Source organism: Variovorax sp. OV084 (genome assembly GCF_900111625.1).
Lineage (GTDB): Bacteria > Pseudomonadota > Gammaproteobacteria > Burkholderiales > Burkholderiaceae_C > Variovorax.
Map to the genome: position 1 here is coordinate 610,649 of NZ_FOII01000001.1, position 446,783 is coordinate 1,057,431.

At 66.4% G+C, this 446,783-nt stretch carries 426 protein-coding genes, 3 tRNA genes and 1 pseudogene (2 of these 430 running past the window's edge); 213 read left to right on the forward strand and 217 right to left on the reverse strand.

Features of this window, described 5'->3' with window-relative positions; all coding sequences use genetic code 11:
* The 17 genes from BMW87_RS03010 to BMW87_RS03090 form a co-directional block, all read left to right on the forward strand.
* Positions 1-504: the 3' portion of a branched-chain amino acid ABC transporter permease gene (locus tag BMW87_RS03010; RefSeq protein ID WP_093056896.1), read on the forward strand. 450 nt of this gene lie to the left of the window's left edge; only the last 504 of its 954 coding nucleotides appear in the window; the start codon falls outside the window, past its left edge; its stop codon occupies positions 502-504.
* A 4-nt stretch (positions 505-508) separates the two neighbouring features.
* Positions 509-1,852, forward strand: a complete 1,344-nt coding sequence (locus tag BMW87_RS03015; RefSeq protein WP_093074021.1) for a branched-chain amino acid ABC transporter permease — start codon at positions 509-511, stop codon at positions 1,850-1,852.
* On the forward strand, positions 1,849-2,619 hold the full coding sequence (locus BMW87_RS03020; protein ID WP_093074023.1) for an ABC transporter ATP-binding protein: 771 nt from the start codon (positions 1,849-1,851) through the stop codon (positions 2,617-2,619). The genes BMW87_RS03015 and BMW87_RS03020 overlap by 4 nt, the downstream gene beginning before the upstream one ends.
* Before the next feature lies 1 nt (position 2,620).
* Complete coding sequence (locus BMW87_RS03025; protein ID WP_093056893.1) at positions 2,621-3,316, forward strand: ABC transporter ATP-binding protein; 696 nt, start codon at positions 2,621-2,623, stop codon at positions 3,314-3,316.
* A gap of 148 nt (positions 3,317-3,464) precedes the next feature.
* On the forward strand, positions 3,465-5,570 hold the full coding sequence (locus BMW87_RS03030) for a 3-hydroxyacyl-CoA dehydrogenase NAD-binding domain-containing protein (RefSeq protein WP_093074025.1): 2,106 nt from the start codon (positions 3,465-3,467) through the stop codon (positions 5,568-5,570).
* Between the two features lie 28 nt (positions 5,571-5,598).
* The gene (locus BMW87_RS03035; RefSeq protein ID WP_093074027.1) at positions 5,599-7,074 is read left to right on the forward strand and encodes a M20 family peptidase; all 1,476 of its coding nucleotides are present in this window, start codon (positions 5,599-5,601) and stop codon (positions 7,072-7,074) included.
* Between the two features lie 43 nt (positions 7,075-7,117).
* Complete coding sequence (locus BMW87_RS03040) at positions 7,118-8,293, forward strand: acetyl-CoA C-acyltransferase (RefSeq protein ID WP_093056890.1); 1,176 nt, start codon at positions 7,118-7,120, stop codon at positions 8,291-8,293.
* A gap of 2 nt (positions 8,294-8,295) precedes the next feature.
* Entirely contained in the window at positions 8,296-8,751 is a 456-nt protein-coding gene (locus tag BMW87_RS03045; protein WP_093074029.1) for a PaaI family thioesterase, read from the forward strand.
* 17 nt (positions 8,752-8,768) lie between these two features.
* On the forward strand, positions 8,769-10,622 hold the full coding sequence (locus BMW87_RS03050; RefSeq protein ID WP_093074031.1) for an acyl-CoA dehydrogenase: 1,854 nt from the start codon (positions 8,769-8,771) through the stop codon (positions 10,620-10,622).
* Positions 10,622-10,882 carry a hypothetical protein gene (locus BMW87_RS03055; RefSeq protein WP_093074033.1) on the forward strand — a complete coding sequence of 87 codons (261 nt, stop codon included), beginning with the start codon at positions 10,622-10,624 and terminating at the stop codon, positions 10,880-10,882. The genes BMW87_RS03050 and BMW87_RS03055 overlap by 1 nt, the downstream gene beginning before the upstream one ends.
* Positions 10,883-10,893: 11 nt before the next feature.
* Positions 10,894-11,196 (forward strand): Dabb family protein, encoded by a 303-nt coding sequence (locus tag BMW87_RS03060; RefSeq protein ID WP_093074035.1) that lies wholly within the window; start codon positions 10,894-10,896, stop codon positions 11,194-11,196.
* Between the two features lie 28 nt (positions 11,197-11,224).
* Complete coding sequence (locus tag BMW87_RS03065) at positions 11,225-12,022, forward strand: SDR family oxidoreductase (RefSeq protein WP_093056885.1); 798 nt, start codon at positions 11,225-11,227, stop codon at positions 12,020-12,022.
* Position 12,023: 1 nt separating this feature from the next.
* The gene (locus BMW87_RS03070) at positions 12,024-12,488 is read left to right on the forward strand and encodes a PaaI family thioesterase (protein ID WP_093056884.1); all 465 of its coding nucleotides are present in this window, start codon (positions 12,024-12,026) and stop codon (positions 12,486-12,488) included.
* Positions 12,489-12,523: 35 nt separating this feature from the next.
* Positions 12,524-13,540, forward strand: coding sequence for an NADP-dependent oxidoreductase (locus BMW87_RS03075; RefSeq protein ID WP_093074037.1), 1,017 nt, complete (start codon positions 12,524-12,526; stop codon positions 13,538-13,540).
* Between the two features lie 39 nt (positions 13,541-13,579).
* Positions 13,580-15,220 carry an isovaleryl-CoA dehydrogenase gene (locus BMW87_RS03080; RefSeq protein ID WP_093074039.1) on the forward strand — a complete coding sequence of 547 codons (1,641 nt, stop codon included), beginning with the start codon at positions 13,580-13,582 and terminating at the stop codon, positions 15,218-15,220.
* A gap of 37 nt (positions 15,221-15,257) precedes the next feature.
* Complete coding sequence (locus tag BMW87_RS03085; protein ID WP_093074041.1) at positions 15,258-16,196, forward strand: glutathione S-transferase family protein; 939 nt, start codon at positions 15,258-15,260, stop codon at positions 16,194-16,196.
* A 112-nt stretch (positions 16,197-16,308) separates the two neighbouring features.
* Positions 16,309-17,214, forward strand: a complete 906-nt coding sequence (locus BMW87_RS03090) for an SDR family oxidoreductase (RefSeq protein ID WP_093074043.1) — start codon at positions 16,309-16,311, stop codon at positions 17,212-17,214.
* 18 nt (positions 17,215-17,232) lie between these two features.
* On the opposite strand, the gene BMW87_RS03095 is transcribed toward BMW87_RS03090, so the two are convergent.
* Positions 17,233-17,901: an FMN-dependent NADH-azoreductase gene (locus BMW87_RS03095; RefSeq protein WP_093074045.1), complete on the reverse strand. Its 669-nt coding sequence runs from the start codon at positions 17,899-17,901 to the stop codon at positions 17,233-17,235.
* A 135-nt stretch (positions 17,902-18,036) separates the two neighbouring features.
* Here BMW87_RS03095 and BMW87_RS03100 point away from each other — a divergent pair, with 135 nt between their 5' ends.
* The 4 genes from BMW87_RS03100 (at position 18,037) to BMW87_RS03115 (ending at position 20,014) form a co-directional block, all read left to right on the forward strand.
* Complete coding sequence (locus tag BMW87_RS03100) at positions 18,037-18,933, forward strand: LysR substrate-binding domain-containing protein (protein ID WP_093074047.1); 897 nt, start codon at positions 18,037-18,039, stop codon at positions 18,931-18,933.
* Positions 18,934-19,066: 133 nt separating this feature from the next.
* Positions 19,067-19,234, forward strand: a complete 168-nt coding sequence (locus BMW87_RS35010; protein ID WP_176928836.1) for a hypothetical protein — start codon at positions 19,067-19,069, stop codon at positions 19,232-19,234.
* A 249-nt stretch (positions 19,235-19,483) separates the two neighbouring features.
* Positions 19,484-19,729, forward strand: coding sequence for a hypothetical protein (locus BMW87_RS03110; protein ID WP_093056874.1), 246 nt, complete (start codon positions 19,484-19,486; stop codon positions 19,727-19,729).
* Positions 19,730-20,014, forward strand: a complete 285-nt coding sequence (locus tag BMW87_RS03115; RefSeq protein ID WP_256216631.1) for a general secretion pathway protein GspL — start codon at positions 19,730-19,732, stop codon at positions 20,012-20,014.
* Between the two features lie 7 nt (positions 20,015-20,021).
* On the opposite strand, the gene BMW87_RS03120 is transcribed toward BMW87_RS03115, so the two are convergent.
* On the reverse strand, positions 20,022-20,762 hold the full coding sequence (locus BMW87_RS03120; protein ID WP_093074051.1) for a hypothetical protein: 741 nt from the start codon (positions 20,760-20,762) through the stop codon (positions 20,022-20,024).
* Positions 20,763-20,827: 65 nt separating this feature from the next.
* Between BMW87_RS03120 and BMW87_RS03125 the strand changes: the two genes are divergently transcribed.
* From BMW87_RS03125 to BMW87_RS34660, 3 genes are all read left to right on the forward strand, one after another.
* Complete coding sequence (locus BMW87_RS03125; RefSeq protein WP_093074053.1) at positions 20,828-21,331, forward strand: GNAT family N-acetyltransferase; 504 nt, start codon at positions 20,828-20,830, stop codon at positions 21,329-21,331.
* Positions 21,332-21,407: 76 nt separating this feature from the next.
* On the forward strand, positions 21,408-21,563 hold the full coding sequence (locus tag BMW87_RS35015; RefSeq protein WP_177192710.1) for an alpha/beta fold hydrolase: 156 nt from the start codon (positions 21,408-21,410) through the stop codon (positions 21,561-21,563).
* A 78-nt stretch (positions 21,564-21,641) separates the two neighbouring features.
* Positions 21,642-21,845 (forward strand): hypothetical protein, encoded by a 204-nt coding sequence (locus tag BMW87_RS34660; protein ID WP_143062553.1) that lies wholly within the window; start codon positions 21,642-21,644, stop codon positions 21,843-21,845.
* A gap of 66 nt (positions 21,846-21,911) precedes the next feature.
* Here the strand turns inward: BMW87_RS34660 and BMW87_RS03135 are convergent, their stop codons facing one another.
* Positions 21,912-23,501 (reverse strand): serine hydrolase domain-containing protein, encoded by a 1,590-nt coding sequence (locus BMW87_RS03135; RefSeq protein ID WP_093074057.1) that lies wholly within the window; start codon positions 23,499-23,501, stop codon positions 21,912-21,914.
* 80 nt (positions 23,502-23,581) lie between these two features.
* A complete protein-coding gene (locus BMW87_RS03140; RefSeq protein WP_093074059.1) occupies positions 23,582-24,508 on the reverse strand; it encodes a LysR substrate-binding domain-containing protein in 927 nt (308 codons plus the stop codon).
* Between the two features lie 108 nt (positions 24,509-24,616).
* Here BMW87_RS03140 and BMW87_RS03145 point away from each other — a divergent pair, with 108 nt between their 5' ends.
* Together BMW87_RS03145 and BMW87_RS03150 are read left to right on the forward strand one after the other, a co-directional pair.
* Entirely contained in the window at positions 24,617-25,318 is a 702-nt protein-coding gene (locus BMW87_RS03145; protein WP_093074061.1) for an FMN-dependent NADH-azoreductase, read from the forward strand.
* Positions 25,319-25,348: 30 nt separating this feature from the next.
* Positions 25,349-25,756, forward strand: coding sequence for a PaaI family thioesterase (locus tag BMW87_RS03150; protein ID WP_093074063.1), 408 nt, complete (start codon positions 25,349-25,351; stop codon positions 25,754-25,756).
* A gap of 4 nt (positions 25,757-25,760) precedes the next feature.
* Here the strand turns inward: BMW87_RS03150 and ubiG are convergent, their stop codons facing one another.
* Positions 25,761-26,468, reverse strand: a complete 708-nt coding sequence (gene ubiG, locus BMW87_RS03155) for a bifunctional 2-polyprenyl-6-hydroxyphenol methylase/3-demethylubiquinol 3-O-methyltransferase UbiG (protein WP_093074065.1) — start codon at positions 26,466-26,468, stop codon at positions 25,761-25,763.
* A gap of 16 nt (positions 26,469-26,484) precedes the next feature.
* Positions 26,485-26,868, reverse strand: a complete 384-nt coding sequence (locus BMW87_RS03160; RefSeq protein WP_177192711.1) for a thiol-disulfide oxidoreductase DCC family protein — start codon at positions 26,866-26,868, stop codon at positions 26,485-26,487.
* 96 nt (positions 26,869-26,964) lie between these two features.
* On the opposite strand from BMW87_RS03160, the gene BMW87_RS03165 reads away from it, so the two are divergent.
* Together BMW87_RS03165 and BMW87_RS03170 are read left to right on the forward strand one after the other, a co-directional pair.
* Positions 26,965-27,291 carry a metalloregulator ArsR/SmtB family transcription factor gene (locus BMW87_RS03165; protein WP_093056865.1) on the forward strand — a complete coding sequence of 109 codons (327 nt, stop codon included), beginning with the start codon at positions 26,965-26,967 and terminating at the stop codon, positions 27,289-27,291.
* A gap of 181 nt (positions 27,292-27,472) precedes the next feature.
* Complete coding sequence (locus BMW87_RS03170; protein ID WP_093056864.1) at positions 27,473-30,250, forward strand: sensor domain-containing diguanylate cyclase; 2,778 nt, start codon at positions 27,473-27,475, stop codon at positions 30,248-30,250.
* 16 nt (positions 30,251-30,266) lie between these two features.
* Here the strand turns inward: BMW87_RS03170 and BMW87_RS03175 are convergent, their stop codons facing one another.
* Complete coding sequence (locus tag BMW87_RS03175; RefSeq protein ID WP_256216632.1) at positions 30,267-30,788, reverse strand: GNAT family N-acetyltransferase; 522 nt, start codon at positions 30,786-30,788, stop codon at positions 30,267-30,269.
* Positions 30,789-30,832: 44 nt separating this feature from the next.
* Complete coding sequence (locus BMW87_RS03180; RefSeq protein WP_093056863.1) at positions 30,833-32,023, reverse strand: MFS transporter; 1,191 nt, start codon at positions 32,021-32,023, stop codon at positions 30,833-30,835.
* Between the two features lie 94 nt (positions 32,024-32,117).
* Here BMW87_RS03180 and BMW87_RS03185 point away from each other — a divergent pair, with 94 nt between their 5' ends.
* The gene (locus tag BMW87_RS03185) at positions 32,118-33,080 is read left to right on the forward strand and encodes a LysR family transcriptional regulator (protein WP_093056862.1); all 963 of its coding nucleotides are present in this window, start codon (positions 32,118-32,120) and stop codon (positions 33,078-33,080) included.
* On the opposite strand, the gene BMW87_RS03190 is transcribed toward BMW87_RS03185, so the two are convergent.
* The 3 genes from BMW87_RS03190 to BMW87_RS03200 form a co-directional block, all read right to left on the reverse strand.
* On the reverse strand, positions 33,029-33,799 hold the full coding sequence (locus tag BMW87_RS03190) for a fumarylacetoacetate hydrolase family protein (RefSeq protein ID WP_093074069.1): 771 nt from the start codon (positions 33,797-33,799) through the stop codon (positions 33,029-33,031). The two genes, BMW87_RS03185 and BMW87_RS03190, sit on opposite strands and share 52 nt — an antisense overlap.
* A 151-nt stretch (positions 33,800-33,950) precedes the next feature.
* On the reverse strand, positions 33,951-34,928 hold the full coding sequence (locus BMW87_RS03195) for a Bug family tripartite tricarboxylate transporter substrate binding protein (RefSeq protein WP_093074071.1): 978 nt from the start codon (positions 34,926-34,928) through the stop codon (positions 33,951-33,953).
* Between the two features lie 60 nt (positions 34,929-34,988).
* Positions 34,989-36,230, reverse strand: coding sequence for a pyridoxal-phosphate-dependent aminotransferase family protein (locus BMW87_RS03200; RefSeq protein ID WP_093074073.1), 1,242 nt, complete (start codon positions 36,228-36,230; stop codon positions 34,989-34,991).
* Positions 36,231-36,351: 121 nt separating this feature from the next.
* Here BMW87_RS03200 and BMW87_RS03205 point away from each other — a divergent pair, with 121 nt between their 5' ends.
* From BMW87_RS03205 to BMW87_RS03225, 5 genes are all read left to right on the forward strand, one after another.
* Complete coding sequence (locus BMW87_RS03205) at positions 36,352-37,044, forward strand: GntR family transcriptional regulator (protein WP_093056858.1); 693 nt, start codon at positions 36,352-36,354, stop codon at positions 37,042-37,044.
* Between the two features lie 32 nt (positions 37,045-37,076).
* Complete coding sequence (locus tag BMW87_RS03210; RefSeq protein WP_093074075.1) at positions 37,077-40,154, forward strand: FAD-binding and (Fe-S)-binding domain-containing protein; 3,078 nt, start codon at positions 37,077-37,079, stop codon at positions 40,152-40,154.
* A 58-nt stretch (positions 40,155-40,212) separates the two neighbouring features.
* Positions 40,213-41,439, forward strand: a complete 1,227-nt coding sequence (locus BMW87_RS03215; RefSeq protein ID WP_093074077.1) for a YbfB/YjiJ family MFS transporter — start codon at positions 40,213-40,215, stop codon at positions 41,437-41,439.
* A complete protein-coding gene (locus tag BMW87_RS03220; protein ID WP_093074079.1) occupies positions 41,436-41,972 on the forward strand; it encodes a methylated-DNA--[protein]-cysteine S-methyltransferase in 537 nt (178 codons plus the stop codon). Before BMW87_RS03215 ends, BMW87_RS03220 begins: the two co-directional genes overlap by 4 nt.
* Positions 41,973-42,058: 86 nt before the next feature.
* Entirely contained in the window at positions 42,059-44,281 is a 2,223-nt protein-coding gene (locus BMW87_RS03225) for a DNA/RNA non-specific endonuclease (protein ID WP_093074081.1), read from the forward strand.
* Between the two features lie 7 nt (positions 44,282-44,288).
* Here the strand turns inward: BMW87_RS03225 and BMW87_RS03230 are convergent, their stop codons facing one another.
* Positions 44,289-45,524, reverse strand: a complete 1,236-nt coding sequence (locus BMW87_RS03230) for an MFS transporter (RefSeq protein WP_093074083.1) — start codon at positions 45,522-45,524, stop codon at positions 44,289-44,291.
* Positions 45,525-45,581: 57 nt separating this feature from the next.
* Positions 45,582-46,520 carry a LysR family transcriptional regulator gene (locus BMW87_RS03235; protein WP_093074085.1) on the reverse strand — a complete coding sequence of 313 codons (939 nt, stop codon included), beginning with the start codon at positions 46,518-46,520 and terminating at the stop codon, positions 45,582-45,584.
* A 112-nt stretch (positions 46,521-46,632) separates the two neighbouring features.
* On the opposite strand from BMW87_RS03235, the gene BMW87_RS03240 reads away from it, so the two are divergent.
* Positions 46,633-47,490 carry an NmrA family NAD(P)-binding protein gene (locus tag BMW87_RS03240; protein ID WP_093075187.1) on the forward strand — a complete coding sequence of 286 codons (858 nt, stop codon included), beginning with the start codon at positions 46,633-46,635 and terminating at the stop codon, positions 47,488-47,490.
* A 271-nt stretch (positions 47,491-47,761) separates the two neighbouring features.
* Here BMW87_RS03240 and BMW87_RS03245 read toward each other — a convergent pair whose 3' ends face one another.
* Entirely contained in the window at positions 47,762-48,649 is an 888-nt protein-coding gene (locus BMW87_RS03245; protein ID WP_093074087.1) for a LysR substrate-binding domain-containing protein, read from the reverse strand.
* Positions 48,650-48,727: 78 nt separating this feature from the next.
* Here BMW87_RS03245 and BMW87_RS03250 point away from each other — a divergent pair, with 78 nt between their 5' ends.
* Together BMW87_RS03250 and BMW87_RS03255 are read left to right on the forward strand one after the other, a co-directional pair.
* A complete protein-coding gene (locus BMW87_RS03250) occupies positions 48,728-49,894 on the forward strand; it encodes an MFS transporter (RefSeq protein ID WP_093074089.1) in 1,167 nt (388 codons plus the stop codon).
* Between the two features lie 32 nt (positions 49,895-49,926).
* The gene (locus BMW87_RS03255; protein WP_093074091.1) at positions 49,927-50,550 is read left to right on the forward strand and encodes a pyridoxamine 5'-phosphate oxidase family protein; all 624 of its coding nucleotides are present in this window, start codon (positions 49,927-49,929) and stop codon (positions 50,548-50,550) included.
* Between the two features lie 76 nt (positions 50,551-50,626).
* On the opposite strand, the gene BMW87_RS35020 is transcribed toward BMW87_RS03255, so the two are convergent.
* From BMW87_RS35020 to BMW87_RS03265, 3 genes are all read right to left on the reverse strand, one after another.
* Positions 50,627-50,788, reverse strand: coding sequence for an HHHH-motif protein (locus BMW87_RS35020; protein ID WP_165403270.1), 162 nt, complete (start codon positions 50,786-50,788; stop codon positions 50,627-50,629).
* A 159-nt stretch (positions 50,789-50,947) separates the two neighbouring features.
* A complete protein-coding gene (locus BMW87_RS03260) occupies positions 50,948-52,243 on the reverse strand; it encodes an MFS transporter (RefSeq protein WP_093074093.1) in 1,296 nt (431 codons plus the stop codon).
* 75 nt (positions 52,244-52,318) lie between these two features.
* Positions 52,319-54,181, reverse strand: coding sequence for a M48 family metallopeptidase (locus tag BMW87_RS03265; protein WP_093074095.1), 1,863 nt, complete (start codon positions 54,179-54,181; stop codon positions 52,319-52,321).
* Positions 54,182-54,378: 197 nt separating this feature from the next.
* On the opposite strand from BMW87_RS03265, the gene BMW87_RS03270 reads away from it, so the two are divergent.
* The 11 genes from BMW87_RS03270 (at position 54,379) to BMW87_RS03320 (ending at position 66,530) form a co-directional block, all read left to right on the forward strand.
* On the forward strand, positions 54,379-55,176 hold the full coding sequence (locus BMW87_RS03270) for an SDR family NAD(P)-dependent oxidoreductase (RefSeq protein WP_093074097.1): 798 nt from the start codon (positions 54,379-54,381) through the stop codon (positions 55,174-55,176).
* Positions 55,177-55,189: 13 nt separating this feature from the next.
* Entirely contained in the window at positions 55,190-56,050 is an 861-nt protein-coding gene (locus BMW87_RS03275; RefSeq protein ID WP_093074099.1) for a CmcJ/NvfI family oxidoreductase, read from the forward strand.
* 128 nt (positions 56,051-56,178) lie between these two features.
* Complete coding sequence (locus BMW87_RS03280) at positions 56,179-57,402, forward strand: multidrug effflux MFS transporter (RefSeq protein WP_177192712.1); 1,224 nt, start codon at positions 56,179-56,181, stop codon at positions 57,400-57,402.
* A complete protein-coding gene (locus BMW87_RS03285; RefSeq protein WP_093074101.1) occupies positions 57,402-58,868 on the forward strand; it encodes an MFS transporter in 1,467 nt (488 codons plus the stop codon). The genes BMW87_RS03280 and BMW87_RS03285 overlap by 1 nt, the downstream gene beginning before the upstream one ends.
* A gap of 20 nt (positions 58,869-58,888) precedes the next feature.
* A complete protein-coding gene (locus BMW87_RS03290) occupies positions 58,889-59,533 on the forward strand; it encodes a paraquat-inducible protein A (RefSeq protein WP_093074103.1) in 645 nt (214 codons plus the stop codon).
* The gene (locus BMW87_RS03295; RefSeq protein ID WP_093074105.1) at positions 59,530-60,252 is read left to right on the forward strand and encodes a paraquat-inducible protein A; all 723 of its coding nucleotides are present in this window, start codon (positions 59,530-59,532) and stop codon (positions 60,250-60,252) included. Before BMW87_RS03290 ends, BMW87_RS03295 begins: the two co-directional genes overlap by 4 nt.
* Positions 60,249-61,898 (forward strand): PqiB family protein, encoded by a 1,650-nt coding sequence (locus BMW87_RS03300; protein ID WP_093074107.1) that lies wholly within the window; start codon positions 60,249-60,251, stop codon positions 61,896-61,898. The genes BMW87_RS03295 and BMW87_RS03300 overlap by 4 nt, the downstream gene beginning before the upstream one ends.
* On the forward strand, positions 61,895-62,530 hold the full coding sequence (locus tag BMW87_RS03305) for a PqiC family protein (protein WP_093074109.1): 636 nt from the start codon (positions 61,895-61,897) through the stop codon (positions 62,528-62,530). The genes BMW87_RS03300 and BMW87_RS03305 overlap by 4 nt, the downstream gene beginning before the upstream one ends.
* Positions 62,531-62,587: 57 nt before the next feature.
* The gene (locus tag BMW87_RS03310) at positions 62,588-64,192 is read left to right on the forward strand and encodes an MFS transporter (protein WP_093074111.1); all 1,605 of its coding nucleotides are present in this window, start codon (positions 62,588-62,590) and stop codon (positions 64,190-64,192) included.
* A 12-nt stretch (positions 64,193-64,204) separates the two neighbouring features.
* The gene (locus BMW87_RS03315; protein WP_093074113.1) at positions 64,205-65,689 is read left to right on the forward strand and encodes a flavin-containing monooxygenase; all 1,485 of its coding nucleotides are present in this window, start codon (positions 64,205-64,207) and stop codon (positions 65,687-65,689) included.
* A 91-nt stretch (positions 65,690-65,780) separates the two neighbouring features.
* On the forward strand, positions 65,781-66,530 hold the full coding sequence (locus BMW87_RS03320; protein ID WP_143062554.1) for a hypothetical protein: 750 nt from the start codon (positions 65,781-65,783) through the stop codon (positions 66,528-66,530).
* Between the two features lie 33 nt (positions 66,531-66,563).
* Here the strand turns inward: BMW87_RS03320 and BMW87_RS03325 are convergent, their stop codons facing one another.
* Positions 66,564-67,085 carry an HD domain-containing protein gene (locus BMW87_RS03325; protein ID WP_093074117.1) on the reverse strand — a complete coding sequence of 174 codons (522 nt, stop codon included), beginning with the start codon at positions 67,083-67,085 and terminating at the stop codon, positions 66,564-66,566.
* Positions 67,086-67,250: 165 nt separating this feature from the next.
* Between BMW87_RS03325 and BMW87_RS03330 the strand changes: the two genes are divergently transcribed.
* Genes BMW87_RS03330 through BMW87_RS03350 form a run of 5 tightly spaced genes read left to right on the forward strand, consistent with a single transcriptional unit; the run spans position 67,251 to position 73,158 of the window.
* Positions 67,251-68,285: a TRAP transporter substrate-binding protein gene (locus BMW87_RS03330; protein WP_093056834.1), complete on the forward strand. Its 1,035-nt coding sequence runs from the start codon at positions 67,251-67,253 to the stop codon at positions 68,283-68,285.
* Positions 68,286-68,300: 15 nt separating this feature from the next.
* Complete coding sequence (locus tag BMW87_RS03335) at positions 68,301-70,172, forward strand: TRAP transporter large permease (RefSeq protein WP_371258769.1); 1,872 nt, start codon at positions 68,301-68,303, stop codon at positions 70,170-70,172.
* Positions 70,173-70,217: 45 nt separating this feature from the next.
* Positions 70,218-71,267, forward strand: a complete 1,050-nt coding sequence (locus BMW87_RS03340; protein ID WP_093074121.1) for a LacI family DNA-binding transcriptional regulator — start codon at positions 70,218-70,220, stop codon at positions 71,265-71,267.
* Between the two features lie 33 nt (positions 71,268-71,300).
* Complete coding sequence (locus BMW87_RS03345) at positions 71,301-72,302, forward strand: NAD(P)-dependent oxidoreductase (protein WP_093074123.1); 1,002 nt, start codon at positions 71,301-71,303, stop codon at positions 72,300-72,302.
* A gap of 34 nt (positions 72,303-72,336) precedes the next feature.
* Positions 72,337-73,158: an amidohydrolase family protein gene (locus tag BMW87_RS03350; RefSeq protein ID WP_093074125.1), complete on the forward strand. Its 822-nt coding sequence runs from the start codon at positions 72,337-72,339 to the stop codon at positions 73,156-73,158.
* On the opposite strand, the gene soxR is transcribed toward BMW87_RS03350, so the two are convergent.
* Positions 73,155-73,628 (reverse strand): redox-sensitive transcriptional activator SoxR, encoded by a 474-nt coding sequence (gene soxR, locus BMW87_RS03355; RefSeq protein WP_093074127.1) that lies wholly within the window; start codon positions 73,626-73,628, stop codon positions 73,155-73,157. The genes BMW87_RS03350 and soxR overlap by 4 nt on opposite strands.
* Before the next feature lie 99 nt (positions 73,629-73,727).
* Between soxR and BMW87_RS03360 the strand changes: the two genes are divergently transcribed.
* Together BMW87_RS03360 and BMW87_RS03365 are read left to right on the forward strand one after the other, a co-directional pair.
* Positions 73,728-74,066: an antibiotic biosynthesis monooxygenase family protein gene (locus tag BMW87_RS03360; RefSeq protein WP_093074129.1), complete on the forward strand. Its 339-nt coding sequence runs from the start codon at positions 73,728-73,730 to the stop codon at positions 74,064-74,066.
* A gap of 118 nt (positions 74,067-74,184) precedes the next feature.
* Positions 74,185-74,661, forward strand: a complete 477-nt coding sequence (locus BMW87_RS03365; RefSeq protein WP_093056827.1) for a VOC family protein — start codon at positions 74,185-74,187, stop codon at positions 74,659-74,661.
* Positions 74,662-74,691: 30 nt separating this feature from the next.
* On the opposite strand, the gene BMW87_RS03370 is transcribed toward BMW87_RS03365, so the two are convergent.
* The 7 genes from BMW87_RS03370 to BMW87_RS03400 all read right to left on the reverse strand — a co-directional run bounded on the left by BMW87_RS03370 (position 74,692) and on the right by BMW87_RS03400 (position 79,731).
* Positions 74,692-76,119: an MATE family efflux transporter gene (locus tag BMW87_RS03370; RefSeq protein WP_093056826.1), complete on the reverse strand. Its 1,428-nt coding sequence runs from the start codon at positions 76,117-76,119 to the stop codon at positions 74,692-74,694.
* Positions 76,116-76,685, reverse strand: a complete 570-nt coding sequence (locus BMW87_RS03375; RefSeq protein ID WP_093056825.1) for a DUF2239 family protein — start codon at positions 76,683-76,685, stop codon at positions 76,116-76,118. The genes BMW87_RS03370 and BMW87_RS03375 overlap by 4 nt, the downstream gene beginning before the upstream one ends.
* Positions 76,686-76,789: 104 nt before the next feature.
* Positions 76,790-77,152, reverse strand: a complete 363-nt coding sequence (locus BMW87_RS03380) for a GIY-YIG nuclease family protein (RefSeq protein WP_093074131.1) — start codon at positions 77,150-77,152, stop codon at positions 76,790-76,792.
* A gap of 61 nt (positions 77,153-77,213) precedes the next feature.
* A complete protein-coding gene (locus BMW87_RS03385) occupies positions 77,214-77,738 on the reverse strand; it encodes a hypothetical protein (protein ID WP_093074133.1) in 525 nt (174 codons plus the stop codon).
* 58 nt (positions 77,739-77,796) lie between these two features.
* Positions 77,797-78,126 (reverse strand): hypothetical protein, encoded by a 330-nt coding sequence (locus BMW87_RS03390; RefSeq protein ID WP_093056822.1) that lies wholly within the window; start codon positions 78,124-78,126, stop codon positions 77,797-77,799.
* Between the two features lie 16 nt (positions 78,127-78,142).
* Positions 78,143-78,964, reverse strand: coding sequence for a hypothetical protein (locus tag BMW87_RS03395; protein WP_093074135.1), 822 nt, complete (start codon positions 78,962-78,964; stop codon positions 78,143-78,145).
* A gap of 77 nt (positions 78,965-79,041) precedes the next feature.
* Positions 79,042-79,731, reverse strand: coding sequence for a hypothetical protein (locus tag BMW87_RS03400; RefSeq protein ID WP_093074137.1), 690 nt, complete (start codon positions 79,729-79,731; stop codon positions 79,042-79,044).
* Between the two features lie 381 nt (positions 79,732-80,112).
* On the opposite strand from BMW87_RS03400, the gene BMW87_RS03405 reads away from it, so the two are divergent.
* From BMW87_RS03405 to BMW87_RS03430, 6 genes are all read left to right on the forward strand, one after another.
* Entirely contained in the window at positions 80,113-80,907 is a 795-nt protein-coding gene (locus BMW87_RS03405) for a LuxR C-terminal-related transcriptional regulator (RefSeq protein WP_093074139.1), read from the forward strand.
* Between the two features lie 8 nt (positions 80,908-80,915).
* A complete protein-coding gene (locus BMW87_RS03410; protein WP_093074141.1) occupies positions 80,916-81,890 on the forward strand; it encodes a sensor histidine kinase in 975 nt (324 codons plus the stop codon).
* Between the two features lie 80 nt (positions 81,891-81,970).
* A complete protein-coding gene (locus BMW87_RS03415; protein WP_093056817.1) occupies positions 81,971-84,346 on the forward strand; it encodes a Tex family protein in 2,376 nt (791 codons plus the stop codon).
* Between the two features lie 54 nt (positions 84,347-84,400).
* Positions 84,401-84,658 (forward strand): type II toxin-antitoxin system Phd/YefM family antitoxin, encoded by a 258-nt coding sequence (locus tag BMW87_RS03420; RefSeq protein WP_093056816.1) that lies wholly within the window; start codon positions 84,401-84,403, stop codon positions 84,656-84,658.
* A 7-nt stretch (positions 84,659-84,665) separates the two neighbouring features.
* Positions 84,666-85,079, forward strand: coding sequence for a type II toxin-antitoxin system VapC family toxin (locus BMW87_RS03425; RefSeq protein ID WP_093074143.1), 414 nt, complete (start codon positions 84,666-84,668; stop codon positions 85,077-85,079).
* On the forward strand, positions 85,076-86,149 hold the full coding sequence (locus tag BMW87_RS03430; RefSeq protein WP_093074145.1) for a patatin-like phospholipase domain-containing protein: 1,074 nt from the start codon (positions 85,076-85,078) through the stop codon (positions 86,147-86,149). Before BMW87_RS03425 ends, BMW87_RS03430 begins: the two co-directional genes overlap by 4 nt.
* Here the strand turns inward: BMW87_RS03430 and BMW87_RS03435 are convergent.
* From BMW87_RS03435 to BMW87_RS03455, 5 genes are read right to left on the reverse strand one after another with little or no spacing between them, the layout of a single operon-like run.
* Positions 86,113-86,463 (reverse strand): hypothetical protein, encoded by a 351-nt coding sequence (locus tag BMW87_RS03435; RefSeq protein WP_256216633.1) that lies wholly within the window; start codon positions 86,461-86,463, stop codon positions 86,113-86,115. The genes BMW87_RS03430 and BMW87_RS03435 overlap by 37 nt on opposite strands.
* Before the next feature lie 14 nt (positions 86,464-86,477).
* On the reverse strand, positions 86,478-86,849 hold the full coding sequence (locus BMW87_RS03440) for a RidA family protein (RefSeq protein ID WP_093074149.1): 372 nt from the start codon (positions 86,847-86,849) through the stop codon (positions 86,478-86,480).
* Positions 86,846-88,354 carry an efflux transporter outer membrane subunit gene (locus BMW87_RS03445; RefSeq protein ID WP_093074151.1) on the reverse strand — a complete coding sequence of 503 codons (1,509 nt, stop codon included), beginning with the start codon at positions 88,352-88,354 and terminating at the stop codon, positions 86,846-86,848. Before BMW87_RS03445 ends, BMW87_RS03440 begins: the two co-directional genes overlap by 4 nt.
* 20 nt (positions 88,355-88,374) lie before the next feature.
* Positions 88,375-91,470 (reverse strand): efflux RND transporter permease subunit, encoded by a 3,096-nt coding sequence (locus BMW87_RS03450; RefSeq protein ID WP_093074153.1) that lies wholly within the window; start codon positions 91,468-91,470, stop codon positions 88,375-88,377.
* Positions 91,463-92,617 (reverse strand): efflux RND transporter periplasmic adaptor subunit, encoded by a 1,155-nt coding sequence (locus BMW87_RS03455; RefSeq protein ID WP_093075193.1) that lies wholly within the window; start codon positions 92,615-92,617, stop codon positions 91,463-91,465. Before BMW87_RS03455 ends, BMW87_RS03450 begins: the two co-directional genes overlap by 8 nt.
* 208 nt (positions 92,618-92,825) lie before the next feature.
* On the opposite strand from BMW87_RS03455, the gene BMW87_RS03460 reads away from it, so the two are divergent.
* The 3 genes from BMW87_RS03460 (at position 92,826) to BMW87_RS03470 (ending at position 96,002) form a co-directional block, all read left to right on the forward strand.
* The gene (locus BMW87_RS03460; RefSeq protein WP_093075196.1) at positions 92,826-93,521 is read left to right on the forward strand and encodes a response regulator transcription factor; all 696 of its coding nucleotides are present in this window, start codon (positions 92,826-92,828) and stop codon (positions 93,519-93,521) included.
* A complete protein-coding gene (locus BMW87_RS03465; RefSeq protein WP_093074155.1) occupies positions 93,514-94,929 on the forward strand; it encodes a sensor histidine kinase in 1,416 nt (471 codons plus the stop codon). The genes BMW87_RS03460 and BMW87_RS03465 overlap by 8 nt, the downstream gene beginning before the upstream one ends.
* Positions 94,930-95,018: 89 nt before the next feature.
* Positions 95,019-96,002: a tripartite tricarboxylate transporter substrate binding protein gene (locus BMW87_RS03470; protein WP_093074157.1), complete on the forward strand. Its 984-nt coding sequence runs from the start codon at positions 95,019-95,021 to the stop codon at positions 96,000-96,002.
* Between the two features lie 9 nt (positions 96,003-96,011).
* Here the strand turns inward: BMW87_RS03470 and BMW87_RS03475 are convergent, their stop codons facing one another.
* From BMW87_RS03475 to BMW87_RS03505, 7 genes are all read right to left on the reverse strand, one after another.
* Positions 96,012-96,398, reverse strand: a complete 387-nt coding sequence (locus tag BMW87_RS03475) for a DUF4150 domain-containing protein (RefSeq protein ID WP_093056806.1) — start codon at positions 96,396-96,398, stop codon at positions 96,012-96,014.
* A 26-nt stretch (positions 96,399-96,424) separates the two neighbouring features.
* The gene (locus BMW87_RS03480) at positions 96,425-97,093 is read right to left on the reverse strand and encodes a DUF3540 domain-containing protein (protein ID WP_093074159.1); all 669 of its coding nucleotides are present in this window, start codon (positions 97,091-97,093) and stop codon (positions 96,425-96,427) included.
* The gene (locus tag BMW87_RS03485) at positions 97,090-98,091 is read right to left on the reverse strand and encodes a pentapeptide repeat-containing protein (protein ID WP_177192713.1); all 1,002 of its coding nucleotides are present in this window, start codon (positions 98,089-98,091) and stop codon (positions 97,090-97,092) included. The genes BMW87_RS03480 and BMW87_RS03485 overlap by 4 nt, the downstream gene beginning before the upstream one ends.
* 80 nt (positions 98,092-98,171) lie before the next feature.
* Positions 98,172-100,835: a DUF2169 family type VI secretion system accessory protein gene (locus BMW87_RS03490; RefSeq protein WP_093074163.1), complete on the reverse strand. Its 2,664-nt coding sequence runs from the start codon at positions 100,833-100,835 to the stop codon at positions 98,172-98,174.
* Positions 100,836-100,857: 22 nt separating this feature from the next.
* Positions 100,858-101,247, reverse strand: a complete 390-nt coding sequence (locus BMW87_RS03495) for a hypothetical protein (RefSeq protein WP_093074165.1) — start codon at positions 101,245-101,247, stop codon at positions 100,858-100,860.
* A 5-nt stretch (positions 101,248-101,252) separates the two neighbouring features.
* Complete coding sequence (locus BMW87_RS03500) at positions 101,253-103,589, reverse strand: type VI secretion system Vgr family protein (protein WP_093074167.1); 2,337 nt, start codon at positions 103,587-103,589, stop codon at positions 101,253-101,255.
* Between the two features lie 138 nt (positions 103,590-103,727).
* Positions 103,728-104,864 carry an iron-containing alcohol dehydrogenase gene (locus tag BMW87_RS03505; RefSeq protein ID WP_093074169.1) on the reverse strand — a complete coding sequence of 379 codons (1,137 nt, stop codon included), beginning with the start codon at positions 104,862-104,864 and terminating at the stop codon, positions 103,728-103,730.
* Between the two features lie 141 nt (positions 104,865-105,005).
* Here BMW87_RS03505 and BMW87_RS03510 point away from each other — a divergent pair, with 141 nt between their 5' ends.
* Genes BMW87_RS03510 through BMW87_RS03525 form a run of 4 tightly spaced genes read left to right on the forward strand, consistent with a single transcriptional unit; the run spans position 105,006 to position 110,988 of the window.
* Positions 105,006-105,920 (forward strand): alpha/beta hydrolase, encoded by a 915-nt coding sequence (locus tag BMW87_RS03510; RefSeq protein ID WP_256216634.1) that lies wholly within the window; start codon positions 105,006-105,008, stop codon positions 105,918-105,920.
* On the forward strand, positions 105,917-107,296 hold the full coding sequence (locus BMW87_RS03515) for an SWIM zinc finger family protein (RefSeq protein ID WP_093074173.1): 1,380 nt from the start codon (positions 105,917-105,919) through the stop codon (positions 107,294-107,296). The genes BMW87_RS03510 and BMW87_RS03515 overlap by 4 nt, the downstream gene beginning before the upstream one ends.
* A gap of 20 nt (positions 107,297-107,316) precedes the next feature.
* Positions 107,317-110,070 carry a DUF6493 family protein gene (locus BMW87_RS03520; protein WP_143062555.1) on the forward strand — a complete coding sequence of 918 codons (2,754 nt, stop codon included), beginning with the start codon at positions 107,317-107,319 and terminating at the stop codon, positions 110,068-110,070.
* Between the two features lie 45 nt (positions 110,071-110,115).
* Positions 110,116-110,988 (forward strand): YbgC/FadM family acyl-CoA thioesterase, encoded by an 873-nt coding sequence (locus tag BMW87_RS03525; protein ID WP_093074177.1) that lies wholly within the window; start codon positions 110,116-110,118, stop codon positions 110,986-110,988.
* Positions 110,989-110,990: 2 nt separating this feature from the next.
* Here the strand turns inward: BMW87_RS03525 and BMW87_RS03530 are convergent, their stop codons facing one another.
* Positions 110,991-111,908 (reverse strand): hypothetical protein, encoded by a 918-nt coding sequence (locus tag BMW87_RS03530; RefSeq protein WP_093056797.1) that lies wholly within the window; start codon positions 111,906-111,908, stop codon positions 110,991-110,993.
* Between the two features lie 148 nt (positions 111,909-112,056).
* On the reverse strand, positions 112,057-112,983 hold the full coding sequence (locus BMW87_RS03535) for a CAF17-like 4Fe-4S cluster assembly/insertion protein YgfZ (protein WP_093074178.1): 927 nt from the start codon (positions 112,981-112,983) through the stop codon (positions 112,057-112,059).
* Positions 112,984-113,108: 125 nt separating this feature from the next.
* Here BMW87_RS03535 and mltG point away from each other — a divergent pair, with 125 nt between their 5' ends.
* The 7 genes from mltG (at position 113,109) to BMW87_RS03570 (ending at position 117,934) form a co-directional block, all read left to right on the forward strand.
* Complete coding sequence (mltG, locus tag BMW87_RS03540; RefSeq protein ID WP_093056795.1) at positions 113,109-114,131, forward strand: endolytic transglycosylase MltG; 1,023 nt, start codon at positions 113,109-113,111, stop codon at positions 114,129-114,131.
* Positions 114,128-114,784 (forward strand): dTMP kinase, encoded by a 657-nt coding sequence (tmk, locus tag BMW87_RS03545; protein ID WP_093074180.1) that lies wholly within the window; start codon positions 114,128-114,130, stop codon positions 114,782-114,784. Before mltG ends, tmk begins: the two co-directional genes overlap by 4 nt.
* Positions 114,781-115,794, forward strand: coding sequence for a hypothetical protein (locus BMW87_RS03550; RefSeq protein WP_093074182.1), 1,014 nt, complete (start codon positions 114,781-114,783; stop codon positions 115,792-115,794). The genes tmk and BMW87_RS03550 overlap by 4 nt, the downstream gene beginning before the upstream one ends.
* Positions 115,791-116,168, forward strand: a complete 378-nt coding sequence (locus BMW87_RS03555) for a PilZ domain-containing protein (RefSeq protein ID WP_093056792.1) — start codon at positions 115,791-115,793, stop codon at positions 116,166-116,168. Before BMW87_RS03550 ends, BMW87_RS03555 begins: the two co-directional genes overlap by 4 nt.
* Before the next feature lie 73 nt (positions 116,169-116,241).
* A complete protein-coding gene (locus BMW87_RS03560) occupies positions 116,242-117,048 on the forward strand; it encodes a TatD family hydrolase (RefSeq protein ID WP_093075199.1) in 807 nt (268 codons plus the stop codon).
* On the forward strand, positions 117,045-117,725 hold the full coding sequence (locus tag BMW87_RS03565; protein WP_093074184.1) for an ankyrin repeat domain-containing protein: 681 nt from the start codon (positions 117,045-117,047) through the stop codon (positions 117,723-117,725). Before BMW87_RS03560 ends, BMW87_RS03565 begins: the two co-directional genes overlap by 4 nt.
* A gap of 38 nt (positions 117,726-117,763) precedes the next feature.
* A complete protein-coding gene (locus tag BMW87_RS03570; RefSeq protein WP_256216682.1) occupies positions 117,764-117,934 on the forward strand; it encodes a DUF4124 domain-containing protein in 171 nt (56 codons plus the stop codon).
* Positions 117,935-118,202: 268 nt separating this feature from the next.
* On the opposite strand, the gene BMW87_RS03575 is transcribed toward BMW87_RS03570, so the two are convergent.
* On the reverse strand, positions 118,203-118,940 hold the full coding sequence (locus tag BMW87_RS03575) for an SDR family oxidoreductase (protein ID WP_093074186.1): 738 nt from the start codon (positions 118,938-118,940) through the stop codon (positions 118,203-118,205).
* Between the two features lie 158 nt (positions 118,941-119,098).
* Here BMW87_RS03575 and BMW87_RS03580 point away from each other — a divergent pair, with 158 nt between their 5' ends.
* Positions 119,099-119,539, forward strand: coding sequence for a MarR family winged helix-turn-helix transcriptional regulator (locus BMW87_RS03580; RefSeq protein WP_256216635.1), 441 nt, complete (start codon positions 119,099-119,101; stop codon positions 119,537-119,539).
* 65 nt (positions 119,540-119,604) lie between these two features.
* Here BMW87_RS03580 and BMW87_RS03585 read toward each other — a convergent pair whose 3' ends face one another.
* From BMW87_RS03585 to BMW87_RS03630, 10 genes are all read right to left on the reverse strand, one after another.
* Positions 119,605-120,267: a carboxymuconolactone decarboxylase family protein gene (locus BMW87_RS03585; RefSeq protein WP_093074190.1), complete on the reverse strand. Its 663-nt coding sequence runs from the start codon at positions 120,265-120,267 to the stop codon at positions 119,605-119,607.
* A 124-nt stretch (positions 120,268-120,391) separates the two neighbouring features.
* Positions 120,392-120,694 (reverse strand): hypothetical protein, encoded by a 303-nt coding sequence (locus tag BMW87_RS03590; protein WP_143062556.1) that lies wholly within the window; start codon positions 120,692-120,694, stop codon positions 120,392-120,394.
* A gap of 75 nt (positions 120,695-120,769) precedes the next feature.
* Positions 120,770-121,138 (reverse strand): antibiotic biosynthesis monooxygenase family protein, encoded by a 369-nt coding sequence (locus BMW87_RS03595; RefSeq protein WP_093074194.1) that lies wholly within the window; start codon positions 121,136-121,138, stop codon positions 120,770-120,772.
* A gap of 141 nt (positions 121,139-121,279) precedes the next feature.
* Positions 121,280-122,020 (reverse strand): SDR family oxidoreductase, encoded by a 741-nt coding sequence (locus BMW87_RS03600; RefSeq protein ID WP_093074196.1) that lies wholly within the window; start codon positions 122,018-122,020, stop codon positions 121,280-121,282.
* A 23-nt stretch (positions 122,021-122,043) separates the two neighbouring features.
* Positions 122,044-123,075, reverse strand: a complete 1,032-nt coding sequence (locus BMW87_RS03605; protein ID WP_093074198.1) for an amidohydrolase family protein — start codon at positions 123,073-123,075, stop codon at positions 122,044-122,046.
* Between the two features lie 27 nt (positions 123,076-123,102).
* A complete protein-coding gene (locus BMW87_RS03610; RefSeq protein ID WP_093074200.1) occupies positions 123,103-123,798 on the reverse strand; it encodes a type 1 glutamine amidotransferase domain-containing protein in 696 nt (231 codons plus the stop codon).
* A gap of 26 nt (positions 123,799-123,824) precedes the next feature.
* The gene (locus BMW87_RS03615) at positions 123,825-124,124 is read right to left on the reverse strand and encodes a superoxide dismutase (protein ID WP_093074202.1); all 300 of its coding nucleotides are present in this window, start codon (positions 124,122-124,124) and stop codon (positions 123,825-123,827) included.
* 25 nt (positions 124,125-124,149) lie between these two features.
* Entirely contained in the window at positions 124,150-124,719 is a 570-nt protein-coding gene (locus BMW87_RS03620; RefSeq protein ID WP_093074204.1) for a flavodoxin family protein, read from the reverse strand.
* A gap of 214 nt (positions 124,720-124,933) precedes the next feature.
* Complete coding sequence (locus BMW87_RS03625) at positions 124,934-125,629, reverse strand: helix-turn-helix transcriptional regulator (RefSeq protein WP_093074206.1); 696 nt, start codon at positions 125,627-125,629, stop codon at positions 124,934-124,936.
* Between the two features lies 1 nt (position 125,630).
* Positions 125,631-126,563: an NAD(P)-dependent alcohol dehydrogenase gene (locus BMW87_RS03630; RefSeq protein WP_093074208.1), complete on the reverse strand. Its 933-nt coding sequence runs from the start codon at positions 126,561-126,563 to the stop codon at positions 125,631-125,633.
* Between the two features lie 288 nt (positions 126,564-126,851).
* Between BMW87_RS03630 and BMW87_RS03635 the strand changes: the two genes are divergently transcribed.
* Positions 126,852-127,802, forward strand: coding sequence for a LysR family transcriptional regulator (locus tag BMW87_RS03635; protein WP_256216636.1), 951 nt, complete (start codon positions 126,852-126,854; stop codon positions 127,800-127,802).
* Between the two features lie 45 nt (positions 127,803-127,847).
* Here the strand turns inward: BMW87_RS03635 and BMW87_RS35430 are convergent, their stop codons facing one another.
* On the reverse strand, positions 127,848-128,186 hold the full coding sequence (locus BMW87_RS35430) for a zinc-binding dehydrogenase (RefSeq protein ID WP_093074212.1): 339 nt from the start codon (positions 128,184-128,186) through the stop codon (positions 127,848-127,850).
* Entirely contained in the window at positions 128,140-129,090 is a 951-nt protein-coding gene (locus BMW87_RS03645; protein ID WP_256216637.1) for an AraC family transcriptional regulator, read from the reverse strand. Before BMW87_RS03645 ends, BMW87_RS35430 begins: the two co-directional genes overlap by 47 nt.
* 143 nt (positions 129,091-129,233) lie before the next feature.
* Here BMW87_RS03645 and BMW87_RS03650 point away from each other — a divergent pair, with 143 nt between their 5' ends.
* The 3 genes from BMW87_RS03650 to BMW87_RS03660 all read left to right on the forward strand — a co-directional run bounded on the left by BMW87_RS03650 (position 129,234) and on the right by BMW87_RS03660 (position 131,839).
* The gene (locus BMW87_RS03650) at positions 129,234-129,965 is read left to right on the forward strand and encodes a putative quinol monooxygenase (protein ID WP_093074216.1); all 732 of its coding nucleotides are present in this window, start codon (positions 129,234-129,236) and stop codon (positions 129,963-129,965) included.
* Positions 129,966-129,989: 24 nt separating this feature from the next.
* Positions 129,990-130,409 (forward strand): DUF1330 domain-containing protein, encoded by a 420-nt coding sequence (locus tag BMW87_RS03655; protein ID WP_093074218.1) that lies wholly within the window; start codon positions 129,990-129,992, stop codon positions 130,407-130,409.
* A 290-nt stretch (positions 130,410-130,699) separates the two neighbouring features.
* Complete coding sequence (locus BMW87_RS03660; protein ID WP_093074220.1) at positions 130,700-131,839, forward strand: hypothetical protein; 1,140 nt, start codon at positions 130,700-130,702, stop codon at positions 131,837-131,839.
* Positions 131,840-131,970: 131 nt separating this feature from the next.
* Here the strand turns inward: BMW87_RS03660 and BMW87_RS03665 are convergent, their stop codons facing one another.
* The 6 genes from BMW87_RS03665 to BMW87_RS03690 form a co-directional block, all read right to left on the reverse strand.
* Positions 131,971-132,318: a hypothetical protein gene (locus BMW87_RS03665; protein WP_093074222.1), complete on the reverse strand. Its 348-nt coding sequence runs from the start codon at positions 132,316-132,318 to the stop codon at positions 131,971-131,973.
* 193 nt (positions 132,319-132,511) lie between these two features.
* Positions 132,512-133,417, reverse strand: a complete 906-nt coding sequence (locus BMW87_RS03670; RefSeq protein WP_093074224.1) for a LysR family transcriptional regulator — start codon at positions 133,415-133,417, stop codon at positions 132,512-132,514.
* 38 nt (positions 133,418-133,455) lie between these two features.
* Positions 133,456-134,262, reverse strand: coding sequence for an oxidoreductase (locus BMW87_RS03675; RefSeq protein ID WP_093074226.1), 807 nt, complete (start codon positions 134,260-134,262; stop codon positions 133,456-133,458).
* A gap of 40 nt (positions 134,263-134,302) precedes the next feature.
* Entirely contained in the window at positions 134,303-137,380 is a 3,078-nt protein-coding gene (locus BMW87_RS03680) for an efflux RND transporter permease subunit (protein WP_093074228.1), read from the reverse strand.
* Positions 137,377-138,486, reverse strand: coding sequence for an efflux RND transporter periplasmic adaptor subunit (locus BMW87_RS03685; protein ID WP_093074230.1), 1,110 nt, complete (start codon positions 138,484-138,486; stop codon positions 137,377-137,379). The genes BMW87_RS03680 and BMW87_RS03685 overlap by 4 nt, the downstream gene beginning before the upstream one ends.
* 82 nt (positions 138,487-138,568) lie before the next feature.
* The gene (locus BMW87_RS03690; RefSeq protein WP_093074232.1) at positions 138,569-139,186 is read right to left on the reverse strand and encodes a TetR/AcrR family transcriptional regulator; all 618 of its coding nucleotides are present in this window, start codon (positions 139,184-139,186) and stop codon (positions 138,569-138,571) included.
* A 107-nt stretch (positions 139,187-139,293) separates the two neighbouring features.
* On the opposite strand from BMW87_RS03690, the gene BMW87_RS03695 reads away from it, so the two are divergent.
* Complete coding sequence (locus BMW87_RS03695; RefSeq protein WP_093074234.1) at positions 139,294-140,751, forward strand: efflux transporter outer membrane subunit; 1,458 nt, start codon at positions 139,294-139,296, stop codon at positions 140,749-140,751.
* 50 nt (positions 140,752-140,801) lie between these two features.
* On the forward strand, positions 140,802-141,032 hold the full coding sequence (locus BMW87_RS34665) for a Med9 domain-containing protein (protein WP_143062557.1): 231 nt from the start codon (positions 140,802-140,804) through the stop codon (positions 141,030-141,032).
* 46 nt (positions 141,033-141,078) lie between these two features.
* Here BMW87_RS34665 and BMW87_RS03700 read toward each other — a convergent pair whose 3' ends face one another.
* On the reverse strand, positions 141,079-141,774 hold the full coding sequence (locus tag BMW87_RS03700; RefSeq protein ID WP_093074236.1) for a Crp/Fnr family transcriptional regulator: 696 nt from the start codon (positions 141,772-141,774) through the stop codon (positions 141,079-141,081).
* Positions 141,775-141,875: 101 nt separating this feature from the next.
* Here BMW87_RS03700 and BMW87_RS03705 point away from each other — a divergent pair, with 101 nt between their 5' ends.
* Positions 141,876-143,459, forward strand: coding sequence for a tannase/feruloyl esterase family alpha/beta hydrolase (locus BMW87_RS03705; protein ID WP_177192714.1), 1,584 nt, complete (start codon positions 141,876-141,878; stop codon positions 143,457-143,459).
* A 138-nt stretch (positions 143,460-143,597) separates the two neighbouring features.
* Here BMW87_RS03705 and BMW87_RS03710 read toward each other — a convergent pair whose 3' ends face one another.
* The 4 genes from BMW87_RS03710 to BMW87_RS03720 all read right to left on the reverse strand — a co-directional run bounded on the left by BMW87_RS03710 (position 143,598) and on the right by BMW87_RS03720 (position 146,008).
* Entirely contained in the window at positions 143,598-143,903 is a 306-nt protein-coding gene (locus tag BMW87_RS03710; protein WP_093074240.1) for a high-potential iron-sulfur protein, read from the reverse strand.
* Positions 143,900-144,058: a hypothetical protein gene (locus BMW87_RS35025; protein WP_177192715.1), complete on the reverse strand. Its 159-nt coding sequence runs from the start codon at positions 144,056-144,058 to the stop codon at positions 143,900-143,902. Before BMW87_RS35025 ends, BMW87_RS03710 begins: the two co-directional genes overlap by 4 nt.
* An 84-nt stretch (positions 144,059-144,142) precedes the next feature.
* Complete coding sequence (locus tag BMW87_RS03715) at positions 144,143-145,585, reverse strand: trypsin-like peptidase domain-containing protein (protein WP_093074242.1); 1,443 nt, start codon at positions 145,583-145,585, stop codon at positions 144,143-144,145.
* Positions 145,586-146,008: a universal stress protein gene (locus BMW87_RS03720; protein ID WP_093074244.1), complete on the reverse strand. Its 423-nt coding sequence runs from the start codon at positions 146,006-146,008 to the stop codon at positions 145,586-145,588.
* A 136-nt stretch (positions 146,009-146,144) separates the two neighbouring features.
* Between BMW87_RS03720 and BMW87_RS03725 the strand changes: the two genes are divergently transcribed.
* Positions 146,145-146,672, forward strand: coding sequence for a flavodoxin family protein (locus tag BMW87_RS03725; RefSeq protein ID WP_093074246.1), 528 nt, complete (start codon positions 146,145-146,147; stop codon positions 146,670-146,672).
* 58 nt (positions 146,673-146,730) lie between these two features.
* On the opposite strand, the gene BMW87_RS03730 is transcribed toward BMW87_RS03725, so the two are convergent.
* On the reverse strand, positions 146,731-147,315 hold the full coding sequence (locus tag BMW87_RS03730; protein WP_093074248.1) for a hemerythrin domain-containing protein: 585 nt from the start codon (positions 147,313-147,315) through the stop codon (positions 146,731-146,733).
* Between the two features lie 165 nt (positions 147,316-147,480).
* Between BMW87_RS03730 and BMW87_RS03735 the strand changes: the two genes are divergently transcribed.
* Positions 147,481-147,987, forward strand: coding sequence for a universal stress protein (locus BMW87_RS03735; protein WP_093074250.1), 507 nt, complete (start codon positions 147,481-147,483; stop codon positions 147,985-147,987).
* 4 nt (positions 147,988-147,991) lie between these two features.
* Here BMW87_RS03735 and BMW87_RS03740 read toward each other — a convergent pair whose 3' ends face one another.
* From BMW87_RS03740 to BMW87_RS03760, 5 genes are all read right to left on the reverse strand, one after another.
* The gene (locus tag BMW87_RS03740) at positions 147,992-149,530 is read right to left on the reverse strand and encodes a bifunctional aminoglycoside phosphotransferase/ATP-binding protein (protein WP_093074252.1); all 1,539 of its coding nucleotides are present in this window, start codon (positions 149,528-149,530) and stop codon (positions 147,992-147,994) included.
* A gap of 64 nt (positions 149,531-149,594) precedes the next feature.
* Positions 149,595-150,437, reverse strand: coding sequence for a universal stress protein (locus tag BMW87_RS03745; RefSeq protein WP_093075205.1), 843 nt, complete (start codon positions 150,435-150,437; stop codon positions 149,595-149,597).
* A gap of 63 nt (positions 150,438-150,500) precedes the next feature.
* Positions 150,501-151,538: a zinc-dependent alcohol dehydrogenase family protein gene (locus BMW87_RS03750; RefSeq protein WP_093074254.1), complete on the reverse strand. Its 1,038-nt coding sequence runs from the start codon at positions 151,536-151,538 to the stop codon at positions 150,501-150,503.
* An 81-nt stretch (positions 151,539-151,619) separates the two neighbouring features.
* Entirely contained in the window at positions 151,620-152,576 is a 957-nt protein-coding gene (locus tag BMW87_RS03755) for a hypothetical protein (RefSeq protein WP_093074256.1), read from the reverse strand.
* Between the two features lie 39 nt (positions 152,577-152,615).
* Positions 152,616-153,800: a DesA family fatty acid desaturase gene (locus tag BMW87_RS03760; RefSeq protein ID WP_093074258.1), complete on the reverse strand. Its 1,185-nt coding sequence runs from the start codon at positions 153,798-153,800 to the stop codon at positions 152,616-152,618.
* A 245-nt stretch (positions 153,801-154,045) separates the two neighbouring features.
* Between BMW87_RS03760 and BMW87_RS03765 the strand changes: the two genes are divergently transcribed.
* Complete coding sequence (locus BMW87_RS03765) at positions 154,046-154,972, forward strand: histone deacetylase family protein (RefSeq protein ID WP_093074260.1); 927 nt, start codon at positions 154,046-154,048, stop codon at positions 154,970-154,972.
* A gap of 36 nt (positions 154,973-155,008) precedes the next feature.
* On the opposite strand, the gene BMW87_RS03770 is transcribed toward BMW87_RS03765, so the two are convergent.
* Together BMW87_RS03770 and BMW87_RS03775 are read right to left on the reverse strand one after the other, a co-directional pair.
* The gene (locus BMW87_RS03770) at positions 155,009-156,736 is read right to left on the reverse strand and encodes a cation acetate symporter (RefSeq protein ID WP_371127432.1); all 1,728 of its coding nucleotides are present in this window, start codon (positions 156,734-156,736) and stop codon (positions 155,009-155,011) included.
* Complete coding sequence (locus tag BMW87_RS03775; protein WP_093060066.1) at positions 156,733-157,053, reverse strand: DUF485 domain-containing protein; 321 nt, start codon at positions 157,051-157,053, stop codon at positions 156,733-156,735. Before BMW87_RS03775 ends, BMW87_RS03770 begins: the two co-directional genes overlap by 4 nt.
* Before the next feature lie 126 nt (positions 157,054-157,179).
* On the opposite strand from BMW87_RS03775, the gene acs reads away from it, so the two are divergent.
* The gene (acs, locus tag BMW87_RS03780) at positions 157,180-159,156 is read left to right on the forward strand and encodes an acetate--CoA ligase (protein WP_093074262.1); all 1,977 of its coding nucleotides are present in this window, start codon (positions 157,180-157,182) and stop codon (positions 159,154-159,156) included.
* A gap of 15 nt (positions 159,157-159,171) precedes the next feature.
* On the opposite strand, the gene BMW87_RS03785 is transcribed toward acs, so the two are convergent.
* Positions 159,172-160,065: an MBL fold metallo-hydrolase gene (locus BMW87_RS03785; RefSeq protein WP_093074264.1), complete on the reverse strand. Its 894-nt coding sequence runs from the start codon at positions 160,063-160,065 to the stop codon at positions 159,172-159,174.
* Between the two features lie 88 nt (positions 160,066-160,153).
* Between BMW87_RS03785 and BMW87_RS03790 the strand changes: the two genes are divergently transcribed.
* The 5 genes from BMW87_RS03790 to BMW87_RS03810 all read left to right on the forward strand — a co-directional run bounded on the left by BMW87_RS03790 (position 160,154) and on the right by BMW87_RS03810 (position 162,771).
* Positions 160,154-160,477, forward strand: a complete 324-nt coding sequence (locus BMW87_RS03790) for an ArsR/SmtB family transcription factor (protein ID WP_093060072.1) — start codon at positions 160,154-160,156, stop codon at positions 160,475-160,477.
* On the forward strand, positions 160,477-160,911 hold the full coding sequence (locus tag BMW87_RS03795) for a YeeE/YedE family protein (RefSeq protein WP_093074266.1): 435 nt from the start codon (positions 160,477-160,479) through the stop codon (positions 160,909-160,911). Before BMW87_RS03790 ends, BMW87_RS03795 begins: the two co-directional genes overlap by 1 nt.
* A gap of 9 nt (positions 160,912-160,920) precedes the next feature.
* Complete coding sequence (locus tag BMW87_RS03800) at positions 160,921-161,337, forward strand: DUF6691 family protein (protein WP_093074268.1); 417 nt, start codon at positions 160,921-160,923, stop codon at positions 161,335-161,337.
* Between the two features lie 138 nt (positions 161,338-161,475).
* Entirely contained in the window at positions 161,476-161,925 is a 450-nt protein-coding gene (locus BMW87_RS03805) for a host attachment protein (protein WP_093074270.1), read from the forward strand.
* A gap of 42 nt (positions 161,926-161,967) precedes the next feature.
* Positions 161,968-162,771: a response regulator gene (locus BMW87_RS03810; RefSeq protein ID WP_093074272.1), complete on the forward strand. Its 804-nt coding sequence runs from the start codon at positions 161,968-161,970 to the stop codon at positions 162,769-162,771.
* A gap of 68 nt (positions 162,772-162,839) precedes the next feature.
* On the opposite strand, the gene BMW87_RS03815 is transcribed toward BMW87_RS03810, so the two are convergent.
* Positions 162,840-163,214 (reverse strand): hypothetical protein, encoded by a 375-nt coding sequence (locus tag BMW87_RS03815; protein ID WP_093074274.1) that lies wholly within the window; start codon positions 163,212-163,214, stop codon positions 162,840-162,842.
* A gap of 224 nt (positions 163,215-163,438) precedes the next feature.
* Here BMW87_RS03815 and BMW87_RS03820 point away from each other — a divergent pair, with 224 nt between their 5' ends.
* Both BMW87_RS03820 and BMW87_RS03825 read left to right on the forward strand, forming a co-directional pair.
* Positions 163,439-164,167 carry a winged helix-turn-helix domain-containing protein gene (locus BMW87_RS03820; protein WP_093074276.1) on the forward strand — a complete coding sequence of 243 codons (729 nt, stop codon included), beginning with the start codon at positions 163,439-163,441 and terminating at the stop codon, positions 164,165-164,167.
* On the forward strand, positions 164,160-166,274 hold the full coding sequence (locus BMW87_RS03825) for a PAS domain S-box protein (RefSeq protein ID WP_093074278.1): 2,115 nt from the start codon (positions 164,160-164,162) through the stop codon (positions 166,272-166,274). Before BMW87_RS03820 ends, BMW87_RS03825 begins: the two co-directional genes overlap by 8 nt.
* Before the next feature lie 17 nt (positions 166,275-166,291).
* Here the strand turns inward: BMW87_RS03825 and BMW87_RS03830 are convergent, their stop codons facing one another.
* Positions 166,292-167,044 (reverse strand): Crp/Fnr family transcriptional regulator, encoded by a 753-nt coding sequence (locus BMW87_RS03830; protein WP_093074280.1) that lies wholly within the window; start codon positions 167,042-167,044, stop codon positions 166,292-166,294.
* Positions 167,045-167,280: 236 nt separating this feature from the next.
* Between BMW87_RS03830 and BMW87_RS03835 the strand changes: the two genes are divergently transcribed.
* Entirely contained in the window at positions 167,281-167,784 is a 504-nt protein-coding gene (locus BMW87_RS03835; RefSeq protein ID WP_093060163.1) for a Rossmann-fold NAD(P)-binding domain-containing protein, read from the forward strand.
* A 53-nt stretch (positions 167,785-167,837) separates the two neighbouring features.
* Positions 167,838-168,491, forward strand: coding sequence for a BON domain-containing protein (locus BMW87_RS03840; RefSeq protein WP_093074282.1), 654 nt, complete (start codon positions 167,838-167,840; stop codon positions 168,489-168,491).
* A gap of 193 nt (positions 168,492-168,684) precedes the next feature.
* Here BMW87_RS03840 and BMW87_RS03845 read toward each other — a convergent pair whose 3' ends face one another.
* Positions 168,685-169,509, reverse strand: coding sequence for a universal stress protein (locus BMW87_RS03845; protein ID WP_093074284.1), 825 nt, complete (start codon positions 169,507-169,509; stop codon positions 168,685-168,687).
* Between the two features lie 186 nt (positions 169,510-169,695).
* On the opposite strand from BMW87_RS03845, the gene BMW87_RS03850 reads away from it, so the two are divergent.
* On the forward strand, positions 169,696-171,276 hold the full coding sequence (locus BMW87_RS03850; RefSeq protein WP_093074286.1) for an oleate hydratase: 1,581 nt from the start codon (positions 169,696-169,698) through the stop codon (positions 171,274-171,276).
* 159 nt (positions 171,277-171,435) lie between these two features.
* Positions 171,436-171,687 (forward strand): hypothetical protein, encoded by a 252-nt coding sequence (locus BMW87_RS03855; protein ID WP_093074288.1) that lies wholly within the window; start codon positions 171,436-171,438, stop codon positions 171,685-171,687.
* A 6-nt stretch (positions 171,688-171,693) separates the two neighbouring features.
* On the opposite strand, the gene BMW87_RS35325 is transcribed toward BMW87_RS03855, so the two are convergent.
* From BMW87_RS35325 to BMW87_RS03870, 3 genes are all read right to left on the reverse strand, one after another.
* Entirely contained in the window at positions 171,694-171,867 is a 174-nt protein-coding gene (locus BMW87_RS35325; protein WP_256216638.1) for a hypothetical protein, read from the reverse strand.
* Positions 171,868-171,950: 83 nt separating this feature from the next.
* Complete coding sequence (locus tag BMW87_RS03865) at positions 171,951-172,478, reverse strand: hypothetical protein (protein ID WP_093074292.1); 528 nt, start codon at positions 172,476-172,478, stop codon at positions 171,951-171,953.
* A gap of 5 nt (positions 172,479-172,483) precedes the next feature.
* Entirely contained in the window at positions 172,484-172,816 is a 333-nt protein-coding gene (locus BMW87_RS03870) for a hypothetical protein (protein ID WP_143042647.1), read from the reverse strand.
* Between the two features lie 215 nt (positions 172,817-173,031).
* Between BMW87_RS03870 and BMW87_RS03875 the strand changes: the two genes are divergently transcribed.
* The gene (locus BMW87_RS03875; RefSeq protein ID WP_256216640.1) at positions 173,032-173,649 is read left to right on the forward strand and encodes a LexA family protein; all 618 of its coding nucleotides are present in this window, start codon (positions 173,032-173,034) and stop codon (positions 173,647-173,649) included.
* 126 nt (positions 173,650-173,775) lie between these two features.
* Entirely contained in the window at positions 173,776-174,003 is a 228-nt protein-coding gene (locus tag BMW87_RS03880; RefSeq protein ID WP_093074294.1) for a hypothetical protein, read from the forward strand.
* Between the two features lie 25 nt (positions 174,004-174,028).
* On the opposite strand, the gene BMW87_RS03885 is transcribed toward BMW87_RS03880, so the two are convergent.
* The 11 genes from BMW87_RS03885 to BMW87_RS03935 form a co-directional block, all read right to left on the reverse strand.
* On the reverse strand, positions 174,029-174,730 hold the full coding sequence (locus tag BMW87_RS03885; RefSeq protein WP_093074296.1) for a sulfite exporter TauE/SafE family protein: 702 nt from the start codon (positions 174,728-174,730) through the stop codon (positions 174,029-174,031).
* Between the two features lie 2 nt (positions 174,731-174,732).
* Positions 174,733-176,139, reverse strand: coding sequence for an oxygen-independent coproporphyrinogen III oxidase (hemN, locus tag BMW87_RS03890; protein WP_093074298.1), 1,407 nt, complete (start codon positions 176,137-176,139; stop codon positions 174,733-174,735).
* On the reverse strand, positions 176,136-176,402 hold the full coding sequence (locus BMW87_RS03895; RefSeq protein WP_093058420.1) for a hypothetical protein: 267 nt from the start codon (positions 176,400-176,402) through the stop codon (positions 176,136-176,138). Before BMW87_RS03895 ends, hemN begins: the two co-directional genes overlap by 4 nt.
* A complete protein-coding gene (locus tag BMW87_RS03900; RefSeq protein ID WP_256216641.1) occupies positions 176,399-176,695 on the reverse strand; it encodes a FixH family protein in 297 nt (98 codons plus the stop codon). The genes BMW87_RS03895 and BMW87_RS03900 overlap by 4 nt, the downstream gene beginning before the upstream one ends.
* Before the next feature lie 9 nt (positions 176,696-176,704).
* The gene (ccoG, locus tag BMW87_RS03905; RefSeq protein WP_093074302.1) at positions 176,705-178,117 is read right to left on the reverse strand and encodes a cytochrome c oxidase accessory protein CcoG; all 1,413 of its coding nucleotides are present in this window, start codon (positions 178,115-178,117) and stop codon (positions 176,705-176,707) included.
* A 22-nt stretch (positions 178,118-178,139) separates the two neighbouring features.
* Positions 178,140-179,063 (reverse strand): cytochrome-c oxidase, cbb3-type subunit III, encoded by a 924-nt coding sequence (ccoP, locus tag BMW87_RS03910; protein WP_093074304.1) that lies wholly within the window; start codon positions 179,061-179,063, stop codon positions 178,140-178,142.
* Between the two features lie 13 nt (positions 179,064-179,076).
* Positions 179,077-179,217 (reverse strand): cbb3-type cytochrome oxidase subunit 3, encoded by a 141-nt coding sequence (locus BMW87_RS03915; RefSeq protein ID WP_093074305.1) that lies wholly within the window; start codon positions 179,215-179,217, stop codon positions 179,077-179,079.
* A 24-nt stretch (positions 179,218-179,241) separates the two neighbouring features.
* Entirely contained in the window at positions 179,242-179,871 is a 630-nt protein-coding gene (gene ccoO, locus BMW87_RS03920; protein ID WP_093074307.1) for a cytochrome-c oxidase, cbb3-type subunit II, read from the reverse strand.
* A 9-nt stretch (positions 179,872-179,880) separates the two neighbouring features.
* A complete protein-coding gene (ccoN, locus tag BMW87_RS03925) occupies positions 179,881-181,320 on the reverse strand; it encodes a cytochrome-c oxidase, cbb3-type subunit I (protein WP_093058415.1) in 1,440 nt (479 codons plus the stop codon).
* Between the two features lie 65 nt (positions 181,321-181,385).
* On the reverse strand, positions 181,386-181,523 hold the full coding sequence (ccoS, locus tag BMW87_RS03930; protein ID WP_093058414.1) for a cbb3-type cytochrome oxidase assembly protein CcoS: 138 nt from the start codon (positions 181,521-181,523) through the stop codon (positions 181,386-181,388).
* Positions 181,523-183,841, reverse strand: coding sequence for a heavy metal translocating P-type ATPase (locus BMW87_RS03935; protein WP_093074309.1), 2,319 nt, complete (start codon positions 183,839-183,841; stop codon positions 181,523-181,525). Before BMW87_RS03935 ends, ccoS begins: the two co-directional genes overlap by 1 nt.
* A gap of 105 nt (positions 183,842-183,946) precedes the next feature.
* Between BMW87_RS03935 and BMW87_RS03940 the strand changes: the two genes are divergently transcribed.
* Entirely contained in the window at positions 183,947-184,390 is a 444-nt protein-coding gene (locus BMW87_RS03940) for a universal stress protein (protein WP_093074311.1), read from the forward strand.
* A 36-nt stretch (positions 184,391-184,426) separates the two neighbouring features.
* Here BMW87_RS03940 and fusA read toward each other — a convergent pair whose 3' ends face one another.
* Positions 184,427-186,487 carry an elongation factor G gene (fusA, locus tag BMW87_RS03945; RefSeq protein WP_093074313.1) on the reverse strand — a complete coding sequence of 687 codons (2,061 nt, stop codon included), beginning with the start codon at positions 186,485-186,487 and terminating at the stop codon, positions 184,427-184,429.
* 137 nt (positions 186,488-186,624) lie between these two features.
* A complete protein-coding gene (locus BMW87_RS03950) occupies positions 186,625-187,248 on the reverse strand; it encodes a TetR/AcrR family transcriptional regulator (protein WP_093074315.1) in 624 nt (207 codons plus the stop codon).
* A gap of 142 nt (positions 187,249-187,390) precedes the next feature.
* Between BMW87_RS03950 and BMW87_RS03955 the strand changes: the two genes are divergently transcribed.
* The 4 genes from BMW87_RS03955 to BMW87_RS03970 all read left to right on the forward strand — a co-directional run bounded on the left by BMW87_RS03955 (position 187,391) and on the right by BMW87_RS03970 (position 194,400).
* Entirely contained in the window at positions 187,391-188,608 is a 1,218-nt protein-coding gene (locus BMW87_RS03955; RefSeq protein ID WP_093074317.1) for an efflux RND transporter periplasmic adaptor subunit, read from the forward strand.
* Between the two features lie 15 nt (positions 188,609-188,623).
* Positions 188,624-191,791, forward strand: a complete 3,168-nt coding sequence (locus BMW87_RS03960) for an efflux RND transporter permease subunit (RefSeq protein ID WP_093074319.1) — start codon at positions 188,624-188,626, stop codon at positions 191,789-191,791.
* A gap of 10 nt (positions 191,792-191,801) precedes the next feature.
* Positions 191,802-193,232: an AdeC/AdeK/OprM family multidrug efflux complex outer membrane factor gene (adeC, locus tag BMW87_RS03965; RefSeq protein WP_093074321.1), complete on the forward strand. Its 1,431-nt coding sequence runs from the start codon at positions 191,802-191,804 to the stop codon at positions 193,230-193,232.
* A gap of 88 nt (positions 193,233-193,320) precedes the next feature.
* On the forward strand, positions 193,321-194,400 hold the full coding sequence (locus BMW87_RS03970; protein ID WP_093074323.1) for a hypothetical protein: 1,080 nt from the start codon (positions 193,321-193,323) through the stop codon (positions 194,398-194,400).
* 9 nt (positions 194,401-194,409) lie between these two features.
* Here BMW87_RS03970 and BMW87_RS03975 read toward each other — a convergent pair whose 3' ends face one another.
* From BMW87_RS03975 to ssuD, 10 genes are all read right to left on the reverse strand, one after another.
* Entirely contained in the window at positions 194,410-195,171 is a 762-nt protein-coding gene (locus BMW87_RS03975) for an ABC transporter ATP-binding protein (protein ID WP_093074325.1), read from the reverse strand.
* A 1-nt stretch (position 195,172) separates the two neighbouring features.
* On the reverse strand, positions 195,173-196,432 hold the full coding sequence (locus tag BMW87_RS03980) for an SfnB family sulfur acquisition oxidoreductase (protein ID WP_093074327.1): 1,260 nt from the start codon (positions 196,430-196,432) through the stop codon (positions 195,173-195,175).
* Positions 196,433-196,483: 51 nt separating this feature from the next.
* The gene (locus BMW87_RS03985; RefSeq protein WP_093074329.1) at positions 196,484-197,806 is read right to left on the reverse strand and encodes an ABC transporter substrate-binding protein; all 1,323 of its coding nucleotides are present in this window, start codon (positions 197,804-197,806) and stop codon (positions 196,484-196,486) included.
* Between the two features lie 53 nt (positions 197,807-197,859).
* The gene (locus BMW87_RS03990; protein WP_093074331.1) at positions 197,860-198,873 is read right to left on the reverse strand and encodes a branched-chain amino acid ABC transporter permease; all 1,014 of its coding nucleotides are present in this window, start codon (positions 198,871-198,873) and stop codon (positions 197,860-197,862) included.
* 3 nt (positions 198,874-198,876) lie between these two features.
* Positions 198,877-199,773, reverse strand: a complete 897-nt coding sequence (locus BMW87_RS03995) for a branched-chain amino acid ABC transporter permease (protein ID WP_093074333.1) — start codon at positions 199,771-199,773, stop codon at positions 198,877-198,879.
* Entirely contained in the window at positions 199,773-200,663 is an 891-nt protein-coding gene (locus BMW87_RS04000; protein WP_093075208.1) for an ABC transporter ATP-binding protein, read from the reverse strand. Before BMW87_RS04000 ends, BMW87_RS03995 begins: the two co-directional genes overlap by 1 nt.
* 8 nt (positions 200,664-200,671) lie before the next feature.
* Positions 200,672-201,808, reverse strand: a complete 1,137-nt coding sequence (sfnG, locus tag BMW87_RS04005) for a dimethylsulfone monooxygenase SfnG (protein WP_093074335.1) — start codon at positions 201,806-201,808, stop codon at positions 200,672-200,674.
* A gap of 37 nt (positions 201,809-201,845) precedes the next feature.
* Positions 201,846-202,448, reverse strand: a complete 603-nt coding sequence (msuE, locus tag BMW87_RS04010; protein WP_093074337.1) for an FMN reductase — start codon at positions 202,446-202,448, stop codon at positions 201,846-201,848.
* Between the two features lie 341 nt (positions 202,449-202,789).
* Entirely contained in the window at positions 202,790-203,980 is a 1,191-nt protein-coding gene (locus BMW87_RS04015; RefSeq protein WP_093074339.1) for an acyl-CoA dehydrogenase family protein, read from the reverse strand.
* Positions 203,977-205,140, reverse strand: a complete 1,164-nt coding sequence (gene ssuD, locus BMW87_RS04020) for an FMNH2-dependent alkanesulfonate monooxygenase (protein ID WP_093074341.1) — start codon at positions 205,138-205,140, stop codon at positions 203,977-203,979. The genes BMW87_RS04015 and ssuD overlap by 4 nt, the downstream gene beginning before the upstream one ends.
* Positions 205,141-205,396: 256 nt before the next feature.
* Here ssuD and BMW87_RS04025 point away from each other — a divergent pair, with 256 nt between their 5' ends.
* Together BMW87_RS04025 and BMW87_RS04030 are read left to right on the forward strand one after the other, a co-directional pair.
* A complete protein-coding gene (locus BMW87_RS04025; protein WP_256216643.1) occupies positions 205,397-206,584 on the forward strand; it encodes an acyl-CoA dehydrogenase family protein in 1,188 nt (395 codons plus the stop codon).
* A complete protein-coding gene (locus BMW87_RS04030; protein WP_093074343.1) occupies positions 206,581-207,714 on the forward strand; it encodes a sigma-54 interaction domain-containing protein in 1,134 nt (377 codons plus the stop codon). The genes BMW87_RS04025 and BMW87_RS04030 overlap by 4 nt, the downstream gene beginning before the upstream one ends.
* Positions 207,715-208,204: 490 nt before the next feature.
* On the opposite strand, the gene BMW87_RS04035 is transcribed toward BMW87_RS04030, so the two are convergent.
* The 3 genes from BMW87_RS04035 to BMW87_RS04045 are packed head-to-tail and all read right to left on the reverse strand — an operon-like array spanning position 208,205 to position 211,795.
* Positions 208,205-209,671 (reverse strand): N-acyl-D-amino-acid deacylase family protein, encoded by a 1,467-nt coding sequence (locus BMW87_RS04035; RefSeq protein ID WP_093074345.1) that lies wholly within the window; start codon positions 209,669-209,671, stop codon positions 208,205-208,207.
* Positions 209,672-209,694: 23 nt separating this feature from the next.
* Complete coding sequence (locus tag BMW87_RS04040; protein ID WP_093074347.1) at positions 209,695-210,810, reverse strand: DSD1 family PLP-dependent enzyme; 1,116 nt, start codon at positions 210,808-210,810, stop codon at positions 209,695-209,697.
* Between the two features lie 13 nt (positions 210,811-210,823).
* Positions 210,824-211,795, reverse strand: a complete 972-nt coding sequence (locus BMW87_RS04045; RefSeq protein WP_093074350.1) for a Bug family tripartite tricarboxylate transporter substrate binding protein — start codon at positions 211,793-211,795, stop codon at positions 210,824-210,826.
* Between the two features lie 163 nt (positions 211,796-211,958).
* Here BMW87_RS04045 and BMW87_RS04050 point away from each other — a divergent pair, with 163 nt between their 5' ends.
* The 3 genes from BMW87_RS04050 to BMW87_RS04060 all read left to right on the forward strand — a co-directional run bounded on the left by BMW87_RS04050 (position 211,959) and on the right by BMW87_RS04060 (position 215,323).
* Positions 211,959-212,855 carry a LysR substrate-binding domain-containing protein gene (locus BMW87_RS04050; protein WP_256216644.1) on the forward strand — a complete coding sequence of 299 codons (897 nt, stop codon included), beginning with the start codon at positions 211,959-211,961 and terminating at the stop codon, positions 212,853-212,855.
* 81 nt (positions 212,856-212,936) lie between these two features.
* Positions 212,937-214,610, forward strand: coding sequence for an ATP-binding protein (locus tag BMW87_RS04055; RefSeq protein WP_093074354.1), 1,674 nt, complete (start codon positions 212,937-212,939; stop codon positions 214,608-214,610).
* Positions 214,607-215,323 (forward strand): alpha/beta hydrolase, encoded by a 717-nt coding sequence (locus BMW87_RS04060; RefSeq protein ID WP_093074356.1) that lies wholly within the window; start codon positions 214,607-214,609, stop codon positions 215,321-215,323. Before BMW87_RS04055 ends, BMW87_RS04060 begins: the two co-directional genes overlap by 4 nt.
* A 35-nt stretch (positions 215,324-215,358) precedes the next feature.
* Here the strand turns inward: BMW87_RS04060 and BMW87_RS04065 are convergent, their stop codons facing one another.
* Positions 215,359-215,880 carry a hypothetical protein gene (locus BMW87_RS04065; RefSeq protein ID WP_177192717.1) on the reverse strand — a complete coding sequence of 174 codons (522 nt, stop codon included), beginning with the start codon at positions 215,878-215,880 and terminating at the stop codon, positions 215,359-215,361.
* A 217-nt stretch (positions 215,881-216,097) separates the two neighbouring features.
* On the opposite strand from BMW87_RS04065, the gene BMW87_RS04070 reads away from it, so the two are divergent.
* From BMW87_RS04070 to BMW87_RS04120, 11 genes are all read left to right on the forward strand, one after another.
* The gene (locus BMW87_RS04070; protein WP_093074359.1) at positions 216,098-216,502 is read left to right on the forward strand and encodes a type IV pilin protein; all 405 of its coding nucleotides are present in this window, start codon (positions 216,098-216,100) and stop codon (positions 216,500-216,502) included.
* Positions 216,496-217,056 (forward strand): type IV pilus modification PilV family protein, encoded by a 561-nt coding sequence (locus tag BMW87_RS04075; protein WP_093074361.1) that lies wholly within the window; start codon positions 216,496-216,498, stop codon positions 217,054-217,056. The genes BMW87_RS04070 and BMW87_RS04075 overlap by 7 nt, the downstream gene beginning before the upstream one ends.
* Positions 217,053-218,180 carry a PilW family protein gene (locus BMW87_RS04080; protein WP_093074363.1) on the forward strand — a complete coding sequence of 376 codons (1,128 nt, stop codon included), beginning with the start codon at positions 217,053-217,055 and terminating at the stop codon, positions 218,178-218,180. Before BMW87_RS04075 ends, BMW87_RS04080 begins: the two co-directional genes overlap by 4 nt.
* On the forward strand, positions 218,177-218,749 hold the full coding sequence (locus tag BMW87_RS04085; protein WP_093074365.1) for a hypothetical protein: 573 nt from the start codon (positions 218,177-218,179) through the stop codon (positions 218,747-218,749). The genes BMW87_RS04080 and BMW87_RS04085 overlap by 4 nt, the downstream gene beginning before the upstream one ends.
* Positions 218,746-221,820 (forward strand): pilus assembly protein, encoded by a 3,075-nt coding sequence (locus tag BMW87_RS04090; protein ID WP_256216646.1) that lies wholly within the window; start codon positions 218,746-218,748, stop codon positions 221,818-221,820. Before BMW87_RS04085 ends, BMW87_RS04090 begins: the two co-directional genes overlap by 4 nt.
* Before the next feature lie 8 nt (positions 221,821-221,828).
* Positions 221,829-222,347: a GspH/FimT family pseudopilin gene (locus BMW87_RS04095; RefSeq protein WP_256216647.1), complete on the forward strand. Its 519-nt coding sequence runs from the start codon at positions 221,829-221,831 to the stop codon at positions 222,345-222,347.
* A gap of 130 nt (positions 222,348-222,477) precedes the next feature.
* Positions 222,478-223,311, forward strand: coding sequence for a DUF6502 family protein (locus BMW87_RS04100; protein WP_093074367.1), 834 nt, complete (start codon positions 222,478-222,480; stop codon positions 223,309-223,311).
* 5 nt (positions 223,312-223,316) lie between these two features.
* Positions 223,317-224,663 carry a DUF5666 domain-containing protein gene (locus BMW87_RS04105; RefSeq protein ID WP_256216649.1) on the forward strand — a complete coding sequence of 449 codons (1,347 nt, stop codon included), beginning with the start codon at positions 223,317-223,319 and terminating at the stop codon, positions 224,661-224,663.
* Positions 224,664-224,887: 224 nt separating this feature from the next.
* On the forward strand, positions 224,888-225,367 hold the full coding sequence (locus BMW87_RS04110; protein WP_093058382.1) for a hypothetical protein: 480 nt from the start codon (positions 224,888-224,890) through the stop codon (positions 225,365-225,367).
* Positions 225,368-225,699: 332 nt separating this feature from the next.
* A complete protein-coding gene (locus BMW87_RS04115) occupies positions 225,700-227,379 on the forward strand; it encodes a sensor histidine kinase (protein WP_093074371.1) in 1,680 nt (559 codons plus the stop codon).
* Between the two features lie 27 nt (positions 227,380-227,406).
* A complete protein-coding gene (locus tag BMW87_RS04120; RefSeq protein WP_093074373.1) occupies positions 227,407-228,096 on the forward strand; it encodes a response regulator in 690 nt (229 codons plus the stop codon).
* 45 nt (positions 228,097-228,141) lie between these two features.
* Here the strand turns inward: BMW87_RS04120 and BMW87_RS04125 are convergent, their stop codons facing one another.
* The 18 genes from BMW87_RS04125 to BMW87_RS04205 all read right to left on the reverse strand — a co-directional run bounded on the left by BMW87_RS04125 (position 228,142) and on the right by BMW87_RS04205 (position 242,904).
* A complete protein-coding gene (locus BMW87_RS04125) occupies positions 228,142-229,053 on the reverse strand; it encodes a type II secretion system F family protein (protein WP_093058379.1) in 912 nt (303 codons plus the stop codon).
* A 12-nt stretch (positions 229,054-229,065) separates the two neighbouring features.
* Positions 229,066-230,058, reverse strand: a complete 993-nt coding sequence (locus BMW87_RS04130; RefSeq protein WP_093074375.1) for a type II secretion system F family protein — start codon at positions 230,056-230,058, stop codon at positions 229,066-229,068.
* A gap of 9 nt (positions 230,059-230,067) precedes the next feature.
* The gene (locus BMW87_RS04135; RefSeq protein ID WP_093074377.1) at positions 230,068-231,438 is read right to left on the reverse strand and encodes a TadA family conjugal transfer-associated ATPase; all 1,371 of its coding nucleotides are present in this window, start codon (positions 231,436-231,438) and stop codon (positions 230,068-230,070) included.
* A gap of 39 nt (positions 231,439-231,477) precedes the next feature.
* Positions 231,478-232,629: a CpaE/TadZ family protein gene (locus tag BMW87_RS04140; protein WP_093074379.1), complete on the reverse strand. Its 1,152-nt coding sequence runs from the start codon at positions 232,627-232,629 to the stop codon at positions 231,478-231,480.
* Between the two features lie 19 nt (positions 232,630-232,648).
* Complete coding sequence (locus BMW87_RS04145; RefSeq protein WP_093074381.1) at positions 232,649-233,077, reverse strand: TadE family protein; 429 nt, start codon at positions 233,075-233,077, stop codon at positions 232,649-232,651.
* Entirely contained in the window at positions 233,074-233,532 is a 459-nt protein-coding gene (locus BMW87_RS04150) for a TadE/TadG family type IV pilus assembly protein (protein WP_093058432.1), read from the reverse strand. The genes BMW87_RS04145 and BMW87_RS04150 overlap by 4 nt, the downstream gene beginning before the upstream one ends.
* Positions 233,533-233,537: 5 nt before the next feature.
* Positions 233,538-234,809, reverse strand: coding sequence for a pilus assembly protein TadG-related protein (locus tag BMW87_RS04155; protein ID WP_093058374.1), 1,272 nt, complete (start codon positions 234,807-234,809; stop codon positions 233,538-233,540).
* 45 nt (positions 234,810-234,854) lie between these two features.
* Positions 234,855-235,031, reverse strand: coding sequence for a Flp family type IVb pilin (locus BMW87_RS04160; RefSeq protein ID WP_093058373.1), 177 nt, complete (start codon positions 235,029-235,031; stop codon positions 234,855-234,857).
* Positions 235,032-235,119: 88 nt separating this feature from the next.
* The gene (locus BMW87_RS04165) at positions 235,120-235,305 is read right to left on the reverse strand and encodes a Flp family type IVb pilin (protein WP_093074383.1); all 186 of its coding nucleotides are present in this window, start codon (positions 235,303-235,305) and stop codon (positions 235,120-235,122) included.
* An 88-nt stretch (positions 235,306-235,393) separates the two neighbouring features.
* Positions 235,394-235,609: a Flp family type IVb pilin gene (locus tag BMW87_RS04170; RefSeq protein WP_093058371.1), complete on the reverse strand. Its 216-nt coding sequence runs from the start codon at positions 235,607-235,609 to the stop codon at positions 235,394-235,396.
* A 146-nt stretch (positions 235,610-235,755) separates the two neighbouring features.
* Complete coding sequence (locus BMW87_RS04175; protein WP_093074385.1) at positions 235,756-236,049, reverse strand: hypothetical protein; 294 nt, start codon at positions 236,047-236,049, stop codon at positions 235,756-235,758.
* A gap of 11 nt (positions 236,050-236,060) precedes the next feature.
* On the reverse strand, positions 236,061-237,608 hold the full coding sequence (locus BMW87_RS04180) for a type II and III secretion system protein family protein (protein WP_093074387.1): 1,548 nt from the start codon (positions 237,606-237,608) through the stop codon (positions 236,061-236,063).
* Positions 237,609-237,633: 25 nt separating this feature from the next.
* On the reverse strand, positions 237,634-238,476 hold the full coding sequence (cpaB, locus tag BMW87_RS04185) for a Flp pilus assembly protein CpaB (RefSeq protein ID WP_093074389.1): 843 nt from the start codon (positions 238,474-238,476) through the stop codon (positions 237,634-237,636).
* Positions 238,477-238,509: 33 nt separating this feature from the next.
* Positions 238,510-239,094: an A24 family peptidase gene (locus BMW87_RS04190; RefSeq protein ID WP_093074391.1), complete on the reverse strand. Its 585-nt coding sequence runs from the start codon at positions 239,092-239,094 to the stop codon at positions 238,510-238,512.
* 16 nt (positions 239,095-239,110) lie between these two features.
* Positions 239,111-239,257 carry a hypothetical protein gene (locus BMW87_RS35030; protein WP_177192718.1) on the reverse strand — a complete coding sequence of 49 codons (147 nt, stop codon included), beginning with the start codon at positions 239,255-239,257 and terminating at the stop codon, positions 239,111-239,113.
* 210 nt (positions 239,258-239,467) lie between these two features.
* Positions 239,468-241,210 carry a Mur ligase gene (locus BMW87_RS04195; protein WP_093074393.1) on the reverse strand — a complete coding sequence of 581 codons (1,743 nt, stop codon included), beginning with the start codon at positions 241,208-241,210 and terminating at the stop codon, positions 239,468-239,470.
* Positions 241,207-242,232: a hypothetical protein gene (locus tag BMW87_RS04200; RefSeq protein ID WP_093074395.1), complete on the reverse strand. Its 1,026-nt coding sequence runs from the start codon at positions 242,230-242,232 to the stop codon at positions 241,207-241,209. The genes BMW87_RS04195 and BMW87_RS04200 overlap by 4 nt, the downstream gene beginning before the upstream one ends.
* A 6-nt stretch (positions 242,233-242,238) precedes the next feature.
* Positions 242,239-242,904, reverse strand: coding sequence for an aspartyl/asparaginyl beta-hydroxylase domain-containing protein (locus BMW87_RS04205; protein WP_256216650.1), 666 nt, complete (start codon positions 242,902-242,904; stop codon positions 242,239-242,241).
* 238 nt (positions 242,905-243,142) lie between these two features.
* Here BMW87_RS04205 and BMW87_RS34670 point away from each other — a divergent pair, with 238 nt between their 5' ends.
* A complete protein-coding gene (locus BMW87_RS34670; RefSeq protein WP_143062559.1) occupies positions 243,143-243,334 on the forward strand; it encodes a hypothetical protein in 192 nt (63 codons plus the stop codon).
* Positions 243,335-243,392: 58 nt separating this feature from the next.
* Here the strand turns inward: BMW87_RS34670 and BMW87_RS04215 are convergent, their stop codons facing one another.
* The 5 genes from BMW87_RS04215 to BMW87_RS04235 all read right to left on the reverse strand — a co-directional run bounded on the left by BMW87_RS04215 (position 243,393) and on the right by BMW87_RS04235 (position 249,143).
* The gene (locus BMW87_RS04215) at positions 243,393-246,020 is read right to left on the reverse strand and encodes an AAA family ATPase (RefSeq protein ID WP_093074401.1); all 2,628 of its coding nucleotides are present in this window, start codon (positions 246,018-246,020) and stop codon (positions 243,393-243,395) included.
* Entirely contained in the window at positions 246,017-247,129 is a 1,113-nt protein-coding gene (locus tag BMW87_RS04220) for a metallophosphoesterase family protein (RefSeq protein ID WP_093074403.1), read from the reverse strand. The genes BMW87_RS04215 and BMW87_RS04220 overlap by 4 nt, the downstream gene beginning before the upstream one ends.
* Positions 247,130-247,228: 99 nt before the next feature.
* Positions 247,229-247,411 carry a hypothetical protein gene (locus BMW87_RS04225; RefSeq protein ID WP_093074405.1) on the reverse strand — a complete coding sequence of 61 codons (183 nt, stop codon included), beginning with the start codon at positions 247,409-247,411 and terminating at the stop codon, positions 247,229-247,231.
* A 104-nt stretch (positions 247,412-247,515) separates the two neighbouring features.
* On the reverse strand, positions 247,516-248,244 hold the full coding sequence (locus tag BMW87_RS04230) for a peptidoglycan DD-metalloendopeptidase family protein (protein ID WP_256216651.1): 729 nt from the start codon (positions 248,242-248,244) through the stop codon (positions 247,516-247,518).
* 101 nt (positions 248,245-248,345) lie between these two features.
* The gene (locus BMW87_RS04235) at positions 248,346-249,143 is read right to left on the reverse strand and encodes a class I SAM-dependent methyltransferase (RefSeq protein ID WP_256216652.1); all 798 of its coding nucleotides are present in this window, start codon (positions 249,141-249,143) and stop codon (positions 248,346-248,348) included.
* A gap of 630 nt (positions 249,144-249,773) precedes the next feature.
* Between BMW87_RS04235 and BMW87_RS04240 the strand changes: the two genes are divergently transcribed.
* From BMW87_RS04240 to BMW87_RS04325, 18 genes are all read left to right on the forward strand, one after another.
* Positions 249,774-257,093, forward strand: a complete 7,320-nt coding sequence (locus BMW87_RS04240; protein ID WP_093074410.1) for a type I polyketide synthase — start codon at positions 249,774-249,776, stop codon at positions 257,091-257,093.
* A complete protein-coding gene (locus tag BMW87_RS04245) occupies positions 257,090-262,087 on the forward strand; it encodes a non-ribosomal peptide synthetase (protein WP_093074412.1) in 4,998 nt (1,665 codons plus the stop codon). Before BMW87_RS04240 ends, BMW87_RS04245 begins: the two co-directional genes overlap by 4 nt.
* A gap of 5 nt (positions 262,088-262,092) precedes the next feature.
* Positions 262,093-262,866 (forward strand): 4'-phosphopantetheinyl transferase family protein, encoded by a 774-nt coding sequence (locus tag BMW87_RS04250; RefSeq protein ID WP_143062560.1) that lies wholly within the window; start codon positions 262,093-262,095, stop codon positions 262,864-262,866.
* Entirely contained in the window at positions 262,863-263,684 is an 822-nt protein-coding gene (locus tag BMW87_RS04255; protein WP_093074414.1) for a serine aminopeptidase domain-containing protein, read from the forward strand. Before BMW87_RS04250 ends, BMW87_RS04255 begins: the two co-directional genes overlap by 4 nt.
* A 1-nt stretch (position 263,685) precedes the next feature.
* The gene (locus BMW87_RS04260; RefSeq protein WP_256216654.1) at positions 263,686-264,618 is read left to right on the forward strand and encodes an alpha/beta hydrolase family protein; all 933 of its coding nucleotides are present in this window, start codon (positions 263,686-263,688) and stop codon (positions 264,616-264,618) included.
* Positions 264,619-264,685: 67 nt separating this feature from the next.
* The gene (locus BMW87_RS04265; protein ID WP_093074418.1) at positions 264,686-265,897 is read left to right on the forward strand and encodes a polysaccharide biosynthesis/export family protein; all 1,212 of its coding nucleotides are present in this window, start codon (positions 264,686-264,688) and stop codon (positions 265,895-265,897) included.
* Positions 265,898-265,934: 37 nt separating this feature from the next.
* On the forward strand, positions 265,935-268,268 hold the full coding sequence (locus BMW87_RS04270) for a polysaccharide biosynthesis tyrosine autokinase (protein WP_093074420.1): 2,334 nt from the start codon (positions 265,935-265,937) through the stop codon (positions 268,266-268,268).
* Positions 268,265-268,969 carry a sugar transferase gene (locus BMW87_RS04275; RefSeq protein ID WP_093058351.1) on the forward strand — a complete coding sequence of 235 codons (705 nt, stop codon included), beginning with the start codon at positions 268,265-268,267 and terminating at the stop codon, positions 268,967-268,969. The genes BMW87_RS04270 and BMW87_RS04275 overlap by 4 nt, the downstream gene beginning before the upstream one ends.
* A 79-nt stretch (positions 268,970-269,048) precedes the next feature.
* Positions 269,049-270,047 (forward strand): GDP-L-fucose synthase family protein, encoded by a 999-nt coding sequence (locus BMW87_RS04280; protein ID WP_093058350.1) that lies wholly within the window; start codon positions 269,049-269,051, stop codon positions 270,045-270,047.
* 34 nt (positions 270,048-270,081) lie between these two features.
* On the forward strand, positions 270,082-271,407 hold the full coding sequence (locus tag BMW87_RS04285; protein WP_093074422.1) for a hypothetical protein: 1,326 nt from the start codon (positions 270,082-270,084) through the stop codon (positions 271,405-271,407).
* An 11-nt stretch (positions 271,408-271,418) separates the two neighbouring features.
* On the forward strand, positions 271,419-272,516 hold the full coding sequence (locus BMW87_RS04290) for a glycosyltransferase (protein WP_093074424.1): 1,098 nt from the start codon (positions 271,419-271,421) through the stop codon (positions 272,514-272,516).
* Positions 272,513-273,472 (forward strand): hypothetical protein, encoded by a 960-nt coding sequence (locus BMW87_RS04295; protein ID WP_093058347.1) that lies wholly within the window; start codon positions 272,513-272,515, stop codon positions 273,470-273,472. The genes BMW87_RS04290 and BMW87_RS04295 overlap by 4 nt, the downstream gene beginning before the upstream one ends.
* A gap of 45 nt (positions 273,473-273,517) precedes the next feature.
* Entirely contained in the window at positions 273,518-274,450 is a 933-nt protein-coding gene (locus BMW87_RS04300) for a hypothetical protein (protein ID WP_093074426.1), read from the forward strand.
* A 20-nt stretch (positions 274,451-274,470) separates the two neighbouring features.
* Complete coding sequence (locus tag BMW87_RS04305) at positions 274,471-275,730, forward strand: lipopolysaccharide biosynthesis protein (protein WP_093074428.1); 1,260 nt, start codon at positions 274,471-274,473, stop codon at positions 275,728-275,730.
* On the forward strand, positions 275,727-276,974 hold the full coding sequence (locus BMW87_RS04310) for a glycosyltransferase WbuB (RefSeq protein ID WP_093074430.1): 1,248 nt from the start codon (positions 275,727-275,729) through the stop codon (positions 276,972-276,974). Before BMW87_RS04305 ends, BMW87_RS04310 begins: the two co-directional genes overlap by 4 nt.
* Before the next feature lie 28 nt (positions 276,975-277,002).
* Positions 277,003-278,127, forward strand: a complete 1,125-nt coding sequence (gene galE, locus BMW87_RS04315) for a UDP-glucose 4-epimerase GalE (protein ID WP_093074432.1) — start codon at positions 277,003-277,005, stop codon at positions 278,125-278,127.
* Positions 278,120-278,899 carry a LuxR C-terminal-related transcriptional regulator gene (locus tag BMW87_RS04320; RefSeq protein WP_093058343.1) on the forward strand — a complete coding sequence of 260 codons (780 nt, stop codon included), beginning with the start codon at positions 278,120-278,122 and terminating at the stop codon, positions 278,897-278,899. The genes galE and BMW87_RS04320 overlap by 8 nt, the downstream gene beginning before the upstream one ends.
* A gap of 28 nt (positions 278,900-278,927) precedes the next feature.
* Positions 278,928-280,424 carry a mannose-1-phosphate guanylyltransferase/mannose-6-phosphate isomerase gene (locus BMW87_RS04325; protein ID WP_093074434.1) on the forward strand — a complete coding sequence of 499 codons (1,497 nt, stop codon included), beginning with the start codon at positions 278,928-278,930 and terminating at the stop codon, positions 280,422-280,424.
* Between the two features lie 26 nt (positions 280,425-280,450).
* On the opposite strand, the gene BMW87_RS04330 is transcribed toward BMW87_RS04325, so the two are convergent.
* Positions 280,451-281,053 (reverse strand): DJ-1/PfpI family protein, encoded by a 603-nt coding sequence (locus tag BMW87_RS04330; RefSeq protein ID WP_093074436.1) that lies wholly within the window; start codon positions 281,051-281,053, stop codon positions 280,451-280,453.
* Positions 281,054-281,138: 85 nt separating this feature from the next.
* Between BMW87_RS04330 and BMW87_RS04335 the strand changes: the two genes are divergently transcribed.
* Positions 281,139-282,473, forward strand: coding sequence for an aminotransferase-like domain-containing protein (locus BMW87_RS04335; RefSeq protein WP_093074438.1), 1,335 nt, complete (start codon positions 281,139-281,141; stop codon positions 282,471-282,473).
* Between the two features lie 46 nt (positions 282,474-282,519).
* On the opposite strand, the gene BMW87_RS04340 is transcribed toward BMW87_RS04335, so the two are convergent.
* The 3 genes from BMW87_RS04340 to BMW87_RS04350 form a co-directional block, all read right to left on the reverse strand.
* Positions 282,520-283,176: a dihydrofolate reductase family protein gene (locus BMW87_RS04340; protein ID WP_093058339.1), complete on the reverse strand. Its 657-nt coding sequence runs from the start codon at positions 283,174-283,176 to the stop codon at positions 282,520-282,522.
* Between the two features lie 169 nt (positions 283,177-283,345).
* On the reverse strand, positions 283,346-284,482 hold the full coding sequence (locus BMW87_RS04345) for a DSD1 family PLP-dependent enzyme (protein ID WP_177192720.1): 1,137 nt from the start codon (positions 284,480-284,482) through the stop codon (positions 283,346-283,348).
* An 11-nt stretch (positions 284,483-284,493) separates the two neighbouring features.
* Positions 284,494-285,144, reverse strand: a complete 651-nt coding sequence (locus tag BMW87_RS04350; protein ID WP_093074442.1) for an HAD family hydrolase — start codon at positions 285,142-285,144, stop codon at positions 284,494-284,496.
* Between the two features lie 66 nt (positions 285,145-285,210).
* Between BMW87_RS04350 and BMW87_RS04355 the strand changes: the two genes are divergently transcribed.
* The 6 genes from BMW87_RS04355 to BMW87_RS04380 all read left to right on the forward strand — a co-directional run bounded on the left by BMW87_RS04355 (position 285,211) and on the right by BMW87_RS04380 (position 290,539).
* Entirely contained in the window at positions 285,211-286,122 is a 912-nt protein-coding gene (locus BMW87_RS04355) for a LysR family transcriptional regulator (protein WP_093074444.1), read from the forward strand.
* A 95-nt stretch (positions 286,123-286,217) separates the two neighbouring features.
* The gene (locus BMW87_RS04360) at positions 286,218-287,234 is read left to right on the forward strand and encodes an ABC transporter substrate-binding protein (RefSeq protein WP_093074446.1); all 1,017 of its coding nucleotides are present in this window, start codon (positions 286,218-286,220) and stop codon (positions 287,232-287,234) included.
* Positions 287,231-288,304 carry an ABC transporter permease gene (locus tag BMW87_RS04365; RefSeq protein ID WP_093074448.1) on the forward strand — a complete coding sequence of 358 codons (1,074 nt, stop codon included), beginning with the start codon at positions 287,231-287,233 and terminating at the stop codon, positions 288,302-288,304. Before BMW87_RS04360 ends, BMW87_RS04365 begins: the two co-directional genes overlap by 4 nt.
* A complete protein-coding gene (locus BMW87_RS04370; RefSeq protein ID WP_093074450.1) occupies positions 288,298-289,101 on the forward strand; it encodes an ABC transporter ATP-binding protein in 804 nt (267 codons plus the stop codon). Before BMW87_RS04365 ends, BMW87_RS04370 begins: the two co-directional genes overlap by 7 nt.
* A gap of 1 nt (position 289,102) precedes the next feature.
* On the forward strand, positions 289,103-290,266 hold the full coding sequence (locus BMW87_RS04375; protein ID WP_093074452.1) for a c-type cytochrome: 1,164 nt from the start codon (positions 289,103-289,105) through the stop codon (positions 290,264-290,266).
* A 66-nt stretch (positions 290,267-290,332) separates the two neighbouring features.
* On the forward strand, positions 290,333-290,539 hold the full coding sequence (locus BMW87_RS04380; RefSeq protein WP_093058332.1) for a dodecin: 207 nt from the start codon (positions 290,333-290,335) through the stop codon (positions 290,537-290,539).
* Positions 290,540-290,574: 35 nt separating this feature from the next.
* Here the strand turns inward: BMW87_RS04380 and BMW87_RS04385 are convergent, their stop codons facing one another.
* On the reverse strand, positions 290,575-291,069 hold the full coding sequence (locus BMW87_RS04385; protein ID WP_093074454.1) for an arsenate-mycothiol transferase ArsC: 495 nt from the start codon (positions 291,067-291,069) through the stop codon (positions 290,575-290,577).
* 101 nt (positions 291,070-291,170) lie between these two features.
* Between BMW87_RS04385 and BMW87_RS04390 the strand changes: the two genes are divergently transcribed.
* The 3 genes from BMW87_RS04390 to BMW87_RS04400 are packed head-to-tail and all read left to right on the forward strand — an operon-like array spanning position 291,171 to position 296,910.
* Positions 291,171-293,873, forward strand: a complete 2,703-nt coding sequence (locus BMW87_RS04390; protein WP_093074456.1) for a bifunctional acetate--CoA ligase family protein/GNAT family N-acetyltransferase — start codon at positions 291,171-291,173, stop codon at positions 293,871-293,873.
* A gap of 59 nt (positions 293,874-293,932) precedes the next feature.
* On the forward strand, positions 293,933-294,964 hold the full coding sequence (locus BMW87_RS04395) for an Lnb N-terminal periplasmic domain-containing protein (RefSeq protein ID WP_093058329.1): 1,032 nt from the start codon (positions 293,933-293,935) through the stop codon (positions 294,962-294,964).
* The gene (locus tag BMW87_RS04400) at positions 294,964-296,910 is read left to right on the forward strand and encodes an esterase/lipase family protein (protein WP_093074458.1); all 1,947 of its coding nucleotides are present in this window, start codon (positions 294,964-294,966) and stop codon (positions 296,908-296,910) included. The genes BMW87_RS04395 and BMW87_RS04400 overlap by 1 nt, the downstream gene beginning before the upstream one ends.
* Before the next feature lie 8 nt (positions 296,911-296,918).
* Here the strand turns inward: BMW87_RS04400 and BMW87_RS04405 are convergent, their stop codons facing one another.
* Positions 296,919-297,713 carry a tetratricopeptide repeat protein gene (locus BMW87_RS04405; protein WP_093074460.1) on the reverse strand — a complete coding sequence of 265 codons (795 nt, stop codon included), beginning with the start codon at positions 297,711-297,713 and terminating at the stop codon, positions 296,919-296,921.
* Positions 297,714-297,937: 224 nt separating this feature from the next.
* Between BMW87_RS04405 and BMW87_RS04410 the strand changes: the two genes are divergently transcribed.
* Positions 297,938-299,590: an ankyrin repeat domain-containing protein gene (locus BMW87_RS04410; protein ID WP_093074462.1), complete on the forward strand. Its 1,653-nt coding sequence runs from the start codon at positions 297,938-297,940 to the stop codon at positions 299,588-299,590.
* Here the strand turns inward: BMW87_RS04410 and BMW87_RS04415 are convergent.
* The 13 genes from BMW87_RS04415 to mgrA all read right to left on the reverse strand — a co-directional run bounded on the left by BMW87_RS04415 (position 299,581) and on the right by mgrA (position 312,018).
* A complete protein-coding gene (locus tag BMW87_RS04415) occupies positions 299,581-300,744 on the reverse strand; it encodes a leucine-rich repeat domain-containing protein (RefSeq protein ID WP_177192721.1) in 1,164 nt (387 codons plus the stop codon). The genes BMW87_RS04410 and BMW87_RS04415 overlap by 10 nt on opposite strands.
* On the reverse strand, positions 300,734-302,113 hold the full coding sequence (locus BMW87_RS04420; RefSeq protein WP_218149738.1) for an SDR family NAD(P)-dependent oxidoreductase: 1,380 nt from the start codon (positions 302,111-302,113) through the stop codon (positions 300,734-300,736). Before BMW87_RS04420 ends, BMW87_RS04415 begins: the two co-directional genes overlap by 11 nt.
* A gap of 12 nt (positions 302,114-302,125) precedes the next feature.
* A tRNA-OTHER gene (locus tag BMW87_RS04425) sits at positions 302,126-302,200 on the reverse strand.
* 160 nt (positions 302,201-302,360) lie between these two features.
* Positions 302,361-303,368 carry an LLM class flavin-dependent oxidoreductase gene (locus BMW87_RS04430; RefSeq protein WP_093074466.1) on the reverse strand — a complete coding sequence of 336 codons (1,008 nt, stop codon included), beginning with the start codon at positions 303,366-303,368 and terminating at the stop codon, positions 302,361-302,363.
* A complete protein-coding gene (locus BMW87_RS04435) occupies positions 303,365-304,303 on the reverse strand; it encodes an ABC transporter substrate-binding protein (RefSeq protein WP_093075222.1) in 939 nt (312 codons plus the stop codon). Before BMW87_RS04435 ends, BMW87_RS04430 begins: the two co-directional genes overlap by 4 nt.
* A gap of 8 nt (positions 304,304-304,311) precedes the next feature.
* Positions 304,312-305,232 (reverse strand): ABC transporter substrate-binding protein, encoded by a 921-nt coding sequence (locus BMW87_RS04440; RefSeq protein ID WP_093074468.1) that lies wholly within the window; start codon positions 305,230-305,232, stop codon positions 304,312-304,314.
* A 36-nt stretch (positions 305,233-305,268) separates the two neighbouring features.
* Positions 305,269-307,104, reverse strand: coding sequence for an amino acid ABC transporter permease/ATP-binding protein (locus BMW87_RS35695; protein ID WP_093074470.1), 1,836 nt, complete (start codon positions 307,102-307,104; stop codon positions 305,269-305,271).
* Entirely contained in the window at positions 307,101-307,640 is a 540-nt protein-coding gene (locus BMW87_RS04450) for a GNAT family N-acetyltransferase (protein ID WP_093074472.1), read from the reverse strand. Before BMW87_RS04450 ends, BMW87_RS35695 begins: the two co-directional genes overlap by 4 nt.
* On the reverse strand, positions 307,640-308,980 hold the full coding sequence (locus tag BMW87_RS04455) for an LLM class flavin-dependent oxidoreductase (RefSeq protein WP_093074474.1): 1,341 nt from the start codon (positions 308,978-308,980) through the stop codon (positions 307,640-307,642). The genes BMW87_RS04450 and BMW87_RS04455 overlap by 1 nt, the downstream gene beginning before the upstream one ends.
* A gap of 42 nt (positions 308,981-309,022) precedes the next feature.
* Positions 309,023-310,033 (reverse strand): LLM class flavin-dependent oxidoreductase, encoded by a 1,011-nt coding sequence (locus tag BMW87_RS04460; RefSeq protein WP_093075224.1) that lies wholly within the window; start codon positions 310,031-310,033, stop codon positions 309,023-309,025.
* 101 nt (positions 310,034-310,134) lie between these two features.
* Positions 310,135-310,635, reverse strand: coding sequence for a P-loop nucleotide/nucleoside kinase family protein (locus BMW87_RS04465; protein ID WP_093074476.1), 501 nt, complete (start codon positions 310,633-310,635; stop codon positions 310,135-310,137).
* Between the two features lie 38 nt (positions 310,636-310,673).
* Positions 310,674-310,871 carry a hypothetical protein gene (locus tag BMW87_RS34675; protein WP_143047731.1) on the reverse strand — a complete coding sequence of 66 codons (198 nt, stop codon included), beginning with the start codon at positions 310,869-310,871 and terminating at the stop codon, positions 310,674-310,676.
* A 106-nt stretch (positions 310,872-310,977) separates the two neighbouring features.
* Positions 310,978-312,018: an L-glyceraldehyde 3-phosphate reductase gene (gene mgrA / locus BMW87_RS04470; RefSeq protein WP_093054901.1), complete on the reverse strand. Its 1,041-nt coding sequence runs from the start codon at positions 312,016-312,018 to the stop codon at positions 310,978-310,980.
* A 215-nt stretch (positions 312,019-312,233) separates the two neighbouring features.
* Between mgrA and BMW87_RS04475 the strand changes: the two genes are divergently transcribed.
* The 4 genes from BMW87_RS04475 to BMW87_RS04490 are packed head-to-tail and all read left to right on the forward strand — an operon-like array spanning position 312,234 to position 315,822.
* Positions 312,234-313,298, forward strand: a complete 1,065-nt coding sequence (locus tag BMW87_RS04475) for an ABC transporter substrate-binding protein (protein WP_093074478.1) — start codon at positions 312,234-312,236, stop codon at positions 313,296-313,298.
* A gap of 10 nt (positions 313,299-313,308) precedes the next feature.
* On the forward strand, positions 313,309-314,118 hold the full coding sequence (locus tag BMW87_RS04480) for an ABC transporter ATP-binding protein (protein WP_093054897.1): 810 nt from the start codon (positions 313,309-313,311) through the stop codon (positions 314,116-314,118).
* Entirely contained in the window at positions 314,115-314,945 is an 831-nt protein-coding gene (locus tag BMW87_RS04485) for an ABC transporter permease (RefSeq protein ID WP_093074480.1), read from the forward strand. The genes BMW87_RS04480 and BMW87_RS04485 overlap by 4 nt, the downstream gene beginning before the upstream one ends.
* A gap of 13 nt (positions 314,946-314,958) precedes the next feature.
* On the forward strand, positions 314,959-315,822 hold the full coding sequence (locus BMW87_RS04490; protein WP_256216656.1) for a substrate-binding periplasmic protein: 864 nt from the start codon (positions 314,959-314,961) through the stop codon (positions 315,820-315,822).
* Positions 315,823-315,845: 23 nt separating this feature from the next.
* On the opposite strand, the gene BMW87_RS04495 is transcribed toward BMW87_RS04490, so the two are convergent.
* Complete coding sequence (locus tag BMW87_RS04495; protein ID WP_093074484.1) at positions 315,846-317,333, reverse strand: MFS transporter; 1,488 nt, start codon at positions 317,331-317,333, stop codon at positions 315,846-315,848.
* A 127-nt stretch (positions 317,334-317,460) separates the two neighbouring features.
* Between BMW87_RS04495 and BMW87_RS04500 the strand changes: the two genes are divergently transcribed.
* Together BMW87_RS04500 and BMW87_RS04505 are read left to right on the forward strand one after the other, a co-directional pair.
* Complete coding sequence (locus BMW87_RS04500; protein ID WP_093074486.1) at positions 317,461-318,393, forward strand: LysR substrate-binding domain-containing protein; 933 nt, start codon at positions 317,461-317,463, stop codon at positions 318,391-318,393.
* Positions 318,394-318,529: 136 nt separating this feature from the next.
* Entirely contained in the window at positions 318,530-320,263 is a 1,734-nt protein-coding gene (locus tag BMW87_RS04505; protein WP_093074488.1) for a carboxylesterase/lipase family protein, read from the forward strand.
* A gap of 34 nt (positions 320,264-320,297) precedes the next feature.
* On the opposite strand, the gene BMW87_RS04510 is transcribed toward BMW87_RS04505, so the two are convergent.
* Both BMW87_RS04510 and BMW87_RS04515 read right to left on the reverse strand, forming a co-directional pair.
* Positions 320,298-321,530, reverse strand: coding sequence for an SAM-dependent methyltransferase (locus BMW87_RS04510; protein WP_093074490.1), 1,233 nt, complete (start codon positions 321,528-321,530; stop codon positions 320,298-320,300).
* 159 nt (positions 321,531-321,689) lie between these two features.
* Positions 321,690-322,682 carry an AraC family transcriptional regulator gene (locus BMW87_RS04515; RefSeq protein WP_093054883.1) on the reverse strand — a complete coding sequence of 331 codons (993 nt, stop codon included), beginning with the start codon at positions 322,680-322,682 and terminating at the stop codon, positions 321,690-321,692.
* Between the two features lie 244 nt (positions 322,683-322,926).
* Here BMW87_RS04515 and BMW87_RS04520 point away from each other — a divergent pair, with 244 nt between their 5' ends.
* Positions 322,927-323,979 carry an aldo/keto reductase gene (locus BMW87_RS04520; RefSeq protein WP_093054881.1) on the forward strand — a complete coding sequence of 351 codons (1,053 nt, stop codon included), beginning with the start codon at positions 322,927-322,929 and terminating at the stop codon, positions 323,977-323,979.
* Here the strand turns inward: BMW87_RS04520 and bioD are convergent.
* The 6 genes from bioD to BMW87_RS04550 all read right to left on the reverse strand — a co-directional run bounded on the left by bioD (position 323,962) and on the right by BMW87_RS04550 (position 329,775).
* Entirely contained in the window at positions 323,962-324,705 is a 744-nt protein-coding gene (gene bioD, locus BMW87_RS04525; RefSeq protein ID WP_093074492.1) for a dethiobiotin synthase, read from the reverse strand. The genes BMW87_RS04520 and bioD overlap by 18 nt on opposite strands.
* Positions 324,702-325,934 carry an 8-amino-7-oxononanoate synthase gene (gene bioF / locus BMW87_RS04530; protein ID WP_093074494.1) on the reverse strand — a complete coding sequence of 411 codons (1,233 nt, stop codon included), beginning with the start codon at positions 325,932-325,934 and terminating at the stop codon, positions 324,702-324,704. The genes bioD and bioF overlap by 4 nt, the downstream gene beginning before the upstream one ends.
* Positions 325,918-327,300, reverse strand: coding sequence for an adenosylmethionine--8-amino-7-oxononanoate transaminase (bioA, locus tag BMW87_RS04535; protein ID WP_093074496.1), 1,383 nt, complete (start codon positions 327,298-327,300; stop codon positions 325,918-325,920). Before bioA ends, bioF begins: the two co-directional genes overlap by 17 nt.
* A 283-nt stretch (positions 327,301-327,583) precedes the next feature.
* Positions 327,584-328,453: an NmrA family NAD(P)-binding protein gene (locus BMW87_RS04540; protein ID WP_093074498.1), complete on the reverse strand. Its 870-nt coding sequence runs from the start codon at positions 328,451-328,453 to the stop codon at positions 327,584-327,586.
* A gap of 13 nt (positions 328,454-328,466) precedes the next feature.
* Positions 328,467-328,778 (reverse strand): plasmid stabilization protein, encoded by a 312-nt coding sequence (locus tag BMW87_RS04545; RefSeq protein WP_093074500.1) that lies wholly within the window; start codon positions 328,776-328,778, stop codon positions 328,467-328,469.
* 103 nt (positions 328,779-328,881) lie between these two features.
* Positions 328,882-329,775, reverse strand: a complete 894-nt coding sequence (locus tag BMW87_RS04550) for a LysR substrate-binding domain-containing protein (RefSeq protein ID WP_093074502.1) — start codon at positions 329,773-329,775, stop codon at positions 328,882-328,884.
* Positions 329,776-329,941: 166 nt separating this feature from the next.
* Here BMW87_RS04550 and BMW87_RS04555 point away from each other — a divergent pair, with 166 nt between their 5' ends.
* From BMW87_RS04555 to BMW87_RS04580, 6 genes are read left to right on the forward strand one after another with little or no spacing between them, the layout of a single operon-like run.
* Entirely contained in the window at positions 329,942-331,075 is a 1,134-nt protein-coding gene (locus BMW87_RS04555) for a C45 family autoproteolytic acyltransferase/hydrolase (RefSeq protein ID WP_093074504.1), read from the forward strand.
* Positions 331,076-331,088: 13 nt separating this feature from the next.
* Complete coding sequence (locus BMW87_RS04560; RefSeq protein WP_093074506.1) at positions 331,089-331,970, forward strand: alpha/beta hydrolase family protein; 882 nt, start codon at positions 331,089-331,091, stop codon at positions 331,968-331,970.
* A 15-nt stretch (positions 331,971-331,985) separates the two neighbouring features.
* Complete coding sequence (locus tag BMW87_RS04565; RefSeq protein ID WP_093054864.1) at positions 331,986-332,930, forward strand: ABC transporter permease; 945 nt, start codon at positions 331,986-331,988, stop codon at positions 332,928-332,930.
* 5 nt (positions 332,931-332,935) lie between these two features.
* Complete coding sequence (locus BMW87_RS04570) at positions 332,936-333,763, forward strand: ABC transporter permease (RefSeq protein ID WP_093054950.1); 828 nt, start codon at positions 332,936-332,938, stop codon at positions 333,761-333,763.
* Positions 333,760-335,424, forward strand: coding sequence for an ABC transporter ATP-binding protein (locus tag BMW87_RS04575; RefSeq protein WP_093074508.1), 1,665 nt, complete (start codon positions 333,760-333,762; stop codon positions 335,422-335,424). The genes BMW87_RS04570 and BMW87_RS04575 overlap by 4 nt, the downstream gene beginning before the upstream one ends.
* A gap of 35 nt (positions 335,425-335,459) precedes the next feature.
* Complete coding sequence (locus BMW87_RS04580; RefSeq protein ID WP_093074510.1) at positions 335,460-337,025, forward strand: ABC transporter substrate-binding protein; 1,566 nt, start codon at positions 335,460-335,462, stop codon at positions 337,023-337,025.
* Positions 337,026-337,032: 7 nt separating this feature from the next.
* Here BMW87_RS04580 and BMW87_RS04585 read toward each other — a convergent pair whose 3' ends face one another.
* Genes BMW87_RS04585 through BMW87_RS04595 form a run of 3 tightly spaced genes read right to left on the reverse strand, consistent with a single transcriptional unit; the run spans position 337,033 to position 340,545 of the window.
* Entirely contained in the window at positions 337,033-337,623 is a 591-nt protein-coding gene (locus BMW87_RS04585; RefSeq protein WP_093054858.1) for a DUF4304 domain-containing protein, read from the reverse strand.
* Positions 337,620-338,177 (reverse strand): alpha-ketoglutarate-dependent dioxygenase AlkB, encoded by a 558-nt coding sequence (locus BMW87_RS04590; protein ID WP_256216659.1) that lies wholly within the window; start codon positions 338,175-338,177, stop codon positions 337,620-337,622. Before BMW87_RS04590 ends, BMW87_RS04585 begins: the two co-directional genes overlap by 4 nt.
* A 46-nt stretch (positions 338,178-338,223) precedes the next feature.
* Positions 338,224-340,545, reverse strand: a complete 2,322-nt coding sequence (locus BMW87_RS04595; RefSeq protein WP_093074514.1) for an ATP-dependent DNA helicase — start codon at positions 340,543-340,545, stop codon at positions 338,224-338,226.
* A 151-nt stretch (positions 340,546-340,696) separates the two neighbouring features.
* Here BMW87_RS04595 and BMW87_RS04600 point away from each other — a divergent pair, with 151 nt between their 5' ends.
* Genes BMW87_RS04600 through BMW87_RS04620 form a run of 5 tightly spaced genes read left to right on the forward strand, consistent with a single transcriptional unit; the run spans position 340,697 to position 347,231 of the window.
* Positions 340,697-344,173, forward strand: a complete 3,477-nt coding sequence (locus tag BMW87_RS04600) for a response regulator (RefSeq protein ID WP_093074516.1) — start codon at positions 340,697-340,699, stop codon at positions 344,171-344,173.
* Positions 344,174-344,208: 35 nt separating this feature from the next.
* Entirely contained in the window at positions 344,209-345,045 is an 837-nt protein-coding gene (locus BMW87_RS04605; protein WP_093075227.1) for a CheR family methyltransferase, read from the forward strand.
* Positions 345,042-345,659 (forward strand): chemotaxis protein CheB, encoded by a 618-nt coding sequence (locus BMW87_RS04610; RefSeq protein WP_256216661.1) that lies wholly within the window; start codon positions 345,042-345,044, stop codon positions 345,657-345,659. The genes BMW87_RS04605 and BMW87_RS04610 overlap by 4 nt, the downstream gene beginning before the upstream one ends.
* The gene (locus tag BMW87_RS04615) at positions 345,649-346,878 is read left to right on the forward strand and encodes a hybrid sensor histidine kinase/response regulator (protein WP_093074518.1); all 1,230 of its coding nucleotides are present in this window, start codon (positions 345,649-345,651) and stop codon (positions 346,876-346,878) included. The genes BMW87_RS04610 and BMW87_RS04615 overlap by 11 nt, the downstream gene beginning before the upstream one ends.
* Entirely contained in the window at positions 346,875-347,231 is a 357-nt protein-coding gene (locus tag BMW87_RS04620; RefSeq protein ID WP_093074520.1) for a response regulator, read from the forward strand. Before BMW87_RS04615 ends, BMW87_RS04620 begins: the two co-directional genes overlap by 4 nt.
* A 10-nt stretch (positions 347,232-347,241) precedes the next feature.
* On the opposite strand, the gene BMW87_RS04625 is transcribed toward BMW87_RS04620, so the two are convergent.
* Positions 347,242-348,072 carry an SDR family oxidoreductase gene (locus BMW87_RS04625; RefSeq protein WP_093074522.1) on the reverse strand — a complete coding sequence of 277 codons (831 nt, stop codon included), beginning with the start codon at positions 348,070-348,072 and terminating at the stop codon, positions 347,242-347,244.
* 36 nt (positions 348,073-348,108) lie between these two features.
* Positions 348,109-349,092: an aldo/keto reductase gene (locus tag BMW87_RS04630; protein ID WP_093074524.1), complete on the reverse strand. Its 984-nt coding sequence runs from the start codon at positions 349,090-349,092 to the stop codon at positions 348,109-348,111.
* Between the two features lie 102 nt (positions 349,093-349,194).
* Here BMW87_RS04630 and BMW87_RS04635 point away from each other — a divergent pair, with 102 nt between their 5' ends.
* Entirely contained in the window at positions 349,195-350,106 is a 912-nt protein-coding gene (locus BMW87_RS04635) for a LysR family transcriptional regulator (RefSeq protein ID WP_093074526.1), read from the forward strand.
* Here the strand turns inward: BMW87_RS04635 and BMW87_RS04640 are convergent.
* The 5 genes from BMW87_RS04640 to BMW87_RS04660 all read right to left on the reverse strand — a co-directional run bounded on the left by BMW87_RS04640 (position 350,079) and on the right by BMW87_RS04660 (position 355,413).
* A complete protein-coding gene (locus BMW87_RS04640; RefSeq protein WP_256216662.1) occupies positions 350,079-350,441 on the reverse strand; it encodes a hypothetical protein in 363 nt (120 codons plus the stop codon). The genes BMW87_RS04635 and BMW87_RS04640 overlap by 28 nt on opposite strands.
* A gap of 5 nt (positions 350,442-350,446) precedes the next feature.
* Entirely contained in the window at positions 350,447-351,913 is a 1,467-nt protein-coding gene (locus tag BMW87_RS04645) for a DUF1501 domain-containing protein (RefSeq protein ID WP_093074528.1), read from the reverse strand.
* Positions 351,914-351,940: 27 nt separating this feature from the next.
* Positions 351,941-353,773, reverse strand: coding sequence for a DUF1800 domain-containing protein (locus tag BMW87_RS04650; protein ID WP_093074530.1), 1,833 nt, complete (start codon positions 353,771-353,773; stop codon positions 351,941-351,943).
* A 210-nt stretch (positions 353,774-353,983) separates the two neighbouring features.
* The gene (locus BMW87_RS04655) at positions 353,984-354,334 is read right to left on the reverse strand and encodes a hypothetical protein (RefSeq protein ID WP_093054833.1); all 351 of its coding nucleotides are present in this window, start codon (positions 354,332-354,334) and stop codon (positions 353,984-353,986) included.
* 131 nt (positions 354,335-354,465) lie between these two features.
* Positions 354,466-355,413 carry an adenylate/guanylate cyclase domain-containing protein gene (locus BMW87_RS04660; RefSeq protein WP_093054831.1) on the reverse strand — a complete coding sequence of 316 codons (948 nt, stop codon included), beginning with the start codon at positions 355,411-355,413 and terminating at the stop codon, positions 354,466-354,468.
* A 311-nt stretch (positions 355,414-355,724) separates the two neighbouring features.
* On the opposite strand from BMW87_RS04660, the gene BMW87_RS04665 reads away from it, so the two are divergent.
* On the forward strand, positions 355,725-356,063 hold the full coding sequence (locus tag BMW87_RS04665; RefSeq protein ID WP_093074531.1) for a hypothetical protein: 339 nt from the start codon (positions 355,725-355,727) through the stop codon (positions 356,061-356,063).
* Positions 356,064-356,122: 59 nt separating this feature from the next.
* Here the strand turns inward: BMW87_RS04665 and BMW87_RS04670 are convergent, their stop codons facing one another.
* From BMW87_RS04670 to BMW87_RS04705, 8 genes are all read right to left on the reverse strand, one after another.
* Complete coding sequence (locus tag BMW87_RS04670) at positions 356,123-357,094, reverse strand: LD-carboxypeptidase (RefSeq protein ID WP_093074533.1); 972 nt, start codon at positions 357,092-357,094, stop codon at positions 356,123-356,125.
* Positions 357,091-358,200, reverse strand: coding sequence for a tRNA adenosine(34) deaminase TadA (gene tadA, locus BMW87_RS04675; protein WP_093074535.1), 1,110 nt, complete (start codon positions 358,198-358,200; stop codon positions 357,091-357,093). Before tadA ends, BMW87_RS04670 begins: the two co-directional genes overlap by 4 nt.
* Positions 358,190-358,426 (reverse strand): hypothetical protein, encoded by a 237-nt coding sequence (locus tag BMW87_RS04680; protein ID WP_093074537.1) that lies wholly within the window; start codon positions 358,424-358,426, stop codon positions 358,190-358,192. Before BMW87_RS04680 ends, tadA begins: the two co-directional genes overlap by 11 nt.
* A 1-nt stretch (position 358,427) precedes the next feature.
* Positions 358,428-359,072: an FMN-binding negative transcriptional regulator gene (locus BMW87_RS04685; protein WP_093074539.1), complete on the reverse strand. Its 645-nt coding sequence runs from the start codon at positions 359,070-359,072 to the stop codon at positions 358,428-358,430.
* A 43-nt stretch (positions 359,073-359,115) separates the two neighbouring features.
* On the reverse strand, positions 359,116-359,814 hold the full coding sequence (locus tag BMW87_RS04690) for an ankyrin repeat domain-containing protein (protein WP_093074541.1): 699 nt from the start codon (positions 359,812-359,814) through the stop codon (positions 359,116-359,118).
* Positions 359,814-360,314: a GlcG/HbpS family heme-binding protein gene (locus tag BMW87_RS04695; RefSeq protein WP_093054817.1), complete on the reverse strand. Its 501-nt coding sequence runs from the start codon at positions 360,312-360,314 to the stop codon at positions 359,814-359,816. Before BMW87_RS04695 ends, BMW87_RS04690 begins: the two co-directional genes overlap by 1 nt.
* A 117-nt stretch (positions 360,315-360,431) precedes the next feature.
* Entirely contained in the window at positions 360,432-361,070 is a 639-nt protein-coding gene (locus BMW87_RS04700; RefSeq protein WP_093074543.1) for a response regulator transcription factor, read from the reverse strand.
* Positions 361,067-362,548 carry a sensor histidine kinase gene (locus tag BMW87_RS04705; RefSeq protein ID WP_093074544.1) on the reverse strand — a complete coding sequence of 494 codons (1,482 nt, stop codon included), beginning with the start codon at positions 362,546-362,548 and terminating at the stop codon, positions 361,067-361,069. Before BMW87_RS04705 ends, BMW87_RS04700 begins: the two co-directional genes overlap by 4 nt.
* Before the next feature lie 62 nt (positions 362,549-362,610).
* On the opposite strand from BMW87_RS04705, the gene BMW87_RS04710 reads away from it, so the two are divergent.
* Positions 362,611-363,675, forward strand: a complete 1,065-nt coding sequence (locus BMW87_RS04710; RefSeq protein WP_093074546.1) for a DUF72 domain-containing protein — start codon at positions 362,611-362,613, stop codon at positions 363,673-363,675.
* Here the strand turns inward: BMW87_RS04710 and BMW87_RS04715 are convergent.
* From BMW87_RS04715 to BMW87_RS04735, 5 genes are all read right to left on the reverse strand, one after another.
* Positions 363,672-364,166, reverse strand: coding sequence for a RidA family protein (locus BMW87_RS04715; RefSeq protein ID WP_093074548.1), 495 nt, complete (start codon positions 364,164-364,166; stop codon positions 363,672-363,674). The genes BMW87_RS04710 and BMW87_RS04715 overlap by 4 nt on opposite strands.
* An 86-nt stretch (positions 364,167-364,252) precedes the next feature.
* Entirely contained in the window at positions 364,253-364,573 is a 321-nt protein-coding gene (locus tag BMW87_RS04720; RefSeq protein WP_093074550.1) for a non-heme iron oxygenase ferredoxin subunit, read from the reverse strand.
* 8 nt (positions 364,574-364,581) lie between these two features.
* Positions 364,582-365,064 (reverse strand): aromatic-ring-hydroxylating dioxygenase subunit beta, encoded by a 483-nt coding sequence (locus BMW87_RS04725; protein WP_093054805.1) that lies wholly within the window; start codon positions 365,062-365,064, stop codon positions 364,582-364,584.
* Positions 365,061-366,317, reverse strand: a complete 1,257-nt coding sequence (locus BMW87_RS04730) for an aromatic ring-hydroxylating dioxygenase subunit alpha (RefSeq protein WP_093074552.1) — start codon at positions 366,315-366,317, stop codon at positions 365,061-365,063. Before BMW87_RS04730 ends, BMW87_RS04725 begins: the two co-directional genes overlap by 4 nt.
* Before the next feature lie 36 nt (positions 366,318-366,353).
* A complete protein-coding gene (locus tag BMW87_RS04735) occupies positions 366,354-367,343 on the reverse strand; it encodes a 2Fe-2S iron-sulfur cluster-binding protein (RefSeq protein WP_093074554.1) in 990 nt (329 codons plus the stop codon).
* A gap of 127 nt (positions 367,344-367,470) precedes the next feature.
* On the opposite strand from BMW87_RS04735, the gene BMW87_RS04740 reads away from it, so the two are divergent.
* Positions 367,471-368,385 (forward strand): LysR family transcriptional regulator, encoded by a 915-nt coding sequence (locus tag BMW87_RS04740; protein ID WP_093074556.1) that lies wholly within the window; start codon positions 367,471-367,473, stop codon positions 368,383-368,385.
* A gap of 33 nt (positions 368,386-368,418) precedes the next feature.
* On the opposite strand, the gene BMW87_RS04745 is transcribed toward BMW87_RS04740, so the two are convergent.
* Together BMW87_RS04745 and BMW87_RS35035 are read right to left on the reverse strand one after the other, a co-directional pair.
* Complete coding sequence (locus BMW87_RS04745) at positions 368,419-368,922, reverse strand: 2'-5' RNA ligase family protein (protein WP_256216663.1); 504 nt, start codon at positions 368,920-368,922, stop codon at positions 368,419-368,421.
* A 131-nt stretch (positions 368,923-369,053) separates the two neighbouring features.
* A complete protein-coding gene (locus BMW87_RS35035; protein ID WP_177192722.1) occupies positions 369,054-369,206 on the reverse strand; it encodes a hypothetical protein in 153 nt (50 codons plus the stop codon).
* Position 369,207: 1 nt separating this feature from the next.
* Here BMW87_RS35035 and BMW87_RS04750 point away from each other — a divergent pair, with 1 nt between their 5' ends.
* Positions 369,208-369,816 (forward strand): porin family protein, encoded by a 609-nt coding sequence (locus BMW87_RS04750; protein ID WP_176928782.1) that lies wholly within the window; start codon positions 369,208-369,210, stop codon positions 369,814-369,816.
* 58 nt (positions 369,817-369,874) lie between these two features.
* Here the strand turns inward: BMW87_RS04750 and BMW87_RS04755 are convergent, their stop codons facing one another.
* A complete protein-coding gene (locus BMW87_RS04755; RefSeq protein ID WP_093075231.1) occupies positions 369,875-370,738 on the reverse strand; it encodes an SDR family NAD(P)-dependent oxidoreductase in 864 nt (287 codons plus the stop codon).
* Between the two features lie 56 nt (positions 370,739-370,794).
* Between BMW87_RS04755 and BMW87_RS04760 the strand changes: the two genes are divergently transcribed.
* Positions 370,795-371,859: an AraC family transcriptional regulator gene (locus tag BMW87_RS04760; protein WP_093074562.1), complete on the forward strand. Its 1,065-nt coding sequence runs from the start codon at positions 370,795-370,797 to the stop codon at positions 371,857-371,859.
* Between the two features lie 67 nt (positions 371,860-371,926).
* Here the strand turns inward: BMW87_RS04760 and guaA are convergent, their stop codons facing one another.
* The 4 genes from guaA to guaB all read right to left on the reverse strand — a co-directional run bounded on the left by guaA (position 371,927) and on the right by guaB (position 375,872).
* Positions 371,927-373,546 carry a glutamine-hydrolyzing GMP synthase gene (gene guaA / locus BMW87_RS04765; RefSeq protein ID WP_093074564.1) on the reverse strand — a complete coding sequence of 540 codons (1,620 nt, stop codon included), beginning with the start codon at positions 373,544-373,546 and terminating at the stop codon, positions 371,927-371,929.
* Positions 373,547-373,557: 11 nt separating this feature from the next.
* The gene (locus BMW87_RS04770; protein ID WP_093054789.1) at positions 373,558-373,977 is read right to left on the reverse strand and encodes a type II toxin-antitoxin system VapC family toxin; all 420 of its coding nucleotides are present in this window, start codon (positions 373,975-373,977) and stop codon (positions 373,558-373,560) included.
* Positions 373,978-373,988: 11 nt separating this feature from the next.
* Positions 373,989-374,237, reverse strand: a complete 249-nt coding sequence (locus tag BMW87_RS04775; RefSeq protein WP_093074566.1) for a type II toxin-antitoxin system Phd/YefM family antitoxin — start codon at positions 374,235-374,237, stop codon at positions 373,989-373,991.
* Positions 374,238-374,402: 165 nt separating this feature from the next.
* Complete coding sequence (gene guaB / locus BMW87_RS04780; protein WP_093054786.1) at positions 374,403-375,872, reverse strand: IMP dehydrogenase; 1,470 nt, start codon at positions 375,870-375,872, stop codon at positions 374,403-374,405.
* Between the two features lie 128 nt (positions 375,873-376,000).
* Between guaB and BMW87_RS04785 the strand changes: the two genes are divergently transcribed.
* Positions 376,001-376,531, forward strand: a complete 531-nt coding sequence (locus BMW87_RS04785) for a DUF4124 domain-containing protein (protein ID WP_093074568.1) — start codon at positions 376,001-376,003, stop codon at positions 376,529-376,531.
* A gap of 15 nt (positions 376,532-376,546) precedes the next feature.
* Here the strand turns inward: BMW87_RS04785 and BMW87_RS04790 are convergent, their stop codons facing one another.
* Entirely contained in the window at positions 376,547-376,885 is a 339-nt protein-coding gene (locus BMW87_RS04790) for an RnfH family protein (protein ID WP_093074570.1), read from the reverse strand.
* Positions 376,885-377,331 (reverse strand): type II toxin-antitoxin system RatA family toxin, encoded by a 447-nt coding sequence (locus BMW87_RS04795; RefSeq protein ID WP_093054780.1) that lies wholly within the window; start codon positions 377,329-377,331, stop codon positions 376,885-376,887. The genes BMW87_RS04790 and BMW87_RS04795 overlap by 1 nt, the downstream gene beginning before the upstream one ends.
* A 63-nt stretch (positions 377,332-377,394) precedes the next feature.
* Between BMW87_RS04795 and smpB the strand changes: the two genes are divergently transcribed.
* The 6 genes from smpB (at position 377,395) to BMW87_RS04825 (ending at position 381,727) form a co-directional block, all read left to right on the forward strand.
* The gene (gene smpB / locus BMW87_RS04800; RefSeq protein WP_007832247.1) at positions 377,395-377,871 is read left to right on the forward strand and encodes an SsrA-binding protein SmpB; all 477 of its coding nucleotides are present in this window, start codon (positions 377,395-377,397) and stop codon (positions 377,869-377,871) included.
* Between the two features lie 99 nt (positions 377,872-377,970).
* A complete protein-coding gene (locus tag BMW87_RS04805) occupies positions 377,971-378,339 on the forward strand; it encodes a COG4315 family predicted lipoprotein (RefSeq protein WP_093054778.1) in 369 nt (122 codons plus the stop codon).
* Positions 378,340-378,357: 18 nt separating this feature from the next.
* Positions 378,358-378,873, forward strand: coding sequence for an RNA polymerase sigma factor (locus BMW87_RS04810; protein WP_093074572.1), 516 nt, complete (start codon positions 378,358-378,360; stop codon positions 378,871-378,873).
* Between the two features lie 13 nt (positions 378,874-378,886).
* Positions 378,887-379,705 carry an anti-sigma factor family protein gene (locus BMW87_RS04815; protein ID WP_093074574.1) on the forward strand — a complete coding sequence of 273 codons (819 nt, stop codon included), beginning with the start codon at positions 378,887-378,889 and terminating at the stop codon, positions 379,703-379,705.
* 92 nt (positions 379,706-379,797) lie between these two features.
* Positions 379,798-380,193, forward strand: a complete 396-nt coding sequence (locus BMW87_RS04820; RefSeq protein ID WP_093054772.1) for a COG4315 family predicted lipoprotein — start codon at positions 379,798-379,800, stop codon at positions 380,191-380,193.
* Between the two features lie 112 nt (positions 380,194-380,305).
* Positions 380,306-381,727: a hypothetical protein gene (locus BMW87_RS04825; protein WP_093074576.1), complete on the forward strand. Its 1,422-nt coding sequence runs from the start codon at positions 380,306-380,308 to the stop codon at positions 381,725-381,727.
* 17 nt (positions 381,728-381,744) lie between these two features.
* On the opposite strand, the gene BMW87_RS04830 is transcribed toward BMW87_RS04825, so the two are convergent.
* The 12 genes from BMW87_RS04830 to BMW87_RS04885 form a co-directional block, all read right to left on the reverse strand.
* On the reverse strand, positions 381,745-382,662 hold the full coding sequence (locus tag BMW87_RS04830; RefSeq protein ID WP_093074578.1) for a DMT family transporter: 918 nt from the start codon (positions 382,660-382,662) through the stop codon (positions 381,745-381,747).
* A 19-nt stretch (positions 382,663-382,681) separates the two neighbouring features.
* Positions 382,682-384,520, reverse strand: coding sequence for a translational GTPase TypA (typA, locus tag BMW87_RS04835; RefSeq protein ID WP_093054766.1), 1,839 nt, complete (start codon positions 384,518-384,520; stop codon positions 382,682-382,684).
* The gene (truB, locus tag BMW87_RS04840; RefSeq protein ID WP_093074580.1) at positions 384,517-385,473 is read right to left on the reverse strand and encodes a tRNA pseudouridine(55) synthase TruB; all 957 of its coding nucleotides are present in this window, start codon (positions 385,471-385,473) and stop codon (positions 384,517-384,519) included. Before truB ends, typA begins: the two co-directional genes overlap by 4 nt.
* Before the next feature lie 2 nt (positions 385,474-385,475).
* Positions 385,476-385,847, reverse strand: coding sequence for a 30S ribosome-binding factor RbfA (gene rbfA, locus BMW87_RS04845; RefSeq protein WP_062479819.1), 372 nt, complete (start codon positions 385,845-385,847; stop codon positions 385,476-385,478).
* Between the two features lie 21 nt (positions 385,848-385,868).
* Positions 385,869-388,856 carry a translation initiation factor IF-2 gene (infB, locus tag BMW87_RS04850; RefSeq protein WP_093054762.1) on the reverse strand — a complete coding sequence of 996 codons (2,988 nt, stop codon included), beginning with the start codon at positions 388,854-388,856 and terminating at the stop codon, positions 385,869-385,871.
* Between the two features lie 24 nt (positions 388,857-388,880).
* Positions 388,881-390,374 carry a transcription termination factor NusA gene (nusA, locus tag BMW87_RS04855; protein WP_093054760.1) on the reverse strand — a complete coding sequence of 498 codons (1,494 nt, stop codon included), beginning with the start codon at positions 390,372-390,374 and terminating at the stop codon, positions 388,881-388,883.
* Positions 390,375-390,390: 16 nt separating this feature from the next.
* Positions 390,391-391,038 (reverse strand): ribosome maturation factor RimP, encoded by a 648-nt coding sequence (rimP, locus tag BMW87_RS04860; RefSeq protein WP_093074583.1) that lies wholly within the window; start codon positions 391,036-391,038, stop codon positions 390,391-390,393.
* Positions 391,039-391,215: 177 nt separating this feature from the next.
* Positions 391,216-392,415, reverse strand: a complete 1,200-nt coding sequence (locus BMW87_RS04865; protein ID WP_093074585.1) for a YbfB/YjiJ family MFS transporter — start codon at positions 392,413-392,415, stop codon at positions 391,216-391,218.
* Between the two features lie 16 nt (positions 392,416-392,431).
* Positions 392,432-394,069 (reverse strand): ABC transporter ATP-binding protein, encoded by a 1,638-nt coding sequence (locus BMW87_RS04870; protein WP_093074588.1) that lies wholly within the window; start codon positions 394,067-394,069, stop codon positions 392,432-392,434.
* Positions 394,069-395,112: an ABC transporter permease gene (locus BMW87_RS04875; protein WP_093054752.1), complete on the reverse strand. Its 1,044-nt coding sequence runs from the start codon at positions 395,110-395,112 to the stop codon at positions 394,069-394,071. The genes BMW87_RS04870 and BMW87_RS04875 overlap by 1 nt, the downstream gene beginning before the upstream one ends.
* Positions 395,105-396,118, reverse strand: a complete 1,014-nt coding sequence (locus tag BMW87_RS04880; RefSeq protein ID WP_093054750.1) for a microcin C ABC transporter permease YejB — start codon at positions 396,116-396,118, stop codon at positions 395,105-395,107. Before BMW87_RS04880 ends, BMW87_RS04875 begins: the two co-directional genes overlap by 8 nt.
* A 22-nt stretch (positions 396,119-396,140) precedes the next feature.
* Positions 396,141-397,940, reverse strand: coding sequence for an extracellular solute-binding protein (locus BMW87_RS04885; RefSeq protein WP_256216664.1), 1,800 nt, complete (start codon positions 397,938-397,940; stop codon positions 396,141-396,143).
* A gap of 70 nt (positions 397,941-398,010) precedes the next feature.
* On the opposite strand from BMW87_RS04885, the gene fabI reads away from it, so the two are divergent.
* Both fabI and BMW87_RS04895 read left to right on the forward strand, forming a co-directional pair.
* Positions 398,011-398,793, forward strand: a complete 783-nt coding sequence (fabI, locus tag BMW87_RS04890) for an enoyl-ACP reductase FabI (RefSeq protein WP_007832278.1) — start codon at positions 398,011-398,013, stop codon at positions 398,791-398,793.
* A 64-nt stretch (positions 398,794-398,857) separates the two neighbouring features.
* A complete protein-coding gene (locus tag BMW87_RS04895) occupies positions 398,858-399,700 on the forward strand; it encodes a DNA ligase (RefSeq protein ID WP_093075233.1) in 843 nt (280 codons plus the stop codon).
* Positions 399,701-399,727: 27 nt separating this feature from the next.
* Here the strand turns inward: BMW87_RS04895 and BMW87_RS04900 are convergent, their stop codons facing one another.
* On the reverse strand, positions 399,728-402,025 hold the full coding sequence (locus BMW87_RS04900; protein WP_093054744.1) for an arginine/lysine/ornithine decarboxylase: 2,298 nt from the start codon (positions 402,023-402,025) through the stop codon (positions 399,728-399,730).
* Between the two features lie 216 nt (positions 402,026-402,241).
* Here BMW87_RS04900 and BMW87_RS04905 point away from each other — a divergent pair, with 216 nt between their 5' ends.
* The 5 genes from BMW87_RS04905 (at position 402,242) to BMW87_RS04925 (ending at position 404,790) form a co-directional block, all read left to right on the forward strand.
* Complete coding sequence (locus BMW87_RS04905; protein WP_093054742.1) at positions 402,242-402,667, forward strand: NfeD family protein; 426 nt, start codon at positions 402,242-402,244, stop codon at positions 402,665-402,667.
* Between the two features lie 33 nt (positions 402,668-402,700).
* Positions 402,701-403,630, forward strand: coding sequence for an SPFH domain-containing protein (locus BMW87_RS04910; RefSeq protein ID WP_093054740.1), 930 nt, complete (start codon positions 402,701-402,703; stop codon positions 403,628-403,630).
* Between the two features lie 25 nt (positions 403,631-403,655).
* Positions 403,656-403,746, forward strand: a tRNA-Ser gene (locus BMW87_RS04915).
* A 206-nt stretch (positions 403,747-403,952) separates the two neighbouring features.
* Positions 403,953-404,309: a hypothetical protein gene (locus tag BMW87_RS04920; RefSeq protein WP_093054735.1), complete on the forward strand. Its 357-nt coding sequence runs from the start codon at positions 403,953-403,955 to the stop codon at positions 404,307-404,309.
* A gap of 91 nt (positions 404,310-404,400) precedes the next feature.
* Entirely contained in the window at positions 404,401-404,790 is a 390-nt protein-coding gene (locus BMW87_RS04925; protein WP_093054733.1) for a response regulator, read from the forward strand.
* A 92-nt stretch (positions 404,791-404,882) separates the two neighbouring features.
* On the opposite strand, the gene BMW87_RS04930 is transcribed toward BMW87_RS04925, so the two are convergent.
* From BMW87_RS04930 to BMW87_RS04945, 4 genes are all read right to left on the reverse strand, one after another.
* On the reverse strand, positions 404,883-406,097 hold the full coding sequence (locus tag BMW87_RS04930) for a branched-chain amino acid ABC transporter substrate-binding protein (protein ID WP_093054731.1): 1,215 nt from the start codon (positions 406,095-406,097) through the stop codon (positions 404,883-404,885).
* Between the two features lie 136 nt (positions 406,098-406,233).
* A complete protein-coding gene (locus BMW87_RS04935; RefSeq protein ID WP_093074594.1) occupies positions 406,234-406,629 on the reverse strand; it encodes a hypothetical protein in 396 nt (131 codons plus the stop codon).
* 1 nt (position 406,630) lies between these two features.
* On the reverse strand, positions 406,631-407,071 hold the full coding sequence (locus BMW87_RS04940; RefSeq protein WP_093074597.1) for a DNA polymerase III subunit chi: 441 nt from the start codon (positions 407,069-407,071) through the stop codon (positions 406,631-406,633).
* The gene (locus BMW87_RS04945; RefSeq protein ID WP_093074600.1) at positions 407,068-408,585 is read right to left on the reverse strand and encodes a leucyl aminopeptidase; all 1,518 of its coding nucleotides are present in this window, start codon (positions 408,583-408,585) and stop codon (positions 407,068-407,070) included. The genes BMW87_RS04940 and BMW87_RS04945 overlap by 4 nt, the downstream gene beginning before the upstream one ends.
* Before the next feature lie 21 nt (positions 408,586-408,606).
* On the opposite strand from BMW87_RS04945, the gene lptF reads away from it, so the two are divergent.
* The 7 genes from lptF (at position 408,607) to BMW87_RS04980 (ending at position 414,102) form a co-directional block, all read left to right on the forward strand.
* The gene (gene lptF, locus BMW87_RS04950) at positions 408,607-409,728 is read left to right on the forward strand and encodes an LPS export ABC transporter permease LptF (RefSeq protein WP_093054723.1); all 1,122 of its coding nucleotides are present in this window, start codon (positions 408,607-408,609) and stop codon (positions 409,726-409,728) included.
* Positions 409,725-410,834 carry an LPS export ABC transporter permease LptG gene (lptG, locus tag BMW87_RS04955; protein ID WP_093054722.1) on the forward strand — a complete coding sequence of 370 codons (1,110 nt, stop codon included), beginning with the start codon at positions 409,725-409,727 and terminating at the stop codon, positions 410,832-410,834. The genes lptF and lptG overlap by 4 nt, the downstream gene beginning before the upstream one ends.
* Positions 410,831-411,190 carry a sirohydrochlorin chelatase gene (locus BMW87_RS04960; RefSeq protein WP_093074602.1) on the forward strand — a complete coding sequence of 120 codons (360 nt, stop codon included), beginning with the start codon at positions 410,831-410,833 and terminating at the stop codon, positions 411,188-411,190. Before lptG ends, BMW87_RS04960 begins: the two co-directional genes overlap by 4 nt.
* A 66-nt stretch (positions 411,191-411,256) precedes the next feature.
* On the forward strand, positions 411,257-412,198 hold the full coding sequence (locus tag BMW87_RS04965; protein WP_007832298.1) for a CysB family HTH-type transcriptional regulator: 942 nt from the start codon (positions 411,257-411,259) through the stop codon (positions 412,196-412,198).
* Positions 412,195-413,367, forward strand: a complete 1,173-nt coding sequence (locus BMW87_RS04970; protein WP_093074605.1) for a pyridoxal phosphate-dependent aminotransferase — start codon at positions 412,195-412,197, stop codon at positions 413,365-413,367. Before BMW87_RS04965 ends, BMW87_RS04970 begins: the two co-directional genes overlap by 4 nt.
* Positions 413,368-413,389: 22 nt before the next feature.
* Positions 413,390-413,845 (forward strand): DUF3592 domain-containing protein, encoded by a 456-nt coding sequence (locus BMW87_RS04975; protein ID WP_093074607.1) that lies wholly within the window; start codon positions 413,390-413,392, stop codon positions 413,843-413,845.
* A gap of 98 nt (positions 413,846-413,943) precedes the next feature.
* Complete coding sequence (locus BMW87_RS04980) at positions 413,944-414,102, forward strand: DUF3309 family protein (RefSeq protein WP_093054714.1); 159 nt, start codon at positions 413,944-413,946, stop codon at positions 414,100-414,102.
* A 67-nt stretch (positions 414,103-414,169) separates the two neighbouring features.
* Here the strand turns inward: BMW87_RS04980 and hrpA are convergent, their stop codons facing one another.
* Positions 414,170-417,955: an ATP-dependent RNA helicase HrpA gene (hrpA, locus tag BMW87_RS04985; RefSeq protein ID WP_371258793.1), complete on the reverse strand. Its 3,786-nt coding sequence runs from the start codon at positions 417,953-417,955 to the stop codon at positions 414,170-414,172.
* A gap of 297 nt (positions 417,956-418,252) precedes the next feature.
* Entirely contained in the window at positions 418,253-418,429 is a 177-nt protein-coding gene (locus tag BMW87_RS35040; protein WP_176928781.1) for a hypothetical protein, read from the reverse strand.
* Between BMW87_RS35040 and BMW87_RS04990 the strand changes: the two genes are divergently transcribed.
* The 10 genes from BMW87_RS04990 to BMW87_RS05035 all read left to right on the forward strand — a co-directional run bounded on the left by BMW87_RS04990 (position 418,428) and on the right by BMW87_RS05035 (position 430,608).
* Entirely contained in the window at positions 418,428-420,410 is a 1,983-nt protein-coding gene (locus tag BMW87_RS04990; protein WP_093074613.1) for an AAA family ATPase, read from the forward strand. The genes BMW87_RS35040 and BMW87_RS04990 overlap by 2 nt on opposite strands.
* A 40-nt stretch (positions 420,411-420,450) precedes the next feature.
* Positions 420,451-421,797 carry an amino-acid N-acetyltransferase gene (gene argA, locus BMW87_RS04995; protein WP_093054709.1) on the forward strand — a complete coding sequence of 449 codons (1,347 nt, stop codon included), beginning with the start codon at positions 420,451-420,453 and terminating at the stop codon, positions 421,795-421,797.
* Between the two features lie 35 nt (positions 421,798-421,832).
* Positions 421,833-422,471 (forward strand): LysE family translocator, encoded by a 639-nt coding sequence (locus BMW87_RS05000; RefSeq protein ID WP_093074616.1) that lies wholly within the window; start codon positions 421,833-421,835, stop codon positions 422,469-422,471.
* Between the two features lie 74 nt (positions 422,472-422,545).
* A complete protein-coding gene (gene dapC / locus BMW87_RS05005) occupies positions 422,546-423,757 on the forward strand; it encodes a succinyldiaminopimelate transaminase (RefSeq protein ID WP_093054705.1) in 1,212 nt (403 codons plus the stop codon).
* 40 nt (positions 423,758-423,797) lie between these two features.
* Positions 423,798-424,622, forward strand: coding sequence for a 2,3,4,5-tetrahydropyridine-2,6-dicarboxylate N-succinyltransferase (dapD, locus tag BMW87_RS05010; protein ID WP_093054703.1), 825 nt, complete (start codon positions 423,798-423,800; stop codon positions 424,620-424,622).
* 66 nt (positions 424,623-424,688) lie between these two features.
* Positions 424,689-425,837 carry a PilT/PilU family type 4a pilus ATPase gene (locus BMW87_RS05015; protein ID WP_093054701.1) on the forward strand — a complete coding sequence of 383 codons (1,149 nt, stop codon included), beginning with the start codon at positions 424,689-424,691 and terminating at the stop codon, positions 425,835-425,837.
* 16 nt (positions 425,838-425,853) lie between these two features.
* Positions 425,854-427,032 carry a succinyl-diaminopimelate desuccinylase gene (dapE, locus tag BMW87_RS05020; RefSeq protein ID WP_093074619.1) on the forward strand — a complete coding sequence of 393 codons (1,179 nt, stop codon included), beginning with the start codon at positions 425,854-425,856 and terminating at the stop codon, positions 427,030-427,032.
* Positions 427,029-427,910 carry a 50S ribosomal protein L3 N(5)-glutamine methyltransferase gene (gene prmB / locus BMW87_RS05025; RefSeq protein ID WP_093074622.1) on the forward strand — a complete coding sequence of 294 codons (882 nt, stop codon included), beginning with the start codon at positions 427,029-427,031 and terminating at the stop codon, positions 427,908-427,910. The genes dapE and prmB overlap by 4 nt, the downstream gene beginning before the upstream one ends.
* Before the next feature lie 168 nt (positions 427,911-428,078).
* Positions 428,079-430,073 carry an ABC-F family ATP-binding cassette domain-containing protein gene (locus BMW87_RS05030; protein ID WP_093054695.1) on the forward strand — a complete coding sequence of 665 codons (1,995 nt, stop codon included), beginning with the start codon at positions 428,079-428,081 and terminating at the stop codon, positions 430,071-430,073.
* Between the two features lie 31 nt (positions 430,074-430,104).
* Positions 430,105-430,608, forward strand: a complete 504-nt coding sequence (locus tag BMW87_RS05035) for a hypothetical protein (RefSeq protein ID WP_093054693.1) — start codon at positions 430,105-430,107, stop codon at positions 430,606-430,608.
* Here the strand turns inward: BMW87_RS05035 and BMW87_RS05040 are convergent.
* Together BMW87_RS05040 and BMW87_RS05045 are read right to left on the reverse strand one after the other, a co-directional pair.
* Complete coding sequence (locus BMW87_RS05040) at positions 430,559-430,795, reverse strand: hypothetical protein (protein ID WP_143042582.1); 237 nt, start codon at positions 430,793-430,795, stop codon at positions 430,559-430,561. The genes BMW87_RS05035 and BMW87_RS05040 overlap by 50 nt on opposite strands.
* Before the next feature lie 7 nt (positions 430,796-430,802).
* Positions 430,803-431,036, reverse strand: coding sequence for a helix-turn-helix domain-containing protein (locus BMW87_RS05045; protein ID WP_093074625.1), 234 nt, complete (start codon positions 431,034-431,036; stop codon positions 430,803-430,805).
* Between the two features lie 70 nt (positions 431,037-431,106).
* On the opposite strand from BMW87_RS05045, the gene BMW87_RS05050 reads away from it, so the two are divergent.
* Complete coding sequence (locus BMW87_RS05050; RefSeq protein WP_093054687.1) at positions 431,107-431,823, forward strand: helix-turn-helix domain-containing protein; 717 nt, start codon at positions 431,107-431,109, stop codon at positions 431,821-431,823.
* A gap of 291 nt (positions 431,824-432,114) precedes the next feature.
* On the opposite strand, the gene BMW87_RS05055 is transcribed toward BMW87_RS05050, so the two are convergent.
* Positions 432,115-432,675 (reverse strand): fasciclin domain-containing protein, encoded by a 561-nt coding sequence (locus tag BMW87_RS05055; protein ID WP_093054685.1) that lies wholly within the window; start codon positions 432,673-432,675, stop codon positions 432,115-432,117.
* Positions 432,676-433,044: 369 nt separating this feature from the next.
* Here BMW87_RS05055 and BMW87_RS05060 point away from each other — a divergent pair, with 369 nt between their 5' ends.
* The 4 genes from BMW87_RS05060 (at position 433,045) to BMW87_RS05075 (ending at position 439,999) form a co-directional block, all read left to right on the forward strand.
* Positions 433,045-434,547, forward strand: a complete 1,503-nt coding sequence (locus BMW87_RS05060; protein ID WP_093074628.1) for an efflux transporter outer membrane subunit — start codon at positions 433,045-433,047, stop codon at positions 434,545-434,547.
* 52 nt (positions 434,548-434,599) lie between these two features.
* Positions 434,600-435,760: an efflux RND transporter periplasmic adaptor subunit gene (locus BMW87_RS05065; RefSeq protein ID WP_177192723.1), complete on the forward strand. Its 1,161-nt coding sequence runs from the start codon at positions 434,600-434,602 to the stop codon at positions 435,758-435,760.
* 10 nt (positions 435,761-435,770) lie between these two features.
* Positions 435,771-438,851, forward strand: a complete 3,081-nt coding sequence (locus BMW87_RS05070) for an efflux RND transporter permease subunit (protein WP_093054681.1) — start codon at positions 435,771-435,773, stop codon at positions 438,849-438,851.
* A gap of 122 nt (positions 438,852-438,973) precedes the next feature.
* The gene (locus BMW87_RS05075; RefSeq protein WP_093074634.1) at positions 438,974-439,999 is read left to right on the forward strand and encodes a DMT family transporter; all 1,026 of its coding nucleotides are present in this window, start codon (positions 438,974-438,976) and stop codon (positions 439,997-439,999) included.
* 54 nt (positions 440,000-440,053) lie between these two features.
* Here BMW87_RS05075 and chrA read toward each other — a convergent pair whose 3' ends face one another.
* Entirely contained in the window at positions 440,054-441,424 is a 1,371-nt protein-coding gene (gene chrA / locus BMW87_RS05080; protein ID WP_093074637.1) for a chromate efflux transporter, read from the reverse strand.
* A gap of 98 nt (positions 441,425-441,522) precedes the next feature.
* On the opposite strand from chrA, the pseudogene BMW87_RS05085 reads away from it, so the two are divergent.
* Positions 441,523-441,648: pseudogene (locus BMW87_RS05085) on the forward strand (manganese efflux pump); the annotation flags it as partial.
* A gap of 55 nt (positions 441,649-441,703) precedes the next feature.
* Here the strand turns inward: BMW87_RS05085 and BMW87_RS05090 are convergent.
* The 5 genes from BMW87_RS05090 to tolB all read right to left on the reverse strand — a co-directional run bounded on the left by BMW87_RS05090 (position 441,704) and on the right by tolB (position 445,219).
* Positions 441,704-441,779 (reverse strand) — tRNA-Lys (locus tag BMW87_RS05090).
* A gap of 52 nt (positions 441,780-441,831) precedes the next feature.
* Positions 441,832-442,680, reverse strand: a complete 849-nt coding sequence (locus tag BMW87_RS05095; protein ID WP_093074640.1) for a tRNA threonylcarbamoyladenosine dehydratase — start codon at positions 442,678-442,680, stop codon at positions 441,832-441,834.
* A 19-nt stretch (positions 442,681-442,699) separates the two neighbouring features.
* The gene (gene ybgF / locus BMW87_RS05100; RefSeq protein WP_093054675.1) at positions 442,700-443,449 is read right to left on the reverse strand and encodes a tol-pal system protein YbgF; all 750 of its coding nucleotides are present in this window, start codon (positions 443,447-443,449) and stop codon (positions 442,700-442,702) included.
* The gene (pal, locus tag BMW87_RS05105; protein WP_093074643.1) at positions 443,449-443,964 is read right to left on the reverse strand and encodes a peptidoglycan-associated lipoprotein Pal; all 516 of its coding nucleotides are present in this window, start codon (positions 443,962-443,964) and stop codon (positions 443,449-443,451) included. Before pal ends, ybgF begins: the two co-directional genes overlap by 1 nt.
* Before the next feature lie 28 nt (positions 443,965-443,992).
* On the reverse strand, positions 443,993-445,219 hold the full coding sequence (gene tolB / locus BMW87_RS05110) for a Tol-Pal system beta propeller repeat protein TolB (RefSeq protein WP_218132221.1): 1,227 nt from the start codon (positions 445,217-445,219) through the stop codon (positions 443,993-443,995).
* Positions 445,220-445,473: 254 nt separating this feature from the next.
* Here tolB and msbA point away from each other — a divergent pair, with 254 nt between their 5' ends.
* Positions 445,474-446,783: the 5' portion of a lipid A export permease/ATP-binding protein MsbA gene (msbA, locus tag BMW87_RS05115; protein ID WP_093074645.1), read on the forward strand. It continues 475 nt past the right edge of the window; 1,310 of the gene's 1,785 nt are visible here — the first part of the coding sequence; its start codon is at positions 445,474-445,476; its stop codon lies off the right edge, out of view.

A 446,783-nucleotide genomic window follows, 5' to 3' on the forward strand; every position in this document is an offset into this window, starting at 1 on the left:
GTGCTGATGCTGGTGTCGGTGTGGCTGCTGCTCACGCGCACGCGCATCGGCCTGGTCATCCAGGCGGCGTTGAAGCACCCCGACATGGTCGAGGCGCTGGGCCACAACGTGCCGCGCGTGTTCATGCTGGTGTTCGGCGGCGGCGCAGCGCTGGCTGGCCTCGCGGGCGTGGTCGGCGGCAACACCTACGTCACCGAGCCGGCCATGGCGGGTTCGGTCGGCTCCATCATCTTCGTGGTGGTGGTGGTCGGCGGCATGGGCTCGCTGGCAGGCGCCTTCCTGGCCTCGCTGATCATCGGCGTGGTGCAGACTTTCGCCGTGGCCATGGACCAGTCGCTCGCCACCGGCCTGCAGGCGCTCGGCGTGGCGGTGAGCGACCAGACCTTCGGCTATGAACTGCTGAAGCTCACCATTTCGCAGGTGGCACCGATCCTGCCGTATCTGTTCCTGGTGCTGATTCTCATCTTCAGGCCCAAGGGTCTTCTCGGAACGCGGGAGGACTGACGCCATGAACACTGCAACCACCACAACCACGCCAGCCGCTTCGGCCAACAAGGCGCCGACGCAGTACTACCGCTTCAAGCCGCTGAACATCGGCCGCATCCTGATCTGGTCTTTCTTCGCGCTGTTGCTGATCGTGGCGCCGATGATCTTCACCAGCAGCCTGGCTCTCACCATGCTGTCGCAGATCGGCTACCTCATCATCATCTGCCTGAGCTACAACATGCTGCTGGGGCAGGGCGGCATGCTCAGCTTCGGGCATGCGGTGTACGTGGGCCTGGGCTCGTTCATCGCCATCCACGCGATGAACCTGGCCAGCGCCGGCAAGCTGCCGATTCCGCTGGTGCTCATCCCGCTCGTGGGTGGCCTGGGCGGCATGTTCTTCGCCGTGGTGTTCGGCTACGTGTCGACCAAGAAGTCGGGCACCACCTTCGCGATGATCACGCTCGGCCTCGGCGAGCTGGTGGCCGCCATGGCGCTGATGTTCCCGAGCTTCTTCGGCGGCGAGGGCGGCATCACCACCAACCGCGTGTACGGCGCCTCGGTCTTCGGCATCAACTTCGGGCCGCAGAACCAGGTGTATTACCTGATCGCCGTGTACTGCTTCATCTGCACCGGGCTGATGTTCGCCTTCACCGGCACGCCCCTCGGGCGCATGCTGAACGCGGTGCGCGACAACCCGGAGCGCGTGGAGTTCATCGGCTACAACACGCAGCGCGTGCGCTACTACGCCTTCATCATCGCGGGCTTCTTCGCGGGCATCGGCGGCGGACTGGCGGCCATCAACTTCGAGATCGTGAACGCGGCCGACAGCCTGAACGGGCTGCGCTCGGGCAGCTACCTGCTGTTCACCTTCCTGGGCGGCGCGACCTTCTTCTTCGGGCCGATCATCGGCGCGGCGTTGCTGGTGTTCGCGCTGGTGCTGCTGTCCGAGCTCAGCAAGGCCTGGCTGCTGTACGTGGGCCTGGTGTTCCTGCTGATGGTGATGTTCGCGCCCGGCGGCGTGGCCAGCCTGATCATGATGAACGTGCGCGTGGCGCTGTTCGGCAAGATCAAGCGCTTCTACGCACTCTACGTGGGCCTCTTCATCGGTGCGGCCATCATGCTCGCGGGCGCTGCCGCCATCGTCGAGATGATCTATCACATGCAGCTGAATGCGGCGCTCGGGCCCGTGGTGCCGCTCGCGGGCCTGCAGCTCGATACCTCATCGGCCACTAGCTGGATCATCGCGGTGGCGCTGCTGGCGGTGGGCCTGGGCGTGTTCGAGGTGGTGCGCCGGCGCTTCGCGAAGGTCTGGGGCCATGCACAGGAAGAAATCGAAGCCGAGATCAAGCGGCGGGAGACGGCATGACCTATTCACTTGAACTCAAGAACCTGCGCAAGAGCTTCGGCAAGACCGACATCATCCGCGGCGTCGATCTGGCCGTGACGGCCGGCGAGCGCATCGCCATCATCGGGCCGAACGGCGCGGGCAAGTCCACGCTGTTCAACCTGATCAGCGGGCGGCTCACGCCCACCAGCGGCGAGGTGCTGCTCAACGGCCAGCGCATCGACGGCATGAAGCCGTACGAGATCAACCGCATGGGGCTGTCGCGCAGCTTCCAGATCACCAACATCTTCCCGAAGCTCACCGTCTTCGAGAACCTGCGCTGCGGCGTGCTGTGGAGCCTGGGCTACAAGTACACCTTCCTGCGCTTTCTCTCGAACCTCGACGACGCCAACGAGCGCACCGAAGAGCTCATCAGGCAGATCGGCCTGGAGAAGAAGCGCGACGTGCACGCGGTGAACCTCACTTACGCCGAGCAGCGCGCGCTGGAAATCGGCGTGACCATTGCGGGCGGCGCCAGCGTCATCCTGCTGGATGAGCCCACGGCGGGCATGAGCAAGACCGAAACCTCGCACTTCATCTCGCTCATCAAGCACGTCACGGTCGGCAAGACACTGCTGACGGTGGAGCACGACATGGGCGTGGTCTTCGGGCTGGCCGACAAGATCGCGGTGGTGGTGTATGGCGAAGTCATTGCCTTCGACACGCCTGCTGCCGTTCGTGCGAATGCGCGCGTGCAGGAGGCCTACCTCGGCTCGTCGGTCGCGGATGCACAAGGGGCGGGACACTGACATGCTGAAGCTCAAAGACATCCACGCCTACTACGGCAAGAGCCATGTGCTGCACGGCGTTTCGTTCGACGTGAACCCCGGCGAAATCGTCGCGCTGCTGGGCCGCAACGGCTCCGGCCGCTCGACCACGGCCAAGGCCATCATGGGCCTGGTGCATGCCGAGGGCGGCCTGCACTGGAAGGGGCAGGACATCCTGCGTCGCAAAGCCTACGAGATCGCCCATTTCGGCATCGGCTACGTGCCAGAGAACCGCGACATCTTCCCCAAGCTCACGGTGCACCAGAACCTGCTGCTGGGGCAGAAGGGCTCGGGCAAGGGCAGCCGCTGGTCGTTCGACGACATGTACGGCATGTTCCCGCGCCTGAAGGAGCGGCAGCACACCGAAGCGGGCGTGCTCTCGGGCGGCGAGCAGCAGATGCTCACGCTGTGCCGCACGCTGATGGGCGACCCCGATCTCATCATCATCGATGAGCCCACCGAAGGCCTCGCGCCCAAGATCGTCGAGCTGGTGGGGCAGTACCTGCGCACGCTGAAGGACAAGGGCATCTCGGTGCTGCTGATCGAACAGAAGCTCACCATCGCGATGCAGATTTCAGACCGCGCGCTCGTCATGGGCCACGGCAGCATCGTGTTCGACGGCACGCCGGACAGCCTCCGCGCCGACGCCACCACTCGCAAAGAGTGGTTGGAGGTTTGATACCCCCAGGGGATTCGGGCTACGCCCCGGATCCCCTTGTCTCTCCAGCGACTGCGTGCCATTGTTGGGCCACGCGAAACGCCTAGAATCCCCGAAAAAGAACACTCGTGCTTTTTCTTCTTTTTCTTCACACACCAAGGAACGCAGCATGACGGCTGAATACAAAGTGCTCGGCGATATCGCCGTGATCACACTGACCAACCCTCCGGTCAACGGTCTCGGTTTCTCGACACGCATCGGCATCACCGATGGCCTGTCGAAGGCCAATGCCGACGACGCCGTCAAGGCCATCGTCATCACCGGCGCCGGCAAGGCTTTCTCGGGCGGCGCGGACATCAAGGAGTTCGGCACGCCCAAGGCGCTGCAAGAGCCCAACCTGCTGAGCGTGATCCTCGCGCTCGAAGCCTCTCCCAAGCCCATCGTCGCATCCATCCACTCGGTGTGCATGGGCGGCGGCCTTGAACTGGCCCTGGGCTGCCACTACCGCGTGGCTGCTCCCGGCACCAGCGTGGCACTGCCTGAAGTCAAGCTGGGCCTGCTGCCCGGCGCTGGTGGCACGCAGCGCCTGCCGCGCGTGCTCGGCGTGGAAACCGCACTGAACATGATCGTCAGCGGCGAGCCCGTGAAGAGCGAACTGCTCGCGAGCCTGCCCGGCCAGAAGCTGTTCGACAAGCTGGCTGCCTCGGCCGAATCGGTGTTCGAAGAAGCCGTGGCCTTCGCCAAGAGCGTGGCCGGCAAGACTGGTGAAGCGCTGCCGCTGGTGCGCAACCTGCCGTGCAAGCACCCGCAGGGCGACGCCTACTTCCAGTTCGCCAAGAACATGGTCGGCGGCATGTCGAAGAACTACCCGGCGCCGCTGAAGTGTGTCGACGCCGTGCAGGCCGCAACGAAACTGAAGTTCGACGAAGGCATGGCCGAAGAACGCCGCCTGTTCACGGCGCTGATGTTCACGCCCGAATCGCTGGCCCTGCGCCACCTGTTCATGGCCGAGCGCGCCGCGAGCAAGATTCCCGACGTGCCCGAAGACACGCCCAAGCGCGAGATCAAGGCCGTTGGCGTGATCGGCGCCGGCACCATGGGTGGCGGCATCTCGATGAACTTCCTGAACGCGGGCATCCCCGTCAAGATCCTCGAGATGAAGCAGGAAGCGCTCGACCGCGGCGTTGCCACCATCAAGAAGAACTACGAAGCCCAGGTCAAGAAGGGCAAGCTCAAGCAGGACAAGTACGAGCAGCGCATGGCGCTCCTGAGCACCACGCTGAGCTACGACGACCTGAAGGACGCCGACCTCATCATCGAGGCCGTGTTCGAAGAAATCGGCGTGAAGGAAAAGGTCTTCAAGGAACTCGACCGCGTGGCCAAGAAGGGCGCGATCCTGGCCTCGAACACCTCGACGCTCGACGTCGACAAGATCGCCTCGTTCACCGACCGTCCGCAGGACGTGGTCGGCATGCACTTCTTCAGCCCCGCCAACGTGATGAAGCTGCTCGAAGTGGTGCGCGGCAAGGCCACCGCCAAGGACGTGCTCGCCACGGTCATGGACATCGGCAAGAAGATCAAGAAGACCTCGGTGGTCTCGGGCGTGTGCGACGGCTTCATCGGCAACCGCATGATCGAGCAGTACTCGCGCCAGGCAGGCTTCCTGCTGGACGAAGGCGCCACGCCGCAGCAGGTCGACAAGGCCGTCGAGAAGTTCGGCTTTGCCATGGGCCCGTTCCGCATGGGCGACCTGGCCGGCAACGACATCGGCTGGGCCATTCGCAAGCGCCGCGCCACCGAGCGCGCCGACATGAAGTACAGCCGTACGGCCGACAAGCTCTGCGAACTGGGCCGCTTCGGCCAGAAGACCGGGGCAGGGTGGTACGACTACCAGGCCGGCAAGCGCGATGCGATTCCGTCGGAACTCGTCAACAAGATGATCGAGGACCACCGCAAAGAGCTTGGCATCACGCCGCGCAAGATCTCCGATGAAGAGATCGTGCAGCGCCTGGTGTACGCACTGGTCAATGAAGGTGCGCACATCCTGGAAGACGGCATTGCCTCGAAGTCTGGCGACATCGACATGGTGTACCTCACCGGCTACGGCTTCCCGATCTGGCGCGGCGGCCCGATGCACTACGCGTCGCAGGTCGGCCTGTACAACGTGGCCGAGACGATGAAGCGCTTTGCCAAGAACCCGCGTGATGACGGCGCGTTCTGGCAGCCCGCACCGCTGATCCAGAAGCTCGTGGCCGAAGGCAAGCAGTTCAGCTGATCCACTAAGGCAAAGGGACCGACCGCCAATGTTGAAACGCATCTTCCTCGGGCTGCTGCTGGCAATCGTCTTGCTGGTGGCCGCCGTGGCGGTCAAGACCTGGACCACACCGTCGCAGCAACTGGCGGTGGCGCCCGCGCCGAAGCTGGACATCGATCTGCAGGCAGCAGCCAAGCGGCTCTCTACAGCGATCACGTTCCGCACGGTGTCGGGCATGGACGATCCGGCTGCGAATGCGGCCGAGTTCGACAAGCTGCATGCATTCCTTGCACAGCAGTTCCCGAAGGTGCATGCCACTCTCAAGAAGGAAGTGGTCGGCAACAAGGCGCTGTTCTATACATGGACCGGCACCGATCCCTCTGCCAAGCCCATCGCATTGATGGCGCATCAGGACATGGTGCCCATTGCCCCGGGCACCGAGAAGGCGTGGACGGTCGACCCCTTCGCGGGCGAGATCAAGGACGGCTTCATCTGGGGCCGCGGCACGCTCGACAACAAGAGCAATCTTCTCGCGCAGATGGAAGGCATCGAGCTGCTCATCGGCGCCGGCTTCAAGCCCAGGCAGACCGTCTATCTCGTGATGGGCGACGACGAAGAGGTGAGCGGCCTGCGCGGTGCGCTGCCTATTGCCGAACTGCTCAAGTCGCGCAACGTGCGCCTCGACTGGGTGCTTGACGAAGGCCTGCTGGTGCTCGACGGCGTGCTGCCGGGCCTGAGCAAGCCCGCGGCGCTCATCGGCCTGGCTGAAAAGGGCTATGGCACCTTCTTCCTCTCGCTCGACACCTCCCCCGGCCACTCGTCGATGCCGCCGCAGCACAGCGCCATCGGCAGCATGAGTGCGGCGCTGGCACGGCTCGAAGCCAATCCGATGCCTGGTGGCATCAAGGGCGTGGCCGGCCAGATGTTCGGCGCGCTTGCGCCAGAGATGAGCGGCGTCAACCGCGTGATGCTGTCCAACCTGTGGCTCACCGAGCCGCTGGTGCGCGGCCAGCTCGAGAAGAGCCCGAGCAGCAATGCCATGCTGCGCACGACCACCGCGCTGACCATCGTTCGCGCCGGCAACAAAGACAACGTGCTGCCCGGCCGCGCCGAAGCCGCCGTCAACTTCCGCATCCTGCCGGGTGACACGCTCGCCAGCGTCGAGGCACACTTGCGCAAGACGCTGGCCAACGACGACATCAAGATCAAGCAGTACCCCGGCAACGCCGAGCCGTCGCCCGTGTCGGCGACCGACAGCACCGGCTACCGCGCGATCCAGCAGGCCGTGCGTCAGACCTTCCCCGATGCGGTGGTGGCCCCCGGCCTCATGACCGCCGCTACCGACTCGCGCCACTTCAGCCTCGTGAGCGATGCCGTCTTCCGCTTCTCGCCGTTCCGCGTGAAGGGCGAAGACCTGGCGCGCTTTCACGGCAACAACGAGCGGCTGGCCATCTCGAACTACGGCGAGATGATCGGCTTCTATCACCAGCTCCTGAGCAACACCAACGCTGCTCCGGCGCAATGACGACAACCTCTTTTCCCTTCCATCTGCTTCAAAGGACCTCACCATGACCAGCGCCGTCATTGTTTCCACCGCCCGCACGCCGCTCGCGAAGAGCTGGAAGGGTGCCTTCAACATGACGCACGGCGCCACGCTCGGCGGCCACGCCGTGCAGCACGCGGTGCAGCGCGCCGGCATCGACCCTGCTTCGGTGGACGACGTCATCATGGGCTGCGCCACGCCCGAAGGCGCGACCGGCTCCAACATCGCACGCCAGATCGCGCTGCGCGCCGGCCTGCCGATCACCACTTCGGGCATGACCATCAACCGTTTCTGCTCGTCGGGCCTGCAGACCATCGCCACCGCCGCCCAGCGCATCATCGCGGGCGAGGGCGAGGTGTACGTGGCCGGCGGCGTCGAGAGCATCTCGTGCGTGCAGAACGAAGCCAACAAGCACATGCTGGCCGACCCGTGGCTCGTGAAGCACAAGCCCGAGATCTACTGGAACATGCTGCAGACGGCCGAGCAGGTCGCCAAGCGCTACAACATCGGCCGCGACGCCATGGACGAATACGGCGCCGCCAGCCAGCAGAAGGCCACCGCCGCGCTGGAAGCCGGCCGCTTCAAGGACGAGATCGCCCCCATCACCGTGCTGGCCGGCGTGGCCGACCCCGTGCTGGGCCTGCGCACCAAGGAAGTCACCATCGAGAACGACGAAGGCATCCGCGCCGGCACCACCAAGGAAGGCATCAGCGGCATCCGCTCGGCCATTCCCGGCGGCCTGATCTCGGCCGGCAATGCCAGCCAGTTCTCCGACGGCGGCGGCGCCTGCGTGGTGGTCGACGAGAAGTACGCCGAGCAGAAGGGCCTGAAGCCCCTGGGCCGCTTCCTCGGTTTTGCCGTGGCCGGCTGCGAGCCCGACGAAATGGGCATCGGCCCCGTGTTCGCCATTCCGAAGGTGCTCAAGCGCCTGGGCCTCACGGTCAACGACATCGACCTGTGGGAGCTGAACGAAGCTTTCGCCGTGCAGGTGATCTACTGCCGCGACAAGCTCGGCATTCCGGCCGACCGCCTGAACGTGGACGGCGGCGCCATTGCTGTGGGCCACCCCTACGGCGTGAGCGGCCAGCGCCTCACGGGCCACGCGCTCATCGAAGGCAAGCGCCGCGGTGCCAAGAAAGTCGTGGTCACGATGTGCATCGGCGGCGGCATGGGTGCCGCGGGCGTGTTCGAGGTCTTGTAATCATGTCCGGCTTGGGCCACGACCACGAGGTCTCGCCCGAAGCCGTTCTGGCCTACGGGCGCCGCATGCTTGCATCGCAGCCGTTCAGCGTGCTGATCGGCGCGGAGTTGCACGCGCTGGCGCCGGGCCTTGCCGAGCTTCAGCTGCCGCTCACGGCGCAGCTGAAGCAGCAGAACGGCTTTGCCCACGGCGGCATCGTGAGCTACATGGCCGACAACGCGCTCACCTTTGCCGGTGGCAGCGCGTTGCGTGTGCCGGTGGTGACTTCCGAATTCAAGATCAACTATGTGCGGCCGGCTCTTGGCGACCGCTTGATCGCACGGGCCACCACAGCCCATTGCGGCAGCTCGCAGGCCGTCTGCACCTGCGAAGTGTTCGTGGTGAACGACGGTGCAGAGAAGCTCTGCGCGCTGGCGCAGGGCACCATCGCGAAACTGCCTGACTCTCCGAAAAAGTAGCAAGAAGAGACACCCTCATGAGCCTGCGTTCCACCCTCGACTTCCTGCTCTACGACTGGCTCGACGCCGAGTCGCTCAACCAGCGCGAACGCTTTGCCGACCACTCGCGCGAAACCTTCGACGCGGTGCTCGATACCTGCGAGCGCATCGCGCGCGAAAAGTACGCGCCGTTCAACCGCACGGTCGACACGCAGGAGCCGCATTTCGATGGCGAAAAAGTCATCCTGCCGCAGGCCACGCATGACGCGCACAAGGCTTTCGTCGAGTCGGGAATGATGAGCGCGGCGCAAGACTACGACATCGGCGGTATGCAGCTGCCGTACACGCTCTCTGCCGCGGCCAACAGCTTCTTCGCGATGGCCTCCGTGAGCATCGGCTCCAACATGCTCACGAGCGGCAACGCCAACCTGCTGATGGTGCACGGCACCGAGATGCAGAAAGAGGTGTTCGCCAAGAACGAGTTCTCGGGCCGCTGGGCCGGCACCATGTGCCTGTCGGAGCCGCAGGCCGGTTCGTCGCTGAGCGACGTGGCCACGCGCGCAGTGCCCGACGGCGCCGGCTTTCAAAATGACCCGCTGGGCCCGCGCTATCGCCTCACGGGCAACAAGATGTGGATCTCGTCGGGCGACCACGAGCTGACCGAGAACATCGTGCACATCGTGCTCGCCAAGATCCCCGACGAGAACGGCAAGCTGGTGCCGGGCACGCGCGGCATTTCGCTGTTCATCGTGCCCAAACGCATGGTCGATACCAAGGGCGAGCTGACGGGCCAGCGCAACGACGTTGCGCTCGCGGGCCTGAACCACAAGCTGGGCTGGCGCGGCACCACCAATACGCTGCTGAACTTCGGCGAGGGCAAGTACCCGGTCGATGGCAAGGCCGGTGCCGTGGGCTACTTGGTCGGCGCCCCCGGCAAGGGCCTGCACTGCATGTTCCACATGATGAACGAGGCGCGCATCGGCGTCGGCACGGCCGCCACCATGCTCGGCATGGCCGGCTACCACGCCTCGCTCGAATATGCCAAGAGCCGTCCGCAGGGGCGGCTGGTGAAGAAGCCGGATGCAGCAGGGGCCGCAGTCGCCAAGGACTCGGCCGCGCCGCAGGTGCGCATCATCGAGCACGCCGATGTGCGGCGCATGCTGCTGGCCCAGAAGGCGTACTGCGAAGGCGCGCTGGCGCTGGAGCTGTACTGCGCCCGGCTGGTCGACGAGCAGAAGACCGGCGACGCGCAGGCCGCCGACGACGCGCGCCTGTTGCTCGAAGTGCTCACGCCCATCGCCAAGAGCTGGCCCAGCGAGTGGTGCCTGGAGGCCAATTCGCTGGCCATCCAGGTGCATGGCGGCTACGGCTACACGCGCGACTTTCCGGTGGAGCAGTACTGGCGCGACAACCGCCTGAACATGATTCACGAGGGCACCCACGGCATCCAGGCAGCCGACCTGCTGGGTCGCAAGGTGCTGATGGAAAAGGGCCGCGGCCTGCAGCTGCTGGCTGGGCGCATGACCGACACCATCGGGCGCGCCGCCAAGGTGCCGGCATTGGCCGCTCATGCCAAGGCGCTGGGCGTCGCGCTGCAGCGCATCGGCAGTGCCACCGAGGCCGCATGGTCCACCGGCGACCCGGCCGACGCGCTGGCCAACGCCGTGCCGTACATGCAGGCCTTCGGCCACACGGTGCTGGCCTGGATCTGGCTCGACGTGGCCCAAAGGGCCCTGCAGACCGACGGTGAAAAGGCGAGGGCGGTAACAGCTGGCAAGATCGGCGCCACGGACTATTTCTTCCACTACGAGCTGCCGAAAATCGGCGCATGGCTCAACGTGGTCGAAACCCGTGACCCGACCTGTACAGCTTTGCCCGAGGACGCCTTCTGATGGCCACTACCGATTCGCCGAACGCCAACCCCAACAACAACACCCCCGCCGTCAAACCTCCCAAGCCGCACGCGCGGCTCGAGAAGTGGATCTGGATCCTGATCTACGGCGGCCTGTTCGTCGTGATCCTGGGCATTGCCACCGGCCGCACCGACGCCGCGCTGGGCTGGTCCCTCGCCGTGCCCGGCGGCATCGTGGCGCTGGTCGGCTTCGTGCTGATCTACGTGCGCTCGCGGCTGCCCAACACCCCTACCAAGTAAAGAGGCCCGCCATGCTCAAGCACATCGTGATGTGGAAGTTCAAGGAACACGCCGAGGGCACCGACAAGGCGACCAACCTGCTGAAAGCCAAGGCATTGCTCGACGCCTGCGCCAAGCTGTCGCCCGGCACGCTGCGCTTCGAGGTGGCCATTGCCCAGCCCGGGCTGGAAGCCACCTACGACCTGGTCCTGTACTCGGAATTCACCGACTCCGCCGCGCTCGCGGCCTATTCGGACCATCCGCAGCACGTGGCCCTGAAGCCTTTCATCGGCGCCGTGCGTGAAGCCCGCCAGTGCATGGACTACGAGATCTGAGCCTGACATTCAAAACCGGAGACACCTCATGACGCCCCGCAACATCAAGCAGCTGTTCGACCTCACCGGCAAGACCGCACTCATCACCGGCGGCTCGCGCGGCCTGGGCCTGCAGATGGCCCATGCGCTCGGCGAAGCCGGCGCGAAGATCATGCTGAGCTCGCGCAAGGCCGACGACCTGGAGCAGGCCGCCGCCGAGCTGCAAGCCGCCGGCATCGACGCGCGCTGGATCGCCGCCGACTGCTCGAAGGAAGAAGACACCCGCCGCCTGGCCGACGAGACGCTGCAGCGCATGGGCGCAGTCGACATCCTCATCAACAACGCGGGTGCCAGCTGGGGTTCGCCGGCCGAGAGCCACCCGGTCGAGGCCTGGGACAAGGTGATGAACCTCAACGTGCGCGGCTATTTCATCTTGTCGCAGCAGATCGCCAACGGCTACATGATTCCGAAGAAGACCGGCCGCATCATCAACATCGCCTCGATCGCCGGGCTGAACGGCAACCCGCCTGAAATGCAGACGCTGGCCTACAACACCTCCAAGACCGCGGTCATCGGCTTCACCCGCACGCTGGCCGCCGAATGGGGCCGCTACGGCATCAATGTGAACGCGATCTGCCCCGGCTTCTTCATGACGAAGATGGCCGCCGGTCTCATCAAGTCGCTGGGCGAGGAAAAGATGGCCGCGCAGGCCCCGCTCGGCCGCCTGGGCGACGAGGAAGACCTGAAGGGCCTGACGCTGCTCTTCGCGAGCGATGCAGGCAAGCACATCACCGGCCAGTGGCTGGCTGTGGACGGCGGCGTCAGCGTGGTGCTGGGTGCGGCCTGACATGTCTTCTTCAGATTCCAGCGACATCAACATCCGCTCGTACACGAGCCAGATCCCGTTCGCGCGCCACCTGGGCTTCGAGCTGACGAAGTTCGAGGGCGGCGAGTCGGAGATCATCTACACGGCGAAGCCCGAGCACCTGAACACCTTCGACGTGACGCACGGCGGCGCCTGCATGACGCTGCTCGACATCACCATGGCAGCAGCCGCGCGCAGCGTGGCGCCCGAGACGGGTGTGGTCACCATCGAGATGAAGACCAGCTTCATGCAGCCTTCGGTCGGCCCGTTGCACGCACGCGGCACGCTCATTCACAGGACGGCGACGCTGGCTTTCACTGAGGCCAAAATCTACGACGAACAGGAACGCGTGTGCGCCCACGCCACCGGCACCTTCAAGTACGTGAAGCGCCGGCTGCCGACCGGCCCCGCCAGCGCCAACGAGATGCGGCCGCCGTCGACCGACTGACTGACTGACTGACTGACACTTTCCCGGAGACATTCATGCCGATCAACAAGCAGATCCACCTCGACAACCGCCCCGACGGCGAGGCCGTGGCCAGCAACTTCAAGCTCGTGTCCGCCGAGACCCCCGCGCTCAAGGACAACCAGGTGCTCGTGCGCCACCACTACATGAGCCTCGACCCGTACATGCGCGGCCGCATGAACGACGCCAAGAGCTACGCGCAGCCCCAGCCGCTGGGCCAGACGATGCAGGGCGGCACGGTCGGCGAAGTGGTCGAGAGCAAGCACCCCAAGTACGCCGTGGGCGACAAGGTGGTCGGCTTCGGCGGCTGGCAGGAATACAGCGTGGTCGATGCCTCCCAGCCCGGAGCGCTGAAGAAGGTCGACACCACGCATGTGCCGCTGTCGCACTACCTCGGCGCGGTCGGCATGCCCGGCGTCACGGCCTGGTACGGGCTGGTGAAGATCATTGCGCCCAAGGCCGGTGAAACGGTGGTCATCACCGCCGCCAGCGGCGCCGTGGGCAGCGCCTTCGGTGCGCTGGCCAAGGCGCGCGGCTGCCGTGTGGTCGGCATTGCCGGTGGCCCCGACAAGTGCAAGTACGTGACCGACGAGCTGGGCTTCGATGCCTGCATCGACTATCGCGTGCACGCCGACGTCAAGTCGATGAGCGCGGCGCTCAAGGAAGCCTGCCCGAACGGCATCGACGGCTACTTCGAGAACGTCGGCGGCTACATCTTCGACGCGGTGCTGCTGCGCGCCAACGCCTTCGCCCGCGTGGCGCTGTGCGGAATGATCGCGGGCTACGACGGCCAGCCGCTGCCGCTGGCCAACCCGGCGCTGATCCTCATCAACCGCATGAAGATCGAAGGCTTCATCGTCAGCGAGCACATGGAAGTGTGGCCCGAGGCGCTGACCGAGCTGGGCACGCTGGTGGCCACGGGCAAGCTGAAGCCGCGCGAGTCGATTGCGCAAGGCATCGAAGCGGCGCCTGAAGCCTTCCTGGGCCTGCTCAAGGGCAGGAACTTCGGCAAGCAACTCGTCAAGCTGATCTGATGCACTGGATGAACTGAACGCACGGCAAGGAGGCCGGTCATGGAAACCACGCACGAGGTGTTCAACCAGCCCACGCCGCTGGTGGACTACAACCTCTTCGACACCAACCGGCCCTTGCGCGATGCGCTGAAGTTCAACGCGCCCGCGTTGCAGACGACGCAGCTGCACGAGCTTGGCGCCACCCTCGGCACGGCCGGCATGCAGGCGCATGCGCGGCTCGCCAACATCCACACGCCCGAGCTGCATACGCACGACCGCTTCGGGCGGCGCATCGACGAGGTGGAGTTCCATCCGAGCTACCACGCGCTGATGACCGCCGCCGTGGGTGCCGGGCTGCACGGCACGCCCTGGACGGGCACTTCGGCCTCGCCGCATGTGCTGCGCGCAGCGGGCTTCATGCTCTTCACCGAGCTGGAGCCATCGATTCTTTGCCCCATCTCCATGACCTACGCGGTCACGCCCGCGTTGCGCGGCAATGCGGCCGTATACGCCGACTGGGGCCCGAAGCTCGGCAGCCTCTGGTACGACCCGGCCCTGAAGCTTTTCAGCGACAAGCCCGGCGTGACTATGGGCATGGGCATGACCGAGAAGCAGGGCGGTTCCGACGTGCGGGCCAACACCACGCAAGCCGTGCGCGACGGCAGCGATGCCTGGGGCGAGCGCTATGCCATCACCGGCCACAAGTGGTTCTTCTCGGCGCCGATGTGCGATGCCTTCCTGGTGCTGGCGCAGGCGCCCGCGGGGCTTTCGTGCTTCTTCCTGCCGCGCGTGCTGCCCGACGGCTCGCGCAACGCCATCCAGATCCAGCGGCTGAAGGACAAGCTCGGCAACAAGGCCAACGCAAGTTCCGAGGTCGAGTTCCAGGGCGCCAGCGCGTGGCTCGTGGGAGAAGAGGGCCGCGGCATCCCGCAGATCCTCGAGATGGGCACGATGACGCGGCTCGACTGCGCGCTGGGCACCAGCGGGCTGATGCGCCAGTCGCTGGGCATCGCGCTCAATCATGCGATGCAGCGCAAGGCCTTCGGCAAGCCGCTGATCGAACAGCCCTTGATGAAGAACGTGCTGGCCGATCTCGCGCTAGAAAGTGAAGCCGCCACCGCGCTCGCCATTCGCCTGGCCCGTGCCTTCGACAATCAGGCCGACGAGCACGAGCGCCTGATGGCCCGCCTGCTCACGCCGGTCGCCAAGTTCTGGATCTGCAAGCGCGGCAGCGCCTTCGCGCAGGAGGCCATGGAATGCCTCGGCGGCAACGGCTACGTGGAAGAGGGTGGCGAGGGCGTCATGGCCCGCATCTACCGCGAGATGCCGCTCAACTCCATCTGGGAAGGCGCGGGCAACATCATGGCGCTCGACCTGCTGCGCGGCCTGCGCAAGGGCGACGCGGTGGCCGCGCTGACGAAGGAGCTGGCGCCTGCGCGTGGTCAGCACGCAGCGCTCGACCGGCTGGCCGACGCGCTGCCGGCTCGCATCGAGGCGATGGCCTCCGAAGCTGAGGCCCGTCGCCTCGCGCAAGACGTTGCGCTCGCCGTGCAGGCTGCACTGCTCGTACAGACCGCGCCACCTGCCATTGCTGGCGCGTTCTGCGCCTCGCGCCTGGGTGGCGACTGGGGCAATGCCTTTGGCACGCTGGCCGCGGGCACCGATTTCGATTCGATCATCCAGCGCGCGCAACCCCGTTGAAACGCGCCGAACCCACCACAGAAGAAAGACCCCACCCATGGCCGACCTGATCCTTCACCACTACCTGACCTCCCCATTCTCGGAGAAGGTGCGCCTGATCCTCGGTGCCAAGAAGCTGCCGTGGAAGTCGGTCTTCATCCCGCCGATCATGCCCAAGCCCGACGTGGAGGTGCTCACCGGCGGCTACCGCAAGACGCCGTTCCTGCAGATCGGCGCCGACATGTATTGCGACAGCGCACTCATCGCCGACGTGCTCGAACACCTGCAGCCCGAACCCACGCTCTACCCCGAGCCTGAAAAGGGCATGTCGCGCATCCTCGCCCAGTGGGCCGACACCACGCTCTTCTGGGCTGCCATGGCCTGGAACCTGCAGCCCAGGGGCGCGGCCGAGGTGTTCGCCAAGGCCCCGCCAGAAGCCGCAAAAGCCTTCGGCGAAGACCGCGGCAAGATGAGCGCCGGCAACATGACCCGCCTGCGCCCCGCCGACGCCACCAGCGCCTACAAGTCGTACCTGCGCCGCCTGTCGGACATGCTCGACGAGAAACCCTTCCTGCTCGGCGAGGTGCCCAGCATTGCCGACTTCTCGGCCTACCACCCGCTCTGGTACACGCGGCGCATCGAGTCGGTTCGCACCATCCTCGACCTGACGCCCGCGGTGATCGACTGGCTCGACCGCATGGCCGCCATCGGCCACGGCGTTCCCGAGAAGTTCACGAGCGACGAGGCCATTGCAGTAGCCAAGGCCGCGACGCCGCACACGCTGCTGACCGACAGCACCTTCCAGGACGACCACGGCATTCCGCTGGGTAGCGCCGTCACCGTGCGCGCCGAGAGCTTCGGCCTCGAAGAGACGCCCGGCACGCTGGTCGCGGCTACGCGCACGCACTACACGCTGGAGCGCAGCAGCGAGCGGACTGGCACGGTGCATGTGCACTTTCCGCGGATCGGGTATGTGCTGAAGAAGGCTGAGGCCTGAAACCTGCCGAGACAAGCAGACGGGCACCTTCGTGACTGCGCCGGCGCGCTTTCCGTATTTCAATAGCGTCTCCACCCCAGAGACATTCAACAAAGCAGAAGGACACCGGCAAATGATTCAGGACTTCAAGGGCAAGACCGCCGTACTCACCGGCGCGGGCTCGGGCTTCGGCCTGGAGTGCGCGCGCATCGGCGCCGCCCGTGGCATGAACCTCGTGCTGGTCGACGTGCAGCAGGACGCGCTCGACAAGGCCCAGGCAGAAATGGAAGCAGCCGGTGCTCAGGTGCTGGCGCGCAAGGTCGACGTGTCGAACGCGGCGCAGATGGAAGCGCTGGCCGCTGCCGTGAAGGAACGCTTCGGCGCGCCGCACTTCGTGTTCAACAACGCGGGCGTGGGCGCTGGTGGCCTAGTGTGGGAGAACACCGTGGCTGACTGGGAGTGGGTGCTGGGCGTAGACCTGTGGGGCGTGATTCACGGCGTGCGCCTGTTCACGCCGATGATGCTCGAGGCCGCCGCGAAAGACCCGGGCTATCGCGGCCACATCACCAACACCGCCAGCATGGCGGGCCTGCTCACGCCGCCCAACATGGGCATCTACAACGCCGCGAAGGCAGCGGTCGTGAGCCTCACCGAGACGATGTACCAGGACCTGAACCTCGTCACCGACCAGATCGGTGCGAGCCTGCTGTGCCCGTACTTCGTGCCCACCGGCATCACCAGCAGCGAGCGCAACCGACCGAATGCGCCGAAGGAAACCGAGCTCACCAGGAGCCAGCTCATCGGCCAGGCCATGAGCAACAAGGCTGTGAGCAGCGGCAAGATCACGGCCGCAGAAGTCGCGGCCAAGGTGTTCGACGCCATCACCGCCAACCAGTTCTACGTGTTCAGCCACCCGAAGGCGCTGGGCAACGTGCGCAGCCGCATGGAGAACATCGCCTCCATCACCAACCCGGCCGACCCCTTCCTGGAGCGACCAGAGATCGGGCAGAAGCTGCGCGAGCAGCTGCGCTCGGCCTGAGCAGTTTTTTCCCAGTCATCAGGAGGCCTGCAGCTCGCCTACCAGCGCCTCGGCGCGGGCGAGCGCACTAGCGATGGAGCGGTCCAGCAGGTCCCCATGGTCTTCGGCGTGCTCGATGGCCACGCTGTGCACTTCGTTGAGACCGAGCAGGGCCAGCGGGCTCGTGATGCCGGGCGTGAGCAGGTCCAGATGCGCCTGGAACCCGCCCGGCCCGTAGCCGCTGCTGCCGCACGAGGTCAGCAGCACCGTGCGGCGGTTGCGCTCGGCCAGCAGCGGCACATACGGGTTCTCGCGGCTGCGGTCGAAGTCGAAGGTGGCTCCGACGCGCACGATGTTGTCGATCCATGACTTGAGCGGTGCCGGCATGCTGAAGTTGTACATCGGCACGCCGATCACCAGCACGTCGGCGCGGTGGATCTCGGCAATCAGCGCATCGCTTTCGGCCAGTACGGCGTGCATCCACGGTTCGCGTTCCGCGGCGGGCGTATAGCCCGACGCAATCCATTCGCCAGTGACGTTGCTCGGCGGCGCGGCGCCGATGTCGCGATAGATCACCTCGGTGCCCGGCTGCGTCGCGAGCCAGCTCGACACGAAGTGATGGCTCAGCCGGCGCGAATGCGAGCCGTGAACGTGGGTGCCGGAACGGCCGGGGCGGGCGCTGGCGTCGATGTGGAGCAGTGTGGTCATGGCGTGGTCCTCGTTGACGTGAAGGGTGGGATGAAGAGAATTCAGCTGTCTGCTTGACATGGTTCTCAATTTATCCAGGCATTCCCAGCGCGACAAACGACGATTTCTTTGCATTACTGAAAAATTAATTCATCCATGGCCAACCTTCGCCAACTCCCTCCGCTGGCGGCGCTGCGCGCCTTCGAAGCGGCCGCGCGGCACTGCAGCGCCAAGCTCGCGGCCAATGAGCTTTCGGTCACGCCTACCGCCATCAGCCATCAGGTGCGGCAGCTCGAAGACTCACTCGGCGTGCCGCTGTTCATCCGCCAGCCGCGGCAACTGGTGCTCACGCCGCAGGGCAGGGAACTGCAGGCGGTGCTGAGCGAATCGTTCAATGCCATGGCGAATGCGGTGGCGCGGCTGCGTGCACCGCCCGAGCGCAGCGCCATCACCTTGTCGGCCACGCCGGCCGTCGCGGCGCGCTGGCTGCTGCCGCGCGTGAGCACTTTGCGCGCGCTGCACCCGAGGCTCGACCTGCGCATTCATGCGTCGCACGAAGCGGTTGCGCTCGACGGTGTCACGGCTGACATCGCCATCCGCTACGGCAAGGGACAGTGGCCGGGCATGGTGGCCGAGAAGCTGTTCGACAACGTCTTCGCGCCGGCCTGCAGCCCCGCGCTCAAGCTGCGCCGGCGCAGTGACCTGACGCGGCACACGCTGCTGCACTTCGCGGTCCCCGGCAACAAGAGCCAGCCCGGCACCTGGGCCGAGTGGCAGCAGCAGGCGCAGGTGCCCGGCCTCGACGTATCGGCCGGGCCGGTGTTCTCGGACGAAACGCACACCGTGTCTGCCGCGCTGCAGGGGCAAGGCGTGGCGTTGATGGGCCTTGCGCTGATTGCCGACGAATTGCGCGCGGGCAATCTGGTGCAGCCCTTCGGTCCGGAGTTGCCTGGGCTGCCGTTCTATCTGGTGTGCCTCGAGTCGCGGCGTTCGGAGCCGGCCGTCGCTGCGGTGTTCGAGTGGGTGAGGGGGCTTCAGCCGCTGGGTGCCTGAGCGCGTGACTTTCGACACTGGTGGTCGCTCGTTCGCAGTCCTAGAGTCCGACCGTGAGTCGCTTGCGCGGCTCATCTCGGGTTGCAGGAGCGAGATGTCCTGCGTTCAGAAGTACCAATGGAGGGAAGAAATCATGAAACGTGCAACCGCAATCAAGGCTGGCGCCGTGGCCGCGATCTTGTCGTCGCTGGCTCTGGCTGCCCCGGCTGTCGCAGGGCCGTTCACCCAGTGCAGCGACCACTGGCTGTTCTGGAGTGGCTATCAGCTGATCATGGAAGCGATCTTCGACCTCTGCGGCTGAGAGGTGCCCGCGCTGCGCAATGTTTGACATTTGTCAAATATTGCGCAGGTTCACTGGCTTTCTGCACCGAACCTGCTCTCATGTGCGGTGCGCGCGAATTAATCCCTTAGCCCGATCGGCTGTTCTTCTTAACCTTCCTGTACTTTTTTGACGAAGGTCAGGAAAGGTTGCGCGCAGTCCATGCTGCCTCGCACCTGCCTGCACCGGCTACCGAATTACACGCGACATCTGCGAAGAGGGAGGCTATTCATGCGCACACCGTTCCAACCCGAAACCAGCCCGGACGAGCCTTTGGCGGCCGGGCGCGGGCCAGCGTACATGGCATGGTTGTCCGTGCTCCTGTGCATCGTGGCAGCCGTGGCCTTTGTGGTCGTGGCCATCCTTGTTCCGAACATCATTGCGGCATCGATGTTCACGACGGCAGCCATCATGTTCCTGGGTGCTGGCCTGATCCTCGGCTTGAGCATGTGGGTCTTTCCGGACCTTCCCCGCTAGATGGCTTCGCAGGAACCCATGGCGGGAAAATCCGCGGCATCCATCTTTCGCGTTCAGGGCTGGCGGGTGACCCTGGTCGCAGCCTTGATCGGCTTGCTGATCGTGCTGGCTGGGCTCATGAAGTGGATCGTCGAATTCCAGGTCGAGGCCGCGCGGGAGCGGCGCTTGAGCGAAGCCGTTGCGCGCGAGGCGGTAGCGCGTTGCCACGAGAAGGCACCGCTCCAGGCGGTCAACGCCTGTCTGGGCGAACTGGCTGCTGCCAGGGCTCTTCCATCCAATCGCTGACGATCAGTCAGTCGGCACTGCGCCATCGTCCGGACTCCGGGCACACGATGGCCCGTGCGCCGTTCAGCCAGACTTGCTCTTCATCCAGCTGCGGTGGGGTCGAAAGATCGATGTCGAAGGCGACTCCCAGTGCGTGCCCGACATGGACATCCTCGATGGGCAGTTCCCAGGTCAGGAACACTTGGCTGCAATCCCGCTCGGGCGCGAAGTCGGCCGCATCGAAGCCGCCGCTGCCGCGTTGAATGACGGCGTGAGGCTGGCCGGTATCGAAGATCACCACCGTGCCCCGGGTCAGCGGGATCCTGTGATCTGCAAAGGGAAAGTGCAGGTCCAGCCCCTTGTCCTCGCTCATGAAGAGATTGCAGAAGGCCGCGCCGCCGTACTGCGCACCGTCGTGGTGGTACTTCGCGCCGCGGCAGGCCATGAGGGCCACGTCGCTGGAGGCAAGCACATCGGACAGCCCAAGCGTGCGCATCCAGTCGGACACCGCCTGCACGCAGTGTTTGTAGTCAGGCCAGCGCGTACGCGCCCGGGCCAGGGGCAATGGTTCGACGTCTCCGGGTTCCAGGAACAGGCGCGAAGAAATCTCACTCTCCCAATCTGCAAGCAGGCGCGCAGGGGGCACAGGCACGTCGACCGTGGCAGACAACACGACATTGCTCACGCTTCGGCTGCGGATGACGTCGCCGCTCCAGAAGTAGGAAGTCAGGATGTCTCGCGCGCGTTGCGGTCGAGGAGGGTGGTTCATCGGAGGGCAGTGTAGTGAGCTTGGTAGCATCGCCGCGTTTAGCCGGGAGCCTCCAAGGACACCGTATGCACGTTGAACTTGTCTCTGAAGCCCAGCATGAGTCGCTGACAGACCTGCTGTGCGAGTTGCATGCCTTCTACAACGATGGCGCCACAGTCTCTCGGGAGGCCGTGAGAGAGCACCTCCTCGGCAACCTCCTGGCGGCTGGGTCGCCCCATCGTCTGGTCGTGGCTTCAGGCGATGACGGCGCGGTGGTTGGTCTGGCGGCCATCTCGCTGGTGTATTCGCTCGTCGAATTTGCTCCTGACAGGTGCAAGCACTGCCAGCTCAAGGAACTGTATGTGAAGGCTTCTGGCAGGAGCAATGGAGCCGGCAGGGCGCTCATGGCCTGGGTGGCTCGGTACGCTGTCGAGAACGGCTGCTGTCGCATCGACTGGCCCGTCAAGGCATCGAACGACAGGGGCATCTCGTTCTACGAAGGCCTTGGTGCCGGGAGGGTTCTCGACAGGCTCAGCTACCGGCTGTCCGAACCCCAGTTGAGTCAGCTCGCCCAAGGCCTTGGCGCATGACAGGGCCGCCCGAGTTCAGGAGCGAGGAAGCCAGGGCGCGGTACAAGACGCGGAAAAGCTTTACGAACCCCAGGCGATGCTGAAGCTGGCGCAGCGCCGGATGCCGGGCTTGGAGGCTGCGATCGTGCCGGGCGCAGACCACATCGCGGCCATGTCGCAGCCTGAGGATGTCAATGGCCAGATCATCCGATTCCTGCAAAAGGGAGGGGCGGACAAGAATGGCGACCGTTGACGCTCAGAAAATACCCTGAGGCATATTTGAGTACCAAAGAGTTAACATTTGGGCTGTCAGGCAGACAAGGAGGATCCCATGGAAACGTACCCAACCCTAAGACAGGCCACCGGCGTGGCCCGCACCCTCAGCAAGCACTCGTCGTGCACCATGGTGGTCTACCGCGTGACAGAGGAAAAATTCGTGGCTGCGCATGCCGCTGACCGCGTGCAGGGAAGCATCGAGGCCGTGTACCGCGACGGTTATGTCGTGCCGACTCTCCTGAGCAAGCGCGTCGAATGAAGAGAAAGTCCGGGCCCCGCCCGGAACCCGGTCGGCGCAGGCCTCCTTCGGGAGGCCTTTTCACGTTCACGACGAGCTGGGCACAGCCTGCATCAGCAGCGTCAGCGCCTTTCGCAGGCTCGTGGCCGAGGCGCGTTCTCCCTTGTCATAGCCAAGCCGCACCACCACCAGGTCGTGCGAAGGAACGATCAGCACCGTCTGCCCGCCCGCACCCAGCATGTAGTACGCCGTGGTCGGCACCGGCCAGGTGCTCGCACCGTTGATCGCGCCGTTGAGCCAGAAGAAGCCGCCGTAGATCGGGCGCTTGTCGGCCGCCCAGGCCGGCGCCAGGGTGCTCACGAACTTGACGAACCCTTCGGGCAGGATGCGCTCGCCGTTCCAGACGCCGTCCTGCAGATACAGGTTGGCCAGACGCGCCCAGTCGCGCCCCGACATGAAGTCGTAGCCCTGTGCCAGGAAGTTGCCGTACGGGTCGGTCTCCAGCGTCATCGTGCGGATACCGATCTTGTCGAACAGGTTTCTCTGCGGGAACGACAGGTACTCCTCACCGCGCTTTTCCACGGCAAGGCGGATCAGGTAGTTTGCGAGCACCGGGTCGGTGTTGCGATAGCGGCCGATGGTGTTGGGCGGCCATTGCTGCGGACGCGTGGCTGCGTAGTTGAACGAGTTTATGCGGCCGGTGTAGAGATAGATGTGGTCGGGGTAAGTGCCGTTGGGGTCGAAGTCCGGATCGTCCGGCGCCTTGATGCGCAGCCCGCTCGACATATGCAGGATGTCCTGGATCTTGATTTCCTTGCGCTTGTCGTCCGCTCCCTGCCATTCCGGAATGGGCGCCGGCTGGTCGAGCCGGTACTCGCCCTGTTTCATCAGCACGCCCAGCATCGTCGCGGTCACGCTCTTGCCCATCGACCACGATTCGAGCGGCGTGTTCGCCGTGATGCCGTTCATGTAGCGCTCGCCAACGATGCGCCCCTTGTGCGTGACGACGAAGGCGGCGGTGTAGGCCTCCGGCAACTCGAAGGCTGCATCGACTGCCTGGCTTACCTTTGCCGTATCGATGCCGGGCGCGGGGCCGGCGGGCATCACGTCGCCCATGGGCCATGCCTGCGTAGAGGGATCGGGGAGGGTGCTTGTCACGGCCACAGGCGTGAAGAACACATCGTCCCTGCCGGGTGGCAGCGTGATGCAGCCCTGCGAGCCGTAGTAGCGCGCCACCAGCGTCGGACCGTTCGGGATGGCGATGCGGACTTCCTTCTTGACGCGGTCGACCACCGGCTTGCCCACTTTCTTGCGCTGGTCGTAAGGGCCGGTGAAGTAGCCGACGCTCTCGGCGGCAACGTCGGGGTCAAGGCCGGTGATGAACGCGGCGGAGCACATCGTCTTGGCGTAGCCCGAGGTGTTGTGCTCCAGGGGATCGCCGGGCGGCGGGACGTAGGGCGTGTCGAGTTCGTAGCTTCTGGCGCGGGCGATGAGGGCTTCGCGTGCCGGCAGCTCGGGGGTGTTTGTGGTCGGCGTGGTTCCGCCCGCGCTGGGGAGTATGCCGATGCCCCCGCCTCCACCACCTCCACCTCCACCGCCGCCTCCACATGAAGTCAAAGCTACTACAAGAAGCGCGCCTGTTGCGATGGCAAGAGGGGCGCGGGCAAACCTCGTCATGAACTCTCCTCACTTTATTGTTGGTGCCGGAGTCTCCATGAGAAACGTAACGACCTGCAAGCCTGGCGTTCAGCTTTTTCTCAGCCTGTGGTGGCCTGCGACGCGATCCACTCCCACACGGCGCGGATGGCCGGCTCGTTCTCCCTCCCGTTCGCAGCCGCAAGAAAGTAGCTGCCGGTTTCGAGCGCGGGCCCGAAGGGCTGCACCAGCGCGCCGCTGCGAAGCTCTTCAGCCGACAGCGTGAGGCTCAGCAACGCCACGCCATGGCCGGCGAGGGCGGCCAGCATCGCGTGCGTCTCGTCGGAAAACGACAGGCCCGAGGCCTTCATCGCACGCCCCCTCGGCGGTGCGATGCCGGCTTCACGAAACCAGCGCGGCCACACGGCGGGTGCGAGCGCCTGTGGCTGCCAGTCGCAATGGATCAGCTGATGCTTCGGCAGGTCTGCCGCGCGCTTGAGACCCAGCATCGGGCTGCACAACGGCGCATAGCGCTCGGGCATCAGTTCGCGCGACACCAGCCCCGGCCAGTTGCCACGGCCTGAGCGCACAGCGATGTCGGCATCGCCGCGCGCCAGATCGACCACGGTATCGCTTGCATGCAGCCGCAGCTCCACCCCGGGGCTGGCCTTGCGGAACGCCTCCATGCGCGGCAGCACCCAGCGCGCGGCGAAGGCGGTGTTGGTGGTGAGGGTGACGGCCTGCGATGCGGCCGGCCGGCGCAGCTTGTCCACACCGGCTTCGAGCACGTCGAAGCCCATGCGCAGGTCGTCGAACAGTCGCTGGCCCGCAGGCGTCAACGCGAGCTGTCGCGTGAGCCTGCGGAACAGTGGCAGGCCGAGCGTGTCTTCGAGCGCACGCACCTGGTGGCTGATGGCCGAGGGCGTAACCGAGAGTTCGAGCGCCGCGCGCTGAAAGCTCAGGTGTGCGGCCGCTGCCTCGAAGGCACGCAGCGACAGCAGCGGAGGCAGCCGGCGGGGATATCTGATAGATGAGCCAATCTCGTTCATAGGCAGAGAAATCGTCGTTTGTGATGGCAGGCCTGCATCCATAGATTCAAGGCCTGCGCGCCATTCTGGCAGCGCGAAATGAAAGACATCAATTCATCCATAAAGGCCATGACCATGAACCTCCTTCACATCGACGCCAGCGCCCGTCCGGGCCGTTCCGACACCGATCTCCACGGCTCGCACACGCGCCGTCTCTCCGCGCGTTTTGTCGAGCGCTGGCGCAAGGCGCGGCCCGACGACCGCATCGACTACCTCGACGTGGGACAGCGGCCGCCCGCGCACGTCGACGGCCGCTGGATCCATGCGGCCTTCACACCGCCGGCCGCGCGCGAGCCGTGGATGGCCGACGTGCTTGCCGAGAGCGACCGGCTGGTCGATCAGCTCATTGCGGCCGACGTGGTCGTGATCGGCCTGCCGATGTACAACTTCAGCGTGCCCGCGCAGTTCAAGGCCTGGATCGACAACATCGTGCGCGTGGGCCGCACCTTCGGCTTCGACCGTTCGCGCGGCGCGGTGCCGTACTGGCCGCTGCTGGCGGAAGCGGGCAAGCGCGTGGTGCTGCTCGGCGCGCGCGGCGACCACGGCTACGACGCGGGCGGGCGCATCGCGCATCTCAACCACACCGAGGGCAGCGTACGTTCGGTGCTCGGCTACATCGGCATCACCGATGTGTTCGAGGCCGCAGTGGAGTCCGACGAGTTCGGCGGGGAGCAGCTCGCGCAGTCGATGCGGCGTGCGGAGCAGCGCGTGGACGAGCTCGTCGATGTGTTGACAGCTACTGACACTACGCTGTCAGTAGCTGCGGCATAGGATTTTTCGCTCCACTTCCTGAGCGAAAAAATGAAGCCCGACGTTTTGCTTGAGCGCTTTCCCCGCCCGCCCACCGCCGAGCTTTTCAATCAGCGCGTGCTCGATTTCGACAAGGCCAAAGGATCGATCCGCCTGAGCTTCGTGGCCACCGATGCGTTTCTCAACCCCGCGGGCGCGGTGCAGGGCGGCATCCTCGTCGCGATGCTCGACGACACGATGGGGCCGGCGTTGTGGGTCATGAATGGCGAAGAGACCTACTCCGTCACCATCGACCTCAGCGTGTCTTTTCTGGCGGCCGCGAAGCCCGGCCTGTTGTATGGCGAAGGCAGGGTCGTGCAGCGCGGCAAGACCATCGCTTTTCTCGAGGCGCAACTGAGCGATCCGGACGGCCGCGTCGTGGCGCGCTCCACGGCCAGCGCGCGGGTCGTGAAGGCCTGACGGCTCAATCCTTCTTCTGCATGGCAAGCAGGTAGCCCACGCGCAGCGAACGGTGGAGCCTGAAGTTGCGGGTGAGCAGGTTGTAGCCCAGGCCGCGCTGGTCCCGCAGCACGAGGCCGGCATTGGCGGCCGCGCTCTTGAGTTCGTCAGGGCGGATGAGCTTGCGGTAGTCGTGCGTGCCGCGCGGCAGGATGCGCAGCACCTGCTCCGCGCCGAAGATCGCGATCAGCCATGCCCACGGCGTGCGGTTGATGGTGGAGAAAAAGACCCAGCCTCCGGGCTTCGCCATGCGGGCGCAGGCGTCGATCACGGCTGCTGGCGACGGCACGTGCTCGAGCATCTCCATGCATGTGACGACATCGAACTTCGCCTCGTTGTCAGCGGCCAGGTCTTCGGCGGAAATGGCCTGGTAGGTCACGCTTGCCGCGCTGCTGCGTGCATGAAGCGTTGCGACCTTCAGCGGCTTGTCGGCGAGGTCGATGCCGAGCACGTCCGCGCCGCGGTGCGCCATCGACTCGGCCAGGATGCCGCCGCCGCAACCGACGTCGAGCACCTTGCGGCCGTTCAGCGCGGCGAGCTTGTCGATCCAGTCCAGCCGCAGCGGATTGATTTCGTGCAGGGGGCGGAATTCAGACTGCGGGTCCCACCAGCGGTCGGCCAGGGCCTGGAATCTGGCCAGTTCGGCGGGGTCGAAGTTGGATGCTGCGCTCATGGTTCTTCTCCTTGGTTTACCAATGACCCCGCGACCGGTTCCAGCGGTAGAGCTGATGCGCGAAGAGGTTGTAGAGCCAGGCGCCGAGCGTTCGCAGCCCGGGCCACTGAAGCGGCCTTGCCAGCCAGCGCCATCGCGGAGCAAGGGCCAGCACGCTGGCGATGGCGTCGGCGCCGATGTGCGTGGCGCCCGAGGTGTCGACGAGGTGCAGGCGTTCGCGCACGTCCTCCAGTTGCAGGCCCAGCGGTTCGAGCACTTCCGGGCGAGTGTGCACGTCGATCCACTCGACGCTTGCGTCCGGTGTTTTCTCGCGCATGGCGCAAACGCCGGCATCACAGACGGGACAGGCGCTGTTGTAGTAGACAACCGTGCGCGGGGAAGGGGCGGTGGGTGCTTGCATGTCATCGGCTCCTGTTCGGGCCATTGTGCCATTCATTTAGCTAAATGGCTAAATAACTAATTAGAGAATTGCCTACTCGCGAGCTAAACTGAACCGATGGAAAAAGTTTTCGAAGCGCTTGCCTCCACGCCGCGGCGCAAGATCCTGGCGTACCTGTCGGAGACCGAACTGTCGGCCGGCGACATCGCCTCGCGCTTCGACATGACCAAGCCTTCGCTCTCCAAGCACCTGAAGATCCTCGAAGGCGCGGGGCTGGTAAAGGCCGAGAAGCGCGGCCAGTTCGTGTTCTACAGCCTGCAGCGCGAGAGCCTGGCCAACACGCTGACCGGCTTCGTACAGGCGGTCTGCCCGGTGTCGAAGGCGCTGAAGAAAGAAAGCCGCGCCCTGGCCAGCAAGCGCTCGGCGGATTCCTCGGGCACCTGACGCAGCGCCCCGCGCTTTTTCCTTCCCGGAAGGCGAAAAGTACGGCAAAGGAATTCATTTTTCCGCCGTGCCACGCGGTTCACCGGAGCCTGTGTCCCTGAGTCTTTCTCCGCACGCGGAACGCACCGATACTCTGCCCGGAAACTCCCCGCCGGCAACGTACCGGCTCCGAACAAGTTCAATGACTCCAACAGGCTTCTCGAAAATCCGCTTCGGTTTGCACACGCGCCTGAGCCTCGGTGTGGCAGCAGTGGTTCTGCTGACCACTTTCGCAATCGCCACCTTCGCCCTGCATCTGGTCAAGAGCAACATGCGCGCCTCGATCGCGACCGAGGAGGTCGCCCGCGTGGGTGCCATCGCGGATGCGATCGACCAGAAATTCGGCAGCCGCCGGATCCTGCTGCAAACCTTTGGCGGCAGCGTGGAAGCGCAGGACCTCCAGGGCGCCGCGCTGCAGGCCTTTCTAGAGAAGCATGGCTCGCTGCGCAAGGCTTTCGACAACGTTGCGTTCGTCGACATGGACGGCAACCTGGTCGCCAACCTGAACGGCGTGCAGGCGATCGGCAAGGTGAACGTGAAGGATCGCCCCTACTTCCAGCAGACGGTCGCTTCCAAGGCCGGCCTCGTGTCCGAGCCTTACCGCAACCGCCTCAACGGACTGGCGCAGGTGGCCATCACCGAGCCGGTGCTCGACAACGCGGGGCAGGTGAGGTTCGTGATCTCCGGCGCCATCAACCTGAAGGACCGGAACATCCTGGGCACGCTCGGCGACGTCAGGTTCGGCAAGACCGGCTACCTGTTCGTGACGACCGTGGACGGCATCGTGGTCGACCATCCGCAGACTTCGCGCATCCTGAACCAGGTCCAGGCGGATGGCCGCGGCAATGCCGAAATCCTGCGCGCGATGGCCGGTTTCCAGGGCTCGAGCGAGGGCATCAACGATGCCGGCGTGCCTGCCCTCTATGCCTTCGACCGCACCGAGCAGACCAACTGGATCGTCGGCGCCATGTATCCGCGCAGCGAGGCCTTCGCGAGCATCGACGCCATCGAGCGCGGTGCATTGTTCGGGGCGATGGCGCTCGCGCTGTTCGCGGGCGCACTGGCCCTGGGCGTGGCGCGCCGGCAGCTGAAGCCGCTGTCGGAGCTGCATCGGCACATGCAGTCCACGAAGGAGGCACCCGCAGCCGCCGCCGAGCCGCGCAGCAGTTACGCCCCCGACGAGATCGGCGACCTTTCGCGCACCTTCGACGAGCTGATGGCGCAGCGGCGTGCCATCGAGCTCAGCCTCGCGCGCAGCGAGGCGCAGGTGCGCACCATTGCCGACAACATCCCGGCGATGGTTTCGCATGTAGACGCATCGCTGCGCTACACCTTCGTCAACGCGCACGTGCGGGCCCTGCACAACAACTCAGCGCTGGTGGGGCGCCTGATGCCCGAGGTGCGCGGCGCCGCAGACTTTGCGCTCGTGGAGCCGCACTTCATGCGCGCGCTGGCCGGCGAGACGGTGATCCTCGAGAAGTCGGGCGACCCGGCCCTGGGCATCGGCAACCGCACTTTCAAGGCCCACTACATTCCCGACGTCGATGCCGACGGCGTGGTGTGCGGCGTGTTCTCGATGACCTTCGACATCACCGAAGAAGTGAACATCCGCCGGGCCCTGACCGAGCAGGAAAAGCTGCTGCGCGACGTGACCGACAGCATTCCGGCGCTGGTCGGCTATTTCGACCGCGAGCAGAACTGCCTGTTCGCCAACATCCGGGCGCGGCAGATGGCGGGCCTGAGCGAAGGTGCACCGCTGCAGGGCACGACCATGCGCTCTGCCCTCGGCAGGGCGGTGTACGCGCAGCACAAGCCCTACCTTCCCGTGCTGTTCTCCGGCAAGAAAGTGCGCTTTCCGGTACGTGCACCCATCCACGGCAGGGAGGGGTACTTCCAGGTCAACCTGATACCGGACAAGAACCTGCGCGGCGAGGTCGTGGGCTTCTACCTGATGTCCTTCAACATCACGGCGCTGAAAGAGGCGGAGCTGCGCCAGGCCGAGAGCGAACTGCGCCTGCGCGCCATCACCGACAACATGCCGGCGCTGATCACCTACATCGACCGCGAGGAGAAGATCACCTTCGCCAACGCCACCAGCCGCGAGTGGCTCGGGCTCGATCCGGTCCAGGTGCTGGGGCGCCACGTGCAGGAGGTGTCGGGCCGCGATGTGTACCTGTCGCGCCAGCCGATGCTCGCCCGGGCGCTGTCCGGCGAGCGTGTGGAGTTCGAGACCAGCACGCAGCGCGCGGGGTTCGACCGCGTCACGCAGGTGATCTACGTGCCCGACGTGCGCGCCGACGGGGCGACGCACGGCATCTTCTCGCTGGCGCTCGACATCACGGCGCTGAAGGTGGTGGAGCACAAGCTCATCGAGCTGGCGCGGCTCGACACGCTCACCGGCCTGCCCAACCGGCTGGCTTTCAACGAGTACCTGCCCGAAGCCGTGTTGCGCGGGCGGCTCACCGGCCATGCAATGGCGCTGATGTTCCTGGACATCGACCACTTCAAGGCCATCAACGACACCATGGGCCACGCGGTGGGCGATGCGGTGCTGGCCGAATACGCGCGGCGGCTGCTGGGTTGCGTGCGCGGCACCGACATGGTGGCCCGGCTGGCCGGCGACGAGTTCGTGCTGGTGCTCGAAGGCCTGAACGCGCCGGGCACTGCGGCCACGGTAGCGGCCAAGGTTGTGGAAAGCATCCGCACGCCGCCCTTCGTGGTGGACGGCCAGCGCATCGAGGTGACGACCAGCATCGGCATCGCGTATCACCGCGCAGCCGATTCCTCCGTTACCGCCGAAGAACTGCTGGCGCGGGCCGACGTCGCGCTCTACAACGCCAAGGCGGCGGGGCGCAACCGGTTCGAGTTCTTCATGCCGATGGAAGAGGCGCGCAGCGATTCGCCTACGCGGCAGCACTGATCATTCCGGCGGCCGCTCATGGCCGGCCCAGCACGTGGTTCTCGTGGCGGCCTTCGCCCAGTGCGAACCAGGTCGTGCCTTTTCTGGCGAACCCGTGCTTCTCGTAGAAGCGGCACGCCCGCTGGTTCTGGACGTTGACCGTCAGCCACAGCGCATCGTTGCCTGTCCGGTCGCGGACCGTGGCGCGAGCCTTGTCGAGTAGCGCGGAGCCCACGCCCGATCGGGTGAACGGCTCCTGCACGTAGAGCGTGCAGAGCTCGGTGCTGGCTGAGGGAACGAGGGCCTGCCGCGCACCGAAGCGCAGGCGCGCGTAGCCGACGAGATGGGCATCGGCCTCGGCGACGATCAAGGCGGTGTCTGCGTCGTTCGTCCACGCGATGAACGCGGCCGGCGTGAACTGGTCGAGCACGTAGCGCGCGAGCAGGTCGTTCACGCCCGCGGTCGCGTAGGTGGCGAGCCAGACCTGGATCGACAACGCCGCCAGCGCAGGAGCGTCGGCGGCGTTGGCGGGGCGGGTGATGAGGGGAGCGTTGCGCATGCGGGATTCTGCAATCCCCAATCCCTTCACTCCCTGGAAGAGGATCAGACCCGCGCCGAAGCGCAATCCCCCAGCGCATTGCGCGGTTCGCGCCGGTCGAGCGAGCGGCTCCACAGCGCGATGGCCAGCCCCACCAGCGTGAGCAGCGCCGCCACCCAACCCAGTGCGCGCAGCCCCGGGCCATGGTCGATCACCACACCGCCAACCCAGGCGCCGAGCGCGTTGCCAAGGTTGAAGGCTGCGATGTTCAGGCTCGACGCGAGGTTCTGGCCCGCGCCCGAGGCCTTCTCCAGCACCCGCAACTGCATGGGCGCCACCGTGGCGAACGAGGCCACGCCGAGCAGGCCGACGAAGACCACCGCGGTGAACGGCGTGCCGATGGTGAACTGCATCGCGCCGAGCACCACCGCCAGAGCCACCAGCGTGCCGAGCACGGCTGCCATCGGCGCACGGTCGGCCAGCTTGCCGCCGAGGATGTTGCCGACCGCAAGGCCGCCGCCGAACACCAGCAGGATCGGCGACACAGCCGACTCCGAAAGACCGGTGACCTGCGTGAGCAGCGGCTGGATGTAGGTGAACACCACGAACACGCCGGCAAAGCCGAGCACCGTCATCGCCAGGCCGAGCAGCACCTGCGGGCGCGCCAGCACAGCCAGTTCTTCGCGCAGCGGCGCAGGTTTTGCCTCGCCCTTGACGCGCGGCACGAACACCGCGAGCACCGTGAAGGCCAGCACGCCGATCAGCGTTACGGCCCAGAAGGCCGAGCGCCAGCCGAACTGCAGGCCCAGCCACGCGCCGGCCGGCACGCCGAGCAGCGTTGCGGCGGTCAGGCCGGTGAACATGATCGCGATGGCCGAGGCGCGGCGTTCGGGCGCCACCAGGCCGGTGGCCACCACCGAGCCGACGCCGAAGAAAGTGCCGTGCGCCAGCGAGGTGATGACGCGCGCGGCCATCAGCATTTCGTAGTTGGGCGCCACGGCACAGGCGAGGTTGCCGAGCGTGAAGATCGCCATGAGCGCCAGCAGCACGGTCTTGCGCGGCAGCTTGCGGGTGGCGATGGTGAGCACCGGCGCGCCGACCGCGACCCCGAGCGCATAGCCCGAGATCAGCAGGCCGGCGGCCGTGATGGAGACATGAAGATCCGTCGATACCTGCAGCAGCAGGCCCATGATGACGAACTCGGTGGTGCCTATACCGAAGGCACCGGCGGTGAGGGCGAGTAGAGCGATTGGCATGATGCCCTGTACTGTGCGGACGAAAGCCTTCGATGACTAGAATGCCGCCGGTACACATACTTGTGAGTTGAACTCACAGATTGGAAGAAGAGCCATGCCGCGCATCGACGTCAACCGCTCCGGCGAAATGGAGGCCTTCGTGCAGGTGGTCGAGTCAGGCGGCTTCTCGGCGGCCGCGCGTCTGCTGGGCATGACGCCCTCGGCTGTGAGCAAGCTGGTGGCGCGGCTCGAATTGCGCCTGGGCATCCAGCTGGTGCACCGCTCCACGCGCAAGCTGCAGCTCACGCCCGAAGGCACGGAGTTCTACGAACGCAGCCTGCGCGTGCTGGCCGACATGGACGAGGCCGAGCGTTGCGCCGCAGCCGGCGCGGCGCCACGTGGGCGGGTGAGCATCAACGCCAGCGTCTCGTTCGGCCACCACAAGCTGGTGCCTCTGGTGCCGCGCCTGCTCGAACTGCATCCGCAGATCACGCTCGACATTGCACTGACCGACCGGATCGTCGACCTGATGGACGAACGCGCCGACATCGCGATCCGCTGGGGCCAGCTGCCATCGTCCGACCTCGTGGCGCGGCGGCTGGGCGAAACCAGCCAGGCCATCGTCGCCGCGCCGGACTACCTTGCGAAGTACGGTACGCCGCGCACGCCGCAGGAACTGGAGGCGCACAACCGCCTTGGCTGGAGTTACCGGCGCAATTCGCCCGACTGGCCGCTGCGTGTGGACGGCCGCATGGTGTGGCTGCCCGTGGCCGGCCCGGTGCGCGCGGGCGATGGCGAAACGCTGCGGCAGTTGGCCATCGCGGGGGCGGGGGTGGCGCGGCTGTCGCTGTATCACATACAGCATGACATCGACGCTGGCCGGCTGGTGCCGCTGCTCGATGAATTCAACGCCGGTGAGATCGAGCCGATTCACGCGGTGTACATCGGCAAGGCCGGCACGCTGCCCGCGCGGGTGCGGGCGGTGCTCGACTTTCTGGTGGCTTGCTCGGGCGTGGGCGGCGGGCGCTACACGCTCAAGCGGACAGCGCCGATGCCGGGGAATTCCGCCGTCACCTGATCTCCGCGCCGGCAGGGCAGGATGCCGACCCACGAACCGGTGGTGACCACCGTGCCGGCGGGCACGGTCTGCCCGTGGCGCGTGAGGTGGCGCAGCCAGATCGGCAGCAGCCAGGTGGGGTCGGCCAGCGGATGCGTGCCTTCGCGCACCACCGTCTCAGCGTCGCCGATCTTCGCTTCGCAGTGCTGCGAGGCCCAGTCGATGGCGGCGTAGGGCTTCCACTCGCCGAGCACCAGCGCGCCGTGCACTTGCGAATCGGCCAGGCGGAGCAGGGCAGGTGTCAAGGCGAGGTCTTGCCAGCGCGTGTCGACTACCTCGACGGAGACGGTCATGGCATCGACGAGTGAGACGGCGCTTGCGTGATCGAGCTTCGCTGCCTGCGCGGGCGTGACGTCCTGGCCGAGACGCAAGGCGATTTCGGCCTCGATGCCGGGCGTGTTGAACACGAGGTCGCTGAAGTTCGCGGGGCTCTGGCGCACGCCGGAAGGCGGCAGCGGCGCATGCGTGAGCGTCGCGCTGCGGGAGCCGCCACCGGACTTCCACGCGCCCGGTACTGGGCGACCGTCGAACCAGCCGAGTGCAGCCGCGACGGCGTCTTGCACCTCATAGGCTTGCGTGTCGGTTTCGAGCGTGCCGAGCCAGGGCGTGGCGTCGAGGGTGCGATTGCCGCGGCGTGCGGCTACGAGTGCATCGGTGAGGGCGGTTTGGGATGGGGTCATTTTTCGGATCTTCTCAGCAAAACCTGGCTGGTGTCGGCGTCCTTTCGTGGAACACCGAGGAACCGGCTTTGCCGGGCCTCCGGTGTTGCCCCCGGAAGGGGGTTGGCGCAGCGACACGAAGTGCGCGAAGCCTGGGGGTGAGACTGGTTCTTCAGCTTTCGACGTGAACGTTGCCGTCCTTCACCACCTTCGCCCACTTCGCAATCTCGGTGCTGATGAACTGCCTGAACTTGTCCTGCGAACCACCGCCGTCTTCCGCGCCATAGGTGTCCATCCGCTCCTGCACATCAGGCATTGCCAGCACCGTATTCACGTCGCGATTCACCTTCTGCGCAATCGACGCCGGCAGCTTGCCCGGCCCGGCGAGCCCGTACCACGTGGTTGCCTCGAAGCCGGCAAAGCCTTGCTCCTGCATCGTTGGCACGCTGGGATGGCCCTTGGCGCGCTTGGTGCGCGTCTGCGCCACGGCGATGACGCGGCCGTTCTTCACGTGCGGCGTGGCGGCCGTCATGGTCTCGAAGCTGTACTGGATCTGCCCGCCCATGAGGTCGGCCAGCAGCGGGCCGCTGCCCTTGTAGGGCACGTGCAGCGCATCGACGCCGCCCTGCAACTTGAACATCTCCAGCGCCAGGTGCTGCGCCGAGCCCGCGCCGGCCGAGCCGAAGCTGATGGTGCCGGGAGCGGCCTTGCAGGCGGACACGATGTCTTTCACCGTGAGCGCCTTCTGGCCCGGGTTGGCGATCAGCAGGTTGGGCGTGACGCCCACCAGCACGATCGGCACGAAGTCGCGCTCCACGTTGTAGCGCAGCTTGGGCTGCAGGCTGGGCGCGAGCGCATGGCTGTTGATGTGGGCCATCAGCAGCGTGCTGCCGTCGCTCGGCTGCTGCGCCACGTAGTCGGCCGCGAGCACGCCGGCCACGCCGCCCTTGTTCTCGACGATGACCTGCTGGCCCCACATGATGGTGAGCTTCTGCGCGACCACGCGGGCCAGCGCATCGGTGCCGCCGCCCGGCGGAAAGCCGACCACGATGCGCACCGGCCCCGATGGCCATTCCTGCGCGAAGAGCCGGGGCACGCCCAGTGTGGCGGCCGCGGCGCCCGCGGCCTGGATCAACGAACGTCTCTGCATCTTCTTGGTCTCCGTCGTGGGTGGGAATGGTCCGATGCGCGCCGGGGCGGCCCCGCGTGCCTATGAGGCTTTTTGCAGCGCGGCCGGTGCCGTGTGGTTCGCGAAATGGTCCATCGCCGCATGCACGCCGCTGCCGGCCAGCTTGATGCCCGAGAGCTTCATGCCCATCTCGACGCCCGCGACCATCGCTACCAGCGTCAGGTCATTGCTGTCGCCCAGATGGCCCATGCGGAACATGCGGCCCTTGAGCTTGCCCAGGCCGGTGCCCAGCGAAAGATCGAAGCGCTGGTGGATCAGGCGGCGCAGCGCGTCGGCATCGATGCCCTCGGGCGTGATCACGCCGGTGAGCACGGGCGAATACACGGCCGGGTCTGCGCACTGGATCGGCAGGCCCCACGCATTGACCGCTGCACGCACGCCGGCGGCCCAGCGCTGGTGGCGCGCGAACACGTTGTCGAGCCCTTCGCCGAGCAGCATGTCCAGCGATTCCGAGAGGCCATAAAGCAGGTTGGTGTTGGGCGTATAGGGCCAATAGCCGTCCCTGTTCATCTCGACGATCTCGTCCCAGGCCCAGAAGGCGCGCGGCAGCTTCGCGCTCTTCGCGGCTTCGAGAGCACGCGGCGAGAGCGCGTTGAAGCTGATGCCCGGCGGCAGCATCAGGCCCTTCTGCGAGCCGCTGATGGTCACGTCCACGCCCCATTCGTCATGACGGAAATCGGCGCTGGCCAGGCCCGAGATGCTGTCGACCATCAGCAGGGCGGGGTGGCCCGCAGCGTCGATGGCCTTGCGCACCGAGGCGATGTCGGAGGTGACGCCGGTGGAAGTCTCGTTGTGCACCACGCACACGGCCTTGATCTTCTTTTCGGTGTCCTTGCGCAGGCGGGCTTCGATGGGTTCGGCCTGCACGCCGCGGCGCCAGCTGGGGGCGTTGGGCAATTGCGCATCGGTGCCCGACCACGAGAGGAACTCGGTCGAGAGGCCGAGGCGCGTGGCCATCTTCTGCCACAGCGAGGCGAAATGGCCGGTCTCGTACATGAGCACGTGGTCGCCGGGGCTGAGCGTGTTGGCGAGCGCGGCCTCCCAGGCGCCAGTGCCCGAGGCGGGGTAGATAGCGACCGGGTGCTTCGTCTTGAAGATCTGCTTGATGCCGCCGAGCACCTTCAGGCCCAGCGTGCCGAATTCGGGCCCGCGGTGGTCGATGGTGGGCAGGCTCATGGCCCGCAGGATGCGGTCGGGCACCGGGCTGGGGCCGGGAATCTGGAGGAAGTGGCGGCCGGTGGGATGGATGTCGAGTTGCAGCATGGACTGTCCTTTCGCATTCAGTTTTGCATTCAAAATGCTTTTTTGTTTGATGGTTTACCCTTATTCACTTGGGTTGTGAGCCTTCTTTTTTGCATTCAAAATGCAATCAAGAGGCAAAGCCATGACAGCCGACATCATCGAAATCTCCAGACTCTCCCTGCACGACCAGGTGGCCGCGCGCCTGCGCACCATGCTGGTCGAAGGGCTCATCGCACCTGGCGCCAAGCTCAACGAGCGCGAGCTGTGCCTGCAATTGCGCGTGTCGCGCACGCCGCTGCGCGAGGCCATCAAGCTGCTCGCGGCCGAAGGGCTGGTCGACCTGTTGCCCAACCGAGGCGCGGTGGCGGTGAAGCTCACCGAGGCCGACGTGCTCGACACCTTCGAGGTGCTGGCGATGCTCGAAGGCATGTCGGGCGAACTGGCCGCCAAGCGCATCACTGACGAAGAGCTGGCCGAAGTGCGCGCGCTGCACTACGAAATGCTGGCCTGCTTCTCGCGGCGCGATCTCTCGGGCTACTACCGCCTGAATGCACGCATCCACACCGCCATCAACGAGGCGGCCGCGAACCCGGTGCTGTCGAACACCTACCGCTCCATCAACGCCCGCGTGCAGTCGCTGCGCTTTCGCACCAACCAGAACGAGACGAAGTGGAAGCACGCCGTCGAAGAGCACGAACAGATGATCGATGCGCTGGCCAAACGCGACTCAGCGGCCATGCGCAAGGTGCTCGTGGCGCACGTGCTGCGCAAGCGCGACACCGTGCTGGAGCTGCTGCGCGCCGGCGAAATCTATCCCTCGGCCAAGTCGAGCTGAGCTTCTGACCTGCCAAAGAAAAACGACCCACCATGCGCATCGATCCCGCCAGCCACATGCAGCCAGCCGGAACCGTTCTTCCGCCTAACGACACCTGCGAACTGCTCGCGCGCCGCCTGCGCTCCGACACGCAGGGCGAAGTGCTGTTCGACGACGGTTCGCGCGGGCGCTACGCCACCGACGCGTCGATCTACCAGATCACGCCCGTCGGCGCCTTCGTGCCGACGAACGAGAGCGACATTGCCACCGCCATCGACATCGCCCGCGACCTGAAGGTGCCGGTGCTCGCGCGCGGAGGCGGCACCAGCCAGTGCGGGCAGACGACCGGCGCGGCGCTGGTGATCGACAACAGCAAGCACTTTCGCCGCGTGCTCGACGTGAACGTGGAAGAGGGCACGGCCACGGTCGAGCCCGGCCTCGTGCTCGACCACCTGAACGCACAGCTCAAGCCGCACGGCCTGTGGTATCCGGTGGATGTGTCGACCAGCGCGCAGGCCACGCTGGGTGGCATGGCGGGCAACAACTCCTGCGGCTCGCGCTCCATCGCCTACGGCAACATGGTGCACAATGTGCTGGGTGCGAGTGCATGGTTGTCGAGTGGCGAACTGGTGGAGTTCGGAACGGTCGGCACGATGGGCGTGCGCGCGGCCGGCATCGCGCAGTTCTTGCGCGGGCTGGCACGCCAGCACCGCGAGCAGATCGCCGAGCACTGGCCCAAGGTGATGCGTCGCGTGGCGGGCTACAACCTCGACATCTTCGACAACCAGAGCGAGCGGCCCTACACGGCAGACGGCAGCGTGAACCTCGCGCACCTGCTGATCGGCTCCGAAGGCACGCTGGCCTACACGAAGAACCTGAAGCTCAAGCTCGCGCCGCTGCCGCGCGCCAAGGTGCTGGGCATCGTCAACTTCCCCACCTTCCACGCGGCGATGGACGCGGCGCAGCACATCGTGAAGCTGGGGCCGACGGCGGTGGAGTTGGTCGACCGCACGATGATCGAGCTGAGCCTTGCCAACCCGGCCTTCAAGCCGACGGTCGAGACTGCGTTGATCGGCAAGCCGGCGGCCATCCTGCTGGTGGAGTTTTCCGGTTCGGACAAGGCCGCGTTGCTGCCGCAACTCAAGCAGCTCGTCGAGCTGATGGGCGACCTCGGCCTGCCCGGCAGCGTGGTCGAGATGCCCGACGACGCGCGGCAGAAGAACCTGTGGGAAGTGCGCAAGGCCGGCCTCAACATCATGATGAGCCTCAAGGGCGACGGCAAACCCGTGAGCTTCATCGAAGACTGCGCCGTGCCGCTCGAACACCTGGCCGAATACACCGACGCGCTGACCGAGGTGTTCGCCCGGCACGGCAGCCGTGGCACCTGGTACGCGCATGCCTCGGTCGGCACGCTGCATGTGCGGCCGATTCTCGACATGCGTGCGGACGGCGCCGCCAAGATGCGCTCCATTGCCGAAGAGGCGAGCGCGCTGGTGCGCAAGTACAAGGGTGCGTTCAGCGGCGAGCACGGCGACGGCCTGTGCCGCGGCGAGTGGATCGAATGGCAGTTCGGCCCGGCCATCAACGAGGCCTTCCGTGCCATCAAGCGCAAGCTCGACCCGATCGGCCTGTTCAACCCCGGCAAGATCATCGACCCACCGCGCATGGACGATGGCGCGCTGTTCCGTTTCGCGCCGCCGACCGCGCCCAAGCCCTACCGCCGCATCGAACTGAAGCCCGTGCTCGACTGGTCGGGCTGGAACGTCAACGCCGACCCGGTGACCGAGGTGACGACCGCGCCCGGCACCGGCGGCGACAGCACCGGCGGCCTCGCCAAGGCCGTGGAGATGTGCAACAACAACGGCCACTGCAGAAAGTTCGACGCCGGCACCATGTGCCCCAGCTATCGCGTGACCCGTGACGAGCAGCACCTGACGCGCGGCCGCGCCAATACGCTGCGACTGGCGCTCTCGGGCCAACTCGGCCCCGATGCCTTCACCAGCGAGGCCATGCACGACACCATGGACCTGTGCGTCGGCTGCAAGGGCTGCAAGCGCGATTGCCCCACGGGCGTGGACATGGCGAAGATGAAGGTCGAGTTTCTGGACCACTACAAGAAGCGCCACGGCCACACGCTGAAAGACAGGCTGGTAGCAAACCTGCCCGACTACGCGCACAAGGCCAGCCGCATGCCGTGGCTGCTGAATCTGCGCAACAGCGTGCCCGGCGCTGCATGGCTGGGAGAAAAGCTGCTGGGCTTCTCAGCCAAGCGCTCGCTGCCCGAATGGCGCAGCGACACCTTCTGGCGCGGCAAGGCCAACGAACCCGGCCTGTTCGTCGAACGCGACGTGGCGCTGTCGATTGCGCGGCGCGGTGGCAAGGCGGCGGTGCTGTTCGTCGACACCTTCAACGGCACCTTCGAGAGCGAGAACGCCTTTGCGGCAGCGCGCGTGCTGCAGGCTGCGGGCTATGTGCTGCACACGGTCGAGAAGCGCGGAGGGCATCATTGCTGCGGACGCACCTTCCTGGCGAGCGGCATGGTCGCACAGGCCAAGGAAAAGGCCGAGGCATTGGTCGATGCGCTCGTGCCGTTGGCGCGCGCCGGCGTGCCCATCGTCGGGCTGGAGCCATCGTGCCTGCTCACGCTGCGCGACGAAACGCTGGTGATGGGTTTCGGCGAAAAGGCCGAGATGGTGGCGAAGCACGCGTTGCTGTTCGAGGAGTTCATTGCGCGCGAGATCAAGCTGGGCCGCTTCGAGCTGGCACTGAAGCCGGCCGAGGCGCCTATCCTGCTGCACGGACACTGCCACCAGAAAGCCTTCGGCGCGGTGAGCCCGGTGATGGAGGTGCTGAAGCTCATTCCCGGCGCACAGCCCGAACTCATCGAAAGCTCGTGCTGCGGCATGGCCGGCAGCTTCGGCTACGAGGCCAGCCATTTCGAGGTGTCGATGAAGATGGCCGAAGCCAGCCTGCTGCCGGCCATCCGCGCGAAGCCCGGCGCCATCGTGGTGGCCGACGGCACCAGCTGCCGCCATCAGATCGAGGACGGCGCGCAGCGCGAAGCGGTGCATGTGGCGGTGCTGCTGGAGCGGCATCTGCTGCACGCCGACCCAATGCCTGACGCGGGTTGACCGGGCGGCGCGGGCAGGGCGGCGGCGCCTGCCGCAAAATGGCCAGCCGCCCGCTCCCATGTCGATAACGCTCACTTCTTCTGCCGCCCCTGCGCAGCCCACGCTGCGTCTTGCATTCGCGCTGTCGATGGGCGCGGCGGTTTCGCTCGGCATCACCCGCTTCGCATACGCATTGCTGCTGCCGCCCATGCGCGCGGACCTTGGCTGGAGCTATGCGCTGGCCGGCGGCATGAACACGGCGAATGCGGTCGGCTACCTGGTCGGTGCGCTGATCACGCCGATGCTGATGCGGCGCTTCGGCACGACGCGGCTGCTGGTGGTCGGGGCTGTGCTGGCCAGCGTGTTCATGGCGGGCAGCGGTTTCGTGACCGACGCGCCGGCCTTGCTGCTTCAGCGCCTGCTGGCCGGGGTGGCCAGCGCATGGGTGTTCGTGGCGGGCGGGTTGCTTGCAGCGCGGCTTGGCGAGGCAGGCTCATCACGTGGCGGACTGCTGCTTGGCATCTATTACGGCGGCACCGGCTTCGGCATCTTGTTGTCGGCGCTGCTCGTGCCGCAGGTGCTGCGGGCGGCATCAGGCGTGCCGCACGGATGGGCCTGGGCGTGGTGGGCGCTGGCGTTGGCAAGTGCAGCGGCCACCTGCCTGTTGGCCTGGGCTGGCCGCGCGATGCCTGACAGGCCAGCGCCAACGGCAGCCGCCGCTTCGACGGACGCTGCGCCGCCGGTCGCACTGCATCGCTTCGGCTGGGCGCTCGCCGGGTATGCCTTGTTCGGCATGGGCTACATCGGCTACATGACTTTCGTGATCGCGCTGCTGCGCGAGCAGGGGGCGAGCGCTTCTTTCGTCACGCTGTTCTATTCCTTGCTGGGCATTGCCTGCGTGGCGTCGTCGCGGCTGTGGGCCGGGCTGCTCGACCGCTACCGCGGCGGGCAGCCGCAGGCACTGCTGAACGGGCTGCTCGGCGTGGCGACGCTGCTGCCGGTGCTGAGTGCGTCGGCGCCGGTGGCGCTGGTTTCGGGCGTGCTGTTCGGTGGGGTGTTCCTGTCGGTGGTGGCTTCGACCACTGCGCTGGTGCGCCACAACCTGCCGCCGTCGCGCTGGGCGCAGGGCATCAGCATGTTCACCATCATTTTTGCGCTGGGGCAGATCGTCGGGCCGACTGTCACTGGATGGATTTCCGACGGCCCTGGTGGGCTGGCGCGGGGCCTGGTGGCTTCGGCAATGGCCCTTTGGCTCGGCGCTGTGCTTGCGTCGCGCCAGCATTCGCTGTCACAGGAGACGCCATGACGGGCTTTGCCTTGTTCGAAACTTCCATTGGCATGTGCGCCCTGGCATGGGGACCGCGCGGATTGGTCGGCGTGCAACTGCCCGCCGACAACGGCGAGGCAGCCACGCGTGCGCGCATGAAGCAACGCTTTCCGGACCTGAATGAAAGCCCGCCGAGCGAAGCAGCGCAACGCGCCATCACCGCCATCCAGGGCCTGCTGCAAGGCGTGCACGACGACCTGAGCCACATCGAGCTCGACATGCGTGGCGTGTCGGAATTTCACCAGCGCATCTACGCGATCGCGCGCCGCATTCCGCCGGGGCAGACGCGCACCTACGGCGAGATCGCCGAAGAGCTGGGCGACAAGGGCCTGTCGCGCGCCGTGGGTCAGGCCATGGGCCACAACCCGTTCGCGCCCGTAGTGCCTTGCCACCGCGTGCTGGCCGCGGGCAACAAGCCCGGCGGCTTCTCGGCCGGCGGCGGGGCGTTGACCAAGCTGCGCATGCTCGACATCGAGGACGCGCGGCCCAACGGGATGGCGTCGCTTTTCTAGTACGTACGGCATCCCTCGAATGGGGGATGTAGAAGCGTCGGCAAACACGCACAGTTGCAACCCTCACGGGACGAGGGAGGCGCGGCGTGCAACTCTGGCTTGAGCAAATCGAGAAGGCGCGGGAGCGAAGCGAAGGCATCGACCTGCGATCTCTTGCCGACTATGCGAGAGACAAGACCCCGCGCGAACTGAGCACGCCGAAGCAGCTCGATGACCGCAGGAGCTTCTTGCGTGAAAGCCTGGGCGACGATGAAAAATCTGCCGTCGCGTATGAGCGAATCATCTCCGGCAGCGAGATACAGGACGTCAACTACCTGGCTCGTGGCGCGCGAGCCGCAAAGGCGGTCAGTCGCATCCTGATCAGGGACACGGCAGGGCGGCTTGTGGCTTACGGCACCGGATTCCTGATAGCGCCGAACGTGCTCATCACGAACAACCACGTTCTGCCATCCATCGAGTCCTGTCGCCGCTCGGAAGCCCAGTTCGAATTCGAACTCGACATCGACGGCGCCGTACTCAACCCCACTACCTACAGCCTTCAGGCGCAGGAACTCTTCTTCACTTCGAAAGACCTCGACTTCACCGTCGTGGCCGTCACCTCCAGTTCGACAGTGGGAGATGGCCAGCTCGAACACTATGGGTTCCTGCCGCTCGTAGGTGCCACCGGCAAGGCATCGGACGGTGAGTGGCTCACCATCATCCAGCACCCCAACGGCGACCGCAAACAGGTGTGCGTGCGCGAGAACAAGCTTCTCAAGCGCACGGACGACGTGCTCTGGTATTCGACCGACACGCTCGGGGGATCTTCAGGCTCCCCGGTTTTCAGCAACGACTGGTATGTCGTAGCGCTCCACCACAGCGGCGTACCGGATGAAAGAGATGGCCGTACGCAAACCATCTCAGGCCGCGACTACGACCCCGCAAAAGACGGCGAGCAGGACATCAAGTGGATTGCCAACGAGGGCATCCGCGTTTCCCGCATCGTCGAGACGCTTCATGCAGCCCTTCCCGCGCATCCGTTGCTCCAGCCGGTCTTCGGTGCCACGCCGGAAAACTCGCGGCTGATGCTTCCTTCCGTCGACCTGCTGCAGTCAACGGCGACCCATGCTGCCGGGAGCTTGCCGCTTCCCGGTCCACTCATTCAACAAACCCCAACCCGGAAGACGACCATGAACGACATGCAATCTGGTGGAAGAAGGACCCTCACGGTGACGCTCGGCATCGAATCGGATGGAAGCGTCTCCGTCCTCCGATCCGGTCCCGCCGCCCGCGAGTCGCAGAGCGTTTTCGAAGAAGCCGCACGTGCCAAGGCGAAGAAACCAGCCCCCGCCATCGACGTGCCCTTCAATGCGAAGTACGATGATCGCAAAGGCTTCGAAGCCGGGTTCCTCGCGCCGGGCAAGCCCGAGATGTCGGTGCATCTGCCGCTGCTTGGCAAGGCTCTTGCGAAGGAGACGGTAGAACTGGTCGACGGCCCCCCGGGCGAGAACGTGCTGAACTATCACGGCTACAGCCTCGTGATGCACAAGGCGAGGCGGCTGGCTCTCTACTCGGCAGCCAACGTCGACTTCAGCGGCCGGTTCGAACTGGCCCGGCCGGCGGACGTGTGGAGGCAGGACCCGCGGATTCCCGCAAGCGCACAGCTGACCAACTTCTACTACGAGAACAACCAGTTCGACCGTGGCCATCTGACGCGCCGCGAGGACATGGAATACGGAGCAACCCGGCTGGCCGCGCTCACCACTGCGGCAGATACCTGCCATTGGAGCAACTGCACGCCACAGCATTCCAAGTTCAATCAGAACAAGGAGCTCTGGCAGGGCATCGAACGCCACATCTTCGAGGACGCGATCAAGCTCGACAAGTTCAGGGCGCAGGTCATCACGGGCCCCATCCTCGAAGAAAGCGACCCGGTCTGGGACAAGTACCCGAAGATCCAGTATCCGGTTCGCTTCTGGAAAGTCGTCGCGGCGATCACGGCTAGCGGCAAGCTGTTTGCCACGGCCTACATCCTCGATCAGTCCGGTGTGATCGAGGAATTTGGCATCGAGGCTGCACGCGAGATTCCTTTCGACGCCTACAAGACCTTCCAGGTCCAGATCAATGAAGTCGAGCGGCTCACCGGGCTCAGCTTCACGGGCGGTCCGGTCAGGAGGGTGTTCTCGCTTTCCACTGTCGATCCGCTCGCCAAGAAGCCTGTAAGAAAGCCCACCAGAGTTCGTGCGCAGGAGTCCGCTCTGGTTGACGTACCGGATGGCTGGCTGCCGCTCGATTCTCTGGAGTCGATGGTGCTTCCCGACCTGGAATAAACGAAGCTCAGGTGGCCGGCACAGGCAACCGGTGCAGCCCCGCGATGCGCGACGCGAAGATGATCGCGGCCTGCAGAACGAACCCGGCCAGCGCCAGCAGCAGGCACGCCGGCTCGCCCCAGGCCCCACCAACCAGGCCGCCGAGCGCCGCGCCGATGGGCCGCGCTCCCGCATTGATCGTGAGGAACACGGCCGACACCCGGCCCAGCATGGTCGAAGCCGTCACGCTCTGGCGTAGCGTGGTCGAGGTGATGACCCAGACCATCGGCCCTGCGCCGAACAGGAAGAACGAGAGCGCGGCCAGCGCGGCGGTCGGCACCAGGAGCGTGGCTGCCATCGTCGCTGCTGCAACAACTGCGACCGCGGGACCGACCTGGATCGCGCGGCCGAAGGGCAGGCGCGCCACAACGCGCGGCGTGAGCAGCGCGCCAACGACCATGCCCGCGCCGTACATCGCCAGCGTGAAGCCGACCGCCTGCGCGCCGAGGCCGAGCACCCGCACTGCATAGGGCACATACCCGGCCTGCAGCACGAACCATGAGATGTTGAACACCGCGCCGGTCATCAGCATCGGGCGCAGCATGTCGTGCTGCCAGACAAAGCGCGCGCCGTCGCGCACTTCGAGCAGTGGATGCCGTCCGGAAGCGGGGGCGCGCGGTGCTTCGGTCAATCGCAGCAGCAGGCCCACGGCCGCCACCGACAGCACTGCTGCCAGCACGAACGCAGCAGGAGCGCCGGCCCACGCCACCAGTGCACCCGCGAGTGCGGGACCGGCGGTGAACGCGGCACTGCGCGCCAGTTCGAGTCGCCCGTTGGCCGTTGCCAGCGCTTCGCGAGGCACGAGCGCCGGCACCAGCGCGGGCGCCGCGACGCTGAAGCCCACGGTGCCGACAGCACCCAGGAAACCGAGTACCGCCAACCAGCCGACGCTGAGCTTCGACGCGAACACCATCGCCAGCAGCACCAGCAGCGAGACCGCTCGCAGCCCCTCGGCCCAAACCATCAGCTGTCGCCGCGACATGCGGTCCGCGAGCAGGCCCATGGGCATCGAGACCAGCAGGAAGGGCAGCGTCTGCACCGCCGCGAGAAAACCGATTTCGCCAGGCCCTGCGCCGAGTGCCAGCACGGCGACCAGCGGCACGGCCGCAAGGCTCAGTTGCTCGGCGGACTGCGCGGCGAGGTTGGACCACGCGAGGTTCAGGAAGGAACGGGGGAGCGGTGTTGTGAGTGTTGTATGGGTCATGCCCTCATCGTGCGATCGGAGGGCTCATGTCGCTGGCCGTTTCCGGACGCGCGAGCATCAGCGCCGCGGCTTCGGCTTCGATGCAGGCGAAGGCGCGGGCGCGACGACCTCCATCACGAAATCGATGAACGCACGTACCTTCGCGGCCGGCAGGTGGCGCGACGGATAGAGCGCATAGAGCGGAAGCCGCTCATCGGGCCAATCAGGAAACAGATCGACCAGCTCGCCGCCGTCGAGCTGCGGCTGAATGCCCACGGCCTTGATCTGCGCCACACAGATGCCGGCGAGCACCGTCTCCAGCACGGTGCCCGGGTCGGTGAGCAGCAGTCGTCCGGTGGCTGGCACCTTCACGAGTTTGCGGCCGCGCTGGAACTCCCACGTATAGGGCTGCCCCGTGGCCGGGTTGCGCACCTGCAGGCAGGCATGGCCGACGAGGTCTGCCGGCTTGGCAGGGTGGCCGTGCCGCGCCAGGTAGGCCGGCGTGGCCACGGTGACCACGCGCGAGTCCATCAGCTTGCGGGCCACCAGTGACGACGACGGCGGCTCGCCGAAGCGCACGGCGATGTCGAAGCCCTCGGCCACCAGGTCGCCGAGCTGGTCGCGGGCGATCAGCTCCAGCGTGAGCTCGGGGTACAGCGCAAGAAAGCGCGGCAGGTGCCGCGCCAGCAGCAGGCGAGAGGTGAATGCGTCGGTGTTGACGCGCAGGCGCCCGCGCACCGCGCCGGATGCGCCCGAAGCGATCGTCACCGCGTCCTCGATGCCGAGCACCAGCGGATTGATGTTGGCGTAGAGCAGCCGGCCCTCGTCGGTGAGGTTCAGCGAGCGGGTCGTGCGGTCGAACAGCCGCACGCCGATGCGGCCCTCGAGCCGGGCAATGGCGCGGCTCACACCGGAGGGCGTGAGGCCGAGTGCGTTGGCGGCGCTGGCGAAGCTGCCGCCTTCGACCACGGCGGCCAGCACGCTGACGTTGGAGAGAAGGCGTCCGTCGAGAGTCATTTTCTTATTCGTGATCAGTTGTCATGAATGATATGCCTTGAGGTCGCTTTACTCAAAGATGGAGCGTTTCTACGATTCGCTCCATCGCAATCAAGTGAAGAAAGAAAGTCTCATGTACGCAATTACCGGAATCACGGGTCAAGTGGGCGGCGCCGTCGCGCGCGCTTTGCTGGCCGAGGGCAAGCCCGTTCGCGCGGTCGTCCGCGACGAAGCCAAGGGCCGTGCCTGGGCGGAGCTCGGCTGCGAGGTCGCCATCGCAGCGATGGACGATGCCGCGGCATTGGCGCGGGCCTTCGCGGGTACGGCCGGCGTCTTCGTGCTGCCGCCGCCGAACTTCGACCCCGAGCCGGGTTTTCCTGAGGCTAGGGCCGAGAACGCCGCGGTGCGCCAGGCGCTCGACACCGCCCGGCCGCCGCGCGTGGTGTGCCTGTCGACCGTCGGCGCACAGGCCGCGCAACCCAATCTGCTGAGCCAGCGCACGTTGATGGAAGAAGCGCTTCGCACGCTGCCGTTTCCGGTCACGTTCCTGCGGCCGGCGTGGTTCCTTGAGAACCTGCGCTGGGACATTACTCGGGCCCGCGAGCAGGGTGTGCTGTCGAGCTACCTGCAGCCGCTGGAGCGGGCCGTGCCGATGGTGGCCACGGCCGATGTGGGCAGCGTTGCCGCCGAACTCCTTGTGCAAGAAGGCGAGGCGCCGCGCATCGTCGAACTCGAAGGCCCCGAGCGGCTGACGCAGCACGCGATTGCAGCTGCGCTCTCGCAGGTGCTGGGACGTCCGGTGCATGCGGAGGTGGTGCCGCGTGAGACCTGGGGCGCGATCTTCCGCGCACAGGGCATGCGCGACCCGGTACCGCGCATCCAGATGCTCGACGGCTTCAACGAAGGATGGATTCGCTTCGAGGGAAGCGATGCGAGCGTGCGCAGGGGCAAGGTGGGCGTGTCGGAGGTGATTCGCTCGCTCGTCGGCTGATTGGCTAGGGCCTGTTCACACTATTTCCGGGGTCGCGTTGGTGGGCCAAGGGGCTGGATGCAAGGCGCACGGGCGCAGCAAGGCTGAAGCCTTGCAAGCGCGGGCAACGCCGCAGACAGCTCCTTGGCCCGCCAACCCTGCGGGAAGGTCAGCCAGCGAGGGCCACTCGGCGTTGCGTTCCTTGCGCGTGCGCATGCACGCGCGGCGTCACGCGCCTTGATTGGCCCTCGCTGGCTGACCTTCGCGACCCCGGAAATAGTGTGAACAGGCCCTAGGCGCTCCCGGCCTGCATTTCCTCGAACCACTCGGCCACGTACGCCGCCTCCGGTGCGGCGTCGGGCGCCAGGCCGTAGTAATAGCGCTCCAGCGTCATGCGTAGCGCAGGCAGCGGCGATTGCAGGCGGCCCGAGGCCAGGTCGTGCGACACCAGCGAGGTCGGCGCCAGCGCAACGCCCAGTCCGTCGACCGCGGCCTGGAGTACGAAATGCAGGTGGTCGAACTGCAGCCGGCCCGCCGGACGGGTGCGCGGGGCGCCGACCTGCTTCTTCCAGGCGTCCCAGTCGTCCTTGCGCGTCTTGGCCGACAGCAGCACGTGCGAGGCGAGGGCGCGCAGGTCGGGCAACGGATGCGTCTCGAACAACGCGGGCGCGCCGACCACCAGCACCTCGTCTTCGAGAAAGGGCTGCACTTCGATCGAAGGCGGCCAGCCGTCTAGCCCGCGGCGCACCGCGATGTCGAAGCTGTCGATGGCCTGTTCAGGCATGACGGTACTGGTGACAACCTGCGGCTCGATGTCGGGATAGCGCTCGACGAAGGAAGGCAGGCGCGGAATGAGCCAGCGCACCGCGAAAGAAGGGCGCACGTTGATCCGCACCGCCCGGGCGGGCCCCTGCAATTGCAGCGAGCGCGCCGCCGCGCCGATCTGCGCAAGCGCCGGCTCCACCTCCGCGAAGAACTGCTGTCCCTCGGCAGTCAGCACGACCTGGCGGATGCGCCGTTCGAACAGCGCGACGCCAAGGAACTCTTCCAGGCTCTTGATCTGCCGGCTCACCGCGCTGTGCGTGACATGCAGTTCGAGCGCTGCGCGAGTGAAGCTGAGGTGGCGCGCCGCGGCGGCAAAGGCCCGCACGGCGTTGAGGGGAGGCTCTCGAAGCGGCATGCGTGCGATTTTCTCACGCATGGCGGGCGTTAATGTCGTTTGTCGGGGTGGCATGTGGCGGCGCACCATCAGGGCTCGATGTCACGCATACCCCTCGCTTCCAACCCCATCCCCACTGACCTGAATTCCCGCCACGCGGCGATGGCGCTCGGTCTTTCGCTGCCGGCCGACGTCGTGCTCTACCTGCTGCTGCCGATGTATGCCAGCGAGTTCGGCGTGACGCTGGCCGAGGCCGGCATGCTGCTCGCGGCCAACCGGCTGGTGCGCATTGCCGGCTATGGATTCGTTGCACGCTTCTACGCCCGCAACGGCGACCGGCTGACCTGCACCATCGCCGTCCTGGCAGCGGCAGTGTGCGGACTCGGCTACGCCACGCTCTCGGGCTTCTGGGCGCTGCTGCCGCTGCGGCTGATGTGGGGCCTGTGCTTCGCGGCGCTGAACCTGTCGACACAGGCGCTGGCCACGGTCGACCCGGTGGGTGCGGCTCGGCGCAACGGGCGCTCGCGGGCCTTCATCGCGGTGGGGCCGGTGCTGGCGCTGCCGCTGGGTGCGCTGCTGGCGCACTGGAGCGGACCGCGCACGATCTTCGGCATCCTCGCGGTGTTTTCGCTGCTTGCGTGGTTCGTTACTCGGCGGCTGCCGGCGGCGCCGCACCCCGTGGCCAAGCCGAAGCGGCGCTTCAGCCGGCCCAACAGCCTGGACAGCTGGTCGTTCATGGAAGGGCTGACGCTCGACGGGCTCTTCATCGTCGGCCTCTCGTACCTCGGCAAGGACCTGCTGCCGGGTGGCGCGGTGATCGTGGCCGGCGTGCTGATGGCGCTGCGCTACCTGGCGGAGATTTTGCTGAGCCCGGTCGGCGGCCACATGGCCGAGCGCTTCGGCGCCGAGCGTTTGCTGGTGGGCCTGTCGCTCGTCACGGCCATTGCGCTCGTGGGCTTCGGCCTTGGCTGGCTGTGGAGCTGCGCGGCGCTGATCGTGGTGCTGCGCGCCTTGCAACTGCCCTTGCTGCCGCCCATCGTGGCCCGGCGCACGCCCGGTCCGGAGCGCGTGCAGGCGCTGGCCGCGCGCTCGGTGTGGCGCGACATCGGCGCCGGCACCGGGCCGCTGATCGCGGGCCTGCTGCTGCCGGTTGCGTCACCGCCTTGGATCTACGGCGTGGCTGCAGCGCTTCTTGCGCTGGCGGCGCTGGCCTGCGGCTGGAGCGCGTCATCGCCCGCGGCCGATGCTGCGCGCACGGCCGGCTGAACCGTCACACTCTTTACTCAGGAATCATCGCCATGACCACGACACCGCACGCCATCGACACCGTGACGAAGCTCGAAGCCCTGTTCGGCGAAGCCGGCGAGGCCTCGCTCAAGAAAGAGGTTCCGTACCTGCACCCGGCCTACCAGGCGCTGATTGCCGCGTCGCCCTTTGCCGTGCTCGCCACCACCGGCCCCGGCGGCCTCGACGCCTCGCCGCGCGGCGATCCGCCGGGCTTTGTCGTTGTGCAGGACGAGAAGACGCTGCTCATGCCCGAGCGCCGCGGCAACAACCGCATCGACAGCCTGCGCAACATCGTGGCCGACCCGCGCGTGGCGCTGCTGTTCCTCATTCCCGGGGTGGGCGAGACGCTGAGGGTGAACGGCAGGGCGCACATCACGGTCGAGCCAGCGCTGCTCGAACGCCTCGCAATGGACGGCAAGCCGCCGCAATGCGTGATCCGGATCACCGTCGACACGGTGTTCTTCCAGTGCGCCCGGGCTATCCAGCGCTCGAAGCTGTGGGCGCCGGTGCCGCCGGATGCGAAGCGCGAGGTGCCGACGCCGGGGGCGATTCTTTCGGCGCTGACCGCGTCGGAGTTCGATGGGGAGGCGTATGACCGGGAGCTGCCGGCGCGGCAGCGGGCGACGCTGTATTGACTTGAAAGCCTGTTTCAGTCGCCCATGAAAAAAGCCCGCATCAGCGGGCTTTTTCAAGCGGTTTGCACCGGGGGAATCAACGCACCCAGTGGCAAACACGGTGGTGATGACGCGCGTCCCACTTGCACACCTTGTGCTTCTTGGGGTGGTACGGCGCGGCCGAGGCGATGCTCGGTGCCAGCATGGCAAGGCCGGCGAACGCGAGGATGCTGGAGAGGATGAGCTGCTTGGTCTTCATGGGGTTCTTTCTAAGCAAAGACATCGATCAAAGGAATGCGTCGTTCAACGGGCGCCCTTGCAGAACGCCCTGGCGCCACATTTAGATGACATTTGGTAGCGGTTGTGGCGTGAAAAATTGCACGGGGAGCAGGGCCGGGGGCGTTGGGGCTAACCCGAATCAGGCCCGCCCAGGCGCCGCCTGCTCGGTGCGCGAGTCGTGCCCGATGATCAGCACCAGCCCGAACGCCACCGCCGACAGCAGCGCCAGGAAGATCACGGCGTAGATGTCGTTGCCCATCCGGTCCTTCAGCGCGCCGAAGATCGTCGGGCCGATGTAGCCGCCCAGGTTGCCGATGGAGTTGATCCACGCAATGCCCGCCGCGGCCGCGGTGCCGCTCAGGATGGCGGTGGGCAGCGTCCAGAAGGTGGGCAGTGCGCTGAAGATACCGAAGGCGGCCAGCGTCACGGCGGCCATCTTCGGGATGGGCGCGCTGGTCTGGGCGGCCAGCACCAGGCCGATGAAGATGCAAGCCAGCGGAATCAGCAGGAACCACTTGCGCTCCTTGCGCGCGTCCGACGCTCGCGTCCAGAACAGCATCGCGATGGCGCCCACCAGGTAAGGAAAGGCGTTGATGAAGCCGATCTCCACGTTGCTCAGCCCGCCGAAGCCCTTGATGATCTGCGGCAGGAAGAAGCTCAGGCCGTACAGCGGCACGGTGATGCCCATGTAGACAAAGCCCAGCCCGATCACGCGCGGGTTCAGCAGCGACTGCTTCCACGAGATCTTGTTGATCGACTCGCGGTTGCGGCGCTCCGAGTCGAGCGTCTGCTCCAGCCAGCTGCGCTCTTCGGTGGTGAGCCACTTGGCGTCCTTCGGGCCGTCGGGCAGGTACATCAGCACGAAGAAGGTAAGGATCAGCGAGGGAATCGCCTCGAGGATGAACAGCCACTGCCAGCCGTGCATGCCGCCGACGCCGTCCATGTTGAGGATGTAGCCCGAGATAGGCGAGCCGATGACGGTCGAGATGGGAATGGCGAACATGAACCAGCCCACGATGCGCGCGCGGTACGCCGCCGGAAACCACAGCGTGATGTAGAAGATCACGCCCGGGAAGAACCCCGCCTCGGCAATGCCCAAGAGGAACCGCACTATGTTGAAGCTGGTCGAGCCGCCCACCCAGGCCTGGGCCGCCGAGAGGATGCCCCAGCTGAACATGATGCGGGCGATCCAGCGGCGCGCACCGAAGCGCTCCAGCGCCATGTTGCTCGGCACCTCGAACAGGAAGTAGGCAAGAAAGAAGATGCCGGCGGCGCTGCCGAACACGGCGGCGGTGAAGCCCAGGTCCTTGGACATGGCCGCGCCGGCAAAGCCGAGGTTCACGCGGTCGAGGTAGGCGATGAAGTAGCTGACCATGAGCAGCGGCAGGAGCCGCCAGCTGATCTTGGAGATGGTTCTTTGTTCGATGGGGTTCACGGTTGGTTGTCTCCGGTGTTGGATGGTTTTATGGAGCTTGTCGGGAAAGGGGAGGGGCGGCGGTGCCGCCGGGTGTCATGACTGTTGTTGTTGCCGTTGTTGTTGTGCCCTCATGATCTGGTGCCGTTGCCAGTAGTGCCCGACGGCGGCCTTGAAGTTTTCTTTCTGCTTGCCAAGGCCCGCGAGCTTCACCTTGGTGGTGCGCGCGCCCAGCATGCCCTTGTCGTGGTGGGTGACGATGAGGGTGTCGCCGAAGCTGCTGTCCTTGTAGGTCAGGCCCTTGACTTCGTCCCACCCGATCGTCGAGCCTCCATCGGCACCGGGGTGCAAGCCGGCGTAAGTGATGTCGATGCGCTCGCCGTTCTTCAGCGCGAAGCTCACCGGCGGAAAGTGCCGCAGCACCACTGCGCGCTCTTCCTCGGTGGCCGGCTCGTAGCGGTAGGCCAGGCTCAGCTCGTGGTTCTGCACGAAGCGCTGCTCGTACTCGCTCCACAGGCGCTGCTCGATGGCGGAGGCGGTTTCGATGTCGTCGGCCCATGAAGCCTCAGGTGCGGTCGCGACGATGGCGCCGTAGGCGCTCTCGGGCACGTGATGGCCGACGTTGCGCATGCGCTCCAGCAGCGGCGGATGACTATCGTAGGGATGCGGCACGTCGGCCGTTTTCATCGCCTCGATGAACACGTCTGAGCTTGCATAGGGCGGCAGGCCATCCGCGACGAAGCGGGCGATGCCCAGCGCGCCGTCATGCTCGCGGTTCTGCGCGAACAGCTTGCGCTCGACGTCGTTGCGGTAGCTCGCGTAGGCCGAGATCTTGATGAGCGATTGCACGATGGCGTGCGGCGCAGTGAGGCCGGCGGCCACGCGGTCGGCCTTGTATTCGCGCTCGCGGCTGTCGCGCGCCAGGGCGAACGAGAAGATCATGCGGTACAGCCGTAGCAGGTAGTGCGCAACGATGGTGAGGCCGCCACTGCGCATCTTCCAGGTGTACTGGTCGAACTGCAGCAGCTTGGGGCCGAGCGCCGCGCTGCTGCGGGTGTCGCCGCCGCCCAGGTGGGCCAGTTCGTGCGCGAGCACTGCATCAGCTTCGGTCTGGTCGAGCACGCGCAGCAGCGGAAGGCTGACGAACAGCGTGCGACCTTGAAAGGTACGGCCCTTGACCTCGCACGGTGCTTCGGTCACGAAGAAGTTGGTGTCGATGCCGGCCACGATCTGGTCTGGCGGCGTGGTCTTCACGCGGCCAGCCAACTGCCGGATGCGCTCCCACAGGCGCGGCGCGTCGGCCTGCGAGATCAGCTCGCCCTCGATCTCGTTGCCCCAGGGCAGCTTCTTGAACAGCGTGTAGATCGCATAGAACACCGCGGCCCCGGCCGCGATGCCCGCCAGCGCGATCAGCTTGACGTAGTAGCTCTGCCAGAAGTACGCCGTGAGCCAGAACGACAGCCACACCAGCATCGCGCTTTGCAGCACGACCTCGACCGCGCTCGACACCGTCATGAGCCGCCAGCCGGCGACGAAGCTGGCATAGCGCATGCCGCGGTTGGCAAAGGCCAGCGCGCCCAGCACCAGTGCCGCCGCGAGCAGAGCGGCGCCGAGCACGATGGTCCAGATGGCGGCGCGGTCGGCCCAGTGGAACTGCCACTGCATGGAGTAGGGGCTGCACACCTTGTCGTGGAAGTTCTTGTCTTCCGGCGCAGTGGCGTCGCAGGCCTTGGAGAGCGGATGGCTGCGGTAGAACTCGGTGGCCTCGGTCTTGTCCGCGGACGACAGGCGGGCGTCGCCGGCGATGCGCTTTTCTATGGCCTGCAGGAATTCCGCATCCTGCGAACGCAGTGCGTATTCGGTGAAGACCAGTGTCGCCGCCGGAATGGCGAACAGCGACACGAGCGTGAGAAGAAACACGCGCAAGAGGTCGGCATGGATCGTGCGTGCGAGGGCCATGGGTGCTGCTCCTGGATAGCGATTGCTGTGAGTTGTTGTAGACGGTCCGGGAAGGCGATAGGGTAGCGGGCGCGGCGCGTGCAGTGAAGCCCGGTGCAACGTCAAGCAGAGCCGCGCACCGACCTGCTGCCGAATAAGGTTATCCCTTTTGCATCGTTCCGAGGCCCGGGGTGCAGGTATAGCCTTCGTGCTCATTCATGACTGTCACCTCCGTCACTCCATCTCCGTCGTCGTCTGGTTCAGGGCCATCGCCCGTTGCATGGATCGCCGGTGTCGGCGCCAGCGCGGGCCTGGGTGCGGCACTTGCGCGGCGTTTCGCGGCCGAAGGCTTCATCGTTGCGCTGACCGGCCGCACGCAGGCCCAGCTCGATGCGGTGGCCGGCGAAATCGTTGCGGCCGGCGGTCGGGCTCATGCCTTTGCGGGCGACGTGGCGAGCGAGGCCGAGATGCACGGTATTGCGCAGAAGGCGAGGGCGCTGGGCCCGCTCACCGTGGCCGTCTTCAATGCCGCGAGCGGGGTGCGCGCGCCAACGCTGGAGCTGTCGGTCGACCAGTTCACGCAGGCCTGGCGCACCAGCGCGCTGGGCGGCTTCATCTTCGGGCATGAGGCGCTGCGCGGCCTGCTGGCCAATTCCTTCGAGGCAGCCGGGGCGCACGCACGCGGCACCTTGCTGTTCACCGGCGCCACCGCGGCGCTGCGCGGCAAGCCGCCGTTCGCGGCCTTCGCTGCGGCCAAGGCTGCGTTGCGTTCTCTGAGCCAGAGCCTGGCGCGCGAATTCGGCCCGCAGGGCATTCATGTGGCGCATGTGGTGATCGATGGCGGCATCGACGGCGAGCGCCTGCGCAACAACGCGCCGCAGCGCGTGGAACAAGCCGGCGACGACGGCCTGTTGCAGCTCGAAGCCATCGCCGAAAGTTACTGGCAGCTGCATGTGCAGCACCGCAGCGCATGGACGCAGGAACTCGACCTGCGGCCGTTCAAGGAACCGTTTTGAGGAGTCACGCCACATGAGCGTCGGATCGAATGGACAGATGCTTGCCGCCACGCTGCCCTCGGTGGAAGCAGAACTCAACTACCTGAAGGCGGGCCAGGGCCGGCCCGTGAGCTACACCTTCGAGCCGCCGCCCGGCACGCCGTGGGTAACCGGCGAACTGGAGTCGCGCCGCGTGACGATCCGCGACGGCCGCCCGCTGGTGGCGCTGAACGAACTGACGCTCGACCGCAGCGGCTTCACGCAGATTTCGCATCGCAGCGTGCTCGCCGATTTTTCGCAGGACGCCACGATCCGCGACATCTACTACCGTGAAGCCGAAGCCCTGCTGCGCGACGTCACGGGCGCCGAGAAGATCGTGGTGTTCGACCACACGCTGCGCGACAGCGCGCAGGGTTCGCGCCGCACGGCCGAGCTGCGCGAGCCGGTGCGCCGCGTGCACAACGACCAGACTTTCGTCTCCGCGCCGCGCCGGGTGCACGCCCACCTGCCGCCCGAAGAAGCCGAGGAACGCTTGAAGCACCGCTTCGCGATCATCAACCTGTGGCGCCCGCTGGCCACCGTGGAGCGCCTGCCGCTCGCACTGTGCGATGCGCGTTCCATCTCGCCCAAGGACCTCGTGCCCAGCGACCTGGTCTACCCCGACAAGGTGGGCGAGACCTATTCGTTCACCTGGAACCCGGAGCACCGCTGGTACTGGTTCCCGCGGATGCGGCCCGACGAGGCCCTGCTGCTGAAGATCTACGACTCGCGCGAAGACGGTGTGGCGCGCTACACCGCGCATACCGCGTTCGAAGACCCGACAGGTTCGCGCGAGGCGCCGCCACGGCGCAGCATCGAACTGCGCGCGCTGGTGTTCTGGCCCGCCGGCAAATAAGTTGAAACTGTTCTTCCGAACAAAGTTCTACAACCTCTCGCCCGCGCGATTCTTTGCCCTGAATTAGCACCAGCCGGGCGCTGACCCCACGCCTGCACCGATCACCGCCCTTGGCGACAATCGGTTCAATGCGTTCTTCCCCCTTCTTCAAGATGGCCCTGCTGCTGGGCCTGCTTTCGGCCATCGGGCCTTTCGCCATCGACATGTACCTGCCGGCGCTGCCGGCCATCGGACAGAGCCTGCACGCCGACATTGGCGCGGTGCAGATGAGCCTCACGGCGTTCTTCCTGTCGCTCGGTGCGGGTCAGCTGCTCTATGGGCCGATCTCCGACATGGTGGGCCGCAAGCCGCCGCTGTATGCGGGACTGCTGCTGTTCGCGCTCGCCAGCGTGGGCTGCGCGATGGCTACCGACATCCAGACGCTGATCGTGCTGCGCTTCGTCCAGGGCCTGGGCGCAGCGGCCGGCATGGCGATTCCGCGCGCCGTGGTGCGCGACCTGCACACCGGCACCGATGCCGCGCGGCTGATGTCGCTGCTGATGTTGGTGTTCAGCGTGTCGCCGATCCTTGCGCCGCTTGCGGGCAGTGCGGTAATCGCGGTTGCCGGATGGCGCGGCGTGTTCTGGGCGGTGACCATCGCGGCCGTGGCGGGCCTGGCGATGATGGTCAAGCTGCTCGATGAAACGCGTCCAGCCTCGGAACGCGTCGAAAGCAGCCTCGGCAGCGCGCTGTCGGCCTACTGGCTGCTGTTGCGCGACAAGCATTACCTCGGGCTGGTGTTCATCGGCAGCTTCGCAATGGCGGGCTTTTTCACCTACCTGGCGAATTCGTCGTTCGTGATGATCGACCACTATGGCCTGTCGCCCGCGCTCTACAGCGTGGCCTTCGGAGTGAACGCGGCGGCCTTCATCGCGGCCTCGCAGTTCACCGGCTCGCTGGGCGAACGTTACGGGCTGGTCACCCTCGTCAAGTTCGGCGTGGTGTGCTGCGGCGTGGCAATGGTCGCGATGTTCGTCTACTTCGCGATGGGCGGCGACAACATCTGGGTGCTCATCGTCCTGTACTTCATCGCCTCGGGCTTCATGGGACTGGTGATTCCGACCACCGGCGTGCTGGCGCTCGAAATGCACGGCGCCATCGCGGGTACGGCCTCGGCGCTGCTGGGCACGCTGCAGATGCTGACGGGCGCACTGGCAATGGCGGTGGTGGGTCTCTTCACCGACGGCCGGCCGCTGCCAATGGTGGCCGGCATGGCCGGCGGCGCACTCATTGCGCTGGTGCTGACCTGGCTCACGCTGGGCGGCGTGCGTTCCGGGCCCACTGAAAAAACAGGAAGGGCGCAGCAAGCCTGATGAACACGGTACACGCAGGCACCGGGCTCCCGGTGGCCGAAGAAGACAGCAACAACGCAGCCCGCAAGCCCATCGACGGGCTGGCCCAGCCGGAGCGCGGCTGGGCGATGCTGGTCATCATCCTCGGGCTGATCGTGGCGGTGCTCGACGGCACCATCGTCAACCTGGCGCTGCCGGGCATCGCCCGTGAGCTGCAGGCCAGCCCGTCGCAGGCGATCTGGGTGGTCAATGCGTACCAGATCGCCACGCTGGTGATGCTGCTGCCGCTGGCTTCGCTGGGCGATCTCGTGGGCTACCGGCGCGTGTACTTGGTCGGGATGGCGGTGTTCACGTTGTCGTCGCTGGCCGCCACCTTTGCGAATTCGCTCGGCACGCTGATCGCGGCGCGCGCCTTCCAGGGGCTGGGCGCGGCCGGCATCATGAGCGTGAACGCGGCGCTGGTGCGGCTGACGTATCCGTCGGCTCAGCTGGGCAAGGGCATGGCCATCAACTCGCTGGTGGTGGCCACATCGTCGGTGGCCGGGCCTTCGGTGGCGGCGGCCATTTTGTCGGTGGCATCGTGGCCCTGGCTCTTCGCCATCAACGTGCCGCTGGGCCTTGTCACCTTCGCGCTGGGCATGAAGGCGCTGCCGTTCAATCGCGTGGCACCGGCGGCCGGACTGCGCTTCTCGCCGATCGACGTGGCGCTCAACGTGCTGATGTTCTCGCTGGTGTTCCTGGGCGTCGACCGGCTCGGCGTGCGCGAAGGAGCGGTGCAGGGCGCCACTGGTTCACACGCTTCGGCGTGGGGCATCCTGCTGGCGGGCTTGGTCGTCGGCTTTATCTACCTGCAGCGCCAGCGCAAGCAGGCGGTGCCGTTGTTCCCCATCGACCTGCTGCGCATTCCGGTGTTCGCACTGTCGATGGGTACTTCGGTCGCCGCGTTCTGCGCGCAGATGCTGGCCTACATCGCGCTGCCGTTCCTGCTGCTCGACGTGTACGGCCGCAGCCACATCGAGGCCGGGTTGCTGATCACGGCGTGGCCGCTGGCCATCGTGGTGATGGCGCCCATCGCCGGCCGGCTGATCGGCCGCTACCCCGACGGGCTGCTGGGCGGCATCGGGCTGGGCCTGCTGGCCACGGGCCTGGCGCTGCTGGCGGCGCTGCCGGCAAATCCGGGCAATGCCGACATCGCGTGGCGCATGGCGCTGTGCGGGCTGGGCTTCGGGCTGTTCCAGTCGCCCAACAACCACACCATCGTGACTTCGCCGCCGGCGCACCGCAGCGGTGCGGCCAGCGGCATGCTCGGCACGGCGCGGCTGACCGGCCAGACGCTGGGCGCCGTGGTGCTGGCGGGCGTTTTCAGTGTCTGGAGCCCGCACGGAGGCCACGGCCCCGTGGTGGCGCTGGTGCTGGCGGCCAGCTGTGCCGCGGTGGCAGCGGTTTTCAGCACGCTGCGGCTCAAGACGACAAGTCCTGGCGGCTGAATGAGTTAGGGTACTCACCTATGAAGGAAGTACCTGACACCGTGGTCTGCCCGGGTTGCGATGCGGTCTACAGCCGTGCGCCCCTGCATCCCCGCGACGTGGCGCACTGTCCGCGCTGCGGCACAGAGCTCGGCCGGCACCCCGGCCAGCAGGAGCGCCGCATCCTTCCGCTGACGGTGGCCTGCCTGATCATGTTCGCCATTGCGAACCTGTTTCCCATCGTCGAGATCGAGCTCCAGGGCCTGCGCAGCCAGACCACGCTGGCCGGCGCGGTGATAGCGCTCAGCGCCGAGGGCATGTCGGTGGTGGCGCTGCTGGTGCTGGCCACGACCATTCTTTTTCCCTTTCTGCAGCTGTGCATCCTCGCGTACCTGCTGATTCCGCTGAGCCGCGAGCACCGGCCCGTGGGCTTCGCGCTGCTGGTGCGGGCCATGCAGTCGCTGCGGCCCTGGGGAATGATCGAAGTGTTCCTGCTCGGGGTGCTGGTGGCCATCGTCAAGCTGTCCAGCATGGCAAGTGTGGTGCCGGGGCCGGCGCTGTGGGCCTTCATGGCGCTGACGGTCATGCTGACGGCTGTGCTGTCGTTCAACCCGGGCGCGTTCTGGGAAATGACCTTCCGCCCGAAGGACGAACCCAAGACTGAAGAAGACGGGGCGTCGGCATGAAGCTGCCTGCCTTCCTCGAGCGGCACGAACATCACGACGAAGACGCGCCGGTTCCCACCGCCGCCTCGCTTGGCCTCATGGCCTGCCCGCATTGCGCCGCCGTCTGGAAAGACGCCGGGGAAGGCGACGCCTGCGGCCGCTGTGGCACGCACCTGCACACCCGCAAGCGGCAGAGCCTGAACCGCACATGGGCCTTCCTCATAGCGGCCTGCATGATGTATATACCGGCCAACCTGCTGCCGGTGATGATCACGCGCACGCTGTTCGGCGCGCAGTACGACACCATCCTGAGCGGGGTGATCTATTTCTGGGTGTCGGGCGCCTACGGGCTGGCGGCCATCGTCTTCATTGCGAGCTTTCTGGTGCCGCTGTTCAAGCTGGCGGTGCTTTTCTTGCTCGTGGTGCTGGCGCAGCGCGGCAGCACCTGGCGCCGGCGGGAGCGGGCCAAGCTGTATCACATCATCGAAGTGATCGGCCGCTGGTCGATGCTCGACGTGTTCGTGGTGTCGCTGCTGACCGGGCTGGTGCAGATCCAGGGCTTCGCGGTCATCACCGCGGGCGTGGGCATCGCGGCCTTCGGGTCGGTGGTGGTGCTGACCATGCTGGCTTCGCTGAGCTTCGACCCGAAGCTCACGTGGGACAGCAGGGAGGCGCAGGCCACCCTGCAGGAGAACGAAGTTGCGCAGGGACATGAAAACAGGGGCGAGAAACCAGCATGAGTGAAGAAGACCAACCCCAGGACAAACCGGCGCCGTCCGCACAGCCCCCGCTGCCGAAGCCGCGCGTGGTGCGCCGGCGCGAATGGCTGCCCTCGCTGATCTGGCTGATTCCCATCGTGGCAGCGCTGGTCGGCATTACGCTCGTGGCCCGCATCCTGCTGGAGCGCGGCCCCGAAGTGGTGCTGACCTTCAAGACCGCCGAAGGCCTGGAGGCAGGCAAGACCGCCGTCAAGTACAAGGACGTGCAGATCGGCCTCGTCACCCATCTTCGGCTGGCGCGCGACCGCTCGCACGTGCGCGTGCTGGTGCAGTTCAACAAGGAGGCCGAGAGCTTCACTGCCTCGGACTCGCGCTTCTGGGTGGTTCGGCCACGGCTCGACACATCGGGCATCTCGGGCCTCAACACCTTGCTGTCGGGCGCCTACATCGGCGCCGACGCGGGCGTGTCGAAGGACACCGCGGGCGAGTTCACCGGGCTCGAAACCCCGCCCATCGTCACGCGCGACGACTCCGGCAAGCAGTTTCTGCTGCGCGCCAACGACGTGGGCTCGCTCGACGTTGGCTCGCCGGTGTACTTCCGGCGCGTCAAGGTCGGGCAGGTGGCCGCCTACGAACTCGACGGCGACGGGCGCGGCGTGACCATGCGCGTCTTCGTCAATTCGCCCTACGACAAGTTCGTGGGCATGAACACGCGCTTCTGGCAGGCCAGCGGCATCGACGCGCAGTTGAGCGCCAGCGGCTTCACGCTGCGCACGCAGTCGCTGGCAACCATCCTGCTCGGCGGCATCGCCTTCCAGGCGCCCGACGATGCGATGGGCCCGGTCGCCAAGGAGAACGCTGCCTTCACGCTGGCACAGGACGAAGCCGCCGCCATGAAGGAGCCCGACGGGCCTTCGCAAACCCTACTGATGTACTTCAACCAGTCGCTGCGCGGCCTCACACCGGGCGCGCCGGTGGACTTCCGCGGCGTGGTGATCGGCGAGGTCAAGTCGATCGGCGTCGAGTTCGACCGCGCCGAGCGCGAGTTCCGCATGCCGGTGCTGGTGCAGGTCTACCCCGATCGCCTGCGCCGCCGCGCCGGTGAAAGCGGCGTTGAATCTCGTGCTACGCAGCAGGAGCGGCTGCGCTTCCTGGCCGAGAAGGGCCTGCGCGCCCAGTTGCGCAACGGCAACCTGCTGACCGGCCAGGTGTATGTGGCGCTCGACTTCTTCCCGAAGGCGCCGCCGGCAAAGATCGACCTGAACAAGAGCCCGATCGAGCTGCCCACAGTGGCCAACAGCCTCGACGAGATCCAGTCGCAGGTGCAGGAAATCGCGACCAAGCTCAACAAGGTGCCGTACGAGCAGATTGCAGGCGACCTGCGCACCACGCTCGCCACGCTCAACAAGACGCTGACGGCCACCGAGCAGACGGTGACCCGCATCAACAGCGACGTCACCCCCGAGCTGGCCGCGGCCATGAAGGACGTGCGCAAGACCGTGAACAGTGCCGAGCGAACGCTGGCCGACGATTCGCCGCTGCAGCAGGACATGCGCCAGACGCTGCGGGAGCTGACGCGCGCCGCGGGTTCGGTGCGCGTGCTGACCGACTACCTCGAACGCCACCCCGAGTCGCTGCTGCGCGGCAAACCGGACGACAAGAAATGAAGAAGAACCACCACCTCGCATTCGTGGCGGCGGCAGCGCTGTCCGTGCTTGCAGCAGGCTGCGCGAGCAAGCCCGACAACTACTACACGCTGGCGAGTCCGGTGGCGGCCGCCGAAGCCGCGCCCTCGACGCTCGGCAGTGCCGCGCCGCTGTACATCGAGCTCGCGCCCGTGGCCGTGCCCGAGCGCTTCGCGCGGCCGCAGATGGTGGTGCGCCAGCCCAACGGCAGCGTGCAGGTCGAGGTGCTGGAGCAGCACCGCTGGGCGGCGTCGTTCGAGAACGAGTTGCGCGATGCGCTGGCCAGCGGCATCGCCGGGCGGCTGGGTGCGCTCGACGTGACCAAGGGCGGCCGGCAGAGCTCGCAGCCGGTGTGGCGCATCGCGGTGCAGCTGCAGCAGTTCGACGCGGTCGATGGCGGGCGTGTCGATGCGAGCTTCAACTGGACGCTGCGGCGCTCGGACGAGGCGCGCACGGTGGTGTGCCAGCTGAACCTCGGCGAGGCCGTGGGCAGCGGGATGGACGCGGTGGCGCAAGGGGCGCAGCGCGTGACCTCGGCGGCCGCCGCGGCGATGGCGCGCAGCGTGAGTGCGGCGCGCGCGAATCCCGCCGCGACCGCCTGCACGACGACCTGATCAATCTTCCCCCGGTGGGGAAGGAGCAAGACGGAATCCCATAAGAAGGAGACCCCCATGGCACAGATCGGCAAGGCGCCCAGCGACCACACGCTGATCCTGCATGGCGCCCGTGCGGAAGAGGGGGCCTGTCCCGAGGCCTCCAAGCCATGGGTGCTGGCCGCGGCCGTCGTGGGTTCGAGCATGGCCTTCATCGACGGCACGGTGGTCAACGTGGCACTGCCGGCCATCCAGGCCGACCTGCTCGCCACGGCCTTCCAGGCGCAATGGGTGGTCGAGTCTTATGCCTTGCTGCTGGCGGCGCTGTTGCTCGTAGGCGGCGCGCTCGGCGATCACTATGGCCGGCGGCGCATCTTCGCGATCGGCGTCGGCATCTTCGCCTTGTCGTCGGTGGCCTGCGGGCTTGCGGCCAACGTGCAGCAGCTCATTGCCGCGCGCGCGGTGCAGGGCATCGGCGGTGCGCTGCTGGTGCCGGGCAGCCTCGCGCTCATCAGCGCGGCCTTTCCCGAGAAAGAGCGTGGCAAGGCCATCGGCACGTGGTCGGGCTTCAGCGGCATCACCGCGGCCGTGGGGCCGGTGCTGGGCGGTTTCCTGGTCGATCACTTCTCGTGGACCTGGGCTTTTCTCATCAACGTGCCGATGGCACTGCTGGTGCTGTGGATCGTCTGGCGCCACGTGCCCGAGAGCCGAGGCGCATCGGCCAGCGGCGGGCTCGACGTGTGGGGCGCGCTGCTGGCAACGGCCGGTCTCGGCGGCATCGTCTACGCCTTCATCGAGGCGCCGACGCAGGGCTGGGGTTCGCGGGCCGTGATCGCGGCGCTGGTCATCGGCGTGCTGGGCAGCGTGGGTTTCATCGCAGTCGAGCGCAAGGTGCGAACGCCGATGCTGCCGCTGGGGCTGCTGCGCATCGGCAACTTCAGCGGAGCCAATCTGCTGACGCTGCTGCTCTATGCGGCACTGGGCGGCGGGCTCTATTTCTTTCCGCTCAACCTGATCCAGGTGCAGGGCTACTCGGCCACCGTGGCAGGCGCGGCGCTGCTGCCGTTCATCTTCATCATGTTCGCGCTTTCCGGCTGGGCCGGGCAACTGGTCGACCGCTTCGGGCCGCGCATGCCGCTCGTCATCGGGCCCTCGATTGCGGCGGTGGGCTTTGCGTTGTTCGCGCTACCGGGCGTGGGGGCGAGTTACTGGAGCGGCTTTCTGCCGGCCGTGGTGGTGCTGGGCTTCGGCATGACGGTGACGGTGGCGCCGCTGACGACCACGGTCATGAATGCGGTCGGGCCCGACCTGGCGGGCGTGGCCTCTGGCGTGAACAACGCCGTGTCGCGCGCGGCGGCGGTGTTGGCGATTGCCGTGTTCGGCGCGATCATGGCCTGGGCCTTCGACGCGGCGCTGGCGAACAACCTGCGCGAGATGGGCGCCTCGGCGCAGGTGTCGGCTTTTCTGGAAGGCGAGCGCAGCAAGCTGGCCGGCGCGGCGCTGCCGCCGGGCGTGGATGCCGCCACGGCGGCAGCCGTCAAGCGGGCCGTGGCCGAATCTTTCGTGGCGGGCTTTCGCTGGGTGATGCTGTTGAGCGCCGGGCTGGCCGTGCTGAGTGCGGTGAGCGCGTGGCTGATGATCCGGGGCACTCCCGCCGCAGGAGGTTCGGACAGCAAGAGCTAAGGAGACAAGTCGATGCAGGAAGAAGAGCGACAGCAGGTGCAGCACGTCGATGTCCTGATCGTCGGCGCCGGCCTCTCGGGCATTGGCGCCGGCTACCACCTGCAGGCGAACTGCCCGAGTCGAAGCTACGCCATCCTCGAAGGGCGGGAGCGCAGCGGTGGCACGTGGGACCTGTTCCGCTATCCGGGCGTGCGTTCGGATTCCGACATGTACACGCTGGGCTATTCGTTCCGGCCGTGGACGAACGCGAAGTCCATTGCCGATGGGCCCACGATCCTGAACTACCTGCGTGAGACGGCGGCGCAGCATGGCATCGACCGAAAGGTCCGCTTCAACCATCGCGTGGTGCGCGCCTCCTGGTCGACGGCCGATGCGTGCTGGAGTGTCGATGTCGAGCATGGCCCCGAGCGCCTTCCGCTACGGGTGCGCTGCAACTTCTTGTTCCTGTGCAGCGGCTACTACAGGTACGAAGCCGGCTACACGCCCGAATTCGCGGGCATCGGCGACTACACGGGCCGCGTCGTCCATCCGCAGCACTGGCCCGAAGACCTCGACTGCAGCGGCAAGCGGGTGGTCGTGATCGGCAGCGGCGCAACCGCGATGACGCTGGTGCCGGCCTTGGCAAAGACGGCTGCGCATGTCGTGCTGCTGCAGCGCTCGCCTACCTATGTTGTAGCGCGACCGGCACAGGACCCCATCGCGCACGGGCTGCGGCGCTTTCTGCCGGACAGGCTGGCCTATGGCCTCACGCGCTGGAAGAACGTGCTGCTGGCCATGTACTTCTTCAGCCTCGCGCGGCGCAAGCCGGAGCGCGCGAAGCGGATGATCCTCGGCGGCGTGCGGCAGGCTCTCGGCACGGACTACGACATTGCCACGCACTTCACGCCGCGCTACAACCCGTGGGACCAGCGCATCTGCCTCGTGCCCGACGGCGACCTGTTCGCGGCCCTCAACGTAGGGCGTGCCTCGATGGTCACGGACCAGATCGACACCTTCACGCCGCGCGGCATCCGGCTGAAGTCGGGCGCTGAACTGGAGGCCGATGTGGTCGTCACAGCCACCGGCCTCGAACTGCAGGTGCTCGGCGGCGTGCAGCTCGACGTGGACGGCCATCGCGTGGACCCGGCCGCGACCTTCAACTACAAGGGAATGATGTTCAGCGACGTGCCCAACCTGGCCTCGTCGTTCGGCTACACGAATGCATCATGGACGCTCAAGAGCGACCTGACCTGCGCGTATGTTTGCCGGCTGCTCAATCACATGGAGAAGCAGGGCTGCACCCAATGCACGCCGCGCAACGCTGACCCCACGCTGGCACCCGAGCCCTGGCTCGATTTCTCGTCGGGCTACGTGCAGCGCGCGGTGGGCAGGTTTCCGAAGCAGGGTTCGCGCGCGCCGTGGCGGGTGTATCAGAACTACGCGCGCGACCTTGTCAGCCTGCGCTTTGGGGCGGTGGACGATGGGGTGATGGAGTTCTCGAACCCTCGCCGCGCCTAGAGGATTGCGTGCGCAAGCAATCCTCTTTCCAGGGAATGCGGCGAAAAAACCTGCTTTCTAGAATGAAACACACCAAGGAGAGGGAACCGTCATGAAGCAACGAACCGGATGGGTCATGGTCCTGGCGTGCGGCATCGGAGTCTTTGCATCGGGCGCGGCAGCAGCGCAGGCGGAGTATGCGATTCGCTGGGAACCGTCTCAGGGCGGCCCCAAGACCGCGGCAGAGGCACTCGCTCGGTTGGCGCCGGGCGACAACGACATCGAAACGGACCTCTTCAGGGTGCGCTACGCCAGCGAGGTGAAGGCGCCCACGGACGTTGTCGGCGCAAGGGCCATCCTTCGCGAGCGGGAGCGCACGAGCAAGGCGCGCCACGAGCTGACCTACAAGCTGCGCAGCAACTCGCCGCTGCCTTCGGTGCCCAGCTTTGCAGGCGCCCAGTGCCCGGCGGGTCCGCTGGTCGGGCCGAAGGACGAGACGAAAGACGAAATCGACGTGTCGTTCACCGGCGCGGCAGATCCGGTGCGCGCGTTTTCGCGCAGTTGCACCGTGCAATCGACGAGCGCGCCGCCGCCGGTTCCCGAGGCACTGCAAGCCCGCTTCGCGGCTTGCGAAAGCACAACGAGACGACTCGGGCTCAAGCGGCGGGGGAATCTCAGGGTCGAGGAATGGCGCCTGCCGGGAGGGCGCGTTGCCATCGAGGCCTCGCGCACGGGCCCCGACACGCCGAAGGCGCTGAAAGCGTTCCGCCGAGAGGTGGTCGAGCCCTTGACCACTGGGAGCAATGCCATCCGGCCGCTGTCGCGCAGCAAGACGGACCTGGGCAGCGATTGCGGCGCCTGATGAGTATGCCGCGCGAGTCTGGTGCGAACCTGGCTAGGGCGCGTGCGCAGGGGAGAGCAGGCTGTCGAGCTCCGTCCACAGCGGATCGCATTGCCCCGCCCTGAACGCGGCGGCCCTGAAGGTCGGATGCTCGCCGTGGTACGTGTCCCAGAGCGTGCGATGGCCGTCCGCCACGCATGCCCGCACATTGGCCAGCCTGTCGGCTGCCTTCACCACCAGCGCCAGTTCTTCGTCGCCCGTTACCTTCGCCAGTGCCGCATAGGTCTTGGCCTTGCGCTCCTTGCGGTTGGCGCCGGGCGCGTCGGTCAGCAGCGCGACGCAGGCCGCCACCAGTTCGCCGAAGCGTGATCGCACATCGGCCACCGTGGCCTCTGTGTCCTCGACCACGTCGTGCAGGTAGCCGATGACGCGCGCTTTGTCGCCGTAAGGCCGGAGCAGGGCGACCACGGCGTCCAGGTGGTGCACGTACGGATGCGGGCCGTACTTCTGGTCGCCATGCATTTCGACGGCATAGGCGCGGGCGGCGTCGGGTGTCGATGAAGTGATGGTGGTCATGCGGCGTCCTGTGGTTTTTCCATTCTGCCTTTGTGGCGGTCTTTACCTCGTTTACGGAGGAAAACACCTATCGGGAGAGCGTTGCCGGCATTCTTGTGTATCGATACAGTAAATCGTTCCACCAAAACGGGCGCACGACCCGACAACCCTCCAGGAGACAAGAAAATGACCTCGCTTTCACGCCGCCGGTTCGTCCAGTCATCGTCCGCCTTGTCGCTTGCCGCGGCGACGGCGGGTTTCTCGCAGCACGCCTTCGCGCAGGAAAAAACCGTGGCGCTGCGGCTGTCGTCGTCCCACGTGGCTGACCTCAATTCGTCGCACTTCGCGTGGGTGCAGCTGATGCAGGCCAACCTGAAGAAGGCGGTGGGCGAGCAGATCCGCATCGACTACTTTCCGAACAACCAGCTCGGCAAGGAAAGCGACGTGGTGCAGCAGGTGAAGGTGGGCTCCATCGACATGATGCTCACGGGCTCTTCGATCTGGGCCACGGTAACGCCGCAGCTGGGCATGCTCGACCTGGGCTACCTGTTCGACAGCTACGAGCACGTGGCGCGCGCCGTGGAGGCGGGCGTGGGGCCGAAGCTCAACGACATGCTGGTCAAGAGTACGGGCTGCCAGATCATCACCTGGGGTGCGCACTACGGCGCGCGCAACGTCTACACCAAGCAGCCGGTGAAGGGGCTGGCCGACATCAAGAACGTGAAGCTGCGGGTGCTGCCCACGCCGGCCTTCATCGAGACTTTCAAGATCATGGGCGCGATCCCCACGCCCATTTCCTTTGGCGAGCTCTACATGGCGGCGCAGACCGGCGTGGTCGACGGCTTCGAGCACGACGCGGGCACGGTGCTGGCAAACAAGCTCAACGAGGTGGTCAAGCACTGCTGGATGACCGAGCACCTGTTCAGCCCGATGGTCTGCGTGGCCGGCAAGCGCGCGATGGACCGCGTACCCGCGACGCTGCGCCCGGCCTTCCTGAAGGCCGCGGCCGACTCCACGCTGCAGCAGCGCCAGATCGGCAACGAGCGCACGCAGCAGGTGATGGAAGAGCTGAAGAAGCTCGGCATCACCTTCACGCCCATGGCAAAGAACGAGCGCGACCAGGTCCGCAAGGAAATGGAAACGAAGCTCTGGGCCGGCTTCGCCAAGCAGTACCCGGAGACCGGGCCGCTGTTTGCCGCCATCAACGGCGCCCGGGCCTGAAGCGCCATGTCGAGCATGTCGCTTCCGTTGCAACCCGCGCTTGGCTTCGATGCCAGCCACGCCGCGGGCAGCTGGCTGGCCTGGCTGATGCGCATGACCGAGTACGTGGCCGGCGCGGTGCTGGCCATCGACGTGGTGGTCGTCTTCGTCTCGGTCGTCTTCCGCTACTTCCTGCACGACCCCTTCGACTGGGCGGAGGAGGTGGCGCGCGCGCTGATGGTGATCCAGGTGTTCTTCGGCGCGGCCACGGTGCTGGCGCGCAGCCAGCACGTGGGCGTGGACCTGTTTCGCGGCATGCTGCCGGCGCGCTGGCAGCCGGCGCTGATCCAGTTCGGCAGCTGGATCATCGTGGGCGTGTCGGCGAGCCTCTTCGCCTCGTCGTGCGAGCTGCTGCTCGATTCGTACAACATGACGACCTCCATCGGCCTGCCGCAGTGGATCTACGTGTACCCGGTGGCCATCGGCAGCCTTTTCATGACGCTGTTCGGGCTTGCCAATGCGGTGAACGGGCCTTCGCGCATGGTGTGGTCCACGCTGGGCGTGGGGCTGGCGCTGACGGCGGCGGTGGTGGGCTGGAACACGCTGATGAGCGAGCACGCCATTCCGCCCTGGGCGCTGCTCGTGGCGGGCTTTCTCGGCGGCATGGCGCTGGGCATGCCGATTGCCTTCGTGCTCGCGCTGTCGTCGCTGGTGTTCTTCATGGCCGATCCGTCGCTGCCCATGCTGGTGTATTCGCAGCAGGTGATGGCGGGCACCGACCACTATGTGCTGCTGGCCATTCCGTTCTTCGTGTTGGCAGGCCTGCTGATGGAGGCCAACGGCATGTCGTCGCGGCTCATCGAGCTGCTGCTGCGCATGTTCGGGCGGCTGCGCGGCGGGCTGGGGCTCATCACCATCACGGCCACTGCGTTCTTCTCGGGCGTATCGGGCTCCAAGCTGGCCGACATCGCGGCAGTGGGCGGCATCATCATGCCGGCCGTACGCAGGACGAAGCAGGACCCGAACGAAACCGCCGGCCTGCTGGCGTGCACAGCGGTGATGGCCGAGACCATTCCGCCGTGCATCAACATGATCATCATGGGCTTCGTGGCCAACATCTCGATTGCCGGGCTGTTCATGGCGGGGCTGATTCCGGCCGTGGTGCTGGCGGTGTCGCTGGCGGCGGTGACCATCTACGTGGGCACGAAGATCAACCCCGACGAGGCCTTCGACGTGCGCACGCCCATGTTCCGCCTGCTGGGCGGCGCGCTGGTGGCGCTGGTCATGGTGGCGATGATCGGCAAGGGCGTGACCTCGGGCATTGCCACCTCGACCGAGGTGTCCTCGTTCGCGGTGGTCTATGCGCTGGTGGTGGGGTGGCTGGCTTTTCGCGAGCTCACGGTGAAGTCGGTGGCGCGGCTGTTCGTGCGCTCGGCGTCGATGGCGGGTGGCATTTTGTTCATCGTGGCGGCGGCGTCGAGCTTGTCGTTCGCGCTCACGATCCAGCAGATTCCGCAGTACCTGTCGGAGTACATGATCGGCTTTGCGCACTCGTACGGCAGCACGATGTTCGTGATGCTGTCGGTGCTCATCATGATCGTGTTCGGCGCCATCCTCGAGGGCGCGCCGGCGCTCATCATCTTCGGGCCGCTGCTCACGCCCATTGCTTCGCAGCTGGGTGTGAACCCATTGCACTTCGGCACGGTGATGGTCATTGCCATGGGCTTCGGGCTGTTCGCGCCGCCGGTCGGGCTGGGCCTGTTCGCCACCTGCGCGATCACCGGCACGCAGGTGAAGGACGTGGCGCGGCCGATGATGAAATACCTGGCCGTCTTGTTCGTTACCCTCGTGGTGCTGGTGTTGGTGCCGGCCTTCTCCACGTGGCTGCCGCTGCGCATGGGGATGTGAGCGGACCGCAACAAGACGAAGACCAGAGACAACAGGAAGGATGCCGTGAGCAGAATCAGCGATGTCGCCCAGCGGGCGGGGGTGTCGACCAGCACCGTGTCGAACGTGTTGAACGGGCGCAGCGACCGCATGGCCAAGGAGACGCTGGCGCGCGTCGAGACCGCCATCCGCGAGCTCAAGTACCGGCCCAACACCTCGGCGCGGCAGCTCAAGACGGGGTACACGCCGCTGATCGGCCTGCTGGTGCCGTCGATGGCCAACCCGATGTACGGCTTCATTGCCCGAGAGATCGAGACGCTGGCGCAGGAGCGCTACGGCTTTCGCATCATGATCGGCAACACCTACCGCGACGCCGCCAAGGAAGCGCATTTCTTCGAAGACCTGATGGCGCATGGCGTGCGTGGCGTGATCATCATCTCGTCGCTGGTCGACGAGCAGCACGTGGAGGCTGCCGCCGAGCGTGGGCTGGTAGTGGTGAGCTACGACCGGCGCGCCACGCCCGCCGCATCGGGTGGGGCCTCGGTGATCGACCACGTGACGGTCGACAGCTTCGAGTCGTCGCGTATCGCCACGCAGCACCTGATCGACCAGGGGCATCGCCGGCTGGCTTTCGTCACCCCGTCGGGCCGCACCATGAGCCGCAGTGAGAAGATCAACGGCTTCCTGGCTGCCGCGAAGAGCGCGGGCCTCGAGGGCAGCGCGCAGGTCGTCGAAGGCATGCCGGTCGACGAATACGGCGATTCGATGATGAGCGAACTCGGCCGCATGCAGGCCGGACTCATCGCGAAGTCGAAGAATCGCCCGACCGGCGTGATCGGCGTGAACGACCTGCTGGCCTTCGGCCTGATGGCGGGCTTTCGCGATGCGGGCCTGGCGGTGCCGCAGGACGTGTCGGTCATCGGCATCGACAACGTGTTTCTCTCGACGCTGATGCACCCCGCGATGACCTCGGTGCGCGTGCCGGTGCCCGAGATGGCACAGGTGATGGTCGAGCGGGTGATGAGCCGGCTGTCGGATCCGTCGATCTCGACGCAGGAGTTCGTTTTTGCGCCCACGCTGGTGGCGCGCGAATCGGTAGCGCCGCCGCGCGGCTAGTCTTTTTCTTCCCCTGAGCAGAAGTCTTTTTTCATGACCACGGTTTTCGTCAGCCACCCGCAAAGCAAGCTCGCCCACTACTTCGGCGACCGCGCCACGGCCGCCTTGCGGGCCATTGCGCAGGTGCGCTTCAACCCTACGGACACCGATCTCTCGTCGCGCGAACTGGCCGAACTGGCACGGGACTGCGACGCCATCATTTCCTACCGCCAGACGGTGGGCGACGAGGCGCTGTTCGCCGCGTTGCCGCAGCTCACGGCCTTCGTGCGCTGCGCCATCGACATCCGCAACATCGACGTGGCGTCCGCCAGCCGGCATGGCGTGCTGGTGACGCAGGCGAGCGCGGGGTTCATTCCCTCGGTGTCGGAGTGGATCGTGGGCGTGATGATCGACCTGGGTCGGCACATCAGCGCCTCGGCTGAGGGCTACCACGCGGGCCGGCCCGTGGTGCCGGCGATGGGGCGCGAGTTGCGCGGGAGCACGCTGGGCGTCATCGGCTATGGGCAGATCAGCCGCTACCTCTGCGACGTGGCGCTGGCGCTCGGCATGCGCATCGTTGTGCACGATCCGTACACCGCGACAGGCCGGGCCGAGTTCGCGCAGGTGGAGCTCGACGCGTTGCTGGCCCAGTCGGACTTCGTTGTCTGCCTTGCGGCGGCCACCGAGGCGACCGAAGACATGATGAATGCCACCACCTTCGCCGCGATGCGGCCGCATGCCTACTTCATCAATGCCTCGCGCGGCAATCTGGTGGATGAAGACGCACTGCTCGCCGCGCTCGATGCCGGCACGATCGCAGGGTGCGCTGTGGACGTGGGCCGCGCGCCTGACCAGATGCCGTCGCCGCGCGTGGCAGCGCATCCGCGCGTGATCGCCACGCCGCACATCGGCGGACTCACGCCGGCGGCTGTCGAGCATCAGGCGATGGAGACCGTGTCGCAGCTGGCCGAAATCTTCCAGGGCAGGGCACCGAAGGGCGCGGTGAACGCGGCCGAGGCCTATCGCTGGGCGCAGGCCTTTGGCGCGCGCGCCTGAACGTCCGACTCACACATCCCGCAAAGAGAGCCCCATGGAACCAACCCGGAATGCGCGCTATGCCGGCGCCTGCGACTGCCACGTCCACATTTACGAAGACCGCTTCCCGTTGATTCCGAACGTCGCATGGGTGCCGCCGCATTCGCCGGTGTCGGCTTACCGCGAGCAGGTGCAGCAGCCGCTGGGCATCGACCGCGCCGTGGTCGTGCAGCCCACGGGCTATGGCTTCGACAACAGCTGCACGCTCGATGCGCTGGCCCAGTTCGGCAATACAGCGCGCGGCATCGCGCTGGTAGCGCCCGACGTGGCCGATGCCGAGATCGCGCGCCTGCACGCCGGCGGCATGCGCGGCGTGCGCTACATGATGATCGGCGGCGTGCTGAGCTGGGCATCGCTCGAACCAATGGCCGCGCGGCTGGCCAATGCCGACTGGATGGTCAACCTGCAGCTCGACGGCCGCACGATGCCCGAGCACGAGGCGGTGCTCAAGCGCCTGCCGTGCCGGCTGGTGCTGGACCACAACGGCAAGTTCCTGGAGCCGGTGGCGCCGGACCACCCGTCGTTCCAGTCGCTGCTGCGCGTGCTCGATTCGGGGCGCGTGTGGATCAAGCTTTCGGCGCCCTACGAAACCTCGAAGACCGGCGCACCCGGCTATGACGACGTGAGCCTGCTGGCCCGCACGCTGGCCGAAAAGTTTCCCGAGCGCTGCCTCTGGGCCAGCAACTGGCCGCACCCGGGGCGCAACCCCAGGCCCGAAAGCGCGCCGCTGTACGACCTGCTGTTTTCCTGGGCGACCAGCGATGACACGCGGCGGCGCATCCTCGTGGACAACCCGGCGGCGCTCTACGGCTTCTAGGCGCCGCGCCTCACCAGCAGGCGTTGCGGCCCCTGGCCCTCGGCGCCCAGCCGGTCCAGCGGATTGCGCAGCTTGCACCGGTCGATCGACAGGCAGCCACAGCCGATGCAGTCGTCGAGCGTGTCGCGCAGTTTTTGCAGCTGCGCCATGCGCTCGTCCAGCTCGGTGCGCCACGCGGCCGACAGACGGGCCCAGTCTTCGCGGCTGGGCGCAGCGGATGCGGGGAGGGTAGCCAGCGCCGTGCCGATGTCGGCAAGCGAAATGCCTACCCTTTGCGCTACCCGCACGAAGGCCACGCGCCGCAGCACCGTGCGCGGATAGCGCCGCTGGTTGCCTGCAGTGCGGGTGCTGTCGATCAGGCCCTGTGCCTCGTAGAAATGCAGGGTGGACACCGTGACGCCGCTGCGGCGCGCGACTTCGCCGACGGTGAGCGTGGGTGAGATGCCGGCCTTTTGCAGTGCGTCGTTCATGTGGAGAAAAAACTCTTGACCTCAACTTTGCTTGAGGTTTGAGAATAACTTTCAGCGCGCAGGTCCTGTGCGCATTTTTCTCATCAAGGAACCCGCTTCATGTCGAACGATGCCATCCCCCTCCAATCCGGTCCCGTCTTCCGCATCGACAAGTTTGTCGTGCCCGCCGAAGCTCGCCCCGAGTTCATCGCCCAGATGCACCGCATCCAGCAGACGCTGCGCACCTGGCCGGGCTGCCAGCGCACCTACGTGCTGGACCAGACCGGCGGCAGCGGCGAATTCAACGTGGTGACGCTCGTCGAGTGGGCGAGCGAGCAGGCCGTGGCCTCGGCCGCCGAGTTCGTGAAGAAGAAGTTCGCCGAGGAAGGCTTCGATCCGGTTGCGTTCACGAAGAATGCGGGCGTGCGCAGCGACCAGGGCTTCTACCGCATCGCCTGACGGCCGGGAAGGACGAGCCTGTCAACTTCTCACTGACAGGCGTTGCACGGGTTGACAAGAGCCTCCTGCCGCTTTGATACTGAACCTCAAGGTTCATCATCAAAGCAAAGGAGATCCCATGCAGAAGATCGTTCCCTGCCTCTGGTTCGACGGCAACGGCGAAGACGCGCTGAAGTTCTACACCTCCATCTTTCCGAACTCGCGCGTGACCGACAAGCTGCTCTGGGGCGACGTCAACCCAGCCAAGAAGGGCTCGCTGCTCACCGCGACCTTCGAGCTCGAAGGGCAGGAGTTCATGGTGCTCAACGGCGGGCCTCAGTACAAGTTCAACCCGGCCATCTCGATGTTCGTGAAGTGCGAGACGCAGGCCGAGGTCGACAACTACTGGGACAAGCTGCTCGAAGGCGGCGGCGAGCCGGTGCAGTGCGGCTGGCTCACCGACCGCTACGGCGTGTCGTGGCAAATTGCGCCCACGGCCATGATCCGCATGTTCCAGGACAAGGACCCGGCCAAGGCCGCCCGCGCGATGGAGGCGATGATGAAGATGGTCAAGCTCGATCTCGCCGCGGCGCAGAAAGCCTTCGACGGGGAGTGATCTGCCGTCGCCCCGGCCAAGGTGTAGCGGCTACACCAGCCGGTGGATTGCCTTCTTGCGCCACACCAGCTGGTAGTACGCGGTCTGCAGCAGCAGCATCGCGCCGAAGGTCACGGGGTAGGCGATCCAGATCCCGTCGAGCCCGATGCGGTGGCTCATGACCCAGGCCACCGGCACTTCCACGCCGAGGATGCAGACGATGGAAATCAGCGTGGGCACCAGCACCGAGCCGCTGGCGCGCATGATCCCCGACAGCGCAGCGGCCATGCCGAAGATCACCAGGCTCCACAGCATGATGTGCAGCAGCGTCTGGGCGATTTCGATCACCGGCGCGCTGGTAATGAAAAAGCCCATGAGCGGCCGCGAGAACAGGTAGCCCAGCAGCACGAGCCCGCCGGTCAGCACCAGGTTCATCAGCAGCGCCGTCTTCGCGATCGCGCCGAGCCGGTTGGCGCGGCCCGCACCGATGGCCTGCGCGCCGAGGATCGACGCGGTGATGGCAATGGAGATTGCCGGGAACTGCACGTACGCCACCACCTGGTTCACCGCGCCGTAGGCGGCCGTGGCATTCGAGCCGTAGCCGTTGACCATAGAAAGCAGCACCACCTCGGCCAGCGCCACGACGATCATCTGCACGCCCGTGGGCACGCCGATGCGCAGTACGGCCTTCAGCAATTGCGGCTGGATACGCAGGTTGCGCATGAACGCCGCGTCAGGCGCGAGCGGGCTCTTTTTCTGGCGCAGCCGGAAGCCGAGCCACGTGGTCGCCACGATGAAGGACAGCACCGACGCCCACGCGCCGCTCGCCACGCCAAGCTGCGGAAGACCGCCCCAGCCGCGAATGAGCGCGGGGGTAACCACCAGCCCGATGAGCGTCGAGATCACCAACGTGAGAAGCGGCGTGACGGTGTCGCCTACGCCGCGCAGCATTGCGGTGGCCAGCAGGAACACGAACACGCCAGGCATTGCGATCAGCATGATGCGGGCGTAGCGCGTGGAGTCGGCCAGCACGTCGGGCGGCGTGCCCAGCGCGGCCAGCATCGGCGTGGTGAACGCGCCGCCGAACACCGCGATCACCAGGCCCATCAGCACGCCGACGGTGAGCGTGGTGCCGGCCACGGCCTTGGCCTTGGCAACGTCGCGCGCGCCCCAGGCTTGGCCGATCAACACCGAAGCGCCGGCGCCCAGGCCGATGATGAAGGCGATGAAGAAGAACATCACCGGAAAGAAGCTCGACACGGCGGCCAGCGCGCCCACGCCAAGCATCTGCCCCACGTACACGTTGTTGAGCGTGCCCGAGAGCGATTGGAGGATGTTGCTGAGCAACATCGGCGCGAGGAAGAAGAGAAAGACCTTCCACAGCGGACGCGGCGCATTGACTGGCGCCACGGGCACGCCTTGCAGGCCGCTAGCGTCGGCGCCGCTGCCGGCGCCGGTTGTCTCGGGGGTTGTTCTCATTGGGGAGGCCAGCCTGCGGCCGACAGTTTCTGCAAATGGGCGCGCACGTCGGCGGGCCAGGGCTCGATCAGGTTGCCGAAGCGTTGCTCCTCGCCGGCGAACAGTGCGCGGGTGGCTTCCTCGAAGCCGGGCAGGTTGCCCGCGATGGCGGTCATGAAGCGGTAGGTGGCTTCGTGCGCGGCGCGCACGGTGTCGCGCTCGGCGTTCACGCGGCGGGCGTCGTCGACCAGCTTGCGCAGCGCGACCGAGGCGCCGCCGGGCTGGCGTCCGAGCCAGTCCCAGTGGCGCGGCAGCAGCGTGACTTCGCGTGCGACCACGCCGAGCTTGGGCCGGCCAACGCCGCGCGGGGCATCGTCGCGGTGCTCGGCTTCGTGATCGCGCAATTCAGGCAGCAACTCGCGCAGGTCGAGGTCGAGTTGCGTGCCGGTCTGGTCGTCGAAAACAAGGTACGGCCCGGGGTCGTCGCGGCGGCGCAGCTGGTCGAGCACTTCGGCCTTGCTGCCCTGTGCGATGCGCTGGAAGCCGAAGAACACGGTCAGGGTGGTGGGTGGGGTGTCAGATGACATTCGGGTGTTTTGTTCCTGGGGGTGCCAAGCGAAACGAGGTGCGTAATCTACTCGCTGAAGCGCTTCGGCGTGCGGCATCTCGCCGCCGTACGTTGCGTGGGCGCTCATGCCGTGTTGTAGCCGTTCGGGCCGAAGCATTGAAGCTCTTCTTGCCAGAGCGGCAGGAGCCTGCCGAGTTCGGCCTTGCGATCGAAATCGGGGTCTTCGCGTTCCTTGATCCGGTCGATCACTTCGAAGGTGAAATGACCGGCGCCGTGCGCGTTCCAGTCTTGCTGGAGCGCCTTGTTGCGGTGAGCGGGCATGTTCAGCTCGAAGCGCGCGCGGTTCATCGCGCCTTCGACGTCGAGGCTGCCGGCCACATAGACGCGGCCGCTCAGCTTGTTTCGGATGACGAAGACGCCGGCCGGGCGCGGGGTTTCCTTGTAATGGCGGGTGAGGGCGCGCCGGGTTTCTTCAGAGAGGTTCATGCATCAAATATTACCCGGGTTAAATTGAAATGACAATATACCCGGGTAAAAATGAACCAACTCAACCTTCCCTGAACCGCCGCCAGCCCCGCGAAATGCGCCGGTTCAGCGCCCGCACCAGGCGCCACGGGCGGCTCTGGCGAACGATGGTGAGCACATGGTCCTTCCAGGCCTTCCACCTGGGATACCAGCGGGCGAACCACGGAATGCGCATCAGCGGCCCTTCGACCAGCTGGAAGATCCGCGCGACGACGGCCGTGCCCGCCAGCTTGGCCAGCACGAGCACGGTGAGGCCCGTGGCTGCATGGCCGCGGCTGAAGAGAAAGAGAGCCAGCACCTTCACCGGAAGCAGCAGCAATACGGGCACGAAGAAGGCCAGCACCGCGCCCCAGGGCGGCAGCCGGCGCAGCCGGTCTTCAAGCGCGGCCCAGAAGGGAAGGCGGGACAGCCGTGCCGCCAGCGCAGCCAGTGGCTCCCAGCCCCACTCCTCGAAGAGCAGCAGGGGAACGATGAGCGCGGTGCCAACGGCGCGGAGCAGGGCACGCAAGACGCGCAGGACGCGCAGGACGCGCGCGAGGAATGTCATCCGCGAAGGGTAAGGCAGCGCAAGCCCGCGGCCGCCCGGCCGCGCGGGCCTGCGCTGTTTATTTCTTCTCCGGTACGAAGAAGAGGTATTCGCCGCGTCCCATTTCGGGAGTGATCTCGTAGCCGGAGCACAGGTCGCTCGCGCACTGCAGGATGATCACGCGCGGCCAGATCGTCGCGGCTGTCGGAAAGCCCGGCAGGTATTGCGGCACGTGCCACACGCCCAGAGTGCCGACCGGCTCGGCGTTCTCGGTGCCCCGTGCGTTCTGCAAGCCGCTGCCCATGTTCATCCGCTCGATGCGCAGCACCGGCGGCGAGGGCGCGGCCGCTGCAGCCGCGACTGTCGCCGTGCAGCAGGCCGCCAGCCAGAGGATTACGGTCCTGGTCATGTCAGGCTCCGCGCGGTCATTGCCGGACTGCCATCGATGCGGATGCAACGTCGCCGGTCGGCCGTGCCGCGCGGATGGCAGCCACTTCGCCCGGATCCATTGCCGTCACCGTAGCGCTGGCAACGGGCATCGACACCGCCGCCGGAGGCTCGTCCTGGGCCGTGGCCACCGGCTGCGCGGGGGGCGTGACTTCGGCGATGGGCACTGGTGGCGTCGCCGCCGGTACCACTGCGACGGGCGCCACTGGCGCAGCCGCAGCCACCGGGCGCGCCGGTGCCGGGAGCGCGCCGCTTGCCGACGCCTGCGGACCGTAGGCGGTCACGCGCTCGTCCGCTGTCATCGACTGCGGGCATTTCGTGCCCGTCATCTCCAGCGCAGCCAGGGCCGCGGGGTCCATGCAGTCCATGGCGAGCGAGGCTGCCTTCATGCCCTTGTTCCAGAGTTCGCGGCTCATCTTCAGGCGCTTGCAGTGCTCGTCCGTCCAGGTGGTGCCGAAGCTGAGTCCGACGCCCGGTCCGTTCGCGCTTGCGCTCGTGCTGCCCATGCAGGTGTCGTTGCTCGTCGTCAGGTTCGGGCCGTTGACCGACGGCACGTTCTTGATCGTGTAGCTGCCCCGGTAGTCGACGGTGCTCGTCGTGGCGCCCGTGTTGTTGACGTTCTGGTTCAGCGTCGCCCGGGTGTCTGCAGGGGTGTTGGTGTTGAAGTTCACGGCCTGGGTGTTGCCCTGGGCCGAGGTGGTGGCTGAGCTCGATGACTGGTTGTTGGCACCGCCCGCCGTGGTCTGCGCCATGGCGCCCGCGGACAAGCCCAGCAAGGTCAGGACAATAAGTTTTTTCATGTTCTCAACTCCTTTGGAAGCCGGGGAGGGGCTAGCCCCTCCCCATTTCTGAGTGCAACAACCGGTGCGAGAACGGCTCAGGGAGCCGATGCAGTTGCGCCGGAGCCAGCCAGGCCGCCGGTACCGCCACCATTGCTGAAGCCGGCGGCATTGCCGAAGCTGAGGTTGGTCACGCCGAAGGAGCCGCCGGTCGAGCCCGCCGTCGCCGAGGTGGTCGTGCCGTTGACGAAGCCGTTGACGGCGCCCGACGAGGCATTGAAGCTCGACGTCGTGCCGGAGGTGCGCGTTACCACGGCCAGACCGCCGCCAGGACCCGCGGCCGTTGCGGCCGTGTTGTTGGTCGTGGAGCCAGCGGTTCCGCCTGCGCTGCCGCTCACGGAGTTGGGGCCGCCCGCGCTGTAGTTGGCATTGGCGGTCGCGCCTGCATTGGCCGAGGCATTGGCAGCGCCCGCTGCGGCGCCATTGCCTGTCGTTGCAGCCACGCTGGTCACGCGGCCTTGCGTGGTCGCCGAGCCGCCTGCCGTTGCGCCACCGATGCGCAGACCCGGAAAGCTGACTGCGCCGCCGGCAGCGTTGGCGCTGGCCGACGAGCTGGAATTGGCCGCGTTGTAGCTCAGTGCACTGCCCGTGCCCGAGCTGGCTGCAACGGATCCGGCGGAACTGGAAGAGCCGGTCGTCGTACTGGTGGCGGCGAGGGCCGTGGTGCTGGTTGCCGAGGCAACGCTTCCAACCAGAACCACTGCGATCGCGATGAGTGTCTTCTTCATGATGCTTCCTCGAAAGTTGTTGAAACGAACCCGATTGCCGGATCGATCCGGCCATCAGCTAACGGTCAGTGGCACTGCTTGAAATGCTTCCGTCACGACCGAGGTGCAGTTTCTGCGTCGAGGAACCAGCGAAAAATGCCCTGTGCTGGGTAGAGCAAGGCTATGGCGAAAGGTGTGTTTTGCACCGTTTCGGGGGCCGCGGGTGGAGGGCCCCCCGATGCAATGTCCGAGAGAAAAACTACAACTTTCGATGGACATTGTTGACTAATGGAAACAAAATGCAACCAAAGTAATCAAAAAAACTGAAACCAAAAATTTGAGTAGAAATGAATTAACTTTTGGTCACGAACAAGATGTGCTATGTGTCACAAAGGGGCTGGAATGGAAAGCGATCTCGACATTTCATTGACAGATGTGGGCAGCGGGGGTAAGCAATACGCCAATCCCGGCCAGTTCGGCGGGCTTCTCTCGCCGTCCGCCGACACTCTCCCGTGGCCTGATTTCCTAACCGGGCAACAGACCAAACCCGTGCGCGTCCTGCTGGTGGACGACGACCCCTTCGTGCGTCGCGTCATAGCCCAGGAATTGCTGGGAGACCTGCGCATTCAACTCGAAGGGCAAGCCGGCACGCTGCGCGAAGGCCGACGATTGCTGCTGCAGCATGAGTTCGACGTGCTCATGGTCGACATCCGCCTGGGCGACGGCAGCGGATTCGAGCTCATCGAAGAGGCCAAGCGGCATCGCAGCGCGGCGGAAATCATCGTCATCTCGGCGCTCGAGGACGAACCCCAGGTGCTGCATGCCTTCGAACTCGGCGCTTCCGGCTACCTGGTCAAGAACGCCTGGTTCCAGAGCTATGCCCAGGCCGTGCTGCAGGTGGTGAACGGTGGGGCCGCCATCACCCCGCGGCTGGCGCGCCGGCTGCTCGTGCACCTCGATCACAAGCGCTCCAACGTCAATCCGGTGCGTCCGCCGGACACCAAGGCGACGTTATCCGCGCGGGAGCGCGAAGTGTTACGACTTGTAGCGACGGGCTACGTTACCGAGGAAATCGCGCTGCAGCTCACCATCAGCGCCCAGACGGTTAACGCGCACGTCAAGAACATCTACCGCAAGCTGCACGCCCACACCCGCGCGCAGGCCGTGAGCTTTGCCTCCCACCGGGGGCTTCTGTAGCCCATGCCATGCTGGCGCCGCAGGCCCTTTCTTTACCGCACTTCCTGGAAGACCAGTTCGTGTGGCTGTCGATCGGCTCGTGGTGCGTGCTGTTGACGTGGCTGCGCACGCGCGTCTCGCGCCGGAGGCTGCTGATGTGGGCCGGCCTGGCGGGTGCGCTGCACCTGACGCCCGTGACCGCGCAGGTCATTCGGGCCACTTCGGCCATCGGCGTGACGGCGGATGGCATGCCGTTCGCCTTCTGGGCGCTGCAGGCGCTGAACGTGGCGGTGCTTGCCGCGCTCATCGCGAGCGTCTGTTTTCTTGCCTTCCGGCGCCGTGCCGCAGACCATCGGCCGTCGCAGGCGGTGGTCGCCGAGCGACGGCGCATCGCCAACGATCTGCATGACGGCGTGGGCTCCCGGCTGGTGGCGCTGCTGGCCAGCCAGGACCCCCGGTCCGCCGGGCCCGGTAGCCTGTCGATGGCCCTGCAGGACTGCCTGCTCGAACTCCAGATGACGGTCGACGACCTCGACGACCAGACTTCCGCCACCGTCGTCGAGCGACTGGCCCACGTGCGCTACCGGCTGCAGCCCGCGTTCGACCGGCTCGGCATCGGGCTCGAATGGCACATCGCCAGCGAGGCCCACACCCGCTGGGTGCCGCCGGAAACCGCGATGCAGATCTGCCGGGTGGCGCAGGAAGCCATGTCCAATGCGCTGCGGCATGCGCAGGCGACCCGCGTCGAACTGCGCTTGGGCCTTCGCGACCGGGGATTGCTGATGCTGGAGGTGCGCGACGACGGCCGCGGGCTGGGTTCGCGAAGCGCGTCTTTCACCGATGCGGGCAAGGGCCTGCGCAGCATGCGCTCCCGGGCCGACGCCATCGGCGGCGAGCTGACAATCGAAAATGCCGCGCCGCGCGGGCTGAGCGTGCTGCTGGTGGTTCCAAGCCAGGCGCAGGCGCCAGCCGGCACCCGGGCCGAAGCGGAAAGCATGCTGTAACACGCCCGCCGGGCCGCCCGGACGGACGCCATCCGCGCCTATGGCAAACTCCCGCGCTTTGCCAGGGACGCGCTCAAGACATGCAGAAAATCATTCGCCAGCTCGCCGCCGAAATCAAGGTCGGCGAGAACCAGGTGAAGGCCGCCGTCGAACTGCTCGACGGAGGCGCCACGGTTCCATTCATCGCCCGCTACCGCAAGGAAGCCACCGACGGCCTCGACGACACCCAGCTGCGTGAACTGGAAGCGCGTCTTTCCTACCTGCGCGAACTCGAAGACCGCCGCGTGGCGGTGCTCAAGGCCATCGACGAGCAGGGCAAGCTGACCCCCGAGCTGCGCGCCGCGATCGAATTCGCGCCGACCAAGCAGGAACTCGAAGACCTGTACCTGCCGTTCAAGCAAAAGCGCCGCACCAAGGGCCAGATCGCTCGCGAATTCGGCATCGAGCCGCTGGCCGACAAGCTGCTGGCCGACCCGACGCTCGACCCGGCCGTCGAAGCCAAGGCCTTCCTGCAGCCCGCCACCACGCTGGACGACGGCAAGCCGGGCCCCGATTTCTCCACCGTACCGCTCGTTCTCGACGGTGTGCGCGACATTCTTTCCGAGCGCTGGGCCGAAGACGCTGCACTGGTGCAGGGGCTGCGCGAATGGCTCTGGGCCGAGGGTCTGCTCAAGTCCAGCCTGATGGCCGGCAAGGACGAGAACAACGCCGACATCGCCAAGTTCCGCGACTACTTCGAGTACGACGAGCCCATCGGCCGCGTGCCCTCGCACCGTGCCCTGGCTGTGTTCCGCGGCCGCGCGCTCGACATCCTCGATGCCAAGCTGGTGCTGCCCGTGGAGCCCGAACCGGGCAAGCCCAGCATCGCCGAAGGCCGCATCGCGCTGCACCTGGGCTGGAGCCATGCGGCTCGTCCGTCGGACGACCTGATCCGCAAGTGCGTGGCCTGGACCTGGCGCGTCAAGCTGGCGCTGTCGACCGAGCGCGACCTGTTCACCCGCCTGCGCGAAGACGCCGAGAAGGTCGCGATCAAGGTGTTCGCCGACAACCTGCGCGACCTGCTGCTGGCCGCGCCCGCCGGCCCGCGCGTCGTGATGGGCCTGGACCCGGGCATCCGCACCGGCGTGAAGGTGGCCGTGGTCGACTCCACCGGCAAGCTGGTCGAAACCGCCACTGTGTTCCCCCACGAGCCGCGCAAGGACTGGGAAGGCTCGCTGCACACGCTGGGCAAGCTGTGCGCCAAGCACGGCGTGAACCTCATCGCCATCGGCAACGGCACAGCAAGCCGCGAAACCGACAAGCTGGCTGCCGACCTCATCAAGCTGCTGGCCAAGATGGCCGCCCAAGCCGGCGCGCCCGAAATGAAGGTCGACAAGGTCGTCGTCAGCGAAGCCGGCGCTTCCGTGTACTCGGCCAGCGAATTCGCCTCGCAGGAAATGCCCGATGTCGACGTGAGCCTGCGCGGCGCCGCCTCCATTGCACGCCGACTGCAAGATCCACTGGCCGAACTCGTGAAGATCGACCCCAAGAGCATCGGCGTGGGCCAGTACCAGCACGACGTGAACCAGAGCGAACTTGCGCGCACGCTGCAGGCTGTGGTCGAAGACTGCGTGAACTCGGTGGGCGTCGACCTGAATACCGCCAGCGTGCCGCTGCTCAGCCGCGTCTCGGGCCTGTCGGCCAGCGTGGCCAAGGCGGTGGTGCGCTGGCGTGAAGCCAACGGCGCGTTTTCCACCCGCAAGCAGCTGCTAGACGTGACCGGCTTCGGCCCCAAGGCCTTCGAGCAGAGCGCAGGCTTCCTGCGCATCCGCGACGGCGCCGACCCGCTGGACATCACCGGCGTGCACCCCGAAACCTATCCGCTGGTCGAGCAGATCATCGTGAAGACCGGCAAGCCCATCGCCGAACTCATGGGCCGCGCCGACATGCTCAAGACGCTGAAGCCCGAACTGTTCGCCAACGAGAAGTTCGGCGTCATCACGGTCAAGGACATCCTGGGCGAACTTGAAAAGCCGGGCCGCGACCCGCGCCCCGACTTCAAGGTGGCTCGCTTCAACGACGGCGTGGACGACATCAAGGACCTGGTCGAGGGCATGATCCTCGAAGGCACCGTGAGCAACGTGGCCCAGTTCGGCGCCTTCGTCGACCTCGGCGTGCACCAGGACGGCCTGGTTCACGTGAGCCAGCTGAGCCACAAGTTCGTCAACGACGCACGCGAAGTCGTCAAGACCGGCGACATCGTCAAGGTCAAGGTGATGGAAGTGGATGTGGCGCGCAAGCGCATCGGCCTGTCGATGAAGCTCGATGCGGCGCCCGCGCGCCGCGACGGCCCGCGCGACAACCGCTTCGAAGGAGCGGGGCGCGGCCAGCAGCAACAAGGCCGGCGCGACAACTCGCCGCAGCCGGCGGGGCAGATGGCGAGTGCTTTTGCCAAGCTGCAGGGGCTGCGCAAGTAAGCGGATTCCTCACCTGTTAAACTAGTCAGATAACTAGTTTGATGGGTGGTTGCAATGAAAACCTGGCCTGTGCAGGACGCCAAGGCGCGTTTCAGTGAGTTTCTCGAGGCCTCTCTCGTCGAAGGGCCGCAAATGGTGACGAAGCGTGGAGCCGAGGTGGCCGTGCTTGTTCCTGCAGCTGAATGGCGGCGCTTGCACGCCACGGCAAAGCCATCGCTCAAGGACCTGCTGCTCTCGACGGAAGCACGCACCGAATTCCTGGTTCCGCAGCGGGGTGCCGCACGCAGGCGCCGCATCACGCCAATGCGCTGAGGCCGGTATGTATCTGCTGGACACGAACGTCATTTCCGAACTTCGCAGGCCTCGTCCGCACGGCGCGGTCGTCGCGTGGCTCACGCCCATTGTGGACAGCGATCTTCATCTCTCGGCGGTGACGCTAGGAGAGATCCAGGCCGGCATCGAACTCACACGCGAGCAAGACGCCGCCAAGGCCGGCGAGATCGAGCAATGGGCCGCATTGGTTGCAGCTTCCTACAACGTTCTCCCCATGGATGCAGAAACCTTCAGGCTCTGGGCGAAGCTGATGCATCGCAGTTCGAACACGCTGTATGAAGACGCGATGATTGCCGCCACTGCAAAGCAGCATGCGCTGACCGTAGTGACCCGCAACGTGAGCGATTTCGCAGGGTTTGGCGTCGAGGTGCTCAACCCCTTCGAGCACACACAGGCATGAAAGCCCTGCGCATCTACGCCGGCCCCGCGGCCCGCAAGCACATCGAACAGCACGGCCTGCGTCCGCAGGACGTGCGCACCATCCCCGGCGCGGCCGGCGGCCCCAAGGGGTTGATCCTCGGTGCGCTCGACCGCTTCATCTTCGGCCGCTGGCTCACGCAGTCGAGCCAGCAGGTGCATCTGGTGGGCGCCTCCATCGGCGCATGGCGGCTGTCGACGGCCTGCCTGGCCGACCCTGACGCCGCTTTCGAACGCTTCGAGCACGACTACGTGCACCAGCAGTTCGAAGTGCCGCCGGGGCAGAAGCGGCTCAGCCCGAGTCAGCTCAGCGAGCGTTTCGCCGAAAGCCTTGAATCTTTCTACGGCGGGCGCATCGGCGAGGTGCTGAGCCACCCGCGCTATCGCTTGCACGTGGTGACATCGCGCGGGCGCCACATCCTTGGGCGCGAGGGCAGGGCGCGCACGCCGGTCGGCTACCTGGGCGCCTTTGCCACCAACAGCCTGCACCGCAAGAGCCTGGGTGCATGGCTGGAGCGCTGCGTGTTTTCCACGCCCGGCGCGGCCTTGCCTTTCGGCACGCGCGACTTCCGCACGCGCCAGCATGCGTTGAGCGAGGCCAACTTCAACATGGTGCTGCAGGCCTCGTGCTCCATCCCGTTCCTGCTGGCGGCGGTGCATGACATTCCGGGCGCACCGCGCGGCGCCTACTGGGACGGCGGCATCACCGACTACCACCTGCACCTCGACTACCAGCCGGCCGATGAGGGCATCGTGCTGTACCCGCACTTCCAGCAGGCGGTGGTGCCGGGCTGGCTCGACAAGGGCCTGCGCTGGCGCCACAAGGCCAGCGGCTTCCTCGACCGCATGGTGGTGCTCGCGCCCGACCCCGAATGGGTGCGGTCGCTGCCCAACGGCAAGCTGCCCGACCGCAAGGACTTCATCCACTTCGCCAACGACGCGCAGGCACGCATCTCCGCCTGGGGCCGGGCCACGCGGGAGGCACGGCGGCTGTCGGATGAGTTCGAAGGCTGGCTTCAGCGCGACGGCGTGCCCGAGACGCTGCCGCTCTGACCGAGAAGCGCCAGCGGCGCGGCGCAGTCGAGGATGTTCACTTCCACCTCATCGCCGACCTTGAGCGAGGCGCCCGCGGGCCAATGCCCTGTGCCGATCGAACGCGTGTGCACGCCGCCGTTGCGGTAGCGCACGATGGCGTAGGGCGCTGCGGCGCCGCCCTCGACGCCGCAATCATGGTCGGCCGTTTTGGCCAGATCGCCCGCGCGGCCCACGCTGACGACCTGCGCGGTCCGCCAGCCGGCCGAGTGATCGAACGAGTGCGCATCGAAGGCGGTGCAGCCACCGAGCGTCAATGCCCACAGAGCGACCATGCGACGCATACCTTTCATGGTACTGGCCCGATGGCCGCCGTGGCCTGGATCTCGACGCGGTATTCCGAGTCGATCAGCTTCGCCCCCACCGTGGCGCGCGCCGGCGTGTGGCCGGCAGGCACCCATTCGTCCCACACAGAGTTCATCGCGGCGTAGTCGCCCACGGTGCGCAGGTAGATCGTCACGCTGACCAGGTCTTTCTTCGTTGCGCCCTGCGTGGCGAGCATGTCGTCGATGTGGTACAGGATCTCGCGCATCTGCCCGGTGATGTCGAGCGACGGGTTCTCGGCCACCTGGCCGGAGAGGTAGAGCAGGCGCGCGGCGCCCAGGTCGACGGTCACCATCTCGCTGAAGCGGGGGCCCATCTCGTGGCGGATGATGTTCATGGCGATGCGGGGGAATGGGAAGAAGACGAGGCGGCTAGCTGCGCCGGTGGAGCAGCAGTATTCCACCAGCCGCCGCCGAGCGCCTGGAAGAGGGCGGCCGCATCGGTCAGCCGCAGCGCGCGGGCCTGCACGAGATTGAGCAGCGCCTGCTGCTGAGCCTGCTGCGCAATGCGCAGAGACAACGCGCTGGCGTCACCAAGCCGCACCTGCGCCCGCGTGCGCGCTAGGCTCTGCGAGGCCGTGCGCTCGGCCTTCAGGGCCGCCTGCAGCGTGCGGGTGTCGGCGTCGATGGCCTCGAGCGTGTTGGCTACGTCCTGGAAGGCGGCGAGCACCGTCGCTCGGTACTGCGCGGCTGCCTGGTCGAACGAGGCCCGCGCGGCGGCTTCGCGGTGCTTGAGAGCGCCGCCGTCGAAGATGGGCTGAGTCACGCTGGCCGCGACGGTCCAGAACAGCGATGACGACTTGAACAGCTCCGACAGCGTGTAGGCCGACGAACCATACGAATTCACACCCAGCGTCACGTTCGGCAGCCGCGCGGCGACTGCCACACCGATGGCGGCGCTGGCCGCCTGCAGCTGCGCCTCGGCCGCACGCACGTCAGGCCGGTGCTCGACCAGGCTGGACGGCAGGGTCAGCGGCAACTCCGCAGGCAGTTGCAAGGCATCGAGATCGAAATGCGCCGCCACGCCCTCGCTCGGGTAGCGGCCTGCCAGCGTGGCCAGCAGGTTGCGCTGCTGCGCAAGCTGCTTGTCGAGCGGCGGCAGCGTGGCCTCGGTGGCGGCCAGCGATGCTTCTTGCGCATCGACATCGGCCAGCGCCACCTGCCCCAGCGCCTGCTGCTTGCGATAGGCCTGCAGCACTTCTTTCTGCCCCGCGACGATTTCCAGCGTGGCGCGTTGCTGCGCGTGCAGAGAGGCTTCGGTGATCGCGGCGGCCACCACGTTGCTGCTCAGCGTGAGCTTCGCGGCCAGGCTCTGGAAGCGCTGCAGCTCGGTCTGCGCCTGCGCGCCCTCGACCTGCCGGCGCGTGGCGCCGAACGCGTCGGGCGTGTACGACACCGTTACCTGTGCGGTGTGCAGCGTGTACAGGTTCGCGTTGGAAGAAACCGGACTCGCGACCGCGCTGGCCACGCGCTGCCGAGTGGGCGAGTAGCCCAGCGCCACGCTGGGCCAGAACGCGGCGCGATCGGCGGCTTCGTTCTCCTGCGCCGCGCGCAGGGCGGCATCTGCGGCCTCGATGGTCGGGTTGCCCGCCAGGCTCTGCGTTACCAGCGCGTTCAGCGGCTCGGAGCGAAAGGCTTGCCACCACTGCGCCGGCACGTCGAGCTCGGGCGACAGGTGCGCCAGTGGCACGCCTTCGGCCTCCTTGCTGGTGGGTGGCGAGGCTGTGTACTGCGTGGGCAGGTTCAGCGGCGGTCGCACATAGTCTGGCCCGACCGCGCAGCCACCCAGCAGCAGCACGATGCCAGCCGCCAAGGGCGCCGCAAGGCTTGTTGTCTTCTTCATGTGTTGTGTCTCCAGCCTTCCTAACGGTCGCGGCGCGAGCGCGTGCCCCAGCCCTTGCGCTCGAAAACGCGCTCCATCGCGAAATACAGCGTCGGCAGGATGAACAGCGTGAGCAGCGTCGACACCACCAGCCCGCCGACCACCACCGTTGCCAGCCCGCGCTGCACGTCGGTGCCCACGCCGGTGGCCAGCGCTGCCGGCAGCATGCCGACCGATGCCACCGTGGCCGTCATCAGCACCGGGCGCAGCCGCTCGGCCGCGCCTTCGAGCACCGAGGCTTGCAGGGCAAGCCCTTCGCCGCGCACGCGCCGGAAGTTCGCGACCATGATGATCCCGTTCTGTATGGACACGCCGAACAGCGCGATGAAGCCCACGGCAGTGGCCACGTTGAGCGTTTCGCCCGCCACGTGCACCGCGATCAACCCGCCCAGCGTGGCCATGGGCACCACACCGAGAATCAGCGCCACCTGCCGGATCTTGCCGAACTGGAAGAACAGCAGCACCGCCATGATGCAGACCACGATGGCCAGCGACACGCCCAGGCGGGCCTGCGCACGCTGCTGGTTCTCGAACTGGCCGGCCCATTGCAGCCTGAATTTGGCCGGGTCGAACTTCACTTCCTTCGCGATGCGGGCCCGTGCCTCATCGAGATACGAAGCCAGGTCGCGGTCGCGGTTGTCCACGCGCACGGTGATCTGCCGCTCGTTCATCTCGTGCGAGATGGTGCTTTCGCCGGTCTGCAGCCGGATGTCGGCCACCTGCGACAGCGGCACCTTCGCGCCGCTGGAGCTGTTGAGCAGCAGCGCACCGATGGCCTCGGTGTTGCCCTTGGCGCTCTTGGGCATCTTCACTGCCACGTTGTAGGTGCGGTTCTCCGCATACACCGTGATAACGGGCGCGCCGCCGATGCCGGTCTGGATCAGGCTGGCCACGTCGTTCGCGTTGACGCCGAAGCGCGCCGCCGCCTCGCGGTTCAGCTCGATCACCACCTGCGGAATCGGTGGCTCCTGGAACAGCGAGGCCGAGGCCGTGCCGCGCACCGTCTCGAGCAGATCGACGATCTGGTTGCCGATGCGCCGGCTTTCCTTCAGGTCGTCGCCGTAGATGCGCAGCACCAGCGGGCTGTGCGCGCCGCCCACCGAATCGTTCACGCCGTCGATGATCGGCTGGCTGATGCCCACGTCGAAGCCCGGCATGCGCGCGAAGCGCTCGGTCAGCGTGCGCACGAAGGCGGCCTTGTTCACCCCGGCCGGCCACTCGCTGTAGGGCTTGAGGCCCACGGGCACCTCCATGTGCGAAGGCGTCCACGGATCGGTGCCGTCGTCGTTGCGGCCCAGCTGCGTCACCACGTACGACACTTCCGGGTATTCGAGCAGCACATGCCGCAGTTCGGTGGCCATCTCGCTGGCCTTGTCGAGCGACAGGCCCGATGGCAGCTGCACCTGCAGCCACAGCGCGCCTTCGTCGATGTCTGGCAAAAACTCGCGTCCGGCCGTGGTGCCCAGCACCATCACCGCGGCCAGCGCCAGCGCGCTCAGGCCGTAGGCGATGGCGGGCACGTCCAGCAGCTTCGCCAGCACGCGGCGGTATGCGCGCGTGAGCCACTCCAGCGGCTTGTTGACGAAGGGCTTGCTCGGCTTGCGCAGCGCCACGTAGGCCAGGCTGGGAATGAGCGTGAGCGCGCAGAGCAGGGCGCCCACCAGCGCGTAGCCGACCGTGAACGCCATTGGCTTGAACAGCTTGCCCTCGGCCCGCTCGAAGGCGAACAGCGGAAAGTACGCGGTGATGATGATCAGCGTGGCGAAGAAGATCGGCCCCGACACGTGACTTACGGTTTCGAGGATGTTTCCCTCGGTGAGCGTGGCTTCGGGTTCTTCCTCGCGCCGCCGCAATATCGCTTCCATCACCACGATGGCCCCGTCCACGATGATGCCGAAGTCGATCGCGCCCAGCGAGAACAGGTTGGCCGGCATGCGGGTGAAGTGCATCACGATGAACACCGTGACCAGCGACATCGGAATGGCCACCGCAGCAACCACCGCGCTGCGCGGGCTGCCCAGGAAAAGAATGAGCACGAAGCACACCAGCGCCATGCCTTCGAGCACCGTGTGCGTCACCTTGTCGACGGTGAGCTTCACCAGGTCGTCGCGGTCGATGTAGGGCACGATCTTCACGCCCATGGGCGCGAGTTCGGCCTGCAGTTCGTCGATCTTGGCGTGCACGCCTTCGAGCACGCGAGACGGGTTCTCGTACTTGAGCATCAGCACGATGCCCTCGATGGTGTCGGGGTTGGTGTCCTTGCCGAGGATGCCGCCGCGCTCCTGGTGGCCGAACTGCAGCCGCCCCAGGTCGCGCACCAGCACCGGCGAGCCACCGTTCTGCGCCACAACCACGGTGCCCAGGTCGTCCAGCGTGTGGATCTGGCCGATGCCGCGCACCACATAGCTCTGGTCACCGCGCGCGATGCGCCCGCCGCCCGCGTTGGCGCTGTTGTTGTTGATGGCCGTGACCACGTCATTCAGCACCAGCCCGTACTTCTGCATGCGCGCCGGGTCGAGTTCGAGCTGAAATTCGCGCGTGAAACCGCCGAAGTTGTTGATGTCCACCACGCCCGCCACCTGCTTGAGTGCGGGAATCACCTTCCAGCGCTGCAGCTCCGACAGCTCCATCAGGTTCTTCGTGTCCGATTCGAGCGTGTAGCGGTAGATCTCACCGGCCGGCCCTGCAACGGGCCCCAGGCCTGGCTGCGCCCCGGAAGGCAAGCTGACCTGCCCGATGCGCTCGGTGACGCGCTGGCGAGCGAAGTAGTCGTCGGTGCCGTCCTTGAAGCTCAGGTTGATGAGCGACAGCCCGAAGGTGCTGCTCGAGCGGATCGAGGCCAGCCCCGGCGTGTTGCTCAACGCGCGTTCCAGCGGCGTGGTGATCTGCTGCTCGATTTCCTCGGCGGCCAGGCCGTTGACCTGCGTTGTTACCTGCACGGTCACGTCGCCGAGGTCGGGGTAGGCCTCGACCGTCATCTGCGTCCACGACCAGGCGCCGAACAGCACCAGCGCCACCGACATCGCCCAGGCCAGGTGCCTGCGGCGAAAGAACTGGGTGATGATGAGATTAATCATTCAGCAACACACCGCCACGCACCACAACGCGCTCGCCCGCGGACAGGCCGCTGCGGATGCGGACCTTGTCGCCGTCCTCGCGGCCCAGCTCGACCATGCGCCGCACGAAGGTCCAGGGCTCGGCCTCGACGAACACGCTCACGCTGTCGTTGTTCATCAGCAGGGCAGAGGCCGGCACCTGCGGCTGTGCGCCCTGCGGCACGCCCAGCACGGCCGTTGCGTACATGTTGGGCTTGAAGATGCCCTCGGGGTTGGCGAACACGATGCGCGCGCGGGCGCGGCGCGTGTCCGCGTCGAGCACCGCGCTCACGAAACCGACCTTGCCGCTGAAGCTGCGGCCCGGATAGGCCGCCAGCGTGATGACCGCGTTCTGCCCCGGGGTGACCGCACCCACGACGTTCTCGGGCACGTTGACCGTGACCCAGACCGAGTCGAGGTTCGACACCGTCATCAGCGCCGCATTGGCGTCGTTCAGGTTGGCGCCCGCGGCCGCGTTCAGCGCCGTGACCGTGCCGGCCATGGGCGCGACGATCTTCAGCACCTGGCCGGCTTGCCCGCCGCTGCCTTCAGCGCCCAGGCTGCGCAGGCGCGTTTCGCTGCGGTGCAGCTCCGCTGTCTGCTGCGCGACGCTGCTCTGGGCCGCCTCCACGTCTTTCGCGGCGTTGGAACCGGCCTCGTTCACGCCGCGCGCCCGCACCAGCGCGCGCTGCGCCAGGTCGAGCGCGTCGCGGGCCTTCTGCGCGTCGGCCACGGCCTGCGCGAGATCGGGCGAGGCCATCGTGGCGAGCACCTGGCCGCGCTTGACCGTGTCGCCCAGGCGCACCTTCAGTTCGAGCAGCTTGCCGGTCAGCGGGGGAAGAATATTGACGGTGCCGGCCGGGTTGGCCTCCACCGTGGCGGGCAGGCTCACTTCGTGCGGCAGGGCATCCTGGCCGACCGTGGCGACCAGCAGGCGCTCGCGCAGCGGCGAGCCGGCGGGCACGCTCAGGCGGTTGCCCTGGCGCACGAGCATCGGCGCGGGTGCGGCGGCCACGGCGGTGGCGGCATGGGCGGTGTTGTCGAAGGAGTCGACGCACAGCGCCGCGCAGGTCAGTACGCCGAACACGATGCGTGCCGGCGTCATCTGGTACAGGGATTTCTTTTTCATCTTCATCGTCGCAATGCGTCCGTTGCGAGGACGGGCGCGCTGCGCACGGGGTGCTTTCCCCATGCCCTCGATCCGCTCCCGTCTCCTCTCGGCGAGGGTACGAAAGGGCGACTTAAGAAGTTCTCAAGAAATCCTGAAGATGTCTTAAGGATTGGCCCTTGCGCACCCCTGCGGCCTGCAGTCAGGAAGCCGGGGCATGATTCGCGCCATGAGAATTCTGTTGATCGAAGACGACCGCAAGGCCGCCCGGCTGTTGGCCCGCGGCCTGCAGGAAGAGGGCTTTGTCGTCGACGTCGTGCACACGGCGGAGGAGGGTGACGAGGAAGCCTTCGTCGTCGCCTACGACCTGATCGTGCTCGACTGGATGCTGCCCGGTAAGGACGGCCTCACGCTGTGCCGCGATCTGCGCCAGCGCGGCTGCAAGACGCCCGTGCTCATGCTCACCGCCCGCGACGCGCTGAGCGACCGCGTGGCCGGCCTCAACACCGGCGCCGACGACTACCTGACCAAGCCCTTTGCCTTCGACGAGTTGCTGGCCCGCGTGCGCGCCTTGCTGCGCCGCTCCGAGATCATGCGGCCCGTGGTGCTCGCGCTGGCCGACCTGAGCCTCGACCCGCAGAGCCAGCGCGTGCTGCGCGGCGGCATGGTGCTGGACCTGACGCACAAGGAATTCGCGATCCTGCAGATATTGCTGCGCCATGCCGGCGAGGTGGTGAGCCGGTCGCGCCTGGCCGAGCAGGTGTGGAAGGACGACCTGATCGCCATCGACAACCTGATCGACGTGCACATCAGCAACCTGCGCCGCAAGGTCGACGCGCCGCCGGCCGCACCGTTGATACAGACCGTGCGCGGGCGCGGCTTCAGGCTGGCACTGGCCGACGACGGCGTGGTTGGACATGCTTAGTTTCCGCAAGCGGCTGGCGCTGGCACACGTCAGCGTGATCGTGGTGGTGATGGCGATCGCCGCCTTCGGCTCGTATCTCGTGTTCGCGCGCAACGTGCACCGCGAGCTCGATGCCGCGCTGCTCGCGCTGGCCGAGACCGAAATGGGCATGCTGCTGTCCGCGGGCGAGGGGGACACCGTGATCGTGCACGAGGCCCCGCCTGGCCCTGGTGCGCCTTCGTTCGTGCGGCTCGACCGGCTGGTGCAGATCGTCGACGCCGAGGGCCGCGTGCTGGCGCGCAGCAGCAACCTCGGCGAGGCGCAACTGCCCATTCCGCCCGCACTGCGCGAGCGGCTCGCGGCGGGCGAGACCGTGTTCGAAACGCTCGACGGCTTCGGCGAGGAGCCGACGCGCATGGTCTCGGTGCCCGTGCCGGGGCGCGGTGCCTCATCGCTGCTGGCGGTGCAGGTGGCCGGCTCGCTGGACGACGTGAACCGCACGGTGGCGATGGCCAGCGTGCTGTTCCTGATCCTCGGCGGCGCGCTGCTGCTGGCGCTGGGGGCGGCGGGCGCATTGATCACCCGGCGCGCCTTCGGTGCCATCGACGACGTGGTGCAGCAGGCGCATCGCATCGGTGACGCGAACCTGGGCGAGCGCCTGCCGCACCCCGGAACGAACGACGAGATCGGCCGGCTGGTCGACACGCTCAACGCCATGCTGGCGCGCATTGAGCAGGGCATGGAGGCGCAGCGGCGATTCACGGCGGATGCGTCGCACGAGCTGCGCTCGCCGCTGTCGCGGCTGCGCACCGAGCTTGAACTCGCTTTGCGCAGGCCGCGCGAACCGGCGGCCTATGTGGAGACGCTGCATTCCTCGCTCGAAGAAGTCGAATCACTCACGCTGCTGGTCGAAGAGCTGCTGGTGCTGGCCCGGCTCGACGCAGGGCAGGAACGCGACGCGGCCGAGACGGTGTCGCTGAACGTGCTGGCGGAAGAGGCCGTGCGCCGGTTGGAGCCGATGGCGCGCGAAAGGCGGCTGGAGATTTCATTGGTACCCGCACTGCCCGTGGCTGCGCGGGTGGCGCGCGGCGCGGCGAGCCTGGCTCTGGCCAATCTGCTCGACAACGCGCTCAAGTTTTCGCCGGCCGGCACGACGGTGCGCGTGAGCCTGCGTGCGGACGTGGAGGCGAATGAAGCCGTCCTGAGTGTGGCGGACAGTGGGCCGGGCATTCGCGGAGACGAACTGCCGCATCTGTTCGAGCGCTTCTATCGCGGTGCCACGGCGCGGTCGGACGAGAAGACGCCTGGGCTTGGGCTGGGGCTGGCCTTGTCGCAGGCCGTGGTGCATGCGCATGGCGGGCGGATCGAGGCGGCGAACGAAGCGGGCGGCGGGGCGCGCTTCGATATGCGGTTGCCGTTGGCGCGGTGAGGCTGACCCGCCGGGCAAACCCTGACCGTGGCAGCGTGCGGCGCTTCGAGAATGGCCCGGTCCATTCATTCCAAAGCAACGCCGCCACCATGCCCCACGCCACGCTGTCTCGCCGCCAGTTCACGCTCGCTACCGCCGCCGCCGCAAGCCTAGCCTTGCCATCGTTCGCGCAGAGCGCATGGCCGACCAAGCCGATCCGCATCATCGTGCCCTATACGCCCGGCGGATTCACCGACCAGATGGCGCGGCTGGTGCAGATAGGGCTGCAGACGAAGCTCGGTCAGCCGGTGCTGATCGACAACAAGCCCGGCGCCAACAGCCTGATCGGCGTCGATGCCATCGCCAAGGCGGCGCCCGACGGCACGACCTTCGGCGTCGTCATCGCCGCCTACGCGGCCAACACCACGCTGTACCCCAAGCTGCCCTACGACCCGCGAAAGGATCTGACGGGCGTGTCGCTGATGGGGGTGTCGCCGCTGCTGGCCGCGGTGAATGTCGATGCGCCTTTCAAGACCGCGCGCGAGCTCATCGACTATGCGCGCGCCAACCCGGGCAAGGTGAGCTTCGGCTCATCGGGCAACGGCTCGGCCGCGCACCTCACCACCGAGCTGTGGAAGTCGCTGACGCAGACTTTCATGATCCACATCCCGTACCGGGGCGCGGTGCCGGCGCTGACCGACCTGATGGGCGGGCAGATCCAGCTTTTCTTCGATGCGCCCACGGGGCTCATCAACCAGGCCAAGGCAGGCAAGGTGCGTCTGATTGGTGTGGCGGGCGACAAGCGACTGGCGGCGGCGCCCGAGGTGCCCACCTTCATCGAGCAGGGCTTCGCGGGCTTCACCGGCAGCACCTGGGCCGGCATGTTGGCGCCAGCGGCTACGCCCCGCGATGTCGTCAAACGCATGTCGGAGGAGGTGGCGCGCATCATCAGGAGCGACGAGACGCGCGCGAAGCTCGACGCGATGGGCACCATTCCGGCGGGCAGCACGCCCGAGGAATTCGACGCCTTCATCACCGCGGAAACCGCCAAGTGGGGCAAGGTCATCCGCACTGCGGGGGTGAAGGCGGAATAACGAACGGCCTCAGGCCGCGAGCATCAGCACCTTGCACTGGCTCGGCACGATGCGCATGCCCAGCGCGTTGCTGCGGTTCTGTACCGAGAGGCTCGTCATGCGCGTGGCCGGACTGCCCTTCAGCAGCACGGTGAACGAGCCGGTAATGTGGCGCGAAGGCCCCATCACCGAAGGCGAGATCACTCCCAGCGTCACGCCGGGGTTGTCGCCGTTGGTGAGCGGCGTGACGGTCGCCAGGTTGTGCGCCGGCGCGAACATGAAGAGGATGTTCCACGCATTGGGAATTGCGGTCGGGCCGAGCGCGAAGTTGGGGTAGGGGATGGGAATGGCCGGCGGCGTCTTGCACACGTCGGGAAAGGCCAGGTCCATGCCCATCATCTGGCAGTTTGCAAACATGCTGTCGACTCCTTGTGTTTCCGGGCTCAGCCCATGTGGATCTGATTGGCGTCGACCTTCACGACCGCCTGCGCCGTGAGCACCGTCTGCGTTGCGTGAATGCGGGCGAGGTCGGTGGCTTCGTAGTCGAGCTGGCCGCAACGCACCTGCTCCGTCTGCTCGGTCATGCGGAAGGCCGTGCGGCTGATGTGCACCAGGCGGTCCATCACGGTCTCGCACAGCCGGCCGACGACATGAATACTTGCGGCCATGGCCTTGACGGCGTTGCCGACGTAGTTCAGCCGGTCTACCTTGCAGTCGGCTTCGGTCGCGGTCAGGGCGAAACGCTCGCTGCTGACTTCCACCGCCTTGGCGGATTGCAGCCTTATGGCTTCGCTGCTCTCGATGTGCACGCCGCCCGCGGGCGTGGCCAGCGTGAGGCGGCCCTTCGTCTCGATGTGCGCGGTGGTGTCGTCGGCCTGGTCGATCACGGCGATCAGGTACACGTGGTAGCGGTCGGGCCCGGCAATCAGCACCGTGTCGCCGAGTTCGGGGCGCAGGAGGCAGCTGGCAGCGCGGCGGCATTGCCAGGCACCGTCGTCGCATTCCACGCGGTACAGCGATCCTTCGGGCAGGTGCTCGACCACCTTGCCCAGGCGCTGCACGGGCGCGTCGTCCGTGCCGGCCTGGGGACTGCGCAATGCTGCGATGTTCATGGGGTTTCGCCTTTCGTGGATGGGATGGAAGATGCATTCCGCTGCGCGGACCAGCGTTCCGCCTCGAACAGGTCGGGGTCGTTGGGCAGCACGCCGGCATGGCCGCGCAGGGCAGAGGGAACGTCGCGTGCGCCATGCAACTGGGTGCGGAAGAGCCGGGCATCGAAGTTCGCGCCTTCCAGTGCAGCCCCGGAAAAATCCGCGTAGGTGAGGTCCGCGCCGGCAAAGCTGGTGCCGGTGCAATCGGCCCGATGGAAGATGCACTGCTGCATGCTGGCCTCGCCGAAATCGGCAGCCGCGAGCTTCGCGTCAATCCACAGGCTCTGGTCGAAATGCGCGCCGCGTGCAACGACCCGGCTCAGGTCGGCTTCGGGAAACAACGCCTGCGGTGCATGAACGTTGCGCAGCACCGCATCGCGCAGCACGGCGCCCTTGAAGTTGCACTGCGCCATGTGGGCGCCCTCGAAGTTGCAGCCTTCGAGATCAGCGTCGGTGAACTGGCACAGCTGGAAGTGGTGGTTCGAAAAGTCGTGCCCGGCAAGGCGCGACTCGACGAAGACGACGCGCTCGAAGCGTGCCCCCGCCAGCGCGGTCTCGCGCAGGTCGACCTGATAGAACACGGCCCGGTCGAGCTGTGCCTGCGACAGGTCGGCACCATCCAGCGGCGACTTGAAGAACAAGGTCCGGTCCAGCAGGCCCGCCGCAAAGCGGCTGCGCGAGAGGGCGCTTTCCATGAACTTGGTGTCTGCCACGCTGGCCTGCGAAAAGTCGCTGCCTGGCAACTGGCAACGATGGAACACCGCATCGTCCAGCACGGCGCCCGTCAGGTTCGCCGACGGAAGCGTGCATAGCGAGAAGGCGGCTTTCTTGAGCTGTGCATCATTCAGCTGCACGCCGTTGAGCGTGCAGCGGTCGAATTGGGCTTCTTCGAAGTGCGTGCCGATGCAGCTCACGCCGTCGAAGTCGACTTCCAGGAACACGCCTCCGGAGAAATCCATTCCGTCAAGGCGCCAGCCTCTGCAGCTTCGCTCCCTGATCGGTTCGCCGCGCTGCACCATGGATTGCATTCGGTGCGGCGTCATGCGGCCGCGGCTTCCTGGCGCACAGGGTAGACCTTGGCCAGGTGCGTGTAGGCGCCGTCGAGCAGCGTGGTGTCGTCCATGAGGCTCTGGGACACGTCGGCGCGAAAGAGGTTGGCGCCGCGCAGGTCGCTGCCGCGCAGGTCGGCCTTCTGGAAGCTCGCGTCGATCAGGTCGGCGTTCAGCAGGCTGGCATGCCGCAGGTCGGTGCGCACGAAGCGTGAATCGCGTGCGTTGGCGCGCGAGAGATCGGCTCGGGACAGGTCGCATGCGGAGAAGTCGCTGTTCTCGAGCCGCGCGTCGCTGAAATCGGCTTGCGACAAGGCGACCTCGCGCAGGCTGCATTCGCGCAGGTGCGCGCCCTGGAACTTCGCCTCGCGAAAACTGCTGGTACCGACGACGCAGGTGGTGCGCAGGCTCGCACGCGTGAAATCCATCTGCCCATCGGCCTGCACGTCGACGAACACGCTGCTCTCGAGTCGGGCGCCCACGAAGCCGATTGCGCCGGGCTTGCAGCTCACGAGATGCAGCTTGAACAACATGGCCTCTTCGAAGTCGAGCTGTTCCAGCCGCACCTTCTCGAGAAACATGACCACCTTGAGGCTGGCTCCGTGAAAGCGGCAGCGCACGAACGCGGCCTCGATGACCGTGTTGTCTTCCCATTGCGAAGCGCTGAAGTCGCAGTCTTCGCAGAGGATGTTTTCCAGCACCGTGTTGTGCAGATGGGCGCCCGTGAACACGGTCTGCCTGCATTGAGCGAAACCCAGGTTGGCGTTGTCCAGCCGCGTGCCGCGCAGCGAAGCACCGTCGAGGCAGGCACGGGCGAGCACGGCGCGGGAGAAGTCGGCGTTGTCGAGTTGCGCGCCGCGCAGGTTGGCGCTTTCCAGCTGTGCCCCGCAGAAGCGGGCGCCACGCAGGTCCATGCCCGAGAGGTCGGCGCCGGTCAGGTCCATGTCCGAAAAATCGCGGCTGCCGGCGAGCAGCGCCGTTACCTGCTCGCGCACTTCGGCGGCGCGTGCCGGCGTCATCGGGTCGGCGGCGTCTTGGTGGTGGGCGCTGCTCAGGTACATCTTGCGTTGCGCCGCGGCAATCAATTCGCCGCGGCCCAGGAGGTCGGCGACGGGGGCCATGTCCGCTGCACGCGAGCCCGGCATTTCCGACATGGCCGCGGCCATGCTCTGGAGATGCGGCGCCATCGCCGCGGCGGGAGGCCCCTTGAGCCCGGAGCGCTCGCGGCCTTCGGTCAGCGCCAGCAATGGACTCAGGTCCGGCTCCGTCGGGCCGGCTTCGGCGGCGCGCGTGCGAAGTGTCTCGCTCAGCTCCTGCTGCTGCGTATGCAGCTTCTGCTTGGCTTCTTCCTGCATGCGCTTGGTGCGCGCGACGAACTCGGGCAGGGCGTCCAGCGTGGGCAGGTCGTCGGCCGGGTCTTGGGGCGGAAAGTAGCGCGCGGGGTCCTGGCCGTCGCCGATCATCTGCTGGCGCATTTGCTCGCGCATCCACTCGCCGTGCTTGTGCGCATTACGGGCCAATGGGCCGAGTGGCCGGTCTTTCAGCGATACGGTGTCGAGCCAGGGGGCAATGGCCGCTGCGGGAACCAGTTCCCGATCGCGAAAGCTGTAGAGCGCGCCGCTTTCCGGATCCAGTCGTCGATGCAGGATGCCCTGGTAATAGCTGGCCGGAAGGGCTTCGGCGCCGGCCTCTTCAAGCGCTGGCATCAGGTGGACGACGTCGGCTGCGTCGTCTTCGCGGATGTCCGCCACACCGTGGTAGATCAGCACGATGCGCTCGCGGTGCGGGAAGAACCAGGCGGTCGTCATCCGCATCGGCACGTCGGTGAAGGTGGTCTCGCCGGCCTCGGAAGCCAGCGTCAGGAAGCAGCGTGCGCGCCAGTCCGGCAGGCGGCCTGCCTGATAGGGCTTGTGCGGGTGCATGTTCCAGATTTCGTAAGGCGCGGCATCGGGAATGCGATCGGCATCGCGCCACCACTGGTCTTCGGGCGCCGCGTTGAAGAGGTGCCAGTCCATGTCGCCGGAGAAGGCCGGAAAGTCTTCCTTGGCCCATTGGGCGTCGTATTCCTTGCCGATGCGGGCAAAGCGCCGGGGCCACATCACGTCGATGGCGCCGAAGCCGGCGGGGGAGGGCTGCTGGTCGACACGCTGGATAGGTGCATCTGCAGACTCGACGTTCGGCAGCCGGCGCGTGCGCACGCCGTTGACCATCTCTTCCGCGGCGCCGATGCCGAGCGGGTTGTCCGCAAACGAGGCGCCGCCGTAGGCGTGCTGCCAGTCGAGCGGCATGCGCTCGAAGTCTTGCGGCGGCGTGGCGCGCTTGTCGAGCCAGTAGCGGGCGCCCGAGACGCGCAGGGTTTTTTCGAGCGTGCCGACGCGCATCTTCACCAGGCACTGGTTGCGGATCTGCTGGTGCGCGGTATAGGCATGGCCGGTAGCCAAAAACTCTGCGCTGCGCTTGGGCATGCCGAGATCGAGCACACCCTGTTCGCCGATTTCTTCGGCCACCAAGGGCCAGAGCTCGGCGTCCGGGTAGAGCATGGGCACGCCATCCATGCCTGTCATGGCGACCACTGTCAGCCCCAGGCGCTGGCGTCGCTGCCATGGAAACGGGCGGCTCAATACGCTGAGCCGGAGAGGCTTGATGACTTTCATGAAACAGGGAATGCGCGCGGGATCAGCGGGAAATGGTCGTGGTCGACTTGCGGCGGTCGATGGCCACGGCCGTCGAATCGGCCGGATCGATCAGCACATGAATCGTCTGGCCGGGCATGAAATTGACCACCAGCTCGCGCGCGATGCGGGTCTTGAACATCTGCTCGAGCGGTGGGCGCCCAGCCAGCTCGGCGGTGCGCACGCGCAGTTCGACGTCGTTGTCGTAGGTGCCCTGTGCGAGCTCCCGCAGGGCAAGCACCTGGGCGCTGGCGGGCTGGCCTTGTTTCACCAGGCGCTCATAGCGCCGCGCTTCCTCGCGGTACGGCCTGTTGTTGCGCACGGTGTGCACGACCACGAACACCAGGAAGACAACGATCAGAACACCAGAAATCAGGGGCAACCAGAATTGCATGTGCGCTAGCTGAAGATGCTCATGACCTTGGCCTGGATCGCGAGCCCACCGCTGCGGATCTTGGCGCCCGCGGCCTTCACGTTGGCGCCCGAGGCTTCGAGGCTGAGCCCGTTGTCCTTGTTCTTGAAGGCCGAGATGTCGATCTTCACGGTTGCCAGCTGCAGGTTGAGGGCAGCGTAGATCTGCGCTCTTGCGCCCCAGACGTCGAAGGAGGTCGCCACCGCGCCGAAGCGGAAGACGCAGCCGCTTGCGCGCGCGATCCGCCAGTTGTTCTCCTGGGAGGAGCTGATGGTGTGTTGGGGCACGTTGAAGGTGACCTTCGGCGCGTTCACGATGATCTCGACGCTGACGTTCTCGGTCACCGTGCCGGTGATGTTGCGGGTCTCGCCTGCTGTGATGTTCTCCGTGCGTGGCCCCTTGGTGGTGAGCATCTCCGCGCCGTCCACCGTGGCCGTGAGGCCGCCGGTGATGGTCCACGTTGCGCCGCCGGTGGTGGTGCGGGTTTCGCCGCCCGCAATGGTTTCGCTCTGGCCGCCGGTGATGCTGCGGGTTTCTCCGCCGGAAATCGTCTCGGTGCGGCCACCCGTCACAGTGCGCGTTTCGCCGCTGTGAATGGTCTCGGTTTCGCCGCCGTTGACCGTGCGGGTCTGCCCGCCGTTGATGGTCTCGACGCCGCCACGGTTCACGAGCCGTTCTTCGCCGCCGTTGTAGGTGGCGGTTTCCTTGTCGGTGATGGTGGTGGTGCGTGTGCCGATGACGTCGAGCTTTTCGTTGACGTGAATGACGGAGGTGCGGTTGCCGCCCACGTCGCGCGTTTCGTCGGCTTCCACTTCCACATCGAGATTGCGCTCGGCATGCAGCAGGATCTGCTCGGCGCCCGTGCGGTCTTCGAAGCGCAGCATGTTGGCCTGGTTGGCCGCGCCGCCGGTGCTGGAGCGCGTGAGGATGCCGCTGGCGGTGGCGTTGGCGGGCAACTCCCATGGCGGCATCTGGTCGCTGTTGTAGACGCGGCCGGTGATGATGGGGCGGTCGGGCTCGCCACCGATGAAATCGACGATCACTTCCTGGCCCACGCGCGGCATGTGCATGGTGCCGTAGTTGGCGCCGGCCCAGTTGCTCGACACCCGCACCCAGCAGGAGCTGTTTTCGTCGGACTGGCCATAGCGGTCCCAGCGGAACTGCAGCTTCACGCGGCCGAAGCGGTCGGTCCAGATTTCTTCGGGGCCGACCACGGTGGCGGTCTGCGGGCCGTTGGTGCGTGGGCGCGGCGTGTTGCGCGCGGGGCGATAGGCCACGGTCGAGGGCAGCACGGTGAAGTCGAATTCGCACACCGATTCGGTGCTGCCGCCCGTGGAGTATTCGGGCTCTTGCAGGTCGTAGCGGGTTTCGGTGACGAGGTATTCGCGGTTGTCCGATTCGCGCGGGCAGTGCGTCATCTCGAACAGGTAGCCCGGCGCCATGCCGACCACGTTGGTGTGACCCGATGCCAGCTCGTGCGCGCACTGCAGCTCCTGCAGGCGGATCTTTGCGTAGGCATCGCCCTGCTGATGCTCGCTGTAGCCGCCGAGCCATTCATAGACCTCGTAGGTCGAATGCTCGTGGGCCTTCGGGTCCTGCTGCACGCTTTGCAGCGAGGCGCGTGACTTCTGGAAGTCGAAGTCGTCGAGCATTACGCGGCCGGAGGTGATCTGCTCGGACACGCGCCACTGGTCGATGCAGGGCTCCATCGCATTGAGCACGCGGTCGCGCGGGCGGTAGGTAATGCTGGCGTGGCCGGGCAGCGGCTTGTAGCTGCCTGCATCGTCGGCCAGCACCAGCAGGTGCGATCCGTTGCTGTGCTCGAAGTGGTAGGCGATGCCTTCGTGCTCCATGAGGCGGCTCACGAAGGCGAAGTCGCTTTCCTGGTACTGCACGCAGTACTCCTGGGCGGAGTAGCTGCCTGTGAGGCGCTTCTCGAACTGGAAGCCGTACTTGCCCAGCACCTCGTCGAGCACCTCGGGCACGCTCTTGTTCTGGAAGATGCGGCAGTCGGTAGTGCGCGTGAGGTACCACAGCCAGGGCTGCACGAGCGCGCGGTAGATGTAGTGGCGGCCGGTTTCGTTGGCGCGGCCCACCAGCTCGAAGCGCACCACGGTGCCGTTGAGAAAACGCGGCGCGCCTTCGTCGGCGAGTTCCAGCGTGAGCGAAGTGCCGAGCAGTTGCTTCAGGTCGAGGCTGAAGCTGGTGCTGACCATGTCCACTTCGAACTCGAAGAGTTGCGAGAGGCCTTCCTGTCCCCGCATGGAGCGGAACTTGAGCTGCTCGGCGCTCAGGACGGTGTGGACTTGGACGGTACGCGGCATTCGGAACTTCCCTGACCCTTGGGCTTCTGCGGCTGAGAAACCTTCGGTGACAGTCTAGAAATTCCTTATGTCACATAAATGACGCGAGGGGCGCAGAAGGGCGCCTTTCTCCTCTGAAACAACGCGTAGAAGAAGCCCTTACATCGAGGCTTCGAGCATGGCCTTGTAGTCGTCGCGCGTGGCCAGGCGCGGGTTGGTCTTGTGGCAGTGGTCGGCCATGGCGCCGTCGATGATCTTCTCGAACAGCGCGGGCGTTACGCCCACCTCAGCCAGGCCCTTGGGCAGGCCGAGGCGTGCGTTCATGTCGCGGATCGCGTCGCCGAGATCACCGGCCGAATCGAGGTGCATGGCCTGTGCCATGCGCTGCAGGCGCTGCTCTTTCTGCACCGATTCCGCGCCCGAATTGAAGTGGATCACGGCAGGCAGGAAGAGGGCGTTGAGCGTGCCATGGTGCAGGCGCGGATCGACGCCGCCCAGGCTGTGGCTCAGCGAATGCACGCAGCCCAGGCCCTTCTGGAAGGCCATGGCGCCCTGCATCGAGGCGCTCATGAGATTCAGGCGCGCCTCGCGGTCGCTGCCGTCTTTTGTTGCGCGCTCGATGTGGCCCCAGGCGCGCTCGAGCCCGTCGAGGCCGATGCCGTCGGCCGGCGGATTGAATGCGGCCGACATGAAGGTCTCCATGCAGTGCGCAATGGCATCCATGCCGGTGGCGGCCGTGAGCCTGGGCGGCAGGCCCAGCGTGAGCTCGGGGTCGCAGATCGCGGCCTTGGGCATCAGGAACCAGCTGTGAAAGCCGAGCTTGCGATGGTCGTCGACGATGACGATGGCACCGCGAGCCACCTCGCTGCCGGTGCCGCTGGTGGTGGGCACCGCAATCAGCGGCACCGCGCGATCGGTGATCTTCGGTGAGCCGCCCTCGATGGTCGCGTAGGTCTTGAGCGGGCCCTCATGCGTGGCCGCAATGGCGACGCCCTTGGCACAGTCGATGGCGGAGCCGCCGCCCACGGCGATCAGGCCGTCGCAACGGCCGCTTCGGTACAGCTCGACGGCCGCGCGCACTGCGGCTTCGGTGGGGTTGGAAGGCGTCTGGTCGAAAACCGAAACCTCGAGATCAGCGATGGCGTCGAGCGCCTTCTGCAGCACGCCGGCTGCGCGTACGCCTGCATCGGTCACGATCAGCGGGCGGTTGATGCCGATGCGCGCGCATTCGCTGGACAACAGCTTGATCGCGCCGAACTCGAACTGGATCTGGGTGAGGTATTGGATGAGTGCCATGGGGATGAAGGCCTCCGGGAGTCCGGGGCAGTACGATTGCCGACCAGCCAAATCTAACAAGAGCGATCAGTCTTGCACACGAAAGAAACCCTTGCCGCTGTCGCGCCGGGAACACCTCCCGCCATACGACTTACCCCGAAGATGGCCAGCGTTGTCGAGCGCATGGCGCGCGCCGGCCACCCCACGCTCGACCAGCTCACGCCCGAGGAGGCCAAGGCCTCCTACGAAAAGGGCGCGGGCGTGCTCGAAGTGCCCAAGCCCGAACTGGCGCGGGTGGAAGACTTCACCATTCCCGCACGCGACGACTTCGCGATCCCGGCACGGTTGTATGCGCCGTCCACCGATGTGCTGCCCGCGCTGATGTACTTTCATGGCGGTGGCTTCACCGTCGGCAATATCCGCACGCATGACACGCTGTGCCGCGTGCTGAGCGCCAAGAGCGGCTGCGCGGTGGTGTCGGTGGACTACCGCCTCGCGCCCGTGCACAAGTTTCCGACGGCGTCGAACGATGCATGGGACGCCTTCGCCTTCCTGGCCCACGAGGGTAGACGCGTCGGTGTCGACACGCGGCGCCTGGCGGTAGGCGGTGACAGCGCCGGCGGCACGCTCGCGGCCGTCTGCGCGATCCTTGCGCGAGATGCCGGCCTGCCGCTCGCGCTGCAGATGCTGATCTACCCCGGCATGACAGCCCATCAGGACACGGCCTCGCACCTTCGCCACGTCAACGGCCCGCTGCTGACCAAGGCGATGATCGATTTCTTCTTTGCGCAATACGTGCGCACGCCGGCCGACCGCGACGACTGGCGCTTTGCACCGCTGCTGGCCGACGACGTCGATGGCGTGGCGCCGGCCTGGATCGGTCTGGCCGAATGCGACCCGGTGGTTGATGACGGCATTGCCTATGCCGACAAGCTGCGCGCTGCGGGCGTGGCGGTCGACCTGGAAATCTATCGGGGCGTGATCCACGAATTCATCAAGATGGGCCGGGCGATACCGGAGGCGCTGCAGGCGCAGGACGATGCGGCCCGGGCGCTGCGCGAGGCCTTGCAGCCTTGAGCGCCGTCGCGCACGCCTACCGCTACGCGCACGCTTCGGCCACGGTGGCCGAACCGGCGGGGCCCCGGCTCAGCCTTGCCACATCAAGCCCGCAGACCGACGGCAGCGCGGCGCATCCGCATTTCTTCGAAGGACGTTTGCTGCAGCCCCGGCTGTGCGCCGAACTGCTCAGCGCCGTGCATCTGGTCGTCGGCTCGCGCTTCTTCACGCCTGCCAACAGCGTGGCGCGTGCGATTGCGCTGGCCGATCCGGTGGTCACGGCGGGCGGCGAGCTGCTGCGCTTCGAAGGATTTTCGGCCTGCTGCAGTTGCTATGTGCGCGTCGACCTGCTGCCGGAGTCCTATGACGGGCAGGTCGTGGGCAAGGGCACGACCAATGTCGACTTCAATGCCCCGATGCGCGCTGCACTGGCCCGTTTGCGCGACGCCGACGGGCTGTCGCTGTCGGTCGGCCGAGATGCGTTGACGCTGGAATCGGGCGGCAGCGAGGTGGTTGAGCGCAAGGTGGCATTGCCCCTTCGATGGCTGCGCGGCATGGTCGAGGTGCAGTCTTACCTGGCTGGCATGCGGCGTCGCTTCGAGCTCAAGGGGCTGGAGGCGCTGCGCTTCTTTCGAACGCTGCCCAAGGCCTCGACCAGCCGCACGCCATTGTGGATGGTGCCGTCGCCCAAGGGGCCTTTCACCACGACGCGACCGCATCCGCAAGGCGTACGCGTGACAGACACAAGCCGGCTGCGCGTGCTCGAAGCATTGCTGCCCAAGGCCCAGGGCCTCGTAGTGCACGCCGACGAAGCACAACAGGCCAGCGCCTGGGTGCTCGGTTTTCCGGGCGCACGGCTCACGCTGGCGCTCAGTGCCGAACCCTGGCGTGGCTTCTCGGGTGAAGGGCAGGCGCTGCGCGCGCTGATGCGCATGAACGACGAGCGTGCGGTGGCGCAGGTGCGTGCGCAGCTGAACTGGCAACCATTGATCGACACGCCGGCGCTGGCCCAAATGCTGGGTGCGGCCGTATCGAGCGTGGACGATAGCCTGCGCATCCTCGGCGCTTCTGGCCTGGTCGGCTTCGATGTAGCCGAGGGTCGATACTTTCACCGCGTACTGCCCTTCGACCTGTCATCGGTCGAAGACATGCACCCGCGCCTGGCCGATGCGCGCGAGCTGCTGGCCCGTGGCGCCGTGAGCATCGCCAAGTCCAGCCCCCTAGAGGCGCAGGTGGCCAGCGGCGGCACGGTGCACAGCGTGCTGGAGATCGACGGTGAATTGCGGTGCACTTGCCCCTGGTACGCCAAGCACCAGGGCGAACGCGGCCCCTGCAAACATGTGTTGGCGGTGGAAGCCACAGTCGCAACCATCTTCCCGACAGAAGGCGCTAGATGAGAAATGAAGAGGAGCTGCCGGTGTTCGTGCCGGCCGACGCGTTGGAGCATGCAGTGCACCAGGGCGACTTCGACGCGACGCTCGCCAGCTTGCAGGCTATGTCGACGGCTGAACGCAAGGCCTGCGCCGAATCGCTCGAGAAGATGGGGCAAATGGCGACCTGCAGCCACTGGCCGGCCAGCCCCTATGCGCGGCAGTGGAGCGGCGAGGCGCAGACGGCGCAATACCGCGCCCTGCAAGCTGCCATCGTCGTGTGCATGGCGCCAAAAGCCTTGCTCGACCACGCCAATCCGCAGGTAGTACTCGACCCGGAGACCGTCGCTGCGCTGTGCAAGCAGTTCGGCATCGATGCGGCCGGCTGGCGCGCCGCACTACAGCAAGTGGCTGAAGCGGAACTCCGCGCCTTCGCCTGGCGCATCCTTCCGGTGCAGAACCTGGTGGCTGCGGGGTTGATCGATCGGCCACAAAACGATGACTACGCCATTGGACTGATTGCCTTGCCGCGTGCCTTGAATCGCTCGACCATGGACGAGAAGTTCGACCGTGATCCCGGCCTGTACCAAGCTGTGCTTCGCCTGTTCGACGTGGAGGGAACGAGCGAGCACAACCTGTCGGCGGTCGATAAATACAACTATTCGCCCAAGAACTACTGGTCGTACATCTTCATGGAGGGGGTCGCCAGAGGCGAATTCACTCGCCCCCAGTTGCTCGACAAGACTCTCGGCACGCTGGAGCGCGACTGGCCGCAGTTTCGCGCGGGCTGGTTCTCGCGCTTCCACGAGACGCTGGCGCCCACCGCGGACGAGATGGCGCCCTTTGCTCCGCGCTATCTCGGCCTGTGCCAGAGTCGCATTCCGCCGACCGTCACGATGGCGCTCGGTGCGCTGAAGACGCTTCACGTGGCGGGGCATGTCGACGGGGCATCGCTGTTGGGCGCGGTGCAGCCGGTGTTCTATGCCAGCGCCAAATCGCAGGTCGATGCGGCGCTGAAGCTGGCGGAAGCTGCAGTCAAGCGCGAGCCCGCGCTGGCGCAGGACGCGTCGGCGGTGGCGCTGCACGGGTTGGCGCACGAAGCGGCCGACTTGCAGAAGAAGCTCATCGAGCGGCTCAAGGCCTGGGGCATGAACGATGCGGCACGTGCGGAACTGGAGGCGCATGTGCAAAGCGTGGCCACCGTCAACAGGCCAGCGCTGCTGTCCCTGATCGGAAACGTTGGGCCCGCAGCGTCTGTGGAAATTCCGGTCGCAGAACAACCACCGGTGGGGCACGGACCGCTCGATCCGCTTGATACGAGTCGGATGCTCGTGCCGATCGGCGATGTGACCGAACTGGTCGATTGCATCGCCTTTGTGCTGGAGAACCCTAAGGACATCGACGCGCTGGAGCGCGTGCTCGAGGCGCTAGTGCGTATGGCGCCGTTGCCGCAGCCGCTTCTGAAGCAGTTCGCGCCGGTGATGAAGCGTGCACTCAAGCTGATAGACCGAGAGGTGCAGAACCGGCTCGCTCGCCTGCTGGCCTTCGTCGGCGGCGGCAAGCGCCCGCAAGGCCATAGCGAAAAGTCACAGAAGCCGAAGGCCGAGGAGTTCCTGGCGTCGCGAGTGGAAGACCTGATCGATCAGGCCGCACAGGGCTGGGGCCTGGCACCGCTGGCATCGGCCACGCATGCACGCGGCTTCATCGACGCGGCCGTCTTCATCGAACGCATCGCGGTGTACCAGGCACGTGGCGTCCAGGCGCCTTCGGGCGAACAGGTGCGCGGCCTTTTGCGGCTCGCCCCCGCGGGCGATCGCTCGGCGGCATTGCGCAACCAGGCACGGCAACTGGCCGATGCGCCGCTGGCGCGTGCACTGCGCCACGCGCTTGGTGAAGACGGCGTTCCGATCACTGCCAAAGGCGATGAAGAGCAGGCGCTTTTCGCTGCGGCTGCTCGCATTCGCCACCCAGGCGGTGACGATCCTCTCGTGCTGGACGCCCTCGGTGATTTCGGGCCAGACGGCGCGAACGCCGCCCGCTACGCGTGGTCGGTGGATGCCAGGAGCTCGACCTATGCAGGCAAGACCTACGTGCATCACCACCTAACGCTGAGCGCGGCGGAGGTGCCCGCGAGCACACCGCATGTGCTGATGGCGGTGCGCCGTGCCGGTGTCGATGACACCCATGACGAGGCCCTGCTGCGCTACATGGCCGCGGTGGTGCCGTCATCTCTTGAATCTTTCTTTGTCGACGGCTGCCGGCAGGTCGGCAACAACCTCGACTGGTGGGAGGCGCGATGGCAAGACCACGCCTACCTGACGCTGCTGCTCGACCCCACGGTACCCCTGACCGCCGTGCAGCCAATGGCCGTGCTGCTACTGGCGTTGGCGCTGGCCGGCAAGGAGCCCGGCCAGACCGCGCTCGCGGTCGACGCGCTGGTGCAGTCATTTATCGACGGGAGGCTGGAGGTCCCTGCGCTCGGAGCGCAGTTGCGCGCGCTGCTGTCGACGCCGATCGTCATGGCCAAGCGCTACGCCAAGAGCCTGCAGGCCGCGGTGCGCGCCGATGGACGGTTGGCCGCACCAGTCTTCGACATGCTCTGCGAGATGCTGGCAGCCGATGTCGAAAACCCGCCCAAGAACCTGACCGCGTTGATGGAGCTTCTGCTCGAGATTGCACTGAGTTCGCAACGCACGCTGCCCGCGCCGACGCTGGAGGTTCTGGCCCGCCTGTCTCTGGGCGGCAAGGGGCGCGCAGTACAGAAGAGCCTGTTGGGCTTGCGCGCGGGCGCGCCAGCCTGAAGCCTCGCCCCATTCCTACAATTTCAACCCTTTCCGGAGACATGAATGCAGCGTAGCGATTTCCGTTTCTTCCACCGCCTGCGCGTGCGCTGGGCCGAAGTCGACATGCAGAAGATCGTCTTCAACGCGCACTACCTGATGTACTTCGACACCGCCATCGCGGACTATTGGCGCGCGCTGGCGCTGCCGTACGAAGAGGCGATGCACGCGCTGGGAGGGGACCTCTACGTGCGCAAGGCCACGATCGACTTTCGGGCCTCGGCCCGCATGGACGACGTGCTCGACGTGGGCATGCGCTGCACGCGCATCGGCAATTCGTCGATGGTGTTCGAGGGCGGGCTGTTCCGGCAGGACCAGTTCCTGGTGGGCTGCGAACTGGTCTACGTGTTTGCCGACCCGGCCACGCAGACCTCGAAGCCGGTGCCGGCGCTGCTGCGCGAGGTGCTGACCGGTTATGAGGCCGGCGAGCGCATGAGCACCGTCGAGACGGGCGACTGGGCCACGCTGGGCGAAGGCGCGAGCGCTTTGCGGCGCGCGGTGTTCATCGAGGAGCAGAACATTCCCGAAGCGATGGAGTGGGACGAGCACGATGCCGTGGTGCTGCACGCGGTGGCGCGCAACCGCATCGGGCAGGTCATTGCTACGGGCCGGTTGCTGCCGGCCGAGAACGGCGTCTCGCACATCGGGCGCATGGCGGTGCATCGCAACCTGCGCAGCGGCGGGCATGGCGCTGCCGTGATGCAGGTGCTCGAAGAGGCCGCCAGGGCCCGCGGCGACGGCGTGGTGGCGCTGAACGCGCAGCGCAACGCCGAGCGCTTCTATGCGCGGCTGGGCTATGTGCCGCATGGCGATGGCTTCGAGGAGGCCGGCATCCCGCATATCGAGATGCGTCGGTCTCTTCTTTCTTCTTCTCAATAGCGTCAATAGCGGCTGGGCGGGTCCGGCACGTAGCCCGGGTCCGAACCCGGGAACGGCGACGGGCCGGCCGGACGCGGCCAGCGCGGCGGAGGCGGCACCGGAATCACGCCTGCGGCGACGAGGTTCTCGCGGCTGTCGTAGCGGATGCGGACTACCTCGTCGGGAGAGGACTGCGCACGCTCGAAGGTGGTCTTGCCTACGTACGAGGTCTCGCGGCGGCCGTGGGCGGTGCCCAGGCTCGGGCTTGGGGCTGCCTGGCGAGCCATGCTGCCCGAGGCGGATGCCTCCGCAGCGGGTGCGCTGTCTGCCGAGCCGGCCTTCGCACGCGCATCGCCTTGGTACGACGACGATGACTCGCTGCGGCGCTCGCGTTCGCCGTATTCGTCGCGGCGCGGGTATGGCGTGATGGGAGGCGGAAGCGGCTCGGGCATGCGCTCGCGGAACATTGCGACGCCGATCACGCCCACGTCGTCGGGCCGGCCGGTGCGGCTTGCGTAGGAGTTGCCGGCCGCGGCGAATTCGAAGGCCGCGATCTGCGAGTCGCTCTTGCGCCAGCCTGTGATGTCGCTGCGCTCGCTTGCGCTGAACACATAGCCGTTCTGCCCGACGCCCGCGGTTTCGCCGGTGACGACGTTGACGCCGTCCACCGACATCACGGCCATGATGCGTTCGCCCATCGCGTTGCGCGCCCGGATGGCATAGCGCGCGCCGGGACGGCCGGCCACCCAGTATTCGCCGCGGTGGCGGTAGATCGGCAGTTCCGCGCCGGTACCGCGGTCGACCACGCTGATCTGCATCAGTGAGCCGATGCGGCTGGATGGCGTTGGCGGAGCGTAAGACCGCTCGGGGCTCTGCGCGCAGGCCGAGAACGAGGCCACGGCGCTCAGGGCCAGGGCGGTGGAGAAGAATCTGCGCTTCATGGTGTGTCTTCCTTGCCAGGAGTTGATCGGTGCAGGCTTCTACGGCGCAGCATCGGCGGCAGGGTTAAACGACGCGCAAAAAAATGGCGCTATCTGTTCGATAGCGCCAAACGCCCCCATTCTTCAAGGGCGTTGGGGGTAAGTTGGCTCAGATGTCTTCGAGCAAGGGGTAGGGCAGCGGCTCGACCGTGAGCGCCGGACCATCGGCTGCGCCCACATGCAAGCCACCGGCTTCGAGCGCGGCGATCTGCATGGAGATCAGCGCGGACCAGCCGCCATCGGGAGCCGGCGCAGCTTGCGCCACGGTACCCACGGGCTGATCGGCGTCGCCGGCGGCGAACACTTCCTGCCCGGCGGACACGGGGGCATCGGCCTGCACGAGGTAGGTGCGGCGCTTCAGCGTGCCGCGGAACTGGCTGCGCGCGACCACTTCCTGGCCGGGGTAGCAGCCCTTCTTGAAGTTCACGCCGCCGACCGATTCGTAGTTGATCATCTGCGGCACGAAGGCTTCGATGACCGGCGTGGTCAACGTCACGATGCCGCTGCGGACTTCGCTCCATTGCCACAGGCTGGCGTCGACCGCCGGACCCACGGGGGCGGCATGGCCGGCCGGCGCGATCCAGAGCGCGCGCGGAACGCCGTCGGCGGGGTACAGCGACACGGCGCTGACCTCGTCGCCGACTGCCGTGCGCTTGCCGGGCAGCGCGGTGGCGTCGAGGCCGTTGCCAGTCAATGCCGTGCCGGCCAGGCCGTACAGCGCAAATTGTTCGGTGGCGTCGGTCAGCTTGACCTTGGCGCGCAGCACGAACATCGACAGGCGCTTGAGCGTGGCGGCCAGGATGTCGCGGCTGCACACCAGCAAGATCAGTTCGGGTTGCGGCTTGATGCCGATGAAACTTGCGATCACACGGCCCTTGGCAGTGCACAGCGCGGCCAGGCGGGCGTCGGAGGCGCCTTGCAGCGAGAAGTCTTGTGTCAGCTGGCCGTGCAGGAAGCTGGCGGCACCGGGGCCCTCTGCACGGATCACACCAAGGTGGGAGAGGGCGGTCACGCCATTGAGAACGACAGTGGTCATCGCTGAATTATCATGGCCGTGCCTGTTCCTTCGGGTCGGCAGGGGCTCCCGCCCTGCAACCTGCAAGGCCACCGGTTTTTTCATCTCCTCCTCCGGCTTTTTCCCGTCACCCCCACATCGGATCCGTGCGCAGCTTCTTCCTCACGCTTTTCCTGCTCGCCGCCCTGATTGCGCTTGCGCTCGGCGGCGCTGGCCTCTGGTGGGTGCACCAGCCGCTCAAGCTGCCCGCGCCCACCGTCGATCTGTCGGTCGAGCCCGGCACCACGCCGCGCGGCATTGCGCAGGCCGTTGCCGACACGGGCGTCGACGTGCAGCCGCAACTGCTCTACCTGTGGTTCCGCGTTTCGGGGCAAGACCGCCAGATGCGCGCCGGCAGCTACGAGCTGGAGCGCGGCATTACGCCTAAGCTGCTGCTCAATATCCTGGTGCGCGGCGAGGAGGCCACTCGTAGCCTGGTGCTGGTCGAGGGCTGGAACATCCGCCAGGTGCGCGCCGCGCTCGCCAAGGCCGACCAGCTCAAGCCCGACAGCGTGGGCCTGACCGACGAGGCGCTGATGGCCAAGCTCGGCAAGCCGGGCATGCACCCGGAAGGGCGCTTCTTCCCGGACACGTACACCTACTCGAAAGGCTCGACTGACATCGCCCTGCTGCAGCGCGCAATGCGGGCCATGGACAAGAAGCTCGAAGCCGCCTGGGCCGCCCGCGCCTCCGATCTGCCGCTGAAATCGGCCGATGAAGCGCTTATTCTGGCCAGTATTGTCGAAAAGGAGACAGGCAAGGCCAATGACCGCGCGGAAATCGCGGCCGTCTTCACCAACCGTTTGCGCATCGGCATGCCGCTGCAGACCGACCCGACGGTGATCTACGGCATGGGCACGGCCTTTGAAGGCAACCTGCGCAAGAAAGACCTGCAGACCGATACGCCCTGGAACACCTACACCCGCGGTGGGCTGCCGCCCACGCCGATTGCCATGCCTGGCAAGGCCGCGCTGCTGGCGGCGGTGCAGCCGGCGCAGAGCAAGTCGCTGTACTTCGTGTCGCGCGGCGACGGCACCAGCCAGTTCAGCAGTTCGCTCGACGACCACAACCGCGCAGTCAATCAATATCAGCGCGGCGGCAGTCCCAACAAACCGAAGGCGACCCAATGAGTGACAACGGTCTGTTTCTGACGCTGGAAGGCATCGATGGCGCCGGCAAGTCGAGCCATCTCGATGCGCTGGAAGCGCTGTTCAGGGCGCAGGGCCGTGAAGTCGTGCGTACGCGCGAGCCCGGCGGCACGCCCCTGGCCGAGACGCTGCGTGGGCTGATCCTCGAAAAGCCGATGGACCCGCTGACCGAATCGCTGCTGGTGTTCGCGGCGCGGCGCGATCACATCGTGCAGGTCATCGAGCCGGCACTGGTGCGTGGCGATGTGGTGCTGTGCGACCGGTTCACCGATGCGACCTTCGCCTATCAGGGCGCGGGACGTGGCTTCGATGAAGCCGTGCTGTCGACGCTCGAGCGGTGGGTGCAGGCGGAGGCGGGCAGGGCGACGCTGCTGCAGCCGCACATCACGCTGTGGTTCGACCTTGCGCCCGAGATTGCTGCACAACGATTGGCCGGGGCCCGCGTGCCCGACAAGTTCGAAGCTCAGCCTGTCGAGTTTTTCAGCCGCGTCGCCCAGGGCTACGCGGCCCGTGCGGCCGCCGATACGAAGCGCTTCGTGCGCATCGACGCCAGCCAGTCTCGCGACCAGGTCTGGCAGCAGGTTGAAACGGCGTTGGTGGCGCGTGGTGTGCTGAGCGGTGGTGTCACTCGATGAGCGCTCCGGCACTGACTCCCTGGCTGCGCTGGCCGCTCGCGGAACTGCTGCGCCAGCGCGGCCATGCCTGGCTGCTGCAAGGCCCCTCCGGCATCGGCCAGTACGAACTGGCGCTGGCGCTCGCGTCCGCGTGGCTGTGCGAGCAGCCGACCGAGGAGGGCACCGCCTGCGGCCACTGTGCCAGCTGCCATGCCATCGAGGTCCGCACCCACGCCGACCTGTGCGTGCTGATGCCCGAAGTCGCCATGCAGGAGCTGAACTGGCCGCTCGACGAGAAGGCTCAGGCCGACATCGACGACAAGAAGCGCAAGGCCAGCCGCGAAATCCGCGTCGAGGCGATGCGCGATGCGGTCGGCTTCGCCCAGCGCACCAGCGCGCGCGGCCGAGGCAAGGTGGTGCTGGTGTATCCGGCCGAGCGCATGAATACGATCACCGCGAATGCGCTGCTGAAGACGCTCGAGGAGCCGGTCGGCGATGTGCGCTTCGTGCTCGCCAGCGAGGCTGCGTGGCAACTGCTGCCGACTATCCGCAGCCGCTGCCTGGGCTTCACGCTGCCATGGCCCGAGACTGCCGAGGCCGAAGCCTGGCTGGCCGCGCAGGACGTGCCCGCCGCCGATGCGGCCGCCCTGCTGCGCGCTGCCGGCGGCCGGCCGAGCGACGCCTTGCGGCTTGCGCGCTCGGGCCAGTCACCCAAGGCATGGGCCTTGCTTCCCAAGGCGATGACGCGCGGCGACGTGGGTGCTCTGGCCGATCACGCGCCAGCGCAGGCCGTCGGTGCGCTGCAGAAGCTTTGCCACGACCTGATGGCTATCGGCAACGGTGCCGAACCCCGGTTTTTCGATGCTGCCGATTTGCCTGCGGCCCCGTCCCGGCTGGCGCTGGCGCGCTGGTCGAAGTCGCTTGCAAGCGCCGCGAGAACCGCGGAACACCCGTTCAATGCGGGCCTCATGCTGGAAGCGCTTGTGAGCGAAGCGCGAACCACCCTAAACTCTGCCGCTCGTCGCCCATGAATCAACCCACAGCCCCCGCCGCCAACGCCACGCCCGCCCGGCCGAGCGTCATCCAGCTCGCCATCAAGGAAAAGGGTGCGCTGTACGCGGCCTACATTCCGCTGTTCGCGGAGGGCGGCATCTTCATTCCGACCACCCGCGAATATCGGCTCGGCGACGACGTCTACGTGCTTTTGACACTGCCGGAAGACCCGCAGCGCTATCCGGTGGCCGGCAAGGTCGCCTGGATCACGCCGTCGCGTGCGGCTGGCAACCGGGCGCCTGGCGTGGGCATTCGTTTTCCGTCCGACGAAAAGTCGCGCCAACTGAAGGCGCGCATCGAGGCAGCATTGGGTGGCTCGATGGCGTCCGACCGCCCCACGCAAACTATCTGATCGGCTTCCCCCATTGCGACCCGGCAAAGCCGGTGTTCGCGGTATTTCTGGCATGGGCCCGACAATCAGCGCCATGTTTACAGACTCTCACTGCCACCTCACGTTTCCCGAATTCGCGGGCCAGATGCCGCAGATCCGCGCCGCCATGGCCGCTGCGCAGGTTGACCGGGCGCTTTGCATCTGCACCAAGCTCGAAGAGTTCGATGAAGTGCAGGCCCTTGCTGCCAGCTACGACAACTTCTGGGCCAGCGTGGGCGTGCACCCCGACAACGAGGACATCGCCGAACCCAGCGTCGAAGACCTGGTACGGCTTTCAGCCCGGCCGCGCGTGGTTGCCATCGGCGAGACCGGCCTCGACTACTACCAGATGGAAGAACGCAAGGGCGGCCGCAGCATTGCCGACATGGAATGGCAGCGCGACCGTTTTCGTGTGCACATCCGCGCCGCGCAGCAGACCCGCAAGCCCTTGGTGATCCACACCCGCGAGGCCTCGGCCGACACGGTGGCGATCCTGAAGGAGGAGGGCGAGGACGGCGGCGGCAACGCGGCCGGCGGCGTGTTCCATTGCTTCACCGAAACCGCTGAGGTGGCACGCGCGGCGCTCGACCTCGGTTTCTACATCTCGTTCTCCGGCATCCTGACCTTCAAGAAGGCCCAGGACTTGCGCGACGTGGCCGCTTTCGTACCGCTGGATCGCATGCTGATCGAGACGGACAGCCCTTATCTCGCGCCCGTGCCGTACCGCGGCAAGACCAACAATCCGTCGTATGTGCCATTCGTGGCGCAACAGATCGCCGAGCTGCGAAAAATGCCCGTAGAGGCCATCGCCAAGGCGACGAGCGACAACTTCGAAACATTGTTCAGGGACGTCAAATCATGAAAAACTACATTAAGAAGTCGATTTATCTCATTGTCATTGCTACATCTTTTGCAGCGCAGGCAGGCTCGTTCGAGGATTTCTTCCGGGCCGTGCGCGGCGACAACGCCAGCAGCGTGCGCAGCCTGCTGCAGCGCGGGTTCGACCCGAACACGCGTGACGAACACGGCCAGACTGGCTTGCTGATCGCACTGCGCGAGCCGTCGCCGAAGGTCATCCAGGTGCTGATCGAGTCGCCGCAGACCAACGTGGATCTGGCCAACGCCAAGGATGAAACCCCGTTGATGCTGGCCGCGATCAAGGGCCAGCAGGACCTGGTCACGCAACTGCTGAAGCGCGATGCCGCGGTCAACAAGACGGGCTGGACGCCGCTGCATTACGCAGCCACCAGCGGCCAGTTGACCATCATGAAGGTGCTGCTCGACAACTACGCTTTCATAGACGCGCAATCGCCCAATGGCACCACGCCGCTGATGATGGCGGCGATGTACGGTTCGAGCGAAGCGGTGAAGCTGCTGCTGGCCGAGGGCGCCGATACGACGATGAAGAACCAGCTGGGCATGACAGCCGTCGACTTCGCGAACAAGGTGAACCGATCGGACACCGCGGCGATGATCACCGCGGCTGCGGCGGCACGGGCCAATGCGCCCAAGGCAATACCCAAGGACGGCAAATGGTGAGACGGGCAGGCGCCAAGTTGGCGGTCGGCTTGACGATGATGGGCCTTGCATCCGGCGCGATGGCACAGCACGCGATCTACAAGTGCGTTCAGGGTGGCAAGGTCGTTTATTCGAATGAGCCTTGTCCGGATGCAAAGAAGATCGAAATCAAGCAGACGAAGGGTGTGAATTACGAAGGCAGAGGCGCTGGGGGGGCGCCGAAGCGCTAAGACAGCGGTTGGTGGTCGCTTGTTGAGTTATTCATTCTGCACACAATGTGCATTATGTTAAATTACATGGCAGTCACTGACGGAAGTGTCGTATCCCATCATTGATGTCTACAGCCCAGAATTGATGTCCTGCCCTCATGTCCCACTCTTTTGGGGGCCAATTCCGCGTGACTTTTTACTCTTCAATCAAGATCCCATCGCCAGCCGTTCATGGTCCTCGACCAGGAGAATGCGATTCATCGGCAGCGATGCGGAAAGCCGGATAGGCTCAGCTGCCATTCATGCGCTGGAACAGCGCCTCGCCATGCTGGCGCGTACCGATCGCCTGCCCGATCAGCACTTCGTCGCGGTCTTCGTCAAGAAGCTTCAGCGCTTCGACCGCAAACGCTTCCGGGCTCATCATTCCGGCGCTCTTCGTGCCGTCGCTGCGCGTATCGCCGCCCAGAGCGGTGTCGACGATGGGAGGCGCTAACTCCACGACCTTGACCGCGGTGTGCCGAAGTTGATGCCGCAGGCTGAGCGTGAACGAATGAAGCGCAGCCTTGGTGGCGCAGTACACGGGCACATCGGCCATCGGTACGAAAGCCAATCCCGACGTGACGTTGACGATGACAGCCCGCTCTTGCCTGCGCAACAGCGGCAGGAGCTCTCCGATGAGCTGCACCGGCGCGGTGAAGTTGATCGCGACTTCCTGCTCCAGGCCGTCCAGCGCGTGATCGTCGGTGAAGCTGCGGCGCGATTGAACGCCGGCATTGTTGAAGACGACGCTGAGGTCCGGATGCTCGGCAGCAATCCACTCGACCAACGCCCTTCTGCTTTCGGCGTTTGTGACATCGCAGACTCGCGTGATCAGCGCCGGCCCGATCGCCTGCGCGCGAGCCAGTGCCTCTTCGCCCCGGCCGCAGACGATGACGCGATTGCCGCGCGCAAGAAGCCCTTGCGCAAGCGCGAATCCGATGCCGCTGGAGCCCCCGGTAACGAGGATCGTGTGGTCGCGCAATGTCATGCTCTGGTCCTTTGAAACGAGAACGCCGGGTCCATCGCCCTCGATGGCTCTCGGTGCCGCTCTGATACGATCGAATGATGCCAACATGACATCATGTTGTCAATTTGGCTTGATGGAGACGTATGGCAAAAACGAAGCGAACCCCTGCAGGCGAAGCGATGAGCAGCTTGATGCTCGAGCTGTTCAGGCTCAACAGCCGCCTGCTGACAGCCGGCGACCGGCTTGTCGCGCCGCTCGGCCTCACGAGCGCCCGCTGGCAGATCCTCGGCACCATCTTCAAGGGCGAACACCCGCAGCCGGTGGCATGGCTCGCCCGTAACCTGGGCGCCAATCGGCAAAACGTGCAGCGGATCGTCAACGACCTCGAGAAGGAAGCGCTCGTCGCATTCGAGGCCAACCCTCACCACCGGCGGGCGCAGCTCGTGGTCCTGACCGACAAGGGAAGGCAGGTCTACGCTGACGCAATGGCATTGCAGGCTCCATGGATCAACAGCCTCTCGGACGGGATTGCCGTGGGCGACCTCAAGACGATGCAAACGATCATGGCGTCGCTGCGGCAGAAGCTGGAGCAAGACACGGAGGAGGACGAGCCAAGCTGACTGTGGTCAGCGGATTGATCGGGACATCGCGGGGGTCGGCCATGTGTGGACTCCTTCCAATCACTTCAACCCGCGGGTTGCGTCGCCAGGTGCCGCGCCAGCGCCTCGCGCGCACGCCGGGCGCTGGCGGCATCCACGCGATCGGCCAGCAGCTGCCCGAGTTGCTGCAGTTGCTGCGCCGACAGGCCGACGTTCATGCTGATGCGGATGTGCGCCTGCAACTGCGACTCGACGCCCGCGAGCGCGGCCAGCATGCTGACCGTGGCCACCTCGCGGCTTTGCCAGTCGAGGTTGTCGCGCTCGAAGATGTCGCCGAACAGATGGGTGCGGAGGTATTCGTTCGCCACGGGCGCGAAGTCGAACAGCGGCCCCTGCACCGGCGCACCCGACAGCTTGGTCTGGTTCGCGGTTCCCGCGGCCAGCAGGGCATCGCCCTTCGGAATCGGGCGGCCAGGCGCGTGGCCCGGCGCATCCTTCACGCCGCGCTGCTTGCGCGCCTCCACGACCTTCATCAGTTCCGTGAGCGCATTGAGGCTGCGCGGAAAGCCGGCATAGGCATAGAGCTGCACCAGCACTTCCCTGGCATCGCTGACCGCGAGGCCGGCGTCCAGCCCCTCGTTCAGTGCTGCGTTCAATTTGGCAATGTCGCCGGAGGCTGCGAAAGCCGCGATCGGCACAATGGCCTGCTGTGCGGCCGACAAGGTTTCGGAGGGGGATGTATTTGTCATGCGGGTCGGTTCCTGGTTCCGGGATGCATGGCCGACGGAAGCCGTCAGCCCCGAGGCCATAGCGGCGGCCATGGCTGCCGCGGTGCGGCGCTTAACGTGCGTTGTATCGCTCAGCGCGACAGCGTCAGCCTGAAACCTGGTTGCAGCTCTTTGATTGCCGCTCTTGCGCCAGCAAGGTGGCTCTGCGCTCCGATTCGTTCATGTGGCTCGATGCATCGATGTAGCGAGCGGCAATGGCAAAAGGTATGACGACCTTCCAGGAGTTGCTCTTGGCTTGCGCCGCACGCTCCTGCGTCACCTGCTCTTGCGCCAGCTGGTCTGCGATGGCCCGGCAATCGAGCGAGGAAAACTGCGATTCCGGCGTGCCGCTTTTAGGGATGTTCGAGCAACCCGTCCCGAGCAGGACAAGCGGGAACGACAGCAACAACGCATATCTTTTATTGATCATTTATTTCTCTTTGAAGTGGAGGACGCTTCGGCTTGGAACGGCATCGTTTTCCAGTTACGCGGTGCACAGGTTCGGCACAGCGACCTTCTGAAAGAGATGAGGCCGGGCGACCATCGACGCCGGATGTGCCTTGGCCTTCTCCCGGAAGCCGGGGTGCTTGAAGGCCTTGCGCCATGCCGCCGCAGATTCGAAGACGGCATAGTTGAGATACGTCGGGCTGTCTCCCAGCGCGCGGTGAAGCTGTGTCGAGATAAAGCCCGGCTGGCTCTTCATGAAGGCGGCATCGGCGGCCCATGCCTCAAGGAACGCCGCTTCGTCTTCAGGCGCCATGGTGCAGAGATTGACCAGCACGATGGGGGCCGCATCGATGTCCATCTGGCGACTTACCGGGAATGACGGGTCGAGCGGCTCGATATCGGGCATGTTTTCAGTTCCTTGGAAAAAATCAGAGTTCTGTCGGACAGCCGGGTCGGCGGGGCGACATGTTTCCCTTCGGCACCAACTCCTGGTGTCGATGAGGAAGCTTGATTTGGACATGCGCTCGTGCCAGTTTCTGGCACCAGTTCAGAACTCCTGCCGTGTCGGTCGGAACAGGATTTCGTTGATGTCGACGTCTTCAGGCTGGCTCATGGCGAAAAGCACGCAGCGCGCAAAGCTGCTCGCGGGAATCGCGTTGTGCTCGTAGAACGCCTGCATGGCCTGCGTCATGCCCTCTTCCTTGGTGGAGGCGGGCAGTTCCGTGTCCACCGCGCCCGGCGAGAGGATGGTGGAGCGGATGTTGTAGGGCTTCACCTCCTTGCGCAACCCTTCGGAAATCGCGCGCACGGCGAACTTGCTCGCGCTGTAGACCACGCCCCCCGCACTCACGATGTGGCCAGCCACCGACGAGACGTTGATGATCTGCCCGCTCTTTTGCGTCTTCATGGGAGGCAGTGCCGCAGCGATGCCATGAAGCACGCCCTTGATGTTCACGTCGATGGTCTGGCTCCACTCGTCCACGCGCAGCATCTCCAGCGGCGAGAGCGGCATCACCCCTGCGTTGTTGAGCATCACGTCGATCCGGCCGTGGGATTCGATGGCACGGGCGACCAGCGCCTGGACCTGATCGAGGTGCGCGACGTCAGTCTGCACGACGCTCTCGGCACCGAGGCCGAGTTCTTCTGCCAGGGCCTGCAGGCGATCGAGCCGCCGTGCGCCCAAGACAACCTTGGCGCCGGCCCATACGAGATGGCGTGCCGTTTCCGCGCCCAGGCCGCTGCTGCCGCCGGTGATGACGACCACCTTGTTTTCGATTCCTTGGGTCATGTTTTTCTCACTTGAAGTTGGGGTCACAGGCCCAGCAGGCGCTCGGCGTTGCCGTGAGCAATGAGTGCCTTGTCCGCGTCGCTCACGGGCAGGCGCTCGATGAAGGCTCGCGCGCCGTCCAGGCTTTGATACGGGTAGTCAATGGAATAAAGAATGCGCTCGGCGCCCATCAGCGCATGGATGAACTGGAAGTGCGGCAGCGTGAGCATGCCGCTGGGCGAGACGTACACATGCTCGCGGTAGGTCTGCACGATGGGACGCCTGAGGCCCGAAGCTTCCTGCGGGATGGAGTCTTCCAGCCGCTGCAGGAAGAACGGCACCATCTCGCCCCAATGGCCGCTGATGACCTGCAGCCCGGGGTGCCGGTCGAAAGCGCCCGCGAGCAGCATGCGCACGACCTGGATGCCCGATTCGTTGTGCCAGCCCCAGGCGAACATGGCCAGGCGCGCGCTGAGTTCGCGCTCGAGGCCGCCGTAGTACGGCGCCTGCACGGCGGGCAGAGGCAGGCCGGGGTGCACGTACAGCGGCACCTTCAATTCGCTGAAGGCCGCAAGGATCGGCTCGTAACGCACATCGTCCAGGAACGTGTCTCCGGGGCGGCCGTTGATGAGCGCGCCCTTGAGTCCGAGCTCTTTCACCGCCCGCTCCAGTTCGCGCGCAGCCGCCTCGGGCGCCTGCCACGGCAGCGTGGCAAAGCCCGAGAAACGCGCGGGATGCGCCCGCGCCGTTTCGGCCAGCTTGTCGTTGGCCGCGCGGTTCAGCGCAATGGCCTCCGCGGCGGGCAGCAATTGCGGGAACCCGCCATAGGAGAGCACCTGCATGTCGATGCCGGCGGCATCCATGTCGGCCAGGCGCGCAGCGCCCATCTCCAGCGCTTTGCGAGCGGACTCGCTGGGCGCAATGACATGCGGGCGGCTCGGATCGGCCACGTTCTGGCCGTCCACCACGCGGCTGCCCCAGTCGGCAAAGTAAGGCGCCTCGGCGCGCACCAGCGCCTGGGTGGCTCCGCCGATGGCACGGTCGAGCACGTGCTCTTCGACACAGATCAGTTTCACGCTATCCCCTTGAAAGCTTCAGCGGGCTTATGCCAACAGGGCGTCGCGCAGCGCGATGCCCAGGCTCGCCGCGGACTGCGGGTTCTGGCCGGTGATGAGCCGTCCGTCGACGACCACGTTGTCGGCCCAGTTGGCTGCGTTCTGATGCTGCGCGCCGCGTTCGTTGAGCGTGGATGCGAGCAGGAAGGGCACGACGTGCGTGGACTCCACCTCCTCTTCCTCGCCGTTGGTAAAGGCCGCCACCCGCTTGCCCGCCACCAGCAGGCTGCCATCGGCACGGCGCGCGTTGATCAGGGCCGCCGGGCCGTGGCACACGGCCGAGACGATGCCGCCGGCCGCATCGATCTCGCGGATGGCCTTCTGCGCGGCCGCGTTGTCGGGGAAGTCCCACATCGTGCCGTGGCCGCCCGCAAAGAAGATGGCCGAGTAACGCGAGGGGTCCACGTCGTCGATGCACAGCGTGTGGGAGATGGCATGGCGGAAATCGGCATCGGCCCAGTAGCGGGCAATGACCGGGTCTTTCATGTCCTCCAGCCCATCCAGCGGCGCATCGCCACCGAGGATGGAGGCGAACTCCACCTGGATGCCGGCTGCCTGCAGCTTTTCCAGCGGATGGGTGACTTCGGCCAGGTTGTAGCCGGTGGGAATGCCCGTTGCGCCCTTCACGGCATTGCTGCTGACGACGAAGAGGATGGGCTTGAGTTCGGAAGCTTGCTTGGTCATGGTCGTACGTTCCTGTGTTCGGCGCCTCAGGCGTTGCCTGGCGCAAAGAGCGATTCCCAGTTCAGGAAGGGGCCCAGCGGGATGACGTCCCAATCGAGAAGACCGGCCTTGGCGAGCGGAAATTCGCGCAGCGCTTTCAGCGCGGCATCGGCCGATTCGCACTCGGCAATGATGGCCACGCCGGGGCGGTCCTGGCGGAAGTAGATGTCGCGCACGACGCCGCCCTTGTAGAGCTGCCAGGCGTGGCGGGCTTCGTCCTGCATGTGCGGCTGGTACTTTTCCAGGGTGGCGCCGGGCGCGGGGATGTCGAGGCAAAGAAATTTCATGAAGAGGCTCCTTGGTGAAAACGCATCAAGCGGGTTGAAGTCGGCGAACGGTCTCGGCCACGCGCCTGCCCAGGTGGGCGGCGGTTTCCAGGTCGCTCGTGATGGGGGCGTCGTCCGGCCCCTGGTCGCCGTTGGACTGCGCCATCGCGCCCAGCCAACTGCCCAGGCGATTGAGGTCATGCACGCTGCCGCGGCTGCTGTCGTTGCCCGGCTTCAAGTCCAGGCCTACCCACAACATGCCGTGCTGCGCCGCAAACAGCGCCATCGAGATCAGCGAGTGCAGCTTGTCGCCGTTCTGCGCACCCGAATTCGTGAAGCCGGCGGCCACCTTGTTGCGCCACTTCATGTCGTTCCAGACGGGCTTGGTGGAGGCCTCGCAGAACTGCTTGAAGCGCGCGCTCGGCGAGCCGTTGTAGGTGGGCGAGCCGAAGACGATGGCGTCGCTCGCCTCGAGCACGTCCCAGGGGATGGCGCCTTCGGAAACGGCGATCAGCTGCACCTGCACGCCGGCCACCTCGCGCGCGCCTTCGGCGACGCTCTGGGCCTGCCTGGCTGTGTGGCCCCAGCCGCTGTCATGGACGATCGAAATCAGCATTGGGGTCTTTTCCATTTCAAGATTTCCTACGCTGTAGGGTGAGAGGAAGGTTCAGGGCGATCGAGTTGCAAAGCTCGCTTTGTCGCCCAGAATTCTCTGTTTTAGAGAAAATGTGATGCTAAGGTAGAAAAATACTATCCAATGTAGAAAAGCATTCCCCTGCGAGAAAGTTCGAATTCACCAATGGACTCGTCGAACGCGGCCGTGGACCGCGCTAGGCGCTGTCGGGCTGGTTGCAAGGAAGCCCGTCTCGCCATTCCTTGACAAGCTGCCGGCGCGCACGCGGGTAGCGTTCGTCCAGAAAATCGACCGTCACGATGCGGTCTGTGCGAATACGGCAGAAGTCGCCGCTCGACTCGCACCACGCGGCAATCAGCCGCTGCGATTCGACGAAGCCGAGCATGATCGGCCAGATGGTCCGCTGCGAAATGGCCCCGCTGTCGTCCGCGTACCCGATGTGCATCTTTCGCTGCTCGCGCATGGCCCGCCGTACCTGCGCCAGATCGAAGACCGAGGCTTCTTTTCTCTTGCGAAAGATGTAGAGCGCGTTGTCGTCCAATTCCGCCCTCATCTCGGCCGGGAGCACACCATTGATTTTTGCGAGCGCGTTCTGCACGGCAAGCGCCAGGGCTTCGTCGGCGTGGCGGCTGACCCACTGCGCACCGACCACGAGCGCCTGGACCTCTTCTTCCGTGAAAGACAGCGGCGGCAGCAAAAAATCGGGCCGAAGGATGTAGCCGACGCCGGCCTCGCCCTCGATGTGCGCCCCGATGGATTGCAGCGTGGCGATGTCGCGGCGGATGGTCCGCAGCGACACGCCTGTCTCGCGCGCCAGCACCTCGCCGGACACGGTTCCGCGATGCCGGCGAAGCACCTGCATGAGATCGAACAAGCGGTGGCTTCGCGACATGTCAGGCCATCGCCACGAGGCCCTTGCCGCCGAGCTTGCGGCCCGCTTCGAGCGCGGTGACGAGGCCGATCGCCTCGTTCAGGGGAACGATCTCGGCGATCGGCATCCGGAACCTGCCCTCCCCCGCGGCACGGGCGAGGCTGTCGAGAATGTCGGGCCGCGGCGTGCAGACGATCGGTTTCAGCCGCCGGTTGAAGACCGAACGGATGAACTTGCCCGGCGTGGGATCGAGGTCCAGGAACACGCCGTCCTCGCGCAGCAGGCCCAAGCCTTGGGCGGTCGTCATCGTGGCGGCCGTGTCGTAGACGACGTCGAAACGCTCGTGCAGCTTGGACAGATCCGTTGTCCGATAGTCGAAGATGTTCTGCAGACCGAGGGCCCGCGCTCGTTCCATTGCTCCGGCGCTGCAGCTGCCCGAGACAATGGCCCCGTGCATTCGCGCAATCTGGACAGCCGCTTCGCCAACCGCCCCGGTGCAGCCGTTGATGAAGACATGCTGGCCGGCTGCCAGCTTCGCCTTGTCGACCAGCCCGTTCCACGCCGTGACGCCGGGGGTTCCAAGGCAAGCCGCATCTTCGAAGGAGACGTTGCCGGGCTTTACCGCCAAGGCGGTCTCGTTCGCGATCACGGCTTCTCCCAACGCGCCGCTTTCCTTGAAGCGCGCAAGCCCGAAGACGGCATCGCCAGGCACAAAGCGCGTCACGCCAGGTCCGGCGGAGATGACCGCGCCGGAGAAGTCGAACCCCATGGCACGGGGAAACGCCCTGCCCGTCACGATCTTCATCTGGCCGTTGCGCAGCTTCCAGTCGATGGGGTTGATGGCTGCGAACTTGACCTTCACGGCCACCTGTCCCTGGCCGGGCGTCGCCAACTCGAACTCGTCGAGCCGCATCAACTCCGGACCACCGTACATGCCGTACTGAATGCGTTTCATGGCCGGCTGCTCCTCGCGAACGATTCAGTGCAGTCCCGGATCACCGCGCGCGCAATTTCCGCTGCGGCGCCATTGGCTTGAGTCACGATATTTCCTTGTGTTGCCTGAGAAATTTCAGTCTAGGCAGCGCTGGTGCCAGGTTTTGGCACCAGTCTTTTCGTGGCGCGTGCTCTCAAACCGATCCTTGTTGCCCCGCATTCCCACAGGAGCTTTCGGCAGGCATACTAAGTAGAAAAATACTATCCAATGTAGAAACGAATTCCCATGCCGGATGATCTGAATTCACCAATGTATTTGGCAAAGGCACCGCCGGAACGCCAGGAGCGGCTCGACGGCGTGACCTTGTTCGTGGACGTCGTGCGCCTCGGCGGCTTCACCCGCGCAGCCGAGCATCTGAGCCTCACCCGCTCGGCCGTGGGCAAGGCGATCGCGCGCCTGGAGGCGCGCCTGGACGTGCGCTTGTTTCATCGCACGACGCGCGTGCAAAGCCTCACCGAGGACGGCCAGATCTATTACGAACACTGCCTGCGCGCGCTCGCGGAGCTGCAGGCTGCCGAGGCGCAGATGGAGTCCGGCCGGCACCAGGTGGCGGGCCGTTTGCGCGTCTCCATGCCGGTCTTGTTCGGCCGCCATTGCATCGCGCCGATCCTGCTCGAACTCGCACGCGAGCATCCATCGCTCGAATTGCTCCTGAGCTTCAGCGACCGGCCAGTCGATGTGCTGGCCGAAGGCTTCGACCTCGCCGTTCGCAGCGGTTTCCTCGGCCACGAAAGCGAAGGCCTGCGCGCGCGCAAGCTGGTGGTGCAGCGCAAGCGCGTGTGCGCCTCGCCGGCCTACCTGGCCGCGCACGGACGACCGCAGAACACGGGCGAGCTGGCCTCGCACAGCATCCTCATCTACCGGCGTGCCGACCGCATCAACACGTGGCAGCTGCCCGATGCGACGGGTCGCATCACGGAGATGCCACTCAGCTCACGCCTGCAGCTCGATGACCTGGAGGCCATAGCAGACGCAGCGACGGCCGGCCTCGGCCTCGCGTGGTTGCCCGAATGGCTGGTGAGGGAACGCCTGCGCACAGGGGCGCTGGTCAGCGTGCTGGACGACCAGCCCGGCGCCGCGATGGATTGCTATGCCCTCTGGCCCGCTGCGCCGCACATGCCGCTGCGCCTGCGGCTGGCGGTGGATGCGCTGGTGGAACAACTGCCCAAGGCATTGGGTGTGCAGGGCGAGGTCGGGTAGCGAGGCGCAAGCAGGAGCACTCCCCCACTCCTGCTTGTTTCGCAATCAACCCATCGTGACGATGAGCCGCCCGGTGACACGACCTTGCGCGCTCAGTTCATGCGCGGCGGCAATGCGGTCCAACGGAAAGGCCTTCTCTACGGGCAAGGTGAACGATCCAGCGGTGAACAGCGCTGCAGCGCCTGCCAGTGCCTCGGTCGAGTCCGTCGGCTCGAACGATGTCTTTGCGCCGTATTGAGGTGCAGACAAGTCCGCGATCGACAAGACCCGCGAGGGGGCGCCGGTGATCGCCACCAGTTCCTGAATGACGCCAGAACCGGCGATGGGCCGGGCGCAGTTAGCGAGCCGCGTCGGTTCTGGTTTTCTGCCGCAGATCCTGGACATCGCGCCGCGGCGGCGCGCCGAACAGACGGCCGTATTCGCGGCTGAACTGCGACGGGCTCTGATACCCCACCTGGAACGATGCGCTCGAAGCATCGATGCCTTCGGACAGCATCAGCCTGCGCGCTTCGTTCAGGCGCAGCCACTTCTGGAACTGCAGCGGGCTCATGGCCGTCAGGGCACGGAAATGCCGACGGAAACGCGACGGACTCATCTGCACGTCGGCCGCAAGCGTCTCTACGCGCAGCGGCTGCGCGAAATTCAGCTTCAACCATTCGATGGCACGCGCGATGCGCTGGTTGTGGCTTCCTGCCGACGCCATCTGCCACAGCCGCGCGCCCTGCTCGCTCATCAACAAGCGATAGAAGATCTCCTTGCACATCATTGGCGCAAGCACCGGAACGGCCGCCGGATCGTCCAGCAGGTCGACGAGCCGCAAGAAGAGTTCGAGGAATTTCTCCGTCGTTTCGCCCAGAACCAGGCCCGGCAGCAAGCTCGCCTGTCCCTCCAGCGCCGGCGGTTCGGCCTGCAGGACGAGCTCCGCGATGCTGCGTGCATCCAGCGTCAGCACCAGGCTCAGGTATGGCCGGTCTGGGTGCGCCTCCACTGCCTGCAACACCACCGGCAAGTTGAGCGCGGCGAGGAGGAAGCGGCCACTGTGATAGCTGTAGGCATGCTCGCCCAGCAGCGCGCGCTTGGCGCCCTGCACGGTCAGCGCAATGCTGGGGCCCACCATGCAGTTCATCGGCTCTGTCGGCTCGTCGTGACGATAGAGCGTCAATCCCGGAACGGCGGTGGCGACTTGCTCGACGCCGTCCGTCCAGCGCGCGATGCGGTGTGCCAGCGCGGCTCGCAGGGCTTCGAACGTATCCGGCTGCACGCCGGAACTGGGCCGCTCTTGCTTCACTTCTCTTTCTCCACGGCTGAATCGGTGCATGGTAGGGCGTACTTGCCGGTCGCTTGTCCATTACCTGCGGCGACGGTCGGATCAGGCAAGAACTCGCGCGGATCTGTCTATCGAGGCTGTCGTGTTTGCGCCAAGAATGACACATGCCATTTCCGACCATTCGCGCGCCCAGGCATTTCTGGAAGCTCGCACTCTTCGGCACGTCGCTGCTGACGCTGGCGCTGAGCGAGACAGCGCTCGCCCAACCGGCCTCGACACCGCTCGTGCGATTTGCAGAACTCGATGTCGACAAGACCCGGCTCGACGACTTTCGCAAGGCCGCGCGCGAAAACGCCGAGGCCAGCATGCTGGAGCCGGGAGTCCTCGCCTTCCACGCCGCGGCGGAGAAAGACAACCCCGGTCGCGTCCGTGTGTTTGAGATGTACGTCGACGCGCAGGCCTACAGGGCTCACGTGCAGACGCCCCACTTCCAGAAATTTCGCGCGGTGACCGACGCCATGATGCTGCGCCGTGAACTGCATGAAGTCGTACCCGTGCGTCTTGGAGCCAAGGCAAGCCTGAGCGGCCAGCCGCTCGTGCGCGTGGCGGAACTCACGATCGATCCAGCCCAGCTCCAGGCCTACAAGGACGCCGTGACGGAAGAAATCGACACGTCGATCCGCATCGAGCCGGGCGTGCTGGCAATCTATGCAGTTGCACTGAAGGCGCAGCCCGCTCAATTGCGCTTCTTCGAGATCTACGCGGATGACGCGGCGTATCGATTGCATATCGACTCGCCGCATTTCAAGAAGTACGTCGAGACCACCAAGTCCATGATCGTTTCGCGCAAGCTCATGGAGGCGCAGCCCATCGCCCTCGGCCTTCCCTCACGCTGAATTCACCACACCACGCTTGCATCCATGATCTCGTTCACCCATATCAAGAGCCTGCAGATTGCCGCTCTTGCCGCCGTCGTCCTGAGCGGCTGCGCAGCGGATGCCGTGCACACGCAGGCTTCTGCCACCAAGGCACCGGCCTACTACGTCTCGGAATTCGAGGTCACGGATCCGGAGGGCATCAAGCCCTACAGCGCGCAAGTGGACTCGACCTTCAAGCCCTTCGGCGGCTACTACTTCGTGCGGGGCGGGCAGGTCAACTCACTCGAAGGCGAGCCTGGCAAACGCATCGTCATGATTGCCTTCCCCAGCCTCGAGCAGGCACAGGCCTGGTACGACTCGCCAGCGTATCGGGCGATCCGGCCCATTCGCTTCAAATCGGCGAAGTCGCGCGTGTACATCGTCGAGGGTGCTCCGCCTGTGCCAGAACACGTCCTTCGGTAACGGGCCAAGCAAGAGAAGAAGACGAAAGCATCGTCCGTGAAACCATCGAATCAGCCTGCGCGGCCTGCGGAACGCCGCATGTTCTTCAAGGCAGTGGGCAGAAGGTTCAGATAGCGCCCGGAGACTTCGCTTGCGCATCCTCCGCACGCGTATGTGTTTGCAGGCACGTGTGGTCAGGCGAAGGTCATGGAGCGCTGCCATAAACGCGGCATCGTGCGGGAACTGCAGGCCTGCAAAGGTTGGCAGCCGCACGACCACATCTTCGATTTGATAAAAGCCACGCGCCTCTCATGAAACTAATTGAATTGCTGCACAGAACTGCGCGTCTGCTGACGATCGGCTGCGGGATCGCCCTCTTCGCTTCCCAATGCCTTGCTGAAACCGAAGTGCGTGAAGAGCGGCTCATGCTGCCTGTCCGTGTTGCGCCCGACAAGGTCGAGCTGCTCGAGGCGTTCGTGGTTCGACCTGTCGGCGACGGGAAATTTCCGGTTGCGCTCATCGTGAACGGCTCCAACGGAAAACTCGAACCTTCGGACATGCATGCCGATTGGTTGTCCCATCTTGCCCATGATTTTGCGCATCGCGGCTGGTTGGCCGCGTCGGTCGTCTGGCGCGGCTATGGCAACTCGACCGGCGCCGTTCAGGACGAGGCCGGCACTTGCAAGGCGCCTGACGTTGCGCATTACTTCGATGCGCATGCCGACGACCTGGGCCAGGTGCTGAATGCACTGCACAGCCGACCGGACGTCGACCCGGCGACGACGCTGGGTGTCGGCTTTTCGATCGGCGGCGCCTCCATGCTGGACCTGGCGGCCCGCGCGGATCATCCGTTGACGGCCGTGGTGAACATATCGGGCGGCGTCTACCACCACAATGCCACTCCTGGTGTGCGCGCCTCGGGCTGCGATCTCTTCGATGCGGACCTCGTCCGCACCATGAACGGGTTCGGGAAAACGTCGCGGGTACCAACGCTGTGGCTATACGCGGAAAACGATCCGTTCTTCGGCCCGAAGCTTATGGAACGCATGCTTGTCGCCTATCGCTCAGGCGGCGGCATTGCCGACTCTGTCCTGCTCCCGCCGTTTGAGAAGGACGGGCATACGCTCTTTCGCTGGCAAGCCAGCGCGCTGACGCGGCCGGAAATAGACAGGTTTCTTCGAAGCAACCATCTCCCCGCGGGAGATCGCGTGGACCTGACGGCGTTTCTCGATGGCTTGCCGCCGGAATCGCGCCAACAGGCGATGCTCTATTTCCACGGTGTCCCCAATGAAAAGGCCATGGCGATGTCGGCAGAAGGCGGGCGTGTCTACTGGGCTCAGGACGCCCACTCCCCGGACAAGGCACGAAACTCCGCCCTTTCCTACTGTCGCCAGAAGACGGGGCAGTCATGCCGGATATTCGCGGAGAACGATCGCCTGATGGGCAGCTAGCTGTTGCGGCGTGAGTTGCGACTCTACAGACTTGCACAAGCGTCTCGGCTTGGCGCGTCAACTCTGCTCCCTGTACCACTCAAGATGAACGCCCTGCGCATCGACTTCTGGCATCAACAGGTCCGGGGCTTCTACTTCGCAGCGTTAACCTGCTGCGGCTGATTCAGGTACTGGGACGGAATAGCGTCTCTGTAGTAGGCCTTTCCAGTGAGGTTCTGATTTGCCGAATGCGCCTCCTTGACTGCCTCGGCATGGACGGCATCCCGGGACTTCGAGTACCCGAGTGGAGCAGCGACTCCACTCGATGCGGAATCCCGATAGGGGTCTTCCTTTTTCGCCACGGTTGCGGCCTCTGCGTCGACGTCCGCCCGAGAGCGAACGCTGGAGCTTTGGAGTACGCCATCGTAGATTTCTGCCTGGGCGTTCGAAGCGAAAAGAAGCGCAAGAAAAGCGCCCTGAGCAATTTGAATCTTCTTCATATCGGTCCTTGAAAATTGTCGGCTGGTACTTTCTCGGCTCAAACTTTCATCGATCTGAAAGTTGTCGGCCAGAGAACGCAATTTTCTGGTGCGTTATTACCGTCGAAGTACGGGTACGTAGCAACGCCGCGTCTTCAAAGCGGAAACCTCATCCCTCTTCGCCTAGGAGGTCGAGCAAGTCGACCGCTCTGGCTCAAGCACCGCGTGCAGGCTTGAGAGGTTTGATCCGGTCCTCAAGAAAGTTCAGGAACGCACGCTGTACAGCCGTACTGTGTCGCCTCTGCAAGTAAACAGCCGACAGCCACATGTCGCCGCGAACGAACTTCGACAACGCCGGCACCAGCCGTCCGCTTTCGATGTAAGGCGCCAGCATTGCCGTAGGCAAGTAGAGAACCCCTGCTCCCAATAACGCGGCCTGGATCAGCGGCGCCGCCTCCGTTGCATTCAGGCGTCCGCTCACGGGGACTTCCAATGGAGCACCGTCAACCTCGAAACGCCACTTCGGTTGAGGGTTCAGATGTGTGCTGACCAGCGCGTTGTGGTTGGCGAGATCATTGGGGTGAGCCGGCATGCCGTGCGCCGCCCAATACATCGGTGCAGCACAAACGCTCAGGTCCATCGCAATCAATTTTCGAACAATGAGATTCTCGTTGGCCGTCGGCGCAAACCGCAGTGCGATGTCAATGCCGTCCTCCGCCAGATCTACGATCCGGTTGGTGAGGACCAAGTTGATGCTGACTTCCGGATAGTGGCCCAGGAAGGTATTGATAAGCGCTGGAAGCTGCGTCTGGTCTATGCCATGCGGCGCGGAAATGCGCAGGCGTCCGCGGGGAGTCAACGCCCGATCCTGGAGTTCTGCCTGAGTTTCTTCCACCAGTTCCAGCATGGGTTTGCTTCTTTCGAGCAGCAATACCCCGGCGTCCGTCAGGCTTACAGCGTGGCTGGTGCGGTTCAGTAAGCGGACACCGAAGCGACTTTCCAGCGTCGCGATGTACTTGCTGACGGTTCCTCTGGACAGCTTCAGCTGACTCGCGGCGCGGGAGAAGCTGCCGGAGCCCGCGACTTCGCTGAAGGTTCTCAAGAGATCCAGGCTATCCAAGGGCTTCTCCCGGCTGTGCGAGCCGCAGGACGAACTCTTCAGGCGAGACCGAGTTTTTTTCTGAGGCTCGCATCGACGATCCCTGCGGGCATGAAGCGGCGCAGTTTCGTCAGGATGGACGCCTGCCCCGGTGGCGTGCAACGCATGCGCCAGGGACCGAGTGCCGCCTCAACGATGGTATTTGCCACGCTCTGCGGCCCGGGCGCGCTGCCGACGCTGTCGGTCACAGAACGCTCGACCAGGTCGCGTTCGCGGTCGTAGTCCCCGATCGGCGCGTTCGCACGGGGGGCGTTGGCGTCAAGGTTGGTCCGGGTGAACGCCGGCTGCACCAGCGTCGCGCGAATGCCGAACTGTCGCACCTCGTGGTCCAGCGACTCCGACAGCCCTTCGACTGCATGCTTGGTGGCCGCATACATTCCCATGTACGGTGCCGGCAATACACCGAACACCGAACTGACATTGACGATTCGCCCGCGACGCTGCTTGCGCATATACGGGAGCACGGCGCGCGTGGTGCGAAGCATGCCCAAGACGTTGGTGTCGAACAGCGCCGCGGCCTCTGCCGTCGCGGTCTCCTCGACCGCGCCGATCATCATCATCCCCGCGTTATTGACCAGCACATCGATGCGCAGGGCCCTGGCAATGATGGATTCGATGCCGGCCTGCACCGATTCCTCTTCCCGGACATCCATCTCGACGAACTCGACATCGGGCAGCGCGGGCACCTTGCGCAGGTCGCGCGTTGTGCCGAAGACCCGGCAACCTCGCGCGGCAAAGATCTCCGCAGCGACGCGTCCGATGCCCGATGACGCGCCGGTCACAACAACAACCGATGAAACCGACATGGTGTTTTCCTTCGATCGGAATGAGTGATGAAACGCGCCGTCAGTGCGTCGCCGCGTTGCCGCTGCCCGGCCTGATCCTGAACCAAATAGAGTACATGGCCGGCAAGAACACCAAGGTCAGAACCGTCCCCGCCAAGGTGCCGCCGATCAGCGTGTAGGCGAGCGCTCCCCAGAACACCGAGTGGGTCAATGGAATGAAGGCCAGGATCGCCGCCAGCGCCGTCAGGATCACCGGCCGCGCACGCTGCACGGTGGCTTCGACCACCGCATGGAACGGGTCCAGCCCCTCCTGCTCATTGTGGTGAATCTGCCCGATCAGGATCAGCGTGTTGCGCATCAGGATGCCCGACAACGCGACAAGTCCGACGAGCGCATTGATGCCGAACGGCGCCCGGAAAAGAATCAGCATCGGCACCACGCCGATCAGGCCCAGCGGACTCGTCAGGAAGACCATGACCATCGCCGAGATGGAGCGCACCTGGAAGATGATGATGAGCAGCGTGATCGCCAGCATGATCGGGAACAACGGCAGCATGGCCTTGGTTGCCTTTTCCGACTCCTCGATGGAGCCGGCCTGATCGATGCGATAGCCGGGCGGCAGCTTGTCCATGAGGGGCTGAAGCTGATGGGTGATGGCCGTCGATACGTCCGGCGGCTGCAGGCCATCGGCGATGTCGCCATGAACGTTGATCGTCGGCATGCGGTCGCGCCGGCGCATGACCGGTTCTTCCATGCGTACGTCGACCTCGCCCACCTGCGACAGCGGGATGCGTTGCCCGTTGGCGCCGGACAGCGTGAAGTCCGCAATTCGCGCCGGGTCGAGGCGGATGGCGCCGGCCGAACGGGCCACGACCTGCACCGTTCGAATGTCCTCGCGCACGGCGGTGACAGGCACGCCACTCAGGAAGAACTGCAGCTGCTGCGCCACCGCGGCGGAGGTCAGCCCCACGGCCTGCAACCGGTCCTGGTGCAAGGTGAAGTGCAGCGTGGGCGTGCGCGTGCCCCAGTCGGTGTTGACCGTGCGCATCATCGGACTCGCATCCATGACCCGCTGCACCTCGGCCGCAATATTGCGCAGCTTGTCGGGGTCCGGGCCCGTGACCCGGTAGGCAACGGGGAACGGCGAATACGGGCCGAACACGAGCTGGGTGACGCGCACGCGCGCCTCGGAGGCAAGACCGTCGGCGATCGCCTGGCGCAGCCGGTGCTTCAAGGCATCACGCTCTTCCTGGCTGGCGGTGCGGACCACGATCTTGGCGAACGACGGATCGGGCAGCTCCGGCCCCATCGCAAAGTAGAAGCGCGGCGCGCCCTGCCCGATGTAGGCCGTGACGATATGGGCTTCCTTCTGCTTGGCCAGCCACGCCTCCACCTTCGCCGCGGCGTCGCTCGTCTGGGTGATCGACGTGCCATAGGGCATCTGCACCTCGACCAGCACCTCGGGGCGATCGGAGATCGGGAAGAACTGTTTCTTGACCAGACTCATGCCAAGAATGGCCGCCACGAAAAGGCCGACCACCGCACCGGCGACCAGCCACTTGCGCGCGATCACACGCCCCAACACCTGACGCAGACGGTTGTAGCGCGGCGTGTCGTAGATCGCGGCATGGCCGCCCTCGACCTTCTTGAAGTCGGGCAGCAGCTTGACGCCGAGGTAGGGGGTGAAGACCACAGCGACGACCCAGGACGCGATCAGCGCAATGCCGACGATCCAGAACATGTTGCTGGTGTATTCGCCCGCGGTCGATGGCGCGAAGCCGTTGGGCATGAAGCCCACAGCCGTGACCAGCGTGCCCGAGAGCATCGGCGCCGCAGTGTGGCTCCAGGCATAGGCGGAGGCGGCGACGCGGCTGTAGCCCTCCTCCATCTTCACCACCATCATCTCGATCGCGATGATCGCGTCGTCCACCAGGAGGCCCAATCCCAGGATCAGCGACCCGAGCGTGATGCGGTCGAAGTTCTTTCCGGTCGCAGCCATCACCACGAAGACGATCGCCAATGTCAGCGGCACGGCGGCAGCGACCACGAGGCCCGCACGCCAGCCCATGCTCAGGAAGCTCACGAGCATGACCACCAGCAGTGCGGCAAAGAACTTGACCATGAATTCGTCGACCGAGGCGCTGATGTTGACGGCCTGGTCCGTGACCTTGCTCAGGCTCATGCCCAGCGGCTGCTCGGCGTTGATGGCGCTGACTTCGTGATCCAGCGCCTTGCCCAGGTCGAGCCCGTTCCAGCCTTCGCGCATGACAACGCCCAGCAGCAGGGCTGGCTCGCCGCCGTTGCGGATCATGAAGGTCGCCGGATCTTCATAGCCACGCTTGACGGTGGCGATGTCGGACAGCTTCAGGGTGCGGCCCTGTGCCACGACCGGCGTATCGCGGATCTTCTGCAGCTCGTCGAAGGAGCCGTCCAGGCGGATGAACACCTGGGGCCCCTTGGTTTCGACAGAGCCCGCCGGCGTCAGGGCATTCTGGCCATTGAGCGCGCCGAACACGTCCTGCGGACCGATACCCAAGGTTGCCAGGCGCTCGTGCGAGAACTCGACATAGATGCGTTCGGATTGCTCGCCGGCGATGTTGACCTTCTTCACGCCCGCCACATGCAGGAGGCGCTGGCGCAGCGTCTCCGCGTCGCGCACCAGCAGGCGCTGCGCCTCGCCCTTGGCCTTGAGCGCGTACAGCGCAAAAGTGACGTCCGCGTATTCGTCGTTGATCATCGGCCCGATCACACCGGCCGGTAGGTTGCCCGCCTCGTCGCCGACTTTCTTGCGGGCCTGGTAGAACTGTTCCTGGACCTGCGAAGGTGGCGTGCTGTCGAGCAGGGTCAGTGTCGTGAAGGCCAGGCCGGGCCTGGTGTAGGTTTCGGAACGGTCGTAGTAGCGCAGCTCCTGCAGGCGCTTCTCGATCTTCTCGGTGACCTGGTCCTGCATCTCTTGCGCGGTGGCGCCAGGCCAGGCGGTGATGATGGTCATCACCTTGACGGTGAAGGCGGGGTCTTCCGCCCGGCCCAGCGTGAAGAACGAAACAAGACCCGCCAGCGAGATCAGGAAAATCAGGAACAGGGTGATGGAGCGCTCGCGGACCGCGAGCGCCGACAGGTTGAATCGGCCTTCGCTCACGGGCGGACTCCGTCAGCAGCAGCCTGGCCCGCCACCCGCACCTGCTCGCCCTCGTGCAACAGGTGGGCGCCGAGCGCGACGATGCGGTCGCCTTGCTTGAGTTGGCCAGCGAGGATGCGTGCGCCGTCGTCTTCCAGGTGCTCGACCACGACCGGCCGCCAGTTGACCTTGGCCGGCTCGCCGCCGATGACCCACACGCCTGGCCCCTTGCCAGCATCGAACAGGGCGCCGATCGGCACCTGCAAGCCACCTTGCGCAGAGGAAAGCCCGTCCGGAATCCGGATGGTGACCGTGGCGCCCAGCGGCGCGTTGGCAAGGTCGCCCTTGAGCACATAGCGCGCCTCGAAGGTGCGGGTCTGCCGATCCGCGGCCTCCGAGAGCTGCCGCAGCGTGGTCGGCACCGTCACATCCTCTTTGCCGAAAAGCGTGGCCTGTCCGGCGGAACCGACCGCCGGGCGCAGGGTCTCCGGCAGCTGGACAACGGCTTCGCGCGGACCGGCGCGGGCCACGCGCACCACGGCCTGCCCAGCGCTCACGACCTGGCCGGGTTCGGCCAGCGTTTCCATGACGACGCCATCGCCGTCCGCCACAAGCTCGGCATAGCGGCTCGCGTTGCGGGCCACGTCGGCCTGGGCCTCGGCCGCGCTGAGCTGGGCTTTGGCGGCGTCCGCGGCCGCCTTGATCTGGTCGTAGGCCGATGCCGAGATCGCACCGGTGCCGCGCAGATCGCGGTAGCGGGCTTCATCCTCCGCCGTCTGCTGCGAGCGCGCCCGCGCGGCGGCAACCGCCTCCAGCTGCGCATGGGCCGCGAGCTTCAGGTCGGCAGGGTCGATGCGCATGAGCAACTGACCGCGCTTGACGGCCTGCCCCGCGTCCACCAGCCGCTCCAGCACCTTGCCGGAAATCCGGAATCCCAAGTCGCTCTGGACCCGGGCGGCTACGGTGCCGGTGAAGGCGCGCGATGTGGCACCGGCCCCCTGGACGGTGGCGGTGCGCACCTGCGGCGCTTGAGTGCGCGGATCGGACGGCGATTTTTCGCCGCAAGCGACCAGCGCGAACGGCAATGCGCAGATGACTGCAGAGGTAGCAAGGCGGCGCCAAAGCATGAGAGTCCCGGTGACGAAGTGATCAGGACCCGCATTTTGATACTTGTGACCAATTCAGTCAATAGTCACATCAATCTCTGCCTCATGGCGAAAGACTGCGCAGCACCAGCCCAGACAGTTGCGCCGGCGCTTCAGCCGTGTGGTCGAAGCTGTGCTGCAGGAGAAGCGGATTGATGTAGGGGCGCATGACAAGGTGGATGGCCCCCACCGCCTCGTCCAGCGGCGTCTTGCGCTCGAACTCGCCCATTTCCCGCCCTTCGCGCAGGATGTCCTGGAGCAGTTGCCGAATGCGCTCTTCATAGACGACTACCGCCTGCCACCGCTCGGTGGCCGCCGAGATCGCAATTTCGTAGAGCTTGCGATCCTCGGAGAACAGCCGAAGGCTTGCTTCGACCACCGACTTGAACATCCGACGCAACTTCTCGGGAGGGCGATCGGCGCCGTCGACGGCCGCCCGGACCTCGGCTTCGATCTCGCGCAGGCAGTTCGCGCAGATCATTTCGCCGATCGCCTGCTTGGACTCGAAGAACTTGTAGATGTAGGCCTTGGAAAACCCGATGGCCTTGGCGAGGTCGGAGACGGTCGTCTTCTCGTAGCCATACCGGCTGAAGTGCTCGGTCGCCGCGGCAACGATCTGGTCCCGCACATCGTGGTCGGCAGGGCCGCGCGCCACAGCCGGAGAAAGAGTTGCATTGCTCATGGCCGACAGCTTACAGCGAGCAGGGGAAATCAACAACGAGTGACCATATTGAATTATAGTCACATCAATTCGACGCCTCTTTCCCGCCCTCTTTCCGGAAGAATTCCATGCTCCAGCGCGTTTTTGTCCCGCTCTTCGCTGCCAGCCTCGTCGCAGGTTGCGCGGTCGGCCCCAACTATGTCCGGCCCGATACGCCGCTGCCGCAGCAGTACCTCGGCCAGGCGGCCGTCGATGCACGACCTGCCTCAACCAGCGTCGACCGACTCGCATGGTGGACAGGTTTCGGCGACCCGCAACTGGCTCGGTTCGTCACGCTTGCACTGGCGCAGAACCTCGATCTTGTGCAGGCGTCCGCGCGCGTCGCTCAAGCGCGTGCGGGACTGGGGGCGGCGAATGCTGCCTTGCTGCCTTCGGGAAACATCAGTGGACAAGCTGCCCGGGCTTATCAGTCCGTTGAAACGCCGCTGGGACAAGTCTTGAACTCGAGGCCCGGCTTCGACCGCTACGGCAATGCCTACGAAGCGAATCTCGGTGCAAGCTGGGAAGTGGATGTTTTCGGCGGCCTGCGCCGTGGACGCGAAGCGGCACTTGCCGAGTACCAGGCTTCGGAAGCAGGCGCGGCCGCAACAAGGTTGACCGTGGCGGCGCAGACCGCCGACATCTACATCAGCATCCGCGGACTGCAGACTCGGCTCGACGTGGCGCGCCGGCAGGTGCTCACGCAGCAAGAGTTGCTGTCCAAGGTCAATCTTCTGTACGGCAAGGGGTTGACGGCCGAACTTCAGGTGCGGCAGGCCGAAGGCGCGCTGGCACAGGTTCGGGCATCCGTCCCGGCGCTCGAGGCGGGGCTGGACGCGGCCATGAATGCGCTGGATGTGATGCTGGGCTCGCCCCCGGGCACGCACCGGGCGGAACTGGCCAACTTGGGCGTCATCCCGGTCGCCCCGCAGATCACGGACGCGGGAACGCCGGGCGACTTGCTCAGGCGGCGGCCCGATCTGATCGCGGCCGAGCGCCGCCTCGCCGCATCGAACGCACGCATCGGCGTCGCCATTGCCGAGTACTACCCCAAGCTCTCCCTGAGCGGCCTGATCGGCAGCGCGACATCGGTGTCCGGCGGCAACCTGTTCACCAGCGGCGCAAGCCAGGCCGCTGGCGTGCTGGGCCTGCGCTGGCGCCTGTTCGACTTTGGCCGCATCAACGCGCAGATCGATCTGGCCAAGGGCCAGGATGCCGAACTGCTCGCGGCTTACCGGCTGGCCGTGCTGCGTGCCACCGAGGATGTGGAAAACGCCTTCTCGGCCCTGGTCAAGCGCGAGGAACAAGCCAGCGTGCTTGCTCAGGGCGTGGACTCGCTCGACCGAGCGCGAGGCGCTTCATTCGCGGCCTACCAGAAAGGCGTTGTCAGCCTGATCGAAGTGCTTCAGGCAGACGAGAACCTGCTGCGCGCTTCCGACGCGCGAGCACAAGCGCAAACCGAATCGGCACGCGCCGCGGTCACCGCCTTCAAGGCATTGGGGGGTGGCTGGCAACCAAGCGGAACCGACGCGGTTGCAACCCGATAGGTGCCGTCCGTGTACGACCCTTTGCAAGCACTTGAACTGGGGAAATCAAAATGAGTGATGACCGCGGTGCTACGGAAAAACCTGCGCCAGGCTTCTGGCGGAAATTGATACTGGCGCTTGAAGGTATGGACGAGTCCTATGTAGCGGACTTGGAATCGCGCATTCGCATGCTCGAAGTCGAGGTCGCTCGACTTGGTGAACTCGAAAGAAAGCGTGGCAACTCCTCGCCGCACTGCGCTACCTGGAATGCTTCTGAAGCCTCCGGCTCGATGACATCCTGACCCGAAGGCACGAGGTCTTACGCTGCCATCGAATGGCACGAGGCCCCTACTCCGAGTGCTCGCGCGCGTACACCCGCAAGCCATCGACGTTCAGGACGTCGATGCTTCCGTAGCGGATGTGAAGCAGGCCCGCTTCCTCCAACTCGTGCAGGGCGCGATGGGCGACCTGGCGGGAAATTCCGGCCAGCCGGCCAATCTCCTCCTGCGAAATATGCAGGACTGGATGGGTCTGGGGGTTGAGTTGAGGATTGAAGAGTTCAGCTAGGCAGCCCGCCACACGCGAACTGATGTCGTGCATCCGATAGCTCTCGGCCAGCGCAATGAACTGGCCGAGTCTTGCGTTGAGCTGATCGATCATGAAATGGCAAAAGCTCAAGCTGTTGGCGACCAAGTAGTGAAAGGTCTGGCTCGGCATCAACGCAATGCGGGTGTCGCGCAGCGCGACAACGCCATAGGGACGCAACTCCCCCTTGAGAACGGAACCTTCCCCGAGCCAACCGCCATTGGTGACCCCGGTCAATGTGGTGCTTCGGCCGTCCGCCGACAGGACGTCCACTTTGACCATCCCTTCGACGATTCCGATCCAGTGCGTCGCCGCGCTTGATTTGTGGCAGACGATCTCACCAGCCGAATAGAAGCGGTCCTGCGTTTCCAGTTCGACGCGCTGAAGTTGGTCGCGCGTCAGTCCGCCAGCCCAAGCAGCCGCTCGCAACATCGAAATGGTCTGCGCGTGATTTGTCATCGGAAAGACTTTCTTCCTCGGTCTTAGTGCCTAGCATGCGCTGCGCAGGCGACGGCCTGAGTCGTCTGAGTTTATGTGGCAGTACGAACAGGAGACAAATCATGAGAAACCCTCTCTCGATGGCAGGCTACGCGCTGCTGAGCATTCCCATCCTGCTGACCGCCTGCGGCGGCGGAGGTGACGGCGCAGGCAACTGGCCGGTGCTGTTCCCGACACCGGCGCCAACGCAAACACCGCCGCCGACACCGGTTGCGACGGCGCAGGAGAAGTGCTCGATCTTCGCCGGCGCTTCGCTTGCCGGTGCAGCGCTCAAAGAGGCGACGCTCGTCCCGGCGGCAGCAGGAGCTGCGGAGTACTGCAAGGTCACGGGCATCCTGCACGGCACGCTCAACTTCGAAGTGCATCTCCCCACTGTGTGGAACAACAAGCTCCTGTATGCCGGCGGCGGCGGTTGGGACGGCAGCATCAACATCACGCCCGTCTCGCCAAGCGGTGCAACTGCCGGCTACGTACTCGTGGCCTCGGATGGCGGGCGCCAGGGAGACGCCTTGGACGCTTCGGCCTTCCTGAACAATCCCACGGCTCAGGCGGACTTCGGCTATCTCTCGATCCATTCGGTCAATGAGGTCACCAAGGAGATCGTTCGCAAGCGCTATGGCTCGGATGCCGCGTTCAGCTATTTCGAGGGCTGCTCCAATGGCGGCAGGGAGGCATTGATCCAGGCCACGCGCTTCCCGAACGACTTCGACGGCATCGTCGTGCGGGCGCCGGCCTACTCTTTTACCGAACTGTTCCAGGCCTTCGTCGCGAACGGAAAGGCGCTCGCCGCGCCGGGCGGGCAACTCAGCGATGCGAAGGTCTCGCTTATCGGGAAGACCATCACCGCCCAGTGCGACGCTCTGGATGGTATTGCCGATGGCATCGTGAGCAACCAGGACGCCTGCACGTTCAACCCGGCGGTGTTGCGCTGCACGGCAGGCGACGCCGACACATGCCTGACCGATCCACAGATCGCGACTGCCAACACGATCTACTCCGAGCTCAAGCGTAAGGACGGGACAACCGTTTACCCCGGCTGGGGACCTGGCGGCGAAGACCAGGGCTGGCCCCTGTGGGTGACAGGCTCCGCCATCGGCGGAACCGGCCTCCAGTTCCAGTTCGGGAGCGGCCTCGTCAAGTACTGGGTCACGGGCGATCCGGCCTTCAACGTGCTTGGCTTTGATCCGGAGTTCTACTCCGCGGGACTGCGGCTCGCGGCCACCACGCTCGATGCGACGCCGGACCTTCGCTCCTTCTTCGGGCAGGGCGGCAAGATGATCCTTGCCCATGGAACGAACGACTGGGCGATCAGCTACAAGGGCTCGATCAAGTACTTCAACGATGTAGCGACCACGGTCGGCGGCGCATCCACGCGGGATGCCTCGATGGAGTTCTTCCTCCAGCCGGGCGTTCAGCATTGCGCCGGCGGTGTCGGTCCTGACACCGTCGACCTTGTGGACGCAGTCGCGAAGTGGCGAGAGGGTGGCACAAAGCCCTCCACGCAAAACATCGTGGCGACGAAGCTGGATTCGACGACCAAAGCTCCGGTACTTGCGCGCCCCTTGTGCAAGTACCCGACCTTTCCGAAATACAAGGGCAGCGGCGACGTGAATTCGGCGGACAGCTACAGCTGCCAAAGTTCTTGAGCGTCTTCATTTGCTGAGGTAGCCCTACTTTCCCGTGTGTCCGGCCGCCGCCTCGCGCGGCCGGTCCATGACGTGTGCGCGGACGCGCTCGACACGGAAGCGAAGGTACCCTTCGACAGCAACACTCAAGTTGCGCTGCTAGGCCTTCTTGGCCCAAGCGCTGCACCAGCCTTTGGCACTGACCTGTTTTCCAGCAAACAACGCGCAGTTACCTTGCGCGTCCGTCGGCTTGGATTGCCAGAGCGCGCAACCGCTGCATAACTGGGCGTTGTCGTGCTTGGGAAATTTCTTCGCGTCGGCCTTCGACGAATCGGCGACGTAGCCTAGAGCCGCGGCCTGCGGATCCTTTTCTTCAAGTCGGGCCTGCGCGAACGAGCTGGGGGCGGAAATGGCAGCGCCCGTCGCGGCAAGCGTGAGCATGAAGGTGCGGCGGCTGGAGTTCATCGTGAGTCTTTCGTTGTGTTGGAGACGGAAATCAGGTTGCCCGACGCAGAGTTGCGCTCGCTCAGACCCGCAAGCACGAGAACACCCGTGGCCAGGAGCGTGGCGATGCAGAACCCCAGGGTTTGCAGGGCTCCGCTCAATGTGATGTTGTTCATGGGACGACCTCGTTATGGGTGATTGGCATTGCCTGCGGTCATTCTTGGGCGGGCGGCCACGCGCGACCTTGCGCAGGATCAATCTCACGGCGTCCGCGCGGTGGCATCGCCCGCGCCTCGCGCCACAGGGGCACGTTGCGGACCGCGCGGAAGAATCGGCACATAGCTGCGGGTCGAGCCGCGCATGACCAGCAAAGCGACCGTGTCGCTCTCTTTGATGGACTGGATCGCTGCATCGAAATCCGCCAGGCCGGCCACTTGCACGTCGTTGACCGCGATCAGCATGTCGCCGTAGCGCAACCCCGCCCGCTGGGCCGAACCCGAGGCCGACTGCACAAAGAGGCCGGGATCCAGAAGGCTGATGCCCAGCACACCCTTTCGCTCCGAGAGTTCGAGCCCGAAGCGCGTCTCTTGCGGCAAGGCACGCGCGGCCAGCCGAGGCGCGAGGTCCGGTGGGATTTCTGCCACGCCTACCTGCATCGTCAACGGCGTCCTGTGGCGCCAGACTTTCAGTGCGAGCAGGCTACCCTTGCGGGCTCCAGCTACACGATCCTGTATGTCGGCATAGGGCATTGCGGCAGCGCCATCGACCGCCAGCACGACGTCGCCGCTGCGAAGCCCAGCCTGCTCGGCGGGGCTGTCCGGGTCGACGCGCACCACCAGCGCTCCCAATGCGGTATCGAGCCCGAAGGCCGGCGCGAGTTCGACGGTCAGGGGCTGGATGCGGGCACCGATATGCCCCCGCATCACCCGCCCGGTGATACGAAGCTCGTCCGCAATGTGCATCGCCGTGTCGATCGGCAGGCTGAACGACATGCCGGAGTACCCACCGCCGGGCGAGTAGGCCATCGAGTTCATGCCGACCACCCTGCCCCGTTCGTCGAACAACGGCCCGCCCGAGTTGCCCGGGTTGAGCACGACGTCGGTCTGGATCAGCGGCACGCCGCTCCCACCTGGCACGTAACGCGGATTGGCGCTCACCACGCCGGCGGTCACGCTGCGCTCGAAGCCGAAGGGGGCGCCCATCGCGGCGACCCATTCGCCCGGGCAGAGCTCGCTGCTGCGGCCCACGGTGACGACCGGCAAATCGGACGCCGCGACCCGCAGCAGCGCCACGTCGGTGCGGCGGTCGATGCCAATCACTTCGGCGTCGAAGCGGCGCTGGTCCTCGGTGACGATGGAGATCGCCTGGGCGCCGGTCACCGCGTGCGCACTGGTCAGGATGTAGCCGTCGCGGCGGAAGATGAACCCCGACGCGAAACCGCGCTCAACGCCGCGGCCCCATTGCGCCGGCGCGCGCTGATCGCTGTTGGCAACCCAGTCGTTGCCCGTGCCGGCGACTGTCACGCTCACCACCGCAGGCGACTGACGCGCTGCGGCCGCCACGAAATCAGAGCCTTGCAATCCCGACGACGTGCGCTCAAGGCACGCCGATCGCGTCTGCGACCAGGCGCTCGTTCCGCCTGCCAGCGCGAATGCACCGAAGGCGGCCACGATCACGCCCCGTGCCAGGGTTGCGGCACTCATTCAACGCACCAGCAAGACCGGCACCGTGCACGCAGCCAGTACCTTGGTGGCAACCGACCCCAGTACCAGGTTGGTCAAGGTGCCATGGCCCCGCGAACCCATCATCACGAGGTCGAACTGCCCCTTCTGCGCGAACGAAGCTATCTCTTCGGCGGGATGACCGATGCGGTGCTCGAAGCGGGCTTCAATGCCGTTCCTGGCCAGTAAAGCGCGCACGGGCTCGAGCACCACCCGCGCATCGTCTTCGTAGTACCCGTGCACGATGTCCGGCCCTGCGAAGGCCGCGGCTCGGTGCGGTACCGGCAGCACCGCATGAAAGACCGTGAAGGCGTGGCCCGCATTCGCCCATTCCTTGTGCGTGGTCAGGTAGGACAGCATGCGATTCGTGTAGTCGCTGCCATCGACGGCAAGCAGGATTTTCATGATGGTTCCTTCGGCGGAGACGTTCCCCGGTGCAAGGATGGTCCTCGCGCACCCGGCGCCTCGCCTTGATGCAGCGCAAGGCCGTGGCTGCCGACGCTGCCTACATTGACCGTCCATGAAAGCAGCAGAGGCAAGCATGAACAACGTCCTGGTGATCGTCTATTCCTACACGGGCACTTCCCGCCAGGTCGCGGAGCTCCTGTGCAGCCAGCAGACCTGGCAACTCGCGAGCGTCACCGAGGCGCATCCTCGCAGCGGCGCCCTCGGCAGCTTGCGTTGCGTGCTCGATTCGTTCTTCCGGCGACAGCCCGCCATTCACTACGACGGTCCGCCGCCCGGCGACTTCGATGCCGTCGTGCTGGTGTCGCCGATCTGGATGCTGCAGCTCGCCGGCCCCATGCGCAGCTTCGTCGCGCGCCAACGCTATCGGCTGCCCGACGTCGCCGTGCTCTCGGTCATGGGTGGCCAGGGGGCACCGAACGCGGCAGCAGAAATCAGCGACTTCATGGGCCGAGCGCCGATCCTGAGCTCTTCGGTCACGATGCGCGAGGTCGATGACGGCGGCTGTGCAGCGCGTCTTCAGGCCTTCGGCACCGCCGTCAGAAGCGCGGAAGATTCGCGAGACGTGGTGCGCCCGGTCACGCTGTCGCCGCAATCGATCTGAGGGGCGGCATCCAATTGATGACCGCCCTTCTCTTTTCGGTCGGCCTGCGGCTACCGGCCTAGAGGGCCGGGCCCAGGCCGATGGGCGCGGGAACGATATTCACGATGCGCGTGAAGAGCGCGTTGTATTCGAGGTCGGGCACGTGCCCGGTCATGGGGTCGCGGTTCTGCGCGAAGGCCTCGTCCAGGTCGCGCCAGTCGTTCTCGGTCAGCACCCGCTCGGCCAGCGGCAGGATCTCTCGCTCCTCCAGCGCCATGTGGCTCAGGTAGAAGTCGACATACTCGCCGACCGTTTTCTCGAATTCTTCGCGCCGCGACTCGCCCAGCATCTCGAACGCGAGCAAGGCGTGCTCGACGTTGCGGATCCTGCGTTCACCCTTGGCATGGTCGCCGTCGAGCTTGTCGAGCAGATCCCGCGAGATCGGCGTCCTGGCGCGCAGCTTGGGAAACAGCAGTTCGGTCTCCTTGCGGTGGTGGCGCTTCTCCGGAAACTCGTCCACGTAGAAAAGCATGGCTCGCAGCGTCGCGAAATCGGGCAAGGTGCCCTTCCTTCGGTGTTGCTCGAGCAGCATGACGATGGAACGGAGCACGGCGGCGAGCGCGGCGTGCTCCTGGCGAATGATGCGAACGGTGGCGTGGGTCATGAGGGTTGTCCTGTGCATGCCTCAAGGGTCGCGCTTTCATTCACGCGCGGGTTTGTTCCAGATCAAGTCCCGTCCAGTCGCAGCTTCGCACTTGATCAATGTCAAGCCGCGCGGAGCGCCCGTGCGGATACTGGACCGATCCATTCAACAAACCGGAGTCGTGCCATGTACCAGCGAATTCTTGTTCCCATCGACGGCAGTTCCACATCCAGCCATGGCCTGGCCGAAGCCATCAAGCTGGCAAAGCTCACGGGCGGACGCCTGCGCCTGGCGCACGTCATCGACGAGCTGTCCTTCGCGCTGGCCATGGATGCCTACGCGGGCCATGCCGGCAACTGGCTCGAAGAGCTGCGCGGCAACGCCACGAAGCTGCTCCAAGCCGCGCGGGCCACGGCTGCGGGAGCAGGCGTCGAAGCCGACACAGTGCTGCTCGACAGCTTCAAGGGCACCGTGCACGACCACGTCATCGCCGAGGCGGAAGCATCGAAGGCCGAACTGATCGTGATCGGCACTCACGGCCGTCGAGGAATCGGCCGCTGGGTCATGGGCAGCAGCGCGGAGCACATCCTGCGCCTGTCACCCGTACCGGTGTTGCTGGTGCGTGCTCCCGAAAGCGCGAAGACCGAACACGAGCGTTTCACACTGCCGAGCGGGACGCTCGCCAGCCAGTGAGGGTTCAGCGGTTCGCGGTCGCAGCGCGCCAGCGCGCTGCGACCAGCGCGATGTCTACGGGGTCTTCCGTGGAGACCTCGATGGCCAGCGCGCGCTCGTCGGCCTCCAGCGGGTCTTGCCATTCAAACTGACGCTCCAGCACTGCGAGGCCGGCTTCCGAGGCATCCGTGCCTGCCGCGTTGCGCTCGGCCACGCGGCGGCGCAACGTGGCCGGGGCTGCGCGGCAATCCAGGATCGTGAAAGGCACGCGGAGCTCTGCTGCCAGGGCTTCGAAGCTGCGTCGCTCGGCGCCGCGCAGGAAGGCCGCGTCCACGATCACCGGATAGCCCGCCAGCAGCGCATCGCGGGCACAGGCGCGCAGTCTCTCGAAAGTCCGCAGGGTTGCCTGCGCGCCGTAGATGTCGAGCCCAAGGGCGGCAGAACGCGCCAGCGGATCGAGGCCATACAGGCGCTTGCGCTCCACGTCCGACCGCACGCGGACAGCGCCCGCGGCGCACAACAGTTGCAAGGCAACGCTGGATTTTCCCGAGCCCGACAAGCCGTGCGTGATCATCAGGCGGGCGCCCTCCTCCGGCTGCGTCGTCAGCCGCGTCGCGCAGGCAAGGTAGTCGGGGCGGGCCTCGCCATCCGGGGGCCTTGGACCCAGCCCCGTGGCCATGGCCCGCACCAGCGCCCGATAAACCTCGTAGAAGCGCCACACCTGCAGGCCCGGGTAGTCACCGCTGTGCTGCATCGAGGCATCCAGGAAGCGGAACGCAAGATCGTCGCGGCCGTGGGCCTTCAGGTCCATGGTGAGGAATGCAAGGTCGCTCATCACGTCGATCCAGCGCAGCGCCGGGTCGAACTCGATGCAGTCGAAGGGCATGAGCGCACCGTCGACCAGGACCACGTTGGCCGTGTGCAGGTCGCCGTGGCATTCACGTATCGAGCCGCCCTGTTGGCGGGCGATCCATGCGATGCGCAGCACCTGACCCTGCTCCCGAATCCACGTGTCCAGTGCTGCAAGGGTGGCGAGGCGGCTGTCGTCGCCCTGCGCCCGCAACGCGGCCAGCACATCCGTAGCCGCTCGAACGATCGAGTCGGGGCTGCCGAAGCCTGACACCGGCGTCGCTTGCTCCGCAGCCGCGTGCAAGGCGGCCAGCCGCTGCGCGAAGCCGTCGAGCAGCGCGGGCTGCAGCCGGTCTTCCACCAGCAGATTGCGCAGCAGCGACGAATCGGGGAAACGCAGCATGCGCACCACATGGTCGATCACCGTGCCGGCGCCGCCGATGCGCGGCGACTCGCGCGTGCCGCAGACCGGTGCCACGTCGATGTAGAGCGAAGGAGCAAAACGTCGGTTGAGGCGCAGCTCCTCCTCGCAGAAGTGCTTTCGGGCCTCGACGCTGCCAAAGTCCAGGAACGGCAGGCGCACCGGCTTCTTGAGCTTGAAGGCCTGCGTCTGCGTCAGCAGCACCCAGGAAATGTGCGTCTCGACCAAGGCCACGGGTTGCCCGGTCTCCCGCTGGAGTTGCTCTCGCAGTGCGTTGACCAGTGTGGTGTCCATGTGGCGGATTTGCGATTCAACGACGTCAAAGAATAGCGAAAAGACGCCAAGGCGCCCTGCCGCCTCAGTGCGCCATCAAGACCGGCACCGTCATCCGCTCAAGTATCTGCCGCGTCACGCCGCCCAGGATCCGCTCGCGCAGGCGCGAATGGCTGTAGCCGCCCATCACCAGCAGGTCGGCGCTCAGGTCCGAAACCCGCGACAGCAACGCGTCCGCGATGTCGATTTCGGTCACTTCGGACTCGGCACGCGCCTGCACGCCGTGCCTCAGCAGGAACTGGATCATGTCCGATGCCAGCAGCTGCTGCGTGTTGTCTTCGTCGCGCGGGTGGCGCAGCGACAGGAGCGTGACGCGTGCTCCGCGCCGCAGCGCCGGCAATGCTGCCTGAAGGGCCACGGCGGCTTCACGCGAGCCGTCCCAGGCCGCGACGATGTTCTTCGGGATTCCCCCGAACATACCGGCCGAAGGCACGACCAGCACCGGTCGCCCCACTTCCATCAGCACCTGCTCGGCAAGCCCGCGCACCGTGGTGTCCTTCCTGTTCGAGTCGTCTTCCTGTCCGAGCACCACGAGATCGCTCGCACGCCCGTACCGCACAACGGCGTCCACCGTGGCGCCATCGACCAGCCGCACCTCGTACGACAGGGGCCCTGATCCGGCGATGCCTTCCCTGAACTCGCGCGCGATGGCTTCGGCTCGCCGATGCAGGTAGTCGGCGGACTCGGCGATGTAGTCGGTCATGCCGGTGGCGATGGCGTCGGCGGGAATCACGCCGTCATACAGGCCGGTGGGCACCAGCCCGACCAGGTGGCTCTCGTGCGCTCGAGACCACTGGGCCGCCATCGCGGCCCGCACGGGGCTGCGGACCGAGTGGTCCAGGTGAACGAATATGGTCTTGAAGTTCATGGATGCTCCCGCAAGGTGGTGCGCCGCGTCCTGGCGCAGGAAATGGACCGGAAAATCCACTGCCTACGCTTCGATGATCACCTTGAGCGCATGCGTCTCGGCTGCGCGCCCGAAGGTGTCGTAGGCGTCCAGCACCTGATCCAGCGTGAAGCGGTGCGTGATCAACCGGGCCGGGTCCACCTTGTGGGACTGCACCGTCTTCAGCAGCATCGGCGTGGACACGGTGTCGACCAGCCGGGTGGTGATCGCGATGTTCTGCGACCACAGCCGCTCCAGGTGAAGCTCGGCCGGGTGCCCGTGAACGCCGATGTTCGCGATGGTGCCGCCGGGCGCCACGATGTCCTGGCACAGCACGAAGGTGGCCGGTATGCCGACCGCCTCGATCGACACGTCGACGCCGCGCCCGCCTGTCAGCGCGAGCACCGCCTCGGCCGCCTTGCCGTCGGTGCTGTTGATCGTGTGCGTCGCGCCGAAGCGGCGCGCAACCTCGAGCCGGCCGTCGTCCAGGTCGATCAGGATGATCTGCGACGGCGAATAGAACTGGGCCGTGAGCAGCGTGGCCAGGCCGATCGGCCCGGCGCCCACGATGGCCACCGTGCTGCCGGGCGCGACCTTGCCGTTGAGCACGCCGCACTCGAAGCCGGTCGGCAAGATGTCGCTGAGCATCACCAGAGCCTCTTCGTCCGCGCCGGGCGGAACGGGATACAGGCTGGTGTCCGCATGCGGAATGCGCACGTACTCGGCCTGCGTGCCGTCGATGGTGTTGCCGAGAATCCAGCCGCCGGTGGCGCAGTGCGAATACATGCCGCGGCGGCAGTTCTCGCACTTGCCGCACGACGAGATGCACGAGATCAGCACATGGTCGCCAGCCCGGAAGGCCGTGACGCCGGCTCCGACGCTCTCGACCACGCCCACACCCTCGTGCCCGAGGATGCGGCCCGGCGTGCAGGTCGGCACATCGCCCTTGAGGATGTGCAGGTCGGTGCCACAGATGGTCGTCTTGAGTATCTTGACGATGGCGTCGCCCGGCGCCTGGATCTCCGGCTTGGGATGGTCTTCGAGCGATTTGAGGCCGGGGCCCCGGTATACGAGTGCTTTCATGCCGCAACGTTATGCGTCCCTGCCCGCCCTCCCCTTGCGATAGCGCAAGGAATCCTCGCGTCTGCGACGTCGTCTGGCGCGCTAACTCCAGGACACCTCGGCGAAAGCCTCGACAAAGCGCGACAAGTCACCACGCGGCAGCCGGTCAATGCCGGCCGCGCGCGAGCGGCCAGCACCGCCGAAGCGGCTGCACAGCGCATGGGCGCCGCGCGGAAGTGCCAGCGGCGCGCGCACGCTGACGACATAGCCGTCGCCCTGCACCTTCAGTACCGCATGCGCACAGCCGGGCTCGCCGTTTGCCAGCTCGTTGGCAAGACAGCCCTGCACGCGCCGGCTCCACTGCGCATCGGGCAGCACGCGCACGCTGCCCTGAGGCCCCTGCCAGAGCACGGCGGCGTCCGCACCCAGCCGCAGGTCGCTGTGGCGCATTGCATCGATCTCGTCGACGACGCTCTCGTGCGCCAGCATGTCGCGCGGGTCCGGGTAGCGCGCCATCAGCGGAAACAGCAGGCGGGGTGCGATGCGCACGTCGTGCTCGAACTCGCCGTAGGCGTTGTAGTTGATCAGCACGCCCAGCCGGCGCAGCCCGGCGCAGTCGCCGGGCTCGAAGCCGCCTTCGAGCGCCAGCCGGTCGGCCACTGGGCCCAGGTTGTCGCCATAGATGCCGACCAGCGCCCAGGCGCGATGCGCTCCGCCCAGGTGGCGGTCGACCAGCAGGCTGGTGCAGACATCGCTCGCCTCGTCGATGTGCGCCTCCAGGTTCGGGTGCACCGGCACCTCGCCGGCGGCGTGATGGTCGAAGTAGCGCACGCGCAGGCCGTCGTCGAGCAGGCGCTGCAGTTCGCCGCGGTTGCGCTGCATCGAGATGTCGAACACGTTGACTTCGTCGCCGGCTTGTCCCTGGACGCGGCCGAGCAGCGCGATGTCGCGCTTGAGCCCCGTCACGAGCTCTGCCGGCCCGGGCTCGTGCAGCCGCCACTGCACGACGGCGCAGAGGCCGTCGGCATCGCCGTTGCAGACATCGAATCGCCAAACCATTACGCAAGCCTCAATCGCATCCTCTCGGCGCAGGGCCGTTCAGGCGTAGGAACGCAGGCGGCGGGAAAAGTCCGCCAGCGGTGCGATGCCGCTCGCCTCGGCGCGCTGGCACCAGTCCTGCAACTGCCTGGCAAGCTGCTCGCCGGTGGCGGCGGAACGGCTCCACAAGGCGGTCAACTCCCCGCGCATGGAATACATAGTAGTCAGTGCCTGCGATGCATTCAACGCCTGTATCACCTGCTGGTACCGCGACGGGCCGAGCAGGCCTTGGTCCTTGCCCAGCAATGGCTTCACGGCCTTGAGGGCACGCGCGGCTTCAGGCGACATGCGGCGCAGGCGACCGAGCTCCACTGCGCAGGCCTTCTTCAGCGAGCGCGAGTAGTTCGACAGGACGTCGTAGTGGCAGCGGATGACTGCCTGCACCGTGGCGAGATCGACATTCGCCTTGGGCGCGACGAGGCGCGGCGTGGGTGCCACGTGTTTCACCGTCGCCAGTCCCAGGGCCTGCAGCGTGCGGATGTAGAGCCAGCCGATGTCGAACTCGAACCACTTGCTCGAGAGCTTGGCCGAGCTGGGAAAGGCGTGGTGGTTGTTGTGCAGCTCTTCCCCGCCGATCAGGATGCCGATCGGCGAGATGTTCGTGCTGGCGTCACGGGCGGGCCAGTTGCGGTAGCCCCAGTAGTGGCCGATGCCGTTGACCACGCCGGCCGCCCAGAACGGGATCCACGCGATCTGCGTGAGCAGGACCAGGCCGCCCGGCACCACGCCGAAGAGTGTCATGTCCACGATGCCCATCAGCACGATGCCGAGGATCTTGTGCTTCGAATAGAGATTGCGCTCCAGCCAGTCGTCAGGCGTGCCGTGGCCGTAGCGCTCGAGGGTTTCCGCATGCCCCGCTTCGCGCACGTAGAGGAACACGCCGCCCCACAGCACCCTGTTGAGCCCGTACACCTGCGGGCTGTGCGGGTCTTCGGGTGTTTCGCACTTGGCGTGGTGCTTGCGGTGCACCGCGGCCCACTCCTTCGTCACCATGCCGGTGGTCAGCCACAGCCAGAAGCGGAAGAAATGGCTTACCGCCGGGTGCAGTTCGAGCGCGCGATGCGCCTGGTGGCGGTGCAGGAAGATGGTGACCGAAGCGATGGTGACGTGCGTGAGCGCCAGCGCGGACAGCACCGCGCCCCACCATGGAAGATCGAGAAGACCGGAATAAAGAAGGGATTGCATTCGTACCTCGTGAACAGTGCGGGCGATTCTGCGGACCGCACCTCCCACGGCCTTTGATGCACGTCAACACCGTGCCGGCATTCCAGCCGTAGCGAATGCGGCGCTTGTCGTCCGCTTGCTTGATACAGCGCAACAGCGACATGCGCCTGTTTGCCTAGAGTGAAACTTCCCCAACCCACTTCGGGGTCGCTGTCTGGCAGCGAGCCTTCCGCGCGTACCGCCCCCGGGACTCCGAAGGAACTCGCATGCTCAGCGCCTACATCACCCACCCCGACTGCGCGCACCACGACATGGGCGCGGGCCACCCGGAATGCCCCGAGCGGTCTTCCTCCATTCATGACCGACTGCTGATCGCGGGCCTGCTCGACTACATGGCGCCGTACGATGCGCCCCTTGCCACGCGCACCCAGCTGGCGCGCGCACACACGATGTCGTACGTGCGCGAACTCATTGCCGCCGCTCCCACCGAAGGCCACCGCTTCGTCGACCCCGACACCCTCATGAACCCGCACACCGTGCAGGCCGCGCTGCGCGCCGCCGGTGCCGCGGTGCTGGCAACCGACCTGGTGCTGGCGGGCAAGGCGTCCACGGCTTTCTGCAACGTGCGCCCGCCCGGGCACCATGCAGTGCGCGAAGCGGCCATGGGGTTTTGCTTCTTCAACAATGTGGCAGTGGGCATCCGGCATGCGCTGGACGTGCACGGCCTGCAGCGCGTGGCCCTGATCGACTTCGACGTGCACCACGGCAACGGCAGCGCCGACATCTTCCGCTGCGACGATCGCGTGCTCATGTGCTCCATCTTCGAGAAGGGCATCTACCCCTTCTCGGGCGAAGACGACAACGGCTCGCACATGGTGAATATTGGCTTGCCCGCGCGTTCGGGCAGCGATGCGTTCCGCGCGGCTGTCACCGGGTGCTGGCTGCCGGCGCTCGAAGCCTTCGCGCCGCAGCTCGTCTACATCTCGGCGGGCTTCGACGGGCATCGGGAGGACGACATGGGCAACCTCGGTCTGGTGGAGCGCGACTACGCCTGGGTCACACGGCAGATCATGGATGTGGCGCAGCGCCATTGCCATGGGCGCGTCATCTCTTGCCTTGAGGGCGGCTATGCGCTCAGCGCCCTCGCCCGCAGCGCCGCAGCGCATGTCAAGGTGCTGATAGGCGCTGACTGACCACGGCGCCGGACCGTGGCCAGCGTGCAGGCTCGTTCAGTGCCCGCTCGCGCCATGCGCGCCGATGCCGGTCTCGGAACGCACCTGCTGGGCGAGGAAGCCGCCGCGGTCCACCTGGGAGCGCGCGCTGCGGTCCAGCACCGAGAACAGCCAGATGCCCGCGAACGCGATGCTCATCGAGAACAGGCACGGCGAGGTGTACGGGAACGGCGCCGACCCCGCCGGGTAGCCGAAGGTGGCCTCCCAGACCGAAGGCGACACCACCGTCAGCGCCACCGAAGAGACCAGCCCGAGGAAGCCGCCGATCACCGCGCCGCGCGTGGTGCAGCCCTTCCAGAGCACCGACATGAAGAGCACCGGGAAGTTGGCCGAGGCCGCGATGGCGAAGGCCAGCGACACCATGAAGGCAATGTTCTGCTTCTCGAACACGATGCCCAGCAGCACCGCCAGCGCACCGAGCGCCAGCGTGGTGATCTTGGACACGCGCAGCTCGGCCGCGCTGCCGGCGTCGCCCTTCTTGATGACGGTGGCATACAGGTCGTGCGACACCGCCGACGCGCCCGACAGCGTGAGGCCCGCCACCACCGCGAGGATGGTCGCGAAGGCCACCGCCGAGATGAAGCCCAGGAACACGTTGCCGCCCACCGCATTGGCCAGGTGGATCGCCGCCATGTTGCCGCCGCCCTTGAGCACGCCCTTGGCGTCGAGGAAGTCGGGGTTGGTCAGCACGAAGGTGATGGCGCCGAAGCCGATGATGAAGGTCAGCAGGTAGAAGTAGCCGATCCAGCCTGTGGCCCACATGACCGACTTGCGCGCCTCCTTGGCACTGGGCACGGTGAAGAAGCGCATCAGGATGTGCGGCAGGCCGGCCGTGCCGAACATGAGCGCCATGCCGAAGGAGATGGCCGAGATCGGGTCCTTCACGAAGTTGCCCGGGCCCATGATCGACTGTCCGATGCTCGCTGCCACCTGGGCGGTCTTGCCGTCCTTGAGTGCCAGGTCGGTCTTGACCTTCACCGCACCGGCGAACATCGCCTCCGGGCTGAAGCCGAAGTGCCACAGCACCGACACCGCCATGAAGCTCGCGCCGCCCAACAGCAGGCCGGCCTTGATGATTTGCACCCAGGTGGTGGCCGTCATGCCACCGAAGAGCACGTAGACCATCATGAGCGAGCCCACGATGACCACCGCGATCCAGTATTCGAGGCCGAACAGCAGCTTGATGAGTTGCCCTGCCCCCACCATCTGCGCGATCAGGTAGAACGCCACCACCACCAGCGTGCCCGAGGCCGCGAAGATGCGCACCGGGGTCTGCTTGAAGCGGAAGGCCGCCACGTCGGCGAAGGTGAACTTGCCGAGGTTGCGCAGCCGCTCGGCCATCAGAAAGGTGATGACAGGCCAGCCGACGAGAAAACCGATGGAATAGATCAACCCGTCATAGCCGGTGGCCATCACTGCGGCCGAAATGCCGAGGAACGACGCCGCCGACATGTAGTCGCCCGCAATGGCAAGCCCGTTCTGGAAGCCCGTGATGCCGCCGCCGGCCGTATAGAAGTCGGATGCCGATCGGGTGCGCGCCGCGGCCCACTTGGTGATGAAGAGCGTTCCCACCACGAACAGCGCGAACATGCCGATGGCGGTCCAGTTGGTGGGCTGCCGCTGGAGCTGGCCCAGGTCGGCGCCAGCCGCAAGAGCGCCCGCCGAGACGGCGCCCAGCGCAAGAAGGACGGCGGCGGACCGCATGCGCAGGAGATGTGCGTTCATGGCTTGGCCACCTTCTGCACGGCCTTGACCACGGCGTCGGACAGGGTGTCGAACTCCGCGTTCGCACGGCGCACGTAGTAGCCGGTGATGGCCACGGTGAAGACGATCACGCCGAAGCCGATCGGCATGCCAAGGGTCATGACGCCTTCGCCCATGCGTCGCGCCAGGAACTCTTTGTCGAAGGCCACCAGCAGCACGAAGCCGTAGTAGGCGGCGAGCATCAGCACCGCCAGCGTCCAGCCGAAGCGGTCACGCCGGCGCTTGAGTTGCTTGTACTGCGGATTCGCGGCAATGCGCGCGACCAGATCGTCTTCCATGGAGTCTCCTTGTGTGCGATGGCCCGATTAGGAGTGCACGCGCCGCATCGAAGCTTGCGCTGGCGCAAGGTTTTCTCCTTCACCGTCGGCAAGATCGCGCCACCACCTCCACGAAAGACACGAGACATGAACGCTCCCGATCTCCCGTCCCGTCTTCCGGTCTATGCGCCCCCGGAAGCACTCTCCCGCACCGCGCATATCGCCGGTCGCGCCGCATACGACGCCCTTGTGGCCGAGGCCGATGCCGACCACGAGGGCTACTGGGCTCGCCTTGCGCGCGAATTCATCGGCTGGAAAACGCCGTTCACCAAGACGCTCGACAGCAGCGATGCGCCCTACTACCGCTGGTTCGAGGACGGCACCCTCAACGTCTCGTGGAACTGCCTCGACCGCCAGGTGGAGGCCGGCAAGGGCAACAAGGTGGCGATCATCTTCGAGTCGGACGACGGCAAGGTCACCCACACAACCTATTCGCAACTGCTCGCGCAGACCTGCCGCATGGCCAACGCGCTGAAAGCGCGCGGCGTGAAGAAAGGCGACCGTGTCGTCATCTACATGCCGATGTCGGTCGAAGGCGTGGTCGCGATGCAGGCCTGCGCGCGGCTGGGCGCGGTGCACTCGGTGGTGTTCGGCGGCTTCTCGGCGCACGCGCTGCGCGACCGCATCGCGGACACCGGCGCCGCCGTGGTCATCACGGCGGACCAGCAGGTGCGCGCGGGCAAGCAACTGCCGCTCAAGGCAATGGTCGACGAGGCGCTCGCACTGGGCGGCTGCGAGGCGGTGGAGTCGGTCATCGTCTACCGCCGCACCGGCGGGCCCATTGCATGGACGCCGCGCGATCTGTGGATGCACGAGATCACTGAAGCACAGGGCGACAGCTGCGAACCCGAATGGGTGGGCGCCGAGCATCCGCTGTTCCTGCTCTACACATCGGGCTCCACCGGCAAGCCGAAGGGCGTGCAGCACTGCAGCGGCGGCTACCTGCTGCATGCGGCACTCACCACGAAGTGGACCTTCGACATGCACGACGACGACGTGTTCTGGTGCACGGCCGACATCGGCTGGGTCACCGGCCACACCTACATCGCCTACGGCCCCCTGGCCATCGGCGCGACGGAGGTGGTGTTCGAGGGCGTGCCCACATTCCCCGACGCGGGGCGCTTCTGGCAGATGATCGAGCGGCACGGCGTCACGGTCTTCTACACGGCACCCACCGCCATCCGCTCGCTCATCAAGGCTGCCGAAGGCAACTCCGCCGTTCACCCCGACCGCTACGACCTGCGCAGCCTGCGCGTGCTGGGCTCGGTCGGCGAGCCGATCAACCCGGCCGCGTGGGAGTGGTATCGCAAGCACGTGGGCGGCGGCCGCTGCCCGGTGCTCGACACCTGGTGGCAGACCGAGACCGGCGGCCACATGATCACGCCGCTGCCGGGTGCCACCGACCTCGTGCCGGGCTCCTGCACCCTGCCCTTTCCGGGCATCGCCGCGGCCATCGTCGACGAGATGGGCAACGACGTGCCCAACGGCGAGAGCGGCCTGCTGGTCATCAAGAAGCCCTGGCCGAGCATGATCCGCGCGGTGTGGGGCGACGACGCGCGCTACCGTTCGAGCTACTACCCGCCGGAGCTGCGCGGCTACTACCTGGCGGGCGACGGCGCCGCTCGCGATGCGCTCACGGGCTACTTCACCATCGGCGGGCGCATCGACGACGTGTTGAACGTCAGCGGCCACCGCATGGGCACCATGGAAATCGAATCGGCGCTCGTGGCCTGCACGGCGCTGGTGGCCGAGGCCGCAGTGGTCGGCCGGCCAGACGACACCACCGGCGAGGCGATCTGCGCGTTCGTGGTGCTCAAGCAGCCGCGCCCCGAGGGCAAGGAAGCCGACCGCCTGGCGGCCGAGCTGCGCGCCTGGATCGGCAAGGAGATCGGCCCCATCGCCAAGCCCAAGGAGATCCGCTTCGCCGACAACCTGCCCAAGACGCGCAGCGGAAAGATCATGCGCCGCCTGCTGCGCTCGGTGGCCAAGGGCGAGGCGATCACGCAGGATGTGTCGACGCTGGAGAACCCGGCGATCCTCGATCAGCTGACCGAGGCGCACTGAACCCGCCCTGCCCGGCTAGCTCCGGGCCGGGGAGCGGTGCACCGGGAGCGCATTCAACGGAATGCGCAAGTACGCAACGCCGTTGTCGTCGGCCGGAGGAAGTCGTCCCGCCCGCACGTTCACCTGGATCGACGGGAGGATGAGCGTCGGCACGTCCAGCGTCGCGTCGCGGGCCGTGCGCATCGCGACGAACTCGTCGGCGCCGATGCCGTCGCGCACATGGATGTTGTGTGCGCGCTGTTCCGCCACGGTGCTCTGCCAGCGTGCCTGTCGCGACGCCGGCGGGTAGTCGTGGCAGACGTACACGGCGGTGTCGGGCGGCAGATCCAGCAGCCTGCGCATCGACCCGTAGAGCTGGCGCGCATCGCCGCCGGGAAAGTCGGCGCGTGCGCTGCCGAGGTCGGGCATGAAGAGCGTGTCGCCGACGAAGACGGCGCCGTCCACCAGGTAGGCCATGTCTGCGGGGGTGTGGCCCGGCACCAGCAAGGCGGTGGCTTCGACGTCGCCGATCCTGAAGACTTCGCCATCCTTGAACAGGTGATCGAACTGGCTTCCGTCCGGCAGGAAGCCGCGTTCGAGATTGAAGAGCTTCTTGAAGGTCGACTGGACGACGCGGATGTTCTCGCCGATGGCGATCTTTCCGCCGACCTGCTCCTGGACGTGGCGGGCGCCGGACAGATGATCGGCGTGCGCATGGGTCTCCAGGATCCAGTCGACGCTCAGGCCGTGGTCGCGGACATAGGCAAGCAGCTTGTCTGCCGACGCAGTGCCGGTGTGCCCTGACTTGAAGTCGTAGTCCAGCACGGGGTCGATGACCGCGGCATGCCTGGTGGCGTGCTCCCACACGACGTAGGAAATCGTCCATGTCGCGGGATCGAAAAAGCCTTGGGTCGTCGTGCGTGCTGTCATGAGTGCTCCATCCATGGATGTTCCGTTGCCCGTCATAACAATATATATTTGAATATAATATGTCAATCGAAAGCGAAGCCCGGAACCCATGAAGCACTCATCCCTGGCCATTGACCCTGAACTCCTGCGCGGAGCCGCCGGCAAGGCGGTCGTGGCGCTGAAGCTCCTGGCCAACGAAGACCGCCTCCTCCTCCTGTGCCAGCTGTCGCAGGGCGAGATGTGCGTGAGCGATCTGGAGCAGAAGCTGGGCATTCACCAGCCCACGTTGTCGCAGCAACTGGGCGTGCTGCGCAACGAGGGCGTGGTCAACACCCGTCGCGACGGCAAGAACATCTTCTACAGCGTGGCCGACCCGGCGATGCTGGAAATCCTCGCGGTTCTCTACCGCCTCTACTGCCCGAAGGAGGAATGATGGCCATCGACTGGAACCACTTCACCCCGTTCGCAGCGCTGGCCGGCGGCGTGCTCGTCGGCATCGCCACGGCGATGTTCGTGTTGCTCAACGGGCGCATCACAGGCATCAGCGGCGTACTCGGCGGGCTCCTCAGGCCGATCAGGGGCGACATAGCCTGGCGCGCCGCCTTCACGCTCGGGCTTGTCGGCGCACCGCTGGTCTATCTGCTCTTCGCGGCGCTGCCCAGGCCGCAGATCGACGCGAACTACGGCACGCTGAGCCTGGCGGGGTTGCTCGTCGGCCTGGGCACTCGCTACGGGTCTGGCTGCACCAGCGGCCACGGGGTCTGCGGCCTTTCCCGCCTGTCGCCGCGCTCGCTCGTGGCCACGGCCGCATTCATGGGCGCCGGCTTTGCCACGGTGTTCGTGACACGTCATCTGCTCGGTGCCTGAGGGGATTTCATGCTCGTTCTCGCTTCGCTGCTCGCCGGCCTGGTCTTCGGGCTCGGCCTCATCGTCTCCGGCATGGCCAATCCGGCCAAGGTGCTCGGCTTCCTCGACCTCTCCGGCGCCTGGGACCCGTCCCTGGCCTTCGTCATGGCCGGTGCCATTGCCGTCGGCATGGTCGCATTCATGCTGGCAAGGCGTCGCACGGTATCCATCCTCGGGGTCGAGATGCGCCTGCCCTCGGCGCGCCACATCGACCGTCGCCTGATCGCGGGCAGCCTGCTCTTCGGCATCGGCTGGGGCATCGCAGGCTTCTGCCCCGGCCCGGGCCTGGTCGCCCTCGGAATGGGCGAAGTCAAGGCCCTCGTCTTCGTGGCCGCGATGCTGGCTGGCATGAGCATCTTCGAATTCTTCGAGCGGCTCGGTCGCTGACAGAGTCCAGGGCGGTCAAAGACCCGCCTCGCGCGCCGTGCAAGCAGCCCGGGCAAGGGGGCGGGAGTTGATCCAGCGCAAAGTCTGCCGCGAATTCGCGTCCTAGTCTTGGGCATCGCCCTTACTCCGGGAAGCGTCATGAAGACCCAATTGATCGTCATCGCCAATGCCGCATCGGCACGCATCTTTCGCCGAGACACCGCCAAGTCGCCGCTCGTGCCAGTCGAAACCCTCGCACACGATGCAAGCCGGCTGCACGCCAGGGAACTCGAGCCGGACCGTCCCGGCAGCCAGGCCGCCGACAACAGCCGGGGCCTCAACCATTTCGAGCCGCGCAGCGACGCACGGCGCAAGGAGCACCAGCGCTTCGCGAAGGAAATCGCCCAGCGGCTGGAGGCGGGCCTGAAGGTCGGCGAGTACGCCTCCCTCACGCTTTTCGCCTCGAACCCTTTCATGGGCGAACTGAAGGCGCAGCTGAGCGAAGCGGTCACCCAGCGGCTCAAGGCCACGCTGAACAACGACCTGTGCCACGTGGGCATCGCGGAACTCGAAAGCCGCATCTCGGGCTCGTGGTCCGCAGTGCTCTGACGCCATGGACTCCTTCAGCCTGAACTGAACTTCAGCAACAGCATGGAGCCATCCTTGGATGCAGTCCCACCCGAGCCGTCACCGCTGACGCGTGGCGCCCCGCACTGGCTCGCGAAGATCGAAAGCGCCCCTGCGCAGGAGACGAATCGGGTACCGGCGAATTCATGGCCGGGCTTCCTGACCGGCCAGCCTGGGAAGCCGGTGCGGGTGCTGGTGATCGACGAAGACGCCGATGCGCGGCGTGCAATCGCCCGCGAACTGGCCACAGACGCGCGCGTGCGTATCGTCGGCGAAGCGGGCAGCCTGCAGGAAGGCAAGCGCCTTCTGACACAGCATGAATTCGACGTGCTCATCATCGATGTCCGGCTCGGCGGCGGCAAGGGATTCGAACTTATCGAGAGCGCCCGACGCCATTGCAGTTCGGTCGAAGTCATCGTGCACTCGGCACTGGAAGACGAGGTTCATGTGCGCCGGGCGTTCACCGCGGGTGCATGGGGTTATCTCGTCAAGAACTCCTGGTTCCAGGATTTCGCGCAAGCGGTGCTGCAGGTCGTCAATGGCGGCGCGGCGGTGTCGCCGAGCGTGATCCGGCACCTGCTGATGCGACTTGGAAATGCTCCCCTTGCACTGCGGGAAGCCGAAGGTGGCCCCCGCGGAGTTCTCTCGGCGCGGGAACGCGAGGTGCTCCGGCTCGTTGCCGAAGGCCACGTCACAGGGGACATCGCCCGCCATCTTTCGATCAGCGGGCGGACGGTCTGCGCCCACATGAAAAATATCTGCCTCAAGCTGCAGGTGCGCACGCGTGCGCATGCGGTGATCGCGGCCGCCAACCAGGGGCTGCTGTAGCCGCGCGCGTCAGTGCTCCACGAGCATATCGGCCCATCGGCCGCTTTGCACGGAGATGGTCGAGAGCGTCACGCTTTCCTTCGCGTCGCGGCTGCCTTGCGACCAGCATGCTGCCGGCGTGCGGACGGTGCCGCGGCCAATGCCCCGTGCAGGGTGCGCAAGGCGTCGTTCACCACGGCCCGCCGGGATGGTGTGGCCTCGATGGCTACCGGTGGCGTGTGGGAAACATCGTTCGTGTCCGAGCGCCGGAACGCATGCATCGGCGCCATGGCCAACGCCCGCCAGTCCTCGGCCCGCGTGACGGCATCCGTCTCGGCGCGGGTCAGTGCGATGCCGTCCTGCAGGATGCGCGATCCGATCGTCTCGAACATTTCGAGCGAGTGCAGCCAGATGCCGTACTGCGCCTTGCACAGCGCCAGCGGAAAAGTGAAGTCGGAGTTCATGTGTGTCCTCTTGCCCCGATGGGGCGTTCACACGAATGCTGACGCCGCACCGCCCTGCCAGGCTTGCGCGGGATCAAAGGCCGCACAAGATCGCACATCCTTTATCGCTGGACGCTACGGCCGACGGCACGGCTGCAAAGAGAGCCGCAAACGAGGCTTGCGTGCTACGCTCCCCTTCGATTCAGGATGTTTACAACATTCGTGCTCTATTTCCTTTCCCTTGTATGAAACCTGCCTCCCACATCGCGGTGCTCGACGACGAGGTTGACATCACGCTGCTACTGGCCAATTACCTGCAGGGGCACGGTTTCCGTGTCACCCAGGTCCACAACGGCCGGGCCCTCATGGCGCTGATGGACACCGATCCCGCAGACCTCGTACTGCTCGATCTCGGCCTGCCCGGCGAAGACGGCTTCACCATTGCGCGCCACGTGCGCGAGAGCTGGCGCTGCGGCCTCGTCATCGTCACCGGCCGGGGCGATGCTGTGGACAAGGTCGTGGGACTTGAGGTTGGGGCCGACGACTACGTGACCAAGCCCTTCGACCTGCGCGAGCTGGTGGCGCGCGTGAAGGCGGTGCTGCGCCGGCTCACGCCCGAGACACCCGCGTCCCCGGCGCCCGTTGCAGCCTCTCCCGACAAGCTGAGCTTCGCCGGCTGGCAGCTCGACACCGCCGCGCGCAGCCTCAGGAACCCGCAAGGCGAGCAAGTGCCGCTGACCGGCGGCGAGTTCGACCTGCTGCAGGCCTTTGCCCGCCATCCCGGCCGCGTGCTGTCGCGCGACTTCCTGCTCGAGCAGACACGCGGACGCGAAGCCGCCCCCTTCGACCGCACGATCGACGTACAGGTCGGCCGGCTGCGCAAGAAGATCGAGGCGGATGCGGACGACCCGCAGCTCATCAAGTCGGTGCGAGGCGCAGGCTACATCCTGGTGCCGCCGGTTTCCCATGGCTGACGCTGCACGCAACCCGCCTTTCCTGCTCGACGTGCCCATCCAGGGCTTGCCGTCGGGCATCGAGGAAGGCAGCGTGTTCCGCTCGCTCTTCATCGCCTACCCCGATTCGCTGCTGCTGGTGGACCAGTCCGGCAGCATCATGCTGGCCAACCCCTCGGCAGCCGCGCTGCTGGGCTATGCGGTGGAAGAACTGGTGGGCCTGAACGTCGACGTGCTGGTGCCCGACAGCATCCGCCCGCGCCATGCCTCCTACCGCGAGGCCTATGGCCGCTCCCCCCGCCCGCGCCCCATGGGCACGCAGATGGAGCTGGTGGCCAAGCGAAAGGATGGCAGCGAGGTCATGGTCGAGATCGCGCTCAGCCCGCTGCAGAACCATGGCCTGCCCTTCGTCGTGGCCGCCATCCGTGACATCGGCGCCTACCCGCGCGTGAAGCAGGCACTGCAACGCGCCCGCTACAGCGAGCACCTGGCCCAACTGGGGCGCCTGGCAGTCGACACGCGCGATCTGCAGGTGGTGCTCGAGCATGTGCCGGAAATCATCACAACGGCCTTGCAAGTCGAGGTCGCGATGGTGTGGCTGCTCGACAGCAACGGCCTCGAGTTTCGCGTAGTCAGCGGCATCGGCCTGATCGCCGGTGAAGAGATAGGTTCGCGCATTGCCAACCGCCCCGACACCCCGCCGGGTTTCGTGCTCTCCCAAGGCCGGCCGGTCGTGGTGCCGGACTATGGCAAGGAACATCGCTTCGCCGTGCCCCAGGCTTACCTCGACGCCGGGCTGGTCAGCGCACTCGCGGTGCCGCTGTCCGACCGGGGGCGGGTAATCGGCATGCTGTCGGTGCGCTCGAAGGAGTCCAAGCGCTTCGGCGACGAAGAAGTGCGCTTTCTCGAGTCGCTTTCCAGCCTGCTTGCCACCAGCCTGCAGCGCGTGCAGACCGAGGAGGCGCTCAACCATGCGCAGCGGCTCGAAAGCGTCGGCCAGCTCACGGGCGGCATCGCGCACGATTTCAACAACCTGCTGACCGTCATCCAGGGCAACCTCCAGGTTCTGGAAGAACTGCCCGCACTTGCTCAGGACAGTTACGCCCAGCAGTTGCTGGGCGCCGCCACACGCGCCACGCGACGGGGCGCCGAACTCACCGGCAAGCTGCTGGCGTTTTCCCGCCGGCAGATGCTGCAGCCGATCGCCGTCGACACGCATGCGCTGCTGCACTCCCTGGCCGACATGCTGCGGCGCACGCTGGACCAGCGCATTCGCATCGAAATCGACACCGCGCCTGGTTGTCCGCCTGTGGTGGCAGACGCGGGGCAGCTGGAATCGGCGCTGCTCAACATTGCGATCAATGCGCGTGACGCCATGCCCGAAGGCGGCACGCTGCGGTTTCGCACCGAGCTGTGCGGTGCGTTGCCGGAGGCGCTGCGCAGCGAACGCAACGACCCGAACAGCAACGCCGCGGCGCGCTTCGTCGCAATTTCCATCGCTGACAGCGGCACGGGCATGTCCGAGGAGGTGAAGGAGCGCGCCTTCGAGCCCTTCTTCACCACCAAGGACGCCGGCCGCGGCACCGGGCTTGGCCTGAGCACGGTGCACGGCTTCGTAAACCAGTCCCGGGGCGCGGTCGCGATCGACAGCAAGGCGGGCCGGGGCACTACCGTGACGCTCTACCTGCCGCAACAGGAAGAAGCCGGACCGCCAGCCACCGAGGACGAACGTGCCGACGAAACGATTCCGCCCGGACTGCGTGTGATGCTGGTCGAGGACGACGCGGAGGTGCGCAAGGTGGTGCACACCTTCCTTGCCACGCTGGGCTGCGATGTCGTCACGGCCGCCACGGCCGAGCAGGCGTTGTCGGCGCTGGACGCAGGCGCCGGGCCTTTCGACCTGCTGCTGAGCGACATCGCCCTGGGCGCCGGCATGCGAGGCACGCGGCTGGCCATCGAGGTGCAGCAGCGCTTTCCCCGGCTGGCGGTGTTGCTGATGTCGGGCTTCTCGTCCGAGTTGCTGGATGCCGACCGAGAAGTGCCGCAGAGCTGGGAACTGCTGCGCAAACCCTACTCGCGCTCCGAACTTGCGCGGGCCATGGCAAAGGTGCTGGCCGGCCACGCCTGAACGCGCGGCTGCGACCCTTACTGGAGCATTGCGGGTGCAGGTGCCAGGCAGCGCTGCACGAAGGCCGACAGCGCGCCGACGTCGGGAATCTGCACATCGCGGCGCCCCTTGGTGGCAAACCCGATGACGTTGTCGCGCGCCAGCCGCGACAGCGCGCGGCTCACGCTCTCGAGCGTCATGCCCAGGTAGTTGCCGATCTCGGCGCGCGTCATGCGCAGCGTGATCTCGTCGGTGCGCATGCCGCGCTCGGCCAGCGTCTCCGCCCAGTAGCGCAGGAAGTCGGCCACGCGGGCGTCGGCCGGCAGTGTGCAGACGGACATCAACGAGTCCCGGTCGTGCGAGATCTCCCGGCTCATGGCGGTGTGCAGAACTTGCAGCAAGCCGGGATGCGTGACGCAGGCGGCCAGCAGGGCCTCGTACGACACAACCCAGATCTCGCCGGTATCCATGGCCACCGCATCGCATGAATAGCGGCTGCCCGCGATGCCGTCGAAGCCGAGCCAGTCACCGCGGAACTTGAGACCCACCACCTGCTCGCGCCCATCGGCCGAGAGATTCACGATCTTGAAGAAGCCCGAATTCAGGATGTAGAGATTGCCGAAGCGCTCGCCCGCCTGGTAGATCGTGTCACCCGTGTGCACCACACGGCGCTGCGGCTTGAGTTGCTCGGCAAGCAGCTTCAGCGTATCGCCGGTGCTCCGGTCCGCGCACTCCCGGCCGATGGTCGGCAGGACCGGTGTGGTCTTCGAGGAAGTGGCGGTATTGAGCATCTGGACTCCTTGGTGAACTGTCGCGTGTCGATGGATGGATGCTAGGAAGCCCTCGGCAACGCAATGACAACGGTCGGAATCGGTGGGTAACGCTCGGTGAATGAAGTGTGTCCGGCGTGTAGCAACGGCATTCGGCGTGCTGCAAGTCGCACGAGGCCCGCTCCGTGCTTTGACCTGCATCAAGTCCGGGACCGTTGGCGTCCCTAACCTTGGCGAGTCACACATTGACCATTGCCATGCCCCTTTCCAACAACGCCCGCAGTCCCGAGGCCGAGCCGCAGCTCTCTCCACTGAACGTGGCGAGCCTGCTGTGCCACGCGCGCATCCTCCAGCGCGCCTCGCTGGACGGGACCACCCGCCAGCTGCTGCGCGGCAAGAACCTGGGGCTGCTGTGCGAAACGCAGCCCGACGAGGCTCAGGCGCTGTTCCGTCGCGCCGCGGAGGCGTTGGGCGCCCACGTAGCCGTCATGCGCTCGAGCCTGTCGTCCGCGAGTACGCCGCAGGAAGTGCAGCACACCGCCCGCATGCTCGGCCGCCTCTACGAGGCCGTGGAGTGCCAGGGCCTAGAGCCCGTGCTCGTTCAACAGATCGGCCAGCATGCCGGGATTCCGGTCTTCGATGGTGCCGCCATGCGAGGCCATCCGGCCGAGCAACTGGCCGGGCTTCTCGGAGACAAGACCCCGCTGGCCGACAACCGGTGCTTCGTGCTCCAGGCCCTGCTGCTGGACGCCATCGCCTGAGCTGCCGGGCCCGAGGCAACTGCCCTTCCATTCATTCACCGCAAGGAATCCTCATGAAGACCGATACCCAATTGCGCAACGACATCCAGGCCGAGCTGACCTGGGCGCCCGAGGTCAAGACCTCCGACGTCGGCGTGATTGTCAAGGACGGCGTGGTCACCCTCACAGGCCACCTCGCCAGCCACGCCGAGAAGTACGCCGTCGAGCGCGCCGTGCAACGCGTGCATGGCGTCAAGGCGCTGGCCGTCGAATTGACCGTGAAGCTGCCCTTCGACAACCAGCGCACCGATGCCGACATAGCCATGGCGGTCGAATGCGCACTCGACTGGAACGCGCTCGTTCCCGACGACAAGATCCAGCCCCTGGTGGAAAACGGCTGGATCACGCTGGCTGGCGAAGTCGAGTGGGGATATCAGCGCAGCGCCGCCGAAAGCGCAGTGCGCGACCTGATGGGGGTGACCGGCGTGTCGAACCTCGTGAAAGTCAAGGCGAAGGTGAGCCCTGCCGACGTCGAGAAGAAGATTCACGACGCGCTTTCGCGCCAGGCCGACCGCGAAGCCCGCAAGCTTGCCATCACGGTCAACGGCTCGCAGGTCACGCTGCGCGGCACGGTCCATTCCTGGACCGACCGCGATGCGGTGCAGGGTGCCGCATGGGCCACGCCAGGCGTCACAGTGGTGGTGAACGACCTGCTGGTGGACGCCTGAGGCGGCAACGCCCGGGCTGTCTTTTGAGCGAGTCCTGCCGTGAATGCCGCACTGCCGCCACTCGAACTGGAGCAACGCAACATCCCCGGGCCCGGCTCCGGGGGAACAGGCTATCGCGCAGGCGCGCAATTCGCGTAGCTGCGGGCAGTCAAGCGCATTACAGCCTCCCCTGCGCACTGACGCCCCGGTGGCCTCAGTGCGACATCAGCACGGGCAGAGTCATCCACTGGAGCATGGACAGCGTGGCGCCGCCCATCACCCATTCGCGCGCCCGGCTGTGGCCGTAGCAGCCCATCACCAGCAGGTCCGAGCCCAGGTCGGCAGCGAAGGACAGCAGCTTGTTGCCGATATCGTCTTCCTTGTCGCCGCCGGGATGCAGCGTGATGTTCTGGACGTCCTGCATCCGCAGGTAGTTCTGCAGGCGCTGCAGCGACGCCTCTGCATCCTCGCCGTAGGCCACGACATGCACCCGGGCTGCCTTTCGCAGCCATGGCAGCGCGGCGGTCACGGCGCGCGCGGACTCGGGGGTTTCCTTCCACGCCACCAGCACGTTGCGGCCGACGGAACCGACCGGTCCCGCATACGGCAGCACCAGCGCCGGCCGACCGCTCTGCACCAGCACGCTGGGCAGGAAATCGCCGGGGAGCTCGCCGTCCATCGGGTCGTTCCGGTCGCGTTGGCCGAGGACCATCAGGTCGGTGTAGAGCGCACGCCGCGCGAATCCCCACGGACCGTCGCTCTCCGGCTCGGCCCAGTGCAGGCGCTGGGAGCCTGCGCTGTGCTCCATGAAGGTGGCGTGCATCGCGCCGCGCGCGTCCTTGTCGATCTCCTGCATGATCGCGACGGCCTCCGCGGCAGCCTCGATGGCGAACGGGTAGCGCATGAGCGCGGACAGGGTGCACGGCTGGCCGGTCACCTCGGCATCGAAAGTCTCTGCGAGCTGGCGCGCCAGCTTGATGCGCTCCACCGTACGGGCCGAGCCGTCGAGGTGAAGCAGGATGGATTTGGGGGTCTGCATGAGGGCTCCTTGGACTGACGGGCTTTGGACGGGGCGACCTTAGGCCTGCTCGAATCGCACAGCCTTGCGCTGAATCAATCGCCCGCGAACTTCCACGCGACAGCGCCGATGCTTGATCGAGCGCAAGGCCGGGCCGGGCGCGCAGGCCTAGCCTCGGACCTCGTCTTCGCATCACGGCACCACTCCATGAACTCTTTCCAACAGGCCTGCATCGTCGGCAGCGGCATCGGCGCGCTTTCCGCGGCCGTGCTGCTGATCCGCGACGCCGGCATGCCCGGATCGCACATCCGCATCCTCGAGGAGGGTCCGACACCCGGTGGCGCTCTCGATGGCAGCGGCAATGCCATCCAGGGATACGTGACGCGCGGCGGGCGCATGTTCACTGACGAAACCTATACCTGCCTGTGGAACGTGCTGCAGAGCATTCCCTCGCCCGGCGCGCCGAACCGCACGGTGCGCGACGAGATTCAGGCCTTCAATGCACTGTGGCGCTCCGATGCGCACGCCCGGCTGATCGACCGCCATCGCCGCATCCTGAACGCCAGCGACCTGGGTTTCAACTTCCAGGACCGCGTGGAGCTTATGCGCCTGCTGGCCACGCCCGAGCGGGTGCTGGGCAGGCAGCGCATCGAGGAATGCTTTTCCACCCACTTTCTCGACACTCATTTCTGGGCCATGTGGCGCACGACCTTCGCATTCCAGAACTGGCACAGCGCCGTCGAGCTGAAGCGCTACATGCTGCGCTTCCTGCAGGAGCTGCCGCGCATCCACACGCTGGGCGGCGTGCGACGCACCGAGTTCAACCAGTACGACACCATCGTGCGCCCCATGGTGAGGTGGCTGCTGGATCGCGGGGTCCGGTTCGACTACGGCATGCGCGTGGTCGACGCGGACTTTGCCGCCGGTGCAGACGGCCTGCGGCTCGAGACGCTGCATTGCGTCAGGGAAGGCCGGCCCCTGGCATACCGCCTCGGCATGGGGGAATGTGCCTTCATCACCATCGGCTCCATGACTGCCGACTCGCGCAACGGCAACGACCACCAGGCGCCGGAACTGGTGCGTGACCAGAGCGACGGGGCCTGGACCCTGTGGCGCAACATGGCGCGCAAGGTACAGGGCCTCGGCAAGCCGGAAACCTTCTGCGGCAACGTGGACGAGAGCAAGTGGGAGTCGTTCACGCTCACGATGCGCAGCCCCTTGCTGATCCAGCGCATCCAGGCACTCTCAGGCAATCCGCCCGGCACCGGCGGGCTCATGACCTTCAAGGATTCGAGCTGGCTGATGTCGATCGTGGTGCCGCACGCGCCGCACTTCGAGGGCCAGCCCGAGGGGGTCTACACGCTGTGGGGCTACGGGCTGCTTATCGACACCCAGGGCAACCACGTCGACAAGACGATGGCACAGGCTGGTGGCCAGGAAATTCTCACGGAACTGATGCATCACCTGGGCTTCGAGGACATCCTCGAGGAAGTGCGGCGCACCACGACCGTGGTGCCGGTGATGATGCCCTACATCACCAGCGAGTTCGCATGTCGCAGCGCATCGGACCGCCCGCCCGTCATACCGGCCGGCGCGAAGAACTTCGCCCTGCTGGGCCAGTACGTGGAGATTCCGGAGGATGTGGTCTTCACGGTCGAGTACTCGGTGCGCGGCGCGATGCACGGGGTGTACGGACTCACGGGCCTGGGCCTCGAGGTGCCGCCCATCTACCACGGCATCGCCGATCCGAAGGTGGCGCTCGCGAGCCTGCGCACATTGATGGGTTGACGCGCGAAGCTTGATCCATCTCAACACCCACCGCTGGTCGGGCGCGCAAGATTCCTCTTCAGCCACCCAAGGAGACAGTCGCGTGCCTTTCCTGTCGAAGAATGTCGGAATCCTCGACCGGGCGCTGAGCTACGGACATGACTGCATGGAGGCGCTGCGATGTGCATGACCCTGCTCAGGAAACTCGCCACAGCGAAGCTGCCTTGCACCGAGGCCGCCCTGGCGACGATCGACAGGCTGCGCGTGCTCGAAGCCGCCGGGCACGTCAAGGTGCGGATTCCTCCTGCCCACGTGGACTGCGACGACTGCCTGCGCCAGGACGCGGCCACGGTATTCGAGATCACGCTCCGGGGATGGAAGGCGCTTGCCGCCGATGCGCCCGAAGAGGAAGCACCGTTGCGTCGCGGGTAGATGAAGCTATCGGATGCTGGAGGCGAACCATCGAAAGATGTTCTGCCGGCTCTCCGAGCTACCTCCAGTCCGCACGAAGAGGAAGCCGGTTTTCGCGTTGCCCAGCCAGTCGACTGGAATGCCTGCGGTTCGCAGAGCCTCGATTTCATCTCGCGCGTTCATGCCGAGCGGCAGTTTCAAGGTGATGGTCGCGCTGTGGATGGTCCGCCTTTTCGTCATTCGCTTCCCTTGCGTATTCCTGGAGATCCGGTCGAACCATTCCCCTACGCAGGACCGGCAGCCAGGAGCCTTGCGCGCACCATGCCTTCGCGCAAGGCACGGGCAACATCGGCGGACATGCCGTTCCTTGAATCGAAGGTGGTTGCCTCGCCTGCACCCGATCTCGCGACGACGGCAGCCTGCGCGCCACCCGGCGTCTCCACCACTTGCTGCAGGTACAGATCGAAGCGCCCATGAAAGCCGAGAGGGAGCAATTCACCATGCTCCCGCAGGACGGCTTGCCGATAACGCGGCCCGGGGAAGAAAGCGGACTTCCAGCGAATGCTCGCACCCGTGTCATCGATGGAGGTCACGCGAGCTCCAACGAAGACCGCACCATCGGCGAACATGCTGAATTTTCCGAGCGCCTCGAAGTACTGGAACTGACGGTCGATACGCTCCTGAACCCGGCCGATCGTGTACTCGATCGGTTTCGGCGCAAACGGCGCCTGGCAGGCGGCCCTTATACGCGCACCGAGCGTTGTGCCCACGGCGACTTCACTGGGCGGAGTCACACGCAGATCGTGGAACATTGCCGTCATGGCCTGCGCGCAGCGGCAGCCGATGGCGGGCCGATCTTCGCAAGCACGTATGAAGCACTGGCCGATGCAGCGGAAAGAGCGGCGTGCAAGTGGATGTGCGTTGGCTTGCTCTCGCAGGAAGGGAATGCAGCAGCCATTCGACGGCCGTTCTCCGTGATCTGGAACATCGTCGCCATGATCACTTTGCCCCCGGTGGAAGGCGTCGAGTCCACACGCAGATCCGCGCGCACGAGACCACCAAGAACCAGAACCTTGATCTCCTCGATTTCATCGAGCGAGAAGGTTCTCGCCGGCAATGCCCCTTCGACCAGGCGATGCAGCAACAGCATGGGCATGGGACTCCCCCCAAAACCGCCAGCGATGGACTGATTGTTACGCGGGCTGACAGTTAGATCATCCTAAGACTGCGAAAGCTTTAAAACCAGGATAGAAATTTCGTCGAACAGGTACAAAACTATCAAGCTGCCGGAATGCCCTCTGGCTTGACGATGGAAGAGCTATCATCGATTTTCTTTCTATCTGAAACAGCGCCTACCCTAGGGCTGTGAATAGCCGTCAACTAATTCGCGAAGGACGCAAGCGCCTCCAGATGAGCGAGCAGCAATTTGCTGATGCGCTGGGGGTGAGCCGTGGCGCAGTACAGCAATGGGAAAAACAAGGCGGCACAGCTCCCAAGCGCGCCAACCAGGCGCGTGTGGCCAAGCTGCTTGGAATTTCCGTTGCGGAACTTGTCTCGGGTGTGTCGGCGGGTGCGCGGGGAGTCGACGTGCGCGCTGAGGTTCCCCTGGTGTCCGAGGTCGAGGCAGGCAACTACACCGTCATCGACAACTTCAAGCCGACGACGCAATTCGACACCATCCCGGTGAGCGTGCCGGTCAAGAAGCACACCTACGCACTGCGGGTGCATGGCGACAGCATGGTCAGCGAGGCCGGCGACTCGTTTCCCGCCGGGTCCATCCTGATCGTGGAGCCGGAGATGGAGGCGGTGCCCGGCGACTATGTCATCGCGCTGAACGAGGCCAGCGAGACCACGTTCAAGCAACTCGTGAAAGACGGCGGAGACCTGTATCTCAAGCCGTTGAACAGCCGTTACCCCATCAAGCCGCTCGGCGATGCCCAGGTCATCGGCGTGGTGCGCGAGTTCACCAAGCGTTTTCGATAGCCGTCGCGAAAAACGCACGATGGCGTAGATAGATTTTCTACGCAGAGATACATTTTTCATCCTGACGCAGCAACGGCCTGAATTGCCCGAACAAGGCACGGGGGCTGCGGCGAAAGGATTGAAAACATGGGTCCGCCGCAGTACCGGGATCGGTTTGAATTCGTGTTCCATGTCGAGCAAAGCACCGATGGCCAAACAGTCGTGTGCAGAGCGGAAATCTTCGAGTACTCGGTCCTGAAGGCCGTGTTGCAGATCGTGGACACGAAGCTCACGCGCCTGGAAGTCGTCGACGCGGTCCTGGGTCGCTGCATCCGGTGGGCGGACCTCCGGATTGCCAGCGGCGATGCTTTCTGATCTGCATCCAGATCGCAGCGTTGCCTCAGCGGCACCAAGCGTCGATCTGGCGGATGAGGTCCGACCACAAGGCCTGTACCGCCACGGCCGCCAGCAGCAGGCCGGCCACCCGCGCACCCCAGGTCTGGCGTGCCCCGCCGCCGCCCCACCGCAAGCGCTGCCAGAGCCACGGCCCGATCAGTAGCGAAAGACTGCTCCCGAGCGCAAACAACGCCATCAGTCCGGCGCCCTGCAATGGGCCGTTGCCCAGGCTGGCCAGCATCAGGGCTGAATAGAGCAGCCCGCAAGGCAGCGCGACCCAAAGCAGCCCGGTCGCAAGCACGCCCAGCCACGTGCCGCCGGCATGGGGGCGAAGACGCGACTCGAGCGAGCGGCCGACGCGCTGCGCCCACAGCGGCTGCCGCCCCGTGGCTGCCAGCATCGCGCCCCAGGCGAACACGAAGACGTGCAGCAGCACCCACAGCGGCCGCAGCGCGGCAACCTGCGTGCTGGCCTGCGCCAGGCTGTCGACGCTGGCCGCTGCAATGGCGCCTGCCGTCGCGTAGCTCGCGATTCGGCCGAGATGGAAGGCGGCCGGCGCCGCTCGCGCCGACGCGGCGCCCTGCCCCGCCGGCACGAGCGGCACGATCCGTATCACCGCCGATGAAGCAGCGCCGCACATCGCCACGCAATGCGGCCCACCGGCCAGGCCCATGAGAAACGCGGCACTGGCGAGCGCGAGTTGCATGGTCAGACCACGCGGGAAAAGCGCGTGCGGGTCGCGCGGCAGTACCGGTCGAACACCATGGCGACCGCGCGCACCAGGAACCAGCCCTGCTCGGTGACCACCAGATCGTGGTCGCTCAGCCGCACCAGGCCGTGAGCGACCATCGGCCCGAGCGCCGCGAACTCGGTGGCGAAGTAGCGCTGGAAGTCGACTGCAAACGCGTCCCCCATGACGTTGAAGTCGACCCGACCGCGGCACATCAGCGCCATGATCACGTCCCTCCGCAACAGATCGTCGCGCGACAGCGCAAGGCCGCGAACCACGGGCAGGCGCCCCTGGTCGAGGAGGTCGTAGTACTCGTCGAGGCTCTTTGCGTTCTGGCTGTAAGTGGCGCCCACGCGGCCGATGCCGGAGACGCCGAGTGCGATCAGGTCGCCCTCGGGCCTGGTGCCATAGCCCTGGAAGTCGCGCTGCAAGCGCCCTTGCCTCCTGGCAACCGCGAGAGGATCGTCGGGCAGCGCGAAGTGGTCCATGCCGATGTAGACGTAACCCGCTTCGGTCAGCCGCGTGATCGCGCTTGCGAGCATGCGCACCCGCGTGGCGGCATCAGGCAATTCTTCGGCCGCAATGCGCCGCTGCGGCTTGAAGCGCTCGGGCAGATGCGCATAGGCGTAGAGCGCAATGCGGTCGGGTCGCAGCTCGTTGATCTGCGCGAGCGTGCGCTCGAAGGAGGCGTCGTTCTGCCGCGGCAGGCCGTAGATCAGGTCGACGTTGATCGATTCGAAACCCAGCGTGCGCGCCGCATCCATCAGCGAGAAGACCTGCGACGCCGGCTGGATGCGATGCACCGCTTGCTGCACCTCGGGGTCGAAGTCCTGCACGCCGAAGCTCAGGCGATTGAAGCCCAGCGCGGCCAGGTTCGCCAGCCGCTGCGCATCGACCGTGCGCGGATCGATCTCGATGGAGCGCTCGCCTCCGGGCACGAAGGCGAAAGACCGGTGCAGCAGCGCCATGAGCTCGCCCAACTCCGAGTCGTCGAGGAAGGTCGGCGAGCCACCCCCTAGGTGCAGCTGGCCTGCGGTGGCGCTGCGGCCCAGTTGCGCGACTTGCAGCTCCACCTCGCGCGCGAGGTAGGCCAGGTACTGCCGGCCCCGCTCGCGGTGGCGAGTGACGACCTTGTTGCAGGCGCAGTAGTAGCACAGCGACTCGCAGAACGGAATATGGACGTACAGCGACAGCGGCGGCGCCTCAGCGCCCGCCGCGCGCCGACGGCTCAGCGCCCTGGCGTAGTCGTCGGCGCCGAAGGCCTCGACGAAACGGTCGGCTGTGGGATAGGAGGTGTAGCGCGGCCCGGGAACGTCGAACTCCCTCAGCAGATCGATGGGTAGCGGTGCCTGTACGGGCACAGGAGCAACGGCGGCAGGAATCATTGCGAGGGTGTCCGCAGAGGTGCTCCAGAAGGTTCCGAAGCCGATGGCCTGGCGAGCAATGCCGTGCATGCGCTCGACGACGCCGCCATCAGCCAGAAGACGAAGAAGGCGGCGGTGTAGATACCCTGGCGCGACATCCGCAACGCATCTGCCCCGCAGAACGCATTGACGGGATCGACGAGCGCGAACACCAGTACCTCCATGCCGCAGGCCACCAGGAAGGACGGCCACAGGATGCCCGCGAGCTGGCGCACTCCGTTCATGGCGCGGCCTTCCGGGCCGGCGGCGGCATGTCGCTCGCGGGCGTGGTCGCGTGGTTGCGACCGGTCAGCGCGGGCAGCAGCTTCTTCGCGGCCAGGGTCTTGTTGATCTCGACGCCTTCGCGGTAGTAGTCCTCGGACACCAGCGCATCGGGGCTGCGCCAGGCCAGCCAGAAGGTCACGAAGCTCGCGACCACCACGACCGCCGGACCGCCGATCACCATCCAGAGCAGCGGATAGCGCCACCAGGCCTGGGCCGCCGGTTCGTTCGTTGTCGCCATTGTTGTTGCGTTCATCTCGACCTTTCAGCGCGGCACAAGGAAGGCCGCTTTTTCCGAAACCTGGGCACCGCCGCCCTCCTCGCGGATGCCGAAGTGCACCGTGTGCGATCCGGCAGGCACGGCCCCATAAGGCACCTGCAGCCGCACCGCGACCCAGCGCGACTGGGCGGCGTCGACCGTCACCGGCTCGTCGGGCGAGACGCTGAGGCCTTCCAGTCCGTCGGCGACGATGCGGTACTGCTGCGGTTTTTCAGTGGCGTTCATGATCTGGAGCCGATAGACGTTCTCCAGCCGCCCGCCCTCGGCAATGCGGGCCAGCGAGGCGCGGTCGCGCACCACGTCGACCTTGAACGGCGTGCGCACGATCAGGCTGGCCAGCAGTCCGGTCACAAGCAGTGCCAGGATCGTCGTGTAGAGCAGCACGCGCGGCCGCAGCACGCGCCGCAGCAGTTCGCGGCGCGACCAGCCGGCTTCCATGCCGTTTTGCGTGTCGTAGCGGATCAGCCGCGGCGGGTAGGCCATCTTCTGCATGACGGTGTCGCAGGCATCCACGCAAAGGCCGCAGCCGATGCACTCGTACTGCAGGCCCTGGCGGATGTCGATGCCGGTCGGGCACACCTGCACGCACAGGCCGCAGTCGATGCAGTCGCCCAGCGCCAGCGTGCGTGGGTCGGGGCCCTTGCGGCGCGGCGCGCGAGGTTCGCCGCGCTGCGGGTCGTAGGTGACGATGAGCGTGTCGCGGTCGAACATGGCGCTCTGGAAGCGCGCATAGGGGCACATGTACTTGCAGACCTGCTCGCGCATGAAGCCGGCATTGCCGTAGGTGGCAAAGCCGTAGAAGAAAACCCAGAACACCTCCCACGAGCCCATCTGCGTCTGCAGGAAGGCCATGCCCAGTTCGCGGATGGGCGTGAAGTAGCCCACGAAGGTGAAGCCGGTCCACAGCGCGATGCCGATCCAGACGATGTGCTTGAACCATTTCTTGACCAGCTTCTCGAGCGACATCGGCTCGGCGTCCAGCCGCATGCGCGCGGTGCGGTTGCCTTCGATCTTGTGCTCCACCCACATGAAGATCTCGGTGTAGACCGTCTGCGGGCAGGCGTAGCCGCACCACAGCCGCCCCGCCACCGCGGTGAAGAGAAAGAGCGACAGCGCACTGATGACCAGCAGGCCCGAGAGATAGATCAGGTCCTGCGGATACAGCACCAGCCCGAAGATGTAGAAGCGGCGCGCGGCCAGGTCGAACAGCACCATCTGCCGCTCGCCCCACTCCACCCACGGCAGGCCGTAGAACACCAGCTGCGTAAGAAAGACCATGGCCCAGCGCCAGCGCGCGAACATGCCGCGCACCGTGCGGGGATAGATCTTCTTCGTGGCTTCGTAAAGGCCGACCTCCTCGCTGCCCGCGCTGACGATGGGAATGATCTTCCGGGTCATGGCGTTGCGCCGATCTCGGGTTTCACGGCGTGGCCGCAGCCGTGTTGGTGTTGTTGGAGAACCCCCAGACATACGACGCGAGCATCCGGATCTGCGCCTCGGTAAGACGGCCTTCCTGCGCGGGCATCTCGTTGTGCTTGCCCCCGTTGATCATCTGGACGATGGCGGCCTCGCCGTAGCCGTGGAGCCAGATCTTGTCGCTCAGGTTGGGCGCACCGATGGCCTGGTTGCCCACGCCGCCGATGCCGTGGCAGGCCGCGCAGACCGTGAACTTCGACTTTCCGAGGCCGGCACGCAACGAATCGTGCGGCTCGCCCGCCAGGCTCAGCACGTAGTTGGCAACGTTCTTCACTTCGTCCGGTGTGCCGACGGCAGCCGCCATGGGCGGCATCACGCCGACTCGGCCCTTGGTGATGCTCTCGACGATCTTCTCGGGCGTGCCGCCGTGCAGCCAGTCCTTGTCGGTCAGGTTGGGAAAGCCCTTGCTGCCGCGCGCGTCGGAACCATGGCACTGGGCGCAGTTGTTCATGAAGAGACGCTCCCCGATGGCCCTGGCCTGCGGGTCCCTTGCAACCTCCTCGACCGGCATGGCGGCGTATTTCGCGTAGACGGGTGCCAGCTCTTGCGTGGCCTTGGCGATGTCCGCCTCGTATTCGCCGCGCGAACTCCAGTCGGACTGGCCGCGAAAACTCCCCAGGCCCGGAAAGATCGCCAGGTAGCCCAGCCCGAAGACGATGGTCAGCACGAACAGGCCGATCCACCACATGGGCAACGGGTTGTTGGCTTCGCGCAGGTCCTCGTCCCAGACGTGGCCCGTGGTGTTGTCGGCGTTCGGCGCAACCCGCTTGCGGGCTGTGAACCACAGCAGCAGCACGCAGCCGAGGATGCTCAGCAGCGAGGCCGCGGCCACGTAGTTCGACCAGAAATGGCTGATGAAATCGCTCATCGTGGTTCTCCCTTCAGTCCTGCTCAAACGGCAAGCGGGCCGCTTCCTGGAAGTCGCGCGCGTTGCGACGCGAATACGCCCAGATCACGATGCCGATGAATAGCGCGAAGCACACGACGGTGGCTGCAACGCGCAAGGTGGTGACGTCGATCATGGTTTCGGTCCTTTGCCGCTGTGCTTACTTGAGAGCCAGGCCCAGCGATTGCAGGTAGGCCACCGTGGCCTCCATCTCGGTCTTGCCCGTGACCTCTTCCGTGGCCTTGGCGATTTCCTCGTCGGTGTAGGGCACGCCGACACGGCGCAGCGCGCGCATGTGGGTTGGCAAGGCTTCGGCGTCGACGAGGGCCTTTTCCAGCCATGAATAGGCCGGCATGTTCGATTCGGGAACCAGGTCGCGCGGATTGTTCAGGTGGATGCGGTGCCACTCGTCGCTGTACTTGCCGCCCACGCGATGCAGGTCGGGGCCGGTGCGCTTGCTGCCCCACTGGAACGGGTGGTCGTAGACGAACTCCCCAGCCACCGAGTAGTGGCCGTAGCGCAGCGTCTCCGAGCGGAAGGGCCGGATCATCTGCGAGTGGCAGTTGTAGCAACCCTCGCGCAGGTAGACGTCGCGGCCGGCGAGCTGCAGCGGCGTGAGCGGCTTGACGCCCTGCACCGCCTCGGTGGTCGACTTCTGGAAGAAGAGCGGCACGATCTCGACAAGGCCGCCGACGGCCACGACCACGAGGATAAGCACGATCATCAGCAGGTTGTTGGTCTCGATCTTCTCGTGGGTAAAGCCGCTGGACTTGGGAGTGTTCGGGTTCATCGTGCGTCCTCAGGCGTGGGCCATGACGGGGGGCGGGATCTCGACGCGCACCGAGCGGCCCGAGATGACGGTCATCCAGACGTTCCAGGCCATCACCAGCATCCCGGACAGATAGAGCAGTCCGCCGATCAGGCGCACCACGTAGAACGGGAAAGTGGCCTTCACGCTCTCCACGAAGGTGTAGGTGAGCGTGCCGTCGGGGTTGATGGCGCGCCACATCAGCCCTTGCATCACGCCGGCGATCCACATGGCGGCGATGTACAGGACGATGCCGATGGTGGCGATCCAGAAGTGCGCCTCGATGGCCTTCACGCTGTACATGGTGGTGCGGCCATACATGCGCGGGATCAGGTAGTAGAGCGAGCCCATGGTGATGAACCCCACCCAGCCGAGCGCGCCGGAGTGCACGTGGCCGATGGTCCAGTCGGTGTAGTGGCTCAGGGCGTTGACGGTCTTGATGGACATCATCGGACCCTCGAAGGTCGACATGCCGTAGAACGACAGCGCGACGATCAGGAAGCGCAGGATCGGGTCGGTGCGCAGCTTGTGCCAGGCGCCCGAAAGCGTCATCACGCCGTTGATCATGCCGCCCCAGCTCGGCGCCAGCAGGATCAGCGAGAACACCATGCCCAGCGATTGCGTCCAGTCCGGCAGCGCCGTGTAGTGCAGGTGGTGCGGGCCGGCCCACATGTAGGTGAAGATCAGCGCCCAGAAGTGGACGATGGACAGCCGGTACGAATACACCGGCCGGCCGGCCTGCTTGGGGATGTAGTAATACATCATCCCGAGGAAGCCCGCGGTGAGGAAGAAGCCCACGGCGTTGTGGCCGTACCACCACTGCACCATCGCGTCCTGTACGCCGGCGTAGGCCGAGTAGCTTTTCATCCAGCCCGCCGGAACCTCTGCGCTGTTGACGATGTGCAGCAGCGCCACCGCGATGATGAAGGCTCCGAAGAACCAGTTCGCCACGTAGATGTGGCGCACGCGGCGCATGCCGATGGTGCCGAAGAACACGATGGCGTAGGCCACCCAGACCACCGCGATCAGCAGGTCGATGGGCCACTCCAGCTCGGCGTATTCCTTGCCGCTGGTGTAGCCCATCGGCAGGCTGATGGCGGCCGCGACGATCACGGCCTGCCACCCCCAGAACACGAAGGACGCGAGCTTCGGCGCGAAGAGGCCCACCTGGCAGGTGCGCTGAACCACGTGGAAGCTCGTGGCCATCAGCGCGCAGCCGCCGAACGCGAAGATGACCGCGTTGGTGTGCAGCGGCCGCAGTCGCCCGTAGCTGAGCCATGGAATGCCGAGGTTGAGCTCGGGCCAGGTCAGCTGGGAGGCGATGATCACGCCGACCAGCATGCCGACCACGCCCCAGACCACGGACATGAGCGCGAACTGCCGCACGACGGTGTCGTCGTATACCGCGGCGGGTGGGTTCGGTTGTTGCATCGTCGTGCCCTTGAATGAGTTGTGGGCAGTTTCCGTGGGCGTCTGCCTCGCGGGCTTGATGCAAATCAATCGCCGTGCAGGATGCGGTCGCCTTCGGTTTCGACGTCGTCGAACTGGCCGCGCTCGATCGCCCACCAGAGCCCGCCGAGGATCGCGAGAACCAGCACCACGGACAGCGGGATGAGCAGGAAGAGGATGTCCATCAGCGGCGTGCCTTGCCGGCGGCCGCGAGCCGCGCCGCATTGAGGACCACCACGAGGGAGCTCGCGGCCATGCCCAGGCCCGCGAGCCACGCCGGCAACCAGCCCGCCACGGCGAGCGGCACGCACAGCGCGTTGTAGCCCGCGGCCCACCAGAGGTTCTGGCGCACCACGTGCAGCGTCTTGCGGGCTTGTACGATGGCATCTGGAATGGTTGCGAGCCTGTCGCCCAGCACGACGAAATCGGCGTGCGCGCGCGACAGCGGCACGCTGCGGCCGAAGGCGAACGAGGCGTTCGCACGCGCCAGCGAGGGACCGTCGTTCAGGCCGTCGCCCACCATCGCAATCTGCCGTCCCTCGGCCTGCAGCCGCCAGAGCACGTCGAGCTTGTCCTCCGGCGTGCAGCCACCCTGCGCGAAGTCGATGCCGCAGCGCGCGGCGATCTCCTTCGCGGCGCCGTCGCGATCGCCCGAGAGCAGCCGCACCGTCAGGCCCTGCGCGCGCAGCGCAGCCACCGCAACGGCGGCATCGGCGCGAAGCTCTTCGGCCAGCACGAAGCTGGCGACCCACCCCTGCTCGTCGGCCAGGTGGACCTGCGCAGCGTCAACCTCCAGCGCATTCACGCTGCAGAAGGTCGACGAGCCAAGACGCGCACGCTGGCCTGTTCCGGTGCGCGCATGCGCTCTGCGCAGCAGGCCTTCGAGCCCGAGCCCTGCCGCTTCGGTGGCCTGTTCCACGGTCCAGCCCGGTGGCGAGCGGAACTGAGCATTCCACGCATTCACCAGCGCCTGCGCAACAGGATGCAGCGACTGCGCAGCGAGCGCCGCCGCCATTTCAAGTGCGTCGCCGGGCCGCAGGCCCTGCCGGCAATAGATGCGCTCCAGCCGCGGGATGTCGCCCGTCAACGTGCCCGTCTTGTCGAACACGACCGTATCGACCGATGCCAGTGCCTCCAGCGCCTGCAGGTTGGAAGTCAGCACGCCGCCGCGCGCCAGGGCGCCGGCGCTCGCGAGCATGGCAGCCGGGGTCGCGAGCGAGAGCGCACAGGGGCAGGTCACGATGAGCACCGCGACCGCCACCATCAGCGCCTTGCCCGGGTCCGTGTGCCACCAGAACACTGCCGCCACCGCCGCCGATGCGAGCACCGCGACGAGGAAAGGCCGCGCCACCCGGTCCGCCAGCAGCGCCAGGCGCGGCTTGCGCGAGGCGGCGCTTTCCATCAGCCGCACGATCTGGGCGAAGCGCGTGCCCTCGCCCACCGATTCGATCCGCACACTGACCACCGCCGAGAGGTTGTGGCTGCCGGCCAGCACGCGGTCGCCGCGGGGGCGCGGCACGGGGCGGGATTCGCCGGTCAGCAGGGCCTCGTCGGCGCTGGTGTCGCCTTCGATCACCACGCCGTCGGCCGGAAACGCCTCGCCGGGGCGCACGCGCACCACGTCTGCGGCTGCAAGCCTGCGCACGGCCACGTGGGTCCAGCTGCCATCGGGAGCGAGTCGATCGATGCTGTCGGGCAGGCGGTTCATCAGGGCCTCGAGCGAGCCGGCGGTACGGTCTCGCAGGCGTGCCTCGAGCCAGCGGCCGGTCAGCAGGAAGAAGACGAACATCGTCAGCGAGTCGAAGTAGACCTCGTGGCCCAGCGGCCCGCTGGCGTCGAAGGTGGCGGCGCTGCTGACCGCGAAAGTCGCGAGCACGCCGAACGCCACCGGAAGATCCATGCCGATACGGCCCGCGCGCAGGTCGCGCCAGGCGCTGCTGAAGAAGGGACCGCAGGAGAACAACACGACGGGCAGCGTGAGCACCCAGGAGGCCCAGCGCAGCAACTGCGCGGCGTCGTCCGTCATGTCGCCCGGCCTGGCGATGTAAGCCGGGTAGGCATACATCATCACCTGCATCATGCAGAAGCCCGAGACCAGCCAGCGCCACAGCGCCATGCGCAGTTCGCGCGCGCGCCCCGCGCTTGCCAACTGGCTGCCGGCGGGAACCAGCGGGTATCCGGCCGCGGCCGAAGCCTCGAACCAGCGTGAAGGCCGGGTGACCGCGGCCGACCACACAACGCGCGCCCGCCGGCTGGCCCCATTGACCTGTGCCTCGCGCACTCCGGGCACCTTCAGCAGCGCAGCCTCGACGGTGAAAGCGCAAGCGGTGCAGTGCATGCCTTCGACCGCGACCTGCGATGCCCACTGGCCGGTAGCTGCATCGCCCTCCTCCAGCTGGCCGAACGCCGGCCATTCGGCCGGGTCGTCGAGCACCTGCCAGGTGTCGGCGGTGGCCGCAGCGGCCGACGGATGCGTAGAGAACGGGGCGAGCGCAGCTTGCATCGGAGCGAGGCTAAGGGCGGGCCTCGCAGTGCCCTTTGATCTGCATCAACGTCCGAAGCCGTGGCCTGCCTAAGCTCGCGACATACCTTTCCCTGGAGACCTCACATGTTCAAGCGCATCCTCGTCGCCACCGACGGCTCCACACTCTCGAAGAAGGCTGTCGCGAGCGCGATCGCTCTCGCCGCACAGAACGATGCCGACCTGGTGGCGATCAACGTGGTTCCGCGCTACCCCCGAAGCTACTTCGAGGGCTCCATGACCTTTTCGCCAGAGGACATCGGCCGCGTCGAGAAGCAATGGGCCGAGAAGGCACAGGCAATGCTCGACACCGTGAGCGCACGCGCCAAGGAAAGCGGCGTGCGTGTCAAGACGGCAACGGCCAACTCGGACCTTGTGGCGGAGTCGATCATCGCCGCGGCGAAAAAGCACAAGAGCGACCTGATCGTGATGGCCTCGCACGGCCGCAAGGGCATCAAGCGGCTGCTGCTTGGCAGCGAGACGCAGCACGTGCTGGCGCATTCGGCGCTGCCTGTGCTGGTGCTTCGGTAGCCGGGTTCATTGCGATATCTCGCAAACACAATTCCCCTAGTCCTCTTCATGCACCCGGTACTGGTCCGTCAGCGTCTGCTGGATGGCCGGCGGCACGGCTTCGTAGTGTGACAACGCGATGGTGTAGCGGCCCTGGCCGCTGGTCATTGCATTGAGCCGCGACTGGTAGTTGGCCAGTTCGGCCATGGGCACCTGCCCGCCGACGGTCACAACACCGCCCCCCAGAGCCGACGTTCCGGTAACCAGGCCGCGCCGCGACGACAGGTCGCTCGTGACATCGCCGACGGAATGCTCCGGCACGTCGATCTCGATCTGGACGATCGGCTCGAGCACGACCGGCCGGGCCTCGCGGATGGCGGCCATGAAGGCCTTGCGGCCGGCAGTCGCAAAGGCGATGTCCTTGCTGTCGACGCTGTGGTGCTTGCCATCGTGCACAACAACGCGCACATCGACCACCGGGTAGCCGGCGATCGCGCCGCACACCAGCACCTCGCGCACGCCCTTCTCGACCGCGGGGATGAACTGGCCCGGAATCGCCCCGCCCCTTACCTCATCGGCGAACTGGAAGCCCGCACCGCGCGCCAACGGCTCGATGCGCAGGAAGACTTCGCCGAACTGGCCAGCGCCGCCGGTCTGTTTCTTGTGCCGGTGGTGGCCCTCGGCCGGCACGGTCACGCTCTCGCGGTAGGCAATGCGGGGCGGCCGCGTCTGGACCTCGAAGCGATACACCTCGCGCAGGCGTTCGAGCACGATGCGCAGGTGCAGTTCGCCGAGCCCGTAGAGGACTGTCTCGTTGGTCGCGGCCACATGCTCGATGCGCAGGCACGGATCCTCGGCCGTGAGCTTGCCGAGGATCTCCCAGGCGCGCTGCTCGTCGCCATGGCGCTTGGGCTCCACGGCCAGGCCGTACACCGGCACCGGGAACGCCAGAGGTGCGAGATGCACGTGGCTGTCTTCGGCCACATCGTGCAGCACAGCGTCGAAATGGATCTCCTCGACCTTGGCCACCGCCACGATGTCGCCGGGCACCGCGTGCGACACCTCGACATGGTCCTTGCCCTGGAGCATGAACAGGTGCCCCACCTTGAAGGGCTTGCGGCCGTCGCCGATGTAGAGCTGGCTGTCGCGTGTGAGCGTGCCCTGGTGCACACGGAAGATGCCCATCTTGCCGACATAGGGGTCGATCGTGACCTTGAACACGTGCGCCAGCACGTGCAGCGACGGGTCGGGCCTGGCCTCCATGGGCTTGGCCTGCGCGCCCTCGCCGACGATGAAGTCCGGCGGGTTGGCCTCGGTCGGGTCTGGCAGGAGCTTGACGATCACATCCAACAGCTCGGCCACGCCGGCGCCGCTGCGCGACGAGACGAAGCACACCGGGATCAGGTGGCCCTCGCGCAACGCCTGCTCGAGCGGCGCATGCAGCTCGGCCGGATCCACGTCGCCTTCTTCGAGGTAGCGGTCGACGAAGGCCGCGTCGACCTCGACCACCTGCTCCACCAGCGCGCGGTGCGCCGCTTCGACAGGGCCGAAGTCGGATCGCCCGAAGCGGTTGAAAAAACAGTCCACCACCTGCCTGCCGACCCCGTCGGGCAGGTTCAGCGGCAGGCATTCGCGGCCGAAGGTGGCCTGGATGTCGGCCAGCAGGCCCGCGAGCGAGACGCCCTGCGAGTCGATCTTGGTGACGATGATCATGCGGGCGAGGTGGCGCGAGGCCGCGTACTCCATCATGCGCACCGCCATCGGCTCGATGCCGGTCGCGGCATTGATGACCACCGCCGCCGTTTCGACCGCCTCCAGCGCCGGCAGGCTCTGGCCAAGGAAGTCGGGGCCGCCGGGCGTGTCGATGAAGTGGATGCGCGTGCCGGCATGCGTGAGGTGCATCACCGATGCATTGAGCGAGTGCTGCATGCGGCGCTCGAGCGGGTCGTGGTCGCTGACGGTGCTGCCGCGTTCGATGCTCCCGCAGGCCCCGATAGCACCCGCCTTGTACAACAAAGCCTCGGCAAGAGAGGTCTTGCCGGCGGCCGCGGCGCCGACGAGCGCCAGCGTTCGCACTGCTTCCACTTCGGCCGCGAGGCCGTTCGATCGGCTTGGCATGGCATGGACTCCTTGGCGTCCGCAAAGCTGGCCCGGCGGCCCGCAAGGGCTCGGGCGGTGCGCAAAGACGCCGGGTCAGCGTACGGGATTGACCGTGCCAACGCAAGCCGGGTGCGCGCGGCGCGCATATCGCAGGCTCACTTGGCCTTCCTTCCTTCGGGCGCATAGCCTCCGAGAAAGGTCTGCAGAGCCCGTCGCGTCGCTTCCCGCAAATCCTTTCGGGACAACGGTCCATCGATACCGATAAGAGCCGGCATGACGGTCTCCGAATCCAGCAATGCCGTCAGGTGGCGTGCCGCTACCTGCGGATCGGCCTTGCGCAGCCGGCCCTTTTGCATCTGCAGTTCCAGGAACCCCGCCAGCTCGGTCAGCCCCTTCTTGGGCCCACCTTCGTAGAACAACCGCCCGATGTCGCTGCGGCCGGACTCCGCGATCACGGCCCTGCGCGCCTGGATGGCCTCCTGCGAACACACCACTGCCAGGATTTTTTCGCCGAAGCGCTGCAGCACCTGCTCGAGGTCGTCGTCGCTCTCCTGCCCGAGCGCCTCAAAAATTGGCGCGAAATGGACCTTGGCCGTGCCGTGCGTCACGGCAACGAACAGCTCCTCCTTGGAGCTGAAGTAGCCATACAGCGTGGCCCTCGAGCCGCCCACGCGCGCAGCGATCTCCACCATGGAGGCCCCTTCGAATCCCAGCTCCCGGAAGACCTCGGCGGCCACCTGAACGATGGCGTCGCGCTTGGCCTCTGTTTTGACTCGCATCTAAATGTCTCCTCATTTCTAGACAACAGTGTTCATTATTAATTGACAGCCCCTGGAAGTCAAAATACATTACTAGACACTACTGTCTGTTTAACAGCAGGCCGACCCCATCACCAATCCGTCGCTCTTCAGGAGATTCGCCATGCGTCCACCTCTCACCTATGGCCTGACCTTCACGGCAGCCCTCGCGTCCACCTTCATGCTTGTCGCCTGCGGCAAGCCACCGGGCGGGCCGCCTGCCGCGCAGGGCATGCCCGAGGTCGGGGTGGTGTCGGTGCAGCCGCAGCGCGTGGCCATCACGGCCGAGCTGCCCGGGCGCACGACGCCCTTTCTCATCGCCGACGTACGGCCCCAGGTCGGCGGCATCGTGAAGGCCCGCCAGTTCCGCGAGGGCAGCGACGTGAAGGCCGGCGAAACGCTCTACCAGATCGATCCCGCCACCTACAAGGCGACCTACGACAGCAACGTCGCCGCGCTCGCCAAGGCGCAGGCCAGCCTCACGACCACGCGGCTGAAGGCCGAGCGCTACAAGGAACTGGTCGCCATCAAGGCCGTGAGCCAGCAGGACTATGACGACGCCGCTGCTTCGCTGGGCCAAGGCGAGGCCGATGTCGCCTCGGCGCGGGCCAATGTGGAGACGAGCCGCATCAACCTCGCCTATGCACGCATCGATGCGCCAATCTCCGGGCGCATCGGCAAGTCGACAGTCACGCCCGGCGCGCTGGTCACGGCGAGCCAGTCGACCGCGCTGGCCACCATCCAGCAGCTCGATCCGATCTATGTCGACGTGACGCAATCCAGCGCCGCGATGCTTCAGCTGAAGCAGGCCATGGCCCGCGGCGATCTGCAAAAGAGCGGCGCCAACGCCGCGAAGGTGCGGCTGCTGCTCGAAGACGGAAGCGCCTATCCGCTCGAAGGCAAGCTCGAATTCTCTGACGTTACCGTAGACCAGAACACCGGCGCCATCACGCTGCGCGCGGTGTTTCCCAACCCCAAGGCGGACCTGCTGCCCGGCATGTACGTGCGCGCCGTGCTGCAGGAAGGCGTGAAGGAACAGGCGCTCATGGTGCCGCAGCAGGCCGTGTCGCGCGACAGCACCGGCAAGCCGACGGCCTATGTGGTGGATGCCCAGCACAAGCTGCAGCGGCGCGTGCTCGAAACGGAACGCGCCATCGGCGACCAATGGCTGGTGCGCAGCGGCCTGCAGGCCGGCGACCAGCTCGTGGTGGACGGCCTGCAGCGCGCGGCGCCGGGCGTCGAGGTGAAGACGGTGCAGTGGAACCCCAAGTCCAAGTCCAAGCCCGGCACCGAAACCACGGCCAAGGCGGCCCTCTCCTCGCCCGGCGCCACGGCGGACTGATCCAGGAAGACCACCATGGCACGCTTCTTCATCGACCGCCCCATCTTCGCGTGGGTCCTCGCCATCATCGTGATGCTGGGCGGCGTCATGTCCATCGCCACCCTGCCGATCGCGCAGTACCCGAGCATCGCGCCGCCCGCCGTCGCGATCACCGCCAACTACCCCGGTGCTTCCGCCAAGACGCTCGAAGACACCGTCACCCAGGTCATCGAGCAGAAGATGAAGGGGCTGGACCGGCTGAGCTACATGGCCTCGACCAGCGAGTCGTCGGGCTCGGTCACCATCACGCTCACCTTCGAGAACGGCACCGACCCCGACACCGCGCAGGTGCAGGTGCAGAACAAGCTCTCGCTCGCCACGCCGCTGCTGCCGCAAGAGGTGCAGCAGCAGGGCGTCACCGTCACGAAGTCGGCCACCAACTTTCTGAACGTGTTGGCCTTCACCTCCGAAGACGGCAGCATGAACGGGTCGGACCTGTCCGACTACGTCGCGGCCAACGTCCAGGACGCAATCAGCCGCGTCGAGGGCGTGGGCGACACCACGCTCTTCGGCTCGCAGTACGCCATGCGCGTATGGCTCGACCCGAACAAGCTCTCCAGCTTCAGCCTCACGCCGCTGGATGTGAAGAACGCGATCACGGTGCAGAACGCGCAGGTTTCGGCCGGCCAGCTCGGCGGCATGCCTGCGGCAAGCAACCAGCAGCTCAACGCCACCATCACCTCGCAGACACGCCTGAAGACAGCGCAGGAGTTCGAGGACATCCTGCTGCGCACGCAGACCGACGGCTCGCAGGTCCGCCTGCGCGACGTCGCCCGAATCGAGCTCGGCAGCGAGTCGTACAACACGGTCGGTCGCTACAACGGCAAGCCGGCCGCGGGCCTGGCCATCAAGCTGGCCACCGGCGCCAATGCACTCGACACGGTCAAGGCCGTCGATGCGCGCCTCGCCGAGCTCGAGAAGTTCTTTCCGCAGGGCATGAAGGTGCAGAAGCCCTACGACACCACGCCCTTCGTGCGGATCTCCATCGAGGAGGTCATCAAGACGCTCGTAGAGGCCGTGGTGCTGGTGTTCCTGGTGATGTATCTCTTCCTGCAGAATTTCCGCGCCACGCTGATCCCGACCATTGCGGTTCCGGTGGTGCTGCTGGGCACCTTCGGCGTGCTCGCGGCCTTCGGCTTCACCATCAACACACTGACGATGTTCGCGATGGTGCTCGCCATCGGGCTGCTGGTGGACGATGCAATCGTGGTGGTCGAGAACGTCGAGCGTGTGATGGCCGATGAAGGCCTCCCGCCCAAGGAGGCCACGCGCAAGTCCATGGGCCAGATCACCGGCGCGCTGGTCGGCGTGGCCCTGGTGCTGGCGGCGGTGTTCGTGCCGATGGCTTTCTTCGGCGGCTCCACGGGCGTGATCTACCGGCAGTTCTCCATCACCATCGTCTCGGCCATGACGCTGTCGGTGCTCGTGGCGCTGGTGCTCACGCCCGCTCTTTGCGCAACCCTGCTCAAGCCGATCGACAAGGATCATGCGATGGCCACCACCGGCTTCTTCGGCTGGTTCAACCGCAGCTTCGATCGCGGCAATCGCCGCTACCAGGGCATCGTGCGGCACATGGTGGGCAAGGGCTGGCGCTACATGGCCCTGTATGCGGTCTTGTTTGCCGTGGTGGTGTTCGGCTTCATGAAGCTGCCGGTCGGCTTTCTGCCCGACGAAGACCAGGGCACGATGTTTGCGCTGGTGCAGCTGCCACCGGGCGCGACGAACACGCGCACGGAAGAAGTCATCCGCCAGGTGGAGCATCACTTCCTGGTCGATCAGAAAGACGCTGTCTCGGGCATCTTCACGGTGGCGGGTTTCAGCTTCGCGGGCAGCGGGCAGAACACGGGCTTTGCCTTCATCAAGCTCAAGCCCTGGAATGAACGCGAGGGCGAAGCACTGAGCGTGACGGGAGTGGCCGCAAAGGCCGGCGCCTTCTTCAACACGATCAGGGACGCAAAGGTGTTCGCCTTCGCACCGCCCGCCGTGGCAGAGCTCGGCAACGCGACCGGCTTCGACCTGATGCTGCAGGACCGCGCCAACCTCGGGCACGAGGCCCTGATGCAGGCGCGCAACCAACTGCTCGGCACGCTGGCCAAGGACAAGCGCCTGGTGGCCGTGCGCCCCAACGGGATGGAAGACACGCCCGAATTCAGGCTCGAGATCGATCCGCACAAGGCACAGGCCCAGGGCCTTTCGATGTCCGACATCAACGACACCTTCTCCACCGCCTGGGGCAGCAGCTACGTCAACGACTTCATCGACAAGGGGCGCGTGAAGAAGGTGATGCTGCAGGCCGATGCACAGTACCGGATGCTGCCGGAGGACATCGACCGCTGGTACGTGCGCAACAGCGCCGGAACGATGGTGCCCTTCACCTCATTCGCCAAGGCGGGCTGGAGTTCCGGCTCGCCCCGCCTGGAGCGCTACAACGGGGTGCCCTCGGTGGAAATCCTGGGCATGGCGATGCCGGGAGCCGCATCGAGCGGTGACGCACTCGCCATCGTCGAAGCCGCAGTCGCCAAACTGCCGCCGGGCATCGGCTACGAATGGACCGGCCTGTCGCGCCAGGAGAAGGCATCGAGCGGCCAGACCGGCCTGCTCTATGGGCTGTCGATCCTGATCGTGTTCCTGTGCCTTGCGGCGCTGTACGAAAGCTGGGCGATTCCGTTCTCGGTGATCCTGGTGGTGCCGCTCGGCGTGCTGGGCGCGCTTGTCGGCGCGATCCTGACGTGGAAGATGAACGACGTGTACTTCCAGGTCGGCCTGCTCACGACCATCGGGCTGGCGTCGAAGAACGCCATCCTGATCGTCGAGTTCGCGAAGGACCTGCATGCGCACGGCAAGAGCCTGGTCGAGTCGGCGATGGAGGCTGCTCGCATGCGGCTGCGGCCCATCCTCATGACCTCGCTGGCCTTCGTGCTCGGCGTGTTGCCGATGGTGCTGGGCACCGGTGCGGGGGCCGGCGCGCAGCATGCGCTGGGCACAGCGGTGATCGGCGGCATGTTGTCGGGCACGCTGCTCGCGATCTTCTTCGTGCCTCTTTTCTTCGTGCTGGTGCGCGGCCTCTTCAAGGGACGGTCGCCCTCGCCTGCTTTGCCCGCCTTGCCGGACTCGCATGCACAACCGGCTGCGGCCGCTTCCTGAGGTGTCTGCCATGAAACCGTTCCGCCTTGCTCCGCTCGCGCTCGCCGCCCTGATGGCCGGCTGCAGCCTGATTCCCACCTACCAGCAACCCGCGGCGCCCGTGGCCGGCAAATTCGCCGGCGACACAGGCAACGCCCCGGCCTCCACGCCGGTCGCCGATCTCGGCTGGCGCGATGTCTTCACCGATCCGTCGCTGCAGCGCGTGATCGAGATGAGCCTCGCCAACAACCGCGACTTGCGCGTCGCGGTGCTGAACATCGAGAAGGCCCGCGCCCAGTACCGGGTGCAGGACGCAGCGCTCTTCCCCACCGTCAACGCCAGTGCCGGCGGCAGCGGCAGCCGCACGCCGGCCGACCTGTCGTCGACCGGCGAAGCCCTCACGGCGCGGCAGTACAGCGCTTCGGTCGGGTTCAGCTCCTACGAAATCGACCTGTTCGGTCGCGTGCGAAGCCTGAGTGCGCAGGCGCTGGAGCAGTTCTTCTCCACCGCCGAGGCGCGCCGCAGCACGCAGATCACGCTGGTGGCCGAGGTGGCGACGAGCTACCTCACGCTCGCGGCCGACCAGGACCAGCTGAAGCTCGCGCGCGACACCCTGCGCAGCCAGAGCGATTCCTACAGCCTCAACCAGCGAAGCTTCGAATTGGGCGCGGCATCGGCGCTCACGCTGAGCCAGGCGCAGACCAGCGTCGACACCGCGCGCGTCGACGTCGAGCGCTATACCTCGCAGGTAGCGCAAGACCGCAATGCGCTGGTGCTGCTCGTGGGCGCCGACGTGCCGGACGAACTGCTGCCGCAATCACTGCCCGATGGCACGGCAGCCGCAGCGAGCCCGCTGGCCACCATTCCGCCCGGGCTGCCCTCGGAGCTGCTGCAACGGCGGCCCGACATCCTGCAGGCCGAGCGCGACCTGAAAGCCGCCAACGCCTACATCGGTGCGGCGCGCGCGGCTTTCTATCCGAGCATCAGCCTCACCGCGTCGGCCGGCACGTCGAGCAGCCAACTCTCGGGCCTGTTCAAGGGCGGCTCGGGCAGTTGGAGCTTCGCACCGCAGATCACGCTGCCGATCTTCGACGGCGGCGCCAACCGCGCCAACCTCAAGATCGCGACCGTGAGCCGCGACATCTCGGTGGCGCAGTACGAGAAGGCAATCCAGACGGCGTTCCGCGAGGTTTCGGACGCACTGGCGCAACGCAACACGCTGGGCCGCCAGCTCGATGCACAACAGTCGCTGGTGAACGCAACGGCGGAGAGCTACCGGCTGTCGGACGCGCGATTCCGCCGTGGCGTCGACAGCTATCTGAGCGTGCTCGATTCGCAGCGCTCGCTTTACACGGCGCAGCAGAACCTCATCACCACGCGCCTGTCGCGCCTGACGAACCTCGTGACCTTCTACAAGACGCTGGGCGGTGGATGGACGGAGAACACTGGCACGCCGATCTGAGCGCCGTTGGCAATCCGGCTCCTCGCTAAGATGCGCACGGTAACGCCCGGCATCGCCGCCGCGGCGCAATCGCCACGAGGGAGCACCTTTGACCATCGACCTGCAGACGCTGAAGTGCGGTGAATGCGGCAGCAGCGTGCTTCAACGCTCCGGTCTCAACCAGTACACCTGCGCGCATTGCGGGTCGATGTCGGTCGTCGAGGACGACGTCTCCGACCGGCTGGAGCGGGTGCTCGAGCAGGTCAAGGACGAAGCCGGCCGGAGACTGGCGGTCGAGCAGTCGGCACGCGCCAAGACCATGGCGCGGACGATAGCCCTGGCCGCGGCGGCGGTGGTGGTGCTGGTCACGGGCTTCTTCGGTGTCATGGCCTACGTCATCGACCGCAACCAGCCGCCAAGAACGTACAGGCCCGGCGGGGCTTCGACAGCGCAGCGCACCATTCCGAGCGAAGGCCTCAAGCTCGAGGCGCGCCAGGTGCTGGTGGGCAACGGCAGCTCGGCCAAACCCCAGCTGCTGGTGATTGCGCGCAACGAAACCGGCACGGCCCTCGAGCGGCCGAACGTCAAGGCGATCTTCTTCGGCCGCGACAGCCGCATCGGCGAGAACAGCGAATCTGTTCCCATCGGCACGCTGATGCCCGGCGAGATGGTGCCGATGCTGATCAATCTGCCGGGCGACGGAACCCCCGCGCGGCAGGAACTGCAGGTGGATGCGCTGTCGGCACCGTACTGGAAGATCGAGGGCCCGCCGCTGCAGTTCGCGCGCGCGCGGCTGGTGCAGCAGGAAGGCGAGACATGGCTGTATGGCCGCCTCGCCAACACGCGCAAGGATGAAATGGCACTGGTCGGCATCGAGGTGCTGGTCACGCTGTACGACAGTGCCGGAACGGTCATCGGCTTCGGGCGGGGCTTCTCGCAGGCCAGCGAGATCAGGCCGGGCGAGCGCAGCGCGGCGGAAGTGCGCATCGAGCGCCTTGGTGATCGCAAGGTGCCGGTCGCGGCATGGGACTACCGCATCGACTACAACCTCACGGCAGGCGCGCAGCAGGTGCGCAACCGGGTACTGAGCAGCAACCGCGTGATTCGCACGACCGGCGCGCCGGAGGCCCTTCCCCCGTCGCCGCGAATGAGCAGCCAGGCGCTGCTGGCCGAGGTTGCCGGGCGCTAGGTTCGGTCTTCAGGCCACGGCTTCGGGAACGCCTTCGCCGAAATAGAAAGACTGGATGTCGGCACGCTGGCGCAGGGCCTGTGCATCGCCGCCAAGTACCGCGACGCCCGCCTCGAGCACCGTTGCGCGGTCGGCGTACTGAAGCGCGACGGTGGAGTTCTGCTCGGCCACGAGGATCGACAGGCCCTGCTCGCGGTTGAGCCGCCGCAGCTGCTCGAAGATGTCGCGCACCACCAGCGGTGCCAGCCCCATCGACGGCTCGTCGAGCACCAGCAGCCGGGGCCGCGACATCAGCGCGCGGCCGATGGCCGTCATCTGCTGTTCGCCGCCGGAGCTCAGGCCGGCGAGCGTGCGTCGTCTTTCCTTCAGCTTCGGAAAGATCGCGTAGACCCGCGCGAGGTCTTCGGCGACTTCCGAGCGCCGCGTGCTGCGGCCGAGCCCGCCGGTCAGCAGGTTTTCTTCCACAGTCAGCGTGCGAAAGCAGTGGCGGCCCTCCAGCACCTGCACCAGGCCGAGCCGCACGAGATCTGCCGGGCTGGTGCGGCCGGTGTCGTGCCCGTCGAAGACGATGCGCCCGGCCGTCACCTGCCCGCGCTCGGCCGGCAGCAGGTTCGACACCGCCTTGAGCGTGGTCGACTTGCCTGCACCGTTGGCGCCGAGCAACGCGTGGATTTCGCCGGCGCGCACGTCCAGGCTCACACCGTGCAGCGCGACGATGGAGCGTTGGTACGCGGCCTCGATGGCTTCGATGCGCAACAAGGGGGCCGTCACCTCAGCTCCAGGCATGGAACGGCGGCTTCACGCCATTGAGGAAGTAGTTGCCCACGATGGCGTACTTCCAGCGCACGGGGTCATGCAGCGTGTGCGTGCGTGCATTGCGCCAATGGCGGTCGAGGTTGTACTGCCCCAGCGTCGATCGCGTGCCCGCCAGTTCGAACAGCTTGTTGGTCGCAAGAATCGCGATCTCGGTAGACAGCACCTTGGCTTCCGCCGTCGCAATCTGTGCCGCAGCCACGCTGTCGGCATCTGGCGTGGCCACCGCGCGGTCGATCGCACGGCCCGCACGCTCCAGCAGGGCCTCGCTCGCATGCAGCCGGATCTGCAGGTCGCCCACCGCCTGGATCGAGTACGGGTCTTCCCACGCATGGTCGCGCTGGCTGTCGATCCACGGGCGCGTCTTGGTGCGGATGAAATCGACCGTCTCCGCGATGGTGCCGCGCGCAATGCCCACGTCGACCGCCGCCTGGATGATCTGGAAGATGGCGCCGTCGGCCGAGGGCGTGTCATAGCCCTTGTAGGCCGGCATCAGGTGCGTCTTCGGTACCTTCACGTGGTCGATGACCACCGTGCCGCTGAGCGTGGTGCGCTGGCCGAAGGCCGACCAGTCGTCGATCACCGTGAGGCCCGGCGCATTGCGCTCGGCCACCACGTACCAGGTGTTGCCCTGCTCGTCGTTGGCCACGATGGGCACGTAGTGCGCGAGCAGCGCGCCGGTCGAATAGAACTTCTTGCCGGTCACCACCACATGGTCGCCCGCGTCGGTGAAGCGCGTCTCGAAATCGGCCGCGCGCCTGGAGCCCGATTCCGAGAACGCATTGCCCCAGCGTACGCCGCGCAGGAAGTCGGCGAAGAACAGCTTCTGCTGCGCCGCGTCGGACACCGTGCGCACCGCGGCGACGAAGCCCAGGTGGTTCTGCGTGATCTGCCCGAGCGAAGGGTCGGCCGCCGAGATGATCGCGATCACCTCGGCCAGCGTGGCATACGACACCTCTGCGCCGCCGAAGGCCTTGGGCACGTTGATGGCCCAGAGGCCGCTCTGCGAATAGGCGTCGATCTCCTCGACGGGCCAGCGGCGCAGGCGGTCGCGCTCGGAGGCGCCGACGATCAGCTTCGCGGCCAGGGCATGCGCCACGGCGATGGCTTCGGCGTCGTCGCGGATCACATGCGCGGGCGCGTCGGGCAGCGGCAGGCCGGGCACTGCATCGTTGGCTGCGGCCGGTGCGGATGCGGAGGGTTGGAGAACAGCGGACATCGGATGGCCTTTCGACTTGCGAGTGATTTCGAATGAGGACGTGCGTGGGGTTCAGTCGTCGATGCTCTTGCGCACCTTGACGTTCTTTTCCTTGGCATAGGCCAGCGAAGATTTTTCGATGATCGGCCGCAGCAGCTTCCAGTCGGGCGCGATCCAGTCGGACACCACGTTCCACTTGCTGCCGTCCCACTGCTGGAAGGCCACGCGGCCATCGCCTTCGTGGTTGTCCCAGGTCACGTTGATCGAATGGAACAGGCCCTTGGCGCCGAGCGCCGCGGCGCGTGCCTCGTCGATCTTCAGGTTTTCCAGGCCCCAGCGGACTTCGTCGCCGGTGAGCGTGCGCTTGCCGAACTTCGCCTGCGCGATGCGAATGGCCTCCACGTTCAGGATGCCGTTGAGCACGCCGAGGTTGTGATAGACGCTGCCGATGCGCTTGGTGTCCTGCAGGTTGCCCTTGCCCGCGCCGTAGACGGTCTTGGTGATCTCCTGCAGCACCGGGTACTGCGCACCCGCCGCCACGGTGGTGATGGCCACGTAGCCCTTGGCCGCATCGCCGGCCGGGATCACATCTTCCTCGGAGTTGGACCAGACGTTGCCCACGATGTGGTCGACCGGAAAGCCCGTCTTCTGCGCTGTCTTGAGCGCCACCGGATTCATCACGCCCCAGCCGCGCAGCACCACGTAGTCGGGCTTCACGCGGCGGATGGTGAGCCACTGCGATTGCTGTTCGTTGCCCGGGTGCGGTACCTCGATCTGCTGCAGCGTGAAGCCATACTTCTTCGCGAGCAGCTCATAGATCGGGATGGTCTCCTTGCCGTAGGGCGAGCCGTGGTACAGCACCACGATCTTCTTGCCCTTGAGCTTGTCGGTGCCGCCCTCCTTGCCCGCGATGTAGTTCACGATGCCCGAGGTCTCGCTGTACGGATTGAGCAGCAGCGGAAAGATGTACTTGAACACGCGGCCGTCTGTGGTGTCGGTGCGGCCGTGGTTGATGGTGAGCAGCGGCACCTTGTCGGCCGTCACGCGGTCGATCAGCGCATAGGCGATGCCGACCGACAGCGGGTTCCAGGTCGCGATGCCGGGGCGCTGCTTGAGGCGCTCGTACACCTCCACGCCGCGCTCCACTTCGTACTGCGTCTCGCCCTCCTCCCAGGTCAGCTTGACGCCGCCCACGCCGCCGTCGCGCGTGTTCACCAGGTGGAGGTAGTCGATGAAGCCGCCGAAGAAGCCCGTGCCGCCAGCCGCGTAAGGACCGACGCGATAGCTCTGCAGCGGGAAGAACTGTTCGTTGCCGTCGGCATGCGCGAGCTGCAGGCCGCTCGCGGCCAGGGTGACGGCCACGGCCGCGGTTTTCAGGTGCTTGATGAAGGACATGGTGATGAAGACTCTCGGGATGCGAAGAAAAAAGAAAAAGAAGTGCCGTTCGCTCAGGCCGGCAGGAGCCTCAAGAGGCGCCTGCGCGCGCGGTCCCAGAGGGCGACCAGCCCCTGCGGCTCGACGGCGAGGAAGAAAATGATCAGTGCGCCCAGCACGATGCGCTGGCTCATGTCGAGCACGCCCGAATCGAACCAGCCGCCGAAGAAGAAGCTGCCCACGCGCGAGAGCAGCAGCGGAAACACCACGATGAGCGCCGCGCCGAAGAAGGCCCCGCGGATCGTCGCGAGCCCGCCGATGATCACGATGAACAGGATCTGGAACGAGCGGTCGAGGTTGAAGCCCGCCGGCTCCACGGTGCGCAGGTACACGAAACCCCACAGCACGCCCGCCACGCCGACGATGAACGACGACACCGCGAACGCCAGCAGCTTGGTGCGCAGCACCGGCACGCCGATGACGCGCGCCGCCAGTTCGTTGTCGCGCACGGCGATGAAGTGGTGGCCCGTCTGCGTGCGCACGAGGCGCCATGCCAGCAGCGTCAACACCGTGACGACGGTCAGCGAGAAGATGTAGCGCCCCACCGGCGTGTCGAACACGATGCCCGCCACCTCGAGCGCCGGCGCGTCGATCACGCCCGAGGGGTTGTCGTTGCTGAACCAGCCGAACTTGGTCAACGCCCATTGCACGAAGAACTGCGCGGCCAGCGTCGACACCGCAAGGTAGAAGCCGCGCAGCCGCAGGCTCGGCAGCCCGAACACCAGGCCCACGGCCGTGGCGGCAAGGCCAGCGAGGCCGATGCTCACGAGCAGCGGCAGTCCTTCCACGCGCAGGTTGAAGTTGTAGGCCGCGAAGGCGCCGACCGCCATGAAGGCCGCGGTACCCAGCGACAGCTGGCCTGCGTAGCCGGTCAGCAGGTTGAGGCCTACAGCCGCGAGCGACAGCGCAAGGAACGGGATCAGCAGCGCGTCGAACACATAGCCGGACGCAACAAACGGCACGACGCCGAAGGCGACGGCCAGCACGGCCAGCGGCCAGGTCCATGGAGGCACGGAAACGGTACGCATGGCTCAGGCGCGCTCCACCAGTTTCTGTCCGAACAGCCCGCTTGGCCGGATCAGCAGGAAGGCCAGCGCTGCGACGTAAGCGAACCAGCTCTCGATGCCACCGCCTACGAAAGGCCCGATGTACACCTCGGCCAGCTTCTCCAGTGCGCCGATCACCAGCCCGCCGACGATCGCGCCAGGAATGGAGTCGAACCCACCCAGCACCAGCACGGGCAGTGCCTTCAGCACCACGAGCGAGAGGGAGAACTGCACACCCAGCCGCGCGCCCCACAACAGCCCGGCCACCAGCGCGATGACGCCGGCCGCTGCCCACACAGTGGCCCAGATGCGCGGCAGGCGCAGGCCCACCGCGATGGCCGCATAGGTGTCGTCCGCCACCGCGCGGAACGCCAGGCCCACGCGTGTGTAGCGGAAGAAGGCCGAGAGCGCCGCCACCATCACGCCCGCCGTCGCGGCGGCGAACAGGTCGAAGGTCGAGACCATGATGCCGAAGAGCTGCAGCGGCTCGTCCGCGATGCCGAGCTCCAGCGCATGCACCTGCGTGCCCCACACCAGTTGGGCCACGCCCTCGATCACGTACGACAGGCCCAGCGTTGCCATGAACAGCGTGATCGGCGGCTGGTTCACCAGCGGGCGAAGCACGGTGCGCTCGATGGTCAGGCCCAGCAGCACCATGAGGGCGAAGGTCAGCACGAGCGCAAGTGCAAAGGGCACGCCGCGCTCGACCAGGCTCACAAAGGTGAGCGCAGCAAACAGCAGCTGCGCGCCCTGCGCGAAGTTGAGCACGCCTGAAGTCTTGTAGATCAGCACGAAGCCGATGGCCACCAGTGAATACATCACGCCCGAAAGCAGGCCGCCGATGAGCACCTCGGCGAAGAAGCTGAAGTCAGCGCCGTCCATCAGGCCTGCCCCTCTGCGTCGTCATGCGCCACGCCCAGGTAGGCATCGATCACGGCCGGGTCGCTGCGCACCTCGGCCGGCGTGCCGTCCGCGATCTTGCGGCCGTAGTCGAGCACGGCCACGCGGTCCGACAGGCCCAGCACCACGCCGATGTCGTGCTCGATCAGCAGGATGGTGGTGCCGAATTCGTCGCGCGCGGCGCGCACGAAATGCGCCATCTCGCTTTTCTCGGTGACGGTCATGCCGGCCATCGGCTCGTCGAGCAGCAACAGTCGAGGCGCTGCGACCAGCGCACGCGCCAGCTCCACGCGCTTCTGCAGGCCATAGGCCAGCGTGCCGGCCAGCCGCTCGCTCACGGTGCGCAGCCCGAGAAAGCCGATGATCGCTTCGGCCCGTGCGCGCGCATCCTCGCGCTCACGACGTGCGCGGCCCAGCCCGACCAGTTGTTCGATGAAGGTGGAACGCGCCGCATCGACGCGGCCGAGCACGATGTTGTCGCGCACGCTCAGGCCCTTGAACAGCGCGAGATTCTGGAAAGTGCGCGCAACGCCCAGCCGTGCCAGCCGCGCCGTCGGCACGTGGCCGAAGCCGCGCCCGCCGATCCACACGCGCCCGCGATCGGGCCGGTACAGCCCGCTGATGATGTTGACCAGCGAGCTCTTGCCGGCGCCGTTGGGGCCGATGATGGCGCGGATCTCTCCCTTCGCGATCGACAGGTCCACACCCGACAGCGCGGTGACGCCGCCGAAGGACAGGTCGATGCCCTCCAGCCGCAGCACGGCCGAGGTCGTGGCGTCGTCCCCTGCCGCAGCCGCACGCCCCGCCGGCACGAAGGCCACCGGATCGACGCCCAGCGAGACGGGCCCCGCCTCGAAGAAAAGATCGGGCATCACGAGGCTCACGCCACGGCTTCCAGTGCCGCCTTGCTCGGCTTTTCTCCGCGAGCGGCCTGTTCCGCTTCGAGCTTGCGCACCAGCGGCAGCACTTTCTCGCCGAAGTACTCCACCTCCTCGATGAAGTGCAGGAAGCCCGTCAGGACGAGGTCGACGCCGATGGCCTTGAGCGCCACGATGCGTTCGGCAATCTGCTGCGGCGTGCCGATGAGGTTGGTGCGGAAGCCGTCGTTGTATTGCACGAGGTCTTCGAAGGTGGACTTGGCCCAGTTGCCCTCGCCTTCGGGCGAAGACTTGCCAGCCTGCTTGGCCGCATCGCCGAAGGCGTGCACCGCCTCGACGTGTGCGTGCTTGATGATGTCGGCCAGCACGGCCTTGGCTTCCTCTTCGGTGTCGCGGGCGATGACGAAGGCGTTCACGCCGATGCGCACCGTGTGGCCGTTCTGCGCGGCCTTGGCCTGGATGTCGTCGATCTGCGCTTTCAGGCCCTCGGGCGTGTTGCCGTTGGTGAAGTACCAGTCCGACACGCTGGCCGCGTTGTCGCGCGCTGCACGCGAGCTGCCACCCTGGAAGATTTCGGGGTGGGGCTTTTGCACCGGCTTCGGGCTCAGCGTGTAGTCGCTGAAGCGATAGAAGTCGCCCTTGAAGGTGAAGTTGTCCTGCGTCCAGATGCCCTTGAGCGCGCGGATGAATTCGTTGGAGCGGCGATAGCGCTCGTCATGCTCCAGCCACGGCTCGCCAATGGCCTGGAACTCACCCTTGAACCAGCCGCTCACCACGTTGATGGCGATGCGGCCATTGGAGATGTGGTCGATGGTGGCGATCTGCTTGGCCACCACGGCCGGGTTCCATGGACCGGGCAGGATCGCAGCCAGCACCTTGAGCTTGGTGGTCGCATGCAGCAGCGCCTGGCTGAAGGACACCGACTCGTGCTGGTACTCGGCGCCGTAGCCGGCGGTGAAGCGGATCTGGCTCAGCGCGTATTCGAAGCCGGCCTTCTCGGCCGCGACCGCGAGGCGCTGGTTGTATTCGAGGCTCCAGTCGGTGCGCTGCTCGATGGTGCTGACCACGAGGCCGCCGCTGACGTTGGGCACCCAGTAGGCGAACTTGACGAGGGCGGCGGTGGAAGACGGTTGGCTCATGGCAGGTTTCTCTCTGTGAACGGTCGGTGGGAGGGCTTCAGGCGGCCAGCGCAACGGGCGCGGGCTTGCGGATGGCGGGCGTGGCGGACGTGGTGGCCGGCGAGGCATCGCGCAGTTGTGGCACGGCGCGCGCCACGGCCAGCGCGATGCGTTCGCGCAGCGCGGGGTTGGCGATCTTGTAGCCCTCGAAGTCCTTCTCGACCGCGTAGACGCCGATGGGCAGCGTGCGGGCCTGGAAGAAGCTGAAGAGCGGGCGCAACTGGTGGTCGATGACCAGTGCGTGGCGGTCGCTGCCACCGGTGGCAGCGAGCAGCACGGGCTTGTCGGTCAGCGCCTCGTGGTGAACGAAGTCGAACAGGTGCTTGAAGAGGCCGGTGTACGAGCCGCGATAGACCGGGCTTGCTACCAGCAGCAGGTCGGCGGACTCGATGGCGGCAATGCTCTCTTCGACGGCGGCAGGCAACTGGTTGCGGTAGAGCACGCCGGCAAACTGCGGGCCGATCTCGCCGAGCGAGAGCACGCGCGCATCGATGGCGATCTCGTTGCCGAGCGCGGCCAGCAGTTGATCGACCAGCACCAGGGTGCGCGAGGGACGTTGCAGGCTGCCGGAGACGGCAACGACTTTCAGTTTTCGACTCATGTTGATATGACCTCTGTTTGGAAGCTGCGATCGATTCGCGGCGCACTCGATATAAGCGAATGGCGTGCCACTTCCTTTTTCCTTATGAATCAACGAGTTAGAGCGAAATGGCTATCTGCGCCCATGCTGGATCGGCAGCAGGCTGCGGGTGGGTTGCTGATGGGCCAGCACTTCCGCAGCGATAGTTGTTTGGGGTAGATCGGTATGCGGCCGTCGCATGAACGCCAGGCAGCAATCCGATGAAGAAGCTGCTTCCCCTGCAGCAGTGCGATGTGCACGCCGGAAAGCACAACGGGCCTGCGACGCGAAGCCGCAGGCCCGTTGCAAGGCAATGCCGAAATTCAGGAATAGAAGCTGGGTTGCGGCACGCGCGCATTGAGCGCCCAGTCGCCAAGTTCTCGCAGCTTGTAGTCGACCGGATCGTGCAGCGTGTGCACGCGCAGGTTGCGCCAGTAGCGGTCCAGGCGCAGCGCGGCGGTGGTGGCGCGCGCGCCCGTCACCTCGAACATGCGGTGCGCCACCTCGAGGCTCGCGCGTGTGCTCGCGACCTTGGCTGCGGCAACAGCAACAGCCACCTGCCCGCGCTCGTGCTCATCGAGCGAAGTGCCGCGCAGCCACGCCTGATCGAAGGCCGCGGCCGCCTGGTCGAGCAGCATGCGGGCGCCTTGCAGCGCGAGCCAGAAATCGCCGTAGTGCGTGAGCACGTAAGGGTCTTCGTTTGCAGCCGAAGCCGTCGAGAACAGCCAGGGGCGGCCTTGCTGCAGCGTGAACGACTTCGCCTCTTCGAGTGCGCCCTCCCCCAGCCCGAGGTAGATGTTCGCGAGGATCAGTTGCGCAAGCAGCGGGCGCAGGCAGGCGAACGGCGTCGAGAGCGGGCCGGGGTCGAGCAGCAGTTCATTCACCTCGACGCGCACGCCATCGAACACCACGCTGCCGCTGTCGGTCTGGCGCTGGCCCATGTTGTCCCAGTCACCCTGCACCGCAATGCCGGCGCGCCCCGTGGGCACGACGCCAATCAGCAGGCGATCGTTCGCGTCGAGGGCCGAGGCGAGCAACATGTCGGAGTCGCTGGCGCCGGAGCAGAAGCTCTTGCGGCCCGAGAACACATAGCCCCCGTCGACGGCTTGCGCGCGCGTGGACTTGTCGAGCGGGTTCAACGCATTGCCCCAGAACCAGCGCTGCTCGCGGGTCTGCTCGATCCACGGCTGCCACTGCGCGCGCTGCGCGAAGAGCTGCGTGGTTGCGAGCAGCAGGTGATGAAAGGCGAACAGGTGCGCCACCGAGCTGTCGACGCGCGCAAAGCCGCGCACCACGTCGAGCGTCTGCTGCCAACTCGCGCCCAGGCCGCCGAGTTCGGTCGGCACGCTGAGCATCAGCAGGCCGCTGCCCCGCAGCAGATCGCGCTCGGCCTTCGGAGTGCCCCCACGCTGGTCGCGCTCGACGGCGGTCTGCGCCAATGCCTGCGCAATGCGCTGCGCGGTCGCATGCCACGGCACGACTTCGTCGCCGGCCTCCGCGGAGAAATGCTTCATGCGGCGGCCTTCTCGGGCACCGGCACTCGCGACGACGGCGGCACGATGTCGTTGGCGATGACCTCGCCGAAGGGGCCGGTGATGTTGGCTTGCCCCGCCGGGCGCACATGGTCGAGCGGCAGCAGCGGAAACAGCAGCTCGGCCACGCGATACGCCTCCTCCAGGTGCGGGTAGCCCGAGAAGATGAAAGTCTCCACGCCGAGTGCCGCGTATTCCTTGATGCGTGCCGCCACCTCTTCGGGGCTGCCCACCAGCGCCGTGCCCGCGCCACCGCGCACCAGGCCCACGCCGGCCCACAGGTTGGGCGACACCTCCAGCCTGTCGCGCCGCCCGCCGTGCAATGCGGCCATGCGCTGCTGGCCCACCGAGTCGAAGCGCGAGAAAGCCTTCTGAGCGGCGGCGATGGTGTCGTCGGTCACATAGGAAATGAGTTCGTCGGCGGCGCGCCAGGCCGCCTCGCTGGTCTCTCGCACGATCACATGCAGCCGGATGCCGAAGCGCAGCGTGCGTCCGTGCTTTGCCGCCGCGGCGCGGGCCTTCGCGATCTTGTCGGCCACGTCGCCTGGCGGCTCGCCCCAGGTGAGGTACACGTCGACCTGCTCGCCCGCGAGTGCAATGGCCGCGTCCGACGAGCCACCGAACCACAGCGGTGGATAGGGCTTCTGCACCGGCGGATAGAGCGTCTTGGCGTTCTCCACGCGCAGGTGCTTGCCCGAGAAGTTGACGGTCTCGCCGGCCGCAACGCCGCGCCAGATGCGCAGGAATTCATCGGTGACCTCGTAGCGCTCGGCATGCGTCAGGAAGCTGCCGTCGCCATGCTGTTCGTCGGGGTCGCCGCCGGTCACCACGTTGATGAGCAGGCGGCCATCGGAAAAGCGGTCGAGCGTCGCGGCCTGGCGCGCGGAAACGGTCGGCGAAATGATGCCGGGGCGTATCGCCACCAGGAACTTGAGCCGCTCGGTCTGAGCCGCCAGCGACGAGGCGACCACCCACGAGTCTTCGCAGGAACGCCCCGTGGGAATCAGCACGCCCTCGTAGCCCAGTTCGTCGGCGGCCTGGGCCACTTGCCGCAGGTATCGATGGCTCACGGTGCGCGCACCGCGCGAGGTGCCGAGGTAGCGGCTGTCGCCGTGCGTGGGGAGAAACCAGAAAAGTTGCATGAGGCGGTTCAGCAGTTAGCGTGCCAGTCGACCTGCCTGTGGGAACGCGCCGAAACGCGCGATTTCTGCTGCTCCAGCAGCAGCGGAACACCACATCTGCTGCACGCAGCACATTGCCCGCCCGCACTGCTGCCATGGAAGCAAAACAAGGATCGATATACGCATCGCATCGTTGGCCGGGCGCTTGCGCGCCGCCAACATGCTGCTGGCGCAGCAACCGTGCTGCCTGCACATACCGAGGCCTTGTGTGAGTTCAGTGAGTTCCGTTCTTTCCATTCCTGCTTCCGAACCCCCTCGCGACATCGCGCACGAGCTGATGCAGCGCTTCGCAGCCACCGCGGTGGAGCGCGACGAGCGCGGTGGCACGCCGAAGGCCGAGCGCGATGCCCTGCGTGAAAGCGGCCTGCTCGCCTTGAGCATTCCGTCCGAATTCGGCGGCGGCGGTGCTGACTGGCGCGAGACGCTCGACGTCGTGCGCCTGCTCGCGCAGGCCGACAGCTCGCTCGCGCATGTGTTCGGCTTTCATCATCTGATGCTCGCCACGGTGCGCCTCTTCGCGCGGCCCGTGCAATGGCAGCCATGGTTCGAGCAGACCGCGCGCCGTCGATGGTTCTGGGGCAACGCCCTCAATCCGCTGGACGACCGCACGGTGTCGAGCGCGCACGAGGGCTGGCGCGAATTCACCGGGCAGAAGAGCTTCTGCTCGGGCGCGCTCGATTCCGAAATGCTCATCGCCTCGGCGCGCGAGGAAGGCAGTGGCGCCTTCATCGTCGCGGCGGTTCCCACCGGCCGCTCGGGCATCTTCGTCGCGCCCGACTGGAACAACATCGGCCAGCGCCAGACCGACAGCGGCAGCGTGACCTTCGAGAAGGTGCGCGTCGAGCAGCACGAGGTGCTGGCCGACCCGGGCCCGCTCTCGACCCCCTTTGCCTGCCTGCGGCCGCTGGTGTCGCAGCTCGTGCTGGCCAACATCTACCTCGGCATTGCGGAGGCCGCCTTCAACGATGCAAGGCACTACACGCTGCACGAGTCGCGCCCGTGGCATGCGGCCCATGTATCGCAGATGCACGAGGACCCCTATGTGCTCGGCCACTACGGCGACTTCTGGGTCGGCCTGGAGAGCGTGCGCGTGCTGGCCGATCGCGCGGCCGACAGGCTCGACGCGGCCTGGCGGCTCGGCCCAGCGCTGACCGAGGCCGAGCGCGGCGACGTCGCAGTGGCCGTGGCCACCGCGAAGGTCGCAGCGACGAACACGGGGCTGGACATCTGTACGCGCATGTTCGACGTGGCCGGCGCGCGCGCCACGCATGGCGGCCTGCGCCTGGACCGCCACTGGCGCAACCTGCGCACCCAGACCCTGCACGACCCGGTGGCCTACAAGCTGCGCGAGCTCGGCGAATGGGCCCTCAAGCAGCAATACCCCGTACCGACCTTCTACTCATGACCGCCTACACCCGCCCTCTTGCTGTGCTGCCGCCGGCCGACGCCTCCCCCGCATCGGACGAGGACTGGGATGCCCCCACCCTGCTGACGCTGCCCAACCCGCGCAAGCTCACCACCTCGATCCGCGCCACGGCCCAGGTGTTCCAGGATCCGCGCTCGGCTGCGCTGCTCGAACGCGTGCGCATGGTGGCGCCCAGCGATGCCAACGTGCTCATCATCGGAGAGACCGGCACCGGCAAGGAGCTGATCGCGCGCCACGTACACGACCTGAGCCGCCGCAGCAGCCGGCCTTTCGTGGCCGTGAACTGCGGTGCCTTCTCCGAGAGCCTGGTCGAGAGCGAGCTCTTCGGCCACGAGAAAGGCGCCTTCACCGGTGCGTTCTCGGCCAAGACGGGCTGGTTCGAGGCGGCCAACGGCGGCACGCTGTTCCTCGACGAGATCGGCGACCTGCCACTGTCGATCCAGGTCAAGCTGCTGCGCGTGCTGCAGGAGCGCGAGGTGGTGCGGCTGGGCTCGCGCAAGAGCGTGCCCATCGACGTGCGCGTGGTGGCCGCAACCAATGTGCGGCTGCAGGACGCGGTGGCCGCCGGCAACTTCCGCGAAGACCTGTTCTACCGGCTGCACGTGGTGCACCTTGCGCTGCCGACGCTGCGCGAGCGGCCCGGCGACATTCTTCCGCTGGCGCGGCATTTCATCGAGGAGTACCGCCAGCGGCTGGGCTACGGCGCGGTGCGGCTCGATGCGAGCGCCGAGCAGAAGCTCTCCGAGCACGCCTGGCCCGGCAACATCCGCGAGCTGGAAAACGTGATTCACCACGCGCTGCTGATCTGCCAGCACGGCGTGCTGGGCGCGGAGCATCTGCATCTGTCCTCGTTGAACATCCAGAGGCGTCCAGCCGAGAGCGAGGTCTCCGCGCACGCCACGCCGCAGCAAGCGCTGGAGACGGTGCTGCGCGAGCTGTTCAACGAGCCTCACGAACAGATGTTCGAACTGATCGAGGACACCGTGATGCGCACCGCCTTCGAGTTCTGCCACCGCAATCAAGTGCAGGCGGCCAGGCTGCTTGGGATCAGCCGCAACATCCTGCGCTCCAGGCTCATCAAGAGTCGGGAGATTTCCGCGTTGAAGTAGTCCCCGGACCGGTTCGGTCTTCGCAGCATTGCGGTCATCGCGTTGCCGTTGTCGATGCTCAGGGCCGTGCATTGAAGGCAGTCGCCAGCGCAGCAGCCTGGAGGTGAAGGACCGCGGAGCCGATGCGACCAGTGCGTCCAGATGGTTCAATGACCCGCCGGGTGGCGGCGCTGCAAGTCGCGCGGCCGAGAGTGCTGCAACGTTGATCTTCGAGGTCAGGCTTTGCGACGGCGAGCGCCCGGTGGCTTCGTTGATCCAGGCGCCCCCCGTCTGTGGGTCGATGTGGTGGCAGATGTATCGGGTCGTGGTCTTGGGCCAGAAGAGGCGCCCGATCGAAACGGTCGCGATCAGGCCCGTGCCGCCGTGCTCAGTCGAAAATTCAACGTTGATCGAGGTTGCCATCGAGCCACCATTCTTTTCTGATGTGTTGGCATCGGATTGTCAGGTGTGCCAGCTCGCTCGCGGAAGAAAGGCTCGGTGCGCGCGCTGCTCAGCCCGCCGTCTGCGGCACTTCCCGCGCCAGCACCCGCCCCGGCCGCGCTCCCGTCGACCCGCCATCGCGCCACACGATCGCGCCATTGACGATCACCGCCTCGATGCCGTGAGCCGGTGCAATGGGTGCTTCGTACGTGGCGGCTTCGCCCACCGTGTCCGCGTCGAACAGGGCCAGGTCGGCATATGCGCCTTCCTTCAGCACACCGCGGTCCTTCAGGCCGAAGTTCTTCGCCGTCAGTCCGGTCATCTTGTAGATCGCGGTTTCCAGCGGGAACAGTCCGAGCAGGCGCCCGTAGTGGCCCAGCACGCGCGGAAAGCTGCCCCACAACCGCGGATGCGGCGATGCATCGTGCGGCAGGCCGTCGGAGCCGATCATGGTCTGGTCGAATTTCAGGATGCGCTGCACATCGGCCTCGTCCAGCCGGAAGTAGATTCCGCCAGCGGGGCTCAGGCGCCGGATCGCCTCTTCCTCGGTGACGCCCATTTCCTTTGCGATGACGTCCAGGTCACGGCCGGCGTGTTCGGGCAGCGATTTCGACCAGCTCACGATCACGCGCGAGGAGCTTGCCGCCCGGTCTGCCGACAGGATGGTGGAGCCGGCCGTGTAGGGATAGCAGTCCAGGCAGATCGGCTGGTTGGCCATGTTCTTCTCGATGAACGACAGCGCTTCCTCCGAACGGCCGTGGTTCGCCGGCCCCACCACCTTCATGTGCGAGATCACGACCTGCACCCCGACCTCGCGACCGACGCGAAAGGTTTCTTCGAGCGAGTCGATCACCCGGTCGGCCTCGTTGCGCATGTGGGTGCAATACACGCCGTTGAATTCCTTCAGCGGACGGCAGGTTTCGATCACCTCCTCGGTGGGCGCGGCAATCGACGGTTCGTAGAACAGGCCGGTGGACACGCCGATGGCGCCGGCCTGCAGCGCCTCTTGCACCAGTTCGCGCATGCGGGCGATCTGCTCCTGCGTCGCCGGCAGTTCGAGATCGTCCAGCGTTGCAACCCGCAAGGTGGTGTGCCCCACCAGCAAGGCGCAGTTGGTCGCGGCGGGCTTGGCGCGCAGTTCCCCGATGTACGAGGCGAAGGTGGGAAAGGAGAACCAGTCGCCCTCTTCGTCGAGCAGGTTCAGCGGCGGCGTGACCGGTTGCGTGATGCCGCCCGGCATCGGCGCCAGCGAAATGCCGCAGTTGCCCGCGATCACGGTGGTGATGCCCTGGCTGACCTTGGGCGCCATGTCGGGGTCGGACAGCATGAGGCGGTCGTCGTGGGTGTGGGCGTCGATGAAGCCGGGCGCCGCGACGCGCCCTGCCCGGTCGATCTCCACCTCGCCGTGCGCTGCGGACAGATCGCCGATGCGTGCGATGCGGTCGCCGCGAATGCCGATGTCGCCCGTGAAGCGGGGCGCGCCGGTGCCGTCGACGATGCTTGCGTTGCGGATCAGAAGGTCGAATTTTTCCTGCATCGATTGCCTTGGATTGAAAGGAGTTAAAGCAGCGCGCCGCGAGCGGCGATCGGCCACAGGGCCTCCACCCGCTCGCCGCGCACGCAGACCAGGTCGTCGTAGAGATTGACGGTCGGGTCGCAATGGCCGGGCACCAGCATCAGTTGGTCGCCCAGAGAAAGCGCGGCGGCATCGGGCGTGGCCAGCGCACCGTGCTCGTCGGCGGCTTTCACGTAGCGCAGGTCGGGCCGCTGCCACACGGTGGGCATGCCCGAGTCCACGCTGGAGGCCTTGAGGCCCGCGTCGACGATGGCGCGCTCGGGCGTGACGCGGCTCATGACGGTCGTGCGCACGAACAGGGCATGCTCGAACGCGATGTCGTGCTCGCCGCGCTGGTTGTCGCCGTAGTCGCGGTCCATGAAGACGTAGGAGCCGGCCTGGATTTCGTTGAAGACGCCTGAGTCGCGCTCGTGCAGGAAGCTGCCGGTGCCCGCCCCCGTTACGCGCTCGACGGCGATGCCGCAGGCCTCGATGGCGGCGCGAGTCGTGCGCGCGGCTTCCGCGGCGGCGGCAATGGCCGCGGCGCGGTCCTGCGGCGCGCGCAGGTGCTGGGCCGGCCCGTGATAGCAGTGCAGGCCCATGAAGCGCAGCGGTGCACCGGCCGCGATCTGCTGCGCAAGCCGCACTGCTTCTTCGCCGGGGGCCACACCACATCGGTTGGCCCCGACGTTGACCTCGACGTACACATCCAGCGTCACGTCCTCAGCCTGCGCTACGGCAACCAGCGCCTGCACCTGCTGCGGGTGATCGACCAGCACGCCCATGCGCGCGCGGCGGGCCAGCGCGGCCAGGTGGCGCAGCTTGGTTTCGCCCATCACCTGGTTGGTGACCAGCACGTCGGAGATGCCGGCTTCGACGAACACCGCCGCCTCGCTGACTTTCTGGCAGCAGATGCCGGTCGCGCCCAGGGCGATCTGGCGCAGGGCGATTTCCGGGGTCTTGTGGCACTTGGCATGGGCGCGCAGGCGCACGCCGCTGCCGCGCAGTGCCTCGGCCATGCGCGCGAGGTTGCGCTCGAAGGCATCGAGGTCGAGCACGAGCGCGGGGGTGTCGATGGCGTCGAGGCGATCGCCGGGCCTTGCGGCTTTCCAGGGAGTCATGGTGAGTTGGCCTTCAGTCGATCTTCGCGCCCGAGTCCTTGATGATCTTGGCCCACTTGAGCGTCTCGCGGCGCGACAGCTCGAGGAACTGCTCCGACGTGGCGAAATCGGTCTCGGCGCCCAGCAGCCTGAAGCGCTCGCGCAATGCCGGGTTGGCCAGCGCGGTGCGGATCTCGGCATTGAGGCGCGCCACCACGTCCTTGGGCATGCGGGCCGGCCCGATGATGCCGCCCCAGGCTTCCACCTCGAAGCCCGGCACGCCGGCCTCGGCGATGGTGGGAATGTTCGGATAGGTGGGCGAGCGCTGGCGCGACGAGATGCCCAGCGCCCTCACCTTGCCCGCCTGGGCCTGCGGGCCGGAGACCGGCGTGTTGACCATCATGAGCTGCACGCCGCCGCCGATCAGGTCGGTGATGGCCGCCGTTGCGGCCTTGTAAGGCACGTGCAGCATGTCGGTGCCGGTCATGGCCTTGAAGAGCTCGACGCCCAGGTGCGCGGTGGTGCCGTTGCCGTCAGACGCGAAGGCCAGCTTGCCGGGGTTCTTCTTCGCGTAGGCAATCAGCTCGGGCACGCTCTTGACCGGCAGTTCGTTGTTGACGATCAGCAGGTTGGACAGGCGCAGCGTGTTGGCGACCAGCGTCAGGTCTTTCTCGACGTCGTACGGCACGTTGGGCAGCAGCGAGCGGTTGGTGGCCAGCGAGACGATGTTGCCGTAGGCCAGCGTGTAGCCGTCGGGCGCGGAATGCACCAGGTCCATGGTGCCGATCGTGTAGGAGCCGCCGGGCTTGTTGTCGACCACGATGGGCACGCCCATCTGCTGCGACAGTTGCGCGCCCAGTGCGCGCATCAGCGCGTCGGGTGCGCCGCCCGGGGCCGAGGGCACGATCAGGCGAATCGGCTTGTCGGGATAGGCCGCGAGGCCCGGCATCGAAACCGCCGCCAGCGCGGCGAGGACGAGAGTACACAGCAAGGCACGTGGACGCATGGCAGAGAACTCCGGCAATGAAGGATCGGTGGGCGGATGATCTGCCCGCGAACCGGGTTGGACAAGCCATGTTTCCTGGGTTTAGCATGAGCTTTCCTCATGCACGAGGCCGGTGCGTATAGGCAGCTTCATCGGGTGCATGCACCAGACTTGCTCTTTTCTCATGAACCATCACGTTCGCGCTCCTTCGACGATGTCCCTGATGTGCCTGGAGGCCAGCGCGCGGCTGCGCTCCTTCACCGCTGCCGCGCAGGAGCTCCGCCTCACGCAGGGTGCGGTGAGCCGGCAGGTGCAGACACTGGAAGACCGGCTCGGCGTAAAGCTCTTCACTCGCCGGCGCGAGGCCCTGGCCCTGACGGACGCGGGCCGCTACTACCTGGGCGAAGTCGGGCCGCTGCTGCAGCGGCTGGAGCGCGCCACCGCCAATGTGATGGCGCTCAAGGGCCGGGGCGGCGAGCTGTCGCTGTCGGTTGGCGCCTCGGTCGGCAGCTACTGGCTGATTCCGCGCCTGCCCGGGTTCACGCGCGACCATGGCGAGATCACGCTCAACCTGGGCACGCGCGTGGGGCCGGTGGACTTCAGCGCCACGCCGGTCGATGCGTCGCTGGAGTTCGGCGACGGCCAGCGGCAGGGCCTGCACAGCGAGTTCGTGCTGCCGCTGGACCTCTCGCCCTACGCGGCACCGGCCTGGATCGCCGAGCACGGCAAGGCGGTCGATGCGAACACGCCGCGCTCGGCGCTGATCCACCACCAGACCCTGCCCGGCGCGTGGGACGAATGGTTCGCACGCGAAGGCATCGTGGGCGAGGCAGGACGCGAAGGGCCGCGCTACGACATCATGTCGATGGCCCTCAACGCCTCGCTGGCCGGCATGGGCGTGGCGCTGCTGCCGCCCTACATGAGCGACGAGTCGGTGGCGTCGGGGCGCCTGCGGCGGCTGTCGCGCCGCAAATGGCGCTATGCCAAGGGCTACTACCTCGTGTATCCGGAAGAGTCGGCGCAGATGCAGTCGCTGCAGGTCTTCAGGCAATGGCTGCTGGCGCAGGTGAACGACTCCTAGCGTCCTGCCGCCGGTCTTGACCCAGGTCAAGCGCCAGGCCCTACCTCGTGGCTAGCATCGAAGGCGACACGAGGAGACACCGTGGAACTCGAGATACCGGAGATGCTGGCCGCTGCGCTGCAGGGTCAGGTCGGCGCGCAAACGCCGCTTGGCCTTCAACTGGGTGGGCTTGGCGCCGGCAGCGGTGTGCGCGTCGTGTCCAGTTGCCATTTCGACGGCCACTCGCTCAACCTGCTCTTCCAGCTGGGCCTGGCTGCCGGCTCACGCGACCTGGTGTTCCAGCTGCTCGCGCTGGACAACCTCAACGGCGAACCGCCCGCTAAGCCCATCTCCAGCCTGGAGTCGATGGTCCCGGCGTTGACCGAGTGGCTCGCGCGGGACCTGATCGATGGCTGGCTCTACCAGCGCGGAAAGGATGGCGTACTGCTGCCCTGGCTGGTGCATGCAGTGCGCCTTGTGCAGCCGGCGGACGGCGAGGCCTACGTGCTGGTGGGCCTGCTGGCCAACACGCTGCAGGCTGCCGGCCGCGAGCCTCCCTCCGAACCGCGGTTGCGTTTCGCGGGCATGACCTGGGGCCTGAGCTTCTACGCCGAAGACCTGCCCGGCCGCACGCTGGCCGGCCTCTTCGCCGACCATGGCTTTCACAAGGAGTGCGCCGAGTTCAAGCGCGAGTACGACAAGCAGGTGGCGTGCTTCACGAGGCTGCAGCCGCAGTTCGGTGCCCAGTTCACCATCGACGGCAGCGCCTGGACGGCAGGCGAAGGCCCCCGCGCAGGCATGGCGTGCCACCGGCTGCCCGAAGGCGCGGTGGCGCGCTGCGTGAATGACGAGGAACTGCTGCAGCGCCGCTTCGACCTGGCCGCCGATCCGCACTACTGGCGCGAGAGCGGTGTCGACAGCGGCTTCGACCGCATTCCCCAGCACTGCTACTTGCACCTGTTCCACCTCGACTGGCACCGCAACATCTGGGTGCATGCGCAGAACGTGCAGGAATACAAGTACCAGCCCGGCCTGCGCGAGCGGCTGGTGCTGCCGCAGGCGCACCGCGACCTGATCGACATCCTGACGGCCGACCGCTGCTTCCTCGTGGAAGACGTGGTGCCCGGCAAGTCGGGCGGCACCACCATCCTGTGCAAGGGCGCGCCGGGCCTGGGCAAGACCCTCACCGCCGAGGTCTATGCGGAAGTGGTCGGCAAGCCGCTGTACCGCGTGCATTCGGGCCAGCTCGGCGTGACGGCCGACTCGGTGGAGGCCAGCCTGACGAAGATCCTTCAGCGCGCCGCACGCTGGGACTGCGTGCTGTTGCTGGACGAGGCCGACGTGTACATCCGCCGGCGCGACAACGACCTGCAGCACAACGCCATCGTGGCGGAGTTCCTGCGCACGCTGGAGTACTTCAGCGGCCTGCTGTTCATGACCACCAACCGGGTCGGCGACATCGACGAGGCCATCCTGTCGCGCTGCATCGCGGTGATCGACTACCAGCCGCCGGGCCCCGACGACGCGCGCCGGCTCTGGTCCACGCTGTCGACCCAACTGGGCGTGGAGCTTTCGGGCACGGTGATCGACAGGCTGGTGGTCGAATATGCCGGCGCCAGCGGCCGCGACATCAAGGAACTGCTCAAGCTCACCAGCAAGTACTGCCGCCGCAAGGAGCTGCCGCTGTCGGCGCAGTCTTTCGCGCAGTGCGCGGTGTTTCGCGGCATTGCCTGTGCCTCGTCGCAGATGTCGTCGCAGGTGGGAGCGATCGAATGATCGACGCCAGCCTGCTGGGCGGCGCGCTGACCGGCCGCATGAGCTTCCGCCCGGGCGCTGCGCCCGTGGCCGCCCCGCTGCCACCCGGGCGCCACGGCCTCTCGTTCGCCGAAGGGCGAGAAGCGGTGCTGGTGGTGCCCGAAGGGCTGTCCGCCGATGCACCGCTGCCGCTGCTGGTGATGTTCCACGGCGCGGGCGGCGAGGCCAACCGGGTGCTGCCGCATCTCGTGGCCCATGCGCGTGCGCGGCGCTTTCTTCTGCTGGCCCCGCAGTCGATGTACCCGACGTGGGACATCGTGGTCGGCGGGCATGGCCCCGACCTGGAGCGGCTCGACGGTGCGTTGTCGATGGTGGCCGCGCATTTCCGCATCGACCCCGCGCGCCTGGCGTTCGCCGGTTTCTCCGATGGCGGCAGCTACGCCCTGTCTCTCGGCCTGACCAACGGCGATGTGGCGAGCCACGTGATCGGGCTGTCGGCGGGCTTCATGAATGCGTTCACGCAGACGGGGAAGCCGCGCGTGTTCCTGGCGCACGGGCGCTCGGACAGCCAGTTGCCGATCGAGACCAGCGCGCACCCGCATGCGCGACGGCTGCTGGAAAGCGGACACGACCTGACGCTGCAGCCCTTCGACGGCGACCATGTCATCGTGCCGTGGGTGGTTGCGCGGGCGGTCGAGTTTTTCCTGGGGCCTCAGGCGGCGGCACCAGCCTGAACTAGAGATTAGAGGTGCGTCAATGCCTGGCGGCTTCAGCAGAACGGATCCAGATCGGTGTCAACTCCGCAGAACGGGCACATGACCACCAGATTCCGGCCTGGCCGGACCCACATCCGCTGCAGGCAACAGCGGCACCGGATCACGATCTTCTCGATGGGCGCCGGATTTGCGGGCTTCAGCGAGTAGATGGAGTACGTGATCTGGTCGTCCACGATGAACTCATTGCTGGAAAGGAAGCCGGCAATGAACCCGTTCACGGGGAAAAGAACGCTCGAGCCGGGGACTTCCGGCCAGAAGAAGCGAGTCGCGGTTTCCGCGGGCGCACGTACCAGGCGCGCCGCGCCTTTCAGCTGAGTCGGCTCGAATTCCAGATATGCGTCGCATGTCTTCCTGACTCTTCGACAGATTCCGGTCAATGGGTCCGGAATCAGCACACCTGTTCCGTGCCGTTGAGTGCACAACTTTGTCAAGGTTGCGCCCGGGCCGATGTCCGCTCTAAGCACATGCAGAGCGGCACGCAAGCTTTCGAAATTTCTGGTCGGGTTCGGGTCCATTGCTTCAGTTTGCGCACGTCGCGCGGGAACTGAAAGGGACATTTGTCCTGTTCTTGGCAGGCTCTCTGGCCTGCTCCGGCCTCGACCAAAGCTCCCCTGAACCACAGGTCACCGCGCGTTGCGTCCATGCCGCGAAGGCCAGAAAAAGGCTTGCGCCGGGCTTCAATGTGATAAATTCACATTTATAACAATGTGACACATTTCTTACGGATCACGGATGAACGAGCCCTCGCACAAGCGCAAAACCGGTGGCTTCACGCTGATCGAACTCATGATCACGGTGGCCATCGTGGCCATCCTGGCGGCTATCGCGTTACCCAGCTACCGGCAGTACATCGTCCGATCCAAGCGGTCGGCGGCGCAGGCGCAGATGATGGACATCGCCAACCGGCAGCAGCAGTTCCTCCTCGCAAACCGCAACTACGCCGACAAGACCGCGCTGACCGCCAGCGGCTATGCGCTGCCGGCGGAAGTCAACAGCAACTACAGCTACGACATCGTCCTGTCGACGACCGGCGTCCCCGGTTACACCCTGACCCTGACGCCGATCGGCGGCCAGACTGGCGACGGCGCGCTCACCCTCAACAGCGACGGCGTGAAGACGCCGCCAGAGAAATGGTGAGAAGCAGCAACATCAGCGCGCAGCGCGGCGTCAGCCTGCTGGAAGTACTCGTGGCCCTGGTCGTGGTGGCCTTCGGGCTGTTCGGCCTGGTGGGCCTGCAAGCGCGCCTGCAGGCGTCGGAGATGGAGTCGTACCAGCGGTCGCAGGCGCTGATCATGCTGAACGACATGGCCAGTCGCATCGCGATCAATCGCCGGATGGCCTCGAGCTACGTCACCAGCGCCCCGCTGGGCAGCGGCAACACGTGTCCCACTGCCACCGGCACGCGCCAGCAGGTGGACAGCGCCGAGTGGTGCAACGCGCTGCAGGGCGCCGCAGAAACCTCGGGCAGCAGCAGGCTCGGCACGGTGATCGGCGGGCGCGGCTGCGTGCAGGACATGGGCAACAACGAATACCTCGTCACCATCGCCTGGCAGGGCCTGGTGCCCATAAGCGCCCCACCCGACGGCGTGTCCTGCGGCAAGGACCTCTACGACACCACCGGCACGCGCTGCGTGGGCGACCTGTGCCGAAGGACAGTCACCACGCTCGTGCGCATCGGAGCCCTTTCATGACCCAGTCGCGCAACCGGCAACGCGGGCTGACGCTGATCGAGCTGATGGTGGCGATCACCATCATGCTCATCGTGATGGCGGCCCTGCTCGCTCTGTTCCTGAACGTGAGCAACACCCAGCGCGAAATGGAACGCGTGAACCGTCAGGTCGAAAGCGGACGGCTCAGCGTCTTCGTGCTGGAGAACGAACTCTCCCACGCCGGGTTCTGGGAAAACTACATGCCCCAGTTCGACGACCTGACGATCAACGGCGTGCCGGAGCACGTGCCCACCGGCACGCCGCCCGACCCCTGCCTGCCCTACTCCCTGGTCAACTGGACCGACGACTACAAGCGCGAGCTGCTCGACCTGCCGGTGCAGAGCTACGAGACCGTGCCCGCCAGCTGCACCGACCTGCTCAAGAACAAGAAGGCCAACACCGACGTCCTCGTGGTGCGGCACGCCGAAACCTGCCTGCCCGGCGCACCCAATTGCGAGGCGGACATCGCCGGCAACCTGTACTTCCAGTCTTCGCTGTGCGGCACGCAGAAGCCTTCGTCTTTCGACCTGTCTACCGCCGGTTTCGGCAACATGCTGAAGAAGGACTGCACAACGCCTTCGCCCAAGCGCAAGCTCGTTGCCGACATCTACTACGTGCGCGACTACGCCGACACCGTGGGCGACGGCGTGCCCACGCTGGCGCGCTCGCGCTTCGACTTCGTGAGCGGCGCCCTGGCACAGCAGCCCCCGGTGCCGCTGATCGAGGGTGTCGAGGGGTTCAGGGTGGAGTTCGGGCTGGACACGATCGGCAAGACCAGTGTCGCCGTGAACTACGCCGCGGCCATCGACTGGGCCGATCCGGCCGTCAGGCTGACTCCCTCCAACCGCGGCGACGGCAGCCCCGACGGCAGCTTCGTGCACTGCAGCGTCGCCGCGCCCTGCACGGCCGACCAACTGGTGAACGTGGTGGCGGTCAAGCTCTACGTGCTTGCACGCAGCAGCGAGGTCTCGCCGGGCCACACCGACACGCGCACCTACAACCTTGGCTCCGCCACGCTGGGCCCGTTCAACGATCACTACAAGCGCCACGCGTTTTCCACCACCGTACGGCTGACCAACGTGACCGGGCGGAGGGAGACGCCATGACCCATACACCAGCCATGCGCCGCCAGCAGGGCGCGGCGTTGCTCATCGGGATGATCATGCTGCTGCTGATCACCCTCACGGTCACTGCGGCGTTCAACCTCAGCAGCTCCAACCTCAAGTCGGTGGGCAACCTGCAGACTCGCAACGAAGCCGTTGCCGCGGCCAACCGCGCCATCGAGGAAGTCGCCAGCAGCCTGCTCGCGCCGGACTCCGACGGCACTCCGTCGCTGACGCCGCCCCAGGCCACCGCGAGCCTGGTCGACATCAACAACGACGGCACCACCGACTACACGGTCGCGGTTGCCCCGCCGGTGTGCGTGCGCGCAACCAAGGCCGTTGACAGCGGCGGCGGCACGGTGACTGGGCCCAGCGGCATCACCGGCGGGGCCTCCAGCAGCGGCTCGGGGCTGTCCACGCTGCCAGATCAATACAACTCGGTCTGGGACATCAGCACCACCGTGACCGACGCCGCCGGCACCCCCATCACCGCCGTGCGCCAGGGAGTGCGGGCGCTGCTCAACAAGGCGCAGTTCGAAGCGCTCTGCAATACGACCGGGCCGACACCATGATGACAAAGAAATTCTTCGCGCCGCTGTGCGCCGCCGCCCTGCTGGCCTTGCCTTTGAGCCAGGCGCGAGCGGAGGACATCGACCTTTTCGTGGGCTACAACCAGGCCGCCACCCAGGCGCCCAATGTGCTGTTCGTGCTGGACAACACGGCCAACTGGAACCAGCCGTTCACGGCCGAGATCACCGCGCTCGCCAAGGCTTTCGAAAGCCTGCCGTCCAACAAATTCAAGGTCGGCCTGATGATGTTCACCGAGACCGGCGGCGGCAACTCCAACTCCGATGGCGGCTACGTGCGCGCCGCAGTGCGCACGCTGGACGACGGCACCAAAGTCAAGTACGGCGCGCTCATCCGCAGCCTGGACAAGCTCGACGACAAGTCCAACGGCGGCAAAGCCGGCAAGACCATGGCCGAGGTCTACCGCTACCTGGCCAGCGGCACCCCGATTGCCGGAAACAACAAGCTGAAGGCCGACTACAGCGGCAGCGTCTACGGCACCGCCGCGTCGAAGGCCGTGTACGCGCTGCCGCGCAACGCGCTGAACGCGGTGAACAGCACCACCTACGTGGGCCCCAGCACCGAAAATTGCGTGGGCACCTACGTCATCTACATCAGCAACGGCGCCGCGCAAGACAACACCAGCGACAGCCAGACCTCCACGAACGCCCTGCTCGCCGCGGGCGGCAGCACCTCCCCCATCGTGCTGAGCCCCAGCGGCTCGCAGGACAACACCGCCGACGAATGGGCGCGATTCCTGCAGACCAGCATGGGCGTCAAGCTCTACACGGTCGAGGCTGCCAAGGCCACTGGCGGCCAGGGCCCTGGCTGGAGTGCACTGCTCAAGAGCATGGCCACCCAGAGCAAGGGGGAGTACTACGACATTTCGTCCGATCCCGACCTGGGCGCTTCGCTGGGTGCTGCGCTCGACGACATCTTCAGCAAGATCCAGTCGGTCAACAGCGTGTTTTCTTCGGTGAGCCTGCCGGTGAGCGTGAACACGCAGGGCACTTACCTGAACCAGGTGTTCGTCGGCATGTTCCGCCCTGACCAGGACGCGCTTCCGCGCTGGAACGGCAACCTCAAGCAATACAAGCTGGGCCTGGACAGCAGCAGCCAGCTCGTCCTGCAAGACGCCGCCGGCGCCAACGCGGTGAACAACCAGACCGGCTTCGTTGCGCCCTGCGCGCGCAGCTACTGGACACCCGTGCCGAGCGACACCGACGCCTACTGGAGCTTCCGCCCCTCCGGCGACTGCCTCGGCAAGGAGGCGGCCGACAGCCCGGACGGCAACGTGGTCGAGAAAGGCGCGCAGGGCTACATGCTGCGCCGCCTCGCGGTGGCCAACCGCAACATGAAGACCTGCGCACCCGGCTCGTGCACCGCGCTCACCAGCTTCGCCGACGGCAACGGCAGCATCACGCAGGCGGCCCTGGGCGTGGCGAGCACCACCGACCGCACCAACCTGATCAACTGGGTCCGCGGCGCCGACAACAAAGGCGACGAACGCACCGACGCCAGCGGCAACCCTCTTACCTCCACCAGCATGCGCGCCTCGGTGCACGGCGACGTGGTGCACTCGCGCCCCGTGGCCATCAACTACGGCACCGATGCCGTGCCCCAGGTGGTGGTTTTCTACGGCGGTAACGACGGCGTGCTGCGTGCCGTCAACGGCAATCGCAGCACGGCCATCGGCTCGACTGCGGCGGGCGACGAGCTGTGGTCTTTCGTGCCGCCCGAGTTCTACGGCAGCCTCAAGCGGCTGTACGACAACAGCACGCGCATCAATTTCCCCGGCCTGCTGGTCACCACCGGCAGCGTAGCGCCCAAGCCCTACGGCATGGACGGCGCAGTAGCTGCCTACCGGCAGGGCACCACCACCGCCTGGCTGTTCGCCAGCATGCGCCGCGGCGGCCGGTACATCTACGCCTTCGACGTGTCCGATCCCGCGGCGCCCAGCCTCAAGTGGCGCAAGGGCTGCCCGAACCAGGACAACGACACCGGCTGCGACACCGGCATGAGCGGCATCGGCCAGACCTGGTCGGCGCCCAAGGTTGTCAAGTCGACCGGCTACGGCGCCGGCAACAGCCCGATGCTGGTGTTCGGCGGCGGCTACGACAAATGCGAGGACGTCGACACCAACTCGGCCGCCCAGGCTTGCGGCACGGGCACCAAGGGCAACCGCATCTACGTGCTCGACGCCGCCACCGGCACGCAGCTCAACAGCTTCGTCACCGACCGCGCGGTGGCGGGCGAAGTCACCATCGTCAGCGACAGCCTTGGCCTGGCACAGATCGCCTACGCGGCCGACCTGGGCGGCAACGTCTACCGCATCACCATCGGCGATGCGACGCCGGGCAGCTGGAGCATGACGAAGATCGCCTCGCTCGGCTGCGATACGGTGAGCACCTGCACGCCCAACCGCAAGTTCATGTTCGGGCCGGACGTGGTCCAGGACAACGGCGTGTACGTGATCCTGCTGGGCTCCGGCGACCGCGAGAAGCCGTTGCGCTACTACAGCGCCGCGCTCAGCGTGGCCAACCGCTTCTACATGCTGGTGGACAAGCCCACCGATACCGCCTGGCTGAGCGCCGAATCGGATCATTGCAGCAGCACCCCCGTGCTGTGCCATGCCTCCCTGCAGGCCATCACCACCACGGCGACCCCCACCGCCACCGACCTGGCGAGCAAGAAGGGCTGGTACTTGGCCCTGGCTCCGGGCGAGCAGGTGGTGACCGCCTCGGTGACGGCCTACGGCATCACCACCTTCAACACGCACACGCCTACCAACCCAAGCGTGCAGCAGTCGTGCCGCGCCGACCTGGGCACCGCCAACGTCTACAACGTGTCGTATGCCAACGCTGCGCCCCAGGACAGCAACGGGCGCTTCCAGAACGTGGTGGGCGGCGGCCTGGCGCCTTCACCCGTGGTGGGCCGGGTTCAACTGGACGACGGCAGCATTCGCGACGTGGTGATCGGCGCCAGGCCCGACTCCTTCCTGAGCCCCAAGGGCGCCACCCCCAAGTCGGCGTTCAAGCAGCCCAAGGGGCGGGTCTACTGGTTCATCCAGAAATAGGCCGGCCCGTGAATCGCAAAAGCAAGAGCACACGGGGCCGTCATGGCGGCTTCACGCTGATCGAGCTCATGGTCACGTTGACCGTGCTGGTGGTGCTGATCGCCATTGCCGTGCCCTCGTTCGACGGCGTACGCCTGTCGACACGGCTGAATTCCTACGCCACGGCACTGGTCGCCGGCGGCCAGCTTGCGCGCAGCGAAGCCATCAAGCGCAATGCTCCCGTCACCCTGTGCGTTTCGGCCGACGGTGCCAGTTGCAGCACTTCGGGCCAATGGGAAACCGGCTGGATCGTGGTGAGCGGCACAAAAGTGCTGCTGCAGCAGCCGGCCGCGGCCGGCGGCTACCAATTGCGCGACACAGGAGGGGCGAGCGCCCTCACCTTCCAGGCCACCGGCGTCGGCGCCAGCCCGGCCAGCATCACGATCTGCCGGGCCTCGCCCAGCGCCGGCCAGACCCGCCTGGTCAACATCAGCGCCACGGGCCGGACCAGCGTCAAGCGTGTGGCCGATGGAACCTGCGCCGGGTAAAGCCGAACCGCAAACAGTGGTCCAAAGCTTTCACATGTGACTATTGCACATGACAATAGCGGGCCGTGATCGGCGGCTCGTGCCGCTGATTCTCTTTTGAACCGCACCTTCAGGAATAACGCTCGCCTCCATGGAACACCGGCTGGACTGGGCCCTCGCCGCCTGCGCTCGCATTCTGCGACCGATGGTAAGGCTCGCCCTCGCGATGGGGGTCAAGCACCCCCACCTCGAGGAATTGCTGCGCGACCTGTTGCTCGAAGAGGCCCAGCGAAGCTGGCGCAACCAGGGCGTGCCCAAGCCCAACCTGAGCCAGTTGTCCATCACGACCGGCCTGAACCGCAAGGCAGTGACCGCCAAGATTCGGGCCACCGTCGACCCCCTGCCCCACACCGAGCTGTCGGCAGCAGCCAAGACTTTCACGTTGTGGTTGCAGATGCTTACCCAGGATGACACTTTCAGGCGCCTGCCCATCACGGCAGGCAATGCCGCGCCTTCCTTCGAGACCGTGGCGCGAATGAGCAGCCGCGGCGACGTGCACCATCGCACCATCCTCGACGAGCTGGTGCGCCTGCAAATGGTGACCGAGGACGCAGGAGTGGTCGAACTCACGGCCGACGGCTTCGTGCCGGTGCAGGATCTCCAGTCCATGCTCGCCTTCCTGGGCGACAACGGCCGCGACCATCTGCTGGCGGCCGTCTCCAACACTCTGGGCGAGGAGCCCAGAATGCTCGAGCGGGCGGTGTATGCGCGCGGGCTCACGCTGCAGGAATGCGAGCAGATCCAGCGCCTCGTGCGGGAACGCTGGGCAGCCCTGCACCACGAGCTGACGCAGGAAATGACACAGGCAGTCGACCGCGCTCCTGCCGGAGCAAAGGGGCGCATCAGGGTCGGCATCTACACCTATTACGAAGACGAGAGCGCGCCTGTGCCGCCCCGCCCCCCTGAAAGCGAGCCCAAGCCATGAACACGATGAAGACACCCCGCCGGCTCATGCTCGGCCTTTTGTCCGTCGGCCTCATGGCCCTGCTGCTGTCCTGCGGCGGGGGTGGAGGTAGCGGCAGTGGCTCAGTGGGCGGCCTGGGCGTCGGCACGGGTGGCACCACGCAGACGGGCACCGGAGGGGATACCTCTACAGGAGCGGGGACAGGAACTGGAACTGGCACAGGTTCCACGGGCTCGGGCGGTTCGAGCGGAGATACGACCGCCGGCAACAGCAACACCGACGGCTCCGGCGTAGGTTCGGGCGGCACTGGCGTGACTGCCGACGCCGCCGGCATCGGCGCGGCGGACGGCCTGGGCAGCATCATCCTCAACGGGCTGCGCTACGACACCGACACCGCCACCTTCACCATTGAAGACGCCACCGAGTTGCAGATCGGCATGAGTGCGCGCGTCGCCGGCAAGGTCGACGCCAACTTCACCAGCGGCGTCGCCACCCAGGTCCAGTCGGCTGCCGAACTACGGGGCGCTGCCTCGGGCATCGACACCTCGGCCGGCAGCTTCGTCGTGATGGGCACCGTCGTGAGCATCGACTCGGCCACCGTCTGGGCCGACGCGAACGGACTGGCGGACATCAACCTGAACAGCATCGTCCAGGTGTGGGGCCTGCCGAGCGCACCGGGCGCCCTGCGCGCCACGCGCATCCAGATCGCCCCCACACTGACCGATCCGCTGGTCACAGGGACCGTGCAGAACCTGGACACCGTGCGCAAGACCTTCACGCTCGGCCAGCTGACGATCGACTTCAGCTCGGCGGCCTTCACGGGCATGAACGCATCGTCGCTCGCCAACGGCATCATCGTGCGCGCCCGGGGCACCGCCGCGCCGGTCGCGGGCGTGCTCACGGCCACGACGGTGCAGGGCTGGTATGCCATCCCGGTGAGCGACGGCATTGCTGTCCAGCTGGCAGGCGTCATCACCGACTTCGCCTCGCGCAGTTCGTTCAAGGTGCTGGGCACGCCGGTCGATGCGACCAATGGGCAGATCACGGGCGGCCCCGTGGGCTCGCTCGGTAACGGCGTAAAAGTCGAAGTCGACGGCTTCATGTCGGGCGGTGTGCTGGTGGTCAAGAAGCTGCGCATCCGCAACGTTCCGGGCACCGGCGGCCCGGCATCGTTCACGCTGATCGGCGCCATCGGCACGTATCAGTCCCTCGCCGACTTCAAGGTCCGCGGTCAACCAGTGGACGCCAGGGGCGCCGTCTTCGAGAACGGCACCGCCGCGAACCTGGCCAACGGCCAGCGCGTGACCGTCGTCGGAGACCGGGTGATCGACGGCGTGCTGATCGCACAGCGGGTGACATTCACCACGCCTTGAGGCTGCCACGGGTCGCCCGCATTGCCTGGGCGCCCTCTTCTTTCGCAATCCACAGCAGATTTCATCCACGGCCTCATGGCCGTGGAGTGCCTCCTATCGACAAGGCCAGGCGGTTGATGTAAAACAAAATAATTAAAGTGAAAAAATCACATTCAAACCCGAACGACCCCCGGACCTGGTGACGAACCGCTCGATATGCACAGAAGGTCCAGATAGGAGCATGTATGCCGCTTACCCTCCTCCTTCGACTTCTGCACGAGAAGTTTCCGGCGACGCTCACGGCTGACCCGGACATCAGGAACGCATCGGTCCTGCTGGCGACCGGACTCATCGAGGCCGAATTTCATCTCGATCACTTCGGCTACCAACAGTATGAGAGCGCCGTGGTGTTCGCCATCACGGACGCAGGGCACGCGGAGATCGCCAGCCTGCAGACCGGCAACGTTGCAACGACTGCCGAGGGCCAGGAATGGCCCGTCATGCCACTCGACTACCTGCGCAAGATCGGCAATTCGATCTTCCCCCTGCGCATCGACGATCCAGCGGAGATCAACTCGGTGGCCGTGTTGAATGCGGCGGGCATGGTGGAGGCCACGCTTCCACCGACCTGCCGCACCCGGCAGAACCAGCAGAAGTTCAAGCAGGCGGTCGTCCTGCGGGTCACTCCCCTGGGGCGCACGGCCCTGGTCGCACGGCGGATGTGAACTTGGAGGGGCAGCGAGTGGCTCGCTGGAACGCATCGAACGGGTACCTGTAAATAGCGCACCTCTCGCCATCGGGCGGGGCCGTCCCCCTCGACAGATATTCGAAAAAGCCTGTGAGTTGCATGAATGTTTCTTAATGCAACAGGCGTCACAAATCAGCCAGGCTCATCGACCCCCAATTGTCTTCGACTACGAAAGTAGTAATGTGAAACCTTCACATACATCGCTTTCAGGTGCGAAGAATGAATTCCAAAATGACACCACCGAGCTTTGCCACTCACTCCGGAATGGCCCGCCTGGCGTGATGCGCCTGGTGCCAAGGATCCTTCGCCATGCTGGCTCGCACCACTGCTGCTCCCGACGTCGACGCAAGCGTCGCCGCGGATGCCCTCATGGTGGCCCGCATGCGGCTGGTGCTCTCGGTCTCCGCACTGCTGGCTGTCGCGGTCGATGCCGGTGACAACCGGCTGCAATTTCCCGTATGGCTGGCCTTTTCCGGATACATCCTGCACAGCCTGCTGGTGTACGCCTGCACGCGAATGGGCCGCCCGTATTTCCAGGGCAAGGCCATCCACTGGTCCGACGTGCTGTGGTTCACGCTGATCATCTTCGTGACCGACGGCGTCCAGAGTCTTTTCTTCCTCTTCTACTTCTTCGCGATCCTCACCTCCTCGTTCCGCTGGGGTTTCGAGGAAGGCGCCCGCGTGACGGTCGCATCGGTCGCGTCGTTCGCCGCCTGCGGCCTGGCCACCAGCACGGGCGGCGACTCGCCGCAGCTGCTGATGCGCACCACTTTCCTGCTGGCGCTGGGGCACATGATCGTGCACTGGGGCGGCTCGAAGCTGGGCCTGCAGCGGCGCCTCGCGCTCCTGGGCGATGTCTGCCAGCTTTCGAACCCCCGCTTCGGGGCCGGCCGCACCGTCGCCCGCACGATGGAAAAGACACTGGCCTTCTTCAGGGCAAGCCACTGCATCCTCCTGACGCGGGACACATCCACCGGCAACTGGATCCTGCGCACGCTGCGCAAGAACGACGCATGCGAACACGTCAGCGTCGAGACGATCGGCCGCATCGCCGAATCGCCGCTCATGGCGCTGGCGCCGGACCATACCGTGCTCTGCAACCGCCTGCCCTGGCCCATGAACTGGCTGTGCGCGCAAAGCCATGTCTTCGAAGCCGGCGCAAGCGGCTGGAGCATAGAGGACGACGAAGGCGCGCAGCGCTGCGCCGCAGTGATCGCCATGCTGGAGGCCCGCGCCTTCATCAGCGCCCCGCTGCCGATGCGGCTGGGCGAGGGCCGGGTCTTCGTGTCGTCCCGTGACGGACTGTTCAACAAGTCCGATGCGCTGTTCCTGGCGCACCTGATGGAACAGATCTTCCCGGTCATCGAGACCATCGAGGTGCTCGACCGCATGGCCTCCGAAGCCGCCGCTACAGAGCGCCTGAAGTTCGCACTGGACCTGCACGACACGGCGGTGCAGCCTTACATCGGTCTGCGGATGGGCCTGTGCGCGCTGCGCAAGAAGGCGGCCACCGACAACCCGCTGCGCGAAGACCTCGACAAGCTCGCGAGCGTGGCCGACGGCGTGATCGCCGACCTGCGCCGCTACGCCGGTGCGGTCAAGCACAGCGCGAACAGTCCCTGCGGGCTTGTACTGCCCCATCTGCATCGCCAGGCCGAGCGGATCAAGGGGCTCTACGGCATCGAGATCGCCATTACGGTCGACGGCCAGGTCCAACTGGACGACCGGATGACCGCGGAAGTCCTGCAGCTGGTGGGCGAGGGATTGAACAACATCTGCAAGCACACCCAAGCGCGTCACGGCAGCATCCGCCTCGGCTGCAAGAACGGGCGCCTGCAGTTGCGAATCGAAAACGAAGCGTGTGAAGAGAGCTTCACGAAGTTCCTCCCACGCTCCATCACCGAGCGCGCTGCGGCTCTCGGCGGGCGGGCACAGGTGCACCAGTGCACGAGTGGCGGCACCGCCGTGTTGGTGGAAATCCCCATCTAAAAAGACAAGCCAAGGAAGGAATCCGTCATGCAACCAGTTGCCCATTCCATCGGAGTCCTGCTCGTGGACGACCACCAGACCATGCTGTGGGGCCTGTCCAGGCTGATCGACGGCGAGCAGCCGCGCATGCGGGTCGTCGGCACGGCCAGCTGTTGCGAAGACGCCGTGGCGACCTCGGACGACCTCGCCCCCGACGTCATCGTGCTCGACCTCGACCTTGACGGCCGGTGCGCCATCGACATCCTGCCCAGGCTTTTGTCGAACGAGGTGTCGCGCGTCGTCGTGCTCACAGCGGAGCGCGAGCAGCGCACGATCGACCTTGCCGTGCTGCACGGCGCGCGCGGCGTGATGCGCAAGGACGCTCCGGCCCAGCAGGTGCTCGAGGCCATCGAGCGCGTCTACAAAGGCGAGCTTTGCGTCGATGCGCAAACCATGGGCCGCGTCTTCTCCGAGCTGACCTCGGTGAAGAAGCCTCCGAAGGCCGACCCCGAGACCACCAGGCTGGCGAGCCTGACGCAGAAAGAACGGGAGATCGTCCGCGTCGTCGTGGCGGGCAGCGGCGCCTCGAACAAGGCATTGGCCGAGAAGCTCTTCGTCACCGAGCACACGCTGCGCAACCACCTCACGTCGATCTACCAGAAGCTCGGCGTGACAAACCGCCTCGAGCTGTACATCTACGCGGTGAAGCACCAGCTCGATACGGCGCCGGCGCACTGAAGCAGCGCACCGCACCAGGTTGCCCTGAGAGCGGCGGCACTCAATTCAAGTCCCACTCAGCATCGGCATGATCATCCGGACGACCCGGATCGCCGCCGGCGTGAGTATCACCATCGAGATGCACGGAAAGATGCACAGCACCAGCGGCAGCAGCATCTTGGTCGGCACCTTGGCCGCCAGTTCTTCCGCACGAACCTGCCTCTTGTGGCGCAGATCGTCGGAGAACACACGCAGCGATTCGCCGATGCTGGTGCCGAACCGGTCCGATTGGGTCAGCATGGTCGCGAAGGTGCCTATCTCTTCCACGCCCGTGCGCAGCGCCAGGTTGCGCAGCGACTTCTCGCGCGTAGCACCGGCACGCATTTCCAGGTTGGTCCAGTGCAGTTCCTGCGCCAGCGCCACGCTCTTGACCTGGATTTCGTCGGTGACCTTGGCCAGGCCGGCGTCCATTCCCAGGCCCGCTTCGATGCACACGAGCATCAGGTCGGCGGCATCGGGGAAGTTCTCGAATATCTCGCGGCGACGCGCGCGAATGAGCAGGCGCAGCACCAGGTTGGGCAGGTAGCAGCCGGCCAGAGCGGCCACCGCGAGGTACAGCAGCATCTCCGTGCCGTCCGCTGCTCCCGTCGTCCGCATCGCCAGGAACGCGAGCGCGGCAAAGCCCAGCGGCAGCAGCGTCTTCATGCCGAAGTAGACAAGGTAGGCGTCCGGGTAGCGGATGCCGGCGTTCAGGAACCGCACCCGCAGCGGCGACAGAGCCGCCTCGCCGGTAGGCGACGACAACTGCGCGAAAGGACCGACGATCCTGACGGCAGTCTCGGTCCAGGCCGACTTGCCTGCCGATGGCGTTACCGCCTGCAGACGCTGCTCGGTACGCGTCGGAGACATCCAGACCGCCAGGCCGGCAATCGCCAGCGACACGGCCAGGAAAACGAGGATGGGAAACAGTATGGTCATGGCTCTTCTCCTTCAGACGCGAATCTTCGCGATCTTTCGCAAGAGCACGATGCCCACGAGCATCAGCCCCAGCATGTACTTGAGCACTATCTGCCCGATCGGGTCCGTCCACAGCGGAGCCATGAATTCCGGGTTGAAGATGTTCATGAGCGCCGCCAGGGCGAACGGCATGAGCCCCAGGATCCAGGCCGACAGGCGCCCTTCCGACGACAGCACCCGCACCCGCGCGAGCAGCTTGAGCCGGTCGCGAATGAGCTTGCTCAGGTTGCCCAGCACCTCCGTCAGGTTGCCGCCGGAGTCGCGCTGGATCAGCACCGCCACCACGAAGTAGCGCAGGTCGGTGAGCGGCACGCGCTCGCTGAGGTTGGTCAGGGCCTGCTGCAGCGAGACGCCGAAATTCACCTCGTCGGCAACCATGCGGAACTCGGTGGCGATCGGGTCGGCCATTTCCTCGCCGATCATCTGCACGCCACTCGCGAACGAGTGCCCTGCGCGCAGGGCGCGCGTCACCAGGTCCAGCGCATCCGGAAGCTGCCTCTCCATGCGGGCCAGCCGGCGGCTGCGCTGGCGCTGCAGGTAGAGCACAGGAAGCATCGCCGCGCAGACCCCGACGGCGAGCGACAGCAGCATCGACTGGTGCCCCACCCACGCCGTCACGAAGAACGCGAACACGCCGAGCGCGCCGCACGCCAGCAGGAAGCTGGAAACCGTCCAGTCCAGCCCTGCCTGCAGGATGAAACGGTCCAGCCGGTGCGCCCGCGGCAGCGTCAGCAGCATGCGCTGCATCCACGGCACCTCGCTGAGCATGCGCTCCTTGACAAGGTGGGCCTGCGGCGTCCGGTCGACCGCGGCGGAAAAAGCTTGCAGCCGCTTCGCGATCTTGCGCGCCTCGGGCCCCTTGTAGGAGCGCCACAGCAGATACAGACCCTCGATCATCAGCAGCACGGTCACGAAGACCAGCACCGTGACGGTGATGAGCGTATTGCCTCCAAGATTGCTGAACATGGCGGTCTCCTATTCGTAGTGCTTCGTCGGCTCGAACATGGTGTCGGGCAGATCCACGCCGTAGGCATGCAGCCGATCCGCAAATTTCGGCCTGACACCCGTCGCGTGGAAATGGCCGCGCACCAGGCCGTCGGGCCCCATGCCAGTCTGGTGAAAAGTGAAGATCTCCTGCATGGTGACCACCTCGCCCTCCATGCCGGTGATCTCCTGGATGCTGGTGACCTTGCGCCGCCCGTCGACCAGCCGCAGCACCTGCACCACCACCGTGATGGCCGACGCGATCTGCTGGCGCACAGTGCGGTGCGGCAGGTTCAGGTTCGCCATGCCGATCATGTTTTCCAGTCGCGCCAGCGCATCGCGCGGCGTGTTGGCGTGGATGGTGGTGAGCGAGCCTTCGTGGCCGGTGTTCATCGCCTGCAGCATGTCGACCGCCTCGGCGCCGCGCACTTCGCCGATGACGATACGGTCGGGCCGCATGCGCAGCGCGTTGCGCACCAGCGCGCGCTGCGTGATCTCGCCCTTGCCCTCGATGTTCATCGGCCGCGTTTCCATGCGCGCCACGTGCGGCTGCTGCAGCTGCAACTCCGCCGCGTCCTCGATGGTGATGATGCGTTCGGTCGGCGGAATGAAGCCGGAGAGGATATTCAGCAGCGTCGTCTTGCCAGCGCCCGTGCCGCCGGAGATGAGCATGTTGACCTTCGCCTGGGCCAGCCCCTCGAGCATCTGCGCCATCGGCGGCGTCAGCGTCTTGAGCTCGTTCACGAGGTTCTCCATGCGCAGCGGGATCTTCGCGAAACGGCGGATCGACATCATCGGCCCGTCGAGCGCCACCGGCGCAATCACCGCATTGACGCGCGAGCCGTCGGGCAGCCGCGCATCGACCATGGGGCTGGACTCGTCGATGCGACGCCCCACCAGCGAGACGATCTTGTCGATGATGCGCAGCAGATGCTTCTCGTCAGTGAAGCTCACGTTGGTCAGCTCCAGCCGGCCCCGGCGCTCCACGTAGATCTTCTCGTGCGAATTGACCAGGATGTCCGAGACGGAAGGGTCCGCCATCAGCAGCTCGATCGGCCCGAAGCCGAGCATCTCGTGCTGTATGTCGCGGATCAGCGTGCGCCGCTCGATGTCGTTGAGCGCCTCGGGCTCCTCCTGCAGCAGCCGCGTGACCATGGTCGAGATTTCCTGGCGCAGGACTTCAGGCTTAAGGGTTTCGAGCGCTGCCAGGTCGAAGCGCTCCAGCAGCTTCAGGTGCATGCGCTCCTTCAGCAACTTGTAGGCATCCGACGCAAAGGGCGACGTGGTCAGATCGGCTGCGTGCCCCTCCGGCCGCGCGGCGGGATCGGCTTCGATCGCATTGAGCTGTTCTCTGAATGACATGGGAACCTGCCTTGCTGTTGAGGATTGATCCGGAGGTGCTCAGGCGCGGCGGAAGAGCCGCCCGATGAAGCCGGGCGCCGCCTCCTGCCGCGGACTGAGCGTTTGAGCAATTTCGGCCAGCCGCTTGGCGAGCGCGCTGCCGCGCGACATCTCCGCCAGCGGCACGCCCCGGTTGATGGACGCATCCACGTCCTTGCCGCCGTCCGGCACGATCGTGAGCGTCGCGCCGACCAGCGAGCGGCGCATGTCCGACAACCCGATTTCCCCGCCACCGGCGCTGCGGTTCACGAGCAGTTCGACCTTGCCGGGGGCATAGCCGAGCGACTTGAACACCTGCATCAGGCGCGTCACGTTGCGGATGTGCGGCAGGCTCGGCTGCAGCACCGGGAAGATGCGGTCGGCGCGGTCCAGCACCTTGATCGAGAGCGTGTCGATGCGCGTGCCGAGGTCGAACAGCACGAAGTCGTACATCGGCAGTGCAACCTGCAGGATCGCGTCGATGTGCTCGGCCTTCACCTCCAGCGCGCGCGAAAGATCGTCGGGTGCGGGCAGGATGCTGAAGCCCGGCGCCACGCGCACCACGCTGGCCGCGAGCAGCGAGGCGTCGAGGCGGCCGATGTCGCGCGCAACGTCCGCCATCGTGGAACTCGGCCGCACGTCGCTCACATACGACAGCGCATCGCCGAACTGCAGGTTCAGGTCGATCAGCAGCACCGAGCGCTCCCGCGAGAGCTGGTGAGCGATGTTGGTCGCGAGAAAGGTGGCTCCGCTGCCGCCCTTGCAGGGCATGAACGCCACGACCTGGCCGGGGCCGCGCGCCTGGGTGCCGGCCATCTTGAGCCCGATGCGCTCGACGGCAGCCTCGAGCGCGGCAGTGTCGGAGGGCGACGGCAGCACCTCGCGCACACCCGCACGCATCGCGTGGATCAGGAACTCCGGCGTCTGCATGGCGCACAGCAGCACCACCGCGATTGCCGGGTGCTGCATCGTGAGCTTCTCCACCAGCGCGAGCTCCTGAAGATCGCAGCACATGCCGTCGACCAACAGGAGTTCTGGAGCCGCCTTCTCGACGACCCACTGCATGCGGCTCTTTCCGCCCTCGAAAAGCGACACGTGATGCGAGCGCGCCTCGAGGACCTTGCGCATGTCCTGGAGATGGTTCGGATTGGGGGAAATGATGGCGATCTTCATGGTCGTGTCCGGTGCGTTGCTAGGAGCAGATGGCCGCGCTGTTCGGGTCTTTGCGCATCACCTCGCGCGGCAGGTAGGTGGAAAAGCCCGGCATCGGGATCAGCGGCGCGACACCACCCGCAATGGGCGAAATCCACTGGTAGTTGAGGCCGGTGATGCTGACGGTGACGCCCTGGCAGGTCGCGGCCGTGCAGCCCGAAGGCTCCCACGCCACCGACACAGTGCTGATCTGCGGCAGCAGCGCCTTCATGCGGGCAAGCACCAGCGCTTGCTGGCCGGTGTCGTCGCACACCACCGCATACCTGGCACCCGCGCGTGTTGCCTCCTGGGCCGCATTCCACGTGAACAGCATGCGCGAGAAGTCGACGATGCCCAGCACGAACATGAGAAAGATGATCAGGCCCAAAGCGAACTCGACCGTGGTCGCACCGGTAATGCGTTTTCTCATGATGGCGCCCTCATGGTGGCTGCGATTTCGCTGAAGACGATGTTGCCGTTCGCATCGGCGAGGACGACGCCGATCACCGAGGGAAACAGCGAATGGAATGTGTAGCTGCTGACGCGCACCGTCACCGTGGTGATGATCGGATTCGCCCCTACCGACTGCCAGGTGCAACAGCTGCCAGCCGGCACATTCGAAAGACTCAGCCCGCGCGCCAGCGGCGCCCCGGTGCCGGCCGTGTTGCCGTACACGATCAGGTTGCGCGCCTCGGTGACGTGCGTGCCGGGCGTCTGCACGGACAGGTAGCGCACCGCGTCGCGCGTCGACTTGACGACCGCGTTGTACTCGTACATCGCGCGGCCGAACTCGGTGGTGATGAAGGTCATCAGCAGGAGCAGCGGAATGATCAGTGCCAGCTCGATCAGTGCCGCGCCACGCTGTGTGCGATGGGATCTTTTCATGGCGTTCACCTCACCAGCACCGGAACCAGCGGGCCCGCCGATCCGCCAGCCAGCCCGCTGGTGGTGCAGGGGCTGCCCACGGCGCCCGCGTTGCCGCGGAATTCCAGCTGCGTGTCGGTCATCGGAATGCTCAGCGGCTGCAGCATCAGCATGCAGGCGTAGTCGATCACGTGGTTGCTGCCGTCAATGACCGGCACCGTGACGATGCGGCGGTCGAAGCCGTACTGCATGTGGCCTCCGGCAACGTTGCCCGGGTTGGCCAGCTTCTGGAAGCTGTTGAGCGACAGCCCCGTGATCGATTCGCAGCTGTTCGCGCCATTCACTTTGGTGCCGGTGTCGGCACAGGACGCGAAGGCGGCCCGCTTGGTCACGAAGTTCTGGGCGGTCGCATCGGCTCCTGCACCCGGCGCGCCGTTGTAGGCATTGAACTGCGTGGGCCAGTTGGATGATGTGTAGGCATAGCCGGTGTAGTCGGGCCGTCCCACGCTCGGATCGCCGGTGTTCTTGTAGATGCCGAAGCGCTGGTTCCAGACGTCGACCACCGAGGTCTGCACGCCGGGCGTGCCGAGCGTGTCGCCCACCCTGGTGCCGCAACGGCCGTTGAGCTCTGCTTCGGTTTCCGAAGCACTATTGCTGCCATCGAGATTGGCCCAGCCGATCTGGCCACCCGTAGCCGCGTTCTGCGCCTGGATGAGAGGTACCCATTCGCCGACGGCGAAGCCGTAGTTCGGTGCCGTGCCGCCTGGCTTCGGCTTCATTGCGACCGGGATGGGGCATGTGGTCTGTGCGCTGGCACGGGTGGCGACCGCGCTCGCCGCGACGCTGCGTGTAGCGGGATTGCCGGCGGTATCGCCAGAAAAGGCGCCCATGGCCTTCATGAGCCAGATGTTGACGTTGGCCTGCGTGTGCGTGCACTGCGCATAGCGAGCTACAGCGGGCGTGGTCGTGAGGGCGTAGGCCGAGTCGCGGAACGTGATGTCGGCCGTGACGATCTTGCCCTGCCCGCTCCAGGTACTTGATTGCATGTTCACACGGTTCGCGTTGCCTGCAGTCTGGCCCGCGCTCACGGCCCGCGTGAGAGCCGTGCTCTGCCCGTCGAGCTCGCGCGCAGCGGACAGAGCGCAGCTGTCGACTGCCGTCTGCAGCTCGGTCTTGACTACGAACAGGTGCCCGAAGTCGAGCGCGATGCCCATGAATCCGAGGAGAAACAACAGAACCAATGCTGCAGTGATGATCATCGCGCCGCGCTGGCGGTGGCCGGGAGTGTGGACTTGCATGATCGGCTTCCTGTGCAGTAGTGGCAGTTTGACAAAGCCTGCGCTTCAGGCGCAGTCGACGCCGCCGAAGCAAGTGAAGACGCGATCAACAAGATCGCTGAGACCGGTGTCGGCTACCAGTGGTCGCAGCGCGATGATCAGCAGGATAGAGATCAAGGCGATGACCAGCGCGTACTCCACCACCTGAGCACCGCCCTCTTCTTTCAAAAAGGACTTGAACATGGGACTACTCCTTTTTCATTGAAAAGATGCGGACTCGATAAGTGAGGCGGCGAGCTTGGAGCGTGCTCCGGCTCGCCCCACCAACTACTTACACGCAACCGCCAGTCGTGGAAGTCAGGCAAGTTTTCACGCGATCGATGAAGAGCGAGAAGCTGCCACCGTTGTCGGTAAGCGCCTTCAACGCAACGACGAGCGCGATCGAGACGACCGCGATGATCAGCGCGTACTCAACCACTTGAGCGCCGTTCTCGTCCTGCAAGAATGACTTGAACATGGGACTACTCCTTTTCATTGAGAAGAATGCGGATCCGATAAGTGGGGCGACGAGCTTGGAGCGTGCTCCAGCTCGCCCCACCAACTACTTACACGCAACCGCCGGTTGTCGAAGTCAGGCAAGTCTTCACGCGATCGATGAAGAGCGAGAAGCCGCCGCCGTTTGCGGTGAGCGCCTTCAGCGCGACGACCAGTGCGATCGAGACGACGGCGATGATCAGCGCGTACTCGACGACCTGGGCGCCCTCTTCCTCGAGCATGAAACCGCGAGTCGATTGGCCGATGGCCTGGAGAAAGTTCTTCATGGTTCTTTCCTTTCAAGGTTTGAACAGTTGGAAATCAGGTTTGAAAACAATGGTGTGGTGGGGGAAAAAAGTTCGTTGCAGTTCGTGGCGCTCTCCTTTCCAGGTAAAGACTTCGAGGATCGAATTCGAGAGAAAAACGCAGCCCGTCACTTGCCCGAGCCACCGCCCTGGCCACCGATGCTGCCGCCGATGTTGATGACGTTGACCGCCGGCGGCGGCGACTTGTAGGACTCGTGGTACTGATTCATCGACTCGCGTGCCGAGCGGCCGTCCATGCCTGCGACCGGGTCGCCGTTCTTGCCGGCGTTCGGGTTCAGCGTCATCTTTTTCTTTGCGTCGCGCACCGCGTCGCCGAAGCGCGCGTCGTAGTTGGGCGTGACGGTCGAGCAACTGGCGCCAAGAAGGCAGACGAGCGCGACGGTGGTCGATCTGATGAACATGACAGTGCTCCTCACGGGGTTTCGCTGGCCGGGGCGGCCGGTGCCGGGGTGGCGCTTTCGAGGGCGCCGTTGAGGTAGACCTCGGCGCGGCTGGGAACGACGTGGTTGTCCGTCGGTACCCGCGGCGACTCGGCCAGCGGGCGAACCAGGCGCGGCGTGATGACGAACATCAGCTCGGTCTGCTCGTTCTGGAATTCAGTGCTGCGAAACAGCGCACCCATCACCGGCACTTCGCCCAGGCCCGGATAGCGCTTGATGGTCTCGTTCACATTGCTCTTGATGAGCCCGGCGATGACGAAACTCTGCCCGTCGTTGAGTTGCACGGTGGTGTCGGCGCGCCGCACCGTCAGCGAAGGCAGCACCGCGGTAACGCCCGAGACCGTGGTGAAGGGCGAGCCGGTCTGCGTCAGGTCCGACACCTCGGACACCATCTTGAGGTTGATCCGGTCGCCGTTGAGCACCGTCGGGGTGAACTTGACCCCGATGCCGAACTCCTTTTCTTCCAGCGTGATGTTCGTCCCGCCGCCGCCAGCGGCGCTCTGCGCCACCGGAATGAAGATCTTGCCGCCCGACAGGAAGCTGGCCTGCTGGCCGCTGATGGCCATGATGTTGGGTTCCGCAAGAATGCGCACCAGCCCGTCGTCCTTCTGGCCGTCGATGGTCAGCGAGGTGCGGCCGATGCGCAGCGCCTGGACCAGGCCCGCGCCCGTGCTCAGGAAATTGGAAATCAGCGAGTAGTTGTTCAGCCCGCCGTTGCCCGAACGCGCAATCCCGACGCGCGAGCCCAGCCGGTCGAGCAGCGTCTTGCTGACCTCGGCGATCTTCACCTCGAGCATCACCTGCTGCGGTGTCGCGATGCGCAGCAGGTTCACCACCTTCTTGCCGTCCGCGCCGTAGGCCGACGCCAGGCTCATCACGTCGTCGAGCTTGAGCGCGTCGCTGATCTCGCCGGTGAGCACGATGGATTTTTCTGCACTGCGCACGCGGATGCGGCGCTCTTCGGGCATCAACTCAGCCAGCTTGGCCTGCAGCGCCATCGGATCGATGGTGACGATCACGTCCTTGATGTAGCAAGTGCCATCGGCGCTCTGGAGCACGACGTTCATCGAGCCCGCCTGGCGGCCACGGAAGAACAGGTCGGTCGGGCTAAGCAGCGTCACATCGACATCGGCAACGCCGTCGCCGGTATTCGCATTGGCAGCCGGCGCGGGCGGCTGCATGCCCGCCGGCACGGCCCCGGCCGCGACCGCGGGTGCCGGGGTCCGGTTCGAAGGCTGGCCGCCGACCACGATCCGCACCACACGCGCCTTCAGCGGAATGACCACCGACTTGCCCAGCACGGCCTGGGTCGGCTGGTCGTCCGGAATGATGGCGGTGCAGCGTCGGGCGTTGGCGGCGTTGGCGGCGTTGCCCGCTGCCGCCGGAGGCGTTGCAAGTGCTGCGGCAGGCATGGCGGCCGTGGCCGAGGCGGTTGCCGCGACCTCCGCGCCCATGGCGGGAGCCGCCACTGTCGCGAGGGTCGCCAGCAGACTGGCTAGTGTTGTTGAGAGATGGCGCACTTGGTGTTCCTCCTGATGAACCGGATCAGAAACAGGTCAGCGAGCTGCCCGCGTGCTGGACGACTTCCACGCACTGGGAAGCCGGCTGCGCGGCGGGGCCTGCACGATGAATACGCGGGCGGGCCGGGGCAGGCGCAGCAGCGGTGGAGACCTGCACGATCTCCTTCGCGCCGAACAACTGGCCCTTGGTGATGCCGCCGGTGGCGACCGTGGTCTTGTCCATCTGGTTGCGAAGCACCAGGGACAGCGTTCCCACGCTGCGTGCCAGGTCGAGCTTTTCCGAGTCTTCGAGCGAGAGTTCGAGCGTCACGGCGCTCACGACCTTGGGCTTGGTGTCGTCTCGGTTGGCCTCCTGCGCCACCGCCAGCACCAGCACTTTCTCGAGCACGGTCTTGCTGATCTGCGACGCCTCCTCGCCGCGGCCCTTGTCCTGCTGGGCGTTGACCATCACGTCGACGTAGTTGCCCGGCAGCGCGAAGCCGGCGACGCCGACCACGTCGTTGACGCGCACCGTCATGGCTCGCTTGCCACTGGCGATCACCGCCGACAACCCGCCCTGGGTTCCCACCGGCGCCAGCTTGCCTTCCATGATGGCTTCGCCGCGCAGCACGCCGACCTTCACCACGCGGTCTTCCAGCGCCTTGATGTCGCTGAACGAGCCGTTCGGCGTGGAGCCGCTGGGCCAGTCGACCGTGGACAGCATCTGCGCGTTGACGCGGCTGCCCAGTTCGATGTCGACGGCGGCCACTACGACCTTGTTGGACGCGATGCCGCCTTGCCTGGAGATCCACCCGGCCGCGTAGACCGCAGCCGCCAGCCCCGTCAGAAGGGCCAGAAGGATCAGCCCGATCGCCTTGATGTTCTTCATACGAACCTCCGTCGCAGGTAAAAGATGGGAGGGCTAGACATAGCCCAGTTGATGCGCGAGCACTTCGACCACCGTGCCCGCCGCGATGCAGATGCCGTAGGGCAGCTTTCCCACGGACTGGCTCATGTGGACCTGCCCCGTGGGGCGGATGCCCGCCATGCTCGAGAACGCCATGCCTTGTGCCGCCGTCTTGACGTTGGCCAGCATGTGAGCGAGGCGGCGACGGTGGATGGCGAACACCAGCGCCGCCATGCCACCGGCAATGAAGGTGAAGAGCACCGCCATCAGCGTCTGCTGCGGACCGATGAAGGCCCCCGCCATGGCCATGAGCTTCACGTCGCCCGCCCCCATCAATCCCAAGACATAGAACGGCAGCATCGCGGCGAAGCCCACACCCAGGCCGCCGAAAGCGCTCATTGCGCCTGCGGCCGGCGTGCGGGCAGCGAGAGTGCCGTAGATGAGCGCGAAGAGCGCCCCGCCGAAGGTCAGCCAGTTGGGAATGCGGTAGGAGCGCCAGTCGCTGATGGCGGCTACCCCGAGCAGCGCGACGAGCGCGAGCATTCGAACGTCTGTAGCCAGCATTGCCAGCAGTTCGAGAACGGCGTCGAGTTCTTGCATGGTCGGCTCCGTGGGTTCAGGCGCTGCGCCGGATGGCGAGCAGCAGGAGCAGGCACACGACCATCACAAGAGCGCCGATCAGAGCGAACTCCATGAACGACATGCCTGCGTCTTCCCGCAGCAGGTTCATGAAGGGTCTCGGCAGCAATGCGAGCAGTTCCATGCGTGTTCCCCGGTTGTCGTGACCGGCCTGAACCGCCTGTCTGCCCGGTATGGACAGAAGCGTTCGGCCTGGGGATGACTGTAGGAATCACGCTGTCTTCGCACATGAGCGAAGCGCCCCTTTGCAGGGGAGTCAAGCGCCCTGCCCGCTTGGGCTCGGGACCATGACAAAACGCCTACCCGGAGCGTTTCCGGGCAGCAGGAGGCACCGCTACGTCTGCGCGATGGCGGCCGGTGCCGCCTGCCTTGCCTCTTCCTGTTGCGTCAGGAAAGGCCGCCCGCCGCCCTGCAGGTACTTCCAGTACGCGACGTAGCCCGACAGGTAGTGCTCCACATCGTCGATGCGCACGCGGTAGCTGTGATGGCGAATGAAGAAGCTGCCCACGATGCGCCCCGGGTTCTTGAAGAACATGGCGATCTCGGGCCAGAAATGGCCCGTCAGCAGGTAGCGCGCACGCTGCTCCAGGGCCCGGTAGAACTTGTCGATGTCGAAGCCGCGCAGCAGGTGCTCGTGCTGCGGGTCGGCCTGAATGCGCACGATCATCTTCTGCGCCGCCATCATCAGCTCCAGCAGCGTCGGAAAGGTGGTGATGCGCTCGAGCACGAAGTCCAGATGGTCGCGCACGTTGTCCAGGCCGAAGCGGTAGTAGCGCTCGTCCGATCTGTAGAGGGTGAGTTCGTTGACGCAGTAGCTCAGCCAATGATCGTGGGCCTGCCAGTGCCTGGCTTCGATGAAATGCCCGAATGCTTTCTCTACGGTCTGCAGCCAGCGCGGATCATTGGTCAGCCCGTACAGGCGCATCAAGCCGAAGGCGGCCTCGCCGTCGTAATAGATGATCCGGTTCTCTTCCTTCACGCTGAGGTCAGGGTGATTCAGCACATGCACGAAGCGGCCCGAGTTCGGGTCCTGCATGTGCACGATGCCCAGGGCCAGCTGCTCCATCAGCGGCAGGTATTGCCGGTCGCCGGTGAGTTCGGTGTACTTGACCATCGCCAGCAGGCACACGGCGTTGCCGCCCAGCTTGATCTCGTTGCCGTTGTCGACGTCCACGAGAAAAGCGCCCTGCTCCCCGCCCGGCAGCGTGGCGCGCTGGATCAGCGTCTGCGTGAGGTAGGCCAGCGCCCGGTCGATGGCGGCCTTGTGCTCGGGGCACTTCGTCAGCTCCCAGCCTTCGAGCAGCGCGTAGGTGGAGCTGGCGTGCCGCAGCGCGTTGTAGGTGGGAATGGGACGGTCGAAGCAGGGAAACCAGCCGTAGTGGTACTGGCCGGTCGGCTTGACCTGCCTTGCGAGGTAGGCGGTGCTGGTCGCGACGATGTCGTGCACGTGGCTCGCATCCCAGTTCGGCATGACGCGATGGCCCTTGCCCCGGCCCTGATGCTCGATGGCGTGAAGCTGCTTGCCGTCGGTGAACACCGCCCGCGTGTCGAAGACCCAGATCGGCTGCAGCGCGTCGGTCGGCCACTCCAGCTCCAGCCCATAGCGGTACTTGCCGTAGAGCTTGAGATTGGCCGCATTGGGTGTCGCCTCTTCGAGCGCGCCGTCGTACAGCACGGCGTGCGCGCCGATCTCGGGCTCCAGAATCGCCAGGGAAAAATCGGGCTTGAACGCGATGCCATGGCGAAAGTAGTTGCGCTTGGTTGTCGCAAAGCCCCGCTTCAGTTCCTGCCAGGACATGGCGTGCACGGTGTGCACCACGTCCACCCGCAGCCAGATTGGTGCGGCGCCCTTCTGCTTGCGCAGCCAGGCATTCAGCAACTGCGCGCCCCTGACCCATGCCTGCTCGAAATTCTTTCCGCGGATGGTCACGACATGGGCGCGCTCCTTCCCGTTGCAGACCGACATGAAGAGCACGCCCGCGGCCTCTGCGTCGATGCCGGCGCTGGCGCTCGTGCATTCGTCCCACAAGGTTGCAATCGCGGGCCTGGCCGACGCCAGCAGTTCACCCAGACTCATGGCACATCCTTTTTCACAAGCGCCTCCAGCGCAAGAAACTCTTCCAGTTCGGCCGGTCTGCGGGCCTTCGAGCGCGCCGCTTCAGTCCGCGTCGCCTGGAGCACGCCTTTGAGTATCTCCGCGTCGTGCGCGGAAGAACGCTGATCCTCCTCCTTCCAACCGAATACCGGCCAGCCATTGCGTGCCGCGACCTGTCGGTCGAGCGGGCCTAGCGTCTCCAGCAGCGCCTTGATGAAGGCCGCGCCGTGCAGTTGATCGTCCTGGATGACCAGGCTGCCATCGACGTAGGTGGTCTGCGCCAAGCCCGGCGGCAGCCTGAGGCGGCCGTCGGGGTCGAGCATGCCCGCCAGACGGTTCCACATGCCGCTTGCCCCGTAAGTCTGCGAGAACACCTGCTCGCGCAGTGCCGGCAGTGTGGCCGGCAACGGCTGCTGCGGTCCGCTTCCGGGGCGCAGCGCGTACTCCGACCAACGCGCGGTACCTTCCAGGAACCAGCGCGCCTTGAACATGGTGTAGCCGTACTGGTACTGGTGAAAAAGCTCGTGGATCGGTGTCACGTTCTGGTTCGCGTGGCGGTTGAGCAGATCGATGCGAAGGGCACAGCCACCGGCCGCTTCGTCGGAGCCCAGGCGGTAGTTCATCACCTCGTCGTAGGACATTCCGTTGCCCTTCTCCATCTTCAGCAGGAACACGTCGATCGAGGTGGCGCGGGCATAGCGTGGCTGGCGCATGGGGTGCGTCAGCCCCATCACATCGGTGAACAGCCTGCGACCCACGACCAGTTGCGTTGCCACGTCCTGCACCTTGTCGGGTATGCCGTTGCGGTCGAGGTCACGAATGTCCGGCAGCGCGTGGGCTCCCTCCAGCGTGTAGCGGATGCGGAACTCGTCGCGTACGTAGATGCGGTCGAGCTGGGAGAGCGTCGCGTTGCGCTCCGCCCGGCAACGGCCGGCCTCGACTTCCTGCGCAGCGACGGGCAGGACCGCCGCCAGCATGCACACCAGCCATCGCGCATTCGTCATGCGAGCTCAAGCCACCAACTGCTGCTGGAGCACAGGCAACCAGGGCTCGGTCAGCATCTCGAAGGATGGATTGGCATCCAGCCCCATCAGCAGATGAACCCGGTTGGACGGCTGCTGGCTTCGATTGACCGCCCTGTGGTTCACATCCACCCGCACCAGCCAGGCCGAGCCGTCGGCGGGCAGGTGAACGCTCTCGATGCTGCCGTCGGCGCGCTGCCATTCGAAGAAGCAATTGGGGTTGGTGATGATGGGGATGTGCAGGCGCCAGGTTTCCTTGGCCGCATCGTTGTGCAGCGGCATCTCCTCGCCCTCGCTTTCGAGCTGCATGATCCGGGCCCTGAAGGGCGTCAGGCCATGGCTGCGCAGCGCATTCATCACCCGGGCCAGGTAGCCGCTGCAGGCGTCTGTCGGCGTGACGCCGCGCGCATTCTTTGCGGGAATCCGCCGGATGCCGTCTACCAGAGTGCCGTCGCGACTGGTGACTGCCCAGCCGATGTAGTCCACGCGGTTGTCGCGATATGGCGTCGACGGCAGCGGCTTGACGTGTGCCAGGAAATGCTGCCTCAGCAATTCGGCGTCGATCCTGAAATCGGCCAGCCTGGCGAACATCACGTCACTCGATTGCTCCATGGTTTTTCTCCTCTTCTTCGTCCTCTTGATGGCGATGTGCATCGGACGGCCGTCAATGCCGACGGCGCGAGCACACGCAATGAGCAGGGCCCGAAGGCCCCAGGTCGAACTGGACGACCTATGCGAGGAAGGAGAGGAGTTGTGGCGGCCGCATGGGCCGCTCGAGAGGCGCGGACGGCAAGACCGTCACGGCAAATTCCGGGGGAGCTTCCGGTCGAAGGAGCGGCAGTGAAATCTCGCGCCTTCCGGCGGCAAGGTCCACTTCATCGGAGTCGATGCCGTGATCCAGGACCGAAGCTCCAGCGTGGCCCTGATGAAGCTCGCAGGCGCTTGCCTGATGCACCTGCGCGACGTGGGCCTGGTGCTGCCCGAAGCCCGCCATGTTCTGGGCAAGCACGGCCAGCCCGTGACAGCACAGAAAGGCGATAACTGCGGACGTACAAAGCCAGCGACGCATGACGGCGCAGTTTAGCGACCGGCCGAATATTCTGGATAGTGTGATTGCAGGTGGACGTCGCGACGCCAAGACATCACGGGATGCTCCGCGCCACCACGCCGAGATCCCGCCAGGCCTCGGGATGGCAGCTGAAGATCAATATCTGGTGCCGCGTTGCCGCGTCGTACAGCACCCGCTTCATCTGCCGCAGGCGCTCTTCGTCGGTGTTGACCAGCGCGTCGTCGAGGATGAGCAAGGTCGGCTTGCGCGCTTCTTTCAGCAGATCGGCATAGGCCAGCCGGGCGACGACGCCCATCTGTTCCCGCGCGCCCACGCTGAGCTCTTCGAATGCGCCGCTCTGCGCGCCTCGCAGGCCTTGCCGCGTGATGCGGCCCGGTGAAAGATCGTCGCCGACTTCGACCTGCGCACCGGGGAAAAGAATCTGCAGATAGTGGTCGAGGTGCTTCTGCAGCGGTGCGCGCAGGCGTCGCGCCAGGGCCGAACGCTTTTCGCGCAGCAGCTTCAGCAGGTGGTCGAGCGCCTTCGCGCGGCGTTCGAGTTCCGCGCAACGGCGTGTTGCGTGCTCGAGTTCGCGCTGTTTTTCCGACGCAGCTTCTTCCTGGCCCAGCGCGCCCCTGGCTTCGAGTTCGGCTTCCAGCCGGGTGATCTCGTTGGCCCGCTGGCTGTGCGTGGCCTCGGCTTGCTTGACGCTTTGCTCCAGCCGTTCCACGTCCTGCGCGAGCACCGGCAGGTTGGCGGATTGCAACTGCTGCGCCAGCTCGGCGACCTTGTCTTGCAAGGCCGACTGCTGCGCGAGCGCATCCGTCAATGCGGCGCCGGCTTCCGTCTTGCGGCTGGCGCGCATCGGGTCGTTCAGCGTGGCCTTGACCGCCGCGAGTTCGTCTTCGGCGGCCTTGACCTGCTCGCGCGCATTGCCGGCGGCGACCTTGGCGTCATTGAGCGCCGCGGATGCAGCCTCCAGCGCGGCGCGCGCGGCGCCCTCCTCCGATTCGGCCTGCGTGCTCGACGGCATCGCCGCGTCGGCCGGCGGCATGCCCTGCAGGACCTGCCTTGCTTCAGCCAGCCGGGCCTCGCGCATGGCGATGTCCGCGGCAAGCGCGCTCAGCCCCTTCGGTGCCAGCGCAGCCAGCACGGCCACCGCCGCACCGGCTTCGCCCTTGCGCAACGCCTGCAGCCGCATGCGCTCTTCGACGGTGGCCACGCTCTCCGCGCGCAGGGCCTGCAACAGCCCGGCGAGTTCGTCGCGCGCGCGGTCGCGTTCGATGGCAAGGCTTTCCAGGTCGGCTCCGCCCGGCAGCACCGTGATGCGGCCTACGCCTTCGATCTCGATGTCGGTCCGCGTGATGACGGTCTGGCGCTTCGAGCCGGAAAGCTCGGCGCCGGCAACCCGGACCTTTGCAGCAGGCTGCAGCTCGAACTCCAGGGCCGTCGCCACCGCATCGAGCCTGGCTTGCGCCGTGCGATGCGCGTCGGCGCAGCGCTGAAGCCGCTTGAGCTCGCCCTCCGGCACCGCGAGCGCCTGTGCCTCGGCCTGCAGGCGCGTGACCTTGTCCTGCTCGCTCTTTGCCTTCTCGTGGCTCTGTGCGAGCGCCTCAAGCTGCTCGGCCAGGCTTTCGACGGTTTTCTCCTGCGCAATGCGAGAGGCTGCCTGCCGCGCGAGGCGGAGGTTGTCGCGCGCGCCGGCATCGGCCTTCGCCGCAGCCGCGTGGCGGGGTTCCCACGCCTGCAGTTCGCCTAGCGCCTTGGCCAAGCCTTCTTGTGCCGCCTGCAGATTCTTCTCGCGCAGGACGACCGTGGCTTCCTCGCGCTCCATCGCCTGGAGCTGAGTGCGCCAGGAATTCACCTGCGCGGTGACCTGCCTGAGCGCGGCGTCCTGCGCGGTCTTCCTGTCGTTCAAGCCCTTGGCTTCGTCCAACCGTTGCCGTGCGGTGGCAAGCTGCTCCCGCAACGCCGTCCAGGGCCGCGCGGCTTCGTCGCGCTGGTGATCGCGGCGCAGACCGGAGAGACGGTCCACGCCCGACTGGTAGGACTCGATGTCGGCGCGCAGCCGTTCGATGTCAACTTCGAGTTCCGTGCGCAGCCTGATGGCATCCGCGAAGGCGCCGCGCGGTGTTCCGGCGGCGGGCGTGAGCAGTTCGTTGCGCTCGCTCTCCACTGCCTTCAGCACCGCATCGCCGTTGCTGGAGGCCAGTTCGCCCAGCGATTCGCCGAGTGCGTTGCGCAGGTGGTCGCTGGCGAAGCCCACGGCGCTGGCGATGTCGTGCGAGGTGCCCTGCTTGATCCACAGCAGGCCCGGAATGCCCATGTGCTCCGGCGTGCTGGCGCCCTTGCCCGGAAAGCGAAAGCCCAGCAGCGCCGCCAGATGGTCTTCAGCCACTGCACCGTCCATGGATTTGCCGTCGATGACCAGCTCGCAGCGCTTCTTGCCGAGGAAGGCCTTGGTGAGTCGGCACGGTTTGCCGTCGAGTTCGAAATCGACTTCGACCGTGGGCGTTGCCGAGCTTTCGCCCCACGGCCGCAGATGCTCGACCGCGCTGGAGCGATGCCGCTCGAAGAAGGCCGCGCGAATGGCCTCGGCAACGGTGGACTTGCCCGACTCGTTGGGCGCCGCGAAAAGATTCAGTCCGTCGGTGAATCCGTCGATTTCGAGCGGTGCGCGAAACAGCTTGAAGTTCTCGATGCGAAGACGCTGCAACTTCATGCGGCGGCTCCCTGCGCGTCGAGGATGCGGGCGAGCGTGAGCAGCGCGTCGCGGGCGAGTTCAGCATCGGCATCGCCTTGCTGCGCGCGCAACTCCTGAAGCGCCTCGCCGACGAAACCGTCGGCGTGCAACGCCTGGATGTCGTCTTCTGTCGGCTCCAGTCGAAGCGCTTCGCCGTCCCACACCAGCGCACGGGCGCGAGCGCGGGCGGCGTCCAGCGCGGTGCTCAGCCGGTTGTGGCCGCTGAGATCGCAAGCGCCCTGCGCGCGAAGTTGCAGCACGTCGCTGCTGCTCACCTGCTCCAGCTTTTCCACCAGTTCATCGATGTCGGAAGGCACCGTGAGCCGCGGCTCCCATTGCTGCCAGTCGAATTGGCCTGTGCGGATAGCCTCGACCGTCGGCTCCGCCCCGGCACCTGAGACGCCGACCAGCAGCGCCTGCCCCGAATCGTTGGCTCTGAAACGATCGGTCTCGGGCGTGCCCGCGTACCAGGTACGGTCGTCGATCTGCCGCGTGCCGTGCCAGTCGCCCAACGCGAGGTAGTCGAGCCGAGCCTGCGCCGCACGCCCGGTCGCGATGGGATTGGCCGAATCGATGTCTTCGGACAGGATGCCCTGCACGCAGCCGTGCGCCAGCCCGATGCGGGGCAGCCCCTCTTCGCTTGGCGCGGTGGCAAACCAGTCGGTGAGGTCGCCGTAGGTATGGCGCTGCGTGAGCGGCGCCGGCAGCAGTGTGAACTTGCCCACCACCGTGTGGGGCTTCGGCTCCAGGCAGCAGGTGACGTTCGGTGCAATGGCGCCCAGCCGCTGCGCACGGCTCCAGACCGATTCGCTCAGCGCCGAATCGTGGTTGCCCGGAATCAGCAGCCAGGGGCCGGAAAAGCCCTGCATGGCATTGAACATGCGCCGGATGGTCTTGTCCGACACGGTCTGCAGGTCGAACACATCGCCTGCAACCAGTACGGCATCGACCTTGCGCTCGGCCGCAATGGCGGCCAGCCGCTCGACCACCTTGAAACGCGCCTCGAACAGTGCCGCGGCGTCGTCGGGTTCGAACTGCGAGAACACGCGGCCTATCTGCCAATCCGCGGTGTGGAGCAAAGAAATCATGCGTGGCCCTCCCTTTGCCTCTCGCGTCTTCACGTCATCCAGAAAGAGCGAGCATCTTAGAGGGCCTGGGGCTGCAGGCGGGCCGGACCGGCCGGGAGACTAGCGCCTGGCGTCCATTCCCGATGCGCACTCTTCGAGCAGCGCGGCCGACTGCGTGACCTGTTCGGTGATCTGGTCGCGCAGCGGCTTCCATTCGAGGCTGAACGGTGCGAGAAGGCACCACTGCGTGGTCAGCGCCAACGCGATGCCAAAAATGATGAACAGCCAATGCACGAGTTCCATTACCGCCCCTTTTTTTCAGACCAAGGGCGAGAGTCTGCGCATTTCACGGGCACCGCGATATCGCCAATTTGGGGGATGCCTTTCGCCAGAGGCCCCCCGCCCGGTCACCTCGCCGGCAGGTACTGGCGCGGGTCGACCGCATTGCCGCGGTAGCGGATCTCGAAGTGGAGGCTGGCGCGCCCACCGTCCGTGCCGCCGATCTCGGCGATCTTCTGGCCCTGCTTCACCTGCTGGCCCTGTTTCACCAGCACCGTACGCACATTGGTGTAGACCGACATATAAGAGCCGCCGTGGTCGACCATCAGCACGCTGCCGTAGCCGCGCAGCGTTTCCGTCACGGCCACCTTGCCGGCGCCGATGGACATCACCGGCTCACCGACGCTGCCGCCGATGTCGACGCCCTTGTTGCTGGTGCCGTTGAAGCCCGCGATGACCTGGCCCTGCGCGGGCCAGGCCCAGTCGCTGCGCCTCGAGGCCGGCGGTGCGACGGGCTCGGGCGCCGCGGCCCGGGGCGGCCTCGAACGCTCGGGGCGTTCCGGACGCTCGGTGCCTGCGCTCCTGGGGGGAGGCGGCTCGGACGATGCGCCGCCACCGGGCGGCACCACGCGCAGCACCTGTCCTGCTTCGAGCTTGTCGGGGTCCTGCAGATTGCTCCAGCGGGCAATGTCGCCCGGCGAACGCCCGGTCTTCGACGCGATGCGATAGAGCGTGTCGCCCGGCTGGACGACGTACTCGCCCGGCCCTGCCACTGGCGCCTTGGGGGAGGTGGAGCACGCTGCCACCATCAATGCCGCGGTCAGCGCAATGCCCGCGCGCCAGTTCCTTCCTGTCACAACCACTACCGGATTCCTTCCTGGATAACTGAATCTCGCGCTCCCGGGTGCCGGGGCCGCGCTCGAAGAATCCGGGAAGGCTACCAGCAGTCGCCTGGCGTTCAGTTGGCCTGCAGTTTTTCTGCGGTCTTGCGCCTTGCAACGCACATCAGCGACAGCGCGCTCGCGGGGGCCTTCGGGTCGCGGCCCGAGAGCACATTGCCCATGCGGTACTTCCATTGCGCTGGCCCAACGTCGCCGGCCAGCGCCTGCGCTCCTATCTGGTGGTTGTGCGGGTGCACGCGAACCTCGAAGCCCAGCGGCTCCAGCGTGGACTCGAAGAACTCCTTCGTCACGCCGTCGCCGGGCCGGTGATGCACTTCAGTTCTCAGCCCCCACAACTGCTGACTGTCCGTCTTGTGAAAACCGTGCCCCGTCGCGCGGTAGACCCACAGCCGCGCATCCCACATCAGCCTGGCCAGGCCCTTGTAGTCCCACGCTGTGAGTTGCGGATCGTGGTCGGTAATAAGTAAGCCATTGGGCTTAACGAGGCGGGCGCCTTCCTGCAGCACCGCTTTCATGTCGTCGCAGTGGTGCAGCGATGCATTGATTGCCACGATGTCCGCCACATGCGAGCGGAACGGCGTGTGCGCCGCATCCGCCAGCACGGCCGTGTAGCCCAGGCCAGCAGCCAGCTCCAGCGAGCCTCCGGCCACGTCGACGCCGATCAGCAGCCTGGGCCTGCCGCCCAGCGTGGCGAAGAGGTTACCCGGCCCGCAACCCAGGTCGATGACGACCTTGTCCGTCCAGTCGCCCCCGGCGGCGAGCCAGCGGCTGCGGAAATGCGCGTCGCGGTGGCAGTAGTCCAGATATTCCTTGGCCCACGTCGCATTGCCGAAATACGTGGCGTTGGCTGTCAATGCATCTGAATTGTTCGGAAGAATCGATTCCAAATAGTAATCACAGCGCGTGAGAACTACATCGGGTAATAGGATGTCGCGGAGCATTTTTTACCCTCGGAAGATTTGAAGCCGATAACTCTTTCAGTCTTTTCGATTTTCAGGTTTTGTACAGTTATTTTTTATACGGTTACAGACTAATCCAATTCATAACAGTCGCGCCCGGAAGGATGTTTCACTTTTCGACAGTGACGGCAGTGCGTTTTTCGCATGACTCCCCGGCGTAGCGCGCGATCCGAGGTGGTCGTACCCACAAAGCGGTCGACAGCACATTTCCCCCTGTGCGCCGGTTGTTTCTCCCCAGGAGTACCCCGCTTCAGCGGTCCCTTTCGGGCACTTGCGAGGCCTGCGCGACGGGCTTTTTCCTCCAAATCACGCATCAGTTACCTCGAACGGGACGATTCGGGTAGTACGTTTTCGAAATAACCTTATCCAGTTGTAACCGAGGCCTAAAGTGCACACATTGGCCAAGGGAAACCTCCTAGGATGAAGACACGAAAAGAACGCAAGTCAGCTCCACCTTATTTAATTGGGTGAATGGATTTTCCATTCACCCAATTGCTTCCATTGTATTTCTTTTGGGATATTTACATGGAAATTCAAACTGTTTCGCAAGCACTCGGTACTCCGGACCTCGCTCTGGGAGACCTGTTCGTGCCGCGATCCAATTCGGAGGGATCAGTCAGCCGTCGCAGCGCTTCGGTGGCACTCGAACCCCGCTTCGCCCAGCGTTGGACCCAGTGGCTTGCCACCACCGGCCAGCTGCCGGACACCCTCTTCGCCGGTGCATGGCTGCTGCTGCAGTCGCGCTGGCTCGGAGGCCTCTGGCCCGTGCTGCATGAGGCAGGCGCCGCGCCGATGCGCTGCTCGACCACCGTCGCCTTCGACGCCACCAAGGCCGCTGGCGCCTGGCTGGCCGAACTGGATCTCGGTCGCCGCTCGGCATCGCAAGCAACGGCACAGCCCACCTCGCTGTGGCTGCGCGAAGAAGTCGATGCCGATGCCCCGCTGCGGCTGCGCTTCGACGCCGCTTCGGCATCCCTCTATATGGATGCAGCCGCAAGCCTGATGGATGCCGCCGCGATCGAACAACTGCTCGCAGCCCTCGTCGACACCGCCGAAGACCTGCTGAAGCACCCCGATGCAGCCCTGAACGACATCCACACGCTGCCGCGCGCCGACCAGGCCGCTCAGCTCGTCGAATGGAACACGGCCCTCGCGCCGGTGGACCCTGCCCTCACGGTACCCGCCATGTTCGCCCGCCAGGTGATGGCCGCCCCTGACGCCATCGCCCTCGCGCAAGGCGACGCGCAAATGAGCTACGGCGAACTCGACCAACGCTCCGACGAACTCGCAAAGCGCCTGCAGGGCCTGGGCGTTCGCACTGGCGACGGCGTCGGCCTGCTGCTCGACCGCTCGATGGCGGCCGTCGTCGCCCAACTCGGCATCCTCAAGGCCGGCGGAGCCTATGTGCCTGTGCCTACGGATTTCCCGTCCGAGCGCGTCGCCTACATGCTCGGCGAGGCCGGCGCGCACCACGTGCTCACGACGCAGGCGCACCAGCACCTCATCCCCCCCCATCACGGCGTTTTGCTGCTCGACGAATACAAAGACAATACAAATCGCACTGCATGGAATCCTCCGGCCCTCGATGCCGAATCGGTGGCCTATGTCATGTACACCTCGGGCTCGACGGGCACGCCAAAGGGCATAGAGATCTGCCATCGCTCGATCCTGCGGCTCGTGGTGGGCGTGGACTATGTCGAGCTCGCTCCCGGCCTCGCCATGCTGCATGCGGCGCCGCTGGGCTTCGACGCGGCCACGCTCGAAATCTGGGGTCCGCTGCTCAATGGCGGCTGCTGCGTCATCCATGAAGAGCGCGTGCCGACCGGCGCCGGCCTCGCACAAACCATCGCGCGCCACCACGTGCACACGGCATGGCTCACCGCCGCGCTCTTCAACGCCGTGGTCGACGACGACCCGGCCCACCTCGCGGGCCTGCGGCATCTCTTCACCGGCGGCGAAGCGCTGTCGGTGCCGCATGTGCGGCGTGCGCTGGCCGCCCTGCCCGGCCTCACGCTGAGCAACGGCTACGGCCCGACCGAGTGCACGACCTTCGCGGCCACGCATCGCATCGAGTCACCGTTGTCCGAAGACCTGCGTTCCGTCCCGCTCGGTCGCCCCATCAAGGACACCGTGCTGCGCGTGCTGAGCCCCTCGATGGCACTGCTGCCGACCGGCTTCGTGGGCGAGCTCTGCATCGGCGGCCACGGGCTGGCCCGCGGCTACCTGCGGCAACCCGCACTCAGCGCCGAACGCTTCGTGCCCGATCCCTTCGGCGGCCCCGATGACCGGCTCTACCGCACCGGCGACCTCGCGCGCTGGCTGCCCGACGGCACCGTCGAATTCATCGGCCGCCGCGATGGGCAGGTGAAGATCCACGGCCACCGCATCGAGACCGGCGAGGTCGAGGCGGCCATCCTCGCGCACCCCGCCGTGCAATCTTGCGCAGTGGTCGCGCGGCCCGACGAAAGCGGGCAGCTGCGCCTGGTGGCCTATCTGGTCGCGCGCTCGGAAAAGATCTCGTGGGACGCCCTGCGCGCCCACCTCGGCGCCCGCCTGCCGGCCCCACTGGTGCCGACCGCGCAGGTGTGGCTCGCGCAACTCCCCGTCACGCCCAACGGCAAGCTCGATCGCAAGGCGCTGCCCGAGCCGGCCGGCGAGCGCCCCGAACTTGCGCAGCCCTTCGAAGAAGCGCACGACGCCATCGAACAGCAGGTGTGCGACGCCTTCGCCCGCGCGCTGCGCATCTCGAAGGTCGGGCGCAACGACAACTTCTTCGATCTCGGCGGCGATTCGCTGCTGGTGCTGCAGGTGCTCGCCGACCTGCAGCGCGGCACCGAGCTGCCCCTGTCGACCAACCTTTTCTTCCGCAATCCCACGCCAAAAGCAATGGGCGAGCGGATGCAGCCGGCGGGCGATCAGCCCGCCATGGCCGCTGCGGCCGGTTCCAAGGATCGACCGACCGCAGCGGCCACCTTTTCGGCACGGCCAGGCAGTGGCATCGATGACGCCGTTGCCCTGGTCGGCACCGCAGGCCGCTTCCCCGGCGCAGCCGACGTGGAGCAGTTCTGGGACAACCTCGTCGCAGGCCGCGACACCATCAGCTTCTTCGACGACGCCACGCTCGACGCCGGCGTCAGCCAGGCCCTGCGCAGCGACCCGGCCTACGTGCGCGCACGCGGCGTGATCGACGGCATCGAAGACTTCGACGCCGCCTTCTTCGGCATCGGCCCGAAAGAAGCGCAGCTCATGGACCCGCAGCAGCGCGTGTTCCTCGAAATCTGCTGGGAATGCCTGGAACGCGCCGGCTACGTGCCTGACGAAGCGCCGGGCCCGGTCGGCGTGTACGCCGGCATGTACAACGCCACCTACTTCCAGCGCCACGTGAGCACCCGGCCCGACCTGGTGGAGCCGGTCGGCGAGTTCCAGGTGATGCTGGCCAACGAGAAGGACTACATCACCACGCGGGTGGCGAACCGGCTCAACCTCACCGGCCCGGCCGTCAGCGTGCACACCGCCTGCTCGACCTCGCTGGTGGCCGTGGCCCAGGCCTTCCATGCGCTGCGCACCGGCCAGTGCTACATGGCGCTCGCGGGCGGCGCCTCGGTCACCTGCCCGCCGCGCAGCGGCTATCTCTACAACGAGGGCTCGATGCTCTCGCCCGACGGCCGCACGCGCAGCTTCGATGCAAAGGCACAGGGCACCGTCTTCAGCGACGGCGCGGCCGTAGTGCTGCTCAAGCGGCTGGCCGACGCACAAGCCGACGGCGACACCATCTACGCCGTGCTGCGCAGCGCCTGCGTGAACAACGACGGCGGCTCCAAGGCCAGCTTCACGGCGCCCAGCGTCGACGGCCAGGCTGCGGTGATCCGCGCCGCGCTTGCTGCGGCCGATGTCGATGCAGGCAGCATCTCGTACGTCGAGGCGCACGGCACCGCCACGCCGATGGGCGACCCGATCGAAGTCGAGGCGCTGGCCGTGGCCTACGCCGAGCACACCGATGCGCTCGGCTACTGCACGCTCGGCTCGCTCAAGAGCAACGTGGGCCACATGGTTACGGCGGCGGGCGCGGCCGGTCTCATCAAGACGGCGCTGGCACTGCACCACGAACAGATTCCGCCGACCGCGCATTTCAGCGCGCCGAACCCGTCGATCGACTTCGCGCGCACGCCCTTCCACGTTACCGCCAGCCTGCAGCCGTGGCCCCGTGCCGACCTGCCGCGCCGTGCGGGCGTCAGCTCATTCGGCGTCGGCGGCACCAATGCGCACGTCATCGTCGAAGAGGCACCGCCGCGGCCGGCCTCGCCGTTCGCAATGGGTGACCAGCTCCTGTCGCTGTCGGCACGCTCCGAGGCCGCGCTCGCGCTGGCCACCGAGCAGCTCGCGGCGCATCTCGAAGCCCACGCCGAACTGCCGCTCGCCGACGTGGCCCACACCCTCGCGGTCGGCCGCAAGGCCCACGCCTTCCGCCGCGCTGTCGTGGCCGGCAACACCGCCGAGGCCATCGCCGCCCTGCGCAATGCCGACTCGCCCCGCCGCGTCAGCGGGCGCATCGCCTCGCGCGCACCGCAGCTCGTGCTGATGTTCCCCGGGCAAGGCGCGCAGTACGCCGGCATGGGCAAGAACCTCCGTGCGAACGACCCGGTGTTCGCGGCAGCGTTCGACGACTGCATGGCTGCCTTCGAAGGCGCGACCGATTTCGACCTGCGCGAGCGCATGTTCTCGAACGACCCGCAATCGCTGGCGCCCACCGCCGCCACGCAGCCCGCAATCTTCACGCTCGAATACGCCCTCGCGCGGCGGCTGCTGGCGCTCGGCGCGCGGCCGCAGGCACTGATCGGCCACAGCGTCGGCGAATTCGTCGCAGCCGTGCTCGCTGGCGTGATGCGGCTCGAAGACGCCGCCAAGCTCGTCGCCCGCCGCGGCGCTCTCATGCAGGCCCAGCCGGCCGGCGCGATGCTGTCGGTGCGCATGGGTGCGGCCGAGTTGCTCGACAGGCTCGGCCCGCAGATTTCGCTCGCCGCCGAGAACGGTCCCACGGCCTGCGTTGCCGCCGGCCCCTTCGACGCCATTGCGGCGCTGCAGGCAGCGCTAGAAGCAGACGGCATTCCGAGCCGCCCGCTGCAGACCTCGCACGCCTTTCACTCCGCCATGATGGACGCGGCCGTCGAGCCCTTCGAGGCGCTGGTCAGCAAGGTGGCGCTGCGCGCACCGCAGACGCCGATCTACTCGACGCTGACCGGCCAGCCGCTCGAAGGCGCCGAAGCCACCAGCCCTGCCTACTGGGCCAGGCATCTGCGCGGCACCGTGCGCTTCTCGCCGGCCGTGCGCTGCGCGATGGAGCAGGTGGCCAACCCGCTGTTCGTCGAATCAGGCCCGCGAAACATGCTCGCGACGCTCGTGCGCCAGCACGGCGCAAGCGGCGTCGTGTCGCTGCTGCAGGGCGAACCGGCCGACGAGGCCCGCACCCTGCACCTGGCGCTGGGCCGCCTCTGGACCTGCGGCGCCGATGTCGAGCTGTCGCGCCTCGTCTCGCGCATCGGCGCGCAACGCGTGCGCCTGCCCACCACGCCGTTCGAGCGCAAGCGCTTCTGGGTCGACATCGCCGCCGTCCCGCCCATCGCCACCGTGGCCGCGCCCGCCGCCGCCCCGGCCCCTTCCTTCGTCCCTCTTGTTTCACCTACCGCTCTGGAGTCGATCGTGACAGCAGCAACGCCCTCGCCTCTTCATCCTCCCGCTTCGAACGTGGATGCGCGCCTGCGCAGCCTGTTCGAGGACATCTCCGGCCTAGATATGGCGCAGGCGGAGGGGCATGCGCCCTTCGGCGAACTGGGCCTGGACTCCCTCACGCTGACCCAGGCCGCCACGCAGATCAAGAAGCACTTCAAGGTCAACCTCAGCTTCCGCCAGCTGATGGAAAGCTACCGCAGCTTCGACGCGCTCTCGACCTTCCTGCGCGAAAGCCTGCCGCCCGAGGCAGCGCCTGCATCGGCGCCTGCACCTGCCGTTGCGCCCACGCCAGTCGAAAACGCAGTCTCCGTACCGCAGGCCTCACTGCGCCAGCAGATGCCGGTGTACATGCCGATGCAAGGCAGCAATGTGGGCGATGCCCAGTTGTCGCAGCTGATTTCGCAGCAAATGGAATTGATGCGCCAGCAGCTCGCACTGCTGTCGGGCGGCATTCCGTCGTCCGCACCAATCGTCACGTTGCAGGCCATGCCAGCCCAGGCCGCACCCGCGCCTGCCACACCTGCGGCCGCGGCGCCCGCTGAAGACCCCGCGCAACCCGTGCGCTACGACGTGAACAAGGCCTTCGGCGCCATCGCCCGCATCCATACCCAGCGCAACGCCGAGCCAAGCGGCCGGCAGAAGGCCCGGCTCGCCGCCTTCATCCGGCGCTACGTGGAACGCACGCAGAAGAGCAAGCAGTTCACCGAAGCCAACCGCGCCCACATGGCCGACCCGCGCGTGGTCAACGGCTTCCGGCCGGTCACCAAAGAGATCACCTACCAGATCGTCATCGAGCGCTCCAAGGGTTCGAAGATGTGGGACCTCGACGGCAACGAGTACGTTGACGCGCTCAACGGCTTCGGCATGAACATGTTCGGCTGGCAGCCCGACTTCGTGCAGGACGCCGTGCGCAAGCAGCTCGACGACGGCTACGAGATCGGCCCGCAGCACCCGCTGGCAGCCGAAGTCACGGCGCTGATCTGCGAGCTCACCGGCAGCGACCGCGCGGGCCTGTGCAACACCGGCTCCGAAGCCGTGATGGCCGCGCTGCGCATTGCGCGCACTGTCACCGGCCGCAGCACGGTGGTGGTGTTCACCGGCTCCTACCACGGCACCTTCGACGAAGTGCTGGTGCGCGCCGGCAAGGGCGGCAAGGGCCTGTCGGCTGCGCCTGGCGTGATGAGCGGCATGTTCGGCGACATCCGCGTGCTCGACTACGGCACGCCCGAGGCGCTGGACTTCATCCGCGAAAACGCCGACGACCTGGCCGCCGTGCTGGCCGAGCCGGTGCAAAGCCGCCGCCCCGACTTCCAGCCGCGCGAGTTCCTGCACGAGGTGCGCGACATCACCGCCAAGAGCGGCTGCTGCCTGATCTTCGACGAGGTCATCACCGGCTTTCGTACGGCGCTGGGCGGCGCGCAGGAGCTGTTCGGCGTGCGCGCCGACCTCGCCACCTACGGCAAGGTGATCGGCGGCGGCTTTCCGGTCGGCGTGATCGCGGGCAAGCGCGAATTCATGGACGCGCTCGACGGCGGCCCCTGGCAGTACGGCGACGATTCGATCCCCGGCGTGGGCGTGACCTACTTCGCCGGCACCTTCGTGCGCCATCCGCTGGCACTGGCCGCGGCCAAGGCATCGCTCACGCATCTGAAAGAGGCAGGGCCCGCGCTGCAGGCCGGGCTCACGGGCAACACCGCCGCCATGGCAGCCGAGCTTTCGGGCTGGTGCAAGGAAGTCGGCGCGCCCATCGAGATCCGCCATTTCGCTTCGCTGTGGCGCGTGAGCTGGCTGGAAGACCACCCGCTGCAGGACTTGCTGTTCGCAATGATGCGCAGCCGCGGCGTGCACATCCTGGACAACTTCCCGTGCTTCCTCACGAGCGCGCACAGCGCCGAGGACATCGCCTTCATCCAGCGCGCCTTCAAGGACTCGGTCGCCGAGATGCAGGAGTCCGGCTTCCTGCCGCGCCGCGCTCCCGCCCCCACCCGCTTCGACGTGCGCAAGCCCGTCGAGGACGGCTGCGTCCTGGCCCGCGACATCGACGGGCAGCCCTTCTGGTACGTGCCCGAGGACGCCGCCTCCCATCAACACCTCATCAATGGAAAGGCCGCAGCATGAACGCCGTCCTCAAGCCCACCGCCAGCGGTGGTGTCATCGAATGCATCATTCCGACGACGGAATCGCAGCGCGAAGTCTGGCTCGGCGCAGCCTTGAGCACAGAAGCCTCGATGGCCTACAACGAGTCGGTCGTGCTGCGCCTGCGCGGCGCGCTGGACTGCCCGGCCCTGGCGCGTGCCATGGCCCGGCTGCTCGAGCGCCACCAGGCGCTGCGCGCCACCATCTCGCCCGACGGCACCTACATGCTGGTCAGCCCTCCCGGCGAGAACCTGCTGCTGGAGCAGGACCTGGGCAGTCTCGAGCCGGAAGCCCGCGCGCAGGCACTGCGCGACGCCCACGACGATGCGGTGTGCACGCCCTTCTCGCTGGAGCATGGCCCGCTGTTCCGGGCCGCGCTGTACCGCCTGGACGACGCCGAGCACGAACTCGTGATGTCGGCGCACCACGTGGTGTGCGACGGCTGGTCGTGGGCTGTCATCACCGAGCAGCTGGGCCACCTCTATGCCGAGGAAACCGGCATTGGCCTGAAGCTCAAGCCCGCGCCGCTCTTCGCCGACTTTGCCGCCGAGGAAGCCGCCGCTGCCGCGAGTGCCGACATGCAGCCGCACATCGACTACTGGCTGGGCCGCTTCTCCGGTAGCACGCTGCCGGTGCTCGACCTGCCGCTGGATCGCCCGCGCCCTGCTGTTCGCACCTTCAATTCGCGCCGCGCCGAGCGCCTGCTCGACAAGCGCCTGGTCAGTGCCGTGCGCACGGCGAGCACCAGGGCCGGCGTCAGCCTTTTCACGGGCCTGCTCAGCGGCTTCGTTGCCACGCTGCACCGCCTCACGAGCCATGAGGACATCGTCGTCGGCATTCCGGCGTCGGGTCAGCTCGCGCACGACATGCCCGGCCTGGTCGGCCACTGCGTGAACCTGCTGCCACTGCGTATCGCCGCTCATTCGGGCATGCGCTTCGACGCGCTGATGGACGAATGCAGCACCGCCGTGCTCGACGCCTTCGACCACCAGGCGCTGACTTACGGCGCGCTGCTGGGCCAGCTTTCGCTGGAGCGCGACCCGAGCCGGCTGCCGCTGGTGAGCGTGGCCTTCAACGTCGACCCCGATGTGGCGAGCAGCGCACAGGCGTTCACGACCCTCGACGTCGTGCAGGACACCATCGCCCGCCAGTACGAGAACTTCGAACTGTTCGTCAACCTGCGCCCGCTCGATGGCGGTCTGCAAGTGGAGGTTCAGTACAACACCGACCTGTTCGACGAGGTCAGCGTGCAGCGCTGGCTCGGCATGTTCGAGTGCGTGCTGCAGTCGGCCTCGCACAAGCCCGACGAAACGGTCGGCCGGCTCGAAGTGCTGTCCAGCACCGCCGCGCGTTCGCTGCTGGCGCTGCAGCCCGCGCGCGTTCCGCTGGTCGGCGAGCCGCTGGCGCATGCCGGCTTTCTTGCACGCGTGCCGCGGCAACCCAACCACCCGGCGGTGCGCGACGGCGCGCGAAGCTGCAGCTACGGCGAGCTCGATGCGCAATCCAACCGTCTGGCGCGTGCACTGCGCATGCGCGGCGTGGGCCGCGGCCAGCGCGTGGGGCTGTGCCTGGAGCGCAGCCTGGAGATGGTCGTCGCGATGCTCGGCATCCTGAAGGCGGGTGCGTCCTATGTGCCGCTCGACACCGCGTTTCCGCAGGCGCGGCTGGACCACTACGCGACCGACGCCAGCCTCAGCCAGATGCTGACCACGTCGGACATCGCGGCAGCGCCGCGCGGCTGGCGTGCCGACGCGGCCCTGCGAGTCTTCGAGATCGACCGCGACACCGCCTGGCTCAAGCTGTCCGGCGATGCGCTGCCGCCGAGCACCGACGACCCGGGACCCGAAGACGCCGCCTATGTGATCTACACCTCCGGCTCGACCGGTTTGCCCAAGGGCGTCATTGCCCATCACCGGGGCGTAGCGCACCTGCTGCAGTGGATGCAGCGCGAATCGGGCATCGGCCCGGCCGACCGCATCGCTGCCGTCACGACCCTGTCGTTCGACATGGCCGTGCCCGACCTGCTGCTGCCGCTGGCGGCGGGCGCCGAGCTCGTGATGGTGAAGCGCGAAGTCGCCATGGACGGCAACCGCCTTTCCAAAGCGCTCGAAGAAGAGCAGATCACGCTCCTGCAGGCCACCCCCGGCATGTGGCAGCTACTGCTCGATGCGCAGTGGGCTGGCGGCGCGCCCGGCTTTCGCGGATGGACCGGCGGCGAAGCGCTGCGCCCGAGCATGGCGCTGGCGCTGTGCGAGCGCATGGAAGGCCTGTGGAACGGCTACGGCCCGACCGAAACAACGGTGTACTCCACGGCCTGGCACGTTCGCCCCGAAGAGATCGCATCGCGCGGCGTGTCGATCGGCAAGCCCGTCGACAACACTGAAATCTGGATCCTCGACGCCAACCTGCAGCCCTGCCCCATCGGCGTGCCGGGCGAGATCTGTATCGCGGGCGAAGGCGTGTCGCTGGGTTATCTCGACCGCCCCGAGCTGACCGCCGAGCGCTTCGTCACGGTGCGCATCTTCGGCACCGCGAAGAAGGTGTACCGCTCGGGCGACCGCGGCCGCTGGCGCAACGACGGGCTGCTCGACCACCTCGGCCGGCTCGACTTTCAGGTGAAGGTGCGCGGCTATCGCATCGAGCCCGGCGAGATCGAAGTGCGCTGCTGCGAAGTGGCCGGCGTCTCGCGCAGCGTGGTCGTGGCCCGCGAAGACAACCCCGGCGACGTGCGCCTGGTGGCCTACCTCGCGCTCGCCCAGGGCGCCGGCTTCGACCTCGATGCGCTGATGGTGCACCTGCGCAAGCACCTGCCGGCCTTCATGCTGCCGCAGCACGTGGTGACGCTCGACGCGCTGCCGACCCTGCCGAACGGAAAGATCGACCGCGTCTCGCTGCCGCCGCCGCAAGCGGTTGCGCGCAACGAGGTACGGCGCGGCGCCGCCCCGCGCAACGAGCACGAACGCAAGGTGCTCGCCGTCATGGAAAAGGTGCTGAGCCTGCCGGGCCTCGACATGCACGACAACTTCTTCACCATGGGCGGCCACTCGCTGCTGGCCGCGCGACTCACCACGCTGCTGAGCCGCGAGTTCCAGGTCACGCTGCCGCTGCGCACCCTGTTCGAGGCGCCTACAGCCGAGAAGCTGGCCGCGGCCATCCAGGGCCTGCAGGGCGCAGGCGTCGGCCTGGAGGCGCCGATTGCCTGCCGCAGCGAGCGCCGCAGTGCACCGCTCACGCTTGCGCAGGAACGCATCCGCTTCATGGAGCAGCTGCACCCGGGCCGCTCGGTCTACAACGCGCCCTCGGCGCAGCGCCTGACCGGGCAGCTCGACGCGGCGCGCTTCGAAGGCGCGCTGCGCGAAATGATCCGCCGCCAGCCCTCGCTGCGCACTTCCATCGGCATCGACGCGCAGAGCGGCAAGCCGATGCAAATGATCGCGGAGTCTGTGGAATTCGCCCTGCCGCTGGTCGACCTGCGCGGCCTGCCCGCTGACCAGCGCGAGGCCGAGCTGGCCGAACGCATGCAAGAGCTGTCAGACCGGCCGATCGACATCCATCGCGCGCCGATGATGAACACAACGCTGTTCCAGCTCGACGACAACGAGCACGTCTTCCTGTTCGTGCCGCACCACCTGATCTGGGACGGCTGGTCTTTCGACCTGATGCAGCGCGAGCTGGGCGCGCTGTACGACGCCGCCGAACGCGGCCGTCCGCACAACCTGCCCGCGCTCGCCACCACCCACGGCGACTATGCCGAGTGGCTGGAGAAGTGGCTGACCGAGCCTGCCTGCGAGGAGCAGCTCGCGTTCTGGCGCGGCCGGCTCGAAGGCGCAAAGGCCGTGCGCCCGCCAAAGACCGACATGCCGCGCCGCGCGGGCAAGAGCGGCCAGGGCGGCGCGCACTGGATCCACGTCGACCTGCAGAGCACGCAGCATCTGCGCGAGATCGCGCGCGACATGGACGTGACGCTCAGCATGCTGACCTTCGGCATCTACGCGCTGACCATGGCGCAGGTAACGGGCAACGACACCATCGTCATCGCCAACCCGGTGCGCGGACGCCAGCAGGCCGAGACGGAAGACGTCATGGGCTTCTTCAACAACGTGCTGCCGGTCTCGCTCGCGGTCGACCAGTCGCTGCCGCTGCCCGCCTTCATGCGCTACGTGAAGCAGGAGCTGCTGTCGATGATGAACAACCAGCAGGTGCCGTTCGAGCGCCTGATGGCCGAGCCGGGCTATGCGGGGCAGATCAAGACTTCCGGCCCCTACCAGGCGATGTTCTCGTTCCAGGATGCGCGCGAACGCGCCCGCAGCGTCGGCAGCCTGCAGACCCGCCAGATGCATGTGATGCAGCACGGCGCCACCGACGACATCGGCGTGTGGCTGATGGACAAGCCGCACGGCCTGGAAGGCGCGCTGATCTACAACGCCGACGTGTACCTGCGCGAGACCGGCGCCCAGCTGCGCGAGCGCTATCTCGAAGTGCTGCGCCGCGTTGCCGACGATCCCGCCGCCACGCTCGCGGAAATCGCCAGCACCGAAGGCTCGACCAGCGCGGCCTACCTGCGCAAGCTGGCAGCTGCGGATGCGGACAAGAGCGCGCCGGCCGATGCCATCAATGGCAATGGGCACAAGGCGCCACAGAGCCTGCTCAACCCCGAGCAGGCGCAGCTGGCCCAGATCTGGGCCGGCGTGATCGGCATCGACGTCAGCGACATCCGCGCCAGCGACAACTTCTTCGACCTCGGCGGCGACTCGCTGCTGGTACTGCGCGCAGTGCAGCAGGCCGCGCAGATGCTGGGGCACCGCGTGGAGCCGCGCCGCTACCTGTTCGAGAACCTCGGGCAGATCGCTTCCTCGGCCCATGCCGCGCCGCAGGGCGTGCCCTCCGACCTCGCGGAACTGGCCGCCGGCACGGCCGCGCAAGCACAGCGCGGCGGGCTGTTCGGCGCCCTCGGCCACTGGCTGCGCAAGGGGTGAAGAGCATGAACAGCTCCGCCTACGCACTTTCCATCGACGCGCCGGTCTGCCGGTACGTCGATCTGGACAGCTTCACCGACCTGCTGCCCGCCCAGGTGCTCTCCGAGGAAGAACGCGCGCGCGCCGAGAACCTGCGTTCCCCCATCGACCGCCAGCGCTTCGTGGCCGCGCACATCGCGCTGCGGCAGGCGCTCAGCGAGTACACGGGCCTGCACAACGCCGCGCTGCAACTGTCCACCGGCTCCTTCGGCAGGCCCTCGCTGTCGGGTCACACGCGCACCCAGTTCTCGCTGAGCCACAGCCAGGGCCTGGCCTTGATCGCCATCGGCGGGCGCGGCCCGCTGGGCGCCGACGTCGAGCTGCTGCGACCGGTGCCGGATGCGGCGGTGCTCGCGGCGGAATACTTCACCCACCGCGAACAGGAAGCGCTGGCCGCCCTGCCCGCGCACGAGCGTGACCGTGCCTTCCTGACCTGCTGGAGCCGCAAGGAAGCCTGCCTGAAGGCTATCGGCGTGGGCCTGCTGGTGTCGTCGCAGACCTTCGAGGTGGGCCTCGCGCCGGAGCGCCGCAGCGTCGAGCTGTCGGTGGCCGGACGCATCCTGTGGCTGGTGGTGGGGCCGGCACCCGAGCGGCTCGACTGCGTGGGCTCGCTCGCCGAATGGCGCCAGACCGAAGCCCGCGCCCAGTCGTTCGGGTCGGATGACGGCGGCACGCGCATGAGCCAGCTGACCGCTCCCAAGGCGAACACCGCAGCGCGCTACGCAGGGGCCGCGCAATGACCCGCTTCACGCCGCTCATGTTCGGACCGGCCTCGCGCCAGGTCTTCGGCGTGTTCCATGCCGCCGACGAAGACCGGGCCGAGAACACCGCGGTGCTCCTGTGCCCGCCCTTCGGGCAGGAGGGCCTGCGCACCCATCGCTTCTTCAAGGTGCTGGCCGAACGCCTCTCGCGCGCCGGCATCGCCACGCTGCGCTTCGATTTCTACGGATCGGGCGACTCGCCCGGCGACGAGAGCGAGGGCGAGCTCGACGGCTGGCGCCGCGACCTGTGCTCGGCGCACGAGGAACTGCGCCGGCACGCACCGGGTGCCTCCATCGTGTGGATCGGCGCACGGCTCGGCGCCACGCTGGCCGTGCTGGCCGCGCGCGGCGGACGCTGCGACCCCGTGCGGCTGGTGCTGTGGGAACCGGTGATCGACGGACGCCGCTATGCGCGGCTGCTGCGCGAACAGCACGTGGCCGCCATCGACACGACCTTCTGCATTCCCGACCTGGCCTGGCGCCGCGGCCTCGTGCAGGAGCCCGACGCGCTGCCCGAGGAGGCCCTGGGCACCGCGCTCTCGCCCGCGCTGCGCGCTCAGCTCGCGGCGCTGGTTCCCGAGTCGCTGCCGCTCACTGCCCTGCACGACACGCTGGTGCTGGCCGAGCCCGACGACGAACGCACCGCGCAATGGGCCGCCGACCAGCAGTCGCGCCACATGCCGGTTCGCCTCGCGTACTTCAAGCACCAGCTCGACTGGGCCTCCGACCCGTATCCCAACAGCGCGATGGTCCCGGCCGACGCGCTCAACCGCCTCCAGGGGGCTCTTCATGAATGACATGACGACAGCAAGAGCGACGCAGACGCCGATGCGCTTCGGCCCCGGCGAGGCGCTGGTGGGCATGCTTACGGCGCCTGCGCAGCAGACGCCGGGCGGCATTGCCTGCCTCATGTTCAACATGGGCGCCAACCACCGCGTGGGCCCGCGCCGCATCAACGTGAAGCTGGCGCACTTGCTGGCCGCGCGCGGCGTGAGCAGCCTGCGCTTCGACCTGGGCGGCGTGGGCGACAGCGACGCGCTCGACACCTCGCCCGACCTGCAGGCGCGTGCCGTGCACAGCCTGCAGGCGGCCATGGACATCGCCGAACGCATGCTGGGTGCCCGGCAGTTCGTGATCGTCGCCATGTGCTCGGGCGTGGAACATGCCATGTCGGCGGCCCTGGCCGATGCGCGCGTGGTGGCGGTGTCGCTGTTCGACGGCTTCGCCTTCCCCGAGCGGCGCGCCCGCTGGGAGCGCAACCTGCGCCGCGCGCTGGCAGCGCCCGCGCACCCGTCCTTTCCCGGCAAGGCCAGGCGCTGGCTGCAACGCCACTTTTTGCGCAGCCACTCGACAACGGCGCTGCCCGGCTTCTTCGCGGAGAAGCGCGCGCCTGAAGTCAACGCGGCCTGGTTCGGCACTGCGCTGCAGAGCCTGGTCGAACGCAAGGTGGCGGTGCAGCTGCTGTATTCGGGCTCGCTGCATGTATGCGACCGCGGCCGCGACCAGCTCGGCGCCTTCGCCCGCCTGCCCTTCACCCAGGCAGTGCAGTACGAGTTCATGGGCGAGGTCGATCACACCGTCTGCACGGAGAAGGGGCAGCGGCTGTTCCTCCAGTGTGTCGGCGATTGGGTCACCGACCGCTGCTTCGGCGCCAGCACCGAACGACGCAGCCAGAGCCGCCCGCTCGCGGGCGCCGAACACGCCATGCCCACCACCTGGGCCGCGCCCTGAGGCGCGCCTTTTCACCCTTTCATTCACCCCGAGCCCCCACCTTCAACCGGCCGTCAAGGAGATCACCATGCAACGCAAAGATCCAGCGACGCAGTCATGCGGAACGCGCCCTCTCGCAATCCGTGCCCAGGCACAGGTGGAGTCCCGCTTGCGATGGCTTGGCCTGGCCCTGCTGCTGTCCCTCGGGCTGGTCGCGCTTTCGGGCTGCGCGCCGGGCTTCGGCTCGGTGGGCCCGCTGGGCTTCGACCGCTCAACGGGTGACAGCACGGCCTCCGCCGGCAGCGGCAAGGTCATTGCGATCACGCCCGACCTGATCCGCGCGCAGATCGCGCAGAAGCCCAAGAGCGTGCCCGACAGCATCAAGCGCCTGTTCGCCGCGCCGCCGACCTACACCATCGGGCCGGGAGACGTGGTCGGCATCATCGTGTACGACCACCCCGAGCTGCTGCCGAACGCCGGCGCGGTGATCGCGCAGCAGTCCGACCCGACCGGCGTGACTGTTGCGCCCGGCTTCATCGTCGATGCCAAGGGTGAAATCTTCTTCCCCTACATCGGGCGTGCCAAGCTGCAGGGCCTGACGGAGAGCGGCGCGTCGGAGCTGGTCGCGAAGCGCATCAAGGCCTTCGTGAAAGACCCGCAGGTATCGGTGCGCATCCAGTCGTTCCGCAGCCAGCGTGCCTACGTGCAGGGCGAGGTGCGCACGCCCGGCTTGCAGATCTTCACCGACGTGCCGATGACGCTGTCGGAGGCCATCAGCCGCGCCGGCAGCTTCACGCAGGCCGGTGACCGTTCGCGCATCACGCTGACGCGCGGCGGTGTCTCGACGGAGATCAACCTGCCGGCGCTCCAGGCCCTGGGCGCCGACGGCAACAACATCCCGCTGCGCAACGGCGACGTGGTGAACGTCGGCACCCGCGAGGACAGCCGGGTCTACGTGATGGGTGAAGTCAAGGCGCCGTCGGCGCTGCAGATGCGCAACAACGGCCGGCTGAGCCTGAACGAGGCGCTGGGCGACGCGGGCGGACCCGACCTGGCCACCTCCGACCCCGGCCAGATCTACGTGGTGCGCAATTCGCCCGACAACCTCGACGTGCAGCAGGTCTACAACCTCAACGCGAAAAACCCGGTGGCGCTCGCGCTGGCCGATCGCTTCGAGCTGCAGCCGCGCGACGTGGTGTACGTCGACCGCGTGCCGCTGGTCAGCCTGAGCCGCGTGTTCGGCCTGATTCTGCCGGCCGCCCAGGTCATCAATCTTGCCCGCGACACCGCACGCCGGTAAGCGCCCAGCACCCCCGCAACAGGAAAAGGTGAATCCCATGAACGCGCGTTGGCAACCTACGCTTCCCGCACCCGCGGCAGCCCCCGTGACGGTGCTCGAGACCACCGCCTGGACCCGGGAATCCCGGTTCCATGAATACCTCGACATCCTGATCGACAGCCGCTGGCTGATTGCCATCATCGCGGCGCTGGCCCTGCTGGTGGGCGTGGGCTATGCGCTGTTCGGCCAGCGCATGTACGAGGCCAACATCCTGATCCAGGTCGAGGATCCCGATCGCTCGGGCGGCAACTTCCCTGGCGACGCCAACGGCGGCGGGGGCATCAGCGTGAAGACGTCGACCGCCGGCGAGACCGAGATCCTGCGCTCGCGCATGGTGCTCGGCCAGGCCATGGAGAACACCAAGCTCTTCATCAGCGCCAAGCCGCTCTACACGCCGCTGGTGGGCGAGTTCCTCGCGCGGCATTCGAGCCATCTCTCCACGCCAGGCATCTTCGGCATGGGCAACTATGTCTCGGGCACCGAGCAGATCGCCGTGGCGCAGATGGACGTGCCGAGCGCGTTCGAGGGCAAGAAGTTCACGCTGATCGCGGGCGAAGGCGGCAACTACACCCTGACCAACCCCGACCTGGAAACGCCCCTGAACGGCAAGGCCGGCGTGCCGCTCGACGCCACCGTGCCCGGCGGCGCGCTGCATCTGCTGGTGGGTTCGTTCGAGGCCCAGCCCGGCGGCGCCTTCGAGCTGGTGCGCCATTCGAAGCAGCTCACCCTGCTTGGGCTGCAGAAAGACCTGCGCGTGGTCGAGAAAGGCAAGCAGTCCGGCGTGATGGACGTCAGCCTGCAGGCCGACAACCGCGGCCAGCTGGCCAACGTGCTCAACGAGATCTCGCGCCTGTACGTGCGCCAGAACATCGACCAGAAGACGGTGCAAGCCGAGCGCGCGCTGTCCTTCCTGGGCACCGAACTGCCCAAGTTCAAGCAGCAGCTGGAACAGTCGGAAGACGCCTACAACCAATACCGCAACCAGAACGGCACCATCAACCTGGACGACGAGGCCCGCAATGCCCTGGCGCAGAACGTGGACCTGCAGGCCAAGCTGCTCGATGCAAAGCAGAAGCGGCTGGACCTGGTGGGCCGCTTCACTTCCGCGCACCCGATGGTGCAGACGCTGGATTCGCAGATCGCTTCGCTGAAGAAAGAGCTCGGCGCGGTCGACGGCCGCATCCGCCGCATGCCCATGCTGCAGCAGAACTCGCTGCGCATGCAGCGCGACATCAAGGTCAACACCGACCTCTACGCGACGCTTCTGAACAGCTCGCTGCAGATGCGGCTGGCCAAGGAAGGCAAGGTTGCCAACGTGCGCGTGCTCGACCAGGCCCTGCTGGCCGAGAAGCCCGTGCGGCCGAAGCCGCTGATCGTCATCGCACTGGCGCTGGCGGGCGGCCTGTTCCTCGGCGGTGCCGCGGCGCTGGCGCGCAAGAACCTGAAGCGCTCCATCGGCAGCCCCGAGGACATCGAGGCCGTCACAGGCCTGAGCGTGTACAGCACGATTCCGCTGAGCACCCAGCAGCGCGTGCTCGACCGCGCCATCCGCACCGGCAAGCCCGGCGTCAAGGTGCTGGCGGCGCTGCACGTGGAAGACCCGGCGCTGGAAGGCCTGCGCCGCCTGCGCACCACGCTGCAGTACGCGATGCTGGGCGCGCCCAACAACCGGGTGCTCATCTCCAGCGCCACGGCCGGCGCGGGCAAGACATTCGTGTCGTCGAACTTCGCCACGCTGCTCGCATCCTCGGGCAAGCGCGTGCTGCTGATCGACGGCGACCTGCGCCGCGGCAGCCTGAGCGAGGAGTTCGGCCTGCAGCGCAAGAACGGCCTGTCCGACGTGCTCGCCGGCGGCGTGCCGCTCGAGCAGGGCATCCACCACCGCGTGCTGCTGAACCTGGACGTGATGAGCGCGGGCACGCTGCATCCCGACCCCGCCGGCCTGATGGCCAGCGACGCCTTCGAGCACACGCTGGCAACGCTGTCCGCGCGCTACGACGTGGTGATCGTCGATGCGCCCCCCACCCTGCTGGCATCGGAGACCGCCGCAATGGCGCCGAACATGGGCACGCTGCTGCTGGTGGCCCGGGCTGACAGCAGCGAGATGGGCGAGCTGGTGGAAAGCGCCAAGCGCCTGGCCCACGTGGGCGCGGCCTTCCACGGCGTGGTGTTCAACGCGGTGGACACCTCGCGGCGCCAACACCGCAGCTATGGCTACGGCTACTACGGCTATGCCCCGGCCACGACAACACGCAGCGAACCCCACTACGCGCTGGACACGGCCGACACCGTCATGCCCAAACGCATCGAACCGGAGCACGCAACATCATGAGCACGCTTCGATCGACCACCCCCGCAGGGCGAGGAACAGGCAGCGCGGCGGCCAACACTGCCGCGTACGGGCCGCTCGGCGGCTCGCCCTGGCTGCGCCATGCCAAGCGCGCGGCCGACATCCTGATGGCCGGCTCGTTCTTCGTTTTCTTCGGCTGGGCCTACGCGCTCATCTGGCTCGGCGTGCTCTACACCTCGGGCGGCCCGGCCATCTACATGCAGCCGCGCTACGGCAAGGACGGCCGCGTCTTCAAGTTCTACAAGTTCCGCTCGATGGTGGCCGACGCCGACGCAGTGCTGGCGCGCCACCTGCGCGAGAACGAGGCCGCGCGGCGCGAATGGGCGATCTACCAGAAGCTGGTGCACGACCCGCGCATCACCCGCTTCGGCGCCTTCCTGCGCAAGTACAGCATCGACGAGTTTCCGCAGTTCTGGAACGTGCTCAAGGGCGACATGAGCATGGTCGGCCCGCGCCCCTGCATGTTCACGCAGAAGGACCTGTACGGCGACTACTGGGACCACTACTGCGCCGTGCGCCCGGGCATCACGGGCCTGTGGCAGATCAGCGGGCGCAACGAGATCAGCTACCGCCGCCGCGCCGCGATGGACGCGGAGTACGTGGCCCACCTGTCGCTGTGGCGCGACCTCGCGATCCTGCTGAAGACCTTCGGCGTGGTGACCGGTGCGCGCGGGTCGCGCTAGCCGCGGCCATCACCGCTTCTCCCGATTTCTTTCGATTTCGTCTCCCTCGAACTTCATCAACCTCTTCACGAAAGCTCATATGCGTATCTTTGTTGCAGGTCATCGCGGCATGGTGGGTCAGGCGACGACAAGGCGCCTGCGCGAACTGGGCCACGACGTGGTGACGCGAACCCACAGCGAACTCGACCTCCTCGACCAGGCGGCCGTGGCCCGTTTCTTCGCGACGGAGCAGATCGACCAGGTCTACCTGGCGGCGGCGAAGGTCGGCGGCATTCACGCCAACATGACCTACCCCGCGCAGTTCATCTACGAGAACCTGGCGATCGCCACCAACGTGACGCACCAGGCATTCGTTTCGGGCGTCAAGCGGCTGCTGTTCCTCGGCTCCAGCTGCATCTACCCACGCATGGCAGAGCAGCCGATCCGCGAGGAGTACCTGCTGGGCGGCAAGCTCGAACCCACCAACGAGCCCTATGCGATCGCCAAGATCGCGGGCCTCAAGCTGTGCGAAAGCTACAACCGCCAGTACGGCGCCACGCACGGCATCGACTACCGCAGCGTGATGCCGACCAACCTGTACGGTCCCGGCGACAACTACCACCTTGAAAACAGCCACGTGGTGCCGGCGCTGATCCAGCGCTTTCACCTGGCAAAGATCAGCAATGCGCCCAGCGTGCTGATCTGGGGCAGCGGCCGCGCGCGACGCGAGTTCCTGTACGTCGACGACATGGTCGAGGGCTGCATCGAGGTGATGAACCTGTCGCGCGCCGAATACGACCGGCAGACCGACGCGATGCGCGGGCACATCAACCTCGGCACCGGCGAAGACGTGTCGATCGCCGAGCTCACCGAGCTGATCCGCGACGTGGTGGGCTACACAGGCGCCATCCGCTACGACCTCGCCCAGCCCGACGGCGCTCCGAGAAAGCTGCTCGACGTGTCGCGCGCCAGCAGCCTCGGCTGGCATGCGACGGTGTCGCTGGCCGAAGGCCTTCGCCGCACCTACGCCGACTACCAGACGGCGATCCGCCCGGTCGAGGAAATCGACCCGATCCAGACGGCGCAGGTCGCCGCCTGAGCCACCCCGGCAGCCACACCACAGCAGGCCCACCATGCGAACCCTCTCCTTCTGGTCCGGCATCGTCTGCGCCATGCTGTGCGGCCTGGTCGACCCCGTGTGGGGCTATGCGGCGGTGTGCGCGCTGTCGCTGATCCAGCTCTCGCTGCTGGGGTCCTCGGGCTCCAGCGTGTTCCTGCTGATCCACTACGCGACGATCCTCACGTACTTCTCGATCGCGCCGGCGATGCAGATCTCGCACGACGTGGAGTTCTGGGAAGCTGGCGTGATGAGCACGGCGGCGCACACGCAGGCACTGATGCTCCTGCTGCTGTACATGGCCGGCGTGGAGGCCGCGCGGCTGGGCGTGCCCGACGTACCCGCGCACCTGCCCGGGGGGCATGACCGGCGGCTGGTCGGCGTGGCCCACCCTCTTCTTCTGCTGCTGAGCTGCTCGCTTGCGGCCTTCGCCACGCTGTTCATCAAGCCCGAGCTCAACTTCGTGGCGCGCGGCCTCACTGGCACCAGCGGCGGCGAAGAGAACGTGCCGATCGACTTCATCTTCTATTCCACGCTGCCCAAGCTGGTGGTGCTGATGTGCTTCGTGGCCCTGGCCATCCACGCTGTGCGCCGTCGCACGCTGTGGTCCTGGTGCGCGGCGGGCCTGGCGTTCGGCCTGGCGCTGGCTGCGGCCAACCCGGTGAACACGGCGCGGCAGGTCTTGCTGATCGGGCTGCTGCCTCTGCTCATCCACGCCCTGGGGCGCAGCCGGCGCTGGCTGCTCGGCAGCGTGATCTTCGGCTCCATCGCGGGCCTGGGCCCGGTGCTGAACCTGATCTCGCGCGGCAGCTTCTGGGGCGAGGAGCTCACGACCTTTCCGTTCAGCCAGGACTTCGACGCCATGTTCGTGGTCGCGGGCATCCTGGAGCGCGCACCCATTCCCGATCTCGGCTGGGGTCGCTACCTGCTCTCGGCGTTCTCGTTCTTCCTGCCGCGCGACCTGAAGATGTTCCCGGACTTCGACCCGCTCGGCTGGTCGGCCATCCTCGGCAACTTCTCGCAGAGCAACCTGTCGCTGCCGCCCTTCACCACGGCGTATTTCGACTTCGGACTGGCAGGGCCGGCACTGTTCGGCTATGCGATCTCGGCGGGCTTTCGCGTTGTCGACCGCGCCATCGATCCGAACCGGCCGCTGTCGGGCTCCTACCTGTCGGCGCTGGTGCTGCTCGCCGCCTACGTGCCGTTCATGCGCGGCCCGATCCTGGGCTGGGGACCGTTCGCGGTCTCGGGCCTGATCGCCGCCGTCATTGCCGGCGCCCTGAGTTCCCGTGCCCGCCGGCCGCTGCCGCGCGCGGTGCGGCACGGCCTTCCGAGTGCGTGAGGACATCGCTCATGGCCACCTACCTCTACTACGACACCGTGCGCCTGAACAAGGCTGCCGGCGGCGTGCTCAACGTGTCCGAGGTGCTGCTGCGCCACATGCGGATGTCGCAGGACGACCGCGTCGAGCCGGTCAGCGAGCGGCATCCGCGCATCTACGCGCTGGCGCAGCGCATGAAGATCAGCCGCTTCGTGCTCGACACGCTGCTCTACAACTTCCACTACCTGCGCGCGCTGCTCACGGGCGAGCAGCTGTTCTCGGTGTTTCCCAACTACTTCCTGCCGGTGACGCCGTTCGGGCGTCATCGCGATTCGATCGTCATCGTCCATGACCTGCAGTACAAGGCCTACCCGCAGTACTTCAGGCGCAGCAAGCGGCTTTTCCTGGACTGGAGCCTCTGGCGCGCGGCGCACAGCGCGGCGGATGTGGTCTTCATCAGCCGCAGCAGCCAGCTGGACTTCGAGCGCCATTTCGGCCACTGCGAGCATTCGGCCGTGATCTTCAACCCGGTGGACGCGCCCCGGGTCGCGGCAGCACCCACTACACCGGGTGCGGCAGCGAATGCGGCGCCGGGCGAGCGCTACCTCATCGCGGCCTACCACTACTACCCGCACAAGAACTTCGGCGGCATCCTCGCCCTCTTCGAGCGCATGAAGCGCGCGGGCCTGGTCGACTACCTCGACATCACCGGCAACGGCGCCGCCGATGTCGAGCGCATGGTGGCCGCGCTGGCGCCCGAGGTGCGTGGCTCGGTGCGGCACCGGGGGCTGGTGTCGCGCGACGAGCTGCTGCGGCTGTACCAGGGCGCCACCGCGTTCATCTCGCTGTCTACCTTCGAGGGCTTCAACCTCTCGGCGGCCGAAGCGGCAACACTGGGCGTGCCGCTGCTGCTGTCGGACATTCCGGTGCACCGCGAGCTGTTCACGGACTACGCCTTCTTCGTGGGCAGCGCTGCCAGCGACCCGTACCGGCTGGCCAAGCACCTCGCGCGCCACGAGCGCACGCATCCGGTGTGGGCCCATGCCACCGCCTGCGCGCCCGCGGCGGTCGCGGGACGCTATCTCATGCTCAAGCGCGGCGCGCTGTCGCTCGCCCGGGCCATGCCATGACGAAATGGCCGTTCCCCGCGATGCGTTTTCTTGCAGCGCTGCTGTTGCTGGCAGTGATGCCGCTGGCCGGCCGCGCACAACCCGCGGTCACATCGGCGGGCGCCCCGATGCCGGGCTTCGGCGTGATGGTGCATTACCTGCCCGACAAGCAATCGATCAACGAGATCAAGCGCTTCGACGTCGAGGCCTTCGCCTCGACGCTGGCGGACATGCGCGCCTCGCACTTGATCCTGACGCTGGGCCAGAACAACGGCCAGTACATCGCGCCCAATGCCGCGCTCGAAGTGCTCTGCCCGGGCAGCGCCGCGAACCGCTCGCCGCGCGACCTGCCGATGGAGATCGGCCAGGCGCTGCGCAAGCGCGGCATCTCGCTGATCCTCTACCTGCCGTTTCGTGCGCCGCAGGCAGACCCCGCGCTGATGGATTGCCTGGGCGACGTATCCGAGCAGGAGCCGCCGCCCGCGCGCTTCATCGCCGCATGGTCGAGCGTGATCCGTGACTGGTCGGAACGCTACGGCTCGCTCGTGAGCGGCTGGTGGTTCGACGGTACCTACAACACGAAGGGCATCACGCCCGCCGGCTGGGAAATGCTGTGCAGCGCGGCCCGCACGGGCGCCGCCAACCGCTGGCTGGCCTTCAACGCGGGCGAAGGAGCTGAGCGCTTCAGCGCCAAGTCGGCGCCCTGCCAGAACCTGATGGCCGGCGAATACATGCAGCCGCCCGCGCATCTCACCGCCCCGCCGTCGGAGCTGGCGCTGCACGTGCTGACACCGCTGAGCGCCTCGTGGGGCCGCGAGGCGCCGGCGCGCTTCACGGCGGCGCAGCTGCGCAGCTGGATTTCGGAAGCGGCCGCCGTGCGCGGCCTCTTCACGCTGGACATGCCCATCGACGCCGCCGGCCGCTTTCTTCCCGCGCACGTCGCGCTGATGAAGAGCGTTACGGCGCGCAAGCCCTGAGCACAAAGAACGCTGTCACATCCCGTCAACCCTCAACCAAGCGCCATGAACCCAACCCTGCCCTTCATCGTCGTGGAAGACCGCCAGAACAAGACCCTCGCGCTGTGCCGCGAATCGGCGGCGCTGGCCGGCGAGCCGCTTTTCGTGCTGTCGGACACCGACGCGGGCCCGGCCTACGAACGCTTCTGCCGGTCCTACGTGCATCTGTCGAGCAACCCGCCGGAGTTCGAGAAAATCTGCTTCCGGCGCTACTTTCTCCTAGCGCAGTTTCTGGAATCCCACCCCGAAGTGCGTGAATTCGTGCTGATCGACAGCGATGTGCTGCTTTTTCAGGGTGCGGCGCCGCATATCGCGCGGCTTGCGGGCAAGTCCGACTTCTCGGGTTCCTGCATGCAGTCCGCGGACGGCTGGAACCCCTGCCAGATCTCGCCCCATGTCAGCTACTGGACCGCGAACGGCCTGCGCCGCTTCGTGGCCTACGTGCTCGACAGCTACGCCACCCCCTCGGGCCGCAGGAAGCTGCGTGACATCGCGGGACGTTTTGCCGCGCGAGGCGTGCGCGGCGGCGTGTCCGACATGACCCTGCTCTATCTCTGGGCCCACGCCACGGGCAACGACGCCCCCATCAACCGGGTGCTCGACGGCACGGTCATCGACCACAACATCAACGGCATGCACAACCTCGTGCGGCGGGAGTTCAAGGTGCTCGGCGGCGCCAAGCGCATTGCATACCGCGATGGCAAGGCCTGGCTGACGAGCACCGCCGGCGAACTGACGCGCGTGGTGGCACTGCACTTCCAGGGCAGCGCCAAGATGGCCATGCCCTTCGCGCTGCGCGGCCACATGCACACCGTGGCGGCCGTGACCTACGCGCTGCAGATGGCCCGCCGCGCGAAGAACAACGCGTTCCGGGCCGGTGCATTCGTGCGCCGGCTGTTCGACACCGGCCGCGTATCCCGCGCCCCGGTCGGCAAGTAAGCGTGAAGCCAGCCGACGCCATGAAGCACTTCAGCCTGTCACTTGCTCCGCCCGGCGCGCGCATGGCCTGGCTGTCGGGCCTGGGCGCGCTTGCTTCGCGGCTGTATGTGTACCTGTCGGGCTTCCTGGCGATCTTCCTGATGGCGGCGAGCATTTCGCCGGCGCGCTTCGGCGAGTACTCCATCTACCAGTCGGTCATGGAAGTGGCGCTGGTGATGGGCACGCTGGGCAGCTCGCTGCTGTTCTCGCGCAATGCGGCGAGCGTGCCGCCGGGCGTGACGCGCGGCGACGTGGTGCGCACGCTGGCCATCGGCCTGCCGCTGGCCACGGTGCTGGTGACGGTGATCCTCACGGTACAGCACATGCCCGTGGGCGACGCGCCCTTCCTGCTGCTGGTGGCCACGCTGGCGGTCTTCTCGTTCAACAGCCTGCGTCTCTCGTTCAGTCGCGGCCTGGGCCACGCGGGGCTGCTCAACCTGGAGGCCGGCATCCGCGCGACCATCCTGGTCGTGGGCATCGGCCTGTGCGTGGCGGTGCGCTTCGACCTGGGCGTGGCGCACCTGCTGCTCATCAACCTGTTCGCCGTCGTGGTGGTGTGCGTGGCCGTCGGCCTGCCGGGCAATGGCGCGGCGCCACCGGTCGGGCGGGCCGCGCTCGGGCTGGCATCGCAGGCCGGAGCGACGGTGTATTCGCTGCTCATGTTCCTGCTGCGCAAGTCGGACCTGCTCATCGTGGCGTACTTCATGCCGCTGAGCTACGTGGGGGCCTTCAAGCTCGCGTTCCTGCTGGCCGAAGCGCCGTCGCAGTTCGTGCAGGCCTTCCTGGTCACGAAGACGCCCGCGATGCTGGAAACGGACGCAGGCAATTTCACTGCGGCCAAGCTGCGCCTAGCGAAGCATTCCTTCCTGCTGGGCTGCGGGCTCTTCGTCGGGCTGGCCGCCGTCATCTCGGTGGCCGCGCCGCTGCTCAAGCTGGGCAACGAGGCGCGCACCATCTTCATGTGCATTGCGCCGTACTTCCTGCTGCGCACCTACACGATCCACCACGAGATGGTGCTGTCGCTGAAGACCTCGATGGGCTCGCTCGGCGCCTGGGCGCTGGTGGAGGTTGCGCTGCGGCTGGCGTCATACGGCGCGGTGGTGATGGTCTTTCCGGACAGGCCGCACTACGTGTTCTTCATTGCCTGCGTGACCGACTTCGTGCTGTACGAGACGCGCATGCGCCTGCAATTCGGCTTCTTCCCGATCGTGCGCCTGCTGACGCGGAGGCAGGCATCGTGAAGATCCTCGTCTACTCGATGAACTTCGCTCCCGAGCTGGCCGGCATCGGCAAGTACTCGGGCGAGATGGCCGAGTGGCTGCACGCCCGCGGGCATGAGGTGCGGGTGATTGCGTCGCCGCCCTTCTTTCCGCAGTGGTCGGTGCTCGAGGGCTACTCGGCATGGGCCTACCGCAAGACCGACTGGAACGGCGTGACGGTCTGCCGCGCGCCCACCTGGGTGCCTTCGAAGCCTCGTGCGCTGGGGCGCATCGGGCACCTGCTGTCGTTCACGCTGTCGAGCATTCCGCTGCTGCTGGCGCAATTGCGCTGGAAGCCTGACGTAGTGTTCGTGGTGGAGCCGCCCATCTCCTGCGCGCCGGCCGCGCTGTGCTTCGCGAAGCTGCTCGGCATCCGCTCCTGGCTGCACGTGCAGGACTACGAAGTGGACGCTGCATTCGGCCTCGGCTGGTTGCGTGGCGAACGCGTGCGGCGCTTCGCCCTGGCCGCCGAGCGCTGGCTGATGCGCAAGTTCGACCGGGTGTCATCCATCTCTTCCACGATGTGCACCAAGGCGCTGGAGAAAGGCGTGGACGAATCGCGGCTGGTGCTGTTTCCGAACTGGGTCGACGTGGAAGCCATCCAGCCCGTTGCGCGACCGCCGGTGGCCGAAGGCGTGCCGGCGCAGGGCTTCCGGGCGGAGCTGAACATTCCCGCCGGCGCGGTGGTCGTGCTCTACGCTGGCAGCCTCGGCAGCAAGCAGGGCATCGAGCTGCTGGCCGAAGCGGCGCGCCTGCTGGTGTGCTCCCACAACATCCACTTCGTGTTCTGCGGCAACGGCCCGAGCCGGGCCTCGCTGATGGACGCCTGCACCCGGCTGGGCAACACGCATTTTCTCGATCTGCAGCCTGCCGAAAGGCTCAACGAGCTGCTGGGCATGGCCGACATCCACGTGCTGCCCCAGCGCGCGGATGCCGCCGACCTCGTCATGCCGTCGAAGCTGGGCGGCATGCTCGCAAGCGGCCGCGCCGTGATCGTGACCGCGCACGCCGGCACCGCGCTCAGCGAGGCCGTGTGGGGCCGCGGCGTGGTGGTCGAGCCGGGCGATGCGGCGGCGCTGGCCGATGCCATCGAACAGCTCTCCATGTCGCCCGAAACGCGCGAGCTGCTGGGCTCGGCCGGCCGCCGCTTCGCCGAGGCCGAACTTGACCGCAACGCAATCCTGCAGCGCCTCGAAGAGGAACTGCAGCGCTGCATCGCCGGCTGACGCGGCACCCCACACGAGGACCACGACCATGCCCAAGTCCACATCCGCACCCAGGGTCCTCGTGACCGGCGGCGCCGGCTTCATCGGCAGCCACACCTGCGTGGCGCTGATCGCGGCGGGCTACCTGCCGGTGGTGCTCGACTCGCTCGTCAACAGCGACGCGCGTTCGCTGCAGCGGGTGGCGTGCATCACGGGCGTCGAACCCGTTCTCGTGCGCGGCGACGTGCGCGACGCGGCGGCGCTCGACCGCGTGTTCGCGGCACACGGGATCGAGGCGGTCGTGCATCTCGCGGGGCTGAAGGCGGTCGGCGAATCGGTGGCCGACCCGGTGAGCTACTACGACGTCAATCTGGCTGGAACCCTGGCGCTGGTGCAGGCCATGAGCCGAGCCGATGTGCGCACTCTGGTGTTCTCCTCATCGGCCACTGTGTACGGCGACTCGCAGCCCTCGCCCATTGCAGAGAGCGCACCTTACGGCGCGGTCAACCCCTACGGCCGCACCAAGGCAATGGTCGAGACCGTGCTGGCCGACATGGCGCAGGCCGATGCGCGCTGGGGCATTGCCTGCCTGCGCTACTTCAACCCCGTCGGCGCGCACGAAAGCGGCCTGCTCGGCGAGCGCCCGCACGGCCCACCCAACAACCTGATGCCCTACATCTCGCAGGTCGCGGCCGGCGAGCGTGAATGCCTGGTGGTGCACGGCGACGATTACGAAACGATCGATGGCACCGGCGTGCGCGACTACGTGCACGTGATGGACGTGGCCGAAGGCCATGTGGCGGCACTGCGCCATGCGGTGCGCCACAGCGGCATTCTCATGACCAACCTCGGTACCGGCCGCGGCGCCTCGGTGCTGGAGGTTGTGTCGGCCTTCGAGCGCGCAAGCGGCCGTCGCATCGCCCTGCGCATCGGGCCGCGCCGCCCCGGGGACGCACCTGCCTACTGGGCCGACGCGCGCAGCGCCTTCCTCGCCTTCGGCTGGCGCGCGCGCCGCGACCTCGACCAGATGTGCGCGGACAGCTGGCGCTGGCAGGCCACGAACCCGCACGGCTTCGATGACCCGGCGCCGGCCCTTACCGCGGACCTCCCGCGCTTTCAGAGCAACGGCACCAGCACCCACATCAACTCCAACCTGGGACACACCCATGTCTGACAACCCATCCCCCTTTCTTGGCGAGCAGGCCGATGGCCGCTCGGGGTTTCCACCGGGCATCGTTCCGCCTGTTGCACCGCTCTGGCCTGGCTTCCTGACGGGGCAGGAAGATGCGCCGGTGCGCGTGCTGCTCGTGGATGACGACGAATTCATGCGCCGGGTGATAGCGCAGGAGCTGCTGTCGGACCTGCGCATCCAGCTCGAAGGCCAGGCAGGCAGCCTGCGCGACGGCCGCCGTCTGCTGGCCACGCACGAGTTCGACGTGCTGATGGTCGACCTGCGGCTCGGCGACGGCACCGGCTTCGACCTGATCCAGGAAGCCCGCGAGCAACATCGCACGGGAGAAATCATCGTGATCTCCGCGCTCGAGGACGAGTCGCACGTGCTGCATGCCTTCGAGCTGGGCGCCACCGGTTACCTGCTGAAGGACGCGTGGCTCCAGAGCTTCGCGCAGGCCGTGCTGCAGGTGGTCAACGGCGGCGCGGCCATCACGCCGCGGCTGGCGCGCCGGCTGCTCTCGCGGCTGAGCCACCGGCCCGACAGCCGCACGCCGCCGTCGGTGGAGCCGCCCCCGCGCGAAGCGACGCTGACGGCGCGCGAGTGCGAGATCCTGCGCTTCGTGGCGCGCGGCCATGTCACCGAGGAGATCGGCGTCAAGCTGGGCATCTCGGGGCAGACCGTCAACGCCCACATCAAGAACATCTACAAGAAATTGCACGTGCATTCGCGTGCCCAGGCCGTGAGCTATGCGGCGTACTCCGGCCTGATCTGAACCCCGCCCTACCACAACGCAAACGATCATGAACACCCCCCTCATCCATCCCGTGGTCCTGTGCGGCGGCAGCGGCACGCGGCTGTGGCCTTTGTCGCGCAAGGCGCTGCCCAAGCAGTTCGCGCCGCTGGTCGGCGGCAAGAGCCTGCTGCACCTCACGCTCGAACGGCTGGCGGTGCTGAATGCCGACATCACCTGCGTCACGTCGGAAGACCATCGCTTCCTGGTGAAGGAAGCGGTGGAAAACGCGCACGCCACGGGCCGGCAGATCCTCGAGCCGGTGGCGCGCAATACGGCCGCGGCCATGGCCTCGGCCGCGCTGCTGGCCGAGCCCGACGACCTGCTGCTGTTCGCGCCCTCCGACCACCACATTCCCGACGCCGCGCTGTTCGCCCGCACCGTGCGCACCGGCGTCGAGGCCGCATTGGCCGGCAAGATCGTCACCTTCGGCGTGGTGCCGAGTTTTCCGAGCACCGCCTACGGCTACATCGAAGCCGGCGAACCCTCGGCCGACGGGCGCAGCCAGGCCGTGGTGCGCTTTGTCGAAAAGCCGACGGCAGCGGTGGCTGAACAGCTGATCCTGCATGGCGGCTACAGCTGGAACGCGGGCATCTTCCTCGTGCAGGCGCGCACGCTGATCGCAGCGCTGCGCGGGCATGCACCCGACATCCTGCTGTCCTGCGAGCGCGCCACTGCCGCCGTTGCAACCGACGGCAGCTTCCTGCGGCTGGACCGCTCAGCCTTCGAGGATTGCCGAGCCGACAGCATCGACTACGCCGTGCTCGAAAAGCACAAGGACATCGCAGTCGTGAAGTTCGAAGGCCTGTGGAGCGACGTCGGCAGCTGGAACGCGGTTGCCAGCCTGCACCCGGCGGACGACGCGGGCAACAGGCTGAGCGGCAAGGCCAGCGCGCTGAACTCGCGCAACACCTTCATCCACGCGCCGCACCGGCCGGTGGTGGCGCTGGGTACCGAAAACCTGATCATCGTGGACACGCCCGACGCCGTGCTGGTGGCCGGCGCGGGCTGCGCGGAGCAGGTGGCCGACGTTGTGCGCAAGCTCTCGCTGGAAGGCTGCGCCGAGGCCACCGAGCACCGCCGCGTGGTGCGGCCCTGGGGCGCGTACGACAGCATCGACCTGGGCGAGCGCTTCCAGGTCAAGCGCCTGACCGTGAAGCCCGGCGGCAAACTGTCGCTGCAGATGCACCACCACCGCGCCGAGCACTGGATCGTGGTGAAGGGCACGGCGCGCGCCACCTGCAACGGCGAAGTCACGCTGGTGCGCGAGAACGAATCGATCTACCTGCCCTCGGGCGCCATCCACCGGCTGGAGAACCCGGGCAAGACCGTGCTCGAAGTGATCGAGGTGCAGACCGGCGGATACCTGGGCGAAGACGACATCGTGCGCTTCGACGACACCTACGGGCGCTGCGGCCCGGTCAGGACACTGGCCGATGCGTCGCCGACGCAGGCTTCGGCCGGGTCGGGGGCGAATGCGGTGCTGCATGCGCCCATAAGGCGCTGAGCTGTCGATTCAGCCCGCACAAGAGGTCATTGCGGCAGGTACGGCGTGATGTTCCCGAGTGCGTTGGCCACGTAGGCTTCCTTCTCGCCCACGGGGGCGACGTAGTGAAGCGCTGCGGCGGCAGCCTCCAGCCCTTCGGTGCGGGCAATGATCCAGCCGGCCAAATAAGGCGCGGCAAAGCAGCCGCCCGCAGTTGCGACATTGCCACGCGCATAGAAGGGCTGGTTCAAGACCTCCACGCCGGCCTCCTGCACCCAGGGCTTGGTGGTCAGGTCGGTGCAGGCCGGTATGCCGCCCACGAGGCCGAGCTTGGCCAGGATCAAAGTGCCCGAGCACTGCGCTGCGATCAACTGGCGGGCCGGATCGAGCGCCAGGCGCCCCATCAGCTCGGGGCTGGCGACGACCTCCCGCGTCTTCACCCCGCTGCCGACGACGACGGCATCAGCAAGGCGCGCATCCTCCAGCAACGACTGGGCGCGTACGGTCACGCCGTTCATTGACGTGACTTCAGGGGTCGGACAACACAGGCTCACGCGCCAATCCGGCTTCTTGATGCGATTGAGCACGCCCAGCGCGATGAGCGAGTCCAGTTCGTTGAAGCCGTCGAAGGTGAGGATCGCGATGTGCATAGGATTCGTGCGTGAGGGCTGAGATGCGCTCATCGTAGGCCGGGCGATCAATACAATCAAAAAATTGTCATGCATACATCGCACGATGGCCGAAGCCCGCTACAAGCAACTGGTCGATGAACTCGCCGCCGAGATCCGCGCGGGACGCCTGCAGCCGGGCACCCGCCTGCCTACGCACCGGCGGCTGGCCGAGCGCCACGGCCTGGCACTGGTTACTGCTTCGCGCGTCTATGCGGAACTGGAGGCGATGGGACTGGTCAGCGGCGAAGTCGGTCGCGGCACCTTCGTGCGCGAAGCGGCGATGCACGGCGGTGTTGGCGTCGATCAGCGGACCATGGCACCGGACCTGCTGGACCTGAACTTCAACTACCCATCGCTGCCCGGACAGGCCGAGCTGCTGCGCGCCGCACTACGGCAGCTCGCCGCCGGTGGTGAACTGGACGCCATGCTGCGCTATGCACCCCATGGCGGCCGAATGCATGAACGCGCCTGCGTCGCCCGGCATCTCGCGTCGCGAGGACTGGCGGCCGAGCCGTCGAGCGTGCTGCTCGTCGACGGCGCACAGCACGGGCTGGCAGTAACGGTGATGGCGCTGCTGCAACCGGGCGACGTGGTCGCCGTCGACGCCCTCACCTACCCCGGCTTCAAGGTGCTCGCCGAGGCACACCGGCTGGAACTGGCGCCCATACCGGCATCCGGACAGGGGCCGGACCTGGACGCGCTGGAACGCCTGTGCGCGCGCCGCCGCGTGAAGGCCATCTACGCGATGCCGACCCTGCACAACCCGCTGGGCTGGGTGATGAGCGCAAGCCGGCGCCGCCGGCTGGCCGCCATCGCAAGGCGGCATGGCCTGCTCATCATCGAAGACGCCGCCTACGCCTTTCTGGCCGATGACCCGCCGCCGCCGCTGGCAACGCTGGCACCGGAGACGACGGTATATGTCTCGGGTCTTTCCAAGAGCGTGGCGACCGGGCTGCGCGTGGGCTTCGTCGCCGCGCCCGATGTGTTGGTGCCCAAGCTCGAACGCGCAATCCGGGCCACGACCTGGTGCACGCCGGGCGTGACCACGGCCATCGCCTGCGCGTGGCTGGAAGACGGCACGGTCAACCGCCTCGAGGCGGAGAAACGGCAGGACGCGGCGGCGCGGCAAGCCATCGCCAGCGAGGAGCTTGCCGGACTGCGGTGCGTGCGACACCCTTCGTCGTACTTCGTCTGGCTGTGCCTGCCGGACGAAACCCGCGCCGACTTGGTTGCGGCGGCGCTGATGCGCGATAGCGTCTCGGTGTCCACTGCCGAGCCCTTCGCGACGTCACAGCACGTGCCGCATGCGCTGCGCCTCGCGCTGGGGTCGGTCGGGCTGGACGAGCTGCGCAGTGCGCTACGGACGGTGCGACGGGTGATCGAGGAGCGGTCGTTCTGAGATGACGTGGCAGGACCCTGTCGACATTTGAGCCACTCTTCCCATGTCAAGGCGCGCTGCGGCGCAGGAACATATGCGTGGCGCGCTCGCCTGCCACCTGTCGTTCGCAGCTGTAGCCCATCGCCGGCAGGTCCAGGCCTGCGAACAGCGCCTCGCCTTTGCCCAGCAGCACCGGACGCACGGCCAGGTGCAGTTCGTCGATCAGCCTGGCCTTCAAGTATTCGCGTACGGTGGCCACGCCGCCGCCCACGCGCACGTTGCGCGCACCCGCGGCGACCTGTGCCTGTGCCAGCGCTTCGCGGATGCCGCCGGTGACGAAGTAGAAAGTAGTGCCACCCTGCATCGTCAGCGGCGCGCGGGCATGGTGGGTCAACACGAAGACCGGCACGTGGTACGGGGGCTCATCGCCCCACCAGCCTTTCCAACTCTCGTCCGGCCAGGGACCGCGCACCGGCCCGAACATGTTGCGTCCGAGAATCCAGGCACCTATTTCGGCGAAGCCTTGTTCGGCGATCTCGTTGTCGATGCCGGTCTCGCCGTTGGCCTCGCCCGTCTTGTGCATCTGCTGCCAGACGCGCGTGGGAAAGAACCAGTCCATGAGTTCAGGACCACGAACGCCCAGCGGGTGCTCCAGGCTCTGGTCTGGGCCAGCGGCGAAGCCGTCGAGCGAAACGCTGAAGCTGCGCACCAGTACTCGGGTCATGGGGCTGTCTCCTGCAAAAAGAGAGGCCACATCCTAGCGCGGTCGGCCTCCTCCGAGGCGACAGGGCTGGTGGCAAGATTCAGGAACCCTCCACGCGCACCCTGCTGCTGCGGCTCGACTTGGCTGACCGAAACGAGGCCGCTCTCGCTCAAGCGCCGACGCTGTGCACTCACCAGCCGTGGAAACGCCCCCAGGTTTCCAGCGAGCCGTCTTCAGACAGCGCTTGATATTCCGGAAACTGCGCGCCAGTCGCACAAGCGTGGTTCGGCAATATGCGCAGCCGCGTCCCGATGGGAAAACGCGCCGCAATGCCCGTGTCCGGCGCGCCTTCGCGCGAGAGGATGCCGTGCTCCTGATTGGCACCGCTGAGCACATAGCCGTCGAGTACGGTCCCATCCACGGAGCAGACCTGCCCATAGCCGAAGTCACGCTTCTGCTTCTGCGTGCCACGGTCGCGGCTCATCGCCATCCAGCCTGAGTCGACGATGGCCCAGCCCTTGTCGGCCTGGTGGCCGATCACCGTGGTGAGCACGCTCAGGGCGATGTCGCCCTCTGTGCACACGCCGATGTTGCGCATCACGAGGTCGAAGAACACGTAGACGCCGGCCCGCACCTCGGTAACGCCCTCGAGCGCCTCGGCCATCAGCGCCGTAGGCGTCGAGCCCACACTGACCATCGGGCACGGCAGGCCCGCGTCGCGCAGCCGCTGGGCAGCGCGCACGCAGCCCGAGCGCTCCTGTTCGGCCATGGCGCGCAAGGCTTCGGGCGTATCGAGCTCGTAGCTGGAGCCGGCATGCGTCATCACGCCGCCGAGGCGCATGCCGCCGTCGTGCAGCACGTGCGCCACTTCGAGCAGCGCGTCTTCTTCGGGCCGGATGCCGGAGCGATGGCCGTCGGTGTCGACCTCGATCAGCACGTCGAACACCTCGCCGTTCGCGCGGCCGAACTCCACGATCGCGCGCGCCGACTCGACACCATCCGTGAGGATGCCCAGCGCGCAGCCTCTGCGGCGCAGATCCATCGCATGCTGCAGCCGGTGCGGCGCCATGCCGACGGCATAGAGGATGTCGGTGAAGCCCTCGGCAAAGAACTGCTCGGCCTCCTTCAGCGTGGAGACGGTGATGCCCTGCGCACCCCCATCACGCTGTGCCTTGGCAACGGCGATGCACTTGCTGGTCTTCACGTGCGGGCGAAAGCGCACGCCGAGTTCGTTCATGCGCTGCTGCATGCGCGCGATGTTGTGCTGCATGCGCGAGCGCTCGATGAGGGCGGCGGGTGTGTCGATGGTGGCGAGGGTGTTGTTCATGAGCAAGCTCGTCATTTGCTGAAGGATTGCAGCCAGGGCAGCGTGGGTGCCAGCGTTGCCGCCTGCAGTTCAGGCGTCGGAGCACCCTGCGGCAGCGCCAGCCCGACGCGGTTGTGCCAGTAGGTGCGCAGCCCGACCGCCGATGTGCCGAACATGTCGTAGCCCGAACCGGCAACGAAAGCCGCTTCTTCAGCCTTTACACCCAGCCGGTCGAGCGCCAAGCGATACGGACGTGGATCGGGCTTGTAGAAGCCGGCCTCCTCCGAAGTGACGACCACGTCCCAGCCGATGCCCAGCCGCGCCGCCGCGCGATGGCCGAGGCGCTTCGAGCAGTTGGTGACTACGGCGAGCTTGCAGTGCGGCTTCAGCGCCAGCAGCAGCTCGCGTGCGCCGTCCCACACGGGCAGGGTGTCCCATTGGGCTTCGAGTGCGTCAGGTGCGGAGTCGGCCATGCCGGTCTGGCGCGCGGCGTCTTTCACCAGCTGCTCGTAGGGCACGTAGGCACCGCAGCCGTAAGTGAGCCGCAGGTATTCGGCGCGCCAGGCGCGGCCTTTCTCTTCGGAACCTGCGGCGGTGTTCCAGACGGTCCAGGAATCGAGCAGCGCCGTGAGCAGGTCGAAAAGCACGGCGCGTGGATAGGCGTTGTGGGCTTGCATGGGCATCGACTGTACGTTTCAAGGCCATGCTTGTGCTTCAATGCACGGTCATCAATCGTTAAGTACAAGTTAATGATCCAGATCGAAGACATGCAGCTTGCGGCCGCCCTGCTGCGCGAACCTTCGCTGAGCGCCGCGGCGCGCGCGCTCGACGTCACACCGCCCGCGCTGTCGATGCGGCTGCGCAAGCTCGAAGCCACGCTGGGCCTGTCGCTCGCCACCCGCACCGCGCGGCGGCTGAGCCTCACGCCCGAGGGCGAACGCTTCGCGCGCGAGGCGGCTACGCTGCTCGGCCAGATCGAGGGGCTGCGCGAGTCGATGCAGCGCGACGATCAGCGGCTCACCGGCACGCTGCGCATCGCCGCGCCCTTCGGCTACGGCCGGCAGTACATAGCGCCCATGCTCGCGCGCTTCGCCCGGCTGCACCCGGGGCTGAGCGTGCAGCTCGACCTGCGCGAAACCCCATGGCCCGACCGGCACGACGCCGACGCGGTGATCCACATCGGCACCGTGCGCGACTCGTCGTGGGTGGCGCGCACGCTGAGCGCCAACGAGCGCTGGCTGTGCGCGAGCCCGGAATACCTGCGCCTGCACGGCGTGCCCCGCGTGCCGCGCGACGTGATGGCGCACGACTGCATCAGCATCCGCGAGAACGACGAGGACGTGACGCTATGGCACGTGCGCCCGGCCGGCCGCGCAGCCGCCAGGGCCAAACCCCAGACCCTGCGCATCTCGCCCGCCTACGTTACCAACGACGGCGGCGTGGCCCGCCAGTGGGCCGAACAGGGCATGGGCTTGGTGCTGCGCTCCGAATGGGACGCGGCCGACGCCGTGGCACGCGGCACGCTGGTGCGCGTGCTGGCCGACTGGCAGTTTGACAGCGCGCCGGTCACGCTGCTGGTGCCCAGCCGCAAGGGGCGCACGGCGCGGGTGCAGGCCATCGTCGAATTCCTGGCGGAGAGCTTCGGCGCCAGGGAAAAGTAGTTGCGCGCATATCCATAGCCGCATTCATTCGTTGGCCGCGCGGGCCTCGCGCGCCAACACTCGCTGCTTCCAATTTTTCGGTGGAGAAGCTTGCGATGACCGTTCCTCTCGATCACTTACCGCCTTCGCGCCGCAGCGTGCTGCAGGCCGGGGCGGCGGCAGCCATCGTGGGCTCCGGTGCCCTGCTCGCCACCGTGGCACGCTCGCAGCCACGCAAACTCACCTTCGCCTGGAGCCAGGCCGGCTTCTGCCTGGCCCCGGTACCGGTGGCACTGGAGCGGGGTTTCTTCGAGAAGAACGGGCTCGACGTCGAGCTGCTCAACTGGGCGGGCTCGTCCGACCAGATGCTGGAGGCACTGGCGACCGCCAAGGCCGACGTGGGCGTGGGCCTGATCCACCGCTGGGTGAAGCCGCTGGAGGCGGGCTTCGACGTCAAGGTGGTGGGCAGCGTGCATGGCGGCTGCCTGCGGCTGGTGGGGGCCAAGGCCTCGGGGGTGACGACCGACCTTGCCAGCCTCAAGGGCAAGACCATCGGCGTGTCGGACCAGAACAGCCCGGCCAGGCAGTTCTATGCCATCCATCTCGCGAAGAAAGGCATCGACATCGAGAAGGACGTCGACTGGCGCGTCTACCCCGCGGACCTGCTCGACGTGGCCGTGAAAAAGGGCGAGGTCCACGCGATTGCCGACGGCGACCCGAACGTGTTTCTCATCGAGAAGCGCAACCCCGGCGTCTTCACCGAGATCGCCAACAGCGCCAAGGGCGAATACGCCGAGCGCCTGTGCTGCATCGTCGGTGCTCGCGGCGAACTGGCGCGCAACGACAAGCCACGCGCGGCCGCCGTGGTGCGCGCGCTCGCGCAGGCCTCCGACTACGTGTCGGAGAACCCGAACGAAGCCGCCAGGATCTATTCGAAATACGCGCCCAAGGTGCCGCTCGAAGACCTGCAGAAGCTGCTGGCCGAGCTCACCTACAAGCACCATCCGGCCGGCAAGGCGCTGCGCAACGAAGTGGAGGCTTTCGCCGCCGACTTCCGCAATGCCGGCATCCTGAAGAAAAGCACTGACGTAGCGCGCTTCGCCAATCACGTGTCGCTGGACGTTCTCGCATGACCACCGCTGAACAGGTTCTGGACTCGCCGCTCGGGTTGCAGGGCAATGCGCCCGCTCATCACGCACCGCGGCAGAAAACCCCGCAGACGGTTGCGCTGCGCCCTCCCGCCCCCACCGGCATCTGGCCCACCGGCCTGCTCGCCGCAGCCGCCTGGGTCGCGCTGGGCCTTCTCACGCTGCTGTGGCCGAACAAGGAAGTCGGCTTCAACGACTGGGCCTTCACGCGCGAGTTCGGCATTGCCACGCTGGTGGTCGCCGCCCTGCTCTTCGCAATTTCGCTGCTGGGCCACCGCGCGGGCAAGCTGACGCGAACGCTGCGGCCGGCCGGGCAATGGCTGGTCGCGCTGGCCGTGGTGCTTGCGCTGTGGGAGATCGGCACCGCCAAGCTCGGCGTGCTGCCCTCGCCTTTCTTCGCGCCGCCGCAGAGCCTGATCGACGTGGTTCATGAAGACTGGCAACGCCTGGGCCTGTCGACCGCGTATTCGCTGCGTCTGCTGGCCAATGGTTTCGTGCTGGGCGCGCTGATCGGCTTTGTCACTGGCGTGTCGATCGGCTGGTCGCGCATCGCGGGGTACTGGGTGCATCCGCTGCTGCGCTTCCTGGGGCCGGTGCCGGCGTCGGCGCTGCTGCCGCTGGCCTTCTTCTTCGCGCCGTCGAGCTATTCGGCCGCCGTGTTCCTCGTGGGGCTGGCCACCTTCTTCCCGGTGGCGGTGCTCACCTGGTCGGGCGTGGCCTCGGTGCACAAGAGCTACTACGACGTGGCGCGCACGCTGGGTGCTTCGGAGCGCTTCCTGGTATTGCGGGTGGCGATTCCGGCTGCCCTGCCGCAGGTGTTCGTCGGCCTGTTCATGGGCCTTGGCGCCTCGTTCTCGGTGCTGATCACGGCCGAGATGATGGGCGTGAAGGCCGGGCTCGGCTGGTATCTGCAGTGGGCCCAGGGCTGGGCTGCATACGCCAACATGTACGCGGCGCTGTTCGTCATGGCCGCGCTGTGCTCGGGCCTCATCACGCTGCTCTTCAAGGTGCGCGACCGCGTGCTGTCCTGGCAGAAAGGAACCGTCAAATGGTGAACGCCGTACTCCCTTCCCCACCCGCCCCGACCCAGACCACCGGCGGCGCGCACATCGACATCCGCGGCGTCAGCCACTGGTTCGAGGTGTCCGGCGGCGTGCTGCAGGTGCTCGACGGCGTCGACCTGCAGGTGCGCCCCGGCGAGTTCGTCGCGCTGCTGGGGCCCAGCGGTTGCGGCAAGTCGACCCTGCTGCGGCTGGTGGCCGGCCTTGAGCCCGCAACCGCCGGCGCCATCACGCAGAACGGCGAAGCCATCACGCGGCCCGACCCGTCGCGCATCGTCGTGTTCCAGGACCCGACGCTCTACCCATGGCGCAGCGTGTGGGACAACGTGGCGCTGGGCCTGCAGGCGCGCGGCGTGCTGAAGGAGCAGCGCGCCCGCGTCGACGAAGCGCTCAAGCTCGTGGGCCTCACCGAATTCGCGAAGGCCTTTCCGCATCACCTCTCCGGCGGCATGGCGCAGCGCGTGGCGCTGGCGCGTGCGCTGGTCAACGACCCGCAGCTGCTGGTGCTCGACGAGCCGCTGGGCAAGCTCGATTCGCTCACGCGCATCGCGATGCAGAGCGAGCTGGTCAACCTGTGGCAGCGCGCCGGCTTCTCTGCGCTGCTGGTCACGCACGACGTGGAAGAGGCGCTGTTCCTGGCCAACCGCGTGATCGTGCTGAGCGACCGGCCGGCGCGCATTGCGGCGGAACTGGTGGTCGATCTGCCTTACCCGCGCCATCGTGGCGACCCGCGGCTGGCCGAATTGCGGCACGAGGCGCTCAAGCACCTGGGACTCGACGCCACGTGGTGACATGAGCGTTTTGCCCGAGGCCGGTTGGCTCAACCTGCTGATCGGCCTGCTGCAGGGCGCGCAACTGCAGCTGTTGCGCCTGCTCGATGCGCTGGGGCTGGTCTCGCACGCGCACGGCCAGCCGGCATGGCCGTGGGCGCTGCGGTTGTCGGGCGAGAACCTGCTGATCGATCTCGGCCAGGCGCGACGGCTCGGGCTCACGGTAGTCGTGCTTGCGGTGGCGGTGCTGACGCTGCTGCTCGCCGCGCTCTGGCGTCGCCGCCGCGTGTGGCTCGTTGCAGCGGCCGCGTTGCTGGTCGCGCTGGCGCCCTGGCCCGAAGCCAACGTGGTGCTGGTACCCGCGTACCCGACCAGCTTCCAGACATCGCCCACCGGTTTCACCGCAGACAGCATCGAGCGCGGGCGCGTGCTGTATGCGGCGCAGTGCGTGGCCTGCCATGGCACCGATGGGCGTGGACAAGGACCGCTGGCAGCTTCACAACCCGTGTGGCCGCCCAATCTTGGCGGGCCGCTGCTGTGGCGACGCACCGACGGCGATGTGCTCTGGCATGTGATGAACGGCATGCGCGACCGGCGCGGCGCCCCGACGATGCCCGGCTTCGGCGGTGTACTGCGTGACGCGGACGCCTGGGCACTGATCGACTTCATGAAAGCGCAGGGCGCGGGTGAGAGCCTGCGTGCGGCCGGGCTGTGGACGCAGCCGATCGCACCGCCCGATGTGGCTGTGCAATGCAAGGGCAAGCCGCCACGCAGTCTGAACAGTTGGCGCGGGCAGCGCTTGCGGATCGTGGCTGCGGGTGCGAGCGTGCCGCCGCTGCTCGACGACCCGCGCCTCGTCACGGTGTTCCTTGCGCCAGATGCCACCACAGCCGTATCGCAGGCCGGTGACTGTATCGCCGCTTCATCCGCCGCATGGGCCGCCTTCTCGCTGGTCGCCGCGACATCGCAGCTCGCGGGCACGCAGCTGATCGTGGACCGCGACGGCTGGCTGCGCGCACGCGGCGAACCCGGCAAGGGCGCATGGAGCGACGACGACCTGCTGTGCCGCACCGAGCAGCCCGCATCGGCTGGCACGCGGCCGTTGGCGCCGGACGGCCTGGGCGCACTCATCGCGCGCATGGACGCCGAACCCGTGCGCTTCGTCAAGGGCGGATTCGTTCACTGACGCCCGCAACAGGACTACGATGTTTTCCGGGCCCATCGCCCATCAACCCAGAAGGAGACAGACCCCATGTCCAACCACGTCTACAAATCGCTGGAGCTGACGGGCTCCTCCTCGACCGGCATCGAAGACGCCGTGCAGACCGCCATCGCCAAGGCGCACGAAACGCTGCGCAACATCCAGTGGTTCACCGTCACCGAGACGCGCGGGCACGTGGTGGACGGCAAGGTCGCGCACTGGCAGGTGACGCTGAAGATCGGCTTCACGCTGGAGTGAGCCGAACGCGGGGGGCGTTCGAGCCAGGGCCTCTGCTAACGCATGTATCCCAGGTCCCGCACATCGGAGCGAACGGCCGAGCGGTCCGCCCCCTGCATCGGCAGGCTCACCAGCAGTTCGAGCCGGCGACGCAGCGAGAACAGCATCTGGACGGCGTCGTGCGCGGTCTTCTCCAGGTCGTCGCCGTCGGCGATGTCGGGGTAGGCCCACAGCGCCGCGTCGGGTTGACCGGGCCATGACGGCTGGCGGGATGCGCTGGCCGCGTCCAGCGTGATGACGAAGTCCGCCGGGGAGGCATTCGCGCGCACCAGCTCGTCCCAGCTGCGCGGCGGCCGTTCGGGAGGGGGAATGCTGGCGCTCGTCAATGCGGCAACGGCCGCGGGATGGAACTCACGGGCAATGTGCCCGGGTTGACCGCAGGAAGATACCGAGAACCGCTTCGGGTCCAGGTGCGCGAGGCACGCTTCGGCAAGGATGCTGCGCAATGAATTTCGTCGCGAGACGAAGATCACGCCAATACGTTTTTGCATGGAGCCTTGAATATAGCCAAGCGCGCTGACCACGTCATGACTTAGGTCAAGACCCTGTGCAACTGCCCCCGAACGGTGCGGAACGGTGCAGACTTGGGGGCATGGACAAGCATTTCCTGACCCCGCTTTTCGCACCCGCCTCCATCGTGGCCTTCGTCGGCCACGCCGACGACCCGGGCGGCCAGACCCCTGCGGGCCGCACGCTGCGCGAGGCCTTCCGTGCCGACCGTTTCGACGGCACCCTGCGCTTTCTGGACGTGCGCACCAAGGGCACGCTCGAAGAACTGGCCCAGACCCATGCCGATCTCGCGCTGATCGCGCTGGCGCCGCGCGACGTGGCGGCCGCGCTTGAAATCGCGGGGCGCATCGGCTGCAAGGCGGCGGTGGTTCTTTCGAGTGGCATCGGCGCCGACGAGGCAGCGCAGTGGCGCAAGATCGCGCGCCGCGAAGGCGTGCACCTGCTGGGGCCGAATTCGCTGGGCTTCCAGCGCCCACTGCTGCACCTTAATGCCGGCGTGGCCGGGCCGCTGGCCAAGCCGGGGCCGCTCGCGCTGGTGGCGCAATCTGGCGCGCTCACGGCCTCGATGCTCGACTGGGCGCGCCAGAACGGCGTCGGCTTTTCGAGCGTGGTGTCGCTGGGCCCGCACACCTCGGTCGACATTCCGCAGGTGCTCGACTTCCTGGCCAACGACCAGGCCACGCACAGCATCATCGTGTACCTCGAAGGCATTGCCGATGCGCGCCGCTTCATGAGCGCGCTGCGCTCGGCCTCGCATGCCAAACCGGTGGTGGTGCTCAAGGCCGGGCGCAAGCCGGCGGGCAACGAGGCCGCGCAGACGCACAGCGCCGCCATCGTGGGCAGCGACGACGTGTTCGATGCCGCGCTGCGCCGCGCGGGCGCGGTGCGGGTTCGCTCCTTCGTCGAGCTGTTCTCGGCCGCCAAGTGCCTGGCCTCGCGCTACCGGCCGGTGGGCAAGCGCCTGGCCGTGGTCACCAACGGCGGCGGTCCTGGTGTGCTGGCGGCCGACTGGATCAACGAGATCGGCCTCCACCTGGGCAAGCTTTCGCCGCCCGCGCAGAAGCTGCTGCAGCCCACCCTGCCCCCGCTCGCATCGTTGAACGACCTGATCGATCTTTCCGAAGAGGCCCTGCCCGCGCACTACCGCGCCGCCATCGATGCCGCCTCGGCCGACAGCCAGGTCGACGGCGTGCTCGCCATCTTCTCTCCCAAGGCCGGCGCCGACGCAGCTGCCACCGCGAAAGCGCTTGCCGACATCCCCCGGCCGATGAACAAGCCGCTGCTGGCCTGCTGGATGGGCGACTCGTCCGTGGGCAAGGCGCGCTCGGTACTGGCCGACGCGACCATTCCGAGCTTTCGCACGCCTGAAGCCGCGGTGGGCGCCTTCGGCAACATCGCGGCCTTCTATCAGAACCAGCAGTTGCTGCAGCAGACGCCGCCGCCGCTGTCGGCACTGGCCAAGCCCGACATCGAGGGCGCGCGCCTGATCATCGAAAGCGTGCTGGCCGAACGGCGCCATGTGCTGACCGAGATGGAATCGAAGTCGCTGCTGTCGTCCTTCCACATTCCGATCACGCGCACGCTGCTCGCACGCAGCGCCAGCGAGGCCATGATGATCGCGACGCAGCTGGGCTTTCCAGTGGCGCTGAAGATCGACTCGCCCGACATCGCGCACAAGTCCGACGTGGAAGGCGTGGCGCTCAACGTGCTGAACGGCACCAGCGCGCGCGACACCTACGTCGAGATGATGGAGCGCGTTGCCCGCCTCGCGCCCGAGGCCCGCATCAACGGCGTGACCGTGCAGAAGATGGTGCGCGCGCGGCGCGGGCGCGAGATCTACGTGGGCATGGTCACCGACCAGCCTTTCGGCCCCGTCATCGTTTTCGGCGCGGGCGGCACCATGATCGAGCTGCTGAACGACCGCGCCATGGAACTGCCGCCGCTCAACCAGTTTCTTGCGCACCGGCTCATCGAGCGCTCGCGAGTGGCCGAGACGCTGGGCGAATGGCGCGGCGCTCATGCAGTGAACATGGAAGCACTCGAAGACGTGCTGCTGCGCGTGTCCGAAATGGTGTGCGAGCTGCCCGAGCTGCGCGAGATGGACATCAACCCCATCATCGTGGACGAGTCGGGCGCCATTTCGGTCGATGCGCGCATCGTGGTCGGCAGCACCACGCAGGCGGTGGCGGCCCACGTCAGCAATGCGGTCAACGGCTACCAGCACCTGGCCATCATGCCGTACCCCGCGCGCTACCGGCGTGAATGGCCGCTGCCCGGTGGCGGCACGTACATCGTGCGGCCGGTTCACCCCAACGACGCGCAGATGCTGCAGGCGCTGGTGCAGGGCCTGTCGCCCGAGAGCCGCTGGTTCCGCTTTGTCTCGCGCTTCCACGAGCTGCCGCCCTCGATGCTGTCGCGCTTCACGCTGATCGACTACGACCGCGAGATGGCGCTGGTGGCGGTGGTGATGGAGCGCAGCGTGTCGCCCGACGGCACCGTGCTCGAAAGCGAGCACATCGTGGGCGTGTCGCGCTATATCACCAACCCCGACCAGACCAGCTGCGAGTTCTCGCTGGTGGTGGCCGACGAGTTCAGCGGCAAGGGCATCGGCTCGCGGCTGATGGAAAGCATCATCGACGTAGCGCGCGACAAGGGCCTGGCCGAGATCGACGGGCTGGTGCTGGCCAACAACCCCGACATGCTGAAGCTGGTGCGCAGGCTTGGCTTCACCGTGAAGCCCTTCCCCGAAGACCCGGACTTCAAGCTCGTGACGTACATGCTGTAGAGGCCCCGGGGCGCCCGGGTCGGGCGGAGATAATCGCGCCTCACTCTCCGATGACCTGAATGTTCCTGCGCTTCCTCGGCCGCTTCGCGGCATCGCTAGTCGTATTGCTGTCGGCGATGTGGGCCTGCATGGCACTTTGGTATCAGTTGCCGGGGCCTTCCTTCGTGAAGATCGGCGCAGGCGTGCTGTGGGCCGGCTTCGGCCTTGCCGCCATCGCGCTGCTGTGGCGCGGCAAGGCAGCGCGCGCCCTGCTCTCCTACGTGGTTGGCTTCGCATTGCTGATGGGCTGGTGGGGCACCATCCTGCCCTCGCAGAACCGCCTGTGGGCCGATGACGTGTCCCGCCAGTTGCACGCCCATGTCGACGGCAGCATCGTGACGATGGACAACGTGCGCAACTTCGAATGGCGCAGCGACACCGACTACACCCAGCGCTGGGAAACGCGCAGCTACGACCTCGACCGCCTGCGCTCGGTCGACGTGGCGCTCTCGTACTGGAGCGGCCCGGCCATCGCGCACACGCTGGTGTCCTTCGGTTTCGATGACGGGCAGTTCGTTACCTTCTCCATCGAGATCCGCAAGGAGCGCGGTGAAAGCTTCTCGTCGGTCGGCGGCTTCTTCAAGCAGTTCGAGACCAGCCTCGTTGCGGCCGACGAGCACGACATCATGCGCGTGCGTACCAACGTGCGTGGCGAAGACGTCTACATGTACCGCGTGCGCCTGCCGCAGCAGGAAATGCGCTCGCTGTTCGTGGCCTACCTCGGCGAAAGCGCGGCGCTGGTGCGCGAGGCCAGCTTCTACAACACGCTCACCGCCAACTGCACCACCATCGTGTATGCATTGGCCAAGCGCATCGTGCCCGGCCTGCCGATGGACTGGCGGTTGCTGGCCTCGGGCTACCTGCCCGACTACCTCTACGACGTGGGCGGCCTTACGCCCGGCTACAGCATGGAAGCGCTGCGCGCGGCGGGCCGCATCACCGACCGTGCCATCGCCACCGACAAGGCGGCGCCGGGCGTGAACTTCTCGCAGGCGATCCGGCAAGGCCTGCCGGGCCTCGAGGACTCCAAGGCACCCAAGGCGAAGCCGTGATGCGCATGCGCTTTCTTTGCCTGCCGGCCCTTTTGTGCACCGCCGTGCTGCTGGCCGGTTGCGCTGGCGTGAAGGTCGGCTCGATCTCGCCGGCCGAATACCTCGCGCAGCGTCGCGGCGACGTGCTCACCACCGGCGAGCTGAGCACCTCCGCACAGGAGGTGCTGCGCGTGATCGGCTCCGACGCCGATCTGTGTCGCAAGGACGGCCAGGCCTGCCGCAATGCGCTGGCCGAGTCGTCGGGCCTGAGCGACGAACAGCGCCTGTCCGCGCTGTCGGAAGTGTGGCTGCAGGTGGCGCTCGCGGCAGACAAAGGCGGCACCGCAGCGCAGTCAGATTCATCGGCCACCACGGCCATCGAGGCCTGGCTCGAAACCGCGCGCCATGCCTACGCCTACCTGTTCTACACCGCCCGCAAGCCACGCGACCGCGCTTTCGAAGACCGGCAGACGCAGGTTCGCGACTACTACAACTACGCGGTGCAGCAGGCCATTACCGGCCTCTTCAAGACCTACCGGCGCACCGGTTCGCCATCGGACCCGACCCCGGAAGTGCCGCAGGTCGGCGACTGGCGCATCGAAACCGACGTATCGGCACTGCGCCTGCCCACCAGCGCGCCGCTGCCGGACGAACTGATTCCCGCCGCCTCGCTGACCTTCTCTGGCCTGCGCAACACCTACCGGCGCGACGGCTTCGGCGCGGAGCTGGTGGCGGCAAACGCCAAGCGCACGGACGACGAGGCAACGCCCGGCCCGGCCGACGACAAGCGCCCGCCCCGGCCGCCCTACCGCGAGATGCCGTTCCCCGCCGTCACAGCACTGCTGCTGTTCGACGGCGCCAATCTCGACGAGATCCTGCGCACCCACACGCTGCGCATTGCGGCCTACGACCCGTACCGCACCGCCAACGTGCAACTGGCCGGGCAGGAGGTGCCACTGGCCGCCAACTTCACCTCGGGCTATGGCCTGTGGCTCGCGCGCTCCGACTTCGCGCTGCAGGCCCTGCGCAGCCTGTTCGGCGGCCGCGACGGGCTCACGCAGCCGCGCATCTACCTGATGCAGCCCTACGACCCGAACCGCCGCACGGTCATCATGCTGCACGGCCTCGCGAGCAGCCCCGAGGCATGGATCAACGTGGCCAACGAAGTGCTCGGCGACGAAACGCTGCGCCGCCGCTACCAGATCTGGCAGGTGTATTACCCCACCAACGCACCGCTGCCGATCAACAACTTCGCGATCCGCGAAGCCGTCACGCAGACGCTTGCGCACTTCGACCCCACGGGCAAGGCCGAGGCCTCGAACAACATCACGCTGATTGGCCACAGCATGGGCGGCGTGCTGTCGCGGCTGATGGTGTCGTCGTCGGAAGACAAGCTCTGGGAGGCGCTGCTGGCCAGCTACCCGATGCAGGGCGCGCAGCAGCAGCGCATGGAAGAAAAGCTCGCGCCCTACCTGCGCTTCGAGCCGCTGCCGCAGGTGAGCGACGCGATCTTCATCGCCTCGCCGCATCGCGGCACCGACTTCGCCAACAACCGCGTCTCGCGCTGGGTGGCCAACCTCATCACGCTGCCGGTGGCGATGCTGGGGCAGCTGAGCGACATCTCGCGCGAACTGATCCGCATCGCGCCCAGCACGCAGGGCCAGGAGCCGCTGCGCATTCCCAACAGCATCGACAACCTGAGCGACCGCGATCCGTTCGTGCGGCTGTCATCGGGGCTGCCGATGAATCCGCGCGTGCGTTTTCATTCGATCATCGGCAACGACACGCCGGGCGTGGCGCAGGCGCTGTCGAGCGACGGCATCGTACCGTACGCAAGCTCGCACCTGGACGGCGCGGCATCGGAGCTGGTGATTCCGTCAGCGCACAGCGTGCAGGAGAACCCGTTGGCAATCCTGGAGATACGGCGGATCCTCAGGGAGCAACTGCGTTCGCAGCCGCCGCGCTGAACGCGCGGCTACCTCTTCGCGGAGCGCTGCGCCCGCACGCGCTTCAGGAAGTCCTGGAAGAGCGCCTTCTTCTCGGGAAACCGCTCCACTCCCTCCGTGAAAACGGCCTCCGCGGCGGCCAGCTCGCCCAGCCGCATGAGGCACTCGCCCTTTGAGAAGAAAGCAGCCGGCCCGTCGGGGTTCACCCGCAGCGACTGCTCGAAGTCGTTCAGCGCTTCGCTGAAATTCCCGAGTTCCATGTGGGTGAACGCCCGGTTATCGATGGCTTCGAAGAACAGCGGAAACAGCTCCACCGCCGCGTCGTACTCGGCAATGCCCTCCTGTTTCCTGCCCTGCTCGCAGAGTTCGTTCCCGCGCAGGTAATGCGCGTTGGCCTCGCGGACGATCCCCTTGCTGTCCTTTCCGGTCACCTCGAGGTAGCGCGGAAAGTCCGTGAGCCTCAGGTACTCGGCAAAGCCGATCAGGTCTTCTTCGGTGGGCTGCCGGTTGCCGATCAGCTCCCAGCTCTCCTCACCGAAGCTGCCTGCGTCGATGGGGGCATGCCATATCGACACCTCCGCCTGTTTCAGGGAATCGGCCGTGGGCTTGGCGTCCATCGGCTTGTAGCTCAGGCAGTGGGCGGCCGCCGTTCCATCGGGCCATGGGTCGACTTCGAGGATCCAGGCGGCCCGCCAGACCTGTCCGTCGCGCCGGGTCAGCAAATCGCCCGGCTTCACCGCGAGCTGGTTTTCCGCCGGAGAGTCGGGCGTCGAGGTCGAACCACCAAGGCGTGCGGCGAGCCGCTGGATGAATTGGGGCAGCATGGTTTGCGTCGGATATCGGAAGGATGGATGTGCGCGCCACTGTAGCCGCTCGCTGTCTGTCCGTTGACCGGCGCGCGCATCGTGCCCTAACATCCCGCCCGCGGTGCAAGCCGCGCCCGGGCCCGCGGGAAGGGTTGAACCCACTTGCCTTCATTTGCCGATCCACAACACCTTTTGTGCAGCCGGATTTGCGGGTCATCGGCGTCTGATGCACGGAGGTTCAAATGAAGCGCATGCCCGCCCGGCCCGACCTGGGCCACCTGAAGAAGCAAGCCAAGGAGCTGCTTGCTCTCTACCGAAGCAACGACCCCACCGCCACCGCGCGATTTCGCGATGCACTGCCTGCCGCCGCCGGCAGGAGCGATGCCGAGATAACAGCGCTCGGCTTGCGCCTGCACGATGCGCAGTCGTGCGTGGCGCGCGAATACGGCTTCGCGTCCTGGGCCGAGCTGCAAAGCTTTGTTCTCGCGCGCCGGCCGCAGTCCGACGATCCGGCGAAGTCGGTTCTCTACTGGCTGCGCCTTGTCTACGCGGGTGACGTCGCCGGCGGAACGAACCAAGCGCGGCCGTCGGTGGCCCTGCGCCTGCTCGATGAAAGCCCCGGCCTGCTGGGTGACGACCCCAGCCTCGCCTGCGCGGTCGGCAACGAAACGCTGCTGCGCCGCGCCATCGAACACGACCCGGGCTGGGTGCACCGCGCGGGAGGCCCGCTCGCACTCCCGCCACTCGTTGCGGTGGCTCATTCCGGCCTGATGCAGCTGCCTGACTTCCGCGAACGCCTGCTCGCCTGCCCGAAGCTGCTGCTCGATGCCGGCGCGGACCCCGATCAGTCGGTCGGTAACCGCTGGCCTCCGTCGTCCATCGATGCACCCTCCAACACCGACCGGCTGTCCGCGCTCTACGGCGCCGCCGGCCAGAACCACAACGCCGAGCTCACGAAGCTGCTGCTGGACGCAGGCGCCGATCCGAACGACGGCGAATCGCTCTATCACTCGCTGGAGAACCCGGCCTGCACGCGGCTGCTGCTGAACGCCGGTGCGCGCATCTCGGGCACGAATGCGCTCTATCGCGTGCTGGACCTCGACGACGTGGAAGCGCTGAGGTTGCTGCTCGCGCACGGCGGCAATGCGAACGAACCGCCCATAGGCTCTCCCACAAGCGACTGGGGTTCGCTGCTGCTGTGGGCAATCCGGCGGCGCAGGTCGCCCGCGCATATCGAGGCCTTGCTGGCAGCAGGCGCCGATCCTTCGGTCACCACCATCGATGGCACGAGCGCATATACCGTCGCCCTGCGCTTCGGTCTGCCGGAGGTCGCGCGCTTGCTGCAAAAAGCCGGAGGTGGTGCCCCGCTTTCAGTGGATGAAGCCTTCGTCGCAGCCTGCGCCCAAGGTGACGAGGCCGCCGCCCGCCGTATCCACGCAGCGCACCCCGGCATCGTCGGTACGCTCTCAGAAACGCAGCTGCGCCAGTTGCCGGAACTCGCAGCGCAGGGATGCAGCGACGCGGTGAAGCTGATGGTCGAACTCGGCTGGCCCATCGCAACTCGCGGCGGCGACTGGGATGCCTCGGCGTTGAACAAGGCCGTGTTTCGCGGCGATGCCGGCCTCGTCCGCTTCCTGCTGGAGCACGGCGCAAGCTGGAAAGAACGGCACGGCTTCGACGACAACGCCTGCGGCGGCCTCTCGTGGGCTTCATGCAACGAACCGCCGGACGGCGAAGGAGACTGGCTCGGCTGCGCCGAAGCGCTGGTCGCCCATGGAATGCCCGCTGCACGGCCGGCCCCCGAGAGCCCGGACTGGGTACTCGTCGACGGGCAGCGCTACGTGTTCTCGGACGAGGTCACGGATTTCCTGCTCGGCGTGTCCAGTCAGCGATAGACGCTCTTGATCAGGGCCTGATCCTTCGGCGCGTCGTCACCATGGGCAGCCCTGTTTTGGGCGAGGTGCTGCACCAGCGCTTTCGGCTGGCTGCCTTCCACGATCAGGCGGCCGAGTCGCCGGTTGTGCAGCGTAGCCTCGATCAATACCGACCGGCCGTGCATCGTAATGCGGTTGCGCGTGAGATCCAACGCGCGCAACGCGGGCGATGTCGCGATCAGTTTCGCCGCGCAAGCTGCGCCCTCGTCGCCCATTTCGTTGGCACGCGCGCCGAGCGCTTTGCCCGACACCGCGTAGCCCAGATTGAGGTTGCGCAGGCCCGAATCCCCGACCGCCTCGAAGAGTGCTCTGGCCCCTTCGCTCCCGATACCGTTGCTCGCGAGTTCCAGTGTTTGCAACGTGCTGTTGTGACGCAGGGCTTTCGCCAGTTCGATCGCGCCCGCATCGCCGAGGTGATTTGCGCTCACATACAGCGCCGCGATCTGCGGCGCTTCGCGCAACAGCCGGGCAAGGTCTGGCACGACCGAAGGTCCCAGGCCGTTGCCACTCAGGTAGAGGCTTCGCAGACTGCTGTTGCCGGCGCACAGGGCATCGGCCACTGCGCGCACGCCCGCGCCGCGCAGATCGGTGTTGACAAGGTCGAGCATGCGCAGGTGCTTGTTGTCGCGCAGCATGCGCGCGATGCTTTCCGCCCCCTCCGGCCCCAAGGGGTTGCGCTTGAGCCAGAGGCCGGTGATCTGCGGCGCCTGCGCAACCATGGCGGCCAGCTCACGCGCGCCCTCAGGACCGATGTTGTTGCACCCCAGATAGAGCACCTGGAGGTGCGCATTCCCGGCCACCAACCTGGCCACAGCTCCCGCTCCAACATCGCCAATGGCGTCGGTGCCCAGCATGAGACTGCGCACCCTCGTGTTGTCCTGAAGTGCCGCTACGAGCCGCAGGCAGTTTTCGGTACCCAGACTTTGCTTGCAAAGGTCCAGGCGGCCATCGTCCAGCATCGTGCCGCGCGGAAAACGCTGTTCGCCCTGGACGGCAAGATTTGCGCTCAGGTGAGCCAGCAAAGGCGCAAGCTCTTGCGCGCCGCACGGCGTGACAGCAACGCGGTGAACCGGGCAATGCACCGAGTTCTCGTCCGTCGGCAAATCACCAGGCATAGGATTCGTAGTCCTTGAGGAAATGTCCGAATAGCGGCGTGCCCGGCTCGTTGATACCGCGTGCGATTGGATCGAACAGCCGGGCCATGCCATCGATCGTATCCAGCGGCGTATAGAAGTTCTGTGTCTGCCGCGCGCGCATGGCACGGGGGTAAGGCTTCTCGTCCGTCACCCAGCCGGTATCAACCGCATTCATGTAGATGCCGTCACGGGCCCACTCCTGGGCGCTGGTGCGCACCATCATGTTCATCGCGGCCTTGGCCATGTTGGTGTGGGGATGGAACTCCGTCTTTTCGCTGCGGTTGAACTGCCCTTCCATTGCGGAGGCCTGCACCACGAAACGGCGTGGATGCGGGGAGCGCAACAGTGCCGGCCTGAGTCTGCCCGTGAGCACGAAGGGGCTCACGGCGTTGACGAGCTGCACCTCCAGCAGTTCCAGCGTGGACACTTCATGCAGTCGTTGCGACCACGAATTGTCCGGTCGCTTGTCAAGCGTCTGGCCATAGCTGTCCAGCTCCTTCTGCACAAAGTAATCGCCGTAGCCCGGCAACTGCCCCAGGTAGTGGCTCCTGGCCTCTAGCAACCATGGCGTGGGTTCGGCGGCCATCAGCGCGGCGTAGAACTCGCGTGGGCGCTTGATCATCTGTGCCGCGTTGTTGATCAGGATGTCGAGGTGCGGCAACCGCTGGCAAAGATCGTCAGCAAACGCCTCCACCGAAGGGACGTTACGCAGATCCAGCGCTTCCAGCGTCAGGCGGTCGCGCCACGAATCGGCATCGGGCATGGCGAGGAATCTCTGCTGTGCATCCTTCGGAAAACGGGTAGTGACGACGACGTCGGCGCCGTCGCGCAACAGGCGCAACGCGGTCTGGAATCCGATCTTTATGCGCCCGCCTGTCACCAGCGCCACGCGCCCGTGCAAGTCAGCACGCTGGGCGCGCTTGGCCCAGTTCCTCTCCGCACAGCCGGGGCACAGCAGATGATAGAAATGGTGCAATTCCCCGTATGGCTGCTTGCAGACATAGCAGCGCTGGAGCCGCAGCAGCGCGCCCATCGAGTTGGAAGGGGCGGAAGAATCCCGCAACGCGGGCACCTCCTGTTGCGCGCGCACCAGGCCAGCCTGCAGGCGGGCCTCCTGCAACTGCGCCGCAGCCATGGCCTGGCGCGCATGGCGCTGGCCCCGCTTGGCCTCCTTCTGGATCTTCGCGACCAGCGTCTTGAAGCGCGGGTGATGGTTCATGCTGGAAGGGTCATCCGAGATGGCTTGCAACACTCGCAAGGCAATCGCCAACTCTTCGTCCGTGAAGCTCACCGCCGGCAGCCCATCGATCAAAAAACGCCCTCCCGCATGCATGCCGGCCGTATCCACGCCGAGTTTGTGTGGGGAGAACGAGCTGGACTCGAACCAGCGCTGCCCCCGTGGCGGGGGGCGTGCTTCCGCTACACCACCGTTCTCCGGCAGCGATTCTAAGAACGAAATGCCGGAATCGCGGCCATCGTCCAAGGCAAAAAAAAGCGAGCCTCGCGAGGCTCGCCTAAAAGTCGACCACCGGGTTGCACCCGACTCCGACTCACCTCGAACTCAACTCCTGCTTCCTCTCATTTCCTCCTCCAGATCAAAGCGATCGCCAACCAAGCTCCGGCGCTATGCGGCCGGACAGGTCGGTCAATATCTGTTCGTAGTCCTCGCTACTGAAGTTGTAGGGCAGCTCCACGCGCAATTCGCTCACATGCGGCAGCACCGGGTCGTGCCGCAGGCGCTCCAGGATTTCATCGGACGTGCCCACGAGATCGGTCGCGAACAGCGTGCGCCGCTCACCCTGCGGTGCCAGCGTGCGTTCGACGCGTCCTGCCGCGAACTCGCGGTAGCGCTTGCGCGTGGCGGCGTCAGCGCCGTCGAGCGGCACGATCACACGGCCCAGCGCCACCCTGCCCTTGCGCGCGTCCGCCTCGCTGGCGCGATAGCGCTCGATCAAGCCCAGCTGCGCCTGCAGAAAGTCGTCGGTGGTCTCGCCCGAGAGCACATTGCCCAGCAGCAAATTGAACCCGTTGCGCCCCGCCCATTCGACCGAGCGCAGCGAGCCGCCGCCATACCAGAGCCGGTCGATCAGGCCCGGTGCATGGGGCTGCACACGTGGCCGCACACGTCCGCCGGCCGATTCGACAAAAGTCTGGTCATCCCCAAGCAGTGTGTCTTCCAGATTGGCCTTGAGCCGCCCCACGCGCTTGTGCGTGAAGTCGATGGTGTTCGCCGCCACGTCGTAGAAGCGGTTGCCGAGCAGTGCTCCATGCAGCGGCGCGCCAGCGCTCAGGCCCACTTGCACCCGGCCGCGCGACAGCACATCGACCGTGGCCAGGTCTTCGGCGAGACGGAACGGGTTCTCGTACCCCATCTGGATCACCGCCGCGCCCAGTTCGATGCGGCACGTGCGCTGCGTCGCGGCGGCCAGGAAGGTCGCGGCCGACGACACACCGCGCTCCAGATGGCGCTGCCGTACCCATGCGCCGTTGAAGCCCTGCTTCTCGCCGAACTCGAAGAGCTTCAGCGCGGCCTCGATGCCCGCGAAAGGGTCGGCCTCGGCGTAGTTGCCCGGCGTCAGGAATGCGAGATGGCGAATGCTCACGGCGCGAACTTCGGCAACCCGGGCGGGTTGGTCTCCGACTTTGGCAACGCCTCTTCGGCCAGGCTCCAGCGCGCGAGCGCCTTGGCATAGGTGCCGTTGCGGATCAGGTTGTTGGCCGCGGTGGTCAGCGCCGCCGCGAGGCCGCTGCCCTTGCGCGTGGCAATGGCCACGTCCGACTTCAGCGGCCAGCCCGCATTGACCGTGCCGACCAGCCTGATTTGCCCGTTCTTCGCCGCCTCGTAGGCTTGCGGCGCATTCGGATTGAAATTGGCGTCGACCCGCTTGGTGACCACCGCCAGCGTGCGCGTCACATCGTCGTCGTAGTACTGGATCTCGACGGGCTTCAAGCCCGCCGCAACGTTCTGCCGATTCCATTCGAGCAGGATGCGCTCCTGGTTGGTGCCGGCACCGGTCGTCAGCTTCAGGCCCGCAACGTCCTTCGGCTCCCTGATCGCCTTGATGGCGCTGTCGGTGCGCACATAGAAGCCGTGCAGGCCGAGGCGATAGGTCGAGAAGTCGAACTTCTCCTTGCGCTGCTCGGTCACGCCCACGTTGGAGATCACGGCGTCGTACTTGCCCGAGCTCAGGCCCAGCGGCCAGTCGGCCCAGGCAATGGGCTGCAGGTCGAGCTTGAGGCCCAATGCTTCGGCGATGAGCAGCGCGAAGTCGGGGTCGAAGCCGACGACGGTCTTCGCATCGGTGGCGTAGGTCGATATGGGTGGCGCGAACGGTGCGATCGCGACCGTCAGCACGCCTTCCTTCACGAACTTGAAGCCCGGCGGAATCGCGTTGACGGCCTCGGCGTCCTTGCCGGTGCGCAGGCGGCCGCGTTGCTCGGGGCTGAAGTCGAACTTGTCGGCGGCATGGGCCGCGCCGGCCACGAGCGTGAGCGCGACAAGGCCACGGGCGATCCAGGCGTGCTTGAGAAAAGTCATGGCCATCATCAGTTCTTCGGCAGGCCCGGCGGGTTGGTGCGCGAGGCTGCGATGGCCTCCGACTCCAGGTTCCAGCGCGACAGCGCCTTGGCGTAGTTGCCGTTCTTGATTTGCGTGTTCAGCGCCAGCGTGACCGCATCGGCAAGGCCCGAGCCCTTGCGCGAGGTAACGGCAATCTCGGCCGTCTGCGGCCAGCCGCCCGAGAACACGCCCGCGAGCTTCGTCTTGCCGTCGCGCGCCTCGTAGGCAGCGATGGCGTTCGGGCCCACGTAGGCATCGGCGCGGCCCGACTGGATGGCCAGGCGCTGCACCACATCGTCGTCGTAGTACTGGATCTCCACCGGCTTCAGCCCGGCCGCCACGTTCTGCTTGTTCCAGCGCAGAAGAATCTGCTCCTGGTTGGTGCTGGCGGAAACGATCAGCTTCAGGCCCGCGATGTCCTTCGGCTCCTTGATCGCGCCGAGCTTGCTGTCCGACTTCACGTAGATGCCGATCTGATCGTTGCGGTAGGTCGAGAAGTCGAACTTCTCCTTGCGCTCTTCCGTGACGGTCACGTTGGACACCACCACGTCGAACTTGCCCGACTGCAGGCCCAGCGGCCAGTCGGCCCAGGCGGTGGACACAAGCTCCAGCTTGCGACCGAGGCTGTCGGCCACCAGCTGCGCGATGTCGGGGGCGTTGCCCACGGGCGTCTTCGTGTCTGTCGCATAGGCGGCGAACGGCAGGCGGCCGGTGGTCGTGCCGACGACGAGCACGCCCTCCTTCTGGAACTTGAAATCCTTCGCGAGCTTGATGGCCTCGTCGATCTTTTGCGCGCGCGGGCGGCCGGCCTGCTCGGGGCTCAGGTCGGCGGCGGGCTGGGCCGAGGCGGCGAGCGGCACCAGCAGCGCGGCCAGGAGAACGGACAGGATGTTTCGTCGATGGGTCATGAAGGGCAATGCAGCAAGAAGAGAGGAAAGGAAAAGTCAAAGAACCTTGGCCAGGAACTCGGCCGTGCGCGGATGCTCCGGCGCGTTGAACACCTTGTCGGGCGAGCCGGTTTCGAGAATCCGCCCGCGCTCCATGAAGACGATGGTGTCGGCCACCTCGCGGGCAAAGCCGATCTCGTGCGTGACGATGACCAGCGTGGTGCCCGAGCGCGCCAGCTCCTTGATCACGGCCAGCACCTCGCCGACCAGTTCGGGGTCGAGCGCCGAGGTGGGCTCGTCGAACAGCAGCACCTTCGGCCTGAGCGCCAGCGCACGGGCAATCGCCACGCGCTGCTGCTGGCCGCCGGAGAGCTGCCTCGGATAGGCGTGCGTCTTGTCGCTCAGGCCCACGCGCACCAGCAGTTCGGAGGCCAGCGCCTCGGCCTCGGCACGCGGCAGGCCGCGCACCGACACCGGCGCCTCCACGATGTTCTCCAGCACCGTGAGGTGCGGGAACAGGTTGAAGTTCTGGAACACCATGCCCACGTCGACGCGGCGCTTGAGAATTTCCTTCTCGTGCAGCTCGTAGAGCGTGTCTTCGTCGCGGCGGTAGCCGATGAGCTCGCCGTCGATGGCAATGAAGCCGTCGTCCACGCGCTCCAGGTGGTTGATGGCGCGCAGCAGCGTCGACTTGCCCGAACCCGACTGGCCGAGGATGACCGTCACGCTGCCCTGCCCCACGGTCAGCGTCACGTCGTCGAGCACCGTGAGCGCACCGAAGCTCTTCGAAACGCCGTGAATAGTGACCTCGCCGCCCTGCGTGAGCGGATCGGTCCATCGCGGCACCTGTGCAGGGGCATCGGCAACAGATGCGTCATCAGCCACAGGCAGCGCTGCCGGCGCCTTCGTGCGCCACAGCCCGCGCATCACGCCGCCAAGCCACGAACTCGGCGGATTGCGCAGCGCCCCGCGCGAGAAATGCCGCTCGACGTAGTGCTGCACCACCGACAGCACCGTGAGGATGATGAGGTACCACACCGTCGCCACCATCAGCAGCGGAATCACTTCCAGGTTGCGCCGGTAGATGATCTGGATCGTGTAGAACAGCTCGGGCAGCGCCAGGATGTAGAGGTTCGACGTGCCCTTGGCCAGCCCGATGATGTCGTTGAACGCCGTGGGCAGAATGGTCCGCATGGCCTGCGGCAGCACGATGCGAAAGGACTGCCGCGTGCGCGACAGCCCCAGCGCCGCCGCCGCTTCGAGCTGCCCCTGCTCCACCGACAGGATGCCGCCGCGCACGATCTCCGAGGCAAAGGCCGCCTGGTTCAGCGTGAGGCCCAGCAGCGCCGCCACGAACGGGCTGATCAGTTGCGTTGTCGGGTACGAGAAGAAGGTGACGTCGGTGCCCGGAATGCCCAGCGTCACCGTCTCGTAGAGATAGCCCAGGTTGTTGATGATCAGCAGCAGCACGATCACCGGAATCGACCGGAAGATCCAGGTGAACACCCAGGCCAGCCGCGCCAGCAGCGGCGAGCGGGACACCCGGGCCAGCGCCAGGGCAGTGCCGAAGAAAAAGCCCAGCAGCGCACCCAGCGCCGTCAGCAGCAACGTGCGGCCCAGGCCTTGCAGCACAGGCTCGGCGAAGAACCATTGCGCGAATACGCCCCAGCCCCAGCGCGGGTTGGTCAGCGTCGAATGCAGCACGATGCCGATGACGAGCACCGCGAAGATGGTGCCGGCCGTGCGTGCCGGGTATCTGGCCGGCACGACGCGGAAGTGCGAGTAGTCGCCCTTCGCGGGCACTGGTGCAGGTGCTGGGCGCTGCGGTTGCGGCGCGCGAACCGGTACGGGGCTTCTCGGCTCGGCGCCGGCATCGAGAACGGTCGTATTCATCGCTGCACCGCCTCAGCCTGTTGCTCGGCAAGGCGACCGCGATGGCGCCCCGTGTTCAAGTACTTCTCGAACGGCAGCTTGCGCGGCGTCTCCGGGTCGACAGGCGGATCGAACAACGCCGTGTAGCCATGGCCGAGATACAGGCCCACGGCCTCAGGCTGGCGAAAGCCGGTCGTCAGGTAGATGCGCTCATAGCCCTGCCGCAGCACCTGTGCCTCCAGTTCTGCGAGCACCTTGCTGGCCAGGCCCTGCCGCCGCAGATCGCTGTGCGTCCACACGCGCTTGAGTTCCGCTGTGCGCTCGTCGTGGCGCATGAACGCGCCGCCACCGATGGCAACGCCGTCGCGCAGCAGCAGCACGAAGTTGCCGCCATGCGATGGCGCGAACGCCTCGGGCGGATAGCGGTCCATCTCGCGCGGCGCACCCGGCTCACGCAACACGTCGCCGTAGCGGCTGTCGTACTCGAAGGCCAGGCCCTCGATGAGCGGCTTCGCGCGCGGATCGAGCGGCGTGGTGTAGAGGAACTGTTCGCTCATCAGGCAGCCTTCTGCACTGCGAGCGCAACTTCCTGCGCCGCATGGCGGCTCGCCTTGCGCGGCAGGCCCAGGTGGTCACGCAGCGTGTGACCGGGCAGTTCGCGCTGGTAGCGCCCGCGCGCTTCCAGCACCGGAATCACGAACTCGATGAAGTCGTCGAGGCCCTGCCCGAGCACCGGAAAGCCGAGGATGAAGCCGTCGGCCGCGCCCTCGTCCACCCAGCGGATGATCTCGTCGGCAATGCGCTCGCCGGTGCCCACGAACTGCGTGCGCGGCGTGGCCACTTCGAGCGCCACTTCGCGCAGGGTCTGGCCCTTGGCCTTCGCATTGGCCTTGATGCGGTCGGTGGTCGAGCGAAAGCTGTTGCGGCCGATCTCGCCCAGCTCAGGGAACGGCACGTCCAGCGGGTACTGGCTGAAGTCGTGGTGGTCGAAGAAGCGGCCGAGGTAGGCCAGTGCCTCTTCCACCGTCAGCAGCTCGCGGATGGCGCGGTACTTGGCCTCGGCCTCCGCCTCGGTGGCCGCGACCACGGGGCCGATGCCGGGGAAGATCTTCACGTCGTCGGCCTGCCGGCCCTGTGCGACGGCGCTGGCCTTCACCTGCCGCAGGAAGCTGCGCGTGTCCTCCAGCGAGGGCGAGTGCGTGAACACCGCGTCCGCATACTTGCCCGCGAGCCCGATACCCGCATCCGACGAACCGGCCTGGAAGATCACCGGCTGCCCCTGCGGCGAGCGCTGGATGTTCAGCGGGCCCGACACCTGGAAGAAGCGCCCCTTGTGGTCCAGCGGGTGCAGCTTCTCGCGGTCGAAGAACTGGCCGCTCTCTCGGTTGCGCACGAAGGCGTCGTCGTCCCAGCTGTCCCACAGGCCTTGCGTGACGGCCAGGTACTCGTCGGCGATCTCGTAGCGCAGCGCGTGCTCAGGGTGCGCGCGGCTGTAGTTCTTCGCGCTGCCTTCGAGCGGCGTGGTCACCACGTTCCAGCCCGCGCGGCCGCCGCTGATCAAATCGAGCGAGCCGAACTGGCGCGCCACCGTGAACGGGTCGCTGTACGAGCTGGAGACAGTGCCCGCGAGGCCGATCTTCGAGGTCACGGTCGCGAGCGCCGACAGGATCGAGATCGGCTCGAAGCGGTTGAGAAAGTGCGGGATCGACTTCTCGTTGATGTAGAGCCCGTCCGCCACGAACGCGAAGGCGATACCCGCCGCTTCGGCCTTCTGTGCGGCGCGCACGAAGAAGTCGAGGTTCACGCTGGCATCCGCAGGCCCGCCCGGATGCTTCCAGGAATTCATGTGGCTGCCGGCCCCCTGCAGCATGACGCCGAACTTGATGTTGTTGCTCATGACGATTGCTCTCTTGTCTCTTCTGGAATGGAAAGGAAAGGCTCAGGCCGGCACGGGTGTCGATTTGTGCGCCTTGGCGAGCAGTTCGACGGATGCGTGACGCTCCGCGAAACCGGCCACCGGGATGTCGATGACGAACTCCTCGATGCCGTAGCGCTCGCTCAGTGCATCGAGCGCATCGCGCACCTCTTCACCGGTGCCCGCGACCACATGAGGGCGGCGTTCTTCGGTGCGGTAGTCGCTCACGCCAGCCTGCCGCGCGAACTCGGCGGCGGCTTCGAGGCTCGGCAGGTTGACGCTCTGGCCGGTAGGCAGGTGCACGCGAAAGCTGCGCAGCGCGCCGACAAGCTCCGCGGCTTTCTCGTGCGTCTCTGCCGCGAATGCAAAGAGCGCGAGCAGCGGTGCGCGCCCCGACTCCGCGCGATAGGCATCGAGCGATTGCGCGAGATTCACCGGATCGCCGTTGAAGTGCCCCGCATAGACGAACTGCCAGCCGAGTCGCGCAGCAAGCACCGCGCTCTCGGGGCTGCCGCCGAGCAGCACGCGCTGCGGCAACTGCGGCGGGTTGGGCGTGGCAACCGCACCGGCCAGCGCATGGCCGGAGGCAATGCCGTCGTGCAGGAATGCATCGAGCTCGGCCAGGCGCACGCCGAAGTCTTCGCCCTTCTTCACCGGATCGTGCAGCCACTGCAGCGCCTTGCTCGTCAGCGGCAGGCCGCCCGGCGCCTTGCCGATGCCCAGGTCCACGCGACCCGGTGCCAGCGAGGCCAGCACGCGGAAAGTCTCGGCCACCTTGAATGGGCTGTAGTGCTGCAGCATGACGCCACCCGTGCCCACGCGGATGCGCGAAGTCTTCGCAAGCACGTGCGCAGCCAGCACTTCGGGCGCCGAGCCTGCGTAGTTCTTGTTGCCGTGATGTTCGGCGAGCCAGTAGCGGCGGTAGCCCAGCCGCTCAGCGCTCTGTGCGAGCGAGATGGTGTGCTGGAACGCCTGTGCGGCGTCGGAGCCTTCGGGAATCAGGCTCTTGTCGAGCAGGGACAGCGAGTAGGACACGGTGTGAGGCGGGAAGCGCCCTTGAAAGAATTGCTTCAAATTCTCTTGGGCATCGCGCGCACCGTTTGCGCCGAATTTCTATATCGATATCTGCTGAGTGCTCAGTCGCGCAGGTAAGACAGGATCGATTGCGCGGCCTCGCGCGCGCTGACGGACGCAGTGTCGATGACGAGACGTTGCGTGGTCCACGGTTCGTAGTCGCGCTGCTGCACGGCCGCCCATGTCGGTGGCACGAGGCCCGGCACATCGATGCTTCGCTGCTCGACGCGGCGCCGATGCTCGGGGATGTCCGAACACACGATCTCGACCTCGACGATGCGCGACGAGGCGTCCGCCGCAACAGCCTGCCATGCCTCGCGCGTAACTGGCAATGGATTGACGCAGTCAGCCACGACCGTCAGCCCGAGCGAAAGATTGGAGCGGGCCAGCTCGTAGGCCACAACGTAGCCGGCCGGGCCGACCTCGCCGGCCAGCGCATCAGTCGACCGCAGTGCCTGCTCGATGGTGTCGATGCGCAGGTACACGCAAGGCACGAGCGCGGCTATCTCGCGTGCGATGGTGGTCTTGCCGGTGCCGGGCAGGCCACCCAGAACGATCAGCATCTTCTTGCGTCTCCAGGTTCAGGGCCCTGGTGCGGAGTTCACCACGAATGCGGCAGCAAGGCCAGAGCGGCCGCAGCATGCAACCGCCGCAGCGCCCTCACCGGCACATAGCCATGCGGCGCACGCCGCGCCACTTCGTGTGCCGAGCCTGGCGGAATGCGCCAGGCCTTGGTTGTCAGGGCGAGAACGTGGCGGGCCTGGGCCGCCGGGGAAACGTAGTGGGTACGCAGTGGCATGGCAACGGTCGAAAGAAAACTTCGGCCGATTCTGCGCAGTGCCACTGCTTTTCCAAAGACGGATTCCAAGTTACCTGATGCGGTTCGCGAATCGCGATCCCGGGCTTCAGGCGAAATCGGTCGATGGCTTCTCCCAGAGATTGACGCCGCCTTCCACCGCGTACTTGTCGATCTCGGCCAGCTCCTCTGTGCTCAACGGCGCATGCGACAGCGCCGCAACGTTGTCGACGATCTGCTCGGGCCGGCTCGCGCCGATCAGCGCGGAGCTGACGCGCGGGTCGCGCAGCGTCCACGTCAGCGCGAGCTGCGCCAGCGTCTGGCCGCGGCGCTTGGCGATCTCGTTGAGCGCGCGGGCACGCTCAACGTTGGCTTCGGACAGGTGCTCCTGCTTGAGCGAGCCGCCGCCGGGCCGGTTGATTCGAGCATCGGCCGGAATGCCCTTCAGATACTTGTCGGTCAGCAGACCCTGCGCGAGCGGCGTGAAAGCGATGACGCCGGCGCCCAGTTCATCAGTCGCGTTCAACAGGTCTTTCTCGATCCAGCGGTTGAACAGGTTGTAGGCCGGCTGATGGATCAAGAGCGGCACCTTCCACTCGCGCAGCAGCGCGGCGATCTCGCGCGTCTTGCCGGCCGAGTAGGACGAAATGCCGATGTACAGCGCCTTGCCCTGCTGCACGGCCTGGGCCAGCGCGGAAGCGGTTTCTTCCAGCGGCGTGTGCGGGTCGAAGCGATGCGAATAGAAGATGTCTACGTAGTCCACGCCCAGGCGCTGCAGGCTCTGGTCGAGGCTCGCGAGCACGTATTTGCGCGAACCGCCGCCCTGTCCGTACGGACCCGGCCACATGTCCCAGCCGGCCTTGCTCGAAATGATGAGTTCGTCGCGGTACGGCTTGAAGTCCTCGCGCAGCAGCCGGCCGAAGTTGGTTTCCGCGCTGCCGTACGGCGGGCCGTAGTTGTTGGCCAGGTCGAAGTGGTTGATGCCCAGGTCGAAGGCCGTGCGCAGCAGTTGGCGCTGCGTGGCAATGGAGGTGGTGTCCCCGAAGTTGTGCCAGAGCCCGAGCGAGATGGCGGGCAGCACGAGCCCGCTGCGCCCGACGCGGCGGTAGGGAATGGCGTCGTAGCGCTTGGAGTCGGCGTGGTAGGTCATGGGTGTGTCTTGTCTTGACGGTGGATGGAGAAAAGGAAAAGAGCCGTCGAGGATGCCCCCGCAGGCACAGCGCGGCAAGCATTTCCACGCCGCTGTCGCGCTTATCCGTCGCCGCATATGCATAGGCGGTTTTTTTCGTTGGCGCAGCGCGGGGCGCTTTCTAGCATCGGCGCTCCGCCAACTCCCAGACCGCTCCCCTGCCGGAGCGCGCCGCCATGCCCATCGAAGCCTCTTCCCTCCCTTCGCGCCGCCTTGCGCTCAAGACTTTCGCCTCGCTGACCGCGGCCGGGGGCCTCGGTGGCCTGTTGCTGGCGGGTTGCTCGCGCGACGAAGGCAAGACCGCATCGGCCGGCGGCGCTCCGGCCGTGGTGAAGAAGGTCGGCGAGAAGGTTGCGTTCAAGTATCCGAACAACCCCTCGTTCGACCTGATCTACCTGGCCGACGAGCTCGGCTACTTCGAGGGCACGAACACGCGCCCCGAGTACGTGGGCAAGATCGCCGCGCCGCAGATCATTCCGCTGGTGGGCACGGGCGAGATCGACTTCGGCAGCCGCATGGTGCCGCTGGTGATCTCTGCCATTGCCTCGGGTGCCGACCTCAAGGTGGTGGCAGCAGGCGGCAAGACGCTGCAGGAAGCGCCGCACATGAAGTACTTCGTTCGCAAGGACTCGGGCATCCGCGAACCGAAGGACCTCGAAGGCAAGACCATCGGCTTCAACAGCTTCGGCGCGTGCGCCGAGTTCGTCACCAAGAAGTACCTGCGCCAGCACGGCGTGGACGTGAACAAGATCAACTTCGTCGTCATTCCCGACGAGCAGGCCGAGCAGACGCTGGTAACGCGCAACACCGACCTGGCGATCATCCACGCGCCCTTCTCGGGCCGTGCCGACAACGCCGAGCAACTGGTGCGGCTGTGGAGCGACTTCGACCTCGACGGCGGCCTCGGCGGCATGGCGCCGTACAGCGCGCACGGCCAGTTCATCCGCCAGCACCCCGAGGCGGTGCGCGACGTGGTCGTTGCACTGGCCAAGGCCGGCAACTGGGTCAACGCCAACGCCGAGGAAGCCCGCAAGCTGGTGGCCAAGCGCATCAACATGGACCTGAAGAATGTCGACCGCTATGCCTACGTCGACGACCTGGTGGTGACCGAGCCGCCGATTCAGTACTACATCGACATCCTGCAATCCGAAGGCAAGCTCGCCGCCGGCAAGGTGGCGGTGAAGGACGTGTACACGAACGAGTTCAACCCCTTCGTCAACAAGATCGCCACGAAGGCCTGAGCACGCGCCGATGACCATCAAGATCTCTGCCCGCGATGTGCGGATGGACTACGCAGCCCGCGGCGCGAGCGAGCGCGTGCGTGTGCTCGAAGGCTTCGACCTCGACGTGCGCGAGGGTGAATTCCTCTCGGTGCTCGGCCCGTCGGGCTGCGGCAAGTCGACCTTTCTCGGCATCCTGGCCGGGCTGACCGAGCGCACCGGCGGGCGCATCGCCATCAACGGCCAGCCGCTCGCGGGCATCAATCGCAACCAGGGTGTGGTGTTCCAGGGCTATGCGCTGTTTCCGTGGCTCTCGGTGCTCGACAACATTGCGGTCGGGCTAGAGATACGCGGTGTCGGCAAGGCCGAGCGCCGCCGCACCGCGCACGAATACCTCGAACTGGTCGGCCTGCATGGCTTTGCTGACCGATACCCGCACGAGATTTCTGGCGGCATGAAGCAACGCGTGGCCATTGCACGTTCGCTCGCCTACAAGCCCGACGTGCTGCTGATGGACGAGCCCTTCGCCGCGCTCGATGCGCAGACGCGCGAGATTCTCCAGGGCGAGCTGCTGCGCATCTGGGAGCAGTACCGCAAGACCATCGTGTTCATCACGCACAGCCTGGAAGAAGCGGTGTACCTGTCGGACCGCGTGGCGGTGATGACGCAGCGGCCCGGCCGCATCAAGGACATCATCGACATTCCGCTTGCACGGCCGCGCTCGGCGGAGTTGCGTCACTCGGCCGAGTTTGCCGCGTTGCGCCAGCGTGCGTGGGAGGTGCTGAAGGACGAAGTGCAGATCGGCCTGCGGCCCAGGTCGCTCGAAGGGGTCGTGTCATGAGCGCCGTGCTCGACGCGCCTGTAGCTCGCCAGCCGGGCAGCTTCTTCAAGAAGTTCGCTCGCGGCCTCGGCCGGGTGGCCGAACGCGGCATCGGCATCGTGATCTTCCTGGCGCTGTGGGAGGCCCTGCCGCGCCTTGGCATCGTGAGCGATGCCTACCTGAGCCCGCCTTCCGCCGTGATCGCGAGCATCGCCCAACTCGTCGACACCGGCCAGCTCTGGAAGCACATGGCAGCGAGCCTGCAGCGCTCGCTGTGGGGACTGGTGCTCGCGAGCTTCTCTGGCGTGGTGCTGGGCCTGCTGATCGGCAGTTCAAGGCGGCTGGCGGCCATCGTCGATCCGGTGCTGCAACTCTTTCGCCAGACGTCGGCCTTCGCGCTGTTTCCGGTGTTCATCCTGTTCCTGGGCATCGGCGAGCTGTCGAAGGTGGCGATCATCTTCTGGGCTTCGTTCTGGCCTGTGCTGCTGAGCACGGTGAGCGGCGTGAAGCAGGTCGACCGGCTGCTCGTGAACTCGGCGCTGTCGATGGGCGCGTCGCAGCGCTTCATCTTCTTCAAGGTGGTGCTGCCGGCGTCGCTGCCGTCGATCTTCACCGGCGTGCGGCTGGCGGGGGCGTACAGCATCACCGCGCTGGTGGCGGCCGAGATGATCGGCGCGCATTCGGGCCTGGGCTTTCTCACGCTGAATTCTCAGGAGACCTTCCAGATACCGACCATGTATGCGGGCATCCTGCTGCTGGCGGTGCTGGGGCTGGTGCTCAACTACCTGCTTGCGCTGCTGGAGCGGCGGTTGCTGCGCTGGCGGCGGGGGTTGAGTCTCGATGAGTGACGCTGCTTCCCCAGTGGCTTCGCGCCCCCGCCGGCTCGCGCTGGCAGGCGCCTCGCTCGTCGCGGCGGCCGCGCTGGCGGGTCTGGGCGCATCGTGGGCTTCGGGGAGCCGCCTGAGCGAACTGCCCAAGGGGCCGGTGCTGGCCAGGGCCATCGAACGCGGCACGCTGATCGTCGGCGTACGCCGTTATCCGCGCCCTGCCCCTCCCGAAGCACCGACGCCGCCGGAACCCGATGGCTTCGATGCCGCATTGGCGCGCGAGCTGGCCCGCTCGCTGGGCGTGACGCTGGAACTGGTAGGGCTGGACGCTGCTGCGCAGGACGCCGCGCTGCACGATGGCCGTGTCGACCTGCTGATCGCAGGAGTGCCGTCTGCCGCCGCGCCGAAAGGCATCGACGCCGCCCCCGGCAGCTACGACACAGGCAGTGGCCTGGTGGTCGCGCTGCGCAAGGGGCGCGTGCAGGATGCGCAGGCGCTACGCGGCGCGCCGGTCTGCGTGGGCGAAGGCTCGGGCTATGCCGGTGCAGTGGCGCTGCGATACGGGGCTGAGCCGCGCAGCTATCCCTCTTCCGTACATGCCGTGTCGGCTTTCATGGCGGGCGAATGCGCTGCGCTGGCCGAAGACACCGAAGTGTTGGAACGCCTGTTGAAGAACGACGAATGGCGCTTCTACAAGCCGCTGGCAAGCGGCCTGCGCCCGCCATCGGACGCCGCCATCCGCCTGCCGCAAGGCGACGCCGCCTCGCGCGACTACCTGGCCGCCGCGCTGCGCCAATGGCGCGCGGACGGCACGCTGGCACAGGCGCGCGGCGCGCGCGCGGGCAACCTGCAGTTCGAGATCACGCTGCTCAAGGACGGGTTCGTCTGTCATTCCTGAGTGGGCGGCGGTTCGGGGCCGGACTACTTCGGCGCCGGCTTCCCCGCCCCCACTGCATGGCTCTCCAGCCCTTCCTTGGGCAGCAGCAACGCCAGCGCGATCACACCTAGGCTCACGACCAGCATCGCCACGAAGGTGAGATGCAGCGAGCCACCCAGCGACAGACGGATGCCTGCATCCCCCGCGACGGAGCCGTGCACGCCCTGCAGCAGCAGGCGCAACTGGTCGTCGGTGAACATCATCGTGCCGTCGCCGCGCGTCAGCCCGAAATTGAAGACCGCGCCGAAGAAGGCCGCGCCCAGCGCGCTGCCGAGGTTGCGCGAGAACACGTTCGATGCGGTGGCGACGCCGCGCTGCGAAAGCTCCACGCCCTCCTGGATCAGGATCAGCGAGCTCAGGCTCATCACGCCCATGCCGAGGCCGATGATGAAAGAGCCCACGGCGGGCAGCACCGGCGAGCTGCCGGCGCCCAGCAAGGCGAAGGTCGATGTGCCCAGCGGAATCAGCGCCGCACCGGCCACCACCATGCGCCAAAGCCCGATGCGGTGGAAGGTGCGCGAGGTCAGCGTCGCGCCGATGGGCCAGCCGAGCATCACCATCGTGAGCGTGAGGCCGGCCGTGACCGACGAACGCTCGAGCACCACCTGCACGTACATCGGCAAAAAGGTCGTGATGCCGATCAGCACCATGCCGGCGAGCATGGCCGCGCCGTTCACGGTGGCGATCATCCGCGCGCCCCAGAGGCGCAGCGACACCATGGGGTCGGCCGCGCGGCGCTCCTGTGCGATGAACAGCGCGAGCGTGACGACGAACAACCCGGCCCACGCGAGCGCCACGCCTGAATTGCCGACACCGAACTCGGTCAGCGCAATCATCAGCGCCGCGATGCCGATGGTGAACAGCACCGCGCCCACCATGTCGATGGATGAGCGCCGCACCGTGGGCGCCTCGTGCAGAAAGAACCAGAAGCCCGCTGCGGCAGCCAGCCCGATGGGCACGTTGACCCAGAAGATCCAGGCCCACGACAGCTTCTGCACGATCAGCGCGCCGATGATCGGCCCGACCACTGCAGACACGGCCCACACGCTCGCGAGCCAGCCCTGCACCTTGCCGCGCTCGCGCACCGGATAGAGGTCGCCCACGATGGTGAGCGACACAGGCTGGATGGCGCCCGCGCCAATGCCCTGGATCAGCCGGAAGCAGATCATGGCCGGCATCGACCACGAGAAGCCCGCCAGCACCGAGCCGATGACGAAGACGGCGATGCCCACGAACATGATGGGCTTGCGGCCATACAGGTCGGAGAGCTTGCCGAACACCACCGTCATCGCGGTCTGTGCGAGCAGGAAGGAGGCGAACACCCAGCTGTAGAGATGCAGGCCGCCCAGCTCGGAGGCGATCTGCGGCATCACGGTGGAGACGATGGTGGCTTCGATGGCCACCATCGCCATGGAGGCCATGATGGAGGCGATGACCAGCGGGCGGTTTGTTGTTCTGTTGGGGGAGGTCATGAGCCGTGCATGCTATAGACGGCACGAGTCCCTGTCCGCTGCTCGGGCTCTCGGCGCCGTTCGTTGGCTACAGTCCGGTGCAGCCGGCCGGCGTCATCCGGGCGCCGGGCGCTTCAGAAAGCTGCGAATGGATGAACTCAATGGCGTCGTCGACGACCTGATCGCGCTCGTGCTGGTGGTGGAAGCCGGCGGGTTCAATGCTGCGAGCACGCGCCACAACATTCCCGTGTCCCGGTTGAGCCGCCGCATCGCGGGCCTCGAAAAGCGCCTTGGCGTGAGCCTGCTGGTGCGCAGCTCCCGGCGCTTCAAGGTGACGGAGATCGGCGAACGCCTGTACCAGCACGGCCTGGCGATTCGCGCCGAGACCCGCAACGCGCTCGCCGTGGCGCAGGACACGCTCAACGAGCCGTCGGGCCATCTGCGGGTGTCGTGCCCCGTCGCCATGGCCACGGGCCTGGTCGGACGACTGTGCGTGGAGTTCGTCAAGCGGCATCCGAAGGTGACGCTGACGCTGGACTCCACAGACGGGCGCCCTTCCCCTTGGAGCGAGGCGGCCGACCTGCTGATTCGCCCGAGCATCGACACGCTGCCCGATTCGAGCATGGTGTCGCGCAAGCTCGGCGATTTTCCGTACCTGCTGGCAGCCACGCCGACGCTGTTCGAATCGCTGGGCGAGCCGGCCACGCCGCAAGCGCTTGCGGCGCTGGACGACTGCCCCGCCATCGGCTGGACCTTCGGCCCGCATCCCTCGCGCTGGCTGCTGCGCGGACCCGGCGATGCCGAGGTCGAGCTGAACGTGCATCCACGTTTCACCAGCGACAGCCTGCTGCAGATCCACCAGGCGGCGCTCGCGGGCATCGGCATCGCGCGGCTGCCGGCCAGCCTGTGTGCCAAAGACCTGGAACAGGGCCGCCTGCGCGTGGTGGCGCCGGGATGGGCGCCACCGACCATCTCGATCCACGCGCTGTATCCCTCGCGCCGCGACCTCACGCTGGCGGGGCGGCAGTTTCTGGCGATGCTGGTGGAGGCCACCGAGCCCTATTCGAAAACGGTGCGATAGCGTCCGAAACTGCGTTTATCGAAACTGCATATTCAGAAAGCTGCGTTGCATTAGCCCGGGTGTCATCGCACGGTCATCGCTCCTAGCATCGGCCGCAAGTCGGGTCCGCTGTGGAACCGGCCACCCGAGGACGACGATGGCGCATCACGAGAAGAAGAGTTCTTTCCCGATCTGGCCCGAAAGCCGGCGGCGGTTCATCCAGGCGACCGGCGCGTTGATCGCGCTGCCGCTGGCCGGTTGTGGCGGCGGAGGCGGTGGCGGCTTCTCGACACCTTTTGCCGGCAACGGTACAGGCACCGGACAACAGGCCGCTGCGCCGGTCGCCGACACCACCTCGGGCCGGTTCAAGGGACAGGTCAGCGGCAGCGTTGCGTCGTACCTCGGCATTCCGTATGCCCAGGCGCCTGTCGGCGCGCTGCGCTTCCAGTCGCCGAAACCGTTCAAGCCCGCGTCCGACGTAGTGAACGCCGACAAGTTCGGCGCTGCCAGCCTGCAGACGCTGCCGCCGTACGTCACGTGGATCTACCCCGTACCGGCGCAGCAGAGCGAAGACTGCCTGACGGTCAACGTGTGGGCGCCTGCCGATGCCGCCAGGGCGCCGGTGATCGTGTGGCTGCACGGCGGCGCCTGGCGCACCGGCGCCACCAGCATGTCGCTGATGAACGGCGCGGCGCTCGCGGCACTCGGCGTGGTGGTGGTCACAGTCAACTTCCGGCTGGGTGCGCTGGGCGGCCTTTCGCACCCGGACCTTGTCGATGCCGACACCGGCAGCGTCGCCAACTGGCAGCTGCAGGACCAGATGGCCGCGCTGCAATGGGTGCACCAGAACGCCGCCGCCTTCGGGGGTGACCCGGACAACATCTGCCTGATGGGGCAATCGGCCGGCGGCACCAGCGCAGCGGTCATTGCGCAGAACCCCGTCTCCCGGAAGTTCCTGCGCAAGGTCGTGCTGTTGAGCCCCGGCAGCAACGCGGCACCGAACAGCTTCAGCCTGAAGGACGCGGCGGCATACACCGAACTGCTGGCCGCCCGCCTGAACACTACGCCGCGGGGCCTGCGCGACGTGCCGGCCGCCACGCTCCATGCGGCGGAGATAGCGCTCAACGCGCAGCCGTTGCCAGCCACCATCACGACCGGGCGCAGTTCGAAGTTCGTTCCGGTCGTGGATGCGCAGTTCTGCCTCGCGGACTGGACGCGTGCCGCATGGCCGGCCGACCTGCCCGTGATCATCACGACCACGCTGACCGAAGGCAGCTTCTTCGTCGACCTGATCGACCCCGCCACCGGCAAGGCGCTGACGGCGCCCCTGCCGCAAAACGACACGCAGCTGCTGGCATACATCACATCGCTGACCAACTCGGCCACGGTGAGCAGCCAGGTGCTTGCAAGCTACCGCCAGGCCGCGGCCGACGAGGGGCGGCCGACGGGCGCCGGCGACCTGATGGTGGAGATTTATGGCGACTACGCCATTCGCGTTCATTCGGTGCACTACGCCGGCAGGCTCGCCAGTGAAGGCAAGGACGTGCGCTTCGGCACCTACGCGCACGCCCTCAAGGCGCCGGGACACGGCGTGCCGCACTGCGCCGACCTGCCATTGCTCTTCGGCACCTACGGGCTGGACTACTACAAGGACAAGGTCGGCAACGGCACCGCGGAAGCGCAGCTGTCGGCAAGCATGGCAGCGGCGCTGGTGTCTTTCGCGCGTGAGCCTCAGGCCACGGCATTCGGCGCCGGCACAGCGTGGCCGCGCTACACGGGCCCCTTGGCGAATGCGGTGCGCATGGGCGAAGGCAGCAGCGGGGATGTGGTCGTCGGCACTGTGCCGAAGCTGGCGCAACTCGCCATCTGGGACGGTCTTCTGGGCTACTGAAGCGGCTCAGGCCGCACGCCGCCGCAACCGTCAGTCAGCCCGCATTCAACGCCGAAGTGCCGTCGTAGATGTAGCGGCGCGACCAGGGCAGCGTCTTCGCCGACCTGCCCGCCTTGCGCCCGACGATCTGGTAGATGGCCACGTCGTCGTTCTCGAAGGCATAGGCGCAGCCCGCGAGGTAGATGCGCCAGATGCGGAATTTCTCCTCGTCGACGAACGCGTGCGCCTTCTCGCTGTTGGCTTCGTAGGCATCGCTCCAGCAGCGCAGCGTCTGCGCGTAGTGGCGGCGCAGGTTCTCCACGTCGAAGGCTTCGAGACCGCCCTGCTGCATGGCCTGCAGTGTCAGGCTGATGTGCGGCAGTTCGCCGTTGGGGAACACGTAGCGGTCGATGAAGTCGCCGCCGCCGTAAGACACGCCGCCGCCCTCGGGGTCGGACGAGGTGATGCCGTGGTTCATGACCACGCCGTCGTCGGCCAGCAGCTCCTGCACGCGCTTGAAGTACGCGGGCAGGTTCTTGCGGCCCACGTGCTCGAACATGCCGACGCTGGTGATGCGGTCGAACTGGCCGGTCACGTCGCGGTAGTCCTGCAGGCGGATCTCGATGCGGTCCTGCAGGCCGGCGGCCTTCACGCGTTCGGTCGCCAGGTCGAACTGGTTCTGCGACAGCGTCACGCCCACGCAGCGCGCGCCGAACTTCTGCGCCGCGCGGATCACCAGCGCGCCCCAGCCGCAGCCGATGTCGAGCAGGGTCTGGCCCGGCTTCAGTTCGATCTTGGTGAGGATGTGGTCGATCTTTTTCAGCTGCGCGGTGGCGAGGTCTTCGTCGCCGTTCTCGAAGTAGGCGCACGAATAGACCATGTTCGGGTCGAGCCACAGCCGGTAGAAGTCGTTGGAAACGTCGTAGTGGTACTCGATGGACTTCTTGTCCGACGACCTGGTGTGCGCGAAGTAGCGCGCCATGTGCCGCAGTGCGCCGCCGGGCTTGTCCATCGATGTCTTGGCCAGCCCGTAGGCAATGTCGATGACGTCGCTGAGCTTGCCTTCGATGTCGATCTTGCTCTTGACGTAGGCCTCGCCCAGATTGTCGAGCGTGGGCTGCAGCATCAGCGACAGCGCCGCGGGCGACTTCACGTGCAGCGTGACCGAAGGCCCGCTGAAGGTGCCGAAGTCATAAGACTGGCCGTCCCACAAGGTGAGCCGTGCAGGCAGGTTGGCGCGTGCACGAACGGCGGCGCTCCACTGCGCCAGCTTCTTTTCCCAAAGCATGCATTTCTCCGTGTTGTTTGGTTCTCCCGATCACATGAACGGGCTGCTGCAGCGAACAAAACAATAGCGAAAATTTGCAAAGCCTGCATGGTCGGGACGACGCAAGAAATTGCAGCAAGTGCTACAAGGCGGCCGGCCGGCCCGTACCAGCTGTAGCCCTCAGGCTGCTTCCATCGACTCCGCGCCCATCGCGTCGTTGCCCGCCTCGCCGAGCCAGCGGCGCTTGTCGCGCAGCGGCGGTGCGCCGAACATGCGGCCGTACTCGCGCGCGAACTGCGACGGGCTTTCGTAGCCCACGTTGTGCGCGGCACTCGCCACGTCGGCGCCGGCAATCAGCATCTGGCGGCGCGCCTCCTGCAGGCGCAGCTGCTTCTGGTACTGCAGCGGGCTCATCGCGGTAACGGCCTTGAAGTGATGGTGGAACGACGACACGCTCATGTGCACCGCCCGCGCCATGTCTTCCACCCGCAGCGATTGCGCGTAATTGACGCGCAGCGCGCTGATGGCCTTGGCGATGCGCTGGGTGTGGCTGTCCTGCAGCGCGATCTGCCGCAGCCGCGCGCCTTCGCCGTTCACCAGCAGGCGGTACATGATCTCGCGCTTGATGAGCGGCGCCATGATCGGCACGTCTTCCGGCGTGTCGAGCAGCCGCAGCAGGCGCAGCACCGGCTCCAGCACCGGCATGGCGATGCGGTTGACGTACATGCCGCGCGAGGCCGGCGCGTTGGCCTTGGCCGGCAGCTTCTCGTCACCGATGAGGTCGCCGATTTCGTCGAGGGCCAGCTCCAGCCGCACGCCGAGGTACGGCTCTTTCTCGCTCGTCACGCACACCTGGCCGCACACCGGCAGGTCGACCGAGGTGACGAGATAGTGCATGGGGTCGTACACGTAGATGTCGTCGCCCACGATGATCCGCTTGGAGCCTTGTGCAATGAGGCCCAGCGCCGGCGACGCAAAGCCGTGCTTGGGGCCTTCTGGCTTGCTGATGCAGAACACCTGCAGGCCGGGCACGGCGGTGATGACGGTGCCATCCTGCCCTTGGGTGATGTGCTCGATCAGCGCCACCAGTTCCTTGCGGGCTTCGTCGAGTTCGGGTTCCAGCGGCATCGGCTGGGCGATGACGGCGGCGATTTCGGGTGTTTCGTCGGACATGTTCGGGGCCTTGTCGCGGTGGGAGGCCAGGGAATGGCCACCATGGAGGATTGAGCGGTTTTGTAGCTTAGCGCGCCTCCCTTGGATTCGCACCTGCCGGCGGGGAGGTCTGGAGAATCAGGCAAATACTTTGCAGGAACGCGCTCGCCACGCCGGGGGCGGCAGCCGGATACTTTTTGCAGTCGCCCGGGCTTTCCGGCCCTTTCGGCCTCCCTCGGGCGCCTCCACCGCAAAGGATTCCTCCATGCAATACCGCAAATTCGGCCGCACCGGCCTCTTCGTTTCCGAGCTGTGCCTCGGCACCATGACTTTCGGCGGCTCCTCCGGCATCTGGGGCCAGATCGGCAACCTGCAGCAATCCGAGGCCGAAGGGCTGATCGGCAAGGCCATGGACGCCGGCATCAACTTCATCGACACGGCGGACGTGTACTCCGACGGCCAGTCAGAAATCATCACCGGCCAGGCGCTGAAGAACCTCAAGGCGCCTCGCGACAGTTTCGTGCTCGCCACCAAGGTTCTGGGCGAAACCGGCAGCAAGGGTGTCAACTCGGCCGGCGCCTCGCGTTTTCACATCATGGATGGCGTGAAGGCCAGCCTGCAGCGCCTGCAGCTCGACCACATCGACCTGTACCAGATCCATGGTTTCGACCCGGCCACGCCCATCGAGGAAACCGTGCACGCGCTGGACAACCTCGTGCGCCAGGGCCACGTGCGCTATGTGGGCGTGTCGAACTGGGCGGCCTGGCAGATCGCGAAGGCGCTGGGCATCGCCGAGCGCGACCGGCTGGCGCGCTTCGAGTCGCTGCAGGCCTACTACACCATCGCCGGACGCGACCTGGAGCGCGAGCTGGCCCCGATGCTGCGTAGCGAAAACGTCGGGCTGATGGTCTGGAGCCCGCTTGCGGGTGGCCTGCTGAGCGGCAAGTTCGGCCGCAACACCGAAGCGGAAAAAGGCAGCCGCCGCACCACCTTCGATTTTCCGCCGGTGAACGTCGAACGCGCCTACGACTGCATCGACGTGATGCGCCAGCTGGCCGAGGCGCGCAAGGTGTCGGTCGCGCAGATCGCGCTGGCATGGCTGCTGCACCAGCAGGTGGTGACCAGCGTGATCATCGGCGCCAAGCGCGCCGAGCAGCTGGACGACAACATCGCCGCCACGGCCATCAAGCTCACGGCCGATGAACTCGCCACGCTGGACAAGGTAAGCGCGCTGCCGGCCGAGTACCCGGGCTGGATGCTGGAACGCCAGGGCGGCGTGCGCGGCAAGCGGCTGGTGGAATCAAACCAGCGCGGCTGAGAGCGTCTCCGACGACGCAGCGCGGCGCGCGGCATGCGCTGCCGTCGCGCGCAGTGCGCGCAGGTCGATGTGGCGGGCAGCGCTGGCCGCATCGGGGTGTTCGAGGTGCGGCACGATGCCAAGCAAGGGCGCACCGAGACGCGCGCGCAGCGTCTGCAGATTGGCCTGCGGCGCGAGCATCGATGGATCGACCATGCTCGCCACCCAGCCCGCCAGCACAAGGCCTCGCGCGCGAATCGCCTCGGCGCTCAGCAGCGCATGGTTGAGGCAGCCCAGCCGAAGGCCGACCACGAGGATCACAGGCAGGCCCAGTGCCACGGCGAGGTCGGCGCTGTCGAGGTCGTCGCCGAACGGCACGCAGAAGCCGCCCACGCCTTCGACCACCACCGCATCGGCACGCGCCGACAGTTCCGCGAAGGCCGAGAGCATCGGCTGCAGCGCGATGTGCACGCCCTCTTCCCTGGCCGCCAGGTGCGGCGACATCGGCGCACGCAGCAGGTACGGGCAGCGCAGCGCCAGCGGCGCATCGACGTTGCCGGCCGCGTGCAGCTGCTCCACGTCTTCGTTGCGCCATTCGCCATTCATGTCTTCCAGCCCCGCGGCCACCGGCTTCATGCCGACCGCGCGCAGGCCCGAGCCGGCCAGCAGGCTCAGCATGGCGCTGCTGACCAGCGTCTTGCCGATGCCCGTGTCGGTGCCGGTCACGAACCAGGCCCGGCGCGTCATGCGGCTTCCTTCAAAGGCTGCGCGAGGGCTTCGCCCAATGCATCGACCAGCCGCGCGACATCGGCTTCGCTGTGGCTGGCCGACAGCGCGATGCGCAACCGCGCCGTGCCGGCGGGCACCGTCGGCGGGCGGATCGCGCCCACACGCAGGCCGCGTGCATCGAGCTGCGCCATGACTCGCATCGCGCGTGCGTTGTCGCCGACGATCAGCGGCTGGATTGCGGTGGGTGACTCCGGCAGCCACGCGCTTCTATCTGCTGGCAGCACTTCCTTCAGGCCGCGACGCAACTGCGCGATGCGGGCCTGCAGCCGCGCACGGCGTTCCGCGCCCTCCTCGCCCTCGATCAGCGTCAGGCTCGCGAGCAGCGCATGTGCGACGGCTGGCGGCGCGGCGGTGGTGAAGATGTAGGGCCGCGCACGCTGCACCAGGTAGTCGATGACGGTACGGTGCGCCGCTACGAAAGCGCCCGACACGCCAGCCGCCTTGCCCAGCGTGCCCACCAGCACCAGTCGCTCCGAGCGCAGGCTCATTGCTTCGAGCACGCCGCGCCCCGTGTCGCCCAGCACGCCGAAGCCATGCGCGTCGTCGATCACCAGCCAGGCGTCGTGCCGCTCGGCCAGTGTGAGCAGTTCGGCAACCGGCGCGATGTGGCCGTCCATGCTGAACACGGCATCGCTCACGATGAGCTTGACCGGCGCGTCGCAAGCGGCGAGTTGCGCATCGAGCGCGGCCACGTCGCAATGTGGATAGCGCTCGACGCGCGCCTTGGCCAGCCGCGCGCCGTCGATCAGCGAGGCATGGTTGAGCGACTCCGAGAAGATGACGGCCTCGGCTCCGCCAAGTGCCGACAGCACCGCGAGGTTGGCCATGTAGCCGGTGCAGAAGAACAGGCTCTGCGCCTCGGGAATGAAGGGCGCCATCCAGCCGGCCAGCCGCTCTTCGAGCTGTGCGTGGGCGCGCGAGTGGCCGAGGATCAGGTGCGAACCGCCGCTGCCGGTGCCATACAGCGCAGCGCCTTCGGCCCACGCAGCAGCCAATGCGGGATGCGCGGCGAGGCCGAGATAGTCGTTGCTGCTGAAACCGAGCATGGTGCGTGGAGCAGTGGCGCCGGCCAGCGTCAGGGTCTGTTCGGGTGCGCAGGCGGTTTCGGCGATCTGCCTGCGGCGGCGCAGCGACTGGGCGTCGAGCGCATGGATCTCGCCCTGCAGGCGGTCAAGCAAGCGCGACATCGCGGGCTCCTTCCTTTGAACTCGTGGCCATGACGGCTTTCAGCGTGGCCAGCGTGCCGTCGACCAGCTGGTCGATCTCGCCGTCGTTGATCGCATACGGCGGCATGAGGTAGACGGTGTTGCCGATAGGCCGCATCAGCAGCCCCTGCGCACGCGCCGCCATGTGGAAGCGCTCGGCAAAGCGCGCGCCCGGCTCGCGCACGTCGAAGGCCGTGATCATTCCCCGCTGCCGCAGGTGATCGACCGGCTGGCCCTCGAGTCCGTCGTGCAGTCGCTGCAGCAGGCGCGCCGCCCGGCCGCGGTTGCGCTGCAGCGCGTCTTCGCTCTCGAACAGGTCCAGCGTGGCCACCGCCGCGCGGCAGGCCAGCGCGTTGCCGGTGTACGAATGCGAATGCAGAAAGCTGCGCGCCACGTCGTCGTCGACAAAGCCTTCGTAGATGGCGTCACGCGTCATCACCAGCGCCAGCGGCAGGTAGCCGCCGCTGATGCCCTTCGAGAGGCACAGGAAGTCAGGCCAGATACCGGCCTGCTCGCACGCGAAGAAGCTGCCGGTGCGGCCGCAGCCCACCGCTATCTCGTCGGCGATGAGGTGAACTTGGTAGCGGTCGCACAAGGCGCGCACGAGCCGCAGGTATTCGGGGTCGTGCATCGCCATGCCGGTGGCGCATTGCACCAGCGGCTCGACGATCACGGCGGCGATGGTGTCGTGCTGTTCGGCCAGCAGAGCTTCGAGTTCGGCTGCGGCGCGGCGGGCGACGGCGGCCGCGTCTTCGCCCGACTTGGCGTTGCGTGCATCAGGTGACGCAACGAGGTGCGCATTCGCGAGCAAAGGGGCGTAGGCGTCGCGGAACACCGGCACGTCGGTCACGTGCAGGGCGCCGAGCGTTTCGCCGTGGTAGCCCTGCTTCAGCGCGACGAAGCGCTGCTTGCCGCCACGGCCCGCATTGCGCCAGGCGTGGAAGCTCATCTTCAGCGCGATCTCCACCGCAGAAGCGCCATCGGAGGCATAGAAGCAATGGCCCAGCGCGTGCCCCGTCAGCGCGGACAGGCGCTCGGCCAGTTCCACAGCCGGGGCATGCGTGCAGCCCGCGAGCATCACGTGCGACAGCTTGTCGAGCTGGTCTTTCAGCGCGGCATTGAGCGCGGGGTGTGCGTGGCCAAAGAGGTTGACCCACCACGAACTGGTGGCGTCGAGGTAGCGACGGCCTTCATGGTCGAAAAGCCAGACGCCCTCGCCTCGCGCGATGGGCAATGGCGGCACTGCTTCGAGGCGAATGCTCTGTGTGCACGGATGCCAGACATGGCGCCGGCTGCGTTGCTGCAAAGCGGCATTGGGAGATGAGGAAGAAGCAGTCGTAGAAGGCACCCGCGCATTCCTTTCGTGAGGGCAAGGCGCGGGATCGTATCGATGGGTTCGCCGTGCGGCAAACCGCTGGACGGCTTGCGAAATGACGGACGAATCAGCGACGTTTGCAGGCGTAGAAGCCGCGTTCGGAGCAACGTCAACGAACAAGACGGCTTCTCGCGCCCGGGCCGCGATGGCGGGAAAACGCAAGTTGTCCGGCTGCCGCCAGAAACAGGTCACGAATGTCCGGTTTTAGCGGCTTCACGGCCTGAGCCCCGGATATCGGACAGCATATTGGCGGGTTTCAGCGGTCCGGACTCTTCTTCACCAGCGCGGAGATGTATTCGCCCAATGAAATCGCGCCGCGCTCCGGCTTGTCGGGTGGTTCGTAGTGCTGGTCCAGCGTGACGCGCGTCATGGCCGCGTACGACCTGGCGGCAGCGTCGGAAAAGCCCAGCGACCTGAACGCCTGCTCCCATTGCTCTCGCGGCGTCTCGACCACCTCCACCGGTCGCCCCAGCGCTTGCGAGAAAGCCCTCGCCACGTCGCCCGCCGAATAGTGCTCCGGCCCCTCGACGTGATGCGGCCCCGAGGACTCGGGCGGGCCCAGCATCAGCCTGGCGGCGAACTGGCCGAGATCGTGCGGCGCCACCATCGGCAACCTGAAGTCGGCGGGGTACATGCTGTGTACCTTGCCTTCCTCACGCGCGGTCTTCAGCGAGGCGTCCCAGTTGCTCATGTAGTAGGCGGCGCGAATGACGCTGAACGGCGTCGGGCCGGCGCGCAATGCTTGCTCCATGTCGTACAGCACGCCCAGGTCGCCAAGGCCCTCACCGGGCTGCGCGCCGTAGGTGGACTCGGCGACGATCTTCTCGAGCCTGCAGCCTTCGAGCGCCGTAAGAATGGCGCGCAGGCTCCTGTGCTCTTCGGCCACCGTGTCGGTCGAGGGCGCCGCCGGCGGGTTCAACACGAACAACCGATGGCCGCCCTTGAACACACGGTGCAGCGCATGCGTGTCGAATACGTCGACCACGGCCACGTGCGCGCCCTTGGTCCGCAGGGCTTCGGCCTTGTGCGCATCGCGCGTCACCACCGTCACCGGCTCGCTGCGCGCGAGCAGGTCTTGCGCCAGCACCGAGCCGACGTGGCCCGTCGCTCCCAGAATGATGTGCATCGTCGGCTCCGTGTCAGCCGCGCTTTTCGGCGTTGCGCCTGCGCGTGGCGGCGGCCTTCATCGCGGAAGCCGAGCGTGCGGCCGCTGGGCGATGCGCGGCGGCAGCGCCACCCATGCGCCCACCCTTGCGTGCCGGCGCATGGTTCTCGGCCTTGCCACGACCGGAGCCCGACTTCTTGCCGCCGCCGGTCTCGGCATTCACCGTGGCCCAGGCGCGGCGCTCGGCTTCGGCCTTGCCCACGCCGCGGTGTTCGTAGCCTTCCTCGATGTGCTCGGCCTGTCGCTTCTGCTTGTCCGTGTAGGACGACTTGTCGCCTCTTGGCATGGCATTGCTCCTGCTCGATGAGAAGCCTCCATGCTGGGCACGCGAGGCGCGCCGTGGGTCGGAGAACGCACGCGCTGCGCGTCAGCCTTGTCTGTCGTGCGTGTCAGGAGCCCGGCTTCATGCGGCGCAGGTGCGCCAGCATCTCTTCTCGGACCACGCCGGTGATGTGGCTGCGCCGCCCGTTCTCCAGCATGCCCAGCCGCCGCGCGATCGGCCGGCCGGGCAGCTGCAGCACGCATAGCGCGGGGTCGCTTTCCCAGTCGAAATTTTTCAGCAGCGGCGCCATGGTGAAGCCCACGTTCTTGCGCACGAGCTCCGCAATGGCCAGCAGCGAGTTGAGCTCCAGGAACTCTTTCGGCACCAGCTGCAGCCGCCGCAGGATGCGGTCGATGCGCGCGCCGGTCGGTGTGCGCCGGTCGAAGCGGATGAAGGGCTGGGTGGCGAACAGGCTCGCAATGCTCGTGTCGGGCGCGGCGATGCCCGAGTTGGCGATGACGGTGAGCGTCTCGTCGTAGCACGGCGTCCACAGCAGGCCCGGCACCTCGGGCCATTGCCGCTCGACGACCACGGCCGCGTCGAGCTCGCCGCTCACCACGTCCTGCATCAGCTGAGTCTGCTCACGCACGCGCAGTTCGACTTCGAGGTTCGGATGCAGCGACTTGAGCTGCGCCAGCGTGCTCGACAGCAAGCCCATGGCCGAGATCAGCGAGCCGAGCTTGATGGTGCCGGCGATCTGCCGCTGGTCTTGCAGGTCGCGCCGCATCGATTCGTATTGCGACAGCAGCTCTTCGGCGCGCGGCAGCAGCAGATGGCCCGCGGGGCTCAGCACCATGGTGCGGCCGGTCTTGTCGAACAGCGTCTTCTTCATTTCCGCTTCGAGCGCGCGCATCTGCTGGCCCACGGCAGCCTGCGTCAGCGCAACCTGGTCGGCCGCCGCGGCAAAGGAGCCGCCACGGGCGGCGGCCACGAAGGTGCGAAGAAAGCGGATGCTGCTCATGGCGTGTTGCGTGCCGCGGTGAAAGGAAAAGAATTTATTTACTAATTCTAAATAATTTTTAAATTTATTTTTTCCTGTACCTGCCAAAGAATGCGGGCCATGGTCATTGCCCTAGCGCCTTCAGGCGGCAGGCCGATGACAGGAACACCCCAGCCCCTTTCACCTCATGACCACCCCTGAATACTTTCCCCTCGTCGATGTTTCCGGCACGCCGCATGCGCGCGGCCTGCAGCACGGCCGCGCCGTGCCCGAGCGCGTGGCCGGCGGCGTGGCGCTCTACCGCGCCCAGCTCGGCCGCCGCGGCCTGGACGACGCCACCATCCGCCAACTGGCGCAGTCGATGCTGCCGCTGATCGAGGCCTACGACGCGAGCTATCTCGAGGAGATGCGCGGCATCGCCGAAGGCGCGGGCGTACCGCTCGAAGACATCGTGATGCTCAACTGCCGCACCGAGATGCTCTTCGGCTATGCCGACATGAAGCGCCCCGCCGAAGCTTCTGTCGACGCGGCACCCTCCGAAGACGGCGACTGCACCGGCCTCGTCGTGCTGCCCGCGCGCTCGGCCACCGGCCGCCTGATGCACGCCCACAACTGGGACTGGCGCCAGGAATGCGTGGACACCGGCATCGTGCTGCGCATCCGCAATGCAGGTGGCCCCGACATGCTCACCTTCACCGAAGCCGGCGCGCTGGCCCGGCACGGCTTCAACAGCAACGGCGTGTCGCTCACCGGTAATTCGCTGACCTGCCATGAAGACTTCCAGAAAGGCGCCGGCGTGCCGCTGGTGCTGCTGCGCCGACGTGTACTGGAGGCCACCAACCTCGCGCAGGCAATGAAGACCATCTGGGCCTCGAAGCGCTACTGCGCCAACAACATGATCCTGGCGCAGTCCAGCGGCGACGACGGCTCGGGCATCAGCCTGGAGACCTCGCCCGGCGAGATCTTCTGGACGCTGCCCGAAAACGACCTGCTCGTGCATGCCAACCACTGGATGTCGCCCTCGGCCGTCATCAAGCTGCGCGACCCGGGCCTGCCGCAGCGCCCTGACAGCATCTACCGCCAGCACCGCGTGGAGAACGCCCTGCGCCGCGTGGAGGGCCGCATCGACTGGACCGACGTGAAGGCCGCGCTCGCCGACGAATTCGGCAAGCCCGACGGCGTGCTGCGCACCCCGAAGCCGGCCGACTTCAGCAGCATCTCGGCCACCGTCGCCACCACGCTCATGGACGCGGCCAACCGCGTGATGTGGGTCGCGCGCAAGCCTTACGAGGCCCGCAATTTCCAGGAATACACGCTTTAATCGCCCCGCTCCCATGACCCAGAACACTTCCACCGAAGCCCCCACCGCCCTGGCCGACCAGCGCGCCCGCTCCATCTACGACCTGGGCCCCAGCACCATCTACGCCTCGCGCAGCGACCCGCGCTTTTCTTACTGCACCTACGTGCCCGAGCACATCGGCAAGCCCGGCGCGCGGCCGATGCAGCTGGTGGTGGTGATGCACGGTACCGGCCGCGGCTTCGTCAACTACCGCGAGGCCTTCAGCGGCTTCGCCAAGTGGAACGACTGCATCGTGCTGTGCCCGCTGTTCCCGGCCGGCGTGCGCGGCGACGGCAATCGCGACGGCTTCAAGCACCTGATCGAGGCCGACATCCACTACGACCGCATCCTGCTCGACATGGTGGCCGAGGTGGGCGAGAAGTTCGGCTGCGACTTCAGCCAGTTCGCGCTCTTCGGCTACTCGGGCGGCGGCCAGTTCGCCAATCGCTTCGCAATGCTGCACCCCGAGCGCCTGTGGGCCGTGTCGATAGGCGCGCCCGGCTCGGTCACGCTGATCGACCCCGAGCAAGGCTGGTGGGTGGGCACGAAAGATTTTGCCGGCCGCTTCGGCAAGCCGATGAACCTCGATGCCCTGCGCCGCGTGCCGGTCCACATGATCGCCGGCAAGGCCGACATCGAGACCTGGGAGATCACGCACCGCGAAGGCGGCAAGTACTACATGCCAGGCGCCAACGATGCCGGCCGCACCCGGCCCGAGCGGCTGGAAACGCTGCGCCGCTCCTTCCAGGCGGCGGGCGTGAAGGTCACTTTCGACCTGCTCGACAACGTGCCGCACAACGGCCTGGCCTGCGTGGGCCACGTGCAGGACTTCTTCGCCGAAGCACTGCATGCACTGCGCGAGCCGCGCGCCACGTAACAAGGAAGACGGCCCATGTTCCGTTTCGCAGCGTCCCGCATCGCCATGGCGATCCCCACACTGCTCATCGTGGCGGTGTCGGTGTTCGTGCTGATACGGCTGATTCCCGGGGACCCCGCGCAGTTGCTGCTGGGCGACCTCGCCACGCCGGCCAGCCTGGCCGAGTTGCGTGCCCGCCTCGGGCTCGACCGCTCGCTGCCGGCGCAGTTCGGCATCTGGTTCGGCCACGTGCTGCAGGGCGACCTGGGCACCTCGATCAACAGCGGGCAGGACGTGCTCTCGCTGGTGACCGACCGCTTTCTCATCAGCGGCCGCATCGTGCTGGTGGCCGTGGCGCTGGCCGCGATGGTGGCGGTGCCCGCCGGCATGATCGCCGCGTGGAAGCAGAACCGCGCACCCGACCTGCTGCTGGTCGGCACGGCCACGCTGCTGGTGTCCATTCCGACCTTCTGGCTGGGCCTGCTGTTGCTGCTGCTGTTCGGCCTGAAGCTGGGCTGGCTGCCGGTGGTGGGCTACGTGGGCATCGCCGAAGACTGGAAGAACGGCCTGCTCTACCTGGTGCTGCCGGTGCTCACGCTGTTCCTGCACGAGATCGGCGTGCTGATGCGCATGGCGCGCGCCAGTACGCTCGAAGTGCTGCGGCTGGACTACATCACGCATGCGCGGGCCAAGGGCCTGTCGGAGCGCGCGGTGTTGATGCGCCATGCCTTCAAGAACGCTTTCGGGCCAACGTGGACGCTCATCGGCCTGGTGCTGGGCAACCTGCTCGGCGGCATCGCGGTGGTGGAAACGGTGTTCACCATTCCCGGGCTGGGCCGGCTGCTGGTCGATGCGATCTTCGCGCGCGACTACCCGGTGATACAGGGCTGCCTGCTGTTCGTGGCGGTTATCTACGTGGTGGTGAACCTCGTCATCGACCTTTGCTACCCCTTCTTCGACCCGAGAGTCGCCGTCGAATGAGCACGATGAAACGCAAGAAGCGCATTCCCCTCAACGCCTTGATCGGCATCGTCATCGTCGGTTTGATCGCGGCCGCGGCGCTCGTCAGCCTCGTGTGGACGCCGCACGATCCGCTGCGCATCAACTTCGGCTCGCGCCTGAAGCTGCCGGGCGGCGCCTTCCTGCTGGGCACCGACGAATTCGGCCGCGACGAGCTCTCCCGCCTCATGGCCGGGGCCGCCACCAGCGTGTGGATTGCAGTGCTGACTGTCGGCTTCTCGATCGTGGTGGGCAGCATCGTCGGCGTGCTGACGGGCTTCCTGCGCGGCTGGACCGACCGCATCGTGATGGCCTTCAACAACGCACTGCTGGCCTTCCCCGGCCTGCTGCTGGCGCTGGGCCTGCTCGCGGTGGTGGGTGCGAACCAGTACGGCATCATCCTGGCGCTCGGGCTGGCCTACACGCCGTCGGTGACGCGCATCGTGCGCGGCACGGTGCTGTCGCTGCGCGAAAAGGAATTCATCGAATCCTCGCGCGTGCTGGGCAACTCCGAGCTCTACACCATGGTGCGCCACGTGCTGCCCAACTGCACCGCGCCGCTGACGGTGCTGGCCACTTCGATGTTCGGCTGGGTCATATTGGCCGAGAGCGCGCTATCGTTCCTTGGCCTCGGCGTGCCGCCGCCGGCGCCCACCTGGGGCAACATGCTCGCCTCGGCCCGCCCGTTCATGGCGCAGGCCAGCTACCTCTCGATTCTTCCGGGCCTGTGCATCGCACTGACGCTGCTGGGCATCAACCTGCTGGGCGACGCGGTGCGCGACTGGCTCGATCCGCGCATGAAGGGCGTGCAATGACGACCACAACAAACGGCCCGCTGGTCAGCGTGGAAGGGCTGACGCTCGCCGTCGGCATCGGCGGGCGCGAGATCGTGCGCAACGTGTCCTTCGACATCGCCCCGGGCGAGATGGTCGGCATCGTGGGCGAATCGGGCAGCGGCAAGACGCAGGCGGCGCGCGCCATCATGGGCCTCACGCCCCCGCCACTGGTGCGCACCGCCGGGCGCATCCTGTTCGAGGGCGAAGACCTGGCGCTGGCCAAGCCGGCGCGGCTGCGCGAGCTGCGTGGAGCGCGCGTGGGCATGGTGTTCCAGGAGCCGATGACTTCGCTGAACCCGTCGATGACTATCGGCAAGCAGCTCGGCGAGGCGCTGGCGCTGCACCGGCGCGAGCTGCCTGCGGCCGCGCGACAGGCGCGCATTCTCGACATGCTGGCGCGCGTCGGCATCCGCGACCCCAAGGGCGCCCTCGATGCATGGCCGCACGAGTTCTCGGGCGGCATGCGCCAGCGGATGATGCTGGCCTCGGTGATGCTGCTGGAGCCCGCGCTGCTGATTGCCGATGAGCCGACCACCGCGCTCGACGCCGTGGTGCAGCGCGACGTACTGGAACTCATGGTGGGCCTTACGCGCGAGCACAACACGGCCGTGCTGATGATCAGCCACGACCTGCCGATGGTGGCGCGCTTCACGCAGCGCATGGTCGTGATGCGGCACGGCGAGGTGAAGGAAACCGGCCGCACCGACGACATGCTCGAACAGCCGAAGCACGAATACACGCGCGAGCTGCTGCAGGCCATGCCGCGCCGCCTGCCCGCGCGGCAGGTGGCCGACGAGGCTCCGGTCGTCGAAGTGCGCAACCTAGTGGTCGACTACGCGGGCCACCGCCGCCTGTTCACCAAGGCTGTACCCAAGCGCGCGCTGCACGGCATCGACCTGGTGGTGCGCCCGCGCGAGGTGGTTGCGGTGGTCGGCGACTCGGGCTCGGGCAAGACCACGCTGGGCCGCACCATCGCCGGGCTGCTCAAGCCCAGCGGCGGCGAAATCCTGTTCCGCGGCCGGCCCATCCTGCGCTCCGATGCGGGGTGGTCCGACTACCGGCTGCAGTGCCAGATGGTCTTCCAGGACCCGTATGCCTCGCTCGATCCGCGCATGACCATCGACCAGCTGGTGGGCGAAGGGCTGCGGCTCATCAAGGGCATGTCAGCGGCCGACAAGGCGCGCCGCGTGCAGGAGGTGCTAGACGAGGTCGGGCTCGGCGCGTCCTTCGCGTCGCGGTATGCGCACGAGCTCTCGGGCGGCCAGCGCCAGCGCGTGGCGATCGCGCGCGCCATCGTGCGCCGGCCGGCTTTCGTGATTGCCGACGAACCGGTGTCGGCACTCGACGTGACGGTGCGCGCGCAGGTGCTGGAGCTGTTCGCCGAGCTGCAGAAGCGCCACGGCTTCTCGTGTCTTTTCATCAGCCACGACCTCGGCGTGGTCGAGCAGGTCGCCGACCGCGTGATCGTGATGCAGGACGGCCGCATCGTCGAACAAGGCCCGCGCGATGCAGTGTTCGACGCGCCGCAACAGGACTACACGCGCAAGCTGCTGTCGGCCATTCCGGCGCTGGAGCCGACCGCCGGCGGCGGTGTGCGGCTGCGCTGGCGCTTCGGTGCCGAAACGCCGGCCTTCGCCTGATTTTTCTTTTTGCAATCGCACCGCAGGAGTCCTTCATGCACCGCTTCACTTTCCGCCACGCTGCCATCGCCGCTGCTTGCCTGGCTGCCTCGGGCGCCTTTGCCCAGACCACCGTCACGGTGGCCCAGCCCGCGGACATCCGCTCCACCAACCCCGGCGTGAACCGCGACAACACCACCGACGGCGTGGTACTGAACATCGTCGAAGGGCTGGTCGGCTACCGCATGGACGGCAGCGTGGGCCCGCTGCTGGCGCAGTCGGTCGACGTGTCGAAAGACGGCCTGACCTACACCTTCAAGCTGCGCAAGGGCGTGAAGTTCCACAACGACGCACCAATGACCTCGGCCGATGTCGCGTGGAACTGGAAGCGCTACATGGACCCGAAGACCGACTGGCGCTGCACCAGCGAGTACGACGGCCGCAACGGCCTGAAGGTGGTCGAGACCGCCACGCCCGACGACAGCACCTTCGTCATGAAGATCAACAAGCCCTCGGCCGTGTTCCTCGACACGCTCGCGCGCACCGACTGCGGCATGACGGCCATCCTGCACAAGAGCTCGGTGAAGGCCGACGGCAGCTGGGACAAGCCCGTGGGCACCGGCCCCTTCAAGTTCGGCGAGTGGAAGCGCGGCGAATACGTCACTGTGACGGCCTTCAAGGGCTACACCTCGCCGGCCGGCGCCACCAAATCCGACGGCTACACCGGCCTGAAGGCGCCGCTGGTGGACACGGTGAAGTTCCTCGTTGTGCCCGACGCGGCCACCGCGGCCGCTGGCCTGAAGTCGGGCGCCATAGATGCGGGCCAGATCACGTCGAGCGATGCGCAGGAGCTGAAGAACGATCGCAACCTTACGGTGCAGGCACCACCCGAGGCCATCAAGAACGTGCTGCTGATCCAGACGCGCGACCCGCAGTTGAAGAACCAGAAACTGCGCCAGGCCATCGCGGCCTCGCTCGACATCGAGCAGATCGTGGCGGCCGCCTCCGAAGGGCTTGGCTCGGTCAACAACTCCGCGATCCACAAGGGCTCGGCCTTCTACAGCGCCGCGCAGAAAAAGGGCTGGCCCTACGACCCGGCGCAGGCCGCCAAGCTGCTGCGCGAAGCCGGCTACAAGGGCGAGAAGATCACCATCCAGACCAACAAGCGCGCCCATGTGCCCAGCTATACGGTGGCGGTGCTGGCGCAGGCCATGATGCAGGCGGTGGGCATCAACGCGCAGATCGAGGTGCTCGAATGGGCCACGCAACTCGACCGCTACAACAGCGGCAACTACCAGATGAGCTCGTTCAGCTACTCCTCCCGCCTCGACCCGGCGCTGAGCTACGAACAGTTCTCGGGCCCGAAGGACAAGCAGGCGCGCAAGGTGTGGGAAGACCCGCAGGCGCTGAAGCTGATCGACGACAGCTTCGCCGAGTCTGACCCGAAGAAGCGCCAGGCCCTGTTCGACCAGATCCATGCGCTGATGATCCAGCAGGTGCCGATGGTGATGCTGTTCAACGGCCTCGACGCTTGGGCGGTGCGCAAGCGCATCAGCGGGTTTGCGGTGTGGGAAGGCAAGCCGCGCATGTGGGGCGTTTCAGCTGCTGCTGCGCGCAGCTAGCCGAGCGCTAGGCCGTCAGGACCTTCGCGAGGTCCGCCTTCAAGGACGTGGCCCGCTCCGGCGCGCGCGCCAGCCCGGCATCGACCAGGGCCTGCGCTCGTGCTCGATCGCCCAGGTGCACTGCGATCCGTGCGAGATGCAAAGCCGTTCGCGCGTGGATCTGGTTCGGGTCGGTCTCGCGCAGCATCTGCTCGAAGCTTTGCGGGTAGCTGCCATGCCGTGCAAAGAAAGCGCGCCCCGGGCCCGCCCATTCGCTCACGATGAACTCGACGTTCTCTTCCGCCTGCTCTTTCGTCGCGCCATAGGCCCATCCGAAAGCGGCGCCGGGCGGCGGCTCCATCCGGTCGCGAAAGACGCAATGCGATTCCTCCAGCGCGTCGGGCGCCACCTGGGCACCGCCTTCGGTCGGCAGGAAGTCGAGATGCGCGCCGAGGTTCAGGTAGCACGCCTTCCCCCCACTCGCGCCCTGCACGTTGAACACATGGATCAGCGGCCCATCGATGCGCCGCAGCGTCTGGCCCGAACCCTCGAAGCCTTCGGCCTTCAGGACAGGAAAGAGTTTTTGCGTGAGCAGCTTGAGGAAGGTGGTGCGGTTCATGGGGCGCGAATTCTCCGTGTGCGCAAGGTGATGGAATAGCGCAAGGCCTCGGTCGGTGCGATGGCATGTTGCCATGCCCAGCGCGCCGGGCCGCGCAGCAGGTACACGGAGCGCGGCTCGATCAGGAATTCGAGCGTGGCGGGGCCTGAGGCCGGTGTGCCGGGCACGTAGGGCCGGAACTGCATCACCGCGTCGCTGCGCAGCGAAACGCCGATGATGTCCTCGAAGTCCGGCACGTCGCGATGCCAGCCCAGCGGCGTGCCGGGACGGTACTCGGCAATCAGCATGTGAGTGAGCTCTTCGGGCGCGAAGCCGGCCCACGCGGCCGCCTTCGCGCGCAGCGGATGCAGCGCTTCGGGCAGCGGCGCGCCGGGCTTGAGGCGGTTGTTCTCGAAGTCGTAGCTGCCCCCGAAACTGGTGCCGCGCCGCCGTGCCGTGTATTCCTTGTAGCGCATCTCCTTGAGCGGCAGGCCCTGCACGATGTGCAGCAGGTCGGCTTCTTCCTCGGCGGACAGGAAGTCGCGCTCGTAGCGCAGGCCTTCGATAGCGGCCACGGGCGCTTCACCGAACAGGTCCGGCTGACCTGCGTGTTCGATGCGTCTAGCGGAGCGCATCTTCGTTGCCCCCGGCCAGTTGCACATGCCACCAGCGCGGCAGCAGTTCGCGGATCTCGGCGCGCGCGAAGCGGTCGTCGAGCAGGTGCAGCACGCCGCGGTCTTCCTCGGTGCGGATCACGCGGCCGGCCGCCTGCACCACCTTCTGCAGGCCGGGGTAGAGATAGGTGTACTCGTAGCCCTTGCCGAAGCGCGTCTGCATGCGCTCGCGCGTGATCTCGTTGAGTTCGTTGTATTGCGGCAGGCCCAGGCTGGCGACGAAGGCGCCGATCAGCCGGCTGCCCGGCAGGTCGATGCCCTCGCCGAACGCGCCGCCGAGCACCGCGAAGCCGATGCCCTGCCCGCCCTCCTCGAATCGTGCGATGAAGCCGTGGCGGTCGGCCTCGCGCATGCCGCGCGTCTGCGTCCACACGGGTACGCCGGGGTGTCGCTGCGAGAACGCAGCGCAGGCTTTTTCGAGGTAGTCGAAGCTGCTGAAGAAGGCCAGGTAGTTGCCCGGCAGGCGCTCGAACTGCGCGCCGATGATGTCGGCCACGTTGCGCAGCGACCCCGCGCGGTCGCGAAAGCGCGTCGACACATGCATCGCCACTTCGACGCGCAATTGATGGCTGTCGAAGGGCGAGGCCACATCGAGCAGCGCGGTGTCTTCCGGCAGCCCCAGCGCATCGCGATAGAACTCGAAAGGCGACAGCGTGCCCGAGAAGCACGTGACCGACACCGCATCGCCGAAGCGCGCTTCGAGGAACGGCGCAGGCACGAGATTGCGAATGGCCAGGCTCCGATCCTGCTGCGTGGCCCCTAGCGTGCGCTCGAACACCGAGTGGTCACCGAAGGCCTCGGCCAGCCGGGCGAAGTGCAGTGCGTCGAAGAAGAAGCGCTGCAGCGGCCCCTGCGAGGCATCGGGCGTGGCCGCGAAATACTCGGCCATGGCGGTGTTGGATGCCTGCAGGGTTCGCAGGAAACGTTCCGGAATTTCGTCGGCGGTTTCGTAGTCGGCCACCTGCGACTGCTGCACCGTATCCCATTCGCGGAACAGCCGGGCCAGCGGGCCGCGCAATGCGGCGGGCGCCACGCGATGCGCCTCTTCGAGCGCCGCGCCTTCGAGTTGCGCGGTGTACATGCCGCGCGAGCGCTCCAGCAGGTTGTGGGCCTCGTCCACCAGCACGGCCACGCGCCAGTCGGCGTCGCGCATGGTGGCGTAGAGGAAGGCGCTGCTGTCGAAGTAGTAGTTGTAGTCGCCGACGATGGCATCGGCCCAGTGCGCCATTTCCTGCGCGAGGAAATAGGGACACACCTCGTGCGCAAGCGCGATGTTGCGCAGCGCTTCGCGGTCGAGCCACGCCACCTGCGCGGCCTGCTCGCGCGCGGCGGGCAGGCGGTCGTAGAAGCCCCTGGCGAGCGGGCAGGCGTCGCCGTGACAGGCGCGGTCGGGGTATTCGCAGACCTTCTCGCGGGCCGCGAGTTCGAGCACGCGCAGGCGACCCTGTCCCCTGCCCTTGTCGAGCACGCGAAGCGCGTCGAGCGCCACCGGCCGGCCGGAGGTCTTGGCGGTGAGGAAGAAAAGCTTGTCGATCTTGCGTGCCGCGCGGGCCTTGAGCAGCGGGAAGATGGTGGCCAGCGTCTTGCCGATGCCGGTGGGCGCCTGCGTCATCAGGCAACGGCCGCCCACGGCTGCGCGGTAGACGGCTTCGGCCAGTTCGCGCTGGCCGGTGCGAAAGGCGCGGTGCGGAAACTCGAGCTGGCCTAGCGTGGCGGCGAGCGCAGCGCGGTGGCCGGCTTCGCTGTGCGCCCAGGCGCTGTAGCGGCCACACAGCTGCTCGAAGTGCTCCCGCAGCGCTTCGCGGGTGTGGTGCTCTTCGAGCACGGTTTCGTCGCCGGTGGCCAGGTCGAGGTACACCAGCGCCACGGTCATCTCTTCGTGGCCGTTGAGTTCGCACAGCATCCAGCCGTAGGTGCGGGCCTGCGCCCAGTGCAGTGCGCGGTGGTTGCCGCGGATGGCGTCGAAATCGCCGCGGAAGGTCTTGATTTCTTCGACGCGGGATGCGCGGGCCTCGTAGCCGTCGGCCCGGCCGCGCACGCGGACCGCGCCGCAGGTGGCTTCGAGCCCGACCTCGCAGGCGTAGTGCTCGGGATCACGCCGGTGCTGCACCATCGCGTGCCCGGCCATGCCTTCGAGCGCGCTGGGTGCGGGCACGAAGCGCAGGTCGAGGTCGCCCGCCTTCGCGCCGAAAGCGCACAGGGCCTTGACGGAAACTACATGCGCGATCATGGAGGCCGCATCCTGCGGGTTGGAGGGTTCGGAGCCCATCTGGGAATGCTGTATGAATTTACAGTATAGCCACGCCAATACGCCGCTTGCGGTTTCCCTATCCGCATCAAGACCGTGACGGGGCCTTCTCCGACAGGGCGTCTTCGATTTATCGACAAAACTTGACAAGTTTTGCCTACAACTGCGACCGATGAACACTCCCACCGCGATCGACCCTGACGACTTCGAGCGCCTGCTCAGCCGGAACATCAAGCTGCCCCTGATCGGCGGTGTGTTCGGTGCCGTGGTGTTCGTGGGGTTGATCCTGTTCCTGCTCAACACCATCGGCTGGGTCGAGCACACCGACCGTGTCACCCGCGCCGCCAGCGAGTTGCAGCGCCGCACCATCGACATGGAAACCGGCGTGCGCGGCTTCCTGATCACCGGTGAGCGGAGCTTTCTGGAGCCCTATCAAAGCGCCCTGACCCGCCTCAAGGGCGATACCGTCGGGCTGCGCAACCTTGTGTCGGACAACCCCCAGCAGGTGGAGCGCATCGATCGCCTCGCCACGCTGCAGACAGCCTGGCTCGAATTTGCCAACGGCATGATTGCCGCGCGCGACGCCAGCAGCGGCACGCAAACCGCCATGCGCCTCGGCGACGAAAAGCGGCTGATGGACGACATGCGCGCCGAGTTCACCGCCTTCATGGAGACCGAGCAGGCCCTGCGCTTCCAGCGCAACAACGCGGCCAACAGCACTGCCTGGTGGGTCGTCGGGCTGTTCCTGCTGTTCACCTTGAGCTTCACCGGGTTGATGGCCTACTTCGGGCGGCGCCAGCTGGTGCTGCTGTCCGACAGCTACGACGTGGTGCTGAAGGAACAAGCTGCGCACGCCGAACGGCTCGCTCACGAGGCCTGGTTGCGCAACGCGCAGACCGGGCTGGTGGGCGAGCTGGTCGGCGAACTCAGCGCGCCGGACATGGGCCGCAAGGTGCTCGCGTTCTTCTCGCGCTACCTGGGCGCCTCGGTTGGCGCCATGTACGTGCGTGAGCGCCATGGCCCGCTGCGCCGGGCGGCGAGCTACGGCTTTTCGAGCGCGGCCGAGGCCACGCCGCAGGTTTTCTCCCCTACCGAAAGCCTGGTGGGCCAGGCGGCTGCCGAGCGCCGGCGCATGCTGATCGACCCGGTCGATGCCGACTACCTGAAGGTCAACTCGGGCCTTGGCGAGATGGCGCCCAAGGCCGTGCTGCTGGTACCCGTTGCAAGCAGCGGCATGGTCAACGGCGTGGTCGAGCTTGGCCTGCCAGGCGCGCTGGACGACCGCGGCAGCCAGTTGATCGACCTGGTGGCCGACGACATCGGCACCTCGCTGGCGGCGGCTCGCTACCGCGAGCAGCTGCAGGAGGTGCTCGGCGAAACCCAGCAGCTCAACGAGGAACTGCAGGTGCAGCAGGAAGAGCTGCGCACCGCCAATGAAGAACTGGAAGAACAGTCGCGCGCCCTGCGCGCCTCGCAGGCCATGCTGGAGAACCAGCAGGCCGAACTGGAGCAGACCAACAGCCAGCTCTCCGAACGCACCGAGGCACTGGACCAGCGCAACACCGCGCTGCGCCGCGTGCAGCGCGACCTCGAAGACCGCGCCGACGAACTGCAGCGCGCAAGCCGCTACAAGTCGGAATTTCTCGCCAACATGTCGCACGAGCTGCGCACGCCGCTCAACAGCGCGCTCATCCTCGCCAAGCTGCTGGGCGACAACCCGCAGGGCAATCTCTCCCCGGAGCAGGTGAAGTTCGCGGAGTCGATCTACTCGTCGGGCAACGATCTGCTGGTGCTGATCAACGACATCCTCGACATCGCGAAGGTCGAGGCCGGCAAGCTCGAAGTGGTGCCCGAAGACGTCACGCTCGCCAAGCTGGGCCGCAGCCTGGAGAGCACGTTCAGTCCGCTTGCGATGCAGAAGAACCTGAGCTTCAAGCTCGAAGTGCGGCCCGATGCACCGGCCTCGCTGGTCACCGACCGGCAGCGGGTCGAGCAGATCCTGAAGAACCTGCTGTCGAACGCGATCAAGTTCACCGAGCGCGGCGAAGTGGCGCTGACGGTCTCGCCGGCCGCTGATGGCGGCGCCACCTTCGCGGTGTCCGACTCGGGCATCGGCATCGATCCGCAGCAGCACGAGCTGATCTTCGAAGCCTTCCGCCAGGCCGACGGCACGACCAGCCGACGTTACGGCGGCACCGGGCTGGGCCTGTCGATCTCGCGCGACCTCACGCAGCTGCTGGGCGGCACGCTCACGGTGCAGAGCGAGCCGGGCCAGGGCAGCACCTTCGTCCTGCAACTTCCGGCAAAGGCACCACAGGCTTCGCCGGCAGCGCTTCAGCCATCGGCGGTCTACACGCCCCGGCCCGCGCAGGCGCCATCCGTAGCCTCGCTGGCGCCGAAGCCCCCTGCCCCGGTGCCCGCACCGCAGTTCGCCGACGACCGCTCCATCCCGCGCGACCAGGTGCGCCGCGTGCTCGTGATCGAGGACGAGCCGCAGTTCGCGCACATCCTCTACGACCTGGCGCACGAGCTGGGCTACCGCTGCCTGGTGGCGCACGGCGCGGCCGATGGCTTCGAACTGGCCACGCAGTTCCTGCCCGACGCGATCCTGCTCGACATGCGCCTGCCCGACAGCACCGGCCTCGACGTGCTGCAGCGGCTGAAGGATTCGCCGCACACGCGCCACATTCCGATCCACGTGGTGTCCGCCGCCGAAGGCGTACAGGGTGCGGCGCTGCAGATGGGCGCAATCGGCTATGCGCTGAAGCCGGCCACGCGCGACGAGCTGATGAAGGTGTTCGGCCGGCTGGAGGAAAAGCTCACGCAGAAGGTCAAGGTCGTGCTGCTGGTGGAAGACGACGAGCTGCAGCGCGAGAGCGTCATCAGGCTGATCGGCGACGACGACATCGAGATCGTTGCCGTCGGCTCCGGCGAAGAAGCGCTGGAGCTGCTGCGCACCCGCGTGTTCGACTGCATGATCACCGACCTGAAGCTGCCCGACATGCAGGGCAGCGAGCTGCTCAAGGCCATGGCGGCGGAAGAAATCGTGTCGTTCCCGCCGGTCATCGTCTACACCGGGCGCAACCTCACGCGCGACGAAGAAGCCGAGCTGCAGCGCTACTCGCGCTCGATCATCATCAAGGGCGCGCGCTCGCCCGAACGCCTGCTCGACGAAGTGACGCTGTTCCTGCACAAGGTGGAGGCCGAGCTTTCGAGCGAGCGCCGGGGCATGCTGAAGACGGCGCGCGGACGCGACCGCATCTTCGAGGGCCGCACCATCCTGCTGGTGGACGACGACGTGCGCAACATCTTCGCGCTGACCAGCGCGCTGGAGCAGCGCGGCGCCATCGTGGAGATCGGCCGCAACGGCCGCGAGGCGCTGGAGCGGCTCGACCAGGTGAGCGAGATCGACCTCGTGCTGATGGACGTGATGATGCCGGAGATGGATGGCCTGGAAGCCACGCGCCGCCTGCGCGGCGACCCGCGCTTCGAGAAGATGCCAGTAATCGCCATCACCGCCAAGGCCACCAAGGACGACCGCGAGCAATGCCTTGCCGCCGGCGCCAACGACTACCTTGCCAAGCCTGTGGACCTGGAGCGCCTGTTCTCGCTGCTGCGGGTGTGGATGCCGAAGATGGAGCGCCTGTGACAACACGCCACGGCACCTCGAAGACCGCCACGCATATGCCGCCGCTGCATCCGCTGAGCGACACGGAGATCGAGCTGCGCCTGCTGATGGAGGCGATCTACCTCAAGTACAGCTACGACTTCCGCGACTACACGGTGGCCTCGCAGAAGCGCCGCGTGCTGCACGCGCTCGACCAGCTCGGGCTGCCGAGCATCTCGGCGCTGCAGGAGCGGGTGCTGCGCGACCCGTCGCTGTTCGGCCAGCTGCTGCAGTTCCTGACGATCCCGGTGAGCGAGATGTTCCGCGACCCGGCCTACTTTCTGGCCTTGCGCCAGCATGTGGTGCCGATTCTTCACACCTACCCGTCCGTCAAGGTGTGGGTGGCGGGCTGCAGCACGGGCGAGGAAGTGTTCTCGCTGGCCATCCTGCTGCGCGAAGAGGGCCTGCTCGCGCGCACGCAGATCTACGCCACCGACATCAACCCCGCCTCGCTGGAGAAGGCGCGCCAGGGCATCTTTCCGCTGGAAGCGATCCGCGGCTACACCACCAACTACCAGCGCGCGGGCGGACGCGGCGAGTTCTCCGACTACTACACCGCCGCCTACGACGCCGCGCGCTTCGACCCCTCGCTGTGCGCCGGCGTGATCTTTGCCGACCACAGCCTGGCAACCGACAGCGTGTTCGCGGAAACGCAGCTGGTGTCGTGCCGCAACGTGCTGATCTACTTCAACCGGGAGCTGCAGGACCGGGCGCTGGGCCTGTTCCACGAGTCGCTGTCGCACCGCGGTTTTCTCGGGTTGGGCTCGAAGGAGAGCATCGACTTTTCGGGCTACTCCGACCGCTTCGACACGCACGCGCGCGTCGAGCGCATCTACCGCAAGAAGGCCGCATGACGGGCCACATGCAGCGCCACCTTCGCCCCCCCGTTCGCAAGCGCGTCGACGCCGTGGTGCTGGGCGCCTCAGCCGGCGGCATCGATGCGCTCTCCACGCTGCTGCACGACCTGCCCGCAGGCTGGCACATTCCGATGGCCGTGGTGCTGCACCTGCCCGGGGATCACGAGAGCCATCTCGCCGAGATCTTCGCGCAGCGACTGCCGATCCCGGTGCACGAGGCCAACGACAAGATGCCGCTGGCGGCCGGCAGCCTGTACTTCGCGCCGCCCGGCTACCACCTGTCGATCGAGCGCGAGCGCACCTTCTCGCTGAGCTGCGAGCCGCCGGTGCTGTTCTCGCGGCCGTCCATCGACGTGCTGATGGGCTCGGCCGCAGACGTCTACGGCCCCGCCCTTGCCGGCTTCTTGCTGACCGGCGCGAACGACGACGGCGCCGAAGGCCTGCACCGCATTCATCTGGCCGGCGGACTCACCGCCGTCCAGGAACCGAAAGAAGCTCTTATTCCAACCATGCCCCAAGCCGCCATTGCGCGCCACATTCCCGACTACGTGCTCCCCCTGCGCGAACTGCGCACGCTGCTGCTCCAGTTGGAGGCCGCCCATGAACATTGACATCGAAAGCAAGCTGCTGATCGTCGATGACCTGCCGGAGAACCTGCTGGCACTGGAGGCGCTGATCCGCGCCCCGGGGCGCCTCGTGTACCGGGCCGACTCGGCCGATGCGGCGCTGACGCTGCTGCTGGAGCATGAATTCGCGCTCGCCATCGTCGACGTGCAGATGCCGGGCATGAACGGCTTCGAGCTGGCCGAGCTGATGCGCGGCACCGAGCGCACGCGGCACATTCCCATCATCTTCGTAAGCGCCGCCGGGCGCGAGCTGAACTACGCCTTCCAGGGCTACGAGAGCGGCGCGGTCGACTTCCTGCACAAGCCGCTCGATCCGCACGCGGTGGTCAGCAAGGTGAACGTGTTCGTCGACCTGTACCAGCACCGCAAGGCGCTGCGCCACGAAATGGAATCGCTCGCGGCTGCGCACAAGAAACAGGAAGAGCTGGTGCAGCAGCTGCAGCAGACGCAGCACGAGCTGGAACGCGCCGTGCGCATGCGCGACGACTTCATGTCGATGGTGTCGCACGAGCTGCGCACGCCGCTCAACACGCTCTACCTCGAAGCGCAGCTGCGGCAGCTGCATCTGTCGAAAGGCAACCTCGCCAACTTCACGCCCGAGCGGCTACCCACGATGATCGAGCGCGACCAGCGGCAGATCCGCAACATGGTGCGGCTGATCGACGACATGCTCGACGTCACCCGCATGCGGCGCGACGCGCTGTCGATCAAGACCACACCGGTGGACCTCGCGACGCTGGCGCAGGCGGTGGTCGAGAGCCTGCGGCACCAGGCCGAGGCCGCGGGCTCGGTCATCACGCTCGCGGCGCCGGCCGAACTGCGCGGCGAATGGGACGAGTTCCGCATCGAACAGGTGCTGACCAACCTGCTGACCAACGCGCTGCGCTACGGCGGCGGCAAGCCGGTCGAGATGGTCGTGCAGCAAGTGGGAAACACCGCGCAGGTGGCCGTACGCGACCAGGGCATAGGCATTGCGCCCGAAGACCAGGGCCGCATCTTCGAGCAGTTCGAGCGCACCGACGACAGCCGCAAGCACGCCGCGGGGCTGGGCCTCGGGCTCTACATCACGCGCAAGATCGTGACCCTGCACGGCGGGCAGATCGGCGTGGAAAGCGCACCGGGCGAAGGCTCGCGATTCGTGGTCGACCTGCCGCTGCAACCACCGGCGCCCCCGGCCGACACCCAAAAGGAGACACCTCTGTGAACGTGCTGATCGTCGACGACAACAAGGCCGCGGCCGATCTGCTGCAGGAGCTGCTGAGCCTGCACGACCACACCGCGCGCTGTACCTACACCGCTCAGCAGGCGCTCGACGCGGCAGCGGCCGAAAGCTTCGACGCCGCGCTGATCGACCTCACGCTGCCCGACCTTCCGGGCACCGAAGTAGCACGCCGGCTGCGCGCGAGCACGGCGGAAGGCACGCCGAAGCTGCTGGTCGCGATCTCGGGTTTCTCGGCGCAGGATGCGGGCGGCAAGGCGGCCGAGGGGCTGTTCGACCACCATCTGCAGAAGCCGATCGACATCGACGAGCTGGGGCGAATCCTGGCACAGACCTGAGCCTGGCGAGTCACTTCGCCGGAGCGAGCTCTCCGTACCAGTAGGCCGCGGTGACGCCGCCGTCCATGAGGAAGTCGCTGCCGGTGATGAAGCCGCCGTCCGGCCCCAGCAGCAGCGCGCCGACGGTACCGACCTCGTCCGGCGTGCCACCGCGCTTGGCGGACGACGCTTCGATCATGCGCCGGTAGCCTTCGCCGCGAGGGCCTGTCAGTTCGTCTCTTGCGAGCGGCGTGAAGATGATGCCGGGGCTGATGGTGTTCACCCGGGCGCCACGCTTGCCCCATCGCACGGCCTCCGCCATGACCCGCAGGGAATTTCCGCGCTTGGAAAGTTGGTACGCGTGCAGGGAGTCTTTCACCTGCTCGGGCTGAAGCATCGGCAGCGCAAGCAAGTCTTCTGTCGGCGTCGTCGCGAGAGCCGCATTCTGTTCAGGGCTCAACGCCGGCAAGCGGTGTCCTGACTGCGACGCGATGACGACGCCAGCGCCGCCTTCCGCGACAACGTTGCCGAACTCTTCCAGGACGAGCGCGGTGCCGTACAGGTCGACCTTGAGGATCGCGGCCGGCGATGCCTGCGAAGGAGAAACGCCCGCAGCGTGGATCAGGCCGGTGACGCTGCCAAGCGCGGTGGCCGTCTCCACGAGCGCATGGACCGAGGCGCGCGAAGACACGTCCACGACTGCCGTGCTCACTTCGAAGCCGGCATCCGCGAGCACCTTGGCCGCTGCGTCGGCCCCCTCCTGCCGCAAGTCGGCGAGCAGAACGTGCTTGCCCGCGCTGACACGGCGGGCGATGGCCTGGCCGATGGACCCAGCTCCGATGACAACAACTACTTGGGTCATGATCAATTCCTTTTGCTCGGCGTCAGTCGTCATCGCTCAGCGGCCGACGAGCTTTTGTCGATCCGCCGAATAGCGGTCGCCGTGAACCTGAACACCCGAGACGGCCGCCTCGATTTCCTTCAGGTCTTCCGGCAACAACACGACAGAGGCGGCGCCGGCGTTTTCCTCGAGGCGGAGCAACTTCGTCGTGCCGGGAATCGGCACGATCCACGGCTTTTGGGCGAGCAGCCAGGCAAGTGCAAGCTGGGCAGGCGTGACCTGCTTGCGCGCGGCGATCTCCGCCAGAACATCGACCAGGGCGCGATTCGCCTGGCGCGCCTGCGGTGCAAAACGAGGCACTGTGCTGCGGAAATCTGTCGCGCCGAACGATGTCTGCGCGTCGATCGCTCCCGTCAGGAAACCCTTTCCGAGCGGACTGAATGGCACAAAGCCGATGCCCAGTTCCTCCAGCAGCGGAAGAATCTCTTTCTCCGGCTCGCGCCACCACAGGGAATATTCGCTCTGAAGGGCGGCGATCGGCTGAACCGCGTGCGCGCGGCGAATGCTGTCGACGCCGGCCTCGGAAAGACCGAAGTGCTTCACCTTGCCTTCGCGGATCAGGTCTTTCACGGCGCCCGCCACGTCTTCCATCGGAACCTGCGGATCGACACGGTGCTGATAGAACAGATCGATGCGGTCGGTGCGCAGGCGCTTCAGCGCCTCGTCGGCCACCTGCCGGATCCGTTCCGGCCGGCTGTCGAGGCCCTTGCCGGCGTCACCCTCGCGAAACCCGAACTTGGTCGCGATCACGACCTGGTCACGCACAGGTTCCAGCGCTTCCCCGACCACGCTTTCGTTGACGAAGGGCCCATAGACTTCCGCCGTGTCGAAAAACGTGATCCCGCGTTCGAAGCCCGCGCGGATGAGCTTGACCGCTTCGGCCGTGCCGGTCGCCGGCCCATAGCCGAAGCTCAGGCCCATGCAGCCGAGACCGAGGGCCGAAACGTTGAGGCCGCCGCGGCCCAGTTGACGTGTTTTCATGGTGTGTGTCCTTGTCGCTAACCGATCACAAGAACTTTAGGCAGCCTGCTTGCCAATGACTAGACTGCTGGATCGACATGTACCTAGAAGACAGGCTAATCAATGGCACGCTTCGACGACTTGGCCAGTTTTGCAGCCGTGGTGCGCGCAGGCAGTTTCACGCGCGCGGCGGCCCAGCTTGGGGTGACGCAGTCCGCGCTCAGCCAGACCGTCCGCGCGCTGGAGCGCCGCCTCGACCTGAAGCTGCTCAACCGGACCACGCGCAGCGTCGCGCCCACGGAAGCGGGCGAACGCCTGTACCAAGCCGTCGGCCCGCGTTTCGAGGACATCGAAGCAGAACTCGCCGTTCTGGGCGAGATGCGCGGCAAGCCCGCCGGCATGGTCCGCATCACGGCGACCGAACACTCGATGCGAACCTTGATCTGGCCCAGGCTTCAACCATGGCTGCCCCTGTACCCCGACATCAAGGTGGAGATCAGCGGCGACAACCGCTTCACCGACATCGTTGCCGAGCGCTTCGACATCGGCGTGCGACTGGGCGGCGACGTGGCCAAGGACATGATCGCCGTACGCATCGCGCCCGACATGCGCATGACCGTGGTGGGCAGCCCCGACTACTTCTCGCGCCACCCCCGGCCGTCTACCCCGCAGGATCTGACCCTGCACGACTGCATCGGATTGCGCCTGGCATCCCACGGCGGCCTTCTGAAATGGGAATTCACGCGGCGCCGGAAAGGCGTCAACGCGCACGTCACGGGCCGGCTCGTCTTCAACTCGAGCGAGCTGATCGTCGCCGCAGCGCTGTCCGGGCACGGGCTGGCATGGCTGCCCTCCGACCTCGTCGAGAAACACATCGAGGCAGGCCGGCTGGTGCCGGTACTCGACGATTGGGCGGCAACCTTTGACGGGTATCACGCCTACTATGCCGGCCGACGCGCTTCGCCAGCCTTGATGCTCGTCGTGGAGGCGTTGCGGCCTCCGGAAACTCAGCGCCTCTTGCTGCGCCCCTTGTAGCTGCGCATGGCCTCGTAGCGGTACACGCGGAATCCGTCCTTCTGCAAGAAGCTGACCGGCTCCCAGCCGCGTGCGAGCGCGCAGTCGGTGATCTGCGCCATCTGCACGCCGAGGTAATCCTGCAGGCTGTCGGCCACCGCGAGCTCGAACTTCTTGAGCTCGCGGTCCAGCGATTCCAGTGCCGCGATGGCGGCCTCGACGCTGGTGAAGGGGCGCACGTGCGTCACGGCCTTGCTGCGCGCCAGTGCGGGCGCCTCGGGAGGGTCCGCGCTGAAGTTCACGCTGGCCCCACCTTCCATGCCGTTGAGGCCGCCGATGGCGGCCATGCTGCTCATTGCGTTCATGTCATGAACCCCATATCGCGCGGATAGCTGATGCCACTCGGCGCAGTCACGTTGTTGAAATTCTTCAGGTTGGGCAGGATGCCGTTGAGGTCCGCGTCAGGCACGCCGAACCACTTGGCCAGCGTGGCCGCGTATTGGTCGACCGAGGTGGTCGGCAGCAGCCGGCCCTGGCCGACGTGCCACTGGTCGTCGTCGGCGGCAGTGTTGCCGATGCTCACCGGCGGTGGCGTGCCGTAGAACGCCTTGCCCTTCACGGCATTGACACCGCCGACCACGAAGTGATGGCTGCCCCAGCCGTGGTCGGAACCATTGCCGTTGCTCGAAAGCGTGCGGCCGAAGTCGGAGGCGGTGAAGGCCGTCACCTTGTCGTCGATGTCCAGAGCTTTCATCTGCCGCTGGAAGGCAAACATGGCCTCGGACAGCCGCAGCATCAGGCCGCCCTGCTTCGTGTCGAGGTCGTCGTGCAGGTCGTAGCCGCCCATGGAAACGAAGAACACCTGGCGCTTCACGCCCAGCGAGACGCGCCCTCGAATGAGGCGGGCCACCATCTTGAGCTGGTCGGCCAGGTTGTTGCCGGTGGGAAAGTTGCCGTTCAGGTCGTCGGGCTGGATGGCGGCGGTGATCTTGCCTTCCGCCTCGACCGCGCGCAGCGTGACCTTGTTGTATTCGTTCTCCAGCGTGTGACTGCGCGCCTGCTGCGCCAGCTGCTGCATGGCCGCCTTGACCGCCGACGAGCCGTAGACGTTGCCCGTGGCGCTGCTCACGCTGTTGATGCGCACCGCGCCGCGCGTGCCAACCTGGTACTGCAGCGCCTCGTCGCCCGACAGGAACACCGCGTTGCCCGCCACCGAGACGCAGGTGAAGAGCGACGCATTGCGCTGCCCGGCCAGCATCAGGTCGCCGAGGTTACCGCCCCAGCCGATGGTGGAGCCCTCGGGCGAGGACGACTGCCAGATCGACTGCTGGTCGTTGTGCGAGAACAGCTTGGACGGAATCGGGAAGTCCTTGCGGTTGGAGCTGTTGAACTGCGCGCGCGTGAGTGGCTTGACCAGCGGGCCGACGTTGAGCTGCACTGCCATCCTGCCCTCGTCGAACAGCGTCGCGAGCTTGGTCATCGCCGGGTTCAGCGCGTACTTGCGTCCGTTGGCTAGCGAGACGGCGGGCTTGAGCTCGGTGGCCGCGAGCGCGGCATCGGACGGCAGCGCGATCGCGCCGCGGATGGCGCTGTACTTCGCGTAGCTGTCGGCGTCGTAGTTGACGAGGGTGTTGGCGTAGTCGTTGCCGCCGAACAGGAAGACGCAGACCAGCGCCTTGTAGTCGTCACCGGGCGCGGCCTGCGCAGCGGCTTCACCCATGGCGGCGAGGTTGAGCGCGAACGGCAGCGCGGTGCCGGCCATCGCGAGCTGGCCCGTGCGGCGCAGGAAGGCGCGGCGCGAATGCTGGGCAGGATTTATCAGGTGCATGGTCGGTTCGCTCCGGCTTCTTCTTTATTACTTCTGGACAAGGTATTCGGGCGAGCCCATCACCAGCAGCACGCCGGCGCAGATGAGGTCGAGCTTGCGGGCGTCGGTGGTGGGGTTCAGCAGCGGCGCCTTGGTCAGCGCGTCGGTGATCAACGCCACGGTGGCGGCCGACAGCTGGTTGCCCGTGAGCAGCAGGTTGAGCCGCCGCACCAGCGCGGCGGGATCGGTCACCAGCGTCTTCTCGGCCGCGTAGTTCGCCACCACGTCCTTGCTGTTGAAGCCGTTCTGCAGAATGCCCTGCATGAAATTGAGGTAGCCGCCCACGCTGGTCTCGTTGACCAGTTGGAACTCGGGCGCCACCAGCTTGTTGCTGGCGATGGCGGTAGAGGGCGGCACGTAGCCGGGCCGGAAGAAGTTGAACACCGAGGGCGAGCGCAGCGGACACTGGCCCAGGCTCTGGCTCGTGTCGGAGGTGTTGCCGATCGCCCAGGTGTCTTGCGCCGAGCCGATGCCGAAGGTGCGGCCCCATTGCACGAGCCGCAGCATAGGTTCGCGCAGGTGGCCGAAGTTCGGGTCGGAAAGACCGGTGGGGCCGCGTGCCTCGTCGTCGAGCAGCACAGCCGCAAATACGCTCTTCATGTCGCCGCGCACGCCCGCGCCGTTGTTGGCGAAGATGTCGGCCACGCGCTTGACGTAGGCCGCGCTGGGGTTGCTGGTAACCAGCCGCTGGATGAGCTGGCGACCGATGAAGGGACCGACGTTCGGGTGGTTGAAAAGCGTGTCGAGCGCGATCTTCAATGCCGCCGGACCGGGTGTGCCGGCGGGCACGGCGGCGCCGAGGAAGCGCGCTTCGAGCATCGAGTGATTACCCGCCGTATACGCCATGGGGCGCGTGGTCCAGGCGTTGGTCTCGATGCGGCTGCTTGCAGCGGGCGGAAGAAAGGCGTTGCGCTCCGCGGAGCGGATGTCGAGGTCGTAGCCGGTGAAGACGCGCGCGAGGTTCGACACGTCGCTCTGCACGTAGGTTTCGAGCGGCTGGCCGTCGGCGCCGGTCTTCACCGTGCCGTCGGCTTCGAGCTGGTACAGGCCGATGGTCATGAGCTGCATGACTTCGCGCGCGTAGTTCTCGTCGGGCTGCCGGCCCGAGGCGTCTTCCTTGCGGTTGCCGCGGGTGTTGAGGTAGAAGCCCATCGCGGGGTTGAGCGAGACGTCTTCCAGCAGCTGGCGGAAGTTGCCGGTGACGCCGTTGGCCAGTGTGTCCCAGTACTGGGCCATCATGGCGGTGGGCCAGCTCGACCCGATCTCGGTGCCCGAGACCACGAAGATTTCGCTGAGGGCCAGTGCCATGCGCTTGCGCACCGGGTCGGCTGCGACCATGAGCTGGCGCCAGATCATCGCGTCGGTGTCGACGGTGCCGTAGGTCTTGCCGTTGACCCATTCCCAGGCCGTGGGCTCGCGCGTCGCGCTGAACTGCTCGCTGAGCCACGGCATGTAGCCCTTGGCGCGCACTGCGGCGACCTCTGCGTCCGAGGCCGAGAACTGCGCTTGCAACAGGAAGCGCGCGGCCTCCGCGTCGTTCTGCGCCTGGGTGTAGTGATAGGGGCCGGTGTCGGGCTGCTCGCCCGGATTGGGGCTGCCGCCGATGGGGAAGCCGAAGCCACCGGAAGAGCCGCCTCCTCCTCCGCCACCACCGCATGCGGCCAGTGCCGCCGCGATGGAGAACGCAGCCGCGGCCTTCAGGGGCCGCGTTGTTTCATCGATTGCCGCCGTCGTTCTTGTTGCTGCATACGCAGGCGGCGCAGTAACGCGCATCACCTCGTCGACCGGGCTTGCGCAGCCGGCCTCGAACTGTTCCACCATGTTCCTCGCTCCTGCGGCGCATCAACGCCGGTCGAGCAATCAAGGCAAGCGGCATGCCCTGTGAAAAACAGCTGGACGGGTGTCTAAAACTGGCGAAGTCACCACATAAATGTGTGCCAATGTGACTTTTTAGTCACCCCTTGAAACAAAATTGGCATGCCAGCACGCATGCCAATGTTTCAGCAAACATTCAGGTGACAGTGCCAGTCGTCAGTCGCGCTCGTCGTCCCAGCCGTTCGGCGGACGATAGGGATAGCCGGGGCCGTAGTAGATGCGGCCGGGCGGCGGGCTGTAGATGGGCGCCGGGCGGTAGTACACCGGTGGCGGCGGCCGGTAGTAGACCGGCGGAGGTGGCTCGTAATAGATGGGGGCCGGATACGGATAGACCGGCGGGGGTGCGTAGTACGGCGCCGGGTAGCCGCCGGCGACATAGCCGGGCGTGCCGATCTGCACTGACCAGCTTCCGCGCGCGTTGGCGGCACCCGCCGCCAGCAATGCACCGGCAACGACGGCACCGATTGCGGCCCACTTGAAAACAGAAGATTGATGTTTGAAGTTCACTGAGGCTCCAAGGCCAAGGGCGGACAGCGCCCAGGTTGATACGCAACGCCCGACGTGTACCCGTGGTGCACCCGTCACCGCGAAGGCTGGTTGCCAAACGTCACTGCCGCGCGGTGCATTGCAACCAACGCTCAACCCGCGATTTCGCGACGCGACAACATCACGTCGCCGCTGTTCGTGTTGAAGGCGATGGTCGGCGCGCTGAAATCGCTGAGCGGCGCGCCCAGGCCGATTTCACCGCGGCCGTGCAGCACGCACTCTTCGCGCCGCAGGGCAATCTCGGTGCTCGGCCCGCCATTGCCATGGAAGCGCACCCAGGTGCCATAGGTGCTGACGTCGATCAGCACGCAACTGCCCTGCCGCAACTCGATGCGCGCATGCAGCCGCGAGACGCGGGGGTCGTTGACCACGAACTGCGCGTCGTCGACGCGACCCAGATGAATCGGGAGCTCTTCGGTGCGGAACATCGACCGCACGTCGAGCCAGGCCAGCTCGATCTGGCCGAAGGAAGAATCCGGCATGCGCAACGGGGCGAGCGCGGCGGGCACGGTGAGGAAGCTCGTCACCTCCTCCTGCCAGTCGATCCGGTGCACGACCGACATCTCGCTTCGACCCCGGATGTTGATGAGGCCCAGGTCGCGGTGCTGCACCGCGCCTTCGCGCAATTGGGAAATGACGGCGTCGGTCACCCAGATCTGGCCGGGGCCGGCCAGGTCGCTCAGGCGCGAGGCCAGGTTGACGGCGTCGCCGTAGCAATCGCCCTCGACCTCGACCACCTCGCCGCTGGCCACGCCGATCTGCAGCGCCATGCGCAACGGCGCCGGCCATGCGAGCAGGCGCTTCTGGTGATAGCGCTGCAGCTCGACGACCGCGTGCGTGGCGGCGGCGCCGCTGGTGAAGATGGCGAACACACCGTCTCCGAGCGACTTCACCACCCGTCCGCCGTGCGCCTGGCACACGCCGCCGATCCATTGCGTCAGCCGCGTCACGGTCTCGGTGGCTCGAGCATTCCCCATGGCCTCGAAGACCCTGGTGCTCCCCGTCAAGTCCGCGAATACGACTGTGGAATTGACACCCATACTGTTGTGATTCTCGATTTCTATCGCAGGTTGTAAATGCTCAGGGCATACGTTCATTTACGCACGGGAGAAACGGTCTTCGCACCTATCGTGTTGACCATATAGGTATACGCCGCGGGCAACGGAGCAGATGCAAGAGGGGCATTCCTCAATTTGTAGTACTTTGGATTACAAAATACAACGTCTGTTAAATACGCTAAGTAAAGCGTGTTGTTTACAAACAAGAAACACCGTTTCAGATCTTGTGAAATGGTTAACTGAGGCTTAAGGTAGCGGCCGTTCTGGCTTCCGGCAATACGCTTTTCGTCCCCATGCTCTTCCGCCGCATTCTTCGTCTGCTGAACGTACCCGGCTTCGGATCCCGCCAGGCGACGGAAAGTCAGCTGGGGCGCATTCGCATGGCGATGCTGTCGGTGCTCCAGGGCCATGGCGGCCACTCGGTGCAGCGCGTGAGCCAGCGCGTGCGCTTTGCGGCCGATGTCGAAGCCCTCTGGTACCTGCGGCAGGACGTGATGATGGCGTTGAGCGCCATCGACGGTGAAACCGCCGCACGCCGCCAGATGAAAACCATCAACAGCATGTTCAAGGGCGGATTGCCCGGTTCGATGGGGCCTCGCGCGCATCAGCGCTTTACCAACAACAACGGTTGAAGTTGCGACGGCCCTTCGGGGCCGTTTTCTTTTTCCTGCTTTCTCCCCCCATTGCCGGGTCAGTGGCCGTGATGATGATGGTCATGGCCGTGATGATCGTCATGCGCTGGCGTGTGACGATGACCCCAGACGAGAAAGACATCGCGCCCCTCCGCCGCCATCGACACCTTCGCACCCACGGGCAGTAGCACCTTCGTGGGCACATGGCCGAACGGCAGTCCCGCCAGCACGGGCACCTTGAGCGATGCGCGCAGCCGGTCGATCACCGTGTTCAGGCCAAAGCCCCGGTCGTAGCCCGGCGCCTTGCGAATGCCCGTGAATTGCCCGAACACGATGGCGCGCTGGCGCGCCAGCACACCGGCCATCTTCAACTGGTCGAGCATGCGTTCGATACGGTACGGGTGCTCGTTGATGTCCTCGATGAAGAGCACGCCCTTGTCCACCACGGGAAAGTACGGCGTGCCGATCAGGCTGGCCAGCACGCAAAGGTTGCCGCCCCACAGCACCGCGTCTTGCACGGGCTTGAACTTCAGGTCTGCATCGCGCGCCGGCATGCGCCAGCCGGTGCCTTCGCCCTGCCCCGTAACGAGGTCGTCGAAGCAGGCTTCCATGATGTCGTCAGCGCCGGCCTCGGCACCGAAGTCTTCGCCGACCGCAGGGCCCGACCAGGTCACGGCGCCGGTCTTGACCAGCAGTGCGTTCTGCAGTGCGGTGAAGTCGCTGCAGCCGACGAACTCGGTGCCCTTGTCGATCGCCTTGGCCACGGCCTTGTACGGAATGGCGTCGAGGATGCGCGTGAGGCCATAGCCACCGCGTGAAATGAGCGCCACGTCGGCGCCACTCGCGGCCGCGCGTGAAATCGCGGCGAGCCGCGTGGCGTCGTCACCCGCAAAGCGTTGATGCACCGAGAGTGCCGCATCGTCGACTTCGACTTCATGGCCCAGTGCCTTGAGCCGCTTCACGCCGCGCCGGAAGGCGGCCTTGTCGCGCACCGCGCTGGAGGGGGAATAGATGTAGATGTGTTTGGTCACGTGTTCGAGTATCCCATTGCGTTTCGCGCCTGCAGCACGAACGTTCGGGCTTGCATCAGCGTTGGTCCCGACGATGTGGCGATGGGGCCGAGCGCGCGCAGCGCGGCTTCGTAGCCACGGTCGGGGAAAGGTGCGCGCCATGCGTCTTCGATGTGCTCGTAGCCCTCAGATACGACGAGCGCCGCCGCGAAGCGTTCAGGTGCCGCGGCCATCAGCAGCGCGGCCAGGTCGGCGGCGGCCGCGCTGTGCGCGAGCACCATGGTCGCCGGTGCGGGCTGCACGCGGGCCAGCCATTCGAGCAGCACGTCGCGGTGCCATTCGAGGCGATGCGGTGCTTCGCGCTTTGGCTTGTCGCTCTTGCCGAAGCCGATCAGGTCAGGCACGAGCGTGCGCAGCCCGGGCAGGCCCGCGAGATGCCGGAAGAAGTAGCCCCATTCGCCGGGGCCGTGCAGGCACAGGCAGCAGGCGGCGTCGCCACCTTCATCGATGTAGTGCATGCGCCAGCCCTGCTGGCTCGGCAGGTCCTGCACGTACTGCGGTGCGAAGCTGTAGCCGGCCAATGCGTCGAAGCGTTCCGCTGGCGTGCGCAACGCATCGTCGCGCAAGGGCTCGGCCTGTGCGCGCGCGGCGCTTCGGCGTTGCTGGAAGAAGGCCTGCAGCACTGCAGCGCATTCCTGCGCCAGCACGCCGCCCTGCACCTGCGTGTGATGGTTCAGCCGCGGCTCGGCGAAGAGATCGAGCACCGAGCCGGCCGCGCCGGTCTTCGGATCGGCCGCGCCATACACGACGCGCGCCAGGCGCGAATGCAGCATGGCACCCGAACACATCGCGCAGGGCTCGAGCGTGACGAACAGCTCGCAGCCGTCGAGCCGGTAGTTGCCAAGCGCAGCGGCGCCAGCGCGCAGCGCGTTGATCTCGGCATGCGCGCTCGGGTCGTGCTGCGCGACCGGCGTGTTGCGCCCCGTCGCGATCAGCTGGCCATCCTTGACCAGCACCGCGCCGACGGGCACCTCGCCTGCCTCGGCGGCAAGCCGCGCCTGGGCGAGCGCGAGCGCCATCCAGTGCTCGTCTTTCGCCGCCAGCGTTGGAAGGGCCTCAGTTGTCATCCGGCATCTGCCGCGCCTTCGCCGCCGCGTCGAGCGCTTCCTTGACTTGCTGCTGCACCTGCTGCGCCTGATCGCGCGCATTCGCAGGCGCTTCGCCGGCGGCCGGTGCGACAACGCCGGGCACGGCCGGCCGCGTGGAAGAAGCCATGCTCGTCATCTGCTTCTTCGCGACCAACCCGACGATCACCAGCGCCAGCACAAGGCCGATCAGCCCGAACGCGCGCATCTCAGCGTCCTTCCGCCACGGTTGCCGCGGCGTTCATGCCGAGGCGATCCATCCACACGGCAAGCGCCTGCTCGTCCGGCGTGCCTGCGCTGTAGACCGCATGCATTGCCGCATGCGACTCGCGGCGATGCTGGTTGAGCTTGATCTTGCATTGCAGCGCCGTCACGCGCAACTCGAAGCCGACGATGCCGGCCAGCATCTTGAGCTGGAATTCCTCGCCCAGGTCGCGCCACTGCTGCGCGTAGGCGGGCTCGTGCTCGCCGATGAGCTTCTTGAGCAGTGTGTCCTTGTCGGACGGCTCCTCGATCAGCCGGGCCTCGACCGTGCAGTGCACGGCCAGGTAGTTCCACGTCGGAACGCGGGCCAAGTCGGGATAGACCGAGGGCGAAAGGTACGAGTGCGGACCGAGAAAGGTCACTGCCGCCTTGGACCGCGCCTGCAGATAACGCCAATGCGGATTGGGCTTGGCGCAATGGCCCCACAGCACAAGCTCATCGCCCTCTCGCTGCTCGGCCACCAGTGGCAGGTGCGTGACGTACGGCAGTCCGTCGTCGTCGTTCGAGATCAGACTCGCGAACGGGTGCGAGCGCATCAGTTCCAGCGCGATGGCCGGGTCCTTGGCATTGAACTGCGGGGGCATGTACATGGGGCGGTTTCCTCGTGGAGAAACGCCATTGTCCCCGAGCCGCCTATCTTGCGCGCGGAGCTTCCAGCAGTTTCACCATGGCGATGTAGCCACGCGCCTTCGCCAGCTGCAGCGGCGTGTTGCCCTGGCGGTCGGTCAGCTTGAGATTGGCGCCAGCCTCGACCAGCGCGGCCAGCGTGCGCTGGTGGCGTGGGCCGCCGTCGCCGAGCACGATGGATTCGATCACTGCCGTCCAGTGCAGGTTGTTGACATGGTCGAGCGGCGCGCCGGCGGCAATCAACTTGCGCACCACCTCGTCATGCCCGAGGTGTGCCGCCGCGATCAGCGCCGTGCCGTCGTAGCGGCTCGTTGTCTGCCCGGGCTTGGCACCGAGCGAAAGCAGCAGCGAGAGCGTCGCGGCATCGTCGGCCACGGAGGCGATGGTGACCGCGTCGTAGCGGTCGTCTTCGAGCAGGTCGAGGTTGGCGCCGGCCTTGGCCAGCAGCTTGATCGCCTCGCGCTGCCGAGCATGCGTGGCGACATGCAGCGGCGTGCGACCGCGCGTGTCGCGCGCATCGAGATTGGCGCCCGAGGCGATCAGCGCCTTCAGCTTTGGCAGGTCGCCATGCCACGCAGCCTGGTGCAGCCCTTCGTAGGCCAGCACCTCGGCCGCCAGCGGCGGCACCTGGGCGAGCGCGCCTACCGTCACGCCCAACCCGAGCGCAGCCGCCAGCACCCCCGACCAGATACCGCGCGCCACCATCAGAGCAGACCTTTGACCTTCTCGAGCGCCGCGTTGGCGCACTGCTCATCGAGGTGGCCGCCGGGCGCGCCGCCCACGCCAACCGCGCCGATCACTTCATTGCCCGACTTGATCGGCACACCGCCACCCAGCACCAGGAAGCCCGGCAGGTACACCAGGTTGGCGGCGGCCGGGTTCTTCTGTGCGCCTTCCATCATGGCCTGCGTCGGGCTCTTGGCCGAAGCCGAAGTCCAGGCCTTGCGCTCGCTCGATGCCAGCGTGTGCGGGCCGGCGTTGTCGGCGCGCTGCACGGCACGCACGGTCCCGGCGCGGTCGACCACGGTGGCCGCCACGTTGTAGCCGTTGGCAGCGCAGGCCGCCACGGCTTCGGCCGCGATCTGGTTGGCCAGCACGAGCGACATGTTCTTTTCGGTGCGCACCGCAGGTGCGGGCGTCTGGGCCTGGGCGACGGAAGCGGCGAGCAGAACGGCGAGGCCGCCGAGGCGAAGGATGGATTGCATTGTTCGTTTTCTCCAGTGAAACGGGTGGTTGCGCCGGCTGTTGCCGACAGCTGCGCCACTGTAGAAAACATGCGCCGCCGCAGCCATTCGTACGGCTACGCCCGGCACTCCGTAGAACTACGGAGCGCTGTCCACCAGCACGGCATAGCGCCGGATCAGCTGCGCGAGCGAATCGCAGTCGAGCTTGGCGAACAGGTTGGCGCGGTGCGTCTCGACCGTGCGCGGCGACAGCGCCAGCGTGCGCGCGATCTCCTTGTTGGTGAGCCCCTGCACGATGAAGGCCAGCACCTCGCGCTCGCGCTCCGACAGTTGCGCCACCCGCTCGCGCGCCGCGTTGTCGGCCTGCGAGCGTTGGCGCGAGCGCACGTGCTGCCGCACCGCCTGCTGCAGCGCCTCAAGCAGTTGCTCGTCGTCCACCGGTTTTTCGAGGAACTCCGCTGCCCCGGCCTTGAAGGCGCGGCGGCACATCTCGACCGTGCCGTGGCCCGTCAGCATGATCACGGGCTGGTCGACACCCTGCGCCACCAGCCGGTCGAGCACCGTAAGACCGCTGATACCGGGCATGCGCACGTCGAGCACGATGGCGCCCACGCTTGCGCGATCAAAGCCGTCGATGAAGACCTGCGGGTCGGCCCAGGCCTGCACGCGCAGGCCGACCGTGCCGATCAGCAGCGACAGGCTGTCACGCACCGCCTGGTCGTCGTCGATCAGGTGGACCAGCGGGGATTGCGGCTGATGGGTGCTCGGTATGTTCATTGAGACGGCGCAACAAGCGGAAGCAGCAAGGTGAAGCGCGCACCGCGCGGCGAGGCATTGGCCGCGCTCAGGCTGCCGCCCATGCCGCTGGCCAGCGTTTCGCTGAGGCTCAGGCCGAGGCCCAGCCCGCCTTCGCGTGTGCTGAAGAAAGGTTCGAAGAGGCGCGGCAGGGCTTCGGGGGCGATGCCGCGTCCGTTGTCGGTCACGGTCAGCACGCCCTCCTGCCCATTGCGGCCGACGGATACGACGAGGCGCCGCTCGGCCGCCGGCACGAGGTCGAGCGCCTGCAGCGCGTTCATCAGCAGGTTGTGCACGATCTGTTCGAGCGCCACCGCCTCGGCCTGTACGCGCACCGGCGCCTGCGCAGTGGCATCGAACTGCGCGGTGATCGCGTGTTTGGTGAACTCCGGCACCAGCAGGTGCATGGCGCTGCGCACTACCTCCTGCAGCACCAGCGGCTTCGCTTCTTCGCCACCCGCCTCAGGCCGCTCGATGACGCGGCGAAGGCGCCCCACCACACCGGCCGCGCGGCGTGCCTGCTCCACGGCCTGCCCCATCGCGTCGCGTGCCGTGGCCAGGTCGGGAGGGTCGTCGTCGAGCAGGCGGCGCGCAGCCTGCGCGTTGGCCAGCACAGCCGTGAGCGGCTGGTTGAGTTCGTGCGCCAGGCCGGCCGACAACTCGCCCAGCGCATTGAGCCGCGCGACCTGCCCGAGCCGCAGCAGTTCTTCGGCCCGCCGCCGCGCAACCCGCTGGCGCTGCGCGGCCCACAGGCCCGCCAGCAACACCGCAATCGCCACGGCCCAGCCGGCGATGCCACGCCACGGCAGTTCTCCCCAGCCCACCTGCCGCTCGGCAACGAGGTCGAACGGCTGGCTCGGCGACGCCAGTGGCTTTGTCAGGTCGAAGCGCCAGCCATTCGCGGCCGGCACGCCCGGTTGCAGCACCAGTTGCTGGCCGTCGCGCTGCAGGCTCAGCCGCACGGGGCTGCGCTGCGGGTTCATAGGCCAGTCGCGCCACGGCACGGAGCCGGCCAGGTCGATGTCGAGTGCATAGCTGAACGGTGTGGCGCCGATCACCAGCACGTAGCGGCCGTGGGCCAGGTCGAGAATCGCCAACTCTGCGCGCTGCTGGCTGCGCGAGCGCGCCTCCGCCGCGGCCAGTGCGCTGGCCTGCGCGCTGTCTGCCCAGGGCTCATCACGGTCGCGCCGCTGCACGCGCAGGATCGACGAGTACACGGACGGCAGCCGCTGCTCCGGATGGTCCGCGCCGGTGCTCGGCTCCAGCAGCGCAAGCGTGGCCAGCACCGCGTCGTACTGCACCATCTGCTGGCTCATGAGCCGGTGCGCGATGCGCACGTCAGTCTCGAAGTCCTGATGCATCTGCGCCAGCTCTGCGCGCGCGATCCACACCGCGCCCACGGCGGTGAGCGCCAGCCATGCCAGCCACCAACCACCCTGCGTACGCAACCACTGTTTCATGGCGCGGATTGTGCCCGGCGCGGCAGGCGCCTTCGATGTTGGCCCAGAATGCGGGTCCAGACATGGCTGAAGTACAGGACTCCCTTTTCCCCGAACTGCCGCGCCCTCAAGAGGCGGCTGCGGCCCCCGCCCCCGAGCCACCCGCGAAAAAGAAATCGCGCACCGGCACGGTCGAGCCCGCGCCCACCGACCCGGAGCTGGTCGAGCTCGCCGCAGCACTGCCGCCCAAGCTGCGGCTAGGCACCTCGTCGTGGAGCTATCCGGGTTGGGCCAACCTGGTGTGGGACGGCGAATACGCCGAGACCGTGCTGTCGAAAAACGGCCTCTCCGCACTGGCGAAGCACCCGTTGTTCCGCACCGTGAGCCTGGACCGCAACTTCTACCGCGCCCTCACAGCCAGCCAGTACGCACGCTACGCGGCCATGGTGCCCGACGACTTCCGCTTCGTGGTGAAAGCGCCGAGCCTTGTCACCGATGCCACCGTGCGCGATGAAAGCGGACGCGGCATGCAGGCCAACCCCGTCTTCCTCAGCAGCGAGATCGCGCGGCAGGAATTCGTGCTGCCCGCGCTCGAAGGCCTGGGCCATCGCATCGGCGTGCTGGTGTTCCAGCTGAGCCCGATTCCCGGGCACATCCTCGCCGACCAGCCCGCGCTGCTCGCGCGCATCGCGGCAATGCTCGAATCGCTGCCCGACCTCACATCGGTCGCGCCCGACGCGGTAGTAGCCGTCGAGGTGCGCGACCCGCAACTGCTGAACCCCGCCTTTGCCGAAATGCTGCGCAGCGTGCGCGCCACCTTCTGCATGGGCCTGCACGCCAAGATGCCCCCCATCGAAGAGCAATTGCCCATGCTGCGCGCGCTGTGGCCCGGCCCGCTGGTGTGCCGCTGGAACCTGCACCGACGCCACGGCCGCTTCGGCTACGAAGATGCGGAAAAGCTCTACGGCCCGTTCGACAAGATCGTCGACCCCGATCCCGAGACGCGCGAGGCACTGGCCAAAGTGATTGCGGGCACCACCCGTGCAGGCCAGAACGCCTTCGTCACCGTGAGCAACAACGCCGAAGGCTGCGCACCGCTGACCATCGCACAGCTGGCGCGCGACCTCACCGGCCTGACGTCGCGTTAGCCGATGTTCTGCTTGGCAGCGACCGTCATCTCGACCTCGACGGTCGCATTCTTCGGCAGCGCATAGACACCGACCGCCGTGCGCACATGCACGCCGGCATCGCCAAACACGCGGTGCAGCAGGTCGGATGCGGCATCGGCCACCTCGCTCTGCTGGGTGAAGTCGGCTGTGCACTGCACGAATACGCCGACGCGCAAGACCTTCTCTACCGCATCGAGAGAACCGAGCGCACGCCGCAGCAGCGCGAGGCTGCGCAGTGTGCTGATCTGCGCGCCTTCACGGGCCTTGTCGAGCGACACCGCGTCACCGACGCGGCCGGTAACCACCACCGTGGTGCCCACGCGCGGCACCTGGCCGCTGAGGTAGATCGTGCGGCCGTCGCGCACCAGCGGCACGTAGTGGCCGCCGGCGATGATTTCGCCGTCGAAGCTGTGGCCGAGCTCGGCGGCAATCTGGTCGGCGATCTGGTCCCGGGTCTTTTCTGCTGTCATGGCTGTTCCGTGAAGGGGAGCGTCATTGTCGCCAGCCCTTTCGCGGCAGAACAGATACAGACGGTGCGGACAAGAGGCAGAACAGATCAGCCCTCGAACGCGAGAAACACCCGCCCGCCTTCGATCTTCACCGGGTAGCTGCGCAGGTCTTCCGTGAGCGGCGCGCACATCGCCTTGCCCGTGCGCACGTCGAAGCGCCCCTGGTGCAGTGGGCATTCGATCTCGTGGCCTTCGAGAAAGCCGTCGCACAGCCGCGCGTGGCCGTGCGTGCAGATGTTGTCGGTGGCGTGAATGCCGTCCTCGGTGCCGTAGAGGGCGATGTCCCTCCCCTGCACCTCGATACCCACCACGTCGTCGGAGGGAACGTCGTCGACTGCCGCGGCGTCGACCCAGGTCATCGTGCTCATGGTTGCTTTCAGATGGGGTAGATGATGGAGTTCGGGATCATTTCGCTGTCGAACACGCACAGGCGCGTGGCGAACTTCAGGCCCTCGGGCGTGGGCACCACGGTGTCGAGGTAGCGCCCCACGTTGAACACGGTCGAGGCCTGGTCGAGCTTGGTGCGGAACACCGCGTAGTTGGCCTCGCTGTGAATCGTGCCGTTGTCATCGACCTTGTGCACCAGCGGCAGTCCGACGACGTGGCGCTGGTAGTACGGGTCGTGGAACAGCGTCTCCTTGATGCCGTAGACCCGGTCTTCCAGCATGCCCCGGCTCTCGAAGGAGAGCGTGGCCAGCGGCAGGTTGCGCTCGTGGTTCTCGCGCGGCTGCAGGCGGTAGCTGCATTGCTCGATGAAGAACGCGGGCCACAGGTCCCAGTTGCCGGAATCGACGGCATGCGCGTAGGCCGCGTAGAGCCGCGACAGATCGAGATAAGTGTTGGCGTCGAGGTTCGTCATGCTTCCATCACCTCGCGCCAGTAGCGATACATGCCGCGGATCAGCGTCTCGGTCACCATATGGTCAGTGTTCTCGACCTCGCGTCCGCCGAGCTCGGCCAGCGTGCGGTGGAAGGGCTTCTGCTCGAAGCCCTCCTGCGAGAACTCGATCACCTCGCCGTCGTCGGCCGAGACGAAGCCGGCTGGCCCGAACAGATTGGCCTGGCGCAGGCGTCGCTGCGTCATCTCCTCGGTGTCGTCCGCGAAGCCGAAGTGCGTCCAGACGAAATCGAAGGCGTCGTGCCCCACCGGCTGGATATGCCGCGTCGACACGCTGTTGACCTGCTGCTGCAGGATCAGGCTCGGAAACAGCGTCATCATCACCGCGGTCGGCCCGCCCCACCAGGGCTCGGGCACGATGTCGAGAAAGCGCGGATCTTTCAGCTGCATGCTCTCCTTGAAGCTCGACACCTGCGTGACCTGCGCAGCCTTGCCGGCGTTGCCGCGCGTGGAAATCATGGCGGCGTGGCGGCCGCGAGCGTCCATCTTCAGCTCCGACTTGTTGTCTGCGCGCCAGAGCCCGAAAGTGACGAACCAGGTGTGCAGCAGGCCCGGGTGATACGGGTCCTTGATGTTCTCCTGCATGAGCTTCCAGTTGCCCGGAATGCGCTGGCGGTTGTAGCCGAGGATGGTGAGCTTGCGCCCATCGAACAGGCGGTCGAAGTAATGAAGGATGTCGGGGCCGAGGAAGTCTTCGAACGACTCGATTTCATGGTCGAACGACGCGAACACCACGCCGCCGCGCGAGGCCACCTTGAGCTTGGTGAGGCCGTGCTCCTCGGTCTTGAAGTCGGCCGGCATGCCGCCGTTGACCTTGCCGTCCTGCTTCACGCCGCGGCGAAACGGCACGCCCTGAAGGTCGCCCTTGAGCGTGTAGTTCCACTGGTGGTAGGGGCAGACGAACTCTTTTCGGTTACCCTGGCGCTCGCGGCAGAACTGCATGCCGCGGTGAGCGCAGACGTTCTCGAAGACGTGGATGGCACCCTCCTCGTCGCGCGACATGACGACCGAGCGCTCGCCGATGGTGGTGCGCTTGAAGTCGCCCGGGTTCGGGATCTCGGCTTCCAGGCCGACGTAGCACCAGTGCTTTTCGTAGAAGAAGCGCTGCAGCTCCTTCTTGTGCAGTGCCTCGTCGGTATAGGCCATGAAGGGAATGCGGCTGCTCTTTTCGCTTTCCCATTTCAGCTCGATGGGGAACACGGCTTGCGTGGTCATCGCGGGTCTCCTTTTCTTTTTTCGTGGGTCTTTGCTTCAGGTGCCTTGCAGGTAGAAGGCATCGGCATGGGTTTGCTCGGGGGCAAGGCCGCGTCCGCGCACCAGTTGCGTCACGGCTTCGACCATCGGCGGCGAGCCGCAGAGGTAGGCGCGCCAGCCATCGAGGCTGCCGGGCCAGTCGGCGCGGATGGCATCGGTAATGAGGCCGACGCGCTGGCCGTCGCGCGAGGGGCCGGTGACGACGATCACGTGGACGTTCAGGCCAGGGTGCTGCGCCTGCAGCTCGCGCAGTTCACCCAGGCCGTAGACGTCGGCATCGGAGCGCACGCCCAGGTAGAGGTGAATGGCCTGCTTGAGCCCCGCCGCGATGGCGCCCCGCACGATCGACAGGATGGGCGCCAGCCCCGTGCCACCCGCTGCGCAGAGCATCGGCCCTCGATGCTTCGTGCGCAGGTAGGCCGTTCCCAACGGCCCGCTCACGCGCACAGAATCGCCTACGCACAGTTGCTCGAAGATGTGCGCCGTGACTCGCCCGCCGGGCACCCTGCGCACGTGGAATTCAAGCTCCGAGTCGTGGCTCAGCCCCGCCATCGAATACGGCCGCGCCAGGTCGGGCGCGAATTGCAGCTGCGCATACTGGCCTGGAGAAAACTCCAACGGCTTGTTCGGCTTCAGGCGCAGGCGCCGGATGTCATGCGTGAGCACGTCGATGCCCGTGACAGTGGCCTTGAGGATGCGCGCCGGGTGTACCACCACTTCGTCGGGCTCCGGGATCTCGATGGCGCAGCTTTCGGTCAGCGTGCTCTGGCAGGCCAGCACGTAGCGCTCGCCTTGCCCGTCGGGCCGGATCGCGTCCTGGCCAGCGTCGAGCACCTGGCCCGAAACCACCTTGCAGCGGCAGGTGCCGCAGCGCCCCGACATGCAGCTGTACGACACCGGCACATGGTGCTCGCGCAGCACTTCGAGCAGGTTCGCGCCGGGGCGAACTTCGAGGGTACGGGCAAGGGGGTGAATATGCAGGTCCATCGTGGGGTTCTCTTGCGCCGGCGTCATGGCCGGCTTGTCTCTGGGGCCGGATGATGCGCGGCCGCTGCCAATTGACCAATAGAATTTGGTGAATCCTCTGCATCACCACGATGAATAAAGGTGCGCCATGCAACTCAAGGACATCGACCTCAACCTGCTGCTGGTGTTCGACCGCATGCTGGCCGAGAAACGCGTGTCGGCCGTGGCCGAGTCACTCGGGCTCTCGCAGCCGGCCATCAGCAATGCGCTGGCGCGGCTGCGCAAGCTGCTGGGCGACGAGCTGTTCCTGCGCACTGCGCGCGGCATGGAGCCCACGCCCTTCGCGCTGCAGCTGGCCGAACCGGTGGCCTACGCGATGGGCGCGCTGCACACGGCGCTCAACCAGCAGGTGGTGTTCGACCCCGCCACGAGCACGCGCGGCTTCACGCTCGCGATGACCGACATCGGCGAGATCTACTTCACGCCACGGCTGATGGAGGCGCTGTCCGCGGCAGCGCCCGGCGTGACCATCAGCACGGTGCGCAACAACACCGCGACCAGCCTGCGCGATGAGCTGGAAGCCGGCCACGTCGACATCGCCATCGGCCTGCTGCCGCAGCTGAAAGCCGGCGTGTTCCAGCGCCGGCTGTTCCTGCAGCGCTATGTGTGCATCTTTTCAAAGGAGCATCCGCTCGCACGCAAGCGCAGCGTGTCGCTCAAGGACTTCAGCGCGGCCGACCACGTGCAGGTGCAGGCGGCCGGCACGGGCCATGGCAAGGCCGACGACGTGATGGCGGCTCAGGGCATTCACCGGCGTATCAAGCTCAAGGTGCCGCACTTCGTGGCCATCGGCCACATCCTGCGCTCCAGCGACATGATCGCGACCGTGCCCGAGCGGCTCGCGCAGAGCATCGCCGAGCCTTTCGGGCTGGTGTGGCGCCCTCACCCGGTGGCACTGCCGCAGATTGCGATCAATCTGTTCTGGCACGCGAAGGCGCACCGCGACCCGGGCAACCAATGGCTGCGCGGGCTGCTGTTCGACAACTTCGCGGACGGCGATTGATCGCGACTGGCAGGGAGACGCGGCACGCTCGCCTCAGGCGACCGCAGTGTTGTCAGGCCACCGCCCCAGCACCTCGTGCACGCCCTCGCCGACGTGACTGTCGATCAGAACGAGTGAACCTGCGGTCCACCGGACTGGCGCTTCGAGCGCGTGCTTCTCGAGCTTGCGCCGCGCGTAGGCGACGGTCATGTGCGGCGTGAATGAGCGCGAGGGTTTCAGGCCGGCATCGGCCAGTGCCTCGCCCAGACGCTGCCTGAAAGCCCGCAGGGCTGAGACGCTCTCCTCATCGTCGGCGCACAGCACCAGCGCGCCTTTCGCGTAGCTCATGGATTTCTCGAAAACGACATCGAATACCGGCACAGGCACCGAGGCAGCAGCGTTCGAAGCCTGCGCCACCTTGTCGGCCGGCACCTGCGCGTAGTCGCCGAGATCGAACAGCGTGACATGCAGGCGATGCGCCTCGACCAGCGTTCCCTTCAGGGCGTGTTGCGAATTCATGCGCTCGCCGAGCGCGGCGATCATCGCGGCGTCTTGCATGTCGGGGAGCAGTGCGAAAAAGAGTGCGTGCGGCAGTGGTTCCTTGCGGAGCACCTTGCTTCGTGGACGCGGCAGGGGCCGCGGCGGGGGATCGATTCCGGGAAGAAAAAGCTGTTCTGGCATTGCTCCGATCATCGCGCATCGAGAGTGCGCTTCATGAGCCCTTCAGCAAGCACAAAGCTCTTCTTCAGATTGGAATTTGAGAATCGTCGCACGCCGGTGACCGGGTTAAACAGCCGGTCACGCGTCGCACAAATCTCAACAGCTCCAACCAGGAATTTCATCTTGAAGCATTCGCTTGCCTGCTCTGCCCTCGCCGCACTTTTGCTCGGCACCACTGCCATCGGCGCGCACGCCGCCGCTCCGAACGCAGATACCGGACTCTATGTAGGCGGCGCCATCGGCCGCTCGAGCTACAGCCTGCCGTCGTCCAACCGCGTGCCCGTGCCGTGGGGCGGCGAGAAGAGCAGCAAGGCCGGCACGGCCTACAAGCTCTACGGCGGCTACAGGCTGACGGAAAACTTCGGTGTGGAAGCCGGCTATGCGCGCCTCGGCCGCGTAAGCCAGTGGAGCTCGGGCGGCGCCTACTCCCGCCTGCAAAGCGGCACGGGCCAGGTCTTCTACGCAGCCGCCACCGCGCGCCTGCCGCTGGGCGATTCCTTCGCCATCAACGGCCGCCTCGGTGTTTCGCGTGGACGCATTTCCGGCGACAACAACTGGGTGCCGGTCAACCAGCGCATCTCGGGCAGTTCGACCGGCGTGATGGCGGGCTTCGGCGCGGAGTACCGCGTGACGCAGAACCTTGCCATCACCGCGGACTACGACTACTTCGGCAAGCTGTCGAAGCAGGCCAAGGGCGGCATGCTGACGGTGGGTCTGAAGGCGAGTTTCTGAGCAAGAAGAGTGGCGCGCCGCCAACCCGAGAAGTCATCCTGCGGGAGGACTCGCTCGGTTACTCGGAAGGGAAAGCGGGCAGTGGCCCCTCGGAAGCAATATCCGTCCATGCGCTTACAGCCTTCCAGCGCTCGGCAGCGGCATTTCTCGCCGCGTCAGCTCCAAGTGCTCCTTGGAATGCGTCCGAGCCGAGGAGGATGTGAGGCGGCAGACGATCGGCTCCAGCGACACCGACTACAACCTGCGCGACCTTTTCAGGATCGCTTGGTTCATTGCCCCAATATGCTTCCAGTTGCCGGACGGTTTCCCCAACCGAGGCTTCATAGTCCGGCAACATGGCAGGCACGCTTCCAAACGCTCGCTTACCCCAATTCGTGCGCATGCCGCCTGGTTCGAGTGCGGTCACTTTGACTCCAAACGATGCGGACTCAAGAGCGACGGTTTCGGCAAAGCCGCCTACCGCCCACTTGGCAGCAACGTAAGCAGCATTGCCGGCCAAGGCCGACCTCCCACCGACGGACGAGATCTGGATGATGTGACCACTCCTCTGTTGGCGCATCACAGGAAGGGCAGCCCGCGTGAGGTTCACGACACCAAAGAAATTGGTTTCCACAACACGGCGAAAGTCGCCCGATGAAACCTCTTCAAATGGCCGCGTTTCACCAAATCCCGCATTGTTTACGAGAACATCAAGGCGCCCAAAAGCAGAGATGGCAGCGTCTACCGCTGCGACGCCCTCTCGCTCATCGGTAACGTCGAGACGGACCGGGATGACGCGGGAACCATAAGACTTGACCAAGTCATCCAACTGGCTCACATCACGCGCAGTCGCGACGACGCGGTGGCCCGCCTCCAGCGCTTTAGCTGTGATTGCCCGGCCCAAGCCGGAGCCGCTACCCGTAACAAGCCATACCTTAGACATATTCGATCTCGTATCCATCAGTTTGTGATGGGGTCTGACTCTATGCATGGCTGCAGGTGGTCGGTAGCCTGATCCTTCCCGATCATTGCCTGATCGTCTTGCCGGGCGCGGATTTCTTGTCCGAGCAGCAGCCCGCTGGGCACAATGACTCCATGGTTCTGATAAATGACGCCCAGCTTCAGCTGGCTCGGCCCGATGAAGATTCGGAGGGCGTGTGGCTGCGCGCGCGCCTTCGCTCACATCTATTGGCGCGCTTGCCTAAAGCTGGCGACCACGTATCCGCGTTGCCCGGCCTGACTCTGTATCGCCGCGATGGCCCCACCGAACCCGCCTCGATGCTTTACGAGTCCAGCGTCGGCTTCGTCGTTCAGGGCCGCAAGCGTGTCGTCCTGGGCTCGGATGCCTATGAATATGACGCGGCCAAATTTGTCCTGACGGCGGTGGATCTACCCACGATCTCGCATGTGCTGGAGGCCAACCCCAGCCGCCCCTGCCTGTCCATGATGTTGAAGCTGGACTTTGCCTTGGTGCAGGCGATCGGAGGGGAGATCGACCTGCAAGGCATCGCCGCGACGAGCAACGCCGAATCCGGCATGACTTTCGGGCACATGACCACGGAACTGCTTGACGCTTTCGTGCGACTTTCCGCGCTTGCTGACAAACCGCAGGACATCGCGATCATGGCGCCGCTGGTGCTGCGCGAAATTACATATCGCCTGCTCATGGGGCCGTCGGGCGGTCATCTTCGTCGCATTGCCAGACAAGATCCCCGGCGCGACAAGATCCTGACTGCAATCGCTTGGCTACGCGAGCATTACGCTGAAGCGATCCGCATCGAGGATCTGGCGGAAATAGCGGCAATGGGTGTTTCGACTCTGCACCATCACTTCAGCGCCATCACGCACATGAGTCCGCTGCAATATCAAAAGCACATTCGGCTCCATGAAGCACGACGTCTGCTGTTGACCGAGGGGCTGGACGCGACCTCCGCCGCGTATCGTGTCGGCTATGAAAGCGTGACCCAGTTCAGTCGCGAGTACAGGCGGCTGTTCGGCAATCCGCCCATTCGCGACATCGCACTGCTACGCGGCGACTTGGATGAACAGCCCGGCAATCCCTGAACGATTTCGGAGTCAGTGGCGGCGATTGCCGGCGTCCCGGAGAGCCCGCTGCCACTGCTCGATTTCGTCACTCCCACTCGATCGTCGCCGGCGGCTTGCTCGAAACGTCGTACGTCACGCGATTGATGCCCCGCACTTCATTGATGATGCGGCCCGACACCTTCTTGAGCAGCGCATAAGGCAGCTCGGCCCAGTCGGCCGTCATGAAGTCGCTGGTCTGCACGGCGCGCAGTGCCACCACGTAGTCGTAGGTGCGGCCGTCGCCCATCACGCCCACGCTCTTCACGGGCAGGAACACGGTAAAGGCCTGGCTCGTGAGGTCGTACCAGGTCTTGCCCGTTTCGGCGTCGGTGAAGTTGCGCAGCTCCTCGATGAAGATCGCGTCGGCGCGGCGCAGCAGGTCGGCGTATTCCTTCTTCACTTCACCGAGGATGCGCACGCCCAGGCCCGGGCCGGGGAACGGATGGCGATACACCATCTCGGGCGGCAGGCCGAGTGCCACGCCGAGTTCGCGCACTTCGTCCTTGAACAGGTCGCGCAGCGGTTCGAGCAGCTTCAGGCCAAGCTGCTCGGGCAGGCCGCCCACGTTGTGGTGGCTCTTGATGGTGACGGCCTTCTTGCTCTTGGCGCCGCCAGACTCGATGACGTCGGGATAGATAGTGCCCTGCGCCAGGAAGGTCGCACCCTTGTGGCCACCGTCGCCCGCCTTGAGCTTGGCGGCCTCCTGCTTGAACACGGTGACGAACTCGCCGCCGATGATCTTGCGCTTGGCTTCAGGGTCGCTCACGCCTGCGAGCTTGCCGAGGAACAGGTCGCTGGCGTCGACGCGGATCACCTTCGCGTGCAGCTTGCCTTCGAACATCTCCATGACCATGTCGCCCTCGTTCAGGCGCAGCAGGCCGTGGTCGACGAACACGCAGGTCAACTGGTCGCCGATGGCGCGGTGGATGAGCGCGGCTGCCACGCTCGAATCCACGCCGCCCGAAAGGCCGAGGATCACTTCCTCGTCGCCCACCTGCTCGCGGATTTTCTCGACGGCTTCGGCGATGTGGTCGCGCATGACCCAGTCGGGCTTGGCGTCGCAGATGCCGAGCACGAAGCGCTCGATGATCGCCTTGCCCTGCACGGTGTGCGTCACTTCGGGGTGGAACTGTAGCGCGTAGTAGCGGCGCGCCTCGTCGGCCATGCCGGCGATGGGGCAGCTGTCGGTGCTTGCCATGAGCTTGAAGCCCGGTGGCAGTTCGGTGACCTTGTCGCCGTGGCTCATCCACACGTTGAGCATGCCGTGGCCTTCAGGCGTGGTGAAGTCGGCAATGTCCTTCAGCAGCGCGGTGTGGCCATGGGCGCGTACGGCCGCGAAGCCGAACTCGCGCTTGTGGCCGCCCTCGACCTTGCCGCCGAGCTGGTGCGCCATGGTCTGCATGCCGTAGCAGATGCCGAGCACGGGCACGCCGAGGTCGAACACGGCCTGCGGTGCCTTGTCGGTGGTCTCTTCGTACACGCTGGCGTGGCTGCCGGAAAGGATCACGCCCTTGAGGTGGCCGTCGGCGGCGTATTGGCGCACCCATTCATCGGTAACGTCGCAGGGGTGCACTTCGCTCAGCACGTGCGCCTCGCGCACGCGGCGTGCGATGAGCTGCGTGACTTGCGAGCCGAAGTCGAGGATGAGGATCTTGTCGTGTTGCATGGCGAAAGGACTCAGAGCGTTGAAATGTCGAACAGCTTGACGCCCGCTTGCGGCGCCGCCTGGATGAGGTGCTCGTCGAAGGTGGCGAGCGGGAGATTGAGCGACTTGGCGAGCCAGAGGTAGCCCGCGTCGTAGAGAGAGACGCCGGCATCGATGGCGACCGCGAGCACAGCCTTGTGCTGGGCCGGCGCGAGTTCATGCAGCTCGACGCGATGGCGGATGGCGTCGAGCACGCTCCACAGCCCTTCGACCGCGGACGCCGGAATGCGGCCGCTGCGTACGCCATTGGCAAGAATGTTGGCGCATTCCCACTGCCAGGCGTTGGGCGCCTGCGGCTCGACCTCGTCGCGGCGGATGGCGGCGTAGAGCTTGCGGGTGTGTTCGCTGGCCATGTCGGGCAGCAGCCAGGCGGCGGTGACGGAGGCGTCCATGACGAAGGCTGTCACGATTGGCGCCCTTCGTCGAGCAGGGCGCGCAATGGCAGGCCGGGTTGGATGGTGGCGTGCAGCGCGTCGATCTGGCCGAGTTCGCGCTCGATCTGCTCGTCGGTGATGACCGGCTTGCGGCGCACCGGCAGCATGCGCACGACTTCCTTGCCGTGGCGGGTGATGCGAACCTCCTCGCCCTTTTCGACCAGGTCGATCAGGGCCGAGAAGTTGTTCTTGGCTTCAGCGATGCCGATGGATTGCATTTGGGCCAGAAAATTTGAATCTGGCCCAAATTCTAAACCCATTCTGGCCTGACTTTCAAGGTCTGGCCAGAATGGGCTTCAGGCCGGCGCCGGGCCGTCCCAAGGCGGCCTGCGGCCCCCTCGGGGGACAGCGACCCACACGCAGGGGGGAGCGTGGGGGCCAGACTACTCAGCGCGGTAGTTCGGCGCTTCCTTCGTGATCTGCACGTCGTGGACGTGGCTCTCACGGATGCCGGCCGTGGTGATCTCGACGAACTCGGCCTTGTTCTGCATGTCCTCGATGGTCGCGCAGCCGCAGTAGCCCATGCTGGCGCGCACGCCGCCAGCCATCTGGTAGACGATGGAGACGATCGAGCCCTTGTAGGGGACGCGGCCTTCGATGCCTTCGGGCACCAGCTTGTCGGTGTTGGGGTTACCGGTGGTCGATTCCTGGAAGTACCGGTCGGCACTGCCCTGCTGCATCGCGCCGATGGAGCCCATGCCGCGGTAGCTCTTGTAGCTGCGGCCCTGGTACAGAACGATTTCGCCCGGTGCCTCTTCGGTGCCGGCGAACATGCTGCCCATCATGACGGTGCTTGCGCCGGCCGCGATGGCCTTGGCGATGTCGCCCGAGTAGCGCACACCGCCATCGGAAATCAGCGGAATGCCCGTGCCCTGCAGCGCGGTGGCGACGCTGTCGACCGCCATGATCTGCGGCACGCCCACGCCGGCCACGATGCGGGTGGTGCAGATGGAGCCCGGGCCGATGCCGACCTTGACCGCGTCGGCGCCGGCGTCGGCCAGCGCGCGCGCGGCGTCGCCGGTGGCGATGTTGCCGCCGATGACTTCGACCTGCGGGTAGTTTTTCTTGACCCAGCGCACGCGCTCGATCACGCCAAAGCTATGGCCGTGGGCGGTGTCGACCACGATGGCGTCGACGCCGGCCTTCACCAGGGCTTCGACGCGCTCTTCGGTACCGTCGCCCACGCCGACCGCAGCGCCCACTCGCAGGCGGCCGTTGGCGTCGCGTGCTGCATTGGGGAAGCTGGTCTGCTTGGTGATGTCCTTGACGGTGATGAGGCCCTTGAGCTCCCAGTCGCCGTTGATGACGAGCAGCCGCTCGAGCTTGTACTTGTTGAGCAATGCCTTGGCTTCGGCCAGCGTGGTGCCGTCGGGCACGGTGATGAGCTTCTCGCGCTGGGTCATGATTTCGCTGACCGGCACGTCATAGCGATTCTCGAAGCGCAGGTCGCGCCCCGTCACGATGCCAACGACCTTGCCGCCGTCAACCACCGGGAAGCCCGAGATGCCGAGCTGGTCTGACAGCGCCATCACCTGGCGCACCGAGTGCGTCGGGGTGATCACCACCGGGTCGCGCAGAACGCCCGACTCGTAGCGCTTCACGCGGGCCACTTCGGCGGCCTGCTGTTGCGCGGTGAGGTTCTTGTGCACGATCCCGATGCCGCCCTCTTGCGCGATGGCGATCGCAAGGCGGGCTTCGGTCACGGTGTCCATGGCCGCCGAGACGAGCGGCAGGTTCAGCGTGATGTTGCGGGAGAGTTTGGTGGCGAGGGAGGTGTCCTTGGGCAGGACCTGGGAGAACGCTGGCACCAACAACACGTCGTCGAAGGTGAGCGCTTTGCCGAGAAGGCGCATGGGTGAAGCTCCAAAAGACGGATTGTAACGAGGCGCCCGACCTGTTCGCCGGCCCGGGCTTTTCATGGGCGTTGCAAAACTACCTAAGCGGGATGTTGCAAAAAGTAAGGCCCGGCTAAACTTCGGGGATGAAATTCGTGCACTGGCTGGTACTGGGATGTGTCGTTGCGCTGCCGCTTTCGGCAAGCGCGCAATGGCAATGGCTCGACAAGAACGGCAAGAAGGTCTTCAGCGATCAGGCGCCACCGCCCGATGTGCCCGAGAAGAACATCCTGCGCCGCGTGGGCCCGCCGCCAGCGGCGCGCTCCACTGCGAACCCCAACGTCGATGCGCCGCCCGCTGAAGGTACGCCGGCCGAGGCAACTGCACCGGCCAAGACGGCGGGCACGCCGAAGCCGACTGGTGTCGACAAGGAACTCGAGGAAAAGACCAAGAAGGCCGAGGCCGAAGCAAAGGCCAAGGAAGCCGCAGAAGCCGCCAAGGTCGCAAAGGCCAAGGCCGACAACTGCGCTCTCGCACGCCAGGGCAAGGCCACCGTCGACAGCGGCATGCGCATTGCCAAGGTCAATTCGCAGGGCGAGCGCGAGATCATGGACGACGCCGCGCGCGCCGCCGAGCAGAAGCGCCTTCAGACGGTCATCAACAGCGACTGCAAGTAGCCCGGCAGCTCGAGCTCAGTAGCCGGCCTTGCCGCCCTTGCGGCGATTCGCGAACAGGCCGGTTCCCTTCGAGCCCTGGCGCTGGAAGCGCTCCCGGCGCGCCACCTTGGGGTCCACTGCGAGAGGGCGGCACAGCTCGATGCGGTCGCCGTCCTTCAGGGCCTGGCCCCACTCGACCACCCTGCCCCAGATGCCCGGCGTCATCGCATGACGCCAATCCAGGTCCGGAAAACGCAGCGAAAGATCGCTGGCCCGCACCGCATCGGCCAGTGTCGTCTCGGGCAAGAGCTGCAGCACCTGCTCGAACACCTCGCGTGCCGCGGGCGAGCAGCTCAGCGTGACCTCGATGGTCATCAGGGTGCGCCGTAGACCTGCTCGGCGCGCTTGACGAAGGCTTCGACAAGACTGGAGGCGATGGTGTCGAACACCGGTCCGACCAGCGCCTGCAGCGCGAAATTGCTGAAGCCGTAGCTCATGTGCAGCTCGACGCGGCAGGCGCGCTCGCCCTGCTCGCCCACAGGCACGAACTTCCACTTGCCGTCGAGGTTGGAGAACGGCCCATCGACCAGCTTCAGCTGCACCTCGCGCCCCGGAACATGGGTGTTGCGGGTGGTAAAGCTCTGGTGCAAACCGGCAAAGGCCAAGCCGACCTCGGCCGTCATGCCGGCCTCGTCCTGCTCGATGATGCGGGCCTTGTCGCACCAGGGAAGAAACTGCGGATACCTCGCCACATCGGTGACGAGCGCATACATCTCTTCGGCGCTGTACCAGATGAGGACGGACTTGTTGACTGTTTTCATAGAATCGACACAGCGTGCGCGACGGATTGTATTGAAGCCATGCAGCCCCCACATTCCCGAGTCATGGCCACAAAGAAACAAGATACCTCCTCCCGCATCGCCGACAACAAGAAGGCCGCGTACAACTATTTCTTCGAAGAACGCTTCGAGGCCGGCATGGTCCTCGAAGGCTGGGAAGTCAAATCGCTGCGCGAAGGCAAAGTGCAGCTCACCGACGGCTACGTGGTGATCCGCAATGGCGAACTGTTCGTCGTGGGTTGCCAGATCAACCCGCTCAAGAGCGCATCCACCCACGTCAACCCCGATTCGGTCCGTACCAAGAAGCTGCTGCTGAAGAAGGACGAAATCCGTCGCCTGATCGGCAAAGTCGAGCAAAAGGGCTACACGCTGGTGCCGCTCAACCTGCACTGGAAGGCCGGCAAGGTGAAGTGCGAGATCGCGCTCGCCAAGGGCAAGGCCGAGCACGACAAGCGCGACACCATCAAGGACCGCGAAGGCAAGCGCGAAGTCGAGCGCGCAATGAAGAACCGCAGTCGCTGAATCTTTTTTGCGGGCAATGGAATAAAAGACGGGCTGCGGGCGTTTGTGCGGTTGTCACCGGACCACCGGTGTCGCCACACACAACCCAGGAGTCTTTCCATGTCGCCTTTTCGCGCATCTTCCGCCGTATTGCTGAGCGCCGTTCTCGCGCTCCCCGCCTTCGCCCAGCCCAAGCCCGCCGACGGCGCGCTGGTCGGTGCGAACGGCATGACGCTCTACACCTTCGACAAGGACACGGCCGGCAACGGCAAGTCGGTCTGCAATGGCGGCTGCGCCACCAACTGGCCACCTTTCATGGCCGCCGACAGCGACAAGCCGAGCGGCGACTTCACCATCGTCACCCGCGACGACGGCAAGAAGCAATGGGCCGCCAAGGGCTGGCCGCTGTACTACTGGGCCAAGGACACCAAGCCGGGCGACAAGACCGGTGACGGCGTCAACGGCACCTGGAAAACCGCCAAGCCCTGACCGATCGATCCACGCTCCATGGACGCCCGCCTGCTGGTCGAGCACATCCCGAGCCTGCGCCGCTATGCGCGGGCACTCACGGGCAATGCGTGGGCGGCCGACGACCTGGTGCAGGACACGCTGGAGCGCGCCTGCAGCAAATGGCGTCTGTGGGTGGTGGGCAGCGACCTGCGCGCGTGGCTCTTCACCGTCATGCACAACATCTTCGCGAGCCAGGTGCGCCGCACGCCACCACCCCATGCCGTGGTGCCGCTCGACGACCTGCCGCACGAACTGCAGGGCGGCGTCGATCCTGGTCGCGACCAGGGCACCAGCCTCGACCTGCAGCGCTGCCTGATGCAGTTGCCGGACGAACAGCGCGCCGTGCTGCTGCTGGTGACGCTCGAAGACCTGTCGTATGCCGAAGTGGCCAAGGTGCTCGGCATCCCGGCCGGCACGGTGATGTCGCGCCTGTCGCGCGCCCGCGTCCGGCTGCAGGAACTGATGGACGGCGCATCGGCGCCCGTTCGCCCCGGCCTGCGCCGCCTCAAATGAAACCCGCCGCACCATGAGCCGCCCCGCCCCGCCCCCTACCGACGACGAGCTGCACGCCTGGGTCGATGGCCAGTTGGCCGCCGATCGTCATGGCGCGGTCGAGGAAGCCATTGCCAGCGATCCCGCCGTGGCCGCCAAGGTCGCTGCCTGGCACACGCAGCGCGATGCCTTGCGCCGGCTGCATGGCGAACTGCTCGACGAACCGATTCCCGCTGCCCTGATGGGCGCACTCGATCGGCATCTGCCGCGAACGGCACGGCACGTCTCCTGGCTTCGCTGGGGCGGCATGGCGGCAGGTCTGCTGATCGCCTTCGCTGCCGGCTGGCTCGGGAATGCCCAATGGTCCGCGCCGCGCGGCGGCACGCAACTGGCCAAGGTGCCGGCGGTGCGCGAATTCGTGCACGACGCCTCGGTCGCGCACGCCGTCTACGCACCCGAGAAAAGACACCCCGTCGAAGTGGCTGCCTCCGAGCAGCAGCACCTGGTCCAGTGGCTCTCCAGGCGCCTCGACAGGCCGCTGAAGGTGCCCGACCTCTCCACCCAGGGCTACACCCTGGTCGGCGGCCGCCTGCTGCCCGGGGAAACCGGCGCGCGCGCCCAGTTCATGTTCGAAGATGCGGCCGGCGAGCGCGTGACGCTCTACATCGGCACGCTGGACGCCAATGCCGCCGGAGCCACCGCCGCACGCGAAACCGCCTTCCGCTTCGCCTCCGAAGGCCCCGTGCCCAGCTTCTACTGGGTCGACCAGGGCTTCGGCTATGCCCTCGCCGGCAAGCTGCCGCGAGAAGTTCTGCTCAAACTTGCGACGCTGGCCTACCGCGATTTGTCGTAACGACCGCATAAACTGCCGGTCGCGCAATCACATTGCCTGGCTTTCCGTCACCTGGCTTGTTTTCGCGATTTTTCAACTGAAGGAGAAACTGCATGAAATTGCTCAGCGCCTCGATCCTCGCGGCGGCCCTGCTCGCCGGCTGCGGCGGCATGTCCAACAAGACCGCCAGCGCCCCCGACACGCCAACCCGCACCGCCGACGGCGTGCTGGTCGGACCGAACGGGATGACGCTGTACACCTTCACCAAGGACACCGCCGGCTCCGGCACCTCCGCCTGCAACGCCCAGTGCGCCGCCAACTGGCCCGCGCTCGCCGTGGCCGACACCGCCAAGCCCATCGGCGGCTACACCATCATCATTCGCGAAGACGGCAAGCGCCAGTGGGCCTACAAGGGCTGGCCGCTGTACTACTGGGCGAAAGATGCCAAGCCCGGTGACAAGACCGGCGACGGCGTGGCAAACGGCGCCTGGAAAGTCGCTCGTCCCTGATCCATCAAGGATCTGACGCAAGAACGCCGGCGCCTGCCGGCGTTTTCTTTTATCGGCTTTTCCCGGCGTTTCCCGGTGTAGAGGCCGGCACCACCCACGGCAGAATCCCCGCATGAGCTCTGACGCCAATCCGGATGCGTTCCTCGCCCTGCTGACCCAGGGCCTGATCAGCGACGCACAGCACGACGCCGCGCGCGCCCACCCCGAAACCGCCGCCCTTCCCCCGCTCCCCAACCCGGCCCATGCGCTGGCCTGGATGCGCGTACGCGGCATGGTCACCGAGGAAGAACAGAACGCGGCGCTCGACAAGATCGGCGACGACGCCCCGCACGCCGACGACGCGGCGGATACCGCCATCGATGCCGACGACCTCATCGAGTTGGCCGGGCAAGGCATCACGCACGAGGCAATCGAGGTGCTCTTCAGGGACAGCCTCATCGACGCCGAGACGCGCGACATGGCGCTGACGGAAACGCCGGTCGTGGGCACCGTGGCTGCGTCACCCGTGGCCACGCTGGCCTGGCTGGCAACCGAAGGCCCGCTCGAAAAGGAACGCTTCGACGCCCTGAGCGCCCAGGTCGCCGCCGAGCCGGCCTTTGCCATGGCCGCCGAGCGCACGCGCATCGTGAACGAGGCACAGGCCCTGATCGAGGCCGACGAGCAGGCCATCAAGGCATGGCAGGCTCGCGCGCAACGCAGCCGCCGCATCGGCGCGTGGAAGTTCATCCTGGCCGTGGCGGTGATCGGCGGCGGCCTCGGCTGGTACCTGTTCGCCCCGGCGAGCGTGCCCGCCTGCGACGCCGCCTCCACGCGCAAGACACTCGACAGCCTCATGCGCCGCGTGACCATGGACGTGCGCATGCGCCACCTCGACCCGAACGCCGGCACCGTGATCGAAACGCCCTCCGTCGGCAGCATGCGCGAAGTCGGCTACCGCAAGCCGGAGCGCGTGCGAGGCTGCGTGGCGGTCATGACGCGGGGCGACAGCAAGGAACCCATGGCGTACACCATCGGTCCCACGGAGCCGAAGAGCGACGAGATGGTGGTGCGCGGCGCGGACGTAGCCATCGTCGAGGCACGCTTCGGGCACCTCGACGCCGATGGCAGGCCGCTCTACAACGCTGAGCCCATCGGCCGCGAGGCGATGGAAAAAGCCTTCCGCGAAGGCGCGGCGCCGCTGAGCGCGGCACGATCGGCTTCGGCCATGCGCATGCGTCCGCGCACCGACTCGGGCCTGGTGCGCAAGGACCCGAACCGCTCGCGAGAAATCGCCGAGATCGAGCCCACGGGCCCCTGCCGCAAGCTGGACGATGGCATGGGCCACACCTGCCCGCTGGTCATCGAATACAACGACAGCCTGCTGGGCGCCCTCTCAGGCAGCGACACCTCATTGCCCGTGACCGGAGAATTCACCTTCGTGGAAGACAACGGCAACTGGCGCGTCAGCGACGACTTTCCGAAGACCTTCGTGCGCAAGGTGCTCGAAGCGCGGCTGAGCAGCATGGGCGTCACCGACGCAGCCATGCCGCAGTAGGCAGAAGCGCCAGTCGATCAGTGCGCGCCCGGCACCGCGGTGTCGGCGACCGTGGTGCGCCGGCCGCGCAGCGCCAGCAGTTCGTTGAACACCAGCGCGCCGATGACCAGCACCCCGCCGGTCAGCACGCTTGCTGCAGGCTGCTCGCCCGCACCAATCCAGGCCAGCGCGATGCCGAAAATGACTTCCAGCAAGGCCAGCAACGCGACTTCAGGCGCCTTCAGCACCTGGGCGCACAACACCGACAGAACGCAGGGAATGGCGAGCTGGAACACGCCCAGGAAGGCCAGCAGCCCAAGGTCGTGAGCGCTGGCCCGGAACGGCCATGCAAAGGGCAGCGTGAAGAGCGCCGTGAGCACCGCGCCGATGAGCACCGCAGGCACCAGATCCACCTTGTGGCCCTTCGCCTGCGCGTGCTGAACCACGGTCCAGTTGGCCGCGCCCGCCAGCGGCACGCACAGCGCGAGCAGCGTGCCGGCCAGCGATCCGCCCCCGCCCTGCATGAGCTGCGTGCCGTACATCCAGCCGATGCCCGCACCCGCGACCACGATGGCCAGCCAGGTGCGCGCGGGCAGCTTATGGCCGATGAAGAAGCGCGCCGCCAGCGCCGTGAGCAGCGGCCCGAGCGACATGGTGACGAGCACGCTGGCCGTCGAAGCCAGCGTGAGCGCGACCATGAAGGCCGTGAACATCACGGCCCAGCACACGCCCGAGATCCAGAGTTCGCGCCCGCCGCGGCGCAGTTGCGAGAACACGGCGCGGCCCCGCCAAAGCGGCAAGATCACCAGCAGCGCCAGCGTCGTGAAGAGGCTGCGCCAGAAGGTGATCTCGAAACTGTGCGCCTGCGCCAGGTGGCGGGTGACGACGCCCGCCGTGCCCCACATCAGGGTCACGACGACCATCAGCCAGACGGCGCCGCCGTGCGTCAGGCGCATGGCAAATCGACGGAGTCGATCAGCCTTGCGACGTATCGCGGCCGGCGCGCTTGCGCTCGTGTTCCTTCAGGTAGCGCTTGCGCAGGCGCACGCTCTTGGGCGTGATTTCGACCAGCTCGTCGTCCTCGATGAATTCCACGCCGTATTCGAGCGTGAGTTCGATCGGGGGCGTGATCTTGATCGCGTCTTCCTTGCCCGAGACGCGGAAGTTCGTCAGCTGCTTGGTGCGCGTGGCGTTCACCACCAGGTCGTTGTCGCGGCTGTGGATGCCGACGATCATGCCTTCGTACACCGGGTCGTTCGCCTTCACGAACATGCGGCCGCGGTCGTCCAGCTTGCCCAGGGCGTAGGTGAAGATTTCACCGTCGTCCATGGAGATCAGCACGCCGTTCTTGCGGCTGCCGATGTCGCCCTTGTGCGGCTCGTAGCTGTCGAAGATGTTGCTGATGAGGCCCGAGCCACGCGTCAGGTTCAGGAATTCGTTCGTGAAGCCGATCAGGCCACGCGCCGGAATGCGGTATTCGAGGCGCACGCGGCCACGGCCGTCCGGTTCCATGTTGACCAGTTCGCCCTTGCGCTCGCCCAGTGCCTGCATCACGCCGCCCTGGTGCTGGTCTTCGATGTCGGCCGTCACCAGTTCGATCGGCTCGTGCTTCTCGCCGTTGACGGTGCGGAACACCACGCGCGGCTTCGACACGGCCATTTCATAGCCTTCGCGACGCATGTTTTCCAGCAGGATGGTCAGGTGCAGTTCGCCGCGACCCATCACTTCGAAGATGCCTTCTTCGTCGGTTTCGTTCACGCGCAGCGCAACGTTGTGCTGCAGTTCTTTCTGCAGGCGGTCCCAGATCTGGCGGCTGGTGACGAACTTGCCTTCGCGGCCGGCCAGCGGGCTGGTGTTGACGCAGAAGTTCATCGTCAGGGTCGGTTCGTCGACCTTGAGCATCGGCAGCGGCGCGGGGTTCGCGGGGTCGGTCACGGTAACGCCGATACCGATGTCGGTGATGCCGTTGATCAGCACGATCTCGCCCGGGCCGGCTTCAGTGGCCTGCACGCGGTCAAGGCCCTGGAAAGTCAGCACCTGGTTGACGCGGCCCTTGATGGCCTTGCCGTCCGGGCCTTCCATCACCACCACGTCCATCATCGGCTTCAGGGTGCCCTGGCTGATGCGGCCCACGCCGATGCGACCGACGAAGGTCGAGAAGTCGAGCGCGGAAATCTGCAGCTGCAGCGGCGCGGCGGGATCGCCCTTTTGCGCCGGCACGTGCTTCAGGATGGTGTTGAACAGGGCCGACATGTCGGGGCCCCACTGCTCGCCCTGCGCGCCTTCTTCCAGCGACGACCAGCCGTTGATGCCCGAGGCGTACACCACGGGGAAGTCCAGCTGTTCGTCGGTCGCGCCGAGCTTGTCGAACAGGTCGAAGGCGGCGTTGACCACCTTGTCGGGGTTGGCGCCCGGCTTGTCGACCTTGTTCACCACGAGGATGGGCTTCAGGCCGAGGGCCAGCGCCTTCTTGGTCACGAAGCGCGTCTGCGGCATCGGGCCTTCCTGCGCGTCGATCAGCAGCACCACGCCGTCGACCATCGACAGCGCGCGTTCCACTTCACCGCCGAAGTCCGCGTGGCCCGGGGTGTCGACGATGTTGATGTGCGTGCCTTCCCAGGTCACGGCGCAGTTCTTGGCCAGGATCGTGATGCCACGTTCCTTTTCGATGGCGTTGTTGTCCATTACCGTGTCGACCACTTTCTCGTGCTCGGCGAAGGTGCCGGACTGGCGCAGCAATTGGTCGACCATCGTGGTCTTGCCATGGTCCACGTGGGCAATGATGGCGATATTGCGAATTTGCTTGGTACTCATGGTGTCGCTTCGGTCTGTTGTGCGTTCAAAAGAATTTGCTGGATTTCGATGGGGTTCAGCAAGCGCCCCGGGATCAATTCGCCGGCCGTTACATGGGCTGTGCCCAGGAACGCCCGCGGGTCGGAGCCGAACACGGCCACCTCATCGGCATCGGCCCAGCCGCCACGGCGGCGCAGGCCCGAAAGAAAACGTGCCGCATCTTCCACGCCGAGCGTGACGCGGCTGTGGCCATCCACCAGGGCTTCGGCAGGCAGGAGTTGTGCCAGGCGCTCTTCCTCGTCCATGGCTTCGAGCGCTTCGAGCGTGATGCACTGGGCCTCGACGAAGCCGCCCGTGGCGGTCCGGCGCAGCGAGCTCAGGTGTGCACCACACCCAAGCGCCTCGCCGATGTCTTCGCCGAGGGTGCGGATGTAGGTGCCCTTGCTGACGGAGGCCAGGATACGGATGACGTCGTCGCCGATCGCGCTGAGTTCGAGCTTGTGGATCACGACGTCGCGCGGTGCCCGCTCGACTTCGACGCCCTCACGCGCGTATTCGTACAGCGCCTTGCCGTCCTTCTTGAGCGCGCTGTGCATCGGGGGCACCTGGCGGATCGGGCCGGTGAACTGTGCCTCGACGCGCGCCAGGTCTTCAGGCGTGACGTGCACCGGCCGCTCGGCGATCACTTCGCCCTCTGCATCGCCGGTCGCGGTCTTGATGCCCAGGCGAGCCGTGGCCTCATAGGTCTTGTCGGCATCGAGGTGCAACTGGCTGAATTTGGTGGCTGCGCCGAAACAAAGCGGCAGGACTCCCGTCGCGAGCGGATCGAGCGTGCCGGTGTGGCCTGCTTTTTCCGCGCGCAGCAACCACTTGGCCTTTTGCAAGGCCTGGTTGCTGGAGAGTCCCAGCGGCTTGTCGAGCAACAACACCCCATGCACAGGGCGCCGCTGCACCCTTGTGCGTGGCGCGTTCATGGCTAGTCGTCTTTCGAGCGCGAAGCGACGGCTTGCGCGATGAGCGCGTTCATGTCGGCCGCACGCTCGGTGGTGCGGTCGAACAGGAAGTGCAGCGTGGGCACGGTGTGGATGTGCAGGCGCTTGAACAGGCCGTTGCGCAGGAAGCCCGCGGCCTGGTTCAGCGCTTCGGTCGTCTCGGCCACGTCGCCCGTGAGCAGGCTGAAGAAAATCTTCGCGTGCGCATAGTCGGGCGTGACCTCGACGGCCTGGATCGTGACCATGCCCACGCGCGGGTCCTTCAACTCGCGCGCGATCAGCTCCGTCAGATCGCGCTGGATCTGATCGGCAACCTTGAACGCGCGGTTGGGGGCGGCGGCTTTTCTCTTCGGCATGGACTTTCTCGCATGGAACGCTTACAGCGTCCGGGCGATTTCCTTGATCTCGAAGAATTCGAGCTGATCGCCCTCTTTGATGTCGTTGTAGTTCTTGAGCTTGATACCGCACTCAAAACCTTCGCGGACTTCGCGCACATCGTCCTTCATGCGCTTGATCGAGTCGATTTCGCCCGTGTAGACCACCACGTTGTCGCGCAGCAGGCGGAAATGCGCAGTGCGGTTGACCGAGCCCGAGGTGATGTAGGAACCTGCAACGGTACCGATCTTCGAGGCCACGAACACCGTGCGGATTTCGGCCGAGCCGATGATTTCCTCGCGGCGCTCCGGCGCCAGCATGCCCGACATCGCGACCTTGATCTCGTCCACGGCGTCGTAAATGATGCTGTAGTAGTTCAGCTGCACGCCGTTGTTCTCGGCCAGCTTGCGCGCACCGGCATCGGCACGCACGTTGAAGCCGATCACGACCGCCTTGGAGGCGATGGCGAGGTTGATGTCGCTTTCGCTGATACCACCCACGCCGGCGTACACCACCTGCACCTTGACTTCGTCCGTCGCCAGCTTGAGCAGCGATTGCGCCAGAGCTTCCTGCGAGCCCTGAACGTCGGCCTTGATGATGATGCGCAGCGTCTGCACTTCGCCCGCCGACAGGTCGGTGAACATGTTCTGCAGGTTCGCGGCCTGGGCCTTCGCCAGCTTGGTGTTGCGGAACTTGCCGGCACGGTAGGTAGCGATTTCGCGCGCACGGCGCTCATCGCTCATCACCATGAACTCGTCGCCCGCTTGCGGCACTTCGGTCAGACCCTGGATTTCGACCGGGATCGACGGGCCTGCAGTCTTGGTCGACTTGCCGTCTTCGTCCAGCATGGCACGCACGCGGCCATAGGTCGAGCCAGCCAGCACCACGTCGCCGGTCTTGAGCGTACCGGACTGAACCAGCACGGTAGCAACCGGGCCGCGGCCCTTGTCGAGCTGGGCTTCGATGACCAGGCCCTTGGCGGCGGCATCCACCGGCGCCTTGAGTTCCAGCACTTCGGCCTGCAGCAGCACCTGTTCGAGCAGGTCGTCGATGCCCTGGCCCGTCTTCGCGGACACCGGCACGAACGGCACGTCGCCGCCGTACTCTTCGGGCACGACCTCTTCGGCCACCAGTTCCTGCTTCACGCGGTCCAGGTTGGCGTCGGGCTTGTCCACCTTGTTGATGGCAACCACGATCGGCACACCAGCCGCCTTCGCGTGCTTGATGGCTTCCTTGGTCTGGGGCATGACGCCGTCGTCGGCCGCCACCACCAGGATCACGATGTCGGTAGCTTGCGCACCGCGAGCACGCATGGCCGTGAAGGCCTCGTGACCCGGGGTGTCGAGGAACGACACCATGCCGCGATCGGTTTCCACGTGGTAGGCGCCGATGTGCTGCGTGATGCCGCCGGCTTCGCCCGCAGCGACCTTGGCGCGGCGGATGTAGTCGAGCAGCGAGGTCTTGCCGTGGTCGACGTGACCCATGACGGTCACGACCGGTGCACGCGGCAGGGCTTCGGCGGTTTGCGCCGACACGTCCTCGTCGGTGAAGGCTTCCGGGTCGTCAAGCGCGGCAACCACCGCGTTGTGGCCCATTTCCTCCACCAGGATCATTGCGGTGTCCTGGTCGAGCGACTGGTTGATGGTCGCCATCTGGCCGAGCTTCATCAGTTGCTTGATGACCTCTTGCGCCTTGACGGCCATCTTGTGCGCGAGCTCGGACACCGTGATGGTTTCGGGCACATGCACTTCGAGAATGCGCGCCTCGACCGGTGCGGCCGGCGCATGTTGCTCGTCGTGACCGCCGCGGTCGTTGCCACGGCGACCGCGCGGGCCTCCGCGCCAGTTGCCGCGACCGACACCACCGCTGGCATCGCCGCGGGTCTTGATTTCCTTCTTCTTGGCAGGATCGCCAGCCCAGCTCGACGAGAGCTTGGCGGACTTGACTTCCTTGCCTGCGGCACCGGCAGCGCCGGGTGCAGCTGCTGCAGCGCCGGGCGCGGCAGGTGCGCCGGCACGCGCTGCGGGCGCGGTCGGCTTGTGCAGCGTTCCCTTGACCGCGGCCTTTTCGGGCTGCGGCTTCTCGGGTGCCTTGTGCGGCACCAGCACGCGGGCCGGTGCGTTCATCATGGCGCGGATGGCTTCGGCTTCGGCCAGGGCCTTGCGGCGACGCTCGTCGAGATCCTTGGCGCGCGCGGCTTCTTCGTCGGCGCGGGCCTTCGATTCGGCGGCGGCCTTGGCCTTCGCGTCTTCCTTGGCCTGCGTCGCAGCAGTTTGCGCGGCGAGCTTGGTATCGGCAGCCTTCTGCTCTGCAGCAGCGGCGGCGGCCGTCACGGCGGGCGCGGGGGCAGCCGCCGGCTTGGTGGCCGTGGTGCTGTCCTTTGCGCTCGCGGCGGCAGCAGCTGCTGCGGCAGCGGCCTTCTTCTCGGCGGTTTCGGCGGCGACACGTGCGGCTTCCTGCTCGGCCTTCTCAGCCTTTTCGGCCTGCTCGCGTTCGCGAGCTTCGGCTTCTTCGCGCAGGCGGCGCTTTTCAGCCAGCTCTTCTTCCTGGCGGCGGATCAGCTCGGCCTGGCGGCGCGCTTCTTCCTCGCGGCGGGCCAGTTCGGCTTCGTCGATGCGGGGAGCGGCGGGCGCGGCGGCAGGTGCCTCGGCCACTTGCTGCGCCGTCTCGGGCGTGGCGGGATGGCCGTCTTCGCGCTGGATGAAGGTGCGCTTCTTGCGCACCTCGACCTGGATGGTGCGGGCGCGGCCGGTGGCGTCGGCCTGCTTGATCTCGCTGGTCGACTTCTTGGTCAGCGTGATTTTCTTGCGCTCGGGCTCGACGGTGCCGTGGCTGGCCTTCAGGTGGCCGAGCAGGCGCTGCTTGTCAGCCTCGGTGAGCGCATCGGTGGCGGCCGCTTTGGGCACACCTGCGCTCTTGAGCTGGTCAAGCAAGGTTTCGGGAGTCTTCTTGAGCTCGTTCGCGAACTCGGCGACAGTGGTACTGGACATATTGGTTTCGTGCCTCCATGACCGTCACTCTTGGCCGGCGAACCAGTGTTCGCGGGCTTTCAAGATGAGGGCTTTGGCGTCATCGGCGCTTTGGCCGGTGATCTCGGTGAGTTCATCGACCGCGAGGTCGGCAAGATCGTCACGGGTGTTCACACCCGCTTCGGTCAGCTTGGGAATCAGCTCGGGGTCCAGGCCTTCGAGGTCGTGCAGGTCTTGCGACACCGTCGACTGGGCCTCGACGCCCTCTTCCTTGGCGATTTCCATGGTCAGCAGCGCATCCTTGGCACGCGAGCGCAGCTCATTGATGGTGTCTTCGTCGAACGCCTCGATTTCCAGCATTTCGGAAATTGGCACGTAGGCCACTTCTTCGAGGCTGTTGAAACCTTCCGAAATGAGGATGTCGGCGATTTCCTCGTCGACGTCGAGCTTTTCCATGAAGAGCTTGCGGCTGGCGTCCGTTTCGGTCGCCTGCTTCTGGGCCGACTCGTTGGCGTCCATGATGTTGATCTTCCAGCCGGTGAGGTCGGAAGCCAGGCGCACGTTCTGGCCGCCGCGGCCGATGGCGATGGCGAGGTTTTCCTCGTCGACCACCACGTCCATGGCGTGCTTTTCTTCGTCCACCACGATCGACGACACGTTGGCCGGGGCCAGCGCACCGATCACGAACTGGGCCGGGTCTTCGCTCCACAGCACGATGTCCACGCGCTCGCCAGCGAGCTCGTTGGTCACGGCGTTGACGCGGGTGCCGCGCACGCCGACGCAGGTGCCGATGGGGTCGACGCGCTTGTCGTGCGATAGCACGGCAATCTTGGCGCGCGAACCCGGGTCACGGGCGCAGCTCTTGATTTCGAGCAGGCCTTGCTCGATTTCGGGCACTTCCTGGCGGAACAGCTCGATCATGAACTCGGGGGCCGAGCGCGACAGGATGATCGGCGCGCCGCGCAGCGTCAGGTCAACCTCCATGATCATGGCGCGCACGCGGTCGCCGTTGCGCAGGTTTTCCTTGGCGATCATCTCGCTGCGGCGCAGGCGCCCTTCGACACGGCCGGCCTCGACGATGATGTCGCCCTTGTCCAGGCGCTTGACGGTGCCCACGAAGATCTTGTCGCCGCGCGACATGAAGTCGTTGAGCAGCATCTCGCGCTCGGCGTCGCGGATCTTCTGCAGGATGACCTGCTTGGCGGCCATGGCGCCGATGCGGCCGATCGGCACCGAGTCCACCGCTTCTTCGATGTACTCGCCGACTTCGATGTCCGACATTTCTTCCTTGGCTTCGAACAGGAGGATTTCCTGGTCGGGCAGCTGCAGGCCAGCCTCGTCGGGCACGACGTGCCAGCGGCGGAAGGTTTCGTAGTCGCCGCTGTCGCGATCGACCGCGACGCGAATGTCCACGTCGCCCTGATGGAGCTTCTTGGTGGCTTGCGCCAGAGCGGACTCGACCGCGCCGAAGACCACGTCACGCTCGACGTTCTTCTCGCGCGAGATCGCATCCACCAACATCAACATTTCGCGATTCATGCCACCACTCCTCTAGTCAGTCCGGAACCTGCGTTCCGTCGTCAATATCCGAAAAACCCGGTTGGGTTTTGGCCTTGCGGCCCTTGAAATCCACAATAGGCGCGAGCCGCGCCTCGCGCAGCTCGTCCAGCACGAAGCCCAGCGCCTGCAGCGTTGCAGGCGCGCGCTTCTTGCTCACTTTTTGACCCGGCTTGGGCTCCGGCGCATCGCTCCAGACGATTTGCCAGCCCTGGGCGCCGACAGCGCCCTCAACCTGTGCAACACGCTCCAGCGTGCCGCGAAACTTCTTGCGAGTGGCCGACACCTGGCCCGCCGCCGCAGCACCCATGGGCGCCTTGAGCGTGATGTCGATCACCTCGCCCACGAAACGCTCGAAATCCTGCTCATTGCGCAGCGGACGGTCAATACCGGGCGAGGACACCTCGAGCCGCTTGTAATCGACACCATCGACCTCGAGCGCAAATTGCAATTGGCGCGTTACCTTCTCGCAGTCTTCGACCGTCACGAAGGGCTCTGGCACGCCGGCAGCCGCATCTTCCAAGGTGGGGGCCGTCCAGGGCAAATCAATCGTCACGCGCAGCAATCCCCCGGCCGAGCGTTCGATCTCGACCAGGTCATAGCCGAGACCGGCCACGGTTTGTTCCACTATTTGCTGCAATGCCACGTGTTCGAAGGTGCCTTTTAAATACTGGGTTCATGCCATCCGCCCGCCACGGATGCCAGATCGCCATGAATGCTCAGAATGCATAGACCAAAAAAAACGGGCGGTTGGTACCCGCCCGTTTGGTCGTGAGCCTCGAATTATATGCTATTTGTGTAATAAATGAAGGGGCTTCGAGGCTCAGCCACCTATTGATTGGCGCGATTTGAACCAAACCAATGCGAATAGCACCGCGCCGAGTGCCAATGCCGCCGCCGCGACCAGCAACGGCAGCTGAAAAGACCCCGTCCGCTGGGCCAGTGGCGCCGCAAACAGCGGCCCGACGATCTGCCCCACTCCATAGGATGCCGTCGCGTAGCCGATCAGCCCGGCAGCCGCATTGCCGCGCAGCCGGCGCGCATCCCGCATGGCAAAAAGAGTGATCGCGGTAAACGGCATGCCCAGCAGCAGGCTTCCGAGCGCGAATCCGGCAATGCTCGGCCATGCCACCGACAGCACGACGCCCAGCGCCTGCAACGCGTAGGCGCAGGCCAGCAGCAGCCGGTTGTCCCAATGCGTCGGCGCGCGGGCCCCGATCAGCGCGCCTGGAATGATGGCCAGCCCGAACAGCGGCCAGAAGAAGTCCGGCCAGGGCGATCCCGGCAGCGCCTGCCGGGCGATCACCGGCAGGAAGGTGGCGGTAATGATGTAACCGAAGCCCGCCAGCCCATAGAGCGCGACCAGCCAGATCGCATCGCTGCGATCGGCCGGCCCGGCCACGCGAACCGCCGCAGCAGGCGCCGGAGCGGCACCGCCACCTGCGGATGCCCGCTCGCCGTCGTCGAACACCCGCCAGATCACCGCGATCAGCACGACCGCCAGGATGCCAAGGCCGATCCACCCCGCCTCGGAACCCCAGCGCCCCAGCGCACCACCGAGCAGGCCCGTCATCGCGATGCCGATTCCCGGCCCGGTGTAGATCACGCCGGCCAGCGTCGGCGCGTTCGTCTCCGCCAGCCGGCGCAGGCCCCAGCCTGAGGCGAAGACGAAGACCCAGGCGCTCATCACGCCTGCCGCCGTGCGCAGCACGCCCCAGCTCGTGAAGCTGTGCAGCAAGCCCATGCCGATCAGCAGAGCGGCCGTGGCCACCAGCCCGCCCCGCACCATGCTCGACGCCTTGATGCCGATGGCGGCACAGCTCACCGCACCGAGGAAGTACCCCAGGTAGTTGAGCGACGCCAGCACCCCGCCCGCCGCCAGCTCCAGCTTTCCCTCGTGCAGCATGATGGGCAACATGGGTGTGAAGGCAAAGCGCCCCAGGCCCATCGCCACTGCGAGGGTGACCATGCAGGCCAGCGCCGCGCGCCAGGCTCCGCGCCGGTCGCGTCCGATTTCCGACATTTCTTGCTGTCTCCGTTTATTCCAGCAGCGCGGCGGCCACCAGCTTCTTTGTATAGGGGTGCTCGGGCGCGTCGAGCACGCGCTCGACCGACCCTGTTTCGAGAATGGCCCCGTCCTTCATCACGATGACGTGGTGCGCCATCGCCCGGATCACCTCGACGTCGTGCGTGATCAGCAGATAGCTCAGCCCCCGCTCGCGCTGCAGGCGCTGCAGCAAGCTCAGCACCTGCTTCTGGATCGTCACGTCCAGCGCGCTGGTGGGCTCGTCGAGCACCAGCAGCTGCGGGTCGACGATCAGCGCGCGCGCAATCGCCAGGCGCTGCCGCTGACCGCCCGAAAACTCGTGCGGATAGCGGTCGAGCAGCGAGGGGAACTGGGCCTCCGTCAGCCCGACATCGGCCAGCGCGACGAGTGCACGGGCACGGCGCGCCGCGGTGTCGAGTTCGGGCGCATGCACGCGCAGCCCCTCGCCCACGATCTGCTCCACCGTCATGCGCGGCGACAGCGACGAGAACGGGTCCTGGAACACCACCTGCATCACGCGGCGCAGGCCGAGATCGGAGGCGCGGTCGACCGCCCAGCCCTTGCCCGCGACCGTCAGCGCGCCCTGGTGCTTCAGCAGCCCTAGCGCCGCCAGCGCCAGCGTCGACTTGCCCGAACCCGACTCACCGACCACGCCGAGCGTCTCGCCCGGCACGATGCGGAAATCCGCCCCCTGCACCGCCACGAATTCGCCCTTGCGGAACCAGCCGGCGAAGCCCGGCTTCGGCACGGGATAGATCACGCGCAGGGCCTTGGCCTCGATCACTGGCGCCGCGTCGGCGCGCGCAGCGACGGCCGCCACGTTGCGCTCCGGATGACTGTCGATCAGCTTGCGCGTGTAGGGATGCTGCGGGGCATCGAACACAGGCGCCACCGCGCCATGCTCGACGATGTGGCCGTTCTCCATGACCACCACGCGATCGGCAAAACGCCGCACCAGGTTCAGGTCATGCGTGATGAGGAGCACCGCCATGCCGTACTTGCGCTGCAGGTCAGCCAGCAATTCGAGGATCTGCGCGCGCACGGTCACGTCGAGCGCGGTGGTCGGTTCGTCGGCCAGCAGCAGGCGCGGCTTGCAGGCCAGAGCCATCGCGATCATCGCGCGCTGGCGCTGGCCGCCCGAGAGCTGGTGCGGAAACGCCCTCGCCCGTCGCGCCGGCTCCGGAATGCCGGTGTCAGCCAGCAGCTGGACGGCCGCCGCCTGCGCGGCGCGGGCCGACAGCCCTTCGTGCAGTTCGAGAACCTCGGCGATCTGGTCGCCGACGCTGTAGAGCGCATTCAGTGCAGTCATCGGCTCCTGGAAGATCATCGCGATCTCCTTGCCGCGGATGCCGCGCAATTCGCGCTCGGGAATCGACAACAGGTCGCGCGCGCCCTGCGAGCGCCCGCCGCCAAAGAGCCGGGCAGTGCCAGAAAGATCGGCGTTCTGCACCAGCCGCAGCAGCGACAGCGCCGTGACCGTCTTGCCCGAACCCGACTCGCCGACGAGCGCGAGCTTTTCGCCAGCGGCCATCTGGAAGTCGATGCCGTGCACGACCTCCTTGCCGCTGAATGCGACGCGCAGGCCCTTTACGTCGAGCAGGGGCTGGTTGGGTTGTTGTGAATCGCTCATCACTTGTCTGCCTTGCGCGGATCGAGCGCATCGCGCAGCGCGTCGCCCATGAAAGTCAGCAGCATCAGCGTGACGACCAACACGACGAAAGTGGACAGCGAGATCCACCAGGCGTCGATGTTGCCCTTGCCCTGGCTCAGCAGCTCACCGAGCGACGGTGTGCCTGGCGGCACGCCAAGGCCGAGAAAGTCCAGAGAGGTCAGCGCCAGAATGGCCGCGCTCATGCGGAACGGCAGAAAGGTGACGACCGGCACCATGCTGTTGGGCAGGATGTGGCGCCACATGATCTGCAGATTGCCCACACCGAGCGCCCGCGCCGCACGCACGTAGTCCATCTGCCGGTTGCGCAGGAACTCGGCGCGCACGTAGTCCGACAACCCCATCCAGCCGAACAGGCTCAGCAGGATCAGAAGCAGCGCCACGCTGGGCGTGAAGATCGCACTGAAGATGATCAGCAGGTACAGCTCGGGCATCGCTCCCCAGATCTCGATCAGCCGCTGGAAGGTCAGGTCGATCTTTCCGCCGAAGAAGCCTTGCACCGCGCCGGTCGCGATACCCAGCACCACCCCTATTACCGTGAGCGCCAGCGCGAACAGCACGCTCACGCGAAAGCCGTAGATCAGCTGGGCCAGCAGGTCGCGGCCCCGCTCATCGGTGCCGAGCAGGTTCTCGCTCGAAGGGGCCGCAGGGTTCGGAGGCTTCGAGAAATAGTTGAGCGTGGCCGGGCCATAGCGGTTCGGCGCATAGATCGCCCAGTTGCCGCCCTGGGTGATGCGCTGCTCGATGAACGGATCAAGGTAGTCGGCCGGCGTTTCGAAATCGCCGCCGAAGGTTTTCTCGGAATAGTCCCGCAACACTGGGAAATAGGTCTTGCCTTCGTAGCGCACCACGAGCGGCTTGTCGGTGGAAAGCACATCGGCGAAAAGGCTCAGCACCACCAGCGCCGAGAAGATCAACAGGCTCCAGAACCCCAGCGGATTGCGGCGAAAACGGCGCCAGGCGCGGCGGCCGGGGCTCACGGACACGACAGGCGCTTTAGTCAAACTTCACCCTCGGATCGACCCAGACATAGCAAAGATCGGAGATGAGCTTGGTCACCAGACCGATCAGCGTGAACAGATAGAGCGTGCCCAGAAACACCGGGTAGTCGCGCCGCAGCACGCTTTCGTAGCTGAGCAGGCCCATCCCGTCGAGCGAGAACAGCGTCTCGATCAGCAGCGCGCCCGAAAAGAAGGCGCCGATAAAGGCTGTCGGGAAGCCCGTGATGATCGGAATCAGCGCGTTGCGGAACACGTGCTTCCAGAGCACCTGGCGCTCGGCCAGTCCCTTGGCACGCGCCGTCAGCACGTACTGCTTGCGGATCTCTTCGAGGAAGGAGTTCTTGGTGAGCATCGCGGTGATCGCGAAGCTGCCGAGCACCATCGCCGTCACCGGCAAGGTGATGTGCCACAGGTAGTCGACGATGCGCGCGCCCCAGCTCAGCGACTCCCAATTCGGCGAAGTCAGCCCGCGCAGCGGAAACCATTGCAGCTGGCCGCCGAAGATCACCAGCAGCGCCACGCCCAGTACGAAGCCCGGAATGGCGTAGCCAACGAGCACCAGCAGCGTCGTCAGAAAGTCGAAGCGCGAACCGGCGCGAACCGCTTTCGCAACGCCGAGCGGCACCGCTATCAGGTAGCTGATGAAGAAGGTCCAGAGCCCCAAGCTGATCGAGACCGGCAGCTTCTCCTTGATGAGCTGCCACACGTCCTTGCTCTGGAAGAAGCTCTTGCCCAGGTCGAAGCGCGCGAACTGCTTGAGCATCTGCCAGAAGCGCTCGGGTGCCGGCTTGTCGAAGCCGTAGAGGGCCTTGATCTCCGCCACCTGCTTGGCGTCGAGGGAGCGCCCCGTGGGGCCGCCCGAGAGGCGGTTTTCCTTGTTGGTCAGTTGCGACAGCAACTGCTCGGCCGGACCGCCCGGAACAAATTGAACGATGGCGAAATTGATCAGCAGCACCCCGAACAGCGTGGGAATGATCAGCAGAAGGCGTCGGAGCAGGTAGGCGGCCATGCGGTCTGTCTGGGTCTGTCGTCTACTTCGCTGCCGGGTCGATCCACCACGTCGTCAGCATCGCCGAGCCGGCGAGAAGACGTTGCGGCAATGGCGCTTCGGGGCGGCGCAGCTTGCGCTTGTGGGCAATGAAATATTGTTTGCCGTAGTACATCGGGATCACGTAATGCTGGTGGAGCAAGTAACGGTCCAGCAGCCGCGCGCCTGCTGCGAGCGACTTGCGGTCCGGGCTGTTGACGATCACTTCGAGAATCTCGTCGATCACCGGATCGCTGATGCCGCTGAGGTTCTGGCTCCCCTTTTCGTTGGCCGATTTCGAGCCGAAATCGTCGTACAGCTCGTTGCCCGGACTCGATGAGCCACCCGCGATGTTGATGACCATGTCGAAGTCGAGATCGTCCTGTTTCTTCTTTATCAGGCTCGGGTCGCGCAAGCGATAGTCCAGCGCGATTCCCAGCTTGGCGAGGTTGCGCGCGTAAGGCGCCAGCACCACGCCCGAACTGCGATCCCCAATGTCGAAATTGATGACGAAAGGCGTTCCGTCCTTGTCGCGCAAGGCGCCATCCCTGTATGTCCAGCCCGCCTCTTTGAGCAGTTCCTGCGCGCGGACCAGGTTGCGCCGCAGGCCTTCGGCGGTGTCTCCGCTGCTGGCGGGGCGCGGCAGTTCGCCCTTCGTGTTGTCGATGTATCGCTGCCTGTTCTTCAGGTGCTCGATCAGCACCTGCTCCTCGGGGCTGATCTCGGGCTGGGCCATGAGGTCATCGCTGTTCTGGAAGTAGCTCATCGTGCGGGCTCTGCGTCCGTAGAAGAGATGCTGGTTGAGCCAGTCGAAATCGAAGGCCAGCGCCAATGCCTGTCGCACGCGCATGTCCTGGAAGCGAGGCTGCCGCAGGTTGGGCGAGAGGCCCTGCATGCCGGTGAAGCGGCGGTGCGAAATCTCTTCCTTGACCAGCTCGCCGGAATCGAAACGCCGCCCCTTGTAGCGGCGCACCCAGGCGATGATCGAGCGTTCTTCCATCGCATCGAGTGAGCCGGCCTTGAGCGACTCCTCTTCACCCAGCGAGTCCTTGAAGTACTGGTACGACACCTCGCCGAAATTGAACATCCCCTTGCGCACCGGAAGATCGGCGGCCCAGTAGTCCGGCCGCCGGCGGTACGAGATGTACTTCCCGAAGTCGACCTTGTCCACCACGTACGGCCCGCTGGCTATGGGCGGCTCGCTCACGATCTGGTCGAAGGGCTTGCCCTTGCCCCAGGCACTCGAGAAAACCGGCAGCTGGCCGATGATCATGTGCAGCTCGGAGTTCTGGCGCTTGAAGTCGAAGCGGATCGTGCGCTCCCCCACCACCACGGCGCCCTTGATGTCAACCCAGTACGAGCGGAAGGTCGGCCCCGCCTGCTTGCTCATGAGGGTGTCGAAGGAGTACTTCACGTCCTTCGCGAGCACCGGGGAGCCATCGGAGAACTTGGCTTTCGGGTTCAGGCGGAAAGTGACGCTCAGGCGGTCTGCGGCAAGCTGCACGTCTTCGGCCAGCATGCCGTAGTTGGAGAAGGGCTCGTCTTCGCTCGGCGTCATCAGCGAATCGAAGATCAGGCCGTACTCGGAGAACACAAAGCCGTTGGCGCTGTAGCCCATGCCCTGCGGCGGCACGCCCCGCAGCGTGAAGGGGTTGAGCTTGTCGAAGGTTCCGCTGGCCGAGAGGATCAGCTCGCCGCCCTTGGGGGCATCGGGATTCACGTAGTCGAAATTCTTGAACGACGCCGGGTACTTCGGCTCGTAACCCATGCCCAGACCATGCGCTGCCCACGAGGGGAGCGCCAAGAGAGCCAATATCAGAAGCAGCCAACCTCGCATGCGAGAATTCTGCCCAAGATTTTCACGAGGCAACTTCATGGGCTTTCTTTCCGGCAAAAAACTGTTGATCACCGGTGTGTTGAGCAATCGCTCCATTGCTTATGGCATTGCCAAGGCCTGTCATGAACAGGGCGCAGAGCTCGCCTTCAGCTATGTCGGCGAGCGATTCAAGGACCGTATCACCGAATATGCCGCAGACTTTGGCTCGAAGCTGATTTTCGATTGCGACGTGGGCGACGACGCGCAGATCGACAAGCTCTTTGCAGACCTCTCGCAGACCTGGCCGAAGTTCGACGGCTTCGTGCACAGCATCGGCTTCGCGCCGCGCGAGTCCATTGCGGGCGACTTCCTCGACGGGCTCTCGCGCGAAGGCTTCAAGATCGCGCACGACATCAGTGCGTACAGCTTTCCGGCCATGGCCAAGTCGGCCCTGCCCTACCTCAACGACAAGGCGGCCCTGCTCACGCTGACCTACCTGGGCGCCGAACGCGCGCTGCCCAACTACAACACCATGGGCCTGGCCAAGGCCTCGCTCGAAGCCTCGGTGCGCTACACCGCCGCCTCGCTCGGCCCGAAGGGCATGCGCGTGAACGGCATCAGTGCGGGCCCGATCAAGACGCTGGCAGCCAGCGGCATCAAGGGCTTCGGCAAGATGCTGGCGGCCGTGGCCGACGCCTCGCCCATCCGCCGCAACGTGACCATCGAGGAAGTCGGCAACGTGGCCGCCTTCCTGCTGAGCGACCTGGCCAGCGGCGTGACCGCCGAGATCACCTACGTGGACGGCGGCTTCAGCAACGTCGTCGGCGGGATGGCCGAGTAACCCTGCCATCGAGCCCTCACACGGCCACCAGATGGCCGTGCTGCGCTATTCATTTCATAGCATCGTGCTGAACCGACGCTCCCTCCTGCTTGCCGCTTTCGGCGTGATCGCCGCGCCTGCCGCGTTCGCGCGCGAGGCGGCGCCCTCGCTGATGCTGGCCGACGTCTACCGCCCCGGCATGTCGCTGCACGACTACTGGGTCAGCGAGAAGTACGACGGCGTACGCGGCTACTGGGACGGCAAGCAGCTCTGGACACGCGGCGGCGAACGGATCGTGGCGCCGGCATGGTTCACCGCACCGCTGCCGAAGCAACCCCTCGACGGCGAACTGTGGGTGGGCCGCGGCCAGTTCGCACGCGCCGTCTCCACGGTGCGCAGCCAGACGCCCAACGACATCGCCTGGCGCGAGATGCACTTCATGGTGTTCGACCTGCCCGCGCAGGGTGGCGACTTCACGACGCGCCTCGCCGTGCTGCGCAAGCTGCTGCCGATTACCGACGCACCATGGGTCGTCGCGGTCCCGCAGGAACGCGCGACCACGCACGCCGCATTGCAGGCGCTGCTCGACAAGACGGTAAAAATGGGCGGTGAGGGTCTGATGCTCCACCGCGGCAGCTCCCAATACCGTGGCGAGCGCAACAGCGACTTGCTGAAGGTCAAGCCCTACGAAGACGCCGAAGCCCGCGTGGTCGAGCACGTGCCCGGCAAGGGCAAGCACAGTGGCCGGCTCGGCGCGCTGGTGGTCGAGACGGCCGACGGCAAGCGCTTCAAGCTCGGCACCGGACTGACCGACGCCGAACGCGAGAACCCGCCCGCCGTCGGCAGCTGGGTGACCTACCGCTACAACGGCACCACCGCCAAGGGCCTGCCGCGATTCGCGCGCTTCATGCGGGTGCGCGAAGGTTAGGCCGGCCCGTCCAGCCGGCCCGCTTCCTTACTTCACTTCCCTGACGCAATCTGCGTAGTAGCGCTTCTTGCCCGTCTCGTCGACGCGCGCAACCAGGCCGTGGATGTCGGTCTCGAAGCCCGGGCACTGCGTGTTGAACTCGCGCGAGAACTTGAGGTAGTCGACGATCTTCTTGTTGAACACCTCGCCCGGAATCAGCAGCGGAATGCCCGGCGGGTAAGGCGTGATCAGGCTGGTGGTGATGCGGCCTTCGAGCTCGTCGATTTCCACGCGCTCGGTCTTGCGGTGCGCGATGTGGGCGAAGGCGTCGCTGGGCTTCATCGCCGGCGTCAGGTCGCTCAGGTACATCTCGGTCGTGAGGCGGGCCACGTCGTAGCGCGCATACAGCTGGTGGATGTGCTGGCACAGGTCGCGCAGGCCGAGGCGTTCGTAACCCGGATGCTGCTGGCAGAACTCGGGCAGGATGCGCCACATCGGCTGGTTGCGCGCGTAGTCGTCCTTGAACTGCTGCAGCGCCGTCAGCAGCGTGTTCCAGCGGCCCTTGGTGATGCCGATGGTGAACATGATGAAGAAGCTGTAGAGCCCGGTCTTCTCCACGATCACGCCATGCTCGGCGAGGAACTTGGTCACCACGCTGGCCGGGATGCCGGTTTCGGCGAAGTTGCCTTCGAGGTCGAGACCCGGCGTGACGATGGTCGACTTGATCGGGTCAAGCATGTTGAAGCCGTCGGCCAATTCGCCAAAGCCGTGCCAGTTGCGCGGCGACTTCTTGTTCTTGGGCTTGCCGTTCTTCTCGCCCTGCATGATCCAGTCGTCGGCGCGGCCGATGCCTTCTTCGACGAGCTTCTCGGGGCCCCAGACCTTGAACCACCACTCGTCCTTGCCGAACTCCGCCTCGACCTTGCGCATGGCGCGGCGAAAGTCGAGCGCTTCGAGGATGCTTTCTTCCACCAGCGCGGTGCCGCCGGGCGGCTCCATCATGGCGGCAGCCACGTCGCAGCTCGCGATGATCGCGTACTGCGGGCTGGTCGACGAGTGCATCAGATAGGCCTCGTTGAACAGGTCGCGGTCGAGCTGACGGTTCTGCGAGTCCTGCACCAGCACATGGCTGGCCTGGCTGATGCCGGCCAGCAGCTTGTGCGTCGACTGCGTGGCGAACACCAGCGATTCCTTCGGGCGCACGCGGCGCTTGCCCATCGCGTGATAGGCGCCATAGAACGGGTGGAAGGCCGCGTGCGGCAGCCACGCCTCGTCGAAGTGCAGCGTGTCGACGTAGCCGTCGAGCATGTTCTTGATGGTCTCGGTGTTGTAGATCACGCCGTCGTAGGTCGACTGCGTGAGCGTCATCACGCGCGGCTTGACCTTGTCGGGGTCCACGTCGGCCAGCAGCGGGTTGGCCTTGATCTTGGCCTTGATGGCGCTCTGCTCGAACTCGCTCTTCGGGATCGGGCCGATGATGCCGAAGTGGTTGCGCGTGGGCTTCATGAACACCGGAATCGCGCCGGTCATGATGATCGCGTGCAGGATCGACTTGTGGCAATTGCGGTCGACCACCACCACGTCGCCCGGCGCCACCGTGTGGTGCCACACCATCTTGTTGCTGGTGCTGGTGCCGTTGGTCACGAAGAAGCAGTGGTCGGCGTTGAAGATGCGCGCCGCATTGCGTTCGCTGGCCGCCACCGGGCCGGTGTGGTCGAGCAGTTGGCCCAGCTCTTCGACTGCGTTGCAGACGTCGGCACGCAGCATGTTCTCGCCGAAGAACTGGTGGAACATCTGGCCCACCGGGCTCTTCAGGAACGCCACGCCGCCCGAGTGGCCCGGGCAGTGCCACGAATAGGAGCCGTCTTCCGCATAGTCGATCAGCGCCTTGAAGAACGGCGGCTGCACGCCCTCGAGGTAGCTCTTGGCCTCGCGGATGATGTGGCGCGCCACGAATTCGGGGGTGTCCTCGAACATGTGGATGAAGCCGTGCAGCTCGCGCAGGATGTCGTTCGGGATGTGGCGCGAGGTCTTGGTCTCGCCGTAGATGTAGATCGGCACGTCGGCGTTCTTGCGCCGCACTTCGCCGATGAAGTTGCGCAAGTTCAGCACGGCCGGATCGAGGTCGGGGCCGACCGTGAACTCCTCGTCGTCGATCGACAGGATGAACGCACTGGCACGGCTTTGCTGTTGGGCGAACTGGCTCAGGTCGCCGTAGCTCGTGACGCCCAGCACCTCGAAGCCCTCGCTTTCGAAGGCCTGCGCGAGCGCGCGAATGCCGAGGCCCGAGGTGTTTTCGGAGCGGAAGTCCTCGTCAATGATGACGATGGGAAAGCGGAATTTCATGAGCGGGGCTCCGGGCAGGCTGACAGACAGGCAATAAGGCGAGGCGCGAAGTGTACGGAATTCGGATGACGAATCTGGTCAGGCTCGTGCAAGCCATTCGGGCCTGTCCGGCATGGTCCCTTTCGTCGGCTCGGGCGCAGTACCCCTACGCAGGGCAAGCGCTTGGAGCAGATGCATCAGAATGGCGCGCATCGAATAAGGAAAAGAGGAGTCGACATGGCGAATTCCACCGTCTGGTGGCTGATTGCGGGGGTAGCCATCGTGGTCGAGTTGCTCTCGGGCACCGTATATCTTCTGCTGCTGGCCGCCGGTTTCGCGGCCGCGGCAATTGCAGCGCACCTGGGCTTCGGCACCGTCACCCAACTGATCGTGGCCTCGGTCATCGGCGTGGGCGCCGTGCTGACCTGGTACTCGATCCAGCGCAAGCGCCCCCCTGCCCCGCCCACCGGAACCAACCGCGACGTGAACCTCGACATCGGCGAGACCGTTCACGTCGACGCCTGGAATGCCGACGGCACGGCAACCGTGCGCTACCGGGGTGCGCAATGGACGGTGGTCCAGCGCGCAGGCCGCACGCCGTCGACCGGCGAGCACCGCGTGGTCGAAGTCATCGGCAGCCGGCTGGTCGTCGACAAGGTTTAGTCAATACGTAGAACTCAGAAAAGGAAGCGCACCATGGAATTTTCGGTCCCACTCATCATCCTGGTCATCGCGATCATCTTCATCAGCCAGTCGGTGAAGTTCGTGCCGCAGCAGAACGCCTGGGTGCGCGAGCGCCTCGGCAAGTACCACGGCACCATGACGCCCGGCCCCAACTTCCTGATTCCGTTCATCGACCGGGTGGCCTACAAGCACAGCCTGAAGGAAATCCCGCTCGACGTGCCGAGCCAGATCTGCATCACGCGCGACAACACGCAGCTGCAGGTTGACGGCATCCTGTACTTCCAGGTGACCGATCCGATGCGCGCGAGCTACGGCTCGTCGAACTACATCGTGGCCGTGACGCAACTCGCACAGACCTCGCTGCGCAGCGTGATCGGCAAGCTGGAGCTCGACAAGACCTTCGAGGAACGCGACGTCATCAACGCCCAGGTGGTCGCTGCCATCGACGAGGCCGCGCTCAACTGGGGCGTAAAGGTGCTGCGCTATGAAATCAAGGACCTGACGCCGCCGAAGGAAATCCTGCTGGCCATGCAGGCGCAGATCACGGCCGAGCGCGGCAAGCGCGCGCTGATCGCGGCCTCCGAAGGCCGCCGCCAGGAGCAGATCAACATCGCCACTGGCGAACGCGAGGCCTTCATCGCCCGCTCTGAAGGCGAGAAGCAGGCGCAGATCAACAACGCCCAGGGTGAAGCCGCCGCCATTACCGCGGTCGCCACCGCAACGGCGGATGCCATCGAACGCGTGGCAGCCGCCATCCGCCAGCCGGGCGGCGAACAGGCCGTGCAGCTGAAGGTGGCCGAGCGCGCTGTCGACGCCTACGGCAAGGTCGCGGCCGACTCCAAGACCACGCTGATCGTGCCGAGCAACATGAGCGAGACCGCCGCGCTCATCGCGTCAGCGATGCGCATGGTCCAGGCAGGCAAGCCGTCGAATCCGACCTGAACTGACTGCTACAATCATGGGCTCAGGAGCGGTGGATGAGCGGTTTAAGTCGCACGCCTGGAAAGCGTGTGAGGGTTAATAGCCCTCCGCGGGTTCGAATCCCGCCTGCTCCGCCAGAGATTGATTGTTCGTAACCGTTCACGAACATGAAGACAAAGCAAGAAGCCCAAGTTGCCACAAGCACTTGGGCTTTTTTGTCGTCTGGCCCAACCAGACTTGAAAGGCAGTGCGTTGCTTTGCAACAACTTGCCCCCCGAACTCAGACACTTTCTTCTGGCAGTACCATCCAAAGGTTTTCATTTCAGCCCACAAAGGAGCCTCGATGGCCGGACAACCGAAAACCCAGCCGCGTGGCAAGACACCGCTGGACCGCACCCTCGAAAAGAGCGAGCAGGTGGCTGCCGACGTGCAACGGGCGTCGGACAACCTCGCCGTGGTGAACACGGTGCTCGAACAGGAACTGCCCGAAGAAGTGCAGGTTGGCGAGGTGGCACAGGCCATCGAACACACCAGCCAGCTGGAAGAGAAGCTGGCTAAATCCGCCGAAAAGCTGGCCGAGGTCAATGCCGCGCTGAGCGAGGAAATCGAGAAGCGTCTCGAGGTCACGGCTGAGCGCGACGAAAGCCAGGCTCTGGCCGAGAAGCTCAAGGCAAAGATCCGCGCCGAAAGCTCCGACTGACCGGCGCGCAATACGCCGTCCGTATCCTTTCTCCTACGCTGCATCAGCGTCAGGCACGCTACGCTATTGGTTCTCAAAGCGAAACCACGGCATGGCCCTCATCACGTTCCTCGTCGAGGACAACAAGACCATCAGGGATAACCTGGTCCCGGCACTCGAGGACTTGGTCAACGGCCGCGTGGTCGGCTTCGCCGAAACCGAAACGGAAGCCCTTGCATGGCTCGCGGCGCATCCTGATGACTGGCAGCTCCTGATCGTCGACCTGTTCCTGAAGGAAGGCTCCGGCCTCGGCGTGCTGGGCGGCTGCAAGACCCGCAAACCCAGCCAGCGAGTGGTCGTGCTCAGCAACTACGTGACGGCGGATATCCGGGCGCGCTGCACGGCGCTCGGCGCCGATGCGGTGTTCGACAAGTCACGCGACCTCGATGCCTTCATCGAGTACTGCAATGCCAACCGCCCATCGGGCCTTGCTCCGCTCTGAACTCTGAATAAGTCGCCTTCGAAGCGGCCATGAAAAAAGGGCCCGAAGGCCCTTTTCTCTTTTGCGGATAACCGCAGGTTTGCCGAAATGAATCAGCGCACCACGGCGATCTGCGTGCGTGCACCACCCTTGTAGGTGTACAGCGTCAGGGCACCGTTCTTGATGTCGCCCTTTTCGTCGAAGGCGATCGGGCCGGTCACGCCCTTGTATTGCACCTTGCCAACTTCAGGCAGGTACTTGGCGGGGTCGGACGAACCGGCCTTCACCATGGCTTCGGCCAGCACGTTGACCGCGTCGTACACGTACGGTGCATAGATCTGCACTTCGACGCCGTTCTTGGTCTTGAACTTGGCCTTGAAGTCTTCCAGCGGCTGCTTGAAGTCGCCGTCCACACCGCCGGCTTCGGCGCAAACAACCATCTCTTCGCCGATGGCATCGCCAGCCAGCTTCGGCAGTTCGCTGGTGCACAGGCCGTCGCCGCCCATGAACTTGACGTTCAGGCCGAGTTGCTTGACCTGCTTGAGCATCGGGCCGCCAACGGCGTCCATGCCGCCGAAGAACAGCACGTCGGGCTTGGAGGCCTTCAGCTTGGTCAGGATGGCGTTGAAGTCGGTCGACTTGTCGGTGGTGAACTCGTGGCCCACGATGGTGGCGCCAGCGGCCTTGGCCGACTTCTCGAACTCTTCGGCAACGCCTTGGCCGTAGGCGGTACGGTCGTCGATCACGGCAATGTTCTTGCCCTTGAGCGTTTCGACTGCGTACTTGCCCAGCGTGCCGCCGAGTTGCGTGTCGTCAGCCACCACGCGGAACGTGGTCTTGAAGCCTTGACGCGTGTACTTCGGGTTGGTGGCCGAAGGCGAGATCTGTGGAATGCCGGCGTCGCTGTAGAGCTTCGAGGCGGGGATGGTGGTGCCCGAGTTCAGGTGACCGACCACGCCGTTGACCTTTTCGTCCACGAGCTTCTGGGCCACAGCCGTGCCCTGCTTCGGATCGCCTGCGTCGTCTTCGGCGATCAGTTCGAACTTGGCAACCTTGTCGCCGATCTTGAGGCCCTTTGCATTCAGGTCTTCGATGGCCATCTTGGCACCGAACTCGTTGTCCTTGCCGAGGTGGGCGATGGCACCGCTGGTCGGTCCCACGTGACCGATCTTGACGACCAGGGTTTCTCCGGCAGGTGCGGGTGCAGGTGCAGCCGGGGCCGCAGCCGTTGGCGCGGGCGCTGCAGCGGGAGCAGCAGCTTCTTCCTTCTTGCCGCAAGCCACGAGCGTGATTGCAGCCAGTGCGACCGCAGTCCATTTCAATTGCATGAGAACCTCCAGAACTTGGATGAAAAGAATAAAAAACCGGTCGTGTGATCCGGGCGCGCTGACCTCGCAAGTTTCGCGCCGCGGACCAGCGGCACCCTCACGCCCTTCCGACCTGCGGCGCAGTTTAGCCGAGGATTCAGGCTCCGGAAGCTGGCGTAGACCCTGTGTTTTCGCTGAGTTCGGCGGCCATGGCCTCGATCACCAACGCGCGCAAAACGGCTTCGATTTCATTGCGCAATCGCGGCACCATCGCATCGAGTTGATGCTGAACGGCAGCTGACACGGTGTCGCTCAAACGCTCTTCCAGAGACAGGTCGACGCGCTGCAGAACGCGGTGCAGCAACTGCTCTTCGAGGCTGACGATTTCCGCCTGCGAAAGCTGCGCGGCCGGCGGCAATGCCATGGCACTCGCCGGGTCGGGCTGGGGCGTCGGTGCGGCCTGCGGCTCGGGGACCGCGGGCTCCTCCGGGATCTCGAGCACCGTGGTCAGCGTGGGAACGAACCGGGGCGGCGTGCGCAGTGTGCTGGCCATGTCAGGGACTCTTTGCGAAGTCGTGCGGCTGGATGGTGTAGCCACGATCGGCATAGTGGCGCCAGCGCGAACGACCGACCTGGCGGTCGTTGTCCTCGTTGCTCACGATGTCGATCATGCGTTCATAGCGCTCGAAGCCCGCAGGCACTTCGAGGCCCAGATTCACCAGCATTTCGCGGTGCGGCAGCGAGGCCGCATCAGCGCCCTGGGCCGACAGCACGACGGGCGAACGCGCGACCACATGAGCCGGCGCATCGCCTCGGCAGTGCGCGACGAAGTCCACCGGCGACAGCTGCCAGAGTGCCGCATCCACCGCGTCGAGCGCCTGCGCATCGCCCACGACTACCACGCGCAGGCCGCGCGCGTTCACGGCCTTGCGAACCAGCCGGCAGGCGTAGTTCAGCTTGTCACGCGCGTTGTAGTGAAAGCCGATTTCCGTCACTTCGTGGCCCGGGCCTCTTTGGCCGGAACTCCAGGGGTCTTGGTTTTCTTGGCCTTGCCGGTCTTGGCGTCGCCGCTGGCCGCGCGACTCGTCAGGTACGACACCAGCAAGCCCACCGGTCGACCGGTCGAACCCTTTGCCGCTCCGCTCTTCCACGCAGTGCCCGCGATATCCAGATGCGCCCAGGCGAAGTCGCCCGCGAAGCGCTGCAGGAACTTGGCGGCAGTGATGGCGCCACCCGCGCGGCCGGCGATGTTGGCCACGTCGGCGAAGTTGCTCTTGAGGCCTTCCGCGTAGTCGTCGTCGAGCGGCAGGCGCCAGCAGCGGTCCTGCGAGGTCTCGCCAGCGGCTTCGAGCGCCGCGGCCAATGCTTCGTTGGTCGAGAACAGGCCGCTGCGCACGCCGCCCAGGGCCACCACGCAGGCGCCCGTCAGCGTGGCGATGTCGATCACTGCCGCCGGCTCGAAGCGCTTGGCATAGGTCAGCGCGTCGCACAGGATGAGCCGGCCTTCTGCGTCGGTGTTGAGCACCTCGATGGTCTGGCCGCTCATGCTGGTCACCACGTCGCCCGGCTTCACCGCGCGGCCGTCGTTCATGTTCTCGCACGAAGGAATGAGGCCGACGACGTTGATGGCGGGCTGGATATCGCCGAGCGCGCGGAAGGTACCAAGCACGCTGGCCGCGCCGCACATGTCGAACTTCATCTCGTCCATTTCGGCAGCGGGCTTGAGCGAGACGCCGCCGGTGTCGAAGGTGATGCCCTTGCCGACCAGCACTACGGGCGCCTGGTCCTTGGGCGCCCCGTGGTAGCGCAGCACGATGAAGCGCAGCGGCTCCGCCGAGCCCTGCGCCACGGCGGCAAAGGAGCCCATGCCGAGCTTTTCGACTTCCTTCGGCCCCAGCACCTCGCACTTGATGTTCGGCAGCTTGGCCAGCCCCTTGGCGGCCTCGGCCAGCAGCGTGGGCGTGGCATGGTTGGCGGGTCGGTTGCCCCACTCCTTGGCCAGTTCGATGCCCGCGACAGTGGCACGGGCGGCGTCGAAGGCGCCGGTGACGGCGGCGGCATCGGCCACGCCGACGGTCAGGTGGCGGATGCTGCGGGGTTCGGCCTTCGACTTGGTGGCGGTGTAGACGTAGCTGGCGTCAGCCGCCGCCGTGACGGCGCTGGCCACCGCCGCGCCCTCAGCAGGCTGGGCGAACACCACGGTCACGCGCTTGGGGGCCTGGGCCTTGGCCGAATTGACCGCCGCGACCACGCCGCTGCGAACCGAGGCGGGCTTGCCGTCGCCGATGGCGGCGAGCACCACGCGGGACGCCACGACGTCTTCCGGACGGTAAAGCCCCAGCAGCTTGCCGGCCTTGTCGGGCAGGTCGCCGGCCTTGCGGGCACTGGCGGCGAGCACCGACAACGGGTCTTTGGAGGTAAGAGGAGCGCTGCCGACGAGCACGATCAGGACATCGGATTTCTCGGCTGCGGCCTGGGCGACGGTGAGGGTCTTGAGTTGAAAGTCCATAATCCTTTTTTTCCTCGAACGATGTTATTCCATTCTTCCCTACGCAAGGAGCTGTCCCGCAGCTTCGGAGCGACCCTCGTGGTACTGGTCACCATCGTGATGACCATGATGCTCATCCGTACCCTCGGGCTCGCGTCCAAGGGCAGTGTGAACCCGCAGGAGGTGTTCCTGGTGATGGCCTACACGGTGCTCGGCTACATGCCGACCATCCTGAGCCTGAGCCTGTTCATCGCCATCGTCGGCACCCTGTCGCGCATGTACCGCGACAGCGAGATGGTGATCTGGTTTTCCAGCGGGCGGGGCCTGACCGACTTCATCAAGCCACTCTTCCGCTTCGCCTGGCCGGTGCTGATCCTGATCGCGGTGATGGCGCTGGTGGGCTGGCCGTGGGCCAACTCGCAGACCATCGGCATGCGCAAGCAGTACGAGCAGCGCAGCGACATCGAGCGGGTGGCGCCTGGTGAGTTCCGCGAATCCGCTGGCCGGGTGCGCGTGTTCTTCATCGACAAGGAGACGCCGGACAACTCCAAGGCCACCAACGTCTTCATCTGGTCGATCGAGCGCAACATGCAGATCACGACCTCGGCGCGCAGCGGCAGCATCGAGAACATCGGCGATTCGCGCTACCTGCTGCTCAACAGCGGCCAGCGGCTCGAGCAGCCCATGACCAACACTGGCCTGAAGATCAGCGAGTTCAAGACTTACGGCACCCGGGCAGGCGGCAACAGCGGCCTGGTCAACGACGCGACACCGCCGCGCGCGCGCAGCACACTGTCCCTGCTGCCCGACACCAGCGACCCCAGCCGCGGCGAACTGGCCTGGCGCATCGGCATGTTGCTGACGGCCATCAACTTCGTGCTGCTGGCGCTGAATGTATCCAGCGCCAACCCGCGCGTCGGCCGAAGCGGCAACCTGCTTCTCGCGCTGTTCGCGTTCGTCGTGTACTACAACATGCTCAACCTGGGCCAAAGCTGGATCAGCTCGGGCAAATACAGCATGGGCAGTTTCATGCTGCTGTTGCATGGCGGCGTGCTGCTGATCAACCTGGCATGGCTCGGCGTTCGCCAGAACAATTGGGGCCGGCGATCAAAGCAAAGCCCGTCCGCCGCCGTGCTGCCCACACCCAAGATCGAACCCACGTGAAAACGATAAGACGCCTGATCTACGTGGAGGTGCTGAAGGCCGTTGCGTTCGTGACGCTCGGCTTCCTGAGCCTCTTTTTCTTCTTCGACTTCGTCGACGAACTGCAATCCATCGGCAAGCCGGACAGCCTCAACTACGGGCCCGCACAGGCGCTGGCCTACGTGATGCTGCTGGTGCCGAGCCACCTCTACGAACTGCTGCCGATCACGGTGCTGATCGGCTCCATCTTCGTGATGGCCCGGCTGGCGCAAAGCTCCGAATACACCATTCTGCGCACCAGCGGGCTGGGGCCCTGGCGCGCGCTGCGCACCCTGCTGCTGCTGGGCGTCGGCTTCGTCGTGCTGACCTTCGCCGTCGGCGACTATGTCGCCCCGGCCTCCGAGCGCACGGGGCAACTGCTCAAGGCCAAGTACCAGGGCATCTATTCGCTGGCGGGCAACACGGGCGCCTGGCTCAAGGAAAAACGGGGCAATGTCTCGTACGCGGTGAACGTGCTGTCCATCGACCGCAAAGGCGCGCTGAAGAGCCCGCGCATCTTCGAATTCGACGACAACGGCTACATCAGCACACAGATCACCGCAGGCTCTGCCCGCATCGGCGACGGGCACTGGATGCTCACCGACGTGGAAGAGCAGAAGTACGACACGCGCGGCGCGGCCGACCAGGCCCGCATCGCCACGACCAAGACCCCGCAGCTGAACTGGGCCACCTCGCTGACCAGCGAAATGGTCTCGGTCGCGCTCCTGCGCCCCGACCGCATGAGCACGATCGACCTGTTCGACTACATCCGCCACCTCGACGCCAACGGCCAGACCGCGCAGCGCTACGAGATCGAGTTCTGGCGCAAGGTGTTCTATCCGCTTTCGTGCCTGGTGATGGTGGTGCTCGCCCTGCCCTTCGCCTACCTGCACTTCCGCCAGGCCGGTATCACCACCTACGTGTTCGGCGGCGTGATGATCGGCATCAGCTTCTTCCTGCTGAACAACGTGTTCGGCTATCTCGGCAACCTCAGCAACTGGTCGCCATGGCTCACGGCGGCGGCGCCAGGCATGATCTATTCGGTGATGTCGTTGACGGCCTTCAGCTGGCTGGTCTTGCGACGATGACCCAGGGCATCGTTTTACTGGCGCACGGTTCGCGCGACGATCGCTGGCGCGAGCCCATCGAGGCCGTGGCCGAACGCGTGTGCAAAAACGAGCCGAATGCCCGCGTGGCCTGCGCCTACATGGAGCTGGCAACGCCCGACCTGCCCACGGCGACGGCGGCGCTGATTGCCAGTGGCGCCACCGCCATCCGCGTGGTTCCGCTGTTCCTGGGCATGGGCAAGCACGCCCGCGAAGACCTGCCGCACCAACTCGAGGCGCTGCGCCAGCGCTGGCCCGACATCGGCTTCTCACTTGCCCGCATCGTGGGCGAAGAGCCCGAACTGGTCGATCTCCTGGCCAGAATTGCGGTCAAATAGTGAACATCCGGCAATTTCGATAGATTCCGAAGGCATAATGAATTCCGCAATAAGACGGAATTTGATATGAATCTGCATCAGTTCAAGTTTGTTCAGGAGGCCGTGCGGCGCAACCTGAACCTCACCGAGGCGGCCAAGGCGCTCCACACCTCGCAACCCGGTGTCTCCAAGGCCATCATCGAGCTCGAGGAAGAACTGGGCGTTGAAATCTTCGCGCGCCACGGCAAGCGGCTCAAACGCGTTACCGAGCCGGGCCAGCACGTCATCGCCAGCATCGAACTCATCATGCGCGAGGTGGGCAATCTCAAGCGCATCGGCGAACAGTTCAGCGCGCAGGACAGCGGCACCCTCTCCATCGCCACAACCCATACGCAGGCGCGCTACGTGCTGCCCGTGCCTGTGGCCAACCTGCGCGAGGCCTATCCCAAGGTCAACGTGAGCCTGCACCAGGGCTCGCCCGACCAGGTGGCTCGCATGGTGATCGACGAGATCGCCGAGATCGGCATCGCCACCGAATCACTCGACGGCTACGCCGAGCTGGTGACCCTGCCCTGCTACGAATGGCAGCACGTTCTGGTGCTGCCCAAGGACCATCCGCTGGCCGCCAAGGAGCGCATTTCGCTCGAAGACCTGGCGAGCGAGCCGATCATCACCTACCACCCCTCGTTCACCGGCCGCACGCGCATCGACCATGCGTTCGCACAGAAAAAGCTCACGCCGCGCATCGCGCTCGAAGCCATCGACTCCGACGTGATCAAGACCTACGTGCGCCTCGGGCTGGGCGTGGGCATCGTGGCCGAAATGGCCGTGCGCGACGAGTCGAACGCCGACCTCGTGGTGCGCCCGATGGGGCATGTGTTCGGCCAGAATATTGCGCGTGTCGCGTTCAAGCGTAGCGCCTATCTGCGCAACTTCGTCTTCAAGTTCGCCGAGCTGCTGTCCGACCGCCTCGACCGCAACCTGATCGCCAAGGCCCTGAGCGGCCACCAACAAGACTACGAGCTATGAGCACAGTTCAATCCCCACGCACGCCCGACATCGTCACCAAGCTGCCGGCCGTCGGCACCACCATCTTCACCGTGATGTCGGCGCTGGCCGCCGAGAAGAACGCGGTCAACCTGGGCCAGGGCTTTCCGGATTTCCACTGCGATCCGAAGCTGCTCGAAGACGTCACGGCCGCCATGGCCGCGGGCCACAACCAGTACCCGCCGATGCCCGGCATCCCGGCGCTGCGCGACGCCATCGCCGCCAAGATCTCGGCGATGTACGGCTACAGCTACAGCGCGGCCGCGGAAATCACCGTTACCGCCGGCGCCACGCAAGCCATCATCACTGCCATCCTCGCCATCGTGCGCCCGGGCGACGAAGTGATCGTGCTGGAACCCTGCTACGACAGCTACGTGCCCAACATCGAGCTGGCCGGCGGCAGCGTGGTGCGCGTACCGCTCACGCCGGGCACCTTCCGCCCCGACTTCGACAAGATCGCCGCAGCGCTCACGCCGCGCACGCGCGCCATCATCATCAACACGCCGCACAACCCGAGCGCCACGGTCTGGACCGAAGCCGAGATGCGGCAGCTCGAAGAACTGCTCGCCCCCACCGACGTGTTCGTGATCAGCGACGAGGTCTACGAGCACATGGTGTTCGACAACGCCCGCCACGAAAGCGTGGCCCGCTTCCCGGGCCTGGCAGCGCGCAGCTTCATCGTCAGCAGCTTCGGCAAGACGTACCACGTCACCGGCTGGAAGGTCGGCTACGTGGCCGCGCCGGCCCCGCTGATGGCCGAATTCCGCAAGGTGCACCAGTTCAACGTGTTCACCGTGAACACTCCGATGCAGCATGCGCTTGCGCAGTACATGGGCGAGCCGGCGCCGTACCTCGAACTGCCGGCCTTCTATCAGCGCAAGCGCGACTTGTTCGCGGCGGGCCTGGCCGAAAAAACCCGCTTCAAGCTGCTGCGCAGCGAAGGCAGCTACTTCCAGTGCGTCGACATCTCGGCGGTGAGCGACCTGTCCGAAGCCGAGTTCTGCTTGTGGCTCACGCGCGAGATCGGCGTGGCGGCGATCCCGCTGTCGGCTTTCTACGGCGACGGCTTCGACCAGCGCGTGGTGCGCTTCTGCTTCGCCAAGAAGGACGAGACGCTGCTCGCCGCGCTGGAGCGCCTCGCGCGGCTCTGACGCCTGCGGCAGCCGCACGTCGATGATGAAACAGCCCACCACCATCATCAGGCTCGTTTTCAGCGTGGTCGGCGCGCTGCTGTGCGGCATTGCCCTGCTGCTGTACCAGCATACGTCAGCCTTCATCGCGTCGGCCAGCCGCACGCAGGGCGAAGTCCTGCGGCTGCTTCACGTGGAAAGCTCGAAGAGCAACAGTTCGGGCACCTGGAAGCCGCTGGTGCGCTTCAAGGCGCCGGGCGGCGAGATCATCGAGTTCACGCCGTCGAGCAGCAGCAACCCGCCAGCCTACGACGTCGGCGAGAAAGTCGACGTCTTCTTCGATCCACGCAACCCGCAGGACGCCATGCTGAACGGCTTTTTCTCGCTGTGGGGCGGCGCCGTCATCACCGGCGGCATTGGCCTCGTTTTCCTGCTCGTCGCGGTGGCGATGCTGTTCCTGCCTGCGCTGGCGCCGGCAACGCGCCGACGGCCAGGGTAGGACGTTCACCGACCACCGAAGGGGCGGCTCTCCGGCGATCCGCGCGACATGTCAGGGGGAGCATGAAAGCTCGTCACAACAACCGCCCTGGAGAAAACATGTCGCTCTCGTTCATTCTGCTGATCGTCCTGATCCTGATATTGATCGGCGCGCTGCCGAGTTGGGGATACAGCCGGGCCTGGGGCTATGGTCCCAGCGGCGGTGTCGGCCTGGTCGTGCTGATCGTCGTGATCCTGGTTCTCATGGGACGCATATAGGCCCGGGCACGCCGTAAAGAAAAAGCCCGCGCAAGCGGGCTTTTTTTCGTCCACTGCGGCCAGCGGATCAGGCCTGCAACTGCGCCCAGGCCTTGTCGAGCCGCTTCACGCTCACCGGCTGCGGCGTGCGCAGCTCCTGTGCGAAGAAGCTCACGCGCAGTTCTTCGAGCAGCCAACGGAACTCGAGCATGCGGTCGTCCACCACGCCCTTGCGTTCGGCCACAAGGCGCCAGTAGCGCTGGTCCTGCGGCTTCAGCTCCGCGAGCTTGGCGGCGTCGCGCGCCGGGTCGGCGCGCAGCTTGTCGAGCCGCAGCACGATCGCCTTGAGGTAGCGCGCGAAGTGCTGCAGCTGCGTCCACGGCGCATCGGCGATGAAGCGCTTGCCGACGAGGCGCTGCAGTTGCTGCGCGGCGTCCTGCACGGCGTCGGGCTGGATCTTCGTGTCCTTGATCTTGCGCGCGGCCGCCGCGTATTCGACGAGGATGGTCGACGCGAGCCGGGCCACCTCGTTGGCAATCAGCGTGAGGCGGCCACGCCCCTCCTCCAGCCGGCGCTTGAACGCGAACTCGTCGGTTGGCAGCGGCTCCTGCAGGAAGGCGCGGTCGATCGCGACATCGATGATCTGCGTGCGCAGCTCTTCGGAGGTGCCTAGCGGCATGTAGGCCACCGACATCTTCTGCAGGTCGGGAATGTTCTTCTCGAGGTACTTGAGCGCGTCTTTCAGTTGCAGCGCGAACAGGCGGCGCAGGCCGGCGCGGTGCTTGGCGGCTGCCACGGCGGGCTCGTCGAACACCTCGATGGTCACCGCGTCGCCTTCGTCGCGCAGCGCCGGAAAGCCGATCAGCGATTGCGAGCCGCGGCGCACTTCCATCAGCTCGGGCAGCTCGCCGAAGGTCCAGCCCGTGTAGCGCTGGCCGGCAGGCAATGCGGCGGGTGCGGGCTGGCTCGCGTCCTTCGCGGGCGCCCCGGACTTGCTTTCGGACACAGCAGCCGCATTCTTCTCCGGCGACGCCTTGACGTTGAGCCCAGCCAGCGCCTGGAAGGCACCACGCGCCTGCGCACCAAGCTCGGCCTTCAGCGCACCGAGGTTGCGCCCCATGCCCAATTGCCGGCCGTGCTCGTCGATCACGCGCAGGTTCATGAACAGGTGCGGCGGCAGCATGTCGAGCTTGAAGTCGGCGCGCTTGACGTCGATGCTGGTCATGTCGCGCACGCGCTTGAGCAGCACGTCGGTCAGCGAGCCTGTGCCGAACAGCTCAGGCACGGACAATTCTTCCGCCAGCTTCGAGGCCGACTCGGGCAGCGGCACCAGCCGCGAGCGCGGACGCTGTGGCAGGCTCTTGAGCAGTGCCTGGATCTTGTCCTTGAGCATGCCCGTCACCAGCCACTCGCAGCGCTCCTCGCTCACCTGGTTGAGCACGAACAGCGGCACGCTGGCCGTGAGGCCGTCCTTCGCGTCGCCGGGCTCGTGCAGGTATGTCGCGGCGCAATCCACGCCGCCGAGCCGCAGCGTCGGCGGGAACGATTGCGTCGTGATGCCGGCCGCCTGGTGGCGCATCAGCTCGTCGCGCGTCAGGAACAGCAGGCGCGGCTGTTCCTTGGAGGCATGGCGGTACCAGTTCTCGAAAGTGATGCCGCTGGCCACGTCGACGGGCAGCTGTGCGTCGTAGAAGGCGAAGATCAGTTCGTCGTCGACCAGTACGTCCTGCCGGCGCGACTTGTGTTCCAGCCCCTCGACCTCGCGCACCAGCTTGCGGTTGGCCTGCAGGAACGGAAACTTGCTCTCCCACTGCCCGGCTACCAGCGCTTCGCGGATGAAGATCTCGCGCGCCGCGACCGGATCGACCTTGGTGAAATCGACACGCCGCCCGCTGTAGACCACGAGGCCGTACAGCGTTGCACGCTCCAGCGCTGACACCTGCGCGCCCTTTTTCTCCCAGTGCGGATCGAGCAACTGCTTCTTCAGCAGATGCTCCGCCACCTGTTCGAGCCACTGCGGCTCGATATTGGCGATGCCGCGCCCGAAGAGCCGCGTGGTCTCGACCAGTTCGGCCGCGACGATCCATCGGCCCGGCTTCTTCTTCAGGTGCGCGCCGGGGTGCTTGTAGAACTTGATGCCCCGCGCGCCGAGGTAGGCCTCGTCGTCTTCAAGCTTCCAGCCGACGTTGCCCAGCAGGCCTGCGAGCATCGACAGGTGCAGCGGCTCGTAGCCGGCAGGCTCCGCATTCAGGCGCCACTTGTGCTCGGTGACGACCGTGAGCAGCTGCGAATGGATGTCTCGCCATTCGCGCACGCGGCGGATGTTGATGAAGTTCTGCCGCAACAGCTGTTCGTACTGCCGGTTGCTGAGCTTGTGCGTGTCACCATGGCCGCCGCGCGCGTCGGCGATCCATTTCCACAGGCGAAGGTAGCCGCTGAACTCGCTCTTCTCGTCGTCGAACTTCGAATGCGCCTGGTCGGCCTGCTGCTGGGCTTCCATCGGGCGGTCGCGCACGTCCTGCACGCTGAGGGCCGACGCGATGATGAGCACTTCTTCGAGCGCGCCGCGCGAGCGGGCTTCCAGGATCATGCGGCCCACGCGCGGGTCCAGCGGCAGCCTCGACAGCTCGGCGCCGGTGTGCGTCAGCTCGTTGGCATCGTCGACCGCGCCCAGTTCGTTGAGCAACTGGTAGCCGTCGGCAATCGCGCGCGGCGACGGTGCCTCCAGGAACGGAAAGCGCGCCACGTCGCCCAGGCGCAGCGACTTCATCCGCAGGATCACGCCGGCCAGCGACGAACGCAGGATTTCCGGATCGGTGAAGCGCGGGCGGCCTTCGAAATCTTTCTCGTCGTAGAGCCGGATGCAGATGCCGTTCGCCACGCGCCCGCACCGACCCGCGCGCTGGTTGGCCGCCGCCTGGCTGATCGGCTCGACCAGCAGCTGCTCGACCTTGCTGCGGAAGCTGTAGCGCTTGACGCGCGCCGTGCCGGTGTCGATCACGTAGCGGATGCCCGGCACCGTGAGCGAGGTTTCGGCCACGTTGGTGGCCAGCACGATGCGCCGGCCCGTGTGGCCGTCGAAGATGCGGTCCTGCTCGGGGCCCGAGAGCCTCGCGAACAGCGGCAGCACCTCGGCATTGCGCAGCAGCGGCTGGTGGCTCAGGTGGCGGCGCAGGTGGTCGGCCGCCTCGCGGATTTCGCGCTCGCCGGGCAGGAAGACGAGGATGTCGCCTGCGTTGTGCGGATCGCGCCAGAGTTCGTCGACGCCATCGGCAATGGCGTCGTTCAGGTCATGCTCGCGCGATTCTTCGAAGGGCCGGTAGCGCTGCTCCACCGGGAAGGTGCGGCCCGACACCATGATGGTCGGCGCCGGTCCCTTGGCCGAGGCGAAATGCTGCGCGAAGCGGTCGGCATCGATGGTGGCCGAGGTAACGATCACCTTCAGGTCGGGCCGGCGCGGAAGAATCTCGCGCAGGTAGCCCAGCAGGAAGTCGATGTTCAGCGAGCGCTCGTGTGCCTCGTCGATGATGAGCGTGTCGTAGGCCTTCAGCAGCGGATCGGTCTGCGTCTCGGCCAGCAAGATGCCGTCGGTCATCAGCTTGACCGAGGCGTCCCGGCTCAGGCGGTCTTGAAAGCGCACCTTGAAGCCGACCACGTCGCCCAGCGGCGTCTTCAGCTCTTCGGCGATGCGCTTGGCCACCGAACTCGCGGCGATGCGGCGCGGCTGCGTGTGGCCGATGAGCCGGCCCTTGCCCGGCTCGGCGTTGAGCTTGCCGCGGCCCAGCGCGAGCGCGATCTTCGGCAGCTGCGTGGTCTTGCCCGAGCCCGTCTCGCCGCAAACGATCACGACCTGGTGCGCCGAGATGGCGGCCATGATTTCGTCGCGCCTGCCCGAGACAGGGAGCGATTCGGGAAATTCGATGCGGAGAGGTGTCGTGGTCGTCAAGGGAAGGCAGTCGTCGGGCTGGCGGCGGGCAAACCGTCGATTATCGGTGCGCACCGCGGCTGTTGCACGGTATCCACAGCGCGCTGCTTCGTTGCAACACGATCCGTAAATAGTCTTTACTCAATTGCAAACCGCTACTACGATCGCGTCCCATGTCCTATCGCCTTGCCCCCACCACCTTGCGCCGTCGCTGCGCAAGCCATGCGCCCGCCGCGCATGGGAGGGTCAAGTTGCCTCGCCCGGCCTGAAGCCCGCGCCCTCGCTCATGTCGGCGCGCTTCGGACACTGAAGCGCCGCAACCGACCCCCACAGCGTCTTGCCTGCCGACTCCTTCATTTCGAAGGAGCGGCCGCCTTTGTCGTACCAGCTCGATTCAAAAGAATCAAAAAAGAAAAACACCATGTCCAAAGACATCCATTCCCGTCTGCACGCCGAGCTCGCAGAGCGCACGCGCCACCTGCAGACCGTCGCCGAAGCCCTGAAGACCGAGCTCTTCGGCATCGACGACATCATCGACCGCGTGATCGATTCGCTGCGTGCCTGGTATGTGCTGCCGCAGATCATCAGCCGCCCCGTCATCGTCTGCCTTTGGGGCCTCACCGGCACCGGCAAGACGCAGCTGGTGCGCAAGCTCGCGCAGCACCTGGGCTTCTACGACCGCTTCATCGAAGTGCAGATGGACGGCTTCAGCCACGGCTCTGGCTACCACAGCCGCGGCTCCATCTCGGCAATGCTGGCCGAATCAGGCATCGCCGAAGGTACGCCCGGCATCCTGGTGCTCGACGAGTTCCAGCGCTTTCGCACGGTCGACGGCAACGGCAACGACGCCAAGGTCGAGCGCTACCAGGACGTGTGGGCGCTGCTGTCCGACGGCCGCCTGCCGCCCGCGCTCTCGATGCTCGGCGAGATCGAGTCGTCGCTCGCGCATGCCGAGTTCGTGCAGGACCGCGACGGCGCCGACAAGAAGAAGTTCGACAAGAAGCGCAAGCTGCACCTGTCGCCCTGGGAAGCGCGCGAAGTCAAGCGCTGCCTGAAGCTCTCCGAGACCCTGCTGCAGATCATGGCGTGGAAGCCCGCCGAGGTGCACGCGCGCCTGCGCGCCTTCCGTGACACGCAGCAAAGCTGGGAGACCGACTACAGCAAGCTGCTGGTGTTCGTCTCGGGCAACCTCGACGAGATGTACGCCGAGACGGCCCAGCGCGTCGAAGACTGCGACACCGACGCCGACATCTTCCACGCGCTGACGAAGAAGCTCTCCGTCATCGACGTGAAGAAGGCGCTGGCCGAGCGCTTCCGCCCTGAGCAGATCGCCCGACTGGGCAACAACCACGTGATCTACCCCTCGTTCAACCGCGCGACCTACGTGCGCCTGATCCTGTCGATCTGCGACCGCTACGTGGCCGAGATCCAGGAAAGCTCCGGCGTGCGCTTCGTGCTCGACGCTAGCGTGTACGAGCAGATCTACGCCAACGCCGTGTTCCCGGCGCAGGGCACGCGCCCGCTGTTTTCGTCGATCCACGCGATCCTGAGCGCGACGCTGGTCAATGCCGCGCTGTGGGCGCTGGAGCAACGCGCCGACGGCAGCGAGCCGGTGTGGCTCACGCTGGACGCGGGCGCGTCGTGCATCACGGCCAAGTACCGCAAGGCGCGCCGGCAGTTTCCGGTCGCGCTGGAGCTGAACCGCCTCAAGCAGCGTTCGAGCGAAGACTTCCGCGCCCTGCTCGCCGTGCACGAGGCAGGCCACGGCGTGGCCTACGGCCTGCTGTTCGCCCGCGCGCCGCAGGAGATCAAGATCAATGTGGCCTCGTTCGAGGGCGGCTACAACAGCTACGAGCAGCGCAAGGCCTGGTCGAAGGAGAACCTGCGCGACCGCATCTGCGTGAGCCTCGCGGGCCGCGCCGCCGAACAGCTGGTGTTCGGCGAGCAGGCCTGCACCTCCGGCGCCACGCAAGACTTCATGCAGGCGACTGCCTATGCCGCGCAGTACGTGCGCCACTTCGCCTTCGGCACGCGCCTGAGCCGCACCGACGTCGCGAACGACCCGGGCGACAACGTCAACACCGACATCGAGGTGACCAACCCCGAGATCGAGGCCCTGCTGGCGCAGGAGCACGCACGCGCACTGGCGCTGCTCGACGCGCATACGCCTGCGCTGATGGCGGTGGTCGACGCACTGCTGCGCGAGGGCTCCATCGCGCCGGCCGAACTGGCCGCGATGCTCGAGCTGCCGGACCCGGCGGCCGGCGCGGCCACGGATGCCTACGCGGCGCTGCTGGCGACCTTCCGCGCCCGCAACGCCGGCCTGCCACCGCCGACGCCACCCACGGGCGCAGGAGCGGCCATTCCCGCCAGCGCAGCCCGCGTGCTGCGCGCGATCGCCTGAGTCAGGCAAATGACGCCTCATGAATGCACAATCACGCCCCATGTCCACCGTCTTCAATTTCACCTTCGTGCCCTGGTTCCGCTCGGTCGCGCCCTACATCCACACGCACCGCGGTAAGACTTTCGTGGTCGGCCTGGCGGGCGAGGCGATTGCGGCGGGCAAGCTGCAGAACATTGCGCAAGACCTGGCACTGATCCAGAGCATGGGCGTGAAGATCGTGCTGGTGCACGGCTTCCGGCCGCAGGTCAACGAACAGCTCGCGGCCAAGGGCCACGAGGCGCGCTATTCGCACGGCATCCGCATCACCGACGAAGTGGCGCTCGACTCCGCGCAGGAAGCCGCCGGCCAACTGCGCTACGAAATCGAGGCTGCCTTCAGCCAGGGCCTGCCCAACACGCCGATGGCGGGCTCGACGGTGCGGGTGATCTCGGGCAACTTCATCACTGCGCGCCCTGTCGGCGTGGTCGACGGGGTGGACTTCAAGCATTCGGGCCTGGTGCGCAAGGTAGACGCGGCCGGCATCCGCCGCACGCTGGACTTCGGCGCGATGGTGCTGATGTCGCCCTTCGGCTTCTCGCCCACCGGCGAGGCCTTCAACCTGACGATGGAAGAGGTGGCCACCAGCGTCGCCATCTCCATCCAGGCCGACAAGCTGATCTTCCTCACGGAAATCCCCGGCATCCGCATCGACAGCGAGCTGCCCGAGAGCGAAGACAACCCGATCGACACCGAGCTGCCGCTGGACGCCGCCGAAAAGCTGCTGGCCTCGCTGCCGCCGGCCCAGAAGCCGACCGACACGGGCTTCTACCTGCAGCACTGCGTGAAGGCCTGCAAGGGCGGCGTGGAGCGCAACCACATCCTGCCCTTTGCGCTCGACGGCTCGCTGCTGCTGGAGGTGTACGTGCACGACGGCGTCGGCACCATGGTGATCGACGAGAAGCTCGAAAGCCTGCGCGAAGCCACGGTGGACGACATCGGAGGCATCCTGCAGCTGATCGAGCCCTTCGAGCGCGATGGCACGCTGGTCAAGCGCGACCGCAACGAGATCGAGCGCGACGTGGGCCACTACACGGTGATCGAGCACGACGGCGTGATCTTCGGCTGCGCGGCGCTCTATCCGTACCCCGAGGCGCGCACCGCCGAGATGGCCGCGCTCACGGTGTCGCCCCAATCGCAGTCGCAGGGTGACGGCGAGCGCATCCTCAAGCGCATCGAGCACCGCGCCAAGGCCATGGGCCTGGACAGCATCTTCGTACTCACCACGCGCACCATGCACTGGTTCCTCAAGCGCGGCTTCCAGCAGGTCAACCCCGACTGGCTGCCCGAAGCGCGCAAGCGCAAGTACAACTGGGATCGCAAGAGCCAGGTGCTGGTCAAGAAGATCTGACCGCCCGCTGAAAACCCACGAAGGAGACTGCCCCGATGACGCTCGCCACCGCCCTTCTCTTCGCCATCGTGGCCTTTGCGGCCATCGCCACGCCCGGCCCCACGGTGCTGCTGGCGCTCAGCAACGGTTCGCGCCACGGCGTGCGCCGGGCGCTGCCGGGCATGCTCGGCGCGGTGCTGTCTGATTTCGTGCTGGTCGGCGCCGTGGCGCTCGGCCTGGGCGCGCTGCTGGCGGCGTCGGAGTTCTGGTTCTCGATGCTGAAGTGGGTCGGCGCGGTGTACCTGGCCTGGCTCGGGCTGCGCATGCTGCGCTCCAAGGGCGGTTTTCACCTGCCGGCCGCCGATGCCGCGCCTTCGGTCACGGCGGGCGAAAGCCGGCGCATCTTCTTCAAGTCTTTCCTGGTGGCGGTGACCAACCCCAAGGGCTACATCTTCTGCTCGGCCCTGCTGCCGCAGTTCATCGATCCCTCGGCCGCGCAGGCGCCGCAATACATCGTCATTGCGCTGATCTTCGCGGGCCTGGACATGGCTGTGATGCTGGCCTATGCCTTCGTCGGCGCCCGCGCGATTCGGCTGCTGACGGTGTCGGCCACGCGCTGGATCGATCGCGCCTGCGGCGGCATGCTGCTGGCGCTGGCCGGCTCGCTGGCCTTCTACCGGCGCAGCGCGACCTGACGCCTGCCAGCCGTCATGGCTGCCAGTAGCCGCTTCGGCAGGAGCGGTAACACCTGTCACCGATAATCCCGGGCATGAATCCCCTGCTTTCCCGGTTGCAACCCTATCCCTTCGAACGGCTGAAGCAACTGTTCGCGGGCGTCACGCCCAACCCCGAGTTCCCGGCCATCAGCCTGGGCATCGGCGAACCCAAGCACGCCACGCCGGGCTTCATCAAGGACGCCCTGAGCGCCAGCCTCGGCGCGCTGGCCGCCTACCCCGCCACCGCCGGCGACCTGGCGCTGCGCACCGCCTTCACCGACTGGCTGAAAACCCGCTATAGCCTTGCCCTCGACCCGGCCACCCAGGTACTGCCCGTCAATGGTTCGCGAGAGGCCCTGTTCTCGCTGGCGCAGACCGTGGTCGACCCCACCGTTTCGCCGCAGCCGGTGGTGATGTCGCCCAACCCGTTCTATCAAATCTACGAGGGCGCGGCCCTGCTCTCGGGCGCCGAGCCGTACTACGCAGCCAGCGTGCCCGCGCGCAATTTCGCAGTCGACTGGGACAGCGTGCCCGAGGACGTCTGGGCCCGCACGCAGCTGGTGTTCGTCTGCTCGCCGGGCAACCCGACGGGCGCGGTGATGTCGCTGGACGAGTGGAAGAAGCTCTTCGCCCTGTCTGACCGCCACGGCTTCGTGATCGCCGCCGACGAGTGCTACAGCGAGATCTACTTCCGCGACGAGCCCCCGCTCAGCGGCCTCGAAGCCTCGGTGAAGCTCGGCCGGCCCGACTTCCGCAACCTGATTGCGCTGACCTCGCTGTCCAAGCGCAGCAACGTGCCCGGCCTGCGCAGCGGTTTCGTGGCGGGCGACGCGGCCATCATCAAGAAGTTTCTGCTCTATCGCACCTACCACGGCAGCGCCATGAGCGGCACCGTGGCCGCAGCCAGCATCGCGGCCTGGGGCGACGAGTCGCATGTGGTCGACAACCGCGCCCAGTACCGCGCCAAGTTCGCGGCCGTCACGCCGCTGCTCGAACCCGTGCTCGACGTGCGGCTGCCCGACGCCAGTTTCTACCTCTGGGCCGGCGTGCCCGAAGTGTGGGCTGGCGACGACGAAGCCTTCGCCCGCGCGCTCTACGCTCAATACAATGTGACGGTTCTGCCGGGGAGCTATCTCGCGCGCGAGACCGCGCACAGCGCCAACCCGGGCCGCGGCCGCATCCGCATGGCACTGGTGGCCGAAACAGCCGAATGCGTGGAGGCCGCCGAGCGCATCGTCCGCTTCTGCAAGGACGCCCGCCGCTGACCCGCTTTCCTGCCCCGATTTTTCACCCGAGACCTTCTCAATGACCCAGCAACTGCAACAAATCATCGACGCCGCGTGGGACGACCGCGCCAACATCTCGCCCACCGCCTCGTCGGCCGAAGTGCGCGACGCCGTCGAGCACGTCATCACCGAGCTCAACAACGGCAAGCTGCGCGTGGCAACCCGCGAAGCCGTCGGCCAGTGGACCGTGCACCAGTGGATCAAGAAGGCCGTGCTGCTGTCGTTCCGCCTGAAGGACAACGAGCAGATGCAGGCCGGCTCGCTCGGCTTCTACGACAAGGTGCCCACCAAGTTCTCGCACCTGTCGGCCGGTGAGCTGAAGGAATCGGGCGTGCGCATCGTGCCGCCGGCCGTGGCCCGCCGCGGCAGCTTCATCGCCAAGGGCGCGATCCTGATGCCCTCGTACGTGAACATCGGCGCCTACGTGGGCGAAGGCACCATGGTCGACACCTGGGCCACCGTGGGTTCGTGCGCACAAATTGGCGCCAACGTGCACCTGTCGGGCGGCGTCGGCATCGGCGGCGTGCTCGAGCCGCTGCAGGCCGGCCCCACCATCATCGAAGACAACTGCTTCATCGGCGCGCGCTCGGAAGTGGTCGAAGGCGTGGTGGTCGAAGAAAACTCGGTGCTGTCGATGGGCGTGTTCATCGGCCAGAGCACCCCCATTTACGACCGCGCCACCGGCGAAACCCATTTCGGCCGCGTGCCCGCCGGCTCGGTCGTCGTGGCAGGCAGCCTGCCCAAGGACAACGGCCGCTACAGCATGTACGCAGCCATCATCGTGAAGAAGGTCGACGCCAAGACGCGTTCCACCACTTCGCTGAACGACCTGCTGCGCGACTGATCGGCTCCTTCAAGGCCGAACCCTTTTCCCCTTAGAGAAAACAACAGCACCCGAGGAGAGAGACCGATGAACATGATGGAGCGAATTCTTCGTTTGATGGCCGAGCGCAAGGCCTCCGACATCTACCTCTCGGCCCACTCCCCGGTGCTGATCCGAATCAACGGCATCTGCGTGCCCATCAACGCGCAGGTGCTGCCTGCGACCGCACCGCTCGCGCTGCTGTCCGAAGTGGTGCCCGCCGCCCGCATCCAGGAGCTGGAAAGCACGGGCGAACTCAACATGGCCGTCGCCCTCGAAGGCGCCGGCAACTACCGCGTGAGCGCCATGCGCCAGCGCGGCACCTACGCGGTGGTGGTGCGGCACATTGCCGCCGACATCCCGAGCTTTGCCGATCTGAACCTGCCCGACATCCTGAAGACGCTGATCATGGAAAAGCGCGGGCTGATCCTGATGGTCGGCGCCACCGGCGCGGGCAAGACCACCACGCTGGCCTCGATGCTCGACTACCGCAACGAGCACGCCAGCGGCCACATCCTCACGGTCGAGGAGCCGATCGAGTTCACCTACACCAACAAGAAGTCGGTGGTGAACCAGCGCGACGTGGGCAGCGACACCACCTCGCTGCAGACGGCGCTGAAGAACGCGCTGCGCCAGGCGCCCGACGTGATCCAGATCGGCGAAATCCGCGACCGCGACACCATGACCGCCGCCATCGCGTACGCGCAGTCGGGCCACCTGTGCGTGGCCACGCTGCACGCCAACAACAGCTACCGCGCGCTGAACCGCATCCTGAGCTTCTTCCCGGTCGAGGTGCGGCCCACGCTGCTGGGCGACCTGGGCGGCGCGCTGCGCGCCATCGTGTCGCAGCGCCTGCTGCGCACGCCGGCCGGCGGCCGCGTGCCGGCGCTCGAAGTCATGCTCAACACCGCGCTGGTGGCCGAGCTGATCGAAAAGGGCGACTTCTCCGCCGTGAAAGAAGCGATGGAAAAGTCGATGGCCGAAGGCTCGCAGACCTTCGAGGAAGACATCGCCCGCCTCATCACCGAAGAGCGCGTCACACGCGAAGAAGGCCTGTCGCAAGCCGACTCGCCCACCAACCTGATGTGGCGCCTGCAGAACCGCGCCGCGCCCAAGCCACAGGTCGACGACCGCAATCTGACCGACCAGGTCGACGAACCCACCTTCACCGACATCACGCTCGACGTGAAGTTCTGAACCAAGCCTTTTCCCGATGTCCCGTACGCTCCAGCTCGCCGAACAACTCATCTCGCGCCCCTCCGTCACCCCCGACGATGCGGGCTGCCAACAGATCCTCGGCGAGCGGCTGGCGCAACTGGGCTTCACGCTGGAAACCATCGAAAGCGGCCCGGCCGACTTCCGCGTGACCAACCTGTGGGCGGTGCGCCGCCCCGCGAACGCGGTCGCGACCAGGACGCTCGTGTTCGCCGGCCACACCGACGTGGTGCCCACCGGCCCCGTCGAGCAATGGACCAGCCACCCCTTCACCCCCACGCACCGCGACGGCAAGCTCTACGGCCGCGGCGCCTGCGACATGAAGACCTCGGTGGCGGCCTTCGTGACCTCGATCGAGGAATTCCTGCAGGCCGTGCCCGAGCCGAAGCTCACGCTGGCGCTGCTGCTCACCAGCGATGAAGAAGGCCCCGGCGTCGACGGCACCGTCATCGTCTGCAATGCGCTGGCCGCCCGAGGCGAGGTCATCGACTACTGCATCGTCGGCGAACCCACTGCCGTGGAGCGCTGCGGCGACATGATCAAGAACGGCCGCCGCGGCACCATGAGCGGCAAGCTCACAGTGAAGGGCGTGCAGGGGCACATCGCCTATCCGCACCTGGCGAAGAACCCAGTCCATTCGGTGGCGCCCGCACTGGCCGAACTGGTGGCCATCAACGCCGCCGGCGGCTGGGACACCGCAAGCAACCCCTATTTCCAGCCGACCAGCTGGCAGATCAGCAATTTCCATTCGGGCACGGGCGCGAGCAATGTGATTCCGGGCAGCGCGGTGATCGACTTCAACTTCCGCTTCTCGACCGAATCCACGCCCGAGTCGCTGCAGCAGCGCGTGCACGCCGTGCTCGACGCGCACAAGGTCGACTACACGCTGGCCTGGACCATCGGCGGCCTGCCCTTCCTGACCACGCCGGGCGAACTGGTCACGGCCGTGCAGGGCGCCATCCGCGACGAGACCGGCATCGAGACCGAGCTGTCGACCAGCGGCGGCACCAGCGACGCTCGCTTCATCGCCAAGATCTGCAAGCAGGTGGTCGAGCTGGGCCCGGTGAACGCCAGCATCCACAAGATCGACGAGCACATCGACGTGGCCGAGATCGAGACGCTGAAGAACATCTACGTGCGCACGCTGAAGCAGCTCGACGCTGCGCTTGCGGCATGAGCACCGTCATCGAACTGATCGAGTCGGGCGCCAAGCGACTTGAAGAGGCCGGCGTGGCCTTCGGCCATGGCACCGCCAACGCCTTTGACGAAGCTGCCTGGCTCGTGCTGTGGCGCCTGAAGCTGCCGCTGGACGACATCGACAGCGTGGCCGACAGGCCCGTATCGCCCGCGGACGCCGGCAAGGTCACCACACTCATCGACGAACGCATCTCCACCCGCAAGCCTGCCGCCTACCTCACCAAGGAAGCGTGGCTGCAGGGCGTGCCCTTCTATGTGGACGAGCGCGCCATCGTGCCGCGCAGCTTCATCGCCGAGCTGATCGCCGATGGCAGCATCGACTACTGGCTGGGCGAACACACGCAGCGCGTGCTCGACCTGTGCACCGGCAACGGCAGCCTCGCGGTGCTCGCGGCGCTGACTTACCCGGACGTGACGGTGGACGCAGCCGACCTGTCGGTCGAGGCACTTGAAGTGGCCGCAATCAACGTCACCCGCCACCAGCTGGACGCCCGCGTCACGCTGATCGAATCGGACGGGCTGAAGAACCTGCCCGGCCCGTACGACCTCGTGCTGTGCAACCCGCCCTACGTGAACAGCGCCAGCATGGCCGCCCTGCCCGCTGAATACCGCGCCGAGCCTGAGCTTGCGCTGGCCGGCGGCGCCGACGGAATGGATTTCGTGCGCCAGCTGTTCGCCGACGCGCCCTCGCGCATGAGCGAACAGTCCGTGCTGGTGCTGGAAATCGGCAACGAGCGCGACTATTTCGAAACCGCCTTCCCGCAGCTCGAAGTCGTCTGGCTCGAAACCTCGGCGGGCGAGGACCAGGTCTTGCTTGTCACACGCGACGCCCTGGTGGCCGGCGCCGGCGTGCGTTAGCGGCGCCCGCCCCAAGCCCCCTTCAGCCGTTTTCTCGCAGCCATTGGCCGCGAAACCCCATTCACCGGGCCATTCCCCGCGCCTGCCGCGCCTTTCCCCTGCGCTTTTGCCCCCTTTCGCCGGGCCGCAAAGGACGGGCGGGATAATCGCCCCTACGGTTCCTCTTTCATGATCACTCTCAAAAACGTCATTCTTCGCCGCAGCGCCAAGGTTCTGCTCGACGGCGCCACCGTCACCCTCAACCCCGGCGAAAAGGTCGGCCTGGTGGGGCGCAACGGCGCCGGCAAGTCGACCCTGTTCGCCCTGCTCAACGGCACGCTGCACGAAGACGGCGGCGATTTCTCGGTGCCCAAGCACTGGCGCATGGCCCAGGTGGCGCAGAACATGCCCGAAACCGAAGAGTCGGCAACCGACTTCGTGGTGGGCGGCGACACCCGCCTGACAGAGCTGCGCGAGTCGCTGGCCGCCATCGAGGCCGCCTACACCGAGAACCCCGACGACGCCGACATCGGAATGGAGCTGGCCCACGCCTACACCGACCTGGCCGACGCCGGCGAGCACGACGCCGTGCCGCGCGCACAGGCGCTCATCCTGGGGCTGGGCTTCAAGTCGCACGAGCTCGACGAGCCCGTCAACAGCTTCTCCGGCGGCTGGCGCATGCGCCTGCAGCTGGCCCGCGCGCTGATGTGCCCGAGCGACCTGCTGCTGCTCGACGAACCCACCAACCACCTGGACCTGGACGCGCTCGTCTGGCTCGAAGCCTGGCTGCAGAAGTACCCGGGCACCATGATCGTCATCAGCCACGACCGCGAGTTTCTCGACGCCGTGACCGACGTCACCCTGCACATCGCCAACGCCCAGCTCACGCGCTACGGCGGCAACTACAGCAAGTTCGAGGACATGCGCGCGCTGCAGATGGAGCAGCAGCAGGTTGCCTTCAGCAAGCAGCAGGACAAGATCGCCCACCTGCAGAAGTTCATCGACCGCTTCAAGGCCAAGGCCAGCAAGGCCAAGCAGGCGCAAAGCCGGGTCAAGGCGCTGGAACGCATGGAGCGCGTGGCGCCGCTGCTGGCCGAGGCAGACTTCACCTTCGAGTTCAAGGAGCCGGGCAACATTCCCAACCCGATGCTGTCGATCAGCAACGCGAGCTTCGGCTACGAGATCGAGAACGAAGAGCCGAAAACCATCCTGCGCGGCGTCAGCCGCTCGGTGCTGGCGGGCCAGCGCATCGGCATCCTGGGCGCCAACGGCCAGGGCAAGTCGACGCTGGTGAAGACCATCGCGCGCGAAATGGGCGCGCTGGCCGGCCAGGTGACCGAGGGCAAGGGCCTGAACATCGGCTACTTCGCGCAACAGGAACTCGACGTGCTGCGCCCGCAAGACACCCCGCTCGAACACATGGTGCGCATGGCGCGCGAACTCGGCAGCAGCGTGAAGGAAGCCACTGGCGAGCAGGCGCTGCGCGGCTTCCTCGGCAGCTTCAACTTCAGCGGCGACATGGTCAAGCAAGCCGTGGGCACCATGAGCGGCGGCGAAAAAGCCCGCCTCGTGCTGGCAATGATGGTGTGGCAACGCCCCAACCTGCTGCTGCTCGACGAGCCCACCAACCACCTGGACCTCGCCACCCGCGAAGCCTTGGCCGTGGCGCTCAACGAATTCGAGGGCACGCTGATGCTGGTGAGCCACGACCGTGCGCTGCTGCGCTCGGTGTGCGACGAGTTCTGGTTGGTCGGCCGCGGCGTGGTCGGCGACTTCGACGGCGACCTGGACGACTACCAGCGCTACCTGCTCGACGAAGCCAAGCGCCTGCGCGAAGAGGCCAAGGTGGCCGTGCGCGAGGCCGTCAGCGCGGCGGCTGCGGCCGCTGCTGCACCGCCGGTGGCCGCGCCCGCCGCCCCGCAGCAGCGCAAGCAGGACGCCCAGGAGCGCCAGCAGCGCAGCGACCAGGCCAAGCCGATCAAGCGCGAGATCGCCCAGATCGACGAGCGCTTGGCCGCGGCCGGCACCGAGCGCACCGCGCTCGAGGCGCGCCTGGCGCAACCGCTGCCTTCCGCCGAGATCGCCGAAGCCGGCAAGCGGCTGAAGGCGCTCAACGATGAAATCGGCCGCCTCGAAGAGCGCTGGCTGGCCCTGTCGGACCAGCTGGAAGCGCTCGCGGCCTGAGCCTGGAAGCCGACAACAAGGGAGTCGCTGGATGCCGTCTGCAATCGAACTGGCCCGGGGTGACGAAAAACTCATCGCCGCCGTGCACCGCAGCCGCCGCCTCATCACCCGCAAGGCGCTGATGGCGGCCGCGGCCAGCGCCGTTCCCCTGCCCGGCATCGACTGGATGGCCGACGCGGCGCTGCTCTCGCGGCTGGTGCCGCAGATCAGCGCGGAATTCGGCCTTTCGGTCACCCAGGTCGAAAAGCTCGCGCCGCACCAGCGCGAGCGCATCCAGAAGGCCGCGACCACGGTCGGCGCCCTGCTGGTCGGGCGGCTCGTCACGCGCGACCTGCTGATCCGGCTGGCAAAGCACGCGGGCGTGCGCCTCACCGCCAAGCAGGCGACCAAGTACGTGCCCATTGCGGGGCAGATCGTGTCGGCCGCGCTCGGCTATGCGGCGCTGCGGGCGCTCGGCGAGCAGCACATCAAGGACTGCGTGCGCGTCAGCTCCACCCTCGCTCTCGCGCCGCCCGAACCGCACGCGAGCGCCTGAGCGCCTCGCGGTCGAACAGCACCTGCGCCGCCCACGCCGCGCAGACCAGCCCGAAGCAGCCGCCGCCAGCGATGGCCGGGTGCGCCGCGATCAGCCCGACAACCAGCCCCGCCAGGGACAGCAGCGCCAGCAGCACGCACAGCGCGCGGTCGAGCCACAGGCCCGACGGCAATCGTCTGCGGCGCACGGCCTATTCATTCATTGATCGATGGCTGGCGAAAGCCCTGCGGCGAGGGCTTGAGCGCTTCTTCTTTCATCCGCTGCTCGTAGGCCGCCAGCAGCGCGAGGTAGTGGCGCGACATGACGTCGCCCACCCTCCCCAGGCCGATCTTGCTGACCGTTGGCTGCGGAATTCCGGTTCTCTGTTCGATCTGCTTCTGCGTGAGCCCCATGGCCCTCAGCGCCAGCACCAACTCGCGTGGCTTCATGGCATTACTCCCTTTTTTTAATATTCTAGAGTTTGGGAAGAATATTCGTTTGGGCTTAAATCCCCAACCGATGGAGAGCATTGCCACACGCGCATTGGCTGCGCGCAAATTCGCCAAGATGACGCAGAAGCAGGCCGAAGCGGCTTCCGGCGTCAAACAGTCCAGCATTTCCAAGATCGAGCGGGGGGACGTCAGCCGGTCGATGAGCGTGCTCGCGCTGGCACGCGCCTACCGCGCCGACCCGCACTGGCTCGACACCGGCGACGGCCCCGCCCCCTGGGACGAAGACCAGATCCGCCAGGCCCGCGACAAGGCCAACGAGCCGCCGGGCCCGTACCGGGTGACGCACATAGCGCCGTTGATTCCGTCGTTCTCGCCCCGCACGCCCGGCACCGTGCCCCTTATTTCCTGGGCGGATGCCGCCAACTGGGACAGCCACGAAGTCTCGCAACAGCCGCGTGCCGAGCGCTGGATTCCCTGCATCGCCCACCACAGCCTCCAGAGCTACGCCCTGCGCGTGCGCGGCGACAGCATGACGGCGTCCAGCGGCCACCTGAAGAGCTATCCCGCAGAGTCGATCGTGTTCGTCGATACGTCGCTGAGGAAGCCCGAGGACGGCGAACGCATCATCGCGAAGCTCGAGGACAGCGGCGAAGTCACGTTCAAGGTCTACAAGGAAGACGACGGCCGACGCTGGCTGCTGCCGCTGAATCCGAAGCACGAGCCAGTGCGCGAGGCCTTCACCGTGCTGGGCACCGTCGTCGGCAAATGGGAAGACGAAGACTGAGCGCAGACGGTCCAAAAATTAGCGAGGAATGAGCCTGGAACAAGATTCCAGCGAGGTCAGGTTGCGTGCAGGTTCACAGGCGATATTCATGTCTCTCCCTGTGGCCTGCATCCTCTGATCCTCCCTCCTCCAGCAGGTCACCTTCAAGCCCGCCTAGTGCGGGCTTTTTTTTGCTCGCCCCCAGGCTGCGCGCACTTCGTGTCGCTTCTCCTTCCCCCTACCGGGGGCAACACCTGAGGCCCGGCGGAGCCGGTTCCTCGGTGTTTCTGGAAGGGGGCGGGGGCGCCTTGCTTATTTGGGGAGCAGCACTTTGTTGACCACGTGGATCACGCCGTTCGACTGGTAGACGTTGGGAATCGTCACCGTGGCGGTGCCGCCTTTCTCGTCGGTGAGGGTGATCTTGCCGCTCTTTTCCTTGGCTACGAGCGTGCCGCCGGCCACGGTCTTGAGTTCGGCCGAGCCCTTGCCGGCCTTGATCTCTTTCTTCAGCGCGGCTGCGTCCAGCTTGCCGGCCACCACGTGGTAGGTCAGCACGCCGGTCAGGGCGTCTTTGCTTTCGGGCTTGAGCAGGGTATCGACGGTGCCGGCCGGCAGTGCGGCGAAGGCGGCGTTGGTGGGCGCGAACACGGTGAACGGACCGGGGCCCTTGAGCGTGTCGACCAGGCCAGCAGCCTTGACTGCGGCAACCAACGTCGTGTGGTCCTTGGAGTTGACTGCGTTGTCGATGATGTCCTTGGTCGGCAACATCGGCGCGCCGCCCACCATGACCGAAGCCGCGAGGGCCGAGACCGCGCCGGCAGACAGTGCGATGGCGAGAGAGACGGCGGCGAGGCGATGAAGTTTGCGCTGCATGAAGATGCTCCTGGTTGAATGAATGACCGACCACCGCGAAATGGCAGCGGCTGTCTTCAATACGGGAGCCCGCGCGGAACAGATTCGGCAACGGCGAAAAGAAAAAGGAAAGCAAAGGACTGCATTCCGGTAGCCGCGGTTCGCGCCGTGCCCATGCATTTCGCACCACGCAGTGCAAATTTCGTCGCATCGCTCTTGCGGCGTGGAGCGCAGACGACGACATTTCAGGAAAGTCAGGTATCCCGGACGGTCCGGGTGTACAACCGCTGCCCCATGCCAAATCAAGAAAACAATGCGTTGGAGGGTCCCCCCAGTTCTCCGCGCGCGGCTTCCGCGCGCCGGCGGATGGGGCGGCCTGCCCAGGGTGCCTTGCTCGGTGCCGTCCTGCTGCTGTTGAGCGCCTGTGCGGTCGGCCCCGACTTCAAGACGCCCGACCTGCCGGCCGCCGCCAGCGGCGCCGACTACACGCCCGCGCCTATGCCCGCGCGCACCGCACAGGCCAACGTGCCGGCCGGCCAGGCCCAGGAACTGCTGCCGGGCCGTGACATTCCCGCGCAGTGGTGGGACGTGTTTCACTCGGAGCCGCTCGACCAGCTGATCCGCGCCTCGCTCGCGCAAAGCCCCACGCTGGCTTCTGCGCAGGCCGCATTGCGCCAGGCCGAAGCGACGTACGACGCCAAGTCGGGCAACCTGCTGTGGCCGCAGGTCACGGGACAGCTCGGCGTGCAGCGCGAGCGCGCATCCGAAGTCAGCACGCAGGTGCCGGGCGGCCAGTTGCTCACGCTGTACAACGCCTCGGTCAACGTCAGCTACAACCTCGACGTGTTCGGCGGCTCGCGCCGGCAGATCGAAGGCGAACGGGCCGCGGTGGAAGCGCAGCGCTATCAGGTCGAGGCGGTCTACCTCACGCTGACCTCGAACCTTGTCACCACCGCCATCCGCGAAGCCTCGCTGCGCGCGCAGCTGCAGGCTGTGCGCGAGGTGCTGCAGGCGCAGCGCGAGCAGCTGAACGTGATCGAAAAGCAGTTCGACACCGGCGCGATCGCGAAGTCGATCGTGCTGCAGCAGCGCACGCAGGTCGCACAGACCGAAGCCACAGTGCCGCCCATCGAGAAATCGCTCGCGCAGACGCGCCACCAGCTCGCGGTATTCGCGGGCCGGCTGCCGTCCGAAGCGGGCCTGCCCGAGTTCGACCTGGCTAGCCTCTCGCTGCCGCAGGCGCTGCCGCTGTCTCTGCCCTCCGAACTCGCGCGCCAGCGCCCCGACGTGCGTGCCAGCGAGGCTCAACTGCACCAGGCCAGCGCGGCAGTCGGCGTGGCCACAGCCAACCTCTATCCGCAGATCCAGCTGAGCGCCAGCTACGGCAACAGCGCCTTGCGGGCGCGCGACCTGTTCACCGGCCCGACCACCCTGTGGAGCATCGGCGCCGGGCTCACGCAGCCGATCTTCAACGGAGGGGCCCTGCGCGCGCAGCAGCGCGCGGCGGTCGCGGCCTACGACTCGGCGGCGGCGCAGTACCGCAATACAGTGCTCGGCGCCTTCCAGAACGTGGCCGATGCCTTGCGCGCACTGGAACTCGACGCCAATGCCCTGCAGACCCAGGCCACGGCCGAATCCCTTGCAAGGCAGTCGCTCGACCTGTCGACCGCGCAGTTCCGTGCCGGCGCGGTGAGCTACGTCACGCTGCTGACCGCGCAGCAGGCCTGGCTGCAGACGCACACCGCGCTGGTGCAGGCGCAGGCCGCGCGCTATGCCGACACCGCCGCCCTCTTCCAGGCGCTCGGAGGCGGCTGGTGGAACCGTGGCGCGCTGGCCGATGCGGTGATCGCACCGGGGCAGCAACCTGCGGCACAGCCCGCCGCACAGAACTGACCGAACACCTCCATCAAATAACACGAAGAAAAGCCTACCTATGACCCGGAGAATGATCATCATGATCGGCTGCGTGCTGCTGCTGGTCGCCGCGCTCGCGCTCGGCAAGTTCCTGCAGATCCGCGCGCTGATCGCGGCCGTGCCCAAGCCGGCGCCGCAGACGGTGTCGACGGCCCAGGTGCAGAAGCTGCAGTGGCAGACGCAGTTCACCGCGGTCGGCACGCTGAACCCGGTGCGCGGCGCCGACCTCAGCACCGAAGTGGCGGGCCTGGTGCGCACGGTGCACTTCAAGTCGGGCCAGGACGTGAAGGCCGGCGCGCTGCTGGTCGAGCTCAATGCCGACTCCGACATCGCCCTGCTGCATTCGGCCGAAGCCGCCGCCGCGCAGGCCGCCACCGTGCTCAAGCGCGACCAGGCGCAGCTGGCTGTGCAGGCCGTGAGCCAGGCGCAGATCGACGCCGACACCAACGACCTGAAGGCCAAGCGCGCACAGGTCGAGCAACAGGCGGCCGTGGTGGCGAAGAAGTCGATCCGCGCGCCCTTCTCGGGTCGCCTCGGCATCACCGCGCTGAACCCGGGCCAGTACGTGAACGCGGGCGACAAGCTCGTGACGCTGCAGACGCTGGACCCGATCTACGCCGACTTCTCGCTGCCGCAGCAGCAGCTCGCGGGCCTCGCGGTGGGCCAGGTGGTGAACCTGACTGTCGACACCTTCCCGGGCCAGAGCTTCACCGGCAAGATCAACGCGATCAGCCCGAAGGTGGATTCCGCCACGCGCAACGTGCAGGTCGAGGCCACGGTGTCGAACCCCAAGCTGCTGCTGCTGCCCGGCATGTTCGCGAACGTGAAGATCGACATTGGCGGCGTGCAGGAGCAGCTGACGCTGCCGTCCACCGCCGTCACCTACAACCCGTACGGCTCCACGGTGTACGTGGTGAAGGAAGCCGAGCCGCCAAAGGCTGGTTCTGCCGGTGCTGCAGGTACGCCGGCCCCCGCGGCCAACCCGTCGGGCAAGCCGCAGCTCATCGCCGAGCAGGTCTTCATCGAGACCGGCCCGACGCGCGGCGACCAGATCTCCATCGTCAAGGGGCTGAAAGCCGGCCAGGTGGTGGTGAGCAGCGGACAGAACAAGCTGAAGAACGGCTCGCCCGTGACGGTGGACAACAGCGTGCAGCCCACCAACGACGCGGCGCCGACGCCGCAGGAAAAGTGAGGCATCCCGCATGAACTTCACCGACATCTTCATCCGCCGGCCCGTGCTGGCGATGGTGGTGAGCCTGCTGATCGTGGTGCTGGGGCTGCGCGCACTGGCCGGCCTGCCGGTCAACCAGTATCCGAAGACCGAGAACGGCGTGGTCACCATCAGCACCGCCTACTACGGCGCCGACGCGGCCACGGTCGCAGGCTTCATCACGCAGCCGCTCGAAGCCGCCGTGTCGCAGGCGCAGGGTATCGACTACCTGTCGTCGTCGAGCAGCCTGGGCGTGTCGACCATCACCGCCACGCTGCGGCTGAACTACGACTCGAACCGCGCGCTGACCGAGATCAACACGCAGGTGAACTCCGTGCGCAACCAGCTGCCGCCGCAGGCGCAGCAGCCGGTGCTCACGGTGGCCACGGGCCAAACCACCGATGCCATGTACATCGGCTTCTACAGCGACACGCTGCCCAACAACAACGTGACCGACTTCCTGGTGCGCGTGGTGCAGCCCAAGCTCAACGCCATTGCGGGCGTGCAGACTGCCGAAATCCTCGGTGCGCGCACCTTCGCGCTGCGGGCCTGGCTCGACGCGCAGAAGATGGCCGCCTACGGCGTGACCGCCACCGACGTGAGCACCGCGCTCGCCGCCAACAACTACCTGGCGGCCGTGGGCACCAGCAAGGGCCAGATGGTGAGCGTGCCGCTCACGGCCGGCACTTCGCTGCACAGCGTGGACGAGTTCAAGCAGCTCTCTGTGAAGAGCAGCAACGGCGCCATCGTGCGGCTGCAGGACGTGGCCAATGTCACGCTCGGCTCTGAGAACTACGACTTCAACGTGGCCTTCAACGGCGTGCGCTCGGTGTTCATCGGCATCAAGGTCGCGCCCGAGGCCAACATCCTCGAAGTGGCCAAACAGGTTCGCACCGTGTTCCCCGACCTGCAGGCCCAGTTGCCCACGGGCCTGACCGGAAAGATCGTCTACGACTCGACCGACTTCATCAACACCTCCATCAGCGAAGTGATCAAGACGCTGGTCGAGGCGCTGATCATCGTGACGGTGGTGATCTATCTCTTCCTGGGCAGCTTCCGCGCGGTGGTGGTGCCGGTGATTGCCATGCCGCTGTCGCTGATCGGCACTTTCTTCGTGATGCTGGTGCTTGGCTACTCCATCAACCTGCTCACGCTGCTGGCGCTGGTGCTGGCGATCGGGCTGGTGGTGGACGACGCGATCATCGTGGTGGAGAACGTCGACCGGCACATGCGGGAGGGCAAGTCGCCGATGCAGGCTTCGCTGCTCGCGGCACGTGAACTGGGCGGGCCCATTCTTGCCATGACGGTGGTACTGGTTGCGGTGTACGTGCCCATCGGTTTCCAGGGCGGGCTGACCGGATCGCTGTTCACCGAATTCGCGTTCACGCTCGCGGGCTCGGTGGTGGTGTCGGGCGTGGTTGCGCTCACGCTGTCGCCGATGATGTGCTCGCGCTTCTTCAAGCCCGAGCAGGACACCGGCAAGTTCGCGACTTTCATCGAGCACACCTTCGAACGCGTGCACCGCCGCTACCAGCTGATATTGCGCGGCGTGCTGAAGACCTGGCCGGTGATGATCGTGATGGGCGCCATCCTCGTGGCGCTGCTGTTCGTGATGTTCAAGATGTCGAAGTCGGAGCTTGCGCCCGAGGAAGACCAGGGCATCGTGCTGTCGCAGGTGGTGGGCGCCCCCACGGCCACCATCAACCAGATGCAGACCTATGCGGACCAGATCTTCAAGGTTGCGCACGACACGCCCGAATACGCGCAGCTGTTCCAGCTGACCGGCGTGCCGAGCACCAACGCGGGCATTGCCGGCGTGCTGCTCAAGCCCTGGGACCAGCGCACGCGCAGCGCGCACGAGATCCAGGCCGATCTGCAGAACCGCTGGAACGGCATTGCGGGCGCGAAGGTCGTGGCCTTCCAGTTCCCGGCGCTGCCGGGTGCCTCGGGCCTGCCGGTGCAGTTCGTCATCAAGACGACCGAGCCCTTCGAGAACCTGAACACGCTCGCGCAGCAGATCATGGACAAGGCGCGCGCGGACGGAAAGTTCTACTACATCGATGCCGACCTGAAGATCGACCTGCCGCAGGCCACCGTGGTGGTCGACCGCGACAAGATCGCCACGCTGGGCATCACGCAGCAGGACGTGGGCAACGCGATGGGCGCCGCGCTGGGCGGCGGGTATGTCAACTACTTCTCGATCTCGGGCCGCTCGTACAAGGTGATCCCGCAGGTGCAGCAGGTCGACCGGCTCAACCCGTCTGACGTGCTCAACTTCTACATCAAGACCCCGAACGGCGTGGTGCCAGCAAGCACGGTCGCTAGCCTGAAGTACACCGTGCAGCCCGAGACGGTGAACCACTTCCAGCAGCTCAACTCCGTGACCATCCAGGGCGTGCCCAGCGGCACGCAGGGCGAAACGCTGGAGTACCTGCGCGGCGTGGTGCAGCAGCTGGCGCCCAGCGGCTACACCGTCGACTACTCGGGCCAGTCGCGCCAGTTCGTGCAGGAGTCGGGCAACTTCGCCATCACCTTCCTGTTCGCGCTGATCATCGTGTTCCTGGCGCTGGCGGCGCAGTTCGAGAGCTTCCGCGACCCGGTGGTGATCCTGGTGTCGGTGCCGCTGGCCCTCTTCGGCGCAATGATCTTCATCTTCTGGGGCTTTGCCTCGATGAACATCTACACGCAGGTGGGGCTGGTCACGCTGATGGGGCTGATCAGCAAGCACGGCATCCTGATCGTCGAAGTGGCGAACCGGCTGCAGAAACAGGGGCTGAGCAAGCTCGACGCCATCGTCGAGGCGGCCGGCACGCGGCTGCGCCCGATCCTGATGACCACCGCGGCAATGGTGTTCGGCGTGCTGCCGCTGGTCATTGCCTCGGGCGCCGGCGCGGCCGGGCGCAAGGCGATGGGCATCGTGATCTTCAGCGGGCTGTCGATCGGCACGCTGTTCACCTTGTTTGTCGTGCCTGCGATGTACCTGTTCATCGCGGCGCGGCATCAGAAGGAAGAAAGCGCGGAGAACCCGCCGGAACAACCGGCGTTGCCAGGGGCGGTAGCACCGGAGGCCTGAGCCTTCGGGCCAGGTCGCACCGGTCGAGCCCGCTGCCGTGAAAGCAGCGGGCTTTTTCGTTTCAGAATTGCAGCAACGACTCTTGAAGTACTGAAGACGTGCCCCTCTTCCATCTCCCGGCAATGCGCGGTGGCCTGCTGGCCCTCGCGGCCGCGGCACTCTTCGGCATCAGCACGCCGTTGGTCCAGCGCGCGGGCGCGGGACTCGGCGCCTTCACCACCGCCGCCCTGCTCTACGCCGGCGCCGCGTTCATGGGCGCCTGGCTGCGCCAGCCGGTGGAACGCGAAGCAGCGCTGCGCCGCGCCGACTTGAAGCGGCTGTCGTTGATGGCGCTGTTCGGCGCCGTCATCGGCCCCGTGGCGCTCGCCTGGGGCCTGCAGCACACCAGCGGCACCAGCGCCTCGCTCATGCTCGCGCTCGAAGCCTTGTTCACCGCGGTGCTGGCGCGCACGCTCTACCGCGAGGTGATGGACCGCCGGGTGTGGGGCGCGATGCTGTTGCTGCTCGCGGGCGGCATGGTGCTGGTGATCGACCGGGGCCTGAGCGGCGGCGTGCAGCTGCTGGGCCTGCTCGCGGTGCTGGCTGCCACGGCTGCCTGGGGCATCGACAACACCCTGTCGCGCGCGCTGGCCGAGCGCGATCCCGGCCAGGTGGTGCTCGGCAAGTCGCTGCTGGGCGCGGGCGCGACCGCCCTGCTCGCAATTGCGACCGGCGAACCGCTGCCTGGCTGGACCGCGGCCCTGGCTCTGCTCGCCATCGGTGCCAGCGGCTACGGGCTCAGTCTGCGGCTCTACCTGCTGGCGCAGCGTGCCTTCGGCGCGGCGCGCACGGGCTCGGTGTTCGCCTTCGCACCGTTCATCGGCGCAGCGGTCGCCATCGCGCTGGGGGACCGTGCCTTGAGCTGGGGCATGGCAACCGGCGGCTTGCTGATGCTTGCAGGCGTTGCCTTGCACCTGGCCGAATCCCACGGCCATGCGCACGACCACGAGCCGCTCGACCATGAGCACGCGCACCGGCACGACGACGGGCATCACGACCATACGCACGACCCGATGCCGGTGGGCGAGCACAGCCACCCACACCACCACACGCCGCTGCACCACACGCATGCGCACGTGCCGGACGCGCACCACGCGCATCCGCACTGAAGAAGAACCCTCGGGCTCGATGAAGCGCAAGACCAGCCGGCCGCGCGCAGCTCCTCAGCGCAGCCCGGGCACCAGGGTCGCCAGCAGCCCGACGGCCGCGCAGGCGCCGAGCAGCGGCATCACGCCGACCTTGAAGCGAAAGAGCGCCACGGCCGCAGCCACCGCGATGAGCGCGGACAGCGCGTCGAAGCGCCCACCGAAACCTTGCGGCCACAGCACGTGGTACGCGAAGAACAGCGCGAGATTCAGGATCACGCCGACCACCGCGGCCGTAACAGCGGACAGCGGCGCGGTGAACCCGAGCTTGCCGTGCGTGGCCTCGATCAGTGGCCCGCCCGCGAGGATGAAAACGAACGACGGCAGGAAGGTGAAGAAGGTCACCACCGTGGCCGCCAACGCCCCGCCTATGAACAAGGCGCCCGGCCCCGCGACCTGCTGCAGCCAGCCGCCCACGAAGCCGACGAAGGCCACCACCATTATCAGCGGCCCGGGCGTGGTCTCGCCGAGCGCCAGGCCGTCGATCATCTGCGTGCCGTTGAGCCAGTGGTAATACTCGACCGCCCCCTGGTACACATAAGGCAGAACGGCGTAGGCGCCGCCGAAGGTCAACAGCGCAGCCTTGGTGAAGAACCAGCCCATCTGCGCCAGCGCGCTCTGCCAGCCCTGCGTGGCCACGAGCACGCCCACCGCCAGGGCCCACAGGCCGAGTCCCGCTGCCAACACCTTGGCAAGGCGGCCGCGCGTGAAGCGGGCATGCGCGGGGGTCGGCGTGTCATCGTCGATCAGCGCCGGTCCGTAGCCCTGATTGGCGCCGCCATGGCCACCGCCCAGCGCGAACACACCCGGCGCCCGGCGCGCCCCGAGATGGCCGATCAGCGCAGCCCCGATCACGATCGCCGGGAACGGTGTGTCGAAGGCGAAGATGGCCACGAAGGCCGCGCCCGCAATGCCCCACATCCACCAATTCTTCAGTGCCCGCGTGCCGATGCGATGGGCCGCGTGCAGGACCAGCGCAGTGACGGCCGGCTTGATGCCGTAGAAGATGCCGGCCACCGCGGGCACGTTGCCGTAGGCCATGTAGATCCAGGACAGCGCGATCAGGATGAACAGCGACGGCAGCACGAACAGCGCGCCGGCAACAATGCCGCCCCAGGTGCGGTGCATCAGCCAGCCGATGTAGGTGGCCAGCTGCTGGGCCTCGGGGCCGGGCAGCAGCATGCAGTAGTTGAGCGCATGCAGAAAGCGCTTCTCGCTGATCCAGCGCCGCCGCTCGACCAGCTCGGTATGCATGATCGCGATCTGCCCGGCAGGACCGCCGAAGCTGATGAAGCCGAGCTTGAGCCAGAAGCGGAATGCTTCGGCGAAGGATACGGGCTGGATTGGCGCGGAATGCGCGGGAGAGGAGTCAGGCAGTACGGTGTCCACGGATAGCTCCGTTATGAGTCGCCAGCGCTTGGACGGGACACCGTCTTCCTTTGCAGACCGGGAGGCTGTTTCCCCGGGACCGAAATCGTAGCAGACCTATCGGCGTGATGGTGGGGCGCGTATTGGGCGCGGTGCTCGGCAAGCGAGCGGAGATCATTGGCGGCCTCGTGCTGATCGGGATCGGCGTGTTGATCCTCTATGAGCACCTGAACGGTCTGGCTTGATCGCGCGCAGAAAAAATCCCCGCGTGCACAAGGCAGGCGGGGATTCTTGAAAGTCTGGTAGGACGTACTGGATTCGAACCAGTGACCAACGGATTAAAAGTCCGCTGCTCTACCAACTGAGCTAACGTCCCAAACCTTTTTTATTCTTGCTCTTGCCGACGTTGAATCCGGCAAAGCCAAAGATTATAGCGCGACGTTTGACGCGATTTTGTCGAGCACCCAACCTGCAGCGCATTGACCGAAGGTTGCCGTCACGCTCACCACCGAGCCGTAGCCGTGGCAGTTGAGTGAACCGTCGCCTTCGATTGCGCACGACGCATCCGGCGGCGCCACGCTTTCGCGGCTGAAGACGCAGGCAACGCCGATCTTGCGGCCTTCACGCGGGGCACCATGCTCCTTGCGCAGGCGCTGACGCAACTGCGCAAGCAGCGGGTCGTGCGTGACGAGCGATAGATCGTCGATGTCGACCTTGTGCGCCTGCCGCTTGCCGCCCGCCGCGCCCACCGTGACGAACGCCGTGCGCGACGATGCACGCGCCCATGCCGCCATGGCCACCTTGGCCTTCACCTGGTCGCAGGCATCGATGACGGCCGTTGCCGGCCCGTTCGCAGCCTGTGCCGCGTCGAGCAGCGAGAGCCAGTTGCCGGGCTCGACGAACTCGTCGATCGCCTGCACCTTGCACTCGGGGTTGATCTGCGCGATGCGGTCGCGCATGGCTTCGACCTTGGCCTGCCCCACGGTCGCATCGAGTGCGTGGATCTGGCGGTTGATGTTCGACTCCGACACATGATCGAGGTCAATCATGGTCAGCCGCCCCACCCCGCTGCGCGCCAGCGCCTCGACCGCCCACGAGCCCACGCCGCCGATGCCGACGACCAGCACGTGCGCGTTGCGGATGCGCGCGGCACCGGCCACGCCATACAGCCGCTCGAGCCCACCGAAGCGGCGCGCAAAGTCAGGCGCCGCGGTGTCGGTGACGACATCCGCGGCGGCAGGAGGAGTGGTGAACGCGGCAGCGATGATGGCGCTCAAGCGGAAAGCTCCGCCGGCATCAGCGCAGGCGCGAGAGGCGCTCGCGGCCGGCCTGTGCGGCTTCGGACTGCGGATAGGCCTTGGTCAGGTCTTCCAGCGTGCGGCGCGCGGCGCGCGTGTCCTTCAGCTCGATCTGGCAGTTCGCGATCGACAGCACGGCCTCGGGGGCCTTGGCATGGTCGGGCGCGAGCGAGAGCATGGAGCGGAAGTTCGCGATGGCCTCGTTGTAGTTGCGTGTGGCGTACTGCGCATTGCCGAGCCAGAACAGCGCCGAGGCGTTGTAGCCGCTTTGCGGGTAGCGCTTGACGAACTCGGCAAACGCGGTCTGCGCCTGCGCGAACTGACCCGAGCGGAACACGCCGAGGGCGGCGTCGAAGTCGGCCTTTTCCTTAGGATCGGCGGTGAACTCGCGGCCGTCCACCGACACCTTCGAAGGCTCGCTCTGCTTGAGCTTGTCGTCGATGGTGGTCTGGCGCGACTGCATCTCGCTCACCGTGCGGGTGAGCTGCTCGTTCTGGCCGGTCATGCGCGCCAGGTCGCCACGCATCTGCTCGATCTGGTTCTGCAGGTCGAGCAGGCTGCGGCGTAGCTGGCCGTTCTCGTCGGTCAGCCGCTGGTCGGTCTGCTGGCGCATGGCCTCGACGCGCTGGCGCAAGTCGAGGATGGCGCGGCGAGCCTCGTCATCCTCGAACAGTGCAGCCTGCGACCCCATCGAGACGCAGAGCAAGGCGGCAGCCAGCGCCGCGCCTCGCAGCATGGCGCGTGGCATCACCGGGTGTAGCGGATTTCGGCGCGGCGGTTCTGCGCCCACACTTCTTCACCCGAACCCGTGACGGCAGGCTTTTCCTTGCCGAAGCTCACGGCTTCGATCTGGCTGTCGCTCACGCCCAGCAAGGTCAGCGCGCGGCGCACGGCTTCGGAACGCTTCTGGCCGAGTGCAAGGTTGTACTCGCGGCCGCCACGTTCGTCGGTGTGGCCTTCGATCGAGACGCGGCGTTGCGGGTTGGCCTTGAGGAACCTGGCGTGGCCGTCGATCAGCGCCTGGAACTCGGGCTTGACCGTGTAGCTGTCGTAGTCGAAATACACGATGCGCTCAACGCCAATCGGACCTTGCGCGGTGCCCGCGGTCGGATCAATGGTGACAGGTGCCACGGTGCTGGCGCCTTGCTGGCCGCCGGCCGTACCCGAACGGTCGGTCACCGGCGTTTCGTTGAGCTTGGTGCCCGACGAGCAACCGGCGATGAGAGCCACGATGGCCAGCGAATAAATCGTACGTTTCAACATATTTTCAAACTCCTCAAATAAACCTTGGTCATTGCTTTTGAAACGGACCCCAGTCCGGTTCCCTGATGTCTCCCGCCTGTCCCGCCAGTCGTGCCTTTATTTTTCCATCGAGCGTGGTCGTCATCAGGGCTTCGCGGCCCTGCAATTGCGTTGCATAGACGATCAGCTTGCTGTTCGGGGCAAAACTTGGACTTTCGTCCGCGGAGGTGTCGGTGATTGCGCTGACGTTGCCGGTTGCCAACTCCATCACATGGAGTTTGAAGGCACCGCCCACTCGGGAGATGTAGGCCAACCACCGGCCATCGCCGCTGACAGACGGAGAAATGTTGTAGGTGCCGCTGAAGGTCACCCGCGTCGGGTTGCCGCCGCCGGCGCTCATCTTGTAGATCTGGGGCGCACCGCCGCGGTCGCTCACGAAATAGATGGTGCCGCCGTCGGCCGAGTACACCGGCTCGGTGTCGATGCTGGAGCTTTGCGTCAGGCGGCGCGGTTCGCCGCCGCTGGCCGGAATGGAGAACAGCTGCGAGCCGCCATCGCGGCTGAGCGTGACGGCAAGGGAATTGCCGTCTGGCGCCCAGGCCGGCGCGCTATTGGAACCCTTGAAGTTGGCAAGCAGCCGGCGCTGGCCGGTGGCCACGTTGTGCACGTACACGACAGGCTTGCGCGACTCGAAGGACACATACGCCAACTGTTGCCCGTTGGACGACCAGCAGGGCGAGATGATGGGTTCGGGGCTGGCGAGCGCGGCCTGGGCGTTCTCGCCGTCGGCATCGGCCACCCACAGCGAGTAGCGGCTGCCGCCCTTGGTGACGTAGGCGATGCGGGTCGAGAAGATGCCCTTTTCGCCGGTCAGCTTCTCGTACACGTAGTCGGCAATGCGGTGCGAGGCAAGGCGCAGGTCACCTTGAGGAACGGTGTAGCTCAGGCCACCCAGGTCCTGCCCCTTCACCACGTCCCACAGGCGGAAGCGCACGTCGAAGCGGCCATCGGCCAGCCGGTTGACGCTGCCCACCACGAGCGAATCGGCCGTGCGCTGGCGCCACAGCGACAGGTCGGGGCGCGAGGCCTCGTCCAGCGCCTGGCCCGAAGCGTCGACGCCGCGGAACTGGCCACTGCGTTCCAGGTCGGCCTGGACGATGTCCGAGATCTTCTGGGGCGAGCCTTCCTGGCCCTTGAAAGGAACGAGCGCAATCGGCAGCTGCGTGAGCCCGACGCCCGACACCTCGACCCGGAACTGGGCCAGTGCAGGAAGCATGGGAGTGGCAGCGAGAGCCGCGATGAGCGTGCGGCGTGCAAATAACGATGAAGAAGGAGTTGGAATTAGAGTTGGCAACGGCTTGTTCATGCGGTTCGGAGAGGTTTCCGGGTAAAAAGTTCTCCCCGGCTGTAACGGGCCACATGTTACACACTGGCTTGAAGCCGCCGTCACAAAACGTTTATCCGGCGGCGCGGTCCTACAGAAGCACCTGCGGAAGGCCCTGAATGAGGCCCCCCGTAGAATCCGCCGCCATGCAAGCACCCCCCGGCGGCGAGAACGTACGCCCTCCCCTGATGCGCCGTATGGCGCGACTCATGACCTGGTTTGGCGGCTCCCGCCAATGGTGGGCCCTTGGACTGAGCGGAGCGATGCTGGCAGCAATCACCGAGCCGCTGATGGCCGCCCTGCTGAAGCCCCTGCTCGACCGGGGCTTCACGCGCGGCGAGATGCCCTTGTGGTTCGTGCCCGCCGCCGTGCTGCTGCTGTTTGCAGTGCGCGGCATCGCCCAGTTCATTTCCCAGTACGCGCTGTCGCGCATCGCCAACGAAGGCATGCAGAAGCTGCGGCGGGTGCTGTTCGAGCGGCTGCTCGGCGCCGAACTCGCGCTGTTCGCCCGGCAGTCGGCCAGCACCCTTTCGAACACGGTGGTCTACGAAGTGCAGACCGGCGCGATGCTGCTGGTGCAAGCGATTCTCGGACTCTCGCGCGACGGCTTCACGCTGATCGCGCTGCTGGGCTATCTGGTCTACCTGAACTGGAAGCTCACCCTCATCGTCGCCTTCCTGGTGCCCAGCATCTCCTGGATCATGAAGGTGTTCTCCAAGCGGCTCTACCGCCTGACCCAGCAGGGTCAGCAGGCCACCGACGAGCTGGCCTACGTGGTCGAGGAAAACGTGCTCGCCCACCGCGTGGTGCGCCTGCACGGCGCGGAAGGCGCGCAGGGCCGCCGCTTCGAGCAACTGAGCCAGCGCCTGAACCGGCTGGCCGTGAAGTCGACCATCGCCCAGGCCGCCACCACGCCGCTCACGCAGATGATGGCGTCGCTCGCGCTGTCGATCGTGGTGATGATCGCGCTGTGGCAAAGCGGCAAGCAGGGCTTCACGGTAGGCGGCTTCGTCGCCTACATCACGGCCATGTTGATGTTGATCGCGCCGATCCGGCGCCTCGCCGAAGTGGCCGGCCCGATCACACGCGGCCTCGCCGCACTGGAGCGCGGACTGATACTGATCGACGACGTGGCCCCGGAGTCGCAGGGCACGTTCCAGGTCGAACACGCCGAAGGACGCATCGAACTGCGTAACGTACAAGTCAGCTACCGCGGCGAAGACGAACAGCGCGCGCTCGACGGCGTGAGCCTGACCATCGAACCCGGCCAGGTGGTGGCCTTCGTCGGCCCTTCGGGCTCGGGCAAGACCACGCTGGTCAACCTGCTGCCGCGCTTCGTGCAGCCCAGCGGCGGGCAGGTGCTGCTCGACGGGCACGACACCAGCGAATGGCAATTGAAAAGCCTGCGCGCCCAGTTCGCCATGGTGAGCCAGGACGTGGTGATGCTCAACGAGAC

Bases quoted from the DNA above. Each gene is read 5' to 3' on its own strand.
- BMW87_RS04120 (WP_093074373.1), top strand. From the start codon at position 227,407: ATGCAACCAGTTGCCCATTCCATCGGAGTCCTGCTCGTGGACGACCAC.
- BMW87_RS04810 (WP_093074572.1), top strand. From the start codon at position 378,358: ATGGACGCCCGCCTGCTGGTCGAGCACATCCCGAGCCTGCGCCGCTAT.
- BMW87_RS03240 (WP_093075187.1), top strand. From the start codon at position 46,633: ATGTACGCAATTACCGGAATCACGGGTCAAGTGGGCGGCGCCGTCGCG.
- BMW87_RS03955 (WP_093074317.1), top strand. From the start codon at position 187,391: ATGCGTCCACCTCTCACCTATGGCCTGACCTTCACGGCAGCCCTCGCG.
- soxR (WP_093074127.1), bottom strand. From the start codon at position 73,628: ATGAACGACGCACTGCAAAAGGCCGGCATCTCACCCACGCTCACCGTC.
- BMW87_RS04540 (WP_093074498.1), bottom strand. From the start codon at position 328,453: ATGCACATCATTCTGGGAGCGACGGGCCACGTCGGCTCGGTGCTGGCG.
- BMW87_RS03060 (WP_093074035.1), top strand. From the start codon at position 10,894: ATGCTCAAGCACATCGTGATGTGGAAGTTCAAGGAACACGCCGAGGGC.
- BMW87_RS03360 (WP_093074129.1), top strand. From the start codon at position 73,728: ATGTCGAACGATGCCATCCCCCTCCAATCCGGTCCCGTCTTCCGCATC.
- BMW87_RS04145 (WP_093074381.1), bottom strand. From the start codon at position 233,077: ATGAGAAAACGCATTACCGGTGCGACCACGGTCGAGTTCGCTTTGGGC.
- BMW87_RS03405 (WP_093074139.1), top strand. From the start codon at position 80,113: ATGGAAAGCGATCTCGACATTTCATTGACAGATGTGGGCAGCGGGGGT.
- BMW87_RS05030 (WP_093054695.1), top strand. From the start codon at position 428,079: ATGATCACTCTCAAAAACGTCATTCTTCGCCGCAGCGCCAAGGTTCTG.
- BMW87_RS04260 (WP_256216654.1), top strand. From the start codon at position 263,686: ATGACGACAGCAAGAGCGACGCAGACGCCGATGCGCTTCGGCCCCGGC.
- BMW87_RS03345 (WP_093074123.1), top strand. From the start codon at position 71,301: ATGACCACGGTTTTCGTCAGCCACCCGCAAAGCAAGCTCGCCCACTAC.
- BMW87_RS03825 (WP_093074278.1), top strand. From the start codon at position 164,160: ATGGCTGACGCTGCACGCAACCCGCCTTTCCTGCTCGACGTGCCCATC.
- BMW87_RS03280 (WP_177192712.1), top strand. From the start codon at position 56,179: ATGCGTTCTTCCCCCTTCTTCAAGATGGCCCTGCTGCTGGGCCTGCTT.
- BMW87_RS03870 (WP_143042647.1), bottom strand. From the start codon at position 172,816: ATGCTGTTGCTGCATCGCCTGGTCGAAGGGGCATTGCCGGCGAGAACC.
- BMW87_RS03805 (WP_093074270.1), top strand. From the start codon at position 161,476: ATGAAGACCCAATTGATCGTCATCGCCAATGCCGCATCGGCACGCATC.
- bioF (WP_093074494.1), bottom strand. From the start codon at position 325,934: ATGTCGCGCTTGCTTGACCGCCTGCAGGGCGAGATCCATGCGCTCGAC.
- BMW87_RS03865 (WP_093074292.1), bottom strand. From the start codon at position 172,478: ATGTTCCACGATCTGCGTGTGACTCCGCCCAGTGAAGTCGCCGTGGGC.
- hemN (WP_093074298.1), bottom strand. From the start codon at position 176,139: ATGATTCCTGCCGCCGTTGCTCCTGTGCCCGTACAGGCACCGCTACCC.
- BMW87_RS04330 (WP_093074436.1), bottom strand. From the start codon at position 281,053: ATGCACATCGCGATCCTCACCTTCGACGGCTTCAACGAACTGGACTCG.
- BMW87_RS03120 (WP_093074051.1), bottom strand. From the start codon at position 20,762: ATGAACCACCCTCCTCGACCGCAACGCGCGCGAGACATCCTGACTTCC.
- BMW87_RS03115 (WP_256216631.1), top strand. From the start codon at position 19,730: ATGGCTTCGCAGGAACCCATGGCGGGAAAATCCGCGGCATCCATCTTT.
- BMW87_RS04195 (WP_093074393.1), bottom strand. From the start codon at position 241,210: ATGAGTCTGGGTGAACTGCTGGCGTCGGCCAGGCCCGCGATTGCAACC.
- BMW87_RS04990 (WP_093074613.1), top strand. From the start codon at position 418,428: ATGTCCAAAGACATCCATTCCCGTCTGCACGCCGAGCTCGCAGAGCGC.
- BMW87_RS03190 (WP_093074069.1), bottom strand. From the start codon at position 33,799: ATGACCCCATCCCAAACCGCCCTCACCGATGCACTCGTAGCCGCACGC.
- BMW87_RS04325 (WP_093074434.1), top strand. From the start codon at position 278,928: ATGAACACCCCCCTCATCCATCCCGTGGTCCTGTGCGGCGGCAGCGGC.
- BMW87_RS04560 (WP_093074506.1), top strand. From the start codon at position 331,089: ATGACCCAGAACACTTCCACCGAAGCCCCCACCGCCCTGGCCGACCAG.
- BMW87_RS04015 (WP_093074339.1), bottom strand. From the start codon at position 203,980: ATGAAGCATTTCTCCGCGGAGGCCGGCGACGAAGTCGTGCCGTGGCAT.
- BMW87_RS04625 (WP_093074522.1), bottom strand. From the start codon at position 348,072: ATGACCCAAGTAGTTGTTGTCATCGGAGCTGGGTCCATCGGCCAGGCC.
- BMW87_RS04920 (WP_093054735.1), top strand. From the start codon at position 403,953: ATGGCCGGACAACCGAAAACCCAGCCGCGTGGCAAGACACCGCTGGAC.
- BMW87_RS03110 (WP_093056874.1), top strand. From the start codon at position 19,484: ATGCGCACACCGTTCCAACCCGAAACCAGCCCGGACGAGCCTTTGGCG.
- BMW87_RS04275 (WP_093058351.1), top strand. From the start codon at position 268,265: ATGAGCACGCTTCGATCGACCACCCCCGCAGGGCGAGGAACAGGCAGC.
- BMW87_RS03270 (WP_093074097.1), top strand. From the start codon at position 54,379: ATGACTGTCACCTCCGTCACTCCATCTCCGTCGTCGTCTGGTTCAGGG.
- BMW87_RS03755 (WP_093074256.1), bottom strand. From the start codon at position 152,576: ATGGTTTGGCGATTCGATGTCTGCAACGGCGATGCCGACGGCCTCTGC.
- BMW87_RS03215 (WP_093074077.1), top strand. From the start codon at position 40,213: ATGTCGATAACGCTCACTTCTTCTGCCGCCCCTGCGCAGCCCACGCTG.
- BMW87_RS03600 (WP_093074196.1), bottom strand. From the start codon at position 122,020: ATGACCCAAGGAATCGAAAACAAGGTGGTCGTCATCACCGGCGGCAGC.
- BMW87_RS04685 (WP_093074539.1), bottom strand. From the start codon at position 359,072: ATGTACATGCCCCCGCAGTTCAATGCCAAGGACCCGGCCATCGCGCTG.
- BMW87_RS03075 (WP_093074037.1), top strand. From the start codon at position 12,524: ATGCCGATCAACAAGCAGATCCACCTCGACAACCGCCCCGACGGCGAG.
- BMW87_RS04695 (WP_093054817.1), bottom strand. From the start codon at position 360,314: ATGCAATCCATCCTTCGCCTCGGCGGCCTCGCCGTTCTGCTCGCCGCT.
- BMW87_RS03035 (WP_093074027.1), top strand. From the start codon at position 5,599: ATGTTGAAACGCATCTTCCTCGGGCTGCTGCTGGCAATCGTCTTGCTG.
- BMW87_RS04030 (WP_093074343.1), top strand. From the start codon at position 206,581: ATGACCGCCTACACCCGCCCTCTTGCTGTGCTGCCGCCGGCCGACGCC.
- BMW87_RS03205 (WP_093056858.1), top strand. From the start codon at position 36,352: ATGACAGCCGACATCATCGAAATCTCCAGACTCTCCCTGCACGACCAG.
- BMW87_RS04080 (WP_093074363.1), top strand. From the start codon at position 217,053: ATGACCCAGTCGCGCAACCGGCAACGCGGGCTGACGCTGATCGAGCTG.
- BMW87_RS03430 (WP_093074145.1), top strand. From the start codon at position 85,076: ATGAAAGCCCTGCGCATCTACGCCGGCCCCGCGGCCCGCAAGCACATC.
- BMW87_RS04665 (WP_093074531.1), top strand. From the start codon at position 355,725: ATGCTCTTCCGCCGCATTCTTCGTCTGCTGAACGTACCCGGCTTCGGA.
- BMW87_RS03490 (WP_093074163.1), bottom strand. From the start codon at position 100,835: ATGAAAGTCATCAAGCCTCTCCGGCTCAGCGTATTGAGCCGCCCGTTT.
- BMW87_RS04515 (WP_093054883.1), bottom strand. From the start codon at position 322,682: ATGTCCGACGAAACACCCGAAATCGCCGCCGTCATCGCCCAGCCGATG.
- BMW87_RS03330 (WP_093056834.1), top strand. From the start codon at position 67,251: ATGACCTCGCTTTCACGCCGCCGGTTCGTCCAGTCATCGTCCGCCTTG.
- BMW87_RS03470 (WP_093074157.1), top strand. From the start codon at position 95,019: ATGCCCCACGCCACGCTGTCTCGCCGCCAGTTCACGCTCGCTACCGCC.
- BMW87_RS03025 (WP_093056893.1), top strand. From the start codon at position 2,621: ATGCTGAAGCTCAAAGACATCCACGCCTACTACGGCAAGAGCCATGTG.
- fabI (WP_007832278.1), top strand. From the start codon at position 398,011: ATGGGCTTTCTTTCCGGCAAAAAACTGTTGATCACCGGTGTGTTGAGC.
- BMW87_RS04945 (WP_093074600.1), bottom strand. From the start codon at position 408,585: ATGGACTTTCAACTCAAGACCCTCACCGTCGCCCAGGCCGCAGCCGAG.
- BMW87_RS03465 (WP_093074155.1), top strand. From the start codon at position 93,514: ATGCTTAGTTTCCGCAAGCGGCTGGCGCTGGCACACGTCAGCGTGATC.
- BMW87_RS03810 (WP_093074272.1), top strand. From the start codon at position 161,968: ATGGAGCCATCCTTGGATGCAGTCCCACCCGAGCCGTCACCGCTGACG.
- BMW87_RS04395 (WP_093058329.1), top strand. From the start codon at position 293,933: ATGTTCCTGCGCTTCCTCGGCCGCTTCGCGGCATCGCTAGTCGTATTG.
- BMW87_RS04705 (WP_093074544.1), bottom strand. From the start codon at position 362,548: ATGAAACAGTGGTTGCGTACGCAGGGTGGTTGGTGGCTGGCATGGCTG.
- ccoP (WP_093074304.1), bottom strand. From the start codon at position 179,063: ATGAGCGATTTCATCAGCCATTTCTGGTCGAACTACGTGGCCGCGGCC.
- BMW87_RS03385 (WP_093074133.1), bottom strand. From the start codon at position 77,738: ATGACATTCCTCGCGCGCGTCCTGCGCGTCCTGCGCGTCTTGCGTGCC.
- BMW87_RS04085 (WP_093074365.1), top strand. From the start codon at position 218,177: ATGACCCATACACCAGCCATGCGCCGCCAGCAGGGCGCGGCGTTGCTC.
- BMW87_RS03705 (WP_177192714.1), top strand. From the start codon at position 141,876: ATGAGAAACCCTCTCTCGATGGCAGGCTACGCGCTGCTGAGCATTCCC.
- BMW87_RS04110 (WP_093058382.1), top strand. From the start codon at position 224,888: ATGCCGCTTACCCTCCTCCTTCGACTTCTGCACGAGAAGTTTCCGGCG.
- BMW87_RS03990 (WP_093074331.1), bottom strand. From the start codon at position 198,873: ATGCGTACCGTTTCCGTGCCTCCATGGACCTGGCCGCTGGCCGTGCTG.
- BMW87_RS03460 (WP_093075196.1), top strand. From the start codon at position 92,826: ATGAGAATTCTGTTGATCGAAGACGACCGCAAGGCCGCCCGGCTGTTG.
- BMW87_RS04925 (WP_093054733.1), top strand. From the start codon at position 404,401: ATGGCCCTCATCACGTTCCTCGTCGAGGACAACAAGACCATCAGGGAT.
- BMW87_RS03445 (WP_093074151.1), bottom strand. From the start codon at position 88,354: ATGAAGAAGACAACAAGCCTTGCGGCGCCCTTGGCGGCTGGCATCGTG.
- BMW87_RS04170 (WP_093058371.1), bottom strand. From the start codon at position 235,609: ATGAAGAACTTTCTCCAGGCCATCGGCCAATCGACTCGCGGTTTCATG.
- BMW87_RS03350 (WP_093074125.1), top strand. From the start codon at position 72,337: ATGGAACCAACCCGGAATGCGCGCTATGCCGGCGCCTGCGACTGCCAC.
- BMW87_RS04880 (WP_093054750.1), bottom strand. From the start codon at position 396,118: ATGGCCGCCTACCTGCTCCGACGCCTTCTGCTGATCATTCCCACGCTG.
- BMW87_RS03030 (WP_093074025.1), top strand. From the start codon at position 3,465: ATGACGGCTGAATACAAAGTGCTCGGCGATATCGCCGTGATCACACTG.
- BMW87_RS03420 (WP_093056816.1), top strand. From the start codon at position 84,401: ATGAAAACCTGGCCTGTGCAGGACGCCAAGGCGCGTTTCAGTGAGTTT.
- BMW87_RS03745 (WP_093075205.1), bottom strand. From the start codon at position 150,437: ATGAACTTCAAGACCATATTCGTTCACCTGGACCACTCGGTCCGCAGC.
- BMW87_RS03090 (WP_093074043.1), top strand. From the start codon at position 16,309: ATGATTCAGGACTTCAAGGGCAAGACCGCCGTACTCACCGGCGCGGGC.
- BMW87_RS04700 (WP_093074543.1), bottom strand. From the start codon at position 361,070: ATGAACATACCGAGCACCCATCAGCCGCAATCCCCGCTGGTCCACCTG.
- ssuD (WP_093074341.1), bottom strand. From the start codon at position 205,140: ATGCAACTTTTCTGGTTTCTCCCCACGCACGGCGACAGCCGCTACCTC.
- dapD (WP_093054703.1), top strand. From the start codon at position 423,798: ATGACCCAGCAACTGCAACAAATCATCGACGCCGCGTGGGACGACCGC.
- BMW87_RS03045 (WP_093074029.1), top strand. From the start codon at position 8,296: ATGTCCGGCTTGGGCCACGACCACGAGGTCTCGCCCGAAGCCGTTCTG.
- guaA (WP_093074564.1), bottom strand. From the start codon at position 373,546: ATGCAACACGACAAGATCCTCATCCTCGACTTCGGCTCGCAAGTCACG.
- BMW87_RS04135 (WP_093074377.1), bottom strand. From the start codon at position 231,438: ATGTCATTCAGAGAACAGCTCAATGCGATCGAAGCCGATCCCGCCGCG.
- BMW87_RS03390 (WP_093056822.1), bottom strand. From the start codon at position 78,126: ATGACCAGGACCGTAATCCTCTGGCTGGCGGCCTGCTGCACGGCGACA.
- BMW87_RS03185 (WP_093056862.1), top strand. From the start codon at position 32,118: ATGCCGCGCATCGACGTCAACCGCTCCGGCGAAATGGAGGCCTTCGTG.
- BMW87_RS04405 (WP_093074460.1), bottom strand. From the start codon at position 297,713: ATGCTGCCCCAATTCATCCAGCGGCTCGCCGCACGCCTTGGTGGTTCG.
- BMW87_RS04965 (WP_007832298.1), top strand. From the start codon at position 411,257: ATGAATCTGCATCAGTTCAAGTTTGTTCAGGAGGCCGTGCGGCGCAAC.
- BMW87_RS04650 (WP_093074530.1), bottom strand. From the start codon at position 353,773: ATGGTGGAACAGTTCGAGGCCGGCTGCGCAAGCCCGGTCGACGAGGTG.
- lptF (WP_093054723.1), top strand. From the start codon at position 408,607: ATGTTATTCCATTCTTCCCTACGCAAGGAGCTGTCCCGCAGCTTCGGA.
- hrpA (WP_371258793.1), bottom strand. From the start codon at position 417,955: ATGGCCGCCATCTCGGCGCACCAGGTCGTGATCGTTTGCGGCGAGACG.
- BMW87_RS03055 (WP_093074033.1), top strand. From the start codon at position 10,622: ATGGCCACTACCGATTCGCCGAACGCCAACCCCAACAACAACACCCCC.
- BMW87_RS04165 (WP_093074383.1), bottom strand. From the start codon at position 235,305: ATGTTCAAGTCATTCTTGCAGGACGAGAACGGCGCTCAAGTGGTTGAG.
- BMW87_RS03315 (WP_093074113.1), top strand. From the start codon at position 64,205: ATGCAGGAAGAAGAGCGACAGCAGGTGCAGCACGTCGATGTCCTGATC.
- BMW87_RS03900 (WP_256216641.1), bottom strand. From the start codon at position 176,695: ATGAACGCAACAACAATGGCGACAACGAACGAACCGGCGGCCCAGGCC.
- BMW87_RS04555 (WP_093074504.1), top strand. From the start codon at position 329,942: ATGACCACCCCTGAATACTTTCCCCTCGTCGATGTTTCCGGCACGCCG.
- BMW87_RS03655 (WP_093074218.1), top strand. From the start codon at position 129,990: ATGATCTCGTTCACCCATATCAAGAGCCTGCAGATTGCCGCTCTTGCC.
- smpB (WP_007832247.1), top strand. From the start codon at position 377,395: ATGGCCACAAAGAAACAAGATACCTCCTCCCGCATCGCCGACAACAAG.
- BMW87_RS03230 (WP_093074083.1), bottom strand. From the start codon at position 45,524: ATGACCCATACAACACTCACAACACCGCTCCCCCGTTCCTTCCTGAAC.
- BMW87_RS04975 (WP_093074607.1), top strand. From the start codon at position 413,390: ATGATGAAACAGCCCACCACCATCATCAGGCTCGTTTTCAGCGTGGTC.
- BMW87_RS05055 (WP_093054685.1), bottom strand. From the start codon at position 432,675: ATGCAGCGCAAACTTCATCGCCTCGCCGCCGTCTCTCTCGCCATCGCA.
- BMW87_RS03735 (WP_093074250.1), top strand. From the start codon at position 147,481: ATGTACCAGCGAATTCTTGTTCCCATCGACGGCAGTTCCACATCCAGC.
- BMW87_RS03785 (WP_093074264.1), bottom strand. From the start codon at position 160,065: ATGACAGCACGCACGACGACCCAAGGCTTTTTCGATCCCGCGACATGG.
- BMW87_RS05045 (WP_093074625.1), bottom strand. From the start codon at position 431,036: ATGAAGCCACGCGAGTTGGTGCTGGCGCTGAGGGCCATGGGGCTCACG.
- tadA (WP_093074535.1), bottom strand. From the start codon at position 358,200: ATGACAACTGAGGCCCTTCCAACGCTGGCGGCGAAAGACGAGCACTGG.
- BMW87_RS04100 (WP_093074367.1), top strand. From the start codon at position 222,478: ATGGAACACCGGCTGGACTGGGCCCTCGCCGCCTGCGCTCGCATTCTG.
- BMW87_RS03790 (WP_093060072.1), top strand. From the start codon at position 160,154: ATGAAGCACTCATCCCTGGCCATTGACCCTGAACTCCTGCGCGGAGCC.
- BMW87_RS35025 (WP_177192715.1), bottom strand. From the start codon at position 144,058: ATGAACAACATCACATTGAGCGGAGCCCTGCAAACCCTGGGGTTCTGC.
- ccoO (WP_093074307.1), bottom strand. From the start codon at position 179,871: ATGAACCCGAACACTCCCAAGTCCAGCGGCTTTACCCACGAGAAGATC.
- BMW87_RS03800 (WP_093074268.1), top strand. From the start codon at position 160,921: ATGCTCGTTCTCGCTTCGCTGCTCGCCGGCCTGGTCTTCGGGCTCGGC.
- BMW87_RS04105 (WP_256216649.1), top strand. From the start codon at position 223,317: ATGAAGACACCCCGCCGGCTCATGCTCGGCCTTTTGTCCGTCGGCCTC.
- BMW87_RS04435 (WP_093075222.1), bottom strand. From the start codon at position 304,303: ATGACTTTTCTCAAGCACGCCTGGATCGCCCGTGGCCTTGTCGCGCTC.
- pal (WP_093074643.1), bottom strand. From the start codon at position 443,964: ATGTTGAAACGTACGATTTATTCGCTGGCCATCGTGGCTCTCATCGCC.
- BMW87_RS04050 (WP_256216644.1), top strand. From the start codon at position 211,959: ATGAACCATCACGTTCGCGCTCCTTCGACGATGTCCCTGATGTGCCTG.
- BMW87_RS04725 (WP_093054805.1), bottom strand. From the start codon at position 365,064: ATGACGAACCTCGACGCCAACACTTATCTCGATCTGTCGCGGCTCTAC.
- truB (WP_093074580.1), bottom strand. From the start codon at position 385,473: ATGAACGCGCCACGCACAAGGGTGCAGCGGCGCCCTGTGCATGGGGTG.
- BMW87_RS03560 (WP_093075199.1), top strand. From the start codon at position 116,242: ATGTTTACAGACTCTCACTGCCACCTCACGTTTCCCGAATTCGCGGGC.
- BMW87_RS03455 (WP_093075193.1), bottom strand. From the start codon at position 92,617: ATGAAAAAGAAATCCCTGTACCAGATGACGCCGGCACGCATCGTGTTC.
- BMW87_RS03720 (WP_093074244.1), bottom strand. From the start codon at position 146,008: ATGAAAATCCTGCTTGCCGTCGATGGCAGCGACTACACGAATCGCATG.
- BMW87_RS04970 (WP_093074605.1), top strand. From the start codon at position 412,195: ATGAGCACAGTTCAATCCCCACGCACGCCCGACATCGTCACCAAGCTG.
- BMW87_RS03760 (WP_093074258.1), bottom strand. From the start codon at position 153,800: ATGCAATCCCTTCTTTATTCCGGTCTTCTCGATCTTCCATGGTGGGGC.
- BMW87_RS03665 (WP_093074222.1), bottom strand. From the start codon at position 132,318: ATGAAGAAGATTCAAATTGCTCAGGGCGCTTTTCTTGCGCTTCTTTTC.
- BMW87_RS04205 (WP_256216650.1), bottom strand. From the start codon at position 242,904: ATGCACATCGCCATCAAGAGGACGAAGAAGAGGAGAAAAACCATGGAG.
- BMW87_RS04250 (WP_143062560.1), top strand. From the start codon at position 262,093: ATGAACAGCTCCGCCTACGCACTTTCCATCGACGCGCCGGTCTGCCGG.
- BMW87_RS03550 (WP_093074182.1), top strand. From the start codon at position 114,781: ATGAGCGCTCCGGCACTGACTCCCTGGCTGCGCTGGCCGCTCGCGGAA.
- BMW87_RS03145 (WP_093074061.1), top strand. From the start codon at position 24,617: ATGACCATGAACCTCCTTCACATCGACGCCAGCGCCCGTCCGGGCCGT.
- BMW87_RS04060 (WP_093074356.1), top strand. From the start codon at position 214,607: ATGATCGACGCCAGCCTGCTGGGCGGCGCGCTGACCGGCCGCATGAGC.
- acs (WP_093074262.1), top strand. From the start codon at position 157,180: ATGAACGCTCCCGATCTCCCGTCCCGTCTTCCGGTCTATGCGCCCCCG.
- BMW87_RS35040 (WP_176928781.1), bottom strand. From the start codon at position 418,429: ATGGTGTTTTTCTTTTTTGATTCTTTTGAATCGAGCTGGTACGACAAA.
- BMW87_RS35035 (WP_177192722.1), bottom strand. From the start codon at position 369,206: ATGAAATTCCTGGTTGGAGCTGTTGAGATTTGTGCGACGCGTGACCGG.
- BMW87_RS03880 (WP_093074294.1), top strand. From the start codon at position 173,776: ATGGGTCCGCCGCAGTACCGGGATCGGTTTGAATTCGTGTTCCATGTC.
- BMW87_RS04455 (WP_093074474.1), bottom strand. From the start codon at position 308,980: ATGAGCAACAACATCAAGTTCGGCGTCATGCTGCAGGGGGCCGGCAGC.
- BMW87_RS03740 (WP_093074252.1), bottom strand. From the start codon at position 149,530: ATGGACACCACACTGGTCAACGCACTGCGAGAGCAACTCCAGCGGGAG.
- BMW87_RS03250 (WP_093074089.1), top strand. From the start codon at position 48,728: ATGTCACGCATACCCCTCGCTTCCAACCCCATCCCCACTGACCTGAAT.
- BMW87_RS03610 (WP_093074200.1), bottom strand. From the start codon at position 123,798: ATGACCAAGCAAGCTTCCGAACTCAAGCCCATCCTCTTCGTCGTCAGC.
- BMW87_RS04865 (WP_093074585.1), bottom strand. From the start codon at position 392,415: ATGTCGGAAATCGGACGCGACCGGCGCGGAGCCTGGCGCGCGGCGCTG.
- BMW87_RS04580 (WP_093074510.1), top strand. From the start codon at position 335,460: ATGCACCGCTTCACTTTCCGCCACGCTGCCATCGCCGCTGCTTGCCTG.
- tolB (WP_218132221.1), bottom strand. From the start codon at position 445,219: ATGCTTCCTGCACTGGCCCAGTTCCGGGTCGAGGTGTCGGGCGTCGGG.
- BMW87_RS03630 (WP_093074208.1), bottom strand. From the start codon at position 126,563: ATGAAACGCATTCAGTACGGCATGTACGGTGGTCCGGAGTTGATGCGG.
- BMW87_RS04175 (WP_093074385.1), bottom strand. From the start codon at position 236,049: ATGTTCATCAGATCGACCACCGTCGCGCTCGTCTGCCTTCTTGGCGCC.
- BMW87_RS03080 (WP_093074039.1), top strand. From the start codon at position 13,580: ATGGAAACCACGCACGAGGTGTTCAACCAGCCCACGCCGCTGGTGGAC.
- BMW87_RS04265 (WP_093074418.1), top strand. From the start codon at position 264,686: ATGCAACGCAAAGATCCAGCGACGCAGTCATGCGGAACGCGCCCTCTC.
- BMW87_RS03940 (WP_093074311.1), top strand. From the start codon at position 183,947: ATGTTCAAGCGCATCCTCGTCGCCACCGACGGCTCCACACTCTCGAAG.
- ccoG (WP_093074302.1), bottom strand. From the start codon at position 178,117: ATGACCCGGAAGATCATTCCCATCGTCAGCGCGGGCAGCGAGGAGGTC.
- BMW87_RS04935 (WP_093074594.1), bottom strand. From the start codon at position 406,629: ATGGCCAGCACACTGCGCACGCCGCCCCGGTTCGTTCCCACGCTGACC.
- BMW87_RS04245 (WP_093074412.1), top strand. From the start codon at position 257,090: ATGAACGCCGTCCTCAAGCCCACCGCCAGCGGTGGTGTCATCGAATGC.
- BMW87_RS04200 (WP_093074395.1), bottom strand. From the start codon at position 242,232: ATGACGAATGCGCGATGGCTGGTGTGCATGCTGGCGGCGGTCCTGCCC.
- BMW87_RS03180 (WP_093056863.1), bottom strand. From the start codon at position 32,023: ATGCCAATCGCTCTACTCGCCCTCACCGCCGGTGCCTTCGGTATAGGC.
- BMW87_RS04305 (WP_093074428.1), top strand. From the start codon at position 274,471: ATGAAGCACTTCAGCCTGTCACTTGCTCCGCCCGGCGCGCGCATGGCC.
- BMW87_RS03845 (WP_093074284.1), bottom strand. From the start codon at position 169,509: ATGCAGACCCCCAAATCCATCCTGCTTCACCTCGACGGCTCGGCCCGT.
- BMW87_RS03310 (WP_093074111.1), top strand. From the start codon at position 62,588: ATGGCACAGATCGGCAAGGCGCCCAGCGACCACACGCTGATCCTGCAT.
- typA (WP_093054766.1), bottom strand. From the start codon at position 384,520: ATGAGTACCAAGCAAATTCGCAATATCGCCATCATTGCCCACGTGGAC.
- BMW87_RS35030 (WP_177192718.1), bottom strand. From the start codon at position 239,257: ATGGAACTGCTCGCATTGCTGCCGAGACCCTTCATGAACCTGCTGCGG.
- tmk (WP_093074180.1), top strand. From the start codon at position 114,128: ATGAGTGACAACGGTCTGTTTCTGACGCTGGAAGGCATCGATGGCGCC.
- BMW87_RS03290 (WP_093074103.1), top strand. From the start codon at position 58,889: ATGAAGGAAGTACCTGACACCGTGGTCTGCCCGGGTTGCGATGCGGTC.
- BMW87_RS03480 (WP_093074159.1), bottom strand. From the start codon at position 97,093: ATGAACATCGCAGCATTGCGCAGTCCCCAGGCCGGCACGGACGACGCG.
- BMW87_RS04295 (WP_093058347.1), top strand. From the start codon at position 272,513: ATGACGAAATGGCCGTTCCCCGCGATGCGTTTTCTTGCAGCGCTGCTG.
- BMW87_RS34675 (WP_143047731.1), bottom strand. From the start codon at position 310,871: ATGCCACTGCGTACCCACTACGTTTCCCCGGCGGCCCAGGCCCGCCAC.
- BMW87_RS03510 (WP_256216634.1), top strand. From the start codon at position 105,006: ATGGCCAGCGTTGTCGAGCGCATGGCGCGCGCCGGCCACCCCACGCTC.
- BMW87_RS03015 (WP_093074021.1), top strand. From the start codon at position 509: ATGAACACTGCAACCACCACAACCACGCCAGCCGCTTCGGCCAACAAG.
- BMW87_RS04075 (WP_093074361.1), top strand. From the start codon at position 216,496: ATGGTGAGAAGCAGCAACATCAGCGCGCAGCGCGGCGTCAGCCTGCTG.
- BMW87_RS04615 (WP_093074518.1), top strand. From the start codon at position 345,649: ATGAACATTGACATCGAAAGCAAGCTGCTGATCGTCGATGACCTGCCG.
- BMW87_RS04365 (WP_093074448.1), top strand. From the start codon at position 287,231: ATGACCACCGCTGAACAGGTTCTGGACTCGCCGCTCGGGTTGCAGGGC.
- BMW87_RS03685 (WP_093074230.1), bottom strand. From the start codon at position 138,486: ATGCTTTGGCGCCGCCTTGCTACCTCTGCAGTCATCTGCGCATTGCCG.
- BMW87_RS03855 (WP_093074288.1), top strand. From the start codon at position 171,436: ATGTGCATGACCCTGCTCAGGAAACTCGCCACAGCGAAGCTGCCTTGC.
- BMW87_RS03770 (WP_371127432.1), bottom strand. From the start codon at position 156,736: ATGAACGCACATCTCCTGCGCATGCGGTCCGCCGCCGTCCTTCTTGCG.
- BMW87_RS04910 (WP_093054740.1), top strand. From the start codon at position 402,701: ATGGAATTTTCGGTCCCACTCATCATCCTGGTCATCGCGATCATCTTC.
- BMW87_RS04585 (WP_093054858.1), bottom strand. From the start codon at position 337,623: ATGAACCGCACCACCTTCCTCAAGCTGCTCACGCAAAAACTCTTTCCT.
- BMW87_RS04240 (WP_093074410.1), top strand. From the start codon at position 249,774: ATGGAAATTCAAACTGTTTCGCAAGCACTCGGTACTCCGGACCTCGCT.
- BMW87_RS04495 (WP_093074484.1), bottom strand. From the start codon at position 317,333: ATGACCTCCCCCAACAGAACAACAAACCGCCCGCTGGTCATCGCCTCC.
- BMW87_RS04300 (WP_093074426.1), top strand. From the start codon at position 273,518: ATGAACCCAACCCTGCCCTTCATCGTCGTGGAAGACCGCCAGAACAAG.
- BMW87_RS03565 (WP_093074184.1), top strand. From the start codon at position 117,045: ATGAAAAACTACATTAAGAAGTCGATTTATCTCATTGTCATTGCTACA.
- BMW87_RS04090 (WP_256216646.1), top strand. From the start codon at position 218,746: ATGATGACAAAGAAATTCTTCGCGCCGCTGTGCGCCGCCGCCCTGCTG.
- BMW87_RS04390 (WP_093074456.1), top strand. From the start codon at position 291,171: ATGGACAAGCATTTCCTGACCCCGCTTTTCGCACCCGCCTCCATCGTG.
- BMW87_RS04805 (WP_093054778.1), top strand. From the start codon at position 377,971: ATGTCGCCTTTTCGCGCATCTTCCGCCGTATTGCTGAGCGCCGTTCTC.
- prmB (WP_093074622.1), top strand. From the start codon at position 427,029: ATGAGCACCGTCATCGAACTGATCGAGTCGGGCGCCAAGCGACTTGAA.
- BMW87_RS03960 (WP_093074319.1), top strand. From the start codon at position 188,624: ATGGCACGCTTCTTCATCGACCGCCCCATCTTCGCGTGGGTCCTCGCC.
- BMW87_RS04340 (WP_093058339.1), bottom strand. From the start codon at position 283,176: ATGACCCGAGTACTGGTGCGCAGCTTCAGCGTTTCGCTCGACGGCTTC.
- galE (WP_093074432.1), top strand. From the start codon at position 277,003: ATGCCCAAGTCCACATCCGCACCCAGGGTCCTCGTGACCGGCGGCGCC.
- BMW87_RS04595 (WP_093074514.1), bottom strand. From the start codon at position 340,545: ATGGGCTCCGAACCCTCCAACCCGCAGGATGCGGCCTCCATGATCGCG.
- ubiG (WP_093074065.1), bottom strand. From the start codon at position 26,468: ATGAGCGCAGCATCCAACTTCGACCCCGCCGAACTGGCCAGATTCCAG.
- BMW87_RS04225 (WP_093074405.1), bottom strand. From the start codon at position 247,411: ATGGAACTCGTGCATTGGCTGTTCATCATTTTTGGCATCGCGTTGGCG.
- BMW87_RS03100 (WP_093074047.1), top strand. From the start codon at position 18,037: ATGGCCAACCTTCGCCAACTCCCTCCGCTGGCGGCGCTGCGCGCCTTC.
- BMW87_RS04660 (WP_093054831.1), bottom strand. From the start codon at position 355,413: ATGGGTGTCAATTCCACAGTCGTATTCGCGGACTTGACGGGGAGCACC.
- BMW87_RS03485 (WP_177192713.1), bottom strand. From the start codon at position 98,091: ATGGATTTCTCCGGAGGCGTGTTCCTGGAAGTCGACTTCGACGGCGTG.
- BMW87_RS03020 (WP_093074023.1), top strand. From the start codon at position 1,849: ATGACCTATTCACTTGAACTCAAGAACCTGCGCAAGAGCTTCGGCAAG.
- ccoN (WP_093058415.1), bottom strand. From the start codon at position 181,320: ATGCAACAACCGAACCCACCCGCCGCGGTATACGACGACACCGTCGTG.
- BMW87_RS03505 (WP_093074169.1), bottom strand. From the start codon at position 104,864: ATGGCACTCATCCAATACCTCACCCAGATCCAGTTCGAGTTCGGCGCG.
- msuE (WP_093074337.1), bottom strand. From the start codon at position 202,448: ATGAGTCGAAAACTGAAAGTCGTTGCCGTCTCCGGCAGCCTGCAACGT.
- rbfA (WP_062479819.1), bottom strand. From the start codon at position 385,847: ATGCCGAAGAGAAAAGCCGCCGCCCCCAACCGCGCGTTCAAGGTTGCC.
- BMW87_RS03335 (WP_371258769.1), top strand. From the start codon at position 68,301: ATGTCGCTTCCGTTGCAACCCGCGCTTGGCTTCGATGCCAGCCACGCC.
- BMW87_RS04730 (WP_093074552.1), bottom strand. From the start codon at position 366,317: ATGACCACGCAAGCCGTGTTCCCCATCGAGCTGAAATGGGAAAGCGAA.
- BMW87_RS03675 (WP_093074226.1), bottom strand. From the start codon at position 134,262: ATGTCGGTTTCATCGGTTGTTGTTGTGACCGGCGCGTCATCGGGCATC.
- BMW87_RS03410 (WP_093074141.1), top strand. From the start codon at position 80,916: ATGCTGGCGCCGCAGGCCCTTTCTTTACCGCACTTCCTGGAAGACCAG.
- BMW87_RS03320 (WP_143062554.1), top strand. From the start codon at position 65,781: ATGAAGCAACGAACCGGATGGGTCATGGTCCTGGCGTGCGGCATCGGA.
- BMW87_RS35695 (WP_093074470.1), bottom strand. From the start codon at position 307,104: ATGAATACGACCGTTCTCGATGCCGGCGCCGAGCCGAGAAGCCCCGTA.
- BMW87_RS04605 (WP_093075227.1), top strand. From the start codon at position 344,209: ATGCCGCCGCTGCATCCGCTGAGCGACACGGAGATCGAGCTGCGCCTG.
- BMW87_RS03585 (WP_093074190.1), bottom strand. From the start codon at position 120,267: ATGACAAATACATCCCCCTCCGAAACCTTGTCGGCCGCACAGCAGGCC.
- BMW87_RS04600 (WP_093074516.1), top strand. From the start codon at position 340,697: ATGAACACTCCCACCGCGATCGACCCTGACGACTTCGAGCGCCTGCTC.
- BMW87_RS04385 (WP_093074454.1), bottom strand. From the start codon at position 291,069: ATGCAAAAACGTATTGGCGTGATCTTCGTCTCGCGACGAAATTCATTG.
- BMW87_RS03885 (WP_093074296.1), bottom strand. From the start codon at position 174,730: ATGCAACTCGCGCTCGCCAGTGCCGCGTTTCTCATGGGCCTGGCCGGT.
- BMW87_RS03135 (WP_093074057.1), bottom strand. From the start codon at position 23,501: ATGACGAGGTTTGCCCGCGCCCCTCTTGCCATCGCAACAGGCGCGCTT.
- BMW87_RS04270 (WP_093074420.1), top strand. From the start codon at position 265,935: ATGAACGCGCGTTGGCAACCTACGCTTCCCGCACCCGCGGCAGCCCCC.
- BMW87_RS03070 (WP_093056884.1), top strand. From the start codon at position 12,024: ATGTCTTCTTCAGATTCCAGCGACATCAACATCCGCTCGTACACGAGC.
- BMW87_RS04710 (WP_093074546.1), top strand. From the start codon at position 362,611: ATGGCTGAAGTACAGGACTCCCTTTTCCCCGAACTGCCGCGCCCTCAA.
- BMW87_RS04045 (WP_093074350.1), bottom strand. From the start codon at position 211,795: ATGCGTCCACGTGCCTTGCTGTGTACTCTCGTCCTCGCCGCGCTGGCG.
- BMW87_RS03795 (WP_093074266.1), top strand. From the start codon at position 160,477: ATGGCCATCGACTGGAACCACTTCACCCCGTTCGCAGCGCTGGCCGGC.
- BMW87_RS03165 (WP_093056865.1), top strand. From the start codon at position 26,965: ATGGAAAAAGTTTTCGAAGCGCTTGCCTCCACGCCGCGGCGCAAGATC.
- BMW87_RS03425 (WP_093074143.1), top strand. From the start codon at position 84,666: ATGTATCTGCTGGACACGAACGTCATTTCCGAACTTCGCAGGCCTCGT.
- BMW87_RS03375 (WP_093056825.1), bottom strand. From the start codon at position 76,685: ATGTCATCTGACACCCCACCCACCACCCTGACCGTGTTCTTCGGCTTC.
- BMW87_RS03210 (WP_093074075.1), top strand. From the start codon at position 37,077: ATGCGCATCGATCCCGCCAGCCACATGCAGCCAGCCGGAACCGTTCTT.
- BMW87_RS04690 (WP_093074541.1), bottom strand. From the start codon at position 359,814: ATGGTGGCGCGCGGTATCTGGTCGGGGGTGCTGGCGGCTGCGCTCGGG.
- BMW87_RS03170 (WP_093056864.1), top strand. From the start codon at position 27,473: ATGACTCCAACAGGCTTCTCGAAAATCCGCTTCGGTTTGCACACGCGC.
- BMW87_RS04370 (WP_093074450.1), top strand. From the start codon at position 288,298: ATGGTGAACGCCGTACTCCCTTCCCCACCCGCCCCGACCCAGACCACC.
- BMW87_RS04635 (WP_093074526.1), top strand. From the start codon at position 349,195: ATGGCACGCTTCGACGACTTGGCCAGTTTTGCAGCCGTGGTGCGCGCA.
- BMW87_RS04565 (WP_093054864.1), top strand. From the start codon at position 331,986: ATGTTCCGTTTCGCAGCGTCCCGCATCGCCATGGCGATCCCCACACTG.
- BMW87_RS04755 (WP_093075231.1), bottom strand. From the start codon at position 370,738: ATGTCTAAGGTATGGCTTGTTACGGGTAGCGGCTCCGGCTTGGGCCGG.
- BMW87_RS03950 (WP_093074315.1), bottom strand. From the start codon at position 187,248: ATGCGAGTCAAAACAGAGGCCAAGCGCGACGCCATCGTTCAGGTGGCC.
- BMW87_RS04485 (WP_093074480.1), top strand. From the start codon at position 314,115: ATGAGCGCCGTGCTCGACGCGCCTGTAGCTCGCCAGCCGGGCAGCTTC.
- BMW87_RS03370 (WP_093056826.1), bottom strand. From the start codon at position 76,119: ATGAGAACAACCCCCGAGACAACCGGCGCCGGCAGCGGCGCCGACGCT.
- BMW87_RS04345 (WP_177192720.1), bottom strand. From the start codon at position 284,482: ATGAACAACACCCTCGCCACCATCGACACACCCGCCGCCCTCATCGAG.
- BMW87_RS04070 (WP_093074359.1), top strand. From the start codon at position 216,098: ATGAACGAGCCCTCGCACAAGCGCAAAACCGGTGGCTTCACGCTGATC.
- BMW87_RS04550 (WP_093074502.1), bottom strand. From the start codon at position 329,775: ATGAGCAGCATCCGCTTTCTTCGCACCTTCGTGGCCGCCGCCCGTGGC.
- BMW87_RS03570 (WP_256216682.1), top strand. From the start codon at position 117,764: ATGGGCCTTGCATCCGGCGCGATGGCACAGCACGCGATCTACAAGTGC.
- BMW87_RS04035 (WP_093074345.1), bottom strand. From the start codon at position 209,671: ATGCAGGAAAAATTCGACCTTCTGATCCGCAACGCAAGCATCGTCGAC.
- BMW87_RS03140 (WP_093074059.1), bottom strand. From the start codon at position 24,508: ATGAACGAGATTGGCTCATCTATCAGATATCCCCGCCGGCTGCCTCCG.
- BMW87_RS03575 (WP_093074186.1), bottom strand. From the start codon at position 118,940: ATGACATTGCGCGACCACACGATCCTCGTTACCGGGGGCTCCAGCGGC.
- BMW87_RS04350 (WP_093074442.1), bottom strand. From the start codon at position 285,144: ATGCCCATGCAAGCCCACAACGCCTATCCACGCGCCGTGCTTTTCGAC.
- BMW87_RS04510 (WP_093074490.1), bottom strand. From the start codon at position 321,530: ATGCTTTGGGAAAAGAAGCTGGCGCAGTGGAGCGCCGCCGTTCGTGCA.
- BMW87_RS03125 (WP_093074053.1), top strand. From the start codon at position 20,828: ATGCACGTTGAACTTGTCTCTGAAGCCCAGCATGAGTCGCTGACAGAC.
- bioD (WP_093074492.1), bottom strand. From the start codon at position 324,705: ATGACGCGCCGGGCCTGGTTCGTGACCGGCACCGACACGGGCATCGGC.
- BMW87_RS04130 (WP_093074375.1), bottom strand. From the start codon at position 230,058: ATGTTCAGCAATCTTGGAGGCAATACGCTCATCACCGTCACGGTGCTG.
- BMW87_RS04680 (WP_093074537.1), bottom strand. From the start codon at position 358,426: ATGCGCGCGTTCGGGCTGATCGGCCTTGTGCTGGCGCTGGTGATCGTC.
- BMW87_RS04475 (WP_093074478.1), top strand. From the start codon at position 312,234: ATGCCCATCGAAGCCTCTTCCCTCCCTTCGCGCCGCCTTGCGCTCAAG.
- BMW87_RS05000 (WP_093074616.1), top strand. From the start codon at position 421,833: ATGACGCTCGCCACCGCCCTTCTCTTCGCCATCGTGGCCTTTGCGGCC.
- BMW87_RS03400 (WP_093074137.1), bottom strand. From the start codon at position 79,731: ATGAAGAAGACACTCATCGCGATCGCAGTGGTTCTGGTTGGAAGCGTT.
- BMW87_RS04115 (WP_093074371.1), top strand. From the start codon at position 225,700: ATGCTGGCTCGCACCACTGCTGCTCCCGACGTCGACGCAAGCGTCGCC.
- BMW87_RS05015 (WP_093054701.1), top strand. From the start codon at position 424,689: ATGAACATGATGGAGCGAATTCTTCGTTTGATGGCCGAGCGCAAGGCC.
- BMW87_RS03300 (WP_093074107.1), top strand. From the start codon at position 60,249: ATGAGTGAAGAAGACCAACCCCAGGACAAACCGGCGCCGTCCGCACAG.
- BMW87_RS03750 (WP_093074254.1), bottom strand. From the start codon at position 151,538: ATGAAAGCACTCGTATACCGGGGCCCCGGCCTCAAATCGCTCGAAGAC.
- BMW87_RS04575 (WP_093074508.1), top strand. From the start codon at position 333,760: ATGACGACCACAACAAACGGCCCGCTGGTCAGCGTGGAAGGGCTGACG.
- BMW87_RS04065 (WP_177192717.1), bottom strand. From the start codon at position 215,880: ATGGACCCGAACCCGACCAGAAATTTCGAAAGCTTGCGTGCCGCTCTG.
- BMW87_RS05075 (WP_093074634.1), top strand. From the start codon at position 438,974: ATGCGCGGTGGCCTGCTGGCCCTCGCGGCCGCGGCACTCTTCGGCATC.
- BMW87_RS04380 (WP_093058332.1), top strand. From the start codon at position 290,333: ATGTCCAACCACGTCTACAAATCGCTGGAGCTGACGGGCTCCTCCTCG.
- BMW87_RS03715 (WP_093074242.1), bottom strand. From the start codon at position 145,585: ATGAGTGCCGCAACCCTGGCACGGGGCGTGATCGTGGCCGCCTTCGGT.
- BMW87_RS03440 (WP_093074149.1), bottom strand. From the start codon at position 86,849: ATGAACATCATCCGCCACGAGATGGGCCCCCGCTTCAGCGAGATGGTG.
- BMW87_RS03275 (WP_093074099.1), top strand. From the start codon at position 55,190: ATGAGCGTCGGATCGAATGGACAGATGCTTGCCGCCACGCTGCCCTCG.
- BMW87_RS04900 (WP_093054744.1), bottom strand. From the start codon at position 402,025: ATGAAATTCCGCTTTCCCATCGTCATCATTGACGAGGACTTCCGCTCC.
- BMW87_RS04040 (WP_093074347.1), bottom strand. From the start codon at position 210,810: ATGACTCCCTGGAAAGCCGCAAGGCCCGGCGATCGCCTCGACGCCATC.
- BMW87_RS04000 (WP_093075208.1), bottom strand. From the start codon at position 200,663: ATGCCCGATCTTTTCTTCGAGGCGGGGCCCGTCTCGCTGGGCGTCGAT.
- BMW87_RS04610 (WP_256216661.1), top strand. From the start codon at position 345,042: ATGACGGGCCACATGCAGCGCCACCTTCGCCCCCCCGTTCGCAAGCGC.
- BMW87_RS03725 (WP_093074246.1), top strand. From the start codon at position 146,145: ATGAACAACGTCCTGGTGATCGTCTATTCCTACACGGGCACTTCCCGC.
- BMW87_RS03700 (WP_093074236.1), bottom strand. From the start codon at position 141,774: ATGACAAATCACGCGCAGACCATTTCGATGTTGCGAGCGGCTGCTTGG.
- BMW87_RS03835 (WP_093060163.1), top strand. From the start codon at position 167,281: ATGCCCCTTTCCAACAACGCCCGCAGTCCCGAGGCCGAGCCGCAGCTC.
- BMW87_RS03295 (WP_093074105.1), top strand. From the start codon at position 59,530: ATGAAGCTGCCTGCCTTCCTCGAGCGGCACGAACATCACGACGAAGAC.
- BMW87_RS03285 (WP_093074101.1), top strand. From the start codon at position 57,402: ATGAACACGGTACACGCAGGCACCGGGCTCCCGGTGGCCGAAGAAGAC.
- BMW87_RS03245 (WP_093074087.1), bottom strand. From the start codon at position 48,649: ATGCCGCTTCGAGAGCCTCCCCTCAACGCCGTGCGGGCCTTTGCCGCC.
- BMW87_RS03635 (WP_256216636.1), top strand. From the start codon at position 126,852: ATGTATTTGGCAAAGGCACCGCCGGAACGCCAGGAGCGGCTCGACGGC.
- BMW87_RS03830 (WP_093074280.1), bottom strand. From the start codon at position 167,044: ATGCTCAATACCGCCACTTCCTCGAAGACCACACCGGTCCTGCCGACC.
- BMW87_RS04285 (WP_093074422.1), top strand. From the start codon at position 270,082: ATGCGAACCCTCTCCTTCTGGTCCGGCATCGTCTGCGCCATGCTGTGC.
- BMW87_RS04745 (WP_256216663.1), bottom strand. From the start codon at position 368,922: ATGCAAGACGCCGCGATGATCGCCGCGCTCGGCGAGCGCATGAATTCG.
- BMW87_RS04450 (WP_093074472.1), bottom strand. From the start codon at position 307,640: ATGAGCGAACAGTTCCTCTACACCACGCCGCTCGATCCGCGCGCGAAG.
- BMW87_RS04960 (WP_093074602.1), top strand. From the start codon at position 410,831: ATGACCCAGGGCATCGTTTTACTGGCGCACGGTTCGCGCGACGATCGC.
- BMW87_RS04640 (WP_256216662.1), bottom strand. From the start codon at position 350,441: ATGAGCAGCATGGCCGCCATCGGCGGCCTCAACGGCATGGAAGGTGGG.
- BMW87_RS04520 (WP_093054881.1), top strand. From the start codon at position 322,927: ATGCAATACCGCAAATTCGGCCGCACCGGCCTCTTCGTTTCCGAGCTG.
- BMW87_RS04400 (WP_093074458.1), top strand. From the start codon at position 294,964: ATGCGCATGCGCTTTCTTTGCCTGCCGGCCCTTTTGTGCACCGCCGTG.
- BMW87_RS04335 (WP_093074438.1), top strand. From the start codon at position 281,139: ATGGCCGAAGCCCGCTACAAGCAACTGGTCGATGAACTCGCCGCCGAG.
- ccoS (WP_093058414.1), bottom strand. From the start codon at position 181,523: ATGGACATCCTCTTCCTGCTCATCCCGCTGTCCGTGGTGCTGGTTCTC.
- BMW87_RS03395 (WP_093074135.1), bottom strand. From the start codon at position 78,964: ATGAAAAAACTTATTGTCCTGACCTTGCTGGGCTTGTCCGCGGGCGCC.
- BMW87_RS04795 (WP_093054780.1), bottom strand. From the start codon at position 377,331: ATGAAAACAGTCAACAAGTCCGTCCTCATCTGGTACAGCGCCGAAGAG.
- BMW87_RS03895 (WP_093058420.1), bottom strand. From the start codon at position 176,402: ATGAACGGAGTGCGCCAGCTCGCGGGCATCCTGTGGCCGTCCTTCCTG.
- BMW87_RS04255 (WP_093074414.1), top strand. From the start codon at position 262,863: ATGACCCGCTTCACGCCGCTCATGTTCGGACCGGCCTCGCGCCAGGTC.
- mgrA (WP_093054901.1), bottom strand. From the start codon at position 312,018: ATGACCTACCACGCCGACTCCAAGCGCTACGACGCCATTCCCTACCGC.
- BMW87_RS04290 (WP_093074424.1), top strand. From the start codon at position 271,419: ATGGCCACCTACCTCTACTACGACACCGTGCGCCTGAACAAGGCTGCC.
- BMW87_RS04500 (WP_093074486.1), top strand. From the start codon at position 317,461: ATGGATGAACTCAATGGCGTCGTCGACGACCTGATCGCGCTCGTGCTG.
- BMW87_RS03850 (WP_093074286.1), top strand. From the start codon at position 169,696: ATGAACTCTTTCCAACAGGCCTGCATCGTCGGCAGCGGCATCGGCGCG.
- BMW87_RS34665 (WP_143062557.1), top strand. From the start codon at position 140,802: ATGAGTGATGACCGCGGTGCTACGGAAAAACCTGCGCCAGGCTTCTGG.
- BMW87_RS05065 (WP_177192723.1), top strand. From the start codon at position 434,600: ATGATCATCATGATCGGCTGCGTGCTGCTGCTGGTCGCCGCGCTCGCG.
- BMW87_RS03525 (WP_093074177.1), top strand. From the start codon at position 110,116: ATGCAGCGTAGCGATTTCCGTTTCTTCCACCGCCTGCGCGTGCGCTGG.
- BMW87_RS03040 (WP_093056890.1), top strand. From the start codon at position 7,118: ATGACCAGCGCCGTCATTGTTTCCACCGCCCGCACGCCGCTCGCGAAG.
- BMW87_RS03415 (WP_093056817.1), top strand. From the start codon at position 81,971: ATGCAGAAAATCATTCGCCAGCTCGCCGCCGAAATCAAGGTCGGCGAG.
- BMW87_RS03380 (WP_093074131.1), bottom strand. From the start codon at position 77,152: ATGAACCTCTCTGAAGAAACCCGGCGCGCCCTCACCCGCCATTACAAG.
- BMW87_RS03620 (WP_093074204.1), bottom strand. From the start codon at position 124,719: ATGCTGATTTCGATCGTCCATGACAGCGGCTGGGGCCACACAGCCAGG.
- BMW87_RS04155 (WP_093058374.1), bottom strand. From the start codon at position 234,809: ATGCAAGTCCACACTCCCGGCCACCGCCAGCGCGGCGCGATGATCATC.
- BMW87_RS03200 (WP_093074073.1), bottom strand. From the start codon at position 36,230: ATGCTGCAACTCGACATCCATCCCACCGGCCGCCACTTCCTCCAGATT.
- BMW87_RS04770 (WP_093054789.1), bottom strand. From the start codon at position 373,977: ATGGACGCCTCCGTCACCGCCGCCTGGCTGCTGCCCGACATGGCCAGC.
- BMW87_RS03820 (WP_093074276.1), top strand. From the start codon at position 163,439: ATGAAACCTGCCTCCCACATCGCGGTGCTCGACGACGAGGTTGACATC.
- BMW87_RS35015 (WP_177192710.1), top strand. From the start codon at position 21,408: ATGCTGAAGCTGGCGCAGCGCCGGATGCCGGGCTTGGAGGCTGCGATC.
- BMW87_RS03915 (WP_093074305.1), bottom strand. From the start codon at position 179,217: ATGATCGACGTCACCACCTTGCGCGTTGCAGCCACCGTCGTGTGCTTC.
- BMW87_RS05035 (WP_093054693.1), top strand. From the start codon at position 430,105: ATGCCGTCTGCAATCGAACTGGCCCGGGGTGACGAAAAACTCATCGCC.
- BMW87_RS04785 (WP_093074568.1), top strand. From the start codon at position 376,001: ATGAAATTCGTGCACTGGCTGGTACTGGGATGTGTCGTTGCGCTGCCG.
- BMW87_RS03255 (WP_093074091.1), top strand. From the start codon at position 49,927: ATGACCACGACACCGCACGCCATCGACACCGTGACGAAGCTCGAAGCC.
- BMW87_RS03150 (WP_093074063.1), top strand. From the start codon at position 25,349: ATGAAGCCCGACGTTTTGCTTGAGCGCTTTCCCCGCCCGCCCACCGCC.
- BMW87_RS03085 (WP_093074041.1), top strand. From the start codon at position 15,258: ATGGCCGACCTGATCCTTCACCACTACCTGACCTCCCCATTCTCGGAG.
- BMW87_RS03305 (WP_093074109.1), top strand. From the start codon at position 61,895: ATGAAGAAGAACCACCACCTCGCATTCGTGGCGGCGGCAGCGCTGTCC.
- BMW87_RS03695 (WP_093074234.1), top strand. From the start codon at position 139,294: ATGCTCCAGCGCGTTTTTGTCCCGCTCTTCGCTGCCAGCCTCGTCGCA.
- BMW87_RS34660 (WP_143062553.1), top strand. From the start codon at position 21,642: ATGGAAACGTACCCAACCCTAAGACAGGCCACCGGCGTGGCCCGCACC.
- adeC (WP_093074321.1), top strand. From the start codon at position 191,802: ATGAAACCGTTCCGCCTTGCTCCGCTCGCGCTCGCCGCCCTGATGGCC.
- BMW87_RS04735 (WP_093074554.1), bottom strand. From the start codon at position 367,343: ATGGACCTGCATATTCACCCCCTTGCCCGTACCCTCGAAGTTCGCCCC.
- BMW87_RS04905 (WP_093054742.1), top strand. From the start codon at position 402,242: ATGGCGAATTCCACCGTCTGGTGGCTGATTGCGGGGGTAGCCATCGTG.
- BMW87_RS04410 (WP_093074462.1), top strand. From the start codon at position 297,938: ATGAAGCGCATGCCCGCCCGGCCCGACCTGGGCCACCTGAAGAAGCAA.
- BMW87_RS03065 (WP_093056885.1), top strand. From the start codon at position 11,225: ATGACGCCCCGCAACATCAAGCAGCTGTTCGACCTCACCGGCAAGACC.
- BMW87_RS04125 (WP_093058379.1), bottom strand. From the start codon at position 229,053: ATGACCATACTGTTTCCCATCCTCGTTTTCCTGGCCGTGTCGCTGGCG.
- BMW87_RS03625 (WP_093074206.1), bottom strand. From the start codon at position 125,629: ATGTCGCGAAGCCACCGCTTGTTCGATCTCATGCAGGTGCTTCGCCGG.
- fusA (WP_093074313.1), bottom strand. From the start codon at position 186,487: ATGCCAAGCCGATCGAACGGCCTCGCGGCCGAAGTGGAAGCAGTGCGA.
- BMW87_RS03615 (WP_093074202.1), bottom strand. From the start codon at position 124,124: ATGAAATTTCTTTGCCTCGACATCCCCGCGCCCGGCGCCACCCTGGAA.
- BMW87_RS04830 (WP_093074578.1), bottom strand. From the start codon at position 382,662: ATGCGCCTGACGCACGGCGGCGCCGTCTGGCTGATGGTCGTCGTGACC.
- BMW87_RS03500 (WP_093074167.1), bottom strand. From the start codon at position 103,589: ATGCCGCGTACCGTCCAAGTCCACACCGTCCTGAGCGCCGAGCAGCTC.
- BMW87_RS04355 (WP_093074444.1), top strand. From the start codon at position 285,211: ATGATCCAGATCGAAGACATGCAGCTTGCGGCCGCCCTGCTGCGCGAA.
- BMW87_RS03555 (WP_093056792.1), top strand. From the start codon at position 115,791: ATGAATCAACCCACAGCCCCCGCCGCCAACGCCACGCCCGCCCGGCCG.
- BMW87_RS03265 (WP_093074095.1), bottom strand. From the start codon at position 54,181: ATGGCCCTCGCACGCACGATCCATGCCGACCTCTTGCGCGTGTTTCTT.
- BMW87_RS03050 (WP_093074031.1), top strand. From the start codon at position 8,769: ATGAGCCTGCGTTCCACCCTCGACTTCCTGCTCTACGACTGGCTCGAC.
- BMW87_RS03580 (WP_256216635.1), top strand. From the start codon at position 119,099: ATGAGCAGCTTGATGCTCGAGCTGTTCAGGCTCAACAGCCGCCTGCTG.
- BMW87_RS03815 (WP_093074274.1), bottom strand. From the start codon at position 163,214: ATGAACTCCGACTTCACTTTTCCGCTGGCGCTGTGCAAGGCGCAGTAC.
- BMW87_RS04215 (WP_093074401.1), bottom strand. From the start codon at position 246,020: ATGAAGTTGCAGCGTCTTCGCATCGAGAACTTCAAGCTGTTTCGCGCA.
- dapC (WP_093054705.1), top strand. From the start codon at position 422,546: ATGAATCCCCTGCTTTCCCGGTTGCAACCCTATCCCTTCGAACGGCTG.
- dapE (WP_093074619.1), top strand. From the start codon at position 425,854: ATGTCCCGTACGCTCCAGCTCGCCGAACAACTCATCTCGCGCCCCTCC.
- BMW87_RS04320 (WP_093058343.1), top strand. From the start codon at position 278,120: ATGTCTGACAACCCATCCCCCTTTCTTGGCGAGCAGGCCGATGGCCGC.
- BMW87_RS03365 (WP_093056827.1), top strand. From the start codon at position 74,185: ATGCAGAAGATCGTTCCCTGCCTCTGGTTCGACGGCAACGGCGAAGAC.
- BMW87_RS04375 (WP_093074452.1), top strand. From the start codon at position 289,103: ATGAGCGTTTTGCCCGAGGCCGGTTGGCTCAACCTGCTGATCGGCCTG.
- BMW87_RS04980 (WP_093054714.1), top strand. From the start codon at position 413,944: ATGTCGCTCTCGTTCATTCTGCTGATCGTCCTGATCCTGATATTGATC.
- BMW87_RS04815 (WP_093074574.1), top strand. From the start codon at position 378,887: ATGAGCCGCCCCGCCCCGCCCCCTACCGACGACGAGCTGCACGCCTGG.
- BMW87_RS04820 (WP_093054772.1), top strand. From the start codon at position 379,798: ATGAAATTGCTCAGCGCCTCGATCCTCGCGGCGGCCCTGCTCGCCGGC.
- BMW87_RS03730 (WP_093074248.1), bottom strand. From the start codon at position 147,315: ATGACCCACGCCACCGTTCGCATCATTCGCCAGGAGCACGCCGCGCTC.
- guaB (WP_093054786.1), bottom strand. From the start codon at position 375,872: ATGCGCCTTCTCGGCAAAGCGCTCACCTTCGACGACGTGTTGTTGGTG.
- BMW87_RS04775 (WP_093074566.1), bottom strand. From the start codon at position 374,237: ATGCAATCCATCGGCATCGCTGAAGCCAAGAACAACTTCTCGGCCCTG.
- BMW87_RS03495 (WP_093074165.1), bottom strand. From the start codon at position 101,247: ATGCAATTCTGGTTGCCCCTGATTTCTGGTGTTCTGATCGTTGTCTTC.
- BMW87_RS03220 (WP_093074079.1), top strand. From the start codon at position 41,436: ATGACGGGCTTTGCCTTGTTCGAAACTTCCATTGGCATGTGCGCCCTG.
- BMW87_RS04630 (WP_093074524.1), bottom strand. From the start codon at position 349,092: ATGAAAACACGTCAACTGGGCCGCGGCGGCCTCAACGTTTCGGCCCTC.
- BMW87_RS04545 (WP_093074500.1), bottom strand. From the start codon at position 328,778: ATGCCAAGAGGCGACAAGTCGTCCTACACGGACAAGCAGAAGCGACAG.
- BMW87_RS04740 (WP_093074556.1), top strand. From the start codon at position 367,471: ATGCAACTCAAGGACATCGACCTCAACCTGCTGCTGGTGTTCGACCGC.
- BMW87_RS03175 (WP_256216632.1), bottom strand. From the start codon at position 30,788: ATGCGCAACGCTCCCCTCATCACCCGCCCCGCCAACGCCGCCGACGCT.
- BMW87_RS04465 (WP_093074476.1), bottom strand. From the start codon at position 310,635: ATGCTGATCGTTCTGGGTGGCCTGCCCGGCACCGGCAAGACCACCATC.
- BMW87_RS04415 (WP_177192721.1), bottom strand. From the start codon at position 300,744: ATGCCTGGTGATTTGCCGACGGACGAGAACTCGGTGCATTGCCCGGTT.
- cpaB (WP_093074389.1), bottom strand. From the start codon at position 238,476: ATGAAGAACATCAAGGCGATCGGGCTGATCCTTCTGGCCCTTCTGACG.
- BMW87_RS03690 (WP_093074232.1), bottom strand. From the start codon at position 139,186: ATGAGCAATGCAACTCTTTCTCCGGCTGTGGCGCGCGGCCCTGCCGAC.
- BMW87_RS04160 (WP_093058373.1), bottom strand. From the start codon at position 235,031: ATGTTCAAGTCCTTTTTGAAAGAAGAGGGCGGTGCTCAGGTGGTGGAG.
- BMW87_RS03980 (WP_093074327.1), bottom strand. From the start codon at position 196,432: ATGTCCGCTGTTCTCCAACCCTCCGCATCCGCACCGGCCGCAGCCAAC.
- BMW87_RS03840 (WP_093074282.1), top strand. From the start codon at position 167,838: ATGAAGACCGATACCCAATTGCGCAACGACATCCAGGCCGAGCTGACC.
- BMW87_RS03325 (WP_093074117.1), bottom strand. From the start codon at position 67,085: ATGACCACCATCACTTCATCGACACCCGACGCCGCCCGCGCCTATGCC.
- BMW87_RS04280 (WP_093058350.1), top strand. From the start codon at position 269,049: ATGCGTATCTTTGTTGCAGGTCATCGCGGCATGGTGGGTCAGGCGACG.
- BMW87_RS04930 (WP_093054731.1), bottom strand. From the start codon at position 406,097: ATGCAATTGAAATGGACTGCGGTCGCACTGGCTGCAATCACGCTCGTG.
- BMW87_RS04790 (WP_093074570.1), bottom strand. From the start codon at position 376,885: ATGACCATCGAGGTCACGCTGAGCTGCTCGCCCGCGGCACGCGAGGTG.
- BMW87_RS04140 (WP_093074379.1), bottom strand. From the start codon at position 232,629: ATGAAGATCGCCATCATTTCCCCCAATCCGAACCATCTCCAGGACATG.
- BMW87_RS04190 (WP_093074391.1), bottom strand. From the start codon at position 239,094: ATGCAAGAACTCGACGCCGTTCTCGAACTGCTGGCAATGCTGGCTACA.
- BMW87_RS03650 (WP_093074216.1), top strand. From the start codon at position 129,234: ATGCCATTTCCGACCATTCGCGCGCCCAGGCATTTCTGGAAGCTCGCA.
- BMW87_RS35010 (WP_176928836.1), top strand. From the start codon at position 19,067: ATGAAACGTGCAACCGCAATCAAGGCTGGCGCCGTGGCCGCGATCTTG.
- sfnG (WP_093074335.1), bottom strand. From the start codon at position 201,808: ATGAGCCAACCGTCTTCCACCGCCGCCCTCGTCAAGTTCGCCTACTGG.
- BMW87_RS04570 (WP_093054950.1), top strand. From the start codon at position 332,936: ATGAAACGCAAGAAGCGCATTCCCCTCAACGCCTTGATCGGCATCGTC.
- BMW87_RS03160 (WP_177192711.1), bottom strand. From the start codon at position 26,868: ATGCAAGCACCCACCGCCCCTTCCCCGCGCACGGTTGTCTACTACAAC.
- BMW87_RS04480 (WP_093054897.1), top strand. From the start codon at position 313,309: ATGACCATCAAGATCTCTGCCCGCGATGTGCGGATGGACTACGCAGCC.
- BMW87_RS04440 (WP_093074468.1), bottom strand. From the start codon at position 305,232: ATGACCCATCGACGAAACATCCTGTCCGTTCTCCTGGCCGCGCTGCTG.
- BMW87_RS03775 (WP_093060066.1), bottom strand. From the start codon at position 157,053: ATGGAAGACGATCTGGTCGCGCGCATTGCCGCGAATCCGCAGTACAAG.
- BMW87_RS03710 (WP_093074240.1), bottom strand. From the start codon at position 143,903: ATGAACTCCAGCCGCCGCACCTTCATGCTCACGCTTGCCGCGACGGGC.
- BMW87_RS03660 (WP_093074220.1), top strand. From the start codon at position 130,700: ATGAAACTAATTGAATTGCTGCACAGAACTGCGCGTCTGCTGACGATC.
- BMW87_RS05050 (WP_093054687.1), top strand. From the start codon at position 431,107: ATGGAGAGCATTGCCACACGCGCATTGGCTGCGCGCAAATTCGCCAAG.
- BMW87_RS03435 (WP_256216633.1), bottom strand. From the start codon at position 86,463: ATGGTCGCTCTGTGGGCATTGACGCTCGGTGGCTGCACCGCCTTCGAT.
- BMW87_RS04715 (WP_093074548.1), bottom strand. From the start codon at position 364,166: ATGACAGCAGAAAAGACCCGGGACCAGATCGCCGACCAGATTGCCGCC.
- BMW87_RS04870 (WP_093074588.1), bottom strand. From the start codon at position 394,069: ATGAGCGATTCACAACAACCCAACCAGCCCCTGCTCGACGTAAAGGGC.
- BMW87_RS03530 (WP_093056797.1), bottom strand. From the start codon at position 111,908: ATGAAGCGCAGATTCTTCTCCACCGCCCTGGCCCTGAGCGCCGTGGCC.
- BMW87_RS04360 (WP_093074446.1), top strand. From the start codon at position 286,218: ATGACCGTTCCTCTCGATCACTTACCGCCTTCGCGCCGCAGCGTGCTG.
- infB (WP_093054762.1), bottom strand. From the start codon at position 388,856: ATGTCCAGTACCACTGTCGCCGAGTTCGCGAACGAGCTCAAGAAGACT.
- BMW87_RS04505 (WP_093074488.1), top strand. From the start codon at position 318,530: ATGGCGCATCACGAGAAGAAGAGTTCTTTCCCGATCTGGCCCGAAAGC.
- BMW87_RS03995 (WP_093074333.1), bottom strand. From the start codon at position 199,773: ATGGACGGCGCTGACTTCAGCTTCTTCGCCGAGGTGCTCATCGGCGGC.
- BMW87_RS04645 (WP_093074528.1), bottom strand. From the start codon at position 351,913: ATGCACCTGATAAATCCTGCCCAGCATTCGCGCCGCGCCTTCCTGCGC.
- argA (WP_093054709.1), top strand. From the start codon at position 420,451: ATGTCCACCGTCTTCAATTTCACCTTCGTGCCCTGGTTCCGCTCGGTC.
- BMW87_RS35020 (WP_165403270.1), bottom strand. From the start codon at position 50,788: ATGAAGACCAAGCAGCTCATCCTCTCCAGCATCCTCGCGTTCGCCGGC.
- BMW87_RS04220 (WP_093074403.1), bottom strand. From the start codon at position 247,129: ATGATTTCTTTGCTCCACACCGCGGATTGGCAGATAGGCCGCGTGTTC.
- BMW87_RS03935 (WP_093074309.1), bottom strand. From the start codon at position 183,841: ATGCAAGCTGCGCTCGCCCCGTTCTCTACGCATCCGTCGGCCGCTGCG.
- BMW87_RS03535 (WP_093074178.1), bottom strand. From the start codon at position 112,983: ATGACCACTGTCGTTCTCAATGGCGTGACCGCCCTCTCCCACCTTGGT.
- BMW87_RS03235 (WP_093074085.1), bottom strand. From the start codon at position 46,520: ATGACTCTCGACGGACGCCTTCTCTCCAACGTCAGCGTGCTGGCCGCC.
- BMW87_RS04150 (WP_093058432.1), bottom strand. From the start codon at position 233,532: ATGAAAAGATCCCATCGCACACAGCGTGGCGCGGCACTGATCGAGCTG.
- BMW87_RS03985 (WP_093074329.1), bottom strand. From the start codon at position 197,806: ATGTCCTTCATCAAGCACCTGAAAACCGCGGCCGTGGCCGTCACCCTG.
- BMW87_RS05070 (WP_093054681.1), top strand. From the start codon at position 435,771: ATGAACTTCACCGACATCTTCATCCGCCGGCCCGTGCTGGCGATGGTG.
- BMW87_RS03765 (WP_093074260.1), top strand. From the start codon at position 154,046: ATGCTCAGCGCCTACATCACCCACCCCGACTGCGCGCACCACGACATG.
- BMW87_RS35430 (WP_093074212.1), bottom strand. From the start codon at position 128,186: ATGTCCAGGATCTGCGGCAGAAAACCAGAACCGACGCGGCTCGCTAAC.
- BMW87_RS03095 (WP_093074045.1), bottom strand. From the start codon at position 17,901: ATGACCACACTGCTCCACATCGACGCCAGCGCCCGCCCCGGCCGTTCC.
- BMW87_RS04720 (WP_093074550.1), bottom strand. From the start codon at position 364,573: ATGAGCACGATGACCTGGGTCGACGCCGCGGCAGTCGACGACGTTCCC.
- BMW87_RS04825 (WP_093074576.1), top strand. From the start codon at position 380,306: ATGAGCTCTGACGCCAATCCGGATGCGTTCCTCGCCCTGCTGACCCAG.
- BMW87_RS03595 (WP_093074194.1), bottom strand. From the start codon at position 121,138: ATGCCCGATATCGAGCCGCTCGACCCGTCATTCCCGGTAAGTCGCCAG.
- nusA (WP_093054760.1), bottom strand. From the start codon at position 390,374: ATGAATCGCGAAATGTTGATGTTGGTGGATGCGATCTCGCGCGAGAAG.
- BMW87_RS03195 (WP_093074071.1), bottom strand. From the start codon at position 34,928: ATGCAGAGACGTTCGTTGATCCAGGCCGCGGGCGCCGCGGCCGCCACA.
- BMW87_RS03475 (WP_093056806.1), bottom strand. From the start codon at position 96,398: ATGTTTGCAAACTGCCAGATGATGGGCATGGACCTGGCCTTTCCCGAC.
- ybgF (WP_093054675.1), bottom strand. From the start codon at position 443,449: ATGCCACGCGCCATGCTGCGAGGCGCGGCGCTGGCTGCCGCCTTGCTC.
- BMW87_RS03450 (WP_093074153.1), bottom strand. From the start codon at position 91,470: ATGATTAATCTCATCATCACCCAGTTCTTTCGCCGCAGGCACCTGGCC.